This is a genomic window from Micromonospora luteifusca (genome assembly GCF_016907275.1).
Lineage (GTDB): Bacteria > Actinomycetota > Actinomycetes > Mycobacteriales > Micromonosporaceae > Micromonospora > Micromonospora luteifusca.
Genome location: NZ_JAFBBP010000001.1, coordinates 3,950,176 through 4,405,392 on the forward strand (window position 1 = coordinate 3,950,176; position 455,217 = coordinate 4,405,392).

Annotated in this window: 420 protein-coding genes, 5 tRNA genes, 1 other RNA gene and 5 pseudogenes (2 of these 431 cut by a window edge); 265 read left to right on the forward strand and 166 right to left on the reverse strand. The window is 70.8% G+C overall.

All coding sequences use genetic code 11. The features are described 5' to 3' along the window. From JOD64_RS17995 to JOD64_RS18020, 6 genes are all read left to right on the forward strand, one after another. Nucleotides 1-269, forward strand: the end of a protein-coding gene (locus JOD64_RS17995) for a ribose-phosphate diphosphokinase (protein WP_091394633.1). The gene continues 712 nt to the left of window position 1, outside the view; the window shows 269 of its 981 coding nt (coding positions 713-981); its start codon lies beyond the left edge, outside the window; the stop codon is at nucleotides 267-269. Nucleotides 270-613: 344 nt separating this feature from the next. Next, a complete protein-coding gene (locus JOD64_RS18000; RefSeq protein ID WP_204943279.1) occupies nucleotides 614-1,303 on the forward strand; it encodes a 50S ribosomal protein L25/general stress protein Ctc in 690 nt (229 codons plus the stop codon). Nucleotides 1,304-1,397: 94 nt separating this feature from the next. Further along, a complete protein-coding gene (pth, locus tag JOD64_RS18005; RefSeq protein WP_204943280.1) occupies nucleotides 1,398-1,988 on the forward strand; it encodes an aminoacyl-tRNA hydrolase in 591 nt (196 codons plus the stop codon). Nucleotides 1,989-2,153: 165 nt separating this feature from the next. Next, nucleotides 2,154-2,984, forward strand: a complete 831-nt coding sequence (locus JOD64_RS18010) for an inositol monophosphatase family protein (RefSeq protein WP_204943281.1) — start codon at nucleotides 2,154-2,156, stop codon at nucleotides 2,982-2,984. A 76-nt stretch (nucleotides 2,985-3,060) separates the two neighbouring features. Further along, nucleotides 3,061-3,972, forward strand: a complete 912-nt coding sequence (gene cysD / locus JOD64_RS18015; RefSeq protein WP_204943282.1) for a sulfate adenylyltransferase subunit CysD — start codon at nucleotides 3,061-3,063, stop codon at nucleotides 3,970-3,972. After that, nucleotides 3,972-5,300: a sulfate adenylyltransferase subunit 1 gene (locus tag JOD64_RS18020; RefSeq protein WP_372434158.1), complete on the forward strand. Its 1,329-nt coding sequence runs from the start codon at nucleotides 3,972-3,974 to the stop codon at nucleotides 5,298-5,300. Before cysD ends, JOD64_RS18020 begins: the two co-directional genes overlap by 1 nt. A gap of 57 nt (nucleotides 5,301-5,357) precedes the next feature. Here JOD64_RS18020 and galK read toward each other — a convergent pair whose 3' ends face one another. After that, entirely contained in the window at nucleotides 5,358-6,527 is a 1,170-nt protein-coding gene (gene galK / locus JOD64_RS18025) for a galactokinase (protein WP_204943283.1), read from the reverse strand. Next, the gene (gene galE / locus JOD64_RS18030; RefSeq protein ID WP_204943284.1) at nucleotides 6,524-7,510 is read right to left on the reverse strand and encodes a UDP-glucose 4-epimerase GalE; all 987 of its coding nucleotides are present in this window, start codon (nucleotides 7,508-7,510) and stop codon (nucleotides 6,524-6,526) included. Before galE ends, galK begins: the two co-directional genes overlap by 4 nt. 285 nt (nucleotides 7,511-7,795) lie before the next feature. Here galE and JOD64_RS18035 point away from each other — a divergent pair, with 285 nt between their 5' ends. From JOD64_RS18035 to JOD64_RS18060, 6 genes are all read left to right on the forward strand, one after another. Beyond that, complete coding sequence (locus tag JOD64_RS18035; RefSeq protein ID WP_372434246.1) at nucleotides 7,796-8,779, forward strand: hemolysin family protein; 984 nt, start codon at nucleotides 7,796-7,798, stop codon at nucleotides 8,777-8,779. 33 nt (nucleotides 8,780-8,812) lie between these two features. Then, nucleotides 8,813-9,838, forward strand: a complete 1,026-nt coding sequence (gene trpS / locus JOD64_RS18040) for a tryptophan--tRNA ligase (protein ID WP_204943286.1) — start codon at nucleotides 8,813-8,815, stop codon at nucleotides 9,836-9,838. Between the two features lie 25 nt (nucleotides 9,839-9,863). After that, a complete protein-coding gene (locus JOD64_RS18045; protein ID WP_307813474.1) occupies nucleotides 9,864-10,433 on the forward strand; it encodes a 2'-5' RNA ligase family protein in 570 nt (189 codons plus the stop codon). A 79-nt stretch (nucleotides 10,434-10,512) separates the two neighbouring features. Then, a complete protein-coding gene (locus JOD64_RS18050; RefSeq protein ID WP_204943288.1) occupies nucleotides 10,513-11,439 on the forward strand; it encodes a YhjD/YihY/BrkB family envelope integrity protein in 927 nt (308 codons plus the stop codon). Next, nucleotides 11,439-11,825 carry a GntR family transcriptional regulator gene (locus JOD64_RS18055; protein WP_239559562.1) on the forward strand — a complete coding sequence of 129 codons (387 nt, stop codon included), beginning with the start codon at nucleotides 11,439-11,441 and terminating at the stop codon, nucleotides 11,823-11,825. Before JOD64_RS18050 ends, JOD64_RS18055 begins: the two co-directional genes overlap by 1 nt. A 109-nt stretch (nucleotides 11,826-11,934) precedes the next feature. After that, nucleotides 11,935-12,372 (forward strand): hypothetical protein, encoded by a 438-nt coding sequence (locus JOD64_RS18060; RefSeq protein ID WP_204943289.1) that lies wholly within the window; start codon nucleotides 11,935-11,937, stop codon nucleotides 12,370-12,372. A gap of 19 nt (nucleotides 12,373-12,391) precedes the next feature. Here JOD64_RS18060 and JOD64_RS18065 read toward each other — a convergent pair whose 3' ends face one another. From JOD64_RS18065 to JOD64_RS18075, 3 genes are all read right to left on the reverse strand, one after another. Beyond that, a complete protein-coding gene (locus JOD64_RS18065) occupies nucleotides 12,392-12,763 on the reverse strand; it encodes a VOC family protein (RefSeq protein ID WP_204943290.1) in 372 nt (123 codons plus the stop codon). Nucleotides 12,764-12,969: 206 nt separating this feature from the next. Beyond that, entirely contained in the window at nucleotides 12,970-14,604 is a 1,635-nt protein-coding gene (locus tag JOD64_RS18070) for a glycoside hydrolase family 13 protein (protein WP_239559563.1), read from the reverse strand. A gap of 32 nt (nucleotides 14,605-14,636) precedes the next feature. Beyond that, on the reverse strand, nucleotides 14,637-15,683 hold the full coding sequence (locus JOD64_RS18075; RefSeq protein WP_204943291.1) for a LacI family DNA-binding transcriptional regulator: 1,047 nt from the start codon (nucleotides 15,681-15,683) through the stop codon (nucleotides 14,637-14,639). A 200-nt stretch (nucleotides 15,684-15,883) separates the two neighbouring features. Here JOD64_RS18075 and JOD64_RS18080 point away from each other — a divergent pair, with 200 nt between their 5' ends. From JOD64_RS18080 to JOD64_RS18130, 11 genes are all read left to right on the forward strand, one after another. Next, entirely contained in the window at nucleotides 15,884-17,131 is a 1,248-nt protein-coding gene (locus tag JOD64_RS18080; protein ID WP_204943292.1) for a sugar ABC transporter substrate-binding protein, read from the forward strand. Next, the gene (locus JOD64_RS18085; RefSeq protein WP_204943293.1) at nucleotides 17,131-18,807 is read left to right on the forward strand and encodes an ABC transporter permease subunit; all 1,677 of its coding nucleotides are present in this window, start codon (nucleotides 17,131-17,133) and stop codon (nucleotides 18,805-18,807) included. The genes JOD64_RS18080 and JOD64_RS18085 overlap by 1 nt, the downstream gene beginning before the upstream one ends. A 52-nt stretch (nucleotides 18,808-18,859) precedes the next feature. Next, nucleotides 18,860-19,759, forward strand: a complete 900-nt coding sequence (locus JOD64_RS18090) for a sugar ABC transporter permease (RefSeq protein WP_204943294.1) — start codon at nucleotides 18,860-18,862, stop codon at nucleotides 19,757-19,759. A gap of 78 nt (nucleotides 19,760-19,837) precedes the next feature. Then, nucleotides 19,838-20,179, forward strand: coding sequence for a hypothetical protein (locus tag JOD64_RS18095; protein ID WP_204943295.1), 342 nt, complete (start codon nucleotides 19,838-19,840; stop codon nucleotides 20,177-20,179). A 276-nt stretch (nucleotides 20,180-20,455) separates the two neighbouring features. After that, nucleotides 20,456-21,523 (forward strand): BMP family lipoprotein, encoded by a 1,068-nt coding sequence (locus JOD64_RS18100; protein WP_204946124.1) that lies wholly within the window; start codon nucleotides 20,456-20,458, stop codon nucleotides 21,521-21,523. 249 nt (nucleotides 21,524-21,772) lie between these two features. Further along, nucleotides 21,773-23,320 carry an ABC transporter ATP-binding protein gene (locus JOD64_RS18105; RefSeq protein WP_307813959.1) on the forward strand — a complete coding sequence of 516 codons (1,548 nt, stop codon included), beginning with the start codon at nucleotides 21,773-21,775 and terminating at the stop codon, nucleotides 23,318-23,320. Continuing rightward, nucleotides 23,317-24,723, forward strand: a complete 1,407-nt coding sequence (locus JOD64_RS18110; RefSeq protein WP_204943296.1) for an ABC transporter permease — start codon at nucleotides 23,317-23,319, stop codon at nucleotides 24,721-24,723. Before JOD64_RS18105 ends, JOD64_RS18110 begins: the two co-directional genes overlap by 4 nt. A gap of 3 nt (nucleotides 24,724-24,726) precedes the next feature. After that, a complete protein-coding gene (locus tag JOD64_RS18115) occupies nucleotides 24,727-26,007 on the forward strand; it encodes an ABC transporter permease (protein ID WP_204943297.1) in 1,281 nt (426 codons plus the stop codon). 104 nt (nucleotides 26,008-26,111) lie between these two features. Then, nucleotides 26,112-26,816 (forward strand): cytidine deaminase, encoded by a 705-nt coding sequence (locus JOD64_RS18120; RefSeq protein ID WP_204943298.1) that lies wholly within the window; start codon nucleotides 26,112-26,114, stop codon nucleotides 26,814-26,816. Between the two features lie 146 nt (nucleotides 26,817-26,962). Continuing rightward, the gene (locus tag JOD64_RS18125) at nucleotides 26,963-28,246 is read left to right on the forward strand and encodes a thymidine phosphorylase (protein ID WP_204943299.1); all 1,284 of its coding nucleotides are present in this window, start codon (nucleotides 26,963-26,965) and stop codon (nucleotides 28,244-28,246) included. 110 nt (nucleotides 28,247-28,356) lie between these two features. After that, a complete protein-coding gene (locus JOD64_RS18130) occupies nucleotides 28,357-29,037 on the forward strand; it encodes a DUF4272 domain-containing protein (RefSeq protein ID WP_204943300.1) in 681 nt (226 codons plus the stop codon). 2 nt (nucleotides 29,038-29,039) lie between these two features. On the opposite strand, the gene JOD64_RS18135 is transcribed toward JOD64_RS18130, so the two are convergent. Further along, a complete protein-coding gene (locus JOD64_RS18135; RefSeq protein ID WP_204943301.1) occupies nucleotides 29,040-29,906 on the reverse strand; it encodes a putative RNA methyltransferase in 867 nt (288 codons plus the stop codon). 149 nt (nucleotides 29,907-30,055) lie between these two features. Here JOD64_RS18135 and JOD64_RS18140 point away from each other — a divergent pair, with 149 nt between their 5' ends. Continuing rightward, nucleotides 30,056-31,129, forward strand: a complete 1,074-nt coding sequence (locus tag JOD64_RS18140; RefSeq protein ID WP_204943302.1) for an adenosine deaminase — start codon at nucleotides 30,056-30,058, stop codon at nucleotides 31,127-31,129. 3 nt (nucleotides 31,130-31,132) lie between these two features. Here the strand turns inward: JOD64_RS18140 and JOD64_RS33080 are convergent, their stop codons facing one another. Further along, complete coding sequence (locus JOD64_RS33080; RefSeq protein ID WP_229686991.1) at nucleotides 31,133-31,426, reverse strand: hypothetical protein; 294 nt, start codon at nucleotides 31,424-31,426, stop codon at nucleotides 31,133-31,135. A 502-nt stretch (nucleotides 31,427-31,928) separates the two neighbouring features. Between JOD64_RS33080 and JOD64_RS18150 the strand changes: the two genes are divergently transcribed. The 4 genes from JOD64_RS18150 to JOD64_RS18165 all read left to right on the forward strand — a co-directional run bounded on the left by JOD64_RS18150 (nucleotide 31,929) and on the right by JOD64_RS18165 (nucleotide 36,958). Then, on the forward strand, nucleotides 31,929-35,486 hold the full coding sequence (locus JOD64_RS18150; RefSeq protein WP_204943304.1) for a sensor histidine kinase: 3,558 nt from the start codon (nucleotides 31,929-31,931) through the stop codon (nucleotides 35,484-35,486). Further along, nucleotides 35,483-35,887: a roadblock/LC7 domain-containing protein gene (locus tag JOD64_RS18155; RefSeq protein WP_030329023.1), complete on the forward strand. Its 405-nt coding sequence runs from the start codon at nucleotides 35,483-35,485 to the stop codon at nucleotides 35,885-35,887. Before JOD64_RS18150 ends, JOD64_RS18155 begins: the two co-directional genes overlap by 4 nt. Before the next feature lie 98 nt (nucleotides 35,888-35,985). Further along, entirely contained in the window at nucleotides 35,986-36,363 is a 378-nt protein-coding gene (locus JOD64_RS18160) for a DUF742 domain-containing protein (protein WP_030329021.1), read from the forward strand. A gap of 1 nt (nucleotide 36,364) precedes the next feature. Then, complete coding sequence (locus JOD64_RS18165; RefSeq protein ID WP_007455465.1) at nucleotides 36,365-36,958, forward strand: GTP-binding protein; 594 nt, start codon at nucleotides 36,365-36,367, stop codon at nucleotides 36,956-36,958. Between the two features lie 255 nt (nucleotides 36,959-37,213). Here the strand turns inward: JOD64_RS18165 and JOD64_RS18170 are convergent, their stop codons facing one another. Together JOD64_RS18170 and JOD64_RS18175 are read right to left on the reverse strand one after the other, a co-directional pair. Continuing rightward, nucleotides 37,214-39,670 (reverse strand): transposase, encoded by a 2,457-nt coding sequence (locus JOD64_RS18170; protein ID WP_204946126.1) that lies wholly within the window; start codon nucleotides 39,668-39,670, stop codon nucleotides 37,214-37,216. A 39-nt stretch (nucleotides 39,671-39,709) separates the two neighbouring features. Further along, nucleotides 39,710-40,648 carry a SatS C-terminal domain-containing protein gene (locus JOD64_RS18175; protein WP_204943305.1) on the reverse strand — a complete coding sequence of 313 codons (939 nt, stop codon included), beginning with the start codon at nucleotides 40,646-40,648 and terminating at the stop codon, nucleotides 39,710-39,712. Nucleotides 40,649-40,808: 160 nt separating this feature from the next. Here JOD64_RS18175 and JOD64_RS18180 point away from each other — a divergent pair, with 160 nt between their 5' ends. Beyond that, nucleotides 40,809-41,150 (forward strand): PadR family transcriptional regulator, encoded by a 342-nt coding sequence (locus JOD64_RS18180; protein ID WP_204943306.1) that lies wholly within the window; start codon nucleotides 40,809-40,811, stop codon nucleotides 41,148-41,150. 24 nt (nucleotides 41,151-41,174) lie between these two features. Here the strand turns inward: JOD64_RS18180 and JOD64_RS18185 are convergent, their stop codons facing one another. The 10 genes from JOD64_RS18185 to deoC all read right to left on the reverse strand — a co-directional run bounded on the left by JOD64_RS18185 (nucleotide 41,175) and on the right by deoC (nucleotide 52,902). After that, nucleotides 41,175-41,849 carry a permease prefix domain 1-containing protein gene (locus JOD64_RS18185; protein WP_204943307.1) on the reverse strand — a complete coding sequence of 225 codons (675 nt, stop codon included), beginning with the start codon at nucleotides 41,847-41,849 and terminating at the stop codon, nucleotides 41,175-41,177. 68 nt (nucleotides 41,850-41,917) lie between these two features. Further along, nucleotides 41,918-43,723, reverse strand: coding sequence for a thiol reductant ABC exporter subunit CydC (gene cydC, locus JOD64_RS18190; protein ID WP_204943308.1), 1,806 nt, complete (start codon nucleotides 43,721-43,723; stop codon nucleotides 41,918-41,920). Further along, a complete protein-coding gene (cydD, locus tag JOD64_RS18195) occupies nucleotides 43,720-45,396 on the reverse strand; it encodes a thiol reductant ABC exporter subunit CydD (protein ID WP_204943309.1) in 1,677 nt (558 codons plus the stop codon). The genes cydC and cydD overlap by 4 nt, the downstream gene beginning before the upstream one ends. Next, complete coding sequence (locus JOD64_RS18200; protein WP_204943310.1) at nucleotides 45,393-46,400, reverse strand: cytochrome d ubiquinol oxidase subunit II; 1,008 nt, start codon at nucleotides 46,398-46,400, stop codon at nucleotides 45,393-45,395. Before JOD64_RS18200 ends, cydD begins: the two co-directional genes overlap by 4 nt. Nucleotides 46,401-46,418: 18 nt before the next feature. Further along, entirely contained in the window at nucleotides 46,419-47,672 is a 1,254-nt protein-coding gene (locus JOD64_RS18205) for a cytochrome ubiquinol oxidase subunit I (protein ID WP_204943311.1), read from the reverse strand. Nucleotides 47,673-47,925: 253 nt separating this feature from the next. Continuing rightward, nucleotides 47,926-48,831 (reverse strand): M56 family metallopeptidase, encoded by a 906-nt coding sequence (locus tag JOD64_RS18210; protein ID WP_204943312.1) that lies wholly within the window; start codon nucleotides 48,829-48,831, stop codon nucleotides 47,926-47,928. A gap of 10 nt (nucleotides 48,832-48,841) precedes the next feature. Continuing rightward, nucleotides 48,842-49,339 (reverse strand): BlaI/MecI/CopY family transcriptional regulator, encoded by a 498-nt coding sequence (locus JOD64_RS18215; RefSeq protein ID WP_204943313.1) that lies wholly within the window; start codon nucleotides 49,337-49,339, stop codon nucleotides 48,842-48,844. 349 nt (nucleotides 49,340-49,688) lie between these two features. Continuing rightward, entirely contained in the window at nucleotides 49,689-50,513 is an 825-nt protein-coding gene (locus JOD64_RS18220) for an aldehyde dehydrogenase family protein (protein WP_204943314.1), read from the reverse strand. Then, entirely contained in the window at nucleotides 50,506-51,936 is a 1,431-nt protein-coding gene (locus JOD64_RS18225; protein WP_204943315.1) for an aldehyde dehydrogenase family protein, read from the reverse strand. The genes JOD64_RS18220 and JOD64_RS18225 overlap by 8 nt, the downstream gene beginning before the upstream one ends. A gap of 6 nt (nucleotides 51,937-51,942) precedes the next feature. Next, on the reverse strand, nucleotides 51,943-52,902 hold the full coding sequence (gene deoC / locus JOD64_RS18230; protein WP_204943316.1) for a deoxyribose-phosphate aldolase: 960 nt from the start codon (nucleotides 52,900-52,902) through the stop codon (nucleotides 51,943-51,945). A gap of 134 nt (nucleotides 52,903-53,036) precedes the next feature. Between deoC and upp the strand changes: the two genes are divergently transcribed. Both upp and JOD64_RS18240 read left to right on the forward strand, forming a co-directional pair. After that, nucleotides 53,037-53,669: a uracil phosphoribosyltransferase gene (gene upp / locus JOD64_RS18235; protein WP_204943317.1), complete on the forward strand. Its 633-nt coding sequence runs from the start codon at nucleotides 53,037-53,039 to the stop codon at nucleotides 53,667-53,669. A gap of 74 nt (nucleotides 53,670-53,743) precedes the next feature. After that, a complete protein-coding gene (locus tag JOD64_RS18240; protein ID WP_204943318.1) occupies nucleotides 53,744-54,421 on the forward strand; it encodes a GOLPH3/VPS74 family protein in 678 nt (225 codons plus the stop codon). 41 nt (nucleotides 54,422-54,462) lie between these two features. Here JOD64_RS18240 and JOD64_RS18245 read toward each other — a convergent pair whose 3' ends face one another. Together JOD64_RS18245 and JOD64_RS18250 are read right to left on the reverse strand one after the other, a co-directional pair. Continuing rightward, the gene (locus JOD64_RS18245; RefSeq protein ID WP_204943319.1) at nucleotides 54,463-56,142 is read right to left on the reverse strand and encodes a phospho-sugar mutase; all 1,680 of its coding nucleotides are present in this window, start codon (nucleotides 56,140-56,142) and stop codon (nucleotides 54,463-54,465) included. A gap of 48 nt (nucleotides 56,143-56,190) precedes the next feature. Continuing rightward, on the reverse strand, nucleotides 56,191-58,257 hold the full coding sequence (locus JOD64_RS18250) for a serine/threonine-protein kinase (protein ID WP_204943320.1): 2,067 nt from the start codon (nucleotides 58,255-58,257) through the stop codon (nucleotides 56,191-56,193). Nucleotides 58,258-58,463: 206 nt separating this feature from the next. Here JOD64_RS18250 and JOD64_RS18255 point away from each other — a divergent pair, with 206 nt between their 5' ends. Both JOD64_RS18255 and JOD64_RS18260 read left to right on the forward strand, forming a co-directional pair. Then, nucleotides 58,464-60,047, forward strand: coding sequence for an acyl-CoA mutase large subunit family protein (locus tag JOD64_RS18255; RefSeq protein WP_204943321.1), 1,584 nt, complete (start codon nucleotides 58,464-58,466; stop codon nucleotides 60,045-60,047). A gap of 446 nt (nucleotides 60,048-60,493) precedes the next feature. Next, complete coding sequence (locus JOD64_RS18260; RefSeq protein WP_204943322.1) at nucleotides 60,494-61,753, forward strand: amidohydrolase; 1,260 nt, start codon at nucleotides 60,494-60,496, stop codon at nucleotides 61,751-61,753. Here JOD64_RS18260 and JOD64_RS18265 read toward each other — a convergent pair. Next, nucleotides 61,710-62,735, reverse strand: coding sequence for a DUF4349 domain-containing protein (locus JOD64_RS18265; RefSeq protein WP_204943323.1), 1,026 nt, complete (start codon nucleotides 62,733-62,735; stop codon nucleotides 61,710-61,712). The genes JOD64_RS18260 and JOD64_RS18265 overlap by 44 nt on opposite strands. Nucleotides 62,736-62,828: 93 nt before the next feature. On the opposite strand from JOD64_RS18265, the gene JOD64_RS18270 reads away from it, so the two are divergent. The 3 genes from JOD64_RS18270 (at nucleotide 62,829) to JOD64_RS18280 (ending at nucleotide 65,284) form a co-directional block, all read left to right on the forward strand. Continuing rightward, entirely contained in the window at nucleotides 62,829-63,461 is a 633-nt protein-coding gene (locus JOD64_RS18270; protein ID WP_204943324.1) for an MBL fold metallo-hydrolase, read from the forward strand. A gap of 4 nt (nucleotides 63,462-63,465) precedes the next feature. Beyond that, nucleotides 63,466-64,449: a coiled-coil domain-containing protein gene (locus JOD64_RS18275; protein ID WP_204943325.1), complete on the forward strand. Its 984-nt coding sequence runs from the start codon at nucleotides 63,466-63,468 to the stop codon at nucleotides 64,447-64,449. A 100-nt stretch (nucleotides 64,450-64,549) separates the two neighbouring features. Continuing rightward, nucleotides 64,550-65,284 carry an SCO6745 family protein gene (locus tag JOD64_RS18280; protein WP_204943326.1) on the forward strand — a complete coding sequence of 245 codons (735 nt, stop codon included), beginning with the start codon at nucleotides 64,550-64,552 and terminating at the stop codon, nucleotides 65,282-65,284. A 90-nt stretch (nucleotides 65,285-65,374) separates the two neighbouring features. Here the strand turns inward: JOD64_RS18280 and JOD64_RS18285 are convergent, their stop codons facing one another. Then, on the reverse strand, nucleotides 65,375-65,830 hold the full coding sequence (locus tag JOD64_RS18285; protein WP_110564287.1) for a gamma-glutamylcyclotransferase family protein: 456 nt from the start codon (nucleotides 65,828-65,830) through the stop codon (nucleotides 65,375-65,377). Nucleotides 65,831-65,936: 106 nt separating this feature from the next. On the opposite strand from JOD64_RS18285, the gene JOD64_RS18290 reads away from it, so the two are divergent. After that, a complete protein-coding gene (locus JOD64_RS18290; protein ID WP_110564288.1) occupies nucleotides 65,937-67,340 on the forward strand; it encodes an NAD(P)H-quinone dehydrogenase in 1,404 nt (467 codons plus the stop codon). Here the strand turns inward: JOD64_RS18290 and JOD64_RS18295 are convergent. Both JOD64_RS18295 and JOD64_RS18300 read right to left on the reverse strand, forming a co-directional pair. Then, nucleotides 67,297-67,962, reverse strand: a complete 666-nt coding sequence (locus JOD64_RS18295) for a DUF998 domain-containing protein (RefSeq protein WP_204943327.1) — start codon at nucleotides 67,960-67,962, stop codon at nucleotides 67,297-67,299. The two genes, JOD64_RS18290 and JOD64_RS18295, sit on opposite strands and share 44 nt — an antisense overlap. Nucleotides 67,963-68,148: 186 nt before the next feature. After that, nucleotides 68,149-68,772, reverse strand: coding sequence for a DedA family protein (locus JOD64_RS18300; RefSeq protein ID WP_204943328.1), 624 nt, complete (start codon nucleotides 68,770-68,772; stop codon nucleotides 68,149-68,151). 518 nt (nucleotides 68,773-69,290) lie between these two features. Between JOD64_RS18300 and thrS the strand changes: the two genes are divergently transcribed. Then, on the forward strand, nucleotides 69,291-70,508 hold the full coding sequence (gene thrS / locus JOD64_RS18305) for a threonine--tRNA ligase (protein WP_204943329.1): 1,218 nt from the start codon (nucleotides 69,291-69,293) through the stop codon (nucleotides 70,506-70,508). Nucleotides 70,509-70,567: 59 nt separating this feature from the next. Here the strand turns inward: thrS and JOD64_RS18310 are convergent, their stop codons facing one another. The 5 genes from JOD64_RS18310 to JOD64_RS18330 all read right to left on the reverse strand — a co-directional run bounded on the left by JOD64_RS18310 (nucleotide 70,568) and on the right by JOD64_RS18330 (nucleotide 78,382). Further along, nucleotides 70,568-72,649, reverse strand: a complete 2,082-nt coding sequence (locus JOD64_RS18310) for an ABC transporter ATP-binding protein (RefSeq protein WP_372434159.1) — start codon at nucleotides 72,647-72,649, stop codon at nucleotides 70,568-70,570. After that, the gene (locus JOD64_RS18315; RefSeq protein ID WP_204943330.1) at nucleotides 72,646-74,379 is read right to left on the reverse strand and encodes an ABC transporter ATP-binding protein; all 1,734 of its coding nucleotides are present in this window, start codon (nucleotides 74,377-74,379) and stop codon (nucleotides 72,646-72,648) included. The genes JOD64_RS18310 and JOD64_RS18315 overlap by 4 nt, the downstream gene beginning before the upstream one ends. After that, complete coding sequence (locus JOD64_RS18320) at nucleotides 74,373-74,855, reverse strand: MarR family winged helix-turn-helix transcriptional regulator (protein WP_204943331.1); 483 nt, start codon at nucleotides 74,853-74,855, stop codon at nucleotides 74,373-74,375. The genes JOD64_RS18315 and JOD64_RS18320 overlap by 7 nt, the downstream gene beginning before the upstream one ends. Before the next feature lie 211 nt (nucleotides 74,856-75,066). Further along, complete coding sequence (locus JOD64_RS18325) at nucleotides 75,067-76,506, reverse strand: GuaB1 family IMP dehydrogenase-related protein (protein WP_204943332.1); 1,440 nt, start codon at nucleotides 76,504-76,506, stop codon at nucleotides 75,067-75,069. A gap of 124 nt (nucleotides 76,507-76,630) precedes the next feature. Further along, nucleotides 76,631-78,382, reverse strand: a complete 1,752-nt coding sequence (locus JOD64_RS18330) for an acetyl/propionyl/methylcrotonyl-CoA carboxylase subunit alpha (RefSeq protein WP_204943333.1) — start codon at nucleotides 78,380-78,382, stop codon at nucleotides 76,631-76,633. A 148-nt stretch (nucleotides 78,383-78,530) separates the two neighbouring features. Here JOD64_RS18330 and JOD64_RS18335 point away from each other — a divergent pair, with 148 nt between their 5' ends. The 3 genes from JOD64_RS18335 to JOD64_RS18345 all read left to right on the forward strand — a co-directional run bounded on the left by JOD64_RS18335 (nucleotide 78,531) and on the right by JOD64_RS18345 (nucleotide 80,998). After that, nucleotides 78,531-79,145, forward strand: coding sequence for a PadR family transcriptional regulator (locus tag JOD64_RS18335; RefSeq protein ID WP_204946128.1), 615 nt, complete (start codon nucleotides 78,531-78,533; stop codon nucleotides 79,143-79,145). A gap of 121 nt (nucleotides 79,146-79,266) precedes the next feature. Continuing rightward, the gene (locus tag JOD64_RS18340; RefSeq protein ID WP_204943334.1) at nucleotides 79,267-80,226 is read left to right on the forward strand and encodes an ATP-binding cassette domain-containing protein; all 960 of its coding nucleotides are present in this window, start codon (nucleotides 79,267-79,269) and stop codon (nucleotides 80,224-80,226) included. Nucleotides 80,227-80,242: 16 nt separating this feature from the next. Beyond that, nucleotides 80,243-80,998 (forward strand): ABC transporter permease, encoded by a 756-nt coding sequence (locus JOD64_RS18345; RefSeq protein ID WP_204943335.1) that lies wholly within the window; start codon nucleotides 80,243-80,245, stop codon nucleotides 80,996-80,998. A 178-nt stretch (nucleotides 80,999-81,176) separates the two neighbouring features. Here the strand turns inward: JOD64_RS18345 and JOD64_RS18350 are convergent, their stop codons facing one another. The 6 genes from JOD64_RS18350 to JOD64_RS18375 form a co-directional block, all read right to left on the reverse strand. Beyond that, nucleotides 81,177-81,830 carry an O-methyltransferase gene (locus JOD64_RS18350; protein WP_204943336.1) on the reverse strand — a complete coding sequence of 218 codons (654 nt, stop codon included), beginning with the start codon at nucleotides 81,828-81,830 and terminating at the stop codon, nucleotides 81,177-81,179. Further along, the gene (locus JOD64_RS18355; RefSeq protein WP_204943337.1) at nucleotides 81,827-82,495 is read right to left on the reverse strand and encodes a Maf family protein; all 669 of its coding nucleotides are present in this window, start codon (nucleotides 82,493-82,495) and stop codon (nucleotides 81,827-81,829) included. The genes JOD64_RS18350 and JOD64_RS18355 overlap by 4 nt, the downstream gene beginning before the upstream one ends. Before the next feature lie 258 nt (nucleotides 82,496-82,753). Continuing rightward, on the reverse strand, nucleotides 82,754-83,920 hold the full coding sequence (locus tag JOD64_RS18360; RefSeq protein ID WP_204943338.1) for a S8 family serine peptidase: 1,167 nt from the start codon (nucleotides 83,918-83,920) through the stop codon (nucleotides 82,754-82,756). Next, nucleotides 83,920-85,296 carry a hypothetical protein gene (locus JOD64_RS18365; protein ID WP_307813480.1) on the reverse strand — a complete coding sequence of 459 codons (1,377 nt, stop codon included), beginning with the start codon at nucleotides 85,294-85,296 and terminating at the stop codon, nucleotides 83,920-83,922. The genes JOD64_RS18360 and JOD64_RS18365 overlap by 1 nt, the downstream gene beginning before the upstream one ends. Beyond that, nucleotides 85,293-85,751, reverse strand: a complete 459-nt coding sequence (locus tag JOD64_RS18370; RefSeq protein ID WP_204943339.1) for a hypothetical protein — start codon at nucleotides 85,749-85,751, stop codon at nucleotides 85,293-85,295. The genes JOD64_RS18365 and JOD64_RS18370 overlap by 4 nt, the downstream gene beginning before the upstream one ends. Nucleotides 85,752-85,842: 91 nt before the next feature. Beyond that, nucleotides 85,843-86,037 carry an acyl-CoA carboxylase subunit epsilon gene (locus tag JOD64_RS18375; RefSeq protein WP_204943340.1) on the reverse strand — a complete coding sequence of 65 codons (195 nt, stop codon included), beginning with the start codon at nucleotides 86,035-86,037 and terminating at the stop codon, nucleotides 85,843-85,845. A 90-nt stretch (nucleotides 86,038-86,127) separates the two neighbouring features. Between JOD64_RS18375 and JOD64_RS18380 the strand changes: the two genes are divergently transcribed. Both JOD64_RS18380 and JOD64_RS18385 read left to right on the forward strand, forming a co-directional pair. Next, nucleotides 86,128-88,119, forward strand: coding sequence for a serine/threonine-protein kinase (locus JOD64_RS18380; RefSeq protein ID WP_204943341.1), 1,992 nt, complete (start codon nucleotides 86,128-86,130; stop codon nucleotides 88,117-88,119). A gap of 65 nt (nucleotides 88,120-88,184) precedes the next feature. Next, entirely contained in the window at nucleotides 88,185-88,412 is a 228-nt protein-coding gene (locus JOD64_RS18385) for a hypothetical protein (RefSeq protein WP_204943342.1), read from the forward strand. Nucleotides 88,413-88,494: 82 nt separating this feature from the next. Here JOD64_RS18385 and JOD64_RS18390 read toward each other — a convergent pair whose 3' ends face one another. Together JOD64_RS18390 and JOD64_RS18395 are read right to left on the reverse strand one after the other, a co-directional pair. Further along, nucleotides 88,495-89,247, reverse strand: coding sequence for a GH25 family lysozyme (locus JOD64_RS18390; protein WP_204946130.1), 753 nt, complete (start codon nucleotides 89,245-89,247; stop codon nucleotides 88,495-88,497). Between the two features lie 125 nt (nucleotides 89,248-89,372). Next, nucleotides 89,373-89,924, reverse strand: a complete 552-nt coding sequence (locus tag JOD64_RS18395; protein WP_204943343.1) for a Uma2 family endonuclease — start codon at nucleotides 89,922-89,924, stop codon at nucleotides 89,373-89,375. Nucleotides 89,925-90,025: 101 nt separating this feature from the next. Between JOD64_RS18395 and JOD64_RS18400 the strand changes: the two genes are divergently transcribed. The 4 genes from JOD64_RS18400 to JOD64_RS18415 all read left to right on the forward strand — a co-directional run bounded on the left by JOD64_RS18400 (nucleotide 90,026) and on the right by JOD64_RS18415 (nucleotide 93,199). Continuing rightward, nucleotides 90,026-90,769, forward strand: coding sequence for a M50 family metallopeptidase (locus JOD64_RS18400; protein WP_204943344.1), 744 nt, complete (start codon nucleotides 90,026-90,028; stop codon nucleotides 90,767-90,769). A gap of 21 nt (nucleotides 90,770-90,790) precedes the next feature. After that, nucleotides 90,791-91,774: a ketopantoate reductase family protein gene (locus tag JOD64_RS18405; protein ID WP_204943345.1), complete on the forward strand. Its 984-nt coding sequence runs from the start codon at nucleotides 90,791-90,793 to the stop codon at nucleotides 91,772-91,774. Between the two features lie 62 nt (nucleotides 91,775-91,836). Further along, a complete protein-coding gene (locus tag JOD64_RS18410) occupies nucleotides 91,837-92,337 on the forward strand; it encodes a SigE family RNA polymerase sigma factor (RefSeq protein ID WP_204943346.1) in 501 nt (166 codons plus the stop codon). Beyond that, nucleotides 92,330-93,199: a hypothetical protein gene (locus JOD64_RS18415; protein ID WP_204943347.1), complete on the forward strand. Its 870-nt coding sequence runs from the start codon at nucleotides 92,330-92,332 to the stop codon at nucleotides 93,197-93,199. The genes JOD64_RS18410 and JOD64_RS18415 overlap by 8 nt, the downstream gene beginning before the upstream one ends. A gap of 9 nt (nucleotides 93,200-93,208) precedes the next feature. Here the strand turns inward: JOD64_RS18415 and JOD64_RS18420 are convergent, their stop codons facing one another. Further along, on the reverse strand, nucleotides 93,209-94,792 hold the full coding sequence (locus JOD64_RS18420; protein WP_204943348.1) for an acyl-CoA carboxylase subunit beta: 1,584 nt from the start codon (nucleotides 94,790-94,792) through the stop codon (nucleotides 93,209-93,211). An 84-nt stretch (nucleotides 94,793-94,876) separates the two neighbouring features. On the opposite strand from JOD64_RS18420, the gene JOD64_RS18425 reads away from it, so the two are divergent. Together JOD64_RS18425 and JOD64_RS18430 are read left to right on the forward strand one after the other, a co-directional pair. After that, complete coding sequence (locus tag JOD64_RS18425; RefSeq protein WP_204943349.1) at nucleotides 94,877-95,752, forward strand: biotin--[acetyl-CoA-carboxylase] ligase; 876 nt, start codon at nucleotides 94,877-94,879, stop codon at nucleotides 95,750-95,752. A gap of 162 nt (nucleotides 95,753-95,914) precedes the next feature. Beyond that, nucleotides 95,915-96,487 carry a PH domain-containing protein gene (locus tag JOD64_RS18430; RefSeq protein ID WP_204943350.1) on the forward strand — a complete coding sequence of 191 codons (573 nt, stop codon included), beginning with the start codon at nucleotides 95,915-95,917 and terminating at the stop codon, nucleotides 96,485-96,487. 44 nt (nucleotides 96,488-96,531) lie between these two features. On the opposite strand, the gene JOD64_RS18435 is transcribed toward JOD64_RS18430, so the two are convergent. The 4 genes and pseudogenes from JOD64_RS18435 to JOD64_RS33965 form a co-directional block, all read right to left on the reverse strand. Next, complete coding sequence (locus JOD64_RS18435) at nucleotides 96,532-97,137, reverse strand: MaoC/PaaZ C-terminal domain-containing protein (RefSeq protein ID WP_204943351.1); 606 nt, start codon at nucleotides 97,135-97,137, stop codon at nucleotides 96,532-96,534. Next, entirely contained in the window at nucleotides 97,134-97,844 is a 711-nt protein-coding gene (locus JOD64_RS18440) for a GtrA family protein (protein ID WP_204943352.1), read from the reverse strand. Before JOD64_RS18440 ends, JOD64_RS18435 begins: the two co-directional genes overlap by 4 nt. A gap of 63 nt (nucleotides 97,845-97,907) precedes the next feature. Beyond that, the gene (locus tag JOD64_RS18445; protein ID WP_204946131.1) at nucleotides 97,908-98,444 is read right to left on the reverse strand and encodes a GtrA family protein; all 537 of its coding nucleotides are present in this window, start codon (nucleotides 98,442-98,444) and stop codon (nucleotides 97,908-97,910) included. 212 nt (nucleotides 98,445-98,656) lie between these two features. After that, nucleotides 98,657-98,746 (reverse strand): annotated as a pseudogene (locus JOD64_RS33965) (GtrA family protein); the annotation flags it as partial. Nucleotides 98,747-98,882: 136 nt separating this feature from the next. Between JOD64_RS33965 and JOD64_RS18450 the strand changes: the two are divergent. The 4 genes from JOD64_RS18450 to JOD64_RS18465 all read left to right on the forward strand — a co-directional run bounded on the left by JOD64_RS18450 (nucleotide 98,883) and on the right by JOD64_RS18465 (nucleotide 104,583). Continuing rightward, nucleotides 98,883-100,727: a phosphoenolpyruvate carboxykinase (GTP) gene (locus tag JOD64_RS18450; RefSeq protein ID WP_204943353.1), complete on the forward strand. Its 1,845-nt coding sequence runs from the start codon at nucleotides 98,883-98,885 to the stop codon at nucleotides 100,725-100,727. Nucleotides 100,728-100,764: 37 nt separating this feature from the next. Then, entirely contained in the window at nucleotides 100,765-101,622 is an 858-nt protein-coding gene (locus JOD64_RS18455; protein WP_204943354.1) for a hypothetical protein, read from the forward strand. Between the two features lie 1,016 nt (nucleotides 101,623-102,638). Beyond that, a complete protein-coding gene (locus JOD64_RS18460) occupies nucleotides 102,639-103,781 on the forward strand; it encodes a geranylgeranyl reductase family protein (RefSeq protein ID WP_204943355.1) in 1,143 nt (380 codons plus the stop codon). 31 nt (nucleotides 103,782-103,812) lie between these two features. Next, complete coding sequence (locus JOD64_RS18465) at nucleotides 103,813-104,583, forward strand: isoprenyl transferase (RefSeq protein WP_184181455.1); 771 nt, start codon at nucleotides 103,813-103,815, stop codon at nucleotides 104,581-104,583. A 36-nt stretch (nucleotides 104,584-104,619) separates the two neighbouring features. Here JOD64_RS18465 and otsB read toward each other — a convergent pair whose 3' ends face one another. From otsB to JOD64_RS18480, 3 genes are all read right to left on the reverse strand, one after another. Further along, entirely contained in the window at nucleotides 104,620-105,444 is an 825-nt protein-coding gene (otsB, locus tag JOD64_RS18470) for a trehalose-phosphatase (protein ID WP_204943356.1), read from the reverse strand. Nucleotides 105,445-105,511: 67 nt separating this feature from the next. Beyond that, a complete protein-coding gene (locus JOD64_RS18475; protein ID WP_204943357.1) occupies nucleotides 105,512-105,865 on the reverse strand; it encodes a hypothetical protein in 354 nt (117 codons plus the stop codon). Nucleotides 105,866-106,028: 163 nt separating this feature from the next. After that, nucleotides 106,029-106,472 carry an XRE family transcriptional regulator gene (locus JOD64_RS18480; RefSeq protein ID WP_204943358.1) on the reverse strand — a complete coding sequence of 148 codons (444 nt, stop codon included), beginning with the start codon at nucleotides 106,470-106,472 and terminating at the stop codon, nucleotides 106,029-106,031. A gap of 264 nt (nucleotides 106,473-106,736) precedes the next feature. On the opposite strand from JOD64_RS18480, the gene JOD64_RS18485 reads away from it, so the two are divergent. From JOD64_RS18485 to JOD64_RS18515, 7 genes are all read left to right on the forward strand, one after another. Next, nucleotides 106,737-107,081: a hypothetical protein gene (locus JOD64_RS18485; protein ID WP_204943359.1), complete on the forward strand. Its 345-nt coding sequence runs from the start codon at nucleotides 106,737-106,739 to the stop codon at nucleotides 107,079-107,081. Between the two features lie 31 nt (nucleotides 107,082-107,112). Beyond that, complete coding sequence (locus JOD64_RS18490) at nucleotides 107,113-107,448, forward strand: hypothetical protein (protein ID WP_204943360.1); 336 nt, start codon at nucleotides 107,113-107,115, stop codon at nucleotides 107,446-107,448. A 410-nt stretch (nucleotides 107,449-107,858) separates the two neighbouring features. Continuing rightward, the gene (gene phoH2, locus JOD64_RS18495) at nucleotides 107,859-109,274 is read left to right on the forward strand and encodes an RNA 5'-3' helicase PhoH2 (RefSeq protein ID WP_204943361.1); all 1,416 of its coding nucleotides are present in this window, start codon (nucleotides 107,859-107,861) and stop codon (nucleotides 109,272-109,274) included. Nucleotides 109,275-109,551: 277 nt separating this feature from the next. Beyond that, the gene (locus JOD64_RS18500) at nucleotides 109,552-110,229 is read left to right on the forward strand and encodes an aggregation-promoting factor C-terminal-like domain-containing protein (protein WP_204943362.1); all 678 of its coding nucleotides are present in this window, start codon (nucleotides 109,552-109,554) and stop codon (nucleotides 110,227-110,229) included. 115 nt (nucleotides 110,230-110,344) lie between these two features. Beyond that, a complete protein-coding gene (locus JOD64_RS18505) occupies nucleotides 110,345-110,998 on the forward strand; it encodes a rhomboid family intramembrane serine protease (RefSeq protein WP_184181466.1) in 654 nt (217 codons plus the stop codon). Between the two features lie 105 nt (nucleotides 110,999-111,103). Further along, nucleotides 111,104-112,072 (forward strand): NAD(P)/FAD-dependent oxidoreductase, encoded by a 969-nt coding sequence (locus JOD64_RS18510; RefSeq protein ID WP_204943363.1) that lies wholly within the window; start codon nucleotides 111,104-111,106, stop codon nucleotides 112,070-112,072. A 65-nt stretch (nucleotides 112,073-112,137) separates the two neighbouring features. Beyond that, a complete protein-coding gene (locus tag JOD64_RS18515; protein WP_204943364.1) occupies nucleotides 112,138-113,823 on the forward strand; it encodes a hypothetical protein in 1,686 nt (561 codons plus the stop codon). Nucleotides 113,824-113,842: 19 nt separating this feature from the next. Here JOD64_RS18515 and JOD64_RS18520 read toward each other — a convergent pair whose 3' ends face one another. Together JOD64_RS18520 and glpX are read right to left on the reverse strand one after the other, a co-directional pair. Continuing rightward, nucleotides 113,843-114,814 carry a DMT family transporter gene (locus JOD64_RS18520; protein WP_307813484.1) on the reverse strand — a complete coding sequence of 324 codons (972 nt, stop codon included), beginning with the start codon at nucleotides 114,812-114,814 and terminating at the stop codon, nucleotides 113,843-113,845. Further along, nucleotides 114,811-115,842 (reverse strand): class II fructose-bisphosphatase, encoded by a 1,032-nt coding sequence (gene glpX, locus JOD64_RS18525; protein WP_204943365.1) that lies wholly within the window; start codon nucleotides 115,840-115,842, stop codon nucleotides 114,811-114,813. Before glpX ends, JOD64_RS18520 begins: the two co-directional genes overlap by 4 nt. A gap of 159 nt (nucleotides 115,843-116,001) precedes the next feature. Here glpX and JOD64_RS18530 point away from each other — a divergent pair, with 159 nt between their 5' ends. Continuing rightward, entirely contained in the window at nucleotides 116,002-116,649 is a 648-nt protein-coding gene (locus JOD64_RS18530) for a DUF4245 domain-containing protein (protein ID WP_204943366.1), read from the forward strand. 314 nt (nucleotides 116,650-116,963) lie between these two features. Beyond that, nucleotides 116,964-117,815: a hypothetical protein gene (locus JOD64_RS18535; protein ID WP_204943367.1), complete on the forward strand. Its 852-nt coding sequence runs from the start codon at nucleotides 116,964-116,966 to the stop codon at nucleotides 117,813-117,815. 40 nt (nucleotides 117,816-117,855) lie between these two features. Here the strand turns inward: JOD64_RS18535 and JOD64_RS18540 are convergent, their stop codons facing one another. Next, nucleotides 117,856-118,077 carry an exodeoxyribonuclease VII small subunit gene (locus JOD64_RS18540; RefSeq protein WP_204943368.1) on the reverse strand — a complete coding sequence of 74 codons (222 nt, stop codon included), beginning with the start codon at nucleotides 118,075-118,077 and terminating at the stop codon, nucleotides 117,856-117,858. 45 nt (nucleotides 118,078-118,122) lie between these two features. Continuing rightward, on the reverse strand, nucleotides 118,123-119,367 hold the full coding sequence (xseA, locus tag JOD64_RS18545) for an exodeoxyribonuclease VII large subunit (protein ID WP_307813487.1): 1,245 nt from the start codon (nucleotides 119,365-119,367) through the stop codon (nucleotides 118,123-118,125). Between the two features lie 153 nt (nucleotides 119,368-119,520). Between xseA and JOD64_RS18550 the strand changes: the two genes are divergently transcribed. Then, the gene (locus tag JOD64_RS18550; RefSeq protein WP_204943369.1) at nucleotides 119,521-120,507 is read left to right on the forward strand and encodes a 4-hydroxy-3-methylbut-2-enyl diphosphate reductase; all 987 of its coding nucleotides are present in this window, start codon (nucleotides 119,521-119,523) and stop codon (nucleotides 120,505-120,507) included. Between the two features lie 40 nt (nucleotides 120,508-120,547). After that, nucleotides 120,548-120,982, forward strand: a complete 435-nt coding sequence (locus tag JOD64_RS18555) for a hypothetical protein (RefSeq protein WP_204943370.1) — start codon at nucleotides 120,548-120,550, stop codon at nucleotides 120,980-120,982. Nucleotides 120,983-120,991: 9 nt separating this feature from the next. Here JOD64_RS18555 and JOD64_RS18560 read toward each other — a convergent pair whose 3' ends face one another. Further along, entirely contained in the window at nucleotides 120,992-122,155 is a 1,164-nt protein-coding gene (locus JOD64_RS18560) for a DNA recombination protein RmuC (RefSeq protein ID WP_204943371.1), read from the reverse strand. 54 nt (nucleotides 122,156-122,209) lie between these two features. Between JOD64_RS18560 and JOD64_RS18565 the strand changes: the two genes are divergently transcribed. Next, on the forward strand, nucleotides 122,210-123,049 hold the full coding sequence (locus tag JOD64_RS18565) for a hypothetical protein (RefSeq protein ID WP_204943372.1): 840 nt from the start codon (nucleotides 122,210-122,212) through the stop codon (nucleotides 123,047-123,049). Between the two features lie 72 nt (nucleotides 123,050-123,121). On the opposite strand, the gene ppc is transcribed toward JOD64_RS18565, so the two are convergent. Further along, nucleotides 123,122-125,908, reverse strand: a complete 2,787-nt coding sequence (gene ppc, locus JOD64_RS18570; RefSeq protein WP_204943373.1) for a phosphoenolpyruvate carboxylase — start codon at nucleotides 125,906-125,908, stop codon at nucleotides 123,122-123,124. Nucleotides 125,909-126,141: 233 nt separating this feature from the next. Here ppc and JOD64_RS18575 point away from each other — a divergent pair, with 233 nt between their 5' ends. Then, nucleotides 126,142-127,182, forward strand: a complete 1,041-nt coding sequence (locus JOD64_RS18575; protein ID WP_204943374.1) for a S66 family peptidase — start codon at nucleotides 126,142-126,144, stop codon at nucleotides 127,180-127,182. A 34-nt stretch (nucleotides 127,183-127,216) separates the two neighbouring features. Here JOD64_RS18575 and JOD64_RS18580 read toward each other — a convergent pair whose 3' ends face one another. After that, nucleotides 127,217-128,377 (reverse strand): serine hydrolase domain-containing protein, encoded by a 1,161-nt coding sequence (locus JOD64_RS18580; RefSeq protein ID WP_204943375.1) that lies wholly within the window; start codon nucleotides 128,375-128,377, stop codon nucleotides 127,217-127,219. 189 nt (nucleotides 128,378-128,566) lie between these two features. Here JOD64_RS18580 and JOD64_RS18585 point away from each other — a divergent pair, with 189 nt between their 5' ends. Together JOD64_RS18585 and JOD64_RS18590 are read left to right on the forward strand one after the other, a co-directional pair. Next, a complete protein-coding gene (locus JOD64_RS18585) occupies nucleotides 128,567-129,841 on the forward strand; it encodes a sensor histidine kinase (protein ID WP_204943376.1) in 1,275 nt (424 codons plus the stop codon). Nucleotides 129,842-129,846: 5 nt separating this feature from the next. After that, complete coding sequence (locus JOD64_RS18590) at nucleotides 129,847-130,497, forward strand: response regulator transcription factor (RefSeq protein ID WP_204946134.1); 651 nt, start codon at nucleotides 129,847-129,849, stop codon at nucleotides 130,495-130,497. A gap of 58 nt (nucleotides 130,498-130,555) precedes the next feature. Here the strand turns inward: JOD64_RS18590 and JOD64_RS18595 are convergent, their stop codons facing one another. After that, nucleotides 130,556-131,470 carry a cyclase family protein gene (locus JOD64_RS18595; protein WP_204943377.1) on the reverse strand — a complete coding sequence of 305 codons (915 nt, stop codon included), beginning with the start codon at nucleotides 131,468-131,470 and terminating at the stop codon, nucleotides 130,556-130,558. A gap of 253 nt (nucleotides 131,471-131,723) precedes the next feature. On the opposite strand from JOD64_RS18595, the gene mfd reads away from it, so the two are divergent. From mfd to JOD64_RS18610, 3 genes are all read left to right on the forward strand, one after another. Further along, complete coding sequence (gene mfd, locus JOD64_RS18600; RefSeq protein WP_204943378.1) at nucleotides 131,724-135,365, forward strand: transcription-repair coupling factor; 3,642 nt, start codon at nucleotides 131,724-131,726, stop codon at nucleotides 135,363-135,365. 64 nt (nucleotides 135,366-135,429) lie between these two features. Continuing rightward, nucleotides 135,430-136,284 (forward strand): hypothetical protein, encoded by an 855-nt coding sequence (locus JOD64_RS18605; protein WP_204943379.1) that lies wholly within the window; start codon nucleotides 135,430-135,432, stop codon nucleotides 136,282-136,284. 2 nt (nucleotides 136,285-136,286) lie between these two features. After that, nucleotides 136,287-137,258, forward strand: a complete 972-nt coding sequence (locus tag JOD64_RS18610; RefSeq protein ID WP_204943380.1) for a nucleoside triphosphate pyrophosphohydrolase — start codon at nucleotides 136,287-136,289, stop codon at nucleotides 137,256-137,258. 40 nt (nucleotides 137,259-137,298) lie between these two features. On the opposite strand, the gene JOD64_RS18615 is transcribed toward JOD64_RS18610, so the two are convergent. The 5 genes from JOD64_RS18615 to JOD64_RS33085 all read right to left on the reverse strand — a co-directional run bounded on the left by JOD64_RS18615 (nucleotide 137,299) and on the right by JOD64_RS33085 (nucleotide 139,748). After that, the gene (locus JOD64_RS18615; RefSeq protein WP_204943381.1) at nucleotides 137,299-137,742 is read right to left on the reverse strand and encodes an SUKH-3 domain-containing protein; all 444 of its coding nucleotides are present in this window, start codon (nucleotides 137,740-137,742) and stop codon (nucleotides 137,299-137,301) included. Then, a complete protein-coding gene (locus JOD64_RS18620; protein ID WP_204943382.1) occupies nucleotides 137,742-138,152 on the reverse strand; it encodes a hypothetical protein in 411 nt (136 codons plus the stop codon). Before JOD64_RS18620 ends, JOD64_RS18615 begins: the two co-directional genes overlap by 1 nt. A 280-nt stretch (nucleotides 138,153-138,432) precedes the next feature. Beyond that, a complete protein-coding gene (locus JOD64_RS18625) occupies nucleotides 138,433-138,927 on the reverse strand; it encodes a WXG100-like domain-containing protein (protein ID WP_204943383.1) in 495 nt (164 codons plus the stop codon). 3 nt (nucleotides 138,928-138,930) lie between these two features. Then, the gene (locus tag JOD64_RS18630) at nucleotides 138,931-139,272 is read right to left on the reverse strand and encodes a WXG100 family type VII secretion target (RefSeq protein ID WP_204943384.1); all 342 of its coding nucleotides are present in this window, start codon (nucleotides 139,270-139,272) and stop codon (nucleotides 138,931-138,933) included. Next, on the reverse strand, nucleotides 139,269-139,748 hold the full coding sequence (locus JOD64_RS33085; RefSeq protein ID WP_204943385.1) for a YbaB/EbfC family nucleoid-associated protein: 480 nt from the start codon (nucleotides 139,746-139,748) through the stop codon (nucleotides 139,269-139,271). Before JOD64_RS33085 ends, JOD64_RS18630 begins: the two co-directional genes overlap by 4 nt. 146 nt (nucleotides 139,749-139,894) lie before the next feature. On the opposite strand from JOD64_RS33085, the gene JOD64_RS18640 reads away from it, so the two are divergent. Continuing rightward, nucleotides 139,895-141,514: a DUF885 domain-containing protein gene (locus JOD64_RS18640; RefSeq protein ID WP_204943386.1), complete on the forward strand. Its 1,620-nt coding sequence runs from the start codon at nucleotides 139,895-139,897 to the stop codon at nucleotides 141,512-141,514. Nucleotides 141,515-141,800: 286 nt separating this feature from the next. Here the strand turns inward: JOD64_RS18640 and JOD64_RS18645 are convergent, their stop codons facing one another. After that, on the reverse strand, nucleotides 141,801-142,496 hold the full coding sequence (locus tag JOD64_RS18645; RefSeq protein ID WP_204943387.1) for a hypothetical protein: 696 nt from the start codon (nucleotides 142,494-142,496) through the stop codon (nucleotides 141,801-141,803). A 213-nt stretch (nucleotides 142,497-142,709) separates the two neighbouring features. Between JOD64_RS18645 and eno the strand changes: the two genes are divergently transcribed. The 16 genes from eno to JOD64_RS18725 all read left to right on the forward strand — a co-directional run bounded on the left by eno (nucleotide 142,710) and on the right by JOD64_RS18725 (nucleotide 156,580). Next, nucleotides 142,710-143,993, forward strand: a complete 1,284-nt coding sequence (gene eno, locus JOD64_RS18650; RefSeq protein ID WP_184181511.1) for a phosphopyruvate hydratase — start codon at nucleotides 142,710-142,712, stop codon at nucleotides 143,991-143,993. Nucleotides 143,994-144,016: 23 nt separating this feature from the next. Next, nucleotides 144,017-144,658: an FtsB family cell division protein gene (locus JOD64_RS18655; RefSeq protein ID WP_204943388.1), complete on the forward strand. Its 642-nt coding sequence runs from the start codon at nucleotides 144,017-144,019 to the stop codon at nucleotides 144,656-144,658. A 34-nt stretch (nucleotides 144,659-144,692) separates the two neighbouring features. Next, nucleotides 144,693-145,250 (forward strand): DUF501 domain-containing protein, encoded by a 558-nt coding sequence (locus JOD64_RS18660; protein WP_204943389.1) that lies wholly within the window; start codon nucleotides 144,693-144,695, stop codon nucleotides 145,248-145,250. Continuing rightward, nucleotides 145,247-145,783 (forward strand): amino-acid N-acetyltransferase, encoded by a 537-nt coding sequence (locus JOD64_RS18665; RefSeq protein ID WP_204943390.1) that lies wholly within the window; start codon nucleotides 145,247-145,249, stop codon nucleotides 145,781-145,783. The genes JOD64_RS18660 and JOD64_RS18665 overlap by 4 nt, the downstream gene beginning before the upstream one ends. 71 nt (nucleotides 145,784-145,854) lie before the next feature. Then, the gene (locus JOD64_RS18670) at nucleotides 145,855-146,784 is read left to right on the forward strand and encodes a Ppx/GppA phosphatase family protein (RefSeq protein WP_204946135.1); all 930 of its coding nucleotides are present in this window, start codon (nucleotides 145,855-145,857) and stop codon (nucleotides 146,782-146,784) included. A gap of 101 nt (nucleotides 146,785-146,885) precedes the next feature. Then, nucleotides 146,886-147,218, forward strand: a complete 333-nt coding sequence (locus JOD64_RS18675) for a PadR family transcriptional regulator (protein WP_074316865.1) — start codon at nucleotides 146,886-146,888, stop codon at nucleotides 147,216-147,218. Then, a complete protein-coding gene (locus JOD64_RS18680) occupies nucleotides 147,215-148,237 on the forward strand; it encodes an HAAS signaling domain-containing protein (RefSeq protein ID WP_204943391.1) in 1,023 nt (340 codons plus the stop codon). The genes JOD64_RS18675 and JOD64_RS18680 overlap by 4 nt, the downstream gene beginning before the upstream one ends. Before the next feature lie 130 nt (nucleotides 148,238-148,367). Next, entirely contained in the window at nucleotides 148,368-148,937 is a 570-nt protein-coding gene (locus tag JOD64_RS18685; protein ID WP_307813489.1) for an LppU/SCO3897 family protein, read from the forward strand. Between the two features lie 198 nt (nucleotides 148,938-149,135). Next, nucleotides 149,136-149,822: a dienelactone hydrolase family protein gene (locus JOD64_RS18690; RefSeq protein WP_204943392.1), complete on the forward strand. Its 687-nt coding sequence runs from the start codon at nucleotides 149,136-149,138 to the stop codon at nucleotides 149,820-149,822. A gap of 19 nt (nucleotides 149,823-149,841) precedes the next feature. Beyond that, nucleotides 149,842-150,555 (forward strand): uracil-DNA glycosylase, encoded by a 714-nt coding sequence (locus tag JOD64_RS18695; RefSeq protein ID WP_204946137.1) that lies wholly within the window; start codon nucleotides 149,842-149,844, stop codon nucleotides 150,553-150,555. Between the two features lie 19 nt (nucleotides 150,556-150,574). Continuing rightward, a complete protein-coding gene (locus tag JOD64_RS18700) occupies nucleotides 150,575-151,366 on the forward strand; it encodes a DUF4129 domain-containing protein (protein WP_204943393.1) in 792 nt (263 codons plus the stop codon). After that, nucleotides 151,359-151,943, forward strand: a complete 585-nt coding sequence (locus JOD64_RS18705) for a hypothetical protein (RefSeq protein WP_204943394.1) — start codon at nucleotides 151,359-151,361, stop codon at nucleotides 151,941-151,943. Before JOD64_RS18700 ends, JOD64_RS18705 begins: the two co-directional genes overlap by 8 nt. After that, entirely contained in the window at nucleotides 151,943-152,950 is a 1,008-nt protein-coding gene (locus JOD64_RS18710; RefSeq protein WP_184181529.1) for an AAA family ATPase, read from the forward strand. The genes JOD64_RS18705 and JOD64_RS18710 overlap by 1 nt, the downstream gene beginning before the upstream one ends. Further along, nucleotides 152,950-154,428, forward strand: a complete 1,479-nt coding sequence (locus JOD64_RS18715) for a DUF58 domain-containing protein (protein WP_204943395.1) — start codon at nucleotides 152,950-152,952, stop codon at nucleotides 154,426-154,428. Before JOD64_RS18710 ends, JOD64_RS18715 begins: the two co-directional genes overlap by 1 nt. A gap of 157 nt (nucleotides 154,429-154,585) precedes the next feature. Continuing rightward, entirely contained in the window at nucleotides 154,586-155,146 is a 561-nt protein-coding gene (locus tag JOD64_RS18720; protein ID WP_372434247.1) for a hypothetical protein, read from the forward strand. Nucleotides 155,147-155,248: 102 nt separating this feature from the next. After that, entirely contained in the window at nucleotides 155,249-156,580 is a 1,332-nt protein-coding gene (locus tag JOD64_RS18725; RefSeq protein ID WP_204943397.1) for an NAD(P)/FAD-dependent oxidoreductase, read from the forward strand. 120 nt (nucleotides 156,581-156,700) lie between these two features. Here the strand turns inward: JOD64_RS18725 and JOD64_RS18730 are convergent, their stop codons facing one another. Beyond that, nucleotides 156,701-158,560 (reverse strand): DUF6311 domain-containing protein, encoded by a 1,860-nt coding sequence (locus JOD64_RS18730; RefSeq protein ID WP_204943398.1) that lies wholly within the window; start codon nucleotides 158,558-158,560, stop codon nucleotides 156,701-156,703. A 100-nt stretch (nucleotides 158,561-158,660) separates the two neighbouring features. Here JOD64_RS18730 and JOD64_RS18735 point away from each other — a divergent pair. The 4 genes from JOD64_RS18735 (at nucleotide 158,661) to JOD64_RS18750 (ending at nucleotide 160,926) form a co-directional block, all read left to right on the forward strand. Beyond that, nucleotides 158,661-158,744 (forward strand) — tRNA-Leu (locus tag JOD64_RS18735). 104 nt (nucleotides 158,745-158,848) lie between these two features. Further along, the gene (locus tag JOD64_RS18740; protein WP_204943399.1) at nucleotides 158,849-159,664 is read left to right on the forward strand and encodes a Bax inhibitor-1/YccA family protein; all 816 of its coding nucleotides are present in this window, start codon (nucleotides 158,849-158,851) and stop codon (nucleotides 159,662-159,664) included. A 136-nt stretch (nucleotides 159,665-159,800) separates the two neighbouring features. Continuing rightward, nucleotides 159,801-160,559: a Bax inhibitor-1/YccA family protein gene (locus tag JOD64_RS18745; protein WP_204943400.1), complete on the forward strand. Its 759-nt coding sequence runs from the start codon at nucleotides 159,801-159,803 to the stop codon at nucleotides 160,557-160,559. 46 nt (nucleotides 160,560-160,605) lie between these two features. Then, nucleotides 160,606-160,926 carry a hypothetical protein gene (locus tag JOD64_RS18750; RefSeq protein ID WP_204943401.1) on the forward strand — a complete coding sequence of 107 codons (321 nt, stop codon included), beginning with the start codon at nucleotides 160,606-160,608 and terminating at the stop codon, nucleotides 160,924-160,926. Between the two features lie 12 nt (nucleotides 160,927-160,938). On the opposite strand, the gene JOD64_RS18755 is transcribed toward JOD64_RS18750, so the two are convergent. The 3 genes from JOD64_RS18755 to JOD64_RS18765 all read right to left on the reverse strand — a co-directional run bounded on the left by JOD64_RS18755 (nucleotide 160,939) and on the right by JOD64_RS18765 (nucleotide 164,140). After that, nucleotides 160,939-162,201: an acetyl-CoA C-acetyltransferase gene (locus tag JOD64_RS18755; RefSeq protein ID WP_204943402.1), complete on the reverse strand. Its 1,263-nt coding sequence runs from the start codon at nucleotides 162,199-162,201 to the stop codon at nucleotides 160,939-160,941. 77 nt (nucleotides 162,202-162,278) lie between these two features. Next, nucleotides 162,279-163,091, reverse strand: a complete 813-nt coding sequence (locus JOD64_RS18760) for an SGNH/GDSL hydrolase family protein (protein WP_204943403.1) — start codon at nucleotides 163,089-163,091, stop codon at nucleotides 162,279-162,281. Further along, nucleotides 163,088-164,140 carry an SGNH/GDSL hydrolase family protein gene (locus JOD64_RS18765; protein WP_204943404.1) on the reverse strand — a complete coding sequence of 351 codons (1,053 nt, stop codon included), beginning with the start codon at nucleotides 164,138-164,140 and terminating at the stop codon, nucleotides 163,088-163,090. The genes JOD64_RS18760 and JOD64_RS18765 overlap by 4 nt, the downstream gene beginning before the upstream one ends. A 150-nt stretch (nucleotides 164,141-164,290) precedes the next feature. Here JOD64_RS18765 and JOD64_RS18770 point away from each other — a divergent pair, with 150 nt between their 5' ends. Together JOD64_RS18770 and JOD64_RS18775 are read left to right on the forward strand one after the other, a co-directional pair. Further along, complete coding sequence (locus tag JOD64_RS18770) at nucleotides 164,291-164,647, forward strand: YkvA family protein (protein WP_204943405.1); 357 nt, start codon at nucleotides 164,291-164,293, stop codon at nucleotides 164,645-164,647. A gap of 72 nt (nucleotides 164,648-164,719) precedes the next feature. Further along, on the forward strand, nucleotides 164,720-166,090 hold the full coding sequence (locus JOD64_RS18775; RefSeq protein ID WP_204943406.1) for a cystathionine beta-synthase: 1,371 nt from the start codon (nucleotides 164,720-164,722) through the stop codon (nucleotides 166,088-166,090). Between the two features lie 244 nt (nucleotides 166,091-166,334). Here the strand turns inward: JOD64_RS18775 and JOD64_RS18780 are convergent, their stop codons facing one another. The 4 genes from JOD64_RS18780 to JOD64_RS18795 all read right to left on the reverse strand — a co-directional run bounded on the left by JOD64_RS18780 (nucleotide 166,335) and on the right by JOD64_RS18795 (nucleotide 169,298). Next, entirely contained in the window at nucleotides 166,335-166,844 is a 510-nt protein-coding gene (locus JOD64_RS18780) for a GNAT family N-acetyltransferase (RefSeq protein ID WP_204943407.1), read from the reverse strand. After that, complete coding sequence (locus tag JOD64_RS18785; protein ID WP_204943408.1) at nucleotides 166,841-167,770, reverse strand: ribonuclease Z; 930 nt, start codon at nucleotides 167,768-167,770, stop codon at nucleotides 166,841-166,843. Before JOD64_RS18785 ends, JOD64_RS18780 begins: the two co-directional genes overlap by 4 nt. Nucleotides 167,771-168,136: 366 nt before the next feature. After that, on the reverse strand, nucleotides 168,137-168,799 hold the full coding sequence (msrA, locus tag JOD64_RS18790) for a peptide-methionine (S)-S-oxide reductase MsrA (RefSeq protein ID WP_204943409.1): 663 nt from the start codon (nucleotides 168,797-168,799) through the stop codon (nucleotides 168,137-168,139). Nucleotides 168,800-168,875: 76 nt separating this feature from the next. Then, the gene (locus tag JOD64_RS18795; protein ID WP_204943410.1) at nucleotides 168,876-169,298 is read right to left on the reverse strand and encodes an HIT family protein; all 423 of its coding nucleotides are present in this window, start codon (nucleotides 169,296-169,298) and stop codon (nucleotides 168,876-168,878) included. A gap of 91 nt (nucleotides 169,299-169,389) precedes the next feature. On the opposite strand from JOD64_RS18795, the gene JOD64_RS18800 reads away from it, so the two are divergent. The 3 genes from JOD64_RS18800 (at nucleotide 169,390) to ilvA (ending at nucleotide 173,277) form a co-directional block, all read left to right on the forward strand. Continuing rightward, nucleotides 169,390-170,532, forward strand: coding sequence for a cystathionine gamma-synthase (locus tag JOD64_RS18800; protein WP_204943411.1), 1,143 nt, complete (start codon nucleotides 169,390-169,392; stop codon nucleotides 170,530-170,532). A 12-nt stretch (nucleotides 170,533-170,544) separates the two neighbouring features. Then, entirely contained in the window at nucleotides 170,545-171,954 is a 1,410-nt protein-coding gene (locus tag JOD64_RS18805; RefSeq protein WP_204943412.1) for an amidase, read from the forward strand. 102 nt (nucleotides 171,955-172,056) lie between these two features. Continuing rightward, nucleotides 172,057-173,277 (forward strand): threonine ammonia-lyase, encoded by a 1,221-nt coding sequence (gene ilvA / locus JOD64_RS18810; RefSeq protein ID WP_204943413.1) that lies wholly within the window; start codon nucleotides 172,057-172,059, stop codon nucleotides 173,275-173,277. Nucleotides 173,278-173,338: 61 nt separating this feature from the next. On the opposite strand, the gene greA is transcribed toward ilvA, so the two are convergent. Beyond that, the gene (gene greA, locus JOD64_RS18815) at nucleotides 173,339-173,836 is read right to left on the reverse strand and encodes a transcription elongation factor GreA (RefSeq protein WP_110562546.1); all 498 of its coding nucleotides are present in this window, start codon (nucleotides 173,834-173,836) and stop codon (nucleotides 173,339-173,341) included. Between the two features lie 156 nt (nucleotides 173,837-173,992). Continuing rightward, nucleotides 173,993-174,433: a DUF4307 domain-containing protein gene (locus JOD64_RS18820; protein ID WP_204946138.1), complete on the reverse strand. Its 441-nt coding sequence runs from the start codon at nucleotides 174,431-174,433 to the stop codon at nucleotides 173,993-173,995. A gap of 202 nt (nucleotides 174,434-174,635) precedes the next feature. On the opposite strand from JOD64_RS18820, the gene mca reads away from it, so the two are divergent. The 6 genes from mca (at nucleotide 174,636) to purE (ending at nucleotide 182,458) form a co-directional block, all read left to right on the forward strand. After that, nucleotides 174,636-175,517: a mycothiol conjugate amidase Mca gene (gene mca / locus JOD64_RS18825; RefSeq protein ID WP_204943414.1), complete on the forward strand. Its 882-nt coding sequence runs from the start codon at nucleotides 174,636-174,638 to the stop codon at nucleotides 175,515-175,517. 48 nt (nucleotides 175,518-175,565) lie between these two features. Continuing rightward, the gene (locus JOD64_RS18830; protein ID WP_204943415.1) at nucleotides 175,566-175,859 is read left to right on the forward strand and encodes a hypothetical protein; all 294 of its coding nucleotides are present in this window, start codon (nucleotides 175,566-175,568) and stop codon (nucleotides 175,857-175,859) included. A 179-nt stretch (nucleotides 175,860-176,038) separates the two neighbouring features. Continuing rightward, nucleotides 176,039-178,579: a putative bifunctional diguanylate cyclase/phosphodiesterase gene (locus tag JOD64_RS18835; RefSeq protein ID WP_239559576.1), complete on the forward strand. Its 2,541-nt coding sequence runs from the start codon at nucleotides 176,039-176,041 to the stop codon at nucleotides 178,577-178,579. Nucleotides 178,580-178,607: 28 nt separating this feature from the next. Beyond that, a complete protein-coding gene (locus JOD64_RS18840) occupies nucleotides 178,608-180,644 on the forward strand; it encodes a thioredoxin domain-containing protein (protein WP_204943416.1) in 2,037 nt (678 codons plus the stop codon). Nucleotides 180,645-180,764: 120 nt separating this feature from the next. After that, nucleotides 180,765-181,940, forward strand: a complete 1,176-nt coding sequence (locus JOD64_RS18845) for a 5-(carboxyamino)imidazole ribonucleotide synthase (RefSeq protein WP_204943417.1) — start codon at nucleotides 180,765-180,767, stop codon at nucleotides 181,938-181,940. A 26-nt stretch (nucleotides 181,941-181,966) separates the two neighbouring features. Beyond that, nucleotides 181,967-182,458, forward strand: a complete 492-nt coding sequence (gene purE, locus JOD64_RS18850) for a 5-(carboxyamino)imidazole ribonucleotide mutase (protein ID WP_204943418.1) — start codon at nucleotides 181,967-181,969, stop codon at nucleotides 182,456-182,458. Nucleotides 182,459-182,605: 147 nt separating this feature from the next. On the opposite strand, the gene JOD64_RS18855 is transcribed toward purE, so the two are convergent. Continuing rightward, on the reverse strand, nucleotides 182,606-187,501 hold the full coding sequence (locus JOD64_RS18855; RefSeq protein WP_204943419.1) for an SCO7613 C-terminal domain-containing membrane protein: 4,896 nt from the start codon (nucleotides 187,499-187,501) through the stop codon (nucleotides 182,606-182,608). A gap of 150 nt (nucleotides 187,502-187,651) precedes the next feature. Further along, on the reverse strand, nucleotides 187,652-189,079 hold the full coding sequence (locus JOD64_RS18860; RefSeq protein ID WP_204943420.1) for a UDP-glucose dehydrogenase family protein: 1,428 nt from the start codon (nucleotides 189,077-189,079) through the stop codon (nucleotides 187,652-187,654). 248 nt (nucleotides 189,080-189,327) lie between these two features. Between JOD64_RS18860 and JOD64_RS18865 the strand changes: the two genes are divergently transcribed. After that, nucleotides 189,328-190,491 (forward strand): acyl-CoA dehydrogenase family protein, encoded by a 1,164-nt coding sequence (locus JOD64_RS18865; protein WP_204943421.1) that lies wholly within the window; start codon nucleotides 189,328-189,330, stop codon nucleotides 190,489-190,491. Nucleotides 190,492-190,724: 233 nt separating this feature from the next. Here JOD64_RS18865 and JOD64_RS18870 read toward each other — a convergent pair whose 3' ends face one another. From JOD64_RS18870 to JOD64_RS18880, 3 genes are all read right to left on the reverse strand, one after another. Beyond that, nucleotides 190,725-192,437: an ATP-binding protein gene (locus JOD64_RS18870; protein WP_204943422.1), complete on the reverse strand. Its 1,713-nt coding sequence runs from the start codon at nucleotides 192,435-192,437 to the stop codon at nucleotides 190,725-190,727. A gap of 670 nt (nucleotides 192,438-193,107) precedes the next feature. Further along, nucleotides 193,108-194,238, reverse strand: coding sequence for a hypothetical protein (locus JOD64_RS18875; protein ID WP_204943423.1), 1,131 nt, complete (start codon nucleotides 194,236-194,238; stop codon nucleotides 193,108-193,110). Further along, a complete protein-coding gene (locus tag JOD64_RS18880; RefSeq protein WP_204943424.1) occupies nucleotides 194,231-194,773 on the reverse strand; it encodes a SigE family RNA polymerase sigma factor in 543 nt (180 codons plus the stop codon). Before JOD64_RS18880 ends, JOD64_RS18875 begins: the two co-directional genes overlap by 8 nt. A gap of 237 nt (nucleotides 194,774-195,010) precedes the next feature. On the opposite strand from JOD64_RS18880, the gene JOD64_RS33515 reads away from it, so the two are divergent. Together JOD64_RS33515 and JOD64_RS18890 are read left to right on the forward strand one after the other, a co-directional pair. Beyond that, nucleotides 195,011-195,295 (forward strand): Dyp-type peroxidase domain-containing protein, encoded by a 285-nt coding sequence (locus tag JOD64_RS33515; protein ID WP_204943425.1) that lies wholly within the window; start codon nucleotides 195,011-195,013, stop codon nucleotides 195,293-195,295. Between the two features lie 471 nt (nucleotides 195,296-195,766). Continuing rightward, nucleotides 195,767-196,210, forward strand: coding sequence for a hypothetical protein (locus JOD64_RS18890; RefSeq protein ID WP_204943426.1), 444 nt, complete (start codon nucleotides 195,767-195,769; stop codon nucleotides 196,208-196,210). 170 nt (nucleotides 196,211-196,380) lie between these two features. Here the strand turns inward: JOD64_RS18890 and JOD64_RS18895 are convergent, their stop codons facing one another. From JOD64_RS18895 to JOD64_RS18915, 5 genes are read right to left on the reverse strand one after another with little or no spacing between them, the layout of a single operon-like run. Then, the gene (locus JOD64_RS18895) at nucleotides 196,381-197,460 is read right to left on the reverse strand and encodes a hypothetical protein (protein ID WP_204943427.1); all 1,080 of its coding nucleotides are present in this window, start codon (nucleotides 197,458-197,460) and stop codon (nucleotides 196,381-196,383) included. Continuing rightward, nucleotides 197,457-198,461 carry a hypothetical protein gene (locus tag JOD64_RS18900; protein ID WP_204943428.1) on the reverse strand — a complete coding sequence of 335 codons (1,005 nt, stop codon included), beginning with the start codon at nucleotides 198,459-198,461 and terminating at the stop codon, nucleotides 197,457-197,459. Before JOD64_RS18900 ends, JOD64_RS18895 begins: the two co-directional genes overlap by 4 nt. 37 nt (nucleotides 198,462-198,498) lie before the next feature. Continuing rightward, on the reverse strand, nucleotides 198,499-198,825 hold the full coding sequence (locus tag JOD64_RS18905) for a hypothetical protein (protein WP_204943429.1): 327 nt from the start codon (nucleotides 198,823-198,825) through the stop codon (nucleotides 198,499-198,501). A gap of 30 nt (nucleotides 198,826-198,855) precedes the next feature. Further along, on the reverse strand, nucleotides 198,856-199,287 hold the full coding sequence (locus JOD64_RS18910; RefSeq protein ID WP_204943430.1) for a YbaB/EbfC family nucleoid-associated protein: 432 nt from the start codon (nucleotides 199,285-199,287) through the stop codon (nucleotides 198,856-198,858). After that, entirely contained in the window at nucleotides 199,284-199,613 is a 330-nt protein-coding gene (locus tag JOD64_RS18915; RefSeq protein ID WP_204943431.1) for a YbaB/EbfC family nucleoid-associated protein, read from the reverse strand. Before JOD64_RS18915 ends, JOD64_RS18910 begins: the two co-directional genes overlap by 4 nt. A 100-nt stretch (nucleotides 199,614-199,713) precedes the next feature. Here JOD64_RS18915 and JOD64_RS18920 point away from each other — a divergent pair, with 100 nt between their 5' ends. After that, nucleotides 199,714-199,932, forward strand: a complete 219-nt coding sequence (locus JOD64_RS18920; protein ID WP_204943432.1) for a hypothetical protein — start codon at nucleotides 199,714-199,716, stop codon at nucleotides 199,930-199,932. Nucleotides 199,933-200,232: 300 nt separating this feature from the next. Further along, on the forward strand, nucleotides 200,233-201,540 hold the full coding sequence (locus JOD64_RS18925) for a multidrug effflux MFS transporter (RefSeq protein ID WP_504740333.1): 1,308 nt from the start codon (nucleotides 200,233-200,235) through the stop codon (nucleotides 201,538-201,540). A 36-nt stretch (nucleotides 201,541-201,576) separates the two neighbouring features. On the opposite strand, the gene JOD64_RS18930 is transcribed toward JOD64_RS18925, so the two are convergent. After that, entirely contained in the window at nucleotides 201,577-202,248 is a 672-nt protein-coding gene (locus JOD64_RS18930) for a hypothetical protein (RefSeq protein WP_204943433.1), read from the reverse strand. Nucleotides 202,249-202,271: 23 nt separating this feature from the next. Between JOD64_RS18930 and JOD64_RS18935 the strand changes: the two genes are divergently transcribed. Next, entirely contained in the window at nucleotides 202,272-202,790 is a 519-nt protein-coding gene (locus JOD64_RS18935; protein WP_204943434.1) for an acyl-CoA thioesterase, read from the forward strand. 148 nt (nucleotides 202,791-202,938) lie between these two features. Beyond that, entirely contained in the window at nucleotides 202,939-204,981 is a 2,043-nt protein-coding gene (locus JOD64_RS18940; RefSeq protein ID WP_204943435.1) for an acetoacetate--CoA ligase, read from the forward strand. A gap of 107 nt (nucleotides 204,982-205,088) precedes the next feature. Here JOD64_RS18940 and JOD64_RS18945 read toward each other — a convergent pair whose 3' ends face one another. Continuing rightward, entirely contained in the window at nucleotides 205,089-205,778 is a 690-nt protein-coding gene (locus JOD64_RS18945; protein WP_204943436.1) for a TIGR03089 family protein, read from the reverse strand. Nucleotides 205,779-205,932: 154 nt separating this feature from the next. Here JOD64_RS18945 and JOD64_RS18950 point away from each other — a divergent pair, with 154 nt between their 5' ends. Both JOD64_RS18950 and JOD64_RS18955 read left to right on the forward strand, forming a co-directional pair. Further along, nucleotides 205,933-207,078 (forward strand): glycosyltransferase family 4 protein, encoded by a 1,146-nt coding sequence (locus JOD64_RS18950; RefSeq protein WP_204943437.1) that lies wholly within the window; start codon nucleotides 205,933-205,935, stop codon nucleotides 207,076-207,078. Nucleotides 207,079-207,139: 61 nt separating this feature from the next. After that, on the forward strand, nucleotides 207,140-208,231 hold the full coding sequence (locus JOD64_RS18955) for a mannose-1-phosphate guanylyltransferase (RefSeq protein ID WP_204943438.1): 1,092 nt from the start codon (nucleotides 207,140-207,142) through the stop codon (nucleotides 208,229-208,231). Here the strand turns inward: JOD64_RS18955 and JOD64_RS18960 are convergent. Beyond that, nucleotides 208,200-208,802, reverse strand: a complete 603-nt coding sequence (locus JOD64_RS18960) for an NUDIX hydrolase (RefSeq protein WP_307813961.1) — start codon at nucleotides 208,800-208,802, stop codon at nucleotides 208,200-208,202. The two genes, JOD64_RS18955 and JOD64_RS18960, sit on opposite strands and share 32 nt — an antisense overlap. Before the next feature lie 54 nt (nucleotides 208,803-208,856). Between JOD64_RS18960 and JOD64_RS18965 the strand changes: the two genes are divergently transcribed. Together JOD64_RS18965 and JOD64_RS33520 are read left to right on the forward strand one after the other, a co-directional pair. After that, a complete protein-coding gene (locus tag JOD64_RS18965; RefSeq protein ID WP_204943440.1) occupies nucleotides 208,857-209,903 on the forward strand; it encodes a hypothetical protein in 1,047 nt (348 codons plus the stop codon). Between the two features lie 289 nt (nucleotides 209,904-210,192). Continuing rightward, nucleotides 210,193-211,191 carry a winged helix-turn-helix domain-containing protein gene (locus tag JOD64_RS33520; protein WP_204943441.1) on the forward strand — a complete coding sequence of 333 codons (999 nt, stop codon included), beginning with the start codon at nucleotides 210,193-210,195 and terminating at the stop codon, nucleotides 211,189-211,191. 12 nt (nucleotides 211,192-211,203) lie between these two features. Here JOD64_RS33520 and JOD64_RS18975 read toward each other — a convergent pair whose 3' ends face one another. Both JOD64_RS18975 and cofD read right to left on the reverse strand, forming a co-directional pair. Continuing rightward, a complete protein-coding gene (locus JOD64_RS18975) occupies nucleotides 211,204-212,289 on the reverse strand; it encodes a coenzyme F420-0:L-glutamate ligase (RefSeq protein ID WP_204943442.1) in 1,086 nt (361 codons plus the stop codon). Beyond that, nucleotides 212,286-213,233 (reverse strand): 2-phospho-L-lactate transferase, encoded by a 948-nt coding sequence (gene cofD / locus JOD64_RS18980; protein ID WP_204943443.1) that lies wholly within the window; start codon nucleotides 213,231-213,233, stop codon nucleotides 212,286-212,288. Before cofD ends, JOD64_RS18975 begins: the two co-directional genes overlap by 4 nt. 98 nt (nucleotides 213,234-213,331) lie before the next feature. On the opposite strand from cofD, the gene JOD64_RS18985 reads away from it, so the two are divergent. From JOD64_RS18985 to JOD64_RS19010, 6 genes are all read left to right on the forward strand, one after another. Further along, nucleotides 213,332-214,282: a hypothetical protein gene (locus JOD64_RS18985; RefSeq protein WP_204943444.1), complete on the forward strand. Its 951-nt coding sequence runs from the start codon at nucleotides 213,332-213,334 to the stop codon at nucleotides 214,280-214,282. A 160-nt stretch (nucleotides 214,283-214,442) separates the two neighbouring features. Beyond that, nucleotides 214,443-216,986 (forward strand): bifunctional FO biosynthesis protein CofGH, encoded by a 2,544-nt coding sequence (locus JOD64_RS18990; protein WP_204943445.1) that lies wholly within the window; start codon nucleotides 214,443-214,445, stop codon nucleotides 216,984-216,986. Between the two features lie 162 nt (nucleotides 216,987-217,148). Further along, nucleotides 217,149-217,427 carry a hypothetical protein gene (locus JOD64_RS18995; RefSeq protein ID WP_204943446.1) on the forward strand — a complete coding sequence of 93 codons (279 nt, stop codon included), beginning with the start codon at nucleotides 217,149-217,151 and terminating at the stop codon, nucleotides 217,425-217,427. Nucleotides 217,428-217,478: 51 nt separating this feature from the next. Next, entirely contained in the window at nucleotides 217,479-218,873 is a 1,395-nt protein-coding gene (locus JOD64_RS19000) for a DUF4331 domain-containing protein (protein WP_204943447.1), read from the forward strand. 19 nt (nucleotides 218,874-218,892) lie between these two features. Then, a complete protein-coding gene (locus tag JOD64_RS19005) occupies nucleotides 218,893-219,222 on the forward strand; it encodes a phospholipase (RefSeq protein ID WP_204943448.1) in 330 nt (109 codons plus the stop codon). A gap of 458 nt (nucleotides 219,223-219,680) precedes the next feature. Then, the gene (locus tag JOD64_RS19010; protein ID WP_007455784.1) at nucleotides 219,681-219,938 is read left to right on the forward strand and encodes a WhiB family transcriptional regulator; all 258 of its coding nucleotides are present in this window, start codon (nucleotides 219,681-219,683) and stop codon (nucleotides 219,936-219,938) included. A gap of 56 nt (nucleotides 219,939-219,994) precedes the next feature. Here JOD64_RS19010 and JOD64_RS19015 read toward each other — a convergent pair whose 3' ends face one another. Next, the gene (locus JOD64_RS19015) at nucleotides 219,995-220,444 is read right to left on the reverse strand and encodes a metallopeptidase family protein (protein ID WP_007455785.1); all 450 of its coding nucleotides are present in this window, start codon (nucleotides 220,442-220,444) and stop codon (nucleotides 219,995-219,997) included. 153 nt (nucleotides 220,445-220,597) lie between these two features. Between JOD64_RS19015 and JOD64_RS19020 the strand changes: the two genes are divergently transcribed. From JOD64_RS19020 to JOD64_RS19035, 4 genes are all read left to right on the forward strand, one after another. Beyond that, entirely contained in the window at nucleotides 220,598-220,966 is a 369-nt protein-coding gene (locus JOD64_RS19020; RefSeq protein ID WP_204943449.1) for a DUF3499 domain-containing protein, read from the forward strand. 281 nt (nucleotides 220,967-221,247) lie between these two features. Then, nucleotides 221,248-222,504, forward strand: a complete 1,257-nt coding sequence (locus JOD64_RS19025) for a GNAT family N-acetyltransferase (RefSeq protein ID WP_204943450.1) — start codon at nucleotides 221,248-221,250, stop codon at nucleotides 222,502-222,504. Continuing rightward, on the forward strand, nucleotides 222,482-222,763 hold the full coding sequence (locus JOD64_RS19030) for an anti-sigma factor family protein (RefSeq protein ID WP_204943451.1): 282 nt from the start codon (nucleotides 222,482-222,484) through the stop codon (nucleotides 222,761-222,763). The genes JOD64_RS19025 and JOD64_RS19030 overlap by 23 nt, the downstream gene beginning before the upstream one ends. Nucleotides 222,764-222,930: 167 nt before the next feature. Next, complete coding sequence (locus JOD64_RS19035; RefSeq protein ID WP_204943452.1) at nucleotides 222,931-223,425, forward strand: hypothetical protein; 495 nt, start codon at nucleotides 222,931-222,933, stop codon at nucleotides 223,423-223,425. Here JOD64_RS19035 and JOD64_RS19040 read toward each other — a convergent pair. Further along, complete coding sequence (locus JOD64_RS19040; protein WP_204943453.1) at nucleotides 223,414-225,885, reverse strand: ATP-binding protein; 2,472 nt, start codon at nucleotides 225,883-225,885, stop codon at nucleotides 223,414-223,416. The genes JOD64_RS19035 and JOD64_RS19040 overlap by 12 nt on opposite strands. Before the next feature lie 817 nt (nucleotides 225,886-226,702). On the opposite strand from JOD64_RS19040, the gene JOD64_RS19045 reads away from it, so the two are divergent. From JOD64_RS19045 to JOD64_RS19075, 8 genes are all read left to right on the forward strand, one after another. Continuing rightward, nucleotides 226,703-227,347 (forward strand): G5 domain-containing protein, encoded by a 645-nt coding sequence (locus JOD64_RS19045; protein WP_204943454.1) that lies wholly within the window; start codon nucleotides 226,703-226,705, stop codon nucleotides 227,345-227,347. A gap of 346 nt (nucleotides 227,348-227,693) precedes the next feature. Then, a complete protein-coding gene (locus JOD64_RS19050) occupies nucleotides 227,694-228,359 on the forward strand; it encodes a response regulator transcription factor (RefSeq protein WP_204943455.1) in 666 nt (221 codons plus the stop codon). Then, the gene (locus JOD64_RS19055) at nucleotides 228,356-229,420 is read left to right on the forward strand and encodes a sensor histidine kinase (protein WP_204943456.1); all 1,065 of its coding nucleotides are present in this window, start codon (nucleotides 228,356-228,358) and stop codon (nucleotides 229,418-229,420) included. The genes JOD64_RS19050 and JOD64_RS19055 overlap by 4 nt, the downstream gene beginning before the upstream one ends. 85 nt (nucleotides 229,421-229,505) lie before the next feature. Next, nucleotides 229,506-230,663, forward strand: a complete 1,158-nt coding sequence (locus JOD64_RS33105; protein ID WP_307813492.1) for an acyltransferase family protein — start codon at nucleotides 229,506-229,508, stop codon at nucleotides 230,661-230,663. A gap of 26 nt (nucleotides 230,664-230,689) precedes the next feature. Beyond that, complete coding sequence (locus tag JOD64_RS33110; protein ID WP_239559580.1) at nucleotides 230,690-231,703, forward strand: threonine ammonia-lyase; 1,014 nt, start codon at nucleotides 230,690-230,692, stop codon at nucleotides 231,701-231,703. Next, a complete protein-coding gene (locus JOD64_RS19065) occupies nucleotides 231,700-232,830 on the forward strand; it encodes a D-alanine--D-alanine ligase family protein (RefSeq protein WP_204943457.1) in 1,131 nt (376 codons plus the stop codon). Before JOD64_RS33110 ends, JOD64_RS19065 begins: the two co-directional genes overlap by 4 nt. Next, a complete protein-coding gene (locus JOD64_RS19070) occupies nucleotides 232,827-233,498 on the forward strand; it encodes a M15 family metallopeptidase (protein WP_204943458.1) in 672 nt (223 codons plus the stop codon). Before JOD64_RS19065 ends, JOD64_RS19070 begins: the two co-directional genes overlap by 4 nt. A gap of 64 nt (nucleotides 233,499-233,562) precedes the next feature. After that, nucleotides 233,563-234,237, forward strand: coding sequence for an RlpA-like double-psi beta-barrel domain-containing protein (locus JOD64_RS19075; protein ID WP_204943459.1), 675 nt, complete (start codon nucleotides 233,563-233,565; stop codon nucleotides 234,235-234,237). 87 nt (nucleotides 234,238-234,324) lie between these two features. Here the strand turns inward: JOD64_RS19075 and JOD64_RS19080 are convergent, their stop codons facing one another. Then, a complete protein-coding gene (locus JOD64_RS19080; protein WP_204943460.1) occupies nucleotides 234,325-235,566 on the reverse strand; it encodes an SUKH-3 domain-containing protein in 1,242 nt (413 codons plus the stop codon). Between the two features lie 76 nt (nucleotides 235,567-235,642). Between JOD64_RS19080 and JOD64_RS19085 the strand changes: the two genes are divergently transcribed. The 14 genes from JOD64_RS19085 (at nucleotide 235,643) to ahcY (ending at nucleotide 251,534) form a co-directional block, all read left to right on the forward strand. Then, entirely contained in the window at nucleotides 235,643-236,068 is a 426-nt protein-coding gene (locus tag JOD64_RS19085; RefSeq protein WP_307813494.1) for a YbaB/EbfC family nucleoid-associated protein, read from the forward strand. Further along, on the forward strand, nucleotides 236,065-236,397 hold the full coding sequence (locus tag JOD64_RS19090; protein ID WP_204943461.1) for a hypothetical protein: 333 nt from the start codon (nucleotides 236,065-236,067) through the stop codon (nucleotides 236,395-236,397). Before JOD64_RS19085 ends, JOD64_RS19090 begins: the two co-directional genes overlap by 4 nt. Nucleotides 236,398-236,412: 15 nt before the next feature. After that, entirely contained in the window at nucleotides 236,413-240,774 is a 4,362-nt protein-coding gene (locus tag JOD64_RS19095; protein ID WP_204943462.1) for a toxin glutamine deamidase domain-containing protein, read from the forward strand. Continuing rightward, nucleotides 240,771-241,208: a hypothetical protein gene (locus JOD64_RS19100; RefSeq protein ID WP_204943463.1), complete on the forward strand. Its 438-nt coding sequence runs from the start codon at nucleotides 240,771-240,773 to the stop codon at nucleotides 241,206-241,208. The genes JOD64_RS19095 and JOD64_RS19100 overlap by 4 nt, the downstream gene beginning before the upstream one ends. Before the next feature lie 39 nt (nucleotides 241,209-241,247). Continuing rightward, entirely contained in the window at nucleotides 241,248-241,619 is a 372-nt protein-coding gene (locus JOD64_RS19105) for a hypothetical protein (protein ID WP_204943464.1), read from the forward strand. Between the two features lie 106 nt (nucleotides 241,620-241,725). After that, on the forward strand, nucleotides 241,726-242,382 hold the full coding sequence (locus JOD64_RS19110; protein ID WP_204943465.1) for a tetratricopeptide repeat protein: 657 nt from the start codon (nucleotides 241,726-241,728) through the stop codon (nucleotides 242,380-242,382). Nucleotides 242,383-242,545: 163 nt separating this feature from the next. Then, entirely contained in the window at nucleotides 242,546-243,229 is a 684-nt protein-coding gene (locus JOD64_RS19115; RefSeq protein ID WP_204946142.1) for an endonuclease V, read from the forward strand. 303 nt (nucleotides 243,230-243,532) lie between these two features. After that, complete coding sequence (locus JOD64_RS19120; RefSeq protein ID WP_204943466.1) at nucleotides 243,533-244,591, forward strand: hypothetical protein; 1,059 nt, start codon at nucleotides 243,533-243,535, stop codon at nucleotides 244,589-244,591. Nucleotides 244,592-244,660: 69 nt separating this feature from the next. Next, nucleotides 244,661-246,046, forward strand: a complete 1,386-nt coding sequence (locus tag JOD64_RS19125; RefSeq protein WP_204943467.1) for a phosphomannomutase/phosphoglucomutase — start codon at nucleotides 244,661-244,663, stop codon at nucleotides 246,044-246,046. Nucleotides 246,047-246,107: 61 nt separating this feature from the next. Beyond that, nucleotides 246,108-246,293 (forward strand): Trm112 family protein, encoded by a 186-nt coding sequence (locus JOD64_RS19130; RefSeq protein ID WP_091394023.1) that lies wholly within the window; start codon nucleotides 246,108-246,110, stop codon nucleotides 246,291-246,293. After that, the gene (locus JOD64_RS19135) at nucleotides 246,290-247,486 is read left to right on the forward strand and encodes an SIS domain-containing protein (RefSeq protein ID WP_204943468.1); all 1,197 of its coding nucleotides are present in this window, start codon (nucleotides 246,290-246,292) and stop codon (nucleotides 247,484-247,486) included. Before JOD64_RS19130 ends, JOD64_RS19135 begins: the two co-directional genes overlap by 4 nt. Before the next feature lie 67 nt (nucleotides 247,487-247,553). Continuing rightward, nucleotides 247,554-248,561: a cation diffusion facilitator family transporter gene (locus tag JOD64_RS19140; RefSeq protein ID WP_204943469.1), complete on the forward strand. Its 1,008-nt coding sequence runs from the start codon at nucleotides 247,554-247,556 to the stop codon at nucleotides 248,559-248,561. Nucleotides 248,562-248,564: 3 nt separating this feature from the next. Then, nucleotides 248,565-249,755, forward strand: coding sequence for a mannose-6-phosphate isomerase, class I (manA, locus tag JOD64_RS19145; RefSeq protein WP_204943470.1), 1,191 nt, complete (start codon nucleotides 248,565-248,567; stop codon nucleotides 249,753-249,755). Between the two features lie 279 nt (nucleotides 249,756-250,034). After that, a complete protein-coding gene (gene ahcY / locus JOD64_RS19150) occupies nucleotides 250,035-251,534 on the forward strand; it encodes an adenosylhomocysteinase (RefSeq protein WP_204943471.1) in 1,500 nt (499 codons plus the stop codon). A gap of 142 nt (nucleotides 251,535-251,676) precedes the next feature. Here the strand turns inward: ahcY and JOD64_RS19155 are convergent, their stop codons facing one another. Then, the gene (locus tag JOD64_RS19155; RefSeq protein ID WP_204943472.1) at nucleotides 251,677-251,835 is read right to left on the reverse strand and encodes a hypothetical protein; all 159 of its coding nucleotides are present in this window, start codon (nucleotides 251,833-251,835) and stop codon (nucleotides 251,677-251,679) included. Nucleotides 251,836-252,001: 166 nt separating this feature from the next. Between JOD64_RS19155 and efeU the strand changes: the two genes are divergently transcribed. The 8 genes from efeU (at nucleotide 252,002) to hpf (ending at nucleotide 261,387) form a co-directional block, all read left to right on the forward strand. Next, entirely contained in the window at nucleotides 252,002-252,919 is a 918-nt protein-coding gene (gene efeU, locus JOD64_RS19160) for an iron uptake transporter permease EfeU (RefSeq protein WP_239559582.1), read from the forward strand. Nucleotides 252,920-252,942: 23 nt separating this feature from the next. Next, the gene (efeO, locus tag JOD64_RS19165) at nucleotides 252,943-254,076 is read left to right on the forward strand and encodes an iron uptake system protein EfeO (protein ID WP_204943473.1); all 1,134 of its coding nucleotides are present in this window, start codon (nucleotides 252,943-252,945) and stop codon (nucleotides 254,074-254,076) included. A gap of 25 nt (nucleotides 254,077-254,101) precedes the next feature. Beyond that, on the forward strand, nucleotides 254,102-255,379 hold the full coding sequence (efeB, locus tag JOD64_RS19170; RefSeq protein ID WP_204943474.1) for an iron uptake transporter deferrochelatase/peroxidase subunit: 1,278 nt from the start codon (nucleotides 254,102-254,104) through the stop codon (nucleotides 255,377-255,379). A gap of 138 nt (nucleotides 255,380-255,517) precedes the next feature. Then, on the forward strand, nucleotides 255,518-256,207 hold the full coding sequence (gene mtrA, locus JOD64_RS19175; protein WP_110564421.1) for an MtrAB system response regulator MtrA: 690 nt from the start codon (nucleotides 255,518-255,520) through the stop codon (nucleotides 256,205-256,207). Between the two features lie 123 nt (nucleotides 256,208-256,330). Next, nucleotides 256,331-257,977 carry an MtrAB system histidine kinase MtrB gene (gene mtrB, locus JOD64_RS19180; protein WP_239561372.1) on the forward strand — a complete coding sequence of 549 codons (1,647 nt, stop codon included), beginning with the start codon at nucleotides 256,331-256,333 and terminating at the stop codon, nucleotides 257,975-257,977. Then, on the forward strand, nucleotides 257,974-259,791 hold the full coding sequence (locus JOD64_RS19185; protein ID WP_307813497.1) for an LpqB family beta-propeller domain-containing protein: 1,818 nt from the start codon (nucleotides 257,974-257,976) through the stop codon (nucleotides 259,789-259,791). The genes mtrB and JOD64_RS19185 overlap by 4 nt, the downstream gene beginning before the upstream one ends. Before the next feature lies 1 nt (nucleotide 259,792). Then, the gene (locus JOD64_RS19190) at nucleotides 259,793-260,503 is read left to right on the forward strand and encodes a ComF family protein (RefSeq protein ID WP_372434162.1); all 711 of its coding nucleotides are present in this window, start codon (nucleotides 259,793-259,795) and stop codon (nucleotides 260,501-260,503) included. 245 nt (nucleotides 260,504-260,748) lie between these two features. Beyond that, nucleotides 260,749-261,387, forward strand: a complete 639-nt coding sequence (gene hpf, locus JOD64_RS19195) for a ribosome hibernation-promoting factor, HPF/YfiA family (RefSeq protein ID WP_204943477.1) — start codon at nucleotides 260,749-260,751, stop codon at nucleotides 261,385-261,387. Between the two features lie 67 nt (nucleotides 261,388-261,454). Here the strand turns inward: hpf and JOD64_RS19200 are convergent, their stop codons facing one another. Both JOD64_RS19200 and JOD64_RS19205 read right to left on the reverse strand, forming a co-directional pair. Then, nucleotides 261,455-262,567 (reverse strand): GNAT family N-acetyltransferase, encoded by a 1,113-nt coding sequence (locus JOD64_RS19200; RefSeq protein WP_204943478.1) that lies wholly within the window; start codon nucleotides 262,565-262,567, stop codon nucleotides 261,455-261,457. Further along, nucleotides 262,564-263,715: a GNAT family N-acetyltransferase gene (locus tag JOD64_RS19205; protein ID WP_204943479.1), complete on the reverse strand. Its 1,152-nt coding sequence runs from the start codon at nucleotides 263,713-263,715 to the stop codon at nucleotides 262,564-262,566. Before JOD64_RS19205 ends, JOD64_RS19200 begins: the two co-directional genes overlap by 4 nt. 168 nt (nucleotides 263,716-263,883) lie before the next feature. On the opposite strand from JOD64_RS19205, the gene secA reads away from it, so the two are divergent. Next, entirely contained in the window at nucleotides 263,884-266,811 is a 2,928-nt protein-coding gene (gene secA, locus JOD64_RS19210; protein WP_204943480.1) for a preprotein translocase subunit SecA, read from the forward strand. Between the two features lie 388 nt (nucleotides 266,812-267,199). On the opposite strand, the gene JOD64_RS19215 is transcribed toward secA, so the two are convergent. Continuing rightward, nucleotides 267,200-267,790 carry an Rv3235 family protein gene (locus JOD64_RS19215; protein WP_204943481.1) on the reverse strand — a complete coding sequence of 197 codons (591 nt, stop codon included), beginning with the start codon at nucleotides 267,788-267,790 and terminating at the stop codon, nucleotides 267,200-267,202. Nucleotides 267,791-268,109: 319 nt separating this feature from the next. Beyond that, entirely contained in the window at nucleotides 268,110-268,337 is a 228-nt protein-coding gene (locus JOD64_RS19220) for a helix-turn-helix domain-containing protein (RefSeq protein WP_204943482.1), read from the reverse strand. A 215-nt stretch (nucleotides 268,338-268,552) separates the two neighbouring features. On the opposite strand from JOD64_RS19220, the gene JOD64_RS19225 reads away from it, so the two are divergent. Then, a complete protein-coding gene (locus JOD64_RS19225) occupies nucleotides 268,553-269,062 on the forward strand; it encodes a DUF6912 family protein (RefSeq protein WP_204943483.1) in 510 nt (169 codons plus the stop codon). A gap of 53 nt (nucleotides 269,063-269,115) precedes the next feature. Here the strand turns inward: JOD64_RS19225 and JOD64_RS19230 are convergent, their stop codons facing one another. Continuing rightward, the gene (locus tag JOD64_RS19230; RefSeq protein WP_204943484.1) at nucleotides 269,116-270,219 is read right to left on the reverse strand and encodes a hypothetical protein; all 1,104 of its coding nucleotides are present in this window, start codon (nucleotides 270,217-270,219) and stop codon (nucleotides 269,116-269,118) included. A gap of 351 nt (nucleotides 270,220-270,570) precedes the next feature. On the opposite strand from JOD64_RS19230, the gene pruA reads away from it, so the two are divergent. The 10 genes from pruA (at nucleotide 270,571) to JOD64_RS19280 (ending at nucleotide 279,553) form a co-directional block, all read left to right on the forward strand. Continuing rightward, a complete protein-coding gene (gene pruA / locus JOD64_RS19235) occupies nucleotides 270,571-272,199 on the forward strand; it encodes an L-glutamate gamma-semialdehyde dehydrogenase (protein WP_204943485.1) in 1,629 nt (542 codons plus the stop codon). A 175-nt stretch (nucleotides 272,200-272,374) separates the two neighbouring features. After that, entirely contained in the window at nucleotides 272,375-272,890 is a 516-nt protein-coding gene (locus JOD64_RS19240; RefSeq protein WP_091393967.1) for a PadR family transcriptional regulator, read from the forward strand. Nucleotides 272,891-273,011: 121 nt separating this feature from the next. After that, the gene (gene prfB, locus JOD64_RS19245; protein WP_204943486.1) at nucleotides 273,012-274,127 is read left to right on the forward strand and encodes a peptide chain release factor 2; all 1,116 of its coding nucleotides are present in this window, start codon (nucleotides 273,012-273,014) and stop codon (nucleotides 274,125-274,127) included. A gap of 124 nt (nucleotides 274,128-274,251) precedes the next feature. After that, nucleotides 274,252-274,932, forward strand: a complete 681-nt coding sequence (ftsE, locus tag JOD64_RS19250) for a cell division ATP-binding protein FtsE (RefSeq protein ID WP_030331491.1) — start codon at nucleotides 274,252-274,254, stop codon at nucleotides 274,930-274,932. Nucleotides 274,933-274,999: 67 nt separating this feature from the next. Continuing rightward, complete coding sequence (gene ftsX, locus JOD64_RS19255; RefSeq protein ID WP_204943487.1) at nucleotides 275,000-275,875, forward strand: permease-like cell division protein FtsX; 876 nt, start codon at nucleotides 275,000-275,002, stop codon at nucleotides 275,873-275,875. A 137-nt stretch (nucleotides 275,876-276,012) separates the two neighbouring features. Continuing rightward, complete coding sequence (gene smpB / locus JOD64_RS19260) at nucleotides 276,013-276,492, forward strand: SsrA-binding protein SmpB (RefSeq protein WP_204943488.1); 480 nt, start codon at nucleotides 276,013-276,015, stop codon at nucleotides 276,490-276,492. Nucleotides 276,493-276,596: 104 nt separating this feature from the next. Next, nucleotides 276,597-276,972: a transfer-messenger RNA gene (ssrA, locus tag JOD64_RS19265) on the forward strand. Nucleotides 276,973-277,136: 164 nt separating this feature from the next. After that, on the forward strand, nucleotides 277,137-277,817 hold the full coding sequence (locus JOD64_RS19270) for a hypothetical protein (RefSeq protein WP_204943489.1): 681 nt from the start codon (nucleotides 277,137-277,139) through the stop codon (nucleotides 277,815-277,817). Between the two features lie 221 nt (nucleotides 277,818-278,038). Then, complete coding sequence (locus tag JOD64_RS19275) at nucleotides 278,039-278,554, forward strand: hypothetical protein (protein ID WP_204943490.1); 516 nt, start codon at nucleotides 278,039-278,041, stop codon at nucleotides 278,552-278,554. Nucleotides 278,555-278,599: 45 nt separating this feature from the next. Continuing rightward, nucleotides 278,600-279,553 carry a hypothetical protein gene (locus JOD64_RS19280; RefSeq protein WP_204943491.1) on the forward strand — a complete coding sequence of 318 codons (954 nt, stop codon included), beginning with the start codon at nucleotides 278,600-278,602 and terminating at the stop codon, nucleotides 279,551-279,553. A gap of 49 nt (nucleotides 279,554-279,602) precedes the next feature. Here JOD64_RS19280 and mdlC read toward each other — a convergent pair whose 3' ends face one another. Both mdlC and JOD64_RS19290 read right to left on the reverse strand, forming a co-directional pair. Then, nucleotides 279,603-281,198, reverse strand: a complete 1,596-nt coding sequence (gene mdlC, locus JOD64_RS19285) for a benzoylformate decarboxylase (RefSeq protein ID WP_204943492.1) — start codon at nucleotides 281,196-281,198, stop codon at nucleotides 279,603-279,605. A gap of 141 nt (nucleotides 281,199-281,339) precedes the next feature. Next, entirely contained in the window at nucleotides 281,340-282,140 is an 801-nt protein-coding gene (locus tag JOD64_RS19290) for an S-methyl-5'-thioadenosine phosphorylase (protein WP_204943493.1), read from the reverse strand. A gap of 172 nt (nucleotides 282,141-282,312) precedes the next feature. Here JOD64_RS19290 and JOD64_RS19295 point away from each other — a divergent pair, with 172 nt between their 5' ends. Both JOD64_RS19295 and JOD64_RS19300 read left to right on the forward strand, forming a co-directional pair. Then, nucleotides 282,313-282,903, forward strand: a complete 591-nt coding sequence (locus JOD64_RS19295) for a YqgE/AlgH family protein (protein WP_204943494.1) — start codon at nucleotides 282,313-282,315, stop codon at nucleotides 282,901-282,903. An 88-nt stretch (nucleotides 282,904-282,991) separates the two neighbouring features. Next, nucleotides 282,992-283,064 (forward strand) — tRNA-Ala (locus JOD64_RS19300). Nucleotides 283,065-283,188: 124 nt separating this feature from the next. Here the strand turns inward: JOD64_RS19300 and JOD64_RS19305 are convergent. Further along, entirely contained in the window at nucleotides 283,189-283,311 is a 123-nt protein-coding gene (locus JOD64_RS19305) for a 50S ribosomal protein L36 (RefSeq protein ID WP_030490864.1), read from the reverse strand. 123 nt (nucleotides 283,312-283,434) lie between these two features. Here JOD64_RS19305 and JOD64_RS19310 point away from each other — a divergent pair, with 123 nt between their 5' ends. Continuing rightward, complete coding sequence (locus tag JOD64_RS19310; RefSeq protein ID WP_204943495.1) at nucleotides 283,435-284,349, forward strand: lytic polysaccharide monooxygenase auxiliary activity family 9 protein; 915 nt, start codon at nucleotides 283,435-283,437, stop codon at nucleotides 284,347-284,349. A 19-nt stretch (nucleotides 284,350-284,368) separates the two neighbouring features. Here JOD64_RS19310 and mgrA read toward each other — a convergent pair whose 3' ends face one another. Further along, the gene (gene mgrA, locus JOD64_RS19315) at nucleotides 284,369-285,364 is read right to left on the reverse strand and encodes an L-glyceraldehyde 3-phosphate reductase (protein ID WP_204943496.1); all 996 of its coding nucleotides are present in this window, start codon (nucleotides 285,362-285,364) and stop codon (nucleotides 284,369-284,371) included. Nucleotides 285,365-285,434: 70 nt separating this feature from the next. On the opposite strand from mgrA, the gene JOD64_RS19320 reads away from it, so the two are divergent. From JOD64_RS19320 to JOD64_RS19350, 7 genes are read left to right on the forward strand one after another with little or no spacing between them, the layout of a single operon-like run. Beyond that, the gene (locus tag JOD64_RS19320) at nucleotides 285,435-286,415 is read left to right on the forward strand and encodes an aldo/keto reductase (protein ID WP_204943497.1); all 981 of its coding nucleotides are present in this window, start codon (nucleotides 285,435-285,437) and stop codon (nucleotides 286,413-286,415) included. A 5-nt stretch (nucleotides 286,416-286,420) separates the two neighbouring features. Next, nucleotides 286,421-286,918, forward strand: a complete 498-nt coding sequence (locus JOD64_RS19325) for a hemerythrin domain-containing protein (protein WP_307813499.1) — start codon at nucleotides 286,421-286,423, stop codon at nucleotides 286,916-286,918. Between the two features lie 55 nt (nucleotides 286,919-286,973). Continuing rightward, the gene (locus JOD64_RS19330) at nucleotides 286,974-288,218 is read left to right on the forward strand and encodes a sensor histidine kinase (RefSeq protein WP_204943499.1); all 1,245 of its coding nucleotides are present in this window, start codon (nucleotides 286,974-286,976) and stop codon (nucleotides 288,216-288,218) included. Continuing rightward, entirely contained in the window at nucleotides 288,215-288,865 is a 651-nt protein-coding gene (locus tag JOD64_RS19335; protein WP_204943500.1) for a response regulator transcription factor, read from the forward strand. Before JOD64_RS19330 ends, JOD64_RS19335 begins: the two co-directional genes overlap by 4 nt. Nucleotides 288,866-288,924: 59 nt before the next feature. Beyond that, nucleotides 288,925-290,385 (forward strand): magnesium chelatase ATPase subunit I, encoded by a 1,461-nt coding sequence (locus JOD64_RS19340; RefSeq protein ID WP_204946144.1) that lies wholly within the window; start codon nucleotides 288,925-288,927, stop codon nucleotides 290,383-290,385. Nucleotides 290,386-290,387: 2 nt separating this feature from the next. After that, on the forward strand, nucleotides 290,388-292,340 hold the full coding sequence (locus JOD64_RS19345) for a VWA domain-containing protein (RefSeq protein WP_204943501.1): 1,953 nt from the start codon (nucleotides 290,388-290,390) through the stop codon (nucleotides 292,338-292,340). Nucleotides 292,341-292,369: 29 nt separating this feature from the next. Further along, nucleotides 292,370-292,834 (forward strand): hypothetical protein, encoded by a 465-nt coding sequence (locus JOD64_RS19350; RefSeq protein ID WP_204943502.1) that lies wholly within the window; start codon nucleotides 292,370-292,372, stop codon nucleotides 292,832-292,834. A 146-nt stretch (nucleotides 292,835-292,980) separates the two neighbouring features. On the opposite strand, the gene JOD64_RS19355 is transcribed toward JOD64_RS19350, so the two are convergent. From JOD64_RS19355 to JOD64_RS19365, 3 genes are read right to left on the reverse strand one after another with little or no spacing between them, the layout of a single operon-like run. Beyond that, a complete protein-coding gene (locus JOD64_RS19355; protein ID WP_204943503.1) occupies nucleotides 292,981-293,694 on the reverse strand; it encodes an RICIN domain-containing protein in 714 nt (237 codons plus the stop codon). A 46-nt stretch (nucleotides 293,695-293,740) separates the two neighbouring features. Continuing rightward, complete coding sequence (locus JOD64_RS19360) at nucleotides 293,741-294,025, reverse strand: DUF427 domain-containing protein (protein WP_204943504.1); 285 nt, start codon at nucleotides 294,023-294,025, stop codon at nucleotides 293,741-293,743. 52 nt (nucleotides 294,026-294,077) lie between these two features. Continuing rightward, nucleotides 294,078-294,548 (reverse strand): aminoacyl-tRNA deacylase, encoded by a 471-nt coding sequence (locus JOD64_RS19365; protein ID WP_204943505.1) that lies wholly within the window; start codon nucleotides 294,546-294,548, stop codon nucleotides 294,078-294,080. A 93-nt stretch (nucleotides 294,549-294,641) separates the two neighbouring features. Between JOD64_RS19365 and JOD64_RS19370 the strand changes: the two genes are divergently transcribed. From JOD64_RS19370 to JOD64_RS19390, 5 genes are all read left to right on the forward strand, one after another. Beyond that, complete coding sequence (locus tag JOD64_RS19370; protein WP_204943506.1) at nucleotides 294,642-296,039, forward strand: FAD-binding oxidoreductase; 1,398 nt, start codon at nucleotides 294,642-294,644, stop codon at nucleotides 296,037-296,039. Continuing rightward, nucleotides 296,036-297,379, forward strand: a complete 1,344-nt coding sequence (locus JOD64_RS19375) for a class I SAM-dependent methyltransferase (RefSeq protein ID WP_204943507.1) — start codon at nucleotides 296,036-296,038, stop codon at nucleotides 297,377-297,379. The genes JOD64_RS19370 and JOD64_RS19375 overlap by 4 nt, the downstream gene beginning before the upstream one ends. A 100-nt stretch (nucleotides 297,380-297,479) precedes the next feature. Further along, a complete protein-coding gene (locus JOD64_RS19380; protein WP_204943508.1) occupies nucleotides 297,480-298,037 on the forward strand; it encodes an ArsR/SmtB family transcription factor in 558 nt (185 codons plus the stop codon). Continuing rightward, entirely contained in the window at nucleotides 298,030-298,893 is an 864-nt protein-coding gene (locus JOD64_RS19385; RefSeq protein ID WP_204943509.1) for an SRPBCC family protein, read from the forward strand. The genes JOD64_RS19380 and JOD64_RS19385 overlap by 8 nt, the downstream gene beginning before the upstream one ends. 167 nt (nucleotides 298,894-299,060) lie before the next feature. Next, on the forward strand, nucleotides 299,061-299,294 hold the full coding sequence (locus tag JOD64_RS19390; RefSeq protein WP_204943510.1) for a zinc-ribbon domain-containing protein: 234 nt from the start codon (nucleotides 299,061-299,063) through the stop codon (nucleotides 299,292-299,294). Between the two features lie 239 nt (nucleotides 299,295-299,533). Here the strand turns inward: JOD64_RS19390 and JOD64_RS19395 are convergent, their stop codons facing one another. Next, a complete protein-coding gene (locus JOD64_RS19395; RefSeq protein WP_307813501.1) occupies nucleotides 299,534-300,721 on the reverse strand; it encodes a zinc metalloprotease in 1,188 nt (395 codons plus the stop codon). A gap of 294 nt (nucleotides 300,722-301,015) precedes the next feature. Between JOD64_RS19395 and JOD64_RS19400 the strand changes: the two genes are divergently transcribed. After that, nucleotides 301,016-303,265, forward strand: a complete 2,250-nt coding sequence (locus tag JOD64_RS19400; protein WP_204943511.1) for a putative bifunctional diguanylate cyclase/phosphodiesterase — start codon at nucleotides 301,016-301,018, stop codon at nucleotides 303,263-303,265. A gap of 50 nt (nucleotides 303,266-303,315) precedes the next feature. Next, the gene (locus JOD64_RS19405; RefSeq protein WP_204943512.1) at nucleotides 303,316-304,074 is read left to right on the forward strand and encodes a MerR family transcriptional regulator; all 759 of its coding nucleotides are present in this window, start codon (nucleotides 303,316-303,318) and stop codon (nucleotides 304,072-304,074) included. Between the two features lie 15 nt (nucleotides 304,075-304,089). Here JOD64_RS19405 and JOD64_RS19410 read toward each other — a convergent pair whose 3' ends face one another. Next, nucleotides 304,090-305,454, reverse strand: coding sequence for a serine hydrolase (locus tag JOD64_RS19410; RefSeq protein ID WP_204943513.1), 1,365 nt, complete (start codon nucleotides 305,452-305,454; stop codon nucleotides 304,090-304,092). A gap of 156 nt (nucleotides 305,455-305,610) precedes the next feature. Here JOD64_RS19410 and JOD64_RS19415 point away from each other — a divergent pair, with 156 nt between their 5' ends. Then, complete coding sequence (locus tag JOD64_RS19415; RefSeq protein WP_204943514.1) at nucleotides 305,611-305,895, forward strand: putative quinol monooxygenase; 285 nt, start codon at nucleotides 305,611-305,613, stop codon at nucleotides 305,893-305,895. 22 nt (nucleotides 305,896-305,917) lie between these two features. Here JOD64_RS19415 and JOD64_RS19420 read toward each other — a convergent pair whose 3' ends face one another. Beyond that, nucleotides 305,918-307,459, reverse strand: coding sequence for a gluconokinase (locus JOD64_RS19420; RefSeq protein ID WP_204943515.1), 1,542 nt, complete (start codon nucleotides 307,457-307,459; stop codon nucleotides 305,918-305,920). Nucleotides 307,460-307,630: 171 nt separating this feature from the next. Between JOD64_RS19420 and JOD64_RS19425 the strand changes: the two genes are divergently transcribed. The 4 genes from JOD64_RS19425 to JOD64_RS19440 all read left to right on the forward strand — a co-directional run bounded on the left by JOD64_RS19425 (nucleotide 307,631) and on the right by JOD64_RS19440 (nucleotide 312,050). Next, nucleotides 307,631-308,788 carry a hypothetical protein gene (locus JOD64_RS19425; protein ID WP_204943516.1) on the forward strand — a complete coding sequence of 386 codons (1,158 nt, stop codon included), beginning with the start codon at nucleotides 307,631-307,633 and terminating at the stop codon, nucleotides 308,786-308,788. A gap of 45 nt (nucleotides 308,789-308,833) precedes the next feature. Continuing rightward, a complete protein-coding gene (locus JOD64_RS19430; protein WP_204943517.1) occupies nucleotides 308,834-309,379 on the forward strand; it encodes a WapI family immunity protein in 546 nt (181 codons plus the stop codon). A 171-nt stretch (nucleotides 309,380-309,550) separates the two neighbouring features. Continuing rightward, nucleotides 309,551-310,687 carry an epoxide hydrolase family protein gene (locus JOD64_RS19435; protein WP_204943518.1) on the forward strand — a complete coding sequence of 379 codons (1,137 nt, stop codon included), beginning with the start codon at nucleotides 309,551-309,553 and terminating at the stop codon, nucleotides 310,685-310,687. 157 nt (nucleotides 310,688-310,844) lie between these two features. After that, entirely contained in the window at nucleotides 310,845-312,050 is a 1,206-nt protein-coding gene (locus JOD64_RS19440; RefSeq protein WP_204943519.1) for a hypothetical protein, read from the forward strand. A 6-nt stretch (nucleotides 312,051-312,056) separates the two neighbouring features. Here JOD64_RS19440 and JOD64_RS19445 read toward each other — a convergent pair whose 3' ends face one another. Both JOD64_RS19445 and JOD64_RS19450 read right to left on the reverse strand, forming a co-directional pair. Beyond that, entirely contained in the window at nucleotides 312,057-312,485 is a 429-nt protein-coding gene (locus tag JOD64_RS19445) for a VOC family protein (protein WP_204943520.1), read from the reverse strand. Nucleotides 312,486-312,505: 20 nt separating this feature from the next. After that, nucleotides 312,506-312,583, reverse strand: a pseudogene (locus JOD64_RS19450) (VOC family protein); the annotation flags it as partial. A 56-nt stretch (nucleotides 312,584-312,639) separates the two neighbouring features. On the opposite strand from JOD64_RS19450, the gene JOD64_RS19455 reads away from it, so the two are divergent. Together JOD64_RS19455 and JOD64_RS19460 are read left to right on the forward strand one after the other, a co-directional pair. Then, nucleotides 312,640-312,993, forward strand: coding sequence for a type II toxin-antitoxin system RelE/ParE family toxin (locus JOD64_RS19455; protein WP_204943521.1), 354 nt, complete (start codon nucleotides 312,640-312,642; stop codon nucleotides 312,991-312,993). Further along, nucleotides 312,990-313,289, forward strand: coding sequence for a helix-turn-helix domain-containing protein (locus JOD64_RS19460; RefSeq protein WP_204943522.1), 300 nt, complete (start codon nucleotides 312,990-312,992; stop codon nucleotides 313,287-313,289). Before JOD64_RS19455 ends, JOD64_RS19460 begins: the two co-directional genes overlap by 4 nt. A 37-nt stretch (nucleotides 313,290-313,326) precedes the next feature. Here JOD64_RS19460 and JOD64_RS33525 read toward each other — a convergent pair whose 3' ends face one another. Together JOD64_RS33525 and JOD64_RS19465 are read right to left on the reverse strand one after the other, a co-directional pair. Then, nucleotides 313,327-313,455 (reverse strand): hypothetical protein, encoded by a 129-nt coding sequence (locus JOD64_RS33525; protein ID WP_275581519.1) that lies wholly within the window; start codon nucleotides 313,453-313,455, stop codon nucleotides 313,327-313,329. Nucleotides 313,456-313,536: 81 nt separating this feature from the next. After that, nucleotides 313,537-316,620 (reverse strand): DEAD/DEAH box helicase, encoded by a 3,084-nt coding sequence (locus tag JOD64_RS19465; protein WP_204943523.1) that lies wholly within the window; start codon nucleotides 316,618-316,620, stop codon nucleotides 313,537-313,539. 686 nt (nucleotides 316,621-317,306) lie between these two features. Here JOD64_RS19465 and JOD64_RS19470 point away from each other — a divergent pair. The 4 genes from JOD64_RS19470 to JOD64_RS19480 all read left to right on the forward strand — a co-directional run bounded on the left by JOD64_RS19470 (nucleotide 317,307) and on the right by JOD64_RS19480 (nucleotide 322,843). Then, nucleotides 317,307-319,403 carry a sensor histidine kinase gene (locus JOD64_RS19470; RefSeq protein ID WP_204943524.1) on the forward strand — a complete coding sequence of 699 codons (2,097 nt, stop codon included), beginning with the start codon at nucleotides 317,307-317,309 and terminating at the stop codon, nucleotides 319,401-319,403. Further along, nucleotides 319,403-320,110 carry a DNA-binding transcriptional response regulator gene (locus JOD64_RS19475; protein WP_204943525.1) on the forward strand — a complete coding sequence of 236 codons (708 nt, stop codon included), beginning with the start codon at nucleotides 319,403-319,405 and terminating at the stop codon, nucleotides 320,108-320,110. The genes JOD64_RS19470 and JOD64_RS19475 overlap by 1 nt, the downstream gene beginning before the upstream one ends. A gap of 1 nt (nucleotide 320,111) precedes the next feature. After that, nucleotides 320,112-321,188: a ComEC/Rec2 family competence protein gene (locus tag JOD64_RS33970; RefSeq protein WP_372434164.1), complete on the forward strand. Its 1,077-nt coding sequence runs from the start codon at nucleotides 320,112-320,114 to the stop codon at nucleotides 321,186-321,188. 188 nt (nucleotides 321,189-321,376) lie between these two features. Further along, complete coding sequence (locus JOD64_RS19480) at nucleotides 321,377-322,843, forward strand: Eco57I restriction-modification methylase domain-containing protein (protein WP_204943526.1); 1,467 nt, start codon at nucleotides 321,377-321,379, stop codon at nucleotides 322,841-322,843. Here JOD64_RS19480 and JOD64_RS19485 read toward each other — a convergent pair. After that, entirely contained in the window at nucleotides 322,830-323,753 is a 924-nt protein-coding gene (locus JOD64_RS19485; protein ID WP_204946146.1) for a phosphotransferase enzyme family protein, read from the reverse strand. The two genes, JOD64_RS19480 and JOD64_RS19485, sit on opposite strands and share 14 nt — an antisense overlap. Before the next feature lie 323 nt (nucleotides 323,754-324,076). On the opposite strand from JOD64_RS19485, the pseudogene JOD64_RS19490 reads away from it, so the two are divergent. Beyond that, nucleotides 324,077-325,213: pseudogene (locus JOD64_RS19490) on the forward strand (IS110 family RNA-guided transposase); the annotation flags it as partial. 80 nt (nucleotides 325,214-325,293) lie between these two features. On the opposite strand, the gene JOD64_RS34085 reads toward JOD64_RS19490, so the two are convergent. Together JOD64_RS34085 and JOD64_RS19495 are read right to left on the reverse strand one after the other, a co-directional pair. Further along, the gene (locus JOD64_RS34085) at nucleotides 325,294-326,754 is read right to left on the reverse strand and encodes a helix-turn-helix domain-containing protein (protein ID WP_504740334.1); all 1,461 of its coding nucleotides are present in this window, start codon (nucleotides 326,752-326,754) and stop codon (nucleotides 325,294-325,296) included. 184 nt (nucleotides 326,755-326,938) lie between these two features. Then, nucleotides 326,939-327,457, reverse strand: coding sequence for a flavoprotein (locus tag JOD64_RS19495; protein WP_204943527.1), 519 nt, complete (start codon nucleotides 327,455-327,457; stop codon nucleotides 326,939-326,941). Between the two features lie 220 nt (nucleotides 327,458-327,677). Here JOD64_RS19495 and JOD64_RS19500 point away from each other — a divergent pair, with 220 nt between their 5' ends. The 3 genes from JOD64_RS19500 (at nucleotide 327,678) to JOD64_RS19510 (ending at nucleotide 330,299) form a co-directional block, all read left to right on the forward strand. Next, a complete protein-coding gene (locus tag JOD64_RS19500) occupies nucleotides 327,678-328,775 on the forward strand; it encodes an FAD-binding oxidoreductase (protein WP_239559584.1) in 1,098 nt (365 codons plus the stop codon). Between the two features lie 174 nt (nucleotides 328,776-328,949). Beyond that, on the forward strand, nucleotides 328,950-329,354 hold the full coding sequence (locus tag JOD64_RS19505) for a GIY-YIG nuclease family protein (protein WP_204943528.1): 405 nt from the start codon (nucleotides 328,950-328,952) through the stop codon (nucleotides 329,352-329,354). Between the two features lie 102 nt (nucleotides 329,355-329,456). After that, a complete protein-coding gene (locus JOD64_RS19510; RefSeq protein ID WP_204943529.1) occupies nucleotides 329,457-330,299 on the forward strand; it encodes an IS5 family transposase in 843 nt (280 codons plus the stop codon). Between the two features lie 430 nt (nucleotides 330,300-330,729). Here JOD64_RS19510 and JOD64_RS19515 read toward each other — a convergent pair whose 3' ends face one another. Together JOD64_RS19515 and JOD64_RS19520 are read right to left on the reverse strand one after the other, a co-directional pair. Beyond that, nucleotides 330,730-331,839, reverse strand: coding sequence for a serine hydrolase domain-containing protein (locus tag JOD64_RS19515; RefSeq protein WP_239559585.1), 1,110 nt, complete (start codon nucleotides 331,837-331,839; stop codon nucleotides 330,730-330,732). Between the two features lie 123 nt (nucleotides 331,840-331,962). After that, nucleotides 331,963-332,586: a DedA family protein gene (locus tag JOD64_RS19520; RefSeq protein WP_204943530.1), complete on the reverse strand. Its 624-nt coding sequence runs from the start codon at nucleotides 332,584-332,586 to the stop codon at nucleotides 331,963-331,965. A 132-nt stretch (nucleotides 332,587-332,718) separates the two neighbouring features. Between JOD64_RS19520 and JOD64_RS33815 the strand changes: the two genes are divergently transcribed. From JOD64_RS33815 to JOD64_RS33120, 3 genes and pseudogenes are all read left to right on the forward strand, one after another. Then, entirely contained in the window at nucleotides 332,719-333,975 is a 1,257-nt protein-coding gene (locus JOD64_RS33815; RefSeq protein ID WP_204943531.1) for a sensor histidine kinase, read from the forward strand. After that, entirely contained in the window at nucleotides 333,972-334,646 is a 675-nt protein-coding gene (locus JOD64_RS19530) for a response regulator (protein ID WP_204943532.1), read from the forward strand. Before JOD64_RS33815 ends, JOD64_RS19530 begins: the two co-directional genes overlap by 4 nt. 283 nt (nucleotides 334,647-334,929) lie before the next feature. Then, nucleotides 334,930-335,188: pseudogene (locus tag JOD64_RS33120) on the forward strand (IS5/IS1182 family transposase); the annotation flags it as partial. Between the two features lie 89 nt (nucleotides 335,189-335,277). Here JOD64_RS33120 and JOD64_RS19535 read toward each other — a convergent pair. Both JOD64_RS19535 and JOD64_RS19540 read right to left on the reverse strand, forming a co-directional pair. Continuing rightward, nucleotides 335,278-335,697, reverse strand: a complete 420-nt coding sequence (locus JOD64_RS19535; protein ID WP_239559587.1) for a hypothetical protein — start codon at nucleotides 335,695-335,697, stop codon at nucleotides 335,278-335,280. 527 nt (nucleotides 335,698-336,224) lie between these two features. Next, complete coding sequence (locus JOD64_RS19540) at nucleotides 336,225-337,106, reverse strand: cellulose binding domain-containing protein (protein WP_239559588.1); 882 nt, start codon at nucleotides 337,104-337,106, stop codon at nucleotides 336,225-336,227. A gap of 207 nt (nucleotides 337,107-337,313) precedes the next feature. Here JOD64_RS19540 and JOD64_RS19545 point away from each other — a divergent pair, with 207 nt between their 5' ends. After that, nucleotides 337,314-338,219: a hypothetical protein gene (locus tag JOD64_RS19545; protein WP_204943535.1), complete on the forward strand. Its 906-nt coding sequence runs from the start codon at nucleotides 337,314-337,316 to the stop codon at nucleotides 338,217-338,219. Between the two features lie 82 nt (nucleotides 338,220-338,301). Here the strand turns inward: JOD64_RS19545 and JOD64_RS19550 are convergent, their stop codons facing one another. Continuing rightward, on the reverse strand, nucleotides 338,302-339,084 hold the full coding sequence (locus JOD64_RS19550; RefSeq protein ID WP_204943536.1) for a hypothetical protein: 783 nt from the start codon (nucleotides 339,082-339,084) through the stop codon (nucleotides 338,302-338,304). Nucleotides 339,085-339,263: 179 nt separating this feature from the next. On the opposite strand from JOD64_RS19550, the gene JOD64_RS19555 reads away from it, so the two are divergent. Continuing rightward, entirely contained in the window at nucleotides 339,264-339,893 is a 630-nt protein-coding gene (locus tag JOD64_RS19555) for an 8-oxoguanine DNA glycosylase OGG fold protein (protein ID WP_204943537.1), read from the forward strand. A gap of 5 nt (nucleotides 339,894-339,898) precedes the next feature. Here JOD64_RS19555 and JOD64_RS19560 read toward each other — a convergent pair whose 3' ends face one another. Both JOD64_RS19560 and JOD64_RS19565 read right to left on the reverse strand, forming a co-directional pair. Beyond that, a complete protein-coding gene (locus JOD64_RS19560) occupies nucleotides 339,899-340,267 on the reverse strand; it encodes a DUF4180 domain-containing protein (RefSeq protein WP_204943538.1) in 369 nt (122 codons plus the stop codon). Next, a complete protein-coding gene (locus tag JOD64_RS19565; protein ID WP_239559589.1) occupies nucleotides 340,260-340,712 on the reverse strand; it encodes a helix-turn-helix domain-containing protein in 453 nt (150 codons plus the stop codon). Before JOD64_RS19565 ends, JOD64_RS19560 begins: the two co-directional genes overlap by 8 nt. A 114-nt stretch (nucleotides 340,713-340,826) precedes the next feature. Between JOD64_RS19565 and JOD64_RS19570 the strand changes: the two genes are divergently transcribed. Further along, on the forward strand, nucleotides 340,827-344,126 hold the full coding sequence (locus JOD64_RS19570) for an ATP-binding protein (RefSeq protein ID WP_204943539.1): 3,300 nt from the start codon (nucleotides 340,827-340,829) through the stop codon (nucleotides 344,124-344,126). Between the two features lie 23 nt (nucleotides 344,127-344,149). On the opposite strand, the gene JOD64_RS19575 is transcribed toward JOD64_RS19570, so the two are convergent. Genes JOD64_RS19575 through JOD64_RS19585 form a run of 3 tightly spaced genes read right to left on the reverse strand, consistent with a single transcriptional unit; the run spans nucleotide 344,150 to nucleotide 346,629 of the window. Further along, nucleotides 344,150-345,007: an ABC transporter permease gene (locus JOD64_RS19575; protein ID WP_204943540.1), complete on the reverse strand. Its 858-nt coding sequence runs from the start codon at nucleotides 345,005-345,007 to the stop codon at nucleotides 344,150-344,152. Further along, the gene (locus JOD64_RS19580; protein ID WP_204943541.1) at nucleotides 345,004-346,017 is read right to left on the reverse strand and encodes an ATP-binding cassette domain-containing protein; all 1,014 of its coding nucleotides are present in this window, start codon (nucleotides 346,015-346,017) and stop codon (nucleotides 345,004-345,006) included. The genes JOD64_RS19575 and JOD64_RS19580 overlap by 4 nt, the downstream gene beginning before the upstream one ends. Nucleotides 346,018-346,074: 57 nt before the next feature. Continuing rightward, nucleotides 346,075-346,629, reverse strand: a complete 555-nt coding sequence (locus JOD64_RS19585; protein ID WP_204946150.1) for an NADPH-dependent FMN reductase — start codon at nucleotides 346,627-346,629, stop codon at nucleotides 346,075-346,077. Nucleotides 346,630-346,759: 130 nt separating this feature from the next. Between JOD64_RS19585 and JOD64_RS19590 the strand changes: the two genes are divergently transcribed. Beyond that, complete coding sequence (locus tag JOD64_RS19590; RefSeq protein ID WP_204943542.1) at nucleotides 346,760-347,275, forward strand: GNAT family N-acetyltransferase; 516 nt, start codon at nucleotides 346,760-346,762, stop codon at nucleotides 347,273-347,275. Between the two features lie 25 nt (nucleotides 347,276-347,300). Here the strand turns inward: JOD64_RS19590 and JOD64_RS19595 are convergent, their stop codons facing one another. Beyond that, complete coding sequence (locus tag JOD64_RS19595; RefSeq protein WP_204943543.1) at nucleotides 347,301-348,287, reverse strand: aldo/keto reductase; 987 nt, start codon at nucleotides 348,285-348,287, stop codon at nucleotides 347,301-347,303. A gap of 80 nt (nucleotides 348,288-348,367) precedes the next feature. Then, nucleotides 348,368-349,120 carry an SDR family oxidoreductase gene (locus JOD64_RS19600; RefSeq protein WP_204943544.1) on the reverse strand — a complete coding sequence of 251 codons (753 nt, stop codon included), beginning with the start codon at nucleotides 349,118-349,120 and terminating at the stop codon, nucleotides 348,368-348,370. 102 nt (nucleotides 349,121-349,222) lie between these two features. On the opposite strand from JOD64_RS19600, the gene JOD64_RS19605 reads away from it, so the two are divergent. Next, complete coding sequence (locus JOD64_RS19605) at nucleotides 349,223-350,065, forward strand: helix-turn-helix transcriptional regulator (protein ID WP_204943545.1); 843 nt, start codon at nucleotides 349,223-349,225, stop codon at nucleotides 350,063-350,065. A 93-nt stretch (nucleotides 350,066-350,158) separates the two neighbouring features. Here the strand turns inward: JOD64_RS19605 and JOD64_RS19610 are convergent, their stop codons facing one another. The 3 genes from JOD64_RS19610 to JOD64_RS19620 form a co-directional block, all read right to left on the reverse strand. Beyond that, complete coding sequence (locus JOD64_RS19610) at nucleotides 350,159-350,854, reverse strand: hypothetical protein (RefSeq protein WP_204943546.1); 696 nt, start codon at nucleotides 350,852-350,854, stop codon at nucleotides 350,159-350,161. A gap of 82 nt (nucleotides 350,855-350,936) precedes the next feature. Then, nucleotides 350,937-351,788 carry an aldo/keto reductase gene (locus tag JOD64_RS19615; RefSeq protein WP_204943547.1) on the reverse strand — a complete coding sequence of 284 codons (852 nt, stop codon included), beginning with the start codon at nucleotides 351,786-351,788 and terminating at the stop codon, nucleotides 350,937-350,939. A gap of 100 nt (nucleotides 351,789-351,888) precedes the next feature. Next, entirely contained in the window at nucleotides 351,889-352,854 is a 966-nt protein-coding gene (locus JOD64_RS19620; protein WP_204943548.1) for a LysR family transcriptional regulator, read from the reverse strand. A 51-nt stretch (nucleotides 352,855-352,905) separates the two neighbouring features. Here JOD64_RS19620 and JOD64_RS19625 point away from each other — a divergent pair, with 51 nt between their 5' ends. Both JOD64_RS19625 and JOD64_RS19630 read left to right on the forward strand, forming a co-directional pair. Beyond that, nucleotides 352,906-353,820 (forward strand): serine hydrolase, encoded by a 915-nt coding sequence (locus JOD64_RS19625; RefSeq protein WP_204943549.1) that lies wholly within the window; start codon nucleotides 352,906-352,908, stop codon nucleotides 353,818-353,820. A 153-nt stretch (nucleotides 353,821-353,973) separates the two neighbouring features. After that, a complete protein-coding gene (locus JOD64_RS19630; RefSeq protein ID WP_204943550.1) occupies nucleotides 353,974-354,951 on the forward strand; it encodes an MBL fold metallo-hydrolase in 978 nt (325 codons plus the stop codon). 44 nt (nucleotides 354,952-354,995) lie between these two features. On the opposite strand, the gene JOD64_RS19635 is transcribed toward JOD64_RS19630, so the two are convergent. Genes JOD64_RS19635 through JOD64_RS19645 form a run of 3 tightly spaced genes read right to left on the reverse strand, consistent with a single transcriptional unit; the run spans nucleotide 354,996 to nucleotide 357,398 of the window. Beyond that, entirely contained in the window at nucleotides 354,996-355,535 is a 540-nt protein-coding gene (locus JOD64_RS19635; protein WP_204943551.1) for a DUF1697 domain-containing protein, read from the reverse strand. Nucleotides 355,536-355,563: 28 nt separating this feature from the next. Next, nucleotides 355,564-356,247: a response regulator gene (locus JOD64_RS19640; protein ID WP_204943552.1), complete on the reverse strand. Its 684-nt coding sequence runs from the start codon at nucleotides 356,245-356,247 to the stop codon at nucleotides 355,564-355,566. Beyond that, a complete protein-coding gene (locus tag JOD64_RS19645) occupies nucleotides 356,244-357,398 on the reverse strand; it encodes a sensor histidine kinase (RefSeq protein ID WP_307813505.1) in 1,155 nt (384 codons plus the stop codon). The genes JOD64_RS19640 and JOD64_RS19645 overlap by 4 nt, the downstream gene beginning before the upstream one ends. Nucleotides 357,399-357,567: 169 nt before the next feature. Here JOD64_RS19645 and JOD64_RS19650 point away from each other — a divergent pair, with 169 nt between their 5' ends. The 3 genes from JOD64_RS19650 to JOD64_RS19660 are packed head-to-tail and all read left to right on the forward strand — an operon-like array spanning nucleotide 357,568 to nucleotide 361,871. Further along, entirely contained in the window at nucleotides 357,568-358,332 is a 765-nt protein-coding gene (locus JOD64_RS19650) for an ABC transporter ATP-binding protein (RefSeq protein ID WP_204943554.1), read from the forward strand. Beyond that, nucleotides 358,326-360,821, forward strand: coding sequence for an ABC transporter permease (locus JOD64_RS19655; protein WP_204943555.1), 2,496 nt, complete (start codon nucleotides 358,326-358,328; stop codon nucleotides 360,819-360,821). The genes JOD64_RS19650 and JOD64_RS19655 overlap by 7 nt, the downstream gene beginning before the upstream one ends. 48 nt (nucleotides 360,822-360,869) lie before the next feature. Further along, entirely contained in the window at nucleotides 360,870-361,871 is a 1,002-nt protein-coding gene (locus JOD64_RS19660) for a hypothetical protein (RefSeq protein WP_204943556.1), read from the forward strand. Nucleotide 361,872: 1 nt separating this feature from the next. Here the strand turns inward: JOD64_RS19660 and JOD64_RS19665 are convergent, their stop codons facing one another. The 4 genes from JOD64_RS19665 to JOD64_RS19680 are packed head-to-tail and all read right to left on the reverse strand — an operon-like array spanning nucleotide 361,873 to nucleotide 364,911. Next, nucleotides 361,873-362,436 carry an SOUL family heme-binding protein gene (locus JOD64_RS19665; RefSeq protein ID WP_204943557.1) on the reverse strand — a complete coding sequence of 188 codons (564 nt, stop codon included), beginning with the start codon at nucleotides 362,434-362,436 and terminating at the stop codon, nucleotides 361,873-361,875. A 32-nt stretch (nucleotides 362,437-362,468) separates the two neighbouring features. Further along, nucleotides 362,469-363,218: a YqeB family protein gene (locus tag JOD64_RS19670; RefSeq protein WP_204943558.1), complete on the reverse strand. Its 750-nt coding sequence runs from the start codon at nucleotides 363,216-363,218 to the stop codon at nucleotides 362,469-362,471. 2 nt (nucleotides 363,219-363,220) lie between these two features. After that, complete coding sequence (locus tag JOD64_RS19675; RefSeq protein ID WP_239559590.1) at nucleotides 363,221-364,018, reverse strand: ABC-2 transporter permease; 798 nt, start codon at nucleotides 364,016-364,018, stop codon at nucleotides 363,221-363,223. Further along, complete coding sequence (locus JOD64_RS19680) at nucleotides 364,015-364,911, reverse strand: ABC transporter ATP-binding protein (protein WP_204943559.1); 897 nt, start codon at nucleotides 364,909-364,911, stop codon at nucleotides 364,015-364,017. Before JOD64_RS19680 ends, JOD64_RS19675 begins: the two co-directional genes overlap by 4 nt. Before the next feature lie 131 nt (nucleotides 364,912-365,042). Here JOD64_RS19680 and JOD64_RS19685 point away from each other — a divergent pair, with 131 nt between their 5' ends. From JOD64_RS19685 to JOD64_RS19695, 3 genes are all read left to right on the forward strand, one after another. Further along, nucleotides 365,043-366,296, forward strand: a complete 1,254-nt coding sequence (locus JOD64_RS19685; RefSeq protein ID WP_204943560.1) for a sensor histidine kinase — start codon at nucleotides 365,043-365,045, stop codon at nucleotides 366,294-366,296. After that, nucleotides 366,275-367,039 carry a response regulator gene (locus tag JOD64_RS19690; protein ID WP_204946152.1) on the forward strand — a complete coding sequence of 255 codons (765 nt, stop codon included), beginning with the start codon at nucleotides 366,275-366,277 and terminating at the stop codon, nucleotides 367,037-367,039. Before JOD64_RS19685 ends, JOD64_RS19690 begins: the two co-directional genes overlap by 22 nt. A gap of 145 nt (nucleotides 367,040-367,184) precedes the next feature. Continuing rightward, nucleotides 367,185-367,595: a hypothetical protein gene (locus JOD64_RS19695; protein ID WP_204943561.1), complete on the forward strand. Its 411-nt coding sequence runs from the start codon at nucleotides 367,185-367,187 to the stop codon at nucleotides 367,593-367,595. Between the two features lie 98 nt (nucleotides 367,596-367,693). Here JOD64_RS19695 and JOD64_RS19700 read toward each other — a convergent pair whose 3' ends face one another. After that, nucleotides 367,694-368,473, reverse strand: a complete 780-nt coding sequence (locus JOD64_RS19700; RefSeq protein ID WP_204943562.1) for a D-Ala-D-Ala carboxypeptidase family metallohydrolase — start codon at nucleotides 368,471-368,473, stop codon at nucleotides 367,694-367,696. A 313-nt stretch (nucleotides 368,474-368,786) separates the two neighbouring features. Here JOD64_RS19700 and JOD64_RS19705 point away from each other — a divergent pair, with 313 nt between their 5' ends. Then, entirely contained in the window at nucleotides 368,787-369,425 is a 639-nt protein-coding gene (locus JOD64_RS19705) for a DUF6642 family protein (RefSeq protein ID WP_204943563.1), read from the forward strand. A 41-nt stretch (nucleotides 369,426-369,466) separates the two neighbouring features. Continuing rightward, entirely contained in the window at nucleotides 369,467-369,931 is a 465-nt protein-coding gene (locus JOD64_RS19710) for a PPOX class F420-dependent oxidoreductase (protein WP_204943564.1), read from the forward strand. A 22-nt stretch (nucleotides 369,932-369,953) separates the two neighbouring features. Here the strand turns inward: JOD64_RS19710 and JOD64_RS19715 are convergent, their stop codons facing one another. Both JOD64_RS19715 and JOD64_RS19720 read right to left on the reverse strand, forming a co-directional pair. Then, the gene (locus JOD64_RS19715) at nucleotides 369,954-370,595 is read right to left on the reverse strand and encodes an NAD(P)-dependent oxidoreductase (RefSeq protein WP_204943565.1); all 642 of its coding nucleotides are present in this window, start codon (nucleotides 370,593-370,595) and stop codon (nucleotides 369,954-369,956) included. A 52-nt stretch (nucleotides 370,596-370,647) separates the two neighbouring features. Then, nucleotides 370,648-371,880, reverse strand: a complete 1,233-nt coding sequence (locus JOD64_RS19720) for a serine hydrolase domain-containing protein (RefSeq protein ID WP_204943566.1) — start codon at nucleotides 371,878-371,880, stop codon at nucleotides 370,648-370,650. Between the two features lie 97 nt (nucleotides 371,881-371,977). Between JOD64_RS19720 and JOD64_RS19725 the strand changes: the two genes are divergently transcribed. From JOD64_RS19725 to JOD64_RS19735, 3 genes are all read left to right on the forward strand, one after another. Beyond that, nucleotides 371,978-372,571, forward strand: a complete 594-nt coding sequence (locus JOD64_RS19725) for a pentapeptide repeat-containing protein (RefSeq protein ID WP_204943567.1) — start codon at nucleotides 371,978-371,980, stop codon at nucleotides 372,569-372,571. Between the two features lie 146 nt (nucleotides 372,572-372,717). Continuing rightward, nucleotides 372,718-373,665, forward strand: coding sequence for a hypothetical protein (locus JOD64_RS19730; RefSeq protein ID WP_307813507.1), 948 nt, complete (start codon nucleotides 372,718-372,720; stop codon nucleotides 373,663-373,665). Between the two features lie 102 nt (nucleotides 373,666-373,767). Continuing rightward, nucleotides 373,768-374,097 carry a hypothetical protein gene (locus tag JOD64_RS19735; RefSeq protein ID WP_204943568.1) on the forward strand — a complete coding sequence of 110 codons (330 nt, stop codon included), beginning with the start codon at nucleotides 373,768-373,770 and terminating at the stop codon, nucleotides 374,095-374,097. Between the two features lie 45 nt (nucleotides 374,098-374,142). Here JOD64_RS19735 and dacB read toward each other — a convergent pair whose 3' ends face one another. Together dacB and JOD64_RS19745 are read right to left on the reverse strand one after the other, a co-directional pair. Further along, nucleotides 374,143-375,726 (reverse strand): D-alanyl-D-alanine carboxypeptidase/D-alanyl-D-alanine endopeptidase, encoded by a 1,584-nt coding sequence (gene dacB / locus JOD64_RS19740; RefSeq protein ID WP_204943569.1) that lies wholly within the window; start codon nucleotides 375,724-375,726, stop codon nucleotides 374,143-374,145. 66 nt (nucleotides 375,727-375,792) lie between these two features. After that, entirely contained in the window at nucleotides 375,793-376,509 is a 717-nt protein-coding gene (locus JOD64_RS19745; RefSeq protein WP_204943570.1) for an MIP/aquaporin family protein, read from the reverse strand. A gap of 108 nt (nucleotides 376,510-376,617) precedes the next feature. Here JOD64_RS19745 and JOD64_RS19750 point away from each other — a divergent pair, with 108 nt between their 5' ends. From JOD64_RS19750 to JOD64_RS19770, 5 genes are all read left to right on the forward strand, one after another. After that, on the forward strand, nucleotides 376,618-377,691 hold the full coding sequence (locus JOD64_RS19750) for an NAD(P)-binding domain-containing protein (RefSeq protein ID WP_307813508.1): 1,074 nt from the start codon (nucleotides 376,618-376,620) through the stop codon (nucleotides 377,689-377,691). Nucleotides 377,692-377,885: 194 nt separating this feature from the next. After that, nucleotides 377,886-378,167 (forward strand): adhesin, encoded by a 282-nt coding sequence (locus JOD64_RS19755; RefSeq protein ID WP_184181913.1) that lies wholly within the window; start codon nucleotides 377,886-377,888, stop codon nucleotides 378,165-378,167. A 296-nt stretch (nucleotides 378,168-378,463) separates the two neighbouring features. Then, nucleotides 378,464-378,856, forward strand: coding sequence for a cupin domain-containing protein (locus JOD64_RS19760; RefSeq protein ID WP_204943571.1), 393 nt, complete (start codon nucleotides 378,464-378,466; stop codon nucleotides 378,854-378,856). A gap of 48 nt (nucleotides 378,857-378,904) precedes the next feature. Further along, entirely contained in the window at nucleotides 378,905-380,704 is a 1,800-nt protein-coding gene (locus tag JOD64_RS19765) for a glycoside hydrolase family 15 protein (RefSeq protein ID WP_204943572.1), read from the forward strand. Between the two features lie 281 nt (nucleotides 380,705-380,985). Next, nucleotides 380,986-382,362, forward strand: coding sequence for a pectate lyase (locus JOD64_RS19770; RefSeq protein ID WP_204943573.1), 1,377 nt, complete (start codon nucleotides 380,986-380,988; stop codon nucleotides 382,360-382,362). A gap of 52 nt (nucleotides 382,363-382,414) precedes the next feature. Here the strand turns inward: JOD64_RS19770 and JOD64_RS19775 are convergent, their stop codons facing one another. Together JOD64_RS19775 and JOD64_RS19780 are read right to left on the reverse strand one after the other, a co-directional pair. Beyond that, complete coding sequence (locus JOD64_RS19775) at nucleotides 382,415-383,605, reverse strand: threonine synthase (protein WP_204943574.1); 1,191 nt, start codon at nucleotides 383,603-383,605, stop codon at nucleotides 382,415-382,417. A gap of 14 nt (nucleotides 383,606-383,619) precedes the next feature. Next, nucleotides 383,620-384,669, reverse strand: coding sequence for a DNA polymerase ligase N-terminal domain-containing protein (locus JOD64_RS19780; protein ID WP_204943575.1), 1,050 nt, complete (start codon nucleotides 384,667-384,669; stop codon nucleotides 383,620-383,622). Between the two features lie 94 nt (nucleotides 384,670-384,763). Between JOD64_RS19780 and JOD64_RS19785 the strand changes: the two genes are divergently transcribed. The 3 genes from JOD64_RS19785 (at nucleotide 384,764) to JOD64_RS19795 (ending at nucleotide 386,794) form a co-directional block, all read left to right on the forward strand. Then, a complete protein-coding gene (locus tag JOD64_RS19785; RefSeq protein WP_204943576.1) occupies nucleotides 384,764-385,552 on the forward strand; it encodes an aldo/keto reductase in 789 nt (262 codons plus the stop codon). A gap of 127 nt (nucleotides 385,553-385,679) precedes the next feature. Then, nucleotides 385,680-385,832, forward strand: coding sequence for a hypothetical protein (locus JOD64_RS19790; RefSeq protein WP_204943577.1), 153 nt, complete (start codon nucleotides 385,680-385,682; stop codon nucleotides 385,830-385,832). After that, on the forward strand, nucleotides 385,832-386,794 hold the full coding sequence (locus JOD64_RS19795; RefSeq protein WP_204943578.1) for a golvesin C-terminal-like domain-containing protein: 963 nt from the start codon (nucleotides 385,832-385,834) through the stop codon (nucleotides 386,792-386,794). Before JOD64_RS19790 ends, JOD64_RS19795 begins: the two co-directional genes overlap by 1 nt. A gap of 66 nt (nucleotides 386,795-386,860) precedes the next feature. Here the strand turns inward: JOD64_RS19795 and JOD64_RS19800 are convergent, their stop codons facing one another. Continuing rightward, nucleotides 386,861-387,994 carry a glycoside hydrolase family 12 protein gene (locus tag JOD64_RS19800; RefSeq protein ID WP_204943579.1) on the reverse strand — a complete coding sequence of 378 codons (1,134 nt, stop codon included), beginning with the start codon at nucleotides 387,992-387,994 and terminating at the stop codon, nucleotides 386,861-386,863. A gap of 300 nt (nucleotides 387,995-388,294) precedes the next feature. Between JOD64_RS19800 and JOD64_RS19805 the strand changes: the two genes are divergently transcribed. Together JOD64_RS19805 and ctaD are read left to right on the forward strand one after the other, a co-directional pair. Continuing rightward, nucleotides 388,295-389,401, forward strand: a complete 1,107-nt coding sequence (locus JOD64_RS19805) for an FAD-dependent monooxygenase (RefSeq protein WP_204943580.1) — start codon at nucleotides 388,295-388,297, stop codon at nucleotides 389,399-389,401. A 130-nt stretch (nucleotides 389,402-389,531) separates the two neighbouring features. Continuing rightward, a complete protein-coding gene (ctaD, locus tag JOD64_RS19810; protein ID WP_204943581.1) occupies nucleotides 389,532-391,289 on the forward strand; it encodes an aa3-type cytochrome oxidase subunit I in 1,758 nt (585 codons plus the stop codon). Between the two features lie 1,034 nt (nucleotides 391,290-392,323). On the opposite strand, the gene JOD64_RS19815 is transcribed toward ctaD, so the two are convergent. The 4 genes from JOD64_RS19815 to JOD64_RS19830 form a co-directional block, all read right to left on the reverse strand. Then, a complete protein-coding gene (locus JOD64_RS19815; RefSeq protein WP_204946155.1) occupies nucleotides 392,324-393,544 on the reverse strand; it encodes an MFS transporter in 1,221 nt (406 codons plus the stop codon). A 72-nt stretch (nucleotides 393,545-393,616) separates the two neighbouring features. Then, nucleotides 393,617-394,198, reverse strand: a complete 582-nt coding sequence (locus tag JOD64_RS19820; RefSeq protein WP_204943582.1) for an isochorismatase family protein — start codon at nucleotides 394,196-394,198, stop codon at nucleotides 393,617-393,619. A gap of 392 nt (nucleotides 394,199-394,590) precedes the next feature. After that, nucleotides 394,591-395,877 carry a nicotinate phosphoribosyltransferase gene (locus JOD64_RS19825; protein ID WP_204943583.1) on the reverse strand — a complete coding sequence of 429 codons (1,287 nt, stop codon included), beginning with the start codon at nucleotides 395,875-395,877 and terminating at the stop codon, nucleotides 394,591-394,593. A gap of 16 nt (nucleotides 395,878-395,893) precedes the next feature. After that, nucleotides 395,894-398,572 (reverse strand): LuxR C-terminal-related transcriptional regulator, encoded by a 2,679-nt coding sequence (locus JOD64_RS19830; protein WP_204943584.1) that lies wholly within the window; start codon nucleotides 398,570-398,572, stop codon nucleotides 395,894-395,896. Between the two features lie 195 nt (nucleotides 398,573-398,767). On the opposite strand from JOD64_RS19830, the gene JOD64_RS19835 reads away from it, so the two are divergent. From JOD64_RS19835 to rdgB, 11 genes and pseudogenes are all read left to right on the forward strand, one after another. After that, nucleotides 398,768-400,327 carry a hypothetical protein gene (locus JOD64_RS19835; protein ID WP_204943585.1) on the forward strand — a complete coding sequence of 520 codons (1,560 nt, stop codon included), beginning with the start codon at nucleotides 398,768-398,770 and terminating at the stop codon, nucleotides 400,325-400,327. Between the two features lie 148 nt (nucleotides 400,328-400,475). Beyond that, nucleotides 400,476-400,766 carry an ATP-dependent Clp protease adapter ClpS gene (gene clpS, locus JOD64_RS19840; protein WP_110565539.1) on the forward strand — a complete coding sequence of 97 codons (291 nt, stop codon included), beginning with the start codon at nucleotides 400,476-400,478 and terminating at the stop codon, nucleotides 400,764-400,766. Further along, a complete protein-coding gene (locus tag JOD64_RS19845; RefSeq protein ID WP_204943586.1) occupies nucleotides 400,763-401,263 on the forward strand; it encodes a DUF2017 domain-containing protein in 501 nt (166 codons plus the stop codon). The genes clpS and JOD64_RS19845 overlap by 4 nt, the downstream gene beginning before the upstream one ends. A gap of 52 nt (nucleotides 401,264-401,315) precedes the next feature. Continuing rightward, on the forward strand, nucleotides 401,316-401,804 hold the full coding sequence (locus tag JOD64_RS19850) for a M67 family metallopeptidase (protein WP_030487200.1): 489 nt from the start codon (nucleotides 401,316-401,318) through the stop codon (nucleotides 401,802-401,804). A gap of 66 nt (nucleotides 401,805-401,870) precedes the next feature. Continuing rightward, nucleotides 401,871-402,206, forward strand: coding sequence for a MoaD/ThiS family protein (locus tag JOD64_RS19855; RefSeq protein ID WP_204943587.1), 336 nt, complete (start codon nucleotides 401,871-401,873; stop codon nucleotides 402,204-402,206). An 11-nt stretch (nucleotides 402,207-402,217) separates the two neighbouring features. Next, nucleotides 402,218-403,183: a PLP-dependent cysteine synthase family protein gene (locus JOD64_RS19860; protein WP_204943588.1), complete on the forward strand. Its 966-nt coding sequence runs from the start codon at nucleotides 402,218-402,220 to the stop codon at nucleotides 403,181-403,183. 224 nt (nucleotides 403,184-403,407) lie between these two features. Continuing rightward, entirely contained in the window at nucleotides 403,408-404,151 is a 744-nt protein-coding gene (locus tag JOD64_RS19865; protein ID WP_204943589.1) for an MBL fold metallo-hydrolase, read from the forward strand. Next, nucleotides 404,121-404,526 (forward strand): annotated as a pseudogene (locus JOD64_RS19870) (glycosyltransferase); the annotation flags it as partial. The gene JOD64_RS19865 and the pseudogene JOD64_RS19870, both read left to right, overlap by 31 nt. Further along, entirely contained in the window at nucleotides 404,523-404,765 is a 243-nt protein-coding gene (locus tag JOD64_RS19875) for a hypothetical protein (protein ID WP_275581530.1), read from the forward strand. The pseudogene JOD64_RS19870 and the gene JOD64_RS19875, both read left to right, overlap by 4 nt. A 9-nt stretch (nucleotides 404,766-404,774) precedes the next feature. Beyond that, nucleotides 404,775-405,500 (forward strand): ribonuclease PH, encoded by a 726-nt coding sequence (gene rph, locus JOD64_RS19880; protein ID WP_204943590.1) that lies wholly within the window; start codon nucleotides 404,775-404,777, stop codon nucleotides 405,498-405,500. A 52-nt stretch (nucleotides 405,501-405,552) separates the two neighbouring features. Then, complete coding sequence (gene rdgB / locus JOD64_RS19885) at nucleotides 405,553-406,170, forward strand: RdgB/HAM1 family non-canonical purine NTP pyrophosphatase (RefSeq protein ID WP_204943591.1); 618 nt, start codon at nucleotides 405,553-405,555, stop codon at nucleotides 406,168-406,170. Between the two features lie 124 nt (nucleotides 406,171-406,294). Here the strand turns inward: rdgB and hutH are convergent, their stop codons facing one another. The 6 genes from hutH to JOD64_RS19915 are packed head-to-tail and all read right to left on the reverse strand — an operon-like array spanning nucleotide 406,295 to nucleotide 414,097. Next, on the reverse strand, nucleotides 406,295-407,833 hold the full coding sequence (gene hutH, locus JOD64_RS19890) for a histidine ammonia-lyase (RefSeq protein WP_204943592.1): 1,539 nt from the start codon (nucleotides 407,831-407,833) through the stop codon (nucleotides 406,295-406,297). Further along, on the reverse strand, nucleotides 407,830-409,014 hold the full coding sequence (gene hutI / locus JOD64_RS19895) for an imidazolonepropionase (RefSeq protein WP_204946156.1): 1,185 nt from the start codon (nucleotides 409,012-409,014) through the stop codon (nucleotides 407,830-407,832). Before hutI ends, hutH begins: the two co-directional genes overlap by 4 nt. Nucleotides 409,015-409,016: 2 nt before the next feature. Beyond that, nucleotides 409,017-410,384 carry a formimidoylglutamate deiminase gene (locus JOD64_RS19900; protein ID WP_204943593.1) on the reverse strand — a complete coding sequence of 456 codons (1,368 nt, stop codon included), beginning with the start codon at nucleotides 410,382-410,384 and terminating at the stop codon, nucleotides 409,017-409,019. Next, nucleotides 410,375-411,577, reverse strand: a complete 1,203-nt coding sequence (locus JOD64_RS19905) for an allantoate amidohydrolase (protein ID WP_204943594.1) — start codon at nucleotides 411,575-411,577, stop codon at nucleotides 410,375-410,377. The genes JOD64_RS19900 and JOD64_RS19905 overlap by 10 nt, the downstream gene beginning before the upstream one ends. Beyond that, nucleotides 411,574-413,229, reverse strand: a complete 1,656-nt coding sequence (gene hutU / locus JOD64_RS19910) for a urocanate hydratase (RefSeq protein ID WP_204943595.1) — start codon at nucleotides 413,227-413,229, stop codon at nucleotides 411,574-411,576. Before hutU ends, JOD64_RS19905 begins: the two co-directional genes overlap by 4 nt. Nucleotides 413,230-413,245: 16 nt before the next feature. Continuing rightward, complete coding sequence (locus JOD64_RS19915; RefSeq protein WP_204943596.1) at nucleotides 413,246-414,097, reverse strand: MurR/RpiR family transcriptional regulator; 852 nt, start codon at nucleotides 414,095-414,097, stop codon at nucleotides 413,246-413,248. 128 nt (nucleotides 414,098-414,225) lie between these two features. On the opposite strand from JOD64_RS19915, the gene JOD64_RS19920 reads away from it, so the two are divergent. The 7 genes from JOD64_RS19920 (at nucleotide 414,226) to JOD64_RS19950 (ending at nucleotide 422,957) form a co-directional block, all read left to right on the forward strand. Then, nucleotides 414,226-415,518 carry a hypothetical protein gene (locus JOD64_RS19920; protein WP_204943597.1) on the forward strand — a complete coding sequence of 431 codons (1,293 nt, stop codon included), beginning with the start codon at nucleotides 414,226-414,228 and terminating at the stop codon, nucleotides 415,516-415,518. 89 nt (nucleotides 415,519-415,607) lie between these two features. Continuing rightward, entirely contained in the window at nucleotides 415,608-416,729 is a 1,122-nt protein-coding gene (locus JOD64_RS19925; RefSeq protein WP_204943598.1) for a glycosyltransferase, read from the forward strand. Between the two features lie 107 nt (nucleotides 416,730-416,836). Beyond that, entirely contained in the window at nucleotides 416,837-418,051 is a 1,215-nt protein-coding gene (locus tag JOD64_RS19930; protein WP_239559592.1) for a glycosyltransferase, read from the forward strand. A 65-nt stretch (nucleotides 418,052-418,116) separates the two neighbouring features. Next, entirely contained in the window at nucleotides 418,117-419,271 is a 1,155-nt protein-coding gene (locus JOD64_RS19935; protein ID WP_204943599.1) for a glycosyltransferase, read from the forward strand. Continuing rightward, the gene (locus tag JOD64_RS19940) at nucleotides 419,268-420,350 is read left to right on the forward strand and encodes a glycosyltransferase (RefSeq protein WP_204943600.1); all 1,083 of its coding nucleotides are present in this window, start codon (nucleotides 419,268-419,270) and stop codon (nucleotides 420,348-420,350) included. The genes JOD64_RS19935 and JOD64_RS19940 overlap by 4 nt, the downstream gene beginning before the upstream one ends. A 22-nt stretch (nucleotides 420,351-420,372) precedes the next feature. Then, on the forward strand, nucleotides 420,373-421,437 hold the full coding sequence (locus JOD64_RS19945) for a glycosyltransferase family 4 protein (protein WP_204943601.1): 1,065 nt from the start codon (nucleotides 420,373-420,375) through the stop codon (nucleotides 421,435-421,437). Continuing rightward, nucleotides 421,434-422,957 carry a flippase gene (locus tag JOD64_RS19950; RefSeq protein WP_204943602.1) on the forward strand — a complete coding sequence of 508 codons (1,524 nt, stop codon included), beginning with the start codon at nucleotides 421,434-421,436 and terminating at the stop codon, nucleotides 422,955-422,957. Before JOD64_RS19945 ends, JOD64_RS19950 begins: the two co-directional genes overlap by 4 nt. 21 nt (nucleotides 422,958-422,978) lie before the next feature. Here JOD64_RS19950 and JOD64_RS19955 read toward each other — a convergent pair whose 3' ends face one another. Then, nucleotides 422,979-424,679 carry a hypothetical protein gene (locus tag JOD64_RS19955; protein ID WP_204943603.1) on the reverse strand — a complete coding sequence of 567 codons (1,701 nt, stop codon included), beginning with the start codon at nucleotides 424,677-424,679 and terminating at the stop codon, nucleotides 422,979-422,981. 519 nt (nucleotides 424,680-425,198) lie between these two features. Between JOD64_RS19955 and JOD64_RS19960 the strand changes: the two genes are divergently transcribed. From JOD64_RS19960 to JOD64_RS19970, 3 genes are all read left to right on the forward strand, one after another. Further along, complete coding sequence (locus JOD64_RS19960; RefSeq protein ID WP_204943604.1) at nucleotides 425,199-426,719, forward strand: O-antigen ligase family protein; 1,521 nt, start codon at nucleotides 425,199-425,201, stop codon at nucleotides 426,717-426,719. 160 nt (nucleotides 426,720-426,879) lie between these two features. Beyond that, on the forward strand, nucleotides 426,880-427,749 hold the full coding sequence (locus JOD64_RS19965; protein ID WP_204943605.1) for a glycosyltransferase family 2 protein: 870 nt from the start codon (nucleotides 426,880-426,882) through the stop codon (nucleotides 427,747-427,749). After that, a complete protein-coding gene (locus JOD64_RS19970; protein ID WP_204943606.1) occupies nucleotides 427,746-428,729 on the forward strand; it encodes a glycosyltransferase family 4 protein in 984 nt (327 codons plus the stop codon). Before JOD64_RS19965 ends, JOD64_RS19970 begins: the two co-directional genes overlap by 4 nt. 254 nt (nucleotides 428,730-428,983) lie before the next feature. On the opposite strand, the gene JOD64_RS19975 is transcribed toward JOD64_RS19970, so the two are convergent. Then, complete coding sequence (locus JOD64_RS19975) at nucleotides 428,984-430,288, reverse strand: sugar transferase (protein WP_204943607.1); 1,305 nt, start codon at nucleotides 430,286-430,288, stop codon at nucleotides 428,984-428,986. 308 nt (nucleotides 430,289-430,596) lie between these two features. Next, nucleotides 430,597-431,664 carry an LCP family protein gene (locus tag JOD64_RS19980; protein ID WP_204943608.1) on the reverse strand — a complete coding sequence of 356 codons (1,068 nt, stop codon included), beginning with the start codon at nucleotides 431,662-431,664 and terminating at the stop codon, nucleotides 430,597-430,599. 118 nt (nucleotides 431,665-431,782) lie between these two features. On the opposite strand from JOD64_RS19980, the gene JOD64_RS19985 reads away from it, so the two are divergent. The 3 genes from JOD64_RS19985 to JOD64_RS19995 all read left to right on the forward strand — a co-directional run bounded on the left by JOD64_RS19985 (nucleotide 431,783) and on the right by JOD64_RS19995 (nucleotide 434,544). Further along, a complete protein-coding gene (locus tag JOD64_RS19985) occupies nucleotides 431,783-432,616 on the forward strand; it encodes a class I SAM-dependent methyltransferase (protein WP_204943609.1) in 834 nt (277 codons plus the stop codon). 4 nt (nucleotides 432,617-432,620) lie between these two features. Then, nucleotides 432,621-433,439, forward strand: a complete 819-nt coding sequence (locus JOD64_RS19990) for an MOSC domain-containing protein (RefSeq protein WP_204943610.1) — start codon at nucleotides 432,621-432,623, stop codon at nucleotides 433,437-433,439. Between the two features lie 115 nt (nucleotides 433,440-433,554). Next, nucleotides 433,555-434,544, forward strand: coding sequence for an expansin EXLX1 family cellulose-binding protein (locus JOD64_RS19995; protein ID WP_307813512.1), 990 nt, complete (start codon nucleotides 433,555-433,557; stop codon nucleotides 434,542-434,544). 4 nt (nucleotides 434,545-434,548) lie between these two features. Here JOD64_RS19995 and JOD64_RS20000 read toward each other — a convergent pair whose 3' ends face one another. From JOD64_RS20000 to bcp, 4 genes are all read right to left on the reverse strand, one after another. Continuing rightward, complete coding sequence (locus JOD64_RS20000; protein ID WP_204943611.1) at nucleotides 434,549-435,076, reverse strand: GNAT family N-acetyltransferase; 528 nt, start codon at nucleotides 435,074-435,076, stop codon at nucleotides 434,549-434,551. Nucleotides 435,077-435,167: 91 nt separating this feature from the next. Further along, nucleotides 435,168-435,250 (reverse strand) — tRNA-Leu (locus tag JOD64_RS20005). Beyond that, nucleotides 435,236-436,156: an HNH endonuclease gene (locus JOD64_RS20010; protein WP_204943612.1), complete on the reverse strand. Its 921-nt coding sequence runs from the start codon at nucleotides 436,154-436,156 to the stop codon at nucleotides 435,236-435,238. Before JOD64_RS20010 ends, JOD64_RS20005 begins: the two co-directional genes overlap by 15 nt. Before the next feature lie 30 nt (nucleotides 436,157-436,186). Next, on the reverse strand, nucleotides 436,187-436,663 hold the full coding sequence (gene bcp, locus JOD64_RS20015; RefSeq protein WP_204943613.1) for a thioredoxin-dependent thiol peroxidase: 477 nt from the start codon (nucleotides 436,661-436,663) through the stop codon (nucleotides 436,187-436,189). A gap of 184 nt (nucleotides 436,664-436,847) precedes the next feature. On the opposite strand from bcp, the gene JOD64_RS20020 reads away from it, so the two are divergent. From JOD64_RS20020 to JOD64_RS20035, 4 genes are read left to right on the forward strand one after another with little or no spacing between them, the layout of a single operon-like run. Continuing rightward, entirely contained in the window at nucleotides 436,848-437,564 is a 717-nt protein-coding gene (locus JOD64_RS20020) for an energy-coupling factor ABC transporter permease (protein WP_204943614.1), read from the forward strand. Then, nucleotides 437,561-437,989 carry a PDGLE domain-containing protein gene (locus JOD64_RS20025; protein WP_239559595.1) on the forward strand — a complete coding sequence of 143 codons (429 nt, stop codon included), beginning with the start codon at nucleotides 437,561-437,563 and terminating at the stop codon, nucleotides 437,987-437,989. Before JOD64_RS20020 ends, JOD64_RS20025 begins: the two co-directional genes overlap by 4 nt. 16 nt (nucleotides 437,990-438,005) lie before the next feature. Further along, nucleotides 438,006-438,776, forward strand: coding sequence for a cobalt ECF transporter T component CbiQ (gene cbiQ / locus JOD64_RS20030; protein ID WP_204943615.1), 771 nt, complete (start codon nucleotides 438,006-438,008; stop codon nucleotides 438,774-438,776). Then, the gene (locus JOD64_RS20035) at nucleotides 438,773-439,534 is read left to right on the forward strand and encodes an energy-coupling factor ABC transporter ATP-binding protein (protein WP_204943616.1); all 762 of its coding nucleotides are present in this window, start codon (nucleotides 438,773-438,775) and stop codon (nucleotides 439,532-439,534) included. Before cbiQ ends, JOD64_RS20035 begins: the two co-directional genes overlap by 4 nt. Nucleotides 439,535-439,555: 21 nt before the next feature. On the opposite strand, the gene JOD64_RS20040 is transcribed toward JOD64_RS20035, so the two are convergent. The 4 genes from JOD64_RS20040 to JOD64_RS20055 are packed head-to-tail and all read right to left on the reverse strand — an operon-like array spanning nucleotide 439,556 to nucleotide 442,485. Next, nucleotides 439,556-440,632, reverse strand: a complete 1,077-nt coding sequence (locus JOD64_RS20040; protein WP_204943617.1) for a hypothetical protein — start codon at nucleotides 440,630-440,632, stop codon at nucleotides 439,556-439,558. Beyond that, entirely contained in the window at nucleotides 440,629-441,345 is a 717-nt protein-coding gene (locus JOD64_RS20045) for a DsbA family protein (protein ID WP_204943618.1), read from the reverse strand. Before JOD64_RS20045 ends, JOD64_RS20040 begins: the two co-directional genes overlap by 4 nt. Continuing rightward, nucleotides 441,338-441,862, reverse strand: coding sequence for a MauE/DoxX family redox-associated membrane protein (locus tag JOD64_RS20050; RefSeq protein WP_204943619.1), 525 nt, complete (start codon nucleotides 441,860-441,862; stop codon nucleotides 441,338-441,340). Before JOD64_RS20050 ends, JOD64_RS20045 begins: the two co-directional genes overlap by 8 nt. A gap of 32 nt (nucleotides 441,863-441,894) precedes the next feature. Further along, nucleotides 441,895-442,485 (reverse strand): sigma-70 family RNA polymerase sigma factor, encoded by a 591-nt coding sequence (locus JOD64_RS20055; protein ID WP_204943620.1) that lies wholly within the window; start codon nucleotides 442,483-442,485, stop codon nucleotides 441,895-441,897. Nucleotides 442,486-442,657: 172 nt separating this feature from the next. Between JOD64_RS20055 and JOD64_RS20060 the strand changes: the two genes are divergently transcribed. The 3 genes from JOD64_RS20060 to JOD64_RS33975 all read left to right on the forward strand — a co-directional run bounded on the left by JOD64_RS20060 (nucleotide 442,658) and on the right by JOD64_RS33975 (nucleotide 446,312). Beyond that, on the forward strand, nucleotides 442,658-444,322 hold the full coding sequence (locus JOD64_RS20060; protein WP_204943621.1) for a copper resistance CopC/CopD family protein: 1,665 nt from the start codon (nucleotides 442,658-442,660) through the stop codon (nucleotides 444,320-444,322). Between the two features lie 17 nt (nucleotides 444,323-444,339). Further along, nucleotides 444,340-445,083: a YcnI family copper-binding membrane protein gene (locus JOD64_RS20065; protein ID WP_204943622.1), complete on the forward strand. Its 744-nt coding sequence runs from the start codon at nucleotides 444,340-444,342 to the stop codon at nucleotides 445,081-445,083. Between the two features lie 149 nt (nucleotides 445,084-445,232). Continuing rightward, complete coding sequence (locus JOD64_RS33975; protein WP_239561412.1) at nucleotides 445,233-446,312, forward strand: hypothetical protein; 1,080 nt, start codon at nucleotides 445,233-445,235, stop codon at nucleotides 446,310-446,312. Nucleotides 446,313-446,347: 35 nt separating this feature from the next. Here the strand turns inward: JOD64_RS33975 and JOD64_RS20075 are convergent, their stop codons facing one another. After that, entirely contained in the window at nucleotides 446,348-447,643 is a 1,296-nt protein-coding gene (locus JOD64_RS20075) for a glycosyltransferase family 87 protein (protein WP_204943623.1), read from the reverse strand. A 72-nt stretch (nucleotides 447,644-447,715) separates the two neighbouring features. Here JOD64_RS20075 and orn point away from each other — a divergent pair, with 72 nt between their 5' ends. Together orn and JOD64_RS20085 are read left to right on the forward strand one after the other, a co-directional pair. After that, nucleotides 447,716-448,306, forward strand: coding sequence for an oligoribonuclease (gene orn / locus JOD64_RS20080; protein WP_091393455.1), 591 nt, complete (start codon nucleotides 447,716-447,718; stop codon nucleotides 448,304-448,306). A gap of 112 nt (nucleotides 448,307-448,418) precedes the next feature. Beyond that, nucleotides 448,419-448,491 (forward strand) — tRNA-His (locus JOD64_RS20085). A gap of 140 nt (nucleotides 448,492-448,631) precedes the next feature. Here the strand turns inward: JOD64_RS20085 and JOD64_RS20090 are convergent. Together JOD64_RS20090 and JOD64_RS20095 are read right to left on the reverse strand one after the other, a co-directional pair. Then, nucleotides 448,632-449,921 (reverse strand): L,D-transpeptidase, encoded by a 1,290-nt coding sequence (locus JOD64_RS20090; protein ID WP_204946159.1) that lies wholly within the window; start codon nucleotides 449,919-449,921, stop codon nucleotides 448,632-448,634. Nucleotides 449,922-450,170: 249 nt separating this feature from the next. Further along, nucleotides 450,171-451,442, reverse strand: coding sequence for a L,D-transpeptidase (locus tag JOD64_RS20095; RefSeq protein WP_204943624.1), 1,272 nt, complete (start codon nucleotides 451,440-451,442; stop codon nucleotides 450,171-450,173). Between the two features lie 188 nt (nucleotides 451,443-451,630). Between JOD64_RS20095 and JOD64_RS20100 the strand changes: the two genes are divergently transcribed. Further along, a tRNA-Lys gene (locus JOD64_RS20100) sits at nucleotides 451,631-451,706 on the forward strand. Nucleotides 451,707-452,102: 396 nt separating this feature from the next. Continuing rightward, nucleotides 452,103-453,050: a hypothetical protein gene (locus tag JOD64_RS20105; RefSeq protein ID WP_204943625.1), complete on the forward strand. Its 948-nt coding sequence runs from the start codon at nucleotides 452,103-452,105 to the stop codon at nucleotides 453,048-453,050. A 43-nt stretch (nucleotides 453,051-453,093) separates the two neighbouring features. On the opposite strand, the gene JOD64_RS20110 is transcribed toward JOD64_RS20105, so the two are convergent. Beyond that, nucleotides 453,094-454,209, reverse strand: a complete 1,116-nt coding sequence (locus JOD64_RS20110) for a J domain-containing protein (RefSeq protein ID WP_239559596.1) — start codon at nucleotides 454,207-454,209, stop codon at nucleotides 453,094-453,096. A gap of 357 nt (nucleotides 454,210-454,566) precedes the next feature. Here JOD64_RS20110 and JOD64_RS20115 point away from each other — a divergent pair, with 357 nt between their 5' ends. Further along, nucleotides 454,567-455,217, forward strand: partial view of a glycoside hydrolase family 3 protein gene (locus JOD64_RS20115; protein WP_204943627.1) — the beginning only. It continues 2,334 nt past the right edge of the window; 651 of the gene's 2,985 nt are visible here — the first part of the coding sequence; the start codon lies at nucleotides 454,567-454,569; its stop codon lies off the right edge, out of view.

Consider the following 455,217-nt stretch of genomic DNA (forward strand, 5'->3'; position numbering starts at 1 on the left):
CGATCGCCAAGGCCGCGGACATCCTCAAGGAGTCGGGGGCGGCCGAGATCGTGGTCGCGTCCACCCACGCCCTGCTGTCGGACCCGGCGACCGAGCGGTTGAAGAACAGCTCGATCAGCGAGATCGTGGTGACCAACACGTTGCCGCTGCCACCGGAGAAGCAGTTGGACAAGCTGACCGTGCTGTCGATCGCGCCGCTGCTGGCGCGAGCGATCCGGGAGGTCTTCGACGACGGCTCGGTGACCACCCTCTTCGGTGGCCTGAGCTGAGCCTCGCGCTGCGGTGAGCCCCGTTTTCGCCACTTGGCACGCCGATGGAGGCGGGGCTGTCACACTTGGGGAAACGGGGCCGGCGCGCTGGTGGGAGCACCACCGACGCACCGGTCTGGAGCCGTGATCGGGGACTGCCGGAAACCCTGGAAACAGCTCGGGTAGACTGGTGCGGTTGCCACGGCGAGGGTGCCCGGCGGGCCGCTGAATAGCGCCGCACGGAGGTGCCGTCATCGACGCGGTGCTCCGGGCAGTCGTTCATGACGCATGAGCCCCAGCGAGCCCCTCGCCCCAGCACCGCCAGACGACAAGCCGCCGCAGCGAAAAGCATCAGGAGTTTCCCCGTGTCCGAGGTAAAGATCAGCGCCGAGCCCCGCACCGAGTTCGGCAAGGGTGGTGCCCGCCGTACCCGCCGGGCCGGCAAGGTGCCCGCCGTGCTTTACGGTCACGGCGAGAAGCCCAAGCACATCGCGCTGCCGTCGCGGGAGTTCGCCGCGGCGATCCGTAAGGGCGGTGCCAACCAGCTCTTCGCGATCGACATCACCGACGGCACCCAGGTGCTGGCGCTGCCGAAGGCGATCCAGCGTGACCCGATCCGGGACAGCTTCGAGCACGTCGACCTGATCCTGGTTCGTCGGGGCGAGAAGGTCACCGTCGAGGTCCCGGTTCAGCTGACCGGCGAGGCCGCGAAGGACACGCTGATCGTGCACGACCACGACACCCTCTCGGTGACGGCCGATGCCACCAAGGTTCCGGACCACCTCGAGGCGTCGATCGAGGGCCTGGAGGCGGGCACCCTGGTGACCGCCGGCGACGTCGAGCTGCCGTCTGGCGTCGAGCTGGCCGTCGACTCGGAGCTGACCGTCGCGTCGGTGACCGCCGCTCCGACCGCCGAGCAGCTCGAGGCGACGCTGCCCGAGGTCGAGGTGGCCACCGAGGAGGCCGAGGCCGAGGTTGGCGAGACCACCGAGGGCTCCGAGGGCGCGGACGCCACCGAGGGCGACGAGACCACCGAGGCGCGCACCGAGGCCTGATCGGTTCGTACTCTGCGACAGGCGCTCCCGGACGATCGGGGGCGCCTGTCGGCGTATCGGGAGTCGGTGGGATGGGCGTCGGGAGGGACGGGTCGTGACGGACGAGGCGGGGCCGTGGCTGGTGGTCGGCCTGGGCAACCCGGGTCGGGAGTACGCCGGGAACCGGCACAACGTCGGGTTCATGGTGGCCGATCTGCTGGCCGGGCGGGTGAGTGCGCGTTTCGGGCGACACAAGCGGGCGGTGGCCGAGGTCGGCGAGGCGCGGCTGGGGTTTGGTGGGCCGAAGCTGGTGCTGGTCAAGCCACTGACCTACATGAACCTCTCCGGCGGGCCGGTGGCGGCGTTGGCGCAGTTCTACAAGGTGCCGACGACGCAGGTGATCGCGGTGCACGACGAGCTGGACATCGGCTTCGGCCAGGTACGGGTCAAGTTCGGCGGCGGCGAGGGTGGGCACAACGGCCTGCGGTCGATGTCGAAATCGTTGGGCACGAAGGACTACGCGCGGGTCAGGTTCGGTGTCGGCCGACCGCCGGGGCGGCAGGACCCGGCGGATTACGTGCTGTCGGATTTCGGCGCGGCAGAGCGTAAGGAACTGGATTTCCTGGTGGACCGAGCGGCCGATGTGGTGGAGTCGGTGATCGTCAAGGGTGTCGAGCCGACGCAGAACCTCTACCACGGAGGTTGAGGGGCTCACGGGGGTTCCCCAGCGTCGCTGACCGGGCGAGGCGTACCGGATCGGAAACGGTGGGCCGGTAGTCTGCGCCTTTCGGCGTGCCGCAACCGGCGACGCGGGTCGCGGCGAATCGGTCCGTGCGGTCACGGGTCGCGGCGAGGCGACGGGAGCGGGCAGATGACCAGTCCTCCGATGATCGATGGCGCGTTCGCCCGATGGTTGGCATCCCGGGCCGGGCAGGTGCTGCTCGACCTGCGCACGGAGATGGGTTTCGCGGACACCGGCGCGCTGAAGTCGGCCGGGGACAAGGTGTCGCATGACCTGATCCGCACCGAGTTGGCGAAGTGGCGGCCGGGTGACGCGGTGCTCTCCGAGGAGGATGAGGGCTCGCGGTTGGCCTGGGCGGCCGAGGTGAACACCGGCGCGGTGTCCCGGTTGACCTCGGACCGCGTGTGGATCGTCGACCCGTTGGACGGCACCCGGGAGTTCTCCGAGGAGGGCCGCTCGGACTGGGCGGTGCACGTGGCGCTCTGGGCGCGTAACGCGCCGAGCCCGCACGGGCTGGTCGCCGGGGCGGTAGGGCTGCCGGCGCAGCATCGGGTGCTGGGCACGGACTACCCGCCGGCGTACCCGCCGATGACGGTGGAGGCGGCGGCGGCCGGCGAGCGGAAGATCCGCCTGGCGGCGAGCCGGAGCCGGCCGCCCGTCTTCCTGACCGACCTCGCCGAGGACGTCGGGGCGCATCTGGTGCCGATGGGCTCGGCCGGGGCGAAGATCGCAGCCGTGGTCACCGGCGAGGTGGACGCGTACATCCATGCCGGCGGGCAGTACGAGTGGGACTCGGCGGCCCCGGTGGCTGTGGCGACGGCCACCGGGCTGCACGCTTCCCGGATCGATGGTTCTGCGCTGAAATACAACGAGGCGGATCCACGCCTGCCGGACCTGTTGGTCTGTCGCAAGGATCTCGCCACCCGGTTGCTTGCAGCGCTGCAGAGACATTCCGGGTAGCCTGAGCGCACTTTTCTTGACATGCCCGACCGGAAAGGTCTGGAAATCGGATGAGCGAGCGAATCGAGCCGGTGTCATGACCACCCCGGCGGCATACCGGGTCTCCCACCTGGACGCCTTGGAGGCGGAGAGCATCTTCGTGATGCGCGAGGTGGTCGCCGAGATGGAACGCCCGGTGCTGCTCTTCTCCGGCGGCAAGGACTCGATCGTCATGCTGCGGCTGGCGCAGAAGGCGTTCGCTCCGGCCAACATCCCCTTCCCCGTCATGCACGTCGACACCGGGCACAACTTCCCCGAGGTCCTCGAATACCGCGACCAGCGGGTCGCCGAGCTGGGGTTGCAGCTCGTGGTGGCGAGTGTGCCGGAGGCGCTGGCCAACGGCCTGGTCCGGGAGTCCGGCGACGGCATGCGCAACCGGATCCAGACGCCGGTGCTGCTGGACGCGGTCGAGAAGCACCGCTTCGACGCGCTGTTCGGCGGCGCCCGCCGCGACGAGGAGAAGGCCCGGGCGAAGGAGCGGATGTTCAGCTTCCGCGACGAGTTCGGCCAGTGGGACCCGAAGAACCAGCGGCCCGAGCTGTGGTCGCTGTACAACGGTCGGCACCACCCGGGCGAGTCGATCCGGATTTTCCCGCTGTCCAACTGGACCGAGCTGGACGTCTGGCACTACATCGCACGGGAACGCATCCCGCTGCCCTCGATCTACTACGCGCACGAGCGCGAGGTGATCGAACGGGACGGCATGTTCTACGCGGTCAACGAGTTCTTCCGCCCCCGCGCGGGTGAGGAGCGGTTCAAGGCGCAGGTGCGCTATCGCACCGTGGGCGACGCCTCCTGCACCGCGGCCGTCCGTTCCGACGCGGACACCGTGGAGAAGGTCATCGAGGAGGTGGCGGCCACCCGGATCACCGAGCGCGGCGCCACCCGTGGTGACGACCGGGTCAGTGAGGCCGCCATGGAGGACCGCAAGCGGGAGGGCTACTTCTGATGAGCACCGAGATCGTGGCGTCCGCGAATGCGCAGGCCCGGACTGTTACCGGGGCCGGGCCGGAGGCCCGGGCCATGGACCTGCTGCGTTTCGCCACCGCCGGCAGTGTGGACGACGGGAAGTCGACCCTGATCGGTCGGTTGCTCTACGACACCAAGTCGCTCTTCACCGACCAGTTGGCCGCGGTGGAGGCGGTCAGCGCGGCCCGCGGTGACGAATACACCGACCTGGCGTTGCTCACCGACGGTCTGCGGGCCGAGCGGGAGCAGGGCATCACCATCGACGTGGCGTACCGGTACTTCGCCACCCCGCGGCGCAAGTTCATCATCGCCGACACCCCCGGGCACATCCAGTACACCCGCAACATGGTCACCGGGGCGTCCACCGCCGACCTGGCGTTGATCCTGGTGGATGCGCGCAAGGGCCTGGTCGAGCAGTCCCGTCGGCACGCGTTCCTCTGCTCCCTGCTGCGGGTGCCGCACCTGGTCCTCTGTGTCAACAAGATGGACCTGGTGGACTGGTCGCAGGAGGTCTACGAACGGATTGCCGACGAGTTCACCGCGTTTGCCGCGAAACTCGACGTCCCGGACCTGACCGTGGTGCCGATCTCCGCGTTGCGCGGCGACAACATCGTCACCCGATCGGAAAACATGCCCTGGTACGAGGGCCCGTCGCTGCTGCACCACCTGGAGCGGGTGCACATCGCGAGCGACCGCAACCTGGTCGACGTGCGGTTCCCGGTGCAGTACGTGATCCGTCCGCAGTCGACCACGGTCACCGACTACCGCGGCTACGCCGGCCAGGTCGCCTCCGGCGTACTCAAGCCGGGTGACGAGGTGATGGTGCTGCCGTCCGGCTTCACCAGCCGGATCGCCGCCGTGGAGACCGCGGACGGGCCGGTTGCGGAGGCGTTCCCGCCGATGTCGGTGACGGTACGACTGGCCGACGAGATCGACATTTCGCGGGGTGACCTGATCTGCCGGCCGAACAACGCACCGGCGGTGGCCCAGGACATCGAGGCGATGGTCTGCTGGATGGACGAGACGGCCCCGCTCAGGGTCGGCGGCCGGTACGCGATCAAGCACACCACCCGGTCGGCGCGGGCGATCGTGCGTGGGCTGCACTATCGGTTGGACATCAACTCGCTGCACCGCGACGAGTCGGCCGACGAGCTGCGGCTCAACGAGATCGGCCGGGTTCGGCTACGTACCACCGTGCCGCTGCTCGCCGACGAGTATCGCCGCAACCGCACCACGGGAGGCTTCGTCATCATCGACGAGACCACCAACCGTACGGTCGGCGCCGCCATGATCGTCGAAGCCGCCTAAACCCCCGGGCACCCCACCCACCCCCCGCCCCGCCGAGGGTGCGGGTGGGGTGGTTGGTTAGGGGAGGCGGGTTGCGCCTGGGGACGGGAGGACTGTCACGGTGCTGGGGGCGGTGAAACCGCGCTCGGCGTACGCGGCGGTGACGGCGGCGGCGACCGCGTCGGCACGGTCGGCCTCGACCAGGGCGAGGACGCAGCCGCCGAAGCCTCCACCGGTCATCCGGGCACCGAGCGCGCCGGCCGCCAGCGCCGCCTCGACCGCGGTGTCGATCTCCGGCACGGTGATCTCGAAGTCGTCGCGCATCGAGACGTGCGACGCGGTGAGCAGCGGGCCGATGTCGCGGACCCGGGCGGCGCGGAGCAGCGCCACCGTGTCGAGCACGCGCTGGTCCTCGGTGACCACGTGCCGGACCCGTCGCCGGGTCTCCTCGTCGTCGAGCTGAGCGAGCGCGGCGTCGAGTTGGTCGACGCTCACGTCCCGCAGTGCGGCAACGCCGAGCGCGCTGGCGCCGGCTTCGCAGGAGCGGCGGCGGGCAGCGTACTCACCGTCGGCGTGGCGGTGCGGCGCCCGGCTGTCGATGACCAGCACAGCCAGCCCGGCGGCGGCCAGGTCGAACGGGATCTGCTCGACGGACTCGTCGCGGCAGTCCAGGAAGAGGGCGTGCCCGGCGCGGCAGCGGATCACCGCGGACTGGTCCATGATGCCGGTCGGCGCGCCCACATAGACGTTCTCCGCCCGTTGTGCCAGGCGGGGCTGCAGTTCCGGGGACAGCTCCAGCCCACCCAGGTCGAGCAGGGCGGCCAGCACGGCCGACTCCAGCGCGGCCGAGGAGGAGAGCCCGGAGCCCAGCGGCACGTCGGAGGCGATCGCCATCCGGGCGCCCGGAACCGGATGACCGGCCTCGCGTAGCGCCCACACCACTCCGGCGACGTACGCGCCCCAGCCGGTCACCCGACCCGCCTCGGCGACGTCGTCCGCCCCGAAGGTGATCGTCTCGTCGGAGAGCTCGGACCAGACCGTCCACTGCTCTGCGTCCTGCCGGTCGGCGGCGACGACCGTACGCATCGGCAGGGCGAAGGGCAGCACGAACCCTTCGTTGTAGTCGGTGTGCTCGCCGATCAGGTTGACCCGGCCGGGAGCCGCCCATCGGCCGGCGGCCTGGCTGCCGAACTGCTCGACGAAGCCGGCGGCGGCCCGCTCGGCGACGTCACTTGTGGGACGGCTCATGACTTCTTCCCCAGAATGTGCGTGCGGTAGAAGGCCCACGCGTCGCCGACCATGTCGTGCAGTGTCGGCTTCTGTGGCACCCAGCCCAGCTCGTCGCGGGCCAGCGCGGAGGAGGCCACCAGCTCGGCCGGGTCGCCCTCACGGCGCGGTGCCACCTCGACGGGCAGTTGGTGCCCGGTGACCTCGCGGACCACGTCGGCGACCTGGCGGTTGGTGAAGCCGTTGCCGTTGCCCAGGTTGTAGATCCGGTGTTGGCCGCTGCTGGCGGCGTCCAGTGCCAGCAGGTGCGCTCGGGCCAGGTCGGCGACGTGGATGTAGTCGCGGACGCAGGTGCCGTCCACCGTGGGGTAGTCGTCGCCGAAGAGCTGGAGCTTCTCCCGTCGGCCGGCGGCGACCTCCAGTGCGATCGGGATCAGGTGTGTCTCCGGGTCGTGTCGTTCGCCGAGGGCGACGTCGCCGTCGAGGTGGGCGCCCGCCACGTTGAAGTAGCGCAGCGACACGGCGGCCAGCCCGTGCGCGATCGTCTCGGAGGTGAGCGCCATGTCGACGGCGAGCTTGGTGGCGCCGTACGTGTTGGTGGGTGCCTTGACCGCGGTCTCCGTGATGGGCAGCTCGGTGGGGTTGCCGTAGACGGCGGCCGTGGATGAGAAGACCATTCGTGGCACCCCGGCGGCGCGGACCGCGTCGATCAGGGCGAGCGTGCCGATGGTGTTGTTCTGCCAGTACAGCTCCGGCTTGACCATCGACTCGCCGGCGGCGATGAGAGCGGCGAAGTGCAGCACCCCGTCGAAGCCGGCGTCCGGGGTGATGATGCGGGCGGCGTCGTGGATGGGCGCCTCGACGTGGGTCGCGTCCGGGGCGAGCGCCTCCCGGTGGCCGGTGCGCAGGTCGTCCAGGACGACCACCTGGTGGCCCGCGTCGAGCAGCATTCGGGTCACCACGCTGCCGATGAAGCCAGCGCCCCCGGTGACGAGCAGTTTCACGTCGTTGCCTCCTGCCTGGCCCGCCCGGGACGTGGCCCTTCGGTGATCACCCTAAGGCGGTGGCCGGCACCCTCGCCGACGCCACCGCCATCCTCATTCCATCATAATCTCTCACGATTAAACAGAGCCGAACATCTGTGGTCCGCTCCGTGCGATCCCCGGTGTGGTGAGCCAACGGTGTCTACCATCTCTGTCATGCGGGAAGCGGCCCGTACCGGGCTCCGGCGACGCGTGCGGGTGCGGCCCCGCCGCGACCCCGGCCCGCTCGCCCGGGCCGTCGCCCGGATGCTGGTTCGCGCCGCGGACGGTGCCACCCGACTCGTCACCGACCTGCTCGGGACCGGCCCGGCAGCCGGTCGGGAGCGCATCTCCGAGGCCGAGCTACGGGACCTGGTCGCGGCGAACACGGTGCTCGACCCGGACGAGCGACGCATCATCGACGAGGTCCTGGTAGCCGGTGCCAGCCTGATCCGCGAGGTGATGATGCCGCGCACCGAGGTGGTCTTCCTCCCGGCGCGACTGACCATCGCCGAGGCCGCCCGGCTGGTACGTGCCGAAACGCACACCCGCTACCCGGTCACCGACGGCACCCATGACGACGTCGTCGGCTTCGTGCACCTACGTGACGTGCTGCTGCGTCCGGACGCCGATCCGTGCGTCAGCGTCGGTGAGCTGGCCCGGGAGGTGAAGCGGCTCCCCGGCAGCAAACGGGTGCTGCCCGCGCTGACCGAGATGCGCCGGGAGGGCCAGCACCTGGCGGTGGTGGTCGACGAGTACGGCGGGACCGCCGGCATCGTCACCCTGGAGGACCTCATCGAGGAGTTGATCGGCGAGATCCACGACGAGTACGACGCCACCCCGGACCCGGTGCACGCCGGCCTGCCGGCCGTGGTGGACGGCCGCCTCAACCTCGCTGACTTCGCCGAACGGACCGGGGTGGTACTCCCCGCCGGGCCGTACGAGACGGTCGGCGGGTTCGTGATGGCCGCGCTGGGTCGGCTCCCGGTGACCGGCGACGAGGTGCCGGTGCCCGGTGAACCCGCCGACGTCGGCGCGCCCGACACGGCCGACCCGCCGGGTGGCTGGCTGCTGCGAGTGCTCGCGTTGGACGGCCGCCGGGTGGCCCGGCTCGCGGTCTCCGCCGTCCGAGTGCCCGAGCAGCACCGCCGGCTCGCAGCCAACCCGACGCGCCGGGTCGGCGCGGGCGAAGCACCCGAGGTCAGCACCCCGACACCGGCGGGCCGGGGCCGACCCGCCGGCCCGTCATGACGGACCCGGTTGCTTGCTGACAGAATTATCGCCATGTCCGACGTTCCCGCCCGCCCGCGCGTCTTCTCCGGCATCCAGCCGACGGCCGACTCGTTCCATCTCGGCAACTATCTGGGTGCGGTGCGGCACTGGGTGGCGCTGCAGGACACCCATGACGCTTTCTACTGCGTGGTGGACCTGCACGCCATCACCGCGGGGCACGACCCGGCGCTGTTGCGCCAACGGACGCGGGTCGCCGCCGCGCAACTCTTCGCGGTCGGGCTCGACCCGGACCGCAGCACCCTGTTCGTGCAGTCGCAGGTGCCCGAGCACCCGCAGCTGGCCTGGGTGCTCGGCTGCATCACCGGCTTCGGCGAGGCCAGCCGGATGACCCAGTTCAAGGACAAGTCGCAGAAGCAGGGCAACGAGCGGGCCAGCGTCGGGCTGTTCACCTACCCGATCCTGCAGGCCGCCGACATCCTGCTCTACCAGGCCAACGCGGTGCCGGTCGGTGAGGACCAGCGCCAGCACCTGGAGCTCTCCCGGGATCTGGCTCAGCGGTTCAACTCACTGTTCGGCCCGACGTTCACGGTGCCCGCGCCGCACATCGTCAAGGACACCGCGAAGATCACCGACCTGCAGGACCCGACGGCGAAGATGTCCAAGTCGTCGTCCTCGCCGGCCGGCATCATCGACCTGCTGGAAGATCCGGCCCGGTCCGCGAAGAAGATCCGGTCCGCGGTCACCGACACCGGTCGCGAGATCGTCTTCGACACCGAGACCAAGCCGGGCGTGTCCAACCTGCTGACTATCCATTCGGCGCTGAGTGGTCGGAGCATCGACGAGCTGGTGGCCGCGTACGCGGGCCGCGGCTACGGCGACCTGAAGAAGGAGCTGGCCGAGGTGGTGGCGGACTTCGTCCGCCCGATCCAGGAGCGCACCCGCGCCTACCTCGACGACCCGGCGCAGCTGGACAAGCTGCTCGCCAGCGGCGCCGAGAAGGCCCGCGCGGTGGCCGCGGCGACTCTGCGGTCCGCGTACGAGCGGGTCGGGTTCTTCCCGCCCGTGCGCGGCGAGTAGCTCCGCGGGACAGGTGGACAGGCCGGTGGTCGGAGGGGCGGCGCGAAGCGTGGATCGCAGTGGCGGGGTGCAGCCGACCGGCGACACCATCCAGATCGGCATCGCGGTGGACATTCCCGAGCCGTGGGGTGCCCAGCTCACCCGGCGGCGGGTCGAAGCCGGTGACCCGCTCGCGGTGCCCGCGCACGTGACGTTGCTCGGGCCCACCGAGATCCGGACGGCCAACCTGCCCGCCATCGAGCGGCACCTGGCCACCGTCGCCGCCGCGCACCTGCCGTTCGCACTGCACCTGCGGGGCACCGGCACGTTCCGCCCGGTCACCCAGGTGGTGTTCGTCGCGGTGGCCGCCGGGATCAGCGAGTGTGAGTTGCTGGCCGCCGCCATCGCCGCGACGCCAGGCATGCACCGCGAGGTCCGCTTCCCGTACCATCCGCACGTCACCGTGGCGCAGGACGTGGCACCGGAGGCCCTGGACAAGGTGTACGAGGATCTGGCCGACTTTTCCGCGATGTTCGAGGTCGACGCGTTCACGCTCTTCTCGCACAGTGGGCAGACCCGGTGGCAGCCGCGACGGGACTTCCGCCTCGGCCGCTGAGCCGTCGGCGACGCGCCGGCCGGTGATTATCGGGAGCCGGTTGCCACTACGGCGGTGGGAGATCGGCGAGGATGATCGCGTGAACGTGATCGGCCAGATCGAAGCGGGCATAGACCGTTGGGTGAGCGCCGCGCGCCGCCGGTCGGGGCTCTTCGATCACGTGTGGCGGGCGGGCGCGTTGTACGCCGAGGTGCTGGCCGGGCGGCTGGCCGCTGCGATCGCCTACTACGGCTTCTTCGCGGTGTTCGCCCTCGCCCTGGTGGCGTTCTCCATCTTCGGTGCGATCCTCGAGGACAACGACGAGGTCAGCGCGGCGGCGGCCCGCTTCCTCAAGGAGAACCTGCCGTTCCTGGACGCCGAGCAGATCGCGAACTCCAGCGGCACGGTCGGCGTGGTCGGCCTGGTCATCCTGGTCTTCACCGGGATCGCCTGGGTGGAGGCGATCCGGTCCTCGCAGCGGTTGATGTATCAGCTCAACCAGCAGCCGGGAAACCTGGTGGTGCGACGGCTGGTCGACCTGGGCGTGATGATCGGTGTCTTCGTGCTGCTCGGCGTCTCGGTGGCGGCGGTGGACGCGTTGGAGTCGCTGCTGCGTTTCCTGCTGCGCAGCACCGGGTCGGTCGGTCTGACCACGATCAGCGCGGTGCTCAGCGTGCTGATCAACGCGGTGCTGGCCACCGCGTTGCTCCTCGCGGTGCCCCGGCTGCGGATGAGCCGGTCCCGGCTGCGCCCGGTGGTGCTGCTGGTGGCGATCGGTATCACGCTGCTGAACACGGTCGGGCGGTACTACGTGGTGCGCACCGAGCGCAACCCGGCGTACACCGTGGTGGCCGGCGCCGTCGGTCTGCTGCTCTATCTCTACCTGCTCAACCAACTGGTGCTGTTCGGTGCGGCGCTCCTCGCGACCAGCACGAACGGGCGGGTGGTGGACCTGGCGGAGGCTGCCGCCCCGCCGGGGGAGGTCGACGAGGACACCGATCCCGGTACGCCGGGCGGTGCGAGCTGATGACGGAAGGTGTGCAGGTGCTGATCTCGGTCGACCAGGACTCGTCGGTGCCCCCGTACGAGCAGGTGCGCGGACAACTCGCCGAGCTGATCGGCGACGGCCGGTTGCCGGTGGGCAGTCGACTGCCCACCGTCCGACAACTCGCCGCCGACCTGCGGCTGGCCGCGAACACGGTGGCCCGGGCGTACCGGGAGTTGGAGGTTGCCGGCCTGCTGGAGACCCGGGGGCGCAACGGCACCTTCGTCGCCCCCGGCCGGGATGACGCCGTCGACCGGCTGCACCGGGTCGCCGTCGAGTACGCCGCCGAGGCGCGGCGGCTGGGTGTCCCCCCGGACCGGGCCGTCGCCCTCGTCCGCGCCGCCCTCGACGCCATCCGGCACGACTGAGTCGGGGACGACACATCGGGCCGGCCGACCGGCCGCAGATCGAGCGCCCGACGGGCGGAAACTGAGCCGAAAGGCGTCGGCGCTCGCGTTCGCGGACCATGATGAGCCGGTGGGCGCACTCATGACACTGGACCTGCCGGCCGACTCGCCGCTCCTCGGCCTGCCATGGATCATCACTTTCGGCCCGCTCGGCGATCTCGACGAGTGGGAGCCGGTGGTCTGTGGGCCGTACGAGCGACCGCACGCGTTGGCGCTGGCCGAGGCGGTGGTGGCCGACGAGCAGTTGATGGCGGTGGTGGAGCCGCTGCTGCCGGCGCTGTCGGCCGACGAGATCCGCAGTGAGATCGCCGCCGCGCAGGTCGCCGCCGAGGACGAGGCGAGGCAGGTCGAGGGCGCCGACCTGTACGGCGACTTCGAGGACGTGATCGACGAGGAGTTGGACGCCGCCGCCGACGAGGCGGGCCACGGTGAGCCCGCCGAGCCGCCGGACGCGGCCGAGGTACGCGCCGGCTTCACCCGGATCGCGGCGCTGCTCACCGCGAAGTGAATAGCTCGGGGCGTCGACGTCAGCGGGTCGGCGGGCCGTCCAGCACGCAGAACTCGTTGCCCTCCGGATCGGCGAGCACCGTGAACCCTTCGGTCCCGGTCTGCCCGACGTCGACGCGCCGCGCACCGAGGCTCAGCAGCCGCTGTACCTCGGCCTGGGGATCCGCGTCCGCGACCAGGTCGAGGTGCAGTCGGTTCTTGCCGCGTTTCGGGGTGCCCGAGCCCTGCAACCACACGGTGGGCGAGGTGGCTGACGACTGACCCGGCGGCCAGAGCTTGGCGCTGCCGTCGTCGCCCTGCTCGACCTCGTAGCCGAGCGCCGTAGACCAGAACGCGACCATCACGTCCAGGTCGTCGACGTCGAGCGTGCACTGCGCAATTCGTACCACCATGGGGCACCTCCGTAGCGTCGGTGCCCGAGTCGGTACCCACGACGGCTGCGGGCCACACCACCGGCGGCACACGAGCACCGGCGCCGCGCGGAGCGGACTCCGCGTGGCGCCGGTGCCACCTCACCCCCCACCACAAGGGGCCGGTAGCCCAGTCGCCCGTCGGCGCGGGGCACGACGAACGACCAGGTCGAGTACGAGTTACCCGCTTATCGCCGTTCCAACCAGGCGGCCGCGTCAACGGGCAACAGATGGCCGGAGCCCTGCTCGGTGAGCGCGTCGCTGGCGACGAGCGGCTGACCGTACCCGTCGATCAGGACCGGCGCGCCGCTGAGGTTGACCACGCAGGTCAACGTGGTGTCGCAGGCGGTGCGGGCGAAGGCCAGCACGCCGGGCCCGCTCTCCAGCCAGGTGATCCCGTCGGCGTCGAGGGCCAGCGCCGGGTGCGCGTGGCGGATCCGCAGCGCCGCCCGATACAACTCCAGTGTCGAGCCGGGCACGCCGGTCTGCGCGGCGACGGACAGGGCCCGCCAGGTCGTCGGGGCGGGCAGCCAGCTCAACTCGCTGCCGGTCGGCCCGAAGCCGTACGGGGCCACCGCACCGCTCCACGGGATGGGCACCCGGCAACCGTCGCGGCTTTCGCCGGTGCGCAGGAACGCCGGGTCCTGGCGCAGCTCGTCGGGGAGGTCGAGGACCTCCGGCAGGCCCAGTTCCTCGCCCTGGTAGAGGTAGGCGCAGCCGGGTAGGGCGAGCATCAGCAGGCTGGCGGCGCGGGCCCGGCGCAGCCCTTCGGCACCGTCGCCGTAGCGGGTGACGTGCCGCTGTTTGTCGTGGTTGGACAGCACCCAGGTGGTGGGCGCGCCGACAATTGTCGCCTCGGCCAGCGCGGTATCGATCACCTTGTGGAACGAGTCGGCCGACCAGGTGGCGTCGAGGAAGTCGAAGCTGAACGCCTGGTGCAGCTCGTCCGGGCCGATGTAGCGGGCCAGGCGCTGCGGCGTCTCGGCCCACGCCTCGGCGACGGCCATCCGACCGCCCGGGTAGCTGTCCAGGATGGGCCGCCAGGCGCGGTAGATCTCGTGCACCTCGTCCTGGTCGAAGTAGGGCAGCCGACCCTTGCCGAGCAGTTCGACCTGACGCTGGCCGGTGGTGATCGTGCTGAAACCCACGTCCGGCAGCCCGTCCGCCTTGATCATGCCGTGCGCCACGTCGATGCGGAATCCGTCCACGCCCCGGTCCAACCAGAACCGCAGCACGTCCTCGAATTCGGCACGGACCTCCGGGTGGCGCCAGTTCAGGTCCGGCTGGGCCGGGTCGAACAGGTGCAGGTACCACTGACCGTCCGCGATCCGGGTCCAGGCCGGGCCGCCGAAGATGCTCTCCCAGTCGTTCGGGGGCAGCTCGCCGTGCGCGCCCTGACCCTCGGCGAAGAGGTAGCGGGCCCGCTCCGGCGAGCCGGGGCCGGCGGCGAGGGCGGCGGTGAACCAGCGGTGCGCGCTGGAGGTGTGGTTGGGCACCAGGTCGATGATGATCCGCAGGCCGAGGGCGTGCGCGTCGGTGATCATCGCGTCGAAGTCGGCGAGGGTGCCGAACATCGGATCGACGTCCCGGTAGTCGGCGACGTCGTACCCGCCGTCGACCATCGGTGAGGTGTAGAAGGGGGTCAGCCAGAGCGCGTCCACCCCGAGGTCACGCAGGTACGGCAGGCGGTGCCGGATGCCCTGGAGGTCACCGGTGCCGTCGCCGTCGCTGTCGGCGAAGCTGCGGACGTACACCTGGTAGACGACCGCGGAGCGCCACCAGTCGTCGGCAGCGGCGTGGGGTGGGTTGGCGGTGCTGATCATCCGAGCAATATGCCGCTCGGAAGCTGCAAGAGTCAAGCAGATCTTGCGTAAGACAACCGCGCTGCAGTCGGAACAACAGCTGTGGATCCGCGCACCACCAGCTCCGGGCGGAACAGGTACTCGGAGTGCGGAGCGCCGTACCCGTTGATCTCGTCCACCAGGGCCCGGACGGCCGCCACCGCCATCGCGGTGACCGGCTGCCGCATGGTCGTCAGCGGCGGGTCGGTGAAGGCCATCAGCGGTGAGTCGTCGTAGCCGACCACGGAGAGGTCGTCGGGAACGCTGAGGCCGCGTTGGCGGGCCGCCCGGATCGCGCCGAGCGCCATCAGGTCGGAACCGCAGACCACGCCGGTGACGCCGCGGTCCAGCAGACGGCCGGCCGCCGCCTCGCCACCTTCCACGCCGAACAGCGACAGCTCGGCCAGCGGACCCAGGTCGGACTGCGCGACGCCGGCCAGTCGGGTCATCGCCGAGCGCCAGCCGGACACCTTGCGCTGCACCGGAACGAACCGGTCCGGGCCGGTGATCAGGCCGATCCGCCGGTGCCCGAGCGCGACCAGGTGGGCAACCGCCAACTCGGCGGCCTCCCGGTCGTCACAGGAGACGAAGGGGGCGCCGATGTCCGGCACGTACCCGTTGATCATGACGACCGGCAGCGGTCGGGCCAGCAGCGCCCGGTAGCGGTCGTGGTTGGCGGCGGTGTCGGCGTGCAGGCCGGAGACGAAGACGATCCCGGAGACCTGCCGGTCCAGCAGCATCTCGACGTACTCGTCCTCGGTCACGCCGCCGGCGGTCTGGGTGCAGAGCACCGGAGTGAACCCGCTCTGCGCCAGGGTCGACTCGATGACCTGGGCGAAGGCGGGGAAGATCGGGTTGTCCAGCTCCGGCACGACCAGGCCGACCAGACCGGCGCTGCGCTTGCGTAGCCGGGCCGGGCGCTCGTAGCCGAGCACGTCGAGGGCGGTGAGGACGGCCTGCCGGGTCTCCGGGGCCACGCCGGGGCGGTCGTTGAGCACCCGCGACACCGTGGCCTCGCTGACTTCGGCCTGCTGGGCGATGTCGGACAGTCGAGCGCGCATGGCGGCACTTTAGCCCACCGGCAAGTTCTTGCGAGGTGCTCTGCAAGCCCTTCCATAATCTGCAACGTCTTGCTAGCGTCCCCGCAACATGCGAGAGCAGCGGCGCAGGATCCGTGCGCCGGTTGGCAAAAACTTCCAGAGGTTCCCCCCTGGCGGGCTGCCCTTCCCCCGGCGGACCCGCCATGACGACAGGAGTACCGATGCGCATCCGTACCGCGGGTGTGGTCGCCCTCTTCGCCCTGGCACTCGCCGCCTCCGGTTGCGGTGGCGACAGCGACGAGCCGGCCGCGAAGGAGACCCCCAGGGCCGCCGGCGGCAAACTGGTCATCTGGGCGGACGACAAGCGCGCCGTCGCCCTCAAGCCGTTCGCCGAGAAGTTCGGCCAGGAGAACGGCGTCACCGTCGAGGTCCAGGCCGTCAGCAAGGACCTGCAGACCAACTTCGTCACCGCCTCCCAGCAGGGCAGCGGTCCGGACGTGGTGGTCGGCGCGCACGACTGGATCGGCAACCTCGTGCAGAACGGCGCGATCGACCCCGTGCAGCTCTCCGCCGAGCAGAAGAGCGGATTCAACGAGACCGCCATCAAGGCGGTCACCTTCAACGGTCAGCTCTACGGCGTGCCGTACGCGCAGGAGAACCTGGCGTTGATCCGCAACACCGAACTGGCCCCCGAGGCGCCGAAGACCATCGAGGACCTGGTCGCCAACGGCAAGCAGCTCAAGGCGGCCAAGAAGGTCACCGAGACGCTCTGCCTCCAGGTCGGCCAGAACGGCGACGCGTACCACATCTACCCGCTGTACGCCTCGGCCGGCGGATACCTCTTCGGCACCGGTGCCAACGGTGACTACGACCCGAAGGACCTGGGCGTGGGCAAGCCCGAGTCCATCGAGGCCTTCAAGAAGATCGGTGCGCTGGGCGAGAAGGGCGAGGGCGTGCTCAAGCGCTCCATCGCGGACACCAACTCGATCGCCACCTTCACCGGGAAGAAGTGCGCGTACCTGGTCTCCGGGCCGTGGGCGGTGGCTGACGTCAAGAAGGCCAACATCACGTACGACATCTCGGCCGTTCCCGGTTTCGCCGGCGGCAAGGAGGCCCAGCCGTTCGTGGGCGTGCAGGCGTTCTACGTCGCCGCGAAGGGCAAGAACAAGGCGCTGGCCCAGGAGTTCGTGGCCAACTACACCACCACGCCCGAGCTGGCAGTCGCGCTCTACCAGGCCGAGCCCCGGCCGCCGGCGCTGACCGCCGCCCTGGACCAGGTCAAGGGCAGCGACCCGGATCTGGCCAAGTTCCAGGAGGCCGGTAAGAACGGTCAGGTGCTGCCGGCCATCCCGGCGATGGCCGCGATCTGGGACCCGTTCGGCAAGGCCGAGGCCGCCGTGATCGGCGGGGCCGACCCGACCAGCACCATCACCGCCGCCGGCAAGACCATCTCCGGCCAGATCAAGTAATGAGTACGCCGCCGTCCGGCCCGGGGTCCGTCACGCGGACTCCGGGCCGGGAGCCCGCCGGCTCCCCACCCTCGCGCCTCCCGCGCCCACGTCCCTCGGGCTCGCGTCCCTCGCGCTCCCAGGTCACGCGCGACCACGCGCCGATCACCCTGACCGGGCTCGCCGGCAAGGTGCTCCTGCTCGGCCTGACCGCCGGTGTCGCGGTCTGGGCGGCATTCCCGCTCATCGCCGCCGGGATGTGGGCCGGCCTGGCCCTACTGGCGGCGTCCACCGCCGGGCTGTTCTACCTGTATCTCACCCGCCGGCACATCCCCGCCAAGTACCTGGTGCCGGGCACCCTGTTCCTGATCGCCTTCCAGGTCTTCCCGGTGATCTACACCGCCAGCACCGCCTTCACCAACTTCGGGGACGGGCACCGGGGCAGCAAGGACGACGCGATCGTCGCGATCCAGTCCTCCTCGGTCACCCAGGTACCCGGGTCCGCCGAGTACGCCCTGTCGATCGCCACCAAGGGCGACCCGGCCACCGGTCCGCTGGTTTTTCTGGTCACCGACCCGGGCACCGGCGCGGTCTCCATCGGTGACACCGGCGGGCTGCGGCAACTCGACGCCGCCGACGTCACCGTCGGCACGGCCGGCAAGGTCACCGCCGCCGACGGCTACACCGTGCTGAACTTTGGCCAGGCCAGCGCCCGCAGCAAGGAGATCACCGACCTGGTGGTCCCGACCGCCGGTGGCGCGCTGCGCTCCAGCGGCCTGTCCCGCGCGTACGAGGGCAAGGCGGTGCGGGCGTACGAGGCTGGTTGCGACTGCGTTCGGGACACCGAGACGGGGCGAACCTGGACCGCCGACGAGGAGGCGGGCGCGTTCGTCGCCTCCGACGGTGAGCGGCTGGCCCAGGGCTGGAAGGTCAACGTCGGGCTGCGCAACTTCACCCGCGTGCTCACGGACGAGAACATCTCCGGCCCGTTCCTCGGCACCCTGATCTGGAACTTCGCGTTCGCCATCGGCTCCACCGGCGGGACGTTCCTGCTCGGCATGCTGATCGCGCTCGCGCTGCACTCGCCCCGGATGCGCGGCACCAACCTCTACCGGGTGTTGCTGGTCCTGCCGTACGCCATGCCGTCGTTCGCGATGCTGCTGGCCTGGCGGGACATGTTCAACGCGGACTTCGGGCTGATCAACAGTCTGTTCGGGTTGGACGTCGACTGGTTCGGTCAGGCGTGGACGGCCCGCTTCGCGGTCATCCTGGTGCAGCTCTGGCTCGGGTACCCGTACATGTTCCTGGTGGCCACCGGCGCGTTGCAGGCCATCCCGCGCGAACTCACCGAGGCCACCTCGGTCGACGGGGCCTCACCCTGGCAGTCCTTCCGCGCGGTCACCCTGCCGTTGCTGCTGGTCGCACTCTCGCCGCTGCTGATCTCCTCGTTCGCGTTCAACTTCAACAACTTCAACGCGATCTACCTGACCACCGAGGGTGCGCCCTTCCCGGCGGACAACCCGACCAACGGCGCGACGGACCTGCTGATCACGTACACCTATCGGCTCGCCTTCGGCGGACAGGGCGCGCAGTTCGGCTTCGCCGCCGCGATCTCGCTGTTCATCTTCGCCATCGTCGCGGTGGTTTCCGCGGTCAGCTTCCGGCGGACCCGCCAACAGGAGGAGGTGTGGGCGTGAGCGCGAGGAGTGAGCTTGCGAGCCCCGCAGTCGCGAACAGGAGGGGAACGGCGTGAGCGCGAGGAGTGAGCTTGCGAGCCCCGCAGTCGCGAACAGGAGGCGTAGCCGCTGGTTCGCCCAGGTCGGTTGGCGGCATGTGGTTGCCGTGCTCGCGGTGCTGTTCAGTCTGTTCCCGATCGTTTTCGTGCTGTCCGCCGCGCTCAATCCGCTCGGCACGCTCTCCACGACGGACCTGGTACCGACCGGTGGGGTGTCGCTCGGCAACTTCGGTGGGCTGTTCGAGCGGACGGCTTTCGGGCGGTGGTTCCTCAATTCGCTGCTGATCGCCGGGGTGGCGTCGTTCGCGTCGGTGTTCCTCTCCGCGCTCGCCGCGTACGCCTTCTCCCGGATGCGGTTCCGCGGGCGCCGGGTGGGGCTGCTCTCGCTGCTGCTGATCCAGATGTTCCCGCAGTTCCTGGCGATCGTGGCGATCTATCTGATCTTCGGCGCGATCACCGATCTGTGGCCGTCGATCGGCTTCAACACGCCGTGGGGGCTGTTGCTGCTCTACCTGGGTGGCGCGCTCGGGGTGAACACCTGGCTGATGAAGGGTTTCTTCGACACCCTGCCTCGGGAGTTGGACGAGTCGGCGACCGTCGACGGCGCGTCGCACGCCCAGGTCTTCTTCCGGATCATGCTGCCGCTGGTGGCGCCGATCCTGGCGGTGGCCGGGCTGCTGGCCTTCATCGGCACCATCAACGAGTTCCTGATGGCCAACGTCTTCCTCACCAGCACCGACTCGAAGACCCTGGCGGTGGGGATGTACGGGCTGTTGCAGAGCAACGAGCGCGACAGCAACTTCGGCATCTTCGCGGCGGGCACCCTGCTCACGGCGATCCCCACCGTGCTGGTCTTCCAACTCCTGCAGCGCTACATCGTCTCCGGGCTGACCACGGGAGCGGTCAAGGGGTGAGCGCGCCGCCGCGCGGTGCCGACGCGCCGACCCGGACCCCCTACTACAAACTGTCGTTGATAGGGGAGGATGGGCGGCGTGGAAGCGCTGAGACTGATTCTCCTCTATGTCCATCTGGTCGGCTTCGCCCTGCTGCTCGGCGGCTCGATCGCCCAATACATCAGCGGCCGGCTGCGGATCAACCCGGCCATGCTCTGGGGGGCGGTGATCCAGTTGTTGACCGGGCTCGGTCTCTCCGCCCCGCTGCGCGACGGCGACGAGCCGGCGCCGGCGAAACTTGTGACGAAGTTGGTGATCGCGCTGCTGATCTTCGTCATGGTCTTCTTCTCCCGGAAGCGGGACGTGGTCAACCGCGGTCATTTCCTCGCGATCGTCGGTCTGACCCTGGTCAACGCGGCGGTCGCGGTCTTTTGGCGGTAACGTCCGAGGAGGGATCGGCCCCGGAAAACCGGACGTTGCGGACGCCTCGGCACTCGGTTACCAGCACGAAGAGTGACTTGCCCCACGCGAGGGTTACACCCGGGTAACAGGCGCTCAACAGTCGTGCACGATTGTCGGCCGGTGGGTGGGCGCGGGCGTACGCTCCCGTCCGTAACGTGGGACAGCCGGCGGCACACCGCAGGTCGGCTGATGGGCTGCCACCGCACTAGGCGCGGTGTGCAATGGGAAGGAGACGTCTTGCGCTCGGTGCGTGGGATGCGGATCGCCTCGATCTTCGCGGTGGGTGGGCTCGCGCTCACCGCCGCCGCTTGTGGCGAGGCCCCCAAGGATGACAACAACGCCGGCAGTGGCGCCAAGAAGTTCAGCGCCTGCATGGTGACCGACGTCGGCGGCATCGACGACAAGTCGTTCAACACCTCGGCCTGGAAGGGTCTGCAGGAGGCCAAGGCCGCCAACGACAACATCGACATCAAGTTCGTCGCGTCGAAGGCCGAGGCCGACTACGAGCCGAACCTGACGCAGTACGTCAACCAGAAGTGCGACTTCATCCTGGCGGTCGGTGGCCTCATGGGCAACGCCACGAAGAAGATCGCGGCGGCGAACCCGAAGCAGGAGTTCGGCATCGTCGACTCCAACTCCGAGTTGGACAACATCTACCCGATGCAGTTCGACACCGCCCAGGCCGCGTTCCAGGCCGGCTACCTCGCCGCCGGGATGAGCAAGAGCGGCAAGGTGGGCACCTACGGTGGTCTGCCGATCCCGCCGGTGACCATCTTCATGGACGGCTTCGTCGACGGCGTGGCGTACTACAACACCACCAAGGGCAAGAACGTCCAGGCGCTCGGCTGGAACAAGCAGACCCAGAAGGGCTCCTTCACCAACGACTTCGCCAAGCAGGACGAGGGCAAGAAGGTCTCCGACGCGCTGGTCGCCCAGGGCGCGGACATCATCATGCCGGTTGCCGGCGGCTCCGGCCTCGGCACCACCGCCGCGGCCAAGGCGTCGGGTGGCAAGTACAGCACCATCTGGGTGGACGTCGACGGCTGCGAGAGCACGCCGGACTGCTCCGCGATCATCACCACCGTGGTCAAGAACATCCCGGACGCCGTCAAGGAGGCCGTCCTCAAGGCCGCCGCGGGCGACAAGCTGCCGGCCAAGCCGGGCTTCGTCGGCACCCTGGCCAACAACGGTGTCTCGATCGCCCCGTACCACGACTTCGACAGCAAGGTTCCGGCCGAGCTGAAGGCCGAGATCGACAAGATCAAGGCGGACATCGCTGCGGGCACGATCACCGTCACCTCGAAGGCCCAGCCGACCAAGTGACAACCGGCCGATCCTTCCGGTGAGATCATCGGAAGGATCGGCGGGGGACAGGTACGACCGATCGGCCGCTCTGGCCCTGCGGGTGACCGCCGGGTCGGAGCGGCCGATCGCGCACCACTGCGGCCGGGCCGGCCCGGTCGGGTTGACGGCAGCTAGGCTGCACCATCGCTCGCACTCCAGGAGGTTGCGCTGAGACTCGAACTGCGCGGCATCACCAAGCGTTTCGGTGATCTGGTCGCCAACGACCACATCGACCTGACGGTGGAGCCTGGAGAGATTCACGCCCTGCTCGGCGAGAACGGCGCGGGCAAGTCGACCCTGATGAACGTGCTCTACGGGCTCTACCAGCCCGACGAGGGCGAGATCCTGGTCGACGGCAAGCCGTTGAAGCTGAAGGGCCCGTCCGACGCGATCGGCGCCGGGATCGGCATGGTGCACCAGCACTTCATGCTGGTGCCGGTCTTCACCGTCGCCGAGAACATCATGCTCGGCGCCGAGCAGGTCAAGGGCGGCATCGCCGGCTTCCTGGACCGGCGCCGCGCCCGGCGCGAGGTCACCGAGGTGTCCGAGCGCTACAACCTGCGGGTGGACCCCGACGCGGTGATCGAGGACCTGCCGGTCGGCATCCAGCAGCGCGTCGAGATCGTCAAGGCGCTCACCCGCGACGTCGACCTGCTCATCCTGGACGAGCCGACCGCCGTGCTCACCCCGCAGGAGACCGAAGAGCTGCTGACGGTCATGCGGTCGCTCAAGGCGGCCGGCAAGTCGATCGTCTTCATCACCCACAAACTTGGCGAGGTCAAGGCCATCGCCGACCGGATCACGGTGATCCGACGCGGAAAGACCGTCGGCACCGCCTCGCCGGAGGCCAGCCGGGACGAGTTGGCCGCACTGATGGTCGGGCGCAACGTCCGGCTCACGGTGGACAAGTCCCCGGCCACGCCGGGCGACCCGGTGCTGGAGGTGGCCGGGCTCGTCGTCGACGACGACCGGCAGATCCGCGCGGTCGACGGGCTCGACCTGACCGTACGCGCCGGTGAGGTGCTCGGCGTGGCGGGCGTGCAGGGCAACGGTCAGACCGAGCTGATCGAGGCGATCATGGGTCTGCGCCCGGTGCTCGCCGGCACGGTCAACCTGGTCGGTGATCGGATCGACGGCTGGACGACCAAGAAGGTGCTCCGCGCGGGCGTCGGCTACGTGCCCGAGGACCGCAGCGTGGACGGCCTGGTCAAGGAGTTCAGCGTCGCGGAGAACCTGGTGCTGGACATCTACGACCGCCCACCGTTCGGCGCCGGGCTCGCGCTCAAGCCGGACGCGATCGCGACCTCGGCGAAGGAGCGGATCGAGCAGTTCGACGTCCGCACCTCATCGGCCGACGCGGCGGTGGGCACCCTCTCCGGCGGCAACCAGCAGAAGGTGATCGTGGCCCGGGAGTTGTCCCGGCCACTGAAGCTCTTCATCGCCGCCCAGCCGACCCGCGGTGTCGACGTCGGGTCGATCGAGTTCATCCACAGCCAGATCATCCACGAACGGGACATCGGCACCGCCGTCATGGTGGTCTCCAGCGAACTCGACGAGGTGATCGGGTTGGCCGACCGGATCGCGGTGATGTACCGCGGTCGGATCATCGGCATCGTCGGCCCGGACACCCCGCGGGAGGAGATCGGCCTGCTGATGGCCGGCATCAGCCCGGACACGGCCCACGAGCGCAGCACGGACGCCGTGCCGGCGGATGGCACGGCCACCGACGGGAGCCCGGCGAGCGACGCGGGCTCCGCGAACGAGGACGAGGCATGACCAAGGATCCCACCCCGCAGTCCGGTTCTCCGGACAAGGAGCCCGCGAGCGAGGCGCAGGCCGCGCAGAACGCGCTCGGCAACACCGAACGGGCCGAGTTGGCAACCGAGCCGAACGCTCCGGGGCCAAAGCCGGGGCCAAAGCCGGGGCCAAAGCCGGGGCCAGAGCCGGAGCAGGAGCCGCGGCCCAGCCTGGGCCGGTTGTTCATCGACAACCTCTGGGCGGCCAACACCTTCACGGTGACTCTGCTGTCGCTGGTGCTGGCGATCGTGGTCGGCGCGGTGCTGATGATCATTTCTGATCCGGCCGTGCTCTCCACCTACTCGTACATCACCTCCCGCCCGTCCGACGCGATCAACTCCAGCTGGACGTTGGTCAGCGAGGCGTACGCGAACCTGTTCAAGGGCTCGGTCTTCGACCCGGAGGCGTTCGCCGGCTGGTTGGACGGCACCAACAGCTGGCAGGCGGTGCTCGCGCCGATCTCCGAGACGCTCACCTACGCCGCGCCGCTGGTCTTCACCGGCCTGTCGGTGGCGCTGGCCTTCCGTGGCGGCCTGTTCAACATCGGCGCCCAGGGCCAGGCCACCATCGGCGTGATCATGGCGGCGCTGGCCGGTTTCCTGCTGCCCCTGCCGCCCGGACTGCACCTGCTGGTGGCGGTGCTGGCCGGTGCCCTGGGCGGGGCGATCTGGGGTTTCATCCCCGGCATCCTCAAGGCTCGTGCCGGCGCGCACGAGGTGATCAACACGATCATGCTCAACTACGTCGCCACGTACTTCCTCACCTGGCTGATCGTGCAGAACGGCGTGCAGGACCCGAACCGCACCGACGCGATCAGCAAGGCGGTGGGCAGCTCCGCCCAACTGCCCCGCCTGCTCGGTGACAACCTGCGGGTGCACGCCGGCATCCTGCTCGCCGTGCTGGCGACCTGGGCGGTCGCCTGGCTGCTGAACCGCTCGACGCTCGGCTTCGAGCTGCGGGCGGTCGGTGCCAACCCGGACGCCGCCCGCACCGCCGGCATCAGCGTCACCCGGACGTACATCCTGATCATGGTCTTCGCCGGCATCCTGGCGGGCCTCGGCGGCTCGAACATGGTGCTCGGCTCGACCGCCAGCGCGTTGACCCCGTTGGTGGTCGCGCAGATCGGCTTCGACGGCATCCTGGTGGCGTTGCTGGGGCGGGTGAAGCCCTGGGGGGTGCTGCTGGCGGCGCTGCTGTTCGGGGCGCTGCAGGCCGGTGGCAACCGGATGCAGTCGTACTCCGGGATCTCGCTGGAGCTGGTGACCGTGCTCCAGGCGCTGATCGTCATCTTCATCGCCGCGCCGGCCCTGGTGAAGGCGATCTTCCAGCTCCGGGCCGCACGCGCCGCCCGGTTGCAGACGAGCCTGGCGAAGGGCTGGTAGCTGATGTCCACCATGGCTGTCCCCGACATCGCGGTCGCCCCGGTCCGCAAGGGCTTCTGGACCAGGAGCCGCAAGGTTGGCCTCACACTGCTGGGGCTCGGCCTGTTGGCCGCGGTGCTCTTCGGCGCGCTCGCCACCGAACAGCAGGCCCGGTTCACGCTCAGCGACGACGCCGCCGGCGCCGCCCTGGAGATCAACGGCACGATCGGGGCGATCCTGTTCGGGATCATCACGATCGCCGCCGGTGCGGCGCTGCTCGCCGGGGTGCCGAAACGGTGGTTCCTTCCCGTGCTCGGCGTCGGGCTCGTCGGCTTCGTGCTGTCGTTCCTCTGCTGGCAGGTTTCCGCCGCGCCGGCCGGGCAGAACTTCATGCCGCTCGTCAACATCATCCGGGGGACGTTCATCCTGGCCCTGCCGCTGATCTTCGGCGCGCTCGCCGGCGTGCTCTGCGAACGATCCGGTGTGGTCAACGTCGCCATCGAGGGCCAGTTGCTGATGGGCGCCTTCAGCGGCGCGCTCTTCGGCAGCATCTCCGGCAACGTCTGGGTCGGTCTGGTCGCCGCCGCCGTCGGCGGCGCGTTCATCTCGCTGCTGCTGGCCATCTTCGCGATCCGCTACCTGGTCGACCAGGTCGTCATAGGCATCGTGCTGAACCTGCTGGCGGTCGGCGTCACCGGCTTCCTCTACGAGCGGCTGATGCAGACCGACGCGGCGAAATACAACAGTGCGCCACGTTTCAGCAACTGGGAGATCCCGCTGCTGAGGGACATTCCGGTGCTCGGGCCGGCGCTGTTCCGCGGCAACATCTTCCTCTACGTCGGGCTGCTGCTGGTGCTGGTGATCCACATCGGGTTGTTCCGCACCCGATGGGGACTGCGTACCCGCTCGGTCGGCGAGCACCCGATCGCCGCCGACACGCTCGGCGTCAAGGTGCTGCGAGTGCGCTACCGCAACGTGCTGCTGGCCGGCGTGGTCGCCGGAATCGGTGGCGCGTCCTACACGCTGGCGCTCTACTCGTTCACCAAGAACATGATCGGCGGCAAGGGCTTCATCGCGCTGGCCGCGCTGATCTTCGGTCGATGGAACCCGACCGGTGCGCTGCTCGCCGCGCTCTTCTTCGGTTTCGCCGACCAGCTCGCCACCTACCTGGGCGCGATCAGCAGCTCGATCCCCAGCCAGTTCCTGGCCATGCTGCCCTACCTGGCGACGATCCTGGCGGTCGCCGGGCTGGTCGGCCGGGTTCGGGCGCCGGCCGCCGACGGCAAGCCGTACATCAAGGGCTGACCTTTCGGGGCATGCCCGCCGGGCAGGGGTCCGCTTCCGCCTGATCACCGCACACAGCTACCCCTGCCCGCTTCTGACCTGGGCTACTTCGGCAGAATGATGTGATGACCGACATCGACTGGGCGCGGTTACGCGCCGCCGCCACCGACGCGATGCGGCACGCGTACGCGCCGTACTCGACGTTCCCGGTCGGCGCGGCCGCGCTGGTCGACGACGGCCGCGTAGTGGTTGGCTGCAACGTGGAGAACGCCGCGTACGGGGTGACGCTCTGCGCCGAGTGCGGGGTGGTCTCCAGCCTGCACGCCACCGGCGGCGGACGGATCGTCGCGCTCTCCTGCGTCGACGCCACCGGCGAACCGCTGATGCCGTGCGGCCGCTGCCGGCAGCTGCTCTGGGAGCACGGCGGCCCGGAGTGCCTCATCGAGAGCAAGAGCCGTCCGCTGCGGATGGCCGAGCTGCTGCCACACGCCTTCGGCGTGGAGGACCTGGAGGCCGTCACCGGGGAGACACCGGTGCCGGTGGTCCCCGAGCGGTTGGCCGCCTGGCGGGGGCGCGGCACCGTCTTCGTGCACCCGGACATGTCCGCTGGCCAGCAGGTCTGGACGGCGTACTGGGAGCGGTCCGCCGGAGACGACGCCGACGCCGAGACCGGGGTGCTGGAGGAGGCGCCGAGCTGGGACGACCCGGCCGAGGCGATCACCTGGGGCCTGGCGCGGACACCACGGGTGGTCGTGGTGGACGCCACCGGCACCATCTTCTGGGCTGGCGAGGGTGAGCCGCCGATGGAGATTCCGGTTCGCTGGTCTTGACCGTGGTTGCGCTTTGGGGATTGGGCCGACCGTGCCCGGCTCCGGGCGGTCAGGCTTGATCCCTCCGCCGGGCACGGTCGGCCCAATCCCTCGGTGCTCGCTGTCCGTGCGTCGGGGATCCGCCATTCGACTAGGAAGATCTTCTGATGAGTTCGGCTTTTGCTGCTGTTGACGTTATTCGGGTCAAGCGGGATGGCGGGGTGCTGTCGGACGCGCAGATCGACTGGGTGGTCGACGCGTACACCCGGGGAGTTGTCGCCGACGAGCAGATGTCCGCACTGGCGATGGCGATCCTGCTCAACGGCATGACCGGGCCGGAGATCGCCCGGTGGACCGCCGCGATGATCGCCAGCGGTGAGCGGCTGGACCTCTCGGCGGTACGGCGGCCGACGGTCGACAAGCACTCCACCGGAGGCGTCGGCGACAAGATCACTCTGCCGCTCACCCCGCTGGTGGCGGCGTGTGGCGCTGCCGTGCCGCAGCTGAGCGGCCGCGGTCTCGGGCACACCGGCGGCACGCTGGACAAGTTGGAGTCCATCCCGGGCTGGCGGGCCACGGTGAGCAACGCCGAGTTCATCGCCCAGTTGGACGAGGTCGGTGCGGTGATCTGCGCGGCGGGCGCCGGGCTCGCCCCCGCCGACCGCAAGCTGTACGCGCTGCGTGACGTGACCGGCACCGTGGAGGCGATCCCGTTGATCGCCAGCTCGATCATGAGCAAGAAGATCGCCGAAGGCACCGGCGCGTTGGTCCTCGACGTCAAGGTCGGCTCGGGGGCCTTCATGAAGTCCGTCGACCAGGCCCGCGAACTGGCCCGAACCATGGTCGAGTTGGGTGGTGCGCACGGTGTGCGGACGGTTGCCCTGCTCACCGACATGTCCACTCCGCTCGGCCTGGCGATCGGCAACGCGGTCGAGGTCACCGAGTCGGTGGAGGTGCTGGCCGGTGGTGGGCCGGCCGACGTGGTGGAGCTGACGCTGGCCCTGGCCCGGGAGATGCTCGACGCCGCCGGCCTGCCGGACGCCGATCCGGCTGCCGCGCTGCGCGACGGTCGGGCGATGGACTCCTGGCGGGCGATGATCCGGGCGCAGGGCGGCGACCCGGACGCGCCGATGCCAGCGGCCGCCGAGGTCGAGGTGGTCCGCGCCGAGCAGGACGGACACGTCGCGGCCGTCGACGCGTACGCCATGGGGGTTGCGGCGTGGCGGCTCGGCGCGGGTCGGGCCCGCAAGGAGGACCCGGTCAGCGTGCCGGCCGGTGTGGTGTTGCACAAGCGGCCGGGTGACGCGGTGCGGGCCGGTGACCCTCTCTACGAGCTGCGCGCCGAGGACGCGACGCGGATTCCGGCGGCGCTGGCCGAGGCCGCGAACGCGGTGCGGATCACGTCGACCGCGCCAGTGTCGACGCCGCTGGTCATCGAGCGCATCGGCTGATCGCACGCGGGCCGGGGCGGCGTGGTGCCGGTCACCTGGGAGCGCTATTGTCGCAGGCCAAGGGGGGATAACCGGCCTTGCGCCGGCGCGAGCAGACAGGAAGATCCGCCGTGACCGTTGCTGCCCCCGACCCACGTGAGGTGCGCGAGGCGAGCCTGGACGAGCTGTCCCGGCTGGGCCTACCGTTGCCGCCGGCCCAGTTTCCCCTGGTCTGGGAGCCGGGCGACGAGATCGACCTGCGCCCCACGGCGGAGATCGAGGCGCGGATCGCCGTGCTGCATCTGATCCTGGCCCGCTGCTTCGGGATGCCCCCGCAGGCGGCGATGAGCTGGCTGCTCGGTTCGCACCTGGTCGACATGGTCACCCCGCCGGAGTGGCAGTTCGTGATGGGCGGCAAGGGCGATCACCGCTCGTTCGTGCTGCACCACGACGCGCTCTTCGCGCTGGCGTGGGTGCTCGGGTTGAGCAAGCAGCTCGACCCCACCCTGGCCGTCGACGAGCGGCTGGTCGAGCGGCTGCCGCACATCGCGGAGGGGGAGACGTTCCCCCGGTGGCGTTCCCGGATCCTCACGGCGCCGCAGCACCCGGCCGACGCGGCTGCCCTGCTCGACCTGCACTACTGCCTGGATTGGGCGTATCTGGAGACCGAGCGCAGCGGCCGTCGGGCGCCGGGCCTGATCGACGCGAACGCGATCGGGCAGCGGCGGTGGGCGCTGGAGTGGGCGGTGATCCTGCGTGGGCCGTACCACGACGAGCCGCCCGGCTGGGAAGAGGTCGACCTCTCCACCTGAGCTCAACGAGGTCGGTACGCGTCCACCCGAACCGCCACGGTCACCCGGACCGGTTCGGGCAGCGCGGCCAGCCGGGCGGTGAGCGCGTCCGGCTCGGTGTGCCACGCGTTCGGGCCCATCGCGACCAGGGTGGCGACCTCTGGCCGGGTCAGGGCCAGCTCCGCCCGGTGCACCGCCGAGCTGGCCGGTGTGAAGTGCCCGCCCAGGCTGCCGGTCACCCGGTCGGCCTTGTCCGGGTCCACCCGCAGCAGGTCGAGGGCGTCCACCAGTTCGGTGAGGTGGTCGGTGTCGGGCGTGACCACCAGCAGCGAGCCGGCCGGGTCGAGCACCCGGTGGAACTCCGGGCCGTTGCGTGGGGCGAAGACGTTCAGCAGCACGGCGGTCGAGGCGTCCGCGAGCGGTAGCCGCTGCCAGGTGTCGGCGAGCGCCGCGGCGGCCCGGGGGTGCGCGCGGGCCGCGCGGCGCAGCGCCGGCTTGGACACGTCCAGGGCCAGGCCCACGGCCTCCGGCAGCGCCGCCAGCACCGCGCCGAGGTACCGCCCGGTGCCGGCGCCAGCATCCACCACCAGGGGGTACGCCCCGAAGCCCTCCGTCGTGTCGAGCTGGGCGACGGCCTCCGTCGCGGCGCTGGCGAGGGCGTTCGAGATGAGGTCGTAGTGCCCGGCGGCCTGGAAGTCCGCCCGTGCGACGACCATCTCGGTCGTGTCTCCGACGTGCGGGGTACGACCGGCGAGCAGGTTGACGTAGCCCTGGCGGGCGATGTCGAAGCTGTGCCGGCGCGGGCAGCGCAACGCCCTCACGTCGGTGGCCTGCTCCAGTGGTTCGCCGCAGACCGGGCAGCGCAGCCGGTCGACGATGCGCGCGTCCACGTCAGGTCGCCGCCGTGCGGTGTCGCGGGCGGTCCGTCACCGTCGTGCTTCCATGCCGCTCAGCCTAGTTCGGGCCGATTCGGGTCAGCGTCGAGACCTGCGGTGCCCTCCCGCACCCCTGCACGTACGGCGCTGACTAGGGTCTGAGCATGGTCGCGACTATCCGGTACGAGGACATCGTCAAGGTTCCGAAGGCGTTGCTGCACGACCACCTCGACGGCGGGCTGCGGCCGGCGACGATCGTCGAACTGGCCGCCGAGGTGGGCCACGAGCTGCCCACCACCGATCCTGAGGCGCTCGGACGCTGGTTCGTGGACGCGGCCGACTCCGGCTCGCTGGAGCGTTACCTGGAGACGTTCGCGCACACCGTCGCGGTCATGCAGACCCCGACGGCGCTGCGTCGGGTGGCCCGCGAGTGTGCACTGGACCTGGCCGCCGACGGGGTGGTCTACGCCGAGGTGCGCTTCGCCCCGGAGCAGCACCTGGAGCAGGACCTGAGCCTGGACGAGGTGGTCGAGGCGGTGCTGGCCGGGTTCGCCGAAGGCACTGCCCAGGCTGTCGAGGCGGGCCTGACCATCCGGGTGGGCACACTGCTCACCGCGATGCGCCACGCCGCCCGCTCCCAGGAGATCGCCGAGCTGGCCGTGCGGCACCGCGACGCCGGCGTGGTCGGTTTCGACATCGCCGGTGCCGAGGCGGGCTTCCCGCCCACCCGGCACCTGGACGCCTTCGAGTACCTGCAGCGGGAGAACTTCCACTTCACCATCCACGCCGGCGAGGCGTTCGGTCTGCCGTCGATCTGGCAGGCGATCCAGTGGTGCGGAGCGGACCGGCTCGGTCACGGGGTGCGGATCGTCGACGACATCGCCCCCGACGGTGCGCTCGGCCGGCTGGCCGCGTACGTCCGGGACAAGCGGATCCCGCTGGAGCTGTGCCCCTCGTCGAACGTGCAGACCGGTGCGGTGGCCTCGATCGCGGACCACCCCATCGGCCTCCTGCGGGACCTGCGGTTCCGGGCCACCGTCAACACCGACAACCGGCTGATGAGCGGCACCTCGATGTCGCGGGAGATGTCGCTGTTGGTGGAGACGTTCGGCTACGGCTGGAAGGAGCTGCAGTGGTTCACGATCAACGCGATGAAGAGCGCCTTCATCCCGTTCGACGAGCGGCTGCGGATCATCGATGAGGTGATCAAGCCGGCGTACGCCAAGCTGCTGGCCTGAGGGTCAGCCGTGCGGGTGGCCGGCGAGCAGCCCGGCCACCCGGTGCAGCACCTCCCGGGCACGGGCCGCCTCCGCGCCCAACCCGGTCTGCCGGCGCAGCACCGCGGGCTCGGCCCGGAGCAGTGCGACGCCGCGCCGGACGAGCACCCGGGGCGCCTTGCGCTGTTCGGAAAGGTCGCGGGCCAGCCGGCGCAGGAAGGTCGCCCCGCGCGGCCGACGCAGCGCGTACGCCCCGGCCAGCAGTCCCCGGCGGCGGCACTCCTCGACGATCTCGGCGGCGAAGATCCCTTCAGCCACGAAAAGTGGCGATCCGGCGACATCAAATGGCCGGGTGGCCACCCTTCGATCGGCGCCGATTGCATAAACCGGCACATCAGCCCGACCCTCGCGAGCCAGTCGGGCAATGATTTCGACGGCGGAGGGGGCGTCCCAAGACAGTGGTGATTCCCAATCTACCTGGCCGTTTCGTCGCGGCAACGTAGGGTCATCGCCGTTCTTGTAGAAGTCGTCCAGGCAGAGCACCGGTAAGCCGGTTTGCTGTGCAATGTACGACTTTCCGGACCCAGAAGGGCCGGCGAGTAGGACCACGCGGTGCGGATGTTCCATTACCTTCAGTTACTCCGGCCAGACGGACTGCTATCAAATCGCATCAACATCTCATCACACCTTGGGCAGGTGACAACCTGGGCTTTCTTCTTGTCGACCGGCGTGATGGAATCTCGGGGGTCCGACCCGCCGGGTCGGTCGCTGGGCGTTGCCCGGGGCAACGCGTTGAAGCTGTAATCGCGAGGGCGGTGACGTGAGCAAACGGCCAAAGACGGCGGGCTCCTTCCTGTCGCGGCTGCGCCGGCCGGCCAGCCGGCTCCGGGACATGCCGATCTGGTCCAAGCTCGGTCTCATCATGATCGTGCCGACCATCGCCACGGTCGTGGTGGGCACCAGTGGTCTTGTCGACCATGTGGAGACGCTCAACAATGCCAACCGAGCCGGCGACCTGGCCAGGCTGTCGAGCTATTCGGGCAACCTGGTCGACACACTGCAGGACGAGCGGACCGCCGCCGTGCTGCTGCTGGGGGCGGACGGGACGCAGCCGACGGCGCAGTACCAGGAGGCCTTCAACCGGGTGAACTCCCGGGTGGACCAGGAGACGCGCCCCTATCGGCAGCAGCGCGCCGAAATCGAGGACCTGCCGGGCAGCCTCGAGTCTCTGCTCGACGGCATCGACCAGAACCTGCAGGACCTGTCGGGCATCCGCAGTCAGGTGTTCAGCGGCAAGCTCGCGCTCACCGAGACCGTCCAGGCGTACGAGGGTCTGATCAGTGACCTGCTCGCCATCCGCGACTCGGCTACGCAGCTCGCCGGCGACAACGACCTGAGCGACCGGATGCGCGCCGCCGCGGCGGTCGCCCGGGAGAAGGAGTTCCTCTCCGCACGCCGGGTCGTGGTGCACCGCGCGCTGGGCGTCAAGGGTGGGCAACGCCTGACTCCGGCACTGCGCACCGACTACATCGCCAGCGGCACCGGCCAGCAGCAGGCGCTGCAGAGCTTCAAGGCCGTCGCCACCCCGGACGACGCGAAGTTCCACGACCAGACGGTCGCGGGCGGCGACCGTCGGGAGGCACAGAACTACACCGGCTGGATCGACGGCAACACCACTGGCGACATGCGCGGTGCGCCGTTCAAGCCGGACCAGTGGGAGGCCGCCATGACGGCCAACGCCACGCTGATCCGCATGGTCGAGCGGAGGCTCGACGGTGAAGTGGTCGCCGGGGCCGACAACCTCCGCTCGGACGTCCAGCGCCAGGTGTTCCTGGAGACCGGCCTGCTGCTCAGCATGCTGCTGCTGGCCATCCTCTTCGCGTACCTGGTCGCCCGCTCCATGGCCCGCTCGCTGCGTGAGCTGCGGCAGGGTGCACTGTCCGTCGCCCAGTACGGCCTGCCCCAGGCAGTGGCCCGGCTGCGCGACCCGCAGGTCGTCGGGCAGCTCTCCCCGGTGCAGCTGGCCAACCAGATCGCCGAGCCGCTGCCGGTCCGCAGCAAGGACGAGTTCGGCCAGGTGACCGAGGCGTTCAACGCCGTCCACCTGGAAGCCGTCCGCACCGCCGCCGAGCAGGCCGCGCTGCGCGCCTCCGTCGCGACCATGTTCGTCAACCTGGCCCGCCGTTCGCAGATCCTGGTCGACCGCCTCATCGGGCACCTCGACCGGCTGGAGCGCGGCGAAGAGGACCCGGACCGGCTGGCCGAGCTGTTCCAGCTCGACCACCTCGCCACCCGGATGCGCCGCAACGACGAGAACCTGCTGGTGCTCGCCGGTGCCGACTCCACCCGTGTGCAGCGTGAGCCGGCCGCGCTCATCGACGTGCTGCGCGCCGCGCAGTCCGAGGTCGAGCACTACACCCGGATCGAGTTCGGCGTCATCGACCGCGACATCGAGGTTGCCGCTCACGCGGTCAACGACCTGGTGCACCTCGTCGCCGAGCTGTTCGACAACGCCACCGCGTTCTCGCCGCCCGACTCGCAGGTGATGGTCGAGGCCCGCCGGGTCGGCGACCGCTCCTCGCTCTACGTCGAGGACCGCGGTATCGGTATCAGCGCCGAGCAGTTGCACGACCTCAACGAGCGGCTCGCGACGCCGCCGCAGGTGGACGTGGCCGTGTCCCGGATGATGGGCCTCGTCGTGGTCGCCCGGCTGGCGTCTCGGCACGGTGTCCGGGTCGAGCTGCGCCCCGGCTCCGACCGGGGCACGGTCGCCGACGTGACCCTGCCCACCTCGGTGCTGGTGCCCCGGGCGCTCTCCGGCCGGGTGCAGCAGCCCCCGGCCCTGCCCTCGGCCAGCGGCCCTCAGCACGGTGGGCCCGCGCCGGCCTTCGGCGCGCTGCCCGCGCTGGGCAACGGCCCTCGCCCGAGCGAGTCCGGCAACCAGGTCACCCTCGGCGGTCGCCCGTTCGACCCCGCATCGCGCAACGGTGCCGGCACCCCCGCCAACGCCGGTGCGTACCGCTCGATGCCGGCGTGGTCGGATCTGACCGGCGCGGCCGGGACGACCGGCGTCAACGGCGGCGACGGGTTCACCCCGCGGCCGGCCAACGGCCAGCCGATCGACCCGCTGCCGCAGCGCCGTGCCGGGGACGACAGCCCGACCACCGGCCAGCAGCCGTCCATTCCTCGGCAGTTGCCGAGCAGCCCCGAGGCACCTCCGTACTCGGTGCCGCCGGTCTCCGCGCAGCCGTATTCCGGCGCGCCGGTCTCCGCGTCGCCGGCCTCGGGCCAGCCGTACTCCGGGCAGCCCTACTCGGGTGCGCCGTACGCCGGTCCGCCGGTGTCCGCCGCCCCGGCCTCCGGGCAGCCGTACGGCGGTCCGCCGGTGTCGGCGTCGCCGGCGTCCGGTCAGCCGTACTCGGTGCCGCCCGCCTCCAGCCCGTCGTTCAGCGGATTCGCGCCCCGGTCCGCTCCGCCGTCGCAGGCGCCCAGCGTCCCCGCACCGCCGGCCTGGCCGCCGGTGCCGGGTGGCGACCGGGACGCGGCGACCCCGCCGGTGCCGGAACGGCTCGCCGCCGCTCTGGACATGACGACGGAGCTGCCCCGTGTGCCGCGACCCGGCGAGCAGCCGGCAGCCGCAACCCGACCCGCTGCCCCGGCTCCGGCTCCGGCTCCGCAGAGTCGGCCGGCGCCGCAGCAACCGCAGGCGCAGAACCGTCAGCGGTACGCGGACGAGACGATGGAGCTGCCGATCTTCCGGGAGCTGGAGTCGGCCTGGTTCCGTACCCGCCGCCCCGGCTCGGAGGAGCCCGCGGCTGGCGGCCAGCCGGCAACGAACGGCGACTCCGCGACCCAGCAGTTCGCCACGGTCGAGGCCACCGGTCGGACAGTCCACAAGACACCACCCGGGACGACAGGTAACACACCGATGGCAGACACTCCGACGGCCGGAGGAGCGCCGCGGGACAACGGCTCCACAGCGCGCGAGGGCGCCCGCCCCAGCGTCGCCGAGAGCCTGCCGAACCGCCGGCCCCAACCGCAGACCAACGGCTGGCAGACCGCAGCTGACGATGGCTGGCGCGCCGCTTCGGCGGCGGCTGGCGCGGCACCGGTGAGCGAAACCACCACTACCGGCCTGCCGAAGCGCAAGCCGATGGCGCAGCTCGTGCCGGGTGCGGTGGAAAAGCCCACCACCTCGGTCCAGCGCCGTTCCCCGGAGGCGGTCCGTGGCCTGCTCTCCGCCTACCACCGGGGCGTGCAGCGAGGGCGTAGCACCTCGGACAACCCGACCAGCCCGGAGGCGACTCCGGGAGGGCAATCCTCGCAGTCTGGCTCAGGCCCGGTGGCCGGGAGCGGGCAGAAGGAGCAAGAAGGATGACAACTACGCAGGATCTTGGTTGGCTGCTGGCCAACTTCGCCGACCGGGTGCCCGGCGTCGCACATGCGGTCGCCGTCTCGGCGGACGGCCTACTCCTCGCGTCGTCACGGGATCTGCCGCGCGACCGGGCCGATCAGCTCGCCGCGATCTCCTCGGGTCTGGTGAGCCTGACCCAGGGGGCAGCCCGCTGCTTCGAGGGAGGCGCGGTGTTGCAGACCGTCGTGGAGATGGACAATGGCTTCCTGTTCCTGATGTCCATCTCGGACGGCTCGTCCTTCGCCGTGTTGGCGGCCCGCAGCTCCGACGTGGGCCAGGTCGGCTACGAGATGGCGCTGCTGGTCGACCGGGTGGGCGACGCGCTGACCCCGCAGCCGCGTGCGGCTGCGGGCATGCTGGGCTGACGCCTCGCCGATCGTGAGGTCGGCACGACTGCAACAACGACAACGACGAGTTTCACCGGTGGGAGCCGGAAGCGGGTACGAAGGAGGTGAGCGGCGAGATGGCCGATCGTGACGAACCGACCGGAGCGTTGGTCCGTCCATACGCCGTGACCCGTGGTCGTACCCGTCCCCGGCTCGACATCGCGCTGGAGGCGCTCGTCGAGACGACGGTGCGCGGCCGGGCCGCTGCCAATGGCAACGGCGGCCAGGGCCGCGAACACCAGTACATCGCCGCGCTGTGTGACGGACGCGTGCAATCGCTCGCAGAGATCGCGGCGCGGATGCAGCTCCCGCTCGGTGTGGCCCGGGTGCTCATCGCCGACATGGCGACGGACGGCCTGGTCGCAGTCCACGAGCCGACCATTTTGGACGACTCCGACGACGCGGTGGGCACTGAACTGCTGGAGAGGGTGCTGAGTGGACTTCGCAGGCTCTGACATGTCGCACCGCCCGCCTAACCCGAGTGGGCGCGTGACGTCGGCGAAGATCGTTATCGCCGGTGGGTTCGGCGTCGGTAAGACGACGCTGGTCGGCTCGGTCTCGGAGATCACGCCGCTGACCACCGAGGCCATCATGACCTCCGCCGGCGTGGGCGTCGACGACACCCGGCAGGTGCCGGGCAAGACGACGACCACGGTGGCCATGGACTTCGGCCGGATCTCGATCGACCGTGACCTGATCCTGTACCTGTTCGGTACGCCGGGTCAGACCCGATTCTGGTTCATGTGGGACGAACTGGTTCGGGGTGCCATCGGTGCGGTCGTGCTGGTGGACACGCGTCGGCTGGCCGACTGCTTCGCGGCGATCGATTTCTTCGAGCACCGACGCCTGCCGTACCTGGTGGCGATCAACTGCTTCGACGGGATGCAGTACCACGACCCGCAGGACGTTCGGGACGCCTTGGCGATCTCGAGCGACGTGCCGGTGGTGGCCTGCGACGCCCGTAACCGGGAGTCGACGAAGCACGTGCTGATCTCGCTGGTCGAGTACGTGCTCACCATGCGCCGTACGCGCGCCGTCGCCCCGGCCTGATCGGGACGCCGCACGCCCGGTGGTGGCTTCGGCCGCCACCGGGCGTTGCGCCCTGTCCGCCGCGCCGCGTGTGCCGGCGGTCGCTCTTCGCCGCCTTCTTGAGAGCTGGAAGTTGTCCGCCCCACTCGCGGCTGCGTTTCTTCCGGGTCTTCGAGAGGCGGCTTTTCCGTGTCAGGGAGCCGTCCTGCTGATGCGAACAGCGCCCCCGGTCAACTGGACCGGGGGCGCTGTTCGGGTAGGGCAGAGGGGCAACCGTCAGGACTGGTAACCGGCGGAGCGGTACTCGTACTCCCGGTCGTCGTCGCGGTCCCCGTGGTCGCGGCTGAAGTCCCAGCCGCCGGCTGCCTCGCGGCCGGGACGACCACCCACCGCGAAACCGCCGATCTCCTGTCCCCGACGCCAGCCGCGGAAGTAGCCGGTGGTGTTCTCCGCGAGGCTTGCCGCATCGCGCACTATCCGCAATGGGCGCTCCTCGCGCAGCGGCGAACCAGGGACCAGATTGGCCTGTGGCACTCGCTTCGGCAGCCCGGCGTTGGTCTCGGCGCCCACCGCGGGGCGAGCCGCCTGCTCAGCGGCCTGCCAGCCGGTGTCGGCCGTGGTCGACCAGTCCAGGTCGGACTCCTCGGCCTGCCCGACGAACCAGGCCGACTTGGCCTGCGCGAAGATCAGCAGGTCGCCGTCGCCCTCGTCGGCGATCGGTGGCGGCCGGTGCTCGACCGGCGGCGGCCGGTGCTCCATTGCGGGCGGCCGGTGCTCCATTGTGGGCGGCCGGTGCTCCACCGGGGGCGGCGGGCGGTGCTCGGCGGCGCGGTCGGTGCGAGCGGCCGCCCGGCCGTTGCGAGCGGCCTGCTCCCGGTCGACCAACCGCAGCGGCGGCGTCTCCAGGTGCGGGTCCGCGGGCGGGTTGAGCCCCTCCCGCAGCGCCCGGTCAGCCAGTGGTGGCGGCTCCACCAGCCGCAGCATGGGTGGTTCCTGCGGCAGGTCGTCCGCCAACCAGGGCGGGGTGACCCGACCGTCGGCCCGACCAGGATCGGTCGGGGCGTCGATGCCGCGGCTGCCACCGTACGAGTAGGCCACCGGGTTGTTCGGCGAGCTGTCGGCCGGGTCCTCCGGGTTGTTGACCAGGGGCCAGTTGGCCCGGGATCCGGGCGGTGCGGACTCCTGACCAGGCCGGGCGGTCGGCACCGGAATGCTGAGATCGGTGGCGCTGAACCCGCCCGTGGGCGGCTCGTCGACGGGGCGTTGCTGGTGGCTCTGCCGGGGCTCGCCGTTGGTCTTGGGGCGGGGCGGGATGACCGTACGCTGCCGTTCTGCCCGCGCGTGGTTGATCGCGGCGGTGGTCAGCGTCGGCCGGAACGGCTCACCGGCCTCTGCCGGAGGCACCGTGCCGCGCTGCGCGGGCGCGATCGGGGTGATCCCCGGCGGCGGGGGCGGCGGCGAGGAGACCGGTCGGTTGGTCGGACCGTCGATCCGGCTGGCGATCGACTCGGTGCGCCCGGGCAGCGTGGACGCCGGCGGACCAGCCATCGCCGCCGGGGCCATCGGGGCGGGTGCGACCGGCGGCGGGGTGACCGGAGCCGGGGCGACGGGTGGTGGCCCGAGTGGGCGAGGCGACGCCAGCGGTGCGTTACCAGGGACCGGCTCGGGGCGGCTGCGCCGTCCGAGGACGGGTGCGGGGTCGGCGGCGGCCGGGGTGGGCCGGACCGACCGCAGACCGGCAGCGGTGCCGGCCAGACCGGTCAACTCGCCGACCGATTCGCCCCGGCGGGCAGCGGCACGGCGGCCAGGCGCCTGAGCCGGCGTGCTGACCCGTGAGCTGAGAGCGCTGACCAGCGCCTCACAGCCCGCGTCACAGGCTCGTACGGAGGCGACGGCCTGGCGGACCGTCTCGGCCACCGCGGAGGTGAGCGCACGGTTGACCGCGGCGCGGCGCGGCGTCTCGGAGATGGCGACCCGCAGGGCGGTGACCGCCTCGTTGATTTCGTCGGCGTCGGCGACCCCGTCGGCAGCGAGGTGTGCGGCGATGGCATCCGCTGCCACCGACACCTCGCGGCCCCGGGCGACGGTGCCCCCGAGCATGCCCGGCTCGGGCAGCGCGTCCAGCACTGCCAGAGAGACCGGCTCAGCCGGATCCGGGTACGCACGCAGGGCCGCCGGGTAGAGCTCACGCAGAACCTCGCGTAGCGCCACGGCGGCGGAGTGCCGGCCGCTGGCCAGGGCGGCGTGGGCGGCGAGCACCTGCTTGTAGCCGGCGAGGTCCCGGGGTGCCGGCAGGGTGACCGCGGAGAGCGCGCCCGCCTGCAACGCACGGGCCAGGCCGACGGCCCGTCGTTCGGCCGGAGGCGACTGCATCTCCTCCAGTGAGTCGTCATCGGCGAACCGCTCGGCGAAGTCGTCCACCGAGTCGTCGTCGGCGATAGCCAAAGGCCGACCTGCCGCGCTCAACAGCGAGGTGACCGTGTGGTCGTCGCTGTCGGCCGCGATGGCCGCACCGCTCGGCCCGCCCGACCGCTCCACGAGCAGCGCGACGAGCTGGGCGTAGCCAGCGGCGTCATCGCTGATCTCGCAGACATGCAGCAGGCGGCCTGCGTCGTCGACCACAGCGGACGTCAGCGTCGAGCCGGCGGAGGCCGGTCGGTCAGCTGGATCCGCCGAGGCCAGACCGCAGTAAACGCGCACGAGCGCCACGGCGTCGTCCTCCTCCCGGGACAGGTGTTTCCTCTGCCAGCAACTGATGCTCCCCGGTACGGGTCAGTCGCGCCAGTCCACCACCGCAGAGATCTTGCCGACAATGGTGCGCCAACCCAAACTTGCGGTCTGTGCCCCGATCTTCTTCAGCCGTCGGCGACCCATGAAAGCGCCGATCCCACCGTTGGCGGTGGCACGCAGACCCTCGTCCAGATCATCGAGGCTGGAACCGGCGGAGAGCATGTCCAGCACCGCAGGCAGCCGCAATGCGTACGAGATGTCCCGTGCGATCTCGCCGGCCTCGATCAGCAGGGTCGAATCCCAGGTGTCGTGCCCGCCGCGGAGGTTCTCCACGACCAGGTCCAGCTCGTAGGTGTCCTCGTCGAGCGGCGCGATATCTGCCGGCTCCACCCGTTCGGACAATTCATTCCAGCTGTCCAGTTGGGACAGATCGTTTGGCGCACCGGACCGGATGAAACTGACCAACGACTCGGGGGTCTTGAAGAGCAGCAGCTTGCCCCGGTGGCTGAGGAAGATCGGCACTTCCTCGTCGTCCGCCTCGTCCGCGACGTCCTCGTCCGCCTCGTCGTTCGCGTCTGCGTCGGCATCGGCGGTGCGGCGGCGCGTCGACTCGTCCTCGTCGCTGTCGGCGAACTCCTCGGCCAGCTCCTCGTCGAGGATGACGACGGTCTCGTCGTCCGCCTCCTCCTCGATGACCTGGCGGCGGGCGAGGAACGGGTCGTCCTGGTCGCGCTCGGTCACGTCGGTCGGCGTCAGTGAGCTGGCGGGCCGGTACGCCCGCAGGGTGAAGCCGGTGCCGGCGGGCAGGGCGATCTCCACCGGATCGATGTGCAGCTCGTCCCAGAGCGAACGGTCGACCGAGGCCGACGCCTGATCTGGCTCGGCCGCGCCGGTGGTGTCGTCGAGCTCGGGCTCGTCGGCGTCGGGCCGTTGGGGCGACTGGCGGGCCACGCTGACCTCCGTGTGCTTCGGGTTGCCCACCCGCCGGGGTCTCTGACCGGCGAGTGACTCTGGGCACATACCCTAGTCGGCGGCCCTGGGTGACCGATGCCCGCACCCCGGTGGCCGGCTGGCGCGCGGGTCCGACCTGCTGGTGGCCGTCGGTGGCGAAGCGGGCGATCGACAAGTAGCGTAGCTACGCATGAAGGCCCAGGAGTTGCACGGCCATCTCGACGCTCTGCTGCTCGCCGTACTCGAACAGGGCGCGCTGCACGGCTACGCCATCATCGAGTCGTTGCGCGCGCGCAGCGAGGGCAGCCTGGATCTGCCCACCGGCACCATCTATCCGGCGTTACGTCGCCTGGAACGTGCCGGGTACGTAGCGAGTACCTGGAGCACGGTCAACGGCCGGGAGCGGCGGACGTACGAGCTCACCGACTCCGGCCGGCGGGCGCTGGCCGGGGAGCGCGCCGGCTGGCACGAGTTTCGGCTGACCGTGGGTCGGTTCCTCGATCCCGGCAGTCCACCCACCACCCCGGCCTGACCCGCCGACGACGAGCGGCGCTGGTCAGCGGGCGGTGGCCAGCAGCCAGCCGCGTGTTGCGCGCGTCAGCGAGAAGTAGGCGCCGCCCACCAGCACCGCACCGATGATCATTGGCGGCCAGTGCAGCGCCGCGTCCCAGAGACTGAACGACCAGGCGAAGAGGGCGCAGCCGGCGACCATGCCGAGCGCCAGCATGCCGGTCAGGCCGGTGCCCACCACGCGTTGCGCCACGGCCAGACCCGGCCGGGTCGAACGGGCGCTCGCCGTGACCACCAGCAGGCCGGCCACCGCGAGCAGCAGCGAACCCGCCCAGATCCAGTCGACCGAGTTGGAGAGCAGCAGGTAGCCGGTCGGGGGGCGTGGGCCGTCGCTCCAGCTCGCCCCCCGCCAGGTCAGGTCGCCGGCAGCCATCCCCACGCCGGCGATCGCCAGCATCCGCAGCGAGAGCCCACGCAGGGCGCCGACCGCCAGTTCGGCCTGCCAGGAGCGGAGTAGCTGCGCCGGCGACCCGAACTCGACCACCGCCCGGCGCTGCGCCTCCGTGGGCGGCACACCGCTCTCGCGGTACGCCTCGACGGCGTCCAACAGCCCGTGCCGGGCCTCGATCAGCAGGTCGGACTTGAGTCGCGCCGGCCCCTGCAACCGGGAGCCCAACACCCGGAGGTGCTCGTCGACCAACACATCCTCACAGCGCGGCATGGCACCACCCTGCCACGGACCGCAAGACCCCGGCGTCGGGGAGGACCCTGGTCCGCCCCGGAGGCCGGTCAGGGGGCGAGAGCCAGGTAACCGCGTTCGGCCGCCGCCTGCAGCAGCCACTGGTCCCGGTACCAGCCGTCGGCGGCGACCAGTTCGGCGTGCCGACCGCGCTGGATCACCCGGCCGCCGTCGAGGACGACGATCTCGTCCAGCCCTTCCAACCCGCTGAGCCGGTGGCTGATCAACAGCACCGAGTGGTCGGCTGGGGTGGCGGCGAGGGCGGACGCGAGCACCGCGTCCGCGGCGGTCGGGTCCAGCCCTTCGGTGGGCTCGTCGAGCACCAGCACCGGTGGTGCGGCGAGCAGGGCCCGGGCGAGCGCCAGCCGCTGCCGCTGGCCGCCCGAGAGTTGCCCGCCCTCCTCGCCGACCAGCGTGTCCCAGCCCGCCGGCTGGGCGTGTACCCACTCCAACAGGCCGGCGGCGGCGGTGGCGGCGGTCAGCTCGTCCTCGCCAGCTCCGGCCCGCCCGAGCAGCAGGTTCTCCCGCACCGTGGCGTGGAAGACGTACGCCTCGGCCAGCAGGCCGCCGACCGCGCGGGGCAGCGCCTCCTCGGGGTACGCCGACAGGTCCTGACCGTCCAGGGTGACCCGGCCGGAGACGGGTTGGACGGTGCCGGTCAGCACGGCGGCCAGCGTGCTCTTGCCGGCGCCGCTCGGGCCGACCACCGCGATCCTCCGCCCGGCTGGCAGGTCCAGGCTGACGTCGTCCAGGGCGGGTGCCGCGCCGGCCCGGTACCGAACGGTCACGTCGACGAAGCGCAGGTCGTGCGGGCCGACCAGGTCCGTCACGCCGTCCGTGGGCCGCGGAGTCGGGGTGTCGTCGTCGAGCAGGGCGGCCACCCGGGCCAGGCCGGGCCGCAGTTGTGTCCACTGTCGGGCCGCCGCGACCAGCGCCAGTGTCACCTCGACCGCCGCCAGGGCGCCGACGGCCAGGACGCCCACCAGCACCCCCGGCACGTCGGCGGCCAGCGCGGCCAGCACCACGGCCGCGGCGGTCAACCCGGCGGTCAACACGCCGGCCGCGTCCACCGCGAACCCGGTGGCGGCCAGCCGACGCTCCAGTTGGGCCAGCCGGCGGGCGCGTTGCTCGGCGGAGCGCAGCGCGACGTCGGTGGCCCCGAACGCCGCCAGGTCGGCAGCGCCGTGGGTGAGGTCGATCGCGTCGGTGGCCAGCGCGCCGCGCAGCGGTGCCACCTCGGCCGCGCTGCGGCGGGTGACCTTGGTGGCCAGTGCGGGCAGCGCCACACCGGCGACCAGTAGCCCGACGGCGAGCGCTCCGGCGGCCGGCGGGGAGATCAGCACGGCCACGCCGACCGCCAGCACACCGACCAGGGCCGCCGCCGAGCCCGGGACCAGCACCCGCAGCAGCAGGTCCTGGACCGCCTCGACGTCGGAGACCAGCCGGCTCAGCACGTCCCCCGAGCGGTGCACGGCGCTGCGGCGGGCCGCGAGGGTGGCGAAGACCCGGGCCCGGATGTCAGTGATCATGCGAAGCACCGCGTCGTGCCCGGCGAGCCGCTCGGAGTAGCGCAACACGCCCCGGCTGATGGCCAGCGCCCGGACCGCGACGATGGCCACGGTGAGCCGGTCCAGCGGAGGCTGACCGGCGGCGCTCATCAACAGCCAGGTGGCGGTGGCCATCAGGGCCAGCCCGGCGAACTCGGTAGCGGCCGCGAGCAGCCCGGCACCGACCAGTCGGCCCAGGTACGGTCGGGCGAGCCGCAGCACGACCCGCTCGGCGGTGGCCCGCCCGGCCGGTGCGACGTCGTCGGCCGGCCCCGCGTCGACCGGGCTCGGCCCGTTTGCCGTGGTCATCGGGGCGCCTTTCCGGTCGGCTCGGGCGTCAGCTCGGTGACCCGACCGTCCTCGACGCGCAGGATCCGGTCGGCGTCGGTGAGCAGCGCCGGTCGGTGCGCGACCAGCAGCGCGGTCCGCCCGGCGACCAGACGGCGGGTGGCGTCGAGCACCACCGCTTCGGCTGCGGTGTCCAGTCGGGCGGTCGGTTCGTCGAGCAGCACCACCGGTGCGGCCCGCAGAAATGCCCGGGCCAGCGCCACCCGCTGCCGCTGCCCGCTGGACAGCCCGTGCCCGCGTTCGCCGAGCAGGGTGTCCAGGCCGTCCGGCAGGCCGGCCACCACGTCGTCCAGGGCGGCATCGTGCACTGCGGCGGCCAGCGCGTCGGCCGGGGTGTCTGGTGCCCCGAGCCGGATGTTGTCGGCCAGCGAGGCGGCGAAGAGGTGGGCCCGCTGCGGCACCCAGGCGAGCTGCCGGCGCCAGGCGTCCGGGTCGGCGGTGGCGAGGTCGACGCCGTCCACGGTGATCCGCCCGCTGGTCGGCGTCACGAAGCCGAGCAGCAGGCCGAGCAGGGTGCTCTTGCCGGCGCCGCTGGGCCCGATGATGGCGATCCGTTCGCCGGGTCGGATGGTCAGGGTCACGTCGCGCAGCGCGGTGGTCCGCTCGTACGCCACGGTCACCCCCTCGAACCGGATCTCGCGCCGCGCGTTCGGGGTGGTGGCGCCCTCGGCGGCCCGGGGTGCCGCGGGCGTGGCCGAGATGGTCAGCGCCTCGTCCAACGCGGCGAGCCCCTCCATGCTGGCGTGGAAGCGGCTGCCAGCGGCCCGCAGCGGCAGGTACGCCTCCGGGGTGAGCAGCAGCACCAGCAGCGCGGTCTGCAGGGCCAGCCCACCGCCGAGCAACCGGATACCGACCGGCACCGCGACCAGCGCCACCGAGAGGGTGGCGACCAGCTCCAGCACCAGCGCGGAGAGGAACGCGATCCGCAGCGTCTTCATGGTGGCGACCCGGTGCCCGTCGGCCATCCGGCGCACCACGTCGGTCTGCGCCCGGGCTCGCCCGAATGCGCGCAGCGTGGGCAGCCCGGCGACCATGTCCAGGAAGTGGCCGCCGAGCAGTGCGAGCCGGCGCCACTGCCGATCGGTGGCGGCCTGCGCCTGCCAGCCGAGCAGTGCGCCGAAGACCGGGATCAGCGGCAGGGTCAGCGCGATGATCAGCGCCGAGCTCCAGTCGGCGAAGACGACCCGGGCCAGCACTGCCAGCGGCACCGTCACACTGAGCACCAGCTGCGGGAGGTAGCCGGTGAAGTACGCGTCCAGCGCATCCAACCCGCGCCCGGCCAGGGTGGCGAGCTGGCCGGCTCGCTGCCCGGCCACCCAGCCGGGCCCGTGTCGGCCCACCGCGCCGAGCAGGTCGGCCCGCAGCGTGGCCTTGACCGTCGCGGCGACCCGCGCCGAGACGGTGCCCTGTGCCCAGACCAGGGCGGAGCGGGCGGCGACGGCGACCACGAAGCCGGCCAGCGCCGGTCGGTCCAACCGGCCGTCGACGGCGGTGGCCAGCACCGCCGCGAGTGCGGTGGCCTGCGCCACGATCAGCCCGGCGGCGAGCACGCCCAGCAGCGCGAGCACGGCAAGATCGCGCCGGGCCGCGGGGACCCGGCGCAGCAGACGCGGGTCGAACGGACGGCGGTTCACCAGTACACCGGTGCCCTACCGTCGGTCCGTCCTCGGAAAACCCACCAGCACATCGCCTGGAAGCCTAGTAGGGCCGGAAGCAGCGGCAGCGCCACCCAGCCGAGCAGCCGCAGAGTCGGTGCGCTGGCGGCCGCGTCGGCCACCGTCAGCGAGGCGCCCGGGTCGGTCGTGGACACCAGCACGTAGGGCCAGAGGGCCGCGCCGACCAGCCCCACCGGCAGCGCCAGGGCCGCGCCGGTGGCGATCAGAGCCCACCCCGGCCGTCGCCGCGCCAACGCCGCGCGGGCCGCCAGCAGCGCCGCCACGAGCAGCACCGGCAGGAGTACGGCCACCGCCGGCCGCTGGACCGCGTCGCGTACCCGGGTGGAGAGCAGGCCCGCGACGGTGGCCAGGGCGACCGCGGTGAGCGCCACCGGCACCAGCCGGCGGGCCGTCCGGCCGACCACGTCGGCGTCGGCGCTCGGCAGTCGCAGGGTGAGGAAGGTCGCACCGTGCACCGCGACCAGGGCGACCATGGCCAACCCGACGGCTGCCGCGAAGGGCGTGACCAGATGCGACACCCCGGCGACGTGCCCGTCGGTCTGCCGGGGCATGCCCTGCAACAGTGCGGCGAGCAGCACACCCCAGCCCAGCGCGGCGAGGGCGCTGCCGATCACCACGACGCGGTCCCAGCGGGCGCGGACCCGCTCGTCGGCGGGCCGGCTGCGCAGTTGCACCCCGGCGGTGACCAGCACGACGCCGACCAGGGCACCGGCGACGGCCGGATAGCAGCCGGCGAGCAACTCGCCCTCCAGCACCGGGAACGCGCCGAAGAGGATGCCAACGGTGGCCACCAGCCAGACCTCGTTGCCGAGGAAGAACGGGCCGAGCGCGGTGAGCGCGGCCCGCCGCCTGGCCGGGCCACCGCCGCGCGCGAGCAGCAGCCCGACGCCGTAGTCGTAGCCGGCGAGCACCAGGTAGCTCGCGAAGAAGAGGCCGAGCAGGGCGTACCAGGCGAGATCCACGGGCTTCTCCTCAGATCCTCAGACGAGGGCGGGTTCGAGGTGGGCCGGCTCACCGGGCGGCGCCGGTGGACGGCCGAGCGGCGGATCGGCCGCGCCGCGCGCCGCATGCCGGGCGAGCAGCACCCAGTTGGTGACGGCGAGGGTGCCCAGCAGCAGGCTGAAGCCGATCAGCGAGGTGAGCATCACGGGAGCACCGACCGGGGAGACGGCCTGCTCGGTGGGGAGCAGCCCGTACGCCACCCAGGGTTGACGGCCGACCTCCCGCGAGATCCAGCCGAGGATCACCGCGACGAACGGCAGCGGCAGGGCCAGCAGGAGCAGCCAGAGCGGGAAGCGCAGCCGGATGATCCAGTCCCGGAAGAGCAGGGGCAGTAGCAGCCAGACGCAGCCGAGGGTGAAACCGGTCATGATCATGAAGCCCAGTCCGACGCTGGCCAGCACCGGTGAGGTGTAGTCGCCGGGGCCGAACCGGGCGGTCCACTCGGCGATCAGCGCCTGGGCCTCCGGGCCCTCGCCGCCGAACTTGGTCGGCTGCACAGCGCCGACCGGGCCGAACTGGGCGAAGCCGAAGCTCTGCACCATGCTGATCGCCAGCGCCGACGTGACCAGGCCGATCCGCAGCGAGGTGCGGAAGAGCGCAAAGTCGGTGGTACGCCGGATCAGGTGCCAGGCGCTGACCGCCGCCATCACCATCCCGCCGACCAGCAACGCGGCCGAGACCACGTGCCCGAACGCCATGCCGAGACTGGGGTTGGTGAGCAGTGCGCCGAAGTCGGTGAGGTGGGCGATTCCGTCGCGGACCTCGTACCCGACCGGGTTCTGCAGCCAGGAGTTGGCCACCATGATCCAGAACGCGGACGCGTACGCGGTGATCGCCACACCCCAGAGCAACGCGAGGTGGACACCCTTGCCGAGCCGGTGCCAACCGAAGATCCACATCCCGAGGAACGTGGACTCGAGGAAGAACGCCACAAGCGTCTCGATGGCCAGTGGCGCGCCGAAGACGTTGCCGACGTAGCGCGACAGGCCACTCCAGTTCAGCCCGAACTGGAACTCCATCACGATGCCGGTGGCGATGCCGAGCACGTAGTTGATCACGTAGAGCTGGCCCCAGTACCGGGTGAGCCGCTCCCACTTTGGATTGCCGGTGAGCACCCAGGCCGTCTGCATCCCGACCAGCAGGGTGACCAGCCCGAGCGTGACGACCACGAACAGGAAGTGGATCGAGGTGGTGGTGGCGAACTGCAGGCGGGCGAGGAGCAGGGTGTCCATGGCCGGCCCTCCGTAGTGTTGGCTGCCTTGTCGTAGTCACCCTACACGTAGCTTGGCTACACGTCAGACTACTACGCCCTGTCGTAGAAAACTCTACTACGAAACGTAGTAATTGTGGGTCGGGGAGATCGCGCTCGATCGTGGATGTAGTGGCCTCGCGGCCAGGAGGATGCCCCTCGATCCTGGATCGAGTGCGACCTTGGAGCGGGGAGGCGGGGCGTGCGGTGTGGTGGGCGTGCCGGTGGTGGTCGGCTCAGCTCAGGAAGAGGGTGACCGGCAGAGCGACCAGCATGGTGGCGACCGCGAGAGCGGTGGCACCGAGCACCCGGGGCGGGCGGTCGCTGACCAGCAGACGCTGCACCCGTACGTCAAGATCCCGGTCGCCCATGCCCAGCGCGCCCGCCGGGGTGACCCGGTGGCCGGCGGCGGCGAATCGGCGCAGCGCACCCGCCAGCGGCGCATCCGCGTGCAGCTCACGGGCCTTGTCGTCGGCGCGCATCTCGACCAGCAGGGCGACCCGCTCGTGCGCGTCGCGGACCCAGCTGAACCACGGCAACGCGCGGCACAGCGCGGTGAACGGCAGCAGCACCAGGTCGTGCCGCTCGTGGGCGTGCGCGCGCTCGTGGCTGAGCACCGCGGCCAGCTCGGCCCGATCCAGCAGACTCAGCGTGCCGGCGCTGACGACCACCTGCGGCTTCACGCCCGGCAGGCAGTACGCGGCGGCACTCGGATGATCCAGCACCAGCGCGCCGGGTGCGGCCGGGTCGTCCCGGGCGACCAGGGAGAGCAGGTCCCGGTGCCGACGCTGGGCGCGTACGGTGCCGTGGATGCTGCGCACGGTCGTGGTGACCAGCACCGCACCGATGCCGAAGCCCACGCCGACACCGGCGAGGTGGAAGGTGCTCATCCCGACCGGCAGGGGGCCGTGGCCGAAGCTTTCGGCCAGGGCGAGCAGTGCGCTCCCTGTCGGCAGGCCGTACGTGCTCAACCCGAGCGCCATCGGCAGGCCCATCGCGGAGAGGCCCAGTGCCAACCCGACGGACTGCCAGCAGATGATCGCCACCCGCGGGCTGCGCCACGTCCAGGTGGAGCGCGCCAGCACCTGAGCCGTCAGATAGCAGGCCAGCATGGTGATGGCGAAGTGCACGGCGTAGGCCATGGCGGGTGCCCTACCGCTCCGCTGCCTCGCCGGCAGGTCGCCGGCCCGCCGGCCCGTCCACCCGGTCGGTCAATTCGGCGCCCGACTCGGCCCGGCCCGGTCCGACGACATCCGCGCCACCGGCGGTGGTGCCCGGCCCGGTCGGGTCGGCTTCGCTCCCCAGGGCCGCCCGCAACACCTCAGCCTCGGTTCCGGTGACCGAGCGGGCGAAGCGCACCAGCGCGGCGTCCCGGCTGCCGCCCAGGTCGAGGGCGTCGAGCATGAGCTGGGCGATGTGCGCCTCGCGGCTGGCCGCTGGCCGGTACCGCCAGGCCCGGCCCTCCCGCTCCCGCTGCACCATGCCCTTGCCGGCGAGCCGGTCCAGCACGGTCATCACCGTGGTGTACGCCAACTCGCGCCCGTCGAGCGCGTCGGCCACCTCGCGCACGGTCACACCGTCCGACGTGCCGGGGACCACGTCCCACAGCACGTCCATCACCGCACGTTCAAGATCGCCCAACCGAGTCACTCCCCAATCCTACCCCCGGTAGTAGACCCTGCTCTCCGGCGCTCCCGCCCGCCTCAAGATCCACACAAGGTCGGCGATGTTGCTGCTTTAAGAACGCCGGAAGCAGCAACATCGCCGAAGTTGTGAAGATCTTGGACTGCGTCGGGCGCCGCGGCGCCCAGCGCGACTGGCGGCCCACCGAAACACCGCTGACCGTCAACCCAACCCAAGGCAGCACCCGCAAGCTGACCCTCTCGACGGGCCGGGCCCACGTCAGGTTTTCCGGGGGAGCCCCACCCGCGCAGGGATCAAGCCTGACCGCCCGGAGCGGGTGGGGCTCCCCCGGAAAACCCAAAGGCAGAGCAAACGATCACACCCCCTTGGGATGCCACACCGTCTTCGTCTCCAACAGGGCGGTCATCCGGGCCAGGCCCGGGTCGGCGAACCAGTCGTGGTCGGCCGGAGCCGGTCGGAGCACCCGCTTGAGGTTCTCCGCGGCCTTGAACTCCAGGTCGGTGGCGAGCGCGGTGTCGATCACCCCGGTCAGGTCGATGGCGTTGACGTCCATGTGCGCCGCCAGCGACGGTGCGGTCTCGGTGATCGCGCCGGTGAGGATGTTGACCACCCCGCCGGGCAGGTCGGAGGTGGCCAGCACCTCGGCCAGCGTCACCGCCGCCAGGGGCTCCGAGGGCGACGCCGCCACCACCACCGTGTTGCCGGTGACGATCGCCGGGGCGATCACGCTGACCAGGCCGAGCAGCGCCGGGCGTTCCGGGGCGACCACCGCGATCACACCGGTCGGCTCGGGCGCGGAGATATTGAAGTACGGGCCGGCGACCGGGTTGGCGCCGCCGTACACCTGGGCGAGCTTGTCGGCCCAGCCGGCGTACCAGACCCAGCGGTCCACTGCGGCGTCCACCTCGTCGGCGGGCACGCCCAGGGCGACGAACTGCTCGCGGCGGCCCTCCAGCATCTCGGCGGCCCGGTAGAGGATCTGACCTCGGTTGTACGCGGTCGCGCCGGCCCAGCCCTTGACGGCGGCGCGGGCGGCGACCACCGCGTCCCGGGCGTCCTTGCGGGAGGCCAGTGACACATTCGAGGACTGCACGAGATACGACCGTCCCGACTCGCTGCGCGGGAACTTCCCGCCGATGAAGAGCTTGTACGTCTTGCGTACCGCGACCCGCTCAGACATTGAGGTACGCCTCCAGCCCGTGCCGGCCGCCCTCGCGACCGTAGCCCGACTCCTTGTAGCCGCCGAACGGCGAGGTGGGGTCGAACTTGTTGAACGTGTTGGCCCAGACCACACCGGCGCGCAGCCGGTCGGCCATCCACAGGATCCGGGACCCCTTGTCGGTCCAGATGCCCGCCGACAGCCCGTACGGCGTGTTGTTGGCCTTCTCGACGGCCTCGTCCGGGGTGCGGAAGGTGAGCACCGACAGCACCGGCCCGAAGATCTCCTCGCGGGCGATGCGGTGCGCCTGGGTGACACCGGTGAAGATGGTCGGCGCGAACCAGAAGCCCCGCTCGGGCAGCTCGCACGGCGGCGACCAGCGCTCGGCGCCCTCGGCGGAGCCGGCGTCGGACAGCTCGCGGATCCGCTCCAGTTGGGCGGCCGAGTTGATGGCGCCGACGTCGGTGTTCTTGTCCAGTGGGTCGCCGACGCGGAGCTGGGCCATCCGCCGCTTCAGCGACTCCAGCACGCGGTCGGCCACGTTCTCCTGGACCAGCAGTCGGGAGCCGGCGCAGCAGACGTGCCCCTGGTTGAAGAAGATGCCGTTGACGATGCCCTCGACGGCCTGGTCGATGGGGGCGTCGTCGAAGACGATGTTGGCGGCCTTGCCGCCCAGCTCCAGGGTCAGCTTCTTGCGGGTGCCGGCGACGGATCGGGCGATGGCCCGGCCGACGTCGGTGGAGCCGGTGAAGGCCACCTTGTCCACGCCGGGGTGCTCGACCAGCGTGCGACCGGTGTCGCCGGCGCCGGTGACGATGTTGACCACGCCGGGCGGCAGGTCGGCCTGTTGGCAGATCTCGGCGAAGAGCAGCGCGGTCAGCGAGGTGGTCTCCGCCGGCTTCAGCACCACCGTGTTGCCCGCCGCGAGGGCGGGGGCGATCTTCCAGGCCAGCATCAGCAGCGGGAAGTTCCACGGGATGACCTGCGCGGCTACCCCGATGGGCCGAGGATTCCGGCCGAACCCGGCGTGCTCCAGCTTGTCGGCCCAGCCCGCGTAGTAGAAGAAGTGCGCGGCGACGAGCGGCAGGTCGACGTCGCGGGATTCCTTGATCGGCTTGCCGTTGTCGAGCGACTCCAGGACGGCCAGCTCACGGGAGCGTTCCTGGACGAGCCGGGCGATCCGGTACAGGTACTTCGCTCGGTCCCGGCCGGGCATCGGACCCCAGACCTTGTCGTACGCCTTCCGGGCGGCGCGCACCGCGCGCTCCACGTCTGGCGCGCCGGCCTCGGCGATCTCGGCCAGCACCTCCTCGGAGGCGGGGTTGATCGACTTGAAGCTGTCACCGTCGGTCGGATCGACGAAAGCGCCGTCGATGAACAGCCCGTACGAGGGCTTGAGGTCCACCACCGAGCGGGACTCGGGGGCGGGGGCGTATTCGAACATCGGCTATCAGTCCAGGGTGAAGTAGTCGGGACCGGAGTAGGTGCCGGTCGTCAGCTTGGTGCGCTGCATCAGCAGGTCGTTGAGCAGGCTGGAGGCGCCGAAGCGGAACCAGTCCGGGTCGAGCCAGTCCGTGCCGACGGTCTCGTTGACCATCACCAGGTACTTGATCGCGTCCTTGGTGGTCTTGATGCCACCGGCGGGCTTCACGCCCACCTGCCGGCCGGTCGCTTCGCGGAAGTCGCGGACCGCTTCCAGCATCACCAGCGTCACCGGCAGTGTCGCCGTGATCGGGACCTTGCCGGTGGACGTCTTGATGAAGTCGCCGCCGGCCAGCATGGCCAGCCAGGAGGCCCGCCGTACGTTGTCGTAGGTGGCCAGCTCGCCGGTCTCGAGGATCACCTTGAGGTGAGCGTCACCGGAGGCTTCCTTGGTGGCCACGATCTCGTCGTAGACCTCCTTGTACCGCCCGGCCAGGAACGCACCCCGGTTGATCACCATGTCGATCTCGTCGGCGCCGGCCGCGACGGCGGCCCGGGTGTCGGCGAGCTTGATCTCCAACGGTGCCTGGCCGGAGGGGAAGGCGGTCGCCACGCTGGCGAGGTGCACGTGTGAACCGCGCAGCACCTCGGCGACGTACGGGACCATCGCCGGGTAGACGCAGACCGCGCCGACGTGGGGACAGGACGGGTCGGCCGGGTCGGGGCGCAACGCCTTCGCGGCGAGCGCGCGTACCTTGCCGGGGGTGTCCGCGCCTTCCAGGGTGGTCAGGTCGACCATCCGGATCGCCAGGTCGATCGCCTGGGCCTTGGCGGTGGTCTTGATGGATCGGGTGCCGAGCTGTGCCGCCCGCTGCTCCGCGCCGACCTGGTCCACGCCGGGTAGTCCGTGCAGGAAGGTCCGCAGAGCGGTCTCGGATCGTCCCAGCTCGGAGAGCTCCGACCGGGCCGACGTCGTTGTCGCCGTCATGCCCCGAAGTCTACGCACCGAAATGCCGAGTGATCTTGCTCACGATGGGCTGGTGGGCCTGCTGACGTGAGCGGCGTCGCTGGTCCGAGCGCAGCCACACCGCCGCGCCGGACGGACCGGTAGGTTGAGCGATCGTGGACGTACACGTCATTGACCACCCGCTGGCCCAGTCCAGGTTGACTGCCATGCGGGACGCGCGCACCGATTCCTCGACGTTCCGGGCGGCGCTGCACGAACTGACCACCATGCTGGTGTACGAGGCGGCGCGCACCTTCCCCGTCGAGCGGTACCCGGTGCAGACGCCGGTCACCGGCACCGAGGGCACCCGGCTAGCCAACCCGCCGCTGCTGGTGCCGGTGCTGCGGGCCGGCCTGGGCATGGCGGATGCCGCGCTCGGCCTGCTGCCCGAGTCCTCGATGGGCTTCGTGGGTCTGGCCCGCGACGAGGAGACCTACGAGCCGCGCGCGTACATGGAGTCGTTGCCCCGGGACCTGGCCGGGAAGCCGGTGCTGGTGCTGGACCCGATGCTGGCCACCGGTGGCTCGCTGGAGCACTCCTGTCGGCTGCTGGCCGACCGCGGCTGCACGGACATCACCGTGCTCTGCGTGCTCGCCGCGCCGGTCGGCATCGAGCGGCTGGAACGCTCCGGTCTGCCGTTGCGCCTGGTCACGGCCTCGATCGACGAGGGGCTCAACGACCGCATGTTCATCGTCCCCGGGCTCGGCGACGCCGGTGACCGCCAGTTCGGTGGCATGCCCCGGTTCTGAGGTCGTGACCCGGACGGTGCCGGGTCGGGCGGGTCCGTGCGCGGTGGTGCGCGGACCCGCTACCGTGTCCGGCCATGACTGGTGTTGCGCTCGCCGAGGAGTTGTTGCTCCTCGCCTACGACGACACGACCGGCAAGGCGACCATGCCACGGATCAGCCTGGACCTCGGCATGGCCGCCGCGGTGCTGGTCGAGTTGGCCCTGGCCGGCCGGATCGCGTACGCCGACGGGTCGTTGACGGTGGTCGACCCGACACCCACCGGGGAGCCGGTCGCCGACGAGGTGCTGGGCCGCTTGGCGGCCGACACCCCGCACACTCCGGCCTCCTGGGTGCAGCGACTGCGGCACGGCCTGCGGGACCGGATTCTCGGTGACCTCTGCGGCCAGGGTGTGATCCGCGACGTCGACGAGACCGAGCTGGGCTTCATCCACGTGCACCGCTACCCCGTCCTGAACACCGCCATCGAGGCGGAGACCCGGCAGCGGCTGGCTGAGGCACTGACCGGCGCCGCGGCCCCGGACGAGCGGACCGCCGCGCTGGCCACCCTGGTCGTGGTGCTGCGGATGGAGTCCGCACTCGGGGTGAGCGGCGAGACCGCCGCCGACGCTCGTCGCCGGCTGGAGGAGATCGCCACCGGCGCTGGCTTCTCCGGCGAGGTGAGCACCGACGACTCGGTGGTCCGTCCCTCGGTGGGCCTGGTCGTCGCCGCCCTGGGCAGGGCCGTCGACCAGGCCCTCGGCCCCCGCCGCTGACCTCGGGACGGGCCCCTTCGGTAAGGGGCCCGTCCCTGTCGTCACAGGCCGAGGGCGGCGGCGATCTCGGTGCGGAGCTGCGCGATCGCCGTCTGCGCGCGGGTGCGGGCCGCGGCGACATCGCCGTCGGGCACCGGCTCCACCACCTCGAGGTACGCCTTGAGCTTCGGCTCGGTCCCGGATGGGCGGATCACCACCCGGGCCACCGCGGTCCGCAGGATCACCACGTCCGACTCGGGTAGCAGGTCCCGGACGCTGTCGACCGACTGCCCGAGCAGGGTGGTCGGCGTGGCCGCCCGGATCCTGGCCATCGCGTCGGTGATCACCCGCAGGTCGTCCACCCGGGCGGAGAGCTGGTCGGTGTGGTGCACGCCGAACTCGGCGGCCAACTCGTCCAGCCGGTCGGTCAACGTGCGGCCCTGCGTCTTGAGGCCGGCGGCCAGCTCGGCCACGGTCAGTGCGGCGGTGATGCCGTCCTTGTCCCGGACGTGCTCCGGGGCGACGCAGTAGCCGAGCGCCTCCTCGTAGCCGAACACCAGCGGCGCGCTTCCACCGCCGGCCCGCACGATCCACTTGAAGCCGGTCAGCGTCTCGTCGTAGGGCAGGCCGCGGGCCGCGCACATCGCCCGCAGCAGTGACGACGACACGATGGTGGTGGCGTAGAGCCCGGTCACCCCGCGGCGCATCAAATGGTCGGCGAGCAGCACGCCCACCTCGTCGCCGCGCAGCATCCGCCAGGTCGGCCGGCCGTCGCCCGCGCTGTCGCGGACGACCACCGCGCACCGGTCGGCGTCCGGGTCGTTGGCGATGGCGAGGTCCGCGCCGGTGGAGTCGGCCAGCGCGATCAGCCGGTCCACCGCCCCGGGCTCCTCCGGGTTGGGAAACGACACGGTCGGGAACGCCGGGTCCGGTTCGGCCTGGTCGGGCACCACTCCGGGGACCGGGAAACCGGCGCGGGCGAAGGCGGCGGTGAGCACCGCGGCGCCCACCCCGTGCAGCGGCGTGTACGCCACCGTCAGGTCCCGTGGCCCGTCCGGGTCGATCACCGCGGTGGCCTGTTCGACGTAGGCGGCGACCAGGTCGTCGCCGAGCACCTGCCCGGGTTGGCCCAGCGGCACCTGGGTCAGCGGCCCGACCGATCGGATCGCCGCCTCGATGCCGGCGTCGGCGGGCGGCACGATCTGCGCGCCGGCGCCCAGCGCACCGCCCAGCTCCGCGCCGAGGTAGACCTTGTAGCCGTTGTCCTGCGGCGGATTGTGGCTGGCCGTGACCATCACTCCGGCGACCCCGCCGAGGTGACGCACCGCGTACGCCAGCACCGGGGTGGGCAGCGGGCGGGGCAGCAGCAGCGCGGGTCGACCAGCCCCGGTGGCCACCTGGGCGGTGCGCTCGGCGAACTGCCGGGAGCCGTGCCGAGCGTCGTACCCGATCACCAGCGGACCGGTGCCGCCCTGGGCCGCGAGCCAGCCGACCAGGCCGGCAGCGGCCTGGGTGACCACGGCGAGGTTCATCCCGTTCGGGCCGGCGCGCAGCGGGCCGCGCAGGCCCGCGGTGCCGAAGGTCAGCGGGCCGGCGAACCGGTCGGCCAGCTCCGGTGCGCTCGCCGGCAGCCCGTCGAGCACCGCCGTCAGCTCGTCCCGGCTGGCCGGGTCGGGGTCGTCGGCCAGCCAACGCTGGGCTTGTGCGCGAATGTCGTCGATGTCAGTGGTGTCCGCCGCCATGCCTCTTGATAGCACGGCAGCGGATCACCGCTGTGGGTTCCCTCCGGGTCAGCCTTCCCCGGTGAGCTGGAACGTCCGCACCATCTCGTCGAAGATCGGCTTGCTCTCCGCGAACTTCGCGTCCGTCGAGGTGAGGTAGAACGAGTACGCCTTGCCGCCCTCCGCCACACCCCGCCAGACGCCGTGGCGCATGACGTCGCCCTCGCCGCAGGTGTACTCGAATTCGGCGGCGGGCTTGGTGGCCAGCTCGGTTTCGGTGGCGCTGACCTGCGCGTACGGCTTGACGCAGGAGGTACTCCTGGTCTTGAGACCGTTCTCCGCCGTCTCCGCCCACCGGGTGGAGCTGCTGGACCACTTCTCGGTGATGATGCGGACCTTGCGGCCGCTGTCCTCCGGGTCGATGTAGTCGGTGTAGGAGCCGCCGGTGGCCTTCTTCCAACCCTTCGGCACCATGACCTGAATGCCGCGGGCGGCGTGTTCCTGCATCTCGACGCCCGCGCCCGTCGCGGCGGACGGACCGGGCTGTGCCTGCGGGCTGGGCGGCGGCGGGTCGTCCCCGCCGGAGAGCGCCAGCACACCGAGCAGCAGCACGACGGCCAACCCCCCGGCTGCGGCGAGCTGCACCTTGCGCGGCCAGCCCTTGACCGTGCCGACGAGCTGGACCCCGGTGCTGCGGACCTTGCCCAGAGCGCCGCCTCCCGACGGGGCGGGCGAGGCGGCCCAGGGCTGGCCGGTGCCCGGCACCGACCACTGGTTGCCGCCACCGTAGGTGCCGCCGATGCGCTGGGTGGCCTCCGGTGCGCTGCCGTAACCGACCTGCTGGGTGGCGTCGGCCGGGCTGCCGTAGCTGACCCGCTGGGTGGCGTCCGGGTGCGCGCCGGCGTCCACCCGCTGGGTGGCATCGGCGCTGCCGCCGTAGGTGCGCCCGATGGCCGCCTGGCCGGGTCCGGGCATCGCACCGGTGGGTGTGTGCAGCGGACCGGCCAACGCGTCGGCGCTGGTCTCGTCGAGCCCGGTGGCACCGGCCGTGCCGACCGGCTGCGGGCGTTCGCCCCTCTGCAACGCGGCCAGTCGGTCGGTGAGGGACTCACCCGGGGCCAGCATCGCCGGGCCGCCGATCTGGTTGTCCGGCTTCGACTCCGGCTTGGGCGGCGGCGGCGGGAGGACGGGCACCGGGCGCTGCTGCACCGGCACCACGGCGTACGGGTCGGTGACCGAGTGCACAGCGGTCGCGGTGCTGCCCAGCGGGCCGGCGAGCAGCTCGCGCAGCATGGCCCGGGAGGTGTGCACGTCCAGCCGACGCGCCGGGTCCTTCTCCAGCAGACCCATCAGCACGCGGGTCAGCGGGCCGCTGCGCTGCGGCGGGGCGGGCGGGTCCTCGACCACGGCGTGCATGGTCTCGATCGGGTCGCCCTTGTCGAACGGGGGTCGCCCCTCCACCGCCGTGTAAAGCGTCACACCCAGCGAGAAGAGGTCGCTCGGCGGGCCGAACTCCTGGCCCATGGCCCGCTCGGGCGAGATGAAGTGCGGCGAGCCGAGCACCATGCCGGGGGTGGTGAGCTGCACGTCGGTGGGCATCCGGGCGACCCCGAAGTCGGTCAGCACGCAGCGCCCGTCGGTGCAGATCAGCACGTTTGCCGGCTTCACGTCGCGGTGCAGCACGCCGATCGCGTGCGCGACCTCCAACGCGCCGAGCAGCGCGATGCCGATCTTGGCGACGGCACGGGGCGCGACCGGCCCGTCCTCGATCACCATGTCGGCGAGGCTGCGGGCGTCCAGCAGCTCCATCACGATCCACGGCCGGCCAGCCTCGGTGACCACGTCGTACACCTGCACCACCGCTGGGTGCTGGAGGGCGGCGGCGGCGCGGGCCTCGCGCAGGGTGCGTTCGTACATCGCGTCGCGGTCACTGGGGGCCAGCCCCGGGGGCAGGACGACCTCCTTCACCGCCACATCACGGCGGAGCAGGGTGTCGGTGGCGCGCCACACCGTGCCCATACCGCCGTTGCCCACCGAGGACCGCAGCGAGTACCGGCCACCAATGGTGGTGCCGGGCGCTGCTCGTCCGTTGGCGGGACTAACTGGTCCGCCGCTCCAGGTCGGGATCTGAGTCACAGAAAAGCCACCGGGGGAAATCGAGGGGGGCTGGGACACAACCCCCCTATCTTGCTGGTTCCGACGCCCGATGCGAAAGCCGACGCGGCGGACGTTTATCGAAAGCGACAGAACGTGCCCTGTCATTCACCTCGTGTCGGCCGGTCCGAACGCACTGTGCGGTATCCCTCACCCGACGACGTGCCCAGGCGTCCTACCATCCGGGGATGAACGAACGGCGGTCAAGCGAGTCCGGTTTCCCGATCAACGGCGTCTACACGGAGGCCGACCTTCCGGAGGACCTGGACACCCGGCTGGGCAGCCCCGGCGAGTTCCCGTACACCCGGGGGGTCTACCCCACGATGTACACCTCGCGCCCGTGGACCATGCGCCAGTACGCCGGCTTCGGCACCGCCACCGAGTCCAACGCTCGGTACCACCAGCTGCTGCGAGCTGGCACGATGGGCCTCTCGGTCGCCTTCGACCTGCCGACCCAGATGGGCTACGACTCCGACGAGCCGATCGCGCACGGCGAGGTCGGCAAGGTGGGCGTCGCCATCGACTCCATTGAGGACATGCGGCAGCTCTTCGCCGACATCCCACTGGACAAGGTCTCCACCTCGATGACCATCAACGCACCCGGCTCGGTGCTGCTGCTGCTCTACCAGCTCGTCGCCGAGGAGAACGGGGTGCCCGGCTCGGCGCTCAACGGCACGATCCAGAACGACATCCTCAAGGAGTACATCGCCCGCGGGACGTACATCTTCCCGCCGAAGCCGTCGCTGCGCCTGGTGGCGGACACGTTCGCGTACTGCCGCAAGGAGGTGCCGAAGTGGAACACCATCTCCATCTCCGGCTACCACATGGCCGAGGCCGGCGCGACGCCCGCGCAGGAGATCGCGTTCACCCTGGCCAACGGCGTGGAGTACGTGCGGGCGGCGCTGGCCGCCGGGCTCGCGGTGGACGACTTCGCGCCCCGGCTGTCGTTCTTCTTCGTGGCCCGCACCACACTGCTCGAGGAGGTGGCGAAGTTCCGCGCCGCCCGACGGATCTGGGCCCGGCTGATGCGCGACGACTTCGGCGCCAAGGATCCGAAGTCGATGATGCTGCGGTTCCACACCCAGACCGCCGGCGTGCAGCTCACCGCGCAGCAGCCCGAGGTCAACCTGGTCCGGGTGGCGGTGCAGGGGCTGGGCGCGGTGCTCGGTGGCACCCAGTCGCTGCACACCAACAGCTTCGACGAGGCGATCGCGCTGCCCACCGAGAAGGCCGCCCGGCTCGCGCTGCGTACCCAGCAGGTGCTGGCGTACGAGACGGACCTGACCGCCACCGTCGACCCGTTCGCCGGCTCGTACGTGGTGGAGGCGATGACCGCCGAGATGGAGGCCGCCGCCGTCGAGCTGATGGAACGGGTGGCCGACCACGGCTCAGCGGTGGACGCGATCGAGGCCGGGTTCCAGAAGCGGGAGATCGAGCAGTCCGCGTACCGGATCGCCCAGGAGATCGACTCGGGTGAGCGGGTGGTGGTCGGGCTCAACCGGTTCACCGTGGACGAGGAGGAGCCGTACGAGCCGCTGCGGGTCGACCCGACGATCGAGGCCGCCCAGGCCGACCGGCTGGCGCGGCTGCGCTCCGAGCGCGACGCCGACGCGGTGACACGGGCACTCGCCGACCTGCGGGCCGCAGCCGAGGGCTCGGACAACGTGTTGTACCCGATGAAGGAAGCACTGCGGGCCCGGGCCACCGTGGGTGAGGTCTGCGGGACGCTGCGCGAGGTCTGGGGACTGTACCGGCCCACCGATCGCTTCTGACCCTCTCCGGTCGGGGCCGCGGTGTGTCCACCGGTCCTGGCGGGTACCCGGTCGAGTGAATGCGGACGCACACCCTGTGCGCTCGTTGCGGGTACGCCCATGTGAGCGTCCTTATCCGGCTCGTTGCGCTGCGTGGTCGGCTTATTGTCGGAGTGTCAGTTCACCACCCCGACTAATGCGACAATTCGCAACAGGGCTTCACGAGTTCCGGTGGGATTCGCGACCGCCACGATCGGTTACGCGTTGTAGGAGGTGAGCGGCGCATGTCGGCGTTCGACCGCGATCTACCTGCTGTCCCAGACATCTTCGAGCGCCCTCAGCAGGGCATACGTGACGCTGTGCGGTCCGATCATTACCGTAACGAGGTTGCGCAGCGTCACCGTCGGAGGTCTAGGCTGTCTGCTGTCCCCGATGATCCATCCATCTCTAGTGATCGAGAATTCGACGTGACGAGTGCGTTGACGCTGCCCACAGGTGGCCAGCTGGCGTCGTCCTGGCCGGAGACGCCCCCCGGGTCCCAGCCGCTTCCCCGCGAGTTGGACCACCTCCTTGCGCTCCGGGTACCGGGGCTGATCGCTACGCGCCGTCACCTCCACTCGCACCCTGAGCTCTCCGGCAACGAGTTCGAGACGGCCGCACTGATCGCCCGGGAGCTGTCGCTGGCCGGTTTGCAACCGCGCCTGCTCCCCAAGGGCAACGGCGTGATCTGCGACGTCAACGGCAGGCCGGACGGCCCGGTCGTCGCGCTGCGCGCCGATATCGACGCGCTGCCGCTCGACGACCCCAAGGACGTGCCCTACCGGTCGACCGTGGAGGGCGCCTGCCACGCCTGCGGGCACGACGTGCACACCTCGATCGTGCTCGGCGTCGGCATGCTGCTCGCCCAGCTCGCCGACCTGGGTGAGTTGGACGGGCGGGTCCGGCTCATCTTCCAACCGGCCGAGGAGATCCTGCCCTGCGGCTCGCTCGAGGTCATCGAGGCCGGCGGCCTGGAAGACGTGGTGCAGATCTTCGCGCTGCACTGCGACCCGAACCTGCCGGTGGGCCAGGTCGGCCTGCGGGTCGGCCCGATCACCGCGGCCGCCGACAACGTCACCGTCCGGCTCTCCGGACCGGGCGGCCACACCGCCCGGCCGCACCTGACCGTCGACCTGGTCGACGCGCTCGGCCGGCTGGTCACCGAGGTGCCTGCGCTGGTCAGCCGCCGGGTGCCGGCCAACAGTGGCCTGCTGCTGGTCTTCGGCCACGCCTCGGCCGGCACCCGCTACAACGTCATCCCGTCGGAGGCGAGCGCCTCCGGCACCCTGCGGGTGATGGATCGCGACACGTGGGAGCAGGCCCCCAAGATCGTCGCTCAGGTGGTCCGGGACGTGATCGCGCCGACCGGCGCCACCGTCGACCTGGAATACCTGCGCGGCCGGCCACCGGTGTGCAACGACGCCCGGGCCATCCAGGTTCTGACCTCCGCCACCGCCGCGGCGCTCGGCCCGGAAGGGATCGCCGAGACGCCGCAGAGCATGGGCGGCGAGGACTTCTCCTGGTATCTGGAGTACGTCCCCGGCGCCCTCGCCCGGCTCGGCGTGGGCCGCTCCGGCCCCAACGTCGACCTGCACCGCGCAAGCTTCGACGTGGACGAGCGGGCCATCCCCGTTGGCGTACGCGTCATGGTGCAGACCGCGCTGCGGGCACTGGCGGCGGTGCGCTGACCGGTGCGTTGACCGGTGCGGCCACGGCCGGGGCCACGCGTCGTCGGCGCAGCAGCAGCAACAACACCGCCACCGGTACGCCGAACGCCACCAGCCACGGCAGCAGCGCCCCCAGCACGGTGAGCAGGACGGTCAACGAGGTGACGAACGCTTTCCAACCGCCGGTCAGCCCGGCCAGGAAGCCGGTCTCCTTCTTCTCGGGGGTGATCTTCGCCGCCGGTCCCGCGAGCGTCACGGTGATCGTGGAGAGGGCGGTCAGGTCGGCCAGTCGGCGTTTCTTGGCTTCCAGCGATGCCAGATCGGCCTCGCGGCGACCCAACTCGTTCTCCAACGACACCAGGTCGGTGATCGAGGTGGCGCGGCCCAGTAACCGGCGGGCACTCTCCACCCTGGCCCGCTGACTGATGATGCGCGCGTCCAGGTCGACGATCGCCTCGGTGGCGTCCTCGGTGCTGATCTCCCGGCTCTGCTGACGGCCGAGCTTCGCGATCTCGTCCACCACGCCGGTGAACTTCGCGGCCGGCACCCGCAGCTGCAACTCCGCCATCGCGTCGGCCTGGGCACTGCGCCGCTGATCACCGCCGACGAAGCCGCCGGCCCGGGTGACCAGGGCGGTGACCTCGCGGGCGGTGGCGTCCACATCGTCCACCTGCACCCGCATCGATCCGGTGTAGATGATCGCCCGCTGGTCGACCCGCAGATCCGGTGCGGCGGCACCAGCCTCCTGCGGTGCACTGGCCTTGTCCTCCTGCGGTGCCCCGGCCCCGGCCGCCTCGGGTGCGCCGAGCAGGCCGTCCTTGTCCGCACCGCCGCCGTCAGCCGCCGCAGGGCCGTCCGCAGCCGTGCCCGCCTTGTCCGCGGACCCGCTGTCACCGGCCCCGCACCCCGTGAGAATCAGCACCGCCGCCAGTGCCGTCGCCGCCAGCAGTGTGCCGCGACGTCGTACCGCCTGTCCGTCCATCCCCGCTCCCATCGTCGTCATCCGGTGTGGCGATAGCTCGGACGCGGCGCACGCGTCGGCTGGTTCCGGCAGACTGCGCTGAGGACGTCACGATTCGATAATCGAGGAGTCACGATGCGGCTCACCAAGTACGCCCACTCCTGTCTCCGGGTGGAACACGACGGGGGAGTGCTCGTCGTCGACCCAGGAATGTTCAGCGACCCCACCGTGGCGTTGGACGGTGTGGACGCAGTGCTGATCACCCACGAACACCCCGACCACCTGGACGTGGCGGCGGTGCGCCTGCAGCTCGACCGGCAACCGTTCCCGATCCACGGACCCGCCTCGCTCGCCGGGGCGCTGGGCGACGCGGCCGAGGCGTTGCGCCCGGTCACCGTCGGCGAGTCGTTCACCGCCGCCGGGGTCGCCGTCCGCGCGTACGGGGGGCAGCACGCGGTGATCCATCCGGACATCCCGACGGTGGACAACCTCGGGTACCTGATCAATGACGTGGTCTACCACCCCGGTGACGCCCTGGTGGTGCCCGAGGAGACACCCGTCGACACGCTCTTCGCGCCGATCCACGCCCCCTGGTCGAAGTTCTCCGAGGTGGTCGACTTCATCCGCGCGGTCGCACCGCGGCGTGCGTACGCCCTGCACGACGCCCTGCTCAACGACAACGGGTTGCGCGTGCTCGACCGGCAGTACGCCGCGATGTCCGGCACCGACTATCAGCGGCTGGAGCCCGGTAGCCGGGTGGACGTCTGAAACCATGCCCGGCCCCTCAGCGGAGCTGGTGCAGCAGCTCTACCGCATCCCACCGGACCGGTTCGTGGCCGCCCGGGACGCCGCCGTGGCCGACGCCCGACGCGCCGGCGATCAGAGCACCGCCCGACAGTTGGCCCGGCTACGTCGCCCGACGGTGGCCGCCTGGCTGGTGAACCTGCTCGCCATTCGACGCCCGGAGCTGGTGACCGACCTGGTTCAGCTCGCCGACGCGCTGCGGGCCGCCCAGCGGGAGCTGCGCGGGCCCCGGCTGCGGGAGCTGTCCGCGCAGCGCCGGGCGGTGGTCGGCGCCCTGGTCGCCGAGATCCGCAAGCTCGCCGCGGCGGAGCCGGACTCGCCACCGGCCGGCCGGCTGCCCCTGGCCGAAGTGGAGGCGACCCTGAACGCGGCGTTCTCCGACGTCGAGGTCGCCGAGCAGGTGCGTGCGGGGCGACTGCTCCGGGCGGCCAGCTACGCCGGTTTCGGTGAGGTGCCCCGGCCACAGCTGCGGCTGGTCACCGACAAGGACGAGGAGCCGGAGGAGGAACGCCCCGCCCGCCGGCCCGGTGCCCAGCGAGGGCGTCGGGAGGATGCGCCCCGCACCGACCGGGCGGCGGAGCGTGCCGAGCAGGCCGAGCGGGCCGCGCAGCGGGCGGCCCGCGCCGAGCGGGCCCGGCAGCGCCGCGCCCTGGACCGGGAGCTGACCAAGGCACAGGCCGACCAGGAGCGCGCGGAAGCCGAGCTGGCCAAGGTGACCGGGCAGGAGCGGGACGGCGTCTCCGTACTCGATCGGATCGAGGCCGAACTGGCCGAGCTGGAGCGGCGGCGGGCGGTCGCCGAGCAGGATCTCAGCCGGGCCAAGCTCGCTCGGCGTGCCGCCGAGCGTGCGGTCACCGTGGCTCGCCGTCGCGCGGGTGAGGTCGAGGCGGCGGTCGAGGCGCTGGCGGCCGAAGAGGGGGATGCGGACGCGGGGGGTGGCGCGGCAGACTGACATCGATGGACGACGACGAGTGTGCGGGCCGTGCACGGCGGGTGACCCTGGAACGGGACGTCGTGGACGACGGGTCGGGGTGCCCGAGGGGGTCGCTCGGATGACACCGGAACAGGTCGCCGCCGCCAGCAAGCCCGTCGTGCTCGACCTAGGCGACGCGTTCAGCCGGGATCCGACCACGCTGCGCCGGGCCCGGCTGCTCGGCATCTCCGGCTGGGCGTTCTATATCAGTGGCCGGGCTGGCGCGCTCGGCGATGTACGGGCGGAGACGGCCGCCGCCGCTATCGGCTTCATCGCCCCGGACGCGGTCGCCGACGGTTGGGACGCCGCAGCTCGGATCGTCCCGCCGTTCGAGGTGGCCGCCGCCAGCCTCGCCGAGTGCTGCCGATGGGGCTCGCAGCAGCTCGACGCCCTGCCCAACACCGAGCGTCTGGCCGCACTCGTCGAGCGGGCGGTGGTGGCGGCGGACGCCAGCGGAATGCCGCTCTTCGCCGCGTGGCGGGCCGTGCCGCTGCCGGATCTCTCCCCGGGTGCCCGGAGTGCCGCCGGGCTGCGCCTGCTCCGGGAACACTTCACCGGTGCCTATCTGCTGGCGGTGCGCGCCGCCGGGATGACCCCGTTGGAGGCTGTGCTGTCCGGGCCGGAGGGGGAGGCTGGCGCCGTCGCCTGCGGCTGGTCACCGCCGTACCCGCCGATCGGGCCGTTGGTGCGTCGGCGGCTGTGGGCAGAGGCGGTGACCCACCGTCTCGTCGCGCCGGCGTTCACGGCCCTCGGCCCCGCCGGCGGCACCGAGCTGGTGGAGCTGCTGCACCGCACCCGGGCCGACCTCGCCTGAGGCGCTGGTGTGTGATTGACGACCCCGGTCGGGCCCGACCGGCGATCCGGTCGATGGCGGTAGCAGACTGGGGGCGTGCGATACGCGCTGCTACGCCGACGCGGTGCCGGTGGGGCGGGACCGCAGCTCCGTGACATAGTCGTCCGGGGCGCCGGCCTTCTCGGCGGCGTTCGCGATCTCGGAGAGATACCACGAGGTCGGCAGGCCGCCCTCGTACCCGTTGAAGACGTAGATCCACGCGGTCACGTCGCCGTCGAGGGTGGAGACCCGGACGTGCAGCTTGCGGTACGTGCCGGCGGTCACCCCCTCGATCTCGTCGAGCTGGCCGGCGTCGTATGGGTGGATGTCGTAGAGCGCCACGAAGACCCGCTCACCGGGCGCCTCGACCAGGGTGCTCACCGCGCCCTCCCAGCCGATCACGTCCGCTCCGGCGAAGGTCAGCCGCCAGCCCTCCAGCCAGCCGGTGCCCACCATCGGCGAATGCGGACAGTAGGCGCGCATCCGGGCGGGGTCGAGATTTGAGCCGTAGGCGGCGTGATGACGCACGGCGATGACGATAGCCCGGCGAACGGGTGGGGGAGAATACGACAGTGCGTGTCGAATGCGCTCGGGAGAAGAAAGTCACTGTGAGCATGGACGAAGGGCGAACGCTGTGAGCCGGATCGTGATCATCGGTGGGGGGCCGGCCGGCTACGAGGCGGCCCTGGTCGCCGCCCAGCTGGACGCCGATGTCACCGTGGTGGAGGCCGACGGCGCGGGCGGAGCGTGTGTGCTCTCCGACTGCGTGCCGTCGAAGACCTTCATCGCCAGCTCGGGGGTGGTCACCGGCTACCGGGACACCGAGGAATTCGGGGTGCACTCGGACGGACTGGAGGCGGTCACCGTCGATGCGCGGGCGGTGCACGAGCGGGTCAAGCGGCTGGCCCTGGCACAGTCCGCCGACATCCACGCCAAGCTGCTCAAGGCGGGGGTCACCTTCGTGGCCGGCACCGCCCGGCTCGGTGAGGACGCCCTCGGGCACACCCACCGGGTCGTCGTGACCCCCGCGGACGGCGGCGAGGAATACTCGATCGCGGCGTCCACCGTGCTGGTGGCCACCGGCTCGACCCCCCGCCAGTTGCCCACCGCCGTTCCGGACGGTGAGCGCATCCTGACCTGGCGCCAGGTGTACGACCTGCCGGAGCTGCCCGAGCACCTGATCGTGGTCGGCTCGGGTGTGACCGGCGCGGAGTTCGCCAGCGCGTACCTGGCGATGGGGGTCGAGGTCACGTTGGTCTCCAGCCGGGACCGGGTGATGCCGCACGAGGACGCCGACGCCGCGTCCGCCATCGAGCGGGTGTTCCGCAACCGGGGCATGGAGATCCTCAACAACTCGCGGGCCGACGCGGTCCGGCGTACCGCCGACGGCGTCGAGGTGGAACTCTCCGACGGCCGCAAGGTCACCGGTTCGCACGCCTTGATCACGGTCGGTTCGATCCCGAACACCGCCAACCTGGGCCTGACCGAGTACGGCGTGGAGCTGGGCCGGGGCGGCTACGTGACCGTCGACCGGGCCTCCCGGACCAACGTGCCCGGCATCTACGCGGCCGGCGACTGCACCGGCGTGCTGCTGCTGGCCAGCGTCGCCGCCATGCAGGGTCGGATCGCCATGTGGCACGCCCTCGGCGAGGCGGTCCGCCCGCTGCGGTTGCGTACCGTCGCGGCGAACGTCTTCACCGACCCGGAGCTGGCCACCGTGGGTGTCTCGCAGGACGAGGTGGACGCTGGCAAGGTGCCGGCCCGGCAGGTGATGCTGCCGCTGTCCGGCAACGCCCGGGCCAAGATGGACGACCTTCCCGACGGCTTCGTGAAGCTGTTCTGCCGACCGGCCAGCGGCCAGGTGATCGGCGGTGTGGTGGTCGCCCCGAAGGCCAGCGAGCTGATCCTGCCCATCACCATGGCGGTGGAGAACAACCTCACCGTCAACGAGCTGGCCCAGACCATCACCATCTACCCGAGCCTCTCCGGTTCGATCACCGAGGCAGCGCGCCAGCTGATGCTCCACGAGCTGGAGTGAACGGCGCTCCTCTGCCGACCGCCGAGGTCCGGGTCTGGATCACCGCCACCGTGGCCAGGACCGCGACCTCGGCGAGGATGAGGAGGCGTTCGGCCAGGCCGATGAGCACCCGGTCACCGGGGTAGGCGGACCAGATCATCGCCGCCGCCAGGGCGAGGCTGAGTAGGACGAAGATGCGTAGCGTCCGGGCTGCGGGGGCCAGATCCGACCGGCGGGCGAGCAGCCAGCCACCGACCGGGAGCGCCAGGAAGGCGACCACCGAGGCGTACCGGTGCAGGTAGGCCGCCGTGGTCATGGCCGTGCCCGGCTCGTTCGTCGGCACCAGCGCGGCGAGTAGCAGCCCGGCCGCCCAGGTGCCGAGCAGCAACTCGGCCGTCCGACCGGACTCTGCTCGGGGTGGGCCGGCGCGGCGTAGCCCGTACAGCAACGCCACGGTGGCGAGCGCGAGCACCATCATGGCGACGTCGATGACGCCGCCCCGGTCGGAGACCGCGAAGTCGCTGATGGTCAGCGCCCACGGGCTGAGGTCGTCGTTGACTTCGAGGTGGCCGATCACGGTGAGCAGCGCCGCCAGCGCGATGCCGCCGAGGGCGAACAGGCCGGTGCTCCGGGTTCCAGGCATACCTCAGCCTGTCGCCGCAGGGACCCGAGCCGGATCCGGGACGGCCACCGAAATCCTTCCGGGGGACCACCCCTAGAGGCCTCCGGACCTTCCCCCGCGATCTTGCACTTTCGGTCGTCCTTATGCGGGGCATGCCCCAATTGCGGGGACAGGAAGTGCAAGATCGCGAAGGTCGGGGGCCGACACTCAGTCGATGGGGACGTCGACTGCGGCGGCGGCTCGGGCGTGGCGGGCGCTGACCAGCGTCATCGCCCAGCCCGCCGCCGCGAAGCCGGCTGCGGCGGCGGTGGCGATGATGGCCAGCCGCCAGGCCGACTCGGTCAGCGCGGTACCGCCCAGGTGCCCGACGAGCGCGCCGTAGGTGGCCCAGCCCAGCGCGGCGACGGCCTCGTAGACCACGAACAGCCGGTACGGGTAGCGGCTGCGGCCGGCCGAGAAGCAGGCCGCCATCCGGCCGCCCGGCACGAACCGGCAGAGCAGGATGACCAGCGGTCCGGGTTGTCGCAGCCCCTGGGTGACCCGATTGGCGACCCGACGGGCCCGGCTCAGTTCGGCGGCGTGCCGGGGTGGCCGCCGGTCCGGTGCGACCCGTCCGAGCAGGTAGCAAGCCAGGTCGCCGGCGAATACGCCGAGCGCGCCGACGGCGATGGTGACCGGCAGGTTGAGCCCGCCGTAGACGGTGAGCGCGCCACTGGTGATCATGACGATCTGGGTGGGGATCACCGGGACGAAGGCGTCCGCGATCAGCAGAACGAGCAGCAACAGGTAGGCCCACGTCGGCGATGCGACGTCAGTCAGTAGTTCGGGCACGCCTGCCACCTCGCCGGATGCGGCTGATCGGGTGTCTTCAGCCTGACTGCGTGTCCGGCGTCACCGTGGACAGCCCCGGCCCGTCGTGACGGTCGACACGACCCGGCCACCCAGGTACAACGAGGCGAACCAATCTCGGGTGACGGGGTGCGGCGGCCGTCCCACCCGTCCTGCACCGGTCGGCAAATCGGCGTACGTCGGCGTACCGTTGTTCGCGCGGCCCACGCCCGTCGGGTCCCCCGTTCCTGACGATTCGGGCCGCCTGGGCCGCCGGCGGGTCCCGCGCCGGCGGCCCGCCCCCTCCTTCGCCGCCGCAAATCCGGGTGCGTCCCCGATTGTCGGTGAGTACGGTCGCCGTATGCGCAGTGCGGTAGTGGTGACCACGACGCCGGGTGTCCCCGGCGCGCCGCTCTGACGTAACCACCGTCGACCAGGCCCCGGGGCGATCCGCCCCGGAGGGCCGCGCGCCGAACGGAGCCCAGGTCGCCTCCGGGTCGTACCCGATCCAGGAGCCCGACATGATCGACCACCGTAGGCTCGGCCGCGAGCTGGACCTCTTCGTTTCCGATCCGCTCGCCGGCGCCGGCCTGCCGATCTGGCTGCCGGCCGGCGCCGCCGCCCGGCACGCTGTCGAGGAGTACGTCCGGGAGTTGGAGCGCCGCTCCGGTCACCAGCACGTCTACTCGCCGCCGTTGGGCAAACGCGAACTCTTCGAACTCTCCGGGCACCTCGGCTACTTCGCCGACGACATGTTCCCGCCGATGCGGCTGAGCGCGGACGACGAGTTCGTGCTCCGGCCCGCCCTCTGCCCGCACCACGCACTGGTCTTCCGCGCCCGGGGCCGCTCCTACCGCGAGCTGCCGTTGCGGATCGCGGAGCTCGGTGGGATGTACCGCTCGGAGCGCTCCGGGGTGCTCGGTGGGCTGTCCCGGGTACGCGCCATCTCGCTCAACGACGCGCACACCTTCTGTGCCCCCGAGCAGGTGGGGGAGGAGGTCGGCCGGATCCTCGGGCTGATCCGCGCCGCGCACGCCGCGCTCGGCGTCCGCCCGGCCGGCTTCCGGCTGTCGCTGCGCGGGCCGGGCGAGAAGTACGTCGGCGACGACGCGCAGTGGCCCCGCGCGGAGGATCTGCTCCGGGGCGCGCTGGCCGGGGTGGAGTACGTCGAGGCTCCGGGGGAGGCCGCCTTCTACGGTCCGAAGATCGACATTCAGATCGTCGACGCCGCCGGCCGGGAGTCGACCCTGTCCACCATCCAGTTGGACTTCGACAAGCCGGAGCGGTTCGACCTGTCGTACACCGACTCGGACGGCAGTCGGCGTCGACCGGTCATGGTGCACCGCAGCCTGGTCGGCAGCATGGAGCGGCTGTTCGCGTACCTGATCGAGGTGCACGAGGGTGCATTCCCGGCCTGGTACGCGCCGGTCCAACTGGTGCTGCTGCCGGTCGACGACGGCCAGGCCGACGTGGCGGCCGACCTGGCCCGGCGGGCCGTCGACGCCGGCCTGCGGGTCGAGGTCGACGTCGCCGGCTCGCTGGGCGCCCGGATCCGGGACGCGGCCCGCCGCCGCGTCCCGTACCTCGGGGTGTTGGGTCCACGGGAGGCGGCCGACGGGCGCCTCGCGCTGCGCCTGCGCGGCGGTCGTGCCCTGAAACCGATGCCCGCGGACGCCGCGCTCGCCTTGATCGGCGGGCAGGTCGCCGCCCGCGCGGCCGAGCTGCTCCCGGCGGACTGACCCACCCGCCGATCCGGGGTGGGTCGTCGTCGGTCGCGTCGCGCGCACGGCGACCCGCCCTAGACCGCCGCCGGTTGGCCGGCCGGCTCCTCGTCGACGACGGCACCGGTGAACTGGGAACGGTAGAGCCGGTGGTACGCGCCGTGGGCGGCGAGCAACTGCTCGTGGGTGCCCTGCTCGACGATCCGGCCGTTCTCCATCATCAGGATCAGGTCGGCGTCGCGGATGGTGGAGAGCCGGTGCGCGATGACGAAGCTGGTCCGGTCCGAGCGCAGCGCGGCCATCGCCCGTTGGAGCAGCACCTCGGTGCGGGTGTCCACCGAGCTGGTCGCCTCGTCGAGGATCAGCAGCGACGGCTCGGCGAGGAACGCCCGGGCGATGGTGATGAGCTGCTTCTCACCGGCGCTCACGTTGCTGCCCTCCTCGTCGATGACCGTGTCGTAGCCGTCGGGCAGGCTGCGTACGAACCGGTCGACGAAGGTGGCCTGGGCCGCGGCGAGGATCTCCTCCTCGGTCGCGTCCGGCCGCCCGTAGGCGATGTTGTCCCGGATGGTGCCGCCGAAGAGCCAGGTGTCCTGGAGCACCATGCCGACCCGGCCGCGCAGGTCGTCGCGGCGCATCGTCGTGATGTCCACCCCGTCGAGCGTGATCCGGCCGGCGTCCAGCTCGTAGAACCGCATGATCAAGTTGACCAGCGTGGTCTTGCCGGCGCCGGTCGGGCCGACGATGGCCACCGTGTGACCCGGCTCGGCGACCAGTGACAGGTCGGCGATCAGCGGCTTGTCCGGCTCGTAGCGGAACGAGACGTGTTCGAACTCGACCCGACCGTGCGGGTCGGTGACCCGGGCCGGCTCCACCGGGTCGGGGGTCTGCTCGTCGGCGTCCAGCACCGCGAAGACGCGCTCGGCCGAGGCCACCCCGGACTGCAGGAGGTTGGCCATCGAGGCGAGTTGGGTGAGCGGCTGGGTGAACTGTCGGGAGTACTGGATGAACGCCTGCACATCGCCGAGGCTCATCGTGCCGGACGCGACCCGCAGCCCGCCGACCACGGCGATCGCCACGTAGCTCAGGTTTCCGATGAACATCATCGACGGCATGATGATCCCGGAGATGAACTGGGCCCCGAAGCTGGCCCGGAACAGCTCGTCGTTCTTCGCGGCGAACGCGGCCTCCACCTCACGCTGCCGGCCGAAGACCTTCACCAGCTCATGACCGGTGTACGCCTCCTCGATCTGGCCGTTCAACTCGCCGGTGTGCTTCCACTGCGCGATGAACTGCTTCTGCGAGCGCTTGGCGATGCGCTGGGTGACCAACACCGACAGCGGCACCGCGACCAGGGCCACCAGCGCCAGCAGCGGCGAGATCCAGAACATCACGGCCAGCACGCCGACGACGGTCAGCAGCGAGGTGAGCAGCTGGCTGAGGGTCTGCTGGAGGCTGGTGGCGATGTTGTCGATGTCGTTGGTGACCCGGCTGAGCAGCTCACCACGGGGTTGCCGGTCGAAGTAGGGCAGCGGCAGCCGGTTGAGCTTCTCCTCCACCTCGGCGCGCAGCCGTTGCACGGTGCGCTGGACCACCCCGTTGAGCAGCCAGCCCTGCCACCAGGACAACACGCTGGCCGCCAGGTAGAGCCCGAGCGCCAACAGCAGCACCCGACCCAGGGCGCTGAAGTCGATGCCCACTCCGGGCACCACGTCCATCCGGGCGAGCATGTCGGCGAAGCTGTTGTTGCCGCCGGCCCGGGCAGCGGCGGCGGCCTGCTCGGCGGTGGTGCCCGCCTCCAACTGCCGGCCGATCACCCCGGTGAAGATCAGGTCGGTGGCATGGCCGAGGATCTTCGGCCCGGCCACGCTGAACCCGACGCTGACCACGGCCAGGGTGATGATCGCGCCCAGGTGCAGCCGGTGCGGGCGCAGCCGGCCGAGCAACCGCCGCGCGGACGGCCCGAAGTTCATCGACCGTTCGGCGGGCATCCCGGCGCTCATCCATCCCGGGCCTCCGCGCTGACCGCCGGGCGGCAGCCGCTTCGGCGTCTGGGCGTCGCCGCCGGGCTGCTGCACGTCGCCTTCCGGCGTCCGTGCGTCACCAGCCGGCTTCTGACTGGGTACGGCCGCGGTGCGTGGCTCGTCGCGCTCACTCATGCCGCCACCTCCGCCGTCTGCTGTGAAGCCACGATCTCGGCGTACGTCGGGCAGGTTTCCAACAATTCCGCGTGTCGTCCCACTCCGACGACCCCTCCGTCCTCAAGAACGATGATCTGGTCGGCGTCGATGATCGTGGAGACCCGCTGGGCCACGATCACCACCGCGGACTGCGCGGTGACCGGCCGCAGAGCGGCTCGCAGTCGCGCATCGGTGCCAAGGTCGAGCGCCGAGAACGAGTCGTCGAAGAGGTAGATCTCCGGCTGCCGGACCAGGGCCCGGGCGATGGCCAGGCGCTGTCGCTGCCCACCGGAGACGGTGGTGCCGCCCTGGGCGATCGGCGCGTCCAGCCCGCCGGGCATCTGGGCCACGAAGTCGCGGGCCTGAGCGATCTCCAACGCCGCCCACAACTCCTCGTCGGTGGCGTCGGGGTTGCCGTAGCGCAGGTTGCTGGCGACCGTCCCGGTGAACAGGTACGGCCGCTGCGGCACCAGGCCGATCCGCCGCCACAGCTCGTCCGGCGCCAACTCCCGCACGTCCACCCCGTCGACCAGCACCGCGCCGCCGGTGACGTCGACCAGCCGGGGGATCAGCGACAGCAGGGTCGTCTTGCCGGCGCCGGTGCTGCCGATGATCGCCGTGGTGGTGCCCGGGGTGGCCCGGAAGGAGATGTCCCGCAGCACCGGCTCGACCGCGCCCGGGTACTGGAAGCGCACCCCGCGCAACTCCAGCTCGGCCCGGGTGGGCAGCTCGCTGACCGGCTCGGCGGCGGGGACCACCGAGGAGTCGGTGTCCAACACCTCGACGATCCGCTCGGCGCAGACCGCAGCCCGGGGCACCATCATCAGCATGAAGGTGGCCATCATCACCGCCATCAGGATCTGCATCAGGTACTGCAGGAAGGCGGTCAGCGCGCCGATCTGGATCGCATTGGCGTCCACCCGCTGCGCGCCGAACCAGAGGACCGCCACGCTGGAGACGTTCAGCACCAGCATGACCACCGGGAAGATCAGCGCCAGCAGTCGGCCGGTACGCAGACCGGTGGCTGCCAGGTCCGCGTTGGCGACGGCGAAACGATCCGTCTCGTACGGCTCGCGGACGAAGGCGCGAACCACCCGGATGCCGGTGATCTGCTCACGGAGCACCCGGTTGACCGTGTCGATCCGGGTCTGCATCAGCCGGAAACCCGGCACCATCCGACGGATGATCGCGCCGAGCGCGACGGCCAGCACCGGCACGCTGACCAGCATCAGCCAGGAGAGCCCGACATCCTCGCGGAGCGCCATCACCACGCCGCCCACGCTCATGATCGGTGCGGCGACCATCATGGTGCAGCTCATCAGGACGAGCATCTGCACCTGTTGCACGTCGTTGGTGTTGCGGGTGATCAGCGACGGTGCACCGAACCGCGCGACCTCGCGGGCGGAGAAACGGTTGACGTGCCCGAACAACGTGGCCCGGACATCCCGGCCGAAGCCCATCGCGATCCGGGCGCCAAGGTAGACCGCGGCGATCGAACAGACGATCTGGATCAGGCTGACCAGCAGCATCCACCCGCCGGTGTGCACGATGTAGTCGGTGTCGCCCCGCGCAACGCCCTTGTCGATGATGTCGGCGTTCAGGCTGGGCAGGTAGAGCGAGGCCATGGTGCCCACGAACTGGAGCAGCACCACGGCCAGCAACGGTCGTTGGTAGGAGCGCAGTTGGTTGCGCAGGAGTCGGATCAGCACGCCGGATCCTTCGGTTCGGTTGGGCGTCCGGTCATCCGCGGGTCGTCCCCGCTGCCGATGACCTCGAGCAGGAACTCCCTGATCACCTGTGCCTTCACCGGGTCGGCGTCGACCGAGGTGAGCGGGCGTCCGGAGTGCATCAGCGCGCTGAGCGCGGCCACCCGCTCCCGCCCGGCGGCGGTGAGGACGAGTCGTACGCTGCGCCGGTCGCTGTCGTCGCGTTGCCGCTCGACGAGCCCGTCGCGGGCCAGCGTGTCCACGATGCCGGTCAGGGTCGCCGGGCGGACGAAGCCCTTCTCGGCGACCTCCCGATGGGGCAGCTCGCCGTGTCGGGCGAGCGTCATCAGGGTGACCATGCCGGCTTGGGTGAGGCCGTGCTCCTCGGCGAGGTAGCGATTCCACCGTTGCCCGACCAGGTGCCCGGCCACCACCAGCAGCCGGCCGAGCGGCACATCCTGGAGGGTGACGAGTTCCACGGGACGTAGGTTAGCTCCCTGATAGTCAGGGGCCAAACGAAATTGCCGCGTACGTCGACGTCGCCGTCACGCACCGTGCGTACTTCGAAGTGATGTCCCGGCCGGAGGGACTCCGTTGATCATGAGGTTATTGCCACGACACGCCGATGCGGAAGGCAATAACCCCATGATCAACGAGGGTGGGGTGTGGGTGGGTGGGTGGGTGGGTGGGTTACCAGCTTGTGGGGAGGGGCATTCCCTCGGTGAAACCGGCGGCGCTCTGGACGCCGACGATCGCCCGCTCGTGGAACTGAGTCAGGTCCCGTGCGCCGGCGTACGTGAAGGCGCTGCGTACCCCGGCAATGATCTCGTCGATCAGGTCCTCGACGCCGGGTCGGGCCGGGTCCAGGTACATCCGGGCCGAGGAGATGCCCTCCTCGAACACCGCCTTGCGGGCCCGGTCGTACGGGCTGTCGTCGGCGGTACGGGCGCTTACCGCCCGAGCCGACGCCATCCCGAAGCTCTCCTTGTACCGTCGGCCGTCCGCGTCGGTGTACAGGTCACCGGGGGACTCGTAGGTGCCGGCGAACCAGGAGCCGATCATCACGTTCGACGCCCCGGCGGCGAGCGCGAGCGCCACGTCCCGTGGGTGCCGCACCCCGCCGTCGGCCCAGACGTGCCGGCCGAGCTGCCGAGCCGCGGTCGCGCAGTCGAGTACGGCGGAGAACTGCGGCCGACCCACACCTGTCATCATCCGGGTGGTGCACATCGCGCCCGGCCCGACACCCACCTTGATGATGTCCGCCCCCGCCTCGACGAGGTCGCGTACCCCCTCGGCGGTGACCACGTTGCCGGCCGCCACCGGCACCCCCGGGTCCAGCTTGCGGACCGCCTGAAGCGCGGAGATCATCCGTGCCTGGTGGCCGTGCGCGGTGTCCACGACCAGCGTGTCCACCCCCGCCTCCAGCAGAGCCGCGGCCTTGCCGGTCACGTCGCCGTTGATCCCGACGGCCGCCGCGATGCGAAGCCGACCCCGGTCGTCCACGGCCGGCGTGTAGAGCGTGGCGCGCAGCGCGCCCTGGCGGGTCAGCACCCCGACCAGCCGACCCTCGGCGTCCACCACGGGAGCGAGCCGACGACGGCCCGCGGAGAGCAGATCGAAGCCGGTACGCGGGTCCGCGTCCGCCGGGACGGTGTGCAACTCGGTGGACATCACGTGCCGCAGTTGGGCGAAGCGGTCCACTCCCGTGGTGTCCGCCTCGGTCACCACGCCCATCGGTCGGCCGGCGTCGTCGACCACGATCACCGCGCCGTGCGAGCGCTTGGGCAGCAGGTGGATGGCGTCGCCCACGGTCTCGGTGGGCCCGAGGGTGATCGGCGTGTCGTAGACCAGGTGCCGCTGTTTGACCCAGGCGACGACATTCGCCACCACCTCGATCGGGATGTCCTGCGGGATCACCGCGATCCCGCCCCGGCGGGCCACCGTCTCGGCCATCCGCCGGCCGGCGACCGCTGTCATGTTCGACACGACCAGCGGGATGGTGGTGCCGGTGCCGTCGCTGGTGGAAAGGTCGACGTCGAGCCTCGAGCCCAGGTCGGAGCGGGCCGGCGCCATGAAGACGTCGGTATAGGTCAGGTCGTGCGCGGGGACCGCGCCGTGAAGGAACCGCACCCGGCCATCATTCCCGCTCGCGGCCACCATTGCCCGCTCCGGTGCCGCAAACCACCCCCACCGCGCCACAGTCGTCAGGAAGGGGGTCTTCTCCTGCACCAGGCGTCAGTAAGGTGCACGTTCTTCACGCGATGGTGCAGATGGGGGCACCGGCGGTGATCACGGCGCCGACCTCGGCGGTGAGCCCGCTGACCGTGCCCGCCTTGTGGGCGTGCAACGGCTGCTCCATCTTCATCGCCTCCAACACCACCACCAGGTCGCCCTCAGCCACCGTGTCGCCGTCGGTAACCGCGATCTTGACGATGGTGCCCTGCATGGGTGAGGTGAGCGCGTCGCCGCTGACCGGGGCGCCCGCCTTGGCTCCGCCGCCGCGCCGGGCCGGCTTACGGGTGGCGGGTGCGGCGGTGGTCGTACCCCCGCCGAAGCCGGCGGGGAGGCTGACCTCGAGGCGCTTGCCTCCCACCTCGACCACGACGGTCTCGCGCTCCGCCGGCGGCTCGGCGGCGCCGACGGCGGCGGCGAACGGCGGCACGGTGTTGTGGAATTCCGTCTCGATCCACCGGGTGTGCACGGTGAACGGCTCAGCGGTGAACGCCTCGTCCCGCACGACCAGTCGATGGAACGGCAGCGCGGTGGCCATCCCGTCGACGACCATCTCGTCGAGCGCGCGGCGGGCACGCTCCAGCGCCTCGGTGCGCGTCTCACCAGTGATGATCACCTTGGCCAGCAGCGAGTCGAAGTTGCCGCCGATCACGTCCCCGGCCGAGATGCCGGTGTCGACCCGCACACCCGGGCCGGTCGGCAGTCGCAGCGCGGTGACCGTGCCGGGGGCGGGCAGGAAGTTGCGGCCCGGGTCCTCGCCGTTGATCCGGAACTCGATCGAGTGCCCGCGCGGCGTCGGGTCCTCGGTGATCCGCAGCTTCTCACCGTCGGCGATCCGGAACTGCTCGCGGACCAGGTCGATGCCGGCGGTCTCCTCGGTGACCGGGTGCTCGACCTGAAGTCGGGTGTTGACCTCCAGGAAGGAGATGGTGCCGTCCACGCCGACCAGGTATTCGACAGTGCCGGCGCCGTGGTAACCGGCCTCGCGGCAGATCGCCTTGGCGCTGTCGTGGATCTGGGCCCGCTGCGCGTCGCTGAGGAACGGCGCGGGTGCCTCCTCCACGAGCTTCTGGTGCCGACGCTGCAGAGAGCAGTCCCGGGTGCCGACCACGATCACGTTGCCGTGCTGGTCGGCGAGGACCTGCGCCTCGACGTGGCGGGGATGGTCCAGGTAGCGCTCGACGAAGCACTCGCCCCGGCCGAACGCCGCGACCGCCTCCCGGGTGGCCGACTCGAAGAGCTGGGGGATCTCCTCCATGGTCCGGGCGACCTTGAGACCGCGCCCGCCACCGCCGAAGGCGGCCTTGATGGCGACCGGCAGGCCGTGATCGACGGCAAACGCCATCACCTCGTCCGGGTTGGCCACCGGGTCCGGGGTGCCCGGCACCAGCGGAGCGCCAGCGCGCTGGGCGATGTGCCGCGCGGTCACCTTGTCACCCAGGTCGCGGATCGCCTGCGGGGTGGGACCGATCCAGGTCAGCCCGGCGTCGATGACCGCCTGGGCGAAGTCGGCGTTCTCGGAGAGGAAGCCGTAGCCGGGGTGTACGGCGTCGGCGCCGGACCGGGCGGCGACGTCGAGCAGCTTGTCGATACGCAGGTACGTCTCGGTCGCGCTGTCGCCGCCGAGCGCGTACGCCTCGTCCGCAAGGGTGGCGTGCAGGGCCGCACGGTCGGAGTCCGCGTACACGGCGACGCTGCCCAGGCCGGCGTCGCGGCACGCACGGATCACCCGGACGGCGATCTCGCCGCGGTTGGCGATGAGTACCTTGCGCACCTTCGTGGCTCCTCCCGGGCAGGTTACTGACGGGGAGTGTATCGGCCGCCCAGTTGGCCCAAACGATCGCTCAGTGTGGGATGCCGCACTGAGCCGCCGCGCACTAGTCAAACTTGCCTATTACGCTTGTTGGGTGTCTGCGACTCGAATGATGATCCTCGGTCTGGTGCGGTGGATGCAGCCCGTGCACGGCTACGACGTACGACGTGAGCTGCTGAGCTGGAGTGCCGACAAGTGGGCGAACGTCCAGCCCGGCTCGATTTACCACGCCCTGCGCAAGCTCACCGAGGAAGGTCTGCTCCGTGCCGTCGCCACCGAGCAGGTCGGTGCCCGTCCGGCCCGGACCACCTATGAGGTGACCGCCAAGGGTGAGGACGAGTTCGAGACGCTGCTACGCAACCTCTGGTGGAACCTCGCTGAGCCGACCGATCCCTTCGCGGTGGCCTTCTCCTTCCTGCCGGCCATGCCGCGCGCCGAGGCCGCCGCAGCCCTGCGCAACCGGGCCAATCTGCTGCGCGCCGGCGTCGAGTCGATGCGCGCCTCGCTCGAGTCGGACTGGGTGCGTAACCGGAAGCCGGCGCACGTGGGCTGGATGTTCGAGCTGTGGGCGGTGCGGGCAGAGGCGGAGATGGGGTGGTGTGAACGGATCGCGGAGCGGATCGACTCCGGTGTGTCGTACCTGCCTGCTGAGCTGGAGAACGTGGAGGGTTGGTCGGGCTGGAAGGAGCGCCAGGAGCCGCCGACTGCGGCCGACGCGGAATAATCAACGTTGACTAGAGAAGTTATATCGCGTTAGCCTGCTGGCGGCACAGCGGGGGAGTGCGTCGTCCGGCGTCGTCCCACTCGAAGGCCGGCCCGACCGGCCCGACCGACCAGGAGCAGAGATGATCGAGACCAGGGGGCTAAGGAAGTCGTTCCGCTCCCGCGCGGGTCGAGAGACGAAGACGGTCGACGCCGTGCGGGGCGTCAACCTCGAGGTCGCCGAAGGCGAGATCTTCGGCTTCCTCGGCCCGAACGGCGCAGGCAAGACCACCACGCTGCGGATGCTCGCCACGCTCATCGAACCGGACGGTGGCGATGCCACCATCGCGGGCGCGGACCTGCGCAAGGACCCGGCCGAGGTGCGCCGGCGGATCGGCTACGTCCCGCAGGGCGGCAGCACCTGGGACGAGTCCACCGCCCGCGAAGAGCTGGTGCTGCACGCCCGCATGTACGGCATCGGCAAGGCCGACGCGCAGCGGCGCGCGGCCCGCGCCCTGGACGCCTTCCAGCTCACCGAGTACGCCGACCGCAAATGCAAGACCTACTCCGGCGGTCAGCGCCGGCGGGTGGAGATCGCGCTCGGCATCATCCACGAGCCGAAAGTCGTCTTCCTGGACGAGCCGACCACCGGCCTCGACCCGCAGAGCCGCGCCCACATGTGGGACGAGATCCGGCGGCTACGCGGCGACGGGATGACCGTCTTCATCACCACGCACTACCTCGACGAGGCCGACGCACTCTGCGACCGGATCGCGATCATGGACAACGGCGAGGTGGTGGCCGAGGGCACGCCGGCCGAGCTCAAGCGGGAAATCTCCGGCGACGTGGTGCTGGTCGGCCTCGACTCGACCGCCACCCCGCAGGCCACCAAGGCGCTCGACGGCGAGCTGTACGTCAACAAGCTGGAGACCGCCGATGAGGGCGGCCTGCGCCTCTACGTCAACGACGGCGCCACCGCCATCCCGCAGGTGCTGCGCAGGCTCGACCACGCCGGGCTGGAGCTGCGCTCGATCGAGTTGCACCGACCCAGCCTGGACGACGTCTTTCTCACCAAGACCGGCCGCTCGCTGCGCGAGTCCTGACCACCGGAGACGACTCATGAAATTCGCCCGTGACACCTGGCTGATCTTCCAGCGCCAGACCCAACTCCTGCTGCGCAACCCGGTCTGGGTCTTCGTCGGCGTGTTCCAGCCGGTCATGTACCTGCTGCTCTTCGCCCCGCTGCTCAAGCCGGCACTGGACGCGCCCACCCAGGCCGCCGCCTACAAGATCTTCGTACCCGGTCTGCTGGTGTTGCTCGCGATCTTCGGCGGCCTGTTCCAGGGCTTCGGCCTGATCGCCGAGCTGCGCGCCGGTGTCATCGAACGCTCCCGGGTCACCCCGATCAGCCGGCTCGCCCTGCTGCTCGGCCGTTCGCTACGCGACGTGGTCTCGCTCATCGTGCAGGCGGTCATCATCACCCTGCTGGCGCTCCTGTTCGACCTGCGGGTGTTCATCGGTGACCTGCTGCTGGCGTACCTGATGCTCGCTCTGATCGCCCTCATGACCTCGGCCGTCTCCTACGGCGTCGCCCTCAAGGTCAAGAGTGAGGACGCGCTGGCGCCCCTGATGAACACCGTGGCGCAGCCGGTGCTGCTGCTCTCCGGCATCCTGCTGCCGCTGACCTTCGCGCCCGGCTGGTTGCAGGGCATCGCCGACTGGAACCCGTTCTCCTGGGCGGTCGACGGCACCCGGGCGCTGTTCGCCGGGGACCTGGGCAGCGACAAGGTCTGGCAGGGCCTGAGCATCACCGCGGTCCTGGCCGCGTTGGGTGTCTACTGGGCCGCCCGGCAGTTTGCCCGCAGCGTCCGCTGACCCGACCGGTCCGCGGGCCGCGTGATCAATACGAGGTCCAGTTTGTCGGGGTGTCCGTCTCCGTCTTGGGAGGACACCCCGACATCTGGGTTCGGGGCTGCCGGTGCATCTGCGGGGTTCAGCGCTGCCCGCGGTTCAGTGTCTGCCGGTGCGTCCCGGGGTCAGTGCCTGCCGGGGCTCAGCGCACCCTGGCGAGGGTCAGGCCGTCCGCGATCGGCAGCATCACCGGGTCCACCCGTACGTCGGCGAGGACATCGTCGTTGAAGGCGGCGATCGCGCGATCGTTGGCGTCCTGCGGAGCGATCACCCGGCCACCACGCAGCACGTTGTCGACGGCGATCACTCCGCCCGGCCGCATCCGGGGCACCAGCTCCGCCCAGTAGATCGGGTATCCGGTCTTGTCCGCGTCGATGAACGCGAAGTCCAGGTAACGCTCGTACGGCAGCTCCCGCAGCCTGTCCCCGGCCGGACCGATGCGCAGGTCGATCCGGTCCTGCACGCCGGCCCGTTCCCAGTAGCGCCGGGCGATGCCGGTGAACTCCGCAGAGATGTCGAAGCAGGTCAGCCGCCCGCCCTCGGGCAACCCGCGGGCGATCGCCAGGGACGAGAGCCCGGTGAACGTGCCGACCTCGACGGCCTGCCGCACGTCGAGCAGTCGGGTGAGGAACGTCAGAAAGGCAGCCTGCTCCGGGGCCACCTGCATGGTGGCGTGCTCCGGCAGCACCGACCGGGTCTCGTCGGCCAAATCCCGGATGATCTCGTCCGGTGGGGAGCCGTGTGCGACCAGGTAGGCGTGCAGCTCGTCGGTGAGCGGGATCGACTTGGTGGTCATGACCGGACGTTACCGAGCGGCTCGACCGATTGGCCCCCGGGCGCGACCTTTGTCCACAGGTCGGTGATCCGTAGGTCGAGTTCGGCGAGGAGCCGACGCAGTAGCGGCATCGACAGCCCGATCACCGTCCCCGGGTCACCCTCGATCCGCTCGACGAACGGCCCACCCAATCCGTCGATGGTGAACGCGCCGGCCACCGCGAGCGGCTCACCGCTGGCCACGTACGCGGCGATCTCGTCGTCGCTGATGTCGGCGAAGTGGACGGTGGTCGAGGCGACCGCCTCCGCGCGCCGCCCGGCGGTAACGTCGATGAGGCAGTGCCCGCTGTGCAGAACGCCGCTGCGCCCCCGCATCCGCAGCCATCGCCGGGTCGCGTCGGCCGGGTCCGCTGGCTTGCCGAGGATCTCCCCGTCGAACGCGAGCACCGAGTCGCAGCCGATCACCAGCGTCCGCTGGCCGGCGCCCGGGCTCAGCCGGGTCAACACCGCCTGTGCCTTGAGCCGAGCCAACTCCAGGCACAACTCCTCGGCCCGTTCGGTCACCACCAACGATTCGTCCACCCCGCTGACCAGCACATCCGGCTCAATCCCTGCGGCCAGGAGAGACTTGCGACGGGCAGGGCTCGCAGAGGCGAGCACGAGGCGGAGCGGCAAAGTTTCAGACACCCACTCGACGTTACCGGCTCCCACCCCGCACAACCTCCCGCCACAAGTGCCCAACAGCCTTGATCCACTCCATATCGCCGACATTGGCCTATCCAGCACGGTTCGACCCCGCAATATCGCCGATATGGAGCCGATCAACCCGCCGATCGACCCAATCCCCACCCTGATCGACCCGTTCCGCCGAAGTGGGGGTGTCCCACCGCACCAGACGCCGCCAAACCAAGGCGCCGAGCCCAGCACCGCCGGGCCGCTGGCCGATCAGCGACTAATCCGGGGCGGCGGATCATCGCCGCGCCGACGCCGCCGGGCCACCACCGCCCATCCGACCCCGGCAGCCAAGATCACCCCAAGGGTGGCCAGGCCACGCACCGTCGCACCACCGCCCTCATCACCCGGCAGAGCACCAGCCGTCGTCGTCGAGCCAGCACCAGCCGGCGCGCTCACAGACTCAAACCCCAGCGGCGGTACGTCCGCCGTCAGCGCCGCCACAAGATCGATCACGCCATAGCCGTACTCGTCGTCACGCCCAGGCGCGCCCTTGTCGACCGCGGTTGCCGTGAGTCGGTGCGCCACCTCCCGCGCCGGCAGATACGGATACTTGGACCGAATCAACGCCGCCGCCCCCGCCACGATCGCCGTAGCGCTCGATGTGCCAGTGCCCTTCGAGTACTTGCCGTCATAGCTGGTGCTGTAAATGTCGACAGCGGGAGCGACCACATCGATCTTCGGTCCGGTCACGGAGACAGCAGCGTGTAGCCCATCGCGACCGACACCACCAACGGCGATCACGCCTTCTTCGCTAGCCGGATATCCAACCGACCCATGAGGCGCATTGCCTACGGCTGCCACAACGATAATGTTCGCGGCGAGTGCAGCGCGGACGGCCCGGATGAGACGTGGAGTCGATGCGCCCCCGCTTGAAATGCTGATTACTTGGGCTCGGCTAGTTATCGCGTACTCGAGAGCTGTGGCGAGATCATCGGCGTCGCCGAAATTATCATCCGCAGCGGCCTTTATCGGAAGAATCTTGGATTTAGGTGCAATGCCAAGCGCGCCTGAACTCCCGCCCCTGCCATGCGCCGCGATTAGCCCTGCCATGCTCGTGCCGTGACTGTTCAGGTCATTTTGGCCATTCCCCGAGCCGTCCGGTACGGTATCGATGCCCTGGAGTAGGTTATTGACGAGGTCGGGGTGGGGGTCTACGCCGGTGTCGGGTACTGCGACGATGACCGCGTCGCCCTGGCTAATCGCTTGCGCTTGCGAAACATTTAGGTAGCGAAGGTGCCACTGGTCGCCCCGAATGCGTTCAGCCTCATCGGACCACAGGGTGCTGTAGGTGGAAGGTGGGTGGCCGCCTTCTGTTAGCCCAGTTACCGCAAACGGCAAGATCAAAGCGATTAGTGCGGCGGGGGCAATGAATGCCATTACCGCGTGAAGCCGATTGCCGGGCCGGGGTCAATGGGACCCTCGTCGTCAGGTGGGCGAACCACTGGTGCTACACCCTTCTCCGTTTCCCATGGGTTATCGGGGTCCCAGTGTGGTGAACTGCTCCCTGGCTGCCTGCGCCCGCTCGGCCGGACGGTGGTCGGCTGTGCACCGGCAGGACTCGCCAGCCCGGGGGCGCCGCCCAATGGCGGGATGCTTTGTGACACTGAGAAGCCGCGACCAGCGCCAGGTCGAGAACCCGCTCCTCCGCTAGGGGCCGTACCAGCTCCGCCACCCCCAATAACGCCGCCGATCGGGTTGACGCGCCGGGGTGAGGTCGGTCCTGCGCCGGGCTGCCCCAGACCGATTCCTGGTGGGCCCCCGATGAGGCCTCCCGGTGGCAGGGGCCGGGAGGAAGCCGATGGTTTCAGGCGTTGGGCTTGTTCCTTCGAGTTGCCGTTGGGCGCGTTAACTGGGCCTGCCTGGGTGCGGGGCGACAACTCTCCTATCGGACGGATAGGAATGTCGGATGGCATGCCTATAGGGGCGCCGGCTGTTAAGGGAGTTGTCAACCCGGGCGGGTTTGGGTTGGCGGTGGCCGGTGTTGAGGCTGAACCAATTCCACCCAAGACCGGTCCGACTCCAGGAGCATGGACGGGCATTGGGCTTACAGAAGCTGGCTTTGGCGAGTGAAGCGGGGAGACCGCCGGTGCCATCGGTACTGCAACGATCGGAGGTATGAGCGGGCTCTGGGTGCTCGTTCCGTAGACGTCCGGGTCATTCGGCTGATAGCCGGCCCGACGAGGCGGTGGTGGTGGTTTTTGGAGGGTTGCTTGGGCTTGCTGGAGTTCGCTGCTGAGGTTGAACATCGCGGCCCGTGCCTGCACATTCAGCCGTTCCAGCTCCGCGTCGGTAACGGGCGCCTCGGTGACCCGGTTGCCCATCACCGCTTTCGGATCGGCGGCCATCGACTCGTACGCCTGCTTTTGTTGGAACTTGGTCGCGTACTCCTCATGGATCTTGCGGAGTGCGGCGCGGGTGGTGCCGATGGCCTGGGTGGCGGCGGAGAGCGCGGTGTAGTTCGCGGCGGCGGCGTTGTGGGTGCGCTGCACCTTGTCGATCAGCTCGTCGAGTTCGGCGAGGTACGTGCTGGAGGCGGCGCTGGTTTCGGGCGGCCAGGCCTCGGCGAGTCCGCGTCGGTATTCCTGGAGGCGGCTGAGGTGGGTTTGCGCCAGGTCGCAGACCTTGCGCCAGCCGGCGACCTGCTTCCAGTGGTTGGCGGTGTCGTGGTCCTGCAGGCAGGCCCACATGCTGTTGACGTCCATCAGTTGCCAGTCGGTGAGGCCGGATGTGCGGCCGGTGCCCCGTTCGATCACGGCAGCATCACCGGCTTGTCGGCGTCGGGGCTGGTCGGGTCGGTCAGCATCGGCGTCGGGCCGCCGGGCAGCATGGTTGTCGGGTCGGCGAGGGCCTGACGCACGTCTACCACTCGCGCGGCGGTGAAGGCGTCGCTGTCGGCGTATCGGGTGGCGACCTGATCGGCGGCGGCGGCCAGGTGGCCGGTGGCGCCACGGACGGCGTACACCATGTCGGCGGTGGCCTGCTGCGTCTCGTGGTGCGCGTGCAGGAAGGTGACCAGCTCGATGAAGGCGTCGCACGGGTTGGGCAGCTTGGCGGACATGTCTTCGGCGATGTACGACAGGTGCGGCGCATAGTTGCTCTCGACCTCGGCGGCGAGCCGGTCGGCGAACTCTCTGAGCTGGCTGATGTCGGCCTCGATGCCGCCGTAGCCGCGCAACCAGGGTGCTGGCCGGTCCTCTTCGGGGATCATCGATCCTCCCTACCTGTCACGGCACCGTTTCCCTGAGTGAGGGTAACGGCTACACGTGGCCCTGGCAGCCCCCGCACGGCGGCGGGTCGCGTCAGCGGGGCAGGCTGGCGGTGCGCCATCCACCACGGCTGGCCGGCCGACCGCTGCGCGCCCAGTTGGACGGGGCTGCCGGCGCGGGAGCGGAGGCCGGGCGGGACCGGACGACGATCGCCCCCACCAGGGCGGCCAGTTCCTCGGCGGTGGGCACGCCGCGAACGACCCGGAACAGCGGCTCTTCGGCAGACATGCCGCCAGGGTACGCGGCGCGAAGTTACGCGAAGCGCACAGTGGCGTGCCGGCGGTGTGAGCGTCAGCGGGTCCGGGTACCGTCTCAGCGATGTCGAATGCGCTTCCCCAACTTGTCGCTGACCGATACCGGCTCCTGTCGCCGCTCGGCCAGGGCGGCATGGGCCGGGTGTGGAAGGCGCGCGACGAGGTGCTGCACCGGGACGTGGCCATCAAGGAATTGGTGCCACCACCCGGCCTCACCGACGAGGAGCGCCGCGAGATGCGCGAGCGCTCGTTGCGGGAGGCCAGGGCCATTGCCCGGCTGAACCACGCCAATGTGGTCCGCATCTTCGATGTGCTGCGCACCGACGGCGATCCGTGGATCGTCATGGAGTACGTGGCGTCGAAGTCGTTGCAGGACACTCTTGCCGAAGATGGACCCGTGTCGGTGGCCCGCACAGTGGAGATCGGCCTCGGTGTGCTGGGTGCGCTCAGTGCCGCGCACAAGGCGGGTGTCATGCACCGCGACGTGAAGCCCGGCAATGTGCTGCTGGGCGAGGACGGCCGGGTGGTCCTGACCGATTTCGGTCTCGCCACGATCCCGGGCGACCCGAACGTGACCCGAACCGGAATGGTGCTGGGCTCACCCGCGTACATCTCGCCGGAGCGGGCCCGCGACGGCACCGCCGGCCCGGAGGCGGACCTGTGGTCGTTGGGCGCGACGCTCTACGCGGCGGTCGAGGGCAAGTCGCCCTACGCCCGGCCGTCGGCGATCGGCACCCTCGCGGCGCTGGCGACTGAGCCGATTCCGCCGCCGAAGAACGCCGGTCCACTCAAGGCCGTGCTCAACGGCCTGCTGCGTAAGGATCCGAACGAGCGGATCACCGCCGAGGTGGCGGAGCGCCTGCTGCGCCGCGCCGCAGGCAAGCGTGCGCGCGGGATCTCGCTGCTGGATGGCGTACGCCGGCCGGGGCCGAACGGCCCGCGCGAGCCGCGCCCGCCGTTGGTGCCGGCGCCGCGACCGGCCGAGAGTGTCGACCGGCCGGTGTCGCCGCCGCCGGCCGCCGCCGCGACCTCGGTTGCCGCTGCTGCGGGCCCCGCCGCCGATGCCACGCCGACGGCCGTCGTCGGATCCGGTGCGGACGCCGACCCGACCGCGGCGGTGCCGGCCGAGCCGACCGCGACGATCGACCGTCCGTCCGATGCCGAGCCGACCGCGAAGGTCACGGCCGCACCCGACACGAGCGGCGACGGTACGACGAACGTCGACGACGGTCCGGCGGACGCCGAGGACGAGCCGACGATCGTCGACGGCCCGCCGGTGGCTCCGGAGCAGCGCAAGCCGACGACGCCGACGTCGCTCATGCCGCCGGTGGGTCCGGCCGGGCGTGCGCCGGTTCCGCCATCGGACGGTACGAAGCCGAGCAACACCCGACGCAACGTGCTGATCGGGGCCCTGGTCGCGCTGCTGCTGATCGGCCTCGTCGTGGTCGTGCCGATGCTGACGAAGGGCGACGACAAGAGCCCGCAGGCCGGCCCGACCGGGGCTGCCCCGACCTCTGCGTCCGCGCCGACGTCCGCTCCGGCGGCACCCCCGCCCACCACGGGTGCCCCCAGCCCGACGACCTCACCCACGCCCTCGGTCGACCCGAACGCGCTTCCGGCGGGTTGGAAGCTGCACCAGGACCCGGCTGGCTTCGCCCTGCCGATCCCCGACGGTTGGGTGCGTCGCAGCGCCGGCCGCGACACCGTCGTCTTCGACGAGTCCAACGGCCCGGGTGAGCTGCTCGTGCAGTGGACCAGCACGCCGAAGAAGGACGCCTACGCCGACTGGAAGAGCATCGAGGGCGACCGCAAGAACGAAGTCAACAACTACCAGTACCTCAGCATCGAGCGCTGCAATGTCGGGCGGACCTGCGCGGACTGGGAGTGGCTGGAGACCCGGGACGGGCAGCGGATCCACGTCCGTAACCGTGGGTTCGTGACCGCCAGCAACCGCGGCTACGCCCTGCGGTGGGAGATCGCGGAGAAGGACTGGCAGGCCAACCTGCCGAACTTCGACCGCATCGCCAAGGGTTTCGTGCCCGACCGCAAGGACTGAAACTGATTCGCATGACCCTCCGTCGTCCTGGGTAATTGACCTTCGACGACGGAGGGAGGCACGACATGGGTTACCGACGGAGGGACACTCGACCCCGACTGGCACTGTGGATGCTCGTCGCGTTCGGCGACGCGATCCTGCTGCTGGTCAGCGTGGGGATGCCGGTGCTCATCGCACTGCTCAGCGTCGTGATCGTTGCCGGCTTCGGGGTGGCTGCCTGGCGGCTCACCCACCGGGCCGCTCTGGCTCGTGAGGAAGCCGCGGTCCCGGTTCTGGGCCGACGGAGGGCTTGACCCGTACCCGATGGTGTGGCGGCAGCCGGACCGATTGTCGACCGTGTGGTGACCGTCGATCCCGCTGCCGCCAACGGCCCGATCAGGTGTTGTTGGCCAAGGCGATCAGGCGGCTCCGGTCGCCGTTCCAGTAGTTGCGGTCCACGTTGCCGCTGATCCCGGAGACGACGCCGGTGCTGGTGTACTGCCAGAAGCTCCACACCGAAGCGCCGGCCGGTAGGGCGCCGGGCGCGCTCGCCCAGCGGGCCAGCCAGAGCGGGTGGTTCGCCCACGGGCCGGTCCAGCTGCCGGTGCACTGGTTCCACCAGCTCGTGGTGGTGTAGATGACGGCGTACCGGCCGGTGCGGGAGCGGTACGTGTTGAGGAAGTCCTGCACCCAGTTGCGCATCCCCGTGGTGCTGAGCCCGTAGCAGTAGCCGCCGCTGTACGGGTTGGCCTCGATGTCCAACGCGGCCGGCAGGGTGCGGCTGTCCGCCGACCAGGCGCCGCCGTTGGAGGCCAGGTAGTTGGCCTGGGTCGAGCCGGCGGAGATGTTCGGCCGGGCGAAGTGGTACGCCCCGCGGATCACCCCGGCGTTGTACGAGTTGACGTAGTTGGCGTTGAAGTTCGGGTCCTTGTAGGTGGTGCCCTCGGTTGCCTTGATGAAGGCGAACTGAATGCCCGCGTTGCGGACGCTGGTCCAGTTGATGGTGCCCTGGTAGCGGGACACGTCGATGCCGGGTGTGGTGGCTGCGGCCGCCGGTCCGGCGGTCGCGACCAGGGCCGCCGCCGCGGTGGCGAGGACGGTGAGGCCGGCCGCGAGCGCGCGGCGCAGCGATGACGAGGTACGGGCCATGAATGCCTCCAAGGACGTCGCTCTATCGACATCCATCTTTGGAGGTAAGTGCCCTAGATCGCAAGGTGCATTGAAAAAAGCTTCATCGACGGGGCGTGGAAGACCGCCGGCCGGAGCGGGATGGATCAGCGCAGGGTGGCCGGGTCGAGCTGCCAGCGGAACGGCTCGACGATGGTCAGCGTCTCGCCCGCCTTGGCCACCTGGTCCTCGACGTAGTGCTCTCCGTCCAGCCGGAACAGCCGCAACGAGTGACCGTCGCCGTCCTGCTCGACCAGCAGGTACCAGGGGATCCGCGCGATGGCGTAGAGCTGCATCTTGACCAGCCGGTCGGCGGCGGCGTTGCCGGGCGAGACGATTTCGCCGACGAGCACCACCCGGTCGGGGTCGAGGAAGGTGCCGTCGTCATCAACATCGGTCACAACGAGGTCCGGAATGACGACTCGGTCGATGCCGAGCCGGACGTTGATCGCTTCGAAGACCGACAGCCCGTGGAGGTCTGCCGCTGCTTCGATGCTGTTCGCCAGTCGGCGCGACACCCGCTGGTGCCGTCGGCTCGGGGCAGGGCTCACCAAAAGGCTCCCGTCGAGCAGTTCGATCCGGTCAGGCGTCTCGCCCAAGGCGAAGTAGTCGGCCTCGGTCCACAGGCCGATGTGCGGCTCCAGGGGCGCTGCGCTCACCCGCGTTCACCTCCCGCTCGACTCGCCACCCGATCAGTCTCCCAGGATACGAGCCGGTGCCTCGGGAGCGACACGGAACGCCGCCGGTAGGCTCGCGCCCCATGATGTCGATCGACGGGCTGAGCGACCTGTGGGACACGCTGTTCGGTGCGCAGCCGGACCCGCCCGCGCTGCTGGTGCTGATCACCGCGGCGGTCGCGCTGGTGGTGGTGTCCACCCGGCTGCCGTGGCGGATCGCCCGCAACGCCATCACGATCGCGCACGAGGGTGGGCACGCCCTGGTCGCGCTGCTCACCGGCCGCAAGCTGCGTGGCATCCGGCTGCACTCGGACACGTCCGGGCTGACCCTCTCCGCCGGCCGTCCCACCGGGCCGGGCATGATCCTCACCCTGCTCGCCGGTTACGTCGCCCCACCGCTGGTCGGGCTGGCTGGTGCCTGGCTGCTCGGCGGTAACCGGATCACCCTGCTGCTCTGGGTCGCGGTGGCGCTGCTGCTCGCCATGCTGATCATGATCCGTAATGCCTTCGGCGTGGTGTCGCTGCTGGTCACCGGTGCGCTGGTGTTCGCTGTCTCGTGGTACGCGACCCCGCAGGTCCAGGCCGCATTCGCGTACACCGGGGTGTGGTTCCTGCTGCTCGGCGGGGTGCGGCCGGTGGTCGAGCTGCAGCGGCTGCGCTCGCGGGGCCGGATGCCCGTCTCCGACGCCGACCAGCTCGCCGGGCTCACCCCGTTCCCGGCGCTCTTCTGGGTGACCGTCTTCGCCCTGGTCAACCTGGCCGCCCTGGTCGCCGGCGCGCTTCTGTTGGTGGGCCCCATCCTCACCAGCGCCGGCCTGACGGTCTGACCCAGCGGGCAGAATGAGGCCATGCGATACGTGATCATCGGGGCGGGCGCGGTCGGCGGGACCATCGGCGTACGGCTGGCTCACGCCGACCGGGACGTGACGCTGGTGGCCCGGGGTGCGCATCTGGACGCGATCCGCGCGCGGGGTCTGACCCTGCGACAGCCCGACGGGGAAATCACCGCCCGGCTCGCCGCCGTGGACGGGCCCGGTGACCAGCCTCTGCCGGCGGACACGGTGCTGATCCTCACCGTCAAGTCGCAGGACACCGCCGGTGCACTGGCCGCCTGGGTGGACGCGCCGGTGGTCGGCGGTGGCACGGCGGGTGAGCGTCTGCCGCTGGTGACCGCGCAGAACGGGGTGGCCAACGAGCGGGCCGCGCTGCGGCTCTTCGCCGACGTGCACCCGGTCTGCGTCTGGTTGCCGGCCACCCACCTGGACCCGGGCGTGGTGGTGGCCAACGGTCACCCGCACCCCGGGATGCTCCACATCGGGCGGTACCCCGGCGGAGCCGACGACACCGACCGCGCGATCGCAGCCGATCTGAGCGCTGCCGGGTTCGTCGCCCCGGTCCGCACGGATGTGCTGCGCTGGAAGTACGGCAAGCTGCTCAGCAATCTCGGCAACGGCCTGCAGGCGCTGCTCGGCCAGGACATCCCGGAGGCGCTGGCCGAGCGGGTACGCGCCGAAGGCGTCGCCGCCCTCGCCGCCGCCGGCATCGGGCACACCTCCCCGGGGGAGGAGAAGGCCGAACGCGGCGACCTGGTCGGGCAGCGCCCGGTCGACGGGGAGCCCCGCTCCGGCGGCTCCACCTGGCAGAGCCTCGCCCGGGGCACCGGCTCGACCGAGGTCGACCACCTCAACGGGGAGATCGCGCTGCTCGGCCGACTGCACGGCGTACCGACGCCGGCCAACGTCGCCGTGCAGCGGGCCGTACGCCAAGCGGTCCGGGAGCGGATCGGGGTCGGCGCGTTCCCGCTCGCCGACCTGGAGAAGATGATGGCCTGATCGAGGCAACCCCCGAACCCATCCGGGGCGTGTTCCCTGCGACCGACACGGGGAGGTAGCGGGTGCCGGACGTCGACGGGTTCGATGAGTTCTACCGGGGGAGTCGGCAACGGCTGCTCGGTTTCGTCTACGTGCTCACCGGTGATCGGGGCGAGGCGCAGGACGCCGTGCAGGAGGCGTACATCCGGGCGTGGCAGCGCTGGTCGACGGTCAGCGCGTACGACGACCCGGAGGCGTGGGTGCGGGTGGTGGCCAGCCGGATCGCGGTCAGCCGGTGGCGCAGTCTGCGCAGCCGGGCCCGCGCGTACCTGCGGCACGGGGCAGTCGAGACCGTTCCGGGGCCGGGCACCGACACCGTCGCGGTGGTCGCCGCCCTGCGCCGACTGCCCGAGGAGCAACGCGTCGCCATCGCTCTCTACTACCTGGTCGGCATGCCGGTCGCCGACGTGGCGCGGGAAACCGCGGCCCCGGTGGGCACCGTCAAGGCCCGCCTCTCCCGGGGGCGCGTCGCGCTCGCCGGTCTGCTCGCCGTCTCTGATCTTGAGGAGGCAACCGATGCGTGACGACCCGACCTTCGTCGAACACATCCAGCGGGAACTGCGCGACGTGCACTGGCCCGGCCCGGAGGAGATCCGCGCCCGGGCCCGCCGCCGCAGCCAGCGCAGGATCGTGGTGGCCACCGTCGTGCTGGCCCTCGCCGGGGTCTCCGCCGCAGCGGTCGCCGCGCCGAGGAAGTCCCCGTCGCCGGCTCTGCCGGCCGCATCCGCCTCGCCGACCCGGCACGAGATCAGCACCGACGCACTCCTGCAGCCGGCCGACCTGACGCAGCTGGTCGCCCCGCCGTCGTACCCCTGGCAGCTCAGCCAATCGGGGCTGGGGGAGCCGGTCCGGCTGGACCACCTGCTCGCCTACTGCCGGACGAGTCAGGGGCTGTCGGAGGGTTGGCCGATGTCAATCGTGTCCCGTTCGCAGACGCTGTTGCGGCAGCACCCTCCGGGCCCTCGCACGGAGGGCGACGCCCTCGTCGCGCAGGACCTCTACCGGCTGACGCCCGAGGCGGCCACACAGCTCTTCGCCGGTCTGGACGACCTGATCGCCCCGTGCGCCGAATGGCGAAGCGTCGGGCAGCTGGACACGGCGGGGGTTCTCAGCACGGTAGAAGCCGTCCACCGGTGGGCGGTGACGCAGCGGGGTTTCGCCGGCGACGACGCCGCCATCCTGCGGGACTCGCTCACGGCCGCCAGGGACGTGAAGACCGGGCAGACAGACGGCGACGATCCGCCGCCGATCCTGCTGGCCGTCGTCCGGGTCGGCGACACCGTCTCGGTGCTCCGCCTCGGGTACGACGGCACCGAAGCCGAACTCCGCCAACTCGCCGTGGCGGCGGCGGCCCGGATGTGCGCCGCCGCCAACCCAGCCTGCTGACGGCCAGCCTCAGAGGGGGATGTTGCCGTGCTTCTTGGGCGGCAACGTCTCCCGCTTGGTGCGCAGCACGCGCAGTGCCCGGACGATCTGGGTGCGCGTCTCGTGCGGCGCGATCACCGAGTCGATGTAGCCGCGTTCGGCCGCCACGTACGGGTTGGCCAGGGTGTCCTCGTACTCGGCGATCTTTTCGGCCCGGACCGCCGCCGGGTCCTCGGCGCCGGCCAGGTCGGAGCGGTAGAGGATGTTGACCGCGCCCTGCGCGCCCATCACGGCGATCTGCGCGGTCGGCCAGGCGAAGTTGAGGTCCGCGCCGAGGTGCTTGGAACCCATCACGTCGTACGCCCCGCCGTACGCCTTGCGGGTGATCACGGTGACCTTGGGGACGGTCGCCTCGGCGTACGCGTAGATGAGCTTGGCGCCCCGGCGGATGATGCCGTCCCACTCCTGGCCGGTCCCGGGCAGGAAGCCGGGCACGTCCACGAAGGTCAGCACGGGGACGTTGAACGCGTCGCAGGTGCGGACGAACCGGGCGGCCTTCTCGGAGGCGGCGATGTCCAGGGTGCCGGCGAAGTGCATCGGCTGGTTGGCGACCACGCCCACCGGCCGCCCCTCGATCCGGCCGTAGCCGACCACGATGTTCTGCGCGTAGAGCGGCTGAACCTCGAGGAACTCCCCGTCGTCGAGGACGTGCTCGAGCACCCTGTGCATGTCGTACGGCTGGTTGGCCGAGTCCGGGATCAGGGTGTCCAGCTCCCGGTCCTCGTCGCTGATCGCCAGGTCGGCGGGCGCCTCGAAGACCACCGGCTCGTCGAGGTTGTTCGACGGCAGGTACGACAGCAGCGCCTTGACGTAGTCGACGGCGTCGTCCTCGTCGCTGGCGAGGTAGTGCGCGTTGCCGCTGCGGGAGTTGTGGGTGCGTGCCCCGCCCAGCTCCTCCATGCCGACGTCCTCGCCGGTCACCGTCTTGATCACGTCGGGGCCGGTGATGAACATGTGCGAGGTCTGGTCGACCATCACGGTGAAGTCGGTGACCGCCGGCGAGTAGACCGCGCCGCCGGCACAGGGCCCCATGACCAGCGAGATCTGCGGGATGACGCCGGAGGCCCGCACGTTGCGGAAGAAGATCTCACCGTAGAGGCCGAGCGAGACCACACCCTCCTGGATGCGCGCCCCACCGGAGTCGTTGATGCCGACCACCGGGCAGCCGATCTTCATGGCCAGGTCCATCACCTTGACGATCTTCTCGCCGAAGACCTCACCGAGTGAGCCGCCGAAGACCGTGAAGTCCTGCGCGAAGACGCACACCTGCCGGCCGTCCACCGTGCCGTAGCCGGTGACCACGCCGTCGCCGTACGGGCGGTTCTTCTCCAGCCCGAAGGCCGTGGAACGGTGCCGGGCCAGCTCGTCGAGTTCGACGAACGAGCCCTCGTCGAGCAGCATCTCGATCCGCTCGCGGGCGGTCCTCTTGCCTCGCGCGTGCTGCTTCTCGACCGCGCGGGCCGACCCGGCGTGCACCGCCTCGTCGACCCGGCGCTCCAGGTCCGCCAGCTTGCCCGCGGTGCTGTGGATGTTGGTCCCGGTCTCGGTAGTCACCCAGGGAATATAACGATGGTTCAGGCGGGCCCCGCTGTGCAGTACGCCTCAGTGTCGACGCGACCACCATCGTAGGCTGACGGAATGTCGGGCTCCCCGTACACCGATCTGGACCGCCCGCCGCTGTCGGCGGCCCGGCTGCGCCGCGCGTTGGTCGCCCCGAACGGGCCCTGGGCCCGACTGGAGCTGCGTGCCGAGACGGGCTCCACCAACGCCGACGTGGCCGAGGCGGCGCGGGCCGGCGAACCCGAGGGCCTGGTCGTCATCGCCGAACGGCAGACCGCCGGGCGTGGGCGCCGCGGTCGGGTCTGGCAGTCGCCTGCGCGGGCCGGCATCGCCACCAGCGTGCTGCTGCGGCCCGGCGAGGCCGTTCCGGACCGCGGCTGGCTGCCCGCGGCACCCACGGGGTACGGGTGGCTGCCGTTGCTGGCCGGCGTGGCGCTGGTCGAGGCGGTGGCCCGGCTGGCCGAGCTGGAAGCCACCCTGAAGTGGCCCAACGACCTGCTGATCGACGACGCGAAGTGCGCGGGCGTGCTGGCCGAGGCGGTGCCGGGGCGCGCAGCGGACCAACCGCCGGCCATCGTGCTCGGCATCGGGCTCAACGTGACGCTGCGCGCCGACGAACTGCCGGTGAATCCGACCGGGCTGCCGGCCACCTCGCTGCAGTTGGCCGGCGCGGCGGCCACCGACCGGGACCCGCTGCTGCGGGCCCTGCTGCGCTCGGTCTCCGACTGGTACGACCGCTGGCGCTCCGCGGGCGGCGATGCGGTGGGCAGTGGCCTGCGCGACGCCTACCTGGCGGCCTGCGCGACCGTCGGCCGCGAGGTGCGGGTCCTGCTCCCCAACGGCGAGGCCCTGACCGGCACAGCCACCGGAGTCGACCCGGACGGCCAGCTCCTCGTCACCACCCCTGCCGGCGATCGCACCCTCGCCGCCGGAGATGTCCTGCATCTGCGGTGACGTCCCGCACCTGCACTGGTCGGGAGGGCCTCCGGTGGCGTGAAAGGGCCTCCGGAGGCGAAAGGGCCCGCTGTGGACGCAAGCCACCCCGGGAGGCTGATCCGATCAGGCGGTTGGACCGGTTACGGTCTGCGCGTCGGAAAAATGGCGATGGAGGTTGTCGTGGCGTTTCCTGAAGACGTGCTCACCGAGGACGAGCATGTCGTGCTCCATCTGCACCCACACTGGAAGGCGTTGATCCAGCCGATCGCGGTGCTGGTGCTGGCCATCGCGGCGGTGGTGGTCGGTGTGCTCCTGCTGCCCGAGGGTGACGGCGGTTCGATCGTGCTGGCCGTGATCGGGGCGATCGCCCTGGTCGCGGTGCTCTGGCTCGGCCTGTGGCCGTTCCTGGTCTGGCGCACCACGCACTACCTGTTCACGAACGAGCGTGTGCTGATCCAGCAGGGTGTCTTCTCCCGCGACCGGCGGGACCTTCCGCTCACCCGGGTCAACGACCACTCGATGAACCAACGGTTCGTCGAGCGCCTGCTCGGCTGCGGCACGCTCACCATCGAGTCGGCCGGTGAGCGCGGCCAGTCGGTGCTTGCCGACGTGCCGAACGTCGGAAAGGTGCAGACCACCCTGTACGAGCTGGTCGAGGCGCAGCACGACAAGCACTCGCTGGGTGACGGGGAGATGCGCGACATCCTCGCCGACATGCAGGACGGCAAGCCGCTGCGCGACACCACAGCCTGATCCAGGCCGCTTGAGGCCCGCCCCTACCGCCGTGTCGGGGCGGGTCAGTCGTGTGGTTCGGGCGCCGGCGTGCCGCTGCCGGGCTGGCAGGCGTTGGTTGGGCTGGCGTCGGTCTGGTCGTCGTCGGGGCTGGCCCCGGCCGGCTCGGCCTCGGCCGGTCGCACGGCGAACCAGCCACGGAAGCGGGTCCGCAGCACCTCCTGCTCGGGCCGGTCGTCCGGGCCGAGGCGGAGCATGGTGCCGGTGAGGCTGACGGTGCCCAGCCCCGGGCGGGCGGTCGACGGCCGGGCACCCATCACGTCGACCCGAACGGAGAGCCGATCACCGGCGCGCACGGGGGCGAGCCAGCGCAGCTCCTCCAGCCCGGGGGACGCGTCCGCCGCCGCCCGGGACAGCAGGTGGTCTACGTACGCGCGCATGAACAGGCTGACCGTGTAGAAGCCGCTGGCGATCAACCCGCCGTGCCGGCTCGCCCCGGCCAGGTCAGGGTCGACGTGATACCACTGCGGGTCGAAGCGGCGGGCGAAGGCGACCATCTCGTCGCCATCCACGGTGACCACACCAAGGTCGACGGTGAGCCCCGGGACGAGATCCTCGAAGAACAGCTCGGCAGGTTGCCCAGTGCCGGAGCGGGCGTCGGGTGCCGTCACCGGCGGGGCGCGCGGCGGGTGCTGACGTGCAACTCCGCGGCGAGTTCCGCGTCCAGGTCGGCGGCGGGGCTGACGCTCAGCCGCTTGGACCGCCCCTGAGCGGGCGTGCCGGGCGGTGGGTCGGCGCGATCCGCGGACTCCTCCTCTTCCAGCTCCGACACGGATTCGGCCAGCTCGGCGACCGGGTCCATTTCCGCCATCGTGTCCCACTCGTCACGGGGGATGCTGTGCCAGGTGGAGGTGGGCTTCGCCTCGGGCTCGACCTTGGTCTTCGCGACGGGCTGGAAGACGAAGGTCCGGTATGACCAGAACCGGAACAGGGTGGCCAGCAGGACGCCAGCGGTCTTGGCCACGTTCAACGCGAGCAGGCCGTGTATGTCGAGGCCGTACTTCGCCACCGCCACGGCACCCAGTTCGATGAGCAGGCCAGCCCCGTTGAACAGGAAGAACAGGAGGTATTCCCGACGGAGCGCCGATTTCGGGCGATCCCGGTACGTCCAGTGCCGATTCATCAGATACGACGTGATCGTGGCGACGATGGTCGCGATCACGGACGCCTTCAGCTGACCATTGACGAAAACGGTCAGTGCAAGGGCATTGAACACGGCGTAATTGATGACGGTGTTGATGCCGCCCACGATGCCGAACTTGAGCGCCTCGTGGATGAACTTCTGCCAGCGCTCAGGCAGGAGACGAACAAGACGCATGCGAAACACCTTAGGGCAGTCGGTGCGGCCGGCGATCACCGGCCGAACGAGGTAGGCGGCAGGTCACGCCCCGTGATCGGGGTCGGGCTTCACCTGTGGAAGGGTCGGGGTTCCCGCTTCGACGAAGACGAACCGCCGGTACGACCAGAATCGGAACAGCGTGCCGAGGCCCGCGCCGACAAGGTAGCTGGCGACGTTGTCGGCCAGGCGCGTCTGGAACACGTCAGGCCAGATGCTGCCGAGCCCGTACCGGCTGATCGCGAGGCAGGCCACCGCGATGCCGAGGCCGACCGCGTTGAAGAAGAAGAACAGCGCGTACTCGCGGGCCGGGTTGCTGCGCTGACGGTGCCGCCACGTCCAGAACCGGTTGCCCACGAAGGCGAACGAGGCCGCGATCACGGTGGAGACCGTCTTCGCCGTCAACTCCTCGACGTCACGACTGCTCGTCAGGTAGTTGAAAAGCCCGAAGTCGATGAGGAAGGCGAGCCCGCCCACGGTGGCGAACTTGCCCAACTCGCGGACAAGGTGACCGAAGCGGTCCAGCAGCCCGCCGACCAGACCCCGTCGGGTCTGCCGGGGACCCGGTTGTTCCCCGGTCATTGTGGCGGCCACGGAGGGAGCCTACCGGCTGTCGACCAGTCAGAGGGGTAGCAACGGCGAGCGGGCGTGGTCGCCCGGAAGCGCCAGCGGGATGTGCGGAGCGGTTGCACGCAGCGTAACCAATTGGGAGGACTGACGCGCCCCGGAACGGGAATCCACGCACCGGTCGGCGGGGCAGGTCCACGGCCCGACCGCAACAAGCGTCCGCCGGGGTGCACGACAAGATTTGCGTGAAACTGCGCGGGAAAGCGGGTATCAGCTCGTGATGCCGCAGCGTGGCCGTACCTTGTGCAGTTCTTCACAACCAGTCCCACTGACTCGGAAGGCTGCCCGGTTTACGCTGAGGCCAATCCCAGGTTTCCACGAAGGCGACGCATCGCGCCGCTGAGTCTCGTGCATCCCATAGATCGGTCAGCGTCGACCACAAGGAGATGTGTCATGGTTGCTCCGGCTGTTGTGCGGGGTATTGATCAGGCCCCGACGTCCCATCCGAAACTGCTCGCCTGGGTCCGTGAGGTTGCGGAACTGACCACCCCCGACCGTGTCGTCTGGGTGGACGGGTCCGACGAGGAATGGCGCCGGCTCACTGACGAGCTGGTCGAGGCCGGCACACTGATCCGGTTGAACCCGGAGAAGAAGCCCAACTCGTTCTACGCGCGCACCGATCCGACGGACGTCGCGCGGGTCGAGGAACGCACCTTCATCTGCTCCGTCGACGAGGCGGACGCCGGCCCCACCAACAACTGGATGGCGCCGGCGGAGATGAAGCGGACGATGACCGATCTCTACCGCGGTTCGATGCGCGGTCGCACCATGTACGTCATCCCGTTCGTCATGGGCCCGGTCGAGGCCGAGTCCCCGATGTTCGGTGTGGAGATCACCGACAGCCCGTACGTGGTCGCCTCGATGCGCATCATGACGCGGATGGGCACCCGGGTCCTCGAGGCGATGGGCAACGACAGGGACTTCGTGCACGCGCTGCACTCGATCGGCGCCCCGCTCGCCCCCGGGCAGCAGGACGTCGCCTGGCCGTGCAACGACACCAAGTACATCTCGCACTTCCCGGAGAGCCGGGAGATCTGGTCGTACGGCTCCGGTTACGGCGGCAACTCGCTGCTCGGCAAGAAGTGCTACTCCCTGCGGATCGCCAGCGTGATGGGCCGCGACGAGGGCTGGCTCGCCGAGCACATGCTGATCCTCAAGATCACCTCGCCGGAGGGTCGGGTCCACCACATCGCGGGCGCCTTCCCGTCGGCCTGCGGCAAGACCAACCTCGCCATGGTGGAGCCGACCATCCCCGGTTGGAAGGTCGAGACCATCGGTGACGACATCGCCTGGATGCGGTTCGGCCCTGACGGTCGCCTCTACGCGGTCAACCCGGAGTACGGCCTGTTCGGTGTCGCGCCCGGCACCGACTGGAAGACCAACGCCAACGCCATGCGCACCCTGGACCGGGGCAACTCCATCTTCACCAACGTGGGCCTCACCGACGATGGCGACATCTGGTGGGAGGGCATGGGTGAGCCCCCGGCGCACCTGATCGACTGGAAGGGCAACGACTGGACGCCGGAGAGCGAGGGCCTCTCCTCGCATGCGAACAGCCGTTTCTGCACTCCGATCACCCAGTGCCCGATCCTCGCCGACGAGTACTTCGACCCCAACGGGGTGCCGATCGACGCGATCCTTTTCGGTGGTCGCCGCAAGGACACCATCCCGTTGGTGACCGAGGCCCGTGACTGGGTCCACGGTGTCTACATGGGTGCGACGCTCTCCTCGGAGACGACGGCCGCCGCGTCCGGCGCGGTTGGTGTGGTCCGGCGGGACCCGATGGCGATGCTGCCGTTCATCGGCTACCACGCGGGCGACTACTTCCGGCACTGGATCGAGATGGGCAAGGGCACCGACGGCGACGAGGCGAAGCTGCCGAAGATCTACTACGTCAACTGGTTCCGCAAGGACCCGGACGGCTCGTTCCTGTGGCCGGGCTTCGGGGAGAACGCCCGGGTGCTCAAGTGGGTCGTCGAGCGGATCGAGGGCACGGCCGACGCGGTCGAGACCCCGGTGGGCATGGTTCCGGCACCCGACGCGCTGGATGTCGAGGGCCTGGACATGACCCCGGAGGACGTTCGGATCGCCCTGAAGGTCGACCCGGACGAGTGGCGCAACGAGTTGCCGATGATCACCGAGTGGTTCGAGAAGTTCGGTGACAAGCTGCCCGGCGTGCTCTGGGCCGAGTTGGACGCGCTGCGCGCACGTCTGGACGCCGCGCAGCCGCAGCGCTAGGTGTGAAGTCCGCTCCCAGCGGGCATCATCGGATCTCATGAGGACGGCCGCCGAGACCCAGGTCCGGCGGCCGTCCGCCGTCCAGGCGCTCACCTTTTTGCTCGCGACGACGGCGGCGGCCACCGTCGTGGTCGAGGTGCTCAATTGGTGGTACGCCCCGGAGCAGGGCTTCGGTCTGGCGGTGCGTACCGGCTGGGCGATGCTGCGCTCGTTCGGCTTCCTGCTGCTGATCGGGCACGTACGCAAGGGCCGGACGGTGGCTCGCCCGTTCGGGCTGATCCTCGCGGTCACCACGATCTTCGCCGTCGGCCGGTTGATCGTGCCCCGCCAGGGGGTGCCGCCCCTGCCCGGCTTGCTCGGCTTCGCCGTGCTCACCGCGCTCTGTGTGGCGGTGGTCTGGCTGCTGTACCGCTCGTCGGCGCTGGCCGGGCACCTCGTCCGGCACCGGCCACGACTGGTCATCGACCGGGCCGGCTTCTCCTGGCGGGAGACCCCGCCCCGACGGCCGGAGGCCAGCGCCTGGCTGTTGACCAGCCGGGTGGCGGCGTTCACCTACAGCCCGCTGATGCTGGTGCCGGCCCTGGTGGCCGGGGGCGCCATCCTGGACGGTCGGCTGACCGCGCTACCGGCCGTGTTGTTCTGGTTCGGCGCCGGCCTCGCGGCCAGTTACGCGGTGCTGTTCTGCACCGCGTTCCTGATGCGGGGCAAGGACTGGGCGCGTGGCCTGCTGCTCGTCGTCACCCTGGTCGTGCTCGCCGTGGACCTGCCGCTGTGCTGGTGGCTGCTGGGTGTGGACGGCCTGGTCCGCGACGGTGGCCCGCTGCTCGCCGCGGCTGCGCTCGTGCTCTACGGCCTGCGCCGCGCGGCGCGCACCGTCGACGCCGTCCCCGGCTGACGGCGGCACGATCCCGAGCTCGGCCAGCCGGCAGCCGCACGGTGGCATCCACCACGTGACCAGGTAGTCGCAGCCGCTGTAGAGCTGCCCCAGATATGGGGCGTGCCCACGCCAAGTCGCGCCGGCACCCCCGGGTGGCACCTCCGGGCGGCGGGCCGCGCGGCGCGCACCGTCGACGTCGCCCCCGGCTGACGGCGGCACGATCCTGTGCCCGGCCGGCGGGCAGCCTCGCGGTGGCATCCACCTATGAGCAGGTAGTCGCAGCCGCTGTAGAGCTGCCCCAGATATGGGGCGGGGGCCCAGGCGAGGTTGCTCCCGCGTCTGTGCCCTTCCGCGTGCCGACACCCAGGCCCGGCCTCCATCCCGCCCGCGTCCGTATTCACGCCCTTCGAGGACCGTGTCAGGTGCCCCGGATTTGGGGCAGGTCTACAGGGTGGTTGGGTAGTGACGGCTGGTCTTCGCTGTCCCGCTCGCGTCCGTATTCACGCTGTTCGGGGACCGTGTCAGGTGCCCCGGATTTGGGGCAGGTCTACAGGGTGGTTGGGTAGTGACGGCTGGTCTTCGCTGTCCCGCTCGCGTCCGTATTCACGCTGTTCGGGGACCGTGTCAGGTGCCCCGGATTTGGGGCAGGTCTACAGGGTGGTTGGGTAGTGACGGCTGGTCTTCGCTGTCCCGCTCGCGTCCGTATTCACGCTGTTTGAGGACCGTGTCAGGTGCCCCGGATTTGGGGCAGGTCTACAGGGTGGTTGGGCAGGACGGCTGGCCTTCGCCGCGCTGGTGCCTCCCGGCTTGAGCGGCGGCCCTTCTGTCGCCGAGCCTGGACTGCTCGTGGCTGTCGCTGGAGTCATTCGCGTTTCCCGCTGGAAGTCGACGCCGTGCGGGTGCGGCCCGCACGAGCGGGCAGGAGGCAGGATGGCGGGTGGCGCCGGTCACAACGGTTGGGATGGGCGGCGCAGGCGGATCGGGGCGGTGCGGGAAGACACAGCCGCGCCGCGTTGGTCGGAGGGAGGCGCGCGGTGAGCGACGAGTTCGACGTGGTGGTGGTGGGAGCGGGGCCTGCTGGGGCGGCCGCCGCGCTGACAGCGCGGCGGGCGGGTGCCAGTGTGCTGCTGCTGGACCGGGCCGACTTTCCCAGAGACAAGGCGTGTGGCGACGGGATCGCCGCGCACTCCGTGGACGTGCTCGCCGAGTTGGGGGTGCCCGAGGCGGTGGCGGGCTACGCGCCGCTGCCCGCGCTGCGGATGATCGCGCCGGGTGGCGGCGCCGTGGCCCGGGCGCTGCCCCGACCCGCGTACACCGTGCCTCGGGAGGTCTTCGACGCGCGGCTGGTGGCGGCCGCGGTGGCGGCCGGTGCGCAGCTACGCCGGCACACCGTGCGCCGGGTCGAGCCGCGCGCCGACCGGGTGGTGCTCGACGGGGAGTTGTCCGGCCGGGTGGTGGTGGGCGCGGACGGCGCGGGGTCGGTGGTTCGTCGGGCGCTCGGGCACCCACAGAATCCCGATCGGCACCTGGCGCTGGCCATCCGGGGGTACGCCCCGGCTCTGCCCGGCCCGTCCGAGCAGCTCATCGTCACCTCGAAGGCGCGCTGGCCGGCGTACGCCTGGTCGTTTCCGATCGGCGACGGACGGGCGAACGTCGGGTACGGGGAGGTGCTGCGCGGTGAGCCGCTGAGCCGCGCCTACCTGCTGGACCGACTGGCCGCGCTGTTGCCCGGCACCGACCTGGCGACGGTGACCGCGCTGCGCGCCCATCACCTGCCGCTGTCCACCCACCGGCCGACCCCAGGGCAGGGTCGGACGCTGCTGGCCGGGGACGCGCTGTCGCTGATCAACCCGTTCACCGGGGAGGGCATCTTCTACGCGCTGCTCTCCGGTGCGCTGGCCGGTGCGGCGGCGGCCCAGGCGCCCGAGGGGGCCGCCCACCGCTACGCCCACGGGTTGCGTCGCCGTCTCGGCACCCACCTGCGGCACAGTTCGGTCGCGGCGTGGTTGGCGCGGCGCCGCCGAGTGGTGGACGCGGCGGTCCGGGCTGCGCATCGGGACGACCGCGTGTTCTATGACGTGGTCGAGCTGGGGTTGGGTGACGGACGTCTCACCGCCCGCACGCTGGCCATGATCGGTGTCGGCCTGCCGGGCGCGGATGGGGCTCCGAGGCGGTGATCTGGCTGATGGGTCGCTACGCTGCTAGGTGATGACGCTGCGGGACCTTATCTACTCCGTGTACGAGCGCCGGCTCACGGCGAAGCTCGCGGGTAAGCCGGTGCCCCGGCACGTCGGGGTGATGTGCGACGGCAACCGCCGGTGGGCGAGGGAGATGGGCTTCGTCGACCCGAACGACGGGCACCGGGTCGGCGCGGCAAAGATCAAGCACGTTCTCGGTTGGTGTGACCAGGCTGGCGTCGGGCACGTCACCCTCTATCTGCTGGCCACCGACAACCTGCGCCGACCAGCGAGCGAGCTGGACCCCCTCCTCAAGATCATTGAGGACCTGGTGGTGGAGTTGGCGGAGGAGGGCAACCCCTGGCGGCTGCGCATCGTCGGGGCGCTCGACCTGCTGCCGGCGCAGACCGCGGCGGCGCTCAAGGGCGCCGAGGAGCGCACCCGGGAGCGCACCGGCGGCGCGGAGGTCAACATCGCGGTGGGCTACGGCGGTCGCCGGGAGATCACCGACGCGGTCCGCTCGCTGCTGCTGGAGCACGCCGCCACCGGCGGCACGATCGAGGAGTTGGCCGAGGTGCTGGACGTCGAGCACATCGCCGAGCACCTCTACACCCGTGGCCAGCCCGACCCCGACCTGGTCATCCGCACCAGCGGAGAGCAGCGGCTGTCCGGTTTCATGCTTTGGCAGTCCGCGCACTCGGAGTTCTACTTCTGCGAACTCAACTGGCCGGATTTCCGGCACATCGACTTCCTGCGCGCGCTGCGCTCGTACGCCACCCGGCAACGCCGCTACGGCGCCTGACCCGGCCGCCGACGCGTCTGTCGCCGGCCGGCCAGGTCAGGGCAGGTGGGTCAGCGCCTGGGTGAGGAAGTCGCCCAGGGCGGCCGGGGACTCGATCGTCAGGTCGGCGGCGGTGGCCACCTCCTGGCCGGTCTCCGGGTTGGCCACGGCCACGCAGACACCCAGGAAATCCGGGTCGGCGGCGGCGCGGGCGCGCAGCGCGGCGAAGGCCTTGATGTCCGAGACGTCGTCGCCGAAGTACCAGGCGCCGGTGGCATCCTTGATCGCCTCGCCGATCACCATGCCCTTGTCCCGGTCGACCGGCGGCTTGAGCTCCAGCACCATCCGCCCGGCCTGCACCCGCAACCCCAGCCGGTCCGCCTGCGCCTGCCCCCACTGCTGCACGGTCGAGCCGAGCTGCGGAGCGGTACGCCAGTGCAGCGCGACGGAGAGCCGCTTGAACTCGACAAGCGTGCCGGGCGGCAGCTCTGCCCGGGCCAGGTCGGCCAGCTCCGCCATGGTCGGCACCCAGGGCAGCGCGGCCGGCTCGGTGACGGTTTCGCCGCCCGAGTGGCTGTGCTCCAGCCCGTAGAGGCCGTAGAGGTCCACACCGGCGAGCCCGCCGAGCTGATCCCGAAGGAACTCGACGGGCCGGGCGGAGACGATCGCGACCCGCTGCACGACAGGGGCCAGCGCCTCGATGGCGGCCAGCGCCTTGGGCGCCGGGCGCACCGCGGTCGGATCGTCGTCGACGGGCGCGAGCGTGCCGTCGAAGTCGAAGAAGAGCACGGTCCCGGCCGCCCGGCTGGCAGTTATTCGCCAGGCCTGGTCGGCGTTCAACGGGGTTTTCGGCGGCTGATTGCCCAGATTCAACGGCGGCACGCGCGTCAGCGTACCCCGGCGATCCAGGCTCATTCCTGGCCGAGCGGACCCGTTTGGCGCTACGCGATCAGCGTTCGGCGGCTCCTCGTCCGCGCCGGCCGAACGGCACCACCGCCGCCTCCTGGCCGTGGCTCAACAGGTAGCCCTCCACGAACCCGGTGTTGCGATCGCCGGTGTGGTTCTCGATCTCGTTGAGCCGGGCCACCAGGAACTCGGTGAGCGCGCTGATCCGGTCGTTCATCCGCTCGTGCAGCTCGGCGACGACGGCCAGGACGACCGCGGTGCCGGCGGCGATGAGCACAAAAAGGTTGACGAGCAGCGGAAGCTGCCCGCCGTTGACCGCGAGGGTCACCGCGTTACCGGTCGCCCACAGTGTCATCGACACCGTCGCGACCACGACTGCCAACCACTTCAGGGTCATGGGCAGACCCCTCCTTATGTCCCGCAGGGCTGGGTTCGGCCTTGTCCCGTCCCCCCCGCCGATGACGAGCCCAAGCAGTACGAATAGGGACGCTAGCGTGCCCGTTCCAGCCCCGGAGCCAAACGAATGAACCCGACCAGGCGTTCTTTCGCTATCTGAGGAACTACCCTGCCTGATTGCCCCTATTGCGGACATCGACCGGCAACGTTGGACGGTATGCGAGGTATCTGATGGTTTCGCGGATGTGGAACTTCTCCGCGTCCGACACGTTCGGATCGACCAGGCGGCGCAGCAGTGCCTCCACGTCGGGGTCCATCGGAGGGGCGGGCTGGCCGGCACGGGGGCCGGTCGCGGTGCGGTCCCAGCCGAGTGCGGCGAAGGCGGCGGCCGGGTTCAACCCCAGGCCCTCGCAGAAGGCGACCACCCGTTCGGCCTCCGGGTCGCTGGCCCAGTCGCCTCGAACCCACCGGTTGATGGTCTGCCGGGAGACGCCGGTCCGCCGGGACACCTCGGTGCCACTCCAGGCCCGGGTCGCCCGCGCCTCGTCCAGGGCGCGCCGGACGAAGGTGGCGAAGGCGATCTTCCGCGCATTGGCCGTCTCGGTCACCCCGTGACGGTACGGCCAGCCGGTTGCGGGCGTGTGCCCCGGCTCGCCACTGTCACGCGGACGTGACGGGATCTTCGGATTTCCGGTAAACGATTCTGTGCCACGGTTGAGGGGTGTCACGCGGGCAGAATAGATGCCCATAGTGGCGAACGTAAGCGGACGAAAAGCTGATACTGTCACGCCCATGGGACAATCTACGGTGTGTCACGTGCATGAGACGATTGGTGCTCACATGCGTCATGCCCCCGGTGCCAAGGGGGTGTGGTGACCGAGCTCGCCACCCGCGCCCAGGCCTTCGGGCTGATCGCCGAGGGGGTGGCCGCGGGGCTGACCGCCCCCTGGCGCCTCTACCTCGCCCGAGGCTGCCGCTACCTGTCGCTGAGCGTCGGCGACCGCGCCGAGTGGAACGCCTGGCGTACCCATCTCGGCTGCCCGGAGCTGAGCGTCCGGGTCTACGACGCCGGCGGCGAGATCCGCCGGTCCTCGATGGCCGAGATCGTGCTGGACGGCTGCCGGATCAGCGTCGAGCTGGTCGAGGAGGTCAGCACCGACGACCTGGACCGGCTGCTCGTCGCGGATCCCACCACGATCGAGCCGGAGGAGCGATGACCTGGCGTCCCGGCTGGGCCGGAGTTGCCCGATGAGCCCGTTCCTCGCGGTGTTCCTCGTCCTGGTGCTCGGCGCCACCAGCTACGCCGCCGGCCGGTTGCACGGGCAGCTCAGTTACCGCATCGGCTACCGCTTCGGCTACCGGCAGGGCTACTTCGACGGTGACCGGGGCGCCTGGAACCGGCGTCGTCGCGACGCACAGGCGGCGATCGCCTCCGCCCTGTCGGTCTCCCCGGCTGGCGCCGTCCGCTCGGCGGCCACCGTCGCCCGCCCCGGCACCACGTACACCGGCTCGTCGTTCTCCGCGCCGGCCGCCCCGATCACCGGACGGCACCCGACCGGCACGCTCGTTCGACGTACCGGCTGAGGTCGGTGGGCACCAGCCCGGCGGCCGGCGCCATGAACGCGGTGCGTCGTCCGCGGCGGACACGCACCGTTGGGGTCACGTCAGACCGGTGACGGTGGCCCCACCCGGCCGGGATGCGCGCAGGGGGCATGCATCCCGGCCGGTTCCGCCGCGCCCACCGTCGGCATCCGCGCTGGTGAGGGCCCCGACCGGCGGGTGTGCGCACACCCGTCTTGGGAGATCCACGTCCGGCCTCTAGCCGGAAGGGTCCGGCGGGGCTAGCGTCTAGGCATGGCACGGGGTTCTCCCGAGCCAGCCGGTCCGCCCGGATCTGCGACCTCGCGCATGGGGTTCCGCATCCGACCCCGTGTCCCCGGGCACCGGAGGAGGCGGAACACGGGTGGCGGGTGCCCATCCGTCGGAGCAGGCCTGTGACGACTCGCCGTACCACCGCCGGTGCCGACCAGACCCCGGCCGCGACTGCCACGACCCGCCGCGCCACCAGGAGCCGCCGTTCGGCGGCCGCCGCGCCGGCTGACCCCAAGGAGCCGCGACCAGCCGGCCAGGCCTTTGTCCTGGACACTTCCGTGCTGCTCTCCGATCCGGCGGCGTTCCACCGGTTCGCGGAGCATGAGGTGGTGCTGCCGCTGGTGGTCATCACCGAACTGGAGGGCAAGCGGCACCATCCGGAGCTGGGCTGGTTCGCCCGGCAGTCGCTACGGATGCTCGACGATCTTCGGGTCCGGCATGGCCGACTCGACCGACCGGTGCCCGCCAACGACGTCGGTGGCACCCTGCGGGTGGAGCTCAACCACACCGACGACGGCGTGTTGCCGCCCGGTTTCCGCACCGAGAGCAACGACGCCCGGATCCTCTCCGTCGCGCTCAACCTCGCCGCCGAGGGGCGGGAGGTGACCCTGGTCAGCAAGGACATGCCGCTGCGGGTCAAGGCGGCCTCGGTGGGCCTGCGGGCCGATGAGTACCGCCACGGCCAGGCCAGCGACCCGACCTGGACGGGCATGTCCGAGATGGAGTTGAGCGAGGAGCAGATCGGCCAGCTGTACGCCGGCGAGACGCTCGACCTCGACGAGGCTGCCGGGCTGCCCTGCCACACCGGCCTGGTGCTGCACTCGGGGCGTGGCTCCGCGCTCGGCCGGGTGCTGCCGGACAAGTCGGTCCGGTTGGTCCGGGGCGACCGGGAGGCGTTCGGGTTGCACGGCCGCTCGGCCGAGCAGCGTATTGCTCTCGACCTGTTGCTCGACGAGGCGATCGGAATCGTCTCGCTTGGCGGCCGGGCCGGCACCGGCAAGTCGGCGCTGGCGCTCTGCGCCGGGCTGGAGGCGGTGATGGAGCGTCGCCGGCACAAGAAGGTGATCGTGTTCCGCCCGTTGTACGCCGTCGGTGGTCAGGAGTTGGGCTACCTGCCGGGGTCGGAGTCGGAGAAGATGTCGCCGTGGGCCCAGGCGGTCTTCGACACGCTCGGCGCGGTGGTGCATGAGAACGTGCTGGAGGAGGTCACCTCGCGGGGCATCCTCGAGGTGCTGCCGCTGACCCACATCCGGGGGCGCAGCCTGCACGATGCCTACGTGATCGTGGACGAGGCCCAGTCGCTCGAGCGTGGGGTGCTGTTGACCGTGCTGTCGCGGATCGGGCAGGGCTCCCGGGTGGTGCTGACGCACGACGTGGCCCAGCGGGACAATCTGCGGGTCGGCCGGCATGACGGGGTGACCGCTGTCATCGAGGCGCTCAAGGGTCATCCGCTGTTCGCTCATGTCACCCTCAGCCGTTCGGAGCGGTCTCCGATCGCCGCGATGGTCACGGATCTTCTGGAGGACATCCCGATCTAAAGGTGCTTATGCGGGCTTTTGTCCGCATTTGAAGTGTGGCACAAATCACAAACAGGGCGGTTGGTTTCCCATCAGCCTCACTGTGCGCAATCGTGTCCCACGAGCGTCCACGCACCATCGGTATCGTTGGTGATCGTTCGTCCCGAGACGGACGACATCGGCGGCGGTCGGTGCGTCAGCGCGACCGGCAACCGGTCGGGGCGCTCGTGGCACGGCTGACGGCCCGCCTGTGGCCCGCGCCGCGCCGCGTCCTTGCCCCCGACGAAGGGACCACTTCGTGAGTCGGCTGTGGAGCCGGTTGGGTGCCCGTACGGCTGCTGTGGCGCTGCTCTCCGTGGGCGTTGCCGGTGGCTTCTACCTGGGCGACGACCGGGAAACCCAGCAACAGGGCCTGACCGCGCAGGTCGGCCTCGAGGTCGACCGGGCCGATCTCGCCTACCAGCGGGAGCGGCAGGCCGCCCACCAGGTGAAGTTCGCCCAGCAGCGGGCCGCCGAATACCAGGCCAAGCTGCGCGCGGCGGAGGCCGCCAAGGAAGCCGCCGAGCGGGCCCGCAAGGCCGAGGCCGCCGCGGCGTCCCGCAAGCGTGAGCGTGCGGCGGCCAACGCGACCGCCAAGCCGTACACCGGGCCGATCCCGGCGTCCTGCGAGGAGTTCAGCGGCAACCGCAAGACCGGCTGCGCGCTGATGATCGGCGCGGGCTTCGGCATCGCCGAGTTCCCCTGCCTGGAGAAGCTCTGGACCAAGGAGAGCGGCTGGAACCACAAGGCCAACAACTCCTCGTCCGGGGCGTACGGGATCCCGCAGGCCCTGCCGGGCAGCAAGATGGGTAGCGTCGCCAGCGACTGGCGGACGAACCCGGCCACCCAGATCACGTGGGGGCTGGGCTACATCAAGGGCAGGTACAAGACGCCCTGCGGCGCCTGGAGCTACTTCCAGAACAACGGCCACTACTGACGGTGTCGACGGCGGGGCGGGTGGGCGACCAACCGCCCCGCCGTCGCGCGTACACCGGTCTGCTCGGACGGGACGCGAGTGGCGGTCGGCCGCTTTTGCTGATAGCAGTTGTGGGGTGACCCTGCACCCGTCAAGTGGCGACCCCTACCGGTTCGGCACCGAGGCGTTCTACGCCGCCCTCGGCCGGGCATTCGTCGCCATGTGTGCGGTGATCCCGTTCCTCTTCCTCATCGAGGCCGTCGACCAGGGGCTCGCGTTCGGCCTGGACGCCACCGCCGGCATCATCCCGCAGCGCATCGACGGGCTGGACGGGGTCTTCTTCTCCCCGTTCCTCCACCACGGCTTCGACCACCTCTACAGCAACAGCATTCCGCTGATCCTGCTGGGCACCTTCGTCCTGGCCGCCGGCGCCCGCCGGTTTCTCTGGTCGACCCTGGTCATCATCCTGGTCAGCGGGCTCGGCGTCTGGTTCACCGGCTCACCCAACTCGGTGGTCGTCGGCGCCAGCGGCGTCATCTTCGGCTACCTGGGCATCCTGCTCACCCGGGGCATCGTCGAGCGCAGCTGGTGGAACTTCGCGGTCTTCCTGCTGGTCGGCCTGCTCTACGGCTGGCAACTGGTCGGCATCCTTCCCACCGACGAGCGGATCTCCTGGCAGGGCCACCTGTTCGGGCTGCTCGGCGGGGTGGTGGCGGCGATCCTGTTCCGCCGTCGGCGGCCGGCCGTGGATGGCCCGGACTACTCGGGTTCCACGCTCAGCCTGCCCTGACCAATTCCTCGGCGCGCCTCTGGGACGTGCTTGCCCGACCGCCGCCGTCCGCCTACGGTCGAGATCAGCAAGCGTTGATCCGTAAGCGGAAAGCGACGGTACGCCATGCGCGAGGTCGATGTCGCCGTGATCGGGGCCGGTCCGGCCGGTCTCTTCGCCGCGTACTACGCAGGGTTCCGGGGGTTGTCGGTGGCGGTGATCGACGCGCTGCCAGAGCCGGGCGGTCAGGTCACCGCCATGTACCCGGAAAAGTTGATCCTCGACGTGGCCGGCTTCCCCGCCGTCAAGGGTCGGGACCTGGTGGCCAACCTGGTCGCCCAGGCCGCCCCGTTCGCGCCCCGATACCTGCTCGGCACCCGTGCCGAGAAACTCTCGTACGCCGATGATCACCCGGTGCTCGGCCTGGCCGGCGGCGAGCAGCTCGGCTGCGGCGCGGTCGTCGTCACCGGCGGCCTCGGCAGCTTCAGCCCCCGGCCACTGCCGTGCGCCGACGGCGCCCCCGGCACCGGGATCGTCTACTTCGTCACCGACCCGACCGAGCTGACCGACCGGGACGTGCTGATCGTCGGTGGCGGCGACTCGGCCTTCGACTGGGCGCTGGCGCTGCAGCCGTTGGCCCGTTCGGTGACCCTGGTGCACCGACGGGAGAAGTTCCGGGCGCACGCCTCGACGGTCGCCCGAGTGCTGTCGCTGCCGGTGCGGGTGGTGGTCAACGCCGAGGTCAGCCGGCTGATCGGGGACGGCACGGTGACCGGCGCCGAGGTGACCGTCCGCGGTGGTGCCACCGAGACGCTCCCGGTGGACACCGTGGTGGCCGCCCTCGGCTTCACCGCCGACCTGGGCCCACTGGCCGAGTGGGGTCTCCGGCTGGACCGCCGGCACATCCTGGTGGACAGCGCGATGGCGACGAACCTGCCGAGGGTCTTCGCCGCGGGTGACATCACCGAATACCCGGGCAAGGTCCGGCTGATCGCCACCGGGTTCGGTGAGGCCGCGACGGCGGTCAACAACGCGGCTGTGGCCATCGACCCGAGCGCACACCTGTTCCCCGGGCACTCCTCCGATGCCGGCTGACCGTCGGTACCGGACACAGACCGCCCCGTGTCCGGATCGAGACGCGCCGACCCGACCCTGAGGGGATGACGGGCCCCGAGACACCGCGAGACGGCGCGCCGACGACGCTGGCCTGGCTCTGCCACCCGGTCACCCTGCTCGCACTGGTCGTCCTGGTGGTCAACGACCACCTGCTGAAGGCGGCGCTGCCCGGCCTGTTGACCGGCAAGCTGAGCGACGTCGCCGGTCTCGTGCTCGCCCCGCCGCTGGTCGCGGTGCTGCTGACCCTCCTGGTGCCGCGGTTGCCGGCCCGGGCCGCCGCGCTGGCTGGCCTGGTCGCCGTAGGTGCCGGGTTCGCGCTCGTCAAGACCAGCGGGTACGCGGCCGAACTCGCCTCGTCGGCCTGGACCGTGCTGGCCGGGCCGTCGCTGGTCCGGGCCGACCGGACCGATCTGCTCACCCTGCCGGCGCTCGGCCTGGCCTGGTGGAGTTGGACGCGGTCGCGTCGCCGACCGGTGCGCCAACGGGCCGCCCGTCTGGTCCGACTGCTGGTGGTGTTACCGCCAGCGGTGTTGGCGGTGGCCGCCACCAGCGTGATCCATTACCCGTACGCCGTGGGGGCCGCCCTGCTTGATGGTCATCCGGCGGTGTCGTTCGGGTCGGGATACAGCAGCGAGACCTGGCCGATCGGGCCGGCGGACGGACAGTGGTCGGTCAGCGAGGACGGGGGGACCACCTGGCGGCCGGCTACCGAGAGCGAGCGGGAGCGACTGGACGACCAGGACTCTCCTCGCCGGCAGGCGTGCGTACCGGACGAGCCCCGGCGCTGCTACCGGGCGGTCGCCGGGCACCTGCGGGTGGAGCAGAGTGACGACGCCGGTGTGACCTGGCGGGTCGCCTGGGAGCTGCCGGACGGGCAGCGCGAGGAGTTGGCGCGCCAGCAGGAGAGCCCGGGCGACATCGACCAGCACTTCGCCTCCCGGGAGCTGATCGTCTATCCCGCCGTCGGCGGTGGCCACGAGGTGCTGGTCGCCAACGGTCGGGACGGCATCCTGCACCGGAGGTCGGACGGCGGATGGCAACGCGACGGCTTCCTCGCTCAGACGGAACTGGAGGGCACCCGCTGGGACGATCCGCCCCCGCTGGACGGCGGCACACCCGGCGGCCGCCAGACCGACCTGGTGCTCGCGATCGCGCTCGCCCTGACCCTCGGCATCACGGTCACCGTGCTCGCTTGTCACCTGGCGATTCGCCGCGGTGGAGGTCCGCGCTGGTGGGGTTTCGTCGGCGGCGTATTGGTGCTGGTCGCGGGGATGGTCGTGGCCGGGGTATGGGAGCGCGAGGATGACCTTTTGACGTTCGATGCCCTGCTGCTCGTCGTGCTGCCAACAGGTGTCGTGACGGCGGTGGCCCTGATCGTCCGAGCCTCCTACCAGGGCGCGCTGACCCGCTGGGTCGGTTGGGTGCTCACCGGGCTGCTGCTCACCGTGCTGCTGTCCGGGTTGCCGCTCGCCGGTTGGCTGGTCGGCACCCCGTCGCAGAGCAGGGTCGCGGTGGCGCTCGCCCTGCTGGCCACGGTGCCGGGCGTGCTGCTGGCCATCCGGATCGCCAGGCTGGTCGACCCGGCCCGCGCGTACGAGCGTCGGTATCCGCCGCGCCCGCCCTACCCGCCGTATGCGCCCTACCCGCCGTATGCGCCCTACCCGCCGCCCCCGCCCTACCCGCCGGCGGTGTCTGATCCGCCGTACCCGTCGCAGCTGCCGCCGCGCTGAACATTCGGCGGGAGGCCGGTCAGCGGCGGGCGGGTGGCGCCAACGCGGCGATCAGCACCGCCACCATGGTCAGCGCGGCCCCGAGCAGGGTGTTCAGGCCGGGGTGTGAGGCGGCTGTGGGCGACAGCAGGTCCAGCAGGACCGCCCCCACGATCTGACCCGCGATGGTGGCCAGGCCGAGCAGCAGCACCCCGGTGAAGCGCACGATCGCCGCGGCGATCGCGATGAACACGATGCCGATCGGGCCGCCCAGGTAGAGCCACGGCTCGGTGGGCAGGTGGCCAGCCGGCCAGCCGCGTACGGCGATGTCGATGGCGAACGCGACGAGCAGGGTGACCGTGCCGACGGCGAAGTTGACAAGCGTGGCAGTCAACGCGCTGTCGGCCGCCGCGCGGACCCGTCCGTTGACCGCCTGCTGCCAGGCGATACCCACCCCGGCGAGCAGGGGCAGCAGGGCCAGCGCCAGTGCGCCCGGGTCGCCCAGTCGGTCACCCACCGCCAAACCGACCGCGAGGACGGTGAGCACCGCACCGGTGAGCCGCTGCCGGGTGACCGCCTGCCGGCCGGTCGGCCCGATCCCGGCCCGGTCCACGGCGAGGCTGCTGCCGGACTGGCCGGCGACCACCGCCACGGTGAAGACCGCGACACCCAGCGAACCGATGGTGAGACCCTGGGTGGCCACCAGGAACGCCCCACACATCCCGCCGAGGCACTGCCACGGCCGCAGCGTGCCCATCGTGAGTGCGCGCCGCACCGCGACCAGACCACGCCGCCCGCCGGAGGTGGCGGGCACCAGCACCAGGAGCACCAACAGGCCGATGCCGAACGAGAACACCGCGGCGGCGAACCCGTCGGCCAGGCGTACTCCCAGCTCGCCGTTGATTCGGGACTGCACCGCCACCGCGACCCCGGAGATCGACGCCAGCGCGACGCCGGTGATTCGGCGGGCGGCCGGCAGGGTCTGCGGGGTCGCCGTGTCGGTGGCGATCACTCCTGCTCGGCCAGCGGACGACCGTCGAAGTCGACGGCGGAGTAGAGCGCCAGCTTCTCCAACCGGTGGTAAGAGTCGATCACCCGGATCGTGCCGCTCTTCGACCGCATCACAATCGACTGGGTGTACGCGCCGCCGGCCCGGTAGCGCACCCCGCGCAGCAGGTCTCCGGAGGTGACGCCGGTCGCCACGAAGAAGCAGTTGTCTCCGGTGACCAGATCATCGGTGCCCAGCACCCGGTCCAGGTCGTGCCCGGCGGCGATCGCCTTCTCCCGCTCCTGCTCGTCGCGCGGCCAGAGCTTGGCCTGCATCGCCCCGCCCATGCACTTCAGCGCACAGGCGGAGATGATGCCCTCCGGGGTGCCGCCGATGCCCATCAGCACGTCGACCTCCGACTCGCCGCGGGCGGCCGCGATGGAGCCCGCAATGTCGCCGTCGGAGATGAACCGGATGCCCGCCCCGGTCCGGCGAATCTGTGCGACCAGGTCGTCGTGGCGGCTCCGGTCCAGCACGCAGACCGTCACCTCGGAGACGTCGGTGCCCTTGACCTTGGCGATCCGGCGCAGGTTCTCGGCCACACCGGCGTTGATGTCCACCACATCGGCGTACGCCGGCCCGACGGCGAGCTTCTCCATGTAGAAAACGGCGCTGGGGTCGAACATCGCACCGCGCTCGGAGACGGCGAGCACCGCCACGGCGTTCGGCATGCCCTTGCTCATCAGGGTGGTGCCGTCGACCGGGTCGACGGCGACGTCCACCTCCGGGCCGGTGCCGTCGCCGACGTGTTCGCCGTTGAAGAGCATCGGGGCGTTGTCCTTCTCGCCCTCGCCGATCACCACCACGCCGCGCATCTGGATCGAGTTGATCAGCTTGCGCATGGCGTCGACGGCGGCCCCATCGCCGCCCTCCTTGTCGCCCCGGCCCACCCACCGGCCGGCGGCCATCGCCGCGGCCTCGGTGACCCGGACCAGGTCGAGGGCGAGGTTTCGGTCGAGATCCTGTGGGATCCGCGTCCTGGTGTTGGTCATGACGGCTGCTCCTCCTCGCGACGGTGCGGGGACGACCGGCTGCGGGGCGGTCCCCACTGCCGGCTCTGTCGCTGATCCTCACACGATCGCCGACCCGGCCATGGCGCGGGGCGGTGATGGCCCGGATACCGCCGGTCGGGCGGCTGCGAAGATAGAGGGGTGGAGCCCGCACAGCCAGCCGACCGCGTACCCGCCGACCGCACGCCGCCCGACGGCCAGCCGCCGGTCGACGTCCCCGCCGCCCCCGATGGTGGGCCCGCCGGGAACGATCCGACACCACCGCCTCCGGTGAAGGCCGCCAAGTCCGAGCGGTCGCCGAAGGACATGGCGATCTCGTTGCTGGTGCTGCTCATCCCGATCGCGCTGCTGCTGGCGTTCTATCGGGGCTTCCTCGGGGGTGATCAGGCCACCACGGTCGATCCGGCCCCGGCGATCGAACAGGCCCGGGCGGCGAACACGTTCCCGGTGAGCCAGCCGCAGGGGCTGGGCTCCGGCTGGTCGACGGTCAGCGCCCGCTATCAGACCGTCGAGGGCGGTGCGAATCTGCGGATCGGCTACCTCACGCCGGAAGGGCGGGGTGTCCAACTCCTGCAGAGCAGCGTGCCGGCGGAGCGGCTGCTCCCCGCGGAGTTGACCGACCAGGGTCAGCCCCAGGGCCCCACCGAGCTGGCCGGCCGGACCTGGCAGCTCTACACGGCCCGGGGGAACCAGCAGGCGCTGGTCCTGCTGGAGCCGACCCGGACGGTGATCGTCATCGGCGACGCCCGGGACAACGAGCTACGGGAGTTGGCCGGCGCGTTGCGCTGACCGGGCTCGGCCGATCGACGGATCCCGTGGCGGTGAAGATCCGCTAGCCTGCCCCGGCTCAGGTCCGGCAGGTGACGCACTGGTCAAGGGGCGGCCTGGGGTCGCTCCGACCTCGTTCGCCGGGCTCATTCGGGCGCCGATCGCACGGACAACCGGACAGATAGGTGATTGTCCGACGGGTCAACAGGGAACAGAGAGGGAGTGATCCGGGCGCGCTGCTCGGTCCGGATCGCGCGACGCGGCCGACGGTGCTGCCGCGTCGCCCGGTTTCCGGCGCCGTCCAGGTCGTCGGGTGACCCTCTTGGGAGACACGTATGACTGTTCGACGACTCGGCGTCGGCCTGGTAGCCGCCGCTCTGATCACGCCCGCGCTGGCCGCCTGCGCCAGCAATGGAACCGGCACCCCCGGATCGACGGCGTCCCCGACGGTGACCGCGTCCGGCACGGCGACCCCGTCCGGCGGCGCGCCGGTGGCGGGCGACGCCAAGCAGGCCCTGCTCGACTCCACCAAGGAGATCAGCAGCGGCAACTTCCGGTTCACCCTCACGGGGGCCGGCTCGACGGCGGAGGGGCAGGTGCACCAGCCGAGCCAGAGCGCCGCGATGAAGGTCGCGATCGGCGGCCCCTCGTCCGATCTGACGATGAAGCTCGACCTCATCCACTACAAGCCGGACAGCTGGGTGAAGCTGGAGCTGGCCGGCCCCGCCGCCAAGAACCTGCCCGTCATCAAGCAGCTCAACCTCGGCAAGTACCAGCACCTGGACCAGACCCGGATCAAGGGCAACCGCAGCCTCGGCTTCGACTTCGAGAAGGTCGACCCGGCCGGCAGCGCGGTTCTGACCCAGGGCATCACCGAGGTCCGCAGCACCGGCACCGGCGCGTACGCCGGCACCATCGACGTCACCAAGGCCGCCGAGGCGGGCTCGCTGAACGCCGCCACGATCGCCGCGCTGGGGACCCAGGCCAAGACGGTCCCGTTCACCGCGAAGGTCGACCCGCAGGGCCGCCTGAACGAGCTGGTGCTGCAGTTGCCGGCTGCCGGGCAGACCGCCGCCCAGGAGATTCGGATGACGTACTCCGACTACGGCGCAGCCACCGCCGCGCAGAAGCCGCCGGCGGACCAGGTCGTCGAGGCGCCAGCCGAGCTGTACAGCCTGTTCAACTGACATGCGCGGGTGGGGCGGCTTCGGCCGCCCCATCGGCGGGTCAGGAAGTGGACTCCTGCCGGGCGGCGTCGATCCGTGCCCGCGCGCCATCCAGCCAGCGCTGGCAGATCACCGCCAGCGCCTCGCCGCGCTCCCAGAGCGCCAGCGACTCCTCCAGGGACGTGCCGCCGGCCTCCAGCCGCTCGACCACCGAGGCCAGTTCGGCGCGGGCCTGCTCGTAACTGAGCCGTTCGTCCGGCCCGGCCTTCGTGTCGTCAGTCATCGCGTCCATCTCAGCACACCACTTTCCGGGTCACCGCGTCGCCACTCAGCCGTCGACCGTGGCGGTCAGCTCGCCGTCGGCCAGCCGTACCCGCAACGGGTCGCCCTTGCCGACGTCCGCCGCCGCGCGGACGACGTGGCCGTCCGCGCGCTGCACGATCGCGTACCCCCGGTCGAGGGTGGCGGCGGGGGAGAGCGCGCGCAGCCGGGCGAGGGTGTGGCGCAGGTCGTCGTCGGCGGCGGCGAGCCGGTGCTCCAGGCAGCGGCCGGCCCGCTGGCGTAACGCGGCCAGCTCGGTCGCCCGGTGCTCCACCATCACCTGCGGTCGGGCCAGCACCGGCCGGGACCGCAGCCCGTCGAGCCGGTGCGTCTCGCGGTCGACCAGGTTGCGCACCGCCCGTTCGAGACGGTGTCGGGCCTGGCCGATGAGGCGTACCTCCTCGGTGAGGTCGGGGACGACCCGCTTGGCCGCGTCGGTCGGGGTGGAGGCCCGGACGTCGGCGACGTAGTCGATCAGCGGCGCGTCCGTCTCGTGGCCGATCGCGCTGACCACCGGGGTACGACAGCCGAACACCGCGCGGCAGAGCGCCTCGTCGGAGAAGGGCAGCAGGTCCTCGATGCCACCGCCGCCCCGGGCGATGATGATCACGTCGATGCTCGGGTCGGCGTCCAGCACCTTGAGCGCGTCGACGATCTGCGGCACTGCGGACGGGCCCTGCACGGCCACGTTGACAGTGCGGAACTCCACCGCGGGCCAGCGTCGCCGGGCGTTGGTCAGCACGTCCCGTTCCGCCGCCGACGCGCGACCGGTGATGAGCCCGACCCGGCCGGGCAGGAAAGGCAGTCGGCGCTTGCGGGAACGGTCGAAGAGCCCTTCGGCGGCGAGCAGCTTCTTGAGCTTCTCCAGCCGGGCCAGCAGCTCCCCGAGCCCGACCTGGCGGATCTCGTCGGCGCGCAGGCTCAGCGTGCCCCGGGCGGCGTAGAACTCCGGCTTGGCGTGCAGCACCACTCGGGCACCTTCACGCAGCTCCGGTGCCCCGGCGTCCAGTACGTCCCGATTGGTGGTGACGGTCAGGCTCAGGTCGGCCGACGGGTCACGTAGCGTGAGGAAGACGGTGCTGGCTCCGGGGCGGCGGCTGATCTGCGCCACCTGCCCGTCCACCCACACCCAGCCGAGCTTGGCGATCCACGCCCCCACCTTCTGGCTGACCACCCGCACCGGCCAGGGTTCCTCCGCGCTACTGGCCCCACTACTGGCCCCACTGCTCCCCACCCGCCCACCCTCGCTCACCCGCCCACCCTACGACCCACCCCACCTGGCCCGTCGATCATGAAGTTATTGCCCTCCGTGTCGGCGTGTCGCCGCAACAACCTCATGATCAACGCAGGGGGGAGGGGGTCGCGGGCCGGTGCCGGGTTCCGGGGTGGCACGTACGATGGGGTGGTGACTGAGGCTGAGGCGACTCCACGGACCGGCAAGCGCGTGCTCCTGGCCAAGCCCCGCGGCTACTGCGCAGGTGTCGACCGCGCGGTGCAGACCGTCGAGGAAGCACTGAAGCTCTACGGTGCCCCGATCTACGTACGCAAGCAGATCGTGCACAACAAGCACGTGGTGCAGACCCTGGAGGCCCAGGGCGCGATCTTCGTGGAGGAGAACGAGGAGGTGCCGGTGGGGGCCACCGTCATCTTCTCCGCGCACGGCGTGGCTCCCGAGGTCTACGAGCAGGCCAAGCAGCGTTCGCTGAAGGCGATCGACGCGACCTGTCCGCTGGTCACCAAGGTGCACCACGAGGCGAGGCGGTTCGCCGCCGAGGACTACGACATCCTGCTCATCGGCCACGAGGGGCACGAAGAGGTCATCGGCACGGCCGGTGAGGCCCCCGCACACATCCAGCTGGTCGACGGCCCGGACGGCGCCGACAAGATCACCGTTCGTGATCCGGAGAAGGTCGTCTGGCTCTCCCAGACCACGCTCTCGGTGGACGAGACGCTGGAGACGGTGGCCCGGCTCAAGCAGCGACTGCCGCTGCTGCAGTCCCCGCCCAGCGACGACATCTGCTACGCCACCTCCAACCGGCAGCACGTGGTCAAGGAGATCGCCGCCGAGTGCGACGTGGTGATCGTCGTCGGCTCGACAAACTCCTCCAACTCGGTCCGCCTGGTCGAGGTCGCCCTGGACGCGGGCGCCCGCGCCGGTCACCTGGTCGACTTCGCCGCCGAGATCGACGACGCCTGGCTGGAGGGGGCCAACACGGTCGGCCTGACCTCCGGCGCGAGCGTCCCGGACGACCTCGTCCAGGACGTGCTGGCTCACCTCGCCGCGCGGGGCTTCGCCGACGTCGAGGAGATCACCACCGCCACCGAGCGGCTCACGTTCTCGCTCCCGCAGGAGCTGAGGCGGGACATGAAGGCCGCGGCGGCGCGCAGCTGAGCACGGGAACGAAAACAGCCCGGCCCACGTCAGATTCGGCATGAGGACCTTTCGGCTCGCTGTTGCCGCGCTGACCGTCTGCGTGGCGCTGAGCGCCTGCGGCAGCCAGGACGCCGGAGGCGGCACGCCCACCCCGACACCGACGGGAGCGCAGCCGGTGACCAGCCAGCCCCCGCCCGACCCGACCGCCCCGCCGTCGACGGTCGACCCCGCACCATCCAAGCCGCCAACGGGTCCGAAGCCTGGCGGTCCGAGCACGCCACCGGGGGTTGGGCACACCACCCTGTCCGGCACTGTCCAGGGCGGCGTGGAGCCCAACTGCGTACTGCTCGACGGCTACCTGCTCCTCGGAGGGCCGCGCGACGTGCTGAAGCCGGGTACGCGGGTGCAGGTCACCGGCCGGGTCGAGCCCGGCATGATGACCACCTGCCAGCAGGGCACCCCGTTCGTCGTGGCGAGCGCCAGCCGGTCCTGACCAGCTGCGCTACCGGGCCGAGACCTCGTCGTCGGCCGGATCGGCCAGCTCGGGCGCCTGCGGCTGCCGGGGCGTCAACTCGACCTGCGCGGGCGTGGCCAACTCCTCGTCCGAGACGCCCAACTCGGCGAGCTTGCGTGCGCTGACCAGCACCCGGGCCTCCAGCGAGCCGACCGCCCGGTTGTACGCGGTCACCGCACCGGCCAGCGACGACCCGAGCTTACCCACGTGGTCGCCCAGGGTGGAGAGCCGGCCGTACAGCTCCCGGGCGAGGGTGTGCACCGCGAGCGCATTTCGGGCCAGCGCCTCCTGTCGCCAGGAGTAGGCGACCGTCCGAAGCAGGGCCACCAGCGTGGCCGGCGTGGCCAGCACCACGTTGCGGGTGAAGGCGTGCTCCAGCAGCGTCGGGTCACGTTGGAGCGCGACGTCGAGGAACGGGTCGGCGGGAACGAACAGCACCACGAACTCCGGCGAGTTGTCGAACGCCGACCAGTAGGACTTGGCGGCCAGAGCGTCGACGTGCCCCCGCAGGTGCCGGGCGTGCGCGTCGAGGTGGGTGTCCCGGCCGCGCTCGTCGCGGGCCTCCATGGCCGTCAGGTACGCGTCGAACGGTGCCTTGGCGTCCACCACCACCGATCGGCCGCCGTGCAGTCGGACCACCAGATCCGGTCGGACGACCTGCTGGTCGGTGGCGGCCGTGACCTGCTCGGAGAAGTCGCAGTGCTCCAACATCCCGGCCGCCTCGACGATCCGGCGCAGTTGGTGCTCGCCCCAGCGGCCCCGCACCTGTGGCGCCCGCAGTGCCGCCACCAGCTGCTTGGTCTCGGTGCGCAGCTCACCGGAGACGGCGGTCATCGAACGAACCTGCTCGCGCAGCTCGGCATACGCGTCGACCCGGTCGTGCTCCAGCTCGGCCACCCGCTGCTCGTAGCGCCGCAGGGTGTCGTGCAGCGGGGCGACCGCCCGGGCCACCGCCTCCTGGGACTGCGCGGTGGCCTCATAGCCCAAGGCGCGCATGGACTGCTCCAGCCGGCCCTCACCCTCCCGGGTGGCGGCCAGGGTGGCATCGAGGCGGGCGATGTCGGCGGCCGACCGGGACCGGGCCGCGAGCCAGCCCACCGCCCCGCCAGCACCGAGGCACACGATCACCAGGAGCAGGGTCGAGACGTCCATCACCGGAGCTTGCCAGACGGCTACGACGGGACAGCCGGGAGTACGGTCGAAGATATGGAACTTGTGTTGTGCCTCGCCGTCGTGCTGGTCGGTGCGCTGGGCGCCGCAGCGCTCGTCCGCGCTCAGGCCAGCGCCCGTCAGCGCACCCAGCTCGGCGACGCCCGGGCGGAGGCGCAACGGTGGTACGAGCGCCTCGGCGGCCAGTTGATGAACCTGCACGGCGAAGAGCCGGCGGTACGCCAGGCGCTGGCCGATGCCGGTGAGCGGTACAACGCGGCAGGCTCGCAGCTGGAGCAGGCGCGTACGCCGCACCAGTTCGGGCTGGCCCGGGAGACCGCGCTGGAGGGGTTGGCGTACATCCGGGCGGCGCGTACCGCCCTGGGCATCGATCCGGGCCCCGAGGTGCCGACGCTGGCCGCCGCCCGTGGCGTCGGGCAGCTCACCAAGGAGCGCGAGGTCGACGTGCAGGGGCAGACCTTCCGGGCCGGTCCGCAGCCCGGCCGGGAAACGCCCTATTACTACCCCGGTGGGCGTTATCAGGGTCGACCGGTGCCGGCCGGCTGGTATTCGACACCGTGGTGGAAGACGGCGCTGGGCGCCGGGGCTGGTGTGCTCGGCGGCATCCTGATCGCCGACGCGCTCTTCTCGCCCGCCTTCGCCGACCCCGGGTACGGCTATGACGCCGGCTACCAGGAGGGCTTCGGCGACGGCGCCGAGCAGGGCGGGGACGGCGGCGACCAGGACTTCGGCGGCGACCAGGGTGGCGACGTCGGCGGCGGCGACTACGCCGGTGGGGACTACTCCGGCGGCGACTTCGGCGGCGGCGACTTCGGTGGTGGCGGTTTCGGCGGCGGCGACTTCGGCGGTGGGGATTTCGGCGGCGGCGACTTCTGACCGTCGTTCGCAGACCTACCTGTGGAACGGGCCCCGGTCGATGTGACCGGGGCCCGTTCTCGTACCTGTTGATCAGCCGGTGTTGCGCATCCCGGCGGCGATGCCGTTCACCGTGGTGAGCAGTGCCCGCTCCAGGGCGGTGCCGTCGCTCGGTGCCCGTCGGCCGCCCGGCGCGGTGGCGATCGCCCGTCCCGCGGCGCCGGACTCCCGGTACTGCCGCAGCAGTGCCACCTGGAGATGGTGCAGCGGCTCCAGGTAGGTGTCGCGTACGGCCAGGGTGCGCTGGAGCACCGGCGAGTTTTCCAGCAGGGCGGGTGAGGCGGTCACCGCCAGCACCTCCCGCTTGGTCAGCTCGTACTCCTGCTCGATCTGCTCGAAGATCGGGTGCAGCTTCTTCGGCACCAGCGTCTCGACGTACCGGCGGGCGATGCTCAGGTCGGTCTTGGTCAGCATCATCTCGACGTTCGACAGGAACGTGCGGAAGAAGTGCCAGTTGCGGTGCATCTCGGCCAGCACGTCCGCCAACCCGGCCTCCCGGGCGGCGGCCAGCCCGGAGCCGACGCCGAACCAGCCGGGCACGATCTGCCGGGTCTGCGTCCAGCCGAACACCCACGGGATGGCCCGCAGACCGGACAACCCCGCGCCGGTGTTCGGGCGCTTCGCCGGCCGGGAGCCGATGTTCAGCGCGCCCAGCAGTTCGGTGGGGGTGGACGCCCAGAAGTACGCCGGCAGGTCCGGGTCCTCGACCAGCGACCGGTACGACCGGAACGCCGACTCGGAGACCACGTCCATCGTCGCGTCCCAGCGTTCCAACATCTCGGCCGGCTGGCGGGGCCCGGTGTGCAGCAGCGTGGCCTGGAGCACCGCCGCGAGGGTGAGTTCCAGGTTCTCCCGGGCCAGCGAGGGCAGGGTGTACTTGTCGGAGATGACCTCGCCCTGCTCGGTCACCTTGATCGCGCCGTCGAGCGTGCCGTACGGCTGGGCCAGGATCGCCTCGTGCGTCGGCCCGCCGCCACGCCCGACCGTGCCGCCCCGGCCGTGGAACAGTCGCAGGTGCACCCCGTGCCGGGCGGCCACGTCGCGCAGTGCTCGTTGTGCTCGGTGGATCGACCACTGGCTGGTGGTGATCCCGGCCTCCTTGTTCGAGTCGGAGTAGCCGAGCATGACCTCCTGCACGTCGCCTCGCGCGCTGACCAGCGCCCGGTACGCGGGCAGTGACAGCAGTTCGTCGAGGAGTTCGCCGCCGGCGTTGAGCTCGGCCGGGGTCTCCAGCAGCGGCACGAACCCGATGCGCGCCCGCCCGCTGTGCACGTCCACCAGGCCGGCCTCGCGAGCCAGCACCACCGCGGCCAGCACGTCGTCGACGCCCATGGTCATCGAGATGATGTACGACTCGATGACCTCGGTGCCGAACCGGTCCTGGGCCTCCCGAATGGTGCCGAAGACGTCGAACGTCTTGCGGGCGGGTTCGGAGAGCGGAGTGTCCAGGGTCGACAGCGGTCGACGGCCGGTCAGCTCGTCGGCGAGAAGCTTGGCGCGTTCCAGCCTGGTCAACGCCGGGTAGTCGGAGACCTCGCCGACGGCCCCGTAGAGCTGGGCGAGCACCGCGTGGTGCGCCTCGGCGTGTTCCCGGACGTCCATGGTGGCCAGGTGCAGGCCGAACGCGGAGACCGTACGGATGGTGGAGGCCAGCCGGCCGACGGCGGTGAGCTGCCCGGAGTTGCGGGCCAGCGAGGCGCGCAGCAGGTCCAGGTCGGCGATCAGCTCGGCGGAGCCCCGGTAGTCCCGGCCCGGCACGTGCGCGGTGCCCTGGCGCAACCTCTGCCGGGTGTTGGCAAGCTTCGCCTTCACACAGCGTGCCTTGAGTCGGTACGGCTCCTCCGCGTTGACACGGCGGAACCGCGCGGCCACCTCGGGCAGCGCGTCCAGGTCCGCGGCGAGGCTGGCGGAGAGGTCCAGGGACACCCCGCGCAGCCGGCGGGAGACCGAGACCTCGTTGATCAGGTGGTCCATCGCCTTCTCGGTGGCCGCGATGCCGTGCTCGTGCTGAATGGTCAGCACCTCGCGGGTGACCGCCGGGGTGACGAACGGGTTGCCGTCGCGGTCGCCGCCGATCCAGGTGCCGAAGCTCAGCGGCCGGGCCGTCGGTGACGTCTCCACGCCGAGGGTGCGCAGCGTGTCGGCCAGGTCGTCGAGCACCTGCGGGGCGGCCTCGGCGTACAGGTCGCGCAGGTAGTAGATGGCGTTGCGGGCCTCGTCGGTCGGGTCCGGCCGGTCGAGGCGCAGCTCGTCGGTCTGCCACATCAGGTCCAGCAGCTCGGCCAGCCGGCGGTTGGCCGGGCCCTCGTCGCTGGCCCCGTAGAGGATCGCGTTGGCGGTCTCGGTGTCCAACTCGTCGGCGATGGCCCGCAGCTTGGACAGGATCGAGCGGCGGGCCGCCTCGGTCGGGTGCGCGGTGAAGACCGGCCGGACCGCCAGCCGACGTGCCGCGTTGGCGATCTCCTCGGCCGGCACCCCGCGCTCGGCGATCATCTTGGCGGCCTGGTCCAGCCAGCCGCCCTGCACCGCGCGGCGTCGGCGCAGGTCGCGCGCACGGTGCACCTGCTCGGTGATGTTGGCCAGGTGGAAGTAGGTGGAGAAGGCGCGGGCCAGCTTGGTGCCGGTGGTCACGTCGAGCCCGCCGAGGCGCTGGGCGGCCGCGGGGGCGTCGGTGCGGACCTGGGCGCGGATCTCCTCGACGAGGTCGAGCAGCGGGCGACCCTCCTGGCGGGCGAGGGTCTGCCCGAGCAGGGTGCCGAGTCGGCGGATGTCGGCGCGCAGCGCGGCGTCCGGGCCGTCGTGGTCGTGCTGATCGGTCACGATGCGCTCCCTTACGTGGATACGAAGGACAGCGCTGTCCGACTTACTGGATGGTATCTGCGCGGACCGGTGCTCTGGAGGGCCCCCGGATGATCCTCTGTCCCCGAGGCGGCGTTTGGCGACGTGATCTCAACCACCGTCCCCGATCGATCCGGGGCCGGAGCGGGCCGCTTGCAGTCCGTTTTGTGAATCACCGGGCGGAAATCAGTTGGCCGTGCGGTTAGCGTTTGATCATGAGGTCGTTGAACTACCCGACGAAACCACAGCCGGGCGACCGGGTCGCGGTCGTCTCGCCGTCCGCCGGCCTGCCCGCCCTCTTCCCCCACGTGTACGAGTTGGGGCTGCGCCGGCTGCGGGAGGAGTTCGGACTGGAGCCGGTGGAGTACCCGACCACCCGGGTCATGGGGGCGGACCCGCGCGACCGGGCGCGTGACCTGACCGCCGCGTTCGCCGATCCGAGCATCACCGCCGTGCTGGCCACGGTCGGCGGAGACGACCTGATCACGGTCACTCCGCACCTCGACGACGACGTGCTCCGGGCCAACCCGAAGCCCTACTTCGGCTACTCCGACAACACCAACGTGCTCAACCACCTGTACCGGCTGGGCATCGTCGCCTACCACGGCGGTTCGGTGCTGGTGCACCTCGGCCGGCCGGGCGCGCCACACCCGCTGACCTTCGACTCGCTGCGCGCCGCCCTGTTCGGCTCCGACTGGTACGAGCTGACGCCCGCGCCCGCCTGGGGGGACCGGCCCAACCCGTGGACCGAGCCCGAGACGCTGGAGTACGAGCCGGAGATGCTGCCCGGCGAGGGCTGGCGGTGGCAGGGGCCGGAACGGGTGGTGCGAGGGCGTACCTGGGGTGGCTGTCTGGAGATCCTGCACTGGCTGATGGCCACCGACCGGGTGCCGACCGTCGCCGAGTTGGACGGGTCCGTGCTGCTCTTCGAGACCTCCCAGGAGATGCCAAGCGCGCAGGAGGTGTTCCGGATCGTGCGGAACATGGGGGAGCGGGGGCTGCTCGCCGCCTTCCCGGCGATCGTCGTCGGCCGGCCGAAGGCGTGGAACTTCGACCGGCCGCTGTCGGTACCGGAGCGGTCGGCGTGGGGAGCGGCCCAGCGGGAGGCGATCATCCGCGCCCTCACGCCGTACAACCCGGACGCGGTGGTGGTCTTCGACGTCGACCTCGGTCACACCGACCCGCAGTTGATCATCCCGTACGGCGGCGAGATCCTGGTCGACGCGGTCGACCGCCGGATCGCGGTGCGCTACTGACGCGCCGGCGCGGGGATCTCGCCGCCGGTCGGGTTCAGTCTGTCGTGCAGAGGACCGACTGCATCGCGGCCAGGGAACCCGCGCTCGCCGGCACCGGCGGCAGGCCCCGAACGTCCCGGTCGATGTCGTAGACGTTGCCGGCGAGGACAAGCTGTCGGGAGTTGTCCAGGCTGGTCACCGCGATGCTGGTGAAGCCGGGCCCGCCGCCGTCGGTCGTCCACACCTGGGTCGGACCCGCGGCGCAGGGGACCGTCATCCGTTGCACGCCCAGGCCGTACCCGTCCGGCCCGCCGTCCGTCGCCACCAGGGTCTCCAACTCACGCTGCTGCGCTGGCGCGAGCAGCTGCCCGCCGAACAGCGCCCGGTGGAACCGTGCCAGGTCCGCCGCCGTCGAGATCATCGCCCCGGCGGTCCAGTCGTACGACGGGCTGAACGTGGTCACATCGCGGCCCGTCAGGTCGTAGCCGTGCAGGTGCCGGCCGTGGATCTTCGGATCGGTGACCGGGAACGAGGTCTGAGTCAGGCCGAGCGGGCCGACGATCCGCCGCCGTACCTCGCTTCCCGCGTCCCGGCCCGTGACCGCCTCGATGATCAGGCCCGCCAACAGGTAGTTGGTGTTCGAATAGCCCCACGAGGCGCCGGGTGCGAAGTCCGGCCGGTGCGCCACCGCCAGGGCGATCACCGTGCGGGGCGTGATGACCCGGTCCCAGTCGTGGTCGTCGAGGTACGGGGCCCAGAAGCTCCGCTCGCCGGTCGGGTCCCAGATGCCGCTGGTGTGGTTGAGCAACTGCCGGACGGTGATCGTCGAGCCGTCGTTGCCGTTACCTCGGACGACCCCGGGCAGCCACCGCTCGACCGGGTCGTCGAGGGTGAGTCGACCCTCACCCACCAGTTGCAGCAGCACGGTCGACACGAACGCCTTGGTGTTGCTGGCGATCCGGAACCGGTCGTCCGGCCGGGCCCGCGCCCCGGTGACCCGGTCGGCCACCCCCGCCGCCACCTGCCACCGTCGGCCGTCCACGCGGCCGTATGCCACCGCACCGGGGAAGCCGTCCGCGACCAACTGGTCGAGCGCGACAGCCAGTGCCCGGCGTTGCGCCCCCGGACGGTCGGCACCGGCCGGTGGGGGCGCAACGGCGAGTGTGGCGACCAACGAACCGACCGACACCACCACGGTCCATAGCGGACGCGACATGACCTGCTCCAATCGACGAAACGAATGTCCCCGTCGACCCTGCCGAAGTGCGGACCGCAGGTGAATGCGGATCTCCCGCCGGTCGGGTGGGGTTAACCCGACGGATCACGGCGGGTTGCCCGGCTGCACCGCAGGCCCGTGGCCGGGCATGCTGAGCCGGCATGTCGTTCGGCTGGTCGGGAGGATCAGATGACGCAACTCCGGCACCTCCGCAACCAGGTTGGGTACGCGCTGGTCGGCCTGCCTCTGGCGGTCGCCGGTTTCGCGTACGCCGGTCTCACGGTCGTGGTCGGCGGCCTGACCTCGCTGACGCTGCTCGGCCTTCCACTGATGTCCTCCGGCGTCCTCGGCGCCCGCGGCTGGGGCCGGCTGCACCGCGCGCTGGCCCGCGCGACGCTCGGCCTGCGGGTCGACGACCCACGCCCGGTCCGGCGACGGCCCGGGCCGGTGGGGTACGTCCGGACCGGCCTCGGCGATGCCACGGGTTGGCGGGCACTGGCCTATCTGGTCGTCAAGCTGCCGGTGACCCTGCTCGCGACGGCGGTGATCGCGGTCTTCCTCTGTTACCCGGTGTTTCTGCTCAGCCATCCCCTCTGGTGGAAGTTCATCCAGCCGGTCAACACCGACAGCCTGGGTCGGCCGCACCGCGCCGCCCTGCAACTCGGCGACTTCTTCTTCGACACCTGGCCCCGATCGTTCCTGCTGGCCGGGATCGGTGCCGGGATGCTTCTCGCCGGCCCCTCGCTGCTGCGCCTGGTCCTGCTCCTGGACGAGCTGCTGATCCGTGGCCTGCTCGGCCCGACCAGCCTCGACGAGCGGGTCGACAACCTTGAGGAGGCCCGTGCCCTGGCCGTCGACGACGCCGCCGCGCTGCTGCGCCGGATCGAGCGTGACCTGCACGACGGCACGCAGGCGCAACTGGTCGCCCTGGCCATGAAGCTCGGGTTGGCCAAGGAGAAGCTCTCCGAAGGCGCCGCGCCCGAGGCCAGGGCGCTCGTGGAGACCGCACACCGGGACGCGAAGACCGCGATCACCGACCTTCGTGACCTGGCCCGGGGCATCCACCCGCCAATGCTCGACAGCGGTCTGGAGGCCGCGTTGAGCACCCTGGTGGCGCGGGGCACCGTGCCCGTCGAGCTACGGGTCGAGGTGAGCGACCGACCGTCACCGGCCGTCGAGACGATCGTCTACTACTGCGTCGCCGAGCTGCTCACCAATGTCGCCAAACACGCCACGGCCCGGCGGGCGACCGTCGACCTGCGCCAACACGACGGTCTGCTGCGGGTGCAGGTCGGGGACGACGGTGGCGGAGGAGCCAGGATCGGGTCGGCGGCCCGCGGGTTGCCCGGCGGCGGGTTGGTCGGGCTGCACGACCGGACCCGTACCGTGGACGGCACGATGCGGATCGACAGCCCACCCGGCGGGCCGACGCTGGTCACCCTGGAATTCCCGGTACGGCCGTGAGCGGGCTGCGAGTGGTCATCGCCGAGGACTCCGGAATTCTGCGCGACGGGCTCAGCTATCTGCTCGTCGACCGGGGGCACCGGGTACTCGCCGCGGTGGCCGACCCGGAGGCGCTCCGGATCGCCGTCGACGAACACCGCCCCGACGTGGCCGTGATCGACATTCGGATGCCACCCACGTACACCGACGAAGGGCTGCGGGCCGCACTCGCCGTACGCGCCGCCCATCCCGGTACGCCCGTGCTGCTCTTCTCGCAGTACGTGGAGACCCGGTACGCGGCGCAGCTGCTCGCCGGGGGTGCCGGAGGCGTCGGGTACCTGCTGAAGGACCGGGTGGCCGAGGTCGGCGAGTTCGTCGACGCGCTCACCCGGGTCGCCAGTGGCGCGACCGTGCTCGACCCGGAGGTGGTGACGCAACTGTTCGGCGCGGCCCAGGGCGTCGCGGAGCTGGCCGGCATCTCCGAACGGGAACGGAACGTGCTGGCCCTGATGGCCGAGGGCCGGTCGAACGCGGCGATCGCCTCGGTGCTGTTCCTCAGCGTGGGGGCCGTGGAGAAACACATCACCAGCATCTTCGGCAAGCTCGACCTGCCCCCCACGGAGACCGATCACCGCCGGGTCCTCGCGGTCCTGCGCTACCTCCAGTCCGGCACCTGACGCGTCAGCGTCGGCGGTTTCAGCGGTTGACGACGCTGACGCGTCAGCGTCGGCGGTTTCAGCGGTTCACGACGGCGAAGGCGCGAACCGGGAAGGTGCCCATGCCGGTCACCATCGGTGGGGCCGCGGTGAACCGGAACCCGCTCGGCGGCAGCGCGTCCAGGCCGGTCAGGTGCTCCACGATCGGGATACCGGCGGCGAGCAGCGTGCTGTGCGCCGGGCGTCCGCCTCCGGCCGCCGGGCTCATGTCGTCGATGTTGATCGAGTCGATGCCGACCAGGGCCGCGCCGGCGTCGGCCAAAGCCTGGGCGGCGTCCCCGGTCAGGTACGGCGCCTCCGGCGAGCCGTACCGCTCGGTGCCGAAGTGCGCATCCCACCCGGTGTGCAGCAGCACTGCCCGCCCGGCCACCTCGTAGGGCGCCAGCATCAGCCGGTCCACGGTCCGGGTGCCGGCCGGCACCCGGACCACCACCCCGGGTAGGTCAGCGAGCCGGTCCAGCGACACCCCGGCCAGGTCGTCGCCACCGGCCCAGCGATGCGCGGGAGTGTCCAGGTACGTGCCGGTGTTGGCGATCATGTCGATCCGCGCCACGTGAAACTCGGTGCCCGGGGCGTACCGCTCGCGGGATGCCGCGAAGGTCAGCCAGTCGGTGATCTTCGGCGCCGGCCAACCGGGCAGGGTGGTCATCCCGTCGCTGATCACATGACTCAGCTCGACCAGCCGGTGCGCGGGCGCCGGCCGATCGACGGCGACACCCCGGCCGCCCTTGTGCGGCTCTTCGATGATCGTTTTCGCGCTGATCCGAACCTCGGCGACCAACAGCAGCCCGAGGTGCCGGACGAACAACGCCGCCAGGTCGTCGTCGGTGATCTCCGGACCGGGGATGTCCAGCCGGAACCCCTCGGTGCGTAGCCCGCCGCCGTTGGCGAAGATCACCTCCGCGTCGAACTGTGCCCGCCACTGCTCACCCATCCCGAAACCCGACCACGCCGCCAGCGGCCGGTCAAGATCCGCGTAGACCGCTATTTCCTGGATGAAGCATGATCTTGGAGCGGCCAGCGGGCCCCGTGCGGGGCGAGTCAGCCCGACGTCTGCGAACCCGCTGACGCTGCAGGTGGCGGGAAACCGGAGATGGTCGGTCGACGGAGATAGGCTTGCCGGGTGCACCCCCCGTCCGTCCTGGACGCGGGGTGATCGTCGTGCCATCCGTGGGAAGTGATCTCGCATGCTCACCGGTCTGTTCTCCGCCGCCCTGGCCGACCCCGGGCTGACCCGGGCGCGTGACCTGGCGCGCTCCGGTGCCGCCCAGGTCGACGGCCTCGACATCACCGCCCCGGCGGCGCTGCGCCCGTTTGCGGTGGCCGCCGTCGCGGCCGATCCTGACGGCGCCGGTGGTGGGGCCGGGCGACCGGTGCTGGCGGTGACCGCCACCACCCGCGAGGCCGACGATCTCGCCGCCGCGCTGGCTGGGCTGTTGCCGGCCGAGCAGATCGTGGTCTTCCCCTCCTGGGAGACGCTGCCCCACGAGCGGCTCTCCCCACGCTCGGACACGGTGGGTCGTCGGCTGGCGGTGCTGCGCCGGCTGGCGCACCCGGAGGCGACCGACGCGCACGGCGGCACCGGGCCACTTCGGGTGGTCGTGGCCCCGGTTCGCTCGCTGCTGCAACCGCAGCTCAAGGGCCTCGGCGACCTGGAGCCGGTGCAGCTGGCCGCCGGCGAGGAGGCAGACCTGGAGGAGGTCGCCCGCCGTCTGATCGACATGGCGTACGCCCGGGTCGACCTGGTCACCAAGCGCGGCGAGTTCGCGGTGCGCGGCGGCATCCTGGACGTCTTCCCGCCCACCGACGAGCACCCGTCCCGAGTCGAGTTCTGGGGCGACGAGGTGGAGGAGATCCGCACCTTCGCCGTCGCCGACCAGCGGACCATCGAGCAGGTTCCGCTGCTGTGGGCGCCGCCCTGCCGGGAGTTGCTGCTCACCCCGGCGGTCCGCGATCGGGCCGCCGCACTCGCCGAGCAGCACCCCGAGCTGGCCGAGATCCTCGACAAGCTGGCCGAGGGCATCCCGGTGGAGGGGATGGAGTCCCTCGCTCCGGTGCTGGTCGGCCCCGACTCGCTGGAGCTGCTGCTGGACGCCATGCCGGCCGGCACCCACGTGCTGCTGTGCGACCCGGAGCGGATCCGCACCAGGGCGCACGACCTGGTGCGTACCTCGGAGGAGTTTCTGCAGGCCAGTTGGGCCGCCGCCGCGGTCGGCGGCCAGGCCCCGGTGGACGTCGGCGCCGCCGCCTTCCGGACCCTCGGGGAGGTCCGCGCCACCGCGGGCAAGCTCGGCCAGCCGTGGTGGACGCTGTCCCCGTTCGGTCTGGTGGAGGCGGAGACCGCCGAGACGCGGCAGCCCTGGGAGGACGCGCCGGAGCAGGCCGCCGTCACCCCGGACGACGCCATCGCGGTGACCCTGTCCGCCCAGCCGGCCCCGCTCTACCACGGCGAGACCACGCGGGTGGTCGACGACCTCAAGCGCTGGGCCAGCGAGGGCTGGTCGATCGCGCTGGTCTTCGAGGGGCACGGCCCCGCCCAGCGGGCGGTCGAGGTGCTGCGTGACGCCGGCCTGGGCGCGCGGTTGACCGAGGAGGTGCCGACCGCGCCCGTTCCCGGCGAGCTGGTGGTCACCTGTGGGGCGCTGAGCAGCGGATTCGTCGACGAAGCGTCCCGTTTCGTGCTGCTCACCGGCAACGATGTGACGGGTGGTCGGGGCACCTCGACCCGGGACATGCGCAAACTGCCGAGCCGGCGGCGCAACACCATCGATCCGCTGGAGCTGAAGGCCGGCGACTTCGTGGTGCACGAGCAGCACGGCATCGGCCGTTACGTCGAGCTGGTGCAGCGCACGGTCAACGGCGCCAGCCGCGAATACCTGGTCATCGAATACGCGGCCAGCAAGCGCGGCCAGCCCGGCGACCGCCTCTTCGTCCCCACCGACCAGCTCGACCAGCTCTCCCGCTACGTGGGCGGCGAGCAGCCGACCCTGCACAAGATGGGCGGCTCGGACTGGCAGAAGTCCAAGGCCCGGGCCCGTAAGGCGGTTCGGGAGATCGCCGCGCAGCTGATCCAGCTCTACGCCGCCCGCAAGGCGTCCAAGGGCCACTCGTTCGGCCCGGACACCCCCTGGCAGCGGGAGTTGGAGGACGCCTTCCCCTGGCAGGAGACGCCGGACCAGCTCGCCGCGATCGACGAGGTCAAGCGGGACATGGAACAGACCGTCCCGATGGACCGGCTGATCTGTGGCGACGTCGGCTACGGCAAAACCGAGATCGCCGTCCGGGCGGCGTTCAAGGCGGTGCAGGACGGCAAGCAGGTGGCGGTGCTGGTGCCGACGACCCTGCTGGTGCAGCAGCACTACAACACGTTCGCCGAGCGGATGAGCCAGTTCCCGGTGGAGATCCGACAGCTGTCCCGGTTCCAGACGCCGAAGGAGACCGAACGGACGCTGGAGATGGTCGCCGACGGCACCGTCGACATCGTCATCGGCACCCACCGGCTGTTGCAGACCGCCACCCGCTTCAAGCAGTTGGGGCTGGTGGTCGTCGATGAGGAGCAGCGCTTCGGCGTCGAGCACAAGGAGCACCTGAAGACGCTGCGCGCGTCGGTCGACGTGCTGAGCATGTCGGCCACCCCGATCCCGCGCACCCTGGAGATGGCGATCACCGGCATCCGGGAGATGTCCACCATCGCCACCCCGCCGGAGGAGCGGCACCCGGTGCTCACCTTCGTGGGCGCGCAGGACGACCGGCAGGTGGCCGCCTCCATCCACCGCGAGTTGCTCCGCGACGGGCAGGTCTTCTACCTGCACAACCGGGTCGAGTCGATCGACCGGGCGGCGCGGCGACTGCGGGAGCTGGTGCCCGAGGCCCGGGTCGCGGTGGCGCACGGCCAGATGAGCGAGGACGCCCTGGAGAAGGTCATGGTCGGCTTCTGGGAGAAGGAGTTCGACGTCCTGGTCTGCACCACGATCGTCGAGTCGGGCATCGACATCCCGAACGCCAACACGCTGATCGTGGAACGGGCTGACCTGCTCGGCCTGGCCCAGTTGCACCAGATCCGTGGTCGGGTCGGCCGGGGCCGGGAGCGGGCGTACGCCTACTTCCTCTACCCGCCGGAGAAGCCGCTCACCGAGCACGCCCACGAGCGGTTGGCGACCATCGCCCAGCACACCGAGTTGGGCGCCGGCATGTACGTGGCGATGAAGGACCTGGAGATCCGGGGCGCCGGCAACCTGCTCGGCGGCGAGCAGTCCGGGCACATCGAGGGCGTCGGCTTCGACCTGTACGTGCGGATGGTCGGCGAGGCGGTCTCCGCGTTCAAGGGTGAGCGGTCGGAGGACGAGCCCGACGTCAAGATCGACCTTCCGGTCGACGCGCACCTGCCGCACGACTACGTGAGCGTGGAGCGGCTGCGCCTGGAGATGTACCGCAAGCTCGCCGAGGCACGCGACGAGGAGCGGCTGCGCGAGGTGGTCGCTGAGATGACCGACCGGTACGGCGAGCCACCGGCCCCGGTGCAGAACCTGGTGGAAGTGGCCCGGTTCCGCCTGTTGGCTCGCCGGTACGGCCTGACCGACGTGTCCATGCAGGGCAAGCACGTACGGTTCGGCCCGCTGCCCCTACCGGACTCGAAGCAGCTGCGGCTCAAGCGCTACCACCCGGACGCCGTCTACAAGCTGGCCACCGACCAGGTCAGCGTGCCCCGGCCGACCACCCGGCGGGTCGGTGGCGAGCCGCTGCGTGACCAGGCGCTGCTCCAGTGGTGCGCGCAACTGCTCTCCGATGTGCTGGGTGCACCCGCCCAGCTCGCCGTCGCGGCGGGGTGAGGTGCGCCCCGGGGTGAGGTGGGGGCCGTCACAGCATGGGAGAGGGCATGAGAGAGTGACTGGCATGCGTGCTCGCCGTGTGATCGCCGCCGCCAGCGTCGCGGCCCTGGGTGTCCTTTCCCTCGCTGCCTGCGGCAAGTCCGCACCGGGCGTCGCCGCGTACGTCGGTGACACCGCCTATTCGGTGGATCGGGTCGATGCGATTCACGCCGAGGCGCAGGCAAAGTACGAGACGACCGTCCGGACGGCGTTCCAGCAGCAGAACGGGCCGTCCGCGTCTCCTTCGCCGGAGACTCTCCAGATCGGCGCGACCCCGCAGGACATGCTCAACCTGCTCGTCGGGATCGACCTGGCCAAGCGGATCATCGCGGAGAAGAAGATCCCGGTGCAGGACCAGCTCAAAGCCGAGGAGTTGGGTGAGAGCTTCGGGGCCCCTGGCACCGAATACGCGAAGCTCGCCGCCGACTGGTACGACCTCTTCCTTTCCCTCCAGGCGGGCCTGCCGCCGGCCGAGCTGACTGACGACATGCGCGCCACCGTCTACGACAAGCTGGTGGAAGGCAAGGTTGCCCCTCCCGGCTGGACGGTCGAGCAGCAGCGTGAGGCGTTCGCCGATCCGGCCATTGCCCAGCAGGTTTCGGCGGTGGTGGCCCTCAGCGCGGCCTTCCAGGAGGAGGTGAAGCGGGAGGACGTCTCCGTCAACCCTCGTTACTCCACGCTGGAAATTCCGGCCCTGCTCCAGGTGCCGAACAGCGGCTTCGGCAGGTACAACCTGCCCTACCTCGACCAGGACAGCACGGTCACTGACATCTCCACTCCGGATCCGGCGCCGTCGACCGGTGGCCCGGACGCCGGCCCGGACGCCGGACCAGGCACCGACCCCGACGCTGGCCCGGGCACCGAGGGCACGGCCAGCTGAGGATGACGGCACGGATCGTCCTCCTGGTCACCTCGCCCCGGCTGCCGGCGGGCCTGCTGACCTCCGCAGCCTGGGACGTCGTACGCCAGCACCCGGTGTTGACCGGCGCGGAGAGCGAGTTGGCCACGGCCGTGCGGCAGGCGGGCGCCGAGGTGACAGTCGTGGACGGGCCAGCGACGCAGCCGTTGCTGGATGCGGTGGCGACGCATGGCACGGCCGTGTGGCTGGCCGGCCCCGCAGGCGACGAGGCGCTGGCCCGGGAGTTGGGCCTGCGGTTGGCCCGGCAGCCAGGGTTGGCCGAGATGGAGCTGATGTACGGCTCGTGGGACCCACCGGGCGCCCGGCTGCTCGACGCGGTGGCCGTGCTGGACCGGCTGGCCTCGCCGGGCGGCGACCCGTGGAAGCGGGCGCAGACGCACCGTAGCCTCGCCGGTTACCTGCTGGAGGAGAGCTACGAGGCGTACGACGCGATCAGCGCCGACGACACCGACGCGCTGCGCGAGGAGTTGGGCGACGTGTTGTTGCAGGTGGTCCTGCATGCGCGGCTCGCCGAGGAGTTGCCCGAGGACGAACGCTGGACCATCGACGACGTGGCGGGTGGCCTGGTCGACAAGATGATCCGGCGTAATCCGCACGTCTTCGCCGGTGCGGAGGCGGGCACGCTGGAGGAGATCACCGAGAACTGGGAGCGGATCAAACGCGCCGAGAAGGCGCGGAGCTCGGTGCTGGACGGCGTGGCGCTGAGCCAGCCCGCACTGGCGCTGGCCGCGCAGATCCTGGGCCGTGCCGCCCGTGCCGGCCGAGCGGTTCCGCCACCACTGGCCGACACCCAGGTGGACCCGGAGGCGCGATTGGGCGCCAGCCTCCTGGCAACGGTCGCGGCCGCCCGCGAGGCGGGCATCGACCCGGAAGCGGCCCTCCGCCGCGCCACCCTCGCCTACGCCGAGGCCATCCGCGCCGCCGAGACCGACTGACCGCAGTGTCTCCCTGACCACTGAGCCGGCAGTAGGTGGCTCAGGGGCGTCGACCGGTGACCAGGTTGGCGATGGCCTCGGCACCGGTGCCGATCCGCCGGCACTCGTTGCCGAAGAGCATGAACACGGTGGAGTCCTCGTCGATCGCGAGGATCGCGTGCCCGCCACCGGCGTCACCGATCGGGTAGAGCTCGCCACGAGCCGGGCAGCCGAGACTGCGGAACCAGTCCCGGCGGCCCTCACCGTTGCGGGGATCCAGCTCGAAGGTGACCGAGGCGACTTCGTGCCCGAGGCCACGGATGCGGGGAACGTTGAGCCCGCCGAACTCGCTCAGGAAGCGGGCTGCCGCGGCATGCAGGTGGAAGCCGCTGCCATCGGCCAGCTCCTGAGCCCAGTCGTGCAGGTCGACCTGCCGCTCGGGCTGCCAACCGGCCGTGGTCAGGTGCGCGACGACTTCCGACGCCCAGTCGTGTGCCTCGGCCATCACATCGCCCTTCTCAGGTCCAGCTCGTCGAACAGCGGCTCACAACTATCACACGGCGGGACGTACCGCCCGTGGGTTCGGCTGCCTGGCGGACCGATCTGGGACGAGCCGACCGACGCTCCCCGGAAGTCCTCCAGGTCAAGTCCGTCCCGGACCATCCCGTCCTCAATGGCGCGGGGCAGGGCGCAGTGCCCGTGCCAGTCGGCGCGAGGGTCCGCCCGGTCGATCACCGCCTTCACCCCCGGTTCGTGCACAGGGTAGGAGGTGTCCGAGCTACTGGCCGTGTATTCGCGGCCATCAGGGGTTACCACGGACTCGGAGACACCCTCCTCACGTCCCTCGCGCTGACGGCGGTCCGCGTTCTCCGCGGCGAGCTGCCGGGCCCGGGCGTCCCTCTCGGCCGGCGTCATGCCGCCACCCTGCGCCGGCGGCCCGGGATCGGCAGGACCCCCGGGACCTGTGGGACCCCCGGGACCTGCTGGACCTGCTGGACCTCCGGGACCATCTGGCGGGAAGTCGAAGTACTCATTGGCCGGCGAGGCCATGCCTCGGCCACCGCGACTGCCACGGCCATCGCGACCATCGCGACCATCGCGGCCATCGCGACCACTGCGGCCATCGCGCCCGTCCCGGCCATCGCGACCGCGATCGGCGTTGTTGCCACCCCGGTCCCGACCACCCCGGCCGCCTCTAGCCATTGAGGATCATGTCCAGGGCCATTCCGACGAGCTGGTCGATGATCAGCTCGCTGATCATCTTGAAGATCGGTATCTCGAGCAGGGAGGCGCCCGCCGTGGCCACCGCGGTGGCGATCGCCTGGGCGACCTGGACGGCGAGTAGTGCCAACTGCACGATCACGCTGATTTTCAGCGCCAACACGATTCCGGCGCAGACGATCATCGCCACGCCCAGGATCCGTGCGCCCTGCCCGGCATTCTCCAGGTTGACGGCCGGTGACCTCTGGGCGGTCCAGGCGGCTTGAAAGGCGTCGATTGCCTCACCCGCGTTGCTCTGCCACAGGCTGGTGGCGGCGTTCGACGAGGTGGTGACCGGGACGGCGACCTCGTCGGCCAACCGCAACCAGGTCTGGCCGAACTCGAACATCCGCTCCTCGTCGGCCTCCGGCCAGGAAAAACCCAGCCAGCCGAGCACTGACACGAGCTCTTCGGGAAGTTGCAGACCCATCGTTCACCCCTGCCGGGCGTCGCTGTCGAGGGCTCGCCCCATGTCCAGCATGAGCTGAGTGTTCGTCTCTTCCACCCGCACGTACGCCTCGGCCATCCCGCGCAACCTGTCGGCGTACTCCCACAGGGCGTCGGTGTTGGCCTCCAGGCAGTCGGCGGCCAATTCGAAGGCACCGCCGAAACACTCACCGATGAGGAAGCCCAGGTCGTCGCCGCCCCATACCTCCCCGGCCGTCGCGAGTTGGCCGCTCACCTGCTGGACCAGCGCGTCCACCCGCTCCGCAGCCGAGTCGAGTGCACCACCGGTCTGCCGCAGCAGCTCCGGGTCCACGTTCAGCGGCTTCACCTGCGCCGCATTTGCTGGAGGGTCTCGTTGATCGTCTGAGAGAACGTCGCCATCTGCCGAAGGCTCTCGGACTGAATCCGCTCGATCCGTTCCCCGAGTGCGTCGAGGTCGACCTGGGGTACGTCGTCCGGAAGCGTCGGCTGCGCGGCGGCCCGTGCTTCGGCCAGCGCCACGTTGACCGCCTGCCGTACGCCGTCGGCGACATCGGTCAGCGACACGCGCAGCACCCTGGGGTCCAGGGTGAGGTCCGACAGGGTGCCGTCCGCGTTTGCGACCGCCCGCACCAGACCGTTCAGGGCCTCGCCCACCGCCTCAGCGGCGCCCAGCCCGCTGACGTCGGTGGCTGTCGTGGCCCGGCGGGTCGACGCCAGCGTGTCCCGTGCCTGCTGGAGGAGCCGGTCGAACTCCTCCGTGCCGAGGCCCTGGCCACCCAGCCGCCCGTCCGTGCGCGGAACCCGCACGCCTTCGTCTTCCACGATAGGACCTCCTGACGCCGCCAGTTGATGAGGCTATCGACAACCGTCAAACCATTCAGCCCCGTTCCGGTGGCCATCGGCTCAACAGGGTGTGCCAGGGGTTGGTGCGGCTGATCGGGGTCAGGGGTGCCGTCTAGGGTCGGGGCATGGAGTCCTTCGTGCCACTGGCTGAGCGGATCGTCGAGGCGGTGTTGGAGAGCCGGCCCGGGCTCGCCACCTCCGTGGGGGACCACCGTTACGACGACCGACTGCCGGACCTCTCGGCCGGCGCGGTCGCCGCCGACCGGGCAATGCTCAAGGAGGCCGCCGACGCGCTCTCCGACATCGATCCATATGCTCTGGACCTCGAGGAGCAGGTCGACCACGCGCTGCTCAGCTCACTGGTGGACCGGGGGCTGTTCGAGTCGACCGAGATGCGGGCCCACGAATGGGACCCGCTGCGGCACAATCCCGGCCCGCTGCTGCACGCCCTCCTCGCCCGCCCGTTCGCTCCCGCGGACGTCCGGCTGACCAGCCTCGCCGGCCGGCTCGCCGCCGTACCGGATGCTCTCGCCACCGCCCGCGCGACGCTGCGGGACATGCCGCGGATCCACGCGGAGACGGCGGTCGGGCAGTTCACCGGCACGGCCGCGCTGATCCGCGACGAGCTGCCGGCGCTGCTCGCCCAGGCGCCGAGCCAATTCGACCGGGTCGAGCCCGCGGCGACCGCGGCGATCGCCGCGCTGGAGGAGTTCGTCGCCTGGCTGCGGGTCGGCCTGGCCGCCGACGCCAGCCCCGGCCGTGACCCGCGACTGGGCCGACGCCGCTGGGAGGCCCGCCTCTGGCACACCCTGGACACCGAGCTGGGCGCCGCCGAGATCCAGCGCCGCGCCTGGGCCAACCTGGACCGGATCACCGCCGAGATCCGCGAGGCGGCCGTCGAGCTGGTCGGTGGTCGGGCCGACGACGCGGCGGTACGCCAGGCGCTGGACCTACTCGCCGCCGAGCACCCGAACGACGGCACCATCGTCGAGCTGGCCGGGGTGACCCTGGACGAGGCCACCGACTTCGTCCGCGCGCACGACCTGATCACCCTGGTCGACGACAAGTGCGTGATCCAGGAGATGCCGGAGTTCGCCCGTGGTGTGGCGGTGGCGTACTGCGACTCGCCCGGTCCGCTGGAGACCGCGAACGTGCCCACCTTCTACTGCATCGCGCCCACCCCCACGGACTGGCCGGCGCACAAGGTCGAGTCTTTCTACCGCGAGTACAACGACCACATGATCCGCAATCTGACGGTGCACGAGGCGATGCCGGGGCACTTCCTCCAGCTCGCCCACGCTCGCCGCTACGTCGGTGGCACCCGGGTCCGGGCACTGGCCGAGTCCGGCCCGTTCATCGAGGGCTGGGCGGTGTACGCGGAGGAGCTGATGGCCGGGCTCGGCTTCGGCGGCCTGCCGGTGCGGTTGCAGCAGCTCAAGATGCAGCTGCGGATGACCATCAACGCGCTGCTCGACCAGTTGGTGCACGCCGAGGACCTGTCCGAGGCCGAGGCGATGGCGTTGATGACCGAGCGTGGCTTTCAGGAGGAGGGAGAGGCGGCCGGCAAGTGGCGCCGGGCGCAGCTCACCTCCACGCAGCTCTCCACCTACTTCGTCGGCTACACCGAGGTCGCCGAGATCGCCGCGGCACGCCCGGACGGGGTGTCGATCCGCGACTGGCACGACGCGATGCTCGCCCACGACTGCCCGCCCCCGCGCCACCTGCGCACTCTGCTCGGTCTCTGAGGACGCCCGACCGCCGCTCCCCGCGCAGGATCCACACCCCCGCGCAAGGTCCACACCCCCGCGCAAGGTCCGCGTCCCCGCGCAAGATCCGCACAACGTCGCCGATGTTGCTGTTTCCACCGCGCCGGAAGCAGCAACATCCCCGAACTTGCGTTGATCTTGGGCGCTGCCGTGCCGCGCGCCGCTCAGCGCCGCCGTGCCGCGCGCCGCTCAGCGCCGCCGTGCCGCGCGCCGCTTCAGCGCCGCCGTGCCGCGCGCGGTTCAGCGGTGTCGGGTGCCGGGTCGGTCACGAGCCGCCGGGGCGACGGTCCACGACTCCGGCGCCGGCGGGTGGGTCGAACGCCCCCGTGTCGACCGTCTCGGAGTAGCGGCTCAGTGCCAAGTCCATCGGCTTGCCGTCGACCGGCCCGGTGAAGCTGCCGAGCACGCCCTCGGTGGTCACGCAGGCAGTGAAGTCGCCGGACGACGAGCCCTGCACCTCGACGCAGGCGGCGTGGTGCCCGGCGACGGTGGTGTCGCTCTGCTTGATGACCGCCTGCGGGTCGAGCGCGGCGGCGGTCAGCAGCCCGACCACCACCGGTGGGGTGGCGAGGCCCTGCCGGTTGGCCTCGCCGAAGAGCGTCACGGTGGGCTTGCTGCCCGGGGCGGGCGGGGCGACCAGCGTGCACTGCGGGCGGGCGCCGGTCGTCGTACACCGGGTGATGGCCTCCGGGGTGACGGTGAGCCGCCCACCCGGGTAGGTGTACGCGGACCGGGCCGGGTCCTGGGCCTGCACGATCGCGGCGCTCTGGCCGCCTGGGAGCTGGTAGTCGGCCGAGTAGGTCAGCTCCAGCGCCCGGTCGAGTCGGGCGGCGAGGTCGTTGACGAGTTCCGAGCGACCCATGGCGACTCCGGCGTCCTCAAATGTCTGACAGCCGGTGACCGTGAGCGACGCGATGACCGACACGGCGAGCATGCGGAGGGTGGTCGAGGCGGCGGGCATGGCGAACAGCCTGGTGGATTTGGTCCGCGCAGCGCAAACCCGTTGCCGGTTGACGCCCGGAAATCCGGGAATGTCCGTCACTGCGGGGCGACTCGGGTGCGCGGGCGACGCCGTGCCCGTTCGCGCGGCCCGATACGCTGCGTTCAACACCTGCCTCAGCCGCACCGTCGCGGCCCACCCACGGACCGGATCACAACAACGAGGAGCGACTTAGTGGCAACCATCGAGGGAATCGTCGCCCGGGAGATTCTCGACTCGCGGGGCAACCCGACGGTCGAGGTCGAGGTCGGTCTGGACGACGGCACGGTCGCCCGTGCCGCCGTGCCGTCCGGTGCCTCCACCGGCGCCTTCGAGGCGATCGAGCTGCGCGACGGTGACGCCGACCGTTACCAGGGCAAGGGCGTGGAGAAGGCGGTCTCCAACGTCGAAGACAAGATCGTCGACCAGATCATCGGGTACGAGGCCAGCGAGCAGCGGCTGATCGACCAGAAGATGCTCGACATCGACGGCACCGACAGCAAGTCGGAGCTGGGCGCGAACGCCATCCTCGGGGTCTCCCTGGCCGTGGCGAAGGCCGCCGCCGGCAGCGCCGAGCTGAGCCTCTTCCGTTACCTGGGCGGCCCGAACGCGCACCTCCTGCCGGTGCCGATGATGAACATCCTCAACGGTGGCGCGCACGCCGACTCGAACGTCGACATCCAGGAATTCATGGTCGCACCGATCGGCGCGCCCACCTTCCGTGAGGCGCTGCGCTCGGGCGCGGAGGTCTACCACGCGCTGAAGTCGGTGCTGAAGAAGAAGGGCCTGTCGACCGGGCTCGGCGACGAGGGTGGCTTCGCGCCGAACCTGCCGACCAACGCGGCGGCCCTGGACCTGATCGCCGAGGCGGTCGAGAAGGCCGGTTACCGGCTGGGCACCGACATCGTGTTCGCGCTCGACGTGGCGGCCACCGAGTTCTTCGACAACGGCACCTACACCTTCGAGGGTGCCGCGAAGTCCGCCGAGGAGATGAGCAACTACTACACCAAGCTGGCCGGTGACTACCCGATCGTGTCGATCGAGGACCCGCTGGCGGAGGACGACTGGAGCGGCTGGCAGACGCTGACCGCCTCGATCGGCGACCGGGTGCAGATCGTCGGTGACGACCTGTTCGTGACCAACCCGCAGCGCATCGCCCGCGGCATCGCCGAGAAGTCGGCCAACGCGGTCCTGGTCAAGGTCAACCAGATCGGTTCGCTGACGGAGACCCTGGACGCGGTGGACCTGGCCCACCGGGCCGGCTTCAAGTGCATGATGAGCCACCGTTCCGGCGAGACCGAGGACACCACCATCGCCGACCTGGCGGTGGCCACCGGCTGCGGCCAGATCAAGACCGGCGCACCGGCCCGTTCGGACCGCGTCGCGAAGTACAACCAGCTGCTCCGGATCGAGGAGGAGCTGGCCGACGCGGCGCGCTACGCCGGCGCTGGCGCGTTCCCGCGCTACCGTTCGGCCTGAAGCCTCGGGGGAGGGGTGTGACGATGCAGCAGCGCCGCACACCGGGTGGTCAGCGTCCTGCCCGCCGGCCGGGTCAGTCCGGCCGGCCGGGTGGTGGCCGGGTCACCCGGGGATCGGTCCGCGAGGCCGGCGTACGCGCCGAGCCGCGTGGTGCCGCCGGTCGGGCGCCGGGCGCGGCCCGGGGCGCCGAGGGCGTTCGCTCCGCGAATCGTCCTGCCGCCGCTCGGCGTACTGCCGCCGGTGGTGCGGTCAAGCGGCTCGCCGCACCCCACCCACGTCGCTTCACCGGTCGGGCCACCGTGCTGTTCGCGGTCCTGATCGCGCTCGCGCTGGCCTACACGTACCCGGTCCGGGTCTACCTCGACCAGCAGGCCGACATCGAGCGGATGGAAGCGGCCCAGGCGGTGCAGGAGGCGGAGATCGCCAAGCTCGCCGCCGAGGCCGCCAACTGGAACGACCCGGCGTACATCACGACGCAGGCTCGCGAGCGGTTCTTCATGGGCCGCCCGGGCGAGAAGATGATGGTGGTGCTGCACGATCCGGAGGGCGCTGCCCGGGACGCCGGGAAGTCGGCCGGTTCGGGCACGCCGGCCGGACCGGTCACCTGGTACGACACGCTCTGGTCGAGCGTGCGGGCGGCGGACAGCCAGCAGCCGGGCAAGTGATCCACCGATCAGCACACCAGGAGAGATGGGCACCGTGACTGTCGTACCACCGTCGGAGCCGGCGGCGGCTTCCGTACCCCTGCCGCAGCGTGAGCCGGCGACCGAGGCCGACCTGGCCGCGGTGGCCGCGCAGCTCGGCCGGACGCCCCGCGGCACCCGGGCGGTGGCCCACCGTTGCCCGTGCGGCCTCCCGGACGCGGTGGAGACGACTCCCCGCCTCTCCGACGGCACCCCGTTCCCCACGCTCTACTACCTGACCTGCCCCCGGGCCACCGCGGCGTGCAGCCGGTTGGAGTCGGCGGGGCTGATGAAGGAGATGGCGGACCGGCTGACGACGGATCCCGAGTTGGCCGCCCACTACCGTGCCGCGCACGAGGACTACCTCGCCCGTCGGGAGGCGATCGGTGAGGTGCCGGAGATCGCTGGCATCTCGGCGGGCGGGATGCCGGGCCGGGTGAAGTGCCTGCACGTGCACCTGGGGCACGCGCTGGGCGCCGGCCCCGGGGTGAACCCGTTCGGTGACGAGACGTTGGCGCTGGTCGAGCCCTGGTGGACGGCCGGCCCGTGCGTGGACGTGCCGGCGGGCGAATGAGCGCGCAGGCCGGGTCGTCGGCACCCGAGAGTCAGATCCTGGTGCGGCGGGCCCGCACCGGGGATGTGCGCGGCATCCGGCGGCTGATCGACACGTACGCCGACGACCGGCGGCTGCTGAGCAAGGCCACCGTCACCCTCTACGAGCAGGTGCCGGAGTTCCGGGTGGCGGTCCGCCCCTCCGACGGCACGGTGGTGGGCTGCGGCGCGCTGCACGTGATGTGGGAGGACCTGGCCGAGATCCGTACGGTCGCGGTGGATCCGTCCTGTCGGGGCCGGCGGATCGGGCATCGGCTGGTGGGCGAGCTGATCGACGCGGCCCGCGAGTTGGGCGTGGCACGGATCTTCGTGCTCACCTTCGAGACGCAGTTCTTCGGCGCGTTCGGTTTTCAGGAGATCGACGGCGCGCCGGTGCCGCAACCGGTGTACGAGCAGCTGCTGCGCTCGTATGACGAGGGTGTCGCGGAGTTTCTGGATCTGGAGCGGGTCAAGCCGAACACACTGGGCAACGTCCGGATGCTGCTGCGGCTGTAAGCGGTTGCCGCCCGACCAAGCCGCTGGGTGGCCGTTCGTCCTGCCGTAAGGTTGCTGCCGTGACGACGCGTGTGGCGGCCATCGACTGCGGGACCAACTCGATCCGACTGCTGGTCGCCGACCTGCCCGAGGAGTCGGCCGGGTCGCAGGCGCCGCTGGTCGACCTGACCCGACGGATGGAGATCGTCCGGTTGGGGCAGGGGGTGGATCGCACCGGCCGGCTGGCACCGGAGGCGATCGAACGGACCCGGGTGGCGCTGGCGTCGTACGCCGCCGACATCGAGAAGTTGGGCGCCGAGCGGGTGCGGATGTGCGCCACCTCGGCCTCGCGGGACGCCGCAAACGCCGCCGACTTCACCGAGATGGTGCAGCGTACCCTCGGTGTCGCGCCCGAGGTGGTCACGGGCGACGAGGAGGCCCGGTTGTCGTTCACCGGCGCCGTGCGCGGGCTGCCGGCCGACGCGAAGGAGCCGTTCCTGGTCGTCGACATCGGCGGCGGTTCCACCGAGTTCGTGGTCGGTGACCGGGCCGGTGGGGTGCGCGCGGCAGTCTCGGTGGACATCGGCTGTGTCCGGATGACCGAGCGGCACCTGCCCGGCGACCCGCCGACGCCCGAGCAGGTCGCGGCGGCGCAGGCCGACATCGCGGCCGCCGTCGACCGTGCGCTCGCCGTGGTGCCCGGCCGCGAGGCGGCCACCCTGGTCGGCCTCGCCGGGTCGGTCACCACCGTGGTCGCTCTCGCTGAGGGCCTGCGGGAGTACGACCCGGAGCGCATCCACCACGCCCGGGTGTCGTACGAGGCGGTCGCCCAGGTGACCGCGGACCTCCTGGGTCAGACCCGTGAGCTGCGGTTGGTGAACCCGGTGATGCACCCGGGCCGGGCCGACGTGATTGGCGCGGGCGCGCTGGTGCTCCGGGTGATCATGGAGCGAGCGGGGATGCCGTCGGTGGTCGCCTCGGAGCACGACATTCTCGACGGCATCGCCTGGAGCCTTTCGTAGACCCCGTCTCCGTTGGTGTCGTTCGCCGAGCTCGTGTCAATCATCAGCGTGTCGGGGCGAAGCGCTGGCGGTAGTGTGGATTGCACAGTAGTGTGCATCGCGTGGACACCACACAGTTACTGAAGGGCGTGCTCGATCTGGCCGTCCTGGCCGTGCTCCGGGAGGAGGACGGCTACGGTTACGACATCCTGCGCCGGTTGCGCGAGGCCGGCCTGGAGGAGGTCGGCGACGCCTCGGTCTACGGGACGCTGCGCCGCCTCTTCGCCGCCGGCCTGCTCACCACGTACGTCGTGCCGAGCGAATCCGGGCCGCACCGCAAGTACTACTCACTCAACGCCGCGGGGCGTGACCAGCTGACCCGCTCCGGCAAGCTCTGGCGCTCGTTCGCCACCACCATGGACAGTCTGCTCGACGATCGGGGGATGGCGGCATGACCGTCACGGAGCAGGAGATCACCGACTATGTGGCACGGGTGCGAGCAGCTCTGGCCGACCTGCCGCCCACACAGCGCGACGAGCTGATCGAAGATCTTGGCGACCACCTCACCGAGGTCGCCGCCGAGGCGGAGGGCACCCTCGTCGAGCGGTTGGGCGAGCCCGAGACGTACGCCGCTGAGCTGCGTGCCGCAGCCGGCGCCGCCCCGGGTGGTGGGCGCAACCTCGACCAGCGGGTCGCGACCGCGGTGGTCCGGGTCCGCACCCGGCTGCGCGCGCTCGACATCCGGCTCGGCCCACCCCTGGGGTACGCGACGGCCAGCGACTTCCTCCGGTTGCTGCGCCCCGGCTGGTGGGTGGTGCGCGGCTACCTGGCGGCGATGCTGGTCACGGTGATCAGCACCGGCGGCAGTTTCGGGCTGCTGCCGAGGTTCGGTGGCGAATTGCTCGCCGGCCTGATCATGTTGGTCGGCTTCGTGCTCGCCTCCATCTGGATCGGCCGCGGTTCCGCCCGGCTGACCCGCTGGCCGCGCTCGGCGGTGCAGGTCGGCAGCGCGGTGCTGGTGGTCTTCGCGTTCGCCGCTCTGATGCAGGCCGAGGACCGGATGCGCTACGGCGACTACGGCTACGACCAGACCTCGGTCGACAGTCCGTACGACCGGATCCGGGACGTCTTCGTCTACGACAGTGAGGGCCGGCTGGTGGAGAACGCCCGGCTCTTCGACCAGAACGGCGATCCGATCCGACTGGGCTACCCGGACTGCTCGCACGACGCCTATGGCAATGCCAAGACGATGTTGCGGCCGTACCCGTACTGCCCGGAGCAGGCCCCCTTCGCGCCCCGCGCCCCCTTCGCGCCCGTCCCCTCCGAACCACCCACCACCGTGCCGGGCGCGACCAGCACTCCGGACCCGACCACCACGCCGATCCCGACCGGGACGGCCACCGGCCAGCCCACGGCGGGCCCGACCGGGACCGGCGCACCGAGCGCCGCGCCGAGCCCCAGCGCGACGAGCTGAGTCCCGATGTGAACTGGATCATGCGGATGAAGCTGGGAAATAGCTGAACGGACGAGGCGAGCGGGACGGCACCGGAAATCAATGATCGTTACGGTGTCGTCTGCTCATCAACCCCTCGGAAGGAACCCCCGTGTCAGAGCAGGTCGCACCGCCCCCCGTGTCCGACGCCGCAACCCCTGAGCCGGCCGTCGACACGCCGCAAGCGGCCGCGCCGCAGCAGGCCGAGCCACAGTCGGCCGCCGAGACGCCGCAGGCGGTCGAGACGCCGCAGGCGGTCGAGACGCCGCAGGCGGTCGAGCCGAAGGCGGAGAAGTCCGGTGCAAAGAAGGCCCTCGGCATCGTCGGTGCGATCCTCGCCGTCGTCGTCATCGCCGGCCTCAAGTTCGGTGTCGCCTCGGCGATCGGCAACTACTTCAACAAGGACGAGACCGCTGCCGCCAAGGCGGGCGACTGCATCGCCGAGCTGCCGGAGGTCACGGGCACCGAGCAGGAGACGGTCGATGGCGCCAAGGTAGTCGATTGCACCTCCACCGACGCGGCGTACAGCGTGGTCGGTCGGGTGAACGACCAGAACGAGGCCCAGGCCAACGCCGACACCACCTGTGAACAGTTCTTCAAGGAAGGCGAGCAGGGGTACATCTACTCCAGCATCGAGCCGGGCAAGACGGGCTATGTGCTCTGCCTGACCAAGAAGGCCTGACCGGAGCGGTAGATCGGCATCGGCGGCGGCGGGGACCTACCCCGCCGCCGTCGGCGTACCCGGAGTCACCGGCCGGCGAACAGGAGGTGAATGCCACTGTTCCGGTGTCTTCCCGGCGGCGGCGCGGCATGGCAGGCTACCGGCACTAGGACCACTGGGCGACCAGCCAACGATGACTGACCGCTAGGAGGACGGCCCATGGGCGAGATGGTGAGCTACCGCAGCAACGGCGGCACGAGCGAGGGGTATCTCGCGATACCCGCCAGCGGCATGGCCAGCCCCGCGGTCATCGTCATCCAGGAATGGTGGGGCCTGGTCCCGCACATCCGGTCGGTGGCGGACCGCTTCGCCGAGGCCGGCTTTGTCGCCCTCGCCCCGGACTTCTACCACGGTGAGACGACCAGCGAGCCGGACGAGGCACAGCGGTTGCTGATGGCGATGCGGATGGACGACGCGGCGAAGGACATCGCCGGCGCCGCCGACTATCTCGCGGGGCGGCCGGAGGTCACCGGCAAGGTCGGTGCCGTTGGCTTCTGCGCCGGCGGCAGCCTTGCCCTCTGGTCGGCCACCATCTCCGAGCGGATCGTCGCCACCGCCGGCTTCTATCCCGTGCTGCCCTGGGAGTCGATGCGCCCCGACTGGGTCGACTACGCCGGCAAGGCCGCGGTCATCCACTGCTCGGAAGAGGACGGCACCTCGGCCGACGAGGGCATCCAGACCGCCCGTCGGGCCATCGAGGAGGCCGGCGGCGACTGCCACCTCTACGACTACCCGGGCACCTCGCACGCCTTCTTCAACGACGACCGGCCGGAGGCGTTCGACCAGCGTGCCGCCGCCAGCGCCTGGGCCCGCACCCTCGAACTCTTCCGGGCCAAGCTTGGCTGAGTCGCGTACCCCCGAGCAGGTGGTCGCCCGCGCAGCGCGGGCGACCGACCTCGCTCGCCTCGACGCGGCGGTGAGCGACTGTTTCGCCTGCCCCCGGTTGGTCCGGTGGCGGGAGGAGGTCGCCCGCACCCGCCGGGCCGCATTCCGCGACCAGGAATACTGGGGCCGGCCGGTGCCCGGCTTCGGCACCGCTGACCCGCGGATCGCGATCCTCGGGCTGGCGCCCGCCGCGCACGGCGGCAACCGCACCGGCCGGATCTTCACCGGCGACCGGTCGGGTGACGTGCTCTTCGCCGCGCTGCACCGGGCCGGGCTGGCCAACCAACCGACCAGCGTCGCCGCCGACGACGGGCTCGCCCTGCGGGACCTGCGGATCTTCTCGGCCGTCCGGTGTGCGCCTCCGGACAACAAGCCGACCCCGGAGGAACGGGACACCTGCGCACCCTGGCTGCACCGCGAGGTCACGCTGATCCGGCCCACCCTGCGCGTCGTGGTCGCGCTGGGCGCATTCGCCTGGGCAGCGTGGTGGCCGGTCCTACGTCAGGTGTACGGGCAGCGCCCGCCCAGCCCGCGACCGGCGTTCGGTCATGGGGCACACTGGTCCGGCGCGGACGCTCCGGACGTGTTGGGCTGCTACCACGTCAGCCAACAGAACACCTTCACCGGGCGGCTGACACCAGAGATGCTGGACGACGTCTTCGGCCAGGCCAAACAGCTGGCCGAAGTGGACTGAGACGCGTGGGGCGGTGGCGATGACAGACGGAACACGCCCGCCCACACCGTACGAGGCCGCCGAGCCAGGGGTGTTGCCCCCGGCGCTCGGCCTGCTTCGCCGGTGGTGGCCGGTGGGCGCGGTCGCCGCGTTGCTTGCCGGTGCCGCGCTGACGTCAGCCCATTCGTCGATCGGGGCCAGCCGGATTCCGCCAGCCGCGGAGAGCCTGCCGTGGGTGCCCGAGTACCCAACCGCCGAGCCGCCGCCGTCGATTCCGGTCGAACCGCGCGACGCCGGCGAGGCCACCCAGGCGCACATTCCAGAGTGGATCGCGACCGTGGCGACGGTGTTGCTCGGTCTCGCCATCCTCGCAGCGCTCGGTTACCTCGCCTGGATCCTGCTGCGGGGCTTCCGACGTCGCCGGGCCATCCGCTCGCTGCCCGCGAACCGGGCCCGGCGTACAGCCGAGGGCACCGCCCGCGACGTGGTCGCCGCCCTCGACGCCGGCTTGGAGGAGCTCGACGACACCGACACCGATCCCCGGGTGGCGGTGATCGCCTGCTGGGTGCGCCTGGAGGAGGCCGCTGCCGCGGCCGGTGTGCCGAGACTGACCGGGGACACGCCCACCGACCTGGTCAGCCGGCTGCTGCGCGGCGACCCGGCGGCCGGGGTGCCGGCGATCGTCAGCACCGACGTGCTGGGCGAGTTCGCGCACGTCTACCGGGAAGCCCGGTACGCCACCCGCCCGGTCAACGAGCGCACCCGGGACCAGGCCCGCGCCGCGCTGCGCCGGCTGCGCGGCGAACTGTCAGCGGTGGCGACACATGAGTAGCACCAGCATCGACGATCTGCTCACCTTCGAGGAGGAGGCGGCGCCGGCCGGCCCGCGGGCGCGCGGCTCCCGGGTCGGCCCGGTGCTGCGTTCGCTCGCGTGGGCCGCCGGCGTGGTCGCGGTGCTGGTCGTCGGCCTCCGCGCGGTCGGCCTCCAGGTGTCGCTGCCCGTACTCATCGCCGGGGTGCTCGCCGTGCTGGCGGTCCGCCGAATCACCACCCTGCTCGCGCCGCCACCCCCGCCGCCGGCGGGTGGCCGGGCCGCGACGGGTGAGGAGGACGGCAGCTACAACTGGGGTGCACGGGACTCGCTGCGTTCCGCGATCAACCGCTGGGAATGGCCACTGGACTGGTCAAACACCAGACCCGAACGTTTCACCGAGGTGGTCCTGCCTCGGATCGGTGAACTGGCCGACGAGCGGATGCGCCTGAAGCACGGCGTCACCCGTGAGTCGGATCCGGCCCGCGCCCGTGCCCTGCTGGGCGACCGGCTGTGGACGTTCCTGGAGACCCCACCTCGCCGCACCCCGTCGCCGCGCGACCTCGCGGTGATCGTCGCCGAACTGGAGAAAATCTGATGAACGACGTGGACCGGAGCATTGCCCCCGCCGAGGTCGGCCAGCTGGCTCGGGCGGTCCTGGACGCGGTCGGCACCGTCGTGGTCGGCAAGCGGGACGCGTTGGAACTGGTCCTCGCCGGCATCCTCGCGGGCGGCCACGTGCTGCTGGAGGACCTGCCCGGGCTGGGCAAGACACTCACCGCACGGTCGTTCGCCCAGGCGCTCGGGTTGGACTTCCGGCGGTTGCAGTTCACCCCCGACCTGCTCCCCGCCGACGTCACCGGCTCGTTCCTCTACGACCAGCGCAACGGCGACTTCACCTTCCGGGCCGGGCCGGTCTTCACCAACCTGCTCCTCGCCGACGAGATCAACCGGACGCCGCCGAAGACCCAGTCCGCGTTGCTGGAGGCGATGCAGGAGAAGCAGGTTTCGGTGGAGGGCGTGACCTACAAGCTGGACGAGCCGTTCCACGTGCTGGCCACCGCCAACCCCATCGAGTACGAGGGCACGTACCCGCTGCCCGAGGCGCAACTGGACCGATTCCTCCTGCGGGTGTCCTTCGGCTACCCGCAGCACGAAGAGGAGTGGGAGGTGCTGCGCCGTCGGATGAGCCGACGCCGCGAGGAGGCGGACATCAAGGCGGTGGTCGACGCCGCCACGCTCCGGGCCATGCAGGCCGCACTGGAGGACGTGGTGGTGGAGGACTCCATCGGCCGTTACATCGTGTCCCTCACCGCGGCCACCCGTGAGCACCCGTCGGTGCTGGTCGGAGCCTCGCCTCGCGGTTCACTGGCGCTGCTCCTGCTGGCCCGGGTCCGCGCGGTGTTCGGCGGACGGGACTACGTGGTGCCGGAGGACGTCAAGGAGGTGGCGGCGCCCGCCCTGGCCCACCGGATCACCCTGCGCCCGGAGATGTGGCTGCGTCGCGTCGACCCGGCGTTCGTGGTCGGCGAGGTGCTGGAGGCCACTCCCGCCCCGGCGAGTGGCGCGCTACCCAGCTACGCCGCCGGCGGGCCCCGGCACTGATGGCGGGACCGACCGTGCCGAGAGCCACCGAGCCGGAACCGGCTGCCGGCTGGGCGCCCACCCGGGCGCTCGGCCGGGCGGTGCTGCTCGCCGGCCTGCTGCTGGTGGCAGGGGTGCTGCTGGGCCGGGTCGACCTGATCGTGCTGGCCGCTCCGTTCGCGCTGGGCACCGCGTACGCGCTGCGCCGACGGCCCACGGCGCTGCCGCAGGTGTGGATCACCTCGGGTGACGACGGGCCGTTGGTCGAGGGCGGCGAGGTGACCGCCGCGGTGAGCGTCGGCAACCCGGACGTGGTCGACTACGACCTGGTGGTGCTGCGTTCCCGCGTGTCGCCGTGGCTGCGCGTCGACCGGGCCGGCTTCGCCCAGGACGAGTCCGTCGACGACGGGCCGACCGTCACTGCGACGCCAACCGCCACTCCGACGCCAACCGTCACTGCGACGCCAACCGCCACTGCGACGCCGGCCAGCGGCACGGGCCGCTCCATCGCCGACCGGCCGTTCGTGACGTCGGTGCCCACCGGTGCGGCGGTGGACCTGGAACTGGCCGGCCGTGCCCTGCGCTGGGGCCGGCACCCGGTCGGCCCGGCCGGTGCCCGGGTCGCCACGGCGGGTGGCCTGCTGGTTTCCCGGGCGGTGATCAGCGAGCCGGTCCGGGTGCGGGTGTACCCGCGTACCGAGCCGTTCGAGGCGGTGGAGGCCATGCCCCGCGCCGCCGGCCTGGTCGGGGCACACCACTCCCGTCGCCCCGGTGAGGGCGGCGAGCTGGCCGGCGTACGGATCTTCGGCCCCGGGGACCGGCTGCGCCGCATCGATTGGCGGGTGTCGTTGCGCGCCCGGCAACTGCACGTGGCCGCCACTCTCTCCGACCGCGACGCGGAGGTGGTGGTGCTGCTCGACGTGCTCGCCGAGGCTGGCCGCTCCGGCGGGGTGAGCGGGGCCGCCTCGGTGCTGGACACCACCGTCCGGGCCACCGCCGCGATCGCCGAGCACTACCTGCACCGCGGCGACCGGGTGTCCCTGCTGGAGTACGGGCCGGCAGCTCGCCGGCTGCGGCCGGCCGCCGGGCGTCGGCAGTATCTGACGGTCCTGGAGTGGCTTCTCGACGTCCGCGTCCAGTCGTCCTCGCACGAGCCGTACGACCAGGTGTTCGGCCCGCAGTTGCTGTCCTCGGACGCGCTGGTGGTGGTGCTCACCCCGCTGCTGGACGAACGGTCGGCACAGATGCTCGCCCGGCTGGCCCGTGCCGGGCGGTTCGTGGTGGCTGTCGACACGTTGCCGACCGAGCTGGCGCCGCCGAGGGACCAGACCTGGGCCGAGGTGGCGTACCGGCTGTGGCGCTTGGATCGCGAAGTCATGATTGGGCAGCTCCGCGAGCACGGCGTACCGGTGGTGCGCTGGGCCGGCGCCGGCAGTCTGGACCAGGTGTTGCGGGATGTGGCCCGGTTGGCGACGGCACCACGGGTCGGTGGCCGGTGAGCGCGAGGAGTGAGCTTGCGAGCCCCGCAGTCGCGAACGAGAGGGCGGGCGCGGTGAGCGCGAGGAGTGAGCTTGCGAGCCCCGCAGTCGCGAACGAGAGGGCGGGCGCGGTGAGAGCCGCGAACGAAGGGCCCGTGAACGAGGGTGGGCGCAGATGATCGACGCTGTCACTGGGCGGGTCCGGGCGGCCCAGCACGCTGTCGCTCGGATCAGCGTTGCCCCGCTGTTGGTTCGGGCCGGGATCTTCGTCACCGTCTTTGCCGGGTTCGTCCTGGCTTTTCCCGCCGAGGTGCTTCCCGGGCGGCCGATCCTGTTCCTGGCGGTTGCCGCACTGTTTCCCGCGTTCGGCCCGCGCCGGGTCTGGGCGACCTTCACGGCGTTGGTCACGGTCGGCGGCTGGCTGCTCGCCACCGACGGGTACGGCCGCCCGGTCGCCCTCTGGCGGCTGCTCGCCATCGCCGCCCTGCTCTACCTGGCGCACACCCTCTGCGCGCTGGCGGCGCTGCTGCCCTACGACGCGGTGGTGGACCCCGAGTTGATCACCCGTTGGTTGCTGCGGTCGGCAGCCGTCGTGCTGGGCACCGCAGTGCTGGGGGTCCTGTTGTTGCAGGCCGCAGACATCGGCGGGGGAGCCGGATATCAGTGGGTGACAGTGCTGGGGCTCTTGGTGGCCGTGGGGACAGCCGCGTTGCTGGGTTGGCTCCTGCGGCGCCGGTGACTCCCGTGAAATGAGAGTTACGCAGCTCACAGGGGTTGTGCTCCGTCACAGATGGGGGCCGCGAGCGGGATTACCTGAGCCGGCCGGGGAAAGATAGACAACGTGAATCCGAAGCGGATCCTTGTGGTTGGTGCCGGGCACGTCGGTCTGTACGCCGCGCTGCGCCTGTCGAAGAAGCTCAGCTCCCGTGAGGCTGAGGTCATGGTGGTGGATCCCCAGCCACACATGACCTATCAGCCGTTCCTGCCTGAGGCGGCGGCGGGCAACATCTCCCCGCGGCACTCTGTGGTGCCGCTGCGGCGGGAGTTGCGGCGGTGCAAGATGGTGGCCGGCACGGTCACGCGGATCGAGCACGACCGCAAGGTGGCCACCGTACAGCCGATCAGCGGCCCGGCCCGGGAGATCACGTACGACCACGTGATCGTCGCCCCGGGTTCGGTCTCCCGCACCCTGCCGATCCCCGGTCTGCACGAGCAGGGGATCGGGTTCAAGACCATCGGCGAAGCGATCTACCTGCGCAACCATGTGCTGGACCGTCTCGACGTGGCAGCGGCCACGCCGGATGAGGACGTCCGCCGTTCGGCGCTGACCTTCACCTTCGTCGGCGGTGGGTACGCCGGCATCGAGGCGCTCGCCGAGATGGAGGACATGGCTCGTGACGCCCTGCGTTACTACCCCGAGCTGAAGCAGGACGAGGTTCGGTGGGTGCTGGTCGAGGCCACCCAGCGGGTGCTGCCCGAGGTCGACCGGGACATGGGCGCCTACACCGTGCAGCAGTTGCTGAAGCGCAACATGGACATTCGGCTGGACACCCGGCTCGAGTCCTGTGTCGACGGGGTGGTCAAGCTCTCCGACGGTGACAGCTTCCGGTCCGACACGATCGTGTGGACGGCCGGCGTGAAGCCGTCCCCGATGTTGGACTCGACCGACTTCCCGCGCGACGACCGTCGGCGGGTCACCTGCCTGCCCACTCTTCAGGTGGTGGACGGTGACCGGGTGGTCGAGGGCGCGTGGAGCGCCGGCGACTGCGCCGCCGTGCCGGACCTGACGAAGGAGCCGGGCAACTTCTGCTCGCCGAGCGCGCAGCATGCGGTGCGCCAGGCCGCCCGGATGGCCGACAACATCGCGGCCGTGATCCGGGGCCGTGAGCCGGTCGACTACAAGCACAAGCACGTCGGCAGCGTCGCGAGCCTCGGTCTGCACAAGGGCGTCGCCCAGGTGTACGGGATCAAGATGACCGGCTGGCCGGCCTGGGTCATGCACCGGACATACCACATGAGCCGGATTCCGTCGTTCAACCGCAAGGTCCGCGTGTTGGTGGACTGGTCGTTGGCGTTCTTCCTCAAGCGTGAGGTGGTCGCCCTGGGTCAGCTGCACGACCCGCGTGAGGAGTTCGTCGAGGCGTCCCAGCCGGTAGGCGCGCCGCGCGTCTGACCCAAGCAGGACCGCTCGCCCCTGCTCCGCCGATCTTGCACTTCCGGACGCCGTTATGTGGCTGTCAGTACGTCTTGTCCGGGCAGTAAGTGCAAGATCGGCGGGGTGGGGGCGGCGGCGTCAGACCCGCCAGGTCCAGGCGTCGGCCAGCCGGGTCGCGGGGCCGTAGAGCCGCTCCAGGGTGGCTCGGAGGGCTTCGGCGTGTGGGGCGTCGTCGGTTAGCGCCACGCAGGAGGCACCCCAGAAGTCCACGTCCCGGGCGGCCTGACGGCGCTGCTCGTCGCCGATGGCCGGCTGGTCACCGCGCCGGGCGACGTCCGCCAGCAGAGCGGAGGTCGGCTGCTTGAAGGTGCCCAACGCTGCGGTACCGCCCCGCCCGTAGGGGCCGATGAAGAACCCCTCGGGTACACCGAAAGCGGCGTTGGCGGCGGTCGGCCAGCGCATCGGCCAGGGCTCCTTGGGCGTGGGCAGCGGCACCGGCACCAGCACCCCGCCGGGGCGTACGCACTCCCGCCAGTGGCCGTCGCTGATGAATTCCGGCACGGCCGGCCGTTCGGCGGTCGGCAGGGGCGTCGGGAAGATCGGCAGCAGTGCCGCTCCGACGGCCAGTGGCATCAGCCGCCGCACCCGACCGGTGCTGCGCAGCGCCCGGTCGACCGCCAGCACCAGCAGCGTCGCGATGATCGGCAGCAATGCCAGCGCGAACCGCATCGGCAACGCGCCGTCCACCATCGGTAGCCCGCCGATCAGGGCGTACGGGCCGGGTAGCGCCGTCCTGGTGCCGCCGAGCACCACCTCGGGGCCGAGCGACAGCGCACCCATCACCAGGCCCGCCACGACGCAGGCGAAGACCAGTCGGCGTCGCCCGACCCAGATCGCGCAGGCCACGGCTACCAGCAGCAGGGGCCAGCCGAGGAAGGTGTTGTATTCGGCCGGACCGGTGGTCAGTCGGGCGGATTCGGCGCTGCCGGCCACCGACAGCGGGGAGACCGCCCACCAACTGCTCAGGTCGGCGGAGAAGTAGGCCGGGGTGAACACCCCGTCGGCAACCCCCTGCGGCCCGGCGAACTGGAACCAGAGCGGGTAGCCGAGCACCAGCAGGGCGAGCCCGGCGGCGATCGCCAGCCCGCGGGCGAAGCCAGGCAGTGCCCGTCGGGCCAGGTCCCGGTCCACCACGGCATAGCTGATCGCCATCGCCAGCAGCGTGACGGCGGCGAGGAAGAGCACCTCCTCGCCGATGAAGACCTGCGCGGTGATGGCGGCGGCCAACCCCGCCGCCGAGGTGAACATCCGTCGGCGATCCGGCCCGGCGGGCCGGGTGCGACCGGTCTCGTCGGGTACCGCGGGCCCCGGGTCGGCCGCTCGCAGCAGGCGGACCACCAGCCAGACGATCACCGGCACCAGCCACTGGGCGGTCATGTGCAGGTGGCTGTTGGTCTGCGAGACCATGCCGGGGCCGAACCCGCACAATCCCCCGCCGAGCGCGGCGGCGAACGGGCGGGCGCGCAGCGTGCGATGGAACAGCAGGTACCAGGCGAGGGCGGTGCCGGCGAGGTTGGCGGCGGCCAACAGCGCGAAGGTGACCGGCGCGCCCAGCAGCAGGGTGACCGGCGCGAAGACGATGCCGAGCGCGATCACCGACGTGTTGGCCATCAGGTTGACGCCATCGGGCGCGTTGAGTCGGTCGGTGAGCAGGTTGAAGTCGCCGAGCAGCGCGCGGGCGTCGACCGCCAGGAACCACTCGTAGAGGGTCTGGTCCTCCGGGTTGAGTGCCAGGATGCGGCCGGTCGGGTCGGGCCACAGTCCGTGGGTGAGCCAGCCGGCCAGCACCACGCAGATCAGAGCGACAAGCAGATCTGGCCGGTGTCGGCTGACGGCGGCCAGCAGACGGGCGGCCCGAGGTCGGCCCTTGACCCGACCGGCGAGGCGGAAGGCCTGCTCAGGGGCGGCGTCGGGGGCCGTGGGGGCTGCGCTGCTCACGGCATCGACCCTATGTGGCCAGCCCTGCTGGGTACGTCGGGTCGCCGCTAACCGGCTACGGTGACACTGCACCCTGCGTGTCGGCGCGCGGGTGCCACCCGCCCGGGTGGTGGAACGGCAGACACGGCCGCCTTAAAAGCGGCTGCCGAAAGGCGTGCGGGTTCGATCCCCGCCCCGGGCACCAGTCACCTCGACACATTCTCATTCGTGATCACCAGGACTTGGCTGCGCCGTTTACTCTTGGAGGGCACGTTCACGTGCAAACGACCCCCTGAGGGAGGCCAGACAGTGAAGACCTCGAACCCGGTGCTCGCCCGGCTCGGCCAGGCGGCCGAGCGGGAGCGCTCCGCCGGGTACGCCCCGGCCGGGCCGTACGGACAGCCCGGCATTCCCCAGCAGTACCCGTCCCAGGCCGGTTACCCGGCCGCGCCGCCGACCGTGGCGCCGATGACTGTCGACGACGTCGTCGTCAAGACCGTCGCTCTGCTCGGCATTCTCGGCATCACCGCCGCGGCGGCCTGGGTGCTCGTGCCCGACGGGCTCGTCGGCACCGCCTGGATCGGCGCGCTGGTGGTCACCCTGGTGCTCGGCATGATCATCTCGTTCTCCCGGATGGCCAACCCGGCGCTGGTCATCGCGTACGCGGTCGTCGAGGGCGTGCTGGTCGGCATGATCAGCAAGGCCTTCGAGTCGGCCTACGACGGCATTGTGCTCCAGGCAGCCGTGGCCAGCTTCGGCATCTTCTTCCTGATGACGATGCTCTACCGGGCGAAGGTCATCCGGGCCACCCCGGTCTTCGTCAAGGGCATGATCGCGGTGATGGCCGGCCTCTTCGCGGTCATGCTGATCAACTTTGTGCTGGCCATCTTCGGCGTCAACACCGGACTGCGCGACGGCAGTCCGCTGGCGATCGGCTTCAGCCTGGTCTGCATCGTGGTCGCGTCGCTGAGCTTCGTGCTCAGCTTCAAGGAGATCGAGGACGGCGTCCGGATGGGCCTGCCGCAGCGCTACTCCTGGACGGCCGCGTTCGGCATCATGGTCAGCCTGGTCTGGCTCTACATCGAGATCCTGCGCCTGCTGAGCTACTTCCAGGGCGACGACTGACCTCGTCCGCACTGCCGACCGGCGCCCGTTCCCGCTCTGGCGGGGGCGGGCGCCGTCGTCAGCGCCGTTTTCCCGCCGCCGCCGGGCCGCCCGGGGCAGAGTGACTGCGAGGGGTACGCGGGCGAAGGAGGCAGCGGTGCGCAGTAACAACCCGGTGCTCAACCGGCTGGACGAGACCGGCCGGGTGGAGGCCCGGGTGCTCGGCGCCCGCGACGTCGAGCCGATGACGGTCGACGACGTGGTGATCCGTACCGTCGGGTTGCTGCTGGTCACTGGCGCGGCCGCGGTGGTGTCCTGGGCGGTGATCCCCGACGCGGCGTGGCTCGGCGCCGCGCTGGCCGGTAGCGCGCTCGCCTCCATCGCGCTGGTTCTGGTCATCTCGTTGCGGGGGATCACCAACCCGGTGCCTATCGTCGGCTACGCCGTGCTCCAGGGCCTGCTGCTGGGGGTGGCGAGCCGCACCTTCGAGCAGGTCTACCCGGGCATCGTGGTGCAGGCGGTGGCCGGCACCTTCGGCGTCTTCCTCGGCATGGCGGCGCTCTACCGGGCCCGGGTGATCCGGGCGACGCCCCGGCTGGCTCGCCTGGTGATCGGCACGTTGCTCGGCATCGCCGTGCTCAGCGTGGTCAACCTGGTGTCGTACCTGATCTCCGGGCGACCGGGCCTGGCGGTCTACAGCGTCAGTGGGGAGGTCGGTTGGCTGCCGTACGCCTTCTCGGTGGTGGCCATCATCGCCGGGGCGTTCAGCTTCATCCTCGACTTCGACCTCGTCGAGCGTTCGGTGCGCGACGGTCGACCCCGCCGGTACGCGTGGTTGAGCGCGTTCGGCCTGCTCACCGGGTTGGTCTTCCTCTACTGGCAGATCCTGCGGCTGCTCAGCTACCTCCGCCGTTGACCGGCCCGCCGTGGCGTGGTCGGTGCCGGCCGTAGACTCGGCGGCGATGAGCGCAGCGGAGTTGGATCAGGCCGTGCAGTTGCTGGTCCGTCAGGTCGGGCACTGGCAGCCGCCGCGGTGGGCAGCGGTGGCGACCACCGGCAACGTGTCCCGTGCGGACCTGGTGCACCGGTTGGTGCAGGAGATCGCCAACCTGGCCGCTGACGCCGAGGGTGAGCCCCGGCGGGTGGTGCCCCGGCTCGACAACGACCTGGCGTTGCCCGACCAGTTGCGGGTGGTGGCGGCAGACCTGGTGGCCGCCGACCCGGGGGGCGAGACGCTGGCGCGGGCCGCCGCCGAGGTGACGGCGACCCGCAGCGCGCTCTGACGCCGACCCGGCTCAGCTGAGCCGTTCGAGCACCATGGCCATGCCCTGGCCACCGCCCACGCACATGGTCTCCAGACCGATGGTCTTGTCGTGCCATTCGAGGGCGTTGAGCAGGGTGCCGGTGATCCGGGCGCCGGTCATGCCGAACGGGTGACCGACCGCGATCGCGCCGCCCATCACGTTCAGCTTCTCCTCCGGGATGCCCAACTCGCGGTAGGAGGGGATGACCTGTGCGGCGAACGCCTCGTTGATCTCGACGAGGTCGACGTCGTCGATGGTCATGCCGGCCCGGCGCAGCGCCTGCCGGGACGCCTCGACCGGCCCGAGACCCATGATCTCCGGCGACAGGGCGGTCACACCGGTGGAGACGATCCGGGCCAGCGGGGTGAGACCGAGTTGCTCGGCCCGCTGGGCGCTCATCACCACCACTGCCGCCGCGCCGTCGTTGAGCGGGCAGCAGTTGCCTGCGGTGATCCGGCCGTCCGGGCGGAACACCGGCTTCAGGCCGGCGACCGCGTCGAGGCTGACGCCGGCGCGGGGACCGTCGTCGGTGCTCACCACGGTGCCGTTCGGCGTGGTGACCGGGGTGATCTCCCGGGCCCAGAAGCCGTCGGCGATGGCCTTCTCCGCGAGGTTCTGACTGCGTACGCCGAATTCGTCCATGTCGGCGCGGGTCACGTCGTACACCTGGGCCAGGTTTTCCGCGGTCTGCCCCATGGTCAGGTAGATGTCGGGCAGCTCACCGGCCTCGCGCGGGTCGGTCCACGTCTCGGCGCCGCCCTGCGCGCGGCGCTTCGAGCGCTCGCCGGCCGCCCCGAACCGCGGATTTTCCCAGCCGCCGCCGACCAGGGCCTGCGCCTCGGGTGGCAGCCCGTCGGAGCTGCCCCGGGCGTAGCGGGACACCATCTCCACACCGGCGGAGACGAACACGTCGCCCTCGCCGGCCCGGATCGCGTGCATCGCCATCCGCGTGGTCTGCAACGACGAGGCGCAGTAGCGGGTCAGCGTGGCGCCGGGCACAGTGTCCAGACCGAGGAGGGTGGTGACCACCCGGGCCATGTTGAAGCCCTGCTCGCCGCCGGGCAGACCGCACCCGAGGTAGAGGTCGTCGATCGTGGTCGGGTCGAGCTGGGGGATCTTGTCCAGGGCGGCCTGGACGATGGTCGCGGCGAGGTCATCGGAGCGGACGTCGCGCAGGGAACCCTTGTGCGCCCGGCCGATGGGGGAGCGGGCGGTGGCGACGATGACGGCGTCGCGGGACGACTCAATCGGCATGGACCAACGTTAACCCGCCAGTAACATGGCGCGGAAGAAGCCGGCGCGGCGGGAAATGTCACCCTGGCCGGGGCGATCTAGCGTCGGGTCGCGACCGTCGCCGCCGCAGCGATGGCCGGCAGCAGCGCGTGCGCCCACACCCGGTAGCCGTCCGCGGAGGGGTGGAAGCCGTCGTGGCAGAGCGTGCCCGCGTCGGCTCGGAACACCGGCCCGGTCTCGGTGGCCAGGTCGACCACCGACCCGCCCGCATCCAGCACAGCGGTGGTCTGTGCACGGGCCATCCGACGCCCGGACCAGCCGACCACCTGGCGGAGCGGAGGCGCGATGGCTCGAACCGCGCCGAGATCGGGGCAGGTGCCCACCACCACCTCGACCCGTGCCTCGCGCAGCCGGTGCACCGCCGCGCCCAGATAGGCCGAAGCGTCGGAGGGCCGGCGCAGCCCGGTCGCGTCGTTCGCGCCGATCAGGATCAGCGCCACGTCCGGCCGTTCACCAAGCAGGGCCCGGGCCACCTGGGTGGCCAGGTCCGTCGAGCGGGACCCGGAGACGCCGACGCTGGACAGGTGCACGCGCCGGCCGGTCGGGCCCTCGGCGAGCAGGTTGGCCAACTGTCCGCCGATGGTGTCCTCGAGACGGTCGACACCCACCCCCAGTGCCGACGAGTCGCCGAGCAGCACCAGTCGCAGCGGCGGTGCACCCGATCGGCCGATCGTGGCCCGTAAGGCCAGCCCCAACTCCGGTTGGGCGTAGCGGCGGTGCCGGGCGACGAACGCCTCACCGGCCAGGACGGCGGCGCCTCCCACAGTGCCGGCCAGCAGCGAGATTGCCGCCGCCCGACCCATTCGGCCGGCGAGGCCGGCGGTCACGCCCCGCTCGCTGCGCTCGTTCATGCCAGTCCCTCCACTGTCGAGGCGTCCGGGGCGGACCCGTGCTGCGGCACCGCGCCGACACCGAAGAACGCCCGGCGGCGCAACTGCGCCCACCGGCCGGCCGGCCCTCGGTCGTGGCCCCGGACCTGGGCGCCGCTCACCTCCGTGCCGCCGTGCCGGGCCGCCTCCTGCGCGGCCTCCGCCAGCGACCGTACGCCCTCGCCCCGCGTCGGTGTGGCCCGTCGTTCCTGCCCTGCGCCGAGCACGGACAGCATCGTCGGCAGAAGTGCGGCGGCGGCCATCGCGTAACCCTCGGCGGAGGGGTGGAACCGATCCCAGGCGAACATGCGGGTCGGCTCGGCCGCGAACCGCGGGCCGAGCAGATCACCGAGGGAGACCGTCCAACCGCCCGCCTCGACCACCGCGACCGTCTGGGCTGCGGCGAGCTGCCGGCTCCACCGGTGGGCCAGCCAGCGCAGAGGCGGCTGGATCGGGCGGATCGCGCCCAGGTCGGGGCAGGTACCGACGACCACCTCGCAGCCGGCGTCGCGCAGGCTGTGCACCGCCTCGACCAGGTAGCGCACCGCCAACCCGCGTGGGGTGCGGTTGGTGATGTCGTTGCCGCCGATGAGGATCACCGCGATGTCGGGTCGGCACTCCAACGCCGCCTCCACCTGGTGGCGGAGCGCCGCGGAGATGGCACCCACCACCGCGAAGCGGTGCACCTGCACCGGCCGGTGCAGTCGACGGGACAGGCCGGTGGCGAGCAGCGCGCCGGGTGTCTCCCGACGGCGGTGCACGCCGTAGCCGGCAGCCGACGAGTCGCCGAGCACGACCATGGTGAGTGTTGGGCCGGGGAACTTCGCGCCGTAGATCCCGTCGCAGCGCGGCGGCGGCGCCTCGGCCATCGGGATGGTGCGTCGGGCCTGCCGGGCCTGGCCGAGCAGCACCCCGCCGGTCGCCACCGCGGCCGCCGCGGTGGCGCCCGTCCCGATCGCCGCCAGCCGAGCGAACCGCCGGGCCTGCCGCCAGCGCTCACCACCGGGTACGACGGAATCAGCCACCCCCATACCGCGACATTATCGCGCCGGTCCGACACGCCGCTGTCGTCGTGACGGCACACGGGTGCCTGGAAACCGACGCGACGGGGTATCTGTGCAGAAGAGGCCGACCGGCTTGCGTCGACCCGCCACGCTGATCCGGCGGAGAGGAGCGCGACGATGGGGAAGACACTGAAGCGCAGCGCGGCGTTCACGGCCCTGGCGCGGGCACTGGCAGCCGGGGCACGCGGGGGGCCGTCGCTGGGCACCCGGTTGGCCGCGTTGCCCCGGATGATCCGGGCCACCACCAGAGGGGAGTACGACGGCGGCCTTCGGCTGGCCCTGATGACCGCGGCGACGGCGTACATCGTCTCGCCGATCGACCTGCTACCGGAGATTCCGCTGGCCATCTTCGGATTGGCCGACGACGCGGTCATGATCACGTGGTTGGCCGGCAGCGTGCTCGCCGAAACCGATCGCTTCCTGGAGTGGGAGGCCCGCCGCAGCTCTGTCATCCCCGGGCGGCTGGTGCCCTGACGACACGTACGCTGGGCGACGAGGAAACGTCTGCCCGGCCGCCATCGCCGGCGCCGCAACGAAGGGCACACCGTGCAGTACTACGACAACGTCGTCGACATGATCGGCAACACCCCGCTGGTACGCCTACGTAACGTCACCGAGGGCATCCAGGCCACCGTGCTCGCCAAGGTGGAGTACCTCAACCCGGGCGGCTCGGTGAAGGACCGGATCGCGCTGCGGATGGTGGAGGACGCCGAGGCCGCCGGCCTGCTCAAGCCCGGCGGCACCATCGTCGAGCCGACCAGCGGCAACACCGGTGTCGGGCTGGCCCTGGTGGCCCAGCTCAAGGGCTACAAGTGCGTCTTCGTCTGCCCCGACAAGGTCAGCCAGGACAAGCAGGACGTGCTCCGGGCGTACGGCGCCGAGGTGGTGGTCTGCCCGACGGCGGTCGCCCCGGAGGACCCGCGCTCGTACTACAACGTGTCCGACCGGCTGACCCGGGAGATCCCCGGCGCCTGGAAGCCCAACCAGTACAGCAACCCGGCGAACCCCCGCTCGCACTACGAGACCACCGGCCCGGAGCTGTGGAAGCAGACCGAGGGCGGGCTGACCCACTTCGTGGCGGGCGTCGGCACCGGCGGCACCATCTCCGGCATCGGCCGGTACGTCAAGGAGGCCTCCGAGGGTCGGGTGCGGGTCATCGGCGCCGACCCGGAGGGCTCGGTCTACTCCGGCGGCACCGGCCGGCCGTACCTCGTGGAGGGCGTCGGCGAGGACTTCTGGCCCGAGACGTACGACCAGGGCGTGGCTGACGAGATCGTCGAGGTCTCCGACAAGGCGTCCTTCGAGATGACCCGGCGGCTGGCCCGCGAGGAGGGGCTGCTGGTCGGTGGCTCGTGCGGAATGGCGGTGGTCGCCGCGCTGGAGGTCGCCCGCAAGGCCGGTCCCGACGACGTGGTGGTGGTGCTGCTGCCGGACGGCGGCCGAGGCTACCTCTCCAAGATCTTCAACGACTCGTGGATGGCCCGGTACGGCTTCCTCGACAACTCCGGCGCGGAGCCGACGGTGGCCGACGCGCTGGCCAGCAAGCCGGGCGGGTTGCCCGAGCTGGTGCACGTGCACCCCACCGAGACGGTCCGTGACGCGATCGACTACATGCGCGAGTACGGCGTCTCGCAGCTGCCCGTGCTCAAGGCCGAGCCGCCCGTGGTGACCGGCGAGGTGGCCGGCTCGATCGCCGAGCGGGACCTGCTCGACGCGTTGTTCACCGGCCAGGCGCACCTGCACGACACGATCGAGCGGCACATGGGCGACCCGCTGCCGATGATCGGTGGCGGCCAGCCGGTGAGCGAGGCGGTGGGCCTGCTGGAGAAGTCCGACGCGGCCCTGGTCCTGGTCGACGGCAAGCCCAAGGGAGTTCTGACCCGCCAAGACCTCCTGGCCCACCTGGGCGCCCACTAGACGAGTACGTCCTGACCCTGTCTGGGGCCGTCGGCGCGCCCGGCGGCCGGGGGGTGACCGTCGGTCACCTCCGTGGGGGGCGGATGCGGTAGTGAGCGGTATACCTCAGAGTCATATTCATACCTCTGCGGTATACCGCTCAACAGCGCATCGACATGGCGGAGCCAGCCCTTTCTCCACCACCCGCAGATCGGCACCGGACACCCCTGCTCAGGGCGGTCGGTCTGCTTCCGGGCTGGGCAGTTCAGAGGGGGCGGGCGTAGCGGACCTGCGGGGTGAGGGCCGTGCCGATGTGCTCTGCGCGCTCCACGCCCGTCGACGTCCAGCCGCCGCGCTGGTAGAAGGCGCGGGCGTGGGCGTTGTCCCGGAGCACCCAGAGCGCGGCGCGCCGCCAGCCCCGGGCCCGCATGGCGTCCAAGGCGTCCACCATCAGGGTGCGGCCGGTGCCGCGACCCTGCTCGGCCGGCTCGAGGTGCAGTGCGTTGAGCAGCCCGGTGGCCGGGTCGTCCTCGTCGTCCGGGCCCAGGTGGCTGAACCCGACCAACGCCCCGGCCCGCTCGGCCACGATCAGCCGGTGCGTGTCCCGTTCCCAGTGCCACCGCTCGGTCCAGTACTGCCCCATCGCCTCCGGCGTCGGGTTCGCCAACGCCTCGGCCGGCAGAAAGGCCGAGTACGCGGCGACCCGGGAGCGCTGGTGCAGGGCACCCACCGCCATCAGGTCGGCATCGGTCGCGGGGCGGAGCGTGACGGTCACTCGGCCGAGGCTACCCGGCGGGGTGGGAGCTGCACCGTGGTCAGGTCCTCGGCGATGATCAGGTCACCGTCGAAGTGCGCGCGTGCCTCGTCGTGGAACCGGCGCGGGTCGCTGTAGCGCTGGGAGAAGTGGGTGAGCACGAGCCGGCGTACCCCGGACTCGGTCGCCACCCGGGCGGCCTGCGCCGCGGTCAGGTGGCCGACTTCGGCGGCGAGCGCGGTCTCCGACTCCAGGAACGTCGACTCGATGACCAGCAGGTCGGCGTGCTCGGCGAGGGCGTACACGCCGTCGCAGAGGCCGGTGTCCATCACGAACGCGAACCGCTGCCCCGGCCGGGGCACGCTCACCTCGTCGCGGGTGATGCGGCGTCCGTCCAGGTCCAGGTGTCCGACGCGGATCAGTTCGCCGACGGCCGGCCCGGCGATGCCGTACGCGGTCAGCTTCTCCGGCAGCATCCGGTGGCCGTCCGGCTCGACCAGCCGGTAGCCGTACGTCTCGATGGGGTGCCGTAGTCGGCGTGCCTCCAGCGTGCCGCAGCTCAGGGCGATGCGCTGGCCGTCCGCCTCGATCGGGGTGACCCGCAGCTCGGCGGTCTCGTGGAAGGAGGTGGCGTGCCGGAGTCGGGCGAAGTATTCGGCACCGCCAGCCGGGAAGTGCACCGCGACCGGGTGTGGCACCCGGTCCAGGGAGAGCCGCTGGATGGTGCCGGGCAGGCCGAGGCAGTGGTCGCCGTGGAAGTGGGTGACGCAGATCCGGGTCAGGTCGGTGGCGGTGACCGTGGTGTGCAGGAGTTGGCGCTGACTGCCCTCACCCGGGTCGAAGAGGATCACCTCGTCGTCCCACCGCAGCACGTACCCGTTGTGGTTGCGCTGGCGTGTCGGCGCCTGGCTGGCCGTCCCCAGCACCACCAGTTCGCGCATGGACATCGCCGGTCCTCCGGATATGGAGCGACCCCCGGGGCGCTCCGCGCTGGTGCGCGGGCCGGCTGGACTTGGCCGGCACCCCGGGGGTCGGGTGGCTGTCGTGGATTCGCCGCACCGCTGCCACACGGTCCCGACGATGGTGCTAATGCCCGCCTTGCGGCGGACCGATCACTGTCGAGGACAGCGGCTAGCTGACAGCCACCTCACGAGTCCGATTGCTATACAAGTCTGGACCACCTCCTTTCACGTGTACGGCCACGCTATCGAGTCCCGGCCAGGCTCCGCAACGGATTTGAATCACAGGCAAAGTGGGAAGCTCAGCTGTCGAGGACGCTGCGGGTTTGGTAGCCCGGAACTGAACGACAGGTTTCAGCCAGCGGTACGGGCCACGCCGACCGGGCAGCTCAGCCCGTTCGGGCCGTGGTTGCAGTAACCGTTCGGGTTCTTTGTCGGGGCCAGGTACTGCTGGTGGTAGTCCTCGGCGAAGTAGTAGCTGCCGAGCGGAGCGATCTCGGTGGTGATCTCACCCTTGCCGGCCCGCTTCACGATCGGCTGGAAGGCGTCCCGGGACGACTCGGCGATGGCCCGCTGCTCGTCCGTGGTCGTGTAGATCGCCGACCGGTACTGGGTGCCCACGTCGTTGCCCTGGCGCATGCCCTGGGTCGGGTCGTGGTTCTCCCAGAAGACCTTCAGCAGGTCCTCATAAGTGATCTTGCTTGGGTCGTACACCACCTGGACGACCTCGGCGTGCCCGGTCCGGCCGGAACACGTCTCCTCGTACGTCGGGTTCCTGGTGATGCCACCGGCGTAGCCGGCGGAGGTGGTGTAAACGCCGGGCAGCGTCCAGAACAGCCGTTCGGCCCCCCAGAAGCAGCCCATGCCGAAGACGGCGACCTGCAGACCCTCGGGGAACGGGCCCTTCAGCGGGGTGCCCAGCACCTCGTGCCGGTCGGCGACCGGCATGGCGATCGGGCGGCCCGGCAGGGCCTGGTCGGGCGAAATCATCTCGGCGTTCATACGGCGCAAGAACACGGTGGGGATCTCCTCTCGTACCTCTCCCAGCGTGTAACACCGGTGGGTCTTCCTTCCTTACCCGTGCACGCGTGAGTCAGGCCCCGCCCGGGAGAGCGGCGGCGACCTGGTCGGCGTACGTCTGGGCCTGGGTGTCGTCGTCGTAGCGGGTGCGTGGCCAGAAGAACCCGCGCAGCCCGTCCCCCTTCGTCCGGGGAACCACATGGGTGTGCAGGTGGGGCACCGACTGGGACACCTTGTTGTTCATCGCCACGAACGTCCCACCAGCCCCGAGACCGGTCTCCACGGCCACCGCCACCCGCCGCACCAGCGCGAAGTATCCGGGCAGCAGGTCGGGCGGCAACTCGGCCAGGGTCACCAGATGGACCCGGGGCACCACCAGCACGTGCCCCTTGAACACCGGCCGGGTGTCCAGGAACGCGACCCCGTCCGGGGTGTCGGCGACCCGGAAGGCCGGCACCTCACCCGCGACGATCCCGCAGAACACGCAACCGCTCATCGGCCCAGGCTAGGCGGGCGTCCCGGCAACGACAGCCGCGGGAGCGTGGGTTCCGTTCCAGCCCTCTCCGACGGGCACTAGCCTCACCAGAATGAGTCACGGCTTCGAGACGCTCGCCATCCACGCCGGTCAGGACCCTGAGGCCCGTACCGGCGCGGTGATTCCTCCGATCTACCAGACCAGCACGTACGCGCAGGACGCCGTCGGCGCGCCCCGCCTCGGCTACGAGTACAGCCGCTCGGGCAACCCGACCCGCGACGCGCTCCAGGAGTGCCTCGCGGCGCTGGAGGGCGGGCCGGTGGGGCTCGCCTTCGCCAGCGGCCTGGCGGCCGAGGACACCCTGCTGCGGGCCGTGTGCCAACCGGGCGACCACGTGGTGATCCCGGACGACGCGTACGGCGGCACGTACCGGCTGTTCGCCCGCGTCGCCCAGCGCTGGGGCCTGGAGTTCACCCCGGCCAAGGTCTCCGACCCGGCCGCGATCCGGGCGGCCGTGCAGCCCGGTCGCACGAAGATCGTCTGGCTGGAGACGCCGACGAACCCGCTGCTCGGCATCGCCGACATCGCCGCCCTGGCCTCCGTGGCACACGACGCGGGCGCGCTGCTGGTGGTGGACAACACCTTCGCCTCGCCGTACCTGCAGCAGCCGATCGCGCACGGCGCGGACGTGGTGGTGCACTCCACCACCAAGTACATCGGCGGGCACTCCGACGTGGTCGGTGGCGCGCTCGTCGTTGCCGACGCCGCACTCGGCGAGGAGTTGCGCTACCACCAGAACGCGATGGGCGCGATCAACGGCCCGTTCGACGCCTGGCTCACCCTGCGCGGCATCAAGACCCTCGGGGTACGCATGGACCGGCACTGCGACAACGCCGAGCGGCTCGCCGCGTACCTCGACGGGCACGCCAAGGTGGCCGAGGTGATCTACCCCGGGCTGCCCTCGCACCCTGGTCACGAGGTGGCCGCGAAGCAGATGCGCCGGTTCGGCGGCATGATCTCGTTCCGCGCCGCCGGCGGTGAGGACCACGCCGTGGACATCTGCAACCGGGCCAAGCTCTTCGTGCTCGCCGAGTCGCTGGGCGGCGTGGAATCCCTGATTGAGCATCCGGGTCGGATGACACACGCAAGTGCTGCCGGCTCGCCGCTTGAAGTTCCCGGCGATCTCGTGCGACTGTCTGTCGGCATCGAGACGGTCGACGACCTACTCGCTGATCTGGAGCAGGCGTTGGGCTGACCGCTGGGGAGGATGGCCGTGCAGGACATCATGGCGACCTGGGTCGGGGCGACCGCCAAGCAGATCGCCCGGGGCGTGCGCCGGGGTGACGTGTCGGCCACCCAGGTCGTCGCCGACCACCTCGAGTACATCGGCCGTGCCGACCGTGAGCTGGCCGCGTTCCGTGCCGTGCGCGGCGGCGAGGCGATCACCGAGGCGGAGAAGGTCGACGAGCAGGAGGACCTAGCCAACCTGCCGCTGGCCGGGGTGCCGGTGGCGGTCAAGGAGAACACTCCGGTCGCCGGTCTGCCCACCTGGAACGGCTCGGCGGCCGCGCGCACCGACGTCGCGGAGGCTGACCACGAGGTGGTGCGTCGGTTGCGCGGCGCCGGCGCGGTGATCCTCGGTGTGACCCGGATGCCCGAGCTGGGGCTGTGGGCGCTGACCGACGACGACAGCGCGGTGACCCGCAACCCGTGGGACAGCACGCGTACCCCTGGCGGGTCCTCCGGTGGCGCCGCCGCCGCAGTGGCCGCCGGGCTGGTGCCGATCGCCCACGGCAACGACGGTCTCGGCTCGATCCGCATCCCCGCGGCCTGCTGCGGGCTGGTCGGGCTCAAGCCCGGTCGGGGCGTGGTGCCCTGCCAGCTCGGCGCGGACGACTGGTTCGGCCTCACCGAGCACGGCATGCTGACCAGCACCGTCGCCGACGCGGCGGTCGGCTTCTCGGTGCTCGCCGGCCGGCGTCCCGAGAAGCTGGTCCCGCCGCAGCGGCTACGGGTGGGCGTCTCGCTGCGCTCCCCGGTGCGCGGCGTCGCACCGGACGCGCCCAACCGGGACGCCGTCGCCGCCGCCGGCCGGCTTCTCGCCGCTGCCGGGCACGACACGGTGCCAGCCGATCCGGTCTATCCCACCGCGCTGGGCCTGCAGGGCATCGCCACCTGGTTCGCCGCCGCCGCCACCGACGTCCGGGCCTCCGGGTTGGACCGACGTGGCCTGCAACGGCGTACCCGGCGGCACGTCGCGCTCGGCGAATGGGCGCAGCGTCGCGGCTACGTGCGGGAGGCTGACCGGGCCGCCTGGCGGCAACGGTCGGTGGACTTCTTCACCGACCACTCGGTGGACCTGCTGCTCACCCCGGCGCTGGCCACCGCACCGCCGGAGGCGGCACGCTGGTCGGAGAGGTCCTGGCGGGCGAACATGACAGCCAACATCCGGTACGCCCCGTACGCCGCGCCGTGGAACATCGCCGGCCTGCCGGCGGTCGTGGTGCCGGTCGGCCGCCGTCCGGACGGCCTGCCGGTCGCCGTGCAACTGGTCGGTCCGCCGGGCTCGGAGCTGCTGCTGCTCGGTGTGGCCGGCCAGTTCGAGATGGCCGCTCCGTGGGCACGCCACGCCCCCGGTTACCCCAGGGTCGGCACGGGGTCCCCAGCCACTGCCTGATCGTCACCGGGTGCGCGGGTCAGCGCTGCCCAGCGAGCCCACCCCGGGCAACCCCCGGTGTCGCCGCCGACAGCTCGGGAGGCGGGTGGCACGATCGGGGGCATGACGGAACTGGTCGGTCTCGACGACGTGCGGGCCGCACGGGAGTTGCTCGCAGGTGTCATCCGGACCACCCCGCTGGAGCCCTCCCGCCCGCTCAGCGCGGCGCTGGGCGGGCCGACCTGGCTCAAGTGCGAGAACGTGCAGCGCGCCGGCTCCTACAAGGTGCGCGGCGCGTACGTGCGAATCTCCCGGTTGTCGGCGGCGGAGCGGGAGCGCGGCGTGGTCGCGGCGAGCGCGGGCAACCACGCGCAGGGCGTGGCCCTCGCCGCCGGCCTGGTCGGCACACACGCCACCGTCTTCATGCCGGTCAACGCGCCGCTGCCGAAGGTGGCCGCCACCAAGGGGTACGGCGCACAGGTCGAGTTGGCCGGCAACACCGTCGACGAGTCGCTGGTCGCCGCTCAGACGTATGCGGAGCGCACGGGCGCCGTGTTGATCCACCCGTTCGACCACCACGATGTGATCGCCGGTCAGGGCACGGTGGCGCTGGAGATCCTCGAACAGTGCCCGGAGGTGAAGACAATCATCACCGGGGTCGGTGGTGGCGGACTGATCTCGGGCATGGCGGTGGTCGCGAAGGCGTTGCGGCCGGACGTCCGGATCATCGGCGTCCAGGCGGCCGGCGCGGCGGCGTTTCCGCCCTCGCTGGTGGCCGGGGAGCCGGTGCGGCTGCGCGCCTTCTCCACGATCGCCGACGGCATCGCGGTCGGCCGGCCGGGGGAGATCACCTTCAACCACGTGCGCAAGCTGGTCGACGAGATCGTGACGGTCTCCGAGGAAGACATCTCCCGGGCCCTGTTGATGCTCCTGGAGCGCGGCAAGCAGGTGGTCGAGCCGGCCGGGGCGGTCGGCGTCGCCGCGTTGCTGGCCGGCGTGGTCGAGGTGGAGACGCCGGTGGTCGCGGTGCTCTCCGGCGGCAACATCGACCCGCTGCTGATGATGCGGGTGATCGAGCACGGCCTGGCCGCCGCGGGTCGCTATCTGCGGGTGACCGTGCGCTGCTCGGACCGGCCGGGGCAACTCGCGTCGCTGCTCAGCCAGATCGCCGAGCACCGGGCCAACGTGGTGGACGTCGAGCACCAGCGGGCGAACCCGCACCTCAGCCTCGGCGAGGTGGAGGTGGCGCTGTCGGTGGAAACCCGGGGCGTGGAGCACTCGGACACCCTGATCAGCGCGTTGCGCGCCAGCGGTTACCAGGTGGTCTTCGCCGCCGAGGCGTGACACCGGTGGTGCCACGCCTCGGGTGCGGTGTTGCTGAGCGGGGTCGTGCGGCCGGCGACGGTCAGCCGGAGAACGGCTCGAAGCTGACCACGGTCACCTTGATGTCGGCACCGCTCGGCGCCGTGTAGGTGCAGGTCTGCCCAGGTCGGCCGCCCAGGATCGCCTTGCCGAGCGCAGACTCGGGGCTGTAGACGGTCAGGTCGGTGGTGGCCGCGATCTCCCGCGAACCGAGCAGGAAGGTCTCGGTGTCGTTGGCGTCGTCGTCGAAGTAGATCGTCACGACCATGCCCGGCGACACCGCGTCCGCCGTCGGCGCCTCGCCAACCTTCGCGGTGCGCAGCAGCTCCTGCAGGTAGCGGATACGACCCTCGGCCTTGCCCTGCTCCTCGCGGGCGGCGTGGTAGCCGCCGTTCTCCCGCAGGTCGCCCTCCTCGCGCCGAGCGTTGATCTCGGCGGCGATTGCCGGACGGTTGGCGATGTGCTCGTCGAGCTCGGCCTGGAGGCGGTCGTGCGCGTCCTGCGACAGCCAGGTGGCGGGCGCCTCGTTGCCAGTGGACACAGGCGTTCTCCTCAGTTGTGCGTGGCTGGCTGACAGGTGAACTACCAAGTTACCAGTGCGGTACGACACAGCGTGTCGGCCATCACCGCCGGTGTCCGGGTCCGACACCGGGGGTAGGCGCGTTGCGGGCCTCGTTCGCAGAGCCGTTTGGGCAGCTCAGGACGGAGGTTGGCAGCGCAGGACCTCGCCGATGAACGGCCGCTCGGTGGTGGCCAGGCGGTGCCGGGTCGTGACGTGCCGGTTGCCGGGCTCGGCGGTCACGGTGACTTGGTCACGGGCCACCTCGGCACCCGCGTGGGTTCGGGCCCGCAGCACGCAGACCGCCGATCCGCCCGGCGGCACGGTCACCCGGAAGTCGACCACCACCTGACTGTCCGTGATGTCGGTGTACGTGATCACTTGGGCGTCGTAGAGCGGATCGCCGTACTGGCGGTAGAGCCGGAACGAGATCACGGTCAGCGTCGACACGAGTGCCACCAGCACCAGCGCGGCCAGCAGCGTACGACGGCGCTTGCCGCCGGACTCCCGCCGACGGCCGTAGCGCCCGGCCGGAAAAACCGGAGCACCTGCTGAAATTGTGGTGTGCGTCTCGGTCACCGGCGGGTATCTCCTGGCGTTGTTGTCGGCGGCATCGGCAAGAATGACAGAGTCCATCCTCCCACCCGGTCCAGCGGCAGGAATAGCAGGTCACTCCCTGCGGCGCTGGCCGGCGACAGGGTGCGATGAGGAACGATCCCGGCAGGTCAGCCGGTCGAGCCCGGTCGGGTCCACCGGCCGGCACAGACGAGGAGTGCCGAAGTTGGCAGAGCAGCTGCGTCTCATGGCCGTGCACGCGCATCCCGACGACGAGTCGAGCAAGGGTGCGGCGACCATGGCCAAGTACGTCGCCGAGGGCGTGGATGTCCTGGTCGTGACGTGCACCGGCGGGGAGCGCGGCAGCGTGCTCAACCCCAAGCTCGACCGCCCCGACGTCTGGGCCAACATCGGCGAGATCCGTCGCGCCGAGATGGACGCCGCCCGGGCGATCCTCGGCGTCGAGCAGGCATGGCTCGGCTTCGTCGACTCCGGGCTGCCCGAGGGCGACCCGCTGCCACCGCTGCCCGGGGGCTGTTTCGCCCTGCAGGACGTCGAGGTGGCCGCCGGTCCACTGGTGCGGCTGATGCGCGAGTTCCGTCCGCACGTGGTGACCACGTACGACGAAGAGGGCGGCTACCCGCACCCGGACCACATCATGTGCCACAAGGTGACGGTGGCCGCGTTCGAGGCCGCCGGTGACCCGGAGCGCTTCCCGGAGCTGGGTGCGCCCTGGCAGCCACTGAAGCTGTACTACGACATCGGCTTCTCCAAGGCCAAGATCATGGCCCTGCACGAGGGCATGTTGGCCGCGGGTAAGGAGTCGCCGTACGAGGAGTGGCTCAAGCGCTGGGAGGACCGGCCGGACAAGGGCCCGCGGATCACCACTCGGGTGGAGTGCTCCGAATACTTCCCGGTCCGCGACGACGCGCTGCGCGCCCACGCCACCCAGGTCGACCCGGACGGCTTCTGGTTCCACGTTCCGATGGAGCTGCAGCGCCACGCCTGGCCGACCGAGGATTTCGAGCTGGCCCGCTCAGTTGTCGACAGCCCGCTGCCCGAGTCCGATCTCTTCGCGGGCGTGCGGGAGACGGCGCACGCACGCTGATCCCAGGCGGGGCTACGCTGGTTACCAATCGCACATCGGAGGAACGTCATGCTGACCGCTGCCCAGGTGCTCGCGGAGAACAACTTCGGGGACACCCGCACGGGTGGTCTGGCCGGGCCGATGGGCCTCTTCCTCATCCTGCTGCTGGCCGCCGCGACCATCCTGCTGATCCGCAACATGAACGCGCGGCTGCGCCGCCTGCCTGACCGGTTCCCGCAGCAGACGGGGCCGGCCGATCCGACCAGGGCCGATGCCGCAGTCGCCGATCCGACAGACGGGACCGGAGGGCATGATTCATCCACGCCCGGTCCCAATGGTCACCAGCAGCACCGGAACGGGTAGTCAGCACGTGATTCACGCCGAACCGGTTGGTCGCCCCCTGTTGCGGCCACCCGGTTTGGCTTAGCCTTCCGCCGGGGGGACCAAAAGTCCCCGAGCCGTGTGCGGGAGGGGGCGCCGATGACCAGCACAGCACCGGCCGCCCGCCGCGACGTCGGTCGGTCGGCTGACGGGGGAGGTCGATGACCTCCGGGCCGGCCGGTGACCCATTCGACCGGCTCGGGGTGCGAGGCACGCCGGGCCGCCTGCTCGTGCTCACCGCCGCCGTCACCCTGACCGCCCTGGTCGCCTCCGTGGTCGGGTTGACCCTCCCGGCCAGGCTGCCGGCCGACGACCCCCTCGGCGGTCCGGCGCGGTTCGGCATCGCTGTCGCCGTCCTCGCTCTCGCCCAGCTCGCCCGGCTGCGGTTCCGCTCAGCCGCGGGCATGGTCAGCATCACCTGGGGCGAGGCCGCGCTGATCGTCTGCCTCCATCTGACGCCGGCCGGCTGGCTGCCGTCTGCCACGCTGCTCGGCGCCGGCCTGGCCTGGACGATGCTCTCGCTGCACAACGACCGCCGTCCGGCCCTGGAGATCGTCCGGATCGCCGCGTCGCTGGCCGCCGCGTCGGCACTGGCCGTCTCCGTGGCCACCGCGCTCGGCCGGCCGTTGCTCGCCCAGCCCACCCCGATGCTGGCGGTGGCCGTGATCGCCGGGTCGGTGACCTACCTCCTGGTGACCGCCTGGCTCGGTGGGGTGACGCTGGGGCTGCGGCACGGGCTGCCCATCGGGCCGCCGTTGCTCGCCGCGCTGCGCGGCAAGATCATGATGTTCGTCGGCAACGTAGCGGTCGGTCTCGTGGTGGTGGCACTGCTGGAGCTCGACGCACGCTGGTTGCTGTTGCTGCCGCCGCTGCTCTGGCTGCTGCAGCAGACCTACCGCTACCGGCTGCGCTCCGATCAGGAGCGCCGCACCTGGCGAGCCTTCGCCGAAGCCACGGCAGCCCTCAACCAGCTCGACGAACGAGGTGTGGCCAGCGCGGCGGTCACCGGGGCGCTGGCGCTGTTCAACGCCGAACTGGTCGACGTCGACGTGGCTCGGAGCGACGGCCGGTGGCATCGGTACCGAGGCGACGCCGGCGGCCAACTCGTCGACCGTGAGACGGACCCCCCGGACCCCCCGGACCGGTCGGTGCCGGACGAGCACGAGCTGAGCCGGGAACTGTCGGTCGGCGCCGCCCCGGTCGGTCGGCTGCGGGTCCGGTTCCCCCGTGCTGCCCCGCCCAACGCCCGGGAACGCGACGCGGTGGCCGCGTTTGGCGACGCGCTGGCCGCCGCGCTGCACGACGCCGCAACTCACCGCGAGCTGCGGCTGGTGACCGCCCGTTCGTCGTACGAGGCGGTGCACGATCCGCTCACCGGGTTGGCCAACCGGGCGGCGATGCTCGGCAAGGGCGATCAGTCGCTGCGGCAGCTCGCGCACGATCACCCGGTGGCGTTGCTGCTGCTGGACATCAACCAGTTCAAGGAAGTCAACGACACACTCGGTCACGCCGCCGGTGACCAGTTGCTGCGGCTGACCGCGAACCGGCTCAGCGCGCTGGCCCGTCCGGGCGACCTGCTCGGCCGGCTCGGCGGCGACGAATTCGCGCTGCTGCTCACCGCCGTGCCGGTGCTCGGTGACCGGGCCGCCCCGATGGCCCACGCACTGCGCCAGGCCCGTGAGATCGCCGAGCGGCTGGCCGCCCCGACCGAGGTGGCCGGCGTACGGATGTCGATAGAAGTCTCCGTCGGGGTGGTGGTGGCCGACGCCGGCACCGCCGATCTGACCGAGTTGCTGCGCCGGGCCGACATCGCGATGTACCAGGCCAAGGAGGGCGGCGGCAACGTCGCCGCGTACGACGGCACTCGCGACGCGGCCAGCACCGACCAGCTCGCCCTGCTGGCGGAGCTACGCGAGGCGCTGAAGGTCGACGATCAGCTGGTGCTGGCGTTGCAACCGGCGGTCGACCTGGCCACCGGCGCGCCCACCGGTGTGGAGGCGCTGATCCGCTGGCAGCATCCCCGCCGTGGGTGGCTGAGCCCGGCCGACTTCATCCGGCCGGTGGAGAACAGCGAGCAACTGGGCACCTTCACCCGGTACGTGCTGGACAAGGCCCTCAGCGTGGCCGCCGGCTGGGCCCGGGAAGGTCTGGACGTCCCGATCTCGGTCAACCTGTCGGCGCGCAGCCTGCTCGACCCCCGGTTGCCGGCGGAGATCGCCGAGGCGCTGCGCCGCCATCAGGTGCCGCCGCACCGGCTCGTCCTGGAGATCACCGAGACGGTGGTGATGAGTGAGCTGGAGGTCATCGACGAGGTGCTGGCCACGCTCCGGTCGATGGGCGTGCAACTCGCGGTCGACGACTTCGGCACCGGCTTCTCGTCGCTGACCTTCCTCACCCGGATCGCGGTGGACGAGTTGAAGGTGGACCGCTCCTTCGTGATCCGGATGGCCGACTCCCCGGAGGCGGCGGCGATCGTACGGACGACCGTGGGCCTCGCCCACGAGTTGGGGCTGCGCGTGGTCGCCGAAGGGGTGGAGACCGCCGAGCAGCGGATGGCCCTGACCGAGCTGGGTTGCACCTCCGCGCAGGGTTACCACTTCTTCAAGCCGATGCCGGCGGACAAGATCGGCGCGGTCCTGGGGTCGCTACGCGACTCGGCGGAGTCGAATGTGTTCCGGCTCCGCGCCGACGGCGCCTCCTGACCTCACCCGGAGGCACTATGGTCGTCGGGTGAACCGACTCGTCGACGCCACCAGTCCGTACCTGCTCCAGCACGCCGGCAACCCGGTCGACTGGTGGCCCTGGTCCGACGAGGCGTTCGCCGAGGCGAAACGGCGGGACGTCCCGGTGCTCATCTCGGTCGGTTACGCGGCCTGCCACTGGTGCCACGTGATGGCGCACGAATCGTTCGAGAACGAGCAGGTCGGCGCCCTGATGAACGACAACTTCGTGTCGATCAAGGTGGATCGTGAGGAGCGCCCGGACGTGGACGCGGTCTACATGACCGCGACCCAGGCGATGACCGGCCAGGGTGGCTGGCCGATGACCGTCTTCGCCACCCCGGACGGCACCCCGTTCTTCTGCGGCACCTACTTTCCGCGGCCCAACTTCGTCCAGTTGCTCCAGTCGGTCACCACCGCCTGGCGGGAGCAGCGCGAGGCGGTGGTGCGCCAGGGCGCCGCGGTGGTCGAGGCGATCGGTGGCGCGCAGGCCGTGGGTGGCGCCACCACCCCGCTGGACGCCCCGCTGCTCGACGCCGCGGCCGGCAAGCTGGCCAGCGAGTACGACGCCACGAACGGCGGTTTCGGGGGCGCCCCGAAGTTCCCGCCGCACATGAACATGCTCTTCCTGCTGCGCCACCACCAGCGCACCGGCGACCCGACCAGCCTGGAGATCACCCGGCACACCGCCGAGGCGATGGCCCGGGGCGGCATCTACGACCAGCTCGCCGGTGGCTTCGCCCGGTACTCGGTGGACGCGCACTGGACGGTGCCGCACTTCGAGAAGATGCTCTACGACAACGCCTTGCTGCTGCGGGTCTACACCCAGCTGTGGCGGCTCACCGGTGACCCACTGGCCCGCCGGGTGGCCCGGGACACCGTCCGGTTCCTCGCCGACGAACTGCACCGGCCGGGGGCGGGGTTCGCCTCCGCCCTGGATGCCGACACCGAGGGCGTCGAGGGGCTCACCTACGCCTGGACGCCAGCTCAACTCGTCGAGGCGCTGGGTGAGGAGGACGGCCGGTTCGCCGCCGACCTGTTCACGGTGACCGACGAGGGCACCTTCGAGAAGGGCATGAGCGTGCTGCGGCTCGCCCGGGACGTCGACGACGCCGCCCCCGAGGTCCGTGCCCGCTGGCAGCAGGTGGTCGGGCGATTGCTCGCCGCCCGGGACACCCGCCCGCAGCCGGCCCTCGACGACAAGGTGGTGGCCGCCTGGAACGGCCTGGCGATCACCGCCATCGCCGAGTTCCAGCAGGTTGCAGCCCTGTACGTGTCCCCGCAGGACGAGGATGCCAACCTGATGGACGGCGTGACCATCGTCGCCGACGGTGCGATGCGCCAGGCCGCCGAGCACCTGGCCACCGTGCACCTGGTGGACGGCCGGCTGCGCCGGGTCTCCCGGGACGGCAGGGTGGGCGAGCCGGCCGGCGTCCTGGAGGACTACGGCTGTGTGGCCGAGGCCTTCTGCGCACTGCACCAGCTCACCGGCGAGGGCCGGTGGCTCACGCTGGCCGGTGGCCTGCTGGACACCGCGTTGACGCACTTCGCCGCGCCCGGTGGCGCCTTCTACGACACCGCCGACGACGCGGAGCGGCTGGTCGCCCGCCCGGCTGACCCGACCGACAACGCCACCCCGTCCGGCCGGTCGGCGCTGATCGCCGGGCTGGTGACGTACGCGGCACTGACCGGGGAGACGCGCTACCGGGAGGCCGCCGAGGCGGCGCTCGCCACCGTCGCGCCGATCGTCGGGCAGCATCCCCGGTTCGCCGGCTACTCGGCCATGGTCGGCGAGGCGCTGCTCTCCGGGCCGTACGAGATCGCGGTTGCGACCGACGACCCGGCGGGCGACCCCCTGGTGGCCGCCGCCCGCCGGCATGCCCCGCCCGGGGCGGTGGTCGTCGCCGGGAGTCCGGACCAGCCCGGTGTGCCGCTGCTCGCCGACCGGCCGCTGGTCGACGGGCGGTCCGCCGCGTACGTCTGCCGGGGTTTCGTCTGCCAGCGGCCGGTCACCTCGGTCGAGGAGTTGGTCGCCGAGCTCGGCTGAGCCCACCGCCACGCCCGGTAGTGGCCGCGCCGCCCGTCGGGTGGTTCCTCCAGCGCTTCCGAGGTTGGTCGCCGGCCCTCCGGAGGGGCCCACCGGTGGCCCGGATAGGCTGGCCGCGCTATGGATTCCCGTACCGGACTGCCTGTTGTCGGCATGGTGGGTGGCGGCCAGTTGGCCCGGATGACCCATCAGGCCGCGATCGCCCTCGGCCAGTCACTGCGTGTGCTCGCGACCGCCCCCGACGACGGTGCGGCGCTCGTCGCTGCCGACGTCCAGTACGGCGATCACACCGACCTGGCCGCCCTGCGAACCTTCGCCAAGAGCTGCGACGTGGTCACCTTCGACCACGAGCACGTGCCCAACGAGCACATCCGCACGCTGACGGCGGAAGGGGTGACCCTGTACCCGCCGGCGGACGCGCTGCTGCACGCCCAGGACAAGCAGGTCATGCGGGAACGCCTGACCGAGCTGGGTGCGCCCAACCCGGCGTGGCGGCCGGTCGGCGAGCCCGCCGACCTGGTCGGCTTCGGTGAGCAGGTCGGCTGGCCGGTGGTGCTCAAGGCGGCGCGGGGTGGCTACGACGGCCGGGGCGTCTGGATGGTCGATGACGCCGCCCAGGCCACCGAGCTGGCAGCCACACTGCTCGCCGGCGGCACCCGGCTGATCGTCGAGGAGCGGGTGCCGTTGCGCCGGGAGCTGGCCGTACAGGTGGCCCGGTCGCCGTTCGGTCAGGTGGCCGCGTACCCGGTTGTCGAGACGGTGCAGCGGGACGGCATCAACGTGGAGGTGCTGGCCCCGGCGCCCGACCTCGACGAGGAGTTGGCGGTCTCCGCCCAGCAACTCGCCATCGACCTGGCCACCGCGCTCGGTGTGATCGGTCTGCTGGCCGTGGAACTCTTCGAGGTGCGCGACGATGCCGGCCGGCCCACGATCGTGGTCAACGAGCTGGCGATGCGCCCACACAACTCCGGGCACTGGACCATCGAGGGTTCCCGGACCTCGCAGTTCGAGCAGCACCTGCGGGCAGTACTGGACTACCCGATGGGCGACACCTCGCTGACCGCGCCGGTGGTGGTGATGGCGAACGTGCTCGGCGGCGAGCCGGGCGGAATGTCGATCGACGAGCGGCTGCATCACCTCTTCGCCGCCGAGCCGGGTGCGAAGGTGCACCTCTACGGCAAGCAGGTGCGACCCGGCCGGAAGATCGGGCACGTCACGGTGCTCGGCGACGACCTGGACGACGTACGCGCGCGGGCCGCACGAGCCGCGCGGTGGCTGCGCGAGGGGCACGAGTGACCCCCACGGTCGAGAAGGAGACCCCAGTGAGCACGGTCGGGCTGATCATGGGCAGCGACTCGGACTGGCCGACCATGCGGGCCGCCGCAGAGGTGTTGGACGACTTCGGCGTGGCGTACGAGGTGCGGGTGATCTCGGCCCATCGGACCCCGGTCGCAATGATCGAGTACGGCCGCGACGCCGCCGACCGCGGTCTGAAAGTGATCATCGCCGGGGCCGGCGGTGCTGCCGCGCTGCCGGGCATGGTCGCCTCGGTGACACCACTGCCGGTGATCGGGGTGCCGGTGCCGCTGAAGCACCTCGACGGCATGGACTCGCTGCTGTCCATCGTGCAGATGCCGGCCGGGGTTCCGGTCGCCACCGTCTCGATCGGCAACGCCCGCAACGCGGGCCTGCTCGCCGTGCGGATCCTCGGCGCCACCGACGAGAACCTCCGCGCCAAGATGTCGACCTACCAGCAGGACCTGGAGAAGCTGGTAGCCACCAAGGAAGCCGCCCTCCAAGCAACCCTCTCGTGACCCCAGCCACGTCGATCATGCAGTTGTGGTGCCGGTAACAATGCACCCTGGGGTTTTTGTCACCCACCACAACTGCAAGATCGACCCAGGCGCCGAACCCGGCCCACTCACCGCGCCCGCTCACTCAGGCCGCCGTGACCCTCCGATTTATCTCATTCCGCGTAGGGCGGTCTGCAGGCGGTCCTGGGCGCGGCGGCGGCGCTCATTGCTCGCGCCGAGCACGAGCAGCAGGATGCCCACCGGGATGAGCGCCAGCCACGGGCCGAGGCTGAACAACGCGTGGATCGCGGTGATCGCGGTGACCGACGCGCCGACGATCACCGGTGCCTGCTGCCGGCTGGACGAGCCGAAGATCAGCACCGCGACCGCGCCGAGGAGCAGCAGCATCTGCCGCAGCGTGCTGGACTCGGTGGCCAGCACGATGGCCAGCGTCGGTACGAAGGCGGTGACCAGTGCCGGCCCGTACGCCACCCAACTGCTCATGTCCGGTCGGTGGCGCAGCTCCAGGACGCCGACGAGGAGGGCCAGCGCGGCGAACGGCAGCGTGTACGCCTCGGGCAGCGCCACGTCGGCGACCCGCATCAGGATCCACCATGCGGTGATCTCGCAGATCACCACCGCCCAGAACAGGATCCGGCGTTCCACCGGCCGGCGACCGGGGCGGGTCGCCGACACTCCGAGAACCGCGCCCCAGGCGGCGAGCAGGGCGGCGATGTGTCGGGGCGAGTCGAAGGCGAGGGCCAACGCGATCAGCGCGGCGGCATGACCGGTCCATTCGACGGTGGACGCCTCCCGCTGCGCCTCGGGACGGCGCAGCCGGGGCAGGGTCGCGGCGAGCACCTGGAGGACCGCCCCGACCGCGAGCACCCCGAACGCGGACCAGACCGCGGCCAGCCCGGCGACCAGGCCAGCGGTGAGGACGAAGAGCTGCGCCATGAGTGAGGCGAAGAGCCATCCGAGGATGCGCGCCCGCTGGGTGGTGCCGAACAGTGCCGCCACCGCGCCCACCCCGACACCGCTGCCGAGGGTGAACAGGGTCAACTGTCGGTCGGCCAGGCTGCCGGAGAGCCCGGCGCTGCCGCTGGCCAGACCGATGGCGAACACCAGCACCCGGGCCAGCCGTAGCGAGCGGGCCCGCTCGGCCAGCGGTGGCGGTGGGGTCAGCGCGAGACCGAGCATCGCGATGGTGAAGACCGAGAGCGCGGCGACGGTGCTGGCGGGCCAGCCCCGGCCCAACGCGATGGGTGCGATCAGCAGGGTGACGGCGGCCCCGGGCAACACCACCGGCACGGCCCGGGAGCGCCGCCCGCCGCTGAACCCGGTGGCGGCCAGCGCGGCGGTCGCGGTGAGCAGCAGCGCCGTCAGCACGTGCGTCGGGTTGACCACATCTGGCGGCGGGGTGAGCAGTTCCGGCGGCGGGCCCTGCCAGATCCGGGTCAGTGTGCGGTGCGGCTCGACTAGTGCGGCGACCAGCGCGGGTGCGATCGAGGCGAGTGCCAGGGCGGTCGGAAGGGCCGCGGCGGCCAGTGCACCCGCAGCCGGGTTGACTCGCCACCGCCGTCGTTCCGGGTCGTCCGGTAGTCGCCGTAGCGCGCCGTCGAGGCGTACCGCCCAGCGCCGGACCGGTTGAGCGGACCCGGTCGGCGGCACGGTGGCCGCGCGGATCAACTCGGCCAGCACACCGAGCAGGGCCGCGGCGGCCGCGTAGACGCCTGCGGGTAGGCCGGTGGGGATGGCGGCGAGGGCGCTGATGGTGGCTCCGCCGACCACCGCCGCGCTGACCCAGGGCAGATATTGCGGCACCTGCCGGCGGACTGCGGCCACGGCGGCCAGGCCGAGGCTGGACGCGGCCAGGGCGGCGGTCAACACCACCTGCCCCGAGTGTTCGAATTCCGCGGCCAGCGCCGCCACCGCACCGGGGAGGGCCAGCAGCGCGGCGCCGATCGCCGCACCACCGATCTGCACCAGGTGCGGTGGCATTCCCTCGGTTTCGATGTCGGTCACCCGTGGGCGGGCCAGGACGCGAGCCAGCATGGCCACGACCACGCCGATCAGCGCGATGCTGCCCAGCGCCAGTGCTGTGGTCCATGGCCGGACCAGGCCGGCTCCGGCGGCGTGCAGCGCGACCACCCCGGCCACGGTGGCCCGCGACAGCCCGGCGCGCGCCTCCTCCGTGGCGACTGCGGCCATCCCGTACATGGTGGCGACCATTCCGCCGACCAGGACGGGCGACCACCAGGCCAGATCGAACGCCGCCGGTGCGCCGATCGTGGCGAGCACCACCGCCACGCCGGACACGTCCCACCGCCAGGGCGGGGGGAGCAGGATGCCGGCGGCGAGGGCCAACAGTGCCAGCGCCACCGGTGCCTGCCAGGTGGCGCCGCCGACCGGCGCGGCCGGCCAGCCGCTCAGGTCGCCGTTCCAGATCGGGCCGGGGGTGGCCAGCACGCCGACCCCACCGCGCACCGCCGACCAGCCGGCGAGTACGCCGATGAGGAGCCCGCCGATGGCGAGGCCGAGGATCGGCCCCCGTCGCCACTCCTCCGGCATGCTGCGGGCACCCACGGCGACCATCAGGACCAGGGCGGCGGCCACCGCCAACTGCCCGCCCGGGGCGAGCACCGCCCCGATTCGCACCAGCGTGGCGATCAGGGCGGTGGTGACCGCCGCGGCGGCCAGGTCCGAGCCGTCGAGGGAGAGGTCGGCACGACGGCCGGCGTCGATGGATGGGGCCAGGAAGAGCAGCACCGCCGCGACCAGCAGCAGCGCGCCCACCCAGGCGTCGGCCACGGTCGCTCCGGGTGCGCCGAACGCGGCGGCGGTGACCAGTAACGCGCCCAGCCCGGTGCCGACCGACAGCGGGGCGGGGATGCGGCGCTGCGAGACCTGTACGACGGCGGCGTAGCCGAGGGTCACGCAGACCGCCAGGAAGCTGGCCGCCAGGACCGGGACGGTCACCTCCCGGAGGCTGGCCGGGGTGGGGGTCGGGTCCTTCGGCAAGCTGGCGGCCACGAACGCGGCCACCGCCCCGGGCAGCGCGAACGCCGCGCCTCCGGCGGCCCAGGCGGTGACCGTGTCGGAGGCGGCCGAGGCGATCCGGACCCGGGGTGCCAGCGCGACCAACGTGCCGGCGGCGAACAGGGTGAGCAGGACCGCAGCGGTGAGCGTGGGACGGGACAGGCTGGCGCCGGCGCCGAAGAGGCCCACCACGGCCGCCCCGACGGAGTGCGCCACCGCGGCTCGGTCGGTGCGGGCGGAGAGCCCGATGACTCCGATGCCGATCGCCGTGATCACCATCGGCCAGGGTGCTGCCGCCCAGCCGAGACCGAGCGAGGCCGGTACCGCGAGCGCGGTCAGCGCCGCGCCGGCGACCGCGAATTCACGACGGATCTCCGGGGGTAGGGCCAGCACCGCCGCGACGGTGAGCAGGAACGCGGCGCCCGCGAGTTGCCAGGTGGTCGGCCCGACCGCGGCGGCAAACTCGCTCGGGTACCGGTCGAGGTCGGCACCCCAGGCGGGCAGTGCCGCCCGGACCGGTGCCACCCCGGCGCGTAGCGCGCCTCCGGCGACCACCAGACCGCTGACGGTCAGCGCCACCGCCGAGGCGATCTGTGGGCCCCGGCGGGCCGCCTCGGGGACCGCGCGTACCGCCAGCCCGGTCACCGTGATGACCGCCGCGATCAGCAGCAACGCCCGACCGGGGAAGGCCACCGAGGCGATTCGGCTGAGCGCGCCGATCACGGCCAGGGTGACGATGCCGGCCGCGACGTCGGGCAGCGGCGGGCGACGCAGCACCAGTGCGCCGGCCAACCCGACCGTGGCGGCCAGCAGCAGCACCACGCCGGCGCCGGTCGCGATCGGCACGGTCTGCGCCCGGAGGAGGGCGGTGACCGCGTACGCCAGGGCGACCGCGACCGCCACCGAGTGCAGCAACCAGGTCAGCTCGCGCAGCCCGGGCACCGGGCGGGTCGGTCGCGTGTCGACGGAGCCCGCGCTGGCGTCGATCAGCTCGGCGGCTTCCTCCGGGTCGCCCTCGGGCCGGGTCTCGGCGCCGCGCTGACGGGGTGCCGAGGTGGTGCCCGGCGGCGGCAGGTCCTGCCGGACGGGGCGCTCCAGGGCCACGCCGGAGCGGGCCAGCCAGAGGTCGACGAGGGCGACCAGGGCCAGCACCAGCGCCCAGCCGCCCGGTCCGGTGATCCGGTCGTACGCCAGCAGTGGCAGCACCGGCTGCGCGGCGAGCACGGTGGCGAAGCGGGGTGCGCGCAGACCCGTCCAGCCGGCGTACGCGAGGGCGACGCCGGCGGTGACCGCGAAGATCACCCCGGCGAAGACCGTGGCGGAGGCGCCGTCGGCGCCGATCCGTTCCACGGCCCAGAGGGCGTTGCCGGCGAGCGGCACCAGCAGCAGGCCGACCGCGGCGATGGTCTCGGCGGTCGAGGTGAGCCCGCGCCGGGCCAGCGCCGGTGGGGCGAGCAGCATCAGCACGGTGGCCAGGAGCAGGATGCCGAGCCGGGCCAGCGCGTCCATCGAGCTGGTCGCCACCGCGGCGAAGACCACCGCGGCCACCCCGAGCAGCAGCGCGCCCAGCCCGAGGGGGATGTTCTGCACCTCGCGCGACGAGGCCTCCGGGGGGTGTTCCGGGTCGTCCGCGTCCAGCCAGGTCGCCCGGGGCGGAGGCGGCGGCGGGTCCTCCGGGGCGGGCGGGTTGCCCTGGCGGGGCACCCGGGGCGGCGCGCTGGTGGTGGCGGTCGGGGGCCGCCGGCCGGGGCGTCGGCGTAGCACCCGGCGTGGCCGGGTGGCCTGCTTGAGTCGCTCCTCGCCGGCGTGGGCGAGGATGTCCCGCTGGAAGAGCGCGGCCTGCATCTTGGCGGCGATCTGCCGCTGCTCGCGGGCGATGGCGGCATCGCGTGCCTTCATCTCCGCGATCGAACGCTCGATGTCCGCGAGGTGCTCGACCCACTGTGGCTGGTCAGCCCCGCAGTGCGGGCAGTGGACGGCCGGCTTGATCTCCCGACCGCACGAGGAGCATTGAAAGTTCGCCACGACACCCCTCCACCCGCACTGTGGACTCCCACTGTCGCAGCATGCCCAAAGCTGGCGCGGATTTCGACTCTTGTCGGCGGGTCCGGGGCAAACAGACGACACCGGCCGGCCACCGAGACGCTCGATGGCCGGCCGGCGTGTGTCGTTGCGTCAGGGGCGGCCCATACCCCGGTACTCCCAGCCGGCCTGGGTCCAGAGCGCCGAGTCGAGGCAGTTGCGGCCGTCGACCACCTTGCGGCCGTTGACCAACTCGCCCAGGGCGACCGGGTCGGCGTTGCGGAAGTCGGCCCACTCGGTGAGGACGCAGACCAGGTCCGCGCCGGTGACCGCCTCGTTGATGCCGGCCTCGTAGGTCAGCTCGGGGACCGCGCGGCGGGCGTTCTCGGTGCCCTGCGGGTCGTACACGTGCACGTCGGCGCCGGCCTTGTGCAGCAGTGCGGCGACGGCGAGCGCCGGGGCGTCGCGGACGTCGTCGGTGTTGGGTTTGAAGGTGGCGCCGAGCACGGCGATCCGGGTGCCGGAGAAGTCCGGGCCGGCCGGACCGGAGCGGCGGCCGAGCAGGTCTGCTGCGAGCTGGAGCACCCGGGTACGACGGCGCAGGTTGATCAGGTCGACCTCGTGCAGGAAGCGCAACGCCTCGCCGGCGCCCAGCTCCTGGGCGCGGGCCTGGAAGGCCCGGATGTCCTTGGGTAGGCAGGCGCCGCCGAAGCCGAGGCCGGCCTGCAGGAACCGGTTGCCGATGCGCGGGTCGTACCCGATCGCGCGGGCAAGTTGGGTGACGTCGCCGCCGGATGCCTCGCAGACCTCGGCCATCGCGTTGATGAAGGAGATCTTGGTGGCGAGGAAGGCGTTCGCGGCGACCTTGACCAGCTCGGCGGTGGCGAAGTCGGTGACGACCAGGGGCACCTCGCGGTCCTCGGTGGCGGCCAGGTCGAACACGCCCTTGTGCGCGGCGTAGAGCATGCCGTTGGCCCACTCGCTCTTCACGCCGACCACGATCCGGTTGGGCCGCAGGACGTCGTCGACGGCGAAGCCCTCCTGGAGGAACTCGGGGCTCCACGCCACCTCGACGCCCAGGTCGTGGGGGGTGTGCTTGCCGACCAGTTGCTCCACCCACTCGGCGGTGCCGACCGGCACGGTGGACTTGCCGACGATGAGCGCCTTGCGGGTCAGGTGCTGCGCGAGGCTGGTGACCGACGCCTCGACGTACGACAGGTCGGCGCCCATCCCGTCGGCCCGCTGGGGGGTGCCGACGCAGATGAAGTGCACGTCGCCGAAGTCGGCGGTCTCGGCGATGTCGGTGCTGAACCGCAGACGGCCGGCGGCGAGGTTGCGCCGGAGCAGCTCGTCCAGGCCGGGCTCGTGGATCGGCACCTGACCGGCGTTCAGCATTGCGATCTTGTCTGCGTCGACGTCGAAACCGAGCACTTCGTAGCCCAGTTCGGCGTAGCAGATGGCGTACGTCGCACCGAGGTAGCCGGTCCCCAGGAACGTCACCCGCGGCCGCGGCGCGCCCGAGGGCGGTGTCACCGCGGCGATGGCGGGGGTCGGCTGGATGGTGGGGTAGGGGATCGTCACGCCTGTCTTCTCCGCTCGCACTGGCGGCGCGTCGTCGCGTCGCATTCTGCTGCGGCGCCTGGGCGGGGCACCGGTGGGTGGCTCACTGTTGTCCACCATCATTGTCCAGCGGCGTGGGTGACCCTCATGCCCATACCTACGCGCCGGTAACATCTCCTGAACTGCAGTCGTTAGTCTTCAGTCTGCGCCGTCGGCGGTCAGGAGTCGCCACAGACTGCGCATGATAGCGGTGAAGGGGAGGGGCCAACATGGCCGCAGGCGAGTTGTTCGACGTCTACCGGTTGCCGGAGGAGCACGAGGCGATCCGGGAGGCGGTGCGTGAGGTCTGCGCGGCGAAGGTCGCCCCGAACGCGGCCGAGGCCGACGAGACCGGAGAGTTCCCCAAGGCGTCCTACGACGCGCTGCGGGCGGCCGACTTCCACGCCCCGCACATCCCCGAGGAGTACGGCGGCGCGGGCGCGGACGCGCTGGCCACCGCCATCGTGATCGAGGAGGTCGCCCGTGCCTGCGCGTCCTCCTCGCTGATCCCCGCGGTGAACAAACTTGGCACGATGCCGCTGCTGTTGTCCGGTTCCGAGGAGCTCAAGCGCCGTTACCTGACGCCGGTCGCGGCCGGTGACGCCATGTTCTCGTACTGCCTGTCCGAGCCGGAGGCGGGCAGCGACGCCGCCTCGATGACGACCCGGGCGGTGCGTGACGGGGATCACTGGGTGCTCAACGGGGTGAAGCGCTGGATCACCAACGCCGGCGTGTCCGAGTTCTACACCGTCTTCGCCGTCACCGATCCGGCTGCCCGCTCCCGGGGCATCTCGGCGTTCGTGGTTGAGAAGTCCGATTCCGGCGTGAGCTTCGGCGCGCCGGAGAAGAAGCTCGGCATCAAGGGCTCGCCGACCCGCGAGGTCTACCTCGACAACGTGCGGATCCCCGCCGACCGGATCATCGGCGCGGAGGGCACCGGCTTCGCCACCGCGATGAAGACCCTGGACCACACCCGGGTCACCATCGCCGCGCAGGCCGTCGGGATCGCGCAGGGCGCGCTCGACTACGCCAAGGGGTACGTGGCGGAGCGCCGCCAGTTCGGCAAGGCGGTCGCCGAGTTCCAGGGCGTCCAGTTCATGCTCGCCGACATGGGCATGAAGCTGGAGGCGGCCCGGCAGCTCACGTACGCCGCGGCTGGCAAGTCCGAGCGTGGCGACGCGGATCTCACCTACTTCGGTGCGGCGGCCAAGTGCTTCGCCTCCGACGCCGCCATGGAGATCACCACCGACGCCGTGCAGTTGCTCGGCGGTTACGGCTACACGCGGGACTACCCGGTCGAGCGGATGATGCGGGACGCCAAGATCACCCAGATCTACGAAGGAACGAACCAGGTGCAGCGGATCGTCATGGCGCGGGAGCTCCTGAAGGGCTGAGAGGCTACGTTTGCGCAGGTCAAAGCGCTGATGTTGATGGGTCTCTATCCGACGGAGTGGTTGGTGCGGCGCCGAGATGTCAGTAATCTACGGATGCGCTCCGGCGATGCCCGGGTCGGAGCGTTTCCGCAGGTAGAGACCTAGCGGCCGGGTCGCCGGTTGTCGTTCGACCGCACTGCGGCCGAATGCATCCTGGGCAAATCCTGGGGTTGGGATCCCCTGTGGACATCCGCTCATTGATTGGGGAGGGAGCCGACCCATCGGTATCGTCGTTTGGGGCTTCGTGCTGCTCCGACGGCGATGACGGTGTCAGCCCCGACCAGCGCGCGTAGGTGGTTGAGGACGGCGGTGCGTGACAGTCCGGTGAGTTCGACGAGCTCTCCTGCTGTCGCTTCTCCCCGGTTCCTGAGCGCCTGGCTGACGTCAGGCAGGAGGCTGGTGAAGAGGTCAGGCTCCTTTGCCCGACCGGCTGCTGTGGGATCGAGTACGTACTGTGCGTAGCGCCGCCCGCCCTCCTTTACGGCCAGTCCTTGGTCAACGAGATCCCTCAGGACCTGACCGGCAGCGATGCGGTCTACGCCCCATTGCCGCAGCATCTCGTTCGTGAGGTAGTTCTCGCGCAGCATCGCGAGGGCGATCTCGTGCGCGGGTGTGGGCAGGTGCACGTGCAGCCCGGCGATCCAGCGGCGAACTTCGGGATTGAGGAGTTCGGAGCGGGCCATGGTGACCACGAAGCTGGCGATGGAACTCCTGAAGTTCGGCCGTGGCAGGCCCCGGCGTCGCGCTACAGCGAGCATCGCGGGGATGCCTGAAGACCTGTTTTCGGCGACGAGTTCGTTCGACGACGGGAGGTAAGTGTCTGCGAGGAGGCTCGCCAAGACGGCATTGCGCGACGACGAGATGCCTTCCTCGCCCAGTTCGTCGACGACGACGCCCCCGTAGAGGCCACCTGGGCTGCGGACGACAAGGCGGTCGGGGAACAGCTCAACCTGCACCTGGGTGCCTCTCGTCACAGGGCTGTAGTCGCGGTGCAGCAGGGCGTTGACGACCGCCTCGCGGACGGCTTCGAGCGGGTACTCGACCTCATCCATGCGTCCACCGTGATCGCTGATGACTGCGCGGATTGAGAGGCTGCGGCGGAGTACCGAAAGGGTGGTCTCGACCATTTCAGGGATGGAGCCCCGGACTGTCTGGTTGTCGAGGAACCTTACGCCGGAGGCCGGATCCGGGCCGTGCACGACCACCGAGACCATCAGTTGAGGGAAGTGCTGTTGCGGAAATTGCCCGTAGGCCAGAAGCCCGGCGAGCGTCAACGACGATTCGGTTGCGGGCCCCGCCGTTATGCCGAGCCGGTAGAGGACGGTGGCGTCGTCGGACTGGGCGAGCTTTGGGTATCCGGTCCGCATCCTCCGCAGCGTGCGGCGCACGGCCTCGTCGTCCAGGTCGTCCGCAGAGGTCCCGTCAACGGGTTCGCGGTCGTACATCGGTTGAGTTCGGGCGGCCGTGACCATCGCGATCTCTGCCTGGGTCATGTGGCGGTCGCCGTCGCCCCCACGTAGATATGAGCCCCCGGAGATGCCTTGCGCGGTGACGTAGACCGGACGCTGGTCCGCCGGGGTGGGCGGCACCTCCGCGACCACCAGTCGGTGCCCGTCGACCTCGACGATCTCGGTGCTGATGCGCAGTGCGGGTGTGAGGTCGTCTCGTGACATCTGCACCAGAGCGTTCCGGAGTCCAGCGGGATCGGTCAGCTCGACGAGGGTGAACCCACTCTGCTCGTCGACGCCGAGCAGGACCGTCCCGCCTTCGGTGTTCGCGAAGGCGGAGAGCGTCTCGCGAACGGACTTCGGCAGCCCTTCGGCGGCCCGCTTCGCTTCGACACCCGAAGGCTCACCGCCTATCCGACGCAGAGTAGCGAGCATCTCGATAACGTCGTCAGCAATCACAGCAGCTATGACATCACCGAACTTCGCACTTAGCAAGCGGTGCGTGAAGTAGGTGTTAAGCTTGGCAAGGTTCAGGCCAGGGTCACGGAGTGATCGACGCCTGACTCCAGGACCCCGGGGTGGGGATATGCCCAGATTGCTGTGAGGTCGCCGAGTCGCGTGCCTGCTCCCGGGCGGGGCCGGTGCGGGGGCGTTGGATCAGCGTGCCACGCCGCCGACACGCACCTGAACACCGGTGCCGATGATCCTCGACTGCGAGCTAAGGCACTCCGCGGCCAGGTTTTTGCCTAAATGCACCCGAGGGTCTGCCGCCACCGCCGCACGCTCAGAGGATTCTCTTCGCGTGCGGCGATGGCGCAGCAGACTCCGGTTTCAATCTCGGTCAGAGCTTCGCTGAGTCGCCGCCACACAGCATGACCAACGCAAGGTCAACAATCTCAATCACGGAGGGTTCCGATGATTTCGTCAGATCACAGATTTCTGAGACTGAGCTTGATCTTTAACCTGCGCAGCGTGGTCGGGGATTCGTCGATTTCTACTTGTTGGACTTCAGGTCCGTGGTGTCGCTGCTGGTGACGGTATGGACATCGTGGCGGCGGGTGGGTTGGCGGTTGGGTCGTCCGGGTCTTTGCCACGGCCGCGCAGGTGCGGTACCGCAGCCGAGGTCGGGTCAGCCGGTGCGTCCGCCGGGCATCACCACGATGGCGTTCTGCGGGAGGGTGGCCACCTCACGCAGATTAAGGCCGTCCATCGACAGCACGATCGTCCGAGGGCCGTCCGAGCTCAGATTGACCTGCCGGCCGAGAAAGATCCGCTCGCCGTCCGAGCCGATGACGTACCAGCGGCCGGAGTCCATCGGTACCTGCTGCTCGGAGTGGATCCGACCGCTCAGGTCGACATCGAGCACCCGAGTAGGACGATCACCGTCCATCGTAGTGACGACGACCCGTAGCCGGCTGTCGTCGCGGCTCGGATACAACATGCCGGACCGGTCGATCGTTTCGTCGGGTCCGATCCGGTCCCTGACCTCGACCGTGACCGGGGGCGATGTGCCCGTCAGGCCGGCGGTGACGGTCAGCGTGGTCAGGCGCGTCTGATCCCGCCGGCGTGGGATAGACAGCGGTTCGCCTCCCCGCCTCACCCCGATCACCTCGGCTGGTGAACCCGGGATCCGTCGCTGCGTGCCGGAGCTCAGACCGACGAGGACGAACTCTCCGCCCTCTGTCGACGCGGATTCGTCGAGGAGGAGCCAGCCCGAGTCCGGCGACCAGGCCCGTCCGGTGACCCGACCAGCCGTGGACTTCGGCTCGATCGACAGGACCTGCCCGCCTTTCAGGTCGCGTACCAGGTACCGGCTTGCGTTGGGATACCCCAACCACCGTCCGTCGGGGGACAGGGCCACGCCGATCGGGCTGGCCACCGGAAGTGTGAACTGCTGGCCGTCCGGGAGCAGGAGCCGTGGTGCGCAACCGGCCGCGCACGTGGCGTAGACGAGAGTGGCGTGGCCGACGCCCGTCGACGGCAGTGCTGGCGCCGGGGCGAGCGAATCGACCGCCAGCGGTGCGAGGCCGGCCGGCCTGCCGGAGGCTGTCGACCCCGGCGTGGTCGGTCCGACCTCCCCGTACGGTTGCATGACCACCCCCGCCGCCGTCACGACCGCAAGGACCCCGGCGCAGGCAGACACCCCGACCGTGAGGTTCATCCGGCGGCGCCGAGCGACGGCGATCGCCCGGTCGGGATCGACGTAGTTGCGGCCGTGCTCGGCCAGATCTTGGTAAACACGACGGAACGCGTCAGACATGGTCAACCTCCGACGGCTGGACGCCTTCGAACGCGGTGGGCGGAGTTGAGGGAATGTGCCGTCGCAGGCGGACCAGGGCGTCGTGGACGTGCCGCTTTACAGTGCCGACGCTGCATCCGAGTTGACGGGCGGTCTCCACTTCCGATAGATCCTCGTAAAAGCGCAGGTATAGCGCCGCCCGCTGGCGCGCGGGCAGGGTAGCGAGTGCGCATGCCACGGTGAGCCGCGTAGCGGTGTCGCCGGCGAGGTCGTCGCCGGACGCCGCGTCGGGAACCGCCTCGGAGATCACCTCGGTAGGTCGCCGCCGGCGGCGCCAGGAGCGAAGCTGATTGAGCATCACCGTGCGGACGTAGGCTTCCGGGTGGCCGCCGGTCTGCACTCGACGCCAGTGCCGGGCCGTCTTCGCCAGCGACTCCTGAAGCAGGTCCTGTGCCTCCTGGTGATCGCCGACGAGCAGGTAGGCGGTCCGCGAGAGGGTCGGTCCGCGCGCGAGGGCGAACTCGCGGAACCCGGCGTACCTGTCCGCACCGCTCATCCTGCCTCCTTCTGCGTCCTACCCGTATTAACGCCGTCCGCCCGTCCCGAGGTTGAGTCGGAGGACTGCCGGAATGATCCGGCACCCTCGGCGCCGGTCCGAAGTTCGGACCGGCCATCGCGGACGGGCGCGCGACTCACCGGTCACCCCGCCTGCAACTGCGGCTGCGCCCGGTCGATGCCCGTCACAATGAGATCCCGGTATGCGATGATCTCTGTCTCGTGTTCGACCACGTAGGTGGCGCACAGCTCGCCGAAGACCGAACGGCTGATCTCGTCGAGGCGCTCGTTCTCGGCGCAACGGGCGTGTGCGGTCGCGATCGCGACCTCCCACTCGCGGGCTGCAGTGGGCCCCAGCGGCAGTGAGCCCTCGCCGCCGAGCTTTCAGGCGGACCTGGACCGGGGCTTCGTCGCCGTCCAGCGGCGGCTCGCCAGCGAGGCGCTGGGCAAGTACGTGCTGACCTTCGGCGGTGGTTATTTCTTCGTGCCTGCCGGCCAAACGGGGGTCGGTCTTCCAAGGTAACGGGACCGTCAGGTGCTCTTGACGCTGCGTAAAGGCTACGACTTCTGAGTACGGCGGAGGTCTGGGCTTGAACCTCGACCTGGTGCTACCTGGCATCGCATATGGCTGGTCGTCGCGACGACGCGAGCTAACCGAAGGTGAGCTGATTGGCTGCACGAGGCAGCGGGCGGGCTCTGGGGAAATCCTGGGGAAAGCGCCGCAGGGGCGAGTTTTCCCAGCTCAGTGCCCTCGTCTCCGTTGTTCACCCAGATCTACGAAGGAACGAACCAGGTGCAGCGGATCGTCATGGCAAGACAGCTGCTCAGCGGCATTGTTTAGGCCCCCACCGAGCCGGGCCGGTAATCGATGATCAGAAGGTCGCGGACCTGCGCGGGCGAGCTGGCCGTGAAGGCGGAGGTCGCGGCGACCCTCGGCATCGGGATCGGTGACCGGGTGGATCTCGACGGTCGTAGGCGGTAGGTGGTGGGCCTGGTGGAGAACCCGAGTGACCTGCACGACGCGTTCGCCCTGGTCGCTCCGGACCATCCGGACCCGCCCCGGACCGCGACCGTGCTGGTGAAGGCCGGCGCCGACCGGGTGCACTCCTTCCGGGACGCCAGCGGCAGGCGACCCGTCACCGATGAGTGGGGGACCGACCCGAGGGACATCGCCGTGGCGGGCGCCACCAGCGGAGTCCTTCGGTCGCCGACCGCCGCCACGGCTGGAGCTCCTGCCCTGCTCGGTGCGACGCTCGGGACGATCGGCGCATACCTCGGCCTGATCGGGGCGTACTGGGGCCGTCTTGCCACCCTGGGGCACGTACCCGTCGTCCATCTTCTTGTCCTGGTTCTCGGCCTTCCACTGATCGCGGCCGCCTGCGGCTGGCTGCTCGCGGGGCGCGAGCCGCCCACCGTTGCCCGCCGGGCCCTGACCTGACCTCGGGGGCCGGGGCGGTACGGGTTCGGACGGCCGAACGGTGGCGTCCGGTGCGCCGGGATCGGGTATGACAAAGGGGTGGCCAGACCGGGTCTGGAGACCCAGGTGGTGGCGGCGCCCCCGGCGGTGGGGGTGGGGCCACCGGGCGGCGCAAGGATCGGGCAGCTCGGCTATCGGGCAGCCGCTGGACCCGAGGCCGTCATCCGGACGTCGGCCTCGAAGCCGGTCAGTTCCGTGGGCGCACTCCGGTCGCGAGACGCCGAACGCACCTCTACCCTGGCCTTCACCCGCAGGTCGAGACGGGTCTCCTGGCCGGCGGCGACCTCGACGGTCACGGTGGCGGGTCGGACGCCCACCGCGCCCGCACCGCCCAGCGGCGGCCTCGCCGTCACCGTCACCTCGTGTCGGCCCGGCGGGAGGCGGTAACACCAGGTGCGCCAGGAGAGCGGGCGCCCGGCTCCGTCGATGAGCAGCGACGGCCACGGCAGCCAGGCGTTCGGGTCCACCGATGGTCTCGCCGCGACCTGGGTGCCGTTCCAGACGTACTCGCGGGTGGCCGTGGCGGTGACGACGAGGACGCCGTGGCCGCCGTCGGCGAGGCTGGGCGGGGGAGTGCCGTCGCCGAGGAACGCTCCCGTCTCCGCCGTGCGTGCGTCCGCGTCGACCTCGTGGGACACCTCGGCACGGTACCGGCGGTCGACCCGGCGTTTCGCCCGGATGATCAGCACGGTTGCCGCCGCCGTGATCGCGAACAGGGCGGCGACAAGGGCCGCGTTCGGCCGAACGCCGGCCGCGTCGGCGACCAGCGCGACGCAGGCCAGGGCCAGGAAGGCGGCAGCGATCCCGGATACTCCCGATCCCAGCCGCCGCTGTGCCGGGGCGGGCACGAGTACCCCGTCGGCGCCACCGAAGGAGGCCGGCGTCCAGTACTCCAGCTCGGCGATCTCCCCGGCCCGGAGACGTACCCGTCTCGCCGTCTCCGCCGACAACCGTCCCCGCACCTCGACGAGATGCTCGCCGGGGTCGGTCACCACCACCATCCGACCGACGCCGTGCCACATCGGCTGGTCGTCGACGCCGACCGCCTTGGCCGACACCCAGTTGGCCGGGTCGGTGGTCCTGGTCCGGATCCGTACGGATATCCCGGCCTTCCCGGCGGGCAGGCCGGGGGCGGGCTGCCCCACCGGCCAGGCCACGGTGGATGCTCCCGGGAACGGCGTCGGCGGTAGCAGTCTTTCCCATCGGTTCATCGGTTGGTGTCCAGTGCCTCGTCGATCTCGGTGTCGGACATCTGCGGGTCGCCGGCCTGCTCGTTCTTGATCCCGCCGGTACTGACGTTGACGAACGGTCCGGCATAGCCCCGCCAGTCCGCCAGGACCGAGGTGGCGATCCGGACGCCGGTCGACAGGGTGGCGCTCGCGGCGGAGAACTCGATCACGCTGCTCCCGACGTTCGTCTTCAGTGCCCCCGGCAGGAGCTTGCCGAGCAGGGCACCGATCTTGTTGAGCAGGGTGATCACCTGGTCCACGATCCGCACCGCGCGCGAGGTCGCGGCGGTCGCCTGCACCGCTGTCGCCGCCCCCGCCGCGGCGACCGATCCACCCATCGTCGGGGCGGCGAGGGCCATCGCGGCGACCCACTCGATGATCATCCATTCGATCAGGGTGGCCATGATCCCGATGATGATCTGCTGTGCGGCGGCCATGATCTTCGAGAACAGCGTCAGCAGTCCGGCGATGGAAGCCGCCTCACCACCGGTGGCCTTGATCGCTTCGCTGAACTCGGTCAACAGGGCCTTCGCCGCGTCGGCATCCTTGCCCTGCCACTCGATGAGCTGGTCGGTGGCCGCCTGCAGGGTCGCCGCGCCCAGTGGCACCAGCGCCGCGCCGAGTTCCTGCCACTTCTGCGCGTACGCCTCGATGCGCTCGGCGTTGCCGGTCACGAGGCTCAAGAGGTCCTCGAGTGGCTGGACGAAGTCGATGAGAAACGTCAGTCCGGCCGAGATGAGCCAGTTCAGGGGATCGATCGCGAACGAGACCGCGTTGCCGACGAGGTCGGCGGCCCCGGCGTAGATGTCCGACCACTCACCCTCGCTGATACCGGTGTAGAGGTTCGCCGTCGCCTCACCGAACGGCAGGACCGACTTCGGGTCGAGGTCGACCGCGTCGGTGATGCCGAGATTGCCGGCGTACTGGCTGTCGTCGCCGCCGTCGTTGCTGAGGTAGGCGTCGTTGTCGTCCAGGTCGGTCACGAGACCCCACCACCGTCACCGGCTCGCCGCGTACGGGTCACTTTCCGCCGCCCAGTTTCTCCTGGAAGCGCTTGAACGCCTGCTCGAGCGCCTCGTCCAGTTGGCAGTAGCGGTTCGCCGTCTCCTGGATCGCGCCGCACTGCGAGTTCAGCGCCTCGGAGATCTTTCTGATGTGGTCACGGGTCTCCGCGGCCTTCTGGTCGTACGAGCCCTTCATCAGCAGCCCGAGCGCACCCCACAGCACGTCGGGTGGATCGGCGTCCTGTAGCCCGTCCGCGATCTGACCGGCGCTCGTTCCCAGTGCCTTTAGCACCTCGGCGGTGCTGGTGAGCTTGTCGGTCGGCACCACGACTCCGTCACCCACCGGCATTCCCTCTCTGCGTCGGACGTACGGTCATCGGTGCCGCTCCCGGTGCTGCTCGACCGCATCGCGGACGTGCTCGGGGATCGCCTCGCGCACCATCTCCAGGGTGCGGCCGGCACCGAGGGCCGACCCGAGTTCGGCCAGTTTGAGCGCCCGCGCGGCCTGGGCCTCCCGGATCGCGGTGAGGATCATCTCCGCGAGGTAGCGGCCCCGGCGCAGGGCGGTGTCGGGGATGTCCAGTGCGGCGACGACCCCGTCGTGGTCGACCTCGGCCCGCACCGTCCCATCGCTGGAGAATCCCTCACCGGTCAGATCGCCGACCTGCTCGACGTACTGTTCGTAGCGCCCGATCGCGCGCCGGTTGCTCTCCCGGATCCCCTCGACGAACGCCAGCACCTCGTCGGGGTGGTGGAACTCCCGCTTGGACCCCGAACCGGTCCGCCCGGAGGGCTGTTCACTCACCGCGCACCACCGTCCCCGTCATCGAGTTGGGTGCGCAGTTGCGCTGGCGTCGGCAGCGGAGCGAACGGCGGACGCGTACCGGCGCCCAGAATGTCGGCCATGATGGCCGACAGTTCCTCGGCCATCCGGGTGTTCGCCGCCCGGATCGTCGCGACCACGACCTGGCCCAGTTCGGCGCCACCATGGTGGAACGCGCGGGTACTGAGGTGAAGGTCCCGTACGGCGCCGCCCGGACCGACCACCACGGTCACCGCATGGTCGTCGCTGGTGACCTCCACGGACGCCTCCGTGATCGCCTCCTGTATGCGTCGCGTGCGTTCGGTCATCGCGTGGGGGTCCACGGCTGGCGCTCCTCTCGCTCCGATGCCAGCGAACGCATCCGGGTTGCGAACCACCATAGGGGTCGGAGGTGTCTCGTGTCCGCCCGTGATCGCACTGTCGCGGTGCCGGTCATCGCCACCCCGCAAGATCGATGAGCGGCATGGAGTACCACGAGGCACCAAGGTCAAGAGCAAGGGCGACGGCTGGCGTACGCGGATCGACGCCCCGCGTACGGCAGGTTTCGTCACCCTGCGCACCACGGCCCGGGACGCCCGGGGGAACAGCGTCGAACAGAGCATCACCCGGGCCTTCGGCCTTCGGTGATCGGGCGGAGGGCGGGGGCCGGCATCGGTCCCCGCCCTCGGTCTGTCCGACGGGGTGCCGGCTCAAGCGCGCTGTGGTCGCGTCAGACGCGGGGTGACCCCCCACACAGCGGGAACGTCGTACGACTTGTGGGCGTTGGCGACCGAGGGATTCACCACCGGATGATCGCTGTCCGGCCACCCCACCACGACCCCGTCTCGACCCTTTTCCGCTGCCCACCGTCGGGCACCCACGCCGTTCCCCCCCGCATCCGCGGATGCGGTGACGTCGTGGCGCACGAGATTCCGCAGAGAGATCGAGATGATGAAGCAGTTGGTGGACAAGACCGGACCCGGCACCCGGGTGGCGAACCCGGGCACGACCGAGAACGCGTTGCCCGGCGACCTGATGACCAACCGTCAGCGAGTACAACTCGTCCTCGTGCTGGGTGCGTCGATCGCGATCGGGCCGTTGACCATCGACATGTACCTGCCCGCGCTGCCCACCATCACGGCAGGCCTACAGACCACCGAGACCGCTGTGCAGTTGACGCTGACCGGCACGCTGATCGGCCTCGCGCTGGGTCAGCTGCTGGTCGGGCCGCTCTCCGACGTGGTCGGGCGGCGCAAGCCACTGCTGGCCGGGCTGGCCGCGCACATCGTGGCATCCGTGCTGTGCGTCTTCGCGCCCAACATCGCCGTGCTCGGCGCGCTGCGCGTCCTGCAGGGGCTCGGCGTCGCGGCCGCCACCGTCGTCGCGACGGCCGTCGTCCGCGACCTGTTCAGCGGGGCCAGCTTCGCCCGGATCTTCTCCCGGCTGATGCTCGTCATGGGCCTGGCGCCGATCCTCGCGCCGACCCTGGGCAGCGGCCTGCTGCGCTGGACCGAGTGGCGGGGCATCTTCGCGGCGCTGGCGGTGCTGGGCGCGCTGCTGATCGTCGTAGCCGCCTTCCGGCTCACGGAGACCCTGCCGGTGGCACGTCGTCGACACGGCGGCGTGGGCGCGACCCTGCGGGACTACCGGGGGCTGCTCAACGACCGGGCGTTCGTCGGCCTGGTGCTGGTCGCCGGGCTGGCGATGGCGGCGCTGTTCGCGTACGTCTCGGGGTCGTCGTTCGTGCTGCAGGAGCAGTACGGCCTCGACGAGCAGCAGTTCGGCCTGGCCTTCGGGGCCGGCGCGGTTGGCCTGATCGCGGCCACCCAGTTCAACGTCCGGCTGCTGCGCCGCTACACCCCGCAGCAGATCCTGGTCAGCGCCCTCATCGCCGGCACGGCGGCCGGGCTGCTGCTGGTCATGTTCGCCGTGACCGAGTTCGGTGGCCTGGGCACCCTGCTCGCGTCCCTGTGGCTCGTCCTGGCCGCCACCGGCCTGGCCCTGCCGAACGCTCCGGCGCTGGCCATGAGCCGGCACAGCGAGGCCGCCGGCACCGCCGCGGCGCTGCTCGGCGCCGTGCAGTTCGGCATCGGTGCGCTGTCGGCGCCGCTGGCGGGCCTGTTCGGCACCGGGAGCGTACCGATGGCGGTCGTCATCGCGGGCGGCATGGCCGCCGCGCTGATCGTCATGATCCTGGTCGTTCCCCGCGCCGACCTCGGCACGGTCGATGAGGACCTGGCGGTCGCTCTGCACTAGAAAGGGGGCGGGCCGGTGATCCGGCCCGCCCGACCATCAGCGGATCTCGGTGGTGTCCTCGGGGCGCGGCTGGCCGCGCGGCGGGGCGGACCAGGGCGACTCGCCACCCACCCGGCGCGGCAGCGGCTCGGTCGGTGTCGAATCGGCCGGGTAACCCAGAGTGAGCGGCGCGGTGTCGCGCTCGGCGGCTGCCGGGGGCGGCCAGTCGGTCAGCGTGAAGTCGTCGTTGCGGGGGCCGCCGTCGGACGCGGGGACCGGCGTCACGGCCGGCTCGGTCGCCGGGCGCGGCCATTGCCGCCAACGCTGCCCGCTGAAGGTCGCCATCAGCAGCAGCAGGCCGATCAGGAAGATCGTGCCGTTCTCCACGGGCAGCCGCAGCGGCAACGGATCGCCGAACAGCTTCCACTCGTGGGGGACCGCGTCCCGCACCGAGAAGGGCGCCACGAACATCCCGATGTACGGCGTGACCAGCAGCAACCCAGCCACCAGCGGGCCCAGCGGCGAGAAGCGCAGCGTGGCGAGCAGGCCCAGCAGGACGCCGCCGACACCGAGGTACACGGCTGGCTCGATCAGGTTGGCGGTGTTGAACGTGCCCGTCTCCACCCAGCGGTCGACCGTCCGGCTCGACCCGTCCTGCCCCAGTGTGATCAGCACCCAGGTGATGGGCGCCACCACCAGCCCGGCGAGGAAGCTCCAGAGATGTCGCATCCGCGCACCGTACCGTTTTCGACATGACTGAGCACCTCTCCGCCGCACCGATCGGCAAGCCGACGTCGTACTCCCGCGTCACGCTGAGCAAGATCATGACTGCCGTGGACGTGAACCTCTACGGCACCGTGCACGGCGGGGTACTGATGAAGTTCGTCGACGACGTGGCGGGAGCCGCCGCCGCCCGGCACAGCGGCGGGACCGCCGTGACCGCGGCGATCGACGAGATCGTCTTCTCCGAGGCGGTCCGGGTCGGCGACCTCGTGCACGCACACGCGCAGGTGAACTGGACCGGCCAGACCTCGATGGAGGTCGGCGTGCGGGTGGTCGCCGAGCGATGGGACTCGGCCGAGGACGCGCCGGTCCGGGTGGCCACCGCGTACCTGGTCTTCGTCGGGGTGGACGTGGGCGGGGCGCCGCGGGTGGTCCGCCCGGTGCTGCCGGAGACGGCGGAGGACGAGCGCCGGTACAAGGAAGCCGAGATCCGACGCGCGCACCGCCTGGCCCGCCGCCGCGCCATCCAGGCCCACCGCGCCGGCTGAGGCGCGGCCACACAGGTCAGGACCGGGGCATGTGGGACGGGCACGCATCGGTTGGCGTACCCGGTGCGCAGAATGGCGCTTCGAGGTAGGGCAAGATGGCGCCACGGCCCATTCACAGTGTCGTGCCGGGCCAGGGGAGGGTGGACCAGTGGGTGACATGCTGTGGGCGCCGCCGGCGGACGTACGTGAGCGGTCCCGGATCGGCGAATACCTGCGCTGGCTGCGGGAGCACCGTGGGCTGGACTTCGCCGACTACGACGCGCTGTGGCGCTGGTCCACCACCGACCTGGACGCGTTCTGGCGCTCGATCTGGGACCACTTCGAGGTGGTCGCACACACCCCGCCGACCGCCACCCTGGCCGAGCGGGGAATGCCCGGTGCCCGCTGGTTCCCTGGGGCCACGCTCAACTACGCCGAGAACGTGCTGCGGATGCCGGGGCGTACCGACGACGACCCGGTGGTGATCGCGCACAGCCAGACCCGACCGCCGGTCACGCTGACCGCCGCGGAGTTGCGCGAGCAGGTCCGCCGCGTGTCGGCCGGGCTGCGCCGGCTCGGCGTCACCGCCGGGGACCGGGTGGCGGCGTACGCCCCGAACATCGGCGAGACGTACGTCCTGCTGCTGGCCACCGCCAGCCTGGGCGCGATCTTCTCGTCCTGCGCCCCCGAGTTCGGCACCCGCAGCGTCACCGACCGGTGGCAGCAGATCGAGCCGACCGTGCTGGTCGCCGTGGACGGCTACCGGTACGGCGACAAGCCGGTGGACCGGCGCGCCGAGGTCGCCGCGATCCGGGCCGCCCTGCCGTCGCTGCGGCACACCGTCAGCATCGCGTACCTGGACCCGGCGGGCGCAACCGGCCATGATCCGGCCTCCGCGCCGCCGGCCACCCCGGGGGACACGTTGAGCTGGGCCGAGCTGGCCGCGCCCACCGACGAGCCGTTGACGTTCACGCCGGTGCCGTTCGACCACCCGCTGTACGTGCTCTACTCCTCGGGCACCACCGGGCTGCCCAAGCCGATCGTGCACGGCCACGGCGGCATCCTGCTGGAGCATCTGAAGATGCTCGCCCTGCACCACGACCTGGGCCCGGCGGACCGGTTCTTCTGGTTCACCACCACCGGCTGGATGATGTGGAACTTCCTGGTGTCCGGCCCGGCGGTGGGCGCGACCATCGTGCTCTTCGACGGCAACCCAGGGGTCCGGGCGGAGCCCGGCCGGCCGGCTGAGCCCGACCTCGGTGCGCTGTGGCGGCTGGCGGCGGAGACCGACACCACGTACTTCGGCACCTCGGCGCCGTACCTGCTGGCCTGCCGCAAGGCCGGCCTGGTCCCTCGGGACATCGCCGACCTGTCCGCGCTGCGCGGCGTCGGTTCCACCGGTGCGCCGCTGCCCGCCGAGGGCTTCCGGTGGGTGTACGAGACCGTCGGCGACCGTCTCCAGCTCCAGTCGCTCTCCGGTGGCACCGACGTGTGCACCGGCTTCGTCGGCGGGGTGGCGCTGCTGCCGGTGCACGCCGGTGAGATCGCCTGCCGGGCGTTGGGCGCCAAGGTGGAGGCCCGCTCCGCCGACGGCACCCCGGTCATCGGCGAGCTGGGTGAGCTGGTCATCACCGAGCCGATGCCGAGCATGCCGGTGGGCTTCTGGAACGACCCGGACGGCATCCGCTACTCCGAGGCTTACTTCAACGTCTATCCGGGCGTCTGGCGGCACGGTGACTGGATCACCATCAACGAGCGGGGCGGCTGCGTGATCACCGGACGCTCCGACGCCACCCTCAACCGCGGCGGTGTGCGGCTGGGCACCGCCGAGTTCTACTCCGTCGTCGAGGGGTTGGACGAGGTGCTCGACTCGGTCGTCGTGCACCTGGAGGACGACGAGGGCGGTGCTGGCGAGCTGCTGCTCTTCGTGGTGCTGGCCGACGGCCTGGAGTTGGACGACGCGATGCGCGCGAAGATCTGCCGCGAGCTGCGCACCGCGCTCTCACCCCGGCACGTGCCCGACGAGATCCACCAGGTGCGCTCGGTGCCCCGCACCCTCTCGGCGAAGAAGCTGGAGGTGCCGGTCAAGAAGATCCTCACCGGCACCCCGGTCGATCAGGCCGCAGCCAAGGGCGCCCTGGCCAACCCCGAATCCCTGACGGCCTTCGCCGCCCTGGCCCAACGCCGAGCCCCGAACAGAACCCCCGCCTGACCCGACCCAACCCTCCCGCGATCTTGCAGTTGCTGCCCCGGCATACCGTGCGAAATCGGTGCGAAGCGAGGTGCGAAACTGCACGATCGCGTGGGGTTCGGTGGGGGTTACGTGATGGCGTGGGTCACCTGTTCTGTCGTCAGGCGGGCGGACAGGCCTGCGGGGTTCAGGTTGGCGCAGAGGACCACGGTGGCGGCCTGGGTCAGGGGAGCCAGTAGCCAGTCGACCGGGTCGGGGTGGCGGGCGGCGTCGATGAGGACCCGGGCGCCCGCAAGGATGCCCAACTCCTTCGCGCGAGCCTCGGCGCGGCCCAGCAGGTGCGCGTCGACGGGGCCCGGCCCGGGCTGCGGGGTGAAGTGGTCGCCGTGCCGGCGCACCTCGACCACGTAGTCGGCGAACCCGGGTGGCACCTGCCGGAGCGGAGCGGCCATCGGGGACAACCCCAGGGCGTACCGCTCGTCGGCCGGCCAGGACTGCGCCTCGTCGAGCCGGTCGGCGGCGGCGAAGAGCACATCCACGTCGCCCGGTGTGTCGACGACGCTCAGCTTGGCCGACCAGCAGCCCAGCAGCACCGCCGCGGTCTGCCAGTGCGGCGGCAGCAGCACGCCGGCCGAGGTGCCGGGGGCGAGGCCGACCTCGTCGACGAGAAGGTTGGCGGTCTTCGCCACCCAGTTCGCCAGGGTGGCGCCGGAAAGTTCGGTGCGGTCGCCACTGGCATCGTCGTACCAGGTGAGCAACGGTCGGGTCGGGTTGGTCGCGATCGCGTCGGCGAACACCCGGGCAATGTTGTCGGCCATCGGCGCGAACGATACGCCCCTGCGGGCCGTACTCGATGACGATGACAAGTCGGCGTACCGTCGGGTCGCAGTCAGCGTCGGCCCCACGCCCCGGCGTAGGCTTGACCCCCGGAGTGTTGTTCCCCACAGACCCGCCAGTACAAGGAGTCGCCCCGTGACCGCCGGTCGCCCGCCCCGCGTGCTCATCGACGCCACGAGTGTCCCCGCCGACCGTGGTGGTGTCGGTCGATACGTCGACGGTCTGCTCGGTGCCCTCGGCAAGGTGTGCGGGTCGGGGGTGGAGTTGGCGGTGGTCAGCCTCCGCACCGACCTGGAGCGTTACACCCGGATGCTGCCCGGGGCGGAGATCATCCCCGCTCCCGCCGCCGTGGCGCACCGCCCGGCCCGGCTCGCGTGGGAGCAGACCGGCCTGCCGCTGCTCGCCCAGCAGGTGGGCGCCGACGTGCTGCACTCGCCCTTCTACACCTGCCCGCTGCGGGCCGGGTGCCCGGTCACGGTCACTGTGCACGACGCGACGTTCTTCACCGAGCCGGAGCATTACGACAAGTCCCGCCGCACGTTCTTCCGCAGCGCCATCAAGACCTCGCTGCGCCGGGCCGACCGGGTGATCGTGCCCAGCAAGGCCACCCGGGACGAGCTGATCCGGCTGCTCGACGCCGACCCGACGCGGATCGACGTGGCCTACCACGGCGTCGACCAGGCTGCCTTCCACGCCCCCACCGAGGAGGAGAAGGCCCGCGTACGCGCGCGGCTGGGGCTGGGCAACAGCAGCTACGTCGCCTTCCTCGGTGCCAAGGAGCCGCGTAAGAACGTGCCGAACCTGATCCGTGGTTGGGCTCGTGCGGTGGCCGATCGGGCCGAGCCGCCGGCTCTGGTGATCGCCGGTGGGCAGGGGCACGACGACGACATCGACCGGGCGGTGGCCGAGGTCCCGTCCCACCTGCGCCTGCTGCGCCCCGGCTACCTGCGTTACGCCGACCTGCCCGGTTTCCTCGGCGGCGCGCTCGTCGCCGCCTACCCGTCCTACGGGGAGGGGTTCGGGCTGCCGATCCTGGAGGCGATGGCGTGCGCCGCCCCGGTGCTGACCACGCCCCGGCTCTCGTTGCCCGAGGTTGGCGGCGACGCGGTCGCGTACACGTCGGAGGACCCGGAGCAGATCGGCACCGACCTGGCCGCGCTGCTCGACGACGAGCAGCGGCGGTTGTCGCTGGCGAAGGCCGGGTTCGACCGGGCCAAGGAGTTCACCTGGGAGTCCAGCGCCGAGGTGCACATCGCCGCCTGGAGTCGCGCCCGTTCGTGACCTCCCGGTCCCGACGGTGACCCGTGCCACTGCGGACAGGTTCGTCAGGCATGATGTGCGGATGCTCTATGCGGTCATCCCGGCAGGTGGCAGCGGCACAAGGTTGTGGCCGTTGTCCCGCGCCGGCCACCCCAAGTTCCTCCACCCGCTGACCGGCACCAACTCGTCGCTGCTCCAGGCGACCGTGGAGCGGCTCGCCCCGCTGACCACACCGGATCGGACCCTTGTGGTCACCGGTGCCGCGCACGTCGCGGCGGTCGCTCGGCAGCTGACCGGTCTGCCGGAGGAGAACATCCTGGTCGAACCCTCCCCTCGTGATTCCTGCGCGGCGATCGCCCTGGCCGCCGCGGTGATCGCGGTGCGCGACCCGGACGCGGTGATGGGCAGCTTCGCCGCCGACCACCTGATCCGTGACCCGGGGAGCTGGGTCCGCACCGTCCAGGAGGCGGTCCGCGGGGCCGAGCAGGGCCTGCTGATGACCGTCGGGATCACGCCGACCCGGGCGGAGACCGGGTACGGCTACCTGGAGACCGGTGCGGAGACCGAGGGCGCGCCGTGGCGGACGGTGGCCGAGTTCAAGGAGAAGCCGGGCGCCGAGGTCGCCGAGGCGTACGTCCGTTCGGGCCGGCACCTGTGGAACGCGAGCATGTTCGTGTGGCGGGTGGACGTCTTCCTCGCCGAGCTGGCCCGCCAGCAGCCGGCGTTGCACGCTGGTGTCACCGCGATCGCCGCCGCCTGGGGCACCCCGGAGCAGGACGAGATCCTCGGCGCGATCTGGCCGACGCTGCCGAAGATCTCCGTCGACTACGCGGTGATGGAGGGCGCGGCCACCGCGGGTCGCGTTGCGACCGTGCCGGGCGACTTCGGCTGGAACGACGTCGGCGACTTCCACACCCTGGGCGATGTGCTGCCGGCCGACGGCGAGGGCAACGTGGTGCTCGGCACCGACGCGAAGCCGGGTGTGCTGCTGCGCGACAGCACCAACCTGGTGGTCGTGCCGCAGTCGGGGCGGTTGGTGGCCGTCCTCGGTGTGAGCGACCTGATCGTGGTGGACACCCCGGACGCGGTGCTGGTCTGCCCGCGCGACCGGGCCCAGGATGTCAAGGCCCTGGTCGACGAGCTCAAGGAGCGAGGCGAAGAGGGTTACGTCTGAGGGCTGCGAGTGCCGGCGCGACCAGTTGCGCGGTCCGGTCGGCCAGCGGCTCGGGCAGTTGGTCCGGTGGAAACCAGCCCAACTCCTCGGCCTCGTCGCTGACCTGCTCCACCGCGCCGGGCGGGGCGAGCACGGCGAACCGGACGTCGTAGTGGCGTGAGCCGCCCTGGCAGAGCACCTCGTGCACGTCGACGTCGATCGGCACCGGGTCGATGCGCAGGTCGGCGATTCCGGATTCCTCGGTGGCCTCGCGCAGCGCGGCTGCGACCAGGGTCTGGTCGACCGGCTCGCAGTGCCCGCCGAGCTGCACCCACTTACCGAACTTCACGTGCAGGCAGAGCAGCACGCGCGTGCCGGTGGCGTCCAGCACCAGCGTGCTCGCGGTGATGTGCCCGGGGCGGTGCTGCCGGCTCATCGCGATCGGCCCGGCGCCGAGCAGCGTGAGGGTCCGCTCCCGCGCGCTGGCCGCCTCGCGGCTGGTGGGCTGCCAGCCTTCGAGCAACGCGGTCGCGTCGGCGTGCAGCGGCGCGTACGTCTCGGGGTCGGTCGGGTGGGCGGTCGGTCCGGTGATCGCGGTGTCAGGCACCCCGTCACTGTACGAGCGTGTGCTCCGTACGCTGGCTCGGTGACTCTCCGACTCGTCGAATTCGTGGTGGCCGGCAACGAGGCCAGCGATCTGTTGCCGGTGCGCTCGGCGGCGCTGCTGCGTGCGTACGGTGCGCGGCGGGGCTTCTGGACGGTGCTGGACGAGGGGCCGGTGGAACGCTGCCTGGCGCTGCTGCTGGAGCTTGACGACGGCGAGTGGACGGCCCGGCACGTGGTGGCGGACGCGGGTGTGGAGAACGGGCGGACCGAAGATGGTGAGGCGCTCGCCCATCACGACGGCTGGGTGTACGTCTTCGGCTCGCACTTCGGCTCGAAGGCTGGCCCGCTGCGTCCCCGACGGGCCTTCGTGGCCCGGTTCCGGGAGGACGACGCGGCAGCCGGGCCGGTGCCGGTGCACGTGGTGCGCAACTCGTTCCGGTTGCACCGGGCGGTGAACGACGCCCTCGCCGGGTCGCCGCTGACCCTGTTGCCGCCGGGGGAGCGGGTGCGGGCCCGGTTCATCGTCGAGACGTTGGCGAGGGGGACCGCCCGGGAGAAGCGCTGGGTGAGCCGGCTGGCCCCGGACGACCTTCCGTTGAACGTGGAGGCGGCGGCCTTCACCCCGGACGGGACGGTGCTGCTCGGGCTGCGGTTTCCGGTCACGGAGGCCGGTGAGCCGATCCTGGTCGAGGTGGCCGGTGTGCCGGAGATGTTCACGGTGGAGGGGGCGTGGCCGCGGGCGCTGCGCGCGTACGTGTTGACCGGGGTCACCCTGCCGGGGGAGCTGACCGGGTTCCGCGCGATCAGCCTGACGTCGGATGGCGGGTACGCGGCCGTGATCGGCTCGATCGACGCGCTGGGCAAGGGATCGGTGCTGCTCGACGACCATCCGGGCGGCGGTGACGTCACCTCGCGGCACGTCCGCTTCCGGCTTCCGGGCGGGGCGTCGGACGACGTGTACCGGCTGGTCGGTGAGTCGGTGGCGGACCTGGCGCCGTTCCACCACGTCGAGGGGCTGGCCGAGTTGGACGGGCGACCGTTCTACGTCACGGACGAGGATCACCGGGTCGCGCTCTGGGTCGGCTGAGCCGGGCGGGTGGTGGTGCGGGGCGGGATGACCGGACGGCACCTCTGCGGAGCAAGGGCCGCAGACCCTCGTGGTGCCGCCCGATCACCGGGCCTCCCCCGGTCCCGGTGCCCTCGGGCCGGAGCGTGCAGGACGCCCCCGACACGGTGTTCGGGCACTGGAAGCATGACGAATCGTTCCCGGGGACGTCGAGGGTTTTCAGTCCAGGCTTAAAGATGGAGATTAGTGCCGGCCAGGTAGAGTCGAACGGTCATCTGGCATCCCCCTGCCGGCGACACTGGAGCGCTCCATGCTGAAGATCCACTTTTCTGGGGAGGACATCCTCCGGACTCGGGTGGCGCCGGCTGCGGACCCGGTCTGGGAGCTGGTCCTCAGCCTGCACGCGCTGCAGGGCCGCAACCGTGACCCGTTGACAGCGAGTTGGCGGCGCGTCGTGTCCCGAGGGCTGCGTCAGGACGTCGCCTCCGAGCGGCTCCGGTTGCTCTTCGCGTTGAACCCGCCGCGCGGCTACTTCCCCGACTTCCTCACCCCGTACGCCAGCGTCGACGGCTTCGAGGCCGGGCTGGACGCGCTCCGCAGCACCCCGACCGGGATGCTGCACCGGGACCTGAGCGTGCTCGCCGCCGAGAACCACCTGCCCTCCTCGGCCGCCGCGCTGGCCCGGGGTGATGTGGCGGTGCTGCACCACCTCACCGATTCGATGGAGCAGTACCGGTCGCTGGCGATCAGCCCGTACTGGAGCCAGATCCAGTCCGCCGTCGCCGCGGACCGGACCCGCCGGGCCAGGGCGCTGCTCGACGGCGGTGTCGAGGGTCTGCTCACCAGTCTCCGGCCGGCCCTGCACTGGGAGGGCGGGGTGCTCCAGGTCCGCCACTACCCACACAACCGGGAAATGCACCTGGACGGTCGAGGGCTGCTGCTGGTGCCGTCGTTCTTCTGCGCGGAAACGCCTGTCGCCCTGCTCGACCCGGCGCTGCCACCGGTGCTGGTCTACCCGGTGGACCGGCTGGGCGGGCTGGCGTCGGTCGACGGGACCGCAGCGGCCCCGTCAGGTGCCGCCCGCGACTCACTCGCCGCGCTGCTCGGCCGCACCAGGGCAGCGGTGTTGCAGGCCAGCGACGAGGGCTGCACCACCGGCGAGGTCGCCCGCCAGCTCAACATCTCACCGGCGGCGGCGAGCCAGCACGCCACGGTGCTGCGCAACGCCGGCCTGCTGGTCAGCCACCGGGACCGCAACAGTGTGCTGCACACGTTGACCCCACTCGGCCGGGCCATGCTGGACGCGTGACCCGGCCACCTGTCACACGGCGAGTGCGGCGCTCGCCGGGCTGCCCGGCGGCGGCGGCAACAGGGTCGACCCGACACCCTCGGCGGCCAGGGCGGCGCGCAGTCGGTGCAGGTCGGCACCGAAGCGGACCAGACCGATCGGCTCGACGGGTGTCGGTGCCGAGCCGAGCACCAGAGCGGCGCCATCCGGCCAACCGGGCATCTCGGCGACCAGTCCGGCGCGTACCTCGGCCTCGTCGACCAGGGTGAAGACCGTGCCGGGGGCGACCACCCCGGCGACCGTGTCGATCGCCCGTCGCACCGCGGTCAGGTCGGCCGGCGTCGGGCCGCGACCATCGGCCAGAGTGGCGGCGTCGGTGAGCCCGGCGGCGCGGGCCTCCGCGGTACCGAGCGAGAAGAGGTCCTGTGCGGCGTCGCGGACCAGCGCACGCGCGCCATCGGCGTCGTCCGGGGTGGTGGCGGAGAAGTAGCCCCGCACCACCGCGACCGGGACCTGGTCGCACTTGCCCTTGATCAGCTCACCGGCACCGGCCAGCTCGTCCACCACGGCCATCTGGGTCAACTGAAGCTCGTTGCCGTACGGATCCACCTCGCCCCGGTGGTCGCGGATGGCGGGCATCCCGGCCACGCCGAGCGCCACGTCGGTGAGCCCGTTGCGCCAGGGCCGACCCATGGTGTCGCTGATGATCACGGCCACGTCCAGGTCGTAGCGGTCCCGCAGCGCGTCGCGCAGCGCCCGCGCCGAGGCGTCCGGGTCGACGGGCAGCAGCACCAGCTGGGTCTTGTCCACGTTCGACGCGTCGATCCCCGCGGAGGCCATCACGAAACCGTGATGGGTCTGCACGATCCGGGTCGGCCCTCGGCTGGCGACCACCCGGGCGGTCTCACCAGCCAGAACCTCGTCGCGGGCGGTCAGTCGCTCGGGCCCGTCCGCCGGGACGTCGACCAGCCGCCCCTCCGCCTTGGAGACGATCTTGCTGGTCACCACCAGCACGTCGCCGTTACGCAGCCACGGCGCCGCCGTCGCGATCACCGCCGCCAGATCGTCACCCTCGGTCACGTGGCCGATGCCGAGCACCGGCAGAATTTCCAGCCTCACGTCAACTCCACCGCGGCGCGGACCATGGCCACCGTCGCCGCCTCGTCGGTCATCCGCAGCGGCACCGCGCGGACCGTCACCCCGGGCACCACCGTGTCGGCGTCCTCCTCGGCCACCAACCAGCCGTCCAGCAGGCCGCCGTCCGTCCGGCCCCCATAGAGGCGACCCACCCCGGCCGCGCTGCACTCGACACCGAGCACGGCCAGGCAGCGGTCAGCCATTCCCCGCACCGGAGCGCCGCCGATGATCGGCGAGACACCCACCACCCGGGCCGGCCCGTCGGTCACGGCCGCACGCAGCCCCGGCACGGCCAGCACCGGTGCGACGCTCACCACCGGGTTGCTGGGTGCGACGAGCACCAGGTCCGCCGAGCCGATCGCCTCCAGCACCCCGGCTGCCGGCTTCGCCGTCTCCGCCCCGACGAAGACGAAACGGTGGGTACGGATGTCGGCCCGGTACCGGACCCACCACTCCTGGAAGTGGATCGCCCGCTGACCCTGCTCGTCCTCGATGACAGCATGGGTTTCCAGGCGGTCGTCCGTCGCCGGCAGCAGACGTACGCCAGGCTTCCAGCGGGTGGACAGCGCTTCGGTGACCGCGCTCAGCGGGTAACCGCCGTTGAGCATGGTGGTGCGGACGAGGTGGGTGGCGATGTCCTTGTCGCCCAGGCCGAACCAGTCCGGCTGTGCCCCGTACGCGGCGAGCTCACCCTTGACCGTCCAGCTCTCGCCGACCCGCCCCCAGCCCCGCTCCGGGTCGGCGCCACCGCCGAGCGTGTACATAACGCTGTCCAGGTCGGGGCAGATCTTCAACCCGTGCAGCCACAGGTCGTCGCCGACGTTGACCACGGCGGTCACGTCCGCGCCGACTTCGCGGGCGTACGCCCGGACGCCGAGCAGGAACCGGGCGCCGCCGATGCCGCCAGCCAGAACCACGATGTGCATGTCGACCATCCTCGCGCACGTGACGCCTGCGGTCCGCTGGTGGCCCACGAGACTAGGCTCACGTGCGCCCTGTCCGTTCATGCCCCAAGGGGGAGCTCGTGACCAGCCCCGCCGAGCCCGCGTCCTCCGACGCGACGCAGGCCCGTCAGCTGACCAAGCCACTACGCGAACTCGCTGCACTCGCGTTGCTCGGCGCCAACGCCGTCTTCCTCTTCGTGGGTCTGCTCCGGCTGATCGCCCCGAACGGCTCCGCCACCGATGGTGCGGGCAGCGCCTTCGGCGCGTTCATCGGGGTGGAGGCGGTGGCTCTCCCACTGCTGGCCGTGCTGCTGGCCACGCACATCTCTCCGGTGGTGCCGAAGGCGAAGCTGATCACGCAGGTCGCCCTCGGTGAGTACGCGGTCAGCGCGTTGTTCGGCACGCTGACCATGCTGATCTGGACGGTGGGCCGCCTGGCCGAGGCCGAGGTGCTCGACGCGCTCCTCGGTCTGCTCAGCCGGTTCGCCTGGATGGTGATCTTCGCGGTCGCCGCCTGGGTCGTCTACACCGTCTGGCGCGCCCACTACTACGTGCCGCGGCCGAAGCCCCAGCCGGGTGTCTACGGCCAGCCGCAGCCGGGTTGGCCGCAGCAGCAGGGTGGTTGGCCGGCTCCGGGGCAGCCCGGTGGTCAGCCGGCAGGCGGGTGGCCGGCCCCCGGTCAGCCCGGCGGCTACCCACCGGCGCAGTTCCCCGGCCAGTACGGCCAGCCCTCGCCGCCGTTCCAGGCGCCGCAGTCGGCGCCGCCGCACCCCCAGTCCGCGCCGCCGTTCCAGGCGCCGCAGTCGGCGCCGCCGTTCCCGCAGTCGGCGCCGCCGGTGAATCCCGCCCCCCAGTCCGCGCCGCCGTCCCCGGCCGCGCCGCCGTTCGGGCAGCCGCCGTCCGCCGACCTGACGCAGGCCATCCCGCGCCAGTCGGCCGACCCGACCGAGGTGATCTCCCGCCCCGCCGACGCGGACAACGACCGTACCCAGCACATCAAGCCAAGCGACCACCCAGACCAACCCCGCTGACCCCCTCGCCCCGCCCTCATCCCCACCCCCCTTCGTTGATCATGAAGCTGTTGCCCGCCGGCACGGCGTGTCGTGGCAATAACCTCATGATCAAGAGGGCAGGCGGGGGGTGAGGGCACGGGTTGGCGGGACGGGACCCCGCAGCGCATAGGCTGAGCGGATGGTTGATCGCACCTTCTCCGCCCCCAGCGACGCCAGCGTGCGGCGGGCCCTGGGCCGGGCTGCGACCGGGCGGGCGCTGGACGTCGATGAGGCAGCCGCGCTGCTGTCCGCTCGCGGTGACGCGCTGGACGAGCTGCTCCGGGTGGCCGGCGGGATCCGTGACGCCGGTCTGCGCGACGCCGGGCGGCCGGGCGTGGTCACGTACTCCAAGAAGGTTTTCATCCCGCTGACCCGGCTCTGCCGGGACCGGTGCCACTACTGCACGTTCGCCACCGTGCCGCACCGGCTGCCGGCGCCGTTCCTCGACCGCGACGAGGTGCTGGCCATCGCACGGGCTGGTGCCGCGCAGGGCTGCAAGGAGGCGCTGTTCACCCTCGGTGACCGGCCGGAGGAGCGCTGGCCGGCGGCCCGGAGCTGGTTGGACGAGCGCGGCTACGACTCCACCCTGGACTACCTGCGTGCCTGCGCCGTCGCGGTGCTGGAGGAGACCGGGCTGCTGCCGCACCTCAACCCCGGGGTGCTGACCTGGTCGGAGCTGCAACGACTCAAGCCGGTCGCACCGAGCATGGGCATGATGTTGGAGACGACCGCGACCCGGCTCTGGTCCGAGCCGGGCGGCCCGCACTTCGGCTCGCCGGACAAGGAGCCGGCGGTCCGGCTGCGGGTGCTTGAGGACGCGGGCCGGGTCGGGGTGCCGTTCACCACCGGCATCCTGATCGGCATCGGGGAGACCCCGGCGGAGCGGGTGGACGCGCTCTTCGCGATCCGCCGCGCCCACCGGGAGTACGGCCACCTCCAGGAGGTGATCGTGCAGAACTTCCGCGCCAAGCCGGACACGGCGATGCGCGGTATGCCCGACGCCGAGCTGCACGATCTGGCCGCCACCGTGGCGGTGGCCCGGTTGCTGCTCGGTCCGAAGGCCCGGATCCAGGCTCCGCCGAATCTCATCGCCGGTGAGTACGACCTGCTGCTGCGCGCCGGCATCGACGACTGGGGTGGTGTCTCCCCGCTGACCCCGGACCACGTCAACCCGGAGCGCCCCTGGCCGCAGATCGACGAGTTGGCCCGGCACACCGAGCTGGCCGGGTTCACGTTGCGGGAGCGGTTGACGATCTACCCCGAGTACGTGCGCGCCGGTGACCCGTGGCTCGACCCGCGGCTGCTGCCGCACGTCGGCGCCCTGGCCGACGCGACGACGGGGATGGCGGTCGAGTCCGCGATGCCGCAGGGTCTTCCCTGGCAGGAGCCGGAGGAGGTGTTCGGCGGGCGGGTCGATTTGCACGCCACCATCGACACCACCGGCCGGACCGACGACCGGCGGGGCGACTTCGACAGCGTCTACGGCGACTGGTCCGAGGTCGCTGGCAAGGTCACCCCGGAGGCGACCGCGCGCCGGGTGGGCGTACCCACGGCACCGGCCGGGAGTGGCGCGGACCCTGACCTGGCGGCCGGGCTGCGGCTTGCCGCCGACGACCCGGCGGCGCTGCTCGATCCCCGGCACACCGACGCCGCGCTGGCGCTGTTCGGTGCGGACGGGCCGGCGCTCGACGAGTTGTGCCGGCTCGCCGACGACGTGCGCCGGGACACGGTCGGTGATGACGTCACCTACGTGGTCAACCGCAACATCAACTTCAGCAACGTCTGCTACGTGGGCTGCCGGTTCTGCGCCTTCGCTCAGCGTGAGCGGGACGCCGACGCGTACCGGCTCTCCGTCGACCAGGTCGCCGACCGGGCCGAGGAAGCGTGGGCCCTCGGTGCCAGCGAGGTCTGCCTCCAGGGTGGCATCGACCCGAAGATGCCGGTCACCGGTTACGCGGACATCGTGCGCGCGATCAAGGCCCGGGTGCCCGAGATGCACGTGCACGCGTTCTCACCCATGGAGATCGTCACCGCCGCCGCGAAGGCCGGCGTACCGGTCCGCGAGTGGTTGACGCGGCTGCGCGAGGCAGGGCTGGACACCATCCCCGGCACCGCCGCGGAGATCCTCGACGACGACGTGCGGTGGGCGTTGACCAAGGGCAAACTCCCGGCCGCCGCCTGGGTCGACGTGGTCAGCACCGCGCACGAGCTGGGCATCCGGTCCAGCTCCACGATGATGTACGGCCACGTCGACCACCCCGGGCAGTGGCTGGCGCACTTCCGGGTGCTGGCCGGTGTGCAGGACCGCACCGGCGGGTTCACCGAGTTCGTGGCGTTGCCGTTCGTGCACACCAACGCGCCGATCTACCTGGCCGGCATCGCCCGACCCGGGCCGACGTGGCGGGAGAATCGGGTGGTGCACGCCATGTCCCGGCTGCTGTTGCACGGTCGGATCGACAACATCCAGTGCTCCTGGGTGAAGCTGGGCGACGAGGGCACGGTGGCGATGCTCCAGGGTGGCTGCAACGACCTGGGCGGCACGCTGATGGAGGAGACCATCTCCCGGATGGCCGGCTCCGACAACGGATCGGCGCGTACCGAGGAGCAGTTGCGAAGCATCGCGAAGGCCGCCGGGCGTCCGGCGCGCAAGCGAACGACCGCGTACGGTCACGTCCGGCCCTGACGTCGAACCTTTCCCCGCCGCCGGCCGTACCACGCGGTGCCGGCGGCGGTCGCGGCGAGGACTGCCGCCGGTGACCCCTTGTGGGCCCGGCGGCGTCGTTGGACGGCACCGGACCCGTCCGTCCTCGCGGGCGCGTTCGCGCCGCCGCCGGAAAGGTTTCCCATGACCAGTGATCAGCGGAAGCGGCAGTGGCCGCGACTGACCCGCAGGCAGACGTTGACTGCCGCGGCCAGCGCCACCCTCGGCGCCGCCGCGCTCACCGTGCCGGGCCTGTCGGCCGCGCAGAACGCTCCCGGCCCGGCCGGACGAGGCGACGAACCGATCGTCGTGCACCTGCGTGACGCCAAGTCCGGAACCATGGACGTCTTCGTCGGTGAGGCCCGGATCGAGGTACGCGACCGCAGCCTGGCGGACCGGCTGCGGCGCGCCGCCCGGCGCTGACCCGGCACTCCGCACTGCCATCCTGTCCCCGCCCAGTGAGGTTGGTCCGCCATGTCTTCCCACCGCGAGGCTCCGGAGATAGCCAAGGATCCGGTCGCCGACAGCTCCGATCTGTACGCGTTCGTCAGCCCCGACAAGCCCGACACGGTCACGTTGATCGCCAACTACGTGCCGTTTCAACTGCCCTCCGGAGGGCCGAACTTCTTCGAGTTCGGTGACGACGTGCGCTACGAGATCCATATCGACAACGACGGTGACGGTCGCCCGGATGTCACCTACCGGTTCGAATTCACCACCGAGATCACCAATCCGAACAGCTTTCTCTACAACACGGGCCCGATCGACTCACTTGACAGCGAGAAGTGGAACCGGCGGCAGTTCTACAGCCTGACCCGGGTGGCCGACGGCCGGGAGCACCGGCTGGCGCACAAGTTGCCCTGCCCGCCGTGCAACGTCGGCCCGCTGTCCACCCCGAAGTACGCCGAACTGGTGCGTCAGGCCACCTACTCGCTCTCCACTGGGGAGCGGGTCTTCGCCGGGCAGCGCGCCGACGGATTCTTCGTCGACCTGGGGGCGATCTTCGACCTCGGCACGTTGCGGCCGTTCCAACAGCTGCACGTCGCCGGCAAGAAGATCTTCAAGGCCGAGGGGGAGCCGGTCAACGCCACCGACCGGATGAACGTGCACAGCATCGCCGTCCAGGTGCCGCTGAAGCAGGTGCGCCGACGTGCCAACCGGTACGGCGTCGGTGACCGGGCATCGGTGCTCGGGGTGTGGACGTCGGCGTCGCGCCGGCAGGTGCGGGTGCTCGGCGAGCGGGGCGGGGCGGACACCGCCACCGGCCCGTTCACCCAGGTCTCCCGGTTGGGCAATCCGCTGTTCAACGAGGTCATCGTGCCGATGTCCAAGAAGGACCTGTGGAATTCGCTGCCGCCGTCGGAGGACAAGCGGTTTGCGCAGTTCGTCGAGCAGCCGGAGCTGGCCGCGCTGCTGCCCGCGCTCTACCCCGATGTCTTTCCGAACCTGGACAGGCTCACCAAGGCGAAGAAGGTCCGAGCCGACCTGGTGGCGATCCTGCTCACCGGTGTGCCGGCCGGGCTGATCGACGGCTTTACCAACGCCACCGGCGAGGTGCAGGCCGACATGCTGCGGTTGAACACCGCGATCCCGCCGACCCGCCGCCCGGACCGGTTCGGGGTGCTCGGTGGCGACCTGGCCGGGTTCCCGAACGGGCGGCGGGTCGCCGACGACGTGGTCAGCATGGCGTTGCGGGCGATCGCCGGTCTGACCGTCCCGCTGGTGGACAAGACGTTCCGCCCGGACGCGGCGGCCGCCGCGGTCACCCCGGGGTTGAGCGCCGCCGACGTGACCGCGCCGTTCCTCGCAAGCTTCCCCTACCTGGGTACGCCCTACGACGGGTTCAACAACCCGCCGGCGGCGTCCTGACCGGCGCGGGGGCGCGGCGATGCACGAGCACGCGTACGGGCCGTCGGAGACCGGGAGCGTCGTCCTCGATCTGGGCGGCGACACCGGCGCCCTGATCGTCTACACGGGTCGGGGTCTGCACGGTCGGGAAATTGAGATCAGCCGGGGCGATGACCGGCGGGTCCACTCGGCGGTGCGGGAGCGCCGCGTGCAGGACGGCTCGTTCCACACTGCGGTCTATCCCGATCTGCCGGCGGGGATCTATACCGTCTGGTGGGACGAAAGTACGCCTGCGGGGACGGTTTCTGTCCATGGTGGAGGGATCGCCGAGTTCATGTGGCCGAGCAGCGGTTTTGGGGTCGCCAGCTGACCTCGTCGCACCGCTTGGAACGCCGCACCCCGTCCACATTGTGGACGGGGTGCTGGCGCTGCGCCCGGCTCGGCGGGCAGTCTGCACCGCGCCGAGTTAACCTGTCCCCCACCAAGATCAGCTTTGGGAGGAGGGGGCCCGGCGCCGTCCTGGCGGCGACTCGTCGGGGGAGCGCCACGGCAGAAAAGTCGGGCAACTCGCCGGAGAGGGCGTTACTCGGCCGGGGTCTGAATCGATAGGGCAGGTTGCGAGGCTGGACGGCCCGAGTGGTCGTCCGGGGGTGTCGGGAGGGCGACTCCATTATCAAGTTTGGCTTGACGGCGCACGCATTACACGCGTGTAATTTGAATGGGGTTGTTCGCACGGAACGCAACAAAACGGGACCGGACGGACAAGCACGCCTTTCGCGTGGGGGGTTGCAGCGGCGATGACGCCGGTGCGCGACAAGGAGGCATTTGATGGACGGCCAGCTTGAGGTGGCCGACCTGCTCGGAAACGCGCCGGAGTGGCAGGAGCGGGCCTTGTGCTCGCAGACCGACCCCGAAGCGTTCTTTCCCGAGAAGGGCGGCTCGACCCGTGAGGCGAAGCGGATCTGCTCGCGCTGCGAGGTCAAGACCGAATGCCTCGAATACGCTCTGGGTCACGACGAGCGGTTCGGCATCTGGGGTGGGCTCTCCGAGCGGGAGCGGCGCAAGTTGAAGCGGCGGGCTGCCTGAGCGGTGCGAGGTCGCGGCGGTGGGGGCCGTCCGACTCGCCCGCGCGGGGGCTCGGCTCAGGCGAGCTCGTCGGGATCGACCCCGAGAAGGTTCGCCACCTGTTCGATGATCACGTCATGCACGAGGTCGGCGAGGTCCTCACGGTCCATCGCCCGGAATTCCAGGGGCCGTCGGTACAGCACGATCCGCGGCGGCACCTCCTGGCGACCGGGACGGCCGGGCAGCAGCCGGGCCAGCGGGACTTCGCCGTCCTCCAGCACATCGGAGTCGTAGACGTTCAGGTCCGGCGGGACGTCCTCGACCGCGAACTCGACCCCGGCCAATTCCTTGGCGAACCGACGCTCCAGCGTCTCGACGGTGTCCAGGACCAGGTCGTCGAAGACCTCAGCCTTGGTCCGCGCCAGCGGCACGGTGGCCGGCACCAGCCGTCCGCGCAGGCCGCGCCCGTGCCGGTCACGGTGCGCGCGCCGGCCAGGGCCGGGGCGGCGGTGTTCCGGGCTCGTCATGAGGCAAAGGGTAGCGCCCGCGCCAGGCTGGTCAGCGGCAGCGCCGCTCCCGTGGCGCGGCGAGCCCAGGACGGCGAACTGTGATCACCACGACGGGCGTGTCGCAACGCGAAGCGATGCGCCGGACCCGGTAATGGAGATACCCTGCCGCCTGTGAGGTCACCACGGCGCTGCTCCCGTAACGGCTGCCCCCGGCAAGCGGTCGCCACATTGACCTATGTCTACAACGAGTCGACAGCGGTGGTGGGTCCGCTGGCGGCGTTCGCCGAGCCGCACACGTACGACCTGTGTGAGCCGCACGCCCGTAGCCTGACCGCACCGCGTGGCTGGGACGTGGTCCGGCACGAGGGTGAGTTCGAGCCGCCGCCGCCCACCACCGACGACCTGGTCGCGCTGGCCGAGGCGGTGCGCGAAGCCGCCCGCCCAGCCCCACGTCCCCCAGATCCCGACCAGAACCACCGCGAGAACCCCCACCAGACCGGCCGCCGAGGCCACCTCCGAGTGATCCCCCCGAACCACTAAGACGTGGCGCGCCGAGCCGGCTCAGGCTCGCCAGCGGCGTTGATCATGAGACTGCCGCCCCGCCCGGCTCGCCCTGCGGCGCCGTTCGCCTTGTCGCGCCGTTCGCCTTGCCGGGCCGGCCCGCCTTGCCGCGCCGCTCGCCTTGATCAACACCGGATCGCCGATGTTGTGGTGTCGAGGCGTGGTTGATACCGCGATATCGGCGACGTTGAGTGGATCAAGCCGGGAGGCCGGTGCCAGGCCACTTGCGGCGGCCAGCACCCAGAACCGAGGATGGTGGGATGACGCCATCGACGGTTGACGCGGCCATCGGGCGCATCGAGCTTCGCGATCTGTACGACGAGCCCGACCTCGACCTGCTGCGGCGAGCCTACGTCGACATCCTGGTGCCCAGCTTCCCGCCGGACCAGTTGGAGGACATCGAAGTCCTGGTCCAATCCAGCACGACCCTTGTCGGCGTGGCGTTGCACGACGGCGCGCCCGTCGGCGTGATGGTGGCCGACCCGTTCGGCGGAGTTCTGCTGCTCAGCTACCTCGCGGTGCGACCGGGGATCCGCAGTGGCGGCATTGGCGGTCTGTTGGTGGGCCGCCTGTTGCCGGCGTGGCGGGAGCGCTCGGGTGCCGATGTGGTCCTCGCCGAGGTTGAGGATCCGCGGCTGCACCCGGCCGGCGAGTTCGGTGATCCAACCGCGCGGCTGCGCTTCTACCAGCGGGCGGGTTTCGGCATGCTGCCTGTCCCCTTCACCCAGCCTCGGCTTCGTCCCGACGCGCTGCGGGAGCCTGGCCTGCTCCTGGCCATTCAGCCAAGCGACGCAGCAGTGTCAACAGACCTGGTGAAGTCTTTCCTCATCGAATACTTCGAGTCAGCGGAAGGGCCCGAGGTCCACGATGATCCTGAGTTCAACGCCTTGGTCGCGGTCGTCGAACGCCAGCGGCCCGAGCTGACTCCGCTGGCTCTGGATCAGCATTCCACAGTCCCTCCGTTGGACGTGGCGGTCGAATTGCTGCGGCGGGATTACCCGACGACAGGCAACGCCCTGGATCTGTTGGCCACTGATGGTCGCGCCGGGCCGGTGCTCGATGACGTCTGGGCGCGGGTGCTGGTCAGGCTGGTTGCCGGGGAGCGCCTACCCCGGCCGGGGGTCGTCGTGTTGGCCGCACTACTCGACGCGCTGTCAGATGCCGGGTTGCTCTTCGTCTCGCCGGACCCCGTCGACGCAGAAGTACTCCAGTGGTGGTTCCTCGGCGAGGACGATCCGTGGGCGGGCTGGTGGCGGAAGGATCCGCCGAGCTGGGATGGGGCGCTCCCACAACGTCCGCTGGTCGCGCAGACCGTCCGGCGGTTGCCTCCGCTGCCGAGGGTTGCTGTCATCCTCTCCGATGTGCTCGGCATCGCGCCGGCCGAGGCGGCGGCCTTCGTCGGCCAGGACGAGCAGACCTACCTCGAGCTCGTTGGTGTAGCCCGGACCGAGGTGGTTGCGCTCATCGATCGGCAACTCGACAAGGAGGAGAGCGGTGGACACCTTCCTGCGATGTGACTCTGCGGTGTCATTGACCGCGGGCCTGATCGACGGCACGGTAACTCCTGACCGGCGCGAGTTGGTCGAGCTGCATCTGCTGGTCTGCCCCGCTTGTCTGAGCCATGTGGGCAAGGTGCGAGACCTGCGGGCGAGCCTGTCCAGCCTGCCGGGTCGGCCGGTGCCGGAGCATCTCCTCGCCCTGGCCGCCGGGAATGCCGCCGCCGGTGCCGCCGCGCCGAGAACCGACATCGATCCGGCCGAGCGCACCTCGCTATGAATTACTACAAATTTCTGGCCTCTGGCCAGGTTGCGCCCTTCTCCGGCCAGACCTGGTCAACCGATTGGCTGCAGGCAACCGCCACTGTCCCCTGTCAACGCGGGCTGTACGCGTGCCGCGTCGAGGACCTGCCCTACTGGTTGCACGACGAGCTGTGGTCGGTCGAGTTGGAAGGCCCGATCACCGTGGCGGGCCACAAGGTCATGGCCCAACGTGGGCGGCTGGCAAAGCCTGTGCCGCAGTGGGACGCCGATGCCGGCGCCGCGTTCGTGCGCGCGTGTGTGGGGCGGACGGCCGTCCACGCTGCGGCTGAGTATGGCGACCCCGGCGGTCGCCTGTTGACCGAGGTGGCGGATCAGCTGTTGGCGTCGGGCAACCATCGCACCGAAACCGACCCCTTCGCCGGGGTGAGCGAGGTGGCCCTGCGCCTTCAGAGGGCGGCGGCGCTGTCCGGCAGGGAAGTCGCCGCGCGGCTCTGCGGTTACCTGGCTGATGCCGTCGAGATGGCCCAGACCTATCCGGTTCCGGCCCTCGGTTACGTGGCCGCGCGGGCGGCCCAGGCCCGTCGACCGGATCCCGCCGATGACCGATACGACGCGGAGCGACGGTGGCAGACGGGCTGGCTGGTCAACCGGCTTGAGTTGGACACGTCACTCGGCTGAGCTGCCCATCAGCCTGGCGGCTAGCTCGTCGATGCGATCCAGTTCGGCCGCGACGTTCAGGTTGAGGTGTTCGACCACATCCCCCCAGTAGTCGATGAAGGTTCCCGAGCGGCGGTACAGTTCATCCGCGTGTGGCCCGCGTGGCAAAACCCGCTCCACCACCTGTCTCCTGGTTTCCATGGGCCCCACGTCCAAGTCAAGGTCGGCTTGGATGGTCAGCGGCACCTTGCCAGCGGTGGGCTCGACCAAAGCCGTCAGGAGGGCTTCCCGGCGAGGATCCTGCCACCAGTCGGCAAGCCCGGCGGCCGCTCGGGACGTCATCTCGGCGTAGAACTGGGCGGTGTACTCGTCCGGTCCGCTGACCGCCGGGCCGAGCGGGTCGTCCGACAGGTGGAATACGAAGGCCCGCTTCACCGCCTGGCCGTACTGCTGTGCGGCGATGGTTCGGTCTGTGTCGGAGAACAGGTCACCGAGCAGTCGGTGCAGGTTGGCCAGCAATTCTGACTCGGATTCCCCGGTTTCGGCCAGCTTGCGGAGCCACCCGCTCGACTGCCGGCACCGCGCACCGGCGGAAGGGCGATCACCAGCAGCGAGCGCTACCTTGGCCCACTCGAAGTAGATCCAGGCGAGCAGCCACTCATCGTCGTGGTCGAGGAACTCCGGCTCAAGCCTCCGGTACGTGGCGTCGGCGGCACCGAACTGGCCGTCGTACCAGTACGAGTGGGCGGTGAAAAGGCCCAGATAGAGCCATGCTTTGCGGCGGATCTGTTGGACCTCTGCCGAATAGCGTGCATCCTGCCATCCGTTGTGAACGCCGCACAGCTGCCCGATTGTACGTAGGGCGTGGCGCACCTCGGTCCAGTGTGCGCCGGCCGGCTTGTCCGGGCCCGTCGGATAATTTCCGTGAAAGCGGCGCATCTCCTTGACCAGGTCGCGGTCCAGATCGTCGCGGGTCGCCCGCTGCCAGCTGTCCAGCAGTTGGTGGCAGAAAGAGAAGTCGACGTAGAGCGCCCACCACCAGAATGCCTCTAGAAAAAGCACGATGAACTGGGCGCGAACGACTTCCCGTTCGTCGACGAGCTGGGCGGAGTGAGACAACCACTCGGCCTCGTACATCTGCCACTCCACGTTCTCGTACTTGAACCATGAGCCGTACACCGTGGATGTCTTGTCTTCCAGTGACATGATGCGCTCGTAGTAATACGCGGCCGCGCGTCGATGAATGTGCGTCCACCGTTCGGGTTGAAACTCCCGCAGCGCCTCGGACATCGAAGGCCGGATGAAGTCGTGAAGACGGAACCGCCCGACCACCGGCAGCGGATCGGTGAAACCGAAGTGCTCGATCCGCCGTACCGCGTCGCCCACCCGTTCCGGGGCGGTCGCCAGATCCTCGCCGGCAAGAATGGATACGAGCATCGGTACGTCAAAACTGTTCAGCAGGGAGGCGATCTCGGCTACCCGCCAGACGTCCGGATTACGCTCCGGTCGAATCACTGCCCGGACCAGATCGCCCACCTGCCGGTCGCCCTGCGAGAGCTGGGACAGCAGATCCTGCAGGCGGCCCGGGTCCAGCGCCTCTTCGCGGCGGGCACGCATGAACTGCACGACGAGACTGAGCCCGTACGGGTGGCCGCCGGTGAAGCCGTACACCACGCCAGTCAGGCGTGGACCGACCTGGTCACCGAAATGGTGTGCCAGGTAGGCATGTGTCTCGGCCGTGGTGAACCGGGGCAGTTCCTGAACGAGGGCCGGATCCAACACCCGTTGGCCGTGCTCGGCGAACTCGCGTGGTACGAGCGACAGCACCACGGTGGTGTCTGGTAGGCGGGCTGCAAGTCGGACGAACCACTGGCCCACCGCGTCGTCGATGAGGGTTTCGAAACCGTCGATGATCAGGACCGCCCGTCGGCCCGCGATGAAATTGCGCCAGTCGGCGACGAACGCCTCGTCCACGCTTCGTTGAGCCTGCCGTATGCGCTCGATCGGACTCTCACCTCCGACATTCATCTCGAGCGCGGTGTTGGACAGTCTCCCCCACGTCTTAGCTGTGAAAGTATTGTTCACCGTGACGGTGTTGGCTGCGCTTCGTGTTGCCTCTGCTGCGATCAGGAAACCAGGAAACTGCCGCGCTGCCGCCTGCGCCAGATCCCCGAGAAACTGTGTCGACTTCTCCAACAGGAGGGCGGAGACGACGGTTGTGGCGTCTGGGCCGTACTCGCCCCGATAGTCCTCACTCAGCCCGTAGGGCTCCGCTGTCATGTTCGCTCGAATGGGCATCATTACGACGTCCGGAAAATCGCGCTGGATGGCCGTCCGTAGCAGCCCGAGGAACGAAGTCTTGCCCATGCCCTTTGCCCCGAGGACGGTGACCGTCCCGTCGAGGTTACGCCGGATGCCGTCCAACACCCGATCCAGTTGGTCCGTGCGACTGACGAGACCGTCCACCACCAGAGTCGGCATGGGACCGTGCGGTTGGTCTCCCTCCGGCGCGACGGCACGAGCAGGTGCGGAGCCCACTGTGGCCCGACCTGCCAGGTCTGCCCGAATGGCTGGCGTGAGCCTGTCCGTCGGCGACTCTCGGGGTATCGGCGGGGCCGATGGAGGCGGCGGGGCCGATGGAGGCGGCCCGCTTATCGTGATGTCCTCGATGGTTGCGCCGGTTGTCGCGCGGATGGTGGTGTTCCCGTCCCCCGCAGAGAGGAAGACCCGCCTGATCCTCCCACCGAGCCGTGCCAGCAAGGTGCGTTGCGTGCTGCCACCGGAGTTGCCGGAGTTGAGGAGGGTGACGGCTGCCAACACGAAGCTTCCGATGCCGGCGAGCCAACTCAGCGTTTCGACGCGATGGAGCTTCCAGGCGATCGCGACTCCGCCGAGGGTGAGGGCGGACGCCCCCAGGGCCAAGGTTCGCAATCTCCGCGTTGACGGTTCGGGCATCGCACCAGTGTGGACGCCGAGGGTGATGACATCAATCGGCCTCTGGGCCCTTGCTGAAGGGTTCGTCGTGGCCACGTCTGAGCCGATGCTTGCCACGGGCTCGCGTCGCGGTTGGTTCGACGTGGGCAGCGCTGAGCCCGCCTGCTGACGGCATCTCGACACATCACCTGTCGTCCTTCGACGAGGGGCCGCGCGAGGGCGCGCTGCGTGCGGATTTGCGACTCTTGTTGACAAATCAGCCGAACGATCGGCTCTGGCCAGCCGGCCTGGAGGTTTGCCGCAGGTGTCGTCTCGTTGTCCGAGGCAGTGCCCATTGATTATCGATGCGAAGCGAACGGCGCAGGTGACGAGCACGACGGAGGATACTGGCACCGCCATCATCGGCGCGCTGGCCGGCGAGCCCGAGCCGACAAAGACCGGCACGGCCGCCGAGCAGGCGCAGCAGCCCATCGTGGCAGCGCCCGCCGAGCCGACCGAGGAGGCTTCCGCCCCGGTCGCCACGCCAGCTGCCGCCGCCGACACGACGGCGCCCTCGGTGTCAGCCTCGCCGACCCCGTCGGATGCCGCGTCCCTGCCGGTCGTCAAGGTGACGACCGAGACGGAGCAAGCCACCGTCCGGTACGGCGAGAAGACCGTCAAGGACCCGTCCCTAGCCGAGGGCAAGCGGGTCGTCCGGACCAGGGGCGTTAACGGAGTACGAACCCTGACGTACGAGGTGACCACCACCGATGGCGTGCGCACGGGCAGGAAGCTGGTCAGGTCCACCGTCACGAAGCAGGCGGTGGCCCAGGTCGTCGCCGTCGGCACCAAGAAGCCGCAGTCTTCGAAGTGCGACCCGAACTACAGCGGCTGTGTTCCGATCGTCAGCGACGTCGACTGCGCGGGCGGCAGCGGCAACGGCCCCGCCTACGTCAATGGCCCCATCAGGGTGATCGGCGACGACATCTACGACCTGGACCGCGACGGCGACGGCACCGCCTGCGACTGAGCCACTCAGCGGTCTGTGCTCACGCAGCGTCACCTCCCTGGAGGAGGGCAAGCAGCGAGCGATATACCTCTGAGTCATATCTATGACTCAGAGGTATATCGCTTGTTAGGCGGAGCGACCCCGCCGCCTGGTGACGCAGCTCACCCTCGATCGTCGCCCGCCTGGGTTTCTTGGGACAGATGGCGTGGGCAGTCGCCGGCCGGCACGAACCTGACGGCCCCCGGGTCGCGGTGACTTGTCCCTGGGGCAATGCCGTGGAGGATGGCGTTCGCGGGTGCTTACGGAACTCTTAACCCGCGCCTGCGACGGTATGCCGGGGCGGGCCGAACTCGGGGGAGCGGAAAACGTGCGGGTGTTGGTGGCGGACGACGAGCGGTTGTTGGCGGACACGGTGGCCGAAGGGCTGCGCCGCCTTTCGATGGCCGTCGACGTCTGCTACGACGGTGACGGTGCGCTGGAGCGGATCGGAGTGAACCGGTACGACGTCGCGGTGCTGGACCGGGACATGCCTGGGCACACCGGCGACGAGGTGTGCCGCAGCATCGCCGACTCACAGGTCGGCACCCGGGTGCTGCTGCTCACCGCGGCGGCCGGCATCCGTGACCGGGTGGAGGGGCTCGGTCTCGGTGCGGACGACTACCTGACCAAACCGTTCGCCTTCGCCGAGTTGGTCGCCCGGGTGCAGGCGCTCGGTCGACGGTCCACCCCGGCGCTGCCCCCGGTGCTCGCCCAGGACGGCCTGGTCCTGGACGTGGGCCGGCATGTCGCTACCCGGGACGGCCGTCCGCTCGCGTTGAGCCCAAAGGAGTTCGCCGTGCTGCACGTGCTGTTGCGCGCCGACGGGCAGGTGGTCAGCGCTGAGGAGTTGCTGGAGCAGGCCTGGGACGAGTTCGCCGACCCGTTCACCAACGCCGTCCGGGTCACCATGATGACGTTGCGTAAGAAGCTCGGTGACCCCCCGGTCATCCACACCGTTCCGAAGGCCGGCTACCGCATCGGCGGTACGTCGTGACCTGGACGCCCCGACGCCGGGTGCTGCTCGTGGGCCTGCTGGCACTGCTGGCCGGGCCGCTGTTGCCGGCGGTCGGCAGTTGGCTGACGGGGGTGACCTGGACGTGGGGGCAGCAGCTCTGTGAACTCCCCGTGCCCGGGTTGACGACGGTCTGCGGAAATGTGCGTCCGGGGGCGTTCGTGCTGCCGCTGGTGGCCGTTCTGCTCGTGACCCTGGCAGTCCTGGTGGCGCTCTGGTTCGGTGCGGTGTGGTGCCTGCGCCCGGTCCGTGACCTGGCCGGGCCGATCGGGCACCTCGGCCCGCAGAACCTGGGTCACCGGATCCGACCACGGGGGCGCGACGAGTTGGCTCGGCTGGCCCGGGCGATCGACGAGATGATGGAGCGCATTTCCGCTGGGTACGAGGGGCAGCGGCGGTTCGCCGCGAACGCCTCGCACGAGTTGCGTACTCCGCTGGCCGTGCAGCGGACGCTCATCGAGGTTGGCATGGCCAGGGCGCTCACCGGCGAGCAGTTGGAGCTGTTGACCAGCCAACTTTTGGAGACCAACGAGCGCAACGAGCGGCTGATCGAGGGCCTGCTCGCGTTGAGCGAGAGCGATCAGGGTCTGCGCTCGCGAATACCGCAGCGGCTCGACGCGATCGTCACGTCGGTGCTCGCCGGGTACCAGGACCGCGCTCGGGAGGCTGCGGTCACCATCGACACCCATCTCGTACCCCGGGTTGTCGTCGGTGAGCGGGTGCTGCTGGAGCGACTGGTCAGCAACCTGGTGGAGAACGGGATCAAGTACAACCGGCGGGGAGGCTCGCTGACCGTCGCGGTGAGCGGCACGCCCGCGTTGTCCGTGGTCAACACCGGCCAACCGGTGCCGGCCGAGGCGGTGGCCGGTCTCTTCGAGCCGTTCCGCCGGCTCGCCCGGGACCGTACCTCGCATGGCGGAGGCGCCGGCCTGGGACTGGCCATCGCCCGCTCGATCACCCAGGCGCACGACGGCATCATCGCGGCCCGGCCCGCCGAGCACGGCGGCCTGCGGGTCGACGTCCAACTACCCAACACGATCTGAACGCTCCCACCCGCATCACCCCGGGGTCCGTGTGCCGCTGGATCCCACCTGCGGCATGCCCGAAAACCGAGAGGAGAGACTGCCCGTGACGACCGAAGTGACCGCGCCAATCGCGCCCGCCGCCGGCCCGCACCCGGCGCGCGTCGTGTGGGCCGACGTCGCCAAGGGCGGCTGTCTCATCCTCGTGGTGCTCTGGCACGTCGTGGTGAAGCACTATCTGCAGATCGACTGGCGGGTCGGGTTGCCGGTGCCGGGTGCCTGGGGGGTGCTCGGGGAGCAGCTGTTGCCGCTGCGGATGCCGCTGTTCTTCACGATCTCCGGGCTCTTCGCCGCGAACGCCATCCACCGGCCGTGGCGCGTGGTCCGCCGCTCCCGGGTGAGTCGGTTGTTCTACCTCTACGCGACCTGGCTGCTGATCCACACCGCCGTGCTGGCCCTCGTTCCGGACTTTCCCACCGATCGCGCCACCGACATCAAAGGCCTGCTGGCACAGCTGACCGTCACCCCGTCCAACCTCTGGTACCTGTACGCGCTGGCCCTCTACTTCGTGCTCGCCAAGGTGCTGCGCCGGGTTCACCCGGCAATGCTGATCGCGGCCGCCGGCGCACTGTCGGCGATCGCTGCGGCCGGCCTGCTGGACACTCCCGGCAACCGCGGTGGGCTCTACCAGAACCTGGTGTTCTTCCTCGCCGGCCTGCACCTGCGGCCGTACGTCCAACGGTGGGCCGCCACCGCCACCCGGCGGCGGCTGGTGTGGACCCTCGGCCTGTACGCCGTGGCGCTCGCCGCCGTGGCGGCGGGTGCCGGGCGCTGGCTCGGCGTCGGCCTGCTGGTGTCCCTCGCCGCGGTGGCGTTCGGCGTCACCGCTGCCGCCCAGGTGGCTGACCTGCCCCGGATCGGCGGTGCCCTGTCTGCCCTGGGTCGCCGGACGCTGCCGGTCTACGTCATCCACATGCCGGTCCTCGCGCTGCTGCACTGGCTGCTCGCCGGCCCGGTCTCCGGCCTGGCCGGAACGGGCCGGGCGCTGCTGGTGCTGGGCTACCCCGTCCTGCTCACCACGGCAGTGCTGGCGCTCAGCCTGGCGCTGCACCGCGGGCTGCTGGCAGCCCGTGCGAGCTGGCTGTTCGACCTACCCGCGCCGCACCGCCTACCCGCGTCCCACCAGCCAGCCCCGCCGCATCAGCCGCCCGCGCCGCACGAGCTGACCGCGCTGCATCAGCTGGCCGCGTCGCACCGGCGCTGACCGTACCCGCACACGAAGGAGAAACGATGTCACGCACCGTTGGCCAGGTCCGGGCCGATGTCGAGGAAGCCGCCCGCTGGCTTGCCGGCCGTGTGGTCCGCACACCTGTGCTGCGGTCCCCGGTGATCGACGATCTGGCCGGGGCGCGAGTGCTGCTCAAGGCGGAGAACCTCCAGGACGGCGGCTCGTACAAGATGCGTGGTGCGCTGCGGGCTGTCGGCCGGCTTGCCGCGGCCGGCCACACCGGTGTGATCGCGCAGAGCACCGGCAACCACGCGGTGGCGGTGGCGTTGGCGGCCCGGCAGCACGGGCTCGCGGCGACCGTGGTGCTGCCGGTGGACGCGGCACCGACGAAGGTCGACCGGGCCCGCGCGGCGGGGGCGCGGGTGGTGCTTGCCGGCACCGGCGTCGAGGAGCGGGTGGCGGTGGCCAACGGGCTCAGCGACGAGAGCGGTCACCCCGTCGTCGACGCGTACGACCACCCGGACGTCATCGCCGGGCAGGGGACGGCCAGCCTCGAACTGATCGAGGAGGCCGAGCGCCTGGGGACACCGCTGGACGTGCTGGTCGTACCGGTCGGTGGTGGTGGCGGGGTGGCCGGCGCGTGCCTGGCCGCCGCCGGCACCGGCATCGAGGTGTACGGCGTGGAACCGGCGGGTTGTGACTCGCTCGCCCGCAGCTTGGCGGCCGGTGAGCGCGTCCCGGTCACGCCGGCTCCCACGATCGCGGACGGGCTGCGGCCGTCCTGCGTTGGTGAGCTGCCGTTCGCCATCGTGCGTGACGCGTTGGGCGGGGTCGTCCGGGTCGATGACGACGAGATCGGGGCGGCGTTCCGGCTGATCCTGATGGAGCTGAAGGTGCTCGCCGAGCCGTCCGGGGCGGCTGGTCTGGCCGGCGCGCTCCGGCTCGGCGCCGAGGCCGCTCGGCAACGGACGGTCGGCGTGGTGCTGACCGGCGGAAACGTGGAGGCGGCGCTGGTGGCCCGGTTGATGGTCCAACGGCCAGCCGAGGCGGCGACTGTGGAAGGGGTGGCGGCGTGAGTGCGCCAACTCGGATCGGAGTCCTGTTCGGTGGACCGTCGGCGGAGCACGAGGTTTCCTGTGCGTCGGCGCTCGGGGTGGTCCGGGCACTCGCCGGCGGCGGTTACCGTACGGTCGCCATCGGTGTCACCCGCACCGGCGGGTTTCGGCTGGTGTCCGACGCGCTGCTGGCCGAGTTGCGCGACCAGCCGGCCGGCGAGCGGGCCATCGACGACCGCCTGCTGGTGACCGGGCCGGCCGTCGAGCTGCGGGCCGGTCCGCGTCCGGGCGTCGTGCAGGTGGCCGCCGGTAACGCCCCTGGCGCGGTGCACGCCGAGCTGGACGTGGTCTTCCCGGTGCTGCACGGCCCGTTCGGGGAGGACGGTGTGGTGCAGGGGTTGTTGGAGTCCCTGCACGTGCCGTATGTCGGGTGCGGCATCCTCGCCTCTGCAGTGGGCATGAACAAGGTGGCGATGAAGCGGGCGCTGCGCGCCGAGGGCATTCCGGTCACCCCGTACGTCGCGTTCGACGCACACACCTACCGGTCGGCGGACGACCCGGAGAAGCTGGTCCTCGGGCTGCGCCGGCCGCTCTTCGTCAAGCCGGCCAGCATGGGTTCCTCGATCGGCATCTCCCGGGTCGGCGAGGGCGACGACCTGGGCGCCGCCGTGGAGGAGGCGCTCCGCCACGACCAGCACGTCATGGTCGAGCAGGGCGTCACCGGCCGGGAGTTGGAGTGCGCGGTGCTCGGTGGCTGGCGCCCCGAGGCGTCGGCGGTGGGCGAGGTACGGGTCACCGGCGGCTGGTTCGACTACCAGCAGAAGTACTTCGGCGACGCCGATCCGATGATCGTCCCCGCCGTCCTGCCGGACGAGGTGACCGCGCGGGTCCGTGACCTGTCGCTGCGCGCGTTCGCCGCGATCGGCGGTTGGGGTCTGGCCCGGGTCGACTTCTTCTACGACGAGACGACCGGCGAGGTGTACGTCAACGAGCTGAACACCATGCCCGGCTTCACCGCGCACTCGATGTACCCGAAGGTGTGGGCGGCGGTCGGTGTCGGCTATCGGGAGGTGGTGGACCGACTCGTCGAGTTGGCCCGTACCCGGTATGCGGAACGGTCCGCGATCACCGTGGGGGGCGTCCGATGATCCTGCTCTCCGACCCCCGGGTGGCGGCCGTGCCCAGCGCCGACGACGGCGAGGAGTTGCTGGACCTGCGTGAGCTGCCGGAGCTGCGGCTCGACGATCGCGCGGCCGACCCCGCCGGGGCGTACGCCCGGCTGCGCGCGGGAGTCGTCGACCGCCTGCTGGCCGCGCAGCGTGCCCTGCCCAGCGGGATCCGGCTGCTGGTCGTTGAGGGTTACCGGCCGTACCAGGCGCAGCTGGCCATCTTCACCGGCTACCGGGACGAGCTGCGTCGACGGCACCCGGACTGGTCCCCGGAGCGACTGCACCGGGAGACCACCAAGTTCGTCTCGCCGGTCGAGGTGGCCCCGCACAGCACGGGCGGGGCGGTGGACCTGACGCTGTGCACCGAGGACGGTGTCGAACTGGACCTGGGCACGGTCATCGACGCCACCCCGGAGGACAGCGACGACGCCTGCTTCACCGACGCGCCCACGATCGGTGCCACCGCCCGCCGGCACCGGCAGATCATGGTGGGCGCTCTCGGCGGAGCGGGGATGGTGAACTACCCGACCGAATGGTGGCACTGGTCGTACGGGGAGCGTTACTGGGCGCTGATGACCGGGGCACCGCACACCCGGTACGGGCCGGTGGACCTGGCGGCCCGCGCGATCGGTAGCCGTGCCGGCTGAACGGTAGCGCGCCCCCGTCCGTACCAGGGAGTGAAGGACACCACCGAGGACGGGAGTGACGGCGATGAGGGTGCAGCGCAGGCACGTGCTGGCGGCGACCGTGGCGGTGCTCGCCGCGGCGGGTGTGGCGGTGGGGACCAGCTTCGGTTTCGCCGGCACCGCCCCGGCCCGGTCGTCCGTCTGTTCCGGCTCGGTGACCTTCTCGGCGGAGGGCGGGGCGCCGGCGGCGACCAGCGACCGGTTCCCGGTGGGTACGCGGCTGCGGGTGACGAACCTGGACAACAACCGGGCGGCCACGGTGACGGTGACCGGTCCGTCGGGCAGTTGTGTGCTGCTCAACGCGGCCGCAATGGAGCTGGTCCGGGAGCCGGGCAGGAACGTGATCCGTCGCAACGTGGTGGAACGGCTGGATGGTGGGGCGCCGCCGGTCGGGCAGCCGAGCGCCGGCACGGTCCGCCCCGGTGCGGCGTCCCCCGGGGCCTCGGGGCCGGCACCCCGCTCGGCCTGCTCGGGGGCGATCACCTTCTTCGCCGAGGGTGGCGTCCCGGCGGCGACCAGCGGACAGTTCCCGGTGGGTACGCGGCTGCGGGTGACCAACCTGGACAACAACCGGGCGACCACGGTGACGGTGACCGGCCCGTCCGGCAGTTGCGTGCTGCTCAACGCAGCCGCCATGGAGCAGATCCGCGAGCCTGGCAAGAACCTGGTCCGCCGCAACACGGTCGAAGTGCTGCGTTGACGTCAGGAGGGGCCCCGGTCGAGCGGGGGCCCCTCCTGAGCTGCGCCGAAGGCTGCGTCGAGGTTGCCGACCGCCTCGCGCCGCCCTCTAATCGGCCTGCCAGGTGCCGTCGTCGCGCACCCGGGCGGGGGCACGGCCGAGCAGCAGCGTGGTCAGCGCGGCGTCGATGGTGTCGCCGAGGAACCACTCGCCGGCCTGATCGAGCACGAACACCCGACCCCGCTCGTCCACCGCCAGGATGCTGTCCTGTTGTTCGGTGCCGATCGGGAAGAGTCGTACGCCGAGCACCGCCCCGAAGTCCGCGAGCGTGTCGGCGGTGTGCGCGACGGTGTGCGGGCGGATGTCGAATCGGGAGATCCACACCTGTTCGCCCCGGCCGCGCCGGGCACCGACCAAACTGGGGAACGCGGTCAGCGCCTCCACAGCGGCGGGAAACACCGTGTGCCGGTGGGCAAGCCCCGGCACGGCGGTGACATCGCGCACGGCCGCGGCAGCCATGATCTGGTCCCCGATGTGCGGTCGCCAACCGGCCGCGACCAGCGCGTTGGCGACCTCCGGTGGAAAGCGCCCCGGATCTGGGTCGGGCTCCGCCGGCGCGCGCCAGGTTTCGGTGTAGGCCCGAGCGGCGTCCGGCAGAACGTTGGCCCGTACCAGGAAGCTGATGCACGAATCGCAGGGCCGGTCGGCGGGGCCACCAGCCGGATCACCCGGTTCACGGATCCGGAAGACCTCGAACCGGGCGTCCTCCAGCAGTGCCGCCGCCTCGGCCCGACCCATCGGCGCGATGCCCTCGGCGGCGCGACGGTGGTCGTACTCGTGCAGGACGTCGGAGACCACGATCATCTCGGCGTGGGCTTCCCCACCCCGGACCAGGTCGCCGGGGGGCAGCTGGTCCAGGTAGGTGCGGACGAGTGGGTGATGGTTCAGTGGGACGTCCGCCTTCGTGCCCTGGGCTGTCCAGATTCGACCTTCGATGGTCAGATGCGCGGCGGTGTTCGGAGTGACGATCCGATGGATTTCCCGGGCCAGCAGGCTCGACGGATCGGCAGTGCGGGGGGCTGTCGGCTCGGTGGGTTGGCTGCGCCGGTACATCTCCGCCACCACCGTGCTCGGCACCCGGGGCCAGGTGGTGACCTTGCCGGTCTGCTTGTCGATGACTGTCGTCGGCAGGTCTCCGGGGACCGTGCGTACCTCGATGGGCACGACGGACGTGATGACGTAGCCGAGGTCGAACTCGTCGACCATCGCTGTGCACTCGTGGCCGAGGCGCTGCGAGTCGCGACGGGCCCAGGTGGCCGCGAGTTGCTCTACCTGTAGACGGTCGATCACACACTGAAACTACCGGACCACACGGATCGATGGCGGCCGGTATTGTTCCGCTCTACCGACGGTGACGGGAGGGGTGGTGGTGGGGGAACACGCGGACCGGACCGCCAATCGCGAGCTACGGGCCCGATTCGACGACGTGTACGGGCAATACCAGCAGCTCAGGTCCGGTTTGGACACCCTGCAGGCGCGGCTCGCCGAGCTGCGGGTGACTCGACGGTCGGCGGACGGCCAGGTGACGGCCACGGTGGGCGCCCAGGGCCAGTTGATCGACGTCGAGCTGGCGCCGACCGTCTACCGCGATCGGGACGCTGGGGCGCTCAGCCGAAAAATCACCGAAACGATCCGGGCCGCCGCGAGCGCCGCCTCCGACGCCACCCGCGACCTCGTTGCCGAGGCCATGCCGGCCGGCTCCGGCTCGGTGGATTTCCTGCGCACCGGAGATTACGCCGCGCTGCTCGGCCGGGCCGATGCCGTGCTCGGCAGGGGTGAGGGGAAGGCATGACCGACGGGCAGCTCTGGCTCGATCCGTCCCGCGCCCGCCGGGGCGGCGCCGACCTGGCACTCGCGGGCGAGGCGGTGACGGCCCGTCGAGCGGCGGAGGGCGGCGCCATCGAGGCTGCCAGCGGGGCTCGGCCCTGGGGTCGCGACGACATCGGTGCCGCGTTCGAACGCAACTACCGCGGGTTCGAGCAGACCGTGCTGCGGGCCTGGGCGGGCGTCGGGCACCGGCTCACCGAGCTGGGCAGCGATGTGGTCCACGCGGTCGATGCGAGCGTGCAGACCGACGGGGCCAGCGCCGCCCGGTTCGGTCGGGCCGCCGACCAACGCTGACGGCTGGCGACGTCGATGAGCGTGCTGCCGAGCCCGGTTCCACACCCACTGGACCACGCACCCTGGGACGTGCCGGGCTGGATCTACGAGGCCCTCGACTGGGTGGTCGGCGTGCAGTGGCCGGAGGGCAACGAGCGGGCCGTCTGGGACGTCGCCGACCAGTGGTACGGGGTTGCCGCCGTCCTCGCCGGCCCGCACACCGATGCCGCCACCGCCGCCGTCGAGGTGCAAAACTCCTACGGCGGCGTCGGGGCAGTCGACGCCGCGTTCGAGGTCGCCTGGCGGGGGATCGCCGAGGGTGCCGACGCCCCGCTGCCCGTGTTGCTCGCCGTCACCGCCGACCTCGGCCGGCTGGTCGAGGAGTGCGGCTGCGACATCGAGGGCGCCAAGCTCGAAGTCTGGATAGAGCTGGGCATCCTGGTCATCGAACTGCTCTCGGTGGCGGTGGCGGCGATACTCACCGCAGGTGCCGCGACCCCCGCCGCCAGCGCGGCGATCACCGCGACCCGGCTGCTGGTCCAACAGATCTTCAAACGACTGATGGGCCAACTGGCCAGCAAATCTCTCAAACACGGGCTCAAGGAAGCCGGCGAGCGGGCGGCCAAGGAGGTCGCCCAGGGTGGCGTGCGCGGGCTCACCAAGCGGGCCGCCCGGGAGGGGCTGGAGGAAGCCACCGAGGAGGCCGGGGTCACCCTGGCCACCCAGGCGTACCAGAACTCCACCGGGCGGGCCCACGGCCTGGACGTGACCGACCTCGGCGCGTCGGCGGTCGGCGGGCTCGCCGGCGGGGCGGTGGCACCGCTGGCCGGCCTTGGCCGGCACGCGACCGGGCGGGCCGCGCGCATCGGGGAGCACCTGGGGCGGGAGATGACCGGCGAGGTGCTCGCCGACAGCGCTGCCAGCCTGGCCACCGGTCAGGGCCTGACCTCGATGGAGGACGTGGCACGCGCTGCCGCCTCCGGGGCGACCGGTTCGGCGACCGGCCAGACCGACCACGCGCTACGCACACGGCTCGACGCGCAGGCCAATGCCCTCGCCGGGGCCGCACTCGCCGGCCCGGCCCTCCCGTTCGACGCCCCTGTCGTGGGCGACACCTCTTCCGGGGCGACCTCCGCTTCCGCCTTGGCGTCCTCGGTCGGGACGACCTCTTCGGCGGGGGCCGCGCTCGCGGCGGGCTCGCAGCCGGTCGCCACCAGTGGGGTGGGTCCGTCCTCCGGCATTCCGGTTCAGGCGACGGCCGCCGTCGCCGCGTCGCCGCTTGCTCAGGTGGCAGCGGTACCCGCCGACACGCAGGCGTACCCGGGCATTGATCTGCCACCCTCCACGGCTGCCGACGTGAACGCGTCGTCACCGGTCGGCGGTCTGGCCAACCACGACATGGCGGACCGTTCGGTGCGCTCGTCTGAGGCGATGCCGGCGGCGGACGGGCCGCTGGTGGAGAGGGCGAGCACCGCACAACCGGTCGCCGCCGACCCGACGCTGTCGTCGGCGCAGGCCGATCCGAGAACGTCGTCGGCGCAGGCCGATCTGAGAACGTCGGCGGCGCAGGCCGATCCGAGCCTCTCGTCGGTGGCCGCTGATCCGCGGCTTTCGTCGGTGGCGGCGCCGGCGCCCGTGGTCGGCGCGACCGAGCCGGCCACCGGTGTCGCGCCGGGCCATCTCAGCAACTCGCCGCCCGCCACCACCTCCGGCCCGGTCGCCTGGTCTCCGTCGACCGGCACCGGTTCGACAGCGCCGGTCACCTTCGCTACCCCGACCACGACCAACAACCCGCCGCCGGTCACCTCCACCCCACCGGTGGTGGGCCGATTCGCCGTACCCTCGCGCATCCCGACGCGGGAGGTGCTCGCACCTGCTCATCCGGCTCGGGGCCGGGCGTCGATCCCCGTCGACGTGGCGGCCTTCGGCGACACGTCGGTGCCCGCGACCGAGACCAACGCCGCGTACGCGGCGCAGTGGGCCGCCGAAGCGGAAGCCGCCGAGCGGCGGCGCTACCAGGGCCACTACGAATCGCAGCGGACCGGGTTCGAGCACAATCGCCGGCAGGCAGAGGCCACCCGACTACGTGCCCGGGCCGCCGAGCACGATCGCAGGGCCATCGAGTACGCCACCTACGCCCGACAGCTACACCAAGCTGGACACCGACGCTGGTCCGACGGCTGGCAGCGGGCCGCGAACGATGAGACACGCGCGTACGCCCAATGGCGTGACCTGGCAGACGCGGTGCTGGCCGGCACCACGGCGCCGGCGGTCGTGGACATCGGCGCCGGCGCCTTCGAACACGCCAACAGGGACGTGGGCGCGCTCGCGCTCGGCGCGGTGGAGACCACCGGCCCGTCCCGGCTCACCGGCGACGACGTGCCACCGCCGATCGACGACTCCCGGCCGTACGGACAGCCCGGAGGACTGCGCCCACCGCTCGCCCTGCACCAGGTCGACGTCGAACGCCAGATGCCCCGCGAGCCGGACGGCGCCGTCATCCGCACCGCCGACCCCCGACAGGGCAACTGGTTCCGGCTCCTGAACGACGGTGGGCCCGCAGCCGACGCCACCCGGGGCATCAACTGCCTCGACTGCACGCTGTCGATGTTCGAAACGTGGGTCCACGGGCGGCCCCGGGTGTCGGCGCCGCGCACCTTCGACGGCTACCTGGACGGCGACATCCGGCGCCCGATCCGTGGCGAGGCAGGCGGCCCGGGCCGGGTGGAGGACGTGACCGGCGGACGCTTCCAGCAGCTCCTCGCCCCGCCGACCGGCCAACGTCCACACCCCGAGCAGGCCCAGCAGGCCGCGGACCGGGGCTACCGCAACCTGCACGACCAACTCCGGCTGGGAGGCCACGGCAGCTACGCGTTCCTGGTCACCGAATCGCCTCACGGCGGCTCACACGCCTGGGTGGCGCTCAACCAGAACGGCACAGTGCTCTACGTCGACCCGCAGAACGGCCTGATCCGGGACCGGCCGTTGTACCCCGACGTGGTCGGCATCGACGCGCTGCTGCTGAGCGGAGACGGCCGGCCTATGCCACTCGGCGGGCTGCCCCGGGGCCGGTTCAGCGAGCGGCCCGACCTGCCGGACCACCCGCCGACCTACGACAGTGGCGGCCACGGTGACCCGTACATCAACCGGATGTACCTGCTGCTGGACGGCCCGGGGGCGGCTTCGCCACCGCAGGGCGGCGAGCCAGTCGACAAGTCGTCCGGCACTGCCCCGGGTCGACATTCGCCGAGTGGCAGCCCGGCCCGGGTCGTCTCGATGGCCGGCAGTCTGGACGAGATCTTCGCGGCCGGAGTGAGTCCCACCGAATTCGCGACGGTGGTCGACCCCCATACCCTCCGTCGGCTGGTGTCGGATCTTGATGAGGCGTCCGCCCGGGACGTGGTGCGGTTGTTCGCCGACGATCGGGTCCTCGACATGCTCGACGGCGCCCGCCGGGAACCGCCAGCGAACGAGCCCGAACTGGCCGAGCGTCTGGTCCGCCAGTTGGTCCGGCAACCAGACCTGGCGCGCATGATCCTGTCCACGCCCGAGCTCGCGAACTCGCTGACCGCTCGCCCGTTGACTCTCTATCACCTGAGCGGTTACCAGCAGGCTATCGACGTCCTCGCCGAGGTGCTCGACGACGTCGTCCAAGGAGAGGCTGTCGGGCAGAGGGCGGCCGACGGGCAAGTACCTCGGCCAGCGCCTACACCCCTCACTGACGAGCAGTTAAGAATCAGCGCCAGCATTCACGTGCGTCGGGGGCCGGTTGAACAGGCGGGATTCGACGACCTCCGGCGCGGTGACGAGGCCTACCGGAGGCGCTACCTCGACGATCTCTACGCGGCGGCAGCCGTGGCGCAGGCGGATCTGAATGAGCTTGCGGTGTCCCTGGCCCTGGTGGATGGTCGTCGTGTTGGAGAGCCGGGCTGGCGTCCTCAGCCGAAGGATCGACGCCGAGCCGAGGACAAGGTGAACAAGAATCAGGGTGATGCGTCGAAGTTGCTCGACCTCGCCGCCGCAAAGGTCGAATTCAGTAGCCTCGATGATCTGTACGCTGCGCTCGGCCGAATCAAGGAGCACCGAGGCGTAGTCGTCGTGAGGTGTGAAGACCGGTTCGTTTCGCCGATGAGTAGCGGTTACCGGGACGTGCAAATCGTGCTACGGATGCAGAATGGTCACCTGGCCGAATTCCGCTTACACTTGGGCGCGCTCGACGCTGTCGCCGTTTGGGAGCATGTGCTTTATGAGGTGCGCCGTGATGTGGAGGCCCTTGCCGAAGCCGAGGCTCGGGCCCTGACGTCGCGTGAGCTTCTGATCACGAACGGCATTCGCTTCCGCGAGCAGCAGCTGTTCTGGAAGGCGTTGCAGTCAACTTTCGAGGAGAAGTCCGGATGACCGATAAGCCCGGCCTGGCGCTCCCCGCCTACTACCTCTATTACCAATCACCGGTGAAGATCGTCGAAACAGCGGACGGTGGCGCCCGGGTTTGGCGGGTTTCCGTCGACTCTGGAGGATGGCACGAGAAGAACGACATCTTCGTCGAGGTAACGCTAGGCGTCGGAGGGGATATCTTCCGCCGAACCGCAGAGGATTTCGTGCAGGAAGTGGAGGCGTTTCGGGCTTACCACCTCAAGGGTGACGGACCCATCTTCGCGCTCTACGATGCGGTGCGGGCAATTGAGGAGCTGGCAGATGCCGAGACGCGTCACGAGACGCCAAGTGAGCAGGCCATTATTCGCGGAATCCGGCGACGGACATTCGTAATGTTCGAGGAACAGCTCCGCGCGGCCGGTGATCCTGGCGCGGACCCCGACATAGCCACGGCGTAGGCGTCGGTCAGGTGCAGACCCAGATTGGCGGTGAGTTGGGTGAGTCGCACGCTCTCGTACTATTTGCTCTATAGAACCGACCAGAGCGCGGTCCCGGCCGGGCTCTTGGTGGTTGGCGCGAGCCAAGGTGAGGCGCTCCTGTGGGATCACCGGCGTGGAGCATGGGCCTACGACCCGGGTCTGGTCACACGCTTTCTAAACGACCATCGCAATTTTGACCGCTATGAGAATGTCGACCGGATGAGGGCCGAGCAGGTGGCCCAGGCCATCACAGGTGTTCCGGCGCTGCCGGACGAGACGGCCTTTCACACGATGCTCGCTAACGGCGCGGCCGGCCACAACGCGGACCGATCGGCACAATCCGGGGTTGCTGATCCGGGCGGGGATCGTCGAGGCTCGCAGCACGGCTGACATCATCGCCGAGACGAGCTGCGGGTAGACATCATTGCGGAGCAGGCACGGCGCAGCCGGAGACGCGGACCTACTCGCGCAACAAATTCGAGAGGCAGATCAGGGGATGACCGAAGGCGTGGATGCTCGGCTGGTGCGGGCGCGGGAGTACTACGAGCAGGCGGTCTTCGGCGGCGACACGAAGCCACTGGACGAGGCGGAGCGGGACCTTGCCGGGGTGGAGGCCGATGTGGCCCTGGCCCGAGGCAAAATCCTGCACGCTCGTTTCCTGGATACCAGGCTGGAGGATGCAGCAGAACTGCCGCTCTTCGAGCGCGCGGCCGGGCTCTACCGCGAGCTGGGCGACGCCCGCGGCGAGGGCGAGGCGCTCTTCTGGGTGGGGACCGTCTACCAGGTGATTCGCCAGGACCAGGAAACGGCCGAGCCGGCCTTCGCTCGGGCGCGGGAGTTGGCCACCGCGGCGGGCGACGAGCTGACCTTGTCGTACGTGCTGCGGCACCTCTGCTTCGGCGAGCAGGCGGCCGGGCGGGTCGACGCGGCGAGGGAGTTGCTGGCGGAGTCGACCCGGCTACGCCGGAAGCTGTCCTTCGCTCCGGGCGTCGCGGCAAACCTGATCGTCCTGGCGCACCTGGCGGCGAGCGACGGTGACCGGGAAGCCGCCCACGATCTGCTCGACGAGGCGGCTGGGCTCGCTGTCGACAGTGGCGCGCACGGCGTGGGCCACTGGATCGAGGGTGCCCGCGTGGAATTGGGCCTCGCCTGATCGTGGAGTTGCGGGGGCTGCCGGGGATCGCGACGGCTGGGCAGGAAGCGGAACGGTGTGGGGATGATGGGCCGGCGAATAGCATCGGCGCGTGACACGCAATATCGACTCCAGTTCGGCGACATTGGGGTATCCGCGGCCGGGGGATAGCCCCATGTCGGCGATGTTGAGTGGATCATGGGAAGGCTTGACGGAAGATCAGGCGGTGGTCGTACAGGAGGAGTTGCGGCCGCTGGTCGACCTGGTTGGGCCGGGGCCGAGCGCGCCTGCGACGGTGGCCGGCCTGGACGTCGCGTACTCCCCGGGGGGTGACCTTCTGGCGGCGGCCGTGACGGTGCTGGATGCCCGGACCTTGACGGTGGTGGACTCCGCGGTCGGTGTGGGACGGCCCGCGTTCGGCTATGTGCCGGGGTTGTTCGCCTTCCGTGAGTTGCCCGCGCTGCTCACCGCATTGGACCGCCTGAGGACTGTCCCGGACCTGCTGGTGTGCGACGGGCACGGGCTGGCGCATCCGCGTCGGTTCGGGCTTGCCTGCCACCTCGGTGTGGTTACCGGGTTGCCCGCGATCGGGGTGGGGAAGACCCCGCTGGTCGGTACGTGGGATCCACCGCCCGGCGAGCGGGGTGCGTGGTCGCCGTTGCGCGACGGCGGTGACGTCGTCGGCCGGGTGCTGCGGACGCGGGACGGGGTGAAGCCCGTCTTCGTCAGCGTCGGCCATCGGATGAGTCTGGCGAACGCGACCGCGCAGGTGCTCGCGCTCACCCCGCGGTTCCGGCTGCCGGAGACCACCCGCACCGCCGACCGACTCTGCCGCGACGCCCTCTCCCGCACGGAACACCCCGACTGACCGCACGGACCGCCCGGACCGACCGCACCCAACACCCCGGACCGACCGCACGGAGGGTGATCGACTCCAGATCGGCGATGTTGGGGCATTCACGGCCGGGGATAGACCCACGTCGCCGATGTCGAGTGGATCATGGTTGCGGCGGTGTCGGGGGATGGCTGAAACCCCATCAGGAGCAGGTCGGCTGGTCGGGCCGCAAACCGTAACGCGGCACACATCTGGGCCGCTCTATGACCGGCGGTGGGGGTGGGCCGGTAGTAGCCTGACCCGCGGACCCCACCCGGGGAGAACGGCGAGGTGATCATGACGGTGCGTCGACGCGCGGCACAGCTCGCGGCGGTCTGCGGTCTGGTGGGCGGCCTGGTGATGCTCGCTGCGTCCCCGGCGTCGGCCGACGAGGACTCCGTCCGGGTGGGTGCGGCCAGCAGCTTCGCCGCCGGCGGATCCGCGCAAGGGGTGAACGTCGCGGTGCGTAAGCGCACCGACGGGTGTGTCCTGCTGCGTACCGCGCTGGGTCTGCGCCTTCAAGGTCTGCAGGCGGATCAGGTGAAGGTCGAGGTCAACGCGGGTGGGCGTTGGCTGCCGGTGGCCGTTTCCGGCGGTGGCGGCAGCGTGGTGACCGCGCAGACGTCCCCGACGAAGCCGACCCTGTGCAAGGGCAAGGGCATCACGGTGCGGTACCGGGTGGCGTTCGCCGCTGGTGCCCCTGGTGGCGGGCTCGTCGTGAGCGGCGCGGGCGTCAGCATGGCGGGTCAGGCGTTGGGCCAGGGCAGCGACACGGCGAAGGTGACCGGCGCGCGGGTCACGCCGACTCCGACGCCGTCGAAGAAGGCGACGCCCACCCCGAGTCCGACCGAGGTCGCGACAGTCGACGAGGCGGTGACCCCGGCGGCGCTCGGCGGTGTGTCCGGTGCGCCGAACACCTCGGCGGTCGCGGTGGAGTCGTCCGGCGGCAAATCGCCGGTAATGATCTTCGGCATCGTGCTGGTGGCGATCGGGTTGCTGCTCATCGTGCTGCTGGTCCGTCGCTCGCGGCAGGACCGGAGGCCGTCCGACGAGCCGACCGGCATCCTTCCGGGCAACCCCGGCGGCACCACCTACCGCGCCGGCGGTGGGTCACCGGCCGCGCCCGGTCGGCCTGGCCAGGTGTACGGCCAGCAGCCGCCGGCCGCCGGATGGGGTGGCGTGCCGTCCCCGCGCCCTGCCGCTGGCGGGGTCTACGGTGCCCGGCCAGACGGTCCCGCTCCCGCCCCGGAGGCGACGCAGCCCATGCCGGGAGCGCCTGGGACCGGGCCGCTGCCTGGAGATCCGCCTACCGACGATGGCGGTCACACCATGATCATGCCCCGGCTCCCCGGCTGAGCAAGGCGCAAGCCGGACCCTCCGTTACGCTCAGGCTCGGTGTCTAACTGCGGCCAAGGAGTGGAACACGTGTCTGATCTGTCCCAGATTGTGAAGGCGTACGACGTCCGAGGGACGGTGCCGGACCAGTGGGACGAGCGGGTCGCCGAGGCACTGGGAGCCGCGTTCACCCAACTGCTCAACTCCACCGAGGAGCCGGGCGACGCGGTCGTCGTCGGGTACGACATGCGGGCCACCTCGCCCGGGCTGGCCGCCGCGTTCGCCGCCGGCGTACGAGCCGAGGGGCGCTCGGTGATCGAGATCGGGCTCGCGTCCACCGACCTGCTCTACTTCGCCTCCGGCTCGCTCGACCTGCCCGGTGCGATGTTCACCGCCAGCCACAATCCCGCGCAGTACAACGGCATCAAGATGTGCCGCTCCGGCGCCCGTCCGATCGGCCAGGAGAGCGGTCTGGCGGAGATCCGGGAGCGGGCCCAGGCCCTTCTGGACTCGGGCGAAGCTCGTCCGGCCGGTGAGCCGACCCGACCCGCCGAGCGACGCGATCTGCTCCCCGACTACGCCGGCTACCTGCGCAAGCTGGTCGATCTCTCGGGCATCCGGCCGTTGAAGGTGGTCGTCGACGCCGGCAACGGGATGGGTGGCTTCACCGTTCCGACCGTGCTGGGCGACGCGGCCCTGTCGCCGCTGCCGCTGGAGATCGTGCCGCTCTACTTCGAGTTGGACGGCACCTTCCCCAACCACGAGGCCAACCCACTGGACCCGGCGAACCTGGTCGACCTCCAGCGCGCGGTGGTCGAGCACGGGGCCGACATCGGGTTGGCCTTCGACGGTGACGCCGACCGGTGCTTCGTGGTGGACGAGCGCGGCGAGCCGGTCTCGCCGTCGGCGATCACCGCCCTCGTCGCCGCGCGTGAGCTGGCCAAGCACCCGGGTTCCACGGTGATCCACGGTCTGATCACCTCCAGCGCCGTCGCGGAGATCATCCGTGAGCATGGTGGGCAGCCGGTCGTCGCCCGGGTCGGGCACTCCTTCATCAAGGCGGAGATGGCCCGGACCAACGCCGTCTTCGGCGGCGAGCACTCCGCGCACTACTACTTCCGGGACTTCTGGTTCGCCGACACCGGGATGCTCGCGGCGATGCACACCCTGGCCGCGTTGGGCGAGCAGTCGCTGCCGCTGTCCGTGTTGGCCGGCGAGTACGAGCGCTACATCGCCTCCGGTGAGATCAACTCGACGGTGGCCGACCAGGCGGCGGCGGTGGCCGAGGTGCGGGCCGCGTACCCCGACGCGGTGGCCGACGAGATGGACGGGCTGACGCTGCGTTTCCCCGACGGCGCCTGGTTCAACCTGCGCGCCTCCAACACGGAGCCGCTGCTGCGGCTCAACGTCGAGGCGCCCACCCGGGATCGGATGGTATCGCTCCGGGACGACGTGCTCGACCGCGTTCGCCGATAAGATCGCCAGCGCCGGTCGGCACCGCCGCCGGTCAAGCCGCACACGTGGAAGGAGCCGTGCCATGGCCCTGGATCCGCAGTTGCTCGAGATTCTCGCCTGCCCGGACACGCACCACGCCCCGCTCACCTACGACGCCGAGGCGCAGACGTTGACCTGCACGGAGTGCGGCCGGATCTTCGAGGTCCGCGACGACGTGCCGGTGCTGCTGCTCGACGAGGCGCGCGGCGGCCCCGGGCAGTCCTCATGATCGACGGTACGGCCGGGGTCAGCGGACGCCGCGACGCTGACGAGGCCCTGCTCGACAACCCGGAGGCGCTGGCCGAGCACGACCCGGGCGGCATGCTCCGGCACACGGCGTCGGCAGGTGCGCAGGTCCGCGAGAGCGCCGCACTGGCCGCCGAGGCGAACCTGGGGGTGCTCGCCGACGACGGGCGCCCACGAGCCGTGGTGATCGCTGGCATCGGCACCGCGGGGCGTACCGGAGACGTGCTGGCCACGGTCGCCGGGCCGCGCTGCCCGGTCCCGATCATCGGGCACCGCAGCGCCGGCGTGCCCGGTTGGGTGGGCGCGGCCGACGTGGTGATCGCGGTGAGCGCGTCCGGTCGTAGCCCGGAGGCGCTTGGCGCCGCCGAGGCGGCGCACCGGCGTGGTGCCCGGCTGGTCGCCGTGGGTGCCCCCGACTCGCAGTTGCAGTCGATCGCCGAGCAGGCCCGCGCGCCGTTCATCCCGGTGCCCCGGCGTGCCCCGGCGCGGGCCAGCCTCTGGGCGCTCACCGTGCCTGTCCTGCTCGCGGCCCGTTCCCTCGGGCTCGTGAAGGTCAACGAGGCGGACCTGGCGGAGACCGCGGCCCGACTCGACGCGGACGCCGACCGCTGCCGGTCGGCGGCGGAGTCCTTCGTCAACCCGGCGAAGTCACTGGCCCTGGGTCTGGCCGGCTCGATCCCGATCGTCTGGGGCTCGTCCCCGCTGGCCACCGTGGCCGCCCGCCGGTTCGGCGACACCCTGTCGGCCAACGCCCGCTACCCGGTGGTCACCGGAGCGCTCGGTGAGGCCGGTCGGGGCCGGGTCGGGCTGCTCGACGGCGTCTTCGGCGGCCTGGCTGAGGGGGAGCGGGACATCTTCGCCGACCCGGCGGAGGACGACGGGGAGGGCACTCGGCTGCGGCTGGTGCTGTTGCGCGACGGCGGGCTCAACGCCGAAGAGGACACCGACGAGCCTCTCGCCGTCGAGGAGCGCCGCGCGGACGCGGTGCAGACCCTCGCCGAGCGCCGCGGCGTCCGGTGTGACGTGGTGACCGCCGAGGGCGGCTCCGCGCTGGAACGGCTGGCCTCGTTGATCGCGGTACCGGACTTCGCCTCGATCTACCTTGCCCTGGCTCACGGGCTGGACCCGATGGCCGTGCCGGCCATCACCGAAATGAAGGAGCTGTCGAACCAGTGAACGAACGTAGGGGGCGGCGCACCATGCGCGCATCGGCCGGCTTCGTTGAGCGAAGCGGAGCGGTGGCATGAGCGCCAACGGTGGGACGAAGGCGATCGTCGCCGCCCTGCTGGCCAACATCGGCATCGCCGTCACCAAGTTCATTGCGTTCCTGCTCTCCGGTTCCTCGTCGATGCTGGCCGAGGCGGTCCACTCGGTCGCCGACTCCGGCAACCAGGGCCTGTTGCTGCTCGGCGGCAAGCGGGCGAAGCGCGCGGCGACACCGGAGCACCCCTTCGGGTACGGCCGGGAGCGCTACATCTACGCGTTCATCGTGTCCATCGTGCTGTTCAGCATCGGTGGCCTGTTCGCGCTCTACGAGGCGTACCACAAGTGGTCGCACAAGGGCGGCATCGAGTCCTGGCACTGGTTGCCGGTGGCCGTGCTGGTGGCGGCGATCATCATGGAGTCGTTCTCCTTCCGGACCGCCATCAAGGAGTCCAACCACATCCGGGGCAACCAGTCCTGGGTGCGCTTCATCCGGCGCGCCAAGGCGCCTGAGCTGCCGGTGGTGCTTCTGGAGGACTTCGGCGCCCTGGTCGGTCTGGTGTTCGCCCTGTTTGGTGTCGGCATGACGCTGATCACCGGCAACGGTCGATGGGACGCCGCCGGCACCGCGATGATCGGCCTGCTGCTGGTGACCATCGCGATCGTGCTGGCCATCGAGACGAAGAGTCTGCTGCTCGGTGAGGGCGCCGAGGCGTCCGACCTGGCCGCCATCGAGCGGGCCGTCACCGACGGCCCCGAGGTGGAGCGGATCATCCACATGAAGACGCTCTACCTGGGCCCGGAAGAGCTGATGGTGGCCGCGAAGATCGCCGTGCCGGAATGGGAGAGCGCTCACGACCTGGCTCGCGGCATCAACGCGGTGGAGGCGCGGATCCGCGCCGCGGTGCCGATCGCCCGGGTGATCTACCTTGAGCCGGACGTCTACAGCGTCGCTGCCGCCGAGGCCGGCACCGGCGCCGCCGCCGACACCGCCGTGCCGCAGCCGCAGGATGCGTCGGGCGAGACGGCCCGGCGGCCCGGGGGCTGACCGGTGGAGCCACTGTACGGACCGATCCGGGACTACGCCTGGGGGTCCCGCTCGGCCATCGCCCTCCTGCAGGGGCGGGCGGTGCCCAGCGCCGGCCCGGAGGCAGAGCTGTGGTTGGGCGCCCACCCGGGCGCGCCGGCCAGGGTGGACCGCGCCGGCCTGCGGGTGAGCCTCTGCGACCTGGTGCGGGACGAGCCGGGGCAGTGGCTCGGCCAGCGGGTGTCCGAGCGGTTCGGCAGCCGGCTGCCGTTCCTGCTCAAGGTCCTCGCGGCCGACGCTCCGCTGAGCTTGCAGGCACACCCGGACGCCGAGCAGGCCCGTGCGGGCTTCGCGGCGGAGCAGGCCCGGGCCGTCTTCGCGGCGCAGGCGGGGCGGCCCGAGGGGGAGCGCAACTACTCCGACCCGCACCACAAGCCGGAGTTGCTGGTCGCGCTCACCCCGTTCGAGGCGCTGTGCGGCTTCCGGGACCCGGCCGAGTCGGCCGAGGCGCTCGCCGCGTTCGACGTACCGGAGTTGACGCCGGTGGTCACCGCGTTGCGGGCCGGGCCGGCGGGGTTGCGGACGGCGGTGCGGACGTTGCTCGGCTGGCCGGTCGAGGAGCGTGCCGAGCTGCTGGGTTCGGTGCTGGCGGCGTCGGCCGACGGCCCGGACGCGGAGCTGGTCCGCCGGCTGGCCAAGGCCTACCCGGCGGATCCGGGCGCGCTGGTGGCGCTGCTGCTGCACCATGTGCGGCTGGTGCCGGGAGAAGCGATCTGGATGCCGGCCGGAAACCTGCACGCCTACCTGAGCGGCTGCGGAGTGGAGATCATGGCGGCCAGCGACAACGTGCTGCGTGGCGGCCTGACCCCGAAGCGGGTGGACGTCGACGAGTTGCTGCGGGTGCTGCGCTTCGAGGTGCTCGACGATCCGGTGCGGGCCGCGCAGCCGGTCGGCCCGGGTGTGGACTGGTGGCCGGTGCCGGTGGACGACTTCGCGTTGCACCGGGTGCGCGTCGGTGCGGCCGTGCCCTCGGTCACGCTGCCGCTGCCCGGTCCCCGGGTGGTGCTCTGCAGCGGCGGCTCGATCACCGTGGACGACGGTGCCGGTGCGTTGACGCTGGCGTCCGGCGAGGCGGCGATCGGTACGGGGGCCGGCGAGCCGCTGCGGATCAGCGGCGCGGGTGAGGGGTACGTGGCGACCTCCGGGTTGCGGTGAAGCCCCGGCTCCGACGGCGCAAGTCCGACTTTTCCGGAATAGCTTGACGCTGCCCTGCCCAGGTGTGACTCTATGAGTACGCAGCGTTATCGCGACGACGGTCCGAGAACGTGCGAGGGAACCAAACCGGGGGGATGCACGGGGCGGGCGGGACGTGGGCGGGAAAGTCCGTCCACCACCGACCGTCCCGTGCGCTGTCTGCGGACCGTACCCCTGCTGCCCGTCGTCGGCGCGCGTAAGGTGGAGGATCGGCGCAGACATCGTTCGACAGGAGCTTTTATGACCAGCACCCTCCCGGCGTCCGCCAGCGGCACCCCGTCCGAGACCCGGCCGAGCACGCTCGCCGAAGGCGACTTCAAGGTGGCGGATCTGTCGCTCGCCGAGTTCGGGCGTAAGGAGATCCAGCTCGCCGAGCACGAGATGCCCGGCCTGATGGCGATCCGTCGGGAGTTCGCCGAGGCGCAGCCGCTCGCCGGCGCGCGGATCACCGGCTCGCTGCACATGACCATCCAGACCGCCGTTCTGATCGAGACGCTGGTCGCGCTCGGAGCGCAGGTGCGCTGGGCGTCCTGCAACATTTTCTCCACCCAGGACCACGCCGCCGCGGCGATCGTCGTCGGCCCGAACGGCACCGCCGAGGCTCCGGCCGGCGTGCCGGTGTACGCGTGGAAGGGCGAGACCCTTCCGGAGTACTGGTGGTGCACCGAGCAGGTGCTGGCCTGGCCGGACGGGCAGGGCCCGAACATGATCCTCGACGACGGTGGTGACGCCACCCTGCTCGTGCACAAGGGTGCCGAGTTCGAGCGGGCCGGGGCGGTCCCGCCGGTCGAGTCCGCCGACTCCGAGGAGTACGGGGTCATCCTGGAGCTGCTGCACCGCTCGCTTGCCGAGGACGGCCAGCGCTGGACCCGGATCTCCGCCGGCATCAAGGGCGTGACCGAGGAGACCACCACGGGCGTGCACCGGCTCTACGAGATGCACCGCGCGGGCACCCTGCTCTTCCCGGCCATCAACGTCAACGACTCGGTGACCAAGAGCAAGTTCGACAACAAGTACGGCTGCCGGCACTCGCTGATCGATGGCATCAACCGGGCCACCGACGTGCTGATCGGCGGCAAGATGGCCGTCGTGATGGGCTACGGCGACGTGGGCAAGGGTTGCGCCGAGTCGCTGCGTGGCCAGGGCGCCCGGGTCGTCGTGACCGAGGTGGACCCGATCTGCGCGTTGCAGGCAGCGATGGACGGTTACCAGGTCGCCACGTTGGACGACGTCGTCGAGCAGGCGGACATCTTCATCACCGCCACCGGTTGCTTCGACGTCATCACGAACGAGCACATGGCCCGGATGAAGCACCAGGCCATCGTCGGCAACATCGGCCACTTCGACAACGAGATCGACATGGCCGGTCTGGCCAAGCGTTCCGACGTCGAGCGGATCAACATCAAGCCGCAGGTCGACCTGTGGCGCTTCGCCGACGGCCACGCCATCATCGTGCTGTCCGAGGGCCGCCTGCTGAACCTGGGCAACGCGACCGGCCACCCGAGCTTCGTGATGTCGAACTCGTTCGCCAACCAGACGATCGCCCAGATCGAGCTCTTCACCAAGACCGAGGAGTACCCGATCGGCGTCTACGTGCTGCCCAAGCACCTGGACGAGAAGGTGGCCCGGCTGCACCTGGGCGCGCTCGGCGCCAAGCTGAGCACGCTGACCAAGGAGCAGGCCGCATACCTGGGTGTCTCCACCGAGGGTCCGTTCAAGCCGGATCACTACCGCTACTGATCGACGTTCTTCCGAACCGGGTCGGCGCTTCGCAGCCGGCCCGGTTCGTCGTCTCCGCCGTCGGCGGGCTCGGCCGGCTCTGCCGTTGGTGGGCTAGCCGGCTTTGCCGTTGGTGGCTCGGCAGGCTTCGTCGTTGGTTGCCTCAGCGGGACCGTGGGCTGCGGCGGGTGGGGCGGAGCCACGTCCAGATGCACCAGGCCAGCCAGCCGAGCGACACGGCGGTGGCCAGCGCCCGCTGACGCAGCATGCTGAGCAGCAGCACCACGGCCAGCACCGCGAGCCACGGCAGGAATCCCTTCACGGCGGCGATCCTTCCACAGCCGAGTGTGGCGGTTTGCCGCGAACCGGGGAGACCGCTGCGCAGGCGAGTGAGCTTGTCGTGAACGACTTGACGGGGCCCCTGAGCAGGGAGCAAGGTATGCCTGCCCTAAGTTAGCTGAGGCGTACCTAACGAACGTGGAGCCCGGATGTTCGCCACCTACCTGATCGGTCTGCGGGAAGGCCTGGAAGCCACCCTGGTGGTCAGCATCCTGGTCGCCTTCCTGGTCAAGTCGCAGCGCCGGGACCGGCTGCCGCAGGTCTGGGCCGGCGTCGGCCTGGCCGTGGCACTCTCGGTGCTCTTCGGCTGGCTGATCGAGTACACGTCGACCTCACTCCTGTCCCGCTACGAGGACCGGGAGTTGTTCGAGGCGATCACCTCCGTCGCCGCCGTGGTCTTCGTCACCTGGATGATCTTCTGGATGCGCCGGGCTGCCCGGAGCATCGCCGGTGAGTTGCGGGGCAAGCTCACGGAGGCGCTGGCCGTCGGGTCGCTCGCGGTCGCTGGCATGGCCTTCCTCGCGGTGATCCGCGAGGGCCTGGAGACCACGCTGATCTTCTACTCGGCCGCCCAGGGTGCGGCCGGCGACAGCGGGCCGCTGCTCGCGTTGATCGGCGGCATCGTCACGGCGGTGGTGCTCGGCGTGCTGCTCTACGCCAGCGCCCTGCGGATCAACCTCAGCAAGTTCTTCACCTGGACCGGCGCGCTGCTGATCCTGGTCGCCGCCGGCATCCTCAAGTACGGCGTCCACGACTTCCAGGAGGCGGGTGTCCTGCCCGGCCTGAACGACCTGGCCTTCGACATCACCAGCACGCTCGACCCGAGCACCTGGTACGCCGCCCTGCTCGCCGGCATGTTCAACGTGACGCCCGCGCCCAGCGTGCTGGAAACGATCGCCTGGGTCGTGTACGCCGTGCCGGTCCTCCTGCTGTTCCTGCGACCGGCCCGGCGTAAGTCGGCACCCGCGCCAGCAGCCACCGAGACCACCACCACCGTCACCGAGCGCGGGGCCGACACCGGCACCGAGGCCGAGGCCGAGGCGGCGTCCACGCCGCAGCGTGCCTGACCCCACGAGGAGAGACAGCTCAGATGCGTACCACCCGATTCTTCGCGCTGGCCGCCGTCGGTGTGCTGGCGACGGCCGGTGTGACCGCCTGCTCCGACTCCGACAAGGGCGACCCGGCCGCGGCCGGCGGCCCGATCGCGGTCAAGGCGACGGACACCGCCTGTGAGGTCGGCACCACCGACCTGGGCGCCGGTACCGCCACCTTCAAGATCACCAACTCGGGTGCGAAGGTGACCGAGTTCTACGTGTACGCCGACGGCGACCGCGTGATGGGTGAGGTGGAGAACATCGCCCCCGGGCTGAGCCGTGAGCTGCACGTGGAGTTGCCGGCCGGCACGTACCAGACGGCCTGCAAGCCCGGGATGAGCGGCAAGGGCATCCGGGGTGCGCTCAAGGTCAGCGGGTCGGCGCAGCCGCTCACCGCCGATGCCGCGCTGGGTGGTGCCACCGAGAACTACCAGCGCTACGTCAAGAGCCAGACCGCCGCGCTGCTGGACAAGACCGAGGAGTTCGTCGCCGCGGTCAAGGCCGGTGACGTGGCGAAGTCCAAGGCGCTCTACCCGGTCGCCCGCACCTACTGGGAGCGGATCGAGCCGGTGGCCGAGATCTTCGGCGACCTCGACCCCAAGATCGACGGCCGCGAAGAGGTCATCGAGGAGGGGATGGAGTTCACTGGTTTCCACCGGATCGAGAAGGACCTCTGGCAGTCCGGCGACATCAGCAAGGACGGCCCGATCGCCGACCGCCTGCTGGTGGACGTCAAGGAGATCGTGGCCAAGGCCAACGCCGAGAAGCTCTCCCCGCTCCAGCTCGCCAACGGTGCCAAGGAACTCCTCGACGAGGTGGCCAGCGGCAAGATCACTGGTGAGGAGGACCGCTACTCGCACACCGACCTGTGGGACTTCGCCGCCAACCTCGAAGGTTCCAAGGCCGCCGTGTCCGCTCTCCGTCCGGCATTGGAGCAGCGCGCTCCGGAGCTGGTCAAGCAGTTGGACACCGAGTTCGCCAACGTCGAGGCGCTGCTCGGCAAGCACCGCGACGGTGACGGGTGGAAGCTGCACACCGCGTTGAACAAGACCGAGCTCAGGGAGCTCTCCGACGGCATCAACGCGCTTGCCGAGCCGATCAGCAAGGTCGCCGCGGCCGTCGCGAAGTGACCCGATTGCAGGGAGAGTCGATTCGATGAGCGGGAGCAGGTTGACCCGCCGGCGGGCGATCACGCTCGCCGGCGCCGGGGTGGCCGGGGTCGCCGGAGTGGCGGCCGGTGCGGGCGCGTTGGTGAACGGCTCCCGTGGCCCGGCCGCGGCGAGTGACCACCCGTCCGGGGCGGTGCCGTTCCACGGTGAACACCAGGCCGGCATCGTCACCCCGGCGCAGGACCGCCTGCACTTCGTCGCCTTCGACGTGATCACCAAGGACCGGTCCCGGCTGGTCGGGCTGCTCGAGGAGTGGACGGCCGCCGCCGCCCGGATGACCGCGGGGCGGGACGCCGGGCTGCTCGGCGCGGTCGGCGGGATGCCGGAGGCCCCACCGGACGACACCGGCGAGGCGCTCGGCCTGCCTCCGTCGCAGCTCACCCTGACGATCGGCTTCGGCCCGACGTTGTTCCGCGACGCCGACGGCAGGGACCGCTTCGGCATCGCCGACCGGCGACCCGCCGCCCTCGCCGAGCTGCCGAAGTTCCCCGGCGACGCCCTGCAGCCGCAGCTCTCCGGCGGCGACCTCTGTGTGCAGGCGTGTGCCAACGATCCGCAGGTCGCGGTCCACGCGATCCGTAACCTGGCCCGGCTCGGCATGGGCGTGGTGAGCGTCCGCTGGTCGCAGCTCGGCTTCGGCCGCACCTCGTCGACCTCCCGCGACCAGGCCACCGCGCGCAACCTCTTCGGGTTCAAGGACGGTACGGCCAACCTCAAGGCCGAGGACACCGCGCTGCTGCGTGACCAGTTGTGGGTGCAGCCAGGAGATGGGCCCGATTGGATGACGGGCGGCTCGTACCTGGTCACCCGCAAGATCCGGATGCTCGTGGAGACCTGGGACAGGACGTCGCTGGCCGAGCAGGAGGAGATCGTCGGCCGGACCAAGGGCAGCGGTGCCCCGCTTGGTCGGACCAACGAGTTCGACGAGCCGGACTTCGCGGCGCGCGGCGCGGACGGCAAGCCGCTGATCGCCGAGCACGCCCACGTGACGCTGGCCCACCCGAGTCGCAACGGCGGCGCCCAGTTGTTGCGTCGGGGTTACAACTTCGTGGATGGCTCGGACGGCCTCGGACGGCTCGACGCGGGCCTTTTCTTCATCGCCTACCAGCGCGATCCGCGCCGCCAGTTCGTGCCGATCCAGACCCAGTTGGCTCGACACGACGTGATGAACGAGTATCTGCGGCATGTCTCCAGCGGCGTGTTCGCCTGCCCACCCGGGGTACCCGACGGCGGGGACCACTGGGGCCGAGCACTCTTCGGCTGATCTGCGTCCGGATGGCGACAGCGGGATCGGCCCAGCCTGCGGTGGCGCCGGGCGGCGCCGAAGGGGGATCATGTGGCAGCTACCGTTTCCGGCAGACGCCGGTCCCACCAAACTGAATGAGGATGCAATATTAATCCCATGAGAGCCCGCGTACTGGTGGTCGACGACGACCCCGCGCTCGCCGAGATGCTCGGCATCGTGCTGCGCAGCGAAGGCTTCCAGCCCTCGTTCGTGGCGGACGGCGAGCGGGCCTTGGCCGCCTTTCGCGACAGCCGCCCCGATATCGTGCTGCTCGACCTGATGCTGCCCGGTATGAGCGGTATCGACGTCGCCCGGTCGATCCGGGCGGAGTCCGGCGTGCCGATCGTCATGCTGACCGCCAAGAGCGACACCGTGGACGTCGTGCTCGGCCTGGAGTCCGGCGCCGACGACTACGTGGTCAAGCCGTTCAAGCCCAAGGAGCTGGTCGCCCGGATGCGGGCCCGACTGCGCCGGGGCGAGGACGTGGCCCCCGAGATGCTGACCATCGGGCCGCCGGACAACCAGATCACCATCGACGTGCCCGCGCACACCGTGAGCCGCAACGACGAGGAGGTGAAACTGACTCCGCTGGAGTTCGACCTGCTGGTCGCGCTCGCCCGTAAGCCGCGTCAGGTCTTCACCCGCGAGGTGCTGCTGGAGCAGGTCTGGGGCTACCGGCACGCGGCCGACACCCGTCTGGTCAACGTGCACGTCCAGCGGTTGCGAGCCAAGATCGAGCCGGACCCGGAGCGACCAGAAATCATCCTCACCGTGCGGGGCGTGGGTTACAAGGCGGGGACCGGATAGCCTGGTCGCACTGTGTCGACCTCGCCGCCCCCACACTCCCCGAGCACGGCTGCCCGCCGGCCCAGCGCCGGCGGGGAGGTCTGGCGTGCGGTGAGCGGCCGGGTCGCCCGGGTGGTGGCCCGGATGCACCAGACCTGGCGCCGCTCCCTGCAGGTTCGGGTCGTGACCATCACGCTGGTCGCGTCCAGCCTGCTGGTCGGCGGTTTCGCGTTCCTGATCGCTGACAAGATCACCACCATCCTGCTCGACAGCGCCCGCAGCGACGTCCGGCAGCGGGTGATCAGCGGTGCCAGCTACACGGCCAAGCAGGTCTCCCTCTATGGCCAGCCGCAGGAGGCGCAGCTCCAGGAAACCATCGACGGCACGGTCAACTACCTGGCCGGCGGCGACCCCCAGCAGACCAGCGGGGTGGTGGTGGCGATCACGGCCGACGGCTATGCCCACGACATCCAGACGCGCACCGCACCCTCCGCCAACGTCCAGCCGCTGATCAGCCCGGAGTTGCGGGCCGCGATCGCCGACGGCAAGGTGGCCAGCCAGATCCGCACCGGCCGGCTCACCGGTGACTCCACCAAATACCTGGTGTACGGCTCGCCGGTGCCCACCCAATTCGGCCAGATCGAGCTCTACTACCTGGTGCCGTTGACCCGGCAGGACGTCACTGCCGGCGACGCCCGAGCCACCGTGGTGGCCACCGGGGTCGCCCTGGTGATCCTGCTCGGGCTGCTCGCGGCGCTGGTCACCCGGCTGGTGGTCAACCCGGTCCGGGTCGCCGCGCGGACCGCCCAGCGACTCTCCGCCGGCCTGCTCGACCAGCGGATGGTGGTCAACGGCGAGGACGACCTGGCCCTGCTCGCCGCGTCGTTCAACCAGATGGCCACCAACCTGCAACGGCAGATCCTGCGCCTGGAGGAGATGTCCCGACTGCAGCGCCGCTTCACCTCCGACGTCTCACACGAGCTGCGCACCCCGCTGACCACGGTCCGGATGGCCGCTGACCTGATCTTCGCTGAGCGCGACGAGTTCGACCCGGCGGTGGCCCGCAGCGCCGAGCTGCTCCAGGCCGAGTTGGACCGGTTCGAGGAGCTGCTCACCGACCTGTTGGAGATCAGCCGGTTCGACGCGGGCTTCGCCATGCTGGACTCCGAGCCGACCGACCTGGTGCCGGTGGTGCATCGGGTGGTCGACCGGCTGGCTGGCCTGGCCGAGCGGGTGGGCGTGCCCATCGAGCTCGACCTGCCGGGCACGCCGGTGATCGCGGAGGTCGACCCGCGCCGGGTCGAGCGGGTGCTGCGCAACCTGGTCGGCAACGCCGTCGAACATGGCGAGGCCCGTCCGGTGCTGATCACCCTCGGCGTTGACGAGACCGCCGTGGCGATCACCGTCCGCGACCGCGGTGTGGGGCTCAAGGTGGGCGAGGAGAAGTTGGTGTTCAACCGCTTCTGGCGGGCGGACCCGTCCCGGGCCCGGCAGACCGGGGGCACCGGGCTGGGGCTGTCGATCAGCCTGGAAGACGCCCGGCTGCACGGCGGCTGGCTGGAGGCGTGGGGTGCTCCCGGGCAGGGCGCACAGTTCCGGCTGACGCTGCCGGCCCGTGCCGGTGACCGATTGACCACCTCGCCGCTGCGGTTGGTGCCGGCCGACGCCGCGCTGCCGTTCGGCGGCCCCCGGGATGGTGGTCCGCTGGCCATCGGGCCCGGCAGCGGCGGTGCACTGGCGATCGACCCGGCTCCGGCCGGGGATGGGCATCGGGCGGAGGTGGGTTCGTGAGACGGTCGACCCGGCTCGGGGCACTCGGCGTGTTGGTGCTGCTGGGCGCCGGCTGCGGCATCCCGGCGGCGTCCGACGTGCGGGTGGACGGCAAGGGCGGAGCCGCGACGGGGGCCGGCGTGGTCAACGGTGGGATCAGTGAGCCACCGACGCGGCCGGCCAGCGGCAGCGACAACGAGGCGTTCGTCCGCAACTTCCTGTCCGCCGCCGCCGGCGAGCCCGATCGGGCGTACGAGCGGGTCAAGGCGTTCGTCGCCCCGGAGCACAAGCACCGCCTGCAGGAGAAGAAGGGCAGCGAGGTCGCGCTGAACGTGGTCCGGCTGCGCGAGGAGGCGGTTTACACCCTCAACAGCGACTCGACCACCACGGTAAAGATCAAAGTGCAACAGATCGGTGTGCTGCGGGCCAACGGCACCCTGGCACCGCCGGTGGCGACCGACACGGAGTACGAGTTCGGGCTCCGCAGCGCGGCGCTCAACGGCGGTGCCAACGATGAGCGTGCCGGGTTGTACATTCTCGACCCACCGAACGTCCTGCTGCTCAGCGACGTCGCCCTTCGTCAGTACTACCAGGCCGAGTCGATCTACTTCTGGAGTTCCGACCGCACCCGCCTCGTGCCCGACCAGCGCTACCGGCCGCAGGCGGTGCCAACCGAGCGCCGGGTCAACGAGGTGGTGAAGTGGCTGGTCGGCGGCCCCTCCGACTGGTTGCGTCCGGGGGTCGTCGGGCTGCCCGACCGCACCGAGCTGATCAATAACGCGACCGGCGGGGACGGCCGGTGGGAAGTCAACCTGGACATGTCCGATGACGACAAGTACGGGATCGACCAGCTGATCACGCAGATCGCCTGGTCGCTGGGCGATCTGCCGGGCGAGCTGGAGTTGAAGATCCGCAACAACGCGCTGCCCGTGCAGGACCTGAACGAGCGACGAGGCTCCGACGAGCTCTACCCGAACGCCGTGAGCCCGCAGCGCTTCGGCGTGTACGAGGGCGCCATCCACCCGCTCGACTTCGGCACCGAACTCAGCGGCGCGGTGCCGCTGGCACCCGAGGCCAACCGCAACATCGTCTCCGCCGACCTGGCGCTGGCCCGCGAGCAGCGGGTCCTCGCCGCGATGGTGGTCACCGGCAGCAGCAGTGGTCGGCACCGACTCGCGGTGGGCACGGGTACCGCACCGGTCTCCGTCATCAGTCGCAGCACCACCGAGTACTCCTCAATGAGCCGGCCGGTCTGGCTGCGTGCGGTCGACTTACGCCCCGGCCGCGGTCTGGTCGTGGCCGACGGGCAGCTCTACCGGTTCGATGAGGCGGCCAAGATGTTCCCGGTGCCACTGAACCTGCCCGCCGACGTCACCGCGGTGGCCGCCGCGCTGGACGGCCAGCGGGTCGCGCTGATCGCTGGCGGCCGGCTCTACGTCGCGGCGGTCAACTCGGATGGCGGCGGCGTCTCCATCGGCCCGCCCAGGCAGCTGGCCACCTCGTTGACCAGCCTCACGGCGGTCGACTGGGGCAGGGAGGATCAACTGGTGGTGGCGGGGTCGGCCGGTCAGCCGGCGATCTACGAGATCAGCGTCGACGGCGCCCTGGAGACACCGCTGAGGACCGACCTCGGTGCCAAGGTCAACCACCTGACGGCGTACCCCACGAACCGCAAAGTGCGGGTGCCCAGCGGGGCCTACATGTACGAGGCGAACGGGGTGGCCTACCGCAGCAGCCCGTTCGAACGGATCGAGCCCGACAGCGTCCGGGGCATCGCACCGGTCCCGGCGGGCGTCCGCCCGAGCAACCCGTCGGCGCCGTTCTTCCTCTACTGACGTGGTGACCGGGCTCTGGGCGGACCTCGCCGACCTGGTACTGCCCGCCGACTGCGCGGGTTGTCGGGAGCGCCGGCCCGGGCTGCGGCACGGGGTCTGCCCCGCCTGCGCCGAAGCGCTCGGCGCGCTGCGCCCACGGTCGGTCCGCCCCACGCCCGCCCCGCCGGGCCTGCCGCCCTGCGTCGCGCTCGGCCCGTACGCCGGGCCGTTGCGGGAGGCGCTACTGGTGTACAAGGAACACGGCCGGCACGGTCTGGCCCGCCCGCTCGGCGCCCTGCTCGCCGAGGTCGTCGCGGCGGCGGTCGGCGTGGCTCGCCCCCTGGCGCTGGTGCCGGTCCCGGACACCGCGGCGGCGGCCCGGTCTCGTTACGGGGACCACCTGGACCGGCTGGCTCGGCACTGCGCCGCCCGGCTCAACCGGGGCGGCTGGGCGGTGCGAGTGCACCGTCCGCTGCGTGCGCTGCCCCGCCCCGACTCGGTCACCCTGGACAGCGCCGGGCGGGCGGCGGCGGCCGAGGCCGCTTTCCGGCCGCGCTCCGCAGCGCCGATTCGGGGTCGTGCCGCAGGCGCGATGCCGGTCGTGGTGCTGCTCGACGACATCGTCACCACAGGCGTCACCCTGGCGGCCGCGACCCGGGTGCTGACCGCGACCGGCTGGGCACCGGGTGTCGCCGCAGTGCTCGCGGCGACCGAGAAAAGACACCTTTCGTAACCGACCGTGTTTCCGTTTCACCCATTGGTGTACGAGCTGCGAAAAATCCTGGGCGGTCTCGGCAACATGGGGTGACTGCCAGCCAAACAGGCGTTAGCGTTTCGTTGTCGGGGGTAGGAGGTCGTTCCACCCGCCCCTGGCGGTGAGAGGAGGCGTAGCCGTACCAACCGGTCGACGCCAGCGGGTCTCCCCACGGCGCGCGACCGGGTTGCCGGATCGAAGACCGTCCGAACAAGGGAGGTCACGTGGACATCGTGGTCAAGGGTCGAAACGTCGAAGTGCCCGACCATTACCGGGTGCACGTAGCTGAGAAACTCGCAAAGATCGAACGTTACGATCACAAACTTATTCGTGTCGATGTAGAACTGTTTCACGAGCGCAATCCGCGCCAGGCCGACCACTGCCAGCGGGTGGAGATCACCTGCGTTTCCCGGGGCCCGGTGATGCGGGCCGAGGCCTGCACAAACGACTTCTACAGCGCGCTCGACGCGGCCATCGCGAAGCTCGACACCCGCCTGCGCCGGGCGGCCGACCGCCGCCGCGTACACCGGGGTCGGCACGCGCCGATCTCCGTCGCCGAGGCGACCGCGGGCCTGCCGGTCGCGGACCTGGTCGCCGCCCCGCTGAGCGCGTCGGTTGACGGTGCCCGGGCCGGCACCGCCGTGGCGGAACGGGTCGAAGAGGAGTACGACGACCAGCAACCGTGGCACATCGCCCGGGAGAAGGTGCACCCGGCGGAGCCGATGACGGTCGACGACGCGCTGTTCGAGATGGAACTGGTCGGCCACGACTTCTACCTGTTCCAGGACAAGGAATCCGGCCGCCCGAGTGTCGTCTACCGCCGCCACGCGTACGACTACGGCATCATCTCCCTCGCCACCTGACCGGTAGCCGACCCGCGTCGATCATGGAGTTGTGGTGGGGACGAACCCGCCACAACTCCATGATCCGTCAGCGCAGTTCGTCCGGCAGCAGCGCGAAGGTCAGGTCGTCGAGGCGGGCGCCGGCCAACCCCGGCAGACGGCCGCGCTGCAGGGCCTCACGCTGGAAGCCGACCCGCTCCAACACCCGATGCGAGGCGGTGTTCTCCGGCACGGTGCCGGCGGTCAGCCGGGCCATACCAGCCGGCCCAAACGCCCAGCCAGCGAGCAGCCGGACCGCGCGGGTGGCGTACCCCCGACCCCGCCAGTCCGGAAGCAGCGCGTAGCCGATCGAGCCCTCGCCGCTGCTCACCTCCGTGTACGACAACCCGCAACTGCCCGCCACCTCACCGGTGGCCACGTCGATGATCAACAGCCGGGCGATCTGGCCGGTCAGCCAGGCGCTCTCCGCGAGCCGGCAGCGCCGCTCGATCGCCTCCCGCGCCGGCGGCACCGGCGGCGCCTGGTTCGCCACCACCTCGGGCCGGCTGTGCAGCCGGTACATCACATCCGCGTCGTCCGGCGCGAGCCGACGCAGGGCCACCACCTGATCGGTGAGCACCCCGTCGGGCAGGTCGGGCAGCAGTCGCGCGACCGGGCCGGGCGGATCCTCGGCGAGGCGTACCCAGGACAGCAGGTCGTGCCGGCCCCCGTCGCGGTGCGCTCCGGCGGACCGGCGTGCCCCTTCGTGTCGGAAGCCGGCGGCCAGCGCGACCCGCTGGCTGGGGGTGTTCTCCGCGTGGGTGAGCAACTCCAGCCGGACGGTCCCGGCGGCGAACGCGTGCTCGCTGAGCGCGCGGGTCGCCCCGGCGGCGACCCCGCGTCCCCGCGCCGCCGGCCGCACCCAGTAGCCGATCTCGGCCTGACGCCGGTCGGGTACCGGGTTGCTCAGCCCCACCGTGCCAAGCAGCCGGTCGGTGGTCGGGTCCGCGACGGCGTACGCCGCGCCGCCGCCGGTCCAGACCGCCGGGGCGGCGGTGTCGATCCACCAGCAGGCGTCAACCTCGGTGTACGGGGATGGCAGACCCGAGATGAACCGCTGCGCGAGTGGGTCCGCGCAGCCGTCGACGATGTCGGCGACATCCTCGGGCCGGAACGGGCGTAACCGGACCCCGTGAGCCTCGACGATCTCGTCCGGGGTCATCCCAGGTCCTTCGCGAGCAGCGCGGCCACCCACGCGTCGACCCGTTCGCCCCGGTGCTGCACCCCGCCCCGGGCGGTCCCCTCGAACGTGAAGCCCGCCTTCTCCGCCACCCGGCGGGAGGCGGTGTTGCCCACGTTCGCCTTCCATTCGATCCGGGCCAGGCCCAGCGTGGCGCAGCCCCAGGTGCTGAGCGCGACAAGCGCGGCCGGCATGTACCCCCGGCCACGGGCTGCCGGGGCGGTCATGAAGCCGACGTCGGCCAGCAGGGCGTCGGCGGGGGAGAGCCGCAGGTCGATCGTGCCCGCGTACCTGTCGTCCGGGTCGGCGACCACGAAGCAGGCGGCCTCGCCCCGAGCCCAGGCGTCCTGGCTGTAGACCTGGAACCCCTGTGCGTCGGCCTGCTCGTACGGGTCCGGCACTGTCGTCCAGCGGATGGTCTCCGGGTCCCGGCAGGTCTGCACCACGGCGTCCAGATCCTGCTCCTCCATCGGCCGTACCCGCAGCTCACCGGCCCCGGCGGTGGCGAACAGGGTGGGCTGTGGGCGGCCGAAGACCGCGGCACGCCGGGCGGCGAGGGTGCCGGGACCGGCCGGCCCGGTCGCCCCGGGGGCGGGCACCTCGCCGGGCAGCAGCGAGCCGATCCAGCCGTCCGCGTCGGACCGCGTCGCCGGGTTGGCCAGCCGCAGCCGGCCGTCGATCCGGAAACCGGCCCGGAGGGCGACCAACCGGGAGGCGTGGTTGCCCACCTCGGCCTGCCAGATCAGCCGACGCAGCCCGAGGGTGTCGAAGGACCAGCGGGCAACCGCCCGGGTGGCCCGGACCATCACGCCCCGGCCGCGCGCCCAGGGGGCGGTCCAGTAACCGATCTCGCCGGTGCCGTCCCGTTCGATGGAGACCAACCCGCACGAGCCGAGCAGCTCACCTGTCGCGGGGTCGCAGACCGCGAACGGCGCCCCGGTGCCCTCCGCCCAGGCCGTCCCGCTCATCTCGGTGACGAAGCCGAGCGCGTGTTCGGGCCGGTATGGGCGCGGCACGGTGGTCCAGCGCTGAATGTCCGGATCCTGGCACGCCCGGTGCACGGCGTCGGCGTCGGTGCCACGCCAGGGCCGCAGCAGCACGCCGTCCTCGATGATCTCCACGGGCTCCACCCGTGCATCGTGCCGCACCGTTCGCCGACGGCGTAACCGGATAACGTTCAGGGGGTGCGCAGGACGCGAATTATGTCGGGTTCGGCGGGGTCGACCACCGCCACCAGTGACCATCGCGCCGATGGAGCGCCTACGATGGTTCGAGACTGTCTAGGGGAGCGTTGATCCGTGTCGATTCTGGAAAAGGTCCTTAACGCGGGCGAGGGCCGCATGGTGCGCCGGCTCAAGGCCATCGCCGCCGCCGTCACCTCGATCGAGGACGACTACGTCAACCTCACCGACGAGGAGCTGGCCGGCATGACCGAGCAGTTCCGAGAGCGGCTCGCCGACGGGGAAACCCTCGACGACCTGCTGCCGGAGGCGTTCGCGGTGGCCCGCGAGGCGGCCGCCCGGGTGCTCGGCCAGCGGCCGTACGACGTCCAGGTGATGGGCGGCGCGGCGCTGCACTTCGGCAACATCGCCGAGATGAAGACCGGTGAGGGCAAGACGCTGACCTCGGTCATGGCCGTCTACCTCAACGCGCTGTCCGGCAAGGGCGTGCACGTGATCACGGTCAACGACTACCTCGCCCAGCGTGACGCGGCGTGGATGGGTCGGGTGCACGAGTTCCTCGGGCTGACCGTCGGCGTGGTGCTGCCCAACCGGCCGGCCACCGAGCACAAGGCCGCCTACGAGTGCGACATCACCTACGGCACCAACAACGAGTTCGGCTTCGACTACCTGCGCGACAACATGGCCTGGTCGAAAGACGAGCTGGTGCAGCGCGGCCACAACTTCGCCGTGGTCGACGAGGTCGACTCCATCCTGATCGACGAGGCCCGCACCCCGCTGATCATCTCCGGCCCGGCCGAGCACTCGGCCCGCTGGTACGGCGAGTTCGCCGGCGTGGTGGCCCGGCTCCAGCCCGGCACCGACGGTGAGGGCGATTACGAGGTCGACCACTCCAAGCGCACCATCGCGGTGACCGAGCGGGGTGTCGCCAAGGTCGAGGACCGACTCGGCATCGACAACCTGTACGAGTCGGTCAACACGCCGCTGGTCGGCTACCTCAACAACGCCATCAAGGCCAAGGAGCTCTACAAGCGCGACAAGGACTACATCGTCAGCGACGGTGAGGTCCTGATCGTCGACGAGTTCACCGGTCGCATCCTGCACGGCCGCCGCTACAACGAGGGCATGCACCAGGCGATCGAGGCCAAGGAGGGGGTGGAGATCAAGCAGGAGAACCAGACTCTTGCCACCATCACCCTCCAGAACTACTTCCGCCTCTACGAGAAGCTGTCCGGCATGACCGGTACGGCGCAGACCGAGGCGAGCGAGTTCAACAAGGTCTACAAGGTCGGCGTCGTGACGATTCCGACCCACCGCCCGATGGTCCGCGAGGACCGGCCGGACGTCATCTACAAGACGGAGAAGGCCAAGTTCAACGCCGTCATCGAGGACATCGCCGAGCGGCACCAGATGGGCCAGCCGGTGCTGGTCGGCACCGTCTCGGTGGAAAACTCCGAGATCCTCTCCCAGTTGCTTCGCCGGCGTGGCATCCCGCACAACGTGCTGAACGCCAAGTTCCACGCGCGGGAGGCCGAAATCGTCGCCCAGGCGGGGCGTAAGGGCGCCGTCACGGTGGCCACCAACATGGCCGGCCGAGGCACCGACATCCTGCTCGGTGGCAACGCCGAGTTCCTCGCCGCGAACGACCTGCGCCAGCGCGGCCTCGACCCGCTGGAAAACGAGGAGGAGTACGCCAAGGCGATGGAGGAGGCCCTTCCCACGTGGAAGCAGGCCTGCGACGCCGAGGCCGACGAGGTCGCGGCCGCCGGTGGCCTCTACGTGCTGGGCACCGAGCGGCACGAGTCCCGGCGCATCGACAACCAGCTGCGCGGTCGCGCCGGCCGGCAGGGTGACCCGGGTGAGTCCCGGTTCTACCTGTCCCTGCAGGACGAGCTGATGCGGCGCTTCCGGGCCGGGGCGGTCGAAGCGGTGATGGAGCGCTTCAACATCCCGGAAGACGTGCCCATCGAGTCGAAGATGGTCACCCGGCAGATCAAGAGCGCCCAGGCCCAGATCGAGGGCCAGAACGCCGAGATCCGCAAGAACGTGCTCAAGTACGACGAGGTGCTCAACAAGCAGCGCCAGGTCGTCTACGCCGAGCGGCTCCGGGTGCTCAACGGCGAGGACCTCTCCGACCAGGTGCGCAACATGATCGACGACACCGTCGAGGCGTACGTGCGGGGCGCCACCTCCGAGGGTTACGGCGAGGACTGGGACCTCGATCAGCTCTGGTCCAACCTCAAGCAGCTCTACCCGGTCGGCGTGACGATCGAGGAGTTGGAGGAGGATGCCGGCGGCTCGCGGGCCGGCATGGACGCCGACTTCCTCGTCGCCCGCCTCAAGGACGACGCGAACGCCGCGTACGACCGGCGTGAGGAGCAGCTCGGCACCGAGGGGGTGCGCCAACTCGAGCGGATGGTGCTGCTCCAGGTCATCGACCGTAAGTGGCGCGAGCACCTCTACGAGATGGACTACCTCCAGGAGGGCATCAACCTTCGGGCGTACGCCCAGCGTGACCCGGTGGTGGAATACCAGCGCGAGGGCTTCGACATGTTCGCCACGATGATGGACGGCATCAAGGAGGAGACCGTCGGTTTCCTCTACAACGTCGACGTCCAGGTGACCGAACCGGAGCCGGAGGCGGGGTCGGACGAGGTCACGCTGCTCGACAAGCCGGTGGAGATCCGGGCCAAGGGCCTCAACCGCGCTCCGCAGCGGCAGGCCCTGCAATACTCCGCTCCCACCATCGACGGTGAAGCCAGCCCCGGCGAGGTCGCCGTCGAGCAGGCCGGGCAGCAGGCCCCGGCGCTCGGCGTGGGCCGACCGGCCCCGGGTGCCCCGGCGGCACCAGGCCAGACTGCGCCGTCCGCCCCGCAGCGGCCGGCCTCCGGGCTACGCGGCCCGGCGGTCCCGTCGGTGGCCTCCCGACGGCCGGCACCGAACCAGGCCGAGGCGAGCAACGGCCCGTCCCGCAACGCGCCGTGCCCGTGTGGCTCGGGCCGCAAGTACAAGCGCTGCCACGGAGCCCCCAACGGCGGCAACTGACCAACAGCAGCACTGACCAACGGGTCCCGGCCGATCAGGCCGGGGCCCGTCGGCGTCTCCAGCCCTCACACGTCGATCCAGCCGGGCTGGCCGAGGTCGCGCCGGCTGGATCGCGGGTGGCTGGGGTCGCGCGTGGCGGGGCCCGTGCGTGGCCGGGGGTTGCGCGTGGCGGGGACCGCGCGTGGCTTGAGGCCGAGCTTTTGCTTGGGCGTGCGTGGCTGGGCCCGTGCGTGGCGGGGCCCCGCCTGGCTGCGGGCCTTGCGTGGCTGGGACCGTGCGTGGCTTGGGGGCCGCGCCTGGCTGGGGGCCGTGTTGGCTGGGGGCTTTGCCGAGGTCGCGCGTAGCTGGGGCCGCGCGTGGATCCGGGCCGCGCGTGGCTCGGGCTTGGTCAGAGGACGTGCAGGGCGGTGCAGAGCCAGCGGCCCCGGCGATGCTCCAAGCGGAGCGCCATCGCCCAGCTCTGACCGCCCGCGCCGGTGAGGACGGCCGCCGCCTCCACCGCGGCCTCCCGGGGCTCGCAGACCCGCAGGCGGAGTAGCCGGACCATTGGTCGGCTGGCGCGGCGGCGAGGTACCGCGGCCCGCCCGGACGCGCGGGCCAGCTCGGTCAGAAGGTCACTTGCCCGGGCCGGGTCGAGCAGGGCCCGCACCTGTGCTGGCGAACGGTAGCCGTTCACCACCTCCAGGCAACTGCCGACGAACCGATGGGCGGCTCGGGTGGCTTCCGGGGCGGTCGCTGGCGGTATCGGCGTGACCGGGTGCGTGGTCGACCGGCTGGACACCGGGCGAAGAGCGGCCCGGCGCTCCGGCGGCCGGACCGGTTCCGGCCGGGTCGAGGCGAACAGATCGAGAGCGAGCTGACCGTGTGTCGGTGCCGGCCAGTACGCCTCGTCGGTCTCGTCGACGTATGGCGGGTCAATGGGCGGGACGGGGCGCAGTCGCACGGGTGGCCGGGAAGGACCGGGTCGCGCCTCGCTCATCGTTCCCCCTTGATCTTGCGTTTGCTTTCGTTTGCCTCCGACGAACTCGATTCTGGGCGACAAAGCGGCCCCGGTCAATGGCTCAACCCCGGAATGCCCCCCTTCCGCGGCTTGATCCACTCCATTTCGCCGATATGGCGGTATCCGGACCGGCTCGACACCGCAACTTCGGCGACATGGAGTGGATCAAGCCGAGGGGTGCGGTGGCATCGGGTGGATCACGCGGAGAGGTGCGCCGATGCGGGTGGATCACGCGAAGGGTGCGGCTGGGCATGGCACGCAGGCAGGCAAGCTGGGCTGGCCGGGCTCGGCGTCCGGTCTACTCTGGATCGCGATCGACCAGCGGATTGTGCTGGACCCAGTCCGCTGTTTCGTCGTACTTGCGCGCTATGTACTCTTCCAAGCGCGCACGCTCGACGCGCCACTGGCCGCGCCCACCGATCTTGATCGCCGGCAGTTCGCCGCTGCGCACCATGTGGTAGACCTGCGAATCCGACACGTTCAGCTCGGCGGCGACGTCGGAGAGCAGCAGGAACCTCGGCTCCACAGGAACTCCCGGGGTTGGGGTCGTTTGCTTCAGTTTGCCACCGACAGCCCCGACCGCCCAGCATCCGGGCGGGCCGGCGGCCTGCCGACCTCCCGAGACACACCGGTCGGGAACTTCCACCGGCCGGAGCCGGGGTGTATGACGGTCACGGCGTGCGGCATGATCTGCGCCCGTGCCGGCGGACGCCGGTGGAGGACGAGGCGGGGAGACGACCGGTGACCGACGAGCTTGTCCGGGTGTACGTGCCGGCGACCGTACCGATGCTGGCCCGACTGCGTGAGGAGGGGCTGGCCGCCGACGAGGCCCATGCGGTGACCCCGGCGCTGCGCGAGTGGTACGCCGAGGGCGACGAGGAGGAGTTGGAGTACGTCGCGTTCACCCGGGCCGCCCAGGACGCGCTGAACCTGCTCCGGGCCGACCCGACCGCTCCCCGCCGCCGCGTCGTCGTCTCGGCCGACCTGCCGGCGAGCGCGCTCGGGCGGGGTGACGGTGAGTTGGGTTCCAGCACGGTGACGTTGGCCGACGCCGTGCCGGTGGGTGCCGTCGCGGCCATCCACGTGGACGGCGCGGACGCGGTCGAGGAGGTCGCCGCGGCGGCCGAAGTGGTGGCCGAGGCTGCCGCCGGCGACCCCGATGCCCAGTTCACCGTTGATGGCGCCGAGGACCACGAGCTGGAGTGGTACGACGTGTCGGAGCTGGACCTGCTGCTACGCGCAGCCAGCTGAACCACAGGCCACACCACCACGCGTACGCCAGCGGGCAACAGCCCCGCCCGACGTCAGCGGGCCGGGTCCGCCTTGGCCGGGTCCGGGTCGAAGGCCTCGGCCGGGTCGAACGTCTCGGCCGGGTCGGGCTCGTCGTCCTCGGGGGCGACCCGGTCCGTGCCGGTGTCCGAGTCGTCGGCCGGTTCGTCGTCGCTGCGGGTCGCCGGGCCGAGCGTGCGGCCGAAGGCGATCAGCGCGGTCAGCGCCCCCACGAAGAGCACCCAGATGCCGTTGTCCACCCGTGAGCTGCCCAGCGAGGTCTGCGCCACGGCGTCCGCTTCGCTGAGTGCGCTGGCCAGATCGAGCAGCGACCGACCGCCGATCCGGATGATCACCTCGGCGAGCAGGAGAAGCAGCCCCGGCCCGGCACCGGCGAGCAGGTATGCCGGCCAGCGCAGCGCTGGGGTCTCGGGATCACGGCGAACGGCCCGACGCCGTGCCCAGGTCAGGTAGCCGTATGCGAGCAGCCCGGCGAGCAGCCCGGCGACGAGCGATTCGGTACGCGACACCCACTTGGCGGCGTTGATCACCGACTCTTGGCTGTCGCCGGCTCCGAAGAGGTTGAACAGCGGGTCCCGGGCGCGGCTGAACGCGACCACGAAGAGCAGTGTGCCCAGCGCGGCGGTCACCACCGCACCGACCGCCGGGGCGGTCCGCGCGCCGGCCACCGCGCCACCGATGATTGCCGCGGCGGCCGTGGTGCCGGCGATCACGTTGGTGGTCGAGGTGTCGAAGTAGGTGAGGTTGATGGCCAGTGCGGCCGCCAACCCGACCAGCATTCCGCCGCCGATGGCACCGGCGAAGCGCAGGGTGGCCCAGTCGCCGTACCGGCGGGCCAGCAGGTTGCCGCCGGCCAGCGCGACGGCCGCCCCACACACCAGAGCGGCCGAGATCACGCCGGGCAGGGCGAACGCGGAGAGACTGATCGCGGTGACCCCGGCCGCCGCCGAGTTGATGGCCTCCCGGGTGGACCAGAGCATGGCGGTCAGCCACCCGAGCGCCAGCAGCGCGAGCACCGCCGCGCCGGGAGCGGGCAGCGGCCGGCTGCTGGGGCTGGCCACGTCGGCCGCCGGCTCGTGCGACTCCGCGGCCGGGACGCGGCCGGGCTGCTTGGTCATCGTCTCCCCTTCGAGGCGGCAGGTCACCGACCATTCAGGGTACGCGGGCCCGCTGGGCTCCCCGCCGCCCCGGGACGGCCGAACGGGGTACGTCCCGGCGAGGCTCTCCGGCGGGGCGGCTGCCCGGAGCAGGGGCGGGCACCGGATCGAGCCCGGTCGGTAAGGGGAGGAGGGGTGGGCCGGTCCTTGGTTGAAGGCGGTGGCCGAGGTGGGGCGTGCAGCCCTTCATGGGACAATTACCGGAGGTCCCGCCGCTGCTCGGCCCTCCGGTGCGGTGTCCGGTGTCCGGCCGTCCGGTCGGTGCCCGCGGGTCCGGTTTCGCCACTGCTGTCGAGATCGCCAGGAGCCCTGATGGATGCCGTCTTCTCCGTTCCCGAGCCGCGCAACGAGCCGGTTCGCAACTACGAGCCGGGCAGCCCCGACCGGGACCGGCTCCAGCGGCGGCTGACCGAGCTCGCCGCCGAGCGCATCGACCTGCCGATGACCATCGGCGGTGAGCAGCGGATGGCCGCCGGTGACCCGATCAATGTGGTGCAGCCGCACCGGCACGCGCACGTGCTGGGGGTGACCGCGCACGCCACCCACGACGACGCCCGGGCCGCGATCAAGGCCGCCAAGGACGCCGCCCCGATGTGGCGGGCGCTGCCCTTCGAGGAGCGCGCCGCGATCTTCCTGCGCGCCGCCGAGCTGCTCGCCGGTCCCTGGCGCGACACCCTCAACGCCGCCACCATGCTCGGCCAGTCGAAGACCGCGATCCAGGCGGAGATCGACTCGGCGTGCGAGTTCATCGACTTCCTCCGGTTCAACGTGCACTTCGCCCGCCGCCTGCTCGAGGAGCAGCCGGCGTCCTCGCCGGGCGTCTGGAACCGTTTCGACCACCGCCCACTGGAGGGCTTCGTCTACGCGGTCACCCCGTTCAACTTCACCGCGATCGCCGGCAACCTGCCGTCGGCGCCGGCTCTGCTGGGCAACACGGTGATCTGGAAGCCGGGCCCGACCCAGCAGTTCGCCGCGCACTTCACCATGCGGCTGTTCGAGGCCGCCGGCCTGCCGCCCGGCGTGATCAACATGGTCACCGGCCGGGGCGAAGAGGTCTCCGACGTCGTGCTCGCGGACCCGGATCTGGCCGGCATCCACTTCACCGGTTCGACCAAGGTCTTCCAGCAGTTGTGGCGGACCGTCGGCGACAACATCGCCCGCTACCGGGGCTACCCGCGCCTGGTCGGCGAGACCGGCGGCAAGGACTTCGTGGTCGCGCACACCAGCGCCGACGTGGACGCCCTGCACACCGCCCTGATCCGTGGCGCTTTCGAGTACCAGGGCCAGAAGTGCTCGGCGGCTTCGCGGGCGTACGTGCCGCGCTCGATCTGGGAGGGTGGGCTGCGGGACCGGCTGGCCGCCACCACCGACTCGCTGACCTACGGCGACGTCACCGACTTCAGCAACTTCGGCGGCGCCGTGATCGACGACAAGGCGTTCGCCCGGCACACCGCCGCGCTGGAGCTGATCAACGGCGATGACACCTGCCGGGTGCTGGCCGGTGGCACCGCCGACGACTCGGTCGGCTACTTCGTCCGGCCGACGATCTTCGAGTGCTCCGACGCCGCCCACGAGACCTTCACCACCGAGTACTTCGGGCCGATCCTGGGCGTGCACGTGTTCGACGACGCCCGCTTCGACGACGTGGTGACGCAGGCCGAGTCGATCGCGCCGTACGCGCTCACCGGGTCGATCTTCGCCACCGACCGCCGGGTGATCGACGCCGTCGGCGAGCGGATGCGGTACGCGGCCGGCAACTTCTACATCAACGACAAGCCGACCGGCGCGGTGGTCGGGCAGCAGCCGTTCGGCGGTGCCCGGGCCAGCGGCACCAACGACAAGGCCGGTTCCTGGCTGAACCTGGTCCGCTGGGTGTCGCCGCGCACGATCAAGGAGACCTTCGTGCCGCCGACCGACCACACGTACCCCCACATGGGCTGAGCGGCGACGACCCGCCGGCGGCACGCGTGGCGCCGCCGGCGGTCGGCCGAATGGGTTAACCCATTGATAGTCCTCAACGGACAGTCTGCCGCCGACAGTGCACTTAGGAAGTCCTGTTGGGTGGCAAACTGGCAAATCCTGGACGCCGGGTGCGCAAAGTGGCAGCGTAGTGGGCATGGCGGATTCCGGAGTCAACCCTACGGCGGCGGCCCTGCTCGGCCTCCTCCATGAGGGCCCGATGACAGGCGGCCAGTTGATGGCCGCCGCTGAGCGCCGTCTGGCGCCGTACTGGTCGATGACCCGCAGTCAGGTCTACCGCGAGTTGCCGGTGCTGGCTGAGCGGGGTTTCGTGCGGCTCGGTAAGCCCGGGCCGCGGATGAGCCAGCCGTACGCACTCACCGCCAGCGGGAAGAGGACCTTCTCCCGCTGGCTGGCCGAGAACCCGGGGCGGGACACCATCCGCAATCCGATAGCGCTGCGGATGGCCTTCGGCAACCTGCACTCCGCCAGCCAACTGAAGGGCCTGTACGCCTCGGCCAACGAATACCACACCGAGGCGCTCGCCCAGGTCCGGGAGCAGGTGAAGAACGCCAAACGGGACGGGGAGACGTACGACGCCAGCGCGCTGGAGTTCGCCGTCGCCTACCACCGTGCGGCGCTGTCGTGGTTGAAGTCCGCCCCCGTCGGGTGATGATCGGCGGGTTCCCGCAGACGGAACGAGCTGCTCGGCCCACGGTGGCGCAGCGTCAATTTGGCGTCGGCCCGCGGGGCTCGCAAGCTCGCTCCTCGCCCGCGCAGTACGCTTATCTGTCGTGACCGCTGCCGATTACGCCGAACAGCTCAAGGAACTCGACGCGACCCTGCGAAACATCGAGGCCGTCCTCAACCTCGACCGGCTCCACGAGGACAAGGCCCGCCTTGAGCAGGAGGCTTCTGCCCCCGACCTGTGGGACGACCAGGCCAAGGCTCAGCAGGTGACCTCGCAGCTGTCGTACGTCAACGGCGAGATCAGCAAGCTGGGCAGCCTGCGCTCCGGCCTCGACGACGCCCAGGTGCTGCTGGAGCTGGCCGAGGCGGAGGCCGACCCGGGCGTGCTGACCGAGGTCGAGTCGGAGATCACCGGGCTGACGAAGGCCATCCAGGAGATGGAGGTCCGCACCCTGCTCTCCGGCGAGTACGACTCCCGGGAGGCGCTGGTCGCCATCCGGGCCGGCGCCGGTGGCGTGGACGCGGCGGACTTCGCCGAGATGCTGCTGCGGATGTACCTGCGCTGGGCCGAGCGGCACGGCTACCCGACCGAGGTCTACGAGACCTCCTACGCCGAAGAGGCGGGCCTGAAGTCGGCCACCTTCGCGGTCAAGGTGCCCTACGCGTACGGCACGCTCAGCGTCGAGTCGGGCACCCACCGGTTGGTCCGGATCAGCCCGTTCGACAACCAGGGCCGCCGGCAGACCAGCTTCGCGGGCGTCGAGGTCCTGCCGGTCACCGAGCAGACCGACCACATCGACATCCCCGAGAACGAGGTACGGGTCGACGTCTACCGCTCCTCCGGCCCCGGTGGGCAGAGCGTCAACACCACCGACTCGGCGGTCCGACTGACCCACATCCCGACCGGCATCGTGGTCACCTGCCAGAACGAGAAGTCCCAGCTGCAGAACAAGGCCTCCGCGCTGCGGGTGCTCCAGGCCCGACTGTTGGAGCGCAAGCGCCAGGAGGAACAGGCCAAGCTGGAGGGGCTCAAGGAGAACGCCGCCGGTTCGTGGGGCGACCAGATGCGCTCCTACGTCCTGCACCCGTATCAGATGGTGAAGGATCTCCGAACCGAGCAGGAGACCGGCAATCCGAGCGCGGTGTTCGACGGCGATCTGGACGGTTTCATCGAAGCCGGGATCCGTTGGCGCAAGCAGCGGCAACTCGCCAACGACTGAGCGTGACGACTCGCGGGCGGAACGCTTCGTCGATCTCCAGGTAGAGGCGTGATTCGACGACTCGCGCCGGTTCGGCGGGGCGTGGGGCTTGGCTCAGTTGTTACACCGCGTAGACTCACCACCCGTGATTCAGCTTGAGCAAGTGACGAAGACGTACCCGAAGGCGTCCCGGCCTTCGCTCGACAACGTGTCCGTCTCGATCGAGAAGGGCGAGTTCGTCTTCTTCATCGGTCCATCCGGCTCCGGCAAGTCCACGATCATCAAAATGCTGCTGCACGAGGTTGCCCCCAACAAGGGGCGCGTCGTCGTCAACGGCAAGGACGTCACGTCGATGCGCTCCTGGAAGCGACCCCACTTCCGGCGCTCCATCGGCTGTGTCTTCCAGGACTTCCGGCTGCTGCCGAACCGCACCGCCTACGAGAACGTGGCGTTCGCCCTCGAGGTGATCGGCAAGACCAAGGCGGTTGCCCGCCGGGTCGTGCCGGAGGTGTTGGAGCTGGTCGGGCTCGGTGGCAAGGAGCACCGCTACCCGCATGAGCTCTCCGGTGGTGAGCAGCAGCGGGTCGCCGTCGCCCGGGCGTTCGTGAACCGTCCGCTGATCCTGCTGGCGGACGAGCCGACCGGAAACCTGGACCCGGACACCTCGATCGAGATCATGCGCCTGCTGGACCGGATCAACCGCACCGGCACGACCGTCGTGATGGTCACCCACGACTCCAACATCGTTAACCAGATGCGCCGCCGCGTCGTCGAGATCGAGAGCGGTCGGATCGTGCGTGACCAGGCCCGCGGCGTCTACGGGTGAGCCCCCGCTCCGCCCCTGCGCAGCCTGACGACGAACACTTCATGCCGGAGACCCGGAGGAAATCCCGATGCGCGTGAAATACGTCCTGTCCGAGGTACTGGTCGGACTGTGGCGCAACGTGACCATGTCCATCGCGATGATCATCACGATGGCGGTCTCGCTGACCATGCTCGGCGCCAGCGGTCTGATGTACCGCCAGGTCGACGACATGAAGGACCTCTACTACAAGAACATCCAAGTCTCGATCTTCCTCAAGACCGACGTCACCGATGAGCAGCGCGAGCAGGTGAACTCGAAGCTCGAGGTCGACCCGTTGATCAGCGACGTCATCTACGTCGACAAGGCCGAGGCGTACAAGCGGTTCCAGGAGATGTTCCAGGACGCGCCGGATCTGATCAGCGCCGTCAAGGAGGACAGCCTCCCGCCGTCGTTCCGGATCAAGCTGAAGAACCCGGAGCAGTACAAGAACATCTACGACCAGTACAAGAACACCGAGGGCGTCGACGAGATCGTCGACCAGAGCAAGCTGCTGGACAAGATCTTCAACATCCTCACCGCGATCCAGAACATCGCGCTGGCTGCCGCCATCGTGATGGCGGTCGCCGCCCTGCTGCTCGTCGCGAACACCATTCAGGTCGCCGCGTACAGCAAGCGACGTGAGGTCGCGGTCATGAAGCTCGTCGGCGCGTCGAACTGGTTCATCCAGGCGCCGTTCGTGCTGGAGGCCGTGGTCGCGGGTCTGATCGGTTCACTGCTCGGCCTGGTCGCACTGATCGCGGCGAAATATCTGCTCTTCGACGGGTCACTCAAGGCCCTGGAGGGGCTGCTGTCGCCGATCAGCTGGGGCGACATCATGTTCATCTTCCCGCTGATGGCGGGCGTCGGCGGCCTGATCAGCGCCGCCACCGCCTGGATCACCCTCCGGTTCTACCTGCGGGTCTAGCTGTTTCGTCGCTGACCTGAGGACCCTCCCGCCCGGAAATAAACGGCGCGGGAGGGTCCTTGTCATTCGGGTAGCATGATCCGTTGTCCGGCCGGGGTGAGCCCGGCCCACGGACGTCCGGAGAGGGGGTGGCACCGATGCCACGGGAAAAGGGGCGCAAGGTGGTCGCCTCCAACAAGAAGGCGCGCCACGACTACGCGATCCTCGACACGTACGAGGCGGGCATGGCGCTGACCGGCACCGAGGTCAAGTCGTTGCGGGCCGGGCGGGCGTCGCTGGTCGACGCGTTTGCCCAGGAGCGTGACGGCGAGTTGTATCTGCACGCCATGCACATCCCGGAGTACACCCAGGGCACCTGGACCAACCACGAGCCGCGGCGTACCCGCAAGTTGCTCCTCAATCGGGGAGAGATCGACCGGCTGCTCGGCAAGACCCGCGAGGGCGGTTTGACCATCGTCCCGTTGCAGGTCTACTTCTCCGACGGCTGGGCCAAGGTCGAGATCGCCCTGGCGAAGGGCAAGAAGTCGTACGACAAGCGTCAGGACCTCGCCAAGCGGGACGCGGACCGGGAGATCGCCCGGGTGTCCGGTCGGCGCGGCAAGGGAATGGACGACTAGTTCGTCCCGTTTGTCCGGGTCGGTTCGCCGACCCGGGGCTCGGGATGAAAGTGGTTGCGGCAGGCGTTAGTCTTGTCAGTGCCGCCACATCGGCGGCCTGTCGAGGGGGTGACTGGTTTCGACTTCGTACGCAGCGACAGGGGAAGCGAGCCGAGGAAGCCGACGTCGTCTCGAGAATCGATCGTCGGAAACTTATAAGCGCCAAGAACACTCGCGCTGACTTCGCTCTCGCCGCCTGAGGCGAGTAGCTAAGTCTGTCGGCCTGGGAACGCCTTCGTCCCAGTAGCCGGCATCAGCTAGAAGGCTGGCCAATCGGACCCGGTCGCGGGGTCCGTGCGGCGAGATTAATCAGCGACTGGGCCCGTCACACCAACTTGCTCGCGTGAGCGGTGGGGCCGAGTAGAGGCACAGCGAGCTGCGCTCGGAGAAGCCCTGACAAACCGGCGAAGGACCCGGGTTCGATTCCCGGCACCTCCACCACCTCGAAGCGAAGCGCCCCGGCCCACCAGCCGGGGCGCTTCGCTGTGTGTGGACTGCGGTGCCTGACGTGCCTGACCGTGTCGCTGGCCGGTCCTGCCGGGTGAGGGAGTGGGCTTGCCAGCCGCCGCAGACGGCGATTCGGCCGCCTCGCCTACGCTGCACCCGTGACGAACCAGGAGCTGCGACTGTCGGTCGGTGCCTCGCCCGGTCAGCGCACGATGGCAGTGCTGGTCGGGGTCTTCATCGCGGCCGTCGGTGCGGCATTCGTGGTGCTACCGCTGATCGCCGCCGGCCTGCTGGACCGGCTGGCCGGCCCTGGTGACCCGTTCGCCTCCTATGAGGAGGCTCGCGACCTGCCGCCGGGAATGCTGCCGCCCGCGCTGCAGGACTCCGGCGGTGGCGGGGGCGAGGCCGGGCCCAGTGTGTTCATCGGGCTGTGCGGCCTGCCGTTCGTCCTGCTCGGCATCTACCTCGTGCTTCGGGTGCTCCGCACGGCCGCCTCGTTGGACGGTAGCCGGGCGCGGGTCCGGGGCGCGATCGGTACCCGCAGCGTCGACCTCGCCACCGCTCGGATCGACGCTGGCGCGGTGTCGTATCGCGACGAGCGGGACGACTCCCCGGCGGGTGGTCAGCGGGTGCCGACCATCATCGCTACCGACCGGGAGAGTGGGCGGCGCGTCACCATCCCGCTGCGTGGCATGGGGCTGGGCAGCCTGCCCCCGTCCGAGCTGCGAGCGCTGGCCGACGCGATCACGACGGGCCGGCCGGTCGACGGCCGGGACGGCGACGCGCACGCCGTCGCCAACCAACTGCGCCGTCTGGCGGAGCACCCCCCGGTCGGCTGAGCGGGGCCGCCGCACGGCGGAGCGGCCCACTGGGCGACGAACGCGGCCGTGTGGGGCTCCCGGCCGGTCACGATGACGTACCGCGTGTTGAGTCGTTCCAGTGGGGCCTGCGGGGTGATTGGGGCCAATGGGGCAGATGAGCCGCTCGCCGGCTCTGGACAGGGCGGCTGGGCGGGGCTCACCATCGCGGTATGGGGTAGCAGAGCAGCGCGGGAGGTGCCATGGTCGCCGGTCCGGTCCAGCAGCCGTCACTCGTCGCCCGGCCGTCCGCCGCGCACCCGCACCCGGCCGGGCTTCCGGCCGATCCGCACCCCATCGGTTTGCCCGGTCAGCCGCGCCCGGCCGGGCTCGCCGGTGACGTGCACGCGTTCGGCCGGGCCGTCGCCGTGGCCACCACCGAGCCGCACTGGCGCGAAGAGGTCCTGCTCCGGCTGCGTCCGGTGGGGCAGGGGTTCACCGAGCACGTTCGGGTCACCGAAGGCCCCACCGGCCTCTACCGGGAGTTGCTCACCCAGTCGCCGCGGCTGGACCACGGGGTGCGGTTGCTGACCCGGGAGCACTCGGCGATCATCGCCGCGATTCTCGCCGTGCAGCGGGTCGCCGAGCAGCCCGAGGTCAACCCCGACGAGGTGCGGCACCGGGCCGGGAACCTGCTCCGGAGGTTGGCCCGGCACCGGCGGCGCGGTGCCGACCTGCTCTGGGAGGCGTACCAGATGGATCTGGGCGGCGAGACCTGAGCGTCGACCGGGAACCGGGGGGTCGACGAACGCGTCGAACCGTACATGCGTCGACCGTTTCTGCTGCTCGTACTCCCGTTGCTGCTCGGGGCGGGCTGTGCCCCGAACGGCGCAGAGCCGGCTGACGGGCCCAGCGGCGGGTCACACCACACCGAGGCGTTCGACCAGCGGGCCACCGAGGTCGCCGAGGCGTGGCGGCCCGGCCCCGACTGGCGCGCCGGCTATGTCCCGTTGGAGGGGCCGACCCTGCTCACCGATGACCCCCGTTTCACCCCGGACACCGAGGCTGCCTTCCGCGCCGGGTGGTACCGCGAGCAGGTGCCGATCCCGCCCACCCGGGTCGGTGGCGAGATCCGATTCCCAGACGGCCGGCTGACGTTGCCGCTGGTCAGCGCGGCCGAGGCGTACCGGCAGCTCGACCAGGGTGATCCGTTGCCCTGTCCGGGGCGACCGAAGCGACCCGGCCGGCCGAGCCCCGGTGGCCCCACCCTCGAACCGGGGCCGGACGGGTGGGCCACCAGCACGACGCAGACCGCCTGCCTCTCGCTCACCGTCACCGGGGTCACGTACGGCACCGTGCCGGTCCAGACCAGCCGGGGTGCGGCGCAGGTCCCGGCCTGGCTGTTCACTGTCAAGGAACTGGCCACCCCGGTGGCCCGGCTCGCCGTCGCCGCGACGGCCGTCACGCCGGTCCCCGAGCCCTCCGCCCCGGCCCGGCCTCTGCCGGACGGGCTGGTGGCCGCCCAGGACCTCGCAGCGGTCGACGATGCCCGGTTGACCGTGCGGCTCGGCGTCGGCGCCTGCGACACCGGAATCACGCCGCTGGTGTGGGAACGCCCAAACGTCGTGGTGGTCGGCGGCAGCGTCACCCGGGCCACCGGGCCCTGCCCGGCCGTGCTCAAACTGGAACCCGTCACCGTCACCCTCGCGGCACCGCTGGGCGCCCGGCCGGTCCTGGACATCTTCACCGGTGCCCCGCTCTCGATCGCCCCGCGCTGACCGGCCGGCCCACAGCTCAGAAGCCGGCTCAGAGGCGGACAGGTCCGGCTCAGAGGATGCTGGGCACGTCGGTGCTGATCGGCACCGGCAACACGGTGGGACGGTCGGCGCGCAGCCCGGTGGCGAGCGCCGCGCCGAGCTGGTCGGGGGTCTGGATCACCTCGGTGGCGCAGCCGTAGCCGGACGCGATCGCGACGATGTCCAACCCCGGCAGGTCCAGTCCGGGCACCCCGGGAGTGTCCTTCAGCTCGGCGAAAGCCTTCAGGATCGCGTACTGCTGGTTGACCGGAACGACGACCACCACCGGCAGGGCGAGGCGCGCGGCGGTCCACAACGCCTGCACCGAGTAGTGGAACGAGCCGTCACCGATGACCGCCACCACCGGACGGCCGCGCCCGGTGTCCCGCTCGGCGAGTGCCACCCCGATCGCGGCTGGCAGGCCGTAGCCGAGGCCGCCGCTGGCCATCGTGAAGTACGACGCCGGGCGGGTGATCCGCAACTGCCGGCGCAGTGCGGACAGATTGGACGGTGACTCCTGCACCAGCACCCCGTCCGCCGGCCAGTGCCCGGCCAGCCCGGCGAACAGCGCGTCCGCGCTCAGCGGAGTGGTGATCTCCGGCGGGGTCGGTGCGTCCCGGGGCACGGGGGGTGGCCGGTCGGCTGGCGGCACGAGGTCGATCAGCGCGGCCAGGGCCAGCCCCGGGTCGCCGAGCAGGCTGTCCCCGACCGGGGCGCGCGCGGCCTCATCGGGGTCGTCCGTGACATGCAGCAGCCGGGCGCCGTCCGGTAGGTGCCCGCCCGGTATGTGCGGGTAGTAGCGGAACACCGGAGCACCGATGACGAGCACCGTGTCGTGCCCGCGCAGCGCCTCGGCGAGCGGGCCGATCGCGTACGGCAGCACACCGCGAAAGTGCGGGTGGTCCTCCGGGAACACGGCGCGTTCGGGTGCGGGGGCCGACCAGACCGGTGCGGCCAGCCGCTCGGCGAACGCGACCGCGGCCGACCAGCTTGCGGAGCGGTCCACTCCCGGCCCGTACACCAGCACCGGGTTGTTGCTGTCGGCCAGGATCCGGGCGAACTCGTCCAGCCGTTGCGGGTCCGGCGCGAACCGGGTGGCAACCGTTCGCGCCGCGGGCAGCGAGTCGGCGGGTTGGGCCCAGTCGTCCATCGGCAGGGAGAGGAAGACCGGCCCGGCCGGTGGCTGCACCGCCGTCGCGTACGCCCGCAGCACCGCTGCGGGGATGTCCTGCGCCCGGGCCGGCTCGTAGGCCCACTTGACGTACGGCTGAGGCAGTTCGGTGGGCCGCCGATTGGTCAGGCGAGGTTCGAGCAGCAGCATCTCCCGGGTCTGCTGGCCGGCGGTGACGATCAACGGGGTCTTGTTGTGCCAGGCGGTGACCAGGTTGCCCATGCCGTTGCCGGCGCCCGGGGCGGTGTGCAGGTTGACGTGGGCGGGTGTTCCGCTGGCCTGGGCGTAGCCGTCGGCCATCGCGACCGCCGTCGCCTCCTGCAGGGCGTGGACGTAATGGAAGTCGGCGGGGAAGTCCCGCAGGAACGGCTCCTCGGTCGAGCCGGGGTTGCCGAAGATGGTGGTCATGCCGAGGGTGCGGAGCACGTCGTACGTCGCGTCCCGGACCGTTGTCATCGCCACCCGCCTCCGTCTCACGGGCAGGGACGATCGTGGTCGCTCTCCCGATCAGCCGAATCTATCGGGATATGACGGACCTTTCGGGTGTTTCCCGTGGGCCCATCCGGCGGAGCGGCCCCGTGCCTGCCCCGTGCCTGCTCAGGGCAACGAGAAGGGCAGGGTGATGCCGTCCAGCGCGTGGCCGCACACGCAGTCCTGCGCGGCGGGCAGCGCCGCCAGCGCGTCCAGCAGGACGCCCCGCAGCCGGTCGGTGTTGGCCGCGAAGACCCGGAACACCTCGTCCTGGGTCACCGACTCACCGGCCTGCACCCCGGCGTCCAGATCGGTGATCAACGCGATCGAGGAGTAGCAGAGGGCCAGCTCCCGAGCGAGCACCGCCTCCGGGTGACCGGTCATGTTGACGACAGTGCCGCCGATCGAGGCGTACCAGCGGGACTCGGCCCGAGTGGAGAACCGCGGGCCCTCGACCACCACCACCGTGCCGCCGTCCACGGCCGTGACGTCCCGGCCAGCGGCGGCGGAGAGCAGGGCCCGCCGGCCGTTCGGGCAGTACGGGTCGGCGAACGGCACGTGCACCGCACCCTGGTCGTAGTAGGTCTGCGCCCGGCCGCTGGTCCGGTCGATCAGCTGGTCCGGCACCACGAACGTGCCCGGTCCCAGCTCCGGGCGGAGCCCACCGACCGCGCACGGTGCCAACACCTGGCGTACGCCGAGGGAGCGCAACGCCCACAGGTTGGCCCGGTAGGGGATCAGGTGTGGTGGATGCCGGTGGTCCCGGCCGTGCCGGGGCAGGAACGCGACTCGCCGCCCAGCCACCTCGGCGATGGTCACCGCGTCCGACGGTGGCCCGTACGGGGTTTCCAGCTCATGAGCGGTGCCGTCGAGGAGGGCGTACAGGCCCGAACCACCGATCACCGCGATGTCCGCCGTGGGTGCCATCAGCCCTCCGTCTTAACTGTCCGATCACCTGCCGGTCAGACCTTAGCCAGCACCCGGGACGCAGGCTATGGTGCCAGGCATGGCGTTGAGAGCACGGCTGATCCTGGTGCACGGGGTGGATCCGGTAGATGACCGGTCCCCGGCGTGGGCTCACGGTTGACGGGTGTGTGGGATGCAGGGAGAGGGTCAGGCGATCGGCGGACGAGCGATGGAGTCGATGACCGGGCGGCTGCTGGTCGCGACTCCGGCGCTCAAGGACCCGAACTTCGACCGTACGGTGGTGCTGCTCGTCGCCCACGAGCCGGGCGGTGCGCTCGGCGTGGTGCTGAACCGGGCCACCGAGGTGCCGGTGGCCGAGGTGCTCGGCGACTGGAGCGACCTGGCCCGCCACCCGGCGGTGCTCTTCGAGGGTGGGCCGGTGCAGCCTGACTCGGCCATCTGCCTGGCCCGGATGCGGCACCCGATGCGCCGGCTGAAGGGCTTCCACCAGGTCTCCGGAGCGGTCGGCACGATCGACCTCTCGGTCGACCCGGAGCGGCTGCGGGAGAGCATCGGGGGGATCCGCGTCTTCGCTGGCTACTCCGGTTGGGGCAGCGGCCAGTTGGAGCAGGAGATCGCCGGCGGCTCCTGGTTCGTGTTGGACGGGCTGCCGGGTGACGCCTTCGTCGACCGGCCCGACGACCTGTGGCCGATGGTGCTGCGCCGGCAGGGCGGGATGATGGCCGCGGTCGCCCACTTCCCGCCGGACGTGGCGCTCAACTGACCCGGATCGGCAGGGGACCCCGCGAGATGACCATGCCGGCCAGTCTGTGTATAGTTTCCCAGTGCCCGGGCGACCGGGACAACAGCAAGGGGCCGTGGCGCAGCTGGTAGCGCACCACACTGGCAGTGTGGGGGTCAGGGGTTCGAGTCCCCTCGGCTCCACCCTTGTGAAACGCAGGTCAGCGGCCCGGTTGATAATCATCAACCGGGCCGCTGTCTGTTGATCGGCCCCGTCGGGAGTGAGCCGGTCAGGGCGTTTGGTGCTGTATGTCTGGTAAGGGCGTGATCAGCCCTGGCGGCTCTTCCACTGCGGGTTCGCGCGGTTCACCACGACCACCCGGCCACGACGGCGGACCACCACCGAACCCGGCTTCTGCTTCAGTGCACGCAACGAGCTACGTACCTTCATGTCTGCCTCCTCGGTTGAGCGGTTCCGAGTATCGAAACGCTCCGGCCACCCGCCGGATTCCCGCCGACCCGCCGTCGAACCTTTGCCGCCCGCCGGCCGTACCAGTGGGCGGAGGTCGTCCTCATGCCCGTACGCCGGTTTCTCGCCACGGTGCTGGTCGCTGCCGCGACCGTGCCCCTGGCCGCCACACCCGCCGCCGCGCACGGCGCCCCGACCGACCCGATCAGCCGGGCGGCGGCCTGCGGTCCCGAGGGCCGGCACGCGTCCACCGCCGCCTGCCGGGCCGCCGTGCAGGCGGGCGCTGCCGTCCGCGAGTGGGACAACGTCCGGGTGGCCGCGATCAACGGCCGGGACCGGGAACGGATCCCGGACGGCGAGCTCTGCAGCGGCGGGCTGTCCGCGTACCGGGGTCTGGACCTGCCCCGGACGGACTGGCCGGCGACCGAGCTGACCGCGGGCGCGAAGTTCACCTTCCGGTACCGGACCACCATCGAGCACCGGGGCACCTTCCGGCTCTACGCCACCAAGCCCGACTACGACCCTCGCGCGCCGTTGACCTGGGCGGACCTGGAATCCCGCCCGTTCTTGACGATGACCGACCCGACGGTGCGGGCCGGGGCGTACCGGTTGCCGGGTCGACTGCCGGCGGGTCGTGCGGGCCGGCACCTCATCTACACGATCTGGCAGAACTCCAACACCCCGGACACCTACTACTCCTGCTCGGACGTGGTGTTCCGCGCGGCACCCGGCACCCCGCAGCCGGCCGGTGCGACGAAGAGCGCGGCGGCTGTTCCGCGTACCGCCGCCAGTGGGCCGGCCGCGACCGACCCGGCGGTGGCGGCGGCGGCCGACCCGGGCGTGCCGGTGGCGTCGGTGACCGACCTCGGCGCCCGGTGGCCGGTGCTGGCCGGCGCCGCCACCGTGCTGGTCCTGGCACTGCTCATCGGCGCGGGGCGGCGGCGCCGCAACGCCGTCGCTCCGGTCGGCCGGCAGTGCGAGGTACGCAACCACCGCGCCGGACGCCGCCGGATCTGGTGACCCGGCGGCCCGACGCCGCTCAGGCCAGGAGGCCGTCGATCTCGGCGAGCTCCTCGGCGGTGAAGTCGAGGTTGTCGAGCGCCGCGATGTTCGTCTCCAACTGCTCGACGCTGCTCGCCCCGATGATCAGGCTGGTCATCCGCGGGTCGCGCAGCGCCCAGGCCAGCGCGAGCTGAGCGAGGGACTGGCCGCGCCGCTCGGCGACCGCGCCGAGCCCTCGGATGGTGGCCATCTTCTCCTCGCTGAGGTCGCTCTCGTTGAGGAAGACGCTGGTGCGCACCCGCGAGTCCGCCGGAATGCCACCCAGGTAGCGGTCGGTAAGCAGGCCCTGGGCCAGCGGGCTGTAGGCGATGCAGCCCGCGCCGATCTGCTCCAGCGTGTCGAGCAGACCGTCGGACTCGGTCCAGCGGTTGAGCATCGAGTACGACGGCTGGTTGATCAGCAGCGGCGTACCCAGCTCGCCCAGGATCGCGGCGGCCCGGGCGCTCTGCTCGGAGTTGTAGTTCGAGATGCCCACGTAGAGCGCCTTGCCGGAGCGGACGATCGCGTCGAGCGCGCCCATCGTCTCCTCCAGCGGAGTGTCCGGGTCGAACCGGTGCGAGTAGAAGACGTCGACGTAGTCGAGCCCCATCCGGCCCAGCGACTGGTCCAGCGACGAGATCAGGTTCTTACGCGAACCCCACTCGCCGTACGGGCCGGGCCACATCAGATAACCGGCCTTGCTGGAGATGATCAGCTCGTCCCGGTACGGCTTCAGGTCGGTGGCGAGCATCCGGCCGAAGTTCTCCTCCGCCGATCCGGGCGGCGGGCCGTAGTTGTTGGCCAGGTCGAAGTGGGTGACGCCCAGGTCGAAGGCGCGTCGGACGATGTCGCGCTGCCGTTCGAACGGGCGGTCCGGGCCGAAGTTGTGCCACAGCCCGAGCGAGACGGCGGGCAGCCGCAGGCCACTGCGTCCGCTGCGCCGGTAGGTCATGGTGTCGTAGCGGTCATCCGCGGCGAGGTAGGTCACGATCATGAGCGTAGCTCCGGGCCGTGGTGCTGGGGATCAGGCGTGTGAACCCGGACAGCGGGGTAGTTTCGACGCTATGCGGTTCATCGCGCTCGACACGCCCAAACCGTTGTCCAAGATCGGGTTGGGCACCTGGCAGTTCGGCTCCCGCGAGTGGGGTTACGGCCCGGACTTCGAGCAGCGGGCGGCGCAGATCGTCCGGCGGGCCGTCGAGTTGGGCGTGACCGTCTTCGACACCGCGGAAATCTACGCCTTCGGGCGCAGCGAACGGATCCTCGGCGCGGCGCTCGGCGACGACCGACCCAAGGTGGTCGTCGCCACCAAGATCCTGCCGGTCCTGCCGGTGGCCGCGGTGGTGCAGCAGCGGGCGGTCGCCTCGGCGGCCCGGCTCGGCGTCACCAACATCGACCTGTACCAGGTGCACCAGGCCAACCCGCTGGTCGCCGACCACACCACCATGCGCGGCATGCGGGCGCTGCAGGACGTGGGGCTGGTCAGCGAGGTCGGGGTGAGCAACTACGGGCTGCGACGCTGGCAGGTCGCCGAGGCGGCACTCGGCCGGCGGGTGCTCAGCAACCAGGTTCGCTACAGCATGGTGGACCGCGCCCCCGAACAGGACCTGCTGCCGTACGCCCGGCAGGCCGGCCGCGTCGTCATCGCGTACAGCCCGTTGGCGCAGGGCTTCCTCTCCGGGCGCTACGACGCGAAGAACCCGCCGACCGGCGCGGTCCGGCGAGCCAACCCGTACTTCCTGCCGGACAATCTGGAACGCGGCGCCAATCTGATCGAGACGCTGCGGCAGGTCGCCGACGCACACGACGCCACCCCCAGCCAGATCGCACTCGCCCACCTGCTGCGCCACCCGAACGTGCTGGCCATCCCCGGCGCGTCCGGGGTGGAGCAGATGGAACGCAACGCCGCCGCCGCGGACATCGACCTCGCCGACGACGAGTACGCGGCGCTGGTCGAGGCCGCCAAACGCTTCCGCCCGGTCACCGGACTCGCCGCGATGCCTCGAATGCTGCGTGCCCGGTTCGCCGGCCCGACGGGAAAGTGAGCACAGTGGACGACATCACCGCACTGATCCTGGACGACCACACCGCCTTCCGGCGTGGCTTCGCCCGCCTCGACGACGCCCGCGACGAGCAGGAGCTGCTCGCCATCTGGGACGCTCTCGCCCTGCACCTGGACATCCACGCCGAGGCGGAGGAGGCGATCCTCTACCCGCACCTGGTGAAGCACGGCGACGACGGCGAGGACGAGACCGCCGACGCGATCGGCGACCACAACAAGATCCGGGACGCCATCGCCGAGGCGAAGTTGCACCCGGTCGGTTCGGAGCAGTGGTGGGCGGCGGTCGGCACGGCCCGTCGGGAGAACAGCGAACACCTGGCCGAGGAGGAGGACGAGGCGCTGCCGGACTTCCGCCGGCACGCCAGCACCGAACTCCGCGCCGAACTCGGCCGACGCTGGCTGACGTTCTACGGCGAGCACAAGAACGGCCGCAACCTTCCGTTCCGCGACAAGGACCCGCAGCAGTACGTCGCCGACCACCGCTGAGATCTCCCCGGCACGGGGGAGTCGTCCAGGCCCCTTCCGGCAGCAGAATGGCGGGGTGACCTTCCGAGCGGTGCTGGCCCCGCTGGTTGCCGGCACGACGTGGCGGCGCGGCGTGTTCCTGCTGCTGGGCGGAGTGCTGGCGCTGCCGTACGGGTTGCTCGCGGTGACCTTCGCCCAACTGCTCGGCGACTCGGAGATCCCCCGCTCACTGGCGTACGCGCTGCTGGTGATCGCGGGGCTGATCGCCGTGGTGCCGCTGCTGCTGGACGGCAGCCGGGCCCTGGAGATCGCCGCCGTGCGGGGGTTGCTCGGCGTCGACCTGCCCGAGCCGGCACTCGGGCATCGCGGTGACCGGGAAACCCGGCTGCGCAGCGCACTGTGGATCGCCACGCACCTCATCGTCGGCGCCCTGGTGATGATCGCGCTGTTCAGCGCCCTGCCGATGGCGCTGGCCTTCATCGGCCAGCAGTTCGGCATCGGCGCCGAGCTGACCAGCCGGGAGCAGTTCGGGCCGCTCGACGGGCAAGACAGCGGCTGGCTGACCCTGACCGGGGTGGCTCTGCTGGTCGGCCTCGGCTACGCCGTCGCGGGGCTCGGCGCGCTCGCCGTTTCCATGGCGCCGGTGCTGCTCGGCCCGGCTCAGGCGGAGCGGATCGCCACGCTGGAGGCGCAGGCCACCCGACTCGCCGAACGCAACCGACTGGCCCGGGAGCTGCACGACTCGGTCGGCCACGCGCTGACCGTGGCCACCCTTCAGGCCGGGGCCGCCCGCGAGGTCCTCGACACCGACCCGGAGTTCGTCCGACGGGCGCTCACCGCCATCGAGGAGACCGGACGGACCGCAATGGACGAGCTGGACCACGTGCTCGGGCTGCTCCGGGAGACCGGCAGCCCCCGGCCAGCCGTGGCGCCGCAGCGTACCCTCGCCGACCTGGACCGGCTCGTCACCGACGCCCGCGCGGCCGGGCTGACGGTGCACGCGCAACGCGCCGGCGACCCGGCGCGGGTGCCCGCCGTGGTCTCCCGGGAGGGCTACCGGATCGTCCAGGAAGGCCTGACGAACGCCGCCCGGTACGGCCACGGACCGGTCACGCTGCGCCTGGAGCTGCATCCCGACGCGATGGAGCTGGAGCTGGTCAACGTGGTGGGTCGTCCGGATCGCGCCGACCTCGGCCGGGGCGGTCGGGGCCTGGACGGCATGCGGGAGCGGGTTCTGCTGCTCGGCGGCCGACTCACCGTGGGGCCGGACGGCGACCGATGGCTGATCCGGGCCCGCCTGCCGTACGAGGAGACGACATGACCACGGGCGTGCTGATCGTCGACGACGACGAGCTGATCCGGATCGGGCTGCGCGCCATCATCGACGCCCAACCCGACCTGCGGGTGCTCGCCGAGGCCGCCGACGGCGCCGAGGTGCCGCCGCTGGTCGCCCGGCATCGGCCGGACGTGGTGCTGATGGACGTGCGAATGCCCGGCATCGACGGCATTCAGGCCACCCGGCACCTGCTGGCCACCTCCGCGACCCCACCCCGGGTGCTGGTGGTCACCACGTTCGCCAACGACGAGTACGTCTACGAAGCGCTCCGCGCCGGAGCCTCCGGTTTCCTGCTCAAACGGGCCCGGCCCGCCGAGGTGGTGGAGGCCGTCCGAGTGGTCGCGGCGGGGGAGTCGCTGCTCTTCCCGGCCGCGATCCGCCAACTCGTCGGGGCGTACGGGCCGGCCGGGGGTGACCGGCTCTGCGCGGCCCGGCTCACCGAACGGGAGGCCGAGGTCCTGCGGTTGATGACCACCGGGCGGTCCAACCCGGAGATCGCCGCCCACCTGGTGGTCGGGGTGGAGACCGTCAAGACGCACGTCGGCAACGTGCTGGCCAAGCTGGGCGTCCGCGACCGTACCCAGGCGGTCATCGCCGCCTACGAGTCCGGGTTCGTCACCCCGTCTGGCTGAGCGGTCCCCTTTCCTATCGTTTTCCGTTGTTTGGGGACCTCTCTCGTACGTGAGCTAGCCTGGTTCGGGTGACTGCGCCTACCCCGGTAATCCCGGTTCCACCGGCCGACCTGCCCAGCACGCTCGGCGCGCTTCGGGCGGCCGGTCACCAGTACCGCACCGTCAAGCAGGAACTCCGCGACAACCTCCTGGCCCGGATGCGCTCCGGTTCGGCCCGTTTCCCCGGCATCGTCGGCTACGACGACAGCGTGTTGCCCGAGGTCGAGCGGGCACTGCTCGCCGGGCACGACATGGTGCTGCTCGGTGAGCGCGGCCAGGGCAAGACCCGGCTCATCCGCTCGCTCGGCGCACTGCTCGACGAGTGGACCCCGGTCATCCCCGGCTCGGTGCTCAACGAGCACCCCATGCACCCGCTCACCCCCGCGTCCCGCGCCCAGGTCGCCGAGGCCGGCGATGACCAGCCGGTCGGCTGGCTGCACCGCTCGATGCGCTACGGCGAGAAGTTGGCGACCCCGGACACCAGCGTCGGCGATCTGATCGGTGACGTCGACCCGATCCGGATCGCCCAGGGCCGCACCCTCGGCGACCCGGAAACCATCCACTTCGGGTTGGTGCCTCGGACCAACCGGGGCATCTTCGCCGTGAACGAGCTGCCCGACCTGGCCGAGCGGATCCAGGTGGCCCTGCTCAACGTGCTGGAGGAACGGGACATCCAGGTCCGCGGCTACCAGCTGCGGCTTCCGCTGGACCTGCTCCTGGTGGCCAGCGCCAACCCGGAGGACTACACCAACCGGGGCCGGATCATCACCCCACTCAAGGACCGGTTCGGCGCGGAGATCCGTACCCACTACCCGGTCGACCTGGAGTTGGAGCTGGCGCTGATCCGGCAGGAGGCCGATCTGGTCGCCGAGGTGCCGGAGCACGTGCTGGAGGTTCTGGCCCGGTTCGCCCGCGCGGTGCGGGAGTCGCCGTCGGTGGATCCGCGCTCCGGCGTCTCCGCCCGGTTCGCCATCGCCGCCGCGGAGACGGTCGCTGGCGCCGCGCTGCGCCGCTCCGGCCTGCTCGCCGCTTCCGGGACCCCGGAGGGACGCCCCGAGGCCGCGGTGGCGCGGGTCGGGGACGCCGTGTCGGTGACCAGCACCCTGCGCGGCAAGGTGGAGTTCGAGAGCGGCGAGGAGGGACGGGAGATCGAGGTCCTTGCCCACCTGCTGCGCACCGCGACCGCCGAGACGTTCCGGGCACGCCTGGCCGGGCTGGACCTGTCCGGGTTCACCGCCCTCGTCGAGGAGGGCGCGGCGATCGAGACCGGCGAGCTGGTCGGCGCCGCCGAGTTGCTGCGCCAGGTGGGCACCGTGCCCGGATTGGCGAAGGTCCTCGATCGGCTCGGTCTGGGTGACGCGCCCACCCCGGAGGAGGCAGCGGCCGCCGTCGAGTTCGTGCTGGAGGGGTTGCACCTGACCCGAAGGCTCGGCAAGGACGTCACCGACTCGGGGCGCACCGTCTACGGCGGTCGGGGCTGACCGTGGCCGGCAACAGGTTCCGGTACGGGCAGTGGCGTGGCGGGCCCGACCCGCTGGCACCCCCGTACGACGTGCGCGAGGCGGTGGACGCGGTCGGCGCCGAGGTGCTGGCCGGCGGCAGCCTGCGGGAGGCACTACGCGACCTGCTGCGCCGTGGGCCGCAGGGGCGGGGTGGGTTGGACGACCTGGCCGCCCGGGCTCGGCGGCTGCGCCGGGAGGCGCTTCGTCGCGGTGACCTGGACGGCGCGGTGACCAGGGCCCAGGCCCTGCTCGACCAGGCTCTCGCCGCCGAGCGGGACGAGCTGCGGGGCCGCGATGGCGACGACGCGCGGTTCGCCGAGTCGGTGCTGGACAGCCTGCCCCGCTCGACCGCGCGGGCGGTGGAGGAGCTGTCCGGCTACCAGTGGGCCAGCGCGGACGCCCGCCGGTCGTACCAGCAGATCCTCGACCAACTCCGCGACGACGTGCTCGGTCAGCGGTTCGCCGGGCTGCGCGATGCGGTGCGTGCGTCCGCCGACCCGGCCGCTCAGCAGCGGCTGGCCGAGATGATGAGCGACCTGAACGAGCTGCTGGCCCGGCACGGCCGTGCCGAGGACACCACCGACGCGTTCGCCGAATTCATGCGCCGGCACGGCGATTTCTTCCCGGAGCGGCCGGAGACCGTCGACGAGCTGATCGACGTGCTGGCCCGCCGGTCGGCGGCCGGGGAGCGGCTGATGAACTCGCTCTCCGAGCGGCAGCGCGCCGAGCTGGCCGGTCTGATGCAGCAGTCGCTTGGCGACCGCCTCGCGGGGGAGCTGTCCGCTCTCGACGCCAACCTGCGGGCACTCCGCCCGGATCTGCGCTGGGGGCGCGGCGAGCGGGTCCGGGGCGAGCAGCCGCTGGACTACGCCGATGCGGCCGGTGCCCTGGGTGAGATCGGCGAGCTGGACGACCTGCTGGACCAGCTCGACCAGGAACACCCGGGGGCCACGCTGGACGACGTGGACGTCGACGCGGTGGCCCGCACGCTGGGCCGGGACGCGGCCGATGACGTTCGCCGGCTGCGTGATCTGGAGCGGGAGCTACGCCGGCAGGGTTGGGTCAGTCGGGACGCGGAAGGGCTCACGCTGAGCCCGAAGGCGTTGCGCCGCCTCGGCGGGACCGCGCTGCGACGGGTCTTCGCCGAGCTGACCGCCGGCCCGCGCGGCCAGCACGACCTGCGCTCGGCGGGCGCCGCAGGCGAGGTCAGCGGTGCGTCCAGACCCTGGGAGTACGGCGACGAGCAGCCGTTGGACGTGGTCCGAACGTTGACCAGGGCGGTCAGCCGTGCCGGGCCGACGGTCCCGGTGCAGCTCGCGGTGGACGACTTCGAGGTGGTGGAGACCGAGAAGCGGGCCTCGGCCGCGGTGGTGCTCTGCGTCGACCTGTCGTACTCGATGATCTCCCAGGGTCGTTGGGGGCCGATGAAGCAGACCGCCCTGGCGCTGGCGCACCTGATGGAGACGCGTTTCCCGCAGGACGCCCTGCAGATCGTGGGCTTCGGCCGGGAGGCGATGACGCTCACCCAGCAGGAGCTGGCGGCCACGGAACCGGACCTGGAACAGGGCACCAACCTGCAGCACGCGCTGCGGTTGGCGGGTCGACACCTGCGCCGGCACCCGGACGCCGAACCGATCGTGTTGGTGGTCACCGACGGGGAGCCGACCGCCCACCTGGACCCGGACGACGGGGAGGCGCTGTTTCACTGGCCGCCGCTGCCGGAGACGATCGAGGCGACGGTTCGTGAGGTGGACCGGCTGAGCCGATACGGGGCCACGATCAACCTGTTCATGCTCGGCGACGACCCGGGCCTGCGGCGCTTCGTCGACGCCGTGGCGCGCCGCAGCCGAGGCCGCATGTTCACACCCGACACCGACGACCTCGGCGAGTACGTGGTCAGCGACTACCTCCGCTCCCGTCAATCCCGCCGCTAATCCGCCGCGCGCGCGGTTGACTGGGAGGTGTGGAGAGCGAGGGATTGCGGCGGGCGTACGGCGTGCTGCTCGCGGAGGTCGACGCGGGCGGGTTCGGTCCGGCTCCGGAGGGGCAGCTCAGTGCCGAGCAGGTCGTCGCGCATCTGGTCGCCAACGACGAGCTGATGATCCAGGCCACCGAGGCGCTGCTGGCCGGTTCGCCGTTCGCCTACTACGAGCTGGAGGAGGACATGCACCGCCCGCAGCTCGACGCGCTGGCCGCCGAGCAGGGCGGTCTGCGTGGCCTGACCGCTCTGCTGCACGGGACCAGCGACCGTCTGTGCGGGCTGGTCGACCAGCTCGGCCTGGCTGCCGAGACCCCGGTCGAGACCCACCTGCGTGAGGGTTTCGACCTCATCGTCGACGAGCCGCTGCCCTGGTCACGCACGCTCGACCTGCACACCCGGGTCCACCTGCCCAAGCACCAGGCGCAGCTCCGTCTCCTCCGCTCCTGAGCCGGGTGGATCGTGCGGCGCCCGCCCCGGCCCGCCCTCAGAACGGCCGCTGGGGTGATGATCGACTCCAGGTCGGCGACATGGGGGTATCCGGCGAGCGGGATACCCCCATGTCGGCGATGTCGTGTCGATCATGAGGCCGCCGGTCAGCCCAGGGTCCACTGCTGGGCTGTCCGGCCGTCGCAGGGGCGCTGTCGGATGTCGTCGCCGGCCTCGACGCCCTCGTCGTCGGCTTGGACGCACTTGCCGCTGTGCACCGCTACCAGCAGTAGTGGGCCGCTACCGGTGGGGCTCAGCCGCCACTGCTGGTTGGCCTCGCCGTGGCAGGGAAACTGCATCAGCCGCGTGCCGTCGTCTTTACTGCCACCCTCGACGTCGAGGCACTGCCCGTACGCGGCGTTGGTCAACGACAGCACGCCCGCGCCGGCCGGGTTGACCACCCACTGCTGCTCCGGGGCGCCGTTGCACACCGCCAACTCGGCCTCGGCCTTCTCTCCGTCGCCGTCGAGCCCCAGACAGAGGCCTGAGGCGGCGCGCAGCACCCGGGGCCCGGTGGGCGGGGCGGCCGGCGTGCTGGCCGACGGGGTCGGGGACGGCTCGGCCGGTGTGGTCGGGCTCGTCTCGCCGGCCGGATCGCTGGGCTGAGCCGCGGTGGACGGCGTACCGACCGACGCCGGCACGGCCGGCTCGTCGTCACCGTCGAGCAGACCGGTGGCGAAGACGACCCCCAGGAGTACGCCGACGACCCCGACCGCCACCGCGACCCGCAGCAGCGGATCGGCCAGCGGCCCAGGGCGGCGTGCCGGCCGGCCGCCGTAGACGGTGCCGGCGGGGTCGGGGCGTTCCTCGGGCGGGGACATACGCGCCATCCTCACCCACGACGTCGCGCCGGAGCCAGCCCAGCGGTCAGTCGACGACCCGGACGTCCTTCCAGAACGCCACCCGGTCGCGCACCATCTCGGCGTCCGGCTTGGGCTCCGGGTAGTACCAGACGGCGTCCTCGCTGGTGCTGCCCTCGTGCGTGAGGGTGTAGTACGAGGCGGTGCCCTTCCACGGGCAGACGGTGTGGGTTGTGGACTCCTGGATCAGGTCGTCGCGCAGCGCCGACCGGGGGAAGTAGTGGTTGCCCTCCACCAGCACGGTGTCGTTGCTGTCGGCGATGACCAGGTCTTTCCAGACGGCTTTCGGCATGGAACCAAGACTAGGCCGGGCCACCGACGTTGGCAGTGGTTGGTGCTGCCGCTCAGCGGGTGGGCTGCGGGTCGGTGACGTCGGCCACGGTGGCGTCGAGGGCGGCGATCGCGGCGTCGGCGTCGACCGCGATGGCGAGGCCGCGTTCGCCGGCACCCAGGGTGATCTCCCGGCCGCGCAGTCGCTCGTCGGCGATCACCGGCCAGGCCGTGCTCGCGCCGAACGGGGTGATGGTGCCGCGTTCGTAGCCGGTGGCGGCCAGGGCACCCGCTGCGTCCGGCATGGAGAGTCGGTGCACGCCGAGCAGGGTGCGCAGCTTGGGCCAGGAGATGACCCGGTCGCCGGGGGTGAGCACGAACAGGTGATCTTCCGCACCCCGGCGGACCACGATCGTCTTGACCACGTCGGGGACGGCCACGCCCCGGGTCGCGGCGGCCTCCGCGAGGCTGTCGACCGCACCATGGCTGACCAGGCGATACGGCAACTGGGCGGCGTCCAGGGCGATGATCGCGGGCGATGGCATGCCCGTCACGGTAGCCGCCACGCCTGCCGCCGGACGGGAAACTGCCACCGTCGACATCCCACGGTTTCCTGAGTACGCGCGTAAGGTGATCACATGCGCGCTGAGCGTGTGGATCACCCCATTGACCATGATCAAGCGGTGGACACGCTGCGACGGTCGTACGCCGCGGTGCCCACGGGCGAGCCTGTCCGGCTGGCCAAACGCACTTCCAACCTGTTCCGCCCCCGGTCCGCTCCCCGGACTCCGGGGCTCGACGTGAGTGGCCTGAACGGCGTGCTCTCGGTCGACCCGACCGGGCGCACCGCCGACGTGCAGGGCATGTGCACCTACGAGGACCTGGTCGACGCGACGCTGCCGCACGGGCTGATGCCGCTGGTGGTGCCGCAGCTACGCACCATCACCCTGGGTGGCGCGGTCACCGGCCTCGGGATCGAGTCGACCTCGTTCCGCAACGGCCTGCCCCACGAGTCGGTGCGGGAGATGGACATCCTCACCGGCTCGGGCGAGATCGTCACCGCCCGCCCCGACGGCGACCACGCCGACCTGTTCGCCGCGTTCCCCAACTCGCTGGGCAGCCTCGGTTACGCCACCCGGTTACGCATCGAGCTGCAACCGGTCGGCCGGTACGTGGCGCTGCGCAACGTCCGGTTCACCCGACTGGAGGCGCTCACCGACGCGATCGCCGAGGTCACCGCCACCCGGTCCTGGGCCGGCGAGCCGGTCGACGCGATGGACGGGGTGATGTTCAGCCCCGGCGAGGCGTACCTGGTGTTCGCCACGTTCACCGACGCCGCCGACCCGCCCAGCGACTACACCGGTCAGGGGATCTACTACCGGTCGCTGCGCCGGCGCACCCGGGACGTGCTCACCGCGTACGACTATCTCTGGCGCTGGGACACCGACTGGTTCTGGTGCTCGGCGGCGTTCGGCGCGCAGCACCCGGTCGTGCGCAGGCTCTGGCCGGCGCGTTACCGGCGCAGCGACTTCTACCACCGCCTGGTTCGGCTGGAGCATCGGCACCAGGTCGCGGCCCGGATCGACCGGCTGCGTGGGCAGCCGGCCCGGGAGCGGGTCGTGCAGGACGTCGAGATCCCGCTGGACCAGACGGCCGACTTCCTGCGCTGGTTCGCCGGCGCGGTGGGGATGAACCCGGTGTGGCTGTGTCCGTTGCGCCTGCGTGAGCCGGCGGGTGCCGGTTCGGCGCGCTCTTGGCCGCTGTATCCACTCCGGCCGGGGCAGGACTACGTCAACATTGGGTTCTGGGGGAGCGTGCCGATCGCGCCGGGCGCCGCCGACGGCGACGTCAACCGCACGATCGAACGCAGGGTGTCGGAGTCGGGCGGGCACAAGTCGCTCTACTCCGACGCGTACTACGACCGGGACGCCTTCGATCGCCTGTACGGCGGCGACACGTGGCGGGCGGTGAAAGACCGCTACGACCCGGACCACCGGCTGACGGGACTGTACGAAAAGGCGGTAGCACGAGCATGAGCCTGACCGACAGAGATCAGGGGGCGGCGAGCGTCCCCGCCACCCCTCCGGCGGGGGGTCGGCCCACGGGTCCGACCGTGGCGGACGTCGTCCGCGCGGTCACCGCGGGGCCGTTGCCGGTGCGGATCACCGGGTACGACGGCAGCGCCGTTGGCCCGTCCGACGCCGGCATCACCCTCGCGATCCGTTCCGAGCGGGGGCTGTCGTACCTGCTCACCGCCCCCGGCGACCTGGGCATGGCCCGGGCCTACGTCAGTGGCGACCTGGCGTTGCAGGGGGTGCACCCGGGCGACCCGTATGAGGCGTTGCGAGTGCTCAAGGACGAGTTGCGGTTGCGTCCACCGTCGTTGACCGAGGGGCTGGCGCTGGTCCGCGGGCTGGGCTGGGAGCGGCTGATGCCGCCGCCGGCACCTCCGCAGGAGGCGCAGCCGCGGTGGAAGCGGGTGATGAACGGGCTGCGGCACTCGAGGGTCCGCGACAGCACGGCGATCTCGCACCACTACGACGTCTCGAATGCCTTCTACGAGAAGGTGCTCGGCCCGTCGATGACGTACACCTGCGCGGTTTTCCGGTCTCCGGACGACACGTTGGAGCAGGCCCAGGCCGCGAAGTACGACCTGGTCGCCGGCAAGTTGGCGCTCAAGAAGGGGATGCGGCTGCTGGATGTGGGCTGCGGCTGGGGTGGCATGGTCCGGCACGCGGCCCGCGAGTACGGCGTGAAGGCCCTCGGGGTGACCCTGTCGAAGGCGCAGGCCGAGTGGGCGCAGGCGGCGATCGAGCGGGAGGGGCTGACCGGGCTCGCCGAGGTGCGGCACATGGACTACCGGGACGCGCCGGCGGAGCAGTTCGACGCCATCTCCTCGATCGGCTTGACCGAGCACATCGGGGTGCGCAACTACCCGACCTATTTCGGGGCGCTGCGGCACCGGCTGCGCGCGGGGGGTCGGCTGCTCAACCACTGCATCACCCGCGCGGACAATCGGGCGCCGCACCGCTCCGGCGCGTTCATCGACCGGTACGTCTTCCCGGACGGGGAGTTGGCCGGCCCGGGCCGGCTGATCAGCGAGATCCACGATGCCGGGCTGGAGGTGCATCACGAGGAGAACCTGCGCCAGCACTACGCGCTGACGCTGGCCGCCTGGTGTCGCAACCTGGTCGAGCACTGGGACTTCTGCGTGTCCGAGGTGGGCGCGGGCACCGCCCGGGTGTGGGGGTTGTACATGGCCGGGTCGCGGATGGCGTTCGAGCGCAACGGCATCCAGCTGCACCAGGTGCTGGCCACGCACAACGGCCCGGACGGTGTGAACGGCTACCCGCTGCGACCGGACTGGTTGCCCTGATCACCTGCTGACCGCTGCCTGAAGCCGCGCCGAGAAAGTCGGCGCGGCTTCTCGCGAACCGATTGACAAACAAATTTTGTACGTACAAACTGATTTTGCCATGAGAGACGTCCTGTACCTGGAGCAGATCGAGCAGGCCGAAGTCCTGCTCAAGCCGCATCGCGTCGAGGTGCTGCGGCAACTGGCCGAGCCGCGCACCTGCACCGAGGTCGCGGCCCGACTCGACCAGACGCCACAGCGCGTCTATTACCACGTCAAGCAGCTCGTCGCGGCCGGCCTCGTCGAGCTGGTCAACGAGCGCAAGGTCCGCGGCATCACCGAGGGCATCTACCAGGCGGCCGCCCGGTCGTACTGGCTGTCCCCCCGGCTCGTCGGCCGGATCGGGCTGCGCCGGGCCCGTGACGAGCTGAGCCTGGGCTACCTGCTCGACCTGATGGAAGAGGTCCAGGCCGACGTCGCCGCCCTGGACCGGACTGCACCCGAGCTGCCCTCCGTCGGGGTCTCCGGCGAGATCCGGGTGCCGGCAGAGCTTCGACCGCAGTTTCTGCACGACCTGCAAACCGCACTTCAGGACCTGTTCACCCGTTATGGCGGCAGTGAAGGAGATGCCTTCAAGCTTGCCGTCGCCTGCTATCCGAAAGGGAAAGACCATGAGTGAACCGTTGAAGGTGCAGGCCCGTCTCTCCGCGCCCGTCGGGCGCGTCCGCAAGGCCCTGACCGACCCGACCGAGCTGCGTCTCTGGCTGGCCGAGCACGCCGAGGTCGAGCTGCCCCAGCGGTACGAGTTCTGGGGCCGTTACACGCCCGAGGGTGACGCCCCGCACCAGCGGCTGCTGCACTCCGACGACGACACGCTGCGCTTCGGCTGGGTGCTCGACGGGGTGGAGACCACCACCGAGTTCCAGCTCACCGCCGAGGGCACGGACAGCACCGTGCTGACGCTGACCCAGAGCCACTTCGACTTCGCCGAGGCGATGAGCGGCTCCAGCATCCGGGGCGTGCTCCAGACGTACTGGGCGCTCGCCGTCGCCAACCTGGCCGCCCACCTGGAGGGGCGGTCGGTGCTGCCCCGCACCGACTTCACCTCCGCCGACCTGCGCGGTGAGCTGGTCATCGCCGCCCCGGCCGACAAGGTGTGGGAGTCGCTGACCGACTCGGACCAGGCCAGTGCCTGGTTCGGCTTCCCGATCGGCATCGAGCCCTGGGTCGGCGGCCGGTACGCCATGGGTGGCTTCGACGCCGGCTACGCCGCCAAGGTGGTCGACCTGGAGCCGGGCCGGAAGATGTCCGTCGACTGGGGCCCGGTCGGCGTCACCAACTGGGAGCTGGCCGAGTCCGGTGGCCGGACCACGCTGACGTTCGTGCAGAGCGGCTTCGACGAGGCCAACCCGCCGTACGCGGCCTGGAGCGGGTCGGTTGCCGGTCTGGCCGAGCTGCGCCGCTTCCACGAGATGCCGGACTGGCAGCCGATCTGGCTTCCCGCCGAGGTCCCCGGCCTGGAGCCCGCCAACTGACGGTCTCGCCGTGATCGTGCTCGATCAAGGATGTAGTGGCCTCACTCGCGCTCCGAGGGCACTATCTCCTGGATCGAGCACGATCCTGAGCCGGCCGGCGAGGCGGCTGTCCCGATTCGCTGGCCGGGGTCGGTGACTTTTCGGGGTGGAATGGGTACTGGCGTGCGATGTTCTTCATCTTTGGTCTGCGTACCAAGGTCGACCGGTCCGGTGTCGTGCAGCAGGTCTGCCGACACTGCGGCAACCACGCCGCGCAGGTGATCACCCGCCGATCGACGAAATTCACCCTCTTCTTCATACCCCTCATCCCGATCCGCACCCGGTACGTGCAGCAGTGCACGTTCTGCGGGGCGCAGTACGAGATCTCCAGGTCCGACGCCGAGCGCCTCCCGGTCGGCTGAGCCGCAGATGTCCCGCTTCCTCTGCTGGCTGATCCGTCGACCACCGCCGTCCTGCGGCCCTCCGGTGCACACCGCCCCACGCCCGCCCTGCACCCCTGGCCGGCGGAAACCCCGTCGTGCCCGCCGTCCCCTGGCCGGCACCGGGTTGCCCCGCGCGCCGTGGAACCGCTCCGCCGGTCGCTGACCACATCCGTCGCGCATCACCCTGCCACCGATACCGGTGGGTGACCGTCCGCCGGTCAGGTGGCCGCCATCGGTGCCGGGGCGAACATGGGCGGTGTCGGGTCGGCCGCCCGGATCGCGGCAACGACCTGGGTCAGTTGCCGGAAGTTGCCGCCGGCCGCCCGGACGTGGGTGTCGGCATCGGCGTGGTTGCCGAGGTGACATTCGGCGATGGCCCGCAGGAGAAACGCGACGCTGCACAGGTCCGGCGGGTCGACACCGGGCCGGACGTCGAGAACCAGCGACCGTGCCTGCTCCGGCCGTTCATTGAGCAGGTGAGCCAGGCTCATGGCGACCCGAGCAGACAACCTGTGCGGCTGCACGTGGCAGCCGAGCTGGGCCATTTCCCAGATCTCCAACACCTCTCGGTGTGCGACCGGCGATCTGGTCACCACCGCGGCGTACAGGTACCACAACCCGAACTGGACGCTGAGCACCTGCCCGATCGCGGCGGCGGCCCGGGGGTCGGTGCTGTCGGCGCGGGCCAGCGCCGCGAGGTGCTCGGCGTCGGCCATGAGGTCCGCAGCCGAATGCCAGTGTCCCGTGCTCCAGCGCCGCCGGTAGGCGGCGAGCGCGACTCGCGGGTCGTCACCGTCGAGAACCGGATCTCCGGGACGGCCGCCGTCAACCTCCCCGTGGCTGAGCGTCCGCAGGGCCCTGGCTATCTCCTCCTGGTAGTAGGCCGCCCGGAGCACGGCGGTGGTGGCAGTTGGCGCCAGGAGCCAGCGGAGCAGGTTGCGGCCGTCACTGTGGGGCGATGTCCAGGGAACGAGGTTGACCAACCCGAGCAGCGCCCCGACAATCGCCGCGCCGATCACCGCGACCCGTGTCAACGGTGTGCCCAGCAACGTCGTTGCGGCACCGAGCGCCGTCGCGGTGCACAGATTCGTCATCGGGCCACCGAGGTAGAACAGCACCATCCGCAGCGGCAACGCGGTCGCCGACGGTGCCGGCCGAACCCACACTTCGCTCCGCCAACCGGTGAACGGCACGATGCGGACCGCGACGACCGGCAGGTGCAGCAGCTTCGCCACGACGAGGTGCCCACACTCGTGCAGGACGACGTGCAGCCACAACGACAGGCAGGTGAGGCCGACGGCGACGATCGCCCCGGTCAGGGACTCGGTGACGAACAGCGCGAAGAACACCGCTTCCAACACCAGGAGGATGGATGCGACGACCAGCCGTCGGCGGGGGGAGGTCACCGGGGAGATGGTACGGCGGAACAGGTCCAGGCGTGGGTACGTCCATCGCCGAGCCCCTCGCGCATAGGCGGGCTGGCCCGGGCTACGCGGCTCCCCTGTGGCCGGACCGGCTTGATCTGCACGGCCGTCCGGACCTTGGCGGGCACCCCGGGCGCTGGCTAGGCTTTCGGGGTTTGCCGTGGACAGGTCCGCCGAGGGCGCACGTACGACGAAGAGCCGGAGCGACCGTGTCGCGACAGGACGTGAAGCAGGCCGCGGGGGAGCGAACCCCTGACGAGCCGACCGGCGGGCCGCGTGCCGGCCACTGACATCGCGCCGGCCCGGCTGAGCCGCGTCGGGCTGGTCGTCGCGGGCTCGGTCGTTCTCCTGGAGGCGCTCTGGCTCGTCGCCGCCCTGCCCGGAGCCGCGCTGGTCAGTGACGTCGGCGCGCTGCTGATCGCCGGGTGGGCGACCGTCGCGTGTGCCGGCGTAGGCCGTCGACATCCGGCCCCGCTGCGCAGGTTCTGGACGCTGCTCGCCGTCACCATGGCGCTCGCCGCGCTCGGCCGGGCCATCTGGACGGTGCAGCGGCACGTCGGCGGCGACCTGCCGCACACGCCGGTGGTCGGGGTGGTCTTCACCGCCGGAATCCTCACCGGCACGGCCGCGCTGCTCAGCTCGCCGTCCGCGCCACGGACCGCGGTCGGGCGGGCCCGCACGTTGCTGGACGGGGTGATCGTCGCCCTGGCCCTGGTGCCGATCGGTTGGGTGCTGGTCTTTCGGGGGGTCGCCGCCGCCGAGTTGGCCGACCCGGCGCGCACGCTGGGGCTGCTCTACCCGATGTTCGATCTGATGCAGCTCACGATCCTGGTCGCGGTGTCCGGGCCGGGCCGGCCGATGTGGCGGCCGATGAGCCTGCTCGCGGCGAGCCTCACCCTGCGGGTCGTCGCCGACGTCGCCTACGTCTCGTTGGTCGCCCGTGCCGACTACGCCGCCGGTCACCCGATCGACCTGTGCTGGCCGGTGAGCTACCTGCTGATCGGCCTGGCCACCCGGAAACCGCCGCCGCCGGACTGCGACGGCACCGACGACACCGCCGAGTCGCCGCTGCCGCCCTGGTGGCGGGTGGCGTTGCCGTACCTGCCGGTGGGCGGGGCGATCGTCGCGGTGGTGCTGGCCCGTCGGCCCACCGGGCAGACCCCGCACCTGGTCTTCGTGACCATGATGGCGTTGCTCGCGGCTCTCGCGGTGCGGCAGGGGTTGGCCGCCAACGAGAACCTGCGGCTGGTGGTCCGGCTGCGCCGTCTCGCGTACGGCGACCAGCTCACCGGGCTGCCCAATCGGCTGCTGTTCAACCGACGGCTGCGCCTGGCCCTGCGCGACGGCCGACCGGTGGCCGTGCTGCTGCTCGACCTGGACGGGTTCAAGCAGGTCAACGACCGTTTCGGGCACGCGACCGGCGACACCCTGCTGACCGGCCTGGCGGCCCGGATGCGAGCTGCCGTGGCCGGTGACGGCACCATCGCCCGGCTCGGTGGGGACGAGTTCGCGGTCCTCGTCGACGCCGATCGACCGGTCGCACCGGAGCGGCTCGCCGAGCGACTGCTGGACGCGTTGCGGCCCTCCGACGGCGACGAGGACGTCGGGGTGCACCCGTCGGCGAGCATCGGCATCGCCGAGTACGGCCCGCAGCACGCCTCCCACAGCGACCTGTTGCGCGACGCCGACATCGCCATGTACGCGGCCAAGGCGGCGGGGAAGTCCGCGTACCGGACGTGCACCCCGGCGTTGCGTGAGTCGGCCGTCTCCCGTGCCGAGCTGATCGCCGACCTGCGTCGGGCGGTCGACGAGGATCAGTTGCACCTTGAGTTCCAACCCATCGTCGACCTGGCCACCGGCGCGGTACGCAGCGCCGAGGCGCTGGTGCGGTGGCGGCATCCCCGCCTGGGGATGCTGCCGCCGGCGAAGTTCCTTCCGCTGGCCGAGGAGACCGGGTTGATCCTGCCGATCGACCGGTGGGTGATCCACGAGGCGTGCCGGGCGGCGGCGACCTGGCGGGGTCGGGCGCCGGAGGCGACCGTGGCGGTGAACATCGCCGCGGCACACCTGCGCCGGCCGGACCTGATCGCCACGGTCACCGCGGCCACCAGCGCCGCCGGGCTGGCGCCGCGGGCGTTGACCCTGGAGCTGACCGAATCGGCGCTGATCGAGGGCACCGAGGCGGTGCTGGAACGGCTGCACCAGCTCCGGGAGTTGGGCATCCGGATCGCCATCGACGACTTCGGCACCGGCTACTCGTCGCTGAGCTACCTGCACCGCATCCCGGCGACCGAGCTGAAGATCGACCGGTCGTTCGTGGCCCGGTTGGGGTCGGACGAGCGGGCGTACGCGACGGTGGAGATGGTCACCCGACTGGCCGGCGCGTTCGACCTGGCGGTGGTCGCCGAGGGGGTGGAGACCGAGCGTCAGCACGAGGCGGTCACCGCGATCGGCTGCCCGCGCGGTCAGGGCTATCTGTACGGGCGGCCGGACGTCCCTTCCATGGTGGGCCAGAATCGGGCTTGACCCTGACGTAGCGGCAGGCGGCAGCCTGGTTCCCGGAAGGGAGGGGAACCATGGCGTACACGGTGGGTCAGGTGGCGAAGGTCGCCGGCGTGACGGTGCGGACGTTGCACCACTACGACGAGATCGGATTGCTCTCGCCCAGCGGGCGGACCCTCGCGGGTTACCGCCGCTACGACGACGCGGACCTGCAACGGCTGCAACTCGTCCTGTACTACCGGGAGTTGGGTTTCCCGCTTGAGGAGATCACCGCGATCATCGACGACCCGGCGGCCGACCCGGCCGCGCACCTGCGCCGCCAGCACGAACTGCTGACCGGACGGGTGAAGCGGTTGCAGGAGATGGTCACGGCGATCGAGTTCGCGATGGAGGCGAGCAAGTTGAACATCCAACTCACCCCGGAAGAGCGGTTCGAGGTCTTCGGTGACGTCGACCCGGAGGAGCACCAGGCCGAGGCGGAGCAGCGGTGGGGTGACACCGAGGCGTACCGGGAGTCGAACCGGCGGGTTTCCCGCTACACGAAGGCCGACTGGCTGCGGTACAAGGCGGAGAACGAGGACTGGGGCCGGCGGATCGTCGCGGTGCTGGCCTCGGGCGTGCCGGCGGACAGTCCAGAGGCGATGGACCTGGCCGAGGAGCACCGGCAGCTCATCGGCCGCTGGTTCTACGAGTGCACGTACGAGGGGCACACCGGGTTGGCCGACATGTACCTGGCCGACGAGCGGTTCACCGCGTACTACGAGAACATCGCCCCGGGGTTGGCCGTGTACCTGAACGAGGCGATCCACGCCAACGCGATCAGCCGCGCGTGAGTCGGTGCGGTCCGGTCAGTTTGACCGGACCGCACCGGGGGTCACCAGGAAGTCGTAGACGGTTCGGGCCATCCGCCGGACCGTCTCGTCGCCGGTGGCCATCGGCCCGGCGGTGAGGAACGCGACGGCGGTCTCGGTGCCGGGGATCAGGTAGTAGCCGACGTCGTGGGAGGCGTCCGGCAGGTCACCGGTCTTGTGGGCCACCGGCACCCCGGGTGGCAACGCCGCCGGGATCTTGGTGTTCAGGGTCTGCTCCCGCATGAAGCCGATCATCAGGTCGCGGGAGGCGGGGGTGAGGATCTCGCCGTCCCAGACCGCGCCGAGCAGGGATACCACGTCGTCCGGGCTGGTGTAGTTCTCCTCACCGCGTTGCGCCGCCGCGCTGTCGAGCATCCTGCGGGCCAGAATGGTGGATCGCTGGTTCATCGAGTCGATCAGCGCGTTGACCGGGGCGAACCCGCCCAGGTAGGTGATCAGCACGTTCGCGGCGACGTTGTCGCTGTACTTGATCAGGTACTGGGCGAGCCGGTGCAGGGTGACCACCTGCGGGAACGTCTCGAACTGCAGCTGACCGGTGCCGCCGACCACGTCCGCCGGGGTGACCAGCACGCCGTCGTCGAGGGAGACCTGTCCACAGTCGACTCGGCGCAGCAACTCGACCAGGATCCACAGTTTGATCACACTGGCCGCCTTGGGGCGGAGCGCGCCGTTGACGGCGATCTGCTGGTCGCCGTACCGGTCGGACAGGTCGCGGACGGTGACTCCGGCCGGGTTGAGGCTGGCGTCGGCGACCACCCGGGCGAGTTGCCCGCTCAGCGGGAACAGTTGGGCTCCCGCGACCGGGTCGGTGGGCGGCTGCGGGCTGGTGACCACCACTCCGGTCAGCTCGACCGGTGGGCGGTGCCGGCGGATCAGCTCAAGCGTGCCCTCGCTCCGGCCGACCAACGGCACCCGGTAGCGGTAACCGGTGCCTCCGACGACGATCTCACCGCTGGCCACCCCGGCGGCGACCCGCATGCCCGGGTCGGCGACCCGACCGGTGTCGCCGTCGCAGGCGCGGTAGCGCACGGTGTGCCCGAGCGAGTCCACCGCGAACACCCCACCGGGGAACGACAACCAGGACACCTCGCTGGTCGGCGGCCGCTCCGGCGTCGGCTCCAGGCCGGGCTCGTGGCCCTGGGCGTCGTCGGGCTCAGCCGCGTACCCCGGCTCGGTCTGGTGTGTCGGCTCCGCGCGGGGCCCGTGGCCCGGGCCGTCCGCGGTGGCCGGCCCGGTCGTCGCGACCACAGCGAGCGCGACCGCCGCCGTCAGCCACTTCAGGGGTACGTGGGCCGGGATCCTCAGCGGCGAAGATGAGCGCCTCTTGTCGCTTTTTCTCACGTTTGCACGATATGAAGCGAGGGGGGCCGCTGAGGCCGGCGGGAAGCGGGTCACCCGTCCGGGCGGCGATGTCCTCGGAGGCGACATACCTCACAGGTATAAATATGACTCTGTGGTATCTCACGCATCAGCGGCACTCCAGCCCGGGGAGAGTTCATGTTGATCATTGCCGGCAGTCTCCGGGTCGAACCGGCAGCGCGCGACGCCTACCTGTCCGACTGCTCCCCGGTCATCGCGCAGGCGCGCGCCGCCGCCGGCTGCCTCGACTTTCTGCTCGCGGCCGACCCCTTGGAGCCGGGCCGGATCCACGTCTACGAACGCTGGGAGTCGCCGGAGCAGTTGGCGGCGTTCCGCGGCTCCGGCCCGAGTGACGTGCAGACCACGGCCATCCTCGACGCCGACGTGCACCGCTACCTGATCTCCGGCGTCGAGGCACCCTGACCGCAGACCGCGCCGGCGGTGCTCACATCGGCGTTCCGGGGCCGGTGGGTAGGCCGGGTGCCAGCCGGCGCATCGAGGTGAAGGCGGGAACCAGCGCCTCATACAGCTCGGCGAAGAGCGGCAGCAGCGCCGCGTAGGTGGCGGCGGCGGCCGGGTCGGGGCGGACCGTCTCCTCGATTCGCACCAGGTCGGCGGCCACGTCGATGCTGGGGATCAGCCCGAGCGCCTGCATGCCGAGCAGTGCCCCGCCGAAGCTCGACCCCTCGTGCCCGGCCGGGAAGCTCACCGGCAGGCCGAGCACGTCGGCGAGCATCTGCCGCCACAGCCCGCTGCGGGCGAAGCCGCCGCTGGCCCGGATCTCGTTGACCTCGTTGCCGGCCGCGCGTACCGAGGTGAGCACCAGCGCGAGCTGCTGGCAGACCCCCTCCATGGCGGCCCTGATCAGGTGCTCGCGGCGGTGGGCATGGGTCAACCCCACGTACGCGCCGCGCGGCAGCGCGCTCCAGTGTGGCGCCCGCTCGCTGTGCAGGTACGGAAGCATGATGAGCCCGCCCGAGCCGACCGGCGCGCGGGCCGCGAGGGCGACCAGATCCTCCTCGGAGTGTTGGCCCAGATCCGGGGCGAGCGCGGCACCCGCCCACTTGAGGACGATGCCACCGTTGTTGATCGCACCGCCGACCGTCCAGCGGTGCTCGGTCAGCGCGTAGCAGAACACCCCGCCGAGCGGGTCCACGCCGGGCCGCTCCACCATCACGCGCATCGCGCCGCTGGTGCCGATGGAGCAGGCCACCATGCCGGGGTGCACCGCGCCGAGACCCAGGTTCGCCAGCGGTCCGTCACCGGCGCCGACCACCACCGGGGTGCGTTGCGGCAGCTCGGTGATGGCCGCGGCCTGCGGGGTGAGGCCGGGCAGCACGGTGGTGGTGGCGACCAGTCGGGGCAACTGCTCCGTGGTGATGCCGGCGATGGCCAGCGCCTCGCTGTCCCACTCCAGCCGGTGGATGTCCAGCAGGCCGGTGGCCGAGGCGATCGAGTGGTCGGTGACCAGCGTGTCGCAGAGCCGCAGCAGCACCCAGTCCTTGATGCCCACCCAGTGCGCGACGCTCTCGAAGAGCTTCGGCTCCTGCTCGGCGAACCACAGCAGCTTGGGCAGCGGCGACATCGGATGCATCGGTGTGCCGGTGCGTCGGTGCAGGGCCAGCCCGGACGGCACCGCGCGCAGCCGCTCTGCCTGCCGGGTCGACCGGGAGTCCGCCCAGGTCAAGGATGGGGTGAGCGGGTCGCCGGCCGGGTTCAGCCCGATCAGGCTGTGCATGGCGGAGCAGAAGGCCAGCCCGGACACCGGCACGGCCAGCTCGGCCACGACCATGCTGATCGACTTGAGCACGGCATCGAGGATGAGTTGCGGGTCCTGCTCGGCGTACCCGGGTTGCGGGTTGTTCATCGGGTAGTCGGCCAGGTGGCTGGCGAGTTGCCGCCCGGACGTGTCGTACGCGTTGGCCTTCGTGCTGGTGGTGCCGATGTCGACGCCGATCACCACTCCGGGCAAGGTGACTGGCGGCACGACCGGCACCCCCCTCGGTAAAGATGAACGTCGACACCAGTATCGCCCAATCGTGTTAGTTGCTCCGCCGATCGGCCATTTCGCCCGTTGTGGCGTGTCCGGCTGGCGCGCCGTGCCTGTTAACCCGTGTGACACCCCCAGATTGGTGGCCTACGCGACGAAGGAGTCGGCGTGGCGAAGACTGATTCGACGGGTTCCACCTGGCGGTACCGGTGGGCGCACCGGCAGAACGTGCGGCGGGTCAGCACGTACCGCGGCGCCGAGAGGGCGTGGCGGCGACGCGACGACGAGTTACGGCGGCTGCGCGCCCTCGCCGCCGACTTCCACGGCTCCGCCGCGGCCGGTGCCGGCCTGCCCCTGGAGTTGGCCACCGACGAGGTGGTGCTCTGGGCACTGCCTGCCGCGCAGTTGGTCGAGGTACGGCACACCACCGTGCTGCCCGCTCCGGACCTCACGGTCGCCCCGCCGGCCGGGCCGCTGCGCCCACGCCGCCCGGACGGCGTACGCGTCACCGACGCCGGCATGGCCGTGATCACCAGTCGGCGGTTGGTGCTGCTCGGCGGACGAGGCCGGCGCGACTGGGCGTACGGCCGGATGACCGGTCTGGCCCACGACCCGGCGTCGCCGGTCACCCTGATCCAGGTGCTGGACCGGCGGCGTACCTCCGGGTTGCTGCTGCCCGCCGACGCGGCGCCGGACTTCCGGTTCAAGCTGACCCTGGCCTTCGCGGACGCGATCGAGCAGCGCGCCGCGGTGCTCGACCAGGTCGACGAGTTGATCGCCGAGCACGCCCAGCTCAAGCCGTTCCGGCCGGCGGTGAACACGCCGGGGCAGGCCCGGCTGTCGTCGTTCGTTCCCGGTGGTCGACGGACCGTCGCGGTGGCCGCGGCCCTCGCGCTGCTGGTGCCGGCGGCGCTCATCGAGTCGGACCCGTCCGACCCGACCGGCGGCCCGGAGGTCGCCGTCGCCGCCACCCCCAGCGCGTCGCACGAGTCGACCCGCCCGGCGACCCCGCCGACCCCGGCGACCCCGGCGCTCGCGCGCAGCATCCCCACGCCGAAGCTGGCGAAGTCGCCCCGCCCGGCACCCAGCCCGACCCGGGGCCCGCGCTGCGGGGCGCCGGAGAACCCGTTGGGGTACAACTTCTGCGGCGGCACCCGGATCCGTCGGCCCGCCGCCGAGGTGTGCGACTGGTTCGACTGCGTGCCGCAGTTCTGGGCCGGTCGGGGTTACCTCGTGCAGTGCCGCGACGGTTCGGTCAGCCTCGCCGGCGGCGGGCCGAAGGCCTGCGGGGAGCACGGTGGGGTGCGGCGAACGATCACGAAGTGACCGATTTGGGAGTTAAAGTCTGCTTCGGTCGGCCACAATGATCGAGTGGAGATCCGGTCTGACGATGGCGCGCGGGTGCGGATACGCCCCGTCGGCTACCAGCCTGGCATCGACCCGCCCGACGACCCCGACCGGGCCGAGCCCGGCTGGCACGACTGGCTCCTCATCGAGGTGGACGCCCGCACCGCCGACGGTCAGACCTGGTCGCACCACTACCCGAGCCTCATGGTCGAGGAAGCCCGAGCACTCGGCGGTTGGCTGCACGGTCAGGCCACCGCCGCCCTCGGGCTGAGCGCCCCACCGGCACTGGTCCGCTTCACCGAACCCAACCTGGCCCTGCGCACCCGGGTGCTCCGCCGCCGCCGGCTGGAGTTGATCGTGGAATTCTCCGCCGAGTCGCTGCCGCCATGGATGCGTCGCCCGTCCAACGCGATCTACCCGCTGATCCTCACCGTCTCCGCGGACGCCCTCAGCACCGCCGCCGAGCAGTGGGCCGAACACTGCGAGGCGTACCCGCCGCGTGCCCCGTCGAGGTTCCCCGCCAGGGGCCCGCTGTCGGGGCCGGTGAACCATCCGCGCCGCGCCGGCTGACCGGGCGGCCCCGCGTTCACGCTCGGTCCTGGGATGGATAGGGTGATCATCGTCAGCCACGAGAAGGAGGTGAGCCCGGTGAACACCCATCGTCATTCCTGGGCGCTCTTCTCGGCCGTCCCCCTCAGCTGACCTCTCGCGTCGGGGAGCGCCCTCCTTATCGGAGGACCAATGTCTGTCTCTTCCTTCCGCATCGACGTATCCGATGCGGTCCTCGACGACCTGCGGGCCCGACTGGCCCGTACCCGCTTCACCGACCGCAGCGGCCACCAGCCGTGGCAGGGCGGCGTCGACCCCGACTACCTGCGGGACCTGGTGTCCTACTGGCACGACGGGTTCGACTGGCGAGCGCGCGAAGCCGAGCTGAACGCGTACCCGCAGCACGTGGCCCTCGTTGGCGGCCGGAAGCTGCACTTCCTGCACGTCCGCGCCGCCCGTCCGGCGGGTACGCCCACGCCGTTGCCGTTGCTCCTCAGCCACGGCTGGCCCAGCAGCTTCGTCGAGATGCTGCCGCTGGTCGACCGACTGACCGACCCGGCCCGGCCCGGGGGCGCGTTCGACGTGGTGGTGCCCTCGCTGCCTGGCTTCGGCTTCTCGGAGGTCCCGGACGAGCCGGTGACCCGGGCTCTGTTGGCTCGGACGCTGCACGAGCTGATGACCGACGTGCTCGGCTACGAGCGTTACGGCGCCTTCGGCGGCGACGTCGGGGGCGTGGTCACCGGTTGGCTCGGTGCCCTGTACCCGGAGCAGGTGGCCGGCATCCACATGATCCATCCACCGTTCCCGGCCAGCTTCGACGCGCGACCGCTGTCAACGGCCGAGCAGGCGTACCTGGAGGCCGAGGCCGCGTACGACGAGACCGACGGCGGCTACAGCGCCATCATGGGCACCCGCCCGGACACCCTCGCGGCGGCGCTCGCCGACTCGCCGGCCGGGCTGGCCGCCTGGCTCGTCGACAAGTACCGGGACTGGAGCGACAACCGCGGGGACCTGGCGAACAGCATCGACCGGGACACCCTGCTCACGATCATCACGCTGTACTGGGCCACCGGCACGATCGGCTCCTCGTTCCGGCAGTACGCCGACTTCGCCCACAACACCCCACGACCCATGATCGACGTGCCCGCGGCGTTCACGGTGAGCACCGAACCCTCGCAGGCCAACATGCCCCGCTCGATCGCCGAGCGGGCCTGCACCGACATCCGGCACTGGAGCGAGCCGGGCCGGGGCGGGCACTTCATGCCGTTGGAGGAGCCGGACCTGCTCGCCGGTGAGATGCGGCAGTTCTTCAGCTCGCTGCACCGGTAGTCCGTGCCCTGACCAGGGGCGGAGCCGGTCCGATCGGGGCCCGGCTCCGCCGCTGTCGGGCGTGATCCTGCAATTCTCTCCTTTCGGGCGCAACGGGATGCATCGATCACGGTCGCGTTCCCTGTCACGTACGTGAGCGGTTGTACCGCGTGTGACCGTGACCTCTGTGGAGTGCGCTCCCTGGCGGCTCGCCTGGGCCGAGCGCGAGAACCAGCGGCGGCAGCGCGCGTACCGGGACGCCACCGACGCCTGGCAGCGCCGCAACGACCACCTGGGCCGGCTCCGCGTCGAAGCCGCCAGCTTCCTCGGGTGTACGCAGCCACGCACCGGCCTACCCGTGGACCTGGACGCCGACGAACTCGTCTTCCGCGTCGTGCCCAGCGCCAAGCTCGTCGAGGCCGAGGCGCGACACCTCCCCGGGCTGCCCGCTCCGGGCCCGTGCGACTTCGCTCCTACCTCGGATGAGGCGCTGCCGGCGGGTCTGCGAGTCGTCGACACGGGCATGGCAGTCGTGACCAGTCACCGGGTGGCGTTCGCCGGGAGTGAGCGTCGGCGCGAATGGACGTACGCGGACCTGGTCGGCGCCGCCCACCACCCCGACGTCCCGGTCACCCTGCTGCCCGACCACGGTCGGCTTTTCGGGCTGCTCGTCCCGGCCAACGCGGTGGTGAACTTCCGCTTCTATCTCGCCCTCGCGGCTGCCTCGGCTGCCGGGGACCGCGCTGAAGTGGCCACACAGCTCGACGCGCTGCTGGCCGCCCACCAGGACGCCCGGCCCACGCCGATGCCCGTGGCGGAGCCGGACGAGGCGCCGCTGACGGCGGTACGCCCCGACCGCCGAGCGCTCGGTGCCGCCGCCGTCGCGACGATGGTGTTCGCGACGCTCGGCCCCGGCGCTCTGGGGACCGGCGCCATGGCTCCTCAGGCGTTGGGATTGGAGCAGGCCGGGCCTGCGGCTGTGGCTGAAGCGGTCCTCGTCCCGGTCCTCCCCGTCGGGCCGGTCGCGCCGAAGGCCAGGGCCGGATCGGTCAGCCGTGCGATGCCGACCCGGCCTTCCGCCCCGTCGCCTGCCCGGCAGGTGGTGCTGGTGGCCCGACCGGTGGCCGTCCCGGTGGTGGCAGCACCCGACCCCTTGGCCGTCCCGCCTGCGGCCCCGGCAGCGCCCGTCAGCTCGATGCCGAACCCTGGCCCGGTGCCCACCACCGACCCGCCCAGGCCAGGCCTCCCGACGCCATCCACCACGTCGGCCTCGCCGACGCCGACCGGGACGCCTCCGTCAGACGCGAGACTGCTGACGGTCTGCCTGGACCCGTTGCAGCTTCCACTGCTGGACCAACTGCTCTGCCCGTCGCCGGCGCCCTGATCCGACTCAGTCCATGGCGCCGAAGTCAGGGACGGTCAGGCTGCCGTCCGGGGCGAGCGTGAAGCCGGGGTTCCAGGCGATCTCCCACAGGTTGCCGTCCGGATCGGCAAAATAGCCGGCGTAGCCGCCGTAGAACGTCTCCCGCGCGGGCTTGGTCACCGTGCCACCGGCGGCTGCCGCCGTGGCCATCACCTCGTCGACCTCCGCCCGGGAACGGACGTTCTGGGCCAGGGTCAGCGCACCGGTGCCGGGGCTGGCGATGCCAGCGTCAGCGGCCAACTTGTCGCGGTCCCAGAGGACCACGGCCAGACCGCCGGCCTGGAAGAAGACCGTCTCCTCGACCCCCTGGCCCTGCCAGCCGAGGTGCTCGTAGAACGCCTTCGAACGCGCCACGTCCGTGACTCCCAGGGTGACCAGACTGATCCGCTGCTCCATGGTCGTAACCTAACGCGCGATCACTCGGGGGAGTGGCAGACGGCCTCGACGTTGTTGCCATCCGGGTCGCGGACGAACGCGGAGCTGAAGTCATTGGGCGACACGCTCGCGAATGAAGCTTGTCGATAACCATCCAACCCATAGCATTAATGCTATGGGTTGGGGTAGCGTGGAGCTGGAACCAGAGGTCCGAGACTGGCTGGAGGAACTACCAACCGCCGACTTCGCCCGAGCGGCGTTCTACATCGATCTCTTGGCTGGCCGAGGCGTACTGCTCGGCGAGCCGCACAGCAGACAACTCGACGGCAAGTTGCGTGAGCTGCGTTTTTATCTAGAGCGCGACGCGGTTCGCGTGACGTACTGGATAGCCTCCGACCGGAGGATCATCCTGCTCACGGTGTTTCGCAAGACGCGGATGCGGGAGGACCGGGAAGTCGAGCGGGCTCGCCGCGCATATGAGCGGTGCGTAGCGGAGCGGCACATTGTGAACGAGGGGGCAGAGCGATGAGTGATCGCCTGGACTGGAACGACCTACGCGAGCGCCGGATGGCGGAGCCAGGGGCGGCCGAGACCTACGAGGCCACCCGGATCGCCTTCGAGCTCGGTCAGGAGGTGCGCCACCTGCGTGAGGGGCACGGGTGGAGTCAGAGCCAGCTGGCGCACGCTGCAGGCATGACTCAGTCCGCGGTTGCCCGCTTCGAAGCAGGTGGGACTATGCCGACCCTGCCGGTTTTGGAGCGCCTCGCGCGCGCCCTGGACAGGAGGCTGGACGTCAGGTTCACGCCGAACGCCGACGCCGCCTGACAGGGTGAGTCGTCCGGCCCGGTCTGGCCATGCGGTGCTACTTGCTGCGTGAGCGTAGGAACAGGATGACGACGATGGCGACCACGACGAGGGCGAAGAAGCCGATCAGCACCGGTGTGGCGACAGGCGACTTGGGTCCGCCAACTACGGCAAGATTCTCCAGCATGTCGATCTCCGTGCAATAAGGAGGGCGCGAGGTCAGAACTATCCCTTCCCGAAATGCCCAGCGCGCAACCCGGTCATCGGCTTAAGCGGCGATCGTTCGAGCGGTGGCGTACACGTCAGCGGGTAGGGCGTGGCCGAGCTGCCAGAGAACCCGCATCGGCCGGTCGCCGGTGTGCGAGGCGTACGTCATGGTGCCGGCGTAGAGGTACGGCGGTGCGCCCAGGTCGCGGTCGGCGATGCGGGTCTCCCGCACGAAGAGATGCACCGCCGAGCCACCCGACGTGTAGCGCTGCCCGGTCGTCGACGCCGCCGAGGTGGTGCTCTGTGACTCCCACTGGAACAGCGTGTCGGTGATGGCCCGGTCGGCGTACATGGTGGTGGGGGAGTAGTGCGCCTCCGACTTGACCAGGGTGACGAAGAACAGGTCAGCCTGGGCGTCGGGCAGCCACTTCACCCCCTCACGCAGCGATCCGGGGTTGGTCATTCCGAAGGCGGCGCAGGCCTCATTGCGGCTGTACCGAGCATGCACCCGCAGCGGCACTGCACCCGGGGCAGCAGCCGGTGTGACCCGGTGGATGCGGTCCCGCAGCACCTCGGCGACCTGCCGTAACTCGGTGCAGCGCGCCGGCTCCTTCCACAAACGGGTCAACCGTTCGTCGCGCGTTGCCAGTGGTGCGTTCGGTCCCCAGAGGCTGAAGTGCAGCATGTCCAGCAGGCGCCCACTGCCCGCGTACACCGGCTCACCTGGCGCGGGCGGTCCGGCCGCGACCCGGGTCAGCAGTTCCAGCCGGTCGACGTCGTCGGTGTGCAGCATGCGACCGATGGCCCGGCCCAGTTCGCGGTCGTCCGGGCCGGGCGCGGACGACTCGATGTCGGCGAGCCGCCGCAGACCGGTCCAGCCGCCGATGCTGGCCGACCGGTACACGTCCTCGATCTCCAGGCCGGTCTCGCGCAGGAACGTCGCCAGGCTGACGTCGCCGAGCTGCCGCAGTTCGGACACCAGGCCGGCCTTCGAGGTGGGCAGCGCCGAACGCAGGTTGGCGAGCACGACGTCCTTGGCCACCCGGTCCAGCTCGACGTGACAGCCGCTGGGCAGGCTCGGGAAGTCGTCACGGACCGCCTCGGTGACCGCCCTCCGACTGACCCCGGTCAGGGCACGCCACCGCAGGTCGAACCGGAAGTTGGCGTGTTGCCCGCCGATGAAGTCGAGCACGGTCAGGCAGGGCTTGTCGTCGTCGAGGCGTAGGCCACGGCCGAGCTGTTGCAGGAAGATCGTGGCGCTCTCGGTGGGCCGCAGCATCAGGATCGTGTCGACCATCGGCAGGTCGACGCCCTCGTTGAACAGGTCCACCGTGAAGAGCACCCGCAGCTTGCCCGCCTTGAAGTCCCGCAACAGCCCCGCCCGATCGGTGCCGGCCCGCGAGGTCACCGCCGCCGACGGCACGCCGCGCTCACTGAACCAGGCGGCCATGAACTCGGCGTGCCCGATACTCACGCAGAACCCGAGTGCCCGCATCCGCCCGACGTCCACCTTGTCGCGCACCGCCCGCAGCACCGTCCGCGCCCGGGCATCGTTGCCGGTGTAAATGGTGTTCAGCTGCGTCGGGTCGTAGCCCTGGCCGCGCTTCCAGGTGACGTGCGACAGGTCCACGTCGTCGTGCAGCCCGAAATACTGGAACGGCGCCAACAACTGCCGCTCCAACGCCTCCCACAGGTGCAGCTCAACAGCCGCGCGTCCGTCGAACCACCGACGCACATCGCCGCCGTCGGCCCGGTCGGGGGTCGCCGTCAGACCCAGGAGTACGCGGGGACGCAGCCGCTCCAACAGCCGCGCGTACGTGGGCGCCTCCGCGTGGTGGAACTCGTCGACGATCACCATGTCGTACGCCTCGGGGTCGACCTCCCGGCGGTGTAGCGACTGGATGGAGGCGAAGACGTGCTTCCAGCCGTTCGGCTTCTCACCAGCGACGAGGGTTTCGCCGAAGCTGCCGTCACCCATCACCTGCCGGAACGTCGACAGGCTCTGTCGCAGGATCTGCTCCTGGTGGGCGACGAAGAGCAGCGAGTCGGCCTTGTTGGCGCGGTGCAGCCGGCGGTAGTCGAGAGCAGCAACGACCGTCTTGCCGGTGCCGGTGGCCATCACCACCAGGTTGCGCCAGCGGCCGTGCACCAGCCGTTCGGCGTCCAGGTCGGCCAGGATCTCCGCCTGATAGGGGTACGGGCGCACGTCCAGGTTCGAGATCTCGCTCGGCGCCTGGTCGCGGCGCTCACCACTCAACGCGTGCCGTAGCCGCTCGGCGTCCCTGGCCGCGTCGTACGCCTCGAACGCCGGATCGTTCCAGTAGTCCTCGAACGTCGCCGTGAACGTGTCGATGACGTGCGGCTGCTCCATGTTCGAGATGCGGACGTTCCACTCCACGCCGTCCACCAGCGCGGTCTTCGACAGGTTCGACGAGCCGACGTACGCGGTGGTGGTCCCGTTGGATCGGCGGAACAGCCACGCCTTGGCGTGCAGGCGGGTGGTCCTCGTCTCGTACGACACCTTGATCTCGGCGCCCAGCTCGGCGAGTCGATCGAGCGCTCGTTGATCGGTGGCACCGAGATAGGTCGTGGTGATGACGCGGACTTTGCCGCCTCTGGCGATCAGCTCGCGGATGGCCGGCTCGACGATGCGCAGGCCGTACCACTTGATGAACGCGCAGAGCAGGTCGACACTCTCGGCCGACGCCATCTCGTGGTTGACCTCGTGGCCGATGCGGGGCTGGTGACGGCCGTTGACGAGTAGGGCGCCGGTGGAGAGCGGGGTGGTCGGGCGCTGCGGGAAGGCTGGCAGGGCCGGTGGGATTGGCGGGGCGGCGATGGCGTGGAGCAGGTGCTTGGCGTCGGTTACCTGGTCCTGATCCGTCGCTGCCTTTGGGCTCAGGGTGGCGATTGCGCTGGCGATCTGGTTCGCCAGCTGGACCTGGTGGTGGAGCTTGTCGTCGCCACTGGGAATGGCTTGGAGGGCGCGGGCGGCCAGGGTGACGATGTGGCGGGCGAGTATGTGGTGGGCGTCGGCGGGGTCGAGTTTGTGGGGTTGGACCAGGGCGGGGTCGACGTGCTGGAGGCGGTCGGCCAGCTCACGGGTGATCAGGTGCTCGTACACACCCCGCTCAAGATCCGTCATCCAGGAAAGGTAGACGAGGCCGGTGCGCGGATGCTGTCCCCTGCTAGGCGTCAAGCCTGATGTGTCAGTTCCCCGACAGAGGCTGTCCCCGGCCGGTGCCTCGCTCAGGGCTGGGCTACAGCCTCACGATCTACAACCTCCACCAGGCCAGGCCGCATCTCTACTGCGATGCAGCGTGGACAAAACATTGACCTCGTCGCCAATTGACAATGAAATGAGGCGGCTCGCCCGGGCTGATCGGGTGATCACAAGGGCTCCCGCTGACTGGACTCCTGCCGGTAATCTCCCAAACATGCCTTGTGTAGAGGTGCGAAGCGATGCTGGCTGGCTTCGGGGTGCCCACTGTCGAAGCGGCGAGCGTGATCGTCATTATGGTGGCCGACCCGCGGTTCGGACACAGCCGGTGATGGTGCTGACCACCGCTGCCCCAGCTCGTTGCTGTGGACCATCGCGCCCGATGACGAGGCCGACCAGCCGCGCTCGAATAATTGTCCCAGTTTGGCTTGCCGAACCATAAGCCCAAGCGTAGCGATGAAGGTGCGCAATCAACGCGATTGGCCGGATAATAGCGACATCCCATGCAACTTCGAGAGAGGCCCAGCCGGATGGATCATCGGCTTCGGTTCGCGCCGGAAATTCTGGCTCGTCTAGGCGAAGAACTAGTACCGCATGCCGACATTGGCATCATGGAGCTGGTCCGGAACGCATACGATGCTGACGCTACTAATTGCCATATTCGCTTGAAGGATGCTTCGAGTCCAGGCGGAACCCTCGTTGTGGAAGACAACGGCGATGGGATGACGGCAGAGCAACTCGCGCAGGGGTTCCTCTTAATCGGGAAATCGAGCAAATCGATGTCCACTCATACGGCTGGTAAACGACGTCGAGTGGGCGAGAAAGGGCTGGGTCGACTCGCGGCTCTCCGTCTCGGAACTAGGGTCACGGTCTCCACTCGATCTTCGGCTCAGCCTGGTCGTGAGCAAATACTTTCCATTGATTGGGACCGCATAGATTCAGCCGAGGCTGTTGAAGATGTCCCGCTTGTCGTGGATAGCCGACCGAGTAGCCTGGCGAAGGGCACTACCGTCACGATAAATGGTCTTCGCGACGCGATGAGCAGCAAAGACGCGGAAAGGCTCGCCCGGGCCTTGCTTCTCCTTACTGGACCCTTTGCGGAGAAATCAGATTTTCGTGTGCAATGCGATGCTCCAGAGTTCGGAACTATCGCAAAACTCATGGATAAGCCTCCTGTGTCGCAGTTCGAGTTTAGATTGGTCGCCACGCTCGATAGTGAGGGACGTGCTGCCGCAACTCTATATAACTGGCGAGATGAAGCAGAATATACGGGGGATCACAACGACGTAGCTAAGTCGCGCACTGGGCGTAAAAAAAACGACGTTCCCGAGCGATTCTTCGCGCCCCCGGCGACCTTCGAAATGTGGATGTTCAACCTTAACCCAGGAGCTTCGAAGAAACTCCGCAACGTCCAGCAAAACACTGAGGAAATTAAGCGCTGGTTACGTGTGGTCGGAGGCGTCCACCTATACCACCGGAGATTGCGGGTACAGCCCTACGGTGACGCCGGCAACGACTGGTTGGGAATTAACCTTCGCCGGTCCTCGTCGCCAGAGGTAAGACCCTCGACTAACACCTCCGTCGGGCTGATACAGGTTGCCGATCCGGATAACCTTTTGAGACCTAAGACGGATCGGGGTGGCTTCGTCGACACTATCGCATTCCTCGACCTGCAGGAATTTGCAAAGCGTGCCCTGGAATGGGTTGCCGAGCAGCGACTGGTACAGCGCGAACAGCGGCGCGTAGGTGCTGCGGCGAAGGCGCGGGACCGCGTTGAGGAGGCTGAGTCACGCTTCCAGAATCTAATAGACGCAATTAGTCCAGGGGATCCAGATACCCCGCCTTTGATTGAGGTTTCAAGTCCAGCGCTGATCGAGTCGTTCACGACCGAAGCTGCGGCCGTCTTCGCCACACAGAGGGAAGAGATAGATGCCCTGCGTGAAGATCTACTCCTTTACCGATCTCTAGCAACCGTAGGGACGAGCACGGCGGTTTTCGCGCATGAGGCGCTGCGGCCTGCCGCGAGAATCATTAACGAAGTTAAGACCGTGAGTAGACGCGTGAAGAAGCGTGTCCCGCCCAACGTCTATGAGCAACAGTTTGACGAACCCGTCGAAATAGCTATTGAGAGTGCGCGAACTCTGGAGACGTTCGCAAAGCTTCCATTGAGTTTACTTGAAAAGAAGAAGCGAGAAATTGCTGAAATCTCTGTGGATGTTGCTTGCAGCGCGATGGTCGCACTTTTTTCAAGGTACCTAGACGAACGATCAATCAAAGTCGACCTGGATTTGGGCGCGCCGCAGGCGAAAGTGCGTACCACAATTGCCGATATCGAGTCGATCCTCTCAAATCTTCTTGCGAATGCGGCCCACGCTTTTACACGTATGGACGCGGCCGATAGGGAGCGGCTCATCCGAATACGAACTCGCCTCGTATATGAGAATGCTGCCAATCAAATCGTCTTAACCGTAGACGACTCTGGTCCGGGGATCGACGGGATATCTCTGAAGGCTATCTGGCTTCCCGGCAAAACTACGAGGGATAACGGAACAGGACTGGGTCTCACTATCGTCAGAGATATCGTTGCAGATTTGAAGGGACGCAACGAGGCAAGGAGGCGCGGGGAGCTAGGGGGCGCGAGAATTATGGTCTGGTTGCCGACGAAGCCAGCCGAGGGCGAAGCTCCGCATGAAAAGAGGGTCTCCTGATGAGTGTGGCTACGTTGCCCGAAGGATCCAGAATTCTTGTGATAGACGATGACCTCCGAGACGCTAAGAGCGTAACGCATCCCCTCCAGGATGCCGGGTACGAAACCGCAATACTGAGCGACTTTAATCCGCTACAGGATGCTGACGCTTTCCTGGCGAGCATCGCTGGGCGGTATGATGCCCTTGTTTGTGATTATATTCTTAGCGGTCGTAGCACGGTCAAATTCAATGGCGCAGAAGTTGTGAGCAAGTCGAACAGAGCGGATAATCCCAAACCCGCTGTTCTAATTAGCAGTCACGTGAACACTGATCAGACGGCGGCTATACGGACGTGGCGCGCGGGCATTCCTGCAGTTGTAGATAAAAGCGATTTCTCTGATGTAATTGTCGATGCGCTTGATTACACCTTGGCTGAATTGTCTGGCGCGGTTGCACGTGAGCGACGTGCCTTCGCGACTCCGATCGAAATCCTTGACGTTCTGCCCAGTGGGGAGTACCCGTCAGCGCGGGTGGTAGTTGTCGGGTGGAAGATCGACACTTCAGTATGGATGCCACTGCAGCCTATTGTGGAGGCGACGAGGCTGGCACCCGAGACCCTTCCGGGTAAGTGGCTCGAAGCCAGAGTAAATTGCCATGCCAAGGAAGCTTCGGACTTGTTTTACGAAGACATTATCGTCGCCCCCGACTTACCGGAAGGTTGGCTCTAGCATGGGTTTCTCGGTAACAGACATAACGTCAGTAGATAGTGATCTGGACGTCACCGTCTTGGACGTGGGGCACGGCAATGCTGCCGTCGTTCGTGATGGGAGCAACTGCGCGGTAATTGACGCTGCGCCCGGTGACATGGTGCTGACGGAGCTTGAAAGAACGCATTGTTCTCACATTGAGCACCTTATTATTTCTCACTCGGACAGCGACCACGCAGGCGGTGGTCCGAGCCTAATACTTGATGACTCTCGTACGGTGGGAACCGTTTGGTTCAATCCTGACAGCGAAAAGCAGACAAAGATCTGGGAGCGGTTGCTGCGCGCAGTGCACACGAGAGTGAGGCGAGGAGGTCTGCGGGGGCACCAGATGCTCCACACCGAGATAGGCCAGGAACTTACGTGTGGTCGCGCCCGATTGGAAGTGCGTCATCCAAGCATTCTCATGGCAGGCATGGGGCCAACTTCGCGCAAGACGAGTCTTGGTGTTCTGGAGACGAATACACTCTCGATTGTGATACGGGTACATCTGGCAGAAATGCCAGCTGTCCTGCTGGCCGCCGACATCGATGCGATCGGGTTCAAGCACATGCTTGATTGTGGCCAAGAGCTTGCGGCTCCGGTCTTGGTCTTCCCTCATCACGGTGGTCTTCCCGGGCACTCTTCGGGAGTTCACGAATTCGCGAAGGAGCTTGTTCAGCGCGTACAACCTAAGATGGTTGTGTTCTCGATCAGAAGTGGACACCGCCCGGCGAATCCTAACCTAGAGATATTGCGAGGGGTGCGGGAAGGGGCACCCAATGCTCACATTGCATGCACGCAGCTTTCTACCCACTGCCATCAAAACGAAATACCCGTGCCAAGTCAACATTTGGCGGCAAAGTCCGCGTCGGGACGGAAGAAGGGAAGATGTTGCGCCGGCACAATAACGGTCACCCACACGTCGGCTGGTCTAGCCTACGATCCTCCGATCGAAGGGCATAGGGCTTTCGTCGTAGCGCATATTGAGCGACCTGCCTGCATGATCGAAGGTAATATTCCTAGGCCTCGCGCCGAGTTAGACAAGCCGTCCCAGCCGTAAACTTGGCGTGGTTTAAGCTTGATTCTCGAGGAGGCTTGCTTCAGGCGGCGAGACGGGTGTGGGGTGTACCGTGGCGGAGTAGGTCAAGGTATCCTGTCTCCGTGCTCCCCCGCGACGATGATCTTGACTCGGCGATCGATGCGCTCAAGACCAGGGCAGAGTACCGGCGGCGGAAGACGATGGCTGACGTGGACGACGATCAGCAACGGGAGTTAGCCCAATTCTTCACGCCTCGTATTGTGGCAGAGCATATGGCTGCGCAGGCGAAAATTCCCGACCAGGGCAAATTTCGGATCCTAGATCCGGGTGCTGGTAGCGGTTCTCTGATAGCGGCAATAGTTGGTCGCGTTTTGCAGGAAAAGGTCGACGTATCTGTTGCGCTCACTGCAGTAGAGATTGCTCCGTATCTGCATGCGCCCCTGCGAGGGACAGTAGAAGACTGCGTAGATGTAGCTCGGCGGTTTGGAGTGGACATCACGTTCACTCTGGTGGAGGCCGATTTTGTTGACTGGGCCTGCTGTCAGGCGCAGCAGGAGGAAGAACTCGCCTCAGAGGATCGTTCTTACGACTTAGTTATCCAAAATCCCCCTTATCGAAGAATTTCGGCGCTCTCCCCTGTCCGTGAGCAACTACGGCGGTTCGATATTGATGTCCCTAACCTTTATGCGGCATTCATGATGCTTGGCTCTTCGATGCTCGCAGACGGGGGGCAGCTTCTCTCTATTACTCCTAGAAGCTTTGCCAACGGCACACATTATCGCGACTTTCGCAGGAAATTTACGCGGTCGATGGGCTTGGAGCGTATCAGTGTTTTTGACGACAGGCAGTCGTTGTTTGCAGACCTTGCTGTCCTTCAGGAGAATGTCATCCTTTCGGCAATTAAGGGGAGCCGGCCGGAGAAGGTTTCAATATCTGTTTCGGGAGGTGTAGACGGGCCGGTTCGGGAGCGGATTGTCTATTACTCTGAAGTTATACGGCAAGGTGATCCTGAACTTTTCGTTCATGTCCCCGTGAGCGGGCTGAGTGATCGCGCGGCTACTGTTATCGATGGTCTGCCTTGCAGGCTCTCCGACCTGGGGGTGTCGGTTTCCACGGGCCGGGTAGTCGATTTCAGGGTGCGGGATGCACTCCGCTTTGAATTTGACGGAGACGCTGAGGCCCTTATTTATCCTGGCAATCTACAGGGCGGTCGAGTTGTCTGGCCCATGCAGGGAACAAGGAAGCCGCAACAAATTGTTTCTGGCCCTACCACGGCCAAGTTGCTTATGCCGGCTGAGTGCTATGTGCTAGTCAAAAGGTTCTCGCCGAAGGAGGCGCGACGCCGCCTTATGGCATCGGTGTTTCAGTCTGGGGATATTCCGGGGGCCGTTGTGGGCTTCGAGAATCATCTCAATGTCTTTCACAGTAGTGGTGCTGGCCTGCAGGGCAGCTTAGCCGCTGGGCTCTCAGTTTGGATTAATTCGAGCATTCTCGAATCATATTTTCGTAGGTTTAGCGGCCATACCCAGGTGAATGTCGCCGATCTTAAGAACATTAGGTATCCATCATTCGAACGGTTGACCCTGATTGGCGCCCAGGTTGACCTTGATGACTGGCCGGGTCAGGGTGACATCGACCGCCTCGTCGAGAGGTTCCTAGGCATTAAGGCGCCTTGAGCCTGGGCAGCGGCAGGTTTTCGGGCGTCCCACGAGGTCTTGGCAGCGCGGCGAACGGGCTCCACCGTGCAGCTTGGTCATATTCACGCACGGAACGGAGACGGACGGCGAACTCAGTGGCAGCGTTCGTCGAAGCTGCGAGGAACGGCGCGGCGGCGGCAATCATTTTCAGCTCGCGAGTCTCTCGTAAGAGGGGCCACGCCGGGTCTGAGGTGACTTCGTAGCCATAGGCGCTAGCCATCGCGCTCTGCGCCTCCCTGTTTCCGAATCGGGTTGCGCCCACGGCTATCGCTGCTAAGTCAATCTGCCAGGGTCCGACGCACATGGCGTCAAAGTCACACATGACCGTCCGGCCCGACCAATCCCGTAGCAGATTGCCGACATGGGCGTCCCCGTGGACGAGCCGCGCCTGCGCCCGCTGGTTCAACGCGATGACCTGCGGCTCCAGACGGTCGCACCATCTCACGAGGAAATCGCGATCATCTGCATCGAGGCCGTCGGCGTCGATCAGGCGTCGTCGTGCGTCGCCGATCGGATCCCAGGTCGGAAGTCCGAACGGGGGCATGTCGAGGTCGTGGAAATCGCGCAGCACCAAACCGAGGTCTTCCACCGTTGGAGCAGATGGATGTGGTGGGACGTAGGTCCACACGGACGCGGCCAGGTCGCGGACTTGGACCGGCTGCTCGACATTGGGTGCCAGCCGGATCGTTGGTGCGTCGACTTCTGCGAACCAGCGCCCGAGCTGAACGACCTTGGTTACCCGGCCCAGAAGCTGATGGGTGCGCGCGATCCGGATGACGATTCCGGGACGAGGCAGTGCGAAGACGGCGTTGTTGGTCAACTGCAGCAACTGCGCGCCCTCGGGGGAGACGTCGATGACGGCGGCGATGTCCCGCAAGGCCGCCGTCATCGTCTCCTCGGTGAACCGCCCGCTCACTGCGCAGACTCTTCCTGTCGGCGGTCTCGTCGGGCACCGTGTCTGGTGCCGGCGATCTCGGGTCGTCGGCGCACCTGGCCCCCACCGGGCCACCGCCTCGTCCGCTCGACCGTGAGAGGTCCGGCATGAGTTCCGCGGGGCCCGGTGGTCCCAGGACACGTATGACTGGCGACAGGGCTGCGCGCCGTCGAGCGCCGATCAGTGAGCGACCGGCTTCCGTGTCCTGAGACCACCAGGTGCCCACCTGCTGCTGCAACAGCAAGGAGGACACCATGAGTGTCGAACACCATCCCTCGATGCGTCGACCAACTGCGGGCGTCGACTGGGCCAGCGCCGAGCACGCCGTCGCGATCGTTAACCCCGACGGTGTCGAGGTTCAACGGATGATCGTCGAGCACACCGCTGCGGGGCTGCGGAAGCTGCTGCGATGCCTGCAGCAGACCGGTGTGGTCGAGGTCGGCATCGAACGCCCCGACGGGCCTATCGTCGAGGCCCTCCTCGAGGCGGGACTCACGGTCTTCGTGATCGCCCCGAATCAGATCAAGCACCTGCGCCGCCGCTACGGCGCAGCCGGCAACAAGGACGACCGCTTCGATGCCTACGTCCTGGCTGACACCGTCCGCACCGACCACCATCGCCTGCCTCCCCTCACCGTCGACTCTCCCGCGACACTCACGTTGCGGATGACCGTCCGCGCCCGCAAGGACCTCATCGCCGCCCGTGTCGCGATGGCCATCCAACTCCGCGCCCACCTCGAACACGTTCTGCCGGGCGTGATCGGGCTGTTCCGCGACATCGACTCCGCCATCACCCTGAGTTTTCTCACCCGGTTCGCGACTCAGGAACAGGTCGACTGGCTGTCGCCACGCAGACTGCAGAACTGGCTGCGCAGCGTCTCCTACCCCAACCCGGCACGAGCCGGACTGCTGCACGCCCATCTGCTCGCCGCTACCCGCGGGACCACCGGTGCTGAAGCCACCGCCCGGGCGCACGTCACCGCTGCGTTGGTGGCTGGGCTTACTGCCCTGCGGGAGCAGATCAGCGCGCTGGAGGAGCAGATTGAGATCCAGTTGCTGCAGCATCCCGATGCGGCAGTGTTCACGTCCCTGCCCCGGGCAGGGATCGTGCGAGCGGCCCGGCTTCTGGCTGAGATCGGTGACGCCCGCGGCCGCTTCCCGACGCCGGAGGCACTCACCTGCCTGGCCGGGGCTGCGCCCTCGACGAGGCAGTCCGGGAAGGTGAAAGTCGTCGGCTTTCGCTGGGCCGTCGACAAACAACTCCGTGGAGCGGTCATCGACTTCGCCGGCGACTCCCACCACGCCAACCCCTGGGCCGCCGACCTCTACCGGCGGGCCCGGGCCCGCGGCCACGACCACCCCCACGCGACCCGAATCCTCGCCCGCGCCTGGCTGCACGTGATCTGGCGCTGCTGGCAAGACGGCGTCGCCTACGACCCCGCCCGCCACCGAGCTCTGCAGGCCGTCCTCGCCTCCGCCGCTAGACACAGGGCTACTCATGCGGCCATCGCAGCCCGAGCGGCGAGGGTGCGCTCGAACGCGACCACCTCGGGAAGCTTCCGATGTCGAGCGACATCACGACGCAGATTGACGATACGGTCGATCACACGCTTGGAACTCATCGCCTGCGACTTCTCAAGCACGCGGGCACCTACGGCGAGCGCCTGCTCGGGCTCATCGGCGAGAAACAGCGCGCTGCACAGCCCGACCTCGTTAAGCACGGTGCTGCGCACGTTCGCCGGGCCGAACGCAGCGATGGATTCCTTGCCCCAGCGCACTGCCTCGGACGCGTGCTTGCTTTCCCGCCGTGCCATGTCCCGGTACACGCGACCGTACTGAGCGAAGAGCTCACCGCGGTCGTAGAAGTCCATCCAGGCAGGCTCACGGTCTTTGTCGATGCGCTGGAACTGGTCGCTCGCCTTGCCGAGTGTTTTCACGGCAGTCTGGTAGTCGCCGAGTGCCGCGATTGAAGCTGCCTCCGCGCCCCAGAGCAGGGCCTTTAACGCTGGCGTGGCGTGCGACCCGAGTTGTGCATGAGTGAGTTGCATTGTCGCTAGGGCATCCCGGTTGTGCCGTAGGTGTTGAAGCTGCTTGGCCTGTGCGTATCGCATCATCGCGACCAGCAGGACGTTTCCAGCAGTCAGCACCGCTCGCTCCCCGGCGACGAAGTGCCGTTGCGCGTCGGCATGCCTACCCGCATCGAGCGCGGTCCAGCCAGCCAGTTGCCGAGCTGTCGCCACCGCTTCAATCAGGGGCGGAGTGAGCCCAACTGGGTGCGACCAATCAAGCATCCGGTACACCGACTCGGCGAACCGGGCCACCTCCCGATAGAGCAGACCACCCCCGCTTTCGCGGTCCACCGACCGGTACAGCTCCAGGACTGCGTTTAGTCGGGCGACATCCGTTGTGCCGATACGCCGAGGTTGGACAATCCCGCTGCCACCGAGCAGGCCCGCACCCGTAGCGACAGCGGCGATACCAGCCAAAAGCGTTCGCCTACCCTCATCCGGGCCACCGTCGAGCTGGTCGGCCGCGGCGCGGTTGACGTCGATCGCCTCGCCCGCGCGTCGGGGTCGACCTGGGAGGGCGAACCAGAGGCACGCTGCTGGTATCCCGAGTAGCCCTGCCCAGTGCGCCAACCGATCCAGATGCACCAGCGGCGGGCCGTTCTCCACCCGACTGAGTTGCGCTTGCGTGATCCCCAGCCACCCCGCCACCACGGTCTGCGGCAACGCGACCCTCCCGTGGTAGGGATGGCATCGGTAGGCCCGGATCACCCGCCCCAGATGCCGCTCGGCGAGGGCCCGCCGCACCGGCTCGTGATCCCAAAAGCTCGCAGGCACGACCGGGGGACGGCTCAACCGGTCCCGCTCGGCGGCCTGGCACGGCGTACACCGTCCGCTGTCGTTGTCCCGGGCCAGCCGTCCGCCGCACCGGGGGCAGTGCGCGTGTGTCACCGGGAACCTCGCATGCGCAGGTGGCTCCGTCCGTCTCGCCTCATTGAGCCTATCTATTGAACCGGCTTCTTGGCAGTGCGGTATACGTGGCGCGTATATCGACGACGCTCACACGCTGATCGGTGCTGCTGGCGGGTTCACCCACGCCAATCGAGCAGCTCGACAACGGCGGCCACGATCTCCCTCAAGAGCGGCGAGCCGAGCGCAGCGCCTCGATGACCACGCCCCAACGATCCGGCCCATGCATAAGGTTGAGCGGGTTCCCTTCAGCGACGACAACGCCGGCCGCCCGCAGAACCGCCAGGTGACCCGCGTACGCCGGATGCGCGGCCAGCTCTGTCTTGGTGTGCGGGAAGGCAAAGATCGGTAGGCCCGCGCCCAGCGACTCGTTGAGAACGCCGAGCGCCAACGTGTCGTTGATGCCCAACGCCCATTTCGTCACCGTGTTGAACGTGACCGGCGCGGCCACCACCACATCAGCAGGCGGATGCGGTTCCGGGTCGCCGGGCATGCGCCATTCGACGCGTACGAGATAGCCGGTCTTGTTTTGCAACGCCGCCCGGTCGAGCCATGGCGCGGCGGTCGGGCTGACGATCAGGCACACCTGCCACCCGTCGGCGAGCAGCAGTTCGACCAGTTCGTCGATGTGTTCCGCCGGACCGGCGGCGCAGACGACCAGATACAGCACCGGGCGTTCCGTCATGCCCGCAGTCTGCCCGACGCGACCGATGCCGAGTCGAGCGCATACCGATCACGTATGCCACCGATGATCACCATGACATGCCGTTTCACCTGGTCAGTGGCGACAGTCGTCGCATGGCCCGGGGCGGGCGCTCGGCCCCGGGGCTGCGCCGGCCCTCAACGGCGCAGCTCCGTCCCGCCCGCCCCGGTGCCAATCGATCCGTCAACGCCTTGGAGCCGGCATGTCCACCCTGATCGACGACGACCGTCCGGCTCGCGTGAACCTGGCCACCGCCTGGGCGTCGGTCGACGTGCGGGCCGCAGGCGACTTCTGGTGCACGCTCGAAGATCGTCGACCTGGGCTGCTCCCGCATCGCGACGCGCCGCTGTTCTTCACTGCGCTGGGCCAACTCATGGTCGGCGAGGATGACCCGGCGAGCCAGGCGGCGCTGCTCCTGGTGCTCGGCCGCGCGTACCGTCACTTCGACCTGCTCCCATACTCCACCACCATCGGCGACGCGCTGCTCGCCACGGTGGCCCGCCATGCACCGCATCCACTGTGGGCGACGGCCGGGGAGCGCCTCCTGTGCCGCGCCACGCGCGCCGTCCGTCGCGCCGTCGCCCAGGTCGGCGACGGCCCGGCCTGGTGGCACGTCCAGGTGATCGGCTACGAACGGCCGTCGCCCGACATCGCCATCCTGACGGTACGTCCCTGGCGGCGACTGCCCTTCCAGCCAGGCCAGGCGGTTCCGGTCTGCACACCGCGCCTGCCGGGGCACTGGCGCTGGCTCTCACCGGCCAACGCCCCACGCCCCGACGGCACCGTCGAGCTGCACGTCCGCGCCGTACCCGCCGGGACCGTCTCCCACCGCCTGGTCCATGAGGTACGCCCCGGTGAGCTGCTCTGGCTCGGCCCACCCGGCAACACGGGCCTGAGCCTCGATCCGGCGCGCACCGGCAATCTGCTGCTCGTCGCCGGCGGTACCGGCCTGGCGCCACTGCGCGCCCTCGTCGAGCAGGTCGCCGCCGCACCGGACGGTCGGCGGGTGACGCTGATCGTCGGTGCGCGCGCCTTCACCGACCTCTACGATGCGATCGCCCTCGACAAGCTGCAATGTGCCCATGAACGGCTGACCATCGTGCCGGCGTTGTCCGACGACCCCTGCGCCGAACCGGCCGAGCAGGGCAATGCCCTGACCATCGCGCTCCAACACCACCAGCCCGGCCAGGACATCTACCTCTGCGGCCCACCCGAAATGCTCGCCGCCGCCCGGCCGCGGTTGCGCTCCCTCGGCATCCCCGCCGCACGCATCCACCTGCCCGAAGGCTTCACCCGCTGATGGATCGCCTACCGCAGTCGACCCAAGCCGAGAGCCACCGTATGAAGAGCTCCATGCATACCTGGCAGACCTGAGCGGCCAGGATTCGGCATGAGGACTGGCCGCACGTTCGATGACATCCCGAATACGGATTGCGGGGCCACGGATGAGGGCCCACGCCGGTAGCGTCCGGGGATGCCCGACACCGCGCACGAGGACTTGCTGACCGGCTTCACTGCTCCCCAGCCATACACCACGGAGACAGTCGCCGACGCTCCCCGCGCAGCCGGAGTGCACGTCGTCCTCGACGGCGGCGTGGTCATCTATGTCGGCCGAACCAGGCGGGGTCTGCGGCAACGCCTCCAACAACACCTGACCGGCAACCGCGAGTCGTCGGTGCTGCACGACCAGGTTGGCCAGCTTCTCGACACGCCGGGCAACACGACGTCGGCCGCCGACATCGCCGGCTGGCTGGGCCGGTGTGAGGTCCGCTGGCAGGAGACCGACAATCCGGAGGGTACGAAGGAAGCCCTGGTCCTAGCCCTGAAGCCGCGCTTCAACCGGCAGGTGCCAAAGCCGCGCCACCCAACCGACGCTTAGAGGTCGCGCGGAATGGTGGGGTTGATCGGCGTGCCTGAACGGATGCAGGCACAGAACTGGTGATCATGAAGGTGCTTACGCTCCGTGATCAAGGGAAGTTCTGTGCCTGCCATCCCAGCATGGCTGATCGAGCCGTTGTGGGTCCAGTTCGCCGCGCTGCTACCCGAGCGGCCTACCTACCAACCGGCGCATCCGTTGGGCTGTCACCGCAGGCGGGTCGATGACCGGATCGTGTTCGACAAGCTGGTCCAGGTACTGCGGTTCGGCTGCTCGTATGAGGCGATCGCCGATGCCACCTGCTCGGCCACCACGATCCGCGGCCGTCGTGACGAGTGGATCCGCCTCGGGGTCTTCGCCCAACTCAAACAGATCCCGGTGGACGCCTACGACCGGCTCGTCGGCCTGGTTCTGGACGACATCGCGGTGGACGGCTGCATCACCAAGGCCCCCGGCGGCGGTGAGGTCGCCGGACGGTCCCCGGTCGACCGGGGCAAACAGGGAATGAAACGCTCCACGATGGTCGACGGCTACGGCATACCCCTCGGCCGGGTCCTGGCCGGCGCGAACCGCCACGACTCACCGCTGCTGGCACCCACCCTCGACCGGCTCGACGACCTGGGCCCACTGCCCGAGACCATCACCGTGCACCTCGACGCCGGATACGACTCCGCGGGCACCCCCACGCTGCTGGCCGAACGCGGCCTGACCGGCAAGATCGCCCACAAGGGCGACAAGGCACCCATCCAAGCCAGCCAACGGTGGCACGTCGAACGAACCAACAGCTGGCACAACGCGTTCAACCGGCTCCAACGCTGCTACGAACGAACCAAGAAGGTCATCGACGCGTTCTTCGACCTCGCCGACGCGATCATCACCGTCCGCAGCCTCATACGCCGTACATGGACCCTCTACCGGTGGGACAACCGACCCACCCGTCGCCCCTAACCACCCATCCCACGCGAGCCCTTACAAGCTCTGTGCAGGTCATCCCGTCGGTTTCGGCCCGCGATTGCGACGATTGCGACCCTTGGCGGCCATCCCTACGCGGCTGCCGCTGGACGCTCCCGTCCGGCGCGGTTGCTGTCACACAGCCGCCCGCCTCGCTGGGCTGCCGACACTGCCTTGCCGCAAGGCGGATGGCGGGCTCTGGGTGTTGTCGACCAGTGGCGATGCCTACCGATCTTCGTCCAGGGCCCGCCATCCGTAGGCAAGGATCGCAGCCGCGGTCAGCGCTTTCGTTGACTTCTGGTTGGCGACGCCCGACTAGCTAGGCCACTCCTGCCGATCATGAAGCCAGGTGACGGCGGGTGACATATCCGGCAGGGATGACAGCGGTTTTGTCTCGGGGGTTTCGCCGCTATGAGGTGTCGACCGGTCAGCCGCAGAAGGCCTTGTCCAGGAGCGTGTTGACGGCGTCGTCGAGGTCGCTGCGGAAGTCGGGGGTGAGCGCGACCGTGACCTGGTGGTGTGTGTCCTGGGTGGAGAACGCCCAGGACTGGTAGGTCAGGGCATCGCCGTCGTGTCCGTATATCCGGGTCCCGCAGGTGGTGACCCGCCAGGCTAGACCGAGCCCGTAGGTCCTGCCCTGGACAGCTGGTGTCGTCATTTCGTCGAGCAGGTGACGCGGCAGCAGGTGCTCGTTGAGCAGTGCGGCGAAGAACCGGTTGAGGTCCGTCGTGGTGGAGATGATCTCGCCGCCGGCGCCCATGACGGTTGGATTCATCTGCGTGTAGTCGAGGAGGTCGCCGTCCTGCGTTATCGGTACGTAGCCGCGCGGGTGCGGTCCGGGAATTCGGGGCGAGGTCCCTGGCAGTGAGGTGCTGTGCATCCGCAGCGGCCGGATGATACGGCGCTCGATTTCTTCGCCGTACGACCGGCCGGTCACCTGTTCGACGATTTGGCCGAGCAGCAGATAGCCGGTGTTTGAGTACGCGAAGGTCGAACCCGGCGGCTCGGAGGTCGGGGGGTTGGCCACCGCCCGCGCAACGAGTTCGTCTGGGGTCCAGGTCCGCCACCGGTTGTTCAGGAACTCCGGGCTAGGTGGCATTGGCAGTGTGCGCAGGTAGTCGTACAGTCCGCTGGTGTGGTTGAGAAGGTGGCGCACGGTGATGCGGTGACCGTCTGGGACGGCTCCGGGTAGCCACGCCTCGACCGGGTCGTCGAGTTGCAGCCGACCCTCGGCAACGAGCTGCAGGACGACGGTAGCGGTAAATGTTTTCGTGATGCTGCCCGCCCGGAACCGGCTGTGGACCGGGACTGCCCGAGTCGTGTTCAGTTCGGCGACACCGCTGGTGCCTCGCCACACGCCATGCTCGTCGCGCACCTCCACCAGCGCGCCTACCGCGCCAGCGGCTACGACCTGGTCCAATCGTCTTTGCAATTCGACGCGGTCCGCTTCCTTTGGCGCGGCAGTGGCCGCGGTTGGTGCCGCCAGCACCGCCAAGGCTGTTGTCGCGGTCACCAGTGCCTGAAGCACTTGCTTCATTCAGTCTCCCTGTGTGCAGTTCGTCAATGATGAGTTTGCTGAGGTAGTACGACGGATGTATTCGGAATGCCCTGGTTCTCCCTTCGACCGCGGTCGGGGTTGACCGCTCGCTGCGCATCTTCTTCATGCGGCGTATGGGAGCGGCCGAACTCTCGGTCGGGCCATGCGGCGGGTGGTCCGCCGGCGGGTCAGTTTGATGGCGCCCCCGAACGCGAGCGACAGGCCGAGGCCGACGGCGAGGCCGAGCAGGGGGTTCTCGACGAACGCTTCGCCGCCCAGGAAGCCCAGCCCTGCGGTGTATGCGGCCCAGGCCAGCGCCGCGATTGCCGAGGCTGGGCTGAACCGCGACAGCGGTAACCGGGCCGTGCCGCAGGCGGCGTTCATCGTCACGCGGCCGCCCGGCAGGAATCGGGAGGTCACGATCAGCAGGCCGGCACGGGAATTGAGTTGCTGGCCCGCCGCAGCGACCGTCTGGCTGACGTGCTGTGAGCGGTTGATCAGCCGGGGGCCGAAGACGCTGCGGCTGAGGCCATACGCGAGGTGGTCGCCGATGAAGACGCCCAGGGCGGTGGCCGCTACGACCAGCGACAGGCTCGGCGTGCCAGTGTGAGCGAAGACGCCGGCCGCCAGGACCGCCGCCTCGGACGGGATCATCGGGACCACGCCGTCCAGGCTGCTCAAGCCCGCCAGCAGCGGGTAGAGCAGCGGCGACGTCATCACCGGGCCGACCAGTGTCATCAAGTCCATGCGTTGAAGCGTGGGTGCGGGGCACCGGCTAGGGCGTCGGTCTGCGGTGCCGTTGCGGGTCACCCCCGGGTACGGGGTCGTATACCTCTGCAGTTGGATGCCGCGCATGGCTGATTTAGGTACGGTCGCCGCGTGACGGTGCGCTCGGGTTCAGACCAGCGGCAGGGCCCGCCGGTGCCCGCGGGTGTGAACCACAGGCACCGCCGGCCGGGGCTATCGTGGCTGCTGTGGTGGCTGGTCACGGGCCTGCTCGCGCTTGCAGCGCTTCCCCTCAACGTGGCGCTGGGCGCCGTGAAGTTCGACGTGCCGCCGCTGGTCGCCTTCGTGGCGGGCATCGGGCAGAGCACCGCTCTGATCCTGATCGTGGTCCGGCCGAGGGCGGCGACCGAGCTTCAGTTCCTGGCCGTCGCTGTGTTCGCGGTGGCCATTCCGCCCGACTCGCAGTCGACCTGGCCGCTGACGGTGCCGGGCATGTTCACCTTGATCGCGCACATCGGCCTGATCGCCGCCCATAAAACCCGGCGGGCGGCGCTCACGACATGGTGGGCGAGCACGCTGCTGCTCACACTGGTGGTGCTGTTCGATCCGCGTGGCCGGTCCCTCACGGACGGGCTGACGATGATGATCCTCTACCCGTCGTTGTCCGCGATCGTGCTCGGTGTCGTGCTGATGTCCCGCCGCTGGAGGGAGATCCGCCGGGAACTCGCCGACGCGCGGCACGATGTCGAGGTCGAGCACAGCCAGCGGGCGATCGCCGAGGAGCGCACCCGCATCGCGCGCGAATTACACGACGTCGTTGCGCACAGCATGTCCGTGATCCACATGCAGGCCACCTCGGCGTCGTACCGAATCAAGACCCTGGACCCAGACACGAAGGATGAGTTCGTGCGGATCGCCGCCGGCGCGCGGTCGGCGATGCGTGAGATGCGGCACGTGCTGGCGGTGCTGCGCGACGAGAGCGCGGACGCCGAGCTGACACCGGTGCCTGACCTGGGCCGGCTGGCGGAACTGGTTGAGTCGGCGGGGCGCGCGGGTGTGCCCGTCGAGGTGCACGTGACCGACGCCGTACGGGCGACCGTGCTCCCGGAGAGTGTTGCCCTGACCGCCTACCGGATCATCCAGGAGTCGCTGAGCAATGTCATTCGGCATGCACCCGGCGCGCGCACGGCGATACACCTTGGCCTTGAAGGTGCTGATCTTGTTCTGTCCGTCGTGAACGACGCGGCGGCGCAGCCAGCCGAGCCTATGGAGGCGCCCGGCCGGGCCAGTCACGGACTGTCGGGGATGCGCGAGCGGGTCCGGCTGGTAGGAGGATCCTTGGAGATCGGCCCCCGCGACGAAGGTGGCTACCGGATCGCGGCGCGGCTGCCGGCCGGAGGCCACGAGTGATCCGCACGCTGATCGTGGACGACCAGTCGATGATCCGGGTGGGCATCCGCGCGATCCTTGAGTCGCAGGACGACATCACGGTCGTCGGCGAGGCGGAGGACGGCCGGCTCGGCATCGAACGGTGCCGCAGCCTTCGCCCTGATGTCGTCCTGATGGACGTCCGAATGCCGGTGCTGGACGGACTGGCCGCAACGACTGCCCTGCTCGGGCCGGAACGCACCGAAGGGCACACGCCGCGGGTGCTCATGCTGACAACGTTCGACCTGGACGACTACATCTATGCCGCCCTGCGAGCCGGCGCCAGCGGCTTCCTGCTCAAGGACAGCGAGCCCGATGACCTGCTGCGGGCCGTTCGCGTAGTCGCCGGCGGCGAGGCGTTACTGGCACCCAGCATCACCCGCCGACTCATCGAGAACTTCGTCGAGGCCAGGCCACGGCAGCCGGCCGGCGCCACAGCGCTCAACGGGATCACCGACCGTGAGCGAGAAGTGCTGCGCCTGATGGCACTCGGCATGTCGAACGCCGAGATCGCCGCCTCGCTGTTCATCGCCGAGCAGACCACCAAGACGCACGTGAGCCGAATCCTGCAGAAACTTGGCCTCCGCGACCGCGTCCAAGCCGTAGTCTTCGGCTACGAAACCGGCCTCGTCACCCCCGGCAGCCAAGTCTGACCCGGCCAAGCTCAACGCCACGTCGACGGCAATGCAGTGCTGTCAGCAGTCCAACACTCAATCGGGCCGTAACCACTGTGATCCACGCTAGCCGGCCAGTCCCGCTGCCGGCGCTCAGGTCGAAGGCATTGAAGTCGCAGCGGGTGCGCCAAGCGCCCGTCCGGCCCGGGGTCGACCTGCGGTGCGTGCGTGCCCACACTCGCTACAGGGGCCACCTTCCTCACTGGTCATGCGGTAATCCTTGCAGATGCACACGCCCAGCTCGGGAATCGGATGGATCTGCACCGTGGGTAGCCGATCGTTGACCGGCAAGATCGCCCACAAGGGCGACATGGCACCCATCCAGGCAAGCCAACGATGACAGTCGAAGGCACCAACGCCTGGCACAACGCGTTCAACCGGCTATAACGCTGCTACGAACGAACCGAGACAGTCATCGACGCCTACTTCGACCTCGCCGACACGATCATCACCGTCCGTAGCCTGATCAGGCGAGCGTGGACCTCTACCGGTGGGACACCCGCCCCACCCGCCGCCCATGATCACCAACCATTCCGCGCGAGCCCTTAGCTCAATCGCCGCGGGGGCGAGCGGCATCGAGGAGATCGCGCGTCGCGCCGGGTGTTCGGTCTCAGCTTGCCGCTGGGCGTGTGGTCGTCTTCCGCTCGGGCACGCGGATGACGTCCGTGTCGATGCCCTCCCGCCGCGGGACGTAGAACCAGCCCTCCTCGGTGTCCGGGTCGTAGTGCAAAACGGCGTTCTCTCGCGCGAGGCGCCTGAGCCACGCGTCCAGCTTGTCCCTCTCCTCATCGCGTAGCTGTGTGCCGGAGCGACGGCGTGCCTCGGCTCGAAGCATCTGGATGGGGAAGAGCCAACGGTGCTCGTCCTTGAGGAGCCACGGAATCAGGTCGTCGTTGCGGATGGTCCGCCGCTGGAGTCCTCGGCGGCGGCGGAAGTTCCCCCACAGCGACGGTACGGTTTCGACCCCGTACTTGCGGCGGTACTCCTCAACCATCCACTGGTAGGTCCGCCCCTCCTCGAACCACCGCATGACCTCTTGCTCATTTTGGATCTTGGTAGCGGGCATCGGATCAGTTCGACCTTCCTCACGGCTGGCGCGCTAGCTCCTGCGACAGTCCTCCCAAGAGTGAACATCCGGATGATCATCGCGTCAACCACCGTCAGTAGGCTGCAACGCAGGGTCGGCGACGTGAACAGGAGCCTTTGTGAAGGTCAGCTTGACTGTGTGTGACGTGTGCCAGGACAGGCGGCGTGAGGCCAAGACATACGGGGTCGTGTCGGAGGGGCGGACCGCGGAGACCGACCGCTGCGCGGAGCATGCGGCTCCGTTCGAGGCGCTCTTCGCGGCGAAAGAGCCGCGATCCGGGCGACGGCGGTATCAGGTCACGACAATGGAAGAGATCGAGGCGCGCAAGGCGAACCAGGCCAGTGCCCGTACGCAGTCTTGATCGACCAACTCCCTCATGCGCGCTCGCGGGTGTGACCGTCTCGAGTACCCGTGGTTCAGCCCTCTGCGTCGAGAATCTCATCCGCTCTGCCTGGCCAGGCAGGCGGCGCTCAGGTGTTCGTGTCGCCGAACTCGCGTACCCCGTCGACGTCCAGCGTGATCCGCCCGTTCTCGGTCCACTGGCCGGTGGCGGTGAGCCAGCTCGGGTCGTCGCGTTCGTCGATGTCGCTCCAGCTGTGCCGGTGGTGCCGTAGCTGGATCGGCCCGGTCGACTGGCCCGGCGTGAGCGTGCCGTGGGTGAAGGTCAGCTCGACCCAGCCGGGGACCGGCGTTCCCGGGATCGGGTAACCCGGCGGTGCTGGCGTCGTCAGCGCGGAGGGCGCGCCCGGCGGGATGAAGAACTGCACGCTCTGCCGGATCCGGTCACAACCCAGTGCGGCCCAGTCGCAGTTCGGCACCAGCGAGGTGTTGGCGCCCTCGAAGCGCAGGTGGTAGCGCACCCGCACCGTGCTCAGGTCCAACGGCCCGGTGCCGGTGTTGGTCACCTTCAGGAGGTGCTGGATCTGGTTGTTCGTTGGGGACCAGTCCAGGTTGAGGTAGCTGACCGTCGCGCGGCCGGCCGCGGTGCGCACGGTGGTGGTGGGCGAGGTGTCGGAGTAGCCGCCGAGCGCGCGGGCGGCAACGGCGATCCGGTACGCCGTGCCGGGTGCGAGGTCGGTCAGCGTGATCGTGGTGTCGGTCGTGGAGCCGAGGAAGCGGTACGTGTTCGGCCCAAGCGGCACCTGCACCTCGTAGTTGATCGGCTGCTCCGCTCCGGGCTCGACCCAGGTGGAGGGCGTCCAGCTGAGCGTGAGCTGATGTGGTTCGTTGGCCACCACCGTGGGTGTGCCCGGGGTGCTGATCGCCGGGCCGTCGGCCTGGGCGGCGTTGACGGCGAGCAGGCTCGCCAGCGCGGCGAGGGCGATGGCTGCGGAGACACGGCGAGCGCGCATGAGCGAAGGGTAGTCGCAGACATCGATGTCCATGCATCGTCCGTCAGTCCAGTGGCGCCGACGATGGGCCCAGTCCGTTACGCGACGTAGTCGGTTTGGAGATAATGCCTGGTCAGGCGACTACCTACCGTGAACCCGTCATCACGAACGGCCCTTGGAATCGGCGCGAATTCAGCCGCCGGCCAGGCCTGAGACGGGAGAAACACCATGCGTACCAAGAAACAAGCCTGGCGGTTCGGCGCCCGAGCGTCCGTACTCGTGCTCGGTTTCGTCGCGGTGGGGGCGGTGATCGCCCCGGCGAGCCCGGCGTCCGCCGCGGTCCCCGGCCTGGTGCGGATCGCCGCGACCAGCGTCAGCAACTCGGCCGACTTCCACAGCGCCACCGCCACGTGCCCGGTCGGCAAGGTGCTCACCGGCACGGGCTACGAGCTGAACGGCGTCACCGGTGAGGGCATCGTCGATGACCTGCGCCCCAACGGTGGCCCGGCCGCCCCGCCGACGGCCGTCACGGTGGGTGCCTACGAGACGGAGGCGTTCGCGGGCAACTGGTCGGTGACGGCGTACGCGATCTGCGCCAACCCACTGCCCGGCCTGGTGCGGGTCTCCGCGGTCAGCGTCAGCGACTCGGCCGACTTCCACTCCGCCACGGCGACCTGCCCGGCCGGCAAGGTCCTGACCGGCACGGGCTACGAGCTCAACGGCGTCACCGGTGAGGGCGTCGTCGACGACTTCCGCCCCAACGGCGGCGTGGCCGCGGCGCCGACCGCCGTCACCGTCGGTGCCTACGAGTCGGATGCCACCGCCCTGAGCTGGTCCGCGACCGCGTACGCGATCTGCGCCAACCCGCTGCCCGGCCTGGTGCGGGCGTCCACCGTGGGCGCCAGCAACTCCCTCGACTTCCGCAGCGTCCTCGCAGGCTGCCCGGTCGGGAAGGTGATGACCGGCGCCGGCTACGAGCTGAACGGTGTCACCGGTGAGGGCATCGTGGACGACTTCCGCCCCAACGGCGGCCCCGCGACCGCCCCGACCACCGTCGACACGGGTGCCTACGAGGAGGACGCGTTCGCCGGCAACTGGTCCGACACGGCCTACGCCATCTGCGCCACGGCGTAACGCTGATCGGGTGTGGCCGTCCCGCCTTGTGCTGGGCGGCCACACCTGTGACCGTGCACCCGTCCCTGCCGATCGGGGACCGTCAGCCGTTCGGCGTTCGCGAGGTGGGCAGAATCAGTTCCGTCCTTGGTAGCCGCTCGCGCTGCTCCAGCGGGAGCCATCCGCCCTCGGGATCGAGCAGCTCGATGAGTTCGACGAGAGCGTTCTGCAGGAGCACCAACCGCTCATTCCCTCGTCGGCCTTGCGCTTCCACGTCGTCCACCTCCGCGAGGAGGCGGGTGAACCAGGATGCGAACCCCGGGTCGGTTTCGAGGCGGTGGCAGAAGGCCGCGTATCCCAGCACGTCCGTCACCGGGCCCTCGGACGACTCGACCCGGTGCAGCATGACCTCGCCGATGGCGCGCTGGTGCCCCCTGAACACGTGGAACGGGCCGGGCAGTCCGTCGGTAGCCAGGGGATGATGAATCCGCTGGATCGCGGTGAACAGCTCCTTGGTGCTCTTCACCGAATCAAGGTCGAGGAAGCGCTGTTCCCGGCGGAGCACCTCCAGCCAGGCCAGGTGCTCGGCGAGGACATACACGGTGTTGTGGCGGACGTAGTGCTGGCTCTCGCTGTCGCCGGAGTGCAGGTACGTGCGTAGGTAGTTTCGGCTGAGCACATTGTGCAGCCGATCTTGCAGCGAGTCAGCGGACGCCAGCAGTGGCACCCGGTAACGACGGAACAGGTCCTCCGCGACTTCCACCTTTTCGCGGTTGCGCGCCTCGACCTGCAGGCGGTGGGTGACGAGAGCGGTCCGGTAGGTCACCGCCACGCTGATCAGCGCCACAGCCGCGGACACCACCGCGATGACGATTTCTGGCCCCATGCCGAACAGCCTGCCTGTATTTGCGTGGGCTGATGCGGACGACTCGCCGACCGAGCAACGCCACGGACACGCCGGGACAGGTGAGCGGTCGATACCGCGATATGGCGTCAGCGGACGGCTGGCGGGACCGCCCCGGCCGTAGCGTCCGGACGGAGCGTGAGTTTCGAGGGGAGGCGACCATGACCGACGTTGTGGTGTTACCGGGTGAGCGGGCCCCGGTCACCGTGAACATCAGCCGCTGGCGGGCGGAGGTGCCGCCGGATGCCTGGCCCGACACCCTCCCGCCGAGCGGCGAGATCTGGCGGCGCGACGTCTTCGCGGTGGCCGACGCGTACCGGGCCGGTTCCGTGAGCCCGCGACAACTGCTGACGGCCGTGCTGGTCTGGGGTTACGGCCCTATCGGGTACGGCCCGTGGCGCGCCACCAGGTCACTTGACGCCGATCCGGACGGCAAGCGCCTGGCGTCCGCGTTGGAAGAGGTGACCACGTCAGCACCCGGGGAGGAGGCGCTGCGCAGGTCGTACCAGCGCTTCCGCGACCCCGACCACGCTCGCCTGCCGTGGTTGGGGCCGGGCCTGTTCACGAAGGTCCTCTACTTCGTCGGCTATCGGAGAGGCCTGGGCGGCCCGCAGCCCCTGATTCTCGACCGTGTCGTGGCCAGCCAACTCCCTGCCGAGGCCGGCGTCGGTCGGCGCAACGGGTGGTCATCCGAGGAGTGGCTGGCCTATCTGCGCTGGGCAGCCGAGCAGGCTCAGGCCAGGTGTGTGGAGCCGGATGCGGTGGAGATGGCGGTTGTGCGCGAGCGGTGAGGTGGCTATTGCGCGGCGCGGAGGCGGGCGTCGAGGGCGTCGAGGTCTGGCACGAACCAGATGTGGCCGCCCTGGTTCGACTCGTACACCAGGGCGCGCAGGGCCGAACTCTCCGCGAGCTGCGCCGAGATGTCACCGACGACGGCCAGCCGCAGCCGGTAGTTGACGAACTTCTGCATCACGTCGCCCGCGAAGCGGGTGCCCAGCGAGAAGAAGCGTTCGTCGAGCCGGTTGGCCGGCACGGCGACCACCTGGGCGCCGAGGAACGCCGCGCCGACCAGGTCCAACGCGTCCTGCTCGGTGGCAACCGTCGGGCCGGCCGGGTCGCAGACCAGCACCTGCACCCCGGCGCGTTCCTGGATCTCGTCAGGCATCGTGGACCTCCCGGTCGAGCAGGCCGTTGTCGGCGTTGAGGACGGCGTCGAGCAGGTGCAGCAGCTCGGCCGTGGAGGCGGGATCACCCAGGATGACGATCTTCATGCGGTTGCGCTCCTCGTCGTGCACCGTCTGCACCCGCAGTGGGTTGGCCTGGTCGTGGCTGGTGTTGGCGCTGGCGAGCACGAGCGTGCCGAGTCGGTCGGCGGCGGCCCGGTCGACGCCGTCGATCTGCACGATGCTCGACACCTCCGCCTGCCCACCGACGGTGGCGGCGGCCGGGGCCTGGCCGGTGAGCGCGTCGAGATCGCTGGCGGCGATCCGATACTGCTTGCCGATCCGCACCGCCCGCAGCCGGCCGGAGCGGATGTAGCCGCGCACCGTTCGCACGTGCAGCCCGAGCCGATCGGCGACCTGCTCAACTGAATACATTTCTTCCTTCATCGCTCCCTACTGTAGCCTAATAGGGAAGCTTAGGTAACGTTGAGGTCCGATGCGTGTGCAGGCGTCGAACAATTCGCCCACGGTGTCGGACGGTTCAAGTACCGTCTGGAAACCATGGACGCGCGGCGCGGCGACGCCATCATCGGGCGGGATCACCCCGCAGGTCTGCTGCGCACTGAGCTCGACCGCGCCACCACCAGCCACGGCGGTTTGGTCCTGGTCACCGGCGAGCCGGGCATCGGCAAGACGACCCTCGTCACGTCGGCAGCCCGGGAGGCCCGGCAACGCGGCGCGCTGGTGCTCGGCGCCGCCTGCTGGGATTCCGACAGCGCCCCCGGCTACTGGCCGTGGGTGCAGGTTTTGCGCGGCCTGCGGCGCTCCGCCGACGACTGGGCGGTGGCGCGGCCGGACGCCGAGCCGGCCCTCGCGGCCCTGCTCGGCGAGACCGACACCAGTAAGCAGCAGGCTGACCGACTCACCAGCTGGGCCGGCGTCGACACGGACACCGCCGACCAGGAGGCGTTCGCGCTGTACGACGCGGTGACCGCCGCGCTGGTCGCGGTCTCTCAACAGCGGCCGGTCGTGGTCGTCCTCGACGACCTGCACTGGGCCGACCCAGCCTCACTGCGGTTGCTGAGCTTCGCCGCCCAGCACACCTGGTTCGAGCGTTTGCTGCTGGTCGGCACCTACCGCGACGCCGAGGTCGAGTCCGGCGAGCATCCGCTGCGCCCCTTGCTGATGCCGCTGGTCGCGAAGGCCACCACGATCACCCTCACCGGTCTCTCCCGCGACGAGGTGGCCGCGCTGATGGCACGCACCGCCGGGCGGGAACCCGACGCCGACCTCGTCGACGAGGTGCACCGTCGCACCGGCGGCAACCCGTTCTTCATCGAGCAGACCGCCCGGCTGTGGCACGCCGACGACGCGGCCGGCACGATCGCACCCGGCGTACGGGAAGCGGTGCGCCGCCGCCTGGCCCAGTTGCCGCCGGCCGTGGTCGAGGCGCTCACCGTCGCAGCCGTGCTGGGCCGCGAGTTCCACCGCCAGGTCCTGGCGGCCGGCGCCGCCGCCCCGGTGGCGCAGGTCGACCGGCTGCTCGACCGTGCGGTGACCGCCCGGCTGGTGGTCGCCCGGGGCGGCGGCCGGTTCGCCTTCGCCCACGACCTGGTCCGGGAGACCCTCTACGACGGGCTGTCCCACGACGAGCGGCAGGCGCGGCACGGCGCGGTGGTCCGGGCGGTCGACGACCTGCGGGAGCTCACCGATCAGCTGATCCCAGCCGACCTCGCCCGCCACGCCTACCTCGCCGGCCCCGCACTCGACCGCGCGCGGGTTGCCACGCTGCTGGTCGCCGCCGGGCGGGACGCGTTCGTCCGGCTGGCCGCCGACGAGGCGTCGGTGCACTTCCGTCGGGCGCTGGAGGTCGTCGAGGACCCGGAGCAACGCGTGCGGATCCTCGTTGAGTTCGGCGAGGGGCAATATCACCACGCCGGCCGGGAGGAGTCCGTCGCACTGTTCGCTGAGGCCGGGGCGTTGGCTCGCACACTCGACGACCCGGTGTTGCTGGCCCGCGTCGCCCTGATCGTGAACCGCGCCCGTCAGGTGGAGACCGCTCACTCGATCGACGCGGGGGAGCTGGTGCGCGACGCGTACCGGAAACTGATCGGCGAACCGGACGCCGCCGCGTCGGTCGGCGCGCTGGTCGCCGACCTGATCACCGCCACCGAGACGATCGCCCGTCGAGGGCAGGACGACGAGGCGCTGACGTTCAGCCTCTGGGCCCGCCACGACACCACCTGGGGGTTGGGCACCGCGGCGGCCCGCGCCGCGCTGACCGCCGAGATCCGGGAGGTGGCCCGCCGCACGGGAGACCGGGAGACCGAGCTGTGGGCCACCTCGCTGCGCTGGGTGGCGCTACTGGAGTTGGGCGACCCGCACTTCAACGAGGAGTTCGCCACCTTCGTCAGCGCGGACCGGCACGGCGACGTCACCCGGCACGGCATGGCGGCGGCCATCGACAGCGGGATCATCGCGGCTTTCCGGGGTGACTTCGCCGAGGCCGACGAGCGGTTCGCCGTCCTCGGCGACCTCTCCGACCCGGGCCATGCCGAGTTCGGATTCATGGGCCATCATTTGCGCTGGTCCCGGTTGCTGCTGCAGGGTCGGTTCGCCGATGCCGACACCCTGCTGGACGAGCTGACCCCGGTCGACTACCCCTATCAGGAGTTGCTCCGGGCGATCACCGCCGCGGAGCGGGGCGACGGCGAGACGGCGGTCCAGCTGACCGCCGGCATCGAGGCCGCCGCCATTCGGTACCCGCGTCCGGTGTCGCCGATCTGGCTACGGTTACGCGCGCAGGCCGCCGCCGCGTCCGCCGACCCGCAGCTCTGCGACGCCGCGCGGGCCGCACTCGTCCCTCACCGGGGAGAGTGGATGGTGGCGCTCTTCGGCTGCGACGTCAGCGGCCCGGTCGACCACTGGCTGGCACTGGTCGACGCCGCCCAGCAACGCTGGGACGACGCCATCGCCGGCTTCACGGCCGCCCGTGAGTCCGCCGACCGGCTGGGCGCCCGTACCTGGTCGCTCATCGCCCGCGCCGGCCTCGTGAACGCCCTCGCCGGCCGGGGCCACCCGGCCGACGCCGCGACACTGGCCGCGCTGCGTGCCACGACCGTCCAGCAGGCGGCGGCTCTCGGTATGACGCAGGTGCTGCACCGGATCGCCGAACCGGCCCCCATCGACGCGGCCGAGCCGACCGCCACCGCACGCCAGGCCGTCGCGCCGGGTCAGGCTGTCGGGCGGGCCAACGCCGGGCCGGGCCAGGCTTTCGCGTCCGGTCCGGCCACGGCGGTCGCGCCAGCTGGCGAGGGGTACGAGTTTCGGCGCGACGGGCCGGTCTGGCAACTCACGTACGCCGGTGTCGTGGTGCACCTGCCCGACGCCAAGGGTCTGCACGACCTGCACCTGCTGCTGAGCCGCCCCGGCAGCGACGTGCCCGCCGTGGAGTTGCTCGACCCGGCTGCCGGGCCGGAGCTGATCGCCGCCCGGCGGATGGGCGCCGACCCGGTCCTCGACGACGAGGCGAAGGCCCGCTACCGGCGGCACCTGGCCCGCCTCGACGAGGAGATCGACCGGGCCGCCGCCCGCGACGACGACCGGAAGGTAACCGCGCTGGACGCCGAGCGGGGTGCGTTGCTGGACGAGCTACGTGCGGCCGCGGGGCTGGCCGGTCGGAGCCGCCGCCTGGGCGACGAGGCCGAGCGGGCCCGCAAGACGGTGACCGCGCGGATCCGGGACACGCTGCGCAAGCTCGACGGGCGGCACCCGGCCCTCGCCGGCCACCTACGCGAGTCCGTCTCGACCGGCAGCACCTGCAGCTACCAGCCCTCCACCCCACCCCCCTGGCGTCTCTGACCCCGGGGGGCGGGGCGGGAGGGTCAGCGGCGGTTGTACCGGTACATCGTCAGGGTGCCGAAGACGAGCACGAAGCCGGCGCTCCAGAGCAGTAGCCACATCGTGGCCGACGGGTCCGAGTCGCCGCTCATCGCACCACGGATCGAGGCGACCAGCTGCGTCACCGGGTTGACCTTCACGAACGCCTGGAGCCAGCCGGGCATGGTGCTCGGCTCGACGAAGACGTTGCTCAGGAACGTCAGCGGGAACAGCACCATCATGCTGACCCCCATCACCGACTTCTCGCTGCGCAGGATCAGCCCGAAGAACGTCCACACCCAGGAGAACGCGAACGAGAAGATCACCAGCAGCCCGATCCCGGTGGCAGCGCCGAGCACCCCGCCAGCGGGCCGGAACCCGAGCGCCAGCCCCAGTCCCAGGATCACCAGGGCGGCGAGGATGTAGCGCAGCACGTCGCCGAAGATCATGCCGACCAGGGCGGCCGGGCGCCAGACGGGCAGCGTCCGGAACCGGTCGAAGATACCCTTCTCGATGTCGGTGTTGAGGCCGACACCGGTGTACATGGTGATCATCACGACGCTGGTCACCATGATGCCGGGCAGGAAGAACTGCAGGTATTCACGGGGGCTGCCGGCGAGGGCACCGCCGAACAGGTACGTGAACATCAGCACCATGATGATCGGGAACGCGGTCACGTCGAAGAGCTGCTCCGGTACGTGCTTGATCTTCAGCATGGCCCGCCAGCCGAAGGTGAGCGACGCGCCCAGCGCGCTCGGTCGAGGCGGTCGGGCACTGGGCGCGAGCACGGTCGCCAGCGCCTCGGCGGACGGGACGTAGACGGACGGTGCCCGTTCGGTCGTGGTGGTCGTGGCGTTGCTCATCGGGCTGCCTCCAGCTTGTCGTCGCGCTCGTCGGCCGGCACGGCGGGGTGATCGGTCAACGCCAGGAAGACCTCGTCCAGGCTCGGCTGACCGAGGGAGAAGTCGTCAACGAGGATGCCGGCGCGGGCCAGGTCGCCGAGCGCGCGAGCTGCCTGGGCGCTGGCGTCGAGGTCGGTGCCGGCCTCGCCGACCCGGGCGGTCAACGCCACCGGGTCGGCGGCGAGCTGCACCGGCACGTCGAGCGCCTCTCGGAGAACCTTCTCCGCCTCGGGCCGCTGCCCCGGATCGCGAAGTCGCAGGTGGACGGTGCCGGAGCCGACTGACGACTTCAGCTCGCCCGGGGTGCCCTCCGCGATCACCCGGCCGTGGTCGACGACGGCGATCCGTCCGGCGAGCTGGTCGGCCTCGTCGAGGTACTGCGTCGTCAGCAGCACTGTCGTGCCGTGCGACACCACCGCCCGGATGATCTCCCATACCTGGTTACGGCTACGCGGGTCGAGGCCGGTCGTCGGCTCGTCGAGGAAGAGCAGATCGGGTGTGTTGAGGATGCTGGCGGCGATGTCGATGCGCCGCCGCATCCCACCCGAATACTTCTTCACCTGGCGGTCGCTCGCCTCGGTCAGACCGAACGCGGCGAGCAGGGCCGCCGCGCGCTCCCGGGCGGCCGGCTTGCGCAGGCCGAGCAGTCGGGCGAGGAGCACCAGGTTCTCCGTGCCGGTCAGGTCCTCGTCGACGGAGGCGTACTGGCCGGTGAGGCTGACCCGCGAACGGACCTTGTCGGCATCGGTGACCACGTCGTGCCCGAAGACCCGTGCCGAGCCGCCGTCGGGGCGCAGCAACGTCGCGAGCACCCGGACGGCGGTGGTCTTGCCCGCCCCGTTCGGGCCGAGCAGACCGTAGACGGTGCCGGCGGGCACCTGTAGGTCGATTCCGGCCAGCGCCTGGGTCTCCCCGAACGAGCGGGTGAGCCCCTCGGCCTCGATGGCCAGGCCGGTGGTGCGTCTACTCATGATTCGTACCTCTCGTGTTGGACGTGTTCAGGAGACGACGGGTCAGGAGACGACGGGTCAGGAGACATAGGGCCGGGCCGCCCGGCCGCCGCGCAGGGCCAGGCCCCACCAGCGGAGCTGGTCGAGCAGGACGCTGGCGTCGCGGCGCAGCTCGTCGGTGCACTGCGGTGTCGGCTCGCCCGCGAGCAGGTCGATCCCGACGACGTCGCGCACGGTCATCGCGTGCAGTGCGGTGAAGACCGTGCGCAGGTGGTCGACCGCGTGCCGGCCGGTGGACCGGCAGCCGTACGACACGAAGCCGACCGGTTTGGCCTGCCACTCGTCATACGCGTAGTCGATGGCCTGTTTCAAGGGTGCCGGGAAGCTGTGGTTGTACTCGGGGGTGATCACGACGAACGCCTCCGCCTGATCCACCTCGCGGACGAACGCCCGGATGGGCGCGGTCGGCTCGGCGGGGTAACTGGCCGGAAAGTCGTACTCGCCCAGGTCAACGACCGTCACCACCAGGTCGTCGTGCGACGTGGCCTGGTCGACGAACCAGCGGGCGATCCGATCGCCGGCCCGCCCCTCCCGGGTGCTGCCGATGATCACGGCGATCCGCAACGGTGTCATCGCCACCCCCTCCCATCCTTCAGGCGCGAGATGGCGGCCGGAGCCCGCTAGATCCGATCTAGCGGGGGCGTTTCGGGAGCGCGATGTCGGTGGGGTCGGCTTGACTGAGGTCGACGAACAGGGGAGTGGGATGGCTCAGGTACGCATCGAACCGTGGCACGAGGACGACCTTGATCTGCTGCGGCAGCTCAAGTCACCGGACACGCGCAAGCACACCGGCGGTCCGGAAACCGATGCGCAGGTGATTGCCCGGCACGACCGGTACGTGCACTTCGCCGACGCTGGGCAGGGCTGCATGTTCACGCTGGTGCTGCCAGACGGCGCACGGGCGGGCAGCGTCGGCTACTGGGCCCGCGAGTGGCGCGAGCAACCGGTGTACGAGATGGGCTGGGCGGTGCTGCCCGCGTACCGGGGACATGGGCTGGCCAGCGCGGCGGTGCGTGCGGTCGTCGACGTGGCCCGCGCCCGGCGGGACCGGCGCTACGCCCACGCCTACCCCTCGGTCGACAATCCCGCGTCGAACGCGGTCTGCCGTAAGGCCGGTTTCACGCTGCTCGGCGAGACGGGTTTCGAATACCCGCCGGGTCAGATGATGCGTGCCAACGACTGGCAGCTCGACCTGACCGCCCCGCCGACCGAGGGTTGAGGTCGACGGGGCGGCTGCTGGCAGGTCACCAGGTGGTGTCGAGGCGGTGCCGCTGCTCGGCGGTCAACTCCAGGTCCACCGCTGCCAGGCTCTCCTCCAGTTGTGCCACCGAGGAGGCGCCCACCAGCGGGATCGACGGCAGTTCGCCGCCCAGCAACCAGGCGAGCACCACCTGGTTGACGGTCGCACCGGTCTCCGCGGCCACCTCCCGCAACGCGGCCAGCCGGCGCGGCACGCTCGGCAGGTCGTACTCGGCGCCCAGCGGCTTGTCCGCCCGGGTGAGCGCCCCCTTCAGCAGCGGTGAGTACGCCACCAGGGTCAACTCCGGCTCGGCACGCAGGTAGCTGAGCAGATCGGGGCCGGCCGAGCCCGGGTCGCCATCCGGATCCAGCTGGTTGGCCATGTCGGACCGGCGGGCCAGGTAGCTGTGGTGGTACTGGAGCACCTCGTACCCCGGCAGGCCGGCGGCGGCGGCCAGCGCACGAGCGCGCTCGACCCGCCAGGCCCGGTGGTTGCTCGCGCCCAGCAGACCCACCGTGCCCTCGCCGACCAGCTCGGCGAAACCCGCCACGGTCTCCTGCAGCGGCACCGTGCGGTCCTCGATGTGCGCGTAGAGCAGGTCCAGCCGCTCCACACCGAGCCGTTCCCGGCTGCGCTCCGCGGACTCGCGGATCACCTTGACGGACAGGCCTTCGGCGTTGTCCAGGTAGCTGGTCCCCGGGGCCAGTGGCCGGGCCCCCAGCTTGGTGGCGATGACGATCTCGGCGCCGACACCGCGGCTGCGCCGCCACCGGCCGAGCAACTCCTCACTCTGCCCACCCTGCCCGCCGTCCACCCAGAACGCATAGTTGTCCGACGTGTCGATGAACGTGCCGCCGGCCTCGACGTACCGGTCGAGGATCGCGTACGAGGTGGCCTCGTCGGTGGCGCTGCCGAAGAGCATCGCGCCGAGGCTGAGCACGCTGACCTCGCGCCGGGTCGCCGGGTCGGTGCCGATCGTGCGGTACCGCATGGGAACTCCTCTCGTGCGCCCTACCGGTGGGCGCACCTGTCACCCTGCAAGCTGGAGCGCACTCGAGGTCAAGCGCTCATTCACCAGGGCAGCACGCCGTACCCGCCGCCGGTGTCCATCTGGAAGCCCCAGAGCAACCCGCTCGGCCCGTCGGCGGGGAGTGTCGCCAGATGCACGCTAACTTCGGCGCCCTGCTCGGCGGTGCGGAAGCCGCTGTTGCCGTTGAAATCGGTGGCGCAGTAGCCCGGGTTCGCCGCGTTCACCTTGATCGGCGTGTCCCGCAACTCCTTGGCGTACATCGCGGTGAGCATGTTCAGCGCTGCCTTCGACGACGGGTACGGCACGGAGGTCAACTCGAACAGCGCGCCGGCCGGGTCGGTCATCACCGCGATCGAGCCGACCTCGCTGGAGACGTTGACGATCCGGGCCGCGGGTGCCCGGCGCAGCAGCGGCAGCAGCGCGTTGGTCACCGTCACCACCCCGAACACGTTCGTCTCGAACACCCCGCGCAGCGTCGCCATGGTCGTCTCGCTGGGCAGTCCCCGCGTACCGTCGCCGAGGAAGATGCCGGCGTTGTTGACCAGCACGTCCAACCGGCCGTACTCCGTCTCCACCAGCTTCGCGGCGGCTGCCACCGATTCGGCGTCGGTCACGTCGAGTGGCACGAACCGGGCGTCCGCGCCGCCGTCGCGCAGCTCGCGTTCCGCTGCCCGGCCCCGATCGGCGTCCCGCGCGCCGATCAGCACGGTCATCCCGAGCCCGCCGAGCTGTCGGGCGGTGGCGAAACCGATTCCCTTGTTGGCCCCGGTGATCAGGGCGGTCGTGTTCGTCATGCCGTCGAGCCTGTCCCGGTGGATGTCGTCTGGGGAGAGACGGGCCGAGGCTGGGATCAGCGGTACCAGCCTCGTCGACCCGGCCCGAGGCATGCTGGGGGCATGACGAGCAGCGGCCTGCGGCGTGACGAACTGGCGGCGTTCCTGCGCACCCGCCGCGCCCGGTTGCGGCCCGCCGAGGTCGGCCTCCCCGACGGGGTACGCCGGCGCACGCCCGGCCTGCGTCGACAGGAGGTCGCCCAGCTCGCCGGCATGTCGATCGACTACTACATCCGGCTGGAGCAGGGCCGCGGGCCGCACCCGTCCCGGCAGGTGCTCGCCGCGATGGCCCGGGCGCTGCTGCTCAGCCGGGACGAGCGCGAGTACCTGTTTCGGATCGCCGGGGAGCATCCGCCACCGACCGGCGGGCCGAGCCGGGAGGTGAGCCCCGGCCTGCGGCACCTGCTCGACGCGATGACCGAAGCTCCGGCGTACCTCGTCGACGCCGCGTACCACGTGTTGGCCTGGAACCACCTGGCCACGTACTTCGTGGGGGATCTCGCGGCCGTGCCGGACGCGGACCGCAACATGATCCGCTGGACGTTTCGGCAGCCGGCGACCAGCGGCCACTGGACCGACGCCGAGGTGCTTCGATTCGTGCGCAGCACAGTGGCGGACCTGCGAGCCGCCTACGGCCGCTACCCGACCGACCCGGCGATCCGCGAGCTGGTCACCGAGCTGCTCGGCACCTCGCCCCGGTTCGCGCGGCTCTGGGCGGAGCACGATGTCGAGGAGCGCCGCCCCATCGTCAAGCGGGTGCCGCACCCGGAGTTGGGGTCGTTGGAGTTCGAGTGCCGGGTGCTGCACGTGCCGGAGACCGACCAGCGGATGATCGTCTACGTCCCCGAGCCCGGCTCACCGACTCAGGCGGTGTTCCGCCGGCTCGCCGAGCGCGTCGCGCCCTGACCCGCCCGGCAGCCGACCAGCCCGTCCCCGTGGTCGGACCGCCGGTAGAGCACGCTGTGCCGCTCCCGGGTGGTGCCCGACCCGCGGCAGCGTTCAGACGGCCTTTTCGAAGGCGGCCACCGCGAGCGGCGCGATCTTCGCGATCAGCGCGGTGCCGGCCGCCAGGTCACCGTCGCTCGCCGAGGCGTCCACCTCCATGACGAAGTTGCCGCGCACCAGGATCAGCGTGCACTGGTGCCGGGTCGCCTTCCCCTTCAGCCGCTCGCAGAAGGTGATCACGTCGGGGCCGTTCGGCACCGGCGGGGGCGACGGCCGCACGATCGTCGACGTGCGCCCGTCGTCGGGCACCTCGTACTCCTTGCACGTCGACAGGACCGACCGCAGCTCGTCGGCGAGCTTGCGGCCGGGCACCTTCAGGTAGCCGACCACGTACTGCCGGATCCACACGCTCTCGCCGTCCCAGAGCCGCTCCCGGTAGGCGGTGCGTTTGATGTCCGACGGCAGGCTCGCCCTGCACAGGGAGATCAGCTTCCACGCCTCGGTGTTCTCGTCGGTGTACTGGGCGGTCTCCGGGTGGAACTTCGCGTCCAGGTTCAGCATCGCTGCGGTGACCCGGCTGCGGACCTCGGCCGTGGAGGTTGGCGCTGGCCGCGGCTTCGGCGGGGTCGGCGAGGCCGACACCGACGGCGCGGACCAGCGGGGAGTCTCGGCGGCCTGGCTCGGCGCGCAGGCCGCCGAGCCGAGCAGGAGCAACGACAGCAGAGCGAGGGTGGTACGGCGGAGCGACATCGCCGGGGGCGGTCCTTTCAGGCGGCGAAAAGGGGGGCCCGACCGGGCCCCCCTTTCAGTGGCGTCGCCGCCGGCCGCCGCGTTACGCCGGCAGGTACGCGAAGGTGTCCGGGTCGGGGCCCTGCCGCCCGGCCTCGCCCTTGTCCAGCTCGGTGATCCGCTCCATCGCCGCGTCGTCCAGCTCGAAGTCGAAGATCCGAGTGTTCTCCTCGATCCGCTTCGGGGTGGTCGACTTCGGGAAGATGATGTCGCCGCGCTGCACGTGCCAGCGGAGCACCACCTGCGCCGGGGTCCGGTCGAGCTGCTCGGCGATGTCGACCACCGTCGGGTCGTCCAGCACCTTGCCCTGCGCGATGGGCGACCACGCCTCGGTGAGGATGTTGTGCTCGCGGCCGTAGGCGCGGACGGTCTCGTTACCGAAGTACGGGTGCGCCTCGATCTGGTTCACCGCCGGCACGACGCTCGCCTCGTCGGCCAGCCGCTGCAGGTGCGACACCTGGAAGTTCGACACGCCGATCGAACGGGCGCGGCCGTCGCGCTGCAACTCCTCCAGCACCTTCCAGGTCGAGACGTAGTCACCGTCGTACAGGGTCGGCAGCGGCCAGTGGATCAGGAACAGGTCGATGTAGTCCATCTTCAGCGCCGCGAGCGTCGAGTCGAACGCCTTGCGGGCGTCGTCGGGGCGGTGGAAGGCGTTGCTCAGCTTGCTGGTCACGTAGACCGTGCCCCGGTCCAGGCCGGAGACGCGTACCGCTTCGCCGACCTCGGCCTCGTTGCCGTACATCTGGGCGGTGTCGATGTGCCGGTAGCCCGCCTCGAACGCCGTCGTCACCGCCGCGACGGTGTCCTTCGGCTCGATCTGGAACACCCCGAAGCCGAGCTGCGGGATGGTGGTGCCGTCGTTCAGGCTGATGTCCGGAATCATGCTGGCCATTGCGGCTCCTTCGCGTCATCTTCGTTGCCTGTCATCCATACCCGAGGCTGCGGGTGATGCACCGGCCAAACCTGGGTGACGAGCGCTACGTTCGACCCGTTCACCCGGTCGTGTCGAACAGCACCGGCCAGGGCCGGGCCGCCGGCACCGACGTCTCGGCCGGCGCGGCCGGCGCAGGCTCGGCGGCGGCCAGCACCTCGGCGGCGAGCTGCCCGAACATCGACGCCGCCGGGTGTGCCGAGCGGTCCGGCCAGGCCGCCGAGGTGCGCTTGGCCAGCGGTGCGTCGGCGATCGGCCGCCAGGCGATCCGGGGTTCCCGTCGCGCCACCGTCGCCGGCTCCACGGCCACCCCACCTCCGGCCAGCACCAGCCCGAAGAGGAATTCCGGGTTGCGGGCCGGGCGCACCCGGCTCGGGCGCCAACCGTGCTGGCGGCACAACACCAGCAGGTGGTCGTGCCAGCCGGGCGCGGTGGCCCGGGGCGCGGCCACCAGATCCAGGTCGGCCAGCGACGCGAGCGTCACCTCACGGCCGCGGGCCAGCGGCGAGGTGCGCGGAAGCAGCACCCCCAGGGGTACGTCGACCGGGGCGCCGAAACGCAGCCCGTCCGCCGTCACGGGGTGGTGCACCAAACCCACGTCCAGGGTCCGCTCGGTGAGCATCCGTACCTGCTCGGCGGTGGTCAGCTCGTGCAACTCCACATCCAGGCCGGGCGCCCGGGTGGTGAGCCCGTCCAGCAACGCCCGCAGCGTCACCGCGGGCGTCTCCGGCGGCACCCCGGCCCGGAGTACGCCGAGCTCACCCGCGCGGATCTGGCCCATCAGGTTGCGGAGCCGGCCCTCACCGGCGAGCAACTCCTCCGCCTCGCCGAGCAGCAGCTCACCGGCGGTGGTGAGGCGTACCTGGCGGCGGGACCTGTCGAACAACTCGACAGTCAGCTCCCGTTCCAGTCGTTGGATCGACTGGCTCAGTGGCGGCTGGGCCATCCCGAGCAGCTCCGCGGCCCGCCCGAAGTGCAACTCGTGTGCGACCACCACGAAGTGCCGCAGGTGCCGGAGCAGATCCACGGCCGGACCCTACGCCAGCGCCCGCACGACGCCACTGGTTACCGTGCTGACGTGGACGTGGGGGAGCGCATCGAGGCCATCTTCGCCGCCGCCGGGGTGACGGCCAGCATGCACGTCGTCGACCTGGACGCCGTCGACCTGGCCCTTGACGAGCCGGGCGGCGGCGCTCGGGAGGTCGGAGCGCGGGCCGACGAGCAGGTGGTCATCGCCTCGATCTTCAAGATCCTGCTGGTGCTGGAGTTCGCCCGGCAGGTCGAGGCCGGTCAGCTGGACCCGACCGAGCGGGTCCTGGTCACCGCCGCCGACCGGCTTGGCGGATGGGGTCTGGCCGGCTGCACCGACGACGCCGAGGTGTCGCTGCGTGACCTCGCGTACTTCGCCATGTCGGTGACCGACAACACGGCCGCCGACCTGCTGCTGCGCCGGGTCGGTCCGGACCTGTTGCCGATGCTCGCCGCCGAGCTGGGGTTGACCCGCACCCGTGTCCTCGGCGGTCCTCGGGAGCTGGTCGAGTTGATGCTCGCCGACGTGGGCGCACGGACCGAGGCGGAGTTCGCCCGGATCTTCCCCACGCTGTCGGCGGAACGGGTACGCGCGATGCGGGTCTTCGACCCCGCGCACACCACGTCCAGCACCGCCCGGGAGATTACCCGGCTGCTCACGCTGATCTGGCGGGACGAGGCCGGGCCGGCGGCGGCCTGCGCGATGGTCCGCACCTGGATGGCCCGGCAGATCTTCTGGACCCGGCTGGCCGCCGGGTTCCCACCCGGCGTCCGAGTCTCCGGAAAGACCGGCACCCTGCCCGGGCTGCACCTGGAGGCCGGGGTCGCCGAATACCCCGACGGCGGCCGGTACGCCATCGCCGTCTTCGCCCGCGCCCACGAGCTGACCCCACGCCGGATCGACGTGGACCTGGCGATGGGACAGGCGGCCCGCACGGCCGTCGAGGCGCTGCGCGGCAACTGATTTCCGGGCCGCCCGAGCCTTTCCGTGCCGGCCCTGAGCTGGCCCGATATGCGGCGGCGTATCGGAGCCGTCGGCCTTCGATCTTGGACCGGAGCCCGGTGGCGCTGATTGGCTCCTGTCGACCGATCACCCGACCACGGGGAGCAGATCCGCATGCCCAACCTCGACCGCCGTCGCTTCCTACGTGACGCCGCCGCCACCACCGCCCTCGTCTCCGCCGGCGGTCTCGTCGCCGGCACCGCCACCCCGGCCCAGGCCGCGCCGCCGGCCGCCGCACCCACGCCAACCGCCCGTCGTAAGGGGGCGGTCAGCTTCCGCTGGTGGGGTACGGCTGGCTGGCGCGTCGACATCGGCGAGCGGACCGTCCTCGTCGACCCGTACCTCAGTCGGATCGACACTGGGCTGTTCACCGGCGCGTTCAACACGGCCACTCCGCTGACCGTGCGCACCGACGTGATCGATCCGCGCGTCGACCGGGCCACCACGGTGCTGGTCACGCACACCCACTGGGACCACTTCATGGACGTGCCCTACATCGCCGGCCGCACCGGCGCGCGGGTGTTCGGCACGCTGACCGCGTACCACCTGGGGTTGGCCTACGGGGTGCCATCGACGCAGCTCAGCGCCGTGAAGGGTGGCGAGGTGCTGGACTTCGGCGACCACACCGTCGAGGTGGTCGGCTCGCTGCACAGCCGCAATGCGGCGTACGCGGTGGCGTTCCCAGGGGTCCGGGTGAGTCAGCCGCCGCAGCCGGCGACCATCGGCGACCTGCCGGAGGGAGACACGTTGGGTTACCTGCTGCGGGTCGACGGCGGCCCGTCCGTCTACTTCACCGGGGCCAGCGACGTCGCCGAGCGCAACCTCACCGGCCTGGCACCGGACGTGGCCATGGTGGCCATGCAGAGCGCCACCACCACCAGCGACTACCTGCCCCGGCTGCTGGCCGGCCTCGACTACCCGAAGGTCGTGGTGCCGGTGCACTACGACAACTTCGAGACCCGGTTGCAGAACCCGCCGGTGGTCGCCCCGACCGACCGCCCCCGGCTGGACGACATGATCGCGGCGGTGCGGCGGATCTCGCCGCGCAGCCGGATAGTGGTGCCCGAGTACGAAACCGCGTACCACTTCTGACCAGCACCGGTGGGGGTCGCAGGGCCGCGACCCCCGCCCGGGCGTCAGTTGGCGGTCATCTCCGCCAGGGCGCGCACCGACTTCCAGTTGCGGGTGGTGGCCACCACGGCGAGCTTCTTCTCCAGGTACGCGTTGGTGAACTTCGACCGCCCGTAACCGCCGTCGACGAAGTGCAGGAAGACCTCCCGGCCGGTCACCGTGAACGACACGTTCTCCTTGCCGGGCACGGTGAGGGCGTCCACGGTGGCCTTCTTCGGAGGGGTCGCGAGGAAGGCCACCAGCAACCTCGTCGGGTCGTCCTCCCGATCGGCGTACGGGTTGCCGCCGGCCACCGCCGCCAACTCCCGGCCGCTGCGCACCAACACCGGCACGGTCAACGCCAACTCGTCGGCGAGCGCCCGCTCGATCCCGGAGGCCAGTTTCTCGGCGTCGCGCACGCTGCTGCCGAAAGCCACGTTGCCGCTCTGCAGGTACGTCTTGACGTCCTCGTGCCCCAGATCGGTGACGATCCGGCGCAGGTCGGCCATCGCCAGCCGGGTGCTGCCGACGTTGACCCCGCGCAGCAGGGCGGCGTACCTGGTCATGGCTCCTCCTCGGGTGCGGCCGATCCGCTCAGCCTAGGTCGGTCGGCCTCGACCCGCCGGGACCGGCCAGCCCCGTTTCGTAGGCGACGATCACCAGCTGCGCCCGATCGCGCACCGCCAGCTTGGTCAACAACCGCCCGACGTGCGTCTTGACCGTGGCCAGGCTGAGACTGAGGTGCGCGGCCAGCTCCGAGTTGGACAGACCCCGGGCGATCAGTGCGAGCACCTCCCGTTCCCGCTCGGTCACCCCGTCCAGCCGGCGCGGCAACGGTCGGGCCGGCTCGGGCCGCCGGGCGAACTCGTCGATCAGCCGGCGGGTCACCGTGGGCGCGAGCAGCCCCTCACCGGCGGCGACCACCCGGATCCCGGCCAGCAGGTCCGCCGGTGGGGTGTCCTTGAGCAGGAAGCCGCTGGCTCCGGCGCGCAGCGCCCCGTAGACGTACTCGTCCAGGTCGAAGGTGGTCAGAATGATGACCCGGGTGCCGGATGTCGTCGGGTCGGCGCAGATCCGTCGGGTCGCCTCGATGCCGTCCATCTCCGGCATCCGTACGTCCATCAGCACCACATCCGGCCGGTGCTGCTCGGTCAACGTGACCGCCTCCGCGCCGGTGCCCGCCTCGGCGACGGTGGTGAAATCCGGGGTCAGGTCGACCAACAGTCGGAAGCTGCCGCGCAGCAGCGCCTGGTCGTCGGCGATCAACACGCGGATCACGTGGCCACCCGGTAGGGCAGGCGGGCCGTCACGGCGAAGCCTCCGCCGGAGCGGGAGCCGGCGGTGAACTCCCCGCCGTGCAGGGCCACCCGTTCCCGCATACCGGTCAGGCCATGCCCCTCCCCGCCGGTCAGGACCGGCCGTCGGCCGTCGTCGGTCACCTCCACCCGCACCTCCTCCGGGGTGACGGTCACCGTTGCCCGGCAGGCGGCCGGCGCCGCGTGCTTCACCACATTGGTCACCGCCTCCTGCACGATCCGGTAAACGGCGAGGCTCACCGAGTCGGGCACCACGGCGGCCGGTTCCTCCCGTCGAACGTCGAGCTGAACGTCGACGCCGCCGATCGCCGCCTGTCTGGCCAGCACGGGCAGCTCGTCCAGTCCGGGCGTCGGCGCGTACGGGGCGCCGTCGCGCAGTACGCCGAGCACCCGGCGGACGTCGGTCAGCGCGGTGCGGCCGGTCTCCTCGATCACCCGCAGGGCGGCTCCCGCCTCGCGTGGGTCGGCCTCGGCGACGTGGTTGGCGACGGCCGCCTTCACCACGATGAGGCTCAGCGTGTGCGCGACCACGTCGTGCAGCTCCCGGGCCACCCGCAGCCGCTCCTCCGTGGCGGCCTGACGGACCAGGTGGTCACTCTGCCGGGCGGCGAGGGCACGTCGCTCCCGAATCAACCAGCCGATCAACCAGGCAGGCGTGATCATGACGGCGGCGTAGCCGACCGCACCCGTACGTGACCACAGGTCACCGGCGGTCAGCACCAACCCGACGCTGACCAGAGCGAGACAACCGGCGGCGCAGAGCACCGACCGGCGCGTGGCCGTCGACGCCGCCACCGTGTAGAAGGACAGGCCGATGGCGAACGCCGGTGCGGCGGCGGCGAAATTGGGAATCACCCCGGTGACCAGGGCGACGGTGGTGACGGCGCTGATCACGACGGCGACCGTGCTCGGCCAGCGCCGCCGGACGGCCAACGGCAGCCCGATAGCCATCCCGACGAGGACGGACACCCAGAGCGGCTCGCGTACGCCACCGTCCGGCGACTCCAGCGCCGCGTACGGGCAGAGCAGCCCGCCGACCGCGACGGCGAGCACGACGTCCACGATGTACAACTCCGCCGGCCGTAGCCGTCGGGACAGCAGGAGAGCGGTCACCCGGTAGACGGTATCGGCCCACCGGGTTGGCCGCGTCCACCCGCGGGCCGTCATCCTCGGGAACGACGTCCGGTCGTGGACGGGTCCGCGGCTCCGCCCGGGGGAGGACCGGAAAGTGTCCCCACCGGCACGACGCGCCATACCCGCCGGAACCGGCACCGTGATGGTCATGACCACACACACGGTGACCCTGACGGGGCTGCGCGCGGTGTACGGCACCGGAACCCGACGGGTGACGGCGCTGGACGGCGTGACGACAAGCTTCGCGAGCGGCACGTTCACGGCGGTGATGGGCCCGTCGGGCTCGGGGAAGTCCACCCTGCTGCACTGCGCGGCGGGGCTGGACAGCCCGACCGAGGGGATCGTCACGATCGACGGCACGTCCCTGCAGGACCTGGGCGAGAACGCGCTGACCCGGCTGCGGCGCGACCGGATCGGCTTCGTGTTCCAGGCGTTCAACCTGGTGTCCACGCTGACCGCCGCGCAGAACGTCGAGTTGCCGATGCGCCTGGCGGGCCGCCGCCCGCCGGCCCGGGACGTCACCGCCGCGCTCGACGCCGTGGGACTGGCCGACCGGGCCGGCCACCGGCCGAGTGAGCTGTCCGGCGGTGAGCAGCAGCGCGTGGCGGTGGCCCGAGCACTGATCACCCGTCCGGCGGTGGTCTTCGCCGACGAGCCGACCGGGGCGCTGGACAGCGCGGCCTCCCGGCAGGTGCTCCGGCTGCTGCGCGCGCTCGTCGACGACCACGGGCAGACCGTGGTGATGGTGACCCACGATCCCGCCGCGGCGGCGTACGCCGATCGGATCCTCCTCCTTGCCGACGGCCGTGTCGTCGACGAACTGACCGGTGGGATCACCGCGGCGGTCGTCGCCGCGCGGATCGCCGAGCGGGAGACGGTCCCGGCGCAGCCGGCCGGGGAGCGGTCATGCTGAGCATCCAGCACGGCCGTGGAACGGTCGTGTCGAGCATCCGGCACGGCCGTGGAACGGTCGTGTCGAACATTCGGCGGTCGGTCAGCGCGTTCGTGGCCGTCGCCCTCGGGGTCGCGCTGGTTGCGACCACCACCCTGCTCCTCGCCTCTGGACGCCCGCAGGTGCCGGATCGGCTCGCGCGGGCGGCGGTCGTGGTGCAGAGCCCCGAGGCCGGTGCGTCGGCCGACTCGTTCATGCCGAGCCGGCCCTGGTCCGCCACCCGGGCGGTGGAACTCACCAGCAGGCTGGCGGGTCTGCCCGGCGTCGCGGCGGCGGTTCCGGACCGGACCTTCTACGCCCAGCCGCTGATCGACGGCCGTCCCCCGGCGACCGATGTCCAGCGGGAGGACGCCCAGCAGGGGCACGGCTGGTCCAGCGCGCAGCTCGGTGGACTGCGCCTCACGGCCGGCGAGCCGCCCCGCAAGCCCGGCGAGGTGGTCGTCGACCGCGCGCTCGGGCTGCGGGCCGGCGAACCGGTCACCCTGCTGACGGCGGTGGGCCCGGAGTCGTACACCGTCACCGGTCTGGTCGACGAGCCCGGCGTCCACGTCGCGGACGAGGTCGCTGCCGCGCTCGCACCCGGCGTCCGGGCCATCGGCCTGGTGCTGACGCCGGGTGCCGATCCGGAGCAGGTCGCCACGGCGGCTCGCGGTGTCGTCAGCGCGGACGGACAGGTGCTGACCGGTGCCGCGCGCGGTGCGCTGGAGCCTCGGAGTGATGCCCGCACCCGCTGGATCGGCATGCAGGTGCTCACCGCCACGGCGGCCCTCGCCGGCTTCGTCACGGTCTTCGTGGTCTCCTCCACCTTCGCGTTCACCATCGCGCAGCGCCGCCGTGAGCTGGGCCTGCTGCGCGCTGTCGGCGCCACCGGGCGCCAGGTCCGCCGCATGGTGTACGTCGAGGCGCTCACGGTCGGCGTCCTGGGCGGGCTCGTCGGCCTGCTGGTGGGCCTGGTGCTCGCCCCGGCGCTGGGCCGGCCGATCGTCGACGTCGGTCTCGAACCATCGACCTTCCAGGTCCGGTACGCCCCCTGGCCGGTCGCGGTCGCGCTCGCCGCCGGGCCGGTGATCGCGTTGCTGGCCGTCTGGTCGGCGTCGCGCCGGGCGGCACGGGTCCGACCGCTGGAGGCGTTGCGCGAGGCGGCGCTGGAGCAGCGGCCGATCGGGCGGCTGCGCGTCACCACCGGGGCGCTTCTCGTCGCGGCGGGGGTCGCGCTCAGCTTCGGGACGGCGACCGCCGACGAGGCCCGCGTCGCGGCGCAGTACTCCCTGTACGCGGTGATGGCGCTGGTGGCCGGCGCTACCGTGCTCGCCCCTGCGGTGGTCAGGCCGGTGGTGCGACTGCTGCGTTCTCCGGTGCGGCGGCGCGGTGGGGCGATCGGAATGCTGGTCCGGGGTGGGGCGTTGACCGCGACCCGGCGGACGGCGTCAGTCGCCGCCCCGGTGCTGCTCACGGTCGCGTTCGCGGTGCTGGTGTCCGGGATGGTGCGGACCACCACCGCCGCGTACGCGGCAGGGCGGGCGGACAACGTGAACGCCGGCTGGATCGTCGTGCCGGACCGGTCGCCCGGCCTGTCGGACCAGGCCGTCGCCGCGACCGGTGGCACGGCCCTCCTGCCGACCACCGTCTTCCGCACCGACCCCGGAACACTGCCGGAGAACCGGCCACTGACCGCACTCGGCGTGGATCCGGTGGGATTCGCCGCCGCGAACCGGGCGCTCACCGTCGTCGCCGGCTCCCTGAACGACCTACGGGGCGACGACACGGTGGTGGTCACCGCCTCGACGAACCTGCTGCCGTCCCAGCCGTACGCGTTGGTCTTCGCCGACGGGACGTCGGTGTCGTTGCGCGTCGTCGCCGTCGTCACCGACGACTCGCTTCCCGGCGATCTGCTCCTGCCCCGGGCCGTGGTGCGAACGCACGACCCGTCGGCGCTGACCTCCACGGTGTACGTCCAGGATCGGATCGATCCTCCGGCCGGCGCACGCATCGTCGACGTCGCCACCTGGGCGGCCGAGGCGGACGCCGCTGAGGACCGCCTCGTCTGGCTGTTCACGCTGCTGCTGATCGGTGTGTCGGCCGGCTACGGGGCCATCGCGGTGGCGAACACAGTGCTGCTGGCCGCCGCCGGCCGGGCCGCGGACCTGCGACTGATCCGGCTGGCCGGGACGACCCGGCGGCAGGTCATCTGGCTTGTCACGGCCGAATCTGCCCTGGTGGTGCTGATCGGCGCGCTGCTCGGTGGGACTGTCGCGTTCGTCGGTCTGTTGAGCATCCGCGCGGGCCTCGCCGAGCAGGTCGGCGCCCCCGTCGACCTGGTGGTGCCGTGGTCGGTGATCGCCGGTGTGGTGGGGCTGTGCCTGCTGTTGGCGGCGCTGGCGAGCGTGCTGCCGACGTGGCGGTCGCTGCGCCACCGTCCCGCGCGATCATCGATCGGCGTCGCCGGATGACCGCGTCCCCGCCCCCCGATACCGCGGTCGGGCCGATACCGTCCACGGATGCGATCCGCGCGGCCGGTCGGGCTGCTCCTCTCCGCCGCCGCCGTCGTGCTCTGGGCGATCGGCATGACCGTGCTGCAACCGCTGACCGAGCCGATCGGCCCGTGGTCGGAAAATCTGCCGGGCAACAACGCCTACTGGGCACGCGACCTACGGTTTCTGGCGATCATGGCGGTGTCCGTCGGGCTGGTGCTGGCCGGCCGGGGGCAGCTGCGCTGGAGTCAACCGGCGGTGGCGCTCGGTGGTCTCTGGGTCGCCGCCGACATCGCGATCGACCGGGTCGACCCGACCGGCGTCGAGGCGACGGTGCTGCTCGCCGTGAGCGGTTGCGTCGTGCTCGCGGCGCTCGCGGCGGTGCTGCGCTGGCGGGAGCGAGCCACGCCGCCAGCCCGGCCGTGGGGCACGCCGCCAGCCCGGGACCGGAAGGCGCTGACCGGCACGGCCTGTGTGGCCGGGGTGCTGGCGGTCGTGGCGGTCGGCATGGAGTCACCGACCGACCGGGAGCCGGAGCTGAACCAGGGTGCCCTGGCCACCGCAGCGCTGCTGGTCGTCCTGGCCGTCGGCGCGGCGCTGGCGGCGGCCCCGGCGCGCTCCCGGGCTCGCCTCGGGCTGGCGGCCGGCCTCGCCGTGGCGGCGCTGCTCGGCGTCGCGCTGGTTCGTGCCGTCCCGCCCGGCACGCGCCTCCTGCCCGAGGTCGCACTCGGGGCGGTGCTGCTCACCGGGGTCACTTTCGTGGCCTGGGACTGGCCGGGCGGTCGGCCGATCTGGTGGCACCACGCACTGGCCGCCCTCGCCGCGCTGGTGGGTCCGATGGCATTTCTGCTGGCAACGGCCATCCCGATCATGATCCTGCTGCCGATCGGGGCGACGTTCACCGCGCTGGCCGGCAACAGCCCGATCAACGGCGCCGACTCCGACGTGCTGCTCTCGCTGTTCGGGTTGCTCTCCGGGCTCGCGATGTCCCTGCTGCTGGCCCGGCCGACCGTCGGCAACCGCCGGTAGCTCACTCGACGACCGGCAGCACGACCTCGTTGCGGCGCAGGAACCACGGCTTCCACGGTGGGTCGAAGCGCGCATACCGGATGGCACCGGTGGGTTGCAGCCCGGCCGCGGTGACCGACCGGCCGAGCAGGGTGGCCCGTTGGCCGAACGCCTGCTCGGTCCACCGCCCGGAGAAACGCGTCGCCGCCGCCAGTTGCGCCGGGACCTCGCGGATCCGCACGCGGGCGTCCACCGGCTCGGGCAGGGTGGCAGCGGTGAAGGTGACCGGCATGACGAACTGGACCAGGTACGCGCCCGGCCACTCGCCCTCCACCTGGATCACCGGCGCGGTCATGGCGATCTTCTCCGAACCGTTGGGCGCCGACATCGCGGGCGTGGCCGTCGGAAGCGGATGCCGGGCGTGGTTGGCACCCCCGATGTACGCGTTCAGCGGCCGGAACGCCTCCAACGGCGCCCGGGTGAACGACGCCTGGACCTGCATCTCGGCCACCAGGTGGGCCGGATACCGGCGCAGCTCGAAGCCGGGGTGTCGGGACACCACCCGGTACGGCTGCTGTTCGGTCATCACACGGCTCCCAGGGTCTCCTGGGTCAGACGCTACCGCCCGTCCGGCTCCCGCTCGGCCGAAGTCGTCTGCTCCGGTCGAGGGGCGACCGCCCGCGCGTTCAGCCGCCAGTACTGCCGTTTGCCCTCGTCGCGCAGCACCACCCCGATCAGGCCCAGCTCCCGGCGCAGCTCCCGGGCGTCGTCGCGGCGATCCCGCCCGAGCGCCCGCTCGCGCGCACGCAGCAGTGCGTCCGCGCCAGCGGGCAGCCCGGGCAGGTCGGGCACCCAGAGTCGGTACGCCGACCGGTGCGGGTCGTCGTCGGCCCACCCCCAGCCGTGCGTCCGGAAGGCCTCGGCCAGTTCAGCGGCGGGCAGGTCGGTCGACTCCCGGGCCAGTTCCGCGCCGTCACCGTCGAGCAGCACCAGGTGTCCGTCGGCGCGGAAGACGACCCGGGTGTCGGCCCGTGCGATGCTCCGGTCCTGGTCGGAGCGACGCAGCCGAACCTGCGCCGCGTCGACGGTGACGATCAGCCTTTCGGCGGTGCCGACACCGGCGACGACCAGCCCGGCCAGTACGCCCACCGCGATCGTGCCGAGGGTGGCCTGCGGCTCGGGCAGCCGGTCCAGCCAATCGACCAGGTCCCCGAACGGCACCCAGGGCAGCCGGGCGAGCCAGCCGGTCGTGGCCGCGAGGAGCCATCCGACGCCCGCGCCGAGCAACGGGAAGCCACCCCACATGACCGCCAGCTCCCAGGGGCCTCCGGTGACCACGGTGCGCGGGCGGTTACCTGCGACGTCCATGGTCAGGACACCTCGCGGCGCATCGTCCGGTACAGGCCCGCAGCGAGCGGGAGGACCATCCAGACCAGCAGGGAAACCACCATCCGCCCCCACTGTTCGCCGGTGACGGCGTCGCTGCTGAACAGCGGTTCCATGGTCTTGCTGGTGTCCAACCACTCGGACGGGCCACGCAGGGGTTTGACCATCTCGCCGAGCACTCCCCAGAGGGTGGGCAGCAGCAGGTAGCCGACGATGGCCAGCGGCGGGTTGAGCAGCAGCAGACCGAAGGCGGCGCCCATCAGCACGCCGGTGACCTGGAGGATCACCGCGTTCAGCAGCAGCGAGCCGTCGAACTGCCAGGTGCCCGCGCCGCCGATGGCGGACGCCACCAGCGTGCCGGCGGCGGCGACGGCGAGGCTGGTGAGCACCGAGGCGACCGCGGTCAGCATCACGGCGTTCAGCTTCGCGGCGACCACCCGCTCCCGGCGGGGCACCAGGGCGTACGTGGTGAGGGCGGTCCGCTGGGACCACTCGCTGGTGATCGAGAGGATGCCGAGCACCGGCAGCAGCACCCCGACCGGGAGCAGCGAGGGGGTGAAGAAGTTGGGGAAGGTCTGGTCGGCGTCGTTGGCGTAGATCAACTGCAGGATGACGATCACGGCGGTGACCAGGCCGATGGTGATCAGCAGCCAGCGGCCAGCCCGGGTGTCGACGAGCTTGCGCAGTTCGACGACGGTGAGCCGGAGCAGCGACGGGCGGCGTACCGGGGTGTGCTGCCGTGGCGCGACAGCGCCGTCGGTGGGTGCGGTGATGGTGGTCATCGGACGGACTCCTTGGTGGATTCGCCGGCGGTCAGGGTGAGGAAGAGTTGTTCGAGGCCACCGCCGCTGGCGGGGCGCAGCTCGGCCAGCGCGACACCGGCGTCGGCGGCGGCCTGGCCGACCGCCTCGGCGTCGGCCTGCACGAGCAGCCCTTCGGAGCTGTCGGCGGCGCTCAGCCCGGCCACCTCCAACGCCCGGCGTAGCGCCGCGCCGTCGCGGGCCCGGACCACCGTGCCGCCGCCGGCCAGCAACTCGTTCTTGTCGCCCTGGGCCACGATCCGGCCACCCCCGATCACCACCAGCCGGTCCGCGACCGCCTCCACCTCGCGCAGCAGGTGGGACGAGAGCAGCACCGTTCCGCCCCGGTCGGCGAAGTCGCGCAGCAGGCCGCGCATCCAGAAGATCCCCTCCGGGTCCAGGCCGTTCGCCGGCTCGTCGAGGATCAGCACCCGGGGGTTGCCGAGCAGCGCGTGCGCCAGCCCGAGCCGCTGGCGCATGCCCAACGAGTACGCCCGTACCCGTCGCTTCGCCGCCACCGCGTTCAACCCGACCAGGTCGAGCTTCGCGGCGACCTCGCGCCGGTCCAGACCCATGGTGTACGCGGACAGCGTCAACGCCTCGCGGCCGGTCCGCCCGGCGTGCTGGGCGGAGGCGTCCAGCAGCACCCCGACCTCCCGCCCCGGGTTGGGCAGCTCCCGATAGGGGTGCCCGGAGACGGTGGCGCGGCCCGCGCTCGGCGCGGTGAGGCCGCAGATCATCCGCATGGTGGTGGACTTGCCGGCGCCGTTGGGGCCGAGGAAGCCGGTGACCGTGCCCGGCTCGCACTGGAAGGACACGTCGTCGACGGCCGGGTGTGGCCCGTATCGCTTGGTGAGGTTCTCAACGGTGATCATGCGGTCGAGCCTGCCCGCGCCGCCCGGCCATCCGCAGCGGCCGCCGGTCGGTGCCGCGCCGACCTTGGTAGAGGTTCGGTATCGACTTTGGTAGCTGGTCGTGGCGGCCGTCGGCTGCCTAGCATGGCGTCGTGACCAGCCTCGCCGTCCCGGAGCATCCCTGGCTGCTGCCAGGGGAGCTGGTGGTGCCGGCCGACCGTGGGCGTACGCGTCCGCGCCGCACCACCCGCGACTGGATCGTGGACAGCATCGCGTTCCTGGTCTCCCTGATCTGGGTGCTGTTCGCCACCGCCGACGTCCTGTCACCCGACCCGGCGATGACCACCGCGCTCCCGCACGACTGGATGGCTGGCGTCGACGCCCTGATCGGGCTGGTCTGCTGCGGGCTGCTCTGGTTGCGCCGCCGATGGCCACTCGGGCTGGTGGTGGCGACGACACCGCTGACCCTGTTCTCGATGGCCGCCGCCATCCCGCTGTTGATCCTCTACTTCACGGTGGTGGTGCACCGACGGACCGCCATTGCGATCGCGGTCACCGGTGCCGGCCTCGTCACCAACATGGTCTTCAGTTGGCTGCGCCCGGACCCGAACATGCCGTACTGGGCCACCACGTCGTGGGGCGTGGTGCTCAGCTTCGCCGTGCTGGCCTGGGGGATGTTCGTCCGGGCCCGGCGGCAGTTGATCGTGTCGTTGCGGGAGCGGGCCGAGCGGGCCGAGGCGGAGCAGCAACTGCGGGTCACCCAGGCCCGCCACCTCGAACGCACCCGGATCGCCCGGGAGATGCACGACGTGCTCGCCCACCGGATCTCGCTGCTCAGCCTGCACGCGGGTGCGCTGGAGTTCCGGCCGGACGCGCCGGCCGACGAGGTGGCCCGCGCCGCCGGGGTGATCCGCGGCAGCGCGCACGCCGCCCTACAGGACCTGCGCGAGGTGATCGGGGTGCTCCGGGCCGAGGGCGACGACGACGGTGACGCCCCGGAGCCACCGCAGCCCACCCTCGCCGACCTGCCGGCGCTGATCGCCGAGTCGCGGGCGGCCGGAGTGCGGGTGAACGTGACCGACAGCGTCGTCACACCGGGCGAGGCACCGGCGGCCCTGGGCCGGGCCGCATATCGGATCGTGCAGGAGGGGCTGACGAACGCCCGCAAACACGCGGCCGGCGCGGCGGTCACCGTGGACGTGGCCGGTGGGCCGGGGGCCGGACTGACCGTGGCGATCGGTAACCGGTGGCCGGTCGGCACGCCGGCCGGCGGCACACTGCCGGGCGCCGGCACCGGCCTCGTCGGCATCAGCGAGCGGGTCACGTTGGCCGGCGGCCGCCTCGCCTACGGGCGGGACGACGGCGGCGACTATCGGCTGGCCGCCTGGCTGCCGTGGCCGGCATGAGGGGCCCTTCCGGGGTGGCTGGCCCTTCCGGGGTGGCCGGGCCTTCCGGGGTGGCCGGGCCTGAGTCGGTGGTGCCGCCGGTGCGCGTGCTGATCGTGGACGACGACGCCCTGGTCCGGGCCGGGCTCTCGATGATCCTCGGCGGTCTGCCGGACCTGACCGTGGTCGGCGAGGCGGCCGACGGTGGCGAGGTGCCGGCGGCCGTCGCCGCGTACGCCCCGGACGTGGTGCTGATGGACATCCGGATGCCACGGGTCGACGGGCTGACCGCCACCGAGGCGCTGCGTGCCCAGCCGCATCCGCCGGAGGTGCTGGTGCTGACCACCTTCGATGCCGACGAGCAGGTGCTGCGGGCACTACGCGCCGGTGCGGCTGGCTTCCTGCTCAAGGACACCCCACCGGCGGAGATCGTCCACGCAGTGCGCCGGGTGGCGGCCGGTGAGGCGACGCTCTCTCCGACGGTGACCCGGACGCTGATCGCCCACGTGACCGCCGCCACCCCCGGCCCGGTCGGCCCCGACCCGCGCCGGGAGCGGGCGCTGCGGCTGCTCAGCGGGCTCAGTGAGCGGGAGCGGCAGGTGGCGGTCGCACTGGGGCGGGGGCAGACCAACGCCGAGATCGCGGGCGAGCTGTTCATGAGTGTGGCGACGGTGAAGGCGTACGTCTCCCGGCTGCTGACCCGGCTCGACCTGAACAACCGGGTCCAGGTGGCCCTGCTCGTGCACGACGCCGGCCTGGTCTGACGGGAGGCTGCGCACCTGCTGTCGGCGGAGGATCTGCTTACCGCGTACCGGATTTGAACTTTCGCGCGGTGCCGGCCGTACCCATGGCCGAGGATGTCGGTGCGGTGAGTCCGCCGTACCGCTGCCGAGCTGCGGGAGGCCTGCCGTGCGAGTTGGTGTGCAGTCGACGGATCCCATCGATCAGGTACTGGGTGAGGTGCCGGTGCCGGCACAGCTGACCCCCGAGGACGTTCGGCTCGCGGTCCGGGCGGTGGTCGTGCACACCGCCGAGGAGTGGCCCACCGGGCCGCTGTGCCGCAACGACGGCGCCTCCTACCCGTGTCGCCTGCACCGCTGGGGGCGACGGGTGTTGGAGACACACGGACTCAACGAACGGCAGATCGATGCGGTGATCCGGCACGGCAACCCGTTCGTGCACGTGCCCTTCCCGTTCACGGCGACCGGGCCGTCGCGGCAGCAGGCCCCGCGGGTCGTCCCACCCGGGGCACGGCCCACCGCTGCTGGCCGGCCGGTGACACCCCCCGTCACCGCGCCGCGCTGGCCCCGGGCGAGCTGAGCGCCCTACCCCCGCGCCCACCCGACCGGGGCGACGTGACGTCGGCCCGGCGCGAAGATCCCCTCCGCGTCGGGCCGACGTCGCTCTGAGCGGGCGGCTCAGTTGCCGACCCCGCAGTCCGGGGCGGACCAGCTGGTCGTGTTCGAGCTGCGGTCGCTGTTGTTCTCCCGACGCGAGTCGACGTGCACGTGGTCGTCGTGGTCGGGGTAGCCCGGCCCGTAGATCCCACTGAAGCCGTTGTTACGGGCACCGCGGGCGACCTGGCACAGCGAGGACGACCGCGAGGTCACGTCGGCCGCGTTGCCGTACAGGTGTTGGCTGTCGGACGCGCCGCCGACCTGGTTGTTGCAGGCGCGACTGCGGAAACCGCTGGACACGTTGAGCGGCTTGTCGCCGAGGCTCTTACGCAGCGCCTCCAGCTTCCACATGGTGCGCAGCGCGTTCTGCTTGGTCTGGCTCGCCGAGAGCGGGCCACCGCTGTACCCGGACCCGCCGCACCCGTTGTCCAGCTCGTTGTAGGTGAAGTGCGCGGGCGTGCAGTCGTTGTCCTGAAGTTGGTACAGCTTGGCGTAGGTCTGCGGGCCGGCCACGCCGTCGGCGCGCAGCCCGTACGCCTGCTGGAACCGCTTGACCGCGGCGGCGGTCTTCGGTCCGTAGCGGCCGTCGTTCTCCACGATGTCCCGGTTGCCGGCCCAGCCGGCGACCCGAATCTGCAACTGGCGGACGTCGTCGCCCGAGCGTCCCTGGTACAGGTTGCGGTTCCAGGTGTAGCAGCCGTCTGCCTGCGCTGCTGGTGCGGCGACCACCGTGGCGATTGCTGCCCCGGGCAGCGCCAGGGCGAATGCGACGGCAACTCGCTTCAAGGTGTTTACGCGCACAGAAGTCCTCCCGATAGGAGAGCGAATGGGGTGGCTCCAGGACATCGACCGAGAAGTCCCGTGATTTCCACCCTGACACTGATCAGTGCGGTTGGAGGTGATTAACGAGAATCGTCCTCACAATCCGTGGTCCCTGGGTATTGGCTGGGAATTCGGCCCTTTTGCGAAACAGCCATTTCCCCCGATCGGTCCCGACGGGTTCAAGCACGGTCAACCGCACCGAACGTCGCAATCCGCTACACCGAGGGTGATGTTTCGGGACTGGTGGCGGGCGGTAACGTCAGCCCCGGGCGGCGGACTGGCGGAGGTGCGTGTGGCACGCGGTGGCATCTTCTGTGTCGAGGGTCAGTGGCACCGCGACCTCAACGAGCGGGGCTCCGTGCTGCCCACCCTCGAGTTGCTGGAGCGACTGGGCAAGATCCGCTTCATCCACAAGGACGCGGCCACGCGCGACGAGCTCTTCTACTTCCTGGACCGCTGGCTGCTCAAGCAGTACGCCGACCACCGGGTCGGCTTCTTCGCCATGCACGGAGAGCCGAGCCGGCTCTGCCTCACCGACTGGCAGTCCGTGCAGTTGAACGAGGTGGCCGAGCTGATGGCCGGCCGCGCCGAGGGGCGGCGACTCTATTTCGGCAGCTGCTCGGTACTACGAGCCTCGGACGCGGTGTTGCGCGAGTTCCTGCAGGTCACCGGAGCCGCGCTGATCTGCGGTTTCACCCGAGAAGTCGACTGGGTCGAATCGGCGGCTTTCGAAACCGTCCTGCTCGACGTGCTCGCCAACGGCCAGCGGCACAATGCCGCAGAGCTGCGGATGGGCTCCGCCCACTGGGCGCCGCTCGCCTCGTACCTCGGCTTTCGGGTGATCTACGCCAACGGGCGGGCCTGGCGTCCATCCGGCCGCCCCCGGGTGCCCACCCAGGCCGTGCACCGCTCCGCGGCCCGGCCTCGCTGACCCGCCATCGCTGCCGCGCCCGCACCTGGTAGGAACGAGAGATGGCGCGCAGCATCGCAAAGAACACCCGGGTCGACCGGGACGCCCTGCTCGACTTCCTCCGGCCGCGACACCGCGTCGTGCTGATGACCACCCGGGCCGATGGCCGCCCGCAGTCGTCCCCGGTCTCCGCGGGGATCGACGGACAGGGCCGGCTGGTCGTCTCCACCTACCCGGAGCGGGCCAAGGTGACCAACATCCGCCGCGACCCCCGGGTCTCGGCGTGCGTGCTCAGCGACGACTGGGACGGCCCCTGGGTGCAGATCGACGGCACCGCCGAGGTGCTCGACCTGCCCGAGGCGCTGGAGCCGCTGGTCGAGTACTTCCGCAGCATCTCCGGCGAGCACCCGGACTGGGACGACTACCGGGCGGCGATGACGCGTCAGGGCAAGTCGCTGATCCGGGTCACCATCGACGCCTGGGGCCCGATCGCCACCGGAGGTTTCCCCGCCCGCCTAGCCGACTGACCACGGCTGGCCCGCACCCGGGTCAGTACGCGGCGGTGAACCGGGCGTTCTGGTGTCGCGGCTGCTCGATCTCGTCGATGATCGCCACCGCCAGGTCCTCGTAGGTGAGCACCGAGCGGCCCTGAGCGTCCGTGACCGGCTGGTCGGTGCCGGTGCGGTAGTGCCCGGTGCGCGTGCCCGGGTGGAACTCCAGCGGGGGTGGCGAGACGTACGTCCAGCTCACCCCGTCGGCGGCGGTGCGGTAGTAGTCCAACGCGTCCGCCTGGCCCAGCGCCGACTCCCGGTACTCGGCCGGGAAGTCCGGCTCGTCGAGGATGCGGGTGCCGCCCGGGGTGAGCAGGGTGGACCCGCCGCCCAGGTGGACGATCCGCGGTGCGGCCGGCATCCCGCGCAGCGTGTTCACCAGGTTCTCCGCCGCGTTCCGCCACAGCTCGCGCTCGCCGCCGCCGATCGCCACGACCAGCGCGTCGGCGTCCGGCGCCAGCTCCCGGACACTCCGCTCGCTGGTGGCGTCGCCGGTGACCGTCCGCACCCCGGCCGGCAGGTACGAGGTGGCTTCCGGGCGGCGGACGGCGGCGATCACCCGGTGCCCCCGGTCGACCGCCTCCGCAACGACCCGCGAACCGGCGGTGCCGCCCGCGCCAAACACGACGATGGTGCTCACCAACACAGGCTAGGGACTGTGCCGGCTGCCCGTCGGTGGAACGACGATCCGGTCAGTCGACCAGGGCGGCGTAGACGAGTTGGCGCAGCTGGGAGCGGAGCGGGTACGTGCTCGACGGCATCAGCTGGGTGAACAGCAGCGCGGTGATCTCCTCGGCCGGGTCCACCCAGAACGCGGTGCTCGCCACCCCACCCCAGTAGTACTCACCGACGTTGCTCGGCACCCGGCTCGGAATCGGGTCGTCGACCACCGCGAACCCGAGGCCGAAGCCGATCCCGTCCAGGGTCGTCTCGGCGAAGCCACCGGTGGACAGGGTGCCCAGGTCCTGACCACCGGGCAGGTGGTTGCGGGTCATGAACCGCACCGTGCGCGGCCCGAGCAGCCGAACCCCGTCCAGCTCGCCGCCGCGCAGCAGCAACTGGGTGAAGCGGTGGTAGTCGCGGGCGCTGGAGATCAGGCCGCCGCCGCCGGAGAGCAGAGCCGGCTTGCGGTGCGCGAGCGCGCCGAGGCCGTCGTGGCGGACCGCCCGGCCGCTGCGCGGATCCGGTACGTAGAGCGTGGCCAGCCGCTCGGCCTCGTCGCCGTCCATCCACCAGCGGGTGTCGGTCATGCCCAGCGGGCCGAAGATCCGGTCGGCGAAGAACGCGTCGAGGCTCTGCCCGGAGATCACCTCGACGAGCCGGCCGAGCACGTCGGTCGCGACGGAGTAGCCCCAGGCGGAGCCGGGTTGGAACAGCAGCGGCAGCTCGCCGAAGGCCGCACAGGCGCCGGCGAGGTCGACGTCCGCCGGCGGGTACAGGTCGTAGCCGGCGGCCCGGTAGAGCCCGTCGACCACCGAGGTCTGCATGAAGCCGTACGTCAGGCCGGCGGTGTGGGTGAGCAGGTGCCAGACCCGGATCGGCTCGACCGCCGGCACGGTGTACGGCTTGAGCGTCGATCCCTTGGAGTAGACCCGCAGGTCGGCGAACTCCGGCAGCCAGCGGCTGATCTCGTCGGTCAGCTCGAAGCGGCCCTCCTCCCACAGCATCATCGCCGCGACCGAGGTGACCGGCTTGGTCATCGAGTAGATCCGCCAGAGCGTGTCGGCTTCGACCGGTGCGCCCGACTCCCGGTCGGCCAGCCCGTACGTCGAGGAGTGCGCCACCTCGCCGCGACGGGTGACGACCACCTGCCAGCCGGCCAGCCGGCCGTCGTCGACGTACCGGCCGAAGTGCTCGTCGATCCGCGCCAACCGCGCCGGGTCGAAACCGATCTCATCCGGGTCCTTGCTCCGAGCCACACTCACGTCGCCGAACCTACTAGCCGGTACGCCGCCGCCGGAAGGGGGCCGCCACCAGACACACCGGGCGCAGTGTGTCGCTGGGGCCCACTAGCCTGGCCGGATGCCGGAGCTGACCGAGGACGTGACCTTCCGCCACGAGGACTGGTACGGCGAGGAGTTGACCGACCGGCACTTCGTGGGTTGCGAGTTCTTCGACGTGGACCTGACCGAGGCGGTCAGCCGGGGCGCGGTCTTCACCGGGTGCACGTTCGGCAACGTGTTGTTCAACGCCTCCCGGCACGTCGACTCCGCCTTCACCCGATGCGTCTTCCGGCGGTGCAACTTCTTCGAGGCCGAGTTCACCGGCTGCAAGCTGGTCGGCAGCACCTTCGTCGATTGCGACCTGCGCCCGTTGACGGTGGACGGCGGCGACTGGTCCTTCGTCGCGCTGCCCGGTGCCGACCTGCGGGGCGCCCGCCTGACCGGGGTGCGGATGCGCGAGGTGGACCTGACCAGGGCCAATCTCACCGGGGCGACGGTCACCGGCGTCGACCTCTCCGGCGCGCAACTGCTCAACGTTCGGCTCGGTGGCGCTGACCTGCGTGGCAGCGACCTCACCGCACTCGACCCGACGGCCGTCGAGCGGGCCGGTGCCATCGTCGACATGGAGCAGGCCGTCGTCATCGCGCAGTTGCTCGGTTTCCGGGTCGGCTGACGCGAGAGGCGCTCGCGGCGCGGTCGATCCCCGGCCGAGCGGGCCCGGTTGTCCGCCGCGTCCATTGGCGGGCTGGACACGTCCGGCGGTCCGGATCTAGCGTGTCGTCCACACCCGTACAAACGCGAAACGGCCCACAGTGGACGGTGTGGTCCGCGTCGGTCGACGACGGCCTGGCGGTGGAGGTGGAGGGGTCGGTGGCGGACGAAGACCGCACGCGGGCGGAGCGCCGCACCGCGCTGCGCCGGGTCACCCGTGCCCGGCAGCGGCGACGTTGGGCGGTGGAGGGAGTCGCCGTACTTGTCTGCCTGGTGGTGTTGATCTCGTACCTCAGCATTCGGTCCGACCCGGAGCCCGGCGACGACCGGGCGGGCCGCTCGGGCGACGTGCCCGCCGGTGCCGCCCGTCCCACCGGTCACCCGGCCACCGACGGACGCACCGGCGAAGCGGGGCCGGCGATGCCCGGCCTGCGTCCGCGTCAGCGCCCGCCCTCGCCCGACCCGACACCGTCGACCAGCGCGCCCGTCGCGCCGCCGGCGTCGCCCGGGCCGCCGGTGCTGTCGGTGACGCGGGGGGAGATGCCCGCGGAGGTCGACCTCACCGCCGTGGGCACCCGGGACTGGATGCACTGGGGGGAGCGTGGCGGCAGGTCGACGGTCCGTAAGCGCTCCGGCTCCGGGGAGATCGTCGACGGGGGTGGCGCCGGCACCCGGGTCGGCTGGGACGGCAACCAGGAGTCCGTCCGCTGGTCCGACGGCTCGTCGGAGCGGTCGGCGAGGGGCAGCTCCAACGGCGTCTACACCTGCGGCGCCGGCAACGGGTTCACCCTCACCATCGCGGGCAGCGGTGCGCCGCGCACGGTCCAGCTGTACGGCGGTATCTGGATGGCCCGGGGGCGCCTCGAAGCGCGGCTGTCCACGGGCGGGCCCTCCAGCACCGCGGTGCTGGAGGATCCGTACACCAGCCAGAGCGCTCAGTTCACGATCCGGTTCACGGTGCCGAAGGGCGCTCGACTGCTGCTGACCTGGACCGTCGAGAAGGTCTTCACTCCGCGCTGCGGCAATGTCGGCCTCCAGGCTGTGGCGGTTCGCTGACCGACCGATCGCACAGCGGGACAGTTTGTCCGTCGCGTACGGTCGAGGAGGTCGTAACTTTCTGCTGTCCCCATCCGACCATCCAGTGTGGAGGCAGCGGAGATGAGTAGCAGTACCGCCCACCGCGTCCGTCGTACCGCTTCGTCCGGTGCCCGTGCAGCGTCGCGGGACGTGCTCCGCGACATCCCCCTGCCGCCGTACGTGACGGGCGAGGACACCCAGTTCGCGGTGCGGGCGGTGGTGGTGCACGCCCCCCAGCGGTGGTCCGGAGGTGTGATCTGCCGCAACGACGCCAGCCCGCACCCGTGCCGCCTGCACCGCTGGGGCACCCGGGTGTTGGCGCTGCGCGGGCTGCGGGCTGCCGACATCGACGCGCTCATCGAGCGCGGCGACCCGACGGCGGTGGTCCCCCCACCGGACCGTCCGGCCTGAGCCCGCGAACGGCCGGGAGGCGCGGGTGCGCCTCCCGGCCGCTGCTCAGCAGGTGATCGGCTTGACCCAGGAACACTCGACGCCCTCTGGGGTGCGGGGCGTCTCCGGCACCGCCGGCGGTGCCACCCGTGCCGTGGTCGCGCCGCCCTCGCGGTATCCGGCCAGCGCCACGGCGATCTGATCCTCCAACGACTTGACCGACGCGGTCAGGTAGTTGTTGAGCAGAATGGAGAACGCCAGCAGTCGGCCGTCGGCGCTGGTGACGTAGCCGGAAAGCCCGGAGACGCCGGTCAGGCTGCCGGTCTTGGCGTGCACGTTCCCCGCTGCCGGAGTGCCGGCCATCCGGCTGCGCAGGGTGCCGCCGACGAACCGCTCGGGTTGCCCGGCGATCGGCAGGGCCGCGTACCAGGTGGCGAACCACGGCTCGGCGCGGACGGCGCTCAGCAGGTCGACGAACTCCGCCGCGGGGACCAGATTGCGCCGGGACAGCCCCGAACCGTCGCGCTGGCGCAGCCTCCCGGTGTCCATGCCGGTGTCGGCCACGTACTCGCTGATCGCGGTGACCCCGGCCGTCCAGGTGCCGGAGCCGGAGAGGACCCGGCCGATCTCCTTGGTCAACACCTCGGCGTGCCCGTTGTTGGAGAGCTTGAGGAACGGCGTCATCAGCTCGCCCAGGCTCATCGAGTCGTGCCGCGCCACCGGCTGGGCCGTCTCCGGGGTGGGCTGGCCGAGCACGGTCCGACCGAGCACCCGGACGCCGTGCCGGTGCAGCGCCGCCCGGAACACGTCGGCCGCATAGCCGGTGGGCTCCCAGACGGTCACCCAGTCGCTGGCGGGCTCGTCGCCGACGGCGATCTGGCCGGTCACCACGACGGTGTTGCCGCCGTGTTCGCGCTCGATCGAGATCGACGTCTCGCCCTCGGTGACCGTCGTGGCGCGGTTGTCGATGCGGACGTACCCGGTGGGTGGGGTGGTGCTGATCACCGGTGGGGCACCGGCCCGGCCGGCCGGGGCGGCGTGCACGATCACCGTGCCCGCGTCGTAGTCGGTGTCCGGGGCGACGGTCAACGCGGAGACCTGGGCGGCGTAGTAGTAGGGCTCGTCGTCCCAGGTCCAGTCGGGGCCGAGTCGGGTGTGGTCGTAACGGGTGTCGTCGGCGACCAGGTTGCCGGCGACGACCCGTACGCCGTCGGCGGCGACCTGCGCGGCGAGCGCGTCGTAGTCGGCGGCGAGCATGCTCGGGTCACCCCCGCCGCGGAGGTAGAGGTTGCCGGAGAGCAGGCCCGCGCGGCGCTTACCGGTGGTGCGTACGTCGGTGGCGAAGCGGTGCCCCGGGCCGAGCAGCTCAAGGGCCGCCGTCGAGGTCAGCAGCTTGGTGTTGGAGGCTGGGACCAGCCGGCGGTCACCGTTGCGGTCGTAGAGCGTCTGTCCCGTGCTGGTGTCGACCACGACCACCGACGCCTGCGCGCCGGCCAGCCGGGTGTCGGCGAGGATCGTGTCGATGGTGTCGTGCAGTCGGGTGGTCGCGGGGGTGGGCGACTCGGCCGTGGCGCCGGGCGCTCCGGCGGTGGCCGCGGTGGCGACCAGCGCGAGCAGCGCGAGGACCCGGGGAAAGTGACGGCGATGCATGCGCTGATGCTGCCACGAAGGTATTCGCCGGAGAAGAGCCTTCGGCGTAGGTTATTGCCGGCTGGGCTAGGTCGGCCGGCCCACCGACTTGTCGTGGCCACCCCAGTAGTGCCGCTGCGCCCCCATCACCATTGGTGCGACCAGCGCGGCGAGCGCCCCGCCGAGCAGCGGGAAGACGATGAACACCCAGAGCTGCCGCAGGGCCACGCCGCCCTCGAACACCGCCGGGCCGAACGCGCGGGCCGGGTTGACCGCGGCGCCGGTCAGCGTCACGCCCACCAGTTGGGTCGCGGCGAGGGCCAACCCGATGGCCAGTCCCGCGGTGCCCGGATTCTCGCTGCGGCTGGTCACCACCAGCACGACCAGCACGAAGAGGAAGGTCAGAACGACTTCCAACACGGCCGCGCCGCCCCGGTTGATGTGTGCGCCGTAGCCGTTCGTGCCCAGCGCCGCGGTCTGGTCCGCCACGTCGCCCCAGCGGGTCAACGCCCAGAGCACGAAGGCGGCCACGGTCGCACCGACGAACTGCGCGATCCAGTACGCCACCGCCCCGATCACCGAGATCTTTCCGGAGAGCAGCACACCGAGCGTCACCGCCGGGTTGACGTGACTGCCGGACAGCGGGCCGATCGTGTAGACGAGTGCGAGCATCACGAACCCGAAGGCCAACGCGACCACCACCACGCCACCCTGCACCCGCGCGGCGACCGCGCTACCCACTCCGAAGAAGACCAGCAGCAGGGTGCCGAGGAATTCGGCAGCGTACCGACGGAAGTCATTCATATACGCAGCGTAAGCATTGTTCCGGTGGTCATAGCCGGAATGGCCCTCTGTGACCGGCGTGACCCCGGGCAGGGGCACAGCGATGGCAACTGCGACGTTGCACCTCGCGTGGAAACCCACTCCGCGGACGTCGTGGTGATCGGTGCCGGTCAGGCCGGTCTCAGCGCCGGGTACCACCTGCGCCGCACCGGCTTCGCCCCCGGCAGCGGCTTCGTCATCCTCGACGGTGACAACGGGCCCGGCGGTGCCTGGCAGCACCGGTGGCCCACGCTTGTCTTCGACCGGGTGCACGGCTTCCACGACCTGCCCGGGCTGCCCCTCCCACCCGCCGAACCGCAGCGCCCGGCGGCGGAGCAGGTCAGCGCGTACTTCGCCGCGTACGAGAGGGCATTCGACCTGCCGGTGCGGCGGCCGGTGCGGGTCCGCGCGGTGCACTCCCGCCCGGACGGGCGGCTGGACGTACAGACCGATGGGGACCGGTGGACCGCCCGGGCACTCATCAACGCCACCGGCACCTGGACCCGGCCGTTCTGGCCGTACTACCCGGGCCGGTCGTCATTTCGGGGGCGGCAGTTGCACACGGCCGACTACCGGGGCCCGGCCGAGTTCGTCGGCCTCCGGGTGGTGGTCGTCGGCGGCGGCACCTCGGCCGTGCAACTGCTCGGCGAGGTCTCCACCGTCGCGGCGTCCACCACCTGGGTGACCCGCCGGCCGCCGGAGTTCAAGGACGCGAAGTTCGGGCCGGAGCTGGGCCGCGCCGCGGTGTCCCGGGTGGACGAGGCGGTCCGGGCGGGCCGCCCACCGGGCAGCGTGGTGGGTGTGACCGGGCTGCCGGTCACCCCGGAGGTACGCCGGCTGCGTGAGCGTGGCGTCCTCGACCGGCTACCCATGTTCGACCGGATCACACCGGACGGGGTGGTCTGGGCCGACGGGCGGTTCGTGGCGGCGGACGTGATCCTCTGGTGCACCGGCTTCCGCGCCGCCATCGACCATCTCGCCCCGCTGGGCCTGCGTGCGCCAGGCGGCGGTATCACGATGGATGGCACCCGGGTGGTCGCCGACGGGCGGATCCACCTGGTCGGATACGGCCCCTCGGCGAGCACGATCGGAGCCAACCGGGCCGGCCGCGCGGCCGTCAACGAGATTCGCGCCTGGCTGGCCCCGGCCGCCGCTCTCGACTGATCAGCCTCTATTTGACGGATGGCCCGGCAGCGGGCACGGTGGAGAGCGAAGGGGCCCTCAGCTGCCCCGATTCGATGCGACGGCGACGACCGTTCGCCCTCCTGTCGCCTCCCACGTGTGCTCGTACGCGCGCCGACTGTCCGGTCTGCGCCAGTTCCCGACCGCGAGCCGAGAATCCACGAGGAGTTCCGCCAATGCTCACCATGACCGATAACGCCGTGCTCGTCATCCGCGACCTCGCGAACCAGCAGGACGTCGCTCAGGACGGCGGGGTACGCATCGCCGCCGACGCCGACGCCGGCTCGCTGACGGTGGAGTTGGTGCCCGAGCCGGTGCAGGGCGATCGTGTGGTCGACAACCAGGGTGCCCGGATCTTCCTGGACGAGGATGCCGCCGAGCTGCTCGGGGACGCGTCGGTGGACGCCACCGTCGATGACGAGGGCATCATCCAGTTCGGCTTCACCGAGCGGCAGTAGGCGAGGCTGGGCCCGCCCGGCGGGGTCACTGCCCCTGCTCAGCTGGCTGCATTGCTGATCGAGACGAGCGCACGGCGCCGCTTCGACCGTGGTCGGAACGTCGCCGCGCTCTGGCCGTCTCCCACCACCGCAGCCGTTCGGCGGTACGCCAGCGGGGACCTGGCTCGACCGGCCGTTCGCGCCGGTCAGAGTGAGCGATCCCCGGTCCGCGCGGATCCAAACCCTCCGACCGTGGGGAATTCCACCATCTGTGCTTCCCGGCGTGACGTGCTGCCGAACGGGGTATGAGCGCGAGCATGGAGCATTTCACGATCGCAACCGTTGCCGAGAACAGTCCGGATTTCCGCCGGGTGCTGTGGACCGGTGAGCACACCCAGCTGGTCATCATGACCATCCCCGCGGATGGGGAGATCGGCGAGGAGGTGCATGAGGACATCGACCAGATCCTGACCTTCGTCAGTGGCGTTGGTGAGGCCCGGGTCGGTGGTGCGAAGCGCAAGGTCGTCGCGGGCGACCTGGTCGTGGTTCCGGCGGGCACCAAGCACAACTTCGTCAACACCGGCCCCAACCCGCTGGTGCTGTACACCGTCTACGGGCCGCCGGAGCACGCCGACAAGGCCGTGCACCGGACCAAGGCGGAGGCCGACGCGGCCGAGGCGGCGGGCAAGGACGAGCCGCCGACCGGGTGACCAGGCCGGCAGCGGTCTGATCCGGGCCGACGCGGGTACCCCCGGCGGGTGGAGCAGCAGCCGGCGATTTCCGACTACGGCTTCCTCTCGGACTCCCGCTCGGGTGCCCTGGTCGGCAAGAACGGCTCGATCGACTGGTGGTGCCCGCACCGGTTCGATGGGGCAGCCGTGTTCGGGCGGCTGCTCGATCCGTCGGCCGGGCATTTCCAGGTGGCGCCGGTCGGTGTCGGCGGTCCGGGGCACCGGGTGGAGCGCGCGTACCTACCGGAGACGCTCGTGCTGCGGACGGTGCACCACACGCCGCACGGCAGCGTGGCGGTCACCGACGCGCTCGCCGCCGAGATGGGCGCCCGCGCGCACGCGCTGGGCATGAACTCGCCTGCCGTGCTGATCCGGGTCGTCGAGGGGTTGTCCGGGCGGGTCCGGATGGCTCTCGACTTCGTGCCCCGGCCGGAGTACGGCCTGCTCACGCCGTACCTGCATGAGCAGCCGGACGGGGGCGTGCTGGCCGGCGCCGGCCCGGTGGTGCTGGTGCTGCGCGCCGACGGCCTGACCCTGCGGGCGGGCGTCGACCGGGTGACCCACGAGTTCGAGGTGTCCGCCGGTCAGGTGGTCGGGATGGACGTCGCGTTCGGTGCTGTCTACGGGGACCCGCCGGTCAGGATGGACCCGGTGGTCGCGCTCGCCGAAACGGTGCGGGCGTGGGAGGCGTACCGGGAGACGCACGAGTATTCCGGCCGGTACCCGGATCTTGTCCGGCAGAGCGCGAGGGTCCTGACCGGCCTGACGTACGCCCGCAGCGGGGCGGTCGCCGCAGCCCTGACCACGTCGCTGCCAGAGCGGATCGGCGGCGACCGCAACTACGACTACCGCTACTCCTGGCTGCGGGACTTCTCGCTGACGATGCGGGCGCTCTGGGTGGCGGCCTGTCCCGACGAAACGTCCCGGCTGTTCGCCTGGGTGGCCCGCTCGATCGGCCGGATCGGCGACGAGCCGGTGCCGGTGCTCTTCGGGCTGGAGGGCGAGCGTGACCTCTCCGAGCACCACTGCCACCATCTGCGCGGATACCGCGACAGCAGGCCGGTCCGCATCGGCAACGACGCCTGGCGGCAGCGGCAGCTCGACGTGCCGGGTGAGGTGATGTCGGCGGTGTGGCGGCTGCGTGACTACCTCGGCACGACGTTCGACGGCGAGTTGCGGGAGATGGTGCTCGGGTTGACCGAGCAGGTGGCCGCGACGTGGCATCTGCCGGACCGGGGTATGTGGGAGACCCGGGACGAGGAGCGCCACTACCTGTCGTCCAAGGTGATCTGCTGGCTGACGCTGGACCGGGCGGTGGGGCTCGCCGACCGACTCGGGGATCGGGCCGACCCGCGTCGCTGGGCCCGGGTGCGCGACGAGATCCGCGACACGGTGCTGCGCGAGGGGTGGAACGACCGGATCGGGGCGTTCACCGGCTCGTTCGGCTCGGCGGAGCTGGACGCCTCGGCGCTGATCCTGCCGGTGGCGCATTTTCTGCCCGCGACCGACCCGCGGATGCGTTCGACGATCTCGATCGTGGAGCGGGAGTTGGGCACGGACGACGGGCTGCTCCGGCGGTGGTCGACGGACCCGGGCGGCTTCCTGCTCTGCTCGTTCTGGCTGGTGGAGTGCCTGGTCATGGCGGGTGAGCCGCAGCGGGCTGAGGAGCTGTTCGAGCGGGTGGTGGGGTACGCCAACGACGTCGGGCTGTTCAGCGAGCAGGTCGACCTGCGGACCGGGGAGCACCTCGGCAACACCCCGCAGGCGCTCTCACACGTCGGGCTGATCAACGCCGCCTGGCGGTTGACCAAGCCGGACAGCTATTGAGCGCGATCCGCTCTACCGGAGGCCTCGACAACGGCTCCCCTCCTGCCGGAATCCTGCAACAGACCTGCAAGCGCCAGGCATTGACGCTGATGCTTACGCAGTCTTAGCCTCGAAGGAGCGGGAAAGCCCTTTCCCAAGGTCTTTGATCCCGCTTCACCCCGCTTCGGATCCGGGCATCCGGCGGGCGCGCACCGATCCCAGGCAATGGCAGCACGCCGTGCCGACACGTCCCCAGGTGGACGGTCGAGGGATCGCCACCACATGCGTCAAGGAGGACAACTGTGCAGAAGAGACGACTCCCCGGCCGCCGGCCACTCCTGCTGGCGGTGGGTGCCGGCGTGACCGTGGCGGCCCTCGCCGCCGGCATGACCTCGGCCTTCGCGGCCACGGTCTTCAGCGACGACTTCAACGACGGCAACACCTCCGGCTGGTCCAAGTCGGGCGGCACCTGGTCGGTCGACGGCTCGGGCGTACTCAACCAGTCCAGCGCCGGCAGTGAGCTGGCCCGGCAGTTCGCCGGCCAGACCAGCTGGACCAACTACTCCGTACAGGCACGGGTCAGGCCGGCGAGCTTCGGCTCGTCCAGCGCCCTGGTCGGGCTGGCCGCCCGGTCCACCAGCAGCACCAAGATGTACCGGCTGGCCCTGCTCGGCTCCGGTCGGGCCGAGCTGCAGGCGGTCAACGGCAGCAACATCACCGCGATCGGCTCCGCGTCGCTGGGCATCGGCACCGGCACCTGGTACACGCTGCGCATCGAGGCCAACGGCAGCACCATCCGGGGCTTCGTCAACGGCACGCAGATCGCGTCCGGCAGCAACAGCCTGGCCGGCGCGGGCCGAATCGGTCTGGTCACCGCGTACGCCAGCGGTGGCTTCGACGACGTGACGGTCGACTCGTCCGGTGGCGGCACCCCGACCACGCCGCCGGCGACCACCGCGCCACCGACCACCCCACCGCCCACCACCCCGGGCCCGACCACCCCGCCGCCCGCCGGCTGGCCGACGCCGACCAGCAGCCAGAAGGTCGACGCCACCATCGCGGTGTCCGGCACGTTCGACGGTGGGCTCAAGCGCTACTACGGCATCGGTGACGGCGGGCAGAGCGAGAGCCAGGACCCGATGTTCGAGCTGGCCGCCGGCGCCACCCTACGCAACGTGATCATCGGGGCCCCGGCAGGTGACGGCGTGCACTGCGAGGGCAACTGCACCCTGATCAACGTGTGGTGGGAGGACGTGGGCGAGGACGCGGCCACCTTCCGCGGCGGCACGACCTACACGGTCGACGGCGGCGGCGCCCGCTCTGCCAGCGACAAGGTCTTCCAGCACAACGGCTCGGGCACCGTCACCATCCGGAACTTCCGGGTGGAGAACGCCGGGAAGCTCTACCGCGCCTGCGGCAACTGCTCGACGTCGTACCAGCGACACGTGGTGATCGACAACGTGATCGTCCGGAACACCGACGCGATCGCCGGCATCAACACCAACTGGGGTGACACCGCACGGTTCAGCCGGATCACCATCGTCGACGACCCGGATCGCGAGACGTCGATCTGCGTCAAGTACCGGGGTGTGCCGAAGGGCGACGAACCGACCGAGATCGGCGAGGGCGCCGACGGGGTCAACTGCTTCTACTCACCCTCCGACATCACCTACCAGTAGGCCGTCACGGGGGCACCCCGCGGACCGCATGGTCCGCGAGGTGCCCGCCACCTCAAACCACCACGGGTACGCCAGAAACGTCGACCGTGTCCGGATACTTCAGCCCTGCGCCCGTGTTGAGCACCACCACCCGCTCGTCGGCCCGGATCCACCCGCCGGCGCGCAGTTGCCGTGCCGCGGTCAGGCAGGCCGCCCCCTCCGGGCAGAGCAGCAGCCCCTCCCGGGCGGCGAAGTCCCGAAGGTCCGCCAGGATGTCCGCGTCGTCGACGGCGACAGCGGTGCCGGAGGACTCCCGCAGCGCCGCCAGGATCAGCTCGTCGCCCAGTGGCACCGGCACGGTGATTCCGAACGCCACCGTCCGCGCGTCCGCCCACGGCTGCACCCGGTCCTCACCGGCGGCGAACGCCCGCACGATCGGTGCGCAACCCGTCGACTGCACCGCCACCAGCCGGGGCAGCTTGTCGCCGATCCAGCCGAGCTCGCGCATTTCGTGCAACGCCTTGTGGATGCCGATCAGGCCGACACCGCCACCCGTCGGATAGATGATCACGTCGGGCACCTGCCAGCCGAGCTGCTCGACGATCTCGTACCCCATCGTCTTCTTGCCCTCCAGCCGGTAGGGCTCGCGCAGCGTGCCGGCGTCGAAGATCGTCCCGCCCGACTCCGCGATCAGCTCGGCCACCCACCGGCCGGCGTCGCTGATCAGCCCGTCGATCAGGCGCAGGTCGGCCCCGGCGGCGACGCACTCACGCCGGCAGATGCTCGGCGCGTCCAGCGGCATGACGATGGTCGCACCCATCCCGGCCCGCGCGGCGTACGTCGCCCAGGCCGACCCCGCGTTGCCGTTGGTGGGCATCGCGATCCGCTCGACGCCCAACTCACGGGCCCGGCTCACACCGACCGCCGCGCCGCGTGCCTTGAACGAACCGGTCGGAATCAGCCCCTCGTCCTTGACCATCAGGTCCGCGATGCCGATCTCGGCGCCGTACGCCGGGGTGCGCAGCAGTGGCGTCCAACCCTCGCCGAGCGTCGTGACGTGCCGTGGGTCGCCAACCGGCAGCAGCTCCCGGTAGCGCCACAGGTCCGCCGGGCGCAGCGGAAAGCGTTCCGGGGTGACCGCCTTCGCCACCGCCGGCAGGTCATAGCGGGCCAGCAGCGGCGAGCCGCACTCGCAGAGGTTCTGCGGTTTGTCGGCGGCGGATTCCCGTCCGCAGCGCGGGCAGTCCAGGTGGGTCAGATACACGTCGCTCCTCGCCGTCACACCGCGTCGATGCTCTGCCAGCGCCGGCTGCGCCGCCCCGGCTCGTACGCCGAGTCCAGCCGCTTGGCGACCACGCCCGGCAGGCCCTGCTCCCGCCCGGTGCGCAGCGCCTCGTCGCCCGCGCCCGGGAACCACGGCGGAGTCTGCCAGTGTGGACCAGCCAAGGCCAGCCCATCGAGCAGCTCCCGACGTTGTGCGTACGGCACGTCCACGCTGCTCACGCCCTCGAGCCAGAGCAGGTCGACGACCAGGTACTGGGCGCCCTCGGGAACTCGGCTGCCGCTGGCCGGGCGGACCGGGCGGACCCGTCCGGCGCCGTCGATGCGAACGAGCACCCCGTCGAGGACGGCCTCGGTGGGCGCGAGCGCCTCGGCCATCGCCCGCAGCCACGGGTACCCGCCGGTGATCTCCTCGTCGGTCTCGGAGAGCAGCCGCAGCCGGCCGCCGGAGACGTACGCCATCGCCCGGACCCCGTCCCACCGCAGCTCGTACCCCCAGGCGGCACGGTCGCGGGGGAGCCCGGCGGCGGACGTGGCGTGCATCGGGCGGACCAGGTCGGGCATCGGCGTCCAGCCCGGCGGCGCCGGGTCGGTACGGCGGACCATCCAGTCCCGCCCTCCGGTGGCGAAGAGGACGTAGCGGCCGGCGGTCCGGTCCCCGGAGAGCGTCACGATCACCTCGTCGGCACGCCACTTCTCGCACCGGTAGGTGCCCCGGTCATGGATCACCATCCGGCCGCCGCCGTACTCACCGGCGGGGATCTCGCCGGAGAAGTCGAGGTATTCCATGGGGTGGTCCTCGGTGTGCACGGCGAGGTGGTTGCGACCCGGGTCGCGGGGCAGGCCACGCGGCACCGCCCAGGAGGCCAGCACGCCCTCGTGCTCCAGGCGCAGATCCCAGTGCAGGCTGCGGGCGTGGTGCTGCTGGATGACGAAGCGGGCGGTGTCGCCGTCGGGGCCGGCCGCCGCAGGGCTCCGTTCGGGCACCGGCTCAGGTGTACGTGCCGCGTCCCGTCGTCGCCGGTACTCCTCCAACCGGTCGGTCACACCCGCATTCTCCGGCAAACCGGACCGTCGTGCTGGATGCCGGAGTGTCCGGTTCGCTCGGCGGGCGAGGGCTCGGCGGGGTAGAACGGACCTCATGGACCTCACCGACCAGCCCACCGCCCTGCTCCCGGGGGACGTGCGGATGCCCCTGCTCGGCTTCGGCACCTGGCAGGCCATCGGCCAGGCCGGTTACGAGGCGGTGCTGGCCGCGCTCGACACCGGCTACCGGCACCTCGACACCGCCACGATGTACGGCAACGAGCAGGAGGTCGGCCGGGCCGTGCAGGAGAGCGGGCTGCGCCGGGAGGACGTCTTCATCACCACCAAGCTGCCGCCGAACCGGGTGGGTCAGGAGCGCGCGACGTTGGAGGCCAGTCTGGCGGCGCTCGGCGTCGACCAGGTGGACCTGTGGTTGATCCACTGGCCGCCGTCGTCGCCGGCGGACAGCATCCCGCTCTGGCGTGAGCTGCTGGCGGCCCGGGACGAGAACCTGGCTCGGGCGGTCGGCGTCAGCAACTACAGCACCCCGCAGATCGACGAGCTGATCCAGTCGACCGAGGAGAACCCGGCGGTCAACCAGATCCAGTGGAGCCCTCCGCTGTACGACCGGCAGCGGCACGCCGAGCACCGGGACCGGGGCGTGGTGCTGGAGGGGTACAGCCCGTTCAAGACCAGTGACCTCAGCGACCCGGTGCTGACCAGGATCGCCGCCGCGCACGGCGTCTCCCCGGCGCAGGTGGTGCTGCGGTGGCACATCGACCACGAGATCGTGGTGATCCCCAAGTCGGTGACCCCGGAGCGGATCACCGCAAACTTCGATGTCTTCCACTTTTCCCTGACGGCCGAGGAGATGCGCGACATCGACGCGCTCGGCGAGGTCTGAACCGGCGATTTCCTTCAGCCCGAGCATCGGCAATGAAGGGTATCGACATCGACGCTCATGACGGTATAGCGTGCCCGTCATCACGTTCGTCGATCCGTTCGAAACCCGCTGTCGCTGGAGGATCGCCATGGCCCGCTCACCATCCATCCGTCTGCGCCGTCGCGGGGTGCTCGGCATCCCGGCCCTGGTGGCCGCCGCGCTGACCGTCGTCGCCCGACCCACCCCGGCGAGCGCCGCGCCGAAGGCCGAGTGTCTCGCCGATCTGCTCCAGGACGCCTGATGGCGACGATTCCCTGGCTGGTGGACGTGCTGCGCGCCGCCGGAGTCCAGGTCGTGGTCGAGGGCGACTGGCTCAACCGGATGCGACCGGGCTCCTTCGACCCCATCGGGGTGCTCTGGCACCACACCGCCTCGACCTCCAGCGCCAGCAACCCGCATCCGGCGCTCGGCATCTGCATCAACGGTCGGTCCGACCTGCCCGGCCCGCTCTGTCAGGCGCTCGTCGACTACAACGGCGTCTTCCACGTCATCTCCGCAGGCCGCTGCAACCACGCCGGGGTCAGTGGCGGCAGCGGACCGATCCCGGCGGGGGACGGCAACACCCTGATGATCGGGTGGGAGATCGACTACAACGGCGTCAACCAGGAGATGACCAGCGCGCAGTACACCGCGTCGCTCGCCGCCACCGCCGCCGTGCTCACCCGCCTGGGTCGCGACAGCAGCTACGCCCGAGGGCACCGGGAAACCAGCACCACCGGTAAGATCGACCCGTCCTTCATCGACCTGAACGTGATGCGGGCCGACGTGGCGGCGAAGATGGCCGGAGGCACAACCTGGTCCTCCACCGTGGACAACACCACCACCGGCCGCTTCACCGCCAGCGCGAACTGGGGCGTGTCGTCGTACTCCGGGCAGCGGTACGGCGCCGACTACCGGTACGCGGACCCGATCGCCGCGAGCGACGTCGCGTGGTACCGGTTCAACGTCCCGGCCACCGCCAACTACCGGGTCGAGGCCTGGTGGCCGGCGAACTCCGGCTACAACAGCGCGGCCCCGTACATCGTCGCCACCAGTGGCGGCAACCAGACCGTCCGCGTCGACCAACGCGCCACCGGCGGGCAGTGGCGGATCCTCGGCACGTTCACGCTGCCGGCCGGTGACGCCAACCGGGTGGGCGTGAGCCGGTGGAGCAACGCCACCGGCCTGGTCATCGCCGACGCCGTACGCCTCACCCGGGTCTGACGAGCCCGGCTGAGTGGTGGGGGCGTGACCGGGTGGTCACGCCCCCACCGTCAGTGGCGTGGCCGGTCAGGTGCGGGAGCAGGTGGCCCCGTTGAGCGAGAAGCTCGTCGGTGACGAGTACGACCCGCTGAGGGTGCCCTGGTAGCCGAAGCTGGCCGTGCCGCCCGGTGCGACGGACCCGTTGTGGCCGACATTCCGAGCGGTCACCGAGGACCCGCTCTGGCTCACCGTGGCGTTCCACGAGTTGGTGACCTGCTGCCCGCTGGGCAGGCTGTAGGTCAGCGTCCAACCGTTGATCGCGCTGGACCCGGTGTTGGTGATCTGCACGTCGGCCGTGAAGCCGTTGTTCCACGAGTTCGCCGTGTACTTCACCGCACAGCTCGCGCCGCCCGGCGGAGGGGTGGTCGGGGGCGGGGTCGACGGGTTGGTGGGCGGCGTGCCGCCGCCGTTGACCGAGGCCGAGAACGACGTCACGGCCAGGCCGACCCCGCCCTGCCAGGGCTCGAAACCGGCCTGGACGCTGGTCAGATACCAGGAGTTGGTGATCGCGCCCCGGTTGCGAACGTCGTTGATGAAGTCCAGCATGCTGAAGTTCAGGCTGGAGATCGCCGACGGCGCGACGTAGGAGATGACGTTGTTGGAGCCGTTGCTGCCCCGCCAGACCTCCCAGGTGCGGCCGGCCAGGTTGGTGGTGCCGACCACCGAGCCGATGGGCTGGATCGGGCCCTGTCGGTTGAGCCAGATCATGATCTCCATCTGGTTCACCCCGTCCCGCTTGGGCGACGGGTCCAGCCAGATGTCGTACGAGGCGTTGTAGGTGGCACCACTCACGTAGCGGTAGGAGATGCTGCTGGTGGCGCTGCTGATCTGGGACACCTGGATCGGCAGGTTCGTGCCGGGGGAGCAGTTGGTGTAGTGACAACCGAAGAACACCGAGGGGTACGCCGTCGGTGCGCCGTTGGTGGGGCTGCTGCCGTTCAGGGTGGTGATCTCGAAGCCGTTGCTGGTGACGTTGATGCACTGCTGGGCGGTGGTGCCCCAGCGGTTGTTCTGCACCACGTAGCGGCCCTGAATGACGGCCGAGCCGTACTGTTCGCAGATCTGCGTGTCGGCGGAGGCGTTACCGCCGAGGGCCACGGCGACGAGGGAGCCGCTGAGCAGCAAGCCTGCGGCGACCAGGGCCCGAAGTGGACGTTTCATGACGCTCCTTGACTCGGCGCGTGCCGGGCGCCGGATGTGGTGGGGCAGTGCGGGAGCGCTCCCACACTCAGTGACACATTTACATGCTTGAAACCGAGGCGCAACCGCATGCGCCGAACTGGTGAATTGTGAGGATTGCCATGTCCTCGCCGGATGGATGGCGACGGGCAGCCGGCCAAACGACGCGGGCCGCCGACGGGCGACTCGGCGCGGGCCGATCGGGCCTGGCGTGCACCGATCGCTCCGAGTAGCGTGTTGCCTCCAGCGCGTTCCGCTCCCCCTCCGGAGGCGTACACCACCATGGGTGGCTCCCCCCTGCGCATCCTCGTCGTCGGCGCGGGCATCGCCGGCCTGGCCGTGGCCCGAGCGCTGCGCCTGGCGGGCTTCCGGCCTGACGTCACGGACAAGCTGCCACCGGGGGAGTCCACCGAAACCGGCCTCTACCTGCCCGGCAATGCCGCCCGCGCGATGCACCGGCTCGGTCTGCACGACCCGGTCCGTCCGCTCGGGCAGGTCATCCACCGCCAGCACTTCTTCGACGCCACCGGCGCGCACCTCTGCGAGGTCGACCTCGACACCCTCTGGGCCGGCGTCGGCGAATGTCGGGCGCTACCCCGGGCCGACCTGCACCGGGTGCTGCTCAGCGGCGCCGGCGGCGCCGTCCGGCACGGCGCCGAGGTCCGCACCCTGGAGTTGCTGCCGGGTGCGGTCGGGGTCACCTTCACCGACGGCACCACCACCGAGTACGACCTGGTCATCGGCGCCGACGGCCCGCGCTCCTCGGTCCGCGCCCTCGCCGCGCTCGGCGGGCCGCCCCGCCCGGTCGGTCAGGTGGTCTACCGGGCGGTGCTGCGCGACGGCCCACCGGTCACCGAGTGGACCGCCCTGCTCGGCCAGCGCTCCGGGTTCCTGATGGTGCCGATCGGCGCCGGGCGGCTGCACCTCTACGCCGACGAGGCCGGCACCGAAGCACCCGTCGACCCGCTGGCCCGGCTACGCGAACTCTTCGCCGACTACCGCGGCCCGGTGCCCGAGGTGCTGGCGGCCCTCGACGGGGTGCACGTCGGGATCACCGACGAGGTGGAGTTGGGCCGCTGGTACCGGGGCAGGGTGCTGCTGGTCGGCGACGCCGCGCACGCCACCGCGCCCACGCTGTCCCAGGGCGCGGCGATGGCACTGGAGGACGCCGTGGTTCTCGCCGAATCGCTCTGCGCCGGCAGCAGTGTGGAGGCCGCTCTGGTGGCGTACGAGAGTCGTCGCCGTCCGCGTACCCGATGGGTGCGGGACCGGACCCGGGACCGCAACCGGACCAGGGACGTGCCGCCGGCGCTGCGCGACCCGGTGCTGCGCGGACGCGGCGGCCGGATCTTCGGGGAGCACTACCGGCTCCTGCTCGGCCCGCTGTAGCCCCGTTGTAGATCGTGTCACGCCACCCCACGCGGCGCTGCGACCTGCCGGGGACTATCCTCCTTGCGGATGACGGCCCGCCGATAACCAGCGTGTGCCGAGCGGGACAACCGAGAACCGGAGGCCACTCGTGACCACCGTCGCACCCAAGCCGGTCGTGACCCGGCCCTGGCCGGTCCGGGAGCCGGTCAAGGGGTCGGCCATCGCGCGGCTGCTGCGAACCACGGACGCGAAGCAAATCGGGATCATGTACATGGTCACCGCGTTCGCGTTCTTCATGATCGGTGGCCTGATGGCCCTGATCATGCGTGCTGAGCTGGCCCGACCCGGGCTGCAGTTCCTGTCGCCGGAGCAGTACAACCAGCTCTTCACGATGCACGGCACGATCATGTTGCTGTTCTTCGCGACGCCGATCGTGTTCGCCTTCGCGAACTACATCGTGCCGATCCAGATCGGCGCGCCCGACGTTTCCTTCCCCCGCCTGAACAGCTTCGCCTACTGGCTGTATCTGTTCGGCGGCACGATCGCCACCGCCGGTTTCCTCACCCCGGGTGGCGCCGCTGACTTCGGCTGGTTCGCGTACGCGCCGCTGAGCAGCGTCGAGCACTCGCCCGGCGTCGGCGCCAACATGTGGGTCATGGGTCTGGCCATCTCCGGTCTGGGCACCATCCTCGGCGCGGTGAACATCATCACCACGGTGCTGACCCTGCGCGCGCCCGGCATGACCATGTTCCGGATGCCGATCTTCACGTGGAACATCCTGGTCACCAGCCTTCTGGTGATCCTGGTCTTCCCGCTGCTGGCCGCGGCGCTCTTCGCGCTCGCCGCGGACCGGATCCTCGGCTCCCACGTGTACGACCCGGCAACCGGTGGGCCGATGCTCTGGCAACACCTGTTCTGGTTCTTCGGGCATCCCGAGGTCTACATCGTCGCGCTGCCGTTCTTCGGCATCATCAGCGAGATCATCCCGGTCTTCTCCCGCAAGCCGATCTTCGGCTACAAGGGTCTGGTCGCCGCGACCGTCGCGATCGCCGCGCTCTCCATGAGCGTCTGGGCGCACCACATGTTCGCCACCGGCCAGGTGCTGCTGCCGTTCTTCAGCTTCCTCAGCTACCTGATCGCAGTGCCGACCGGTATGAAGTTCTTCAACTGGATCGGCACGATGTGGCGGGGCCAGATCAGCTTCGAGACTCCCATGCTCTGGGCGGTCGGCTTCCTGGTCACCTTCCTCTTCGGTGGTCTCACCGGTGTGCTGCTGGCCAGCCCGCCGATCGACTTCCACGTGTCGGACTCGTACTTCGTCGTGGCGCACTTCCACTACGTGCTCTTCGGCACGATCGTGTTCGCGGTCTTCGCCGGCATCTACTTCTGGTTCCCGAAGATGTTCGGCCGGATGCTCGACGAGCGCCTGGGCAAGGTGCACTTCTGGCTCACCATGATCGGTTTCCACACCACGTTCCTGGTGCAGCACTGGCTCGGCAACGAGGGCATGCCCCGCCGGTACGCCGACTACCTGCCCAGCGACGGCTTCACCACGCTGAACACGATCTCCACGATCGGCGCGTTCATCACCGGTATCTCCACGCTGCCGTTCATCTACAACTGCTGGAAGTCGTACAAGACCGGCCCCGTGGTCGAGGTCAACGACCCCTGGGGTCACGGCAACTCGCTGGAGTGGGCGACGAGCAGCCCGCCGCCGCTGCGCAACTTCGACCGGATGCCCCGCATCCGCTCCGAGCGGCCGGCGTTCGACGCGAAGTTCCCGGAGCTGGCCGCAGGCCAGACCCTGGCCGGCCCGCCGGAGGGCGGCGCCAAGCCGCTCACCAGGGAGTCGGACGGCGGGGCCAGCTACCGCGAGGACGTCGCAAGCGACATCGATCGGCACTGACGCTCAGCTGTACGACGGGCGCCGCCCCCGGGACCTCCGGGAGCGGCGCCCGTCGCCGTGTGCGGCCCAGGCCATGCGTTGCCCGCCGCCGTGTGTAGTCCGGGCCATGCGGCGCCCACCGCCATGTCTGGCTCGTCGCCGTGTCCGGTCCGTCGCCCGTCAGGTTCGGCCTCGGCCGGGCGCGGTGCCGGCCGAGGCTGGCTCAATCCATCCTGCGCCGTGCCGGGCCTCGCATCGCGCGTCTCGGCCTCGCATCGCACGGCTCGGCTCGGTTCGGCCTGCCCGGCTCGCTTCGGCCTGCCCGGCTCGGTTCGGCCTGCCCGGCTCGGTTCGGCCTGCCCGGCTCGGTTCGGCCTGCCCGGCTCGGTTCGGCCTGCCCGGCTCGGGCTCACCTGGCGCGGCGCGCCTGGCGCGGCGCGACCCGACCCGACCTTGCTTGCATGGTGCGGCGTTGTATCGCTCGGTGCGCGTGGCCTTGCACGAGGCGGTCCGGTCTTGCGCGACTGACCCCAAGCGGTGTTCCTGGTGAGCGGTATACCTGTGTGTCATATTTATGACCCAGAGGTATACCGCTCACCAGGGTGCATGCCGACTGGGGGCGGACCGGTCGGCGCTGAGCATCCACGGCACAGCAACGTCTTCGATCGCGTCACCGTGGTCACCGTGGCCGGCCTCGACTACCCCCGCTGCCCGGCGGCTTCGGCCACCCCGCTGCCCGGCGGCTTCGGCCACCCCGCTGCCCGGCGGCTTGGGCCACCCCGCTGCCCGGCGGCTTGGGCCACCCCGCTGCCCGGCGGCTTGGGCCACCCCGCTGCCCGGCGGCCCCGGCCGCCTGACTGCCCGGCCAACTGGCGTGTCAAGGCGCGCTGATCATCGCGCGCGGTGGCGAGATGATCTTCGCGCTTATCGGAGACGCGGTCCGGGAGTCTGCCCAGGCTGGCCTGCCCGCCCCGCCCCCGTCCTGCCTCCGTCCCGCCTCTGCCCCGCCTCCGCCCTGGCTGGTCCGTGCCGACCTCGGGCAGAGCGGTCTGCCCTTAGCGGGCAGCGGGGGTGAGATCCGCCTCGACGGGCGGGGACAGAGGTGGTGCTGCTGCATTGCGGCGGCGGCGTAGCTCGATCGGAAGCACCACGAGGGTGACCAGCGCGCCGAGCGCGCCGGTGACCACGAAGCCCCAGAGCGGTGCGCTGGCGTCGATGACCGCGCCGGCGAGCGGTGCGCCGACCGCGATGCCGACGGTGACCGCCGAACCGTGCAGGCCCATCGCCTCACCGCGTACCTCGGCCGGAACCAGGCGGCTGACCGCGTCGGAGGAGGCCGCGATGGTCGGCGCGCAGAGCGCGCCGGCCGGGATCAGCGCGAGGCACAGCAGCCACCAGTGCGCACCGCCCAACCCGACCGGGATGGTGCACAGGGCGAGTGCGGCGGTCAGCGTCAGTGGAGAGAACGAGCGGTGGACGGCCCCGTAGGCGAACCCGCCGGCCAGCGAGGCTACCGCCCAGATGGCCAGCACCGCGCCGGTCCAACCGACCTCGTCACTGGCCCGCAGCACGGCGACCACCGCTACGTCGGTGCCGCCGAGCACCAGGGTCGCTGCGGCGCTGAGCGCCAGCACGGCGAACAGTCGTGGTGTCAGCCACTCGCGGTGAGGCACCTGGCGTTGCGGGCCGGCATGCTCGGCGGCACCGCGGATCGGCGGGTTGACCACCCACAACGCGATCCCGGCCGCGACGATGCCGCCGCCGACGAGGTACATGGTGGTCTGCGCGGAGATCGCGGTGACCAGGGCCACTGCCAACGCCGGGCCGATCATGAAGGACAGCTCCACCGACATCGAGTCCAGCGCGTACGCCGGGCGGCGTTGGTCCTCCGGAGCCAGCGCCGCGATCGACTGACGGACCACAGAGAAGATGGGCAGGGCCAGAGAGCCAGCCACGAAGGCGGCCGGTAGCAGCAGGGAGTATTGCAGTGAGGGAGCGGTGGCCCAGAAGATCGCCTCGGCGATGCCGGTGAGGACCAGGACGGGACGTAGGCCCCGCCGGTCCACCAGTCGGCCCAGGACCGGTCCGCCGATCGCCGCGCCCACGGTGCTGGCCGCGCCGACCAGGCCAGCGGCCCCGTAGCCTCGATCAAGGTCGAACACCACGTGGAAGGTCAGCGTCACCCCGGTCGCGGTGAGCGGAATGCGGGCGAGGACGGCGACCAGCAACAGCGACCGCAGGCCGGGCAGGGCGAGCGCCTGCCGGTAAGGCTTCATGTTCACGTGGGTCCGTACCTCCGGCCGACAATCCTCGACTGGCGGCGGCCCGATGACCAACCAATTACGCTCTCATGCGGCCCTGATCACAGGCTGGCCGTGCAGGGTAACCCCAGCGCCGTCCATGGCACGCAGCGCCACATCGGTGGTCGCGGGCGCGACGGCGGCGGTCAGCTCGAGCAGCACGGTGGTAGTGAAACCCTCTCGGGCGGAGTCCAGCGCGGTTGCCCGGACGCAGTGATCGGTGGCGATGCCGACCACGTCGACCCGGTCCACGTCGTGCCGGCGCAGCCAGTCGGCCAGGCACTCGCCGTCTTCGGCGTGCCCATCGAACCCGGAGTACGCCGCCGCGTGCTCGCCCTTGTGGAAGATCACCTCGATCCGTCCGGTGTCCAGCTCGGGGTGGAACTCCGACCCGGTGGTGCCGACCACACAATGCCGGGGCCAGGACTCCACGAAGTCCGGCGGATCGCCGAAGTGCGCACCCGGATCGACGTGGTAGTCCTTGGTGGCGACCACGTGCGACCACCGCTCCGGCTCGGAGGCGAGCAGCCGGGAGATGCCCGCGGCCACCCCCGCACCGCCGGCGACAGCAAGCGAGCCGCCCTCGCAGAAGTCGTTCTGCACGTCCACGATGATCAGCGCACTGCCCACCGGAGCGCTCCTTCGGAGTCGGCTTGTCGTGACCTCGACCGAGCGCGGGCCCGTCGGGTCATGGCAAGACTACGTGCCCGACCGGCGTGGGGTGGACGCCCGCCAGCGACCGGGAGAGCGGTACCGAGCCGGCCGGGCGGCGGCTGGGCACGCGGCCCCGGCCCCGACCCCGGTCCCGACCCTGGCCCCGGCCCCGGTCCCGACCCTGGCCCCGGCCCCGGTCCCGACCCTGGCCCTGGCCCCGGTCCCGACCCTGGCCCTGGCCCCGGTCCCGACCCTGGCCCTGGCCCCGGTCCCGACCCTGGCCCTGGCCCTGGCCCTGGGTCGGCGGGAGAAGGCTGAGCCTCCGGCTCCTCGCTCGGCGGGGTGCCGGGTAGGCGGGGGTGGGACTGTCAGTCGGCGGGTACGACGGTGACCGGCACGGCCGGGTCGCCGGCCGAGAGCTTCAGCCCCTCCCACGGAATGGAGATCAGGCATTCGCGTAGGTGCTCCCGCGACTCGTCGAGGGTGGGCAGCGAGACCGGCTCGCCGGCGACCACGAAAGAGTGCTGGAGCATGCGGTCGTTGGGCTGCCGGTCCGGTACGCCCTGCGGGACGATGATCTCCTCGGTCGCGGTGCCGGTCGGCTTGTGCCGGCGGACCGCGACCTTCCGGCCGCCGATGGTCGCCTTCTGCTCGGAGCGCTTCACCACCGGCCGTCCCTCGACCTCGACGAGCTTGTAGACCAGCCCGGCGGTCGGTGCTCCGGAGCCGGTGACCACGGCCGTGCCGGCGCCGTACATGTCCACGGGTTCGGCGGCCAGTGCGGCGATCGCGTACTCGTCCAGATCGCCGGAAACGATGATCTTGGTCTCGGTGGCGCCCAGCGAGTCGAGCAGCTCCCGAGACTGCTGGGCGATCACCGCCAGGTCGCCCGAGTCGATCCGAACCGCCCGCAGCTCCGGCCCGGCCACCGCGATCGCGTTGCGGATGCCCTGGCTGATGTCGTACGTGTCGACCAGCAGCGTCGTGTCCTTGCCCAGCGTGGCGACCTGTGACGCGAACGCCGCCCGCTCGTCGTCGTGCAGCAGGGTGAACGCGTGCGCCGCCGTGCCCGCCGTCGGGATGCCGTAGCGTGCACCGGCGGCGAGGTTGGACGTGAACCGGAAGCCGGCCAGGTACGCGGCTCGCGCCGCAGCCACCGCCGCCTCCTCGTGCGCCCGACGCGACCCCATCTCGATCAGCGCCCGACCCCGCGCGGCGGTCACCATCCGCGCCGCCGCCGCGGCCACCGCACTGTCGTGATTGAGGACGGAGAGCGCCAGCGTCTCCAGCACCACACACTCGGCGAAACCGCCGGAAACGGTCAGGATCGGTGAACCGGGAAAGAACAGCTCACCCTCGGCGTACCCGTCGATGTCGCCGGTGAAGCGGTAGTCCGTGAGCCAGGCCGCCGCCGTTTCGTCGACCACCCCGGTGCGGAGCAGAAAGTCGACCTCCGCGGGGTCGAACCGGAAGTTGCGGATCAGCTCGATCAGCCGGGCCGTGCCGGCGACCACGCCGTACCGGCGGCCGCTCGGCAGCCGGCGGCTGAACACCTCGAAGACACACCGGCGGTCGGCGGTGCCGTCCTTCAGTGCCGCGCTGACCATGGTCAGCTCGTAGTGGTCGGTCAGCAGCGCGGGGTGGTTGATGCTCACCGCCCCAGCCTAAGGTTCAGTCCGTATCGCCGCCGTCGTGGCCCGGGATCGCCCGCAGTGCGGCCCACAGCTCGGCCCGGCCGGTCACGCCAAGCTTCGCGTAGATCCGCTGGAGGTGGTTTTCCACGGTCCGTGCGGAGAGGTAGAGCCGTTCGGCGATGGCCCGGCTGGGCGCGCCGTGCGCGGCGAGGCGGGCCACCTGCCACTCCCGCTCGGTGAGCACCGGTGCGCCGGCCTGCAGCGCCGGCGTCCGGATCAGGTCACAACGCCCGAGCAACCCGGCCAGGCGTTCCCGGGCATCGTTGGCCGTCGCCGACTGCTGCTGGCGCAACCGTTGCACGGCCTGGGAGGTTGCCTCGGCCGCGTACACGGTCAACTCCAGTGCGGCATAGTCGTCGGCGACCGCGAGCAGATCCGCGGCAGAGTCGGTCACCGCGGCGCGGGCGTGCCGGGCCAGCAGCGGCGGAAGCACCCCGTCGACCCGTTCGGAGAGCTCGGCCAGACGCTGTGCCACGGTGCGCCGGCCACCGTCGGAACAGGTGGGCCCGACCGCCATGCCGGCCTGTTCCAGCCGGACGAGGTCGTGGAGGACGTGCACCTCGTGCCCGGCGAAGCCGTCCGAGCGCAGCCGGTCCACCAGGTCGCTGAGGTGCTTGACCGCGCCCGGCAGGTCACCCGACGTGGCAAGCGTCGCGCCCCGGGCCTGCTCCAGCCATGGGTAGAGCACCGCCATGCCTGGCGCGTGGGTGCGGTCCGCCTCGGCCATCGCCGCGGTGGCCTGCGCGGCGTCGCCGCGCAGCGCCGCCGACTGGGCGCGTTCGGCCTGGGCCAGACCGGCGTAGACCCGGCTGGTGGCCAGCACCGCACAGGCACCCAGCGAGGTACGCATGGCCGCGTCGCTCTGCCCGCGCAGCCGGGCCGCGTACGCCTGGAGGATGGCCAGGTAGCCGGTGCCGAGCCGGAAGTCGCCAGCGCCGGCGAGGTCGGCGAACTCGTCGGCCACGATCGCGTCGATCCCGGCGAGGTCGCCGGTGAGCATGAGCCGGGTGCCCCGGGCGAGCTCCAGGGCCAGCTGCAGGTACGGCATGTCGGTGCGCCAGTTGGCTACGGCGGAGTGCACCTGGGCGATCGCCGTACCGCTGCGGGTCAGCTGGCCCTGTGCGGCCTGGACGTACGCGATGGTGCAGCGGGCCAGCTCGCGGGCGGCGACGCCGGCCGCCGGCCGGTCCAGTACGCGTTGGCTGAGCCGTACCGCGGTGGTCGTGTCCAGTCGGTGCAGGCGCATGATGGCCTCGAAGGCGTGCACCCGGGAGCGGTCGGCGGAGTCGCTGAGTTGTTCGACCTGGCTCGCGATCTCCTCCACCGTGGACTGCCGGCTGAGCCCCCAGTAGCTGACCATCCCGCGCACGGTCAGCCAGCGGCAGAACCGCCGCTCGTCGCCGGGCTCGGGGGTCACCGCGTCGAGGACGTCGATCGCCTCGTCGGGCCGGTCGGCGAACATCAGGATGGTGGCGAGCAGCTCGGCGGCGTCGGAGCCGCCATCGGCGTGCAACGCGGCACGGGCCAGGCGGGTCGCCAGCGGCACGTCATAGCGGGTGAACGCCTGGACGGCGGCGTCCACCAACAACGCCGGGTCCTGTGCGGTGCCCGAGTCGAGTCGCCACACCGCGACCCGCAGCAGGTCGTCGCGGCGGCGCTTGCCGACCTGCTCGAGCAGCTCGGCGAGGTGTGCCTGAAGTCGGCGGGTGCGGCTGACCGGGCAGCGGCGGCGCATCACCTCGCCGTAGAGCGGATGAGCCAGCCGGACGTTGGTCCGTCGGTCGTGCTGGACGACGCTGATCAGGCCGCGTTCCTCGGCGGTCTCCACGTCGGCCGGGTCGGCGGCCTTGTTGAGCAGGTGCAGGCCGAGTGGTTCGCCGAACGCGACCAGCTCGACGACCGCGCGGACGCCGTCGGTGAGTTTCCCGACCCGGGTGTCGATCAGGTCGGTCAGGTTCGGAGCCAGCTCCAGTCGCCCGGTCCACTTCCAGATCCCGTAGGTGCGTTTCAGCTCGGCGCTGCCGTTGGCGGCGTGCACCAGCTCCCGGAGCAGCAGCGGATTTCCCGCCGACAGCCGACCGAGCCGGTCGGCGGAGCCGGCGTCGACCGGGCCGCCCAGGATCGCCGCCAGCAGGCCGGCGGTTTCCGCATGCGGCATCGGGCTCAGCTCGACGTGCTCGACCAGGTCGTCGGTCCAGAGTGCGCGGATCGGCAGCGGGATCTGCTCGCCGTCGCGCAGGGTGCCGACCACTGTGGCGTTCTCGGCGCGGGCGACCAGGTGCACCAGGGCGGCGGAGGGCGGATCGAGCAGGTGGGCATCGTCGATGGCGAGCACGATCCGGCGGCCGGCCGCCTGCTGTTGCAGCACGTTGAGCGCCCAGCGCAGGATCCCGGCGGGGGAGAGGCCCTGGGGCTGCTCGGCGGGGAGGACCTGCACCAGCCCGCCGAACGGCAGCGCGGCGGTGGTGGCGCTGGCGGCGATGGACCAGATCGCGAACCGTTCGGTGGGCAACGCGCTCACGCCTTCGCGCAGCAGCCGACTCTTGCCGATGCCCGCGCTGCCGCTGAAGAAGAGCCCGCGGCCGGCCTCGCCGGTCACCGCCGTCAGCAGGCGGTTGAGCTCGTCGGACCGGCCGACGAACTTCCATCGACTCATCCGCGCAGCATATCGATCGGAATCCGTCCGCGCCCGCACCGTCACGCAACGAAGTTGAGTAGTCGCACAATTACCGGTGAGTATTCCCGGTGTTCCACCTGGTTGCCGGCCCGCCCGTAGTCTTCCGGCATCCGGGTTTGCACCGGAATTCCCACCCGACCGGATGTCCGGTCAACTGCCCTGGGAGGCCACCTGATGAAGCAGGGCCCTCTCCCCTCGGTCGACTCGTCGGACGACATCGTGGGCACAGCCGACCTGCCCAGCGGTGGCCCACTGCCCACCCGGGTCGGCGTGACCGACTCGGCCCCGGAGGAGCCCCTCGGTGTGGTCGCCGTCGGCCCGGGCGGTGCCGAACGACGCGCCGTGCTCGCCCGGCTGCTCGGGCTCGACCCGGTCATGCTCACCGTGCCTGCGGGCAGTTGGCTGGTGGTGCGGAACGCGAAGGCGCCCACCCGGGCGGCGTTCGTGCCCGGTTACCGCCAGCCGCACTCGTACGGCGCGGACCGCAACGCCGCCGGCCCGGCGTTGGCCCGTCCGCCCCGGCGGGTCGAGTTGAGCGTGCCCGAGCCACTGCTGCGGCACTTCGCTCTGATCGACGTTCCGGACACGGCCACGCTCGGTGCGGCCGGCAGGCGGGTGCTGCTCGACGCGGTGGGCCGGGCCGGCGCGCTGCTCTTCGTGATCGCCGCCAACCAGGCGTTCACCGCCGCTGAGCTGAACCTGCTCGCCGAGGTCGCCCCGACCCCGGTGGAGGTTGTCTTCGCGGTGACCCCCGGCGCGGCAGGTTGGGCGCCACTGGTCGACGGTGCGGCGGCGACGGAGGACGCGGGGGCGTCCGTCCCGCCGGTCGGGGGTCCGGCGACGGAGGTGGACGCGGCCGCGGTGACCGTGGCGGCCCACCGGGCCGCGCTGTTGGCCGCGGTGCCGACGCTTGCCGGCGCGCGGTGGTTCCCGATCGACGCCCACGCCGTCGGGGACTGCGCCGCCGACCTGCGCCGGGCGTTGGTGGGCTGGTCGTCGGTGCAGGGGCTGCAGCGGGCCAGTGCCGACCCGCCGGTGCTGCCGGGCCAGCACGGTCGGGTAGCCGTGGCCGCCGATCCGGGAGGCTGGTCCGAGCAACTCGACCGGCAGACCCGCTCGTGTGCTCAGCGGATCCGTCAGCACCTCGCCCTGGAGTTGGCGAACATCCACCTGCGCGCGGTTCAGGAGATCGTGTTCGGGGTCGGCTGCGCCGGCATACCCGACCTACTGGACCGGGAGATGGCCGCGTTGTCGCTGTTGGCCACCGCGCAGTGCGACCATGCGGTGCGCGGCATCGTGGCCGACGCCGCGGCCCGGGTGCTCGGCGCGCCGCCGTCCGAGGGAGTGCGCCGGCGGATCGCCACCGCCGTGCAGTACGGCCTGACCGATCACCGGCCCGGCCATGAGTTGGACAAGGTGCTGCTGGTCACCAGCACGGCTGGGGTGGCCGGGTTGACCGGCGCGGAGGCGATCGACGCCCTCGCCAACTATCCGACGGCGTCCCGCGACGAGGTGCTCCCGCCGGTCGCGGTGGCGCTCTCCGGCGGGTGCTGGCAGCAGTGGCGGATGCCCGGCAACGACGACCACAGCGCGGCGCGGGCCTGGTCCCAACGTGCGGTGCGGGAGGTCGAGCTGGGGTTGTCCCGGGAGATCTCCCGGCGGTTCGAAGTGATCCGGCTCTCGCTGGGCGCGGTGCTCTCCGATGCAGTCGATCACGGCATCCTGCTCGCCTGACGGCGTGGCCGCCCCCCGGTCCGGGTCTGCTCCGCACCGCGCCTCCGATGGCGTCCGGGGCGGGTCAGAGGTGTCCGGCGTGGGCGATCCGCGCCGGGCCGGCGTTCCGGTTCCTCGGTTCCGGGAAACCGGTGGCACGATGGGGGGCATGGCGGCTCCGCAGGTTGCACCGGTCGAGACGCCGGACACTGACGAGGTGCCGGCGGCTGACCGGCAATGGGTGACGATCGTGTGGGACGACCCGGTCAATCTGATGACGTACGTGACCTGGGTCTTCCAGAAGCTTTTCGGCTACAGCCGGGAGAGGGCCGAGCAGTTGATGCTGGACGTGCACCACAAGGGCCGTGCCGTGGTCTCCACCGGTGCCCGGGAGCGGATGGAGCACGACGCGTCGCAGCTGCACGCGTACGGGCTGTGGGCGACGGTGGACCGGTCATGAGCATGTTCCGCCGCCAGGCCGGCCGTTATGTCGCCATCTTCGCCGTCGACGAGGTGCGGGTGTTGCGCAAGGTCGCCTCCGAGGTGGTCGGCCTGCTCACCGACGGTTTCGACCACACCGACCCGGTCGTCGGTCGGCTCTTCCCGGCGGTCTACCCGAAGGACGCGCCCGGCACCGCCGAGTTCCGCCGCTACACCGAGGGCGACCTGAAGACCGCGAAGATCGATCAGGCGGGGGCGATCCTGGCCGCGCTGCCCGACGACGCCGGCGGTGAGGTGCGACTGGACGCCGAGGCGGCCGAGGCATGGTTGCGGGCGCTGAACGACGCCCGACTCGCGATGGGCGTCCGACTGGAGATCAAGGACGGCACGGATCTGGGCGAGGAGTTGGACGACGCGGTCGCCGAGGACCCCGCCTCCAGCCGGGTGTTCCAGCTTTCGGTCTACGCGTACCTCGGGTATCTGCAGGAGTCGCTGCTCAACGCCTTGATCGACTAGTCGTGACCGGCACCACTTCGGCCCGTGCTCGGCAGGCGTTAGGCTGGTGCACGTGCTGAGCATCGACCGGTCGATCATCGACGCGATCGTCGCCCACGCGCGCCGGGATCACCCCGACGAGGCGTGCGGCGTGGTCGCCGGTCCCGTCGGCAGCGACACCCCGACCCGGCACATCCCGATGGACAACGCCGCGCGGTCGATGACCTTCTACGAGTTCGACTCGATGGAGCACCTGCGGGTGTGGCGGGAGATGGACGACCGGGACGAGGAGCCCGTGGTCATCTACCACTCGCACACCGCCACCGAGGCGTACCCGTCACGGACGGATGTCTCCTTCGCCGGCGAGCCGGGCGCGCATTACCTGCTCGTCTCGACGCGTGAGCCCGACTCGGAGGAGATCCGGTCGTTCCGGATCGTCGACGGCGTGGTCACCGAGGAGCCGGTTCGGGTCGTGGAGGCCGGCGTCGACCCACATGCCGTCCAGTCCTACATGTTCGGGCAGAGCCCGGCGACGGTCGACTACGAGTGTTCCGGCCGCTGATCCGTCAGCGTCCGCACCCGTCTCGTCCCGTCACCGTAGGCACACCCGATCGAGGAGTTCGACATCATGGCCATTGAGGTTCGCATCCCCACCATCCTGCGCAGCTACACCGGCGGCGCCAAGGTCGTCGACGGCACCGGCGACACCCTCGCCGATCTGCTCACCGACCTGGATTCCCGGCACGGCGGCCTGCGTGGCCGGCTGATCACCGAGGCTGGCACGCTGCACCGCTTCGTCAACGTCTACGTGAACGACGAGGACGTCCGTTTCCTCGGCGCGTTGGACGCCAAGCTCACTGACGGTGACAGCGTTACCATCCTGCCGGCCGTGGCCGGCGGCGCGTTCGGCTTCGCTGCGGCAGCGGCGATCAGTTCGCACGGCGCCGCCGTCGCGGCTCGCTGAGGTCGGCCGCCATGGCGCGGTACGACAGCCTGCTCGACGCGTGCGGGGGTACGCCGCTGGTCGGCCTGCCCCGGCTCTCTCCGACGGTGCCCGACGGGGCCCCGCCGGTGCGGCTCTGGGCCAAACTGGAGGACCGGAACCCGACCGGCAGCATCAAGGACCGCGCGGCGCTCTTCATGGTGCGGGCGGCGGAGGAGGCCGGCCGGCTTCGCGCGGGTGACACCATCCTCGAGCCGACCAGTGGCAACACCGGCATCTCGTTGGCGATGGTGGCCAAGTTGCGCGGCTACCGGCTGGTCTGTGTGATGCCCGAGAACGTCTCCACCGAGCGGGTCCAGTTGCTCCGGATGTACGGGGCCGAGATCATCTTCTCGCCGGCGGCGGGTGGTTCCAACCAGGCGGTTGCCACCGCCAAGCAGATCTCCGTGGAGCACCCGGACTGGGTGATGCTCTACCAGTACGGCAACGAGGCCAACGCGCGGGCGCACTACGAGACGACCGGGCCGGAGCTGCTGCACGACCTGCCCACCATCACGCACTTCGTGGCGGGGCTCGGCACCACCGGCACCCTGATGGGTGCCGGGCGCTACCTGCGGGAAAAGGTCGAGGGCGTTCAGGTCGTGGCCGCCGAGCCGCGTTACGGCGAGGTGGTCTACGGCCTGCGCAACATCGACGAGGGGTACGTGCCGGAGTTGTACGACGCCTCGGTGCTCTCCCGACGCTTCTCGGTCGGCACCCGGGACGCGGTGCTGCGCACCCGGCAACTGGTGGAGGTGGAGGGCATCTTCGCCGGCTTCTCCACAGGTGCCATCCTGCATGCCGCGCTCGCGGTCGCGCACGAGGCGGTCCGCGACGGCCGGCGGGCCGACGTGGCCTTCGTGGTCTGCGACGGCGGGTGGAAGTACCTGTCGACCGGCGCGTACGGCGGCACGCTCGCCGATGCCGAGGACGCCCTGGAGGGGCAGCTCTGGGCCTGAACGGACTGGTCTTCCCGGGTACGGGCCGTCGATGTGCGTCGACGGCCCGTACTCTGCCCGGCGGGCTGTGAGCACGTGTCACGTTCGTGACAACTTCCGTTGGATGATTCTTGCTGCCGGGCACCCCAGCGTAGGCTGCGCAGCGTGACGTACGCGTCGGTAGAGATCATGGCTGGGGCGACGGCCGCCACGAATGCTACTGACAGTGACAGCGAGACAACTCGATGCGACTGACCGTCCTTGGAAGCGCTGGGAGTTTCCCCGGCCCCGAGTCGCCCTGCTCGGCCTACCTCGTCGAGGCTGACGGTTTTCGCCTCCTGGTCGACTTCGGTTCGGGCTCGCTGTCCAGCCTTCAGCGGTACGCCGGGTTGCATGCCCCGGACGCGATCCTGCTGACCCACCTGCACTGTGATCACATGTTCGACGCTGTTCTCTATGTGGTGGTGCGCCGGTGGGCCCCGGACGGCCCCTACCCGGCGCTGCCGGTGTACGCGCCCGCTGGCGCGCCGGACCGGCTCAGCGCCGCGTACGGCGAGGACGGTTCGGTGGAGGACGTGTACCAGTTCTATGCGCTCCAGCCGGGCACCTTCCCGATCGGCCCGTTCACCGTCACCGTCGACCGGGTCAACCATCCCGTCGAGACGTACGGCGTGCGGTTGGAGCACGACGGCCGTTCGCTGTGTTACTCGTCGGACACCGCGCCCTGCGAGGCGTTGCTGCGGCTGGCGCAGAACGCCGACGTGTTCCTCTGCGAGGCCAGTTACCTTGACGGCGTGGACAATCCGCCGGATCTGCACCTGACCGGTCGGGAGGCCGGTGAGGCGGCGACCAAGGCCGCGGTGGGCCGGCTGTTGCTCACCCACCTGGTGCCCGCCTGGGGCAGTGAGGCGCACACGCTGGAGTCGGCCGCCTCCGCGTACGCGGGGCCGCTCGAGGTGGTCCGGCCCGGCGCCAGCTACGACGTCTGACGCACCGGGTCGACCTGGCCCGGCTCTACGCCAGCCTGGACCTGTTCGTGCACACCGGACCGCACGAGACCTTCGGCCAAACCCTTCAGGAGGCGCTGGCCTCCGGGGTGCCGGTCGTGGCGCGAACAGCGGTGGTCCGGCCGATCTGGTCGACCAGGGTGTGACCGGGCTGCTGGTGCCACCGGCGACGGCGACGCGCTGGCCACCGCGGCCGTCGACCTGGCGGGCGACGCCGAACGGCGGCGGGCCTACGGGCTGGCCGCCCGGGTCGCCGTCAGCCGGCGTAGCTGGGCGGCCGTCGGCGACGAGCTGATCGGGCACTACCACGCGGTACGGGCAGTGGCCGCCACCGTCGGCCTGCCGGCCGCGTCGTGACCGGGGCTGCGGGCGGGCTGCGGATCGTGCGGCTCGCCAACTTCGTGACGGCACGCTCCGGTGGGCTGCGTACCGCGGTGACCCGCCTGGCGGCCCGGCCGGAGGCGGATCGGCGGAGGGTCGCCCGGGCCAGAGCCGAGGAGTTCGGGTGGTCGGCGGCGGTCACCGGGTTCCTCCGGGTGCACGACGCGAACACACCTCGGGGCACCCCGAGCGAGGTGGGCTACCGGACCGCATAGGGTGCAGGGATGGCGCGACCTGACGGGCGAGGGCCCTCTCAACTTCGACCGGTGACCCTGACCCGAGGCTGGAGCACCCATCCGGAGGGCTCGGTGCTCGTCGAGTTCGGCGGCACCCGGGTGCTCTGCACGGCGAGCGTCACCGAGGGGGTGCCCCGCTGGCGCAAGGGCTCCGGGCTCGGCTGGGTGACCGCCGAGTACGCGATGCTGCCCCGGGCCACCAACACCCGCTCCGACCGGGAGAGCGTCAAGGGTCGGGTCGGTGGCCGCACCCACGAGATCTCTCGGCTGATCGGCCGTAGCCTGCGGGCCAGCATCGACCTCAAGGCGCTCGGCGAGAACTCGATCGTGCTCGACTGCGACGTGCTCCAGGCCGACGGCGGCACCCGGACGGCCGCGATCACCGGCGCGTACGTCGCGTTGCACGACGCGGTGGGGTGGCTCGCCGCCCGCAAGGCGTTGGCCGGGAAGCCGGACAAGGTGATGCACCGGTCGGTGGCCGCGGTCAGCGTGGGGATCATCGCCGGTGAGGCGCGACTGGACCTCTGCTACGAGGAGGACGTCGCCGCCGAGGTGGACATGAACGTGGTCTGCACCGGTGCGGGTGACTTCGTGGAGGTGCAGGGCACCGGCGAGGCGGGCGTGTTCGCCCGGGACCAGCTCGACAGCCTGCTGGACCTGGCCGTGGCCGGATGCGCCGAGTTGGCCGAAGCCCAGCGGAAGGCTCTCGCGTGAGCGCGAGGAGTGAGCTTGCGAGCCCCGCAGTCGCGAACAAAGGTGATTCAGCATGAACAAGGTCCTGCTCGCCACCCGTAACCGTAAGAAGCTGGTGGAACTTCAGCGGATCCTGGACGGCGCGCTCGGTGCGCACCGGATCGCCCTGATCGGGCTGGACGACATCGAGCAGTACGCGGAGCTGCCGGAGACCGGCCTGACCTTCGGCGAGAACGCACTCATCAAGGCGCGGGAGGGCTGCCGCCAGAGCGGCCTGCCAACCATCGCCGACGACTCGGGGATCGCGGTGGACGCGCTCAACGGGATGCCGGGGGTGTTCAGCGCCCGCTGGTCCGGCCGGCACGGCGACGATAAGGCCAACCTTCAGCTGGTGCTGGATCAGATCGCCGACGTGCCCGACGAGCAGCGGGCCGCCTCGTTCGTCTGCACTGTGGCGTTGGTGCTGCCCGGCGGCAAGGAGCACCTGGTCGATGGCCGGCAGTCCGGTCGGGTGCTGCGCGCTCCGCGCGGCGATGGTGGGTTCGGCTACGACCCGATCTTCCTCGGCGACGGGCAGGACCGGACCAACGCCGAGTTGACCCCGGCCGAGAAGGACGCCATCAGCCACCGCGGCAAGGCGCTGCGGGAGCTGGCGAAGCTGGTCGCCAAGGTCCTGCCGCCCGCCGCCTGACGGGCGCGAGGTCCTGCCGCCCGCCGCCTGACGGGCGCGAGGTCCTGCCGCCCGCCGCCTGACGGGCGCGAGGTGCTGCCGCCCGCCGCCTGACCCGCGGCGGACGACAGCGACCCGGGGGAGGTCAGCCGAGCGGGCCGACCTCCCGTTCGATGGCGGCGCGCAGCTCCGGCCCGGCGACGACGGCACGGGCTGCCTCCATCACCGGGGCGAGGAACACGTCCGGCCCGGGTTCGCCGGCCGCCCCGCCCAGCGCGGCGACGGCGGCCCGACCGGCCGGTGACGGCTCCAGCGGTGCGCGCAGTTGCAGGCCGCGTACGCCGGCCAGCAACTCGACCGCGAGCAGGCTGGTGAGGTTGTCCAGCACCGTGCGTAGCTTCTTGGCCGCGGCCCAGCCCATCGAGACGTGGTCCTCCTGCATGCCACTGGTGGGCAGCGAGTCCACCGAGGCCGGGGCGGCCAGCCGACGGTTCTCGGCGACGATCCCGGCCGCCGTGTACTGGGCGATCATCAGCCCGGAGTTGACCCCGGCGTCGGGGGACAGGAACGCCGGCAGCTCGCGGGATCGGGTGACGTCGAGCAGCCGGTCCACCCGCCGCTCGGCGATCGCGCCCACCTCGGCGGCGGCGATGGCGAGGAAGTCCGCGGCGAAGCCGAGCGGTGCGCCGTGGAAGTTGCCCGTCGATTCGACCCGGCCGTCCGGCAGCACCACCGGGTTGTCCACCACGGACACCAGCTCCCGGCCGGCGACCGTGCGGACGAAGTCCAGGGTGTCGCGGGCCGCACCGGCCACCTGCGGGGCACACCGCATCGAGTACGCGTCCTGCACGGCGTGCGCCAGGTCGTCGCGGTGCGAGTCCATCACACGGGAGTCCTGGAGCAGCCGGTGGATGTTCGCCGCCGACGCCGCCTGACCGGGGTGCGGCCGGATCGCGTGCAGCTCGGGCAGGAAGGGCCGTTCCGAGCCGAGCATCGCCTCGATGGCCAACGCGGCCGTCACGTCGGCCATGGCGAACAGGTGCGCCGAGTCGTGGATGGCCAGGAGCAGCATGCCGAGCATGCCGTCCGTGCCGTTGATCAGCGCCAGCCCCTCCTTGGCGGCCAGCTCGATCGGCTTGAGCCCGGCGGCGGTCAGCGCGTCGGCCGCGTCCTGCCGCTCACCGGCCGGGCCGAGGACCCAGCCCTCGCCGAGCAGCACCAGCGCGCAGTGCGCCAGGGGCGCCAGGTCACCGGACGCGCCCAGCGAGCCGTGCTCCGGCACCCAGGGGGTGATGTCGTGGTTGAGCAGGTCGACCAGGGCCTCGGCGACCAGCGGGCGGACCCCGGAGCGGCCCAGCGCCAGCGACCGGACCCGCAGCAGCATCATGGCCCGGACCACCTCGCGGGGCATCGGGGCGCCCACCCCGGCCGCGTGTGAGCGGATCAGCGCGTGTTGCAGCTCGGCCCGCCGTTCCGGGGCGATGAACGTGTTGGCCAGCGCCCCGAACCCCGTGGAGACCCCGTAGACGGGACGGCCGGACGACTCGATGCCGTCCACGATGGCCCGGCTGGTCGCCATCGCCTCGATGGTGGCCGGGTCGAGGACGACGGTGGCGGTGGCGCGGGCCACCGCGAGCACGTCGTCGGCGGAAATTCCGGTGGGCTGGATGGTCACGGTCGTCATTGGGGCACTCCGTTGCGCATTACCTGGCGGATCAAGGGGACACCGGGCCGGTAGGCCAGGTGCAGGTACGACGGCGCGTCCAGGACGACGAGGTCGGCCCGGGCGCCGGGGGTGAGGACGCCGATGTCGTCGCGGCGCAGCGCCCGCGCGCCACCGGCGGTCGCGGCCCAGACCGCCTCCGCCGGGGTCATCCGCATCTCACGGACCGCGAGGGCCACACAGAACGGCATCGACGAGGTGTACGACGAGCCGGGGTTGCAGTCGGTGGCCAACGCCACGGTGACACCGGCGTCGAGCAGCCGGCGGGCATCCGGGTACGGCGACCGGGTGGAGAACTCGGCACCGGGCAGCAGAGTCGCCACTGTGCGGGTCCCCGACCCGTCGCTGTGCGCGGTGCCGGCCAGCGCGGCCACGTCGGCGTCACTGAGGTGGGTGCAGTGGTCGACGCTGGCCGCGCCCAGCTCCACCCCGAGCTGAACGCCCGGGCCGGGACCGAGCTGGTTGGCGTGGATCCGCACGCCCAGCCCCGCGGCCCGACCGCAGGCCAGGATGGCCCGGGCCTGGTCGACGTCGAAGGCACCCCGCTCGCAGAACACGTCGACCCACTTCGCGTACGGCGCGGCGGCGGCCAGCATCGGCCCACAGACCAGTCCGACGTAGTCGTCGGGGCGGTCGGCGTACTCGGCGGGCACCACGTGCGCCCCGAGGAAGGTGGTCTCTCCGCTCGCCTCGGCGGCGATCCGCAGCGAGCGGGCCTCGTCGGCGACGGTCAGCCCGTACCCACTCTTGATCTCGATGGTCGTGGTGCCCTGGCGCAGCGCCTCCCCGGTCAGCCGGCGCACGGTGGCCCGCAGCTCGTCGTCGGTGGCGGCCCGGGTCGCGCCGACCGTGGTCCGGATGCCGCCGCCGGTGTAGGGCTCACCGGCCATCCGGGCGCCGAACTCGGCGGCCCGGTCCCCGGCGAAGACCAGGTGGGCATGGCTGTCCACGAAGCCGGGCAGCACGGCTGCTCCACCGGCGTCGACTCGCCGGTCGGCGGCCGGCGCGTGCGCGGACGGCCCGACCCAGGCCACCCGGCCCTCCTCGATGAGCACGGCGGCGTCGCGGCGGATGCCCAGCGGGCCCTCGCCGGCGCCGTTGGTGACCAGCTCCCCGATGTTGTCGACCAGCACGCTGCTCATGCTCACGCGGGAGTCACCGCCTCGATGGCCGCCGACAACTCGGCCGGCACGTCCACGCTCAGGTGCCGGCCCTCGGCCACCACCACCCGGCCATCCACCACGACCTGCTGGACATCGGCCGTGGAGGCCGCGAAGAACACGCCCACCGGCGGCACGCCGGCGAGGCGGGCGCTGTCCAGCCGTACCGTCACCAGGTCGGCGCGTGCGCCGACGGCGATCCTCCCGGCGTCGGCCCAGCCCAGCGCGGCGTGCCCGGCGGCGCTGGCCGCCGTCAGCAGATCGACCGGCGCGAAGTGGCCACGGCGGCGGGTACGCAGTCGCTCGTCCAACTCCACCGCCCGGGCCTCCTCGAACAGGTCGATCACGGCGTGGCTGTCGCTGCCCAGGCTCAACCGGATCCCCATGTCGGCCATTCGGCGGGCCGGGCCGATCCCGTCGGCGAGGTCCCGCTCGGTGGTCGGGCAGAGGCAGACCCCGGTCCGGCTGTCCGCGAGCAGTGTCAGGTCGCCGCTGGTCGGGTGGGTGGCGTGCACGGCGGTGGTGTCCGGCCCGAGCACGCCGTGCTCGGCGAGCAGTGCGGTGGGCGTACGCCCGTGCACGGCCCGGCACTCGTCGTTCTCCGCGGGCTGCTCGGAGAGGTGCACGTGCAGTGGCGCCTGCCGCTCCCGTGCCCAGTCCGCGACCGTGCGGAGCTGGTCGGCCGGGACCGCCCGCACCGAGTGCACGGCCGCGCCGACCCGGGCGTGCGAGTCCGTCGGCTGGAACGCGGTCGCCCGCTCGGCCCAGCGGGCCGCGTCGCCGTCGCCGAAGCGGCGCTGCGGCCCGGCGAGAGCCTGACCATCCACCGTGGCGGTCAGGTAGCAGGTGTCCAGCAGGGTGAGCCGGATACCGGCGTGCGCGGCAGCCTCAACCAGCGCCGCGCCCATCGCGTTCGGGTCGGCGTAGGCGCCGCCGTCCGGCCGGTGGTGCAGGTAGTGGAACTCGCCCACGCAGGTGATCCCGGCGAGCGCCATCTCGGCGTAGACCGCCCGGGCCAGGGCGAGGTAGGTGTCCGGGTCCAGCCGGTCAGCGACGGCGTACATCTGGTCCCGCCAGGTCCAGAAATCGCCCCGACCACCGTGGGTACGCCCGCGCAGCGCCCGGTGGAAGGCGTGCGAGTGCACGTTGGACAGCCCGGGCAGGGTGAGGCCGGGCAACCGGGTGGCGTCCCGCAGCACCTCGATCCCCGCCGAGGGGCCGCCGGTCCCGAGCAGCGGCGTGAGCGCCGCGATCCGGCCGTCCTCGACCTCGATCAGCACGTCGGGAGTGGGTTCGGCGTGCTCGGGCAGCCAGGCGTACTCGGCGAGCCAACGGGTCGGTGTCACCGGCATGTCAGCTCCTCGAGGACCCGGGCCAGCGCCCGCACGCCGGCGGCGCAGTCGTCGTCGGTGGCCGCCTCGGCGGGAGAGTGCGACACCCCGGTCGGGTTGCGCACGAACAGCATCGCGGTGGGCAGGTGCGCGGCGAGCACCCCGGCGTCGTGCCCCGCACCGGTCGGCAGCACCGGCGCGTCCAGCAGCGTGGCCAGCCGTTCGGCCAGCCCGCCGTCGAAGGCGACAAGCGGCGTCGCCGACTCCTCGGTGACCGTCACCACCGTACCGTCGCGCCGGGCCCGCTCGGCGGCCTTGCCCCAGACCGCGTCGACCAGACCGGTCAGCGTCTGCGGGTCGGCCGCCCGGGCGTCCAGCCAGCCGGTCACCTTCGACGGGATCGCGTTGGTGGCGTTCGGTTCGACGGCGACCCGGCCCACCGTGGCGTGCGCGCCACGCAGCCGGGCCTCCTTGTTGGCCGCCAGCACCGTGAACGCGTACGTGAGCATCGGGTCGCGCCGGTCGGCCATCCGGGTCGTACCCGCGTGGTTGCCCTCGCCGACGACGTCGAAGCGCCACCGGCCGTGCGGCCAGATCGCGCTGGCCACCGCGACCGGCGCGTCGGTGTCGACGAGCGCGCGGCCCTGCTCGACGTGCAACTCCACGAAGGCGCCGATCCGGCCCAGCAGCTCCGGTCGGGCACCCGCCGGCCGGTCGCCGAGCGCTTCGGCGAAGCTCACCCCGGCCGCGTCGCGAAGGCCGGCCGCGCGATCCGGCGGCAGAGCGCCGGTGAGCAGCCGCGACCCCAGACACGGTACGCCGAAACGCGCACCCTCCTCCTCGACGAACGCGGCCAGCACCAGCGGCCGGGTCGGAGTGACACCAGCGGCGCGCAACTCGTCCACGGCGAGGAACGCGCTGACGATGCCGAGCGGCCCGTCGTACGCCCCGCCGTGCGGCACCGAGTCGAAGTGGCTGCCGGTGAGCACCGCGTCGGAGGCCTCCGGGTCACCCCAGTGGGCGAACAGGTTGCCGTTGCCGTCCTCGGTCACCGGCAGGCCCCGGCGTTCGGCCTGCGCTCGGAACCAGGCCCGCAGCTCGATGTCCGGCTCGGTCAACGCGTACCGCAGGTAGCCGCCGCTGACGGCGTCCCGCCCGACCGGCGCGATCTCGTCCCACAGCGCCCGGAACCGGGCAGAAAGGTCGTCGCTCATGCGGTGCCCTCGGTCATGGGGGTACGGACTCCGGTGCGCTCGGCGACGTCGCGGGCGATGTCGTAGCCGGCGTCGACGTGCCGGATCACGCCCATCGCCGGGTCGTTGGTGAGCACCCGCTCGATCTTCTGCCCGGCGAGGGCGGTGCCGTCGGCCACGCAGACCTGCCCGGCGTGGATCGACCGGCCGATGCCCACCCCGCCACCGTGGTGGATGGACACCCAGGAGGCGCCGCTGGCCGTGTTGACCAGGGCATTGAGCAGCGGCCAGTCGGCGATCGCGTCGGAGCCGTCGGCCATCGCCTCGGTCTCCCGGTACGGGCTGGCCACACTGCCAGCATCGAGGTGGTCCCGACCGATGACGACCGGGGCGGAGAGTTCGCCGGAGGCGACCATGTCGTTGAAGCGGACGCCCGCCCGGTCCCGTTCGCCGTACCCGAGCCAGCAGATCCGGGCCGGCAGGCCCTGGAAGGCGACCCGTTCGCCGGCCAGCCGGATCCAGCGGGCCAGCGGCTCGTTCTCCGGGAACAGCTCCAGGATGGCCCGGTCGGTGGCCGCGATGTCGGCGGGGTCGCCGGAGAGCGCCGCCCACCGGAACGGGCCCTTGCCCTCGGAGAACAACGGCCGGATGTACGCGGGCACGAAGCCCGGAAAGTCGAAGGCGCGCTGGTAGCCGGCGAGCTGTGCCTCGCCGCGGATCGAGTTGCCGTAGTCGAACACCTCGGCGCCGGCGTCGAGGAAACCGACCATCGCGGCCACGTGCCGAGCCATCGACGACCGGGCCCGGTCGGTGAACTCGGCCGGCTTCGCCGCCGCGTACTCCCGGGCGTCGGCCAACTCCACACCCACCGGCAGGTACGACAGCGGGTCGTGGGCGCTGGTCTGGTCGGTCACGATGTCGATCTCCACGCCCTGCACCAGGAGTTCGGGGAAGACCACCGCCGCGTTGCCGACCACGCCGACGGAGAGCGCGCGCCGGTCCCGCTTCGCGGCGAGCACCCGTTGCACCGCGTCGTCCAGCGAGTCGGCGACCTCGTCCAGGTAGCGGTCGTGCACCCGACGGTCGAGCCGGGTGCGGTCAACGTCGACGATCAGGCAGACGCCACCGTTCATGGTGACCGCGAGCGGCTGCGCCCCGCCCATCCCACCGCAGCCCGCGGTCAGCGTCAGCGTGCCCGCGAGGTCGCCGCCGAACCTCTTGGCGGCCACCGCCGCGAACGTCTCGTAGGTGCCCTGGAGGATGCCCTGGGTGCCGATGTAGATCCACGAACCGGCGGTCATCTGCCCGTACATGGTCAGCCCGAGCTGTTCGAGGCGGCGAAACTCCGGCCAGGTCGCCCAGTCGCCGACCAGGTTCGAGTTGGCCAGCAGCACCCGGGGCGCCCACTCGTGGGTGCGGAGCACGCCGACCGGACGGCCGGACTGCACCAGCATCGTCTCGTCCTCGCGCAGATCGGTCAGGGTGCGGACCAACGCGTGGTACGACGGCCAGTCCCGGGCCGCCTTGCCGGTGCCGCCGTAGACGACCAGGTCGTCGGGGCGTTCGGCCACCTCGGGGTCGAGGTTGTTCATCAACATCCGCAGGGCGGCCTCCTGCTGCCACCCACGGGCGGTGAGCTTGCTGCCCCGTGCGGCACGGACTGGCTGGGTCATCTCGGGTCTCCTCCGGTCATCCGCGGAACAACTGACGGCGGGCCGCGGAGGCCTCGAAGGCCTCCAGTCGGCGCTGGGTGTCGGCCGGCGCGGCGTCGCAGATCGCCTGCAACAGCACCATGGCCAGGGTCATCGGGGCGGTGTGCAGGTCGAAGACGAGCTGCGCGCCGACCGCCGCGGGCAGCACCACGTCGGCGTGCTCGGTGGCGGGGCTGACCGGTGAGTCGGTGATCGCCACCACGGTCAGCCCGGCGGCGCGGGCGTCGCCCAGCGCGTCCAGGGTCTCCCGGGGGTAGCGGGGCAGCACGAAGGCGAGCAGCGCGGAAGCCCCGGCCTCGGCCGCCTGCTCCAGGCGGTCGGTGAGCAGGCTGCCGCCGTCGTCGAGCACCCGCACGTCCGGGTGCACCTTGGCCGCGAAGTAGGCGAAGTACGCGGCCAGCGGCGCGGCGGCGCGCAGGCCGAGCACCGGCAGCGGGCGGCTCTGCGCGAGCATCCGCCCGGTCTCGGCGATCCGGTCCCGGTCGGCCAACTGACCGGCCAGTCGGTCCAGGTTGCCCATCTCCGCGCGTACCGCCTGCTGCAGCTCGTTGCCGGCGTCCGCCGATCCGTCTGAAGTGGCGATGGTGAGGTCGCGCAGTCGGCGGCGCAGCGCCGGGTAGCCGTCGTGGCCGAGCGCGACGGCGAACCGGGTGACCGACGGCTGGCTGACGCCGGCCAGCTCGGCGACCTCGGCGGCGGACAGGTACGCCACGGTGGGCGCGTGCTGCACGAGGCAGTGCGCGATCCGGCGCTGCGTGGGGGTGAGCCGAACCCCTTGGAACAGGTCGATCACCCGGTCAACGGGTGCGACGACAGTCCCTTCATTCATGGGCTGACTCTATGCATAGAAACTTTCACGAGCAACCGACGCCCACCCGCCAATGGCTGTCGGTCGGGGCAGGCTGAGTTGGCCGACGGTCGGTACTATCCGCACGGCGGTTCAACGGAGGAGTGTGCATGCAGCCGGAAGGCCCTTACAGGTTCACCCATGTGCTCGGCGGGTCTCCGGTGGGCAAGGCATGGGCCGGGATCGACGAACAGGGCAGATCCGTCACGGTGGCGGTGCTCGACGCAGCCGTGGCCGCCACGGCCGGGTGGCGAGAGGCGTTCTCCGGAGCGGCCGACCTGCTGGCCCAGTCGGCCGACCCGACGCCCTACACGTACGCCGACTTCTCGGCCGCCGCGCCCTGGGTGGCCTACTCGGCGGAGGTCGGCCCCGGCGCGGAAAAGCTGTTCCGGGCTCTCGGCGTCGACTACACCCCCGCCCCGACGACAGTCCCACCGACCTCCGCCCCACCGTCGGTGTCCGCGCCCCCCTCGGTGTCCGCGCCTCCCGTGTCAGCCCCGCCGCAACCCGTCTCCGGTGGGCCACCGGCCCCGTGGGCGATGCAGGCCGCTCCGATCCCGAGCCAACTGGTGTCCGCCACCCAACACCCCATCTCCGGTGTACCCGCCTCTCCGGCCGCGGTGACCTCGTCGCCACCGGCGGTCCCCATCCCGACGAGCGGGCCGGGCGGCGACGCGTTCGCGCCACCGGTCCGCCGCATCGCCCCATCCGCGCGGCCGCCTCGGCGGACCGGCCTCTGGATCGGCATCGCCGCGCTGGTCCTGGTGGTCCTCGCCGGTGCCGGCGGCGTGGCGCTGTGGAAGGGCTCGGGCGGCGAGGACACCCCCACGGTGACTGCGTCCGGCAGCTCCCTCGGGCCGCCGCCCCTGCCGACCGCGCCGCCACAGGCGCCCGGCATCGAGCCGCCGAAGCCGGGGGCATGGCCGACCCAATGGCCGAAGTACAACGAGCGGGATGAGGTGCAGACCCTGACCGACCTCGACGGGGTCGGCTTCCCGGTCAAGCTTCCGATGGACTGGAAGTGTGCTCTCGCGGCCCGCGCCGTCGGCTTCATAAAGTACAACTGCGGGAACACCGCCCCGGGCGAGCAGATGATCGGCGGCGAGTTGATTGTGCGAAGCTGCCCCGCGCCGTGCAACGAGCAGTGGCAGAACGCGATGCGCGCCGTCGAGGAGGCATGGGGCGCGCAGTGGGTTCGCAGCGGCCAGCACGCGAGCTACGCCGAGCAGATCATCGAGGCCAACGGCACGAAGCGGCACGGGCTGGTCGTGGTCGCCTACGTCCGCAGCGGCGAGGCCGGCATGATCGACCGGCAGGTGGTGATCCGGATGACCTCGCCGGTGGAGAGCGCGTACCTACTGCGCCGCTTCGCCAGCTACATCCGGGATGTCACAGTCTTCTGAGCACGCCCGCAGGGTCGCCGCCCTGGTTCGACCGGATCTCTATTGCAGCGAGTGTGACCGGTGACCCGGTCGCCTAAGGGGAAAAGTCAATGAGCCTCGCTTCGTCCACACCCCACGCGGGTCTGCGGCCCCTGGCCGACCGGTCGGTCGCTCTAATCCATGAGTGGTTCGGTGCGACCGGCGGCTCGGAGCAGGTCTTCCTGAGCATGGCCGACGTGGTGCCGCACGCGGATCGCTTCGTCCTGTGGAAGGACGACGATGCCACTGTGGACCAGGGGATCCATGAGTCCTGGATGGCCAAGACGCCGCTGCGGCGCAGCAAGGCGCTCGCGCTCCCGCTGATGCCGTTGACGTGGCGGACGCTGACCCGAAAGAAGTACGATTTCGTCATCTCGTCGAGCCACGCCTTCGCGCACACGGTCAAGATCGGCGACCCGGACGAGACCCGGCACCTGAGTTACGTGCACTCGCCGGCCCGCTATGTCTGGAGCCCCGAACTGGACCAGCGGGGTGCGAACGCTGTGCTCGCACCGATGCGCGCCGTGCTGCAGGCCGGGGACAAGCGGCTGAGCCGGCACGTCCACAGCTACGCGGCGAACTCGATGGAGGTCCAGGCACGGATCCGCCGATTCTGGGGCCGCGACGCACGGGTGATCAACCCTCCGGTGGAGGTGGAGTACTTCGGCGCGGCTCCGCAGGAGGTTCGTAACCAGGAGCGCCGCTACCTGCTGGGCGTCGGCCGCTGGATCCCGTACAAGAACTTCGACCTGATGATCGAGATTGCCGGCGCGGCCCGGCTGCCGCTGGTGATCGCCGGCGGCGGCCCAGAAGAGGAGAATCTGCGTCGGCTGGCCGCCCGAGCCGACGTGCCGGTGGAGTTCGAGTTCCGGCCGACGACAGAGCGGCTCCGCGAGCTGTACTGGGGCGCCGTGGCACTGCTCTACCCGGCGCTTGAGGACTTCGGCATGATTCCGGTGGAGGCGCAGGCCTGCGGCACACCGGTGGTGGGCTGGGCCCGCGGCGGGCTGTTGGAGACCGTTGTCACCGGCCAGACCGGGTTCCTGTTGAACGAGACCGACCCGGCTGCGTACGTGGACCCGATTCGTCAGGCGGCGTTGCTGCCCCCGTCCGGGCCGATCGCGAACGCCCAAAGGTTCACGCCACAGGCCTTCCAGGCGAACATCGCCACCTGGTTGACGGACGAGGCATAGCCGCTCGGCCAGCCCCGCTGGTAGGGAGACCTCAGGTCTTGGCTTCACCTGCCGGTTCCCTTAATCTTGCGCCGGGTCTGAGTGCGCTGCGAGCTGGAGATGATTTTATGGTGACGGCGTCAGTGCCGGAGCAGGCCCGACTCGGCGAGGTTTCTCTGCCGAACGTGCTGATGTTGGGAACGGCCGAGTGGGATTCGCCGATCGCGACCAACCAGCACTACGTGGCGCGGGAGCTCTCCAGGAGCGCGAACATCACATTCGTCGAATCGTTGGGTCTGCGCCGGCCCAAGCTGCGCCGGGACGACGTCGTCCGGATGGCCAGCCGGGTCAAGCGGGCCATCGGCGAGCAGACGGAGACACCAGCCCACCGGCCGCGCCCGGTCAACGCGCAGATCGTGTCGCCCCTCGTGCTGCCGGTGCATCGCGCTCCGACGCTACCGCTGAACCGGGCGCTGCTCAGGCGCGCCACCAGCGCTTGGCTCCGCAGCCCCCACCCGCGTGTGCTGTGGACGTTCACCCCGGTCACGTACGGGTTGGAAGCGTCGGCGGACGTCGTCATCTACCACTGCGTGGATCTCCTGGCGACCTTCCCGGGCGTGGACGGTGTCGCCGTGGGCCGCGGCGAGAAGACGCTGTCGTCGGCTACCTCGGTTGCCATCGCCACCAGTCAGGCGGTGCACGAGCACCTCGTCGCAGCCGGGTTCCCCCGGGTCGAGCTGTTGCAGAACGTGGCGGACGTGTCGGTCTTCACCGCGGCCAGTCGCCCTGCGGCCGAGCGTCGCCCCGCCGTTCTCTTCTCCGGCAACCTCACCGTCCACAAGCTGGACATGCCGATCCTCGAAGCGGTCGCTACCGCAGTGCGTGGTCGTGGCGAGCTGCTGCTGGCGGGTCCACTAGCAGCCGGTGGCGGCAGCTTCGACGCGGAACTGCGGCGCCTTGAGGAACTCGGGGCACGGCATCTCGGTGTCCTCACGCCCGCGCAGCTCGCCGAGGTGGCGGGTACCTGCGCGGTGGGGCTCATCCCGTACTCGATCAATGACTACACCCGGGGTGTCAGCCCGCTGAAGTGTTTCGAGTACCTGTCCTCGGGTCTGTCCGTGGTGAGCACCGGGCTTCCGTCGGTGACGGAGCTGGCGCGCACCAATCCGCATGTGACGATGGCCACCGGGGACGACTTCGCCCAGCGCGTGGTGGAGCTGCTCGAACCGGTCTCCGACGACGTGGTGACCGATCGGATGACGAGCGCTGCGGAGAATGGCTGGGAGGGCCGCGGCGCGGTGCTGCGGGAGCTCCTGCAAGCCGAACTGACCAGCGAACGTTAGCGGGCGATGGGCAATGATCACCGACCGCTGCGCGGTCGAACACGGGGGAATCAGGTGGTGCCGGTATGAGCCGGGTACTTGTCGTCAGCGTCGAGCCGCCCTGGCCGGCGCAACACGGAGGGCGGATACGGACCGCCCGGGTCGCCGAGGCGCTGAGCAAGCAGGTCGAGGTGCTGGTCACGTTCCCCGACCACGGCAACCGGCAGGCGGATCCGCCCGTCGAGACCCGTCCGCTGCCCTGGTCACCGCCATCGGCGGTGCGCACCCGAGCTTCCGGTCGCCCCCACCTGGGTGGGCACTACATGGTGCCCATCGCCGAATCCCTGGACGCGCTCTGCGCTGACTTTCGGCCCGACGCGGTGTACTGGTCACATTCCTACCTGGCGGCGTGGGCACCCCCGGCGTCCCGCCGGGTGCCGCAGATCGTCGAGTTCGCCAACATCGAGAGCCACCGTCTCCAGACCCTGGTGACCTCGGCCCAGGGGTGGCAACGGATGGCCCGCCGCGCCGAGGCGACCAAGGCCGGCTTCTGGGAACCCCGGGTCGCGGCCCACGCGGAGGTTTGTGTCGCGCTCGCACAACCGGACCTGGACGTCCTGAGCAAGTGGGCTCGGCAGGTCATCCTCGCCCCCAACGGCGTCGACATCTGGCCCTACCAGCCGTCACCGTCGGACGGGTACGTGCTCGCCCTGGCGTCGTACGACTACGAGCCGAACGTGGTGGCGCTGCGGGCGCTGGTACGGGACGTCTGGCCCCTCGTGCACGCCGAGTCCCCCGAGACCCGACTGGTGATCGCCGGCCGGCGCAGTGAGGCACTGGCCACGGAGTTCGCCGGCGTCCCCGGGGTCACCGTCCTCGGCACCCTCGACGACGTGGCGGAGGCGTACGCGGGTTCCGCGGTGACTGTCGCGCCCGCCACCACCGGCGGTGGTTCGCAACTCAAACTGACCGAGTCGATGTCGCGTGGGCGTTCCGTCGTGATGAGTCCGTTCGCTGCCCAGGGCCTGCCCGACGCGCTGCGAAACGCCGACGCCTACTGGTCGGCGGACCACCCGCATTCCTTCGCGAGGGCGGTCGTCGACGCCGTACGCGACCTGCCCACGCGACACGCGCGGGAGCTCACCGGATGGCAACGCTGCGAGGCGCTCGGCTGGTCCCAGACGGTCGCCGGAGTCGTTGACGCCGTCGCGGCCCTCGCCACTCGAAAGGCGGTCCGGTGATCCGGCGGGTCCATCTCATCGAGTCCGGCGGTCGGGGTGGAGTCTTCAACCACACCGTCGAGGTGGCCGCCGGCCTGGTCGCACTCGGTGTGGACGTGGTCGTCCACACCGCCGACGACTGCGACGCCGCTCCCGCCACGGTCCGTCTCTGCCGGTGCGTCAGCTGGCACCGCGCGTCCTCCAGCCGGGTGGTCCGGCAGGCTCGGACGTCGGCGCGTTACGTCGTCCGGACCCTGCCCCACCTCCACCGCGCGATCGACCCGCAGGACGTCGTCCACATCCAGGGCATGTTCGCGCTGACCCCGGAGTTGGTGTCGGTGGCCCGGCGTCGCGCCGCGACCGTCGTCACCAGCCCACACAACACCTTCGTCCGGTCGAACGCGCCAGGGGGCGGACGCGCTCTGCGCAGCGCGACCGAGGGCTCTGATCGGGTCCTCGTCTACTCCGACGCCGATCGGCGGCTGCTGCTCGACCGGGGGGTGCCGAACGTCGCGCAGGTTCCCCTGGTGCAGTGGACGCCGCGCGCCGATCCGGAACGGGTCCGTACCTGGCGGGCTGAACTCATCCCGGATGGTGGGCGGCTCGCCCTGCTGCCTGGTCAGGTCCGTTCCGACAAGAACCCTGAGCTGTTCGTCCAGGCGATGGCCGGCCTGCCCGGCTGGCGAGGTGCGGTGGTCGGCGAGGACCTGGGACCGGGCACACAGGTCGACTCACTGGTCGCGCAGACCGGAGCGGCGGTGGTGACCGACTACCGCTACCTGGACGTCGAAGATTTCACCGCGCTGGTCGCCGCCGCCGACGTCGTCGTCGCGCCCTACCAGATCGCCAGCCAGTCCGGTGTCCTCGCGGTGGCAGCCCGGTTGGGTGTGCCGACCGCGGTCGCGCCGTGCGGCGGGCTGGGCGAGCTGGCCACCGCCGTCGCGCGTGACACCAGCGTCGAGGCCGTTCGGGACGCCATCGTCGCCGCGTACGACACCGGGGCGCAGCCGCTCGACACGGCCGATGCCGCCGGCCGATACCTCCACGAATACAACGTCGCTCAGGAGAGCCGGACCGATGGCCGGACCCGTGTCGGTTGAGAAGAGGACGAGCTTGTCCACGATGACCGTCACGGTGGTCTCCGTCTCCGACACCGCCGGCGGGGCCGAGGCGCACACCGTTGCGCTCGGCCACGGTATGCGTGAGCGCGGCCACGACGTCGTGCTGTACGGCCAGTGCCCAGGGTGGGAGGAGCGCGGCCTCGTCCGGCGGGAGATCGGGCTCGGCCCGAAGTGGTCCCGCAAGACGATGGCCGCGGGCATTCTGCGGGTTCCCCTGGAACGGCACCGGACGCAGGTCGTCGCCGACGCCTCCATCTACTATCTGCAGTTCAAACGGGAACAGATCGCCCTGACCGCGCCGCTGTCCCGTCGGGCGCCGGTGGTCTGGACCGAGCACGGGCGCTGGATGGGCGGGCCGGCCGGACGTCTGCTCCTCGCGGGCTACGCGCGCGCCGCCGAGCACGTCTCCCGCGTCGTCTGCGTCGGTACGGCCGTAGCCCGCGACCTCGAACCGGTGGTCGGCCGGGACAAGCTTGTCGTGGTGCCGAACTCGATCGACACCCAACGCTTCGCGGCTCCGTCGGCCGAGATGCGGGCGACGCTGCGCGAGCGGCTGCTGCCACGCCACTTCCAGGACCGTCGGGTCGCCATCCTCGCCTCGCGCCTGCACGGTGCCAAGCGCCACGACCGGGCGATCGCGGCGGCGCTGGCCAGCGGGAGCGCGCTGGTCGTCGTGGGCGAAGGGCCGGACCGCGAGCGGCTCAAGCGGCTCGGCGCGGGCAGCGCGGACGTGCACTTCACAGGTCACCGCGACGACGTGCCGGACCTCCTCGCGGCGAGCGACCTCTACCTCTACTGCGGGGCGGAGACCGACGGTACGCCGACCTGCGTGCTGGAGGCCGCCGCCGCCGGCCTGCCCATCGTGGCGTTCGACGGGGACCCCGGCACCGAACTCGTACCCAGCTGTGGTGGGCTGGTCATCGGTGACCCGTCGGAGCTGACTCCCGACCGGGCGGCAGGGCTCCTGGAACTGCGAGGGAGCGGCCTGTCGTACGTCGAGCAGCGGCACGGCAGGGAAGCCTGGTTGGACGCGTACGAACAAATTTTCGGGGAGTGTCTTCGGTGACCGCGACCGACAGAACGACAACTGGGCCGGGTGACCGGGATGCTGCGGCAGTCGGCACCCTTCCGGCGGACGCCGGGACGATCGACGAGCCGGGCGGTCCGACCGACGGCACCCGGTCGGCGCGGGGCCTGAGCACGGCCACGGCGATCTCCCTCGGCCTCCGGCTGCTGGGCATGGTGGTGGGCATGGCGACCACCTCCGTGCTGGCGCGCTACCTCAACCCCGAGGGGTATGGGGTCTTCGCCCTGGCGCTCACCCTTGGCACGGCGGCGGCACAGGTAGCCGACATGGGCACCACGATCACCGTGAGTTCCCGGATCGCCCGGGAGAAGGAATCGGCCGGCCGCATCCTGAGCACCGGTCTGGTCATCCGCACGTCGGTGGCGCTCGCCGCGACGGTGGCCCTGCTGATCTGCGCCGCACAGGGGCTGTTCGGCGGGTCGAGTGCGGTCGTCAGCGTTGTCGCCATCGCGACGCCGCTGTCCGCGGCGTCCATCCTCACGGCCGGGGCGATGGCACGGTTCCGGCCCGAGGTCTCGGCCATCCTCGCGCTCGTGCAGGGGGTCCTCTGGCTGGTCGCCGTGGTCGTCATCGCGGGTACCGGCGGCGACGTCGTTCTGCTCGCCTGGTTCTTCGTCGCCGTCGTCGTGTTGCAGACCGGCGTCGGCGTGGCGATCAATCGGCGGCTCGTACCACTCGGCCGGCCCTCGTGGGCGGAAGCGGGCCGGATCTTCGCGCTGAGTTGGCCGCTGGCGATCAGCGCGCTGGCCGTCATGGCCTACTACCGCCTCGGGTCGGTGATCCTGTTCCACCTCCAGGGAGCCGCCGAGGTCGGCTACTACTCGGCTGCGTACAAGTTCCTGGACGTCGCCCAGCTCGGCCCAGCCATGTTGGTGGCTCCGCTGCTGCCCATCGTCGCCAACAGCATGTCGATGGATCCGCACCGCCGGACGCTGATCTTCAGCTTGGCGACCCGAACCGGGGCCGTGATCGGCGTGGGTACCTCGGTCATGCTGATCGCGCTCGCCCCCGCTCTCGTCGCCTATCTGTACGGCGACGAGTTCGGTCCGGCGGTCGCGCCGCTGGTCCTGCTGGCGGTGGCCTTCATCGGCGTCACTCTGGGCTATGTCGGCACGACGATCTGCTCCGCGCTGGGCCTCGTACGGCCGATCGCGGTGTTGACCGTGTCGGTGGCGGTCATCAACATCGCCGCCATGTTCTGGGCTTGCGCCCGATGGGGAGCCACGGGTGCGGCAGCGGTCGCCGCCGGGACGGAACTGATCATCGGTGTCGCCACCTGCCTTCTCGCCGCTCGGGCGATGGCGTCACGGCTGCCGGTGCGCGAGATGGCGAGTGTCTTCGTCGTCGGGGCGGTCACGATCCTCGTGCTGTGGCTGGTCCGGCTGCCCTGGCCGGTCGAGGCGGTGTTGGCCGGTGCCATGTTCGGCGGAGCGGTGCTGGTGGCCCGTGCGCTCACCCCCGCCGATCTCAAGCGGGTGTTGTCCCGCAAGGCCCTCTGAGGTGCGGCCGGCGTCACCTGCTCAGTAGGTGGCGCCGGTCCCGATGTTCTGCCAGGTCAGTCGGGAGCACACCACCGGCCCTGTGCCGCACGACAGTCGACCGTTGGTGTTCGTGGCGGTGCTGCCCTCCGCGCGTACGAGCTGGCTGACGTCGACGGCCAGATCCTGTGCGTACGAGGTCACCGAACCGCCCGGGGAGACGGCCACTCCTGGCGAGCCGTGGGCGGTCCGCAGCGTGTCGCCCCGGACGACTGCCGCGCCCGAACTGTGGACCTTCAACACCCCGCCGGCGGTGTCTTCGATGGTTACCTCCGACAACCGTAGGTCGGTGTGGGTGTTCAGGTTGGCGAGCCAGGCCTTCCCGGTCGTCCGTACGTTGGTCAGGGCCAGCTGCGGCAGGGTGTGGCTCGCCGAAGTGGCGGCGACGAGGCCGCCACCGCGCCCGGCGACGCCCGTCTCCGACACACTCGCCTGACGTACGGCGGCATCCTCGGCCCAGGGCGGCAGCTCCAGGAGGTAGCTGTCGCCGGGAGCAGAGGCGGTGACCCTCCGCATGGCGAGGTCGTCAACCGTTCCGGCGACCCGCACAACGGGTGCGCCGGCGGCCGCCGCCGTGACCGTCAGGCGGTTCACCCGCAGCCGTTGCACCCGTGCGGTGCGGTCGATACCGACGACCGGCCCGGTGCCGAGTTGCGCCACCTCGACGCCGTCGACGACGAGCTCTGCGACGGTCGCGGTGGTCTGCGATGCGACCCGCAGCAGCGCCCCGTCCGCTTCCGGGTCGGCGAAGGTCAGCTCCCGAACCTGGACGCGGCCGACGTTCGAGCCGTTGACGTAGATGACATGCCGACCGGGAACCGTGGCGGCGGTGATCTGCTCCACGGTCACTTCGTCGATCTGGCCGCCCGTGGTGCGCCACTCGGCCGTGTCGTCGCCGATCCAGACGACGTTGTTGCGGGCGCGGCCGGCGACACCACGGACGGTGGTGCGCAACGCGGCGGTCTCTGGCGATCCGCCGAGAACCTTGACCAACGCCGCGGCGGAGGTCACGTCGATGTCCTCTATGTGGGTGTCGACGACCGGCCCCGAGACGTCGTCGTACGACTGCCAGTCGCGGGGGGTGATGGCGACCGTGTCGTCGCCGGTGGTCCCTCGCAGCGTGGTGATCCTGGTCCGCGCGGCCGGCCCCTGGATGTGCACGCCGTCGGAGTGTACGTCGAAGGTGATCCTGGTGACGGTGGCGTCTGTGACGTCACCGAGGGAGATCGCGTACTTGTCACCGGAGGTGGTGACCGCCAGCCCTTCGATGACCAGGTTGTCGAGCCTCCGGAACCGCAGCGTGTGCAGATCGGGGCCGACGCCACTGGCCGGGTCGGCGCGAATCCAGGTGCCGCCGGTCACTCGGATGTCCCGGTCCCGGCCGCCGCCCGCGACTGCCATGTTGGTGAGCAGGTTGCAGCCGCTGCCGGGCACCAGGGTGACGGTGCTGTCGGACATGACGAGAGTGGTGCCGCTGTGCAGCACGAGCGGGGCACTGACCTGGTAGCGGGCACCCTTGGGGGCGTGGATGAGACCACCTGCGCCGACACGGAGTGCGGTGTTGAGCGCCGAGGTGTCGTCGCCCCCGGATGGCGTGGGTAGCACAGCACGTCTCGGCTGCGGTGCGTCGCTGGCCAAGGCCAGGCAGCCGGCGATGGCAAGGAGGCTGCGACGGGTGATCATGTGCGGCTCCGTGGGTGAGCGGCGAACACGTCAGGACGCCGGGCGGTGCACGCGGTACGAGACGCGTACGCGCAGCCGTCGGCATCCTACTGAAAACACCCGGCCGGCGGTGCGTCGGGAGAAACTTCCCCTGGCGTCGGCAGACGTGTTGCCTGATACTGTTTGCCGCGACGGCCGGAGGCCGTCGTTTTCCCCTATGACAATGCGCGCAACCGCTGCGATCTCAGGATGGCCACGCTGGGCCGTCCGGTGACTGCCACGGCAACCGGTTCGGCGTTGTACTCAACGGTTTTCATGGCGAAGGCGGCGATGGGTTCCAGAGGGACGGCGGCTGAACCGGGCATCGGAGCCGCCGATATCAGTTCGCCCCGCCAACCCGTCGACCGACTCGACATCACGGCCGGACCCGAGGGTGTCGCCGATCGATCGAGCGCTTCCGATTGGCTGCTGCGGGCCGTCGGTCCACTGAGCGCCACCGTCCGTCGGCCACTCGGTTGGGCTTCTTTCGTCGCTGCGGCCATGTCTGCCGCATACATTCTCTGGACTGTGCCGTCGGCCATCGGGGTCTTCTTCGCGGCGACGCTTCCATTGCTTGTTCTCCGCCTCCCGCTGGTGGGCGTCGTCCTCGTTGTGGTGCTCGCTCAGGAGATCGGGCCCAACGGACGATTCGGGATGCTGACGACGTTCGGCTACCAACTGTTTCTCGGGTCAGGAAAGATTCCGGCCGTCCTGCCGCTCGCGATAACGGCGGCGCTCGCGGCCGCCGCCCAGTGGTGGCCGCCGAAGAATGTCCGCCTCCGGTCGACTGGAGGAGTGCTGCTCGGCCTGGCCGTCGCACTCGTGGCCCTGGCCGCGGTCAGCGGACTTATTCACGGTCAGTCGGTCTTCTCGGCCGTCAACCAGAACGCCCGGCCCTTCGTCCTGCTCGTCCTTGGCCTCGTCCTCGGGCTGAGCCTGCGGGTGTTGCGGGACGACTGGAGGCGCTTCGCGGTGACGATCGGCGCCGCCCTGGCTGCCCTGTTGATCGGTGCCGCGGTCGCCATCCGACTGGGTGAGATCGCCGACGATCGGCTCAGCGACTACTTCGTCTACTACGACTCGGCGCTGCCCGCGATCGCGGTCGCCGCGTTCCTCGGAACGCTCGGCGATCGTGGATGGCGCTGGGACTGGCGGCACATGTTGGTGGCCGTCGCCGGGCCGCTGCTCATTCTGTTCAGCTTCCGGCGCAGCGTATGGCTCGCAGCCGTCGCTGTCGGCGTCGTTGTCCTCGTGCTGTCATGGGCACGGTGGAAGCCGGTGCTCCAGCAGTTGACCTTCGCCGGGCTGGTCGTCGCGGTGGTGGTGCTCGCCGCGCCGGGCCTCGCCGCAGACGTCGGCCTACGCAGTCTGGGCAGCTTCGGCACGGGCAGCGCCGATGACCCTGCCACCGGCGGTGCCTGGGTGGCAGGCAGCGCGCCAAGCAGCCCGGCCACGGTAATCAAGCCGAGTCCGCCCAAAACGTCGCCGAGCCCCGCGCAGCCCGCGGCTCCGAAACCGTCGACCGCCGCGCCCCGCCCAGCCCCGAAGCCCCCCGCCGAACCGGACAGCGCCGGGCTCCAGGCGGCCTCGACGGACGGACACATCAGCGATCTGCAGGTCGGGTGGGATCACGTCCGGGCGAACCTGTGGACCGGGGTGGGGCCGTCGTCCCCACAGCTCTCTGGTCTCACCGCCAGCGCATCCACCCGGGTGTACGTGCACAACGAGTTGCTACAGGACTGGTTGCGTTACGGCCCAGTGGCACCGGTGCTCGTCTTTGTCTTCCTGTCGGTCGCCGGTCTCGCGGCTCTGGGGCGTCTCCGTGATCCGAGCAGCGACGTCGTCGTCCGGGGCGCGGGGGTGTTCTGCCTGATCGCACCGCTGTGCTTCATGACCGCGCCGTTCTTGTCCGAGACGAGTCGGTGGCCCGTGCTGATGGGAATCGCCGCCGGGATCGTCGGTCAGGCTGCCGGCAAGCGACGTGTAGACAACGTCCGCTCCACTTCGGGCGGAGAGCAGTGACCGGCCGGCAAGGGCGGTTCACGACCCGCACGGCCAGTCCCGGTCGCCGGAACGCCACGTCTGTGACGTAGTGGCCCGAAGCAGGTCCAGCACACAACAGATTTTGGTCGAGCGGCGTGTGGAGGTCATAGTGCAAGGCGTACCGCAAGGTGGGCACGAGGTGAGCCCGGCGGGAACGGCCACGGTGTCGGTGGTCGTACCCACCCGGAACAGAAGCCAGCTTGCCTACGCGCGCGCGCAGTGGGCCCTGTCGCAGCCTCTTGTAAAGCAGGTGGTCTTCGTCGTCGACGGGAGTATCGACGACACGGTGGCCCGGCTGCAGAGTCTCGCTGACCAGGACGCTCGCCTCCAGATCATCGTCAACGAGCGCAACGTCGGTCCGCCGAAGGCCAAGAACATGGGTATCCGTGCCGCGACGTCGGAGTGGGTCTTCATCATCGACGACGACGACGTGCCCAGCCCGAATCTCATCGCCGAACTCGTCCAAGTCGCCAACGAGGCGGGTGCTGACGTGGTCGGCGTGCCGTGGTTCAACATCGGCCAGGGGGAGGACGTCGAGGAGCGCATCGCCACGGCACCGAGGTCGCCTGGCGGTCCCAAGCTCGAACAGCCGGGCATCTTCCCCGAGTCGGCCTGGGCGGACTGCGTCTGGATGCCCGCCAACGCGCTCTTCCGGCGGTCCGTCTTCGAGGTGACCATGTACGACGAGTACTACGCCGGGAACTACTACCGCGAGGAGACGGACTTCTTCGTGTCGGCGGTGCGGGCGGGTCACCGGGTAGTGGTGACGGATCGTGGTTATACGTACATCCGCTCCCGTACCGGCGGTGGCATCGAGAAGGCGTCGAAGGCCCGTTACGAGTACTTCGTGATCCGCAACAACTGGTATTTCCTCCGCAAGCATGGGGCGTGGCTTCGCGCCGAGGGCCTGATCCGCGGCTCCGGTCACGAGCAGCTGTCCCTGATCAGCCGACGGACCAAGCCGTTGGCCCGTGCCGCCGGCCGGCGCCTCACCCGGTGGGCACGATGATGAGAGTCGCGGTCGTCAGCCCCAATCCGACGAGCAACTCGGGGGGCGTGGAGCGCTTCTGCCACACCCTCAGCGAGGTGATCGGGCGGCTCGGAGGTGCGGCGGAGGTTGTCGGCGCCGCTGATCTGGACTCGGTCGCCCACGATCTGGTCATCACGAATGGCATGGTCAGCCGTCGGTCGTCAGCTCCCCGGATCCACGTCTACCACGGGTGCTGGGTGGACCACGTCCGGCTGGGGACCAGGACGAACGACTACTCGCTGCCGTGGCGGACGCAGTTCCTGGTCAAGGGTGCCGCAAAGGAGATCTGGGCGGGCGCCAACGCGTACCGGGTGGCCGTGTCGCAGCCGACCGCCGAAGAGGTGGAGCAGTGGTACCGCCTCCGGGTTCACCGGGTGATTCCGAACGGGATCGACACCACCACGTTCGTGGTCGGTGATCGCGAAGCCGCCCGCAGCCAACTGGGGGTCTCGCCGGACGAGAAGCTGGCCCTGTTCATCGGCCGTGCCGAGGCACGCAAGCGAACCGACATTGCGGTCGCTGCCGCATCCCGGGCCGGCTACCGGCTGATGACCGCCGGTGCGGGCACCGTCGATGGCGCGACCAGCCTGGGCGTGCTGTCCCCGTCGGAGCTGCGCACCTGGATCCTGGCGGTCGACTGTGTGCTCTCGCCGAGCGACTACGAGGCGTGCTCGCTCGCCATCCTGGAGGCGATGGCCACCGGGACGGCCGTCCTGACCACACGGGTGGGCTATGTCCGCACTCTCATCGAGCAGGTGCCGGGCTACCGCGATCTGACGGCGGCAGCCGGTGACCTTGACGAGTTCACCCGGGCGCTGACGCTACTCCCGTCCAGGGGGCAGGCGGTCGTGGATGCCACCGCGTTCGTGCGTGCGGAGAACAGCCTCGATCGCTTTGCCGAACACTGGTCCGCGGCGATCGACGAGGTCATGAAGACGACCGCGGACGGCAGCCGCTAGACGAGTAAGCCCTTACCCGGGGGCTCGGGCTGCGGGCGCGGCCGGCGGTGACCGTCGGTCACCGCCGTGAGGGCGGATGCGACAGTGAGCGATATACCTCAGGGGCATAACTATGACTCTGAGGTATATCGCTCAACAGCACATCGGCATGGCGGGCCAGCCGAAGCGGATGGCGAGCGCCCACGCGATCGGTAGACCGACGGGGTGCGAAAGAAACTGCCCGGCCTGAGGCGGTTGTCGGCGCGGGACGCCGGTCAGCGACCGCCGCCGCGGAAGACCTCCGCGATGGTACGCAGGACGACCTTGATGTCCAGCCAGAGCGACCAGTTCTCGATGTAGTAGTTGTCGAACCGCGCCCGGTCGGAGATCGGCGTGTCGCCACGTAGGCCACTGACCTGCGCGAGCCCGGTGAGGCCCACCGGAACCCGGTGCCGCATCGCGTAGTTCGGGTACTCCGCCGAGAACTTCTCCACGAAGTACGGCCGCTCCGGGCGCGGCCCGACCACGCTCATGTCGCCGCGCAGGATGTTCCACAGTTGGGGGAGCTCGTCCAGCGAGGTGCGGCGCATGAACCGACCGATCGGGCCAACCCGCCGGTCGTTCGCGATCGACCAGTTCGTCTTCGACTCGGTTTCGTCGACCGGGCGCATCGACCGGAACTTGACCACTTTGAACGGCTTCCCGAACCGGCCGATCCGCTCCTGGTGGAAGAAGATGCCCCGCCCACCGTCGATGAAGGTCGCGATCGCGCACAGCAGCAGCAACGGGCTGAGCAGGAACAGGGCGAGGCTGGCGAAGACCACGTCGGAAGCCCGCTTGATCGCCCAACGCGGACCGGAGAGCGAGATGTCACCGACCTTCACGATGGGGATCGCGCCGATGTGGTCGGGGTATCCGCCCTGCGAGCGGGACCCCCAGAGGCGCGGCACTTCCCACAGGTCGCAGCGCGAGCTGCCGGGTCGCAGCAGACTGTCCATCAGTTCCGACTCCGGGCAGTCCGGGTCGGCGATGACCAGGACCTCGCACTTCAGCACCCGGATGAGCTTCTCCAGGTCGTCGAGGCTGCCGAGGAGGGGAAGCGCCGCGGGGTCCTGCTGCGCGGTCACGTCCACACAGCCGACGAAGCGCAGCCCGTACTGCGGATAGCGGCGCAGCAACCGGGCCAGTTCCAGGGCGACCGGGCCGCTGCCGATGATGATGGCGTTGTGCTCCACCCAACGACGCTTGCGTACCAGGATGGTGAGTGCCCGGCTGAGCGCCCGACCGACGATCACCAGAGTGGCGGAGATGGCGACGCCACGCATGAAACCGGCGACGTACTCGACCGAGGAGTGGCGTTCCGCGGCGATGATGGCCACCACCGCGGCCGACGCCAGCAGCCGTCCGACGATGCTCGGCAGTTCGTCCAGGATGCTCACGTGCCGGCGGGCCTGGTAGAGCCCGCCAGCTGCGAAGATGGCCATGGTGAGCCCGGCGTTGACGAGCGTGCCGCGCCAATAGTTCTGCGAGATCGCCAGTGGGAAGAGCAGCGCTGCGACGTCGATCGGAATCGTCATCATCCAGGCCCGCAGCAGGCGCGTCCGAGACGACGTCCGGGACCCGGCGTACGGCAGGACCGCCGTGGTTTCCAGGCCCGGCCGAGGCGTCGGTGCGCTCTTCGGCGCCGGCGAGACCGGGCGCTGGGCCGGGCCTGCCTGCTCGCCGGGCCATTGAGGTGGTACGTCTGATCGGCTTGCCGTTGAATGACCCGACATGGTCAACCTTTCCCCCGTTAGTCCTTCTGAAGTCGCACATCGAGCCGAAGGGCGAAGGAAGGATACGACCAGGTCAGAGTCGCCGGTATAGACGAAGGGGCGATTATCGCTGGCTACTTTGTCGCGGCGGCAATCTCCTCTACCGCGTCTCGGCGAATTGCGTCGAAGACACGTTCCGCTTTCGGCTTGTCGACGAGCACGACGCTCTCGGTGCCCATTCGACCGGTGCCCGTCGTGGGACAGGTGTAGAAGCCGAGCTGCCCGCTGCGCAGGTGTCGCAGCTGCGATGCCAGGTCCAGCAGGGACATCGACTCGTCTACTGCGACTGCGTTCGCGGTGGCCCGGATGAACGAGTTCAACTTGGTGGGGCTGCCCAGCGTGCCACCGGAGGCGGCTTTGTCCAGGATCGCCTTGATGACCTGCTGCTGGTGCTTGATCCGGGTGAAGTCGCCCTCGGCGAACGCATACCGTTCACGGGCGTAGTCCAGTGCCGCGCCACCGTCCATGGTCTGCCGGCCCGCGACGAACTCCCGCCGACCGTCCGGGTTCAGCGAGTGCTTCGACGTGAAGGCCTTCTCCACGGTGATGTCGATGCCGCCGAGGGCGTCCACGATCTCCTTGAAGCCGGCGAAGTCCACCATCGCCACGTTGTCGATGCGGACACCGGTGAACTTCTCCAGGGTCTGCACCATGAGCGGAACGCCACCCCACGCGAACGCCGCGTTGATCTTTGCGTCTCGACCGCCCCGGCCCTGCGGCGACTTCGGCACGTTGACCCAGCTGTCCCGAGGGATCGAGATGAGCTGGGCGCTCTGCCGGTCCTTCGGAAGGTGGGCCAGGATGATGGTGTCGGTCCGGGAGCCCGAGCTGTTCTCCGGATCGCGGGAATCGCTACCGAGAATCATGATGTTCATGGCACCCTGAGCGACGACCTGGGGTCGAGACTCCTCTGGCACGCCATCGAAGGCGTCGACGCGCTCGATGCCGGAGTTGATCGAACGGAAGTACAACCCTCCGGCGACCATCCCGCCACCGCCGAGCAGGGCCAGGACCACGAAGGTGATCAAAGCGACCTTTTGCCACCGGGGACGCTTCTTGCGCGCCTTCTTGGTTGGCTCCGATGGCTCCTGCGCCTCGAGGAACTGGGTCTCGGGCTCCGCGTACTCCTGGCGATACTGCATGCCGCGATGCTACTGATTCCGGGTTACAGACATGTACCCCCGTCCGGGTCATCCGGACGTACAACCCGACCTAAGACTTCTCCGACGAACGTTGGCGTGAACCTGCTATGAAGCAGCGGTGGACGCCAAGCAGTTGCGCCGAGCCATCGCCCGCACTCGACTCGCCCCCGTCGCCGCCTTCCCCAAGCGGCTCGCCCGGGTAGCCCGCCACGACGCCAGGGTGCTGGGCATCTCCGCCCGGTGGCTGGTCACCTCCCGCGAACATCACAACTACACGTACGAGCTGACCAAGCTCAGCCGCCACCACCTGGCCTGGTTCGTCAGCGTGGTCTGCGACCGGCCGGTGCGGCAGATCCGCGGCTGGCTCGACGAGATCGAGTCCGACCAGGTGCTGCGGCGACACATCGAACAGGCCACCGTCGCGGCCGCTCGTCGCGGCCTCGCCGACAAGCAGGTCCGCTACGCCCGCCGGATCGGCTGGTACGCGATCGTCCGGGCCACCCGACCGGCGCACGTGGTGGAGACCGGCGTCGACAAGGGGTTGGGCACCTGCGTCCTGGCCGCCGCCCTGCTGCGCAACGCCCAGGAGGGGCACCCCGGCCGGGTCACCTCGCTGGACATCAACCCCGAGGCCGGATACCTCGCCCGGGTCGCACCCTGGTCCGACGTCGTCGACCTGGTGATCGACGACTCGATCGCCTCGATCGGCGCACTGGACCGCCCGGTCGACCTGTTCCTGCACGACAGCGACCACAGCCGCGCCCACGAGAAGCGCGAGTTCGACGCCGTCGAGTCGAAGCTCGCCCCCGGCGCGATCCTGCTCACCGACAACGTCACCAGCACCAACGTGCTCGGCGAGCACGCCGAGCGCACCGGCCGGCGGTTCCTCGCCTACCGGGAGAGCCCCGCCAACCACTGGTACCCGGGCGATGGGATCGGCGTGGCATGGTGACCGGGTGCGACTGACGTCGATTCACACGTACCCCGTCAAGGGTTGTCACCGGGTCGACCACGACGGTGCGTTCGTGCAGCCGTGGGGCCTGGCGGGCGACCGACGCTGGATGGTCGTGGACGCCGACGGCGTCGGCGTCACCCAGCGGGAAACCACGCGGCTGGTCGGTCTGCGTGCCAGCGTGCGCCCCGGGGGCCTGTCGCTGCGCGCCGACGGGCAGCCCGACCTCGACGTGCCCGAGCCGACCGACGGTGAACCGGTCGGGGTGCGTACCTTCCGTAGTCGCACGGTCCCGGTCCCGGCTCTGCCGGCCGGTCGCGCCGCCGACGACTGGCTCGGCGCGCTGCTCGGCCGACCGGTCCGACTGGTCTGGCTGGCCCGGCCGACCCGCCACGTGGCCGCCGAGGACCGCGAACACGACACCGGCGACCAGGTCAGCTTCGCCGACGCCTACCCGCTGCTGCTGGCGAACGCCGCCTCCCTCGACGTCCTCAACGACTGGCTGGCCGAGGCGGGGGAGGAGCCGGTGCCGATGACCCGGTTCCGACCCAACCTGGTGGTCGACGGGGCGCCGGCCTGGGCTGAGGACGACTGGGTCGGCCGTTCGCTGCGCATCGGCGACCTGCCGTTCCGCGCCGCCGGGCCATGCGATCGCTGCGTGGTGACCACAACGGACCAGGAGACCGGGGTACGTGCGAAGGAACCGCTGCGCACCCTCGGCCGCCACCGCAACGTGAAGCAGAAACTCCTCTTCGGACTGCACCTGGTGCCGCTCGACAGCGGTCAACTGGCGGTGGGGGCACCGATCAGCATCGCGCCCTGACCGGGATCGTCTTCGGCCTGCGACCGGTACGCGCCGATCACCGTCCGTCGATGCTGTCTTAGCTTTGCCTTAGCCGGCTTGTCCGCCCGCGCCCGGGTCCGGCAGCATCGCCGTCGTGACGGACGGAAGCGCTGTCGACATCGACATCGACCTGGACCATGCTCCCGAGGCCCGGCCCGCATCGTCGTCCAGCCCGATGCCCTGGCTGGTCGCCACCGGCGTCACCGTTCTCGCGGCGGCACTCGGGCTCACCCTGACCCTGCGGTCCGGCTCCGCCCCGGCCTGCGCCGCCGGCCGGACACTCGCAGCCGCGCCGCCCACCGGCAACGCCACGCACAGTGGCAAGGCGAGCTTCTACGACTCGAACGGCGCCGGCGGCAACTGCTCGAACCCCGCCGCCCCGGCCAACCGGCTCTACGTCGCGCTCGGCCCGACGGAATACTCCGCCGGCGCCGCCTGCGGTGGATTTCTCGACGTGACCGGTCCGAAGGGCACCGTCCGAGTGCTGATCATGGACCAGTGCCCGGAGTGCGCGCCCGGGCACCTCGACCTGTCCCGCGAGGCGTTCGCCCGGATCGCCGACCCGGTACAGGGCCTCGTCACCGTGACCTACCGGGCGGTGGTCAACCCGCCGCTGCCCGGACCACTCACCTTCCGTATCAAGGAGGGCGCGTCACAGTGGTGGTTCGCCGTCCGCATCGGTAACCACGGCAACCCACTGCGTTCCGTCGAGGTCCGGCAGGGTGACAGCGGTCCGTGGCGGTCGGCCGCCCGGCAGGACTACAACTACTGGCTGATCGCCTCCGGCGCCGGGGCCGGCCCGTTCAGCGTCCGCGTCAGTGACGTGTACGGAAACCGGGCCACCGTGAGCGGCATCCGCATGGCACCCGGCCAGGTACAGAACAGTGCGGTCCGGATGTACGCGCGCAACGCCGTCGCAGCCACCCCGCGCCAGTCCGCGACGAGTCGCCCGCCGGCCAACCGTCCCACCGGTACGCCGACGCCGGCCCGCCGTCCGGTCGAGGTGGCGAGGGCGAGTGCCGCGGCCACCGACACACCGGCCACCCGCCCGGCCGCGGCGAACGCCCGTTGGTGCGCAGGCTGACCGCTCAGTCGGCAGGCGTCAGATCGAGCCACATCAGGATCTCGTCCCGGTCGTCGTCGGTCGCCAGTCGCAACGCGCCCGGCAGGCGGCCGATCTCCCGGTAGCCGAGGCGGCCGTAGAACTTGTCCAACCCCAACCCGTCGCGCACCGTGACGTGCAGCGCCTCGTGGCCGAACTCCCTACCGAGCCGGGCCGCCTCCGCCATCAGCGCCGAGCCGTAGCCGGCGCCCTGGGTGTCCGGGTGGACCATCACCCGCTTCAGCACGCACCAGTGCGCCTTGAGCGGGAACCGGTTGTCACTGAAGATCAGCAGGGCCACCAGCCGGTCGCCGGAGTATCCGACCAGCAGCCGGTCCGGTCCGTCGGCGATACCGGCGAAGGTCGGGTCGGCGGTGGCCTGGACGTCGGCGGCGGTCACCGGCGGGACGAACCCGACCGCGCCGCCAGCGTTGCTGACATCCGCCCAGAGGTCGACGATCTCGGCGCGCAGCTGTGGGGTCAGATCGGGGTCGAGGACGAAGCGCAGACTCACGCCCGTCATCCTGACTCGGCGACCAGGCCCGCGACCCGTGACAGTGACGCGCCCGACAACCGCCGCCCGGCAAGTGGTGCTCGTTGACCTGTGCGGGAGGGGGGATTCGAACCCCCACGCCCTTTCGGACAATAGGACCTAAACCTATCGCGGCTGCCGTTACGCCACTCCCGCCAACGCGCTGAGTCTAGAGCGTCTTGCTTTTACGGTGTTGAGCCCGGCCTCCTTGAGGATGGTCGAGATCGTGCCGTGACTCAGCCTGCATCCCCCGCCCGGCAGGTTGCGGAGGATGGCCGACAACCGCTTCGGTCCGACATCGGGATTCGCCAACGCCCCTGCGATCACCGCGTCGCGATGAGCCCTCGAACGCCAGCGGCGGTCCGGACGCGTTGTCAGCACGCCTTCCTGCTCCAGTCTTCGTCGGACTTTGTGCAGGTAAGCCGGCTGACAGCCCAGGTGCCGTGCCGCCTTCAGGGTCGTCATCTGCTGCGCGTCGATCCGACCGAACAGGTCGACGAGTTCCTCCCGCGTCACCGGTCGGCGATCGGAGCCGGCTGTTTCTTGCGAGCCGCCGCTGGCCGCTGTTCGCGTTGGAATGCTGAGATCGCGACCCCGGTTCCGCCGGCCAGCGTAGGTCGAGGTCTGGCTGTGGCAGTTGGGGCAGAGGAGCCGCAGATTCGGTGGCCGGTTGTCGAGAAAGTCCCCGTTGATATGGTCGACGTGCAGGATGAGTGACGTGCCTCGCCAGACCGGTCCGATCCCGCAACCCTCGCACTCGTCCGGCACGCCGAGTGTGGCCAGAGCCCACTTCAATCGCACGCCGGGCGTCCGGCGCGACCCTTCGGGTAGCTCAACCAGAAGCTGTGCAGAGGTGGTGCGCCGTTCGCCTCGGCGGCCTTTGTTGTGCGCCTGCCTCGTGAAGTGCGACGTGTCGATGTTGAAGCGTTTGAGCTGCCGACTGATGTGCGCGTGCGAGCCACCGCTGACTCGAACGCCGAGCAGCCGCATCACCTCGGTGATGTTGCGCGCGGCGGCGGCAGCGGCGGCCAACGCTTCGGGTGTGTACTTGTATCGAACCACTGACGGAACGTAGCGGCCCGGTACGACAGGTCAGTCCAGGTCGAGGTCGCGGCGGAGCTTGGCGACGTGCCCGGTGGCCTTGACGTTGTAGAGCGCTCGCTCGATCTTGCCGTCGGTGTCGATCACGAACGTCGAGCGGATCACGCCGGTCACGGTCTTGCCGTACAGCTGCTTCTCGCCGTACGCGCCGTAGGCGGTCAGCACGGCCTTGTCCGGGTCGGACACCAGCGGGAAGGTGATCGCGTCGCGCTCGCGGAACTTCGCCAGCTTCTCCGGCTTGTCCGGGGAGATGCCGACGACCTCGTAGCCGGCGGCCTGGAGCGAGGCGAGCGAGTCGCGGAAGTCGCAGGCCTGCTTGGTGCAGCCGGGGGTCATCGCGGCCGGGTAGGCGTACAGGACCACCTTGCGGCCTCGCAGGTCGGCGAGGGTGAGCTGGTCGCCGGTGTCGGTGGTGAGGGTGAACTCGGGCGCGGGGTCACCGGGGGAGAGACGGTCGGGCGCGGTCATGGCCCGACGATACCGCTGGGCCGACGGATGCCGTCGCTGGCGACACCCAGGGGTGTCGCACCCGTCATCGGCCGGAAGGGTGATCATCACCTCGCGTTGTTGCCAGAGTCTGGCAACAACGAGACTTGGGAAATAAGCTGACGCACGCTGGCCCGGTCGGGCCCGCTGACGTGTGGGAGGTCGCGTGGAGACACTGGCGATGCACATCTCGAACGGGATCATCGACGGTCCCGTCGCGGCGATTTTCGCCGCGCTCGCTCTTGCCGCGCTCACCGCCTGCGTTATGCGTGGCCGGCGCGACCTGGACGACCGGCTGGCTCCGATGGCGGGCCTGGTGGCCGCGTTCATCTTCGCCGTCCAGATGCTCAACTTCCCGATCTTCACGGCCGGCGTGAGCGGCCACCTGCTTGGTGGCGCGCTCGCCGCCATGCTGGTCGGCCCGTGGGTCGGCGCGCTCTGCGTGGCCGTGGTCCTGGTCGTGCAGGCACTGATCTTCGGTGACGGCGGCGTGGCGATGCTCGGCCTCAACATCACGAACATGGCGCTGATCGGCACCGCCGCGGCGTACGTGTTGATCGCGGTGCTGCTGCGGGTGCTGCCCCGCACGCCCGCCGGTCTGGCGGTGACCGCGTTCGTCGCCGCGATGCTCAGCGTGGTGGTCGCGTCGCAGGGCTTCGTCCTGGAGTACTGGCTGGGCGGCACCACCGACCTGGGCAACAACCTGACCGGCCTGGCCGGCACGATGGCCGGCGTCCACCTGTTGATCGGCATCGGCGAGGGCCTGATCACCGCGACCACCGTGCTCACCGTCGCGAAGGTGCGACCCGACCTGGTGTACGCGCTGCGCTCACTGCGCGCGCCCGCCGCCCCCGCTGTCCCGGTCGCCGGAGGTGTTCGATGAGGAATCGCTCGTGGGCCTTCCTGGCCGGTGGCCTGCTGGTCGCCCTCCTGCTCGCCGGTGTGGTGAGCAACTACGCCTCGTCCCACCCGGACGGGCTGGACTCGTCCCTGCTCAAGGGCTGCACGGTCGACGCCGACGACAACATCGTCGGCGGCAGTTGCCCGGCCCAGCAGGCACGGGACCACGAGTTCGCCGACAGCCCGCTCGCCGACTACGGCGTGCGGGGCGTGCGGAACAGCTTCGTCTCCACCGGCCTCTCCGGGGTGCTCGGAGTGTTGGTGACCTTCGCGATCGGCGCCGGCGGCTTCTGGCTGCTGCGCCGCAGGGGCACCACGCCCACCGATGGCGACGCGACGACGTCCCCCGAGGGCGCGACGCCCGCCGAGGACGACGCCGCGACGTCCCGCGCCGGCACAGCCGGCTGAGCAGGGGGTACGCGTAATGGGTGCCGGTCACGGGCACGTGCTGTACCGCGAGTCGGAATCTCCGGTGCACCGGCTCCCGCCCGAGGTGAAGATCGTGGCGATGGTGGTCTTCACCATCGCCGTGGTGGCCACCCCACGGACGGCGTTCTGGGCTTTCGGCGCGTACGCCGTGCTGGTGGCGGTGGTGGCGGCGCTGGCACGGGTGGGGCCGCGGTGGTTGCTCAGCCGGGCGTTGATCGAGTTGCCGTTCGTGCTGTTCGCCGTCGCGCTGCCGTTCCTCGGCACCGGCGACCGGGTCGACGTGTTGGGCCTGCGGCTGTCCGAGGACGGGTTGCACGGCGCGTGGAACATCCTGGCCAAGGGCACCCTGGGCGTGCTCGCCTCGCTGCTGCTCGCCGCGACCACCACCACCCGGGACCTGATCGTGGGGTTGGACCGGTTGCACTGCCCGCAGGTGCTCACCCAGATCGCCACGTTCATGCTGCGCTACCTCGACGTGCTGGTCGGCGAGGCGCGCAGGATGCGGGTGGCCCGGATTTCCCGGGGTGACGACCCGCGCTTCCTGTGGCAACTGCGCGGCTTCGCCGCCGGGGTCGGGGCGTTGTTCCTGCGTGCCTTCGAGCGTGGTGAGCGGGTCTATCTGGCGATGCTGTCGCGGGGTTACACCGGGCGGATGCCCGCCGTGTGGCAGGGCGACGGTGCGGCGAGCGCCGGTCAGTGGCTGGTCGCGGCGACCGTGCCGGTGTTGGCCGCCTCCATCGCCGCCACGGCTCTCGTGCTGACATGATCGGTGTCGTGCAGACCGCTGTCTCCCTGGACGTTCGTGGCGTCCGGTACGCGTATCCGGACGGGCACGTGGCCCTGCACGGGGTGGACCTGAACGTGCCGCGCGGTGAGCGGGTCGCGTTGCTCGGGCCCAACGGTGCCGGCAAGACCACACTGGTGTTGCACCTCAACGGCATCCTCACCCCGACCGAGGGCAGCGTGAGTGTCGGCGGGCTGACGGTCACACCGGACCGGGCGACCTTGGCCGAGGTGCGCCGCCGGGTGGGCATCGTCTTCCAGGACCCGGACGACCAGTTGTTCCTGCCCACGGTGGCGGAGGACGTGGCGTTCGGGCCGGCGAACCTGGGTCTGCGCGGGGCGGAGTTGGCCGCCCGGGTGGACGAGGCGCTCGCCGCGGTGGGGATGGGTGAGCACCGGGACCGGGCACCGCAGCACCTCTCGTTCGGGCAGCGCCGCCGGGTGGCGGTGGCCACCGTGCTCGCCATGCACCCGGAGATCCTGGTGCTCGACGAGCCGTCGTCGAATCTGGACCCGGCGGCCCGCCGCGAGCTGGCCGAGATCCTGCGTGACCTGCCGGTGACCCTGCTGATGGTCACGCACGACCTGCCGTACGCGGCGGAGCTGTGCGAACGCTCGGTGATCCTCGACAGCGGCCGGATCGTCGCCGACGCCCCCACCCTCGACCTGCTACGCAACGCCCCCCTGCTAAACCAACACCGCCTGGAACTCCCCTACGGCTTCACCCCACCCCAGTCCTAAGCCGAGCGAGGAGTGGGTGGGTTAGGGGCGGGTTGGGGTTGGGGTCTTGGCGGTCGCGTGTAGGCGGAGGACCCCTGCGGCCGTTGCGCCGGCGCCGGTGATCAGCGCTGCCGCCACCATGACCCGGGCGACCTCGGGTGACCACGGCACCGGAGCGATGGACCTGGCGAACACGGCGGCGTTCGCCGCGCCGGCGAAGAGCGCCAGACAGGCCCCGGCCAGCGCCACCGCGAAGTCGGCGCCCGGGCGGCGGGCCAGCGCGTACCACCCGGCGGCGATCGCGCCGAGGCCGGTGAGCAGCGACCAGATCTGCCCGGACAGCAGCCCGAGCACCACCCCGCCCAACCCCAGGGCGCCCGCGTCCAGCTCCCGCCCCACCGGGTACACGACAGCCAGCACGCCGCCGACGACCAGCAACGCGCCCACCGCGGACAACGCGCGGGCGCCAGCCGGGGCGGCGGCGGCGACCAGGCCGAGCGCGCCCATCGCGAGCAGCCCCACGATGGTCACCGCCCACCAGGTGTACGCGTCCGGCGGCGGCACCCAGTCCAGCGTGCCCTTGATCAGCACCGGGTCGGCGCCGTCGCGCAGTGGGACCGCCCAGTCCCGGACCCGGTGCTCACGGTCCGGCGCGGCGCGTACCTCGGCGGGTGGAGCCGACTCCTGCCACAGCGCGCGCTGGTCGTGCCAGCGCACCGTGGGCCCGTCGGCGACCCGCCGCCAGGACGGCGGTGCGGCCGGGTCGGCCTCGGCCGGGAGCGCGGTGTCCCCGGAGATGGTGCGGTTCAGGTAGGTGGCGGGGGAGCGGCTGTTCTCGAAGACCCCGTCCGGGCCGACCCGCAGGTACGGTTCGCCGGAGTAGCCGATGACCTCGATGGTGCGGCCGGTGCTGTTGCTCAACTCGAGCCGGGCGCCCGCCTCGACGACGCGTACCTCCAACCCGGGCCGCGCTGGCGCGACCGCGGTGGTCCGGGTGCGGTAGTCGGTGCCGTCCGGTGCGTCCGCGCCGTGCGCGGCGGCCGGCGCCGCGGTGCCCAGGGTGACCACGCAGGCGGCTGCGGCGACCAGGCCAGCGCGGGCCAGCAGGGTACGGATCACTTGCCGGCCGCCGCCACGGCCGCGGTGAGAGCTTCCGGGGTGGGGTTGGCGAGCGGCTGACCGTTGACCATGACGGTCGGCGTGCCGGTGACGTTGCTCCGGCTGGCTTCGTCGGTGACGTGTTCGGTCCACGTCCGGTAGGTGTGGTCGTTGACGCAGCTGCCGAACGAGCCCCGATCGAGGCCCACACCGGTGCCGATGTCGATCAGTTCGCCGTCGGTGAGCCCGGCGCTGCCCTCCGGCGGCTGCTTGTCGAAGAGTGCTTTCGCGTACTCGCGGAACTTGCCTCCCGCTGCGGCGCAGCCGGAAGCGGCCGAGGAACGGGTGGAGTATTCGGTGGTGGAGAAACGGTTGAGGTACGCGACCGGGTGGTAGACCACCTTCGCCTTGTTCTCGGCCACCAACTGTTCGAGTGTCGACCCGGTGCTTCCCTCGAACTGCTTGCAGACCGGGCAGAGGAAGTCTTCGTAGACGTCGACGGTGACCGGCCCGCCACCGGTGACGATGCCGGTGCCGGCCGCGTTGGCGCCGGGCGGGGTGGTGAAGTCGTCGGAGCGCTGGTTGGACCAGACGGCCCAGCCGACGACACCGGCGATGACCAGGACGACGACCGCGGCGGCGGAGACCCAGATCGTGCGTCGGCGCCGCCGCTCGCGGGCGAGCTGCTCACGGACCACCCGGGCGGCGTCCCGCTGACCCTTGCGACTACTCATCCTCGTCCTCCACAGCGGGTTCGCCGGACAACCATCCGTCCACCGATACCGGCGTACGCGGCCAGATCAGTAGAAATCCGGCCAGTACCAAGAATCCCAGGTCCCGCAGGATCTCCGGGAGGTAACTGGGGGCCTGCCCCTCGGCCAACTGCCCGCCGCTGCCGAAGCAGCCGCAGTCGATGGCCAGCCCTCGCGCCCACGCCGAGGTGATCCCCGCGATGAAGACCACCAGCAGCGCGGCCGACACCCCGGCCACCAGCCGGGTGGCCAGCCCGAGCAACAGCAGCACGCCCAGCGCCAGCTCGACGAAGGGCAGGGCTGCGCCGACCACCGTCGCCACGTCGTACGGCAGCACCTGGTACGCGTTGACGGCCCGCCCGGAGGCGGCGAGGTCGCCGACCTTCGACGCGCCGGCGACGAGCCAGACGGCGGCGAGACCGAGCCGGGCCGCGGTGCCGAGCCAGGGCCGGATGACGGGCCAACGGCCGACCCGGGTGGGAGGTGCAGTCACGCTCATTTGTCGTCCCGTCTCCGCCGGAAGTTCCGCGCTCAGCCGGTCAGGGCGTCGCCGACCGCCTCGACCAGCTCGTCACGGGCCCGAGCGACCCGGGAACGGATGGTGCCCACCGGCACACCTTCGACGGCGGCGGCCTCGGCGTACGACAGGCCGAGCAGTTGGGTGAGCACGAACGCGGCACGCCGCTCGGCGCTGAGCCTGCGGACCAGGTCCGCGGCACCGAACTGGCCGGCCGGGTCGGGGTGTGGGCGGTCGGTGTACGCGTTCGCCGCCAGGCGCTCGTCGAGCCTGCGGCGGCGGATCACCGTGCGCAGGTGGTCCGCGCAGGCCCGCCGGGCGATGCCGAGCAGCCAGGTGCGGGCGCTCGATCGACCCTCGAACGCGGGCAGGGCCCGAAACGCCCGCAGGTACGTTTCCTGGGTCAGGTCGTCGGCGCTGTCCGGGTCGACCAGGGCGGCGGCGAACCGCCAGACCTCGACCTGGGTCAGCCGGACGAACGCCGCCTGGGCGGTCGGGTCGCCGTCTCGCGCGGTCAGCGCCCACTCGGTTGCCGGGTCCCGGGCGGCAGCACCGGCCGGCTCCGCCGGACCGGCGGCACCGGTGTCACGCGGGACAGGGATCACGACAAGCCAGGTTACGCGGCGTCCGGCGGGGCGTCCGGGTCCTTCGGCCCTTGGATGGTCTGCGACACGTCGGGAACTTTCCGCCGCCACGCATCGACTACCAGATCATGACGTGCGACCACGAGCGCGATGACCGGTCTCGGGTCGCCGAAAGCCACATGGGTGGGCGACCATGGCCGGCATGACTGTCGCCCTCCGCCGCCGGATCACTCGGCTGGCCGCAGCCGCCGGCCTCCTGATCACCGTCGTTGCCTTGTTGATCGCGCCAGCCACCCCGGCCAGCGCCCATGCGGTGCTGGAGAGCAGCAGCCCGGCCGCCGCCGCGATCGTGTCGAGCGGGCCGTCCGAGGTGGTCCTCACGTTCAGCGAATCGGTCCGCAAGGTTCCCGGCAAGATCCGGGTCATCGCCCCGGACGGCTCCCGCGCCGACCGGGGCGAGCCGTCGTTCGGCGGCGCGGCGGTGACCATTCCGGTGGACCCGGGCGGTGCGCGCGGCACCTACCTGGTCAGCTTCCGGGTGATCTCCGCCGACAGCCACCCGGTGTCCGGGGCGTTCACCTACTCGGTCGGCGCACCCTCGACGCCCCCCGTCGACGACGGCGTGGACAGCCGCGCCAACCCGGTGGTGGACACGGCGGTGAAGGTGGCCCGTTTCCTCGGCTACCTCGGCCTGGTGCTGCTGGTCGGGCCGGCGCTGGTGCTCGCCGCGCTGTGGCCACGACGGCTCTCCCGGCGGGGACCGGCCCGGCTGGCCTGGACCGGCCTCGGTCTGGTGGCCGTCGCCACCCTCGCCGACCTGTGGTTGCAGGTGCCCTACACGGCCGGCGGTGGTCTCTTCGAGGTCACCGGCGAGGGGTTCGGCAGCGTGTTCGGAAGCGCCTTCGGTGCCGCCCACCTGGTCCGACTCGGCCTGCTGGCGGCCTCCGTCTTCCTGCTCCGGCCGCTGCTGGCCCGGCCTGTCGGCCGCGCTGACGCGATCATCCTGGCCGTGCTCGGCGGCGCTGCCCTGCTGACCTGGCCGCTGGCCGGGCACCCGGCGGCCTCCCCGGCGCCGGCGGTCTCCGTGGTGGTGGACGCGGTCCACCTGGGCAGCATGGCGGTCTGGCTGGGCGGTCTGCTCATGCTCGCCGGGTTCCTGCTGCGTCAGGCCGACGAGCGGGAGTTGGGTGCGATCCTGCCGATCTGGTCCCGCTGGGCGGCGCTCGCCGTCTCGGCGCTGCTGCTGGCCGGCACCGTCCAGGCGTTGATCGAGGTGGCCACCCCGCAGGCGCTGTTCGACACCACCTACGGGCGGTTGCTGCTGGCCAAGATCGGGCTGTTCGCGCTGGTGATCGCTGTGGCCGCGTACTCCCGGCAGTTGGTGCGTCGGCGCGTCGCGGCGCAGCGCCCGGCGCCGGTCCGCCGCGCGGTCTGGGTGGAGTTGGCCGTGACCGTGGTGGTGCTGGGCCTGTCCGCCACGCTGGTGCAGACCACGCCCGCCCGGACCGCCGTGGCCGGGCCGTCCGCCGCCGAGGCCGGCCTATTCAGCACCAGGCTGTCCAGCCCGCTCTATTCGCTGGAGGTCGAGCTGAGCCCGGCCGAGCGGGGCAACAACTCGGTGCACCTGTACGCCTACGGCAAGGACAACCTGCCGCTGCCGGTGGCCGAGTGGCGGGCGACCGCCGCGCTGCCGTCGGCCGGAATCGAACCGATCGAGGTCCCGTTGCTGCCGCTGACCGACAACCACGCCTACGGCGACATCAGCCTGCCGGCCGCTGGCGACTGGCAACTGAAGATCACCGTCCGCACGACCGACATCGACCAGGCCACGGTGACCGCCACCGTGCCCATCCGTTAGAGAGGTCCGCGAAAGCCATGACCCGATTCCGGCGTACCGCAACCGCCGCTGCCGCCTTGGCGTTCACCGCCGCCGCCACCGCTGTGCTCGGCTTCGCCGGACCGGCGTCCGCTCACGTCACGGTGAACCCGAAGGAGGCGACCCAGGGCGGCTACGCCCGGCTGGCGTTCCGGGTGCCCAACGAGAGTGACACCGCCTCGACCACCAAGCTGGAGGTGACGCTGCCGGCGGAAGCACCGGTCGGTTCGGTGTCGACCATGCCGGTGCCCGGGTGGACGGTGGCGATGGAGAAGCGCAAGGTGGACCCGCCGATCGAGGTGCACGGGAGCCAGCTCACCGAGGCGGTCTCCAAGATCACCTGGACGGCCACCGGCGATGCGGCGGTGAAGCCGGGTCAGTTCCAGGAGTTCCCCGTCTCGATGGGGCCGCTGCCGCAGGTCGACACGATGATCTTCAAGATCCTGCAGACCTACTCGGACGGCAACATCTCGCGCTGGATCGAGCCGCCGACGCCGGGTGCTGAGGAGCCGGAGCACCCGGCCCCGGTGCTCACCCTGGCCCCGGCCGCGGCACCGGCCGGTTCGGCCGCGCCCACCGCTGCCGGCACGGCCGTGGCGTCGCCCGATGACGACGATGACGACGAGGGCAACGGGCTCGCGGTCGGTCTCGGTGTGGCCGGTCTCGTCGCCGGTCTGGCCGGCCTGGTGCTGGGTGGGCTGGCGTTCGCCCGGTCCCGCCGAGAGCCGGTCGTCAAGGCCTGATCCCGTCGCATCCGCTGGCCCGCCGGACCATCCGGCGGGCCAGCGCGCTTTTCGCAGTCGGATCTGACCGTGCCGGGGATATCCCCTGATCACAGCGCCCACGTCGGTAAGGTCGGCCGGGTATCTGGCTACGGAAGGGGACGGTGCGAATGCGTTTCGTGCGGGCGATCGTCGGAGTGCTGCTGTTGGTCGTGGGAATTCCGGCGCTGCTCGCCGGTGGCGCGTTGTGGCTGGTGACCCGACACGCCGACCCCGATGGGGCCTTCGCCGCCCGCTTCGAGACGATCCGCACGCCCGGTCACGCGGTCGTGGTCACCGACCTCGACCGGTTGCTGCGGCAGGCGGCGCCCTTCACGCGTACCGGCCAGACCCTGCTGCGACTGGACGCCCGCACCGCGGACGGCCCGGCCTTCCTCGGGCTGGCGCCCACCGCCGAGGTGCGCCGCTGGCTGGAATCGGTGCCACACGCCTCGGTCCGCCGGGTGACGTTGGCCCAAGGCCCGCTGCCGGTCCGGCTGGACCCAGCCGGTCCCACCGCCGGCGGCCCGGCCGACCCCGCTGGGAGCCCGGCCGGCGCGGTGCCGCTCAGCCCGCTGGGTCGGGCGTCCTGGCTACGCCAGGGGATCGGCTCGCTGGAGTGGAGTGCGGACGACCTGGCCGGCGAGCCCATGAGCCTGGTGGTGATGCGCCCCGACGGCGGTGCCGACCTGACCCTGGACCTGCGCGCCGAGGTGCAGGCGGGGTGGACCGGCCCGGCCACCTGGGGTCTGCTGGCCACCGGCGTCCTGCTGGTGGTGTGTGCTCTCCTGCTCCTGCTGCGACCGCTGCGTCCGCGCGAGGTGATCTTCGTGGTCGAGCCGGATCAGGTGCCGGTGCTCGCCGGGCGGCTCGGGGTCACCACGCTGAGCGGCCTGGGTGCCCGGGAGCCCGGGTCGACCTCGCGGTTCCCGGCGGTACGACAGCTCACCTCGGTCGGCTCGGCCGTAGGGGAGCGCCCCCGGTCGGCCATCGGCGCGGAGCCGGGTCGGCCGGCCACCCTCGCCGACCTGGACGCGCCGGTCCGGTTGCCCCGATCACCGGCGGCGACGCTGAGTCTCGCCTGGCCGCCGTCCGGCGCGGAGCCCACGGCCCGGCCGGTGGCGTTTGAGGAAACGGCGAGCGGCCCTCCGCGCTGCCGACGCGGAGGGCCACCCTCACCGGGGGATCGGTGCTACCCGAGCGACGCTTGAGGTAGATGAGGCCAGATTAGCGCCGATGAGGGCTACTAGGGAGATCTGTCCATTTGGTGCGATTTTTCCTCAGGGTGCGTTGAGCGCAGCGGCCCCAGGCGCACCGTGCCCGAGCGCACCGGCAGGGCCACCAGCAGCAGCACACTGAGCAGCACGTAGCCGTTGTGAATGACGAAATCGACCGGACCGTGGGTGCGGACCGGATCCGTGCCCCAGTCGTGGAACGTCACCATGCCGTAGATGGTCAGCGCGGTGGTGCCCAGCGCCAGCCCGGCCAACCACCGGCGTCGGCGTCCCTCGTCCGGGCGGTTGGCACTCAACGCCGCGTCCGCGAGCAGCACCACCGCCGGCACGAACCAGTAGATGTGGTGGGTCCAGGTGATCGGGCTCGCCAGGGAACCGACCAGCCCGGTCAGCGTCAGGCCCGTCAACAGGTCACCGGCCCGAGCCGCACGGGAGGCCCGCCACAGCCCGTAGACGGCGACCACGGCCACCAGCAGCAGCCAGAGCAGCCGATCTGGCTTCTCCGGCGCGGTGAACCGGCTGAGCAGGCCGAACAGCGACTGGTTGCCGACGTAGTCGGTGCGCCCCACCCGATCGGTGGCCCACAGTTCGTGGGTCCAGAACCGCCACGAGTCGCCCGGGGCGACCGCCGCCGCGAGCAGGGTCGCCGCCGCCGCGGTCACGCTGGCCACCGCCGCGGCCCGCCACCGCCGGGTGGCCAACAGGTACACGATGAAGATGCCGGGGAAGAGCTTGAGCGCCGTCGCCAGCCCCACCCCCACCCCGGCCCAGCGCCGCGCCTGCGGCACCGCGTACAGCAGGTCGGCCAGGATGAGTACGACCAGCAGCATGTTGATCTGGCCGAAGGTGATCGTTTCGCGGGTGCTCTCCACCGCCAGCACGAGCAGTACGGCGACGATCAGGGTGAACGCTCGCGGCAGGTCGTGTCGGGCGATGATCGGTGTCACCAGCCAACGGGTGGTCAGCACCAGGGCCAGCACGGTGAGCACCGTGAAGATCGTCACAGTGGCATCCAGCTTCAACAGCCCGAACGGCCACAGCAGCAGCGCGCTGAATGGCGGGTAGGTGAAGTACAACTCGCCCTGCACCCGGTCGGGTTGGACGTAGTCGTAGAGCGGGTGGCCGGCGCGCCACCAGTCCACCGCCGACATGTAGATCTTGAGGTCGAGGAACTTGTGGTTCAGGCCCGGCAGGTAGAGCGCTGGCAGCACGGCGATGAGGGCCACCACCGCGACTAGGCGGCGGACCGTACGGCCGCCGGGATCGTCGTCGGTGACGGCGGGCGGTGCGACGGGTTCTGCTGGCACCCCGAAACCCTAGCGGGCCGGTCGGCTGAGAGCGCGCAGCCGCGACGTGTGGGCTGCGCGTAGGCTGTCCCGGTGGCTGATCTCCTCGTATGGATCGACTGTGAGATGACCGGGCTGGACCTCGGCAGGGACAAGCTGATCGAGGTTGCGGCACTGGTCACCGATCCCGACCTCAACGTACTGGGTGACGGGGTCGACGTGGTGATCCACGCCGATGAGGCGGCACTGGAGGGGATGCCCGAGATCGTCCAGACGATGCACGCCAAGTCCGGCCTCACCGAAGAGGTCCGTCGTTCGGCGGTCACCCTCGCCGAGGCGGAAGACCTGGTCCTGGACTACGTCCGCACCTTCGTTAAGGACCCGCGCACGGCGCCGCTGTGTGGCAACTCGATCGCCACCGACCGGGGCTTCATCGCCCGGGACATGCCCCGCCTCGACGCGCACCTGCACTACCGGATGATCGACGTGTCGTCGATCAAGGAACTCTGCCGTCGCTGGTACCCCCGGGTGTACTTCGGCCAGCCGCAGAAGGGCCTCGCACACCGGGCGTTGGCCGACATCCGGGAGAGCATCCGCGAATTGGAGTACTACCGGCGGACGGTCTTCGTCCCGCTGCCCGGCCCGGACGTCGAGACCGCCAAGGCGATCGCCGCCGAGCTCTGACCCGGGCGGCCGTCACCGGGGAGCAGGGAACCCGCTAGACGTGGTGCGCGGCGGTGTGGCTATTATTGGTCCGCACCCCGCCCGGGGCGATCGACCGGGCGACGGCGGCATGGTGGCTGTAGCTCAGTTGGCAGAGCACCGGGTTGTGGTCCCGGTTGTCGTGGGTTCAATTCCCATCAGTCACCCAGTTGGTCTCACGACTCAGGCCCCCTCTCCGGAGGGGGCCTGAGTCGTTTGGCGCCCGCCAATCGGGGCACCCGCGGCGACGTTGGCGTGCGACGGACATGCGAAAGCCCCCTCCGGAGAGGGGGCTTTCGTCAGGTGCTCAGGCGGTCGGGGTGGCTGTCGGCGTGACGGCAGCGTCCGGGGTCGGGGTGGTGTCCGGGTCGGCCGGCGGCTCGTACGGGAGGGCGCTGCCCTTGACGTACTCGTCCCAGCTCATGTTCCAGTCGGTCCATCCGTTGCCGTTCTGCAGCTTGCGCTCGGTGCCCTTGACCGTGATCGGGTCGCCGATCTGGGTGTTCCTGAACAGCCAGTCGCCGTTGGCCATCGACACGTTCACGCAACCGTGCGAGACGTTCACGCTGCCCTGCTGACCCTCGGACCAGGGCGCCGCGTGGATGAACTCGCCGCCCCAGGTGAGTCGCTGCGCAAAGTCGATCTTGGTGCGGTAGCCCTCCTCGGGGCCCAGCTCCTCCATCGTGTCGAACACGGTCTTGCGCAGCTTCTCGATCACCACCATCGTCCCGCTGGACGAGGGGGTGGTCTTCTTGCCGAGGCTGACCGGGATGGTCTTGACCACGGCGCCGTTGCGGGTCACCGTCATCCGCTTGGTCTTGTTGTCCACCGTCATGACCACCGAAGCGCCGATCTTGATGTCCACCGCGAGGTCGGCGCGGCCATACCAGCCCTCACCCATCGGCAGGCCACCGGCCTGCACCCGGTAGGAGACCTTGCTGTCGGCCTTCCAGAACTCCTTCGGCCGGTACCGGATCTCGGTCGGGCTGACCCAGTGCCAGATGCCCTCCTGGGCCGGTGTCGAGGTCACCGTCATCCGGCGCTGCACGTCGTCGCGGTAGTCCTCCGGAATGCCCCGGCTGAACTTCACGATCAGCGGCATTCCGACCCCGACCACCTGATTGTCGCCGAGGAAGCTGCTCACCCGTACCTGATTGCCCGGCTTGGCCATGGTGGTGAAGGTGCTGGTCGCGGTGGCCGGACGCTCGTCGTCGCCGGTGGCGGTCACGGTCGCCGTGTAGCTCGTGCCATAGGCCAGCGCGCCGGCCGGCAACCAGGTCTTGCCATCCGCGGCGAGGGTGCCCTCGACCGCCTTGCCGGCCGCGTCCTTGAGCTCGACGGTGGTCTTCACGGCGTCCTTCGTGGTGAAGGTGATGCCGGTGGACGCTGGCACGTCCTTGGCATCGGCCGCCGGCTCGCTGATGGTCGCCGCCGCTTTCGGCGCCGGGCTCTCATCGCCGCCGTGCCACGAGGACGGCTTGCCGCCGTCGCTGTCGGTGCAGGCGGAGGTGAAAGCCAGCGCCACGGCGAGGAGTCCCGCCGCGAACACGCGGCGTCGCCCACCGGGCCTGATCAGCTGGTCCTGGCTAGCTCGCATGATTCCCTCACAGTCGTGGTCGCTGCCCCATCGTCTCCTACTGACGCGCCAGAGCCGGCCCCGGTTGCCGAGGGTGAACCGAAACACGCCGACCATCATGCCGGAATCTTGCTACTATCCGGCGTTTCGTGAGTCTGGCTCGTCTCGGTACCGGGGCTGAGGGGTCGCCGCGGCATCGTCGCGTCGCGGGAGTGCAAGGTTACGCGCCGGCCCGGCCATCGGCAGGGCCGGCGCGAGAAGACTGACGGCTCAGAGCGCCGGGCCGGCCCCGCCACTGGGTACGGGCAGCGCGCTGCCCTTGATGAACTGCGACCAGCTCAGGCTCCACGCCGTCCAGCCGTTGCCGGCGGCGAGCCGGCGCTCGGTGCCCTTGACCGTGATCGGGTCACCGATCCTCGTCTTGTCGAACAGCCACTTGGCGTTCGCCATGGACACGTTCACGCAGCCGTGCGAGACGTTCTGCCGCCCCTGCACGTGCTCGGACCAGGGCGCGGCGTGGATGTACTCGCCACCCCAGGTGAGCCGCTGGGCGAACTCGATGTCGGTGACGTAGCGGTTGGCCGGGTCCGGATCGTCGCGGGTGTCGAAGGTCGTGGCTTCCTTCTTCTCCATCACGACCATCGTGCCGCTCGACGACGGTGTGCTCTTCTTACCGAGGCTCACCGGAATGGTGCGCACCAGAGCGCCGTTCTCGTACACCGCCATCTTCTTGTTGGCGTTGTCGACCTTCATCACGAAGGACCGGCCGATCTTGGCGGTGGCCTTCCGGTCGACGTCGCCGTACTTGCCGTTGCTCAGCGGTATGCCAGCCAGCGCGATCCGCACCGTGATGGTGGTGCCGGGCTTCCAGTACTCGGGTGCCCGGTAGTAGGCCTGCGTGCCGTTGTCGACCCAGTGCCAGGCCCCCGGCTGCGGCGGGTCGGTGCGGACGAACATCCGCTTCTGCACCGCCGCCCGGTCCTTCTTCGGGATCCCCGGGTGGAACTCGGTGACCACCGGCATCGCCACCCCGTAGCTCTTGTCGTCGAAGAGGTACAGGCCGGAACCCACCGTCGACTTCGGCTTGGCCATCGTGGTGAAGCTGCTGGTGCCCTGGCTGCTCGTGCCGTCGGCACCGCTCGCGGTCACCGTGGCGGTGTAGCGGGTGCCGTACTTCAGCGGGGTGGACGGCACCCAGGCGGAACCGTCGGTGCGGAGCTTGCCCTCCACCGCGCCCCCGCCGTCGGCCGTCAGGGTGACGGCGGAAACCTTCCCGCCGTCCGGGAGCTTCGCGCTGATCTCCGTGCTCACCGGCCGGTTGTTAGTGCCGTCGGCCGGGCTCAGGGCGAGCGGGGGCCCGCTCGGCGTGCTCGACGCGTCCGGTGCCGAGGGCCCGGACGCGTCTGGTGCGGCGCTCACGTCTGACGACGCCCCGCCAACGAATTCCGGCTTCTTCTGCTTGTCGCCGCACCCGGTCAGTGCCAGCGACGCCACCAGAGTCAGAGCGCCCAGCACCGCCCCGGCTCGCGTGAACCGTGTCATCCCCACCTCTGTTCTCGCGTACCTGGCGGACATCGTGCCGCATCAACGCCGCAACTCACCCCCCTGTCCGGAGCGCGATGGGGGTTTTGTGCCCTCTTGCCTGCAAAGCTCGACCGAAGGGTGGAGCCGGGTAACCGGATTGGAGCCCTCCTCGCAGGGGTGCTAATCTTCTCTCCGTTGCCGAACGAGCGCCGCTAGCTCAACTGGCAGAGCAGCGGACTCTTAATCCGCGGGTTCGGGGTTCGAGTCCCTGGCGGCGCACCAGCAGCAAGCTGCGCGTTCTTCCGTAGAGGAAGGGCGCGCAGCTTCGTTTTCGGCCCGTGGGGACCGTCCGTTCCGGTTGCGGCTTCGCCCTGGATGATCATGGTGACCCGCTCGGCCGTGTCCGTCCGGCTGCCGCTTCCTGACCTCGGATTCCCGCCGAAGAGGCCGTACCGGACATTGCGCGTGATCATCGCCGGATGCAAAGCTGGATCGATGGGTTGGTGGAATCGATTCCGACGCGGATCGCGTCAACCTCTGCGCCGGCCAGGCCCGGGCGTACCACTGGCCCCCTGGCCATCCGACCTGCGGGAGCTGATCGGGGATATTGCATCGGCCCGGCCGGAGTACCGGGCCGAGCTGCTGGCTCTGCTGCGGCGATTTGAGTCGGCGAGCCACATGCGCACACCCGAGCCGGTCTACGAGATCGGCAAGATGATCCGTCGGCACGCGTCGGTGCCGGACGACAACGCGACCGTCGCGGCCTGGGCGGTCTGGCACGCCCTTCCGGAGCTGGAACTGATGGCGAACGCCCGGGAGCGCTGCCAGCACGCCAAGAGCCTGCTCGTGACACTGCGCGAACTGGTGCTGCACGGCCCGGACCCGGCTTTCGAGATTGGCGACCCGGACACCACCATCGGCGAAGCCCTCCGGCTCGAGGCGGAGCGGATCGGCCACGCCCCGATGGCCGGCGAGGGTGAACACCAGGTCGGCTATCGGGCCGCGTACGCCGGGTTCGTCAAGCAGATGGCGCATCGGGCGAGAGAACTTGAGGGGATGCCGGAGCGCAACCCCCGCCGCGGCGTCCTGGCCACGGTCGCTGCGTTCGCAGACCCGGCCGAAGCGCCCACCCCGGTGCTGGTGGCCCTACGCGACGCCGTGGCGGCACTTCCCCGCCAGCGGGACGCTCGGCACGAGCAGTGGGTGGCGCGGGTGACCAGGGCCGTGGAGCCGTTGCACTCCGGCGGCCCGAGCGTGGACCCGACCGCCATCGGGCGGGCGATCGTGGCGGGCCTGCCGGGGCTTAACCGTCTCGACGAGGCGCTGGGCCGTCTCGAACGGATCGAGGAGCAGCTGGCCGAGACGCAGCGCCGGCTGGCGGATCAGCGAGCGCACCTGACCGAGGAGGTGATCCGCTGGCGCAACATGCTCGCCCGCGAGCTGCGTCAGCAGGCTGACCACCACGTTGCCGCGACCGGCATCTCACTCGACGCCGACTTCACGGCCGGCTTTACCCTGGCCAGCGACCAGATCGCCCGGCATCTGCGCGAGCGGGCCAACCGGCTCGCCGTCGCCGACCTACCCAAACCCGCCTTCCCGCTGGCCCGGGCCAGAGACGACACCTGACCGCCGCCACCGACCCCGCTGCGCGCCGTGCAGCGGGCGCAGGTCAACGTAGCCAGCGGACCCGCTCTTCGACGCCCCGGATCGCCTTTCGCCACAGGGTGCTGGCCTGCCCTCCCTGCAGGGAGGCAAGTTGGCGACGCGCACCCCATCCGGCGATCGGCCTGTCCACGGCCCGAAACAGATCGTCGAGATGATCGAGCGGCGAGCCCACGGTCAGCAGATTCAGCACGTCGTCGATGCTGAACGCCACCGCGAGCTCTCGAACGAGATCGCGGTTGGTGATGAACAGGGACGGGATCCACTGCGTCGGCGCAAATCGCAGGCTGTGCAGGATGAGGTCGAATTCGTAGCAGTTTTCGTCGTCAGGCTCGGTCTCGGTGCCGCCGATCCGGTCCAGGACGCTTTCCCAGTCCGGAATGCCGGCCAACTCATGCGCTTCGGTCCTGGCCAGATACTTACGCAGGGAAGCTACGGATCTGAACAGGAGGAGGTGCCCCTGGGCGCCGGGAAAGGCCGCCTCGGTCCGTTGGTCGTCGAGGTACGCGCGAAGCGTGTATCCCCTATCGCCAGACCGAAGCGCGATGGCAATGGGGTGAACGGTTGACGCCATGCTCGATGGAGCTTCCTGCGGGCTCGTACCCGTGCAGCTCGGGTGTGTCCATTGAGCCCTGGGATGCTCGCGTTCGCGGGTCTCGCGTTCGCGGGCCTGACGTTCCCTGCGCTGACGCTCGGGATCCTTGCGCTCCCGGGCCTCGCGCTTCCGGGCCTCGCGTTCACGGTCCTCGCGTTCACGGTCCTCGCGTTCACGGTCCTCGCGATCGCGGTCGTGCCGTTCGCGATCCTGCCGCTCTCGGTCCTGCCGTTCGCGGGCCTGACGCTCCCGGTCCTGCCGTTCGCGGGTCTGGCGTTCGCGCGCCTGACGCTCCCGGTCCTGCCGTGCACGGGCTTCACGCTCGTGGGTATCTCTCAACTGCTTGTACGCCGCGTTGATCCGCTGCATCTGCTGAGTGACTTCTGCGCGGACGCTCGCAGCGCTCGACTGATGCCGGTCGGGATGCCAGATCTGCACGAGAAGGAGGTAGCGCTCCCGAATCTCCGCGACCGACGATTCACGCGTCACTCCGAGAACGGTGTACGGATCCTGTCCGTCAGAGGGCATGACGTCCGCCGGATCTCATGGATGATCGGATCTCGTACACCGCGGCGATGGTAACAGCACTGTCGATGCGTGTGTTCCCACAGCAATGCGCGGGATCCATGAGCGGCACGAGTCCGCCGGGTTGTGGACCACCGCCAGCCCCGCCCCCCGAGCGGCTTTCGTCCGCCGGCCGGTGGCGTCAGCAATCGTCACACGTCTATAGTTGCGCGGATCACCCTAATCATGGCCGTGGTGACGCGGCCGGATCGTCGAAGCGCTTCGACGATCCGTCGTTCAGGCCCGTCAACCGGGTGTCGAGCCTGGTCACGCCGGCCTCGGCGCTCCTGTGCGCCGGTCGTACGACATGAGGAGAACCGCATGCGGAACTGGCGCCTTCGGCGCGGAATCACCGCGCTCGCGCTCGCCCTGCTGGCCCTACCGACCGTCCCCGGCACGGCGCTTGCCGATCCCACCTACCCGTTCCGAAATCCACACCTGCCCGTGAACGCCCGGGTCGACGATCTGCTCGGGCGGCTCACCCAGGACGAGAAGATCTCGTGGCTGCACCAGTACCAGCCGGCCATTCCCCGGCTGGGCATCGGCCTGTTCAAGACCGGCACCGAGGCGTTGCACGGGGTGGCCTGGTCGACCGACATCGACAACAACGGTGCGGTGGTGAAGGCCAACGGAACCGTCTTCCCGCAGCCGGTGGGCATGGCGAGCACGTGGAACACCGACCTGATCCGGCAGGTGGGTTCGGCCGTCGGCGACGAGGCACGCGGTTACCACGCGCAGAACCCGCGAGTCTGGGGTCTCAACCTCTGGGCGCCGGTGGTCAACCTGCTGCGCGACCCGCGGTGGGGCCGCAACGAGGAGGGCTATTCCGAGGACCCGGTGCTCACCGCCGCGATCTCCACCGCGTACGGCTCGGGAATGACCGGCGGGGATCCCAACCATCTGAAGAGTGCCCCGACCCTCAAGCACTACCTGGCCTACAACAACGAGGTCCGGCGCGACGTGACCTCGTCG

Bases quoted from the DNA above. Each gene is read 5' to 3' on its own strand.
- JOD64_RS18010 (WP_204943281.1), top strand. From the start codon at position 2,154: ATGACCAGTCCTCCGATGATCGATGGCGCGTTCGCCCGATGGTTGGCA.
- cysD (WP_204943282.1), top strand. From the start codon at position 3,061: ATGACCACCCCGGCGGCATACCGGGTCTCCCACCTGGACGCCTTGGAG.
- JOD64_RS18020 (WP_372434158.1), top strand. From the start codon at position 3,972: ATGAGCACCGAGATCGTGGCGTCCGCGAATGCGCAGGCCCGGACTGTT.
- galK (WP_204943283.1), bottom strand. From the start codon at position 6,527: ATGAGCCGTCCCACAAGTGACGTCGCCGAGCGGGCCGCCGCCGGCTTC.
- JOD64_RS18035 (WP_372434246.1), top strand. From the start codon at position 7,796: ATGCTGGTTCGCGCCGCGGACGGTGCCACCCGACTCGTCACCGACCTG.
- trpS (WP_204943286.1), top strand. From the start codon at position 8,813: ATGTCCGACGTTCCCGCCCGCCCGCGCGTCTTCTCCGGCATCCAGCCG.
- JOD64_RS18055 (WP_239559562.1), top strand. From the start codon at position 11,439: ATGACGGAAGGTGTGCAGGTGCTGATCTCGGTCGACCAGGACTCGTCG.
- JOD64_RS18065 (WP_204943290.1), bottom strand. From the start codon at position 12,763: ATGGTGGTACGAATTGCGCAGTGCACGCTCGACGTCGACGACCTGGAC.
- JOD64_RS18070 (WP_239559563.1), bottom strand. From the start codon at position 14,604: ATGATCAGCACCGCCAACCCACCCCACGCCGCTGCCGACGACTGGTGG.
- JOD64_RS18075 (WP_204943291.1), bottom strand. From the start codon at position 15,683: ATGCGCGCTCGACTGTCCGACATCGCCCAGCAGGCCGAAGTCAGCGAG.
- JOD64_RS18080 (WP_204943292.1), top strand. From the start codon at position 15,884: ATGCGCATCCGTACCGCGGGTGTGGTCGCCCTCTTCGCCCTGGCACTC.
- JOD64_RS18085 (WP_204943293.1), top strand. From the start codon at position 17,131: ATGAGTACGCCGCCGTCCGGCCCGGGGTCCGTCACGCGGACTCCGGGC.
- JOD64_RS18100 (WP_204946124.1), top strand. From the start codon at position 20,456: ATGCGGATCGCCTCGATCTTCGCGGTGGGTGGGCTCGCGCTCACCGCC.
- JOD64_RS18110 (WP_204943296.1), top strand. From the start codon at position 23,317: ATGACCAAGGATCCCACCCCGCAGTCCGGTTCTCCGGACAAGGAGCCC.
- JOD64_RS18115 (WP_204943297.1), top strand. From the start codon at position 24,727: ATGTCCACCATGGCTGTCCCCGACATCGCGGTCGCCCCGGTCCGCAAG.
- JOD64_RS18120 (WP_204943298.1), top strand. From the start codon at position 26,112: ATGACCGACATCGACTGGGCGCGGTTACGCGCCGCCGCCACCGACGCG.
- JOD64_RS18125 (WP_204943299.1), top strand. From the start codon at position 26,963: ATGAGTTCGGCTTTTGCTGCTGTTGACGTTATTCGGGTCAAGCGGGAT.
- JOD64_RS18140 (WP_204943302.1), top strand. From the start codon at position 30,056: ATGGTCGCGACTATCCGGTACGAGGACATCGTCAAGGTTCCGAAGGCG.
- JOD64_RS18155 (WP_030329023.1), top strand. From the start codon at position 35,483: ATGACAACTACGCAGGATCTTGGTTGGCTGCTGGCCAACTTCGCCGAC.
- JOD64_RS18160 (WP_030329021.1), top strand. From the start codon at position 35,986: ATGGCCGATCGTGACGAACCGACCGGAGCGTTGGTCCGTCCATACGCC.
- JOD64_RS18165 (WP_007455465.1), top strand. From the start codon at position 36,365: ATGTCGCACCGCCCGCCTAACCCGAGTGGGCGCGTGACGTCGGCGAAG.
- JOD64_RS18180 (WP_204943306.1), top strand. From the start codon at position 40,809: ATGAAGGCCCAGGAGTTGCACGGCCATCTCGACGCTCTGCTGCTCGCC.
- JOD64_RS18185 (WP_204943307.1), bottom strand. From the start codon at position 41,849: ATGCCGCGCTGTGAGGATGTGTTGGTCGACGAGCACCTCCGGGTGTTG.
- cydC (WP_204943308.1), bottom strand. From the start codon at position 43,723: ATGACCACGGCAAACGGGCCGAGCCCGGTCGACGCGGGGCCGGCCGAC.
- JOD64_RS18205 (WP_204943311.1), bottom strand. From the start codon at position 47,672: ATGGACACCCTGCTCCTCGCCCGCCTGCAGTTCGCCACCACCACCTCG.
- JOD64_RS18210 (WP_204943312.1), bottom strand. From the start codon at position 48,831: ATGGCCTACGCCGTGCACTTCGCCATCACCATGCTGGCCTGCTATCTG.
- JOD64_RS18220 (WP_204943314.1), bottom strand. From the start codon at position 50,513: ATGTCTGAGCGGGTCGCGGTACGCAAGACGTACAAGCTCTTCATCGGC.
- JOD64_RS18225 (WP_204943315.1), bottom strand. From the start codon at position 51,936: ATGTTCGAATACGCCCCCGCCCCCGAGTCCCGCTCGGTGGTGGACCTC.
- deoC (WP_204943316.1), bottom strand. From the start codon at position 52,902: ATGACGGCGACAACGACGTCGGCCCGGTCGGAGCTCTCCGAGCTGGGA.
- JOD64_RS18240 (WP_204943318.1), top strand. From the start codon at position 53,744: ATGACTGGTGTTGCGCTCGCCGAGGAGTTGTTGCTCCTCGCCTACGAC.
- JOD64_RS18245 (WP_204943319.1), bottom strand. From the start codon at position 56,142: ATGGCGGCGGACACCACTGACATCGACGACATTCGCGCACAAGCCCAG.
- JOD64_RS18255 (WP_204943321.1), top strand. From the start codon at position 58,464: ATGAACGAACGGCGGTCAAGCGAGTCCGGTTTCCCGATCAACGGCGTC.
- JOD64_RS18265 (WP_204943323.1), bottom strand. From the start codon at position 62,735: ATGACGACGATGGGAGCGGGGATGGACGGACAGGCGGTACGACGTCGC.
- JOD64_RS18270 (WP_204943324.1), top strand. From the start codon at position 62,829: ATGCGGCTCACCAAGTACGCCCACTCCTGTCTCCGGGTGGAACACGAC.
- JOD64_RS18275 (WP_204943325.1), top strand. From the start codon at position 63,466: ATGCCCGGCCCCTCAGCGGAGCTGGTGCAGCAGCTCTACCGCATCCCA.
- JOD64_RS18280 (WP_204943326.1), top strand. From the start codon at position 64,550: ATGACACCGGAACAGGTCGCCGCCGCCAGCAAGCCCGTCGTGCTCGAC.
- JOD64_RS18295 (WP_204943327.1), bottom strand. From the start codon at position 67,962: ATGCCTGGAACCCGGAGCACCGGCCTGTTCGCCCTCGGCGGCATCGCG.
- thrS (WP_204943329.1), top strand. From the start codon at position 69,291: ATGATCGACCACCGTAGGCTCGGCCGCGAGCTGGACCTCTTCGTTTCC.
- JOD64_RS18310 (WP_372434159.1), bottom strand. From the start codon at position 72,649: ATGAGTGAGCGCGACGAGCCACGCACCGCGGCCGTACCCAGTCAGAAG.
- JOD64_RS18335 (WP_204946128.1), top strand. From the start codon at position 78,531: ATGATGATCCTCGGTCTGGTGCGGTGGATGCAGCCCGTGCACGGCTAC.
- JOD64_RS18340 (WP_204943334.1), top strand. From the start codon at position 79,267: ATGATCGAGACCAGGGGGCTAAGGAAGTCGTTCCGCTCCCGCGCGGGT.
- JOD64_RS18345 (WP_204943335.1), top strand. From the start codon at position 80,243: ATGAAATTCGCCCGTGACACCTGGCTGATCTTCCAGCGCCAGACCCAA.
- JOD64_RS18350 (WP_204943336.1), bottom strand. From the start codon at position 81,830: ATGACCACCAAGTCGATCCCGCTCACCGACGAGCTGCACGCCTACCTG.
- JOD64_RS18360 (WP_204943338.1), bottom strand. From the start codon at position 83,920: ATGGCATTCATTGCCCCCGCCGCACTAATCGCTTTGATCTTGCCGTTT.
- JOD64_RS18370 (WP_204943339.1), bottom strand. From the start codon at position 85,751: ATGATCCCCGAAGAGGACCGGCCAGCACCCTGGTTGCGCGGCTACGGC.
- JOD64_RS18375 (WP_204943340.1), bottom strand. From the start codon at position 86,037: ATGTCTGCCGAAGAGCCGCTGTTCCGGGTCGTTCGCGGCGTGCCCACC.
- JOD64_RS18380 (WP_204943341.1), top strand. From the start codon at position 86,128: ATGTCGAATGCGCTTCCCCAACTTGTCGCTGACCGATACCGGCTCCTG.
- JOD64_RS18385 (WP_204943342.1), top strand. From the start codon at position 88,185: ATGGGTTACCGACGGAGGGACACTCGACCCCGACTGGCACTGTGGATG.
- JOD64_RS18390 (WP_204946130.1), bottom strand. From the start codon at position 89,247: ATGGCCCGTACCTCGTCATCGCTGCGCCGCGCGCTCGCGGCCGGCCTC.
- JOD64_RS18400 (WP_204943344.1), top strand. From the start codon at position 90,026: ATGATGTCGATCGACGGGCTGAGCGACCTGTGGGACACGCTGTTCGGT.
- JOD64_RS18405 (WP_204943345.1), top strand. From the start codon at position 90,791: ATGCGATACGTGATCATCGGGGCGGGCGCGGTCGGCGGGACCATCGGC.
- JOD64_RS18415 (WP_204943347.1), top strand. From the start codon at position 92,330: ATGCGTGACGACCCGACCTTCGTCGAACACATCCAGCGGGAACTGCGC.
- JOD64_RS18425 (WP_204943349.1), top strand. From the start codon at position 94,877: ATGTCGGGCTCCCCGTACACCGATCTGGACCGCCCGCCGCTGTCGGCG.
- JOD64_RS18440 (WP_204943352.1), bottom strand. From the start codon at position 97,844: ATGCGTCTTGTTCGTCTCCTGCCTGAGCGCTGGCAGAAGTTCATCCAC.
- JOD64_RS18445 (WP_204946131.1), bottom strand. From the start codon at position 98,444: ATGACCGGGGAACAACCGGGTCCCCGGCAGACCCGACGGGGTCTGGTC.
- JOD64_RS18450 (WP_204943353.1), top strand. From the start codon at position 98,883: ATGGTTGCTCCGGCTGTTGTGCGGGGTATTGATCAGGCCCCGACGTCC.
- JOD64_RS18455 (WP_204943354.1), top strand. From the start codon at position 100,765: ATGAGGACGGCCGCCGAGACCCAGGTCCGGCGGCCGTCCGCCGTCCAG.
- JOD64_RS18465 (WP_184181455.1), top strand. From the start codon at position 103,813: ATGACGCTGCGGGACCTTATCTACTCCGTGTACGAGCGCCGGCTCACG.
- JOD64_RS18475 (WP_204943357.1), bottom strand. From the start codon at position 105,865: ATGACCCTGAAGTGGTTGGCAGTCGTGGTCGCGACGGTGTCGATGACA.
- JOD64_RS18490 (WP_204943360.1), top strand. From the start codon at position 107,113: ATGAGCCCGTTCCTCGCGGTGTTCCTCGTCCTGGTGCTCGGCGCCACC.
- JOD64_RS18510 (WP_204943363.1), top strand. From the start codon at position 111,104: ATGCGCGAGGTCGATGTCGCCGTGATCGGGGCCGGTCCGGCCGGTCTC.
- JOD64_RS18515 (WP_204943364.1), top strand. From the start codon at position 112,138: ATGACGGGCCCCGAGACACCGCGAGACGGCGCGCCGACGACGCTGGCC.
- glpX (WP_204943365.1), bottom strand. From the start codon at position 115,842: ATGACCAACACCAGGACGCGGATCCCACAGGATCTCGACCGAAACCTC.
- JOD64_RS18535 (WP_204943367.1), top strand. From the start codon at position 116,964: ATGACTGTTCGACGACTCGGCGTCGGCCTGGTAGCCGCCGCTCTGATC.
- JOD64_RS18540 (WP_204943368.1), bottom strand. From the start codon at position 118,077: ATGACTGACGACACGAAGGCCGGGCCGGACGAACGGCTCAGTTACGAG.
- JOD64_RS18555 (WP_204943370.1), top strand. From the start codon at position 120,548: ATGAGGACCTTTCGGCTCGCTGTTGCCGCGCTGACCGTCTGCGTGGCG.
- JOD64_RS18560 (WP_204943371.1), bottom strand. From the start codon at position 122,155: ATGGACGTCTCGACCCTGCTCCTGGTGATCGTGTGCCTCGGTGCTGGC.
- JOD64_RS18565 (WP_204943372.1), top strand. From the start codon at position 122,210: ATGGAACTTGTGTTGTGCCTCGCCGTCGTGCTGGTCGGTGCGCTGGGC.
- JOD64_RS18575 (WP_204943374.1), top strand. From the start codon at position 126,142: ATGAGGTCGTTGAACTACCCGACGAAACCACAGCCGGGCGACCGGGTC.
- JOD64_RS18580 (WP_204943375.1), bottom strand. From the start codon at position 128,377: ATGTCGCGTCCGCTATGGACCGTGGTGGTGTCGGTCGGTTCGTTGGTC.
- JOD64_RS18585 (WP_204943376.1), top strand. From the start codon at position 128,567: ATGACGCAACTCCGGCACCTCCGCAACCAGGTTGGGTACGCGCTGGTC.
- JOD64_RS18595 (WP_204943377.1), bottom strand. From the start codon at position 131,470: ATGGGTGAGCAGTGGCGGGCACAGTTCGACGCGGAGGTGATCTTCGCC.
- mfd (WP_204943378.1), top strand. From the start codon at position 131,724: ATGCTCACCGGTCTGTTCTCCGCCGCCCTGGCCGACCCCGGGCTGACC.
- JOD64_RS18605 (WP_204943379.1), top strand. From the start codon at position 135,430: ATGCGTGCTCGCCGTGTGATCGCCGCCGCCAGCGTCGCGGCCCTGGGT.
- JOD64_RS18610 (WP_204943380.1), top strand. From the start codon at position 136,287: ATGACGGCACGGATCGTCCTCCTGGTCACCTCGCCCCGGCTGCCGGCG.
- JOD64_RS18615 (WP_204943381.1), bottom strand. From the start codon at position 137,742: ATGGCCGAGGCACACGACTGGGCGTCGGAAGTCGTCGCGCACCTGACC.
- JOD64_RS18620 (WP_204943382.1), bottom strand. From the start codon at position 138,152: ATGACGCCGGCCGAGAGGGACGCCCGGGCCCGGCAGCTCGCCGCGGAG.
- JOD64_RS18625 (WP_204943383.1), bottom strand. From the start codon at position 138,927: ATGGGTCTGCAACTTCCCGAAGAGCTCGTGTCAGTGCTCGGCTGGCTG.
- JOD64_RS18640 (WP_204943386.1), top strand. From the start codon at position 139,895: ATGGAGTCCTTCGTGCCACTGGCTGAGCGGATCGTCGAGGCGGTGTTG.
- JOD64_RS18645 (WP_204943387.1), bottom strand. From the start codon at position 142,496: ATGCCCGCCGCCTCGACCACCCTCCGCATGCTCGCCGTGTCGGTCATC.
- JOD64_RS18655 (WP_204943388.1), top strand. From the start codon at position 144,017: ATGCAGCAGCGCCGCACACCGGGTGGTCAGCGTCCTGCCCGCCGGCCG.
- JOD64_RS18665 (WP_204943390.1), top strand. From the start codon at position 145,247: ATGAGCGCGCAGGCCGGGTCGTCGGCACCCGAGAGTCAGATCCTGGTG.
- JOD64_RS18680 (WP_204943391.1), top strand. From the start codon at position 147,215: ATGACCGTCACGGAGCAGGAGATCACCGACTATGTGGCACGGGTGCGA.
- JOD64_RS18690 (WP_204943392.1), top strand. From the start codon at position 149,136: ATGGGCGAGATGGTGAGCTACCGCAGCAACGGCGGCACGAGCGAGGGG.
- JOD64_RS18700 (WP_204943393.1), top strand. From the start codon at position 150,575: ATGACAGACGGAACACGCCCGCCCACACCGTACGAGGCCGCCGAGCCA.
- JOD64_RS18705 (WP_204943394.1), top strand. From the start codon at position 151,359: ATGAGTAGCACCAGCATCGACGATCTGCTCACCTTCGAGGAGGAGGCG.
- JOD64_RS18710 (WP_184181529.1), top strand. From the start codon at position 151,943: ATGAACGACGTGGACCGGAGCATTGCCCCCGCCGAGGTCGGCCAGCTG.
- JOD64_RS18715 (WP_204943395.1), top strand. From the start codon at position 152,950: ATGGCGGGACCGACCGTGCCGAGAGCCACCGAGCCGGAACCGGCTGCC.
- JOD64_RS18750 (WP_204943401.1), top strand. From the start codon at position 160,606: ATGAGCGCAGCGGAGTTGGATCAGGCCGTGCAGTTGCTGGTCCGTCAG.
- JOD64_RS18755 (WP_204943402.1), bottom strand. From the start codon at position 162,201: ATGCCGATTGAGTCGTCCCGCGACGCCGTCATCGTCGCCACCGCCCGC.
- JOD64_RS18760 (WP_204943403.1), bottom strand. From the start codon at position 163,091: ATGAACGAGCGCAGCGAGCGGGGCGTGACCGCCGGCCTCGCCGGCCGA.
- JOD64_RS18765 (WP_204943404.1), bottom strand. From the start codon at position 164,140: ATGGGGGTGGCTGATTCCGTCGTACCCGGTGGTGAGCGCTGGCGGCAG.
- JOD64_RS18770 (WP_204943405.1), top strand. From the start codon at position 164,291: ATGGGGAAGACACTGAAGCGCAGCGCGGCGTTCACGGCCCTGGCGCGG.
- JOD64_RS18785 (WP_204943408.1), bottom strand. From the start codon at position 167,770: ATGTCCATGCGCGAACTGGTGGTGCTGGGGACGGCCAGCCAGGCGCCG.
- JOD64_RS18795 (WP_204943410.1), bottom strand. From the start codon at position 169,298: ATGAGCGGTTGCGTGTTCTGCGGGATCGTCGCGGGTGAGGTGCCGGCC.
- JOD64_RS18800 (WP_204943411.1), top strand. From the start codon at position 169,390: ATGAGTCACGGCTTCGAGACGCTCGCCATCCACGCCGGTCAGGACCCT.
- JOD64_RS18805 (WP_204943412.1), top strand. From the start codon at position 170,545: ATGGCCGTGCAGGACATCATGGCGACCTGGGTCGGGGCGACCGCCAAG.
- ilvA (WP_204943413.1), top strand. From the start codon at position 172,057: ATGACGGAACTGGTCGGTCTCGACGACGTGCGGGCCGCACGGGAGTTG.
- JOD64_RS18830 (WP_204943415.1), top strand. From the start codon at position 175,566: ATGCTGACCGCTGCCCAGGTGCTCGCGGAGAACAACTTCGGGGACACC.
- JOD64_RS18835 (WP_239559576.1), top strand. From the start codon at position 176,039: ATGACCTCCGGGCCGGCCGGTGACCCATTCGACCGGCTCGGGGTGCGA.
- JOD64_RS18845 (WP_204943417.1), top strand. From the start codon at position 180,765: ATGGATTCCCGTACCGGACTGCCTGTTGTCGGCATGGTGGGTGGCGGC.
- JOD64_RS18865 (WP_204943421.1), top strand. From the start codon at position 189,328: ATGGCCGCAGGCGAGTTGTTCGACGTCTACCGGTTGCCGGAGGAGCAC.
- JOD64_RS18875 (WP_204943423.1), bottom strand. From the start codon at position 194,238: ATGTCTGACGCGTTCCGTCGTGTTTACCAAGATCTGGCCGAGCACGGC.
- JOD64_RS18880 (WP_204943424.1), bottom strand. From the start codon at position 194,773: ATGAGCGGTGCGGACAGGTACGCCGGGTTCCGCGAGTTCGCCCTCGCG.
- JOD64_RS18895 (WP_204943427.1), bottom strand. From the start codon at position 197,460: ATGAACCGATGGGAAAGACTGCTACCGCCGACGCCGTTCCCGGGAGCA.
- JOD64_RS18915 (WP_204943431.1), bottom strand. From the start codon at position 199,613: ATGACCGAACGCACGCGACGCATACAGGAGGCGATCACGGAGGCGTCC.
- JOD64_RS18925 (WP_504740333.1), top strand. From the start codon at position 200,233: ATGATGAAGCAGTTGGTGGACAAGACCGGACCCGGCACCCGGGTGGCG.
- JOD64_RS18930 (WP_204943433.1), bottom strand. From the start codon at position 202,248: ATGCGACATCTCTGGAGCTTCCTCGCCGGGCTGGTGGTGGCGCCCATC.
- JOD64_RS18935 (WP_204943434.1), top strand. From the start codon at position 202,272: ATGACTGAGCACCTCTCCGCCGCACCGATCGGCAAGCCGACGTCGTAC.
- JOD64_RS18945 (WP_204943436.1), bottom strand. From the start codon at position 205,778: ATGGCCGACAACATTGCCCGGGTGTTCGCCGACGCGATCGCGACCAAC.
- JOD64_RS18955 (WP_204943438.1), top strand. From the start codon at position 207,140: ATGCTCTATGCGGTCATCCCGGCAGGTGGCAGCGGCACAAGGTTGTGG.
- JOD64_RS33520 (WP_204943441.1), top strand. From the start codon at position 210,193: ATGCTGAAGATCCACTTTTCTGGGGAGGACATCCTCCGGACTCGGGTG.
- cofD (WP_204943443.1), bottom strand. From the start codon at position 213,233: ATGCACATCGTGGTTCTGGCTGGCGGCATCGGCGGCGCCCGGTTCCTG.
- JOD64_RS18990 (WP_204943445.1), top strand. From the start codon at position 214,443: ATGGTTGATCGCACCTTCTCCGCCCCCAGCGACGCCAGCGTGCGGCGG.
- JOD64_RS18995 (WP_204943446.1), top strand. From the start codon at position 217,149: ATGACCAGTGATCAGCGGAAGCGGCAGTGGCCGCGACTGACCCGCAGG.
- JOD64_RS19000 (WP_204943447.1), top strand. From the start codon at position 217,479: ATGTCTTCCCACCGCGAGGCTCCGGAGATAGCCAAGGATCCGGTCGCC.
- JOD64_RS19005 (WP_204943448.1), top strand. From the start codon at position 218,893: ATGCACGAGCACGCGTACGGGCCGTCGGAGACCGGGAGCGTCGTCCTC.
- JOD64_RS19010 (WP_007455784.1), top strand. From the start codon at position 219,681: ATGGACGGCCAGCTTGAGGTGGCCGACCTGCTCGGAAACGCGCCGGAG.
- JOD64_RS19015 (WP_007455785.1), bottom strand. From the start codon at position 220,444: ATGACGAGCCCGGAACACCGCCGCCCCGGCCCTGGCCGGCGCGCGCAC.
- JOD64_RS19025 (WP_204943450.1), top strand. From the start codon at position 221,248: ATGACGCCATCGACGGTTGACGCGGCCATCGGGCGCATCGAGCTTCGC.
- JOD64_RS19040 (WP_204943453.1), bottom strand. From the start codon at position 225,885: ATGCCGACTCTGGTGGTGGACGGTCTCGTCAGTCGCACGGACCAACTG.
- JOD64_RS33110 (WP_239559580.1), top strand. From the start codon at position 230,690: ATGTCACGCACCGTTGGCCAGGTCCGGGCCGATGTCGAGGAAGCCGCC.
- JOD64_RS19070 (WP_204943458.1), top strand. From the start codon at position 232,827: ATGATCCTGCTCTCCGACCCCCGGGTGGCGGCCGTGCCCAGCGCCGAC.
- JOD64_RS19075 (WP_204943459.1), top strand. From the start codon at position 233,563: ATGAGGGTGCAGCGCAGGCACGTGCTGGCGGCGACCGTGGCGGTGCTC.
- JOD64_RS19090 (WP_204943461.1), top strand. From the start codon at position 236,065: ATGACCGACGGGCAGCTCTGGCTCGATCCGTCCCGCGCCCGCCGGGGC.
- JOD64_RS19095 (WP_204943462.1), top strand. From the start codon at position 236,413: ATGAGCGTGCTGCCGAGCCCGGTTCCACACCCACTGGACCACGCACCC.
- JOD64_RS19100 (WP_204943463.1), top strand. From the start codon at position 240,771: ATGACCGATAAGCCCGGCCTGGCGCTCCCCGCCTACTACCTCTATTAC.
- JOD64_RS19110 (WP_204943465.1), top strand. From the start codon at position 241,726: ATGACCGAAGGCGTGGATGCTCGGCTGGTGCGGGCGCGGGAGTACTAC.
- JOD64_RS19115 (WP_204946142.1), top strand. From the start codon at position 242,546: ATGTTGAGTGGATCATGGGAAGGCTTGACGGAAGATCAGGCGGTGGTC.
- JOD64_RS19120 (WP_204943466.1), top strand. From the start codon at position 243,533: ATGACGGTGCGTCGACGCGCGGCACAGCTCGCGGCGGTCTGCGGTCTG.
- JOD64_RS19130 (WP_091394023.1), top strand. From the start codon at position 246,108: ATGGCCCTGGATCCGCAGTTGCTCGAGATTCTCGCCTGCCCGGACACG.
- JOD64_RS19135 (WP_204943468.1), top strand. From the start codon at position 246,290: ATGATCGACGGTACGGCCGGGGTCAGCGGACGCCGCGACGCTGACGAG.
- JOD64_RS19140 (WP_204943469.1), top strand. From the start codon at position 247,554: ATGAGCGCCAACGGTGGGACGAAGGCGATCGTCGCCGCCCTGCTGGCC.
- ahcY (WP_204943471.1), top strand. From the start codon at position 250,035: ATGACCAGCACCCTCCCGGCGTCCGCCAGCGGCACCCCGTCCGAGACC.
- efeU (WP_239559582.1), top strand. From the start codon at position 252,002: ATGTTCGCCACCTACCTGATCGGTCTGCGGGAAGGCCTGGAAGCCACC.
- efeO (WP_204943473.1), top strand. From the start codon at position 252,943: ATGCGTACCACCCGATTCTTCGCGCTGGCCGCCGTCGGTGTGCTGGCG.
- efeB (WP_204943474.1), top strand. From the start codon at position 254,102: ATGAGCGGGAGCAGGTTGACCCGCCGGCGGGCGATCACGCTCGCCGGC.
- mtrA (WP_110564421.1), top strand. From the start codon at position 255,518: ATGAGAGCCCGCGTACTGGTGGTCGACGACGACCCCGCGCTCGCCGAG.
- mtrB (WP_239561372.1), top strand. From the start codon at position 256,331: ATGCACCAGACCTGGCGCCGCTCCCTGCAGGTTCGGGTCGTGACCATC.
- JOD64_RS19200 (WP_204943478.1), bottom strand. From the start codon at position 262,567: ATGACCCCGGACGAGATCGTCGAGGCTCACGGGGTCCGGTTACGCCCG.
- JOD64_RS19215 (WP_204943481.1), bottom strand. From the start codon at position 267,790: ATGAGCGAGGCGCGACCCGGTCCTTCCCGGCCACCCGTGCGACTGCGC.
- JOD64_RS19230 (WP_204943484.1), bottom strand. From the start codon at position 270,219: ATGACCAAGCAGCCCGGCCGCGTCCCGGCCGCGGAGTCGCACGAGCCG.
- pruA (WP_204943485.1), top strand. From the start codon at position 270,571: ATGGATGCCGTCTTCTCCGTTCCCGAGCCGCGCAACGAGCCGGTTCGC.
- JOD64_RS19240 (WP_091393967.1), top strand. From the start codon at position 272,375: ATGGCGGATTCCGGAGTCAACCCTACGGCGGCGGCCCTGCTCGGCCTC.
- ftsX (WP_204943487.1), top strand. From the start codon at position 275,000: ATGCGCGTGAAATACGTCCTGTCCGAGGTACTGGTCGGACTGTGGCGC.
- smpB (WP_204943488.1), top strand. From the start codon at position 276,013: ATGCCACGGGAAAAGGGGCGCAAGGTGGTCGCCTCCAACAAGAAGGCG.
- JOD64_RS19275 (WP_204943490.1), top strand. From the start codon at position 278,039: ATGGTCGCCGGTCCGGTCCAGCAGCCGTCACTCGTCGCCCGGCCGTCC.
- JOD64_RS19280 (WP_204943491.1), top strand. From the start codon at position 278,600: ATGCGTCGACCGTTTCTGCTGCTCGTACTCCCGTTGCTGCTCGGGGCG.
- mdlC (WP_204943492.1), bottom strand. From the start codon at position 281,198: ATGACAACGGTCCGGGACGCGACGTACGACGTGCTCCGCACCCTCGGC.
- JOD64_RS19290 (WP_204943493.1), bottom strand. From the start codon at position 282,140: ATGGCACCCACGGCGGACATCGCGGTGATCGGTGGTTCGGGCCTGTAC.
- JOD64_RS19295 (WP_204943494.1), top strand. From the start codon at position 282,313: ATGCAGGGAGAGGGTCAGGCGATCGGCGGACGAGCGATGGAGTCGATG.
- JOD64_RS19305 (WP_030490864.1), bottom strand. From the start codon at position 283,311: ATGAAGGTACGTAGCTCGTTGCGTGCACTGAAGCAGAAGCCGGGTTCG.
- JOD64_RS19310 (WP_204943495.1), top strand. From the start codon at position 283,435: ATGCCCGTACGCCGGTTTCTCGCCACGGTGCTGGTCGCTGCCGCGACC.
- mgrA (WP_204943496.1), bottom strand. From the start codon at position 285,364: ATGATCGTGACCTACCTCGCCGCGGATGACCGCTACGACACCATGACC.
- JOD64_RS19320 (WP_204943497.1), top strand. From the start codon at position 285,435: ATGCGGTTCATCGCGCTCGACACGCCCAAACCGTTGTCCAAGATCGGG.
- JOD64_RS19335 (WP_204943500.1), top strand. From the start codon at position 288,215: ATGACCACGGGCGTGCTGATCGTCGACGACGACGAGCTGATCCGGATC.
- JOD64_RS19355 (WP_204943503.1), bottom strand. From the start codon at position 293,694: ATGTCCCCGCCCGAGGAACGCCCCGACCCCGCCGGCACCGTCTACGGC.
- JOD64_RS19360 (WP_204943504.1), bottom strand. From the start codon at position 294,025: ATGCCGAAAGCCGTCTGGAAAGACCTGGTCATCGCCGACAGCAACGAC.
- JOD64_RS19365 (WP_204943505.1), bottom strand. From the start codon at position 294,548: ATGCCATCGCCCGCGATCATCGCCCTGGACGCCGCCCAGTTGCCGTAT.
- JOD64_RS19370 (WP_204943506.1), top strand. From the start codon at position 294,642: ATGCGCGCTGAGCGTGTGGATCACCCCATTGACCATGATCAAGCGGTG.
- JOD64_RS19375 (WP_204943507.1), top strand. From the start codon at position 296,036: ATGAGCCTGACCGACAGAGATCAGGGGGCGGCGAGCGTCCCCGCCACC.
- JOD64_RS19380 (WP_204943508.1), top strand. From the start codon at position 297,480: ATGAGAGACGTCCTGTACCTGGAGCAGATCGAGCAGGCCGAAGTCCTG.
- JOD64_RS19385 (WP_204943509.1), top strand. From the start codon at position 298,030: ATGAGTGAACCGTTGAAGGTGCAGGCCCGTCTCTCCGCGCCCGTCGGG.
- JOD64_RS19390 (WP_204943510.1), top strand. From the start codon at position 299,061: ATGTTCTTCATCTTTGGTCTGCGTACCAAGGTCGACCGGTCCGGTGTC.
- JOD64_RS19405 (WP_204943512.1), top strand. From the start codon at position 303,316: ATGGCGTACACGGTGGGTCAGGTGGCGAAGGTCGCCGGCGTGACGGTG.
- JOD64_RS19415 (WP_204943514.1), top strand. From the start codon at position 305,611: ATGTTGATCATTGCCGGCAGTCTCCGGGTCGAACCGGCAGCGCGCGAC.
- JOD64_RS19435 (WP_204943518.1), top strand. From the start codon at position 309,551: ATGTCTGTCTCTTCCTTCCGCATCGACGTATCCGATGCGGTCCTCGAC.
- JOD64_RS19445 (WP_204943520.1), bottom strand. From the start codon at position 312,485: ATGGAGCAGCGGATCAGTCTGGTCACCCTGGGAGTCACGGACGTGGCG.
- JOD64_RS19455 (WP_204943521.1), top strand. From the start codon at position 312,640: ATGGGTTGGGGTAGCGTGGAGCTGGAACCAGAGGTCCGAGACTGGCTG.
- JOD64_RS19460 (WP_204943522.1), top strand. From the start codon at position 312,990: ATGAGTGATCGCCTGGACTGGAACGACCTACGCGAGCGCCGGATGGCG.
- JOD64_RS33525 (WP_275581519.1), bottom strand. From the start codon at position 313,455: ATGCTGGAGAATCTTGCCGTAGTTGGCGGACCCAAGTCGCCTGTCGCC.
- JOD64_RS19465 (WP_204943523.1), bottom strand. From the start codon at position 316,620: ATGACGGATCTTGAGCGGGGTGTGTACGAGCACCTGATCACCCGTGAG.
- JOD64_RS19470 (WP_204943524.1), top strand. From the start codon at position 317,307: ATGGAGCTGGTCCGGAACGCATACGATGCTGACGCTACTAATTGCCAT.
- JOD64_RS19475 (WP_204943525.1), top strand. From the start codon at position 319,403: ATGAGTGTGGCTACGTTGCCCGAAGGATCCAGAATTCTTGTGATAGAC.
- JOD64_RS33970 (WP_372434164.1), top strand. From the start codon at position 320,112: ATGGGTTTCTCGGTAACAGACATAACGTCAGTAGATAGTGATCTGGAC.
- JOD64_RS19485 (WP_204946146.1), bottom strand. From the start codon at position 323,753: ATGACGGCGGCCTTGCGGGACATCGCCGCCGTCATCGACGTCTCCCCC.
- JOD64_RS19495 (WP_204943527.1), bottom strand. From the start codon at position 327,457: ATGACGGAACGCCCGGTGCTGTATCTGGTCGTCTGCGCCGCCGGTCCG.
- JOD64_RS19500 (WP_239559584.1), top strand. From the start codon at position 327,678: ATGTCCACCCTGATCGACGACGACCGTCCGGCTCGCGTGAACCTGGCC.
- JOD64_RS19505 (WP_204943528.1), top strand. From the start codon at position 328,950: ATGCCCGACACCGCGCACGAGGACTTGCTGACCGGCTTCACTGCTCCC.
- JOD64_RS19515 (WP_239559585.1), bottom strand. From the start codon at position 331,839: ATGAAGCAAGTGCTTCAGGCACTGGTGACCGCGACAACAGCCTTGGCG.
- JOD64_RS19520 (WP_204943530.1), bottom strand. From the start codon at position 332,586: ATGGACTTGATGACACTGGTCGGCCCGGTGATGACGTCGCCGCTGCTC.
- JOD64_RS19535 (WP_239559587.1), bottom strand. From the start codon at position 335,697: ATGCGGTGGTTCGAGGAGGGGCGGACCTACCAGTGGATGGTTGAGGAG.
- JOD64_RS19540 (WP_239559588.1), bottom strand. From the start codon at position 337,106: ATGCGCGCTCGCCGTGTCTCCGCAGCCATCGCCCTCGCCGCGCTGGCG.
- JOD64_RS19545 (WP_204943535.1), top strand. From the start codon at position 337,314: ATGCGTACCAAGAAACAAGCCTGGCGGTTCGGCGCCCGAGCGTCCGTA.
- JOD64_RS19550 (WP_204943536.1), bottom strand. From the start codon at position 339,084: ATGGGGCCAGAAATCGTCATCGCGGTGGTGTCCGCGGCTGTGGCGCTG.
- JOD64_RS19555 (WP_204943537.1), top strand. From the start codon at position 339,264: ATGACCGACGTTGTGGTGTTACCGGGTGAGCGGGCCCCGGTCACCGTG.
- JOD64_RS19560 (WP_204943538.1), bottom strand. From the start codon at position 340,267: ATGCCTGACGAGATCCAGGAACGCGCCGGGGTGCAGGTGCTGGTCTGC.
- JOD64_RS19565 (WP_239559589.1), bottom strand. From the start codon at position 340,712: ATGAAGGAAGAAATGTATTCAGTTGAGCAGGTCGCCGATCGGCTCGGG.
- JOD64_RS19570 (WP_204943539.1), top strand. From the start codon at position 340,827: ATGGACGCGCGGCGCGGCGACGCCATCATCGGGCGGGATCACCCCGCA.
- JOD64_RS19575 (WP_204943540.1), bottom strand. From the start codon at position 345,007: ATGAGCAACGCCACGACCACCACGACCGAACGGGCACCGTCCGTCTAC.
- JOD64_RS19580 (WP_204943541.1), bottom strand. From the start codon at position 346,017: ATGAGTAGACGCACCACCGGCCTGGCCATCGAGGCCGAGGGGCTCACC.
- JOD64_RS19585 (WP_204946150.1), bottom strand. From the start codon at position 346,629: ATGACACCGTTGCGGATCGCCGTGATCATCGGCAGCACCCGGGAGGGG.
- JOD64_RS19590 (WP_204943542.1), top strand. From the start codon at position 346,760: ATGGCTCAGGTACGCATCGAACCGTGGCACGAGGACGACCTTGATCTG.
- JOD64_RS19595 (WP_204943543.1), bottom strand. From the start codon at position 348,287: ATGCGGTACCGCACGATCGGCACCGACCCGGCGACCCGGCGCGAGGTC.
- JOD64_RS19600 (WP_204943544.1), bottom strand. From the start codon at position 349,120: ATGACGAACACGACCGCCCTGATCACCGGGGCCAACAAGGGAATCGGT.
- JOD64_RS19605 (WP_204943545.1), top strand. From the start codon at position 349,223: ATGACGAGCAGCGGCCTGCGGCGTGACGAACTGGCGGCGTTCCTGCGC.
- JOD64_RS19610 (WP_204943546.1), bottom strand. From the start codon at position 350,854: ATGTCGCTCCGCCGTACCACCCTCGCTCTGCTGTCGTTGCTCCTGCTC.
- JOD64_RS19615 (WP_204943547.1), bottom strand. From the start codon at position 351,788: ATGGCCAGCATGATTCCGGACATCAGCCTGAACGACGGCACCACCATC.
- JOD64_RS19630 (WP_204943550.1), top strand. From the start codon at position 353,974: ATGCCCAACCTCGACCGCCGTCGCTTCCTACGTGACGCCGCCGCCACC.
- JOD64_RS19635 (WP_204943551.1), bottom strand. From the start codon at position 355,535: ATGACCAGGTACGCCGCCCTGCTGCGCGGGGTCAACGTCGGCAGCACC.
- JOD64_RS19650 (WP_204943554.1), top strand. From the start codon at position 357,568: ATGACCACACACACGGTGACCCTGACGGGGCTGCGCGCGGTGTACGGC.
- JOD64_RS19655 (WP_204943555.1), top strand. From the start codon at position 358,326: ATGCTGAGCATCCAGCACGGCCGTGGAACGGTCGTGTCGAGCATCCGG.
- JOD64_RS19660 (WP_204943556.1), top strand. From the start codon at position 360,870: ATGCGATCCGCGCGGCCGGTCGGGCTGCTCCTCTCCGCCGCCGCCGTC.
- JOD64_RS19665 (WP_204943557.1), bottom strand. From the start codon at position 362,436: ATGACCGAACAGCAGCCGTACCGGGTGGTGTCCCGACACCCCGGCTTC.
- JOD64_RS19670 (WP_204943558.1), bottom strand. From the start codon at position 363,218: ATGGACGTCGCAGGTAACCGCCCGCGCACCGTGGTCACCGGAGGCCCC.
- JOD64_RS19675 (WP_239559590.1), bottom strand. From the start codon at position 364,018: ATGACCACCATCACCGCACCCACCGACGGCGCTGTCGCGCCACGGCAG.
- JOD64_RS19680 (WP_204943559.1), bottom strand. From the start codon at position 364,911: ATGATCACCGTTGAGAACCTCACCAAGCGATACGGGCCACACCCGGCC.
- JOD64_RS19710 (WP_204943564.1), top strand. From the start codon at position 369,467: ATGGCGCGCAGCATCGCAAAGAACACCCGGGTCGACCGGGACGCCCTG.
- JOD64_RS19725 (WP_204943567.1), top strand. From the start codon at position 371,978: ATGCCGGAGCTGACCGAGGACGTGACCTTCCGCCACGAGGACTGGTAC.
- JOD64_RS19735 (WP_204943568.1), top strand. From the start codon at position 373,768: ATGAGTAGCAGTACCGCCCACCGCGTCCGTCGTACCGCTTCGTCCGGT.
- dacB (WP_204943569.1), bottom strand. From the start codon at position 375,726: ATGCATCGCCGTCACTTTCCCCGGGTCCTCGCGCTGCTCGCGCTGGTC.
- JOD64_RS19745 (WP_204943570.1), bottom strand. From the start codon at position 376,509: ATGAATGACTTCCGTCGGTACGCTGCCGAATTCCTCGGCACCCTGCTG.
- JOD64_RS19755 (WP_184181913.1), top strand. From the start codon at position 377,886: ATGCTCACCATGACCGATAACGCCGTGCTCGTCATCCGCGACCTCGCG.
- JOD64_RS19760 (WP_204943571.1), top strand. From the start codon at position 378,464: ATGGAGCATTTCACGATCGCAACCGTTGCCGAGAACAGTCCGGATTTC.
- JOD64_RS19785 (WP_204943576.1), top strand. From the start codon at position 384,764: ATGGACCTCACCGACCAGCCCACCGCCCTGCTCCCGGGGGACGTGCGG.
- JOD64_RS19790 (WP_204943577.1), top strand. From the start codon at position 385,680: ATGGCCCGCTCACCATCCATCCGTCTGCGCCGTCGCGGGGTGCTCGGC.
- JOD64_RS19795 (WP_204943578.1), top strand. From the start codon at position 385,832: ATGGCGACGATTCCCTGGCTGGTGGACGTGCTGCGCGCCGCCGGAGTC.
- JOD64_RS19800 (WP_204943579.1), bottom strand. From the start codon at position 387,994: ATGAAACGTCCACTTCGGGCCCTGGTCGCCGCAGGCTTGCTGCTCAGC.
- JOD64_RS19805 (WP_204943580.1), top strand. From the start codon at position 388,295: ATGGGTGGCTCCCCCCTGCGCATCCTCGTCGTCGGCGCGGGCATCGCC.
- JOD64_RS19815 (WP_204946155.1), bottom strand. From the start codon at position 393,544: ATGAAGCCTTACCGGCAGGCGCTCGCCCTGCCCGGCCTGCGGTCGCTG.
- JOD64_RS19830 (WP_204943584.1), bottom strand. From the start codon at position 398,572: ATGAGTCGATGGAAGTTCGTCGGCCGGTCCGACGAGCTCAACCGCCTG.
- JOD64_RS19835 (WP_204943585.1), top strand. From the start codon at position 398,768: ATGAAGCAGGGCCCTCTCCCCTCGGTCGACTCGTCGGACGACATCGTG.
- clpS (WP_110565539.1), top strand. From the start codon at position 400,476: ATGGCGGCTCCGCAGGTTGCACCGGTCGAGACGCCGGACACTGACGAG.
- JOD64_RS19845 (WP_204943586.1), top strand. From the start codon at position 400,763: ATGAGCATGTTCCGCCGCCAGGCCGGCCGTTATGTCGCCATCTTCGCC.
- JOD64_RS19855 (WP_204943587.1), top strand. From the start codon at position 401,871: ATGGCCATTGAGGTTCGCATCCCCACCATCCTGCGCAGCTACACCGGC.
- JOD64_RS19860 (WP_204943588.1), top strand. From the start codon at position 402,218: ATGGCGCGGTACGACAGCCTGCTCGACGCGTGCGGGGGTACGCCGCTG.
- JOD64_RS19865 (WP_204943589.1), top strand. From the start codon at position 403,408: ATGCGACTGACCGTCCTTGGAAGCGCTGGGAGTTTCCCCGGCCCCGAG.
- rph (WP_204943590.1), top strand. From the start codon at position 404,775: ATGGCGCGACCTGACGGGCGAGGGCCCTCTCAACTTCGACCGGTGACC.
- rdgB (WP_204943591.1), top strand. From the start codon at position 405,553: ATGAACAAGGTCCTGCTCGCCACCCGTAACCGTAAGAAGCTGGTGGAA.
- hutH (WP_204943592.1), bottom strand. From the start codon at position 407,833: ATGACGACCGTGACCATCCAGCCCACCGGAATTTCCGCCGACGACGTG.
- hutI (WP_204946156.1), bottom strand. From the start codon at position 409,014: ATGAGCAGCGTGCTGGTCGACAACATCGGGGAGCTGGTCACCAACGGC.
- JOD64_RS19900 (WP_204943593.1), bottom strand. From the start codon at position 410,384: ATGCCGGTGACACCGACCCGTTGGCTCGCCGAGTACGCCTGGCTGCCC.
- JOD64_RS19905 (WP_204943594.1), bottom strand. From the start codon at position 411,577: ATGAGCGACGACCTTTCTGCCCGGTTCCGGGCGCTGTGGGACGAGATC.
- hutU (WP_204943595.1), bottom strand. From the start codon at position 413,229: ATGACCCAGCCAGTCCGTGCCGCACGGGGCAGCAAGCTCACCGCCCGT.
- JOD64_RS19915 (WP_204943596.1), bottom strand. From the start codon at position 414,097: ATGAATGAAGGGACTGTCGTCGCACCCGTTGACCGGGTGATCGACCTG.
- JOD64_RS19920 (WP_204943597.1), top strand. From the start codon at position 414,226: ATGCAGCCGGAAGGCCCTTACAGGTTCACCCATGTGCTCGGCGGGTCT.
- JOD64_RS19925 (WP_204943598.1), top strand. From the start codon at position 415,608: ATGAGCCTCGCTTCGTCCACACCCCACGCGGGTCTGCGGCCCCTGGCC.
- JOD64_RS19930 (WP_239559592.1), top strand. From the start codon at position 416,837: ATGGTGACGGCGTCAGTGCCGGAGCAGGCCCGACTCGGCGAGGTTTCT.
- JOD64_RS19935 (WP_204943599.1), top strand. From the start codon at position 418,117: ATGAGCCGGGTACTTGTCGTCAGCGTCGAGCCGCCCTGGCCGGCGCAA.
- JOD64_RS19945 (WP_204943601.1), top strand. From the start codon at position 420,373: ATGACCGTCACGGTGGTCTCCGTCTCCGACACCGCCGGCGGGGCCGAG.
- JOD64_RS19955 (WP_204943603.1), bottom strand. From the start codon at position 424,679: ATGATCACCCGTCGCAGCCTCCTTGCCATCGCCGGCTGCCTGGCCTTG.
- JOD64_RS19960 (WP_204943604.1), top strand. From the start codon at position 425,199: ATGTCTGCCGCATACATTCTCTGGACTGTGCCGTCGGCCATCGGGGTC.
- JOD64_RS19970 (WP_204943606.1), top strand. From the start codon at position 427,746: ATGATGAGAGTCGCGGTCGTCAGCCCCAATCCGACGAGCAACTCGGGG.
- JOD64_RS19975 (WP_204943607.1), bottom strand. From the start codon at position 430,288: ATGATGACGATTCCGATCGACGTCGCAGCGCTGCTCTTCCCACTGGCG.
- JOD64_RS19980 (WP_204943608.1), bottom strand. From the start codon at position 431,664: ATGCAGTATCGCCAGGAGTACGCGGAGCCCGAGACCCAGTTCCTCGAG.
- bcp (WP_204943613.1), bottom strand. From the start codon at position 436,663: ATGACCGCGCCCGACCGTCTCTCCCCCGGTGACCCCGCGCCCGAGTTC.
- JOD64_RS20025 (WP_239559595.1), top strand. From the start codon at position 437,561: ATGAGGAATCGCTCGTGGGCCTTCCTGGCCGGTGGCCTGCTGGTCGCC.
- cbiQ (WP_204943615.1), top strand. From the start codon at position 438,006: ATGGGTGCCGGTCACGGGCACGTGCTGTACCGCGAGTCGGAATCTCCG.
- JOD64_RS20035 (WP_204943616.1), top strand. From the start codon at position 438,773: ATGATCGGTGTCGTGCAGACCGCTGTCTCCCTGGACGTTCGTGGCGTC.
- JOD64_RS20045 (WP_204943618.1), bottom strand. From the start codon at position 441,345: ATGAGTAGTCGCAAGGGTCAGCGGGACGCCGCCCGGGTGGTCCGTGAG.
- JOD64_RS20050 (WP_204943619.1), bottom strand. From the start codon at position 441,862: ATGAGCGTGACTGCACCTCCCACCCGGGTCGGCCGTTGGCCCGTCATC.
- JOD64_RS20060 (WP_204943621.1), top strand. From the start codon at position 442,658: ATGGCCGGCATGACTGTCGCCCTCCGCCGCCGGATCACTCGGCTGGCC.
- JOD64_RS20065 (WP_204943622.1), top strand. From the start codon at position 444,340: ATGACCCGATTCCGGCGTACCGCAACCGCCGCTGCCGCCTTGGCGTTC.
- JOD64_RS33975 (WP_239561412.1), top strand. From the start codon at position 445,233: ATGCGTTTCGTGCGGGCGATCGTCGGAGTGCTGCTGTTGGTCGTGGGA.
- JOD64_RS20090 (WP_204946159.1), bottom strand. From the start codon at position 449,921: ATGCGAGCTAGCCAGGACCAGCTGATCAGGCCCGGTGGGCGACGCCGC.
- JOD64_RS20095 (WP_204943624.1), bottom strand. From the start codon at position 451,442: ATGACACGGTTCACGCGAGCCGGGGCGGTGCTGGGCGCTCTGACTCTG.
- JOD64_RS20105 (WP_204943625.1), top strand. From the start codon at position 452,103: ATGCGCACACCCGAGCCGGTCTACGAGATCGGCAAGATGATCCGTCGG.
- JOD64_RS20110 (WP_239559596.1), bottom strand. From the start codon at position 454,209: ATGCCCTCTGACGGACAGGATCCGTACACCGTTCTCGGAGTGACGCGT.